Annotated in this window: 424 protein-coding genes, 3 tRNA genes, 1 other RNA gene and 8 pseudogenes (1 of these 436 only partly in view); 194 read left to right on the top strand and 242 right to left on the bottom strand. The window is 67.2% G+C overall.

Translation table 11 applies throughout. The features are described from left to right. On the bottom strand, positions 1-1,720 hold the beginning of the coding sequence (locus ACOI2T_RS14215) for a bifunctional nitrate reductase/sulfite reductase flavoprotein subunit alpha (RefSeq protein ID WP_409501670.1). 2,318 nt of this gene lie to the left of the window's left edge; only the first 1,720 of its 4,038 coding nucleotides appear in the window; it begins with the start codon at positions 1,718-1,720; its stop codon lies off the left edge, out of view. A gap of 212 nt (positions 1,721-1,932) precedes the next feature. On the opposite strand from ACOI2T_RS14215, the gene ACOI2T_RS14210 reads away from it, so the two are divergent. From ACOI2T_RS14210 to ACOI2T_RS14195, 4 genes are all read left to right on the top strand, one after another. Beyond that, positions 1,933-2,289 (top strand): molybdopterin oxidoreductase, encoded by a 357-nt coding sequence (locus ACOI2T_RS14210; RefSeq protein ID WP_067858906.1) that lies wholly within the window; start codon positions 1,933-1,935, stop codon positions 2,287-2,289. Next, on the top strand, positions 2,286-4,748 hold the full coding sequence (gene nirB / locus ACOI2T_RS14205; protein ID WP_409501669.1) for a nitrite reductase large subunit NirB: 2,463 nt from the start codon (positions 2,286-2,288) through the stop codon (positions 4,746-4,748). The genes ACOI2T_RS14210 and nirB overlap by 4 nt, the downstream gene beginning before the upstream one ends. Beyond that, positions 4,745-5,041 carry a Rieske (2Fe-2S) protein gene (locus ACOI2T_RS14200; RefSeq protein WP_409501668.1) on the top strand — a complete coding sequence of 99 codons (297 nt, stop codon included), beginning with the start codon at positions 4,745-4,747 and terminating at the stop codon, positions 5,039-5,041. The genes nirB and ACOI2T_RS14200 overlap by 4 nt, the downstream gene beginning before the upstream one ends. Positions 5,042-5,122: 81 nt before the next feature. Beyond that, positions 5,123-5,764 carry an NADPH-dependent F420 reductase gene (locus ACOI2T_RS14195; RefSeq protein WP_421876819.1) on the top strand — a complete coding sequence of 214 codons (642 nt, stop codon included), beginning with the start codon at positions 5,123-5,125 and terminating at the stop codon, positions 5,762-5,764. A gap of 14 nt (positions 5,765-5,778) precedes the next feature. Here the strand turns inward: ACOI2T_RS14195 and ACOI2T_RS14190 are convergent, their stop codons facing one another. From ACOI2T_RS14190 to ACOI2T_RS14175, 4 genes are read right to left on the bottom strand one after another with little or no spacing between them, the layout of a single operon-like run. Beyond that, entirely contained in the window at positions 5,779-6,171 is a 393-nt protein-coding gene (locus ACOI2T_RS14190) for a universal stress protein (RefSeq protein ID WP_409501667.1), read from the bottom strand. Next, positions 6,168-7,712: a tripartite tricarboxylate transporter permease gene (locus tag ACOI2T_RS14185; protein WP_409501666.1), complete on the bottom strand. Its 1,545-nt coding sequence runs from the start codon at positions 7,710-7,712 to the stop codon at positions 6,168-6,170. The genes ACOI2T_RS14190 and ACOI2T_RS14185 overlap by 4 nt, the downstream gene beginning before the upstream one ends. Then, positions 7,713-8,198, bottom strand: coding sequence for a tripartite tricarboxylate transporter TctB family protein (locus ACOI2T_RS14180; protein WP_409501665.1), 486 nt, complete (start codon positions 8,196-8,198; stop codon positions 7,713-7,715). Next, the gene (locus tag ACOI2T_RS14175) at positions 8,195-9,148 is read right to left on the bottom strand and encodes a Bug family tripartite tricarboxylate transporter substrate binding protein (protein WP_067858924.1); all 954 of its coding nucleotides are present in this window, start codon (positions 9,146-9,148) and stop codon (positions 8,195-8,197) included. Before ACOI2T_RS14175 ends, ACOI2T_RS14180 begins: the two co-directional genes overlap by 4 nt. A 124-nt stretch (positions 9,149-9,272) precedes the next feature. On the opposite strand from ACOI2T_RS14175, the gene ACOI2T_RS14170 reads away from it, so the two are divergent. Together ACOI2T_RS14170 and ACOI2T_RS14165 are read left to right on the top strand one after the other, a co-directional pair. Further along, positions 9,273-10,907 carry a sensor histidine kinase gene (locus tag ACOI2T_RS14170; RefSeq protein WP_409501664.1) on the top strand — a complete coding sequence of 545 codons (1,635 nt, stop codon included), beginning with the start codon at positions 9,273-9,275 and terminating at the stop codon, positions 10,905-10,907. Next, entirely contained in the window at positions 10,900-11,559 is a 660-nt protein-coding gene (locus ACOI2T_RS14165) for a response regulator (protein WP_409501663.1), read from the top strand. The genes ACOI2T_RS14170 and ACOI2T_RS14165 overlap by 8 nt, the downstream gene beginning before the upstream one ends. On the opposite strand, the gene ACOI2T_RS14160 is transcribed toward ACOI2T_RS14165, so the two are convergent. Next, complete coding sequence (locus ACOI2T_RS14160) at positions 11,556-12,839, bottom strand: HNH endonuclease (RefSeq protein WP_409501662.1); 1,284 nt, start codon at positions 12,837-12,839, stop codon at positions 11,556-11,558. The genes ACOI2T_RS14165 and ACOI2T_RS14160 overlap by 4 nt on opposite strands. Positions 12,840-12,907: 68 nt before the next feature. Here ACOI2T_RS14160 and ACOI2T_RS14155 point away from each other — a divergent pair, with 68 nt between their 5' ends. Together ACOI2T_RS14155 and ACOI2T_RS14150 are read left to right on the top strand one after the other, a co-directional pair. After that, complete coding sequence (locus tag ACOI2T_RS14155) at positions 12,908-13,630, top strand: type 1 glutamine amidotransferase (RefSeq protein ID WP_409501661.1); 723 nt, start codon at positions 12,908-12,910, stop codon at positions 13,628-13,630. Positions 13,631-13,674: 44 nt separating this feature from the next. Further along, positions 13,675-14,343, top strand: a complete 669-nt coding sequence (locus ACOI2T_RS14150; RefSeq protein WP_409501660.1) for a phosphoribosyltransferase — start codon at positions 13,675-13,677, stop codon at positions 14,341-14,343. Here the strand turns inward: ACOI2T_RS14150 and ACOI2T_RS14145 are convergent. The 20 genes from ACOI2T_RS14145 to ACOI2T_RS14050 all read right to left on the bottom strand — a co-directional run bounded on the left by ACOI2T_RS14145 (position 14,340) and on the right by ACOI2T_RS14050 (position 35,856). Beyond that, a complete protein-coding gene (locus ACOI2T_RS14145; protein WP_409501659.1) occupies positions 14,340-14,657 on the bottom strand; it encodes a tumor necrosis factor receptor family protein in 318 nt (105 codons plus the stop codon). The genes ACOI2T_RS14150 and ACOI2T_RS14145 overlap by 4 nt on opposite strands. 61 nt (positions 14,658-14,718) lie before the next feature. Then, positions 14,719-15,528, bottom strand: a complete 810-nt coding sequence (gene wag31 / locus ACOI2T_RS14140; protein WP_067855520.1) for a DivIVA-like cell division protein Wag31 — start codon at positions 15,526-15,528, stop codon at positions 14,719-14,721. Positions 15,529-15,735: 207 nt separating this feature from the next. After that, entirely contained in the window at positions 15,736-16,026 is a 291-nt protein-coding gene (locus ACOI2T_RS14135; RefSeq protein ID WP_067855595.1) for a YggT family protein, read from the bottom strand. 148 nt (positions 16,027-16,174) lie between these two features. Beyond that, positions 16,175-16,804 carry a cell division protein SepF gene (locus ACOI2T_RS14130; RefSeq protein WP_067855517.1) on the bottom strand — a complete coding sequence of 210 codons (630 nt, stop codon included), beginning with the start codon at positions 16,802-16,804 and terminating at the stop codon, positions 16,175-16,177. Further along, a complete protein-coding gene (locus tag ACOI2T_RS14125) occupies positions 16,801-17,634 on the bottom strand; it encodes a YggS family pyridoxal phosphate-dependent enzyme (RefSeq protein WP_409501658.1) in 834 nt (277 codons plus the stop codon). Before ACOI2T_RS14125 ends, ACOI2T_RS14130 begins: the two co-directional genes overlap by 4 nt. Continuing rightward, positions 17,631-18,344 (bottom strand): peptidoglycan editing factor PgeF, encoded by a 714-nt coding sequence (gene pgeF / locus ACOI2T_RS14120; protein WP_409501657.1) that lies wholly within the window; start codon positions 18,342-18,344, stop codon positions 17,631-17,633. The genes ACOI2T_RS14125 and pgeF overlap by 4 nt, the downstream gene beginning before the upstream one ends. A gap of 35 nt (positions 18,345-18,379) precedes the next feature. Next, positions 18,380-19,543, bottom strand: coding sequence for a cell division protein FtsZ (gene ftsZ, locus ACOI2T_RS14115; RefSeq protein WP_067855507.1), 1,164 nt, complete (start codon positions 19,541-19,543; stop codon positions 18,380-18,382). A 188-nt stretch (positions 19,544-19,731) separates the two neighbouring features. After that, positions 19,732-20,661, bottom strand: coding sequence for a cell division protein FtsQ/DivIB (locus ACOI2T_RS14110; RefSeq protein ID WP_409501656.1), 930 nt, complete (start codon positions 20,659-20,661; stop codon positions 19,732-19,734). Beyond that, on the bottom strand, positions 20,658-22,115 hold the full coding sequence (gene murC / locus ACOI2T_RS14105; protein ID WP_067855501.1) for a UDP-N-acetylmuramate--L-alanine ligase: 1,458 nt from the start codon (positions 22,113-22,115) through the stop codon (positions 20,658-20,660). Before murC ends, ACOI2T_RS14110 begins: the two co-directional genes overlap by 4 nt. Further along, positions 22,112-23,179 (bottom strand): undecaprenyldiphospho-muramoylpentapeptide beta-N-acetylglucosaminyltransferase, encoded by a 1,068-nt coding sequence (gene murG, locus ACOI2T_RS14100; protein WP_421877301.1) that lies wholly within the window; start codon positions 23,177-23,179, stop codon positions 22,112-22,114. Before murG ends, murC begins: the two co-directional genes overlap by 4 nt. A gap of 68 nt (positions 23,180-23,247) precedes the next feature. Then, positions 23,248-24,843: a putative lipid II flippase FtsW gene (gene ftsW / locus ACOI2T_RS14095; protein WP_409501655.1), complete on the bottom strand. Its 1,596-nt coding sequence runs from the start codon at positions 24,841-24,843 to the stop codon at positions 23,248-23,250. Positions 24,844-24,845: 2 nt separating this feature from the next. Then, positions 24,846-26,321 (bottom strand): UDP-N-acetylmuramoyl-L-alanine--D-glutamate ligase, encoded by a 1,476-nt coding sequence (gene murD / locus ACOI2T_RS14090; protein ID WP_409501654.1) that lies wholly within the window; start codon positions 26,319-26,321, stop codon positions 24,846-24,848. Between the two features lies 1 nt (position 26,322). After that, positions 26,323-27,402: a phospho-N-acetylmuramoyl-pentapeptide-transferase gene (gene mraY, locus ACOI2T_RS14085; RefSeq protein ID WP_067855488.1), complete on the bottom strand. Its 1,080-nt coding sequence runs from the start codon at positions 27,400-27,402 to the stop codon at positions 26,323-26,325. Next, positions 27,399-28,910, bottom strand: coding sequence for a UDP-N-acetylmuramoyl-tripeptide--D-alanyl-D-alanine ligase (locus tag ACOI2T_RS14080; RefSeq protein WP_409501653.1), 1,512 nt, complete (start codon positions 28,908-28,910; stop codon positions 27,399-27,401). Before ACOI2T_RS14080 ends, mraY begins: the two co-directional genes overlap by 4 nt. Continuing rightward, positions 28,907-30,445, bottom strand: a complete 1,539-nt coding sequence (locus tag ACOI2T_RS14075) for a UDP-N-acetylmuramoyl-L-alanyl-D-glutamate--2,6-diaminopimelate ligase (RefSeq protein WP_409501652.1) — start codon at positions 30,443-30,445, stop codon at positions 28,907-28,909. Before ACOI2T_RS14075 ends, ACOI2T_RS14080 begins: the two co-directional genes overlap by 4 nt. Before the next feature lie 65 nt (positions 30,446-30,510). Next, entirely contained in the window at positions 30,511-32,427 is a 1,917-nt protein-coding gene (locus ACOI2T_RS14070) for a peptidoglycan D,D-transpeptidase FtsI family protein (protein WP_067855480.1), read from the bottom strand. After that, a complete protein-coding gene (gene ftsL / locus ACOI2T_RS14065; protein WP_409501651.1) occupies positions 32,424-33,461 on the bottom strand; it encodes a cell division protein FtsL in 1,038 nt (345 codons plus the stop codon). Before ftsL ends, ACOI2T_RS14070 begins: the two co-directional genes overlap by 4 nt. Then, positions 33,458-34,636: a 16S rRNA (cytosine(1402)-N(4))-methyltransferase RsmH gene (gene rsmH / locus ACOI2T_RS14060; protein ID WP_409501650.1), complete on the bottom strand. Its 1,179-nt coding sequence runs from the start codon at positions 34,634-34,636 to the stop codon at positions 33,458-33,460. The genes ftsL and rsmH overlap by 4 nt, the downstream gene beginning before the upstream one ends. Continuing rightward, positions 34,611-35,042 carry a division/cell wall cluster transcriptional repressor MraZ gene (gene mraZ / locus ACOI2T_RS14055; protein ID WP_067855592.1) on the bottom strand — a complete coding sequence of 144 codons (432 nt, stop codon included), beginning with the start codon at positions 35,040-35,042 and terminating at the stop codon, positions 34,611-34,613. The genes rsmH and mraZ overlap by 26 nt, the downstream gene beginning before the upstream one ends. Positions 35,043-35,457: 415 nt before the next feature. Next, positions 35,458-35,856, bottom strand: a complete 399-nt coding sequence (locus ACOI2T_RS14050; RefSeq protein WP_067855471.1) for an SCO2097 family morphological protein — start codon at positions 35,854-35,856, stop codon at positions 35,458-35,460. Between the two features lie 234 nt (positions 35,857-36,090). Here ACOI2T_RS14050 and ACOI2T_RS14045 point away from each other — a divergent pair, with 234 nt between their 5' ends. From ACOI2T_RS14045 to ACOI2T_RS14030, 4 genes are all read left to right on the top strand, one after another. Continuing rightward, a complete protein-coding gene (locus tag ACOI2T_RS14045) occupies positions 36,091-36,687 on the top strand; it encodes a GNAT family N-acetyltransferase (protein ID WP_409501911.1) in 597 nt (198 codons plus the stop codon). 35 nt (positions 36,688-36,722) lie between these two features. Continuing rightward, positions 36,723-37,427: an LppM family (lipo)protein gene (locus ACOI2T_RS14040; RefSeq protein ID WP_409501649.1), complete on the top strand. Its 705-nt coding sequence runs from the start codon at positions 36,723-36,725 to the stop codon at positions 37,425-37,427. Between the two features lie 118 nt (positions 37,428-37,545). Then, on the top strand, positions 37,546-38,634 hold the full coding sequence (gene idsA2, locus ACOI2T_RS14035) for a bifunctional (2E,6E)-farnesyl/geranyl diphosphate synthase (RefSeq protein WP_409501648.1): 1,089 nt from the start codon (positions 37,546-37,548) through the stop codon (positions 38,632-38,634). Positions 38,635-38,652: 18 nt separating this feature from the next. Next, positions 38,653-40,176 (top strand): alpha-(1->6)-mannopyranosyltransferase A, encoded by a 1,524-nt coding sequence (locus tag ACOI2T_RS14030; RefSeq protein WP_409501647.1) that lies wholly within the window; start codon positions 38,653-38,655, stop codon positions 40,174-40,176. Here the strand turns inward: ACOI2T_RS14030 and ACOI2T_RS14025 are convergent. Then, positions 40,163-40,567 (bottom strand): Rv2175c family DNA-binding protein, encoded by a 405-nt coding sequence (locus ACOI2T_RS14025; RefSeq protein WP_067855457.1) that lies wholly within the window; start codon positions 40,565-40,567, stop codon positions 40,163-40,165. The two genes, ACOI2T_RS14030 and ACOI2T_RS14025, sit on opposite strands and share 14 nt — an antisense overlap. Positions 40,568-40,603: 36 nt before the next feature. Here ACOI2T_RS14025 and ACOI2T_RS14020 point away from each other — a divergent pair, with 36 nt between their 5' ends. After that, complete coding sequence (locus ACOI2T_RS14020) at positions 40,604-41,824, top strand: protein kinase domain-containing protein (RefSeq protein WP_409501646.1); 1,221 nt, start codon at positions 40,604-40,606, stop codon at positions 41,822-41,824. Between the two features lie 7 nt (positions 41,825-41,831). On the opposite strand, the gene ACOI2T_RS14015 is transcribed toward ACOI2T_RS14020, so the two are convergent. From ACOI2T_RS14015 to ACOI2T_RS14005, 3 genes are read right to left on the bottom strand one after another with little or no spacing between them, the layout of a single operon-like run. Further along, the gene (locus ACOI2T_RS14015) at positions 41,832-43,223 is read right to left on the bottom strand and encodes a class II 3-deoxy-7-phosphoheptulonate synthase (protein WP_067855451.1); all 1,392 of its coding nucleotides are present in this window, start codon (positions 43,221-43,223) and stop codon (positions 41,832-41,834) included. A gap of 33 nt (positions 43,224-43,256) precedes the next feature. Further along, positions 43,257-43,769: a polyadenylate-specific 3'-exoribonuclease AS gene (locus ACOI2T_RS14010; RefSeq protein WP_085149255.1), complete on the bottom strand. Its 513-nt coding sequence runs from the start codon at positions 43,767-43,769 to the stop codon at positions 43,257-43,259. Then, entirely contained in the window at positions 43,769-44,626 is an 858-nt protein-coding gene (locus ACOI2T_RS14005; protein ID WP_409501645.1) for a hypothetical protein, read from the bottom strand. The genes ACOI2T_RS14010 and ACOI2T_RS14005 overlap by 1 nt, the downstream gene beginning before the upstream one ends. A gap of 81 nt (positions 44,627-44,707) precedes the next feature. Here ACOI2T_RS14005 and ACOI2T_RS14000 point away from each other — a divergent pair, with 81 nt between their 5' ends. Continuing rightward, complete coding sequence (locus ACOI2T_RS14000) at positions 44,708-45,997, top strand: glycosyltransferase 87 family protein (protein ID WP_409501644.1); 1,290 nt, start codon at positions 44,708-44,710, stop codon at positions 45,995-45,997. Here ACOI2T_RS14000 and ACOI2T_RS13995 read toward each other — a convergent pair. The 5 genes from ACOI2T_RS13995 to ACOI2T_RS13975 all read right to left on the bottom strand — a co-directional run bounded on the left by ACOI2T_RS13995 (position 45,994) and on the right by ACOI2T_RS13975 (position 49,403). Beyond that, positions 45,994-46,719, bottom strand: coding sequence for a lysophospholipid acyltransferase family protein (locus ACOI2T_RS13995; RefSeq protein WP_085149249.1), 726 nt, complete (start codon positions 46,717-46,719; stop codon positions 45,994-45,996). The genes ACOI2T_RS14000 and ACOI2T_RS13995 overlap by 4 nt on opposite strands. A 96-nt stretch (positions 46,720-46,815) precedes the next feature. Next, on the bottom strand, positions 46,816-47,202 hold the full coding sequence (locus tag ACOI2T_RS13990; protein ID WP_067855585.1) for a hypothetical protein: 387 nt from the start codon (positions 47,200-47,202) through the stop codon (positions 46,816-46,818). Further along, positions 47,199-48,479, bottom strand: coding sequence for an ArsA family ATPase (locus ACOI2T_RS13985; protein ID WP_409501910.1), 1,281 nt, complete (start codon positions 48,477-48,479; stop codon positions 47,199-47,201). Before ACOI2T_RS13985 ends, ACOI2T_RS13990 begins: the two co-directional genes overlap by 4 nt. Beyond that, positions 48,472-48,909 (bottom strand): SRPBCC family protein, encoded by a 438-nt coding sequence (locus tag ACOI2T_RS13980; protein ID WP_067855583.1) that lies wholly within the window; start codon positions 48,907-48,909, stop codon positions 48,472-48,474. Before ACOI2T_RS13980 ends, ACOI2T_RS13985 begins: the two co-directional genes overlap by 8 nt. Before the next feature lie 104 nt (positions 48,910-49,013). Beyond that, entirely contained in the window at positions 49,014-49,403 is a 390-nt protein-coding gene (locus ACOI2T_RS13975; RefSeq protein WP_409501643.1) for a polyketide cyclase / dehydrase and lipid transport, read from the bottom strand. A 93-nt stretch (positions 49,404-49,496) separates the two neighbouring features. Here ACOI2T_RS13975 and ACOI2T_RS13970 point away from each other — a divergent pair, with 93 nt between their 5' ends. Continuing rightward, positions 49,497-51,305 carry an AMP-dependent synthetase/ligase gene (locus ACOI2T_RS13970; protein ID WP_409501642.1) on the top strand — a complete coding sequence of 603 codons (1,809 nt, stop codon included), beginning with the start codon at positions 49,497-49,499 and terminating at the stop codon, positions 51,303-51,305. On the opposite strand, the gene pimB is transcribed toward ACOI2T_RS13970, so the two are convergent. The 4 genes from pimB to ACOI2T_RS13950 form a co-directional block, all read right to left on the bottom strand. Further along, a complete protein-coding gene (pimB, locus tag ACOI2T_RS13965; protein WP_409501641.1) occupies positions 51,306-52,448 on the bottom strand; it encodes a GDP-mannose-dependent alpha-(1-6)-phosphatidylinositol monomannoside mannosyltransferase in 1,143 nt (380 codons plus the stop codon). It abuts the gene before it with no gap. Positions 52,449-52,479: 31 nt separating this feature from the next. Further along, positions 52,480-53,331, bottom strand: a complete 852-nt coding sequence (locus ACOI2T_RS13960) for a peptidase (RefSeq protein WP_409501640.1) — start codon at positions 53,329-53,331, stop codon at positions 52,480-52,482. Continuing rightward, positions 53,300-54,448 (bottom strand): peptidoglycan hydrolase RipC, encoded by a 1,149-nt coding sequence (ripC, locus tag ACOI2T_RS13955; protein WP_409501639.1) that lies wholly within the window; start codon positions 54,446-54,448, stop codon positions 53,300-53,302. Before ripC ends, ACOI2T_RS13960 begins: the two co-directional genes overlap by 32 nt. A gap of 152 nt (positions 54,449-54,600) precedes the next feature. After that, positions 54,601-54,843 carry a hypothetical protein gene (locus tag ACOI2T_RS13950; RefSeq protein ID WP_067855416.1) on the bottom strand — a complete coding sequence of 81 codons (243 nt, stop codon included), beginning with the start codon at positions 54,841-54,843 and terminating at the stop codon, positions 54,601-54,603. A gap of 109 nt (positions 54,844-54,952) precedes the next feature. Here ACOI2T_RS13950 and ACOI2T_RS13945 point away from each other — a divergent pair. Next, positions 54,953-56,734: pseudogene (locus ACOI2T_RS13945) on the top strand (DEDD exonuclease domain-containing protein); the annotation flags it as partial. Here ACOI2T_RS13945 and trpD read toward each other — a convergent pair. Beyond that, the gene (gene trpD, locus ACOI2T_RS13940) at positions 56,672-57,766 is read right to left on the bottom strand and encodes an anthranilate phosphoribosyltransferase (RefSeq protein ID WP_409501638.1); all 1,095 of its coding nucleotides are present in this window, start codon (positions 57,764-57,766) and stop codon (positions 56,672-56,674) included. The pseudogene ACOI2T_RS13945 and the gene trpD overlap by 63 nt on opposite strands. A 113-nt stretch (positions 57,767-57,879) precedes the next feature. Here trpD and ctaE point away from each other — a divergent pair, with 113 nt between their 5' ends. Genes ctaE through qcrB form a run of 4 tightly spaced genes read left to right on the top strand, consistent with a single transcriptional unit; the run spans position 57,880 to position 62,214 of the window. After that, on the top strand, positions 57,880-58,491 hold the full coding sequence (gene ctaE, locus ACOI2T_RS13935; RefSeq protein WP_085149234.1) for an aa3-type cytochrome oxidase subunit III: 612 nt from the start codon (positions 57,880-57,882) through the stop codon (positions 58,489-58,491). A 59-nt stretch (positions 58,492-58,550) separates the two neighbouring features. Continuing rightward, complete coding sequence (qcrC, locus tag ACOI2T_RS13930; protein ID WP_067855577.1) at positions 58,551-59,357, top strand: cytochrome bc1 complex diheme cytochrome c subunit; 807 nt, start codon at positions 58,551-58,553, stop codon at positions 59,355-59,357. A gap of 56 nt (positions 59,358-59,413) precedes the next feature. After that, entirely contained in the window at positions 59,414-60,574 is a 1,161-nt protein-coding gene (gene qcrA, locus ACOI2T_RS13925; protein WP_409501909.1) for a cytochrome bc1 complex Rieske iron-sulfur subunit, read from the top strand. After that, positions 60,571-62,214 (top strand): cytochrome bc1 complex cytochrome b subunit, encoded by a 1,644-nt coding sequence (gene qcrB, locus ACOI2T_RS13920; RefSeq protein ID WP_409501637.1) that lies wholly within the window; start codon positions 60,571-60,573, stop codon positions 62,212-62,214. Before qcrA ends, qcrB begins: the two co-directional genes overlap by 4 nt. Positions 62,215-62,449: 235 nt before the next feature. Here qcrB and ACOI2T_RS13915 read toward each other — a convergent pair whose 3' ends face one another. The 4 genes from ACOI2T_RS13915 to ctaC all read right to left on the bottom strand — a co-directional run bounded on the left by ACOI2T_RS13915 (position 62,450) and on the right by ctaC (position 65,523). Then, entirely contained in the window at positions 62,450-62,983 is a 534-nt protein-coding gene (locus tag ACOI2T_RS13915) for a DUF2561 family protein (protein ID WP_409501636.1), read from the bottom strand. Beyond that, positions 62,983-63,870 carry an MmpS family transport accessory protein gene (locus ACOI2T_RS13910; RefSeq protein WP_067855395.1) on the bottom strand — a complete coding sequence of 296 codons (888 nt, stop codon included), beginning with the start codon at positions 63,868-63,870 and terminating at the stop codon, positions 62,983-62,985. The genes ACOI2T_RS13915 and ACOI2T_RS13910 overlap by 1 nt, the downstream gene beginning before the upstream one ends. Positions 63,871-64,056: 186 nt before the next feature. Further along, positions 64,057-64,476 (bottom strand): cytochrome c oxidase subunit 4, encoded by a 420-nt coding sequence (locus ACOI2T_RS13905; protein ID WP_085149224.1) that lies wholly within the window; start codon positions 64,474-64,476, stop codon positions 64,057-64,059. A 9-nt stretch (positions 64,477-64,485) separates the two neighbouring features. Then, positions 64,486-65,523: an aa3-type cytochrome oxidase subunit II gene (ctaC, locus tag ACOI2T_RS13900; protein WP_409501635.1), complete on the bottom strand. Its 1,038-nt coding sequence runs from the start codon at positions 65,521-65,523 to the stop codon at positions 64,486-64,488. Between the two features lie 192 nt (positions 65,524-65,715). Between ctaC and asnB the strand changes: the two genes are divergently transcribed. Next, the gene (asnB, locus tag ACOI2T_RS13895; protein ID WP_409501634.1) at positions 65,716-67,662 is read left to right on the top strand and encodes an asparagine synthase (glutamine-hydrolyzing); all 1,947 of its coding nucleotides are present in this window, start codon (positions 65,716-65,718) and stop codon (positions 67,660-67,662) included. A 31-nt stretch (positions 67,663-67,693) separates the two neighbouring features. Here asnB and ACOI2T_RS13890 read toward each other — a convergent pair whose 3' ends face one another. After that, entirely contained in the window at positions 67,694-68,668 is a 975-nt protein-coding gene (locus ACOI2T_RS13890; RefSeq protein ID WP_085149215.1) for a carbohydrate kinase family protein, read from the bottom strand. A gap of 173 nt (positions 68,669-68,841) precedes the next feature. On the opposite strand from ACOI2T_RS13890, the gene ACOI2T_RS13885 reads away from it, so the two are divergent. Then, the gene (locus ACOI2T_RS13885; protein ID WP_409501633.1) at positions 68,842-69,459 is read left to right on the top strand and encodes an Rv0361 family membrane protein; all 618 of its coding nucleotides are present in this window, start codon (positions 68,842-68,844) and stop codon (positions 69,457-69,459) included. Between the two features lie 24 nt (positions 69,460-69,483). Here the strand turns inward: ACOI2T_RS13885 and ACOI2T_RS13880 are convergent, their stop codons facing one another. Then, positions 69,484-69,840, bottom strand: a complete 357-nt coding sequence (locus tag ACOI2T_RS13880; protein WP_067855376.1) for a HesB/IscA family protein — start codon at positions 69,838-69,840, stop codon at positions 69,484-69,486. Positions 69,841-70,112: 272 nt separating this feature from the next. On the opposite strand from ACOI2T_RS13880, the gene ACOI2T_RS13875 reads away from it, so the two are divergent. The 4 genes from ACOI2T_RS13875 to ACOI2T_RS13860 are packed head-to-tail and all read left to right on the top strand — an operon-like array spanning position 70,113 to position 73,063. After that, complete coding sequence (locus ACOI2T_RS13875; RefSeq protein WP_374213973.1) at positions 70,113-70,733, top strand: DUF3043 domain-containing protein; 621 nt, start codon at positions 70,113-70,115, stop codon at positions 70,731-70,733. A 25-nt stretch (positions 70,734-70,758) separates the two neighbouring features. Beyond that, complete coding sequence (locus ACOI2T_RS13870) at positions 70,759-71,289, top strand: bifunctional adenosylcobinamide kinase/adenosylcobinamide-phosphate guanylyltransferase (protein WP_409501908.1); 531 nt, start codon at positions 70,759-70,761, stop codon at positions 71,287-71,289. Further along, positions 71,286-72,341, top strand: a complete 1,056-nt coding sequence (gene cobT, locus ACOI2T_RS13865; protein ID WP_409501632.1) for a nicotinate-nucleotide--dimethylbenzimidazole phosphoribosyltransferase — start codon at positions 71,286-71,288, stop codon at positions 72,339-72,341. Before ACOI2T_RS13870 ends, cobT begins: the two co-directional genes overlap by 4 nt. After that, the gene (locus ACOI2T_RS13860) at positions 72,338-73,063 is read left to right on the top strand and encodes an adenosylcobinamide-GDP ribazoletransferase (protein ID WP_409501631.1); all 726 of its coding nucleotides are present in this window, start codon (positions 72,338-72,340) and stop codon (positions 73,061-73,063) included. The genes cobT and ACOI2T_RS13860 overlap by 4 nt, the downstream gene beginning before the upstream one ends. Here ACOI2T_RS13860 and ACOI2T_RS13855 read toward each other — a convergent pair. Both ACOI2T_RS13855 and gcvT read right to left on the bottom strand, forming a co-directional pair. Further along, positions 73,060-74,166, bottom strand: a complete 1,107-nt coding sequence (locus tag ACOI2T_RS13855; RefSeq protein WP_409501630.1) for a branched-chain amino acid aminotransferase — start codon at positions 74,164-74,166, stop codon at positions 73,060-73,062. The genes ACOI2T_RS13860 and ACOI2T_RS13855 overlap by 4 nt on opposite strands. Positions 74,167-74,188: 22 nt before the next feature. Then, a pseudogene (gene gcvT, locus ACOI2T_RS13850) lies at positions 74,189-75,285 on the bottom strand (glycine cleavage system aminomethyltransferase GcvT). A 22-nt stretch (positions 75,286-75,307) separates the two neighbouring features. Between gcvT and ACOI2T_RS13845 the strand changes: the two are divergent. Continuing rightward, positions 75,308-76,834 carry a leucyl aminopeptidase gene (locus tag ACOI2T_RS13845; protein WP_409501628.1) on the top strand — a complete coding sequence of 509 codons (1,527 nt, stop codon included), beginning with the start codon at positions 75,308-75,310 and terminating at the stop codon, positions 76,832-76,834. 7 nt (positions 76,835-76,841) lie between these two features. Here ACOI2T_RS13845 and ACOI2T_RS13840 read toward each other — a convergent pair whose 3' ends face one another. Both ACOI2T_RS13840 and ACOI2T_RS13835 read right to left on the bottom strand, forming a co-directional pair. Continuing rightward, positions 76,842-78,581: an SDR family oxidoreductase gene (locus ACOI2T_RS13840; RefSeq protein WP_409501627.1), complete on the bottom strand. Its 1,740-nt coding sequence runs from the start codon at positions 78,579-78,581 to the stop codon at positions 76,842-76,844. 67 nt (positions 78,582-78,648) lie between these two features. After that, on the bottom strand, positions 78,649-79,002 hold the full coding sequence (locus ACOI2T_RS13835; RefSeq protein WP_409501907.1) for an oxidoreductase: 354 nt from the start codon (positions 79,000-79,002) through the stop codon (positions 78,649-78,651). Positions 79,003-79,204: 202 nt separating this feature from the next. Here ACOI2T_RS13835 and sucB point away from each other — a divergent pair, with 202 nt between their 5' ends. Genes sucB through ACOI2T_RS13810 form a run of 5 tightly spaced genes read left to right on the top strand, consistent with a single transcriptional unit; the run spans position 79,205 to position 84,293 of the window. Next, positions 79,205-80,968 carry a 2-oxoglutarate dehydrogenase, E2 component, dihydrolipoamide succinyltransferase gene (gene sucB, locus ACOI2T_RS13830; RefSeq protein WP_409501626.1) on the top strand — a complete coding sequence of 588 codons (1,764 nt, stop codon included), beginning with the start codon at positions 79,205-79,207 and terminating at the stop codon, positions 80,966-80,968. 4 nt (positions 80,969-80,972) lie between these two features. Further along, entirely contained in the window at positions 80,973-81,875 is a 903-nt protein-coding gene (locus ACOI2T_RS13825; protein WP_067855345.1) for a TIGR01777 family oxidoreductase, read from the top strand. Between the two features lie 34 nt (positions 81,876-81,909). Then, on the top strand, positions 81,910-82,587 hold the full coding sequence (gene lipB, locus ACOI2T_RS13820; protein WP_409501625.1) for a lipoyl(octanoyl) transferase LipB: 678 nt from the start codon (positions 81,910-81,912) through the stop codon (positions 82,585-82,587). Positions 82,588-82,591: 4 nt separating this feature from the next. Continuing rightward, positions 82,592-83,536 carry a lipoyl synthase gene (lipA, locus tag ACOI2T_RS13815; RefSeq protein ID WP_409501624.1) on the top strand — a complete coding sequence of 315 codons (945 nt, stop codon included), beginning with the start codon at positions 82,592-82,594 and terminating at the stop codon, positions 83,534-83,536. Between the two features lie 4 nt (positions 83,537-83,540). Next, positions 83,541-84,293 (top strand): DUF4191 domain-containing protein, encoded by a 753-nt coding sequence (locus ACOI2T_RS13810; protein ID WP_067855336.1) that lies wholly within the window; start codon positions 83,541-83,543, stop codon positions 84,291-84,293. Between the two features lie 75 nt (positions 84,294-84,368). On the opposite strand, the gene ACOI2T_RS13805 is transcribed toward ACOI2T_RS13810, so the two are convergent. Continuing rightward, positions 84,369-84,863, bottom strand: coding sequence for an RDD family protein (locus ACOI2T_RS13805; protein ID WP_409501906.1), 495 nt, complete (start codon positions 84,861-84,863; stop codon positions 84,369-84,371). A gap of 156 nt (positions 84,864-85,019) precedes the next feature. Here ACOI2T_RS13805 and glnA (ACOI2T_RS13800) point away from each other — a divergent pair, with 156 nt between their 5' ends. Continuing rightward, the gene (glnA, locus tag ACOI2T_RS13800) at positions 85,020-86,456 is read left to right on the top strand and encodes a type I glutamate--ammonia ligase (RefSeq protein ID WP_067855332.1); all 1,437 of its coding nucleotides are present in this window, start codon (positions 85,020-85,022) and stop codon (positions 86,454-86,456) included. Between the two features lie 42 nt (positions 86,457-86,498). Here glnA (ACOI2T_RS13800) and ACOI2T_RS13795 read toward each other — a convergent pair whose 3' ends face one another. Both ACOI2T_RS13795 and ACOI2T_RS13790 read right to left on the bottom strand, forming a co-directional pair. Beyond that, positions 86,499-87,410 carry a tyrosine-type recombinase/integrase gene (locus tag ACOI2T_RS13795; RefSeq protein WP_421876791.1) on the bottom strand — a complete coding sequence of 304 codons (912 nt, stop codon included), beginning with the start codon at positions 87,408-87,410 and terminating at the stop codon, positions 86,499-86,501. 238 nt (positions 87,411-87,648) lie between these two features. Continuing rightward, a complete protein-coding gene (locus ACOI2T_RS13790) occupies positions 87,649-88,353 on the bottom strand; it encodes a helix-turn-helix domain-containing protein (protein ID WP_421876788.1) in 705 nt (234 codons plus the stop codon). 86 nt (positions 88,354-88,439) lie between these two features. On the opposite strand from ACOI2T_RS13790, the gene ACOI2T_RS13785 reads away from it, so the two are divergent. The 10 genes from ACOI2T_RS13785 (at position 88,440) to ACOI2T_RS13740 (ending at position 97,916) form a co-directional block, all read left to right on the top strand. Further along, positions 88,440-88,661 (top strand): helix-turn-helix transcriptional regulator, encoded by a 222-nt coding sequence (locus ACOI2T_RS13785; RefSeq protein WP_421876785.1) that lies wholly within the window; start codon positions 88,440-88,442, stop codon positions 88,659-88,661. Between the two features lie 166 nt (positions 88,662-88,827). After that, positions 88,828-89,319, top strand: a complete 492-nt coding sequence (locus ACOI2T_RS13780; RefSeq protein WP_421876783.1) for a hypothetical protein — start codon at positions 88,828-88,830, stop codon at positions 89,317-89,319. Then, positions 89,316-89,630, top strand: coding sequence for a hypothetical protein (locus ACOI2T_RS13775; protein WP_421876781.1), 315 nt, complete (start codon positions 89,316-89,318; stop codon positions 89,628-89,630). Before ACOI2T_RS13780 ends, ACOI2T_RS13775 begins: the two co-directional genes overlap by 4 nt. Continuing rightward, complete coding sequence (locus tag ACOI2T_RS13770) at positions 89,627-89,839, top strand: hypothetical protein (RefSeq protein ID WP_421876778.1); 213 nt, start codon at positions 89,627-89,629, stop codon at positions 89,837-89,839. Before ACOI2T_RS13775 ends, ACOI2T_RS13770 begins: the two co-directional genes overlap by 4 nt. A 146-nt stretch (positions 89,840-89,985) precedes the next feature. Next, on the top strand, positions 89,986-90,216 hold the full coding sequence (locus ACOI2T_RS13765; protein ID WP_421876775.1) for a DUF2742 domain-containing protein: 231 nt from the start codon (positions 89,986-89,988) through the stop codon (positions 90,214-90,216). Then, the gene (locus tag ACOI2T_RS13760; RefSeq protein ID WP_421876773.1) at positions 90,213-91,979 is read left to right on the top strand and encodes a hypothetical protein; all 1,767 of its coding nucleotides are present in this window, start codon (positions 90,213-90,215) and stop codon (positions 91,977-91,979) included. The genes ACOI2T_RS13765 and ACOI2T_RS13760 overlap by 4 nt, the downstream gene beginning before the upstream one ends. After that, positions 91,976-92,656: a DUF2637 domain-containing protein gene (locus ACOI2T_RS13755; protein ID WP_421876771.1), complete on the top strand. Its 681-nt coding sequence runs from the start codon at positions 91,976-91,978 to the stop codon at positions 92,654-92,656. Before ACOI2T_RS13760 ends, ACOI2T_RS13755 begins: the two co-directional genes overlap by 4 nt. Before the next feature lie 535 nt (positions 92,657-93,191). Beyond that, a complete protein-coding gene (locus ACOI2T_RS13750; protein WP_421876769.1) occupies positions 93,192-94,067 on the top strand; it encodes a hypothetical protein in 876 nt (291 codons plus the stop codon). Positions 94,068-94,234: 167 nt separating this feature from the next. Further along, entirely contained in the window at positions 94,235-97,543 is a 3,309-nt protein-coding gene (locus tag ACOI2T_RS13745) for a VldE C-terminal domain-containing protein (protein WP_421876766.1), read from the top strand. A gap of 13 nt (positions 97,544-97,556) precedes the next feature. Then, positions 97,557-97,916 carry a hypothetical protein gene (locus ACOI2T_RS13740; protein WP_421876763.1) on the top strand — a complete coding sequence of 120 codons (360 nt, stop codon included), beginning with the start codon at positions 97,557-97,559 and terminating at the stop codon, positions 97,914-97,916. Positions 97,917-98,025: 109 nt separating this feature from the next. On the opposite strand, the gene ACOI2T_RS13735 is transcribed toward ACOI2T_RS13740, so the two are convergent. Continuing rightward, positions 98,026-98,274, bottom strand: a complete 249-nt coding sequence (locus tag ACOI2T_RS13735) for a hypothetical protein (RefSeq protein WP_421876760.1) — start codon at positions 98,272-98,274, stop codon at positions 98,026-98,028. A gap of 244 nt (positions 98,275-98,518) precedes the next feature. Between ACOI2T_RS13735 and ACOI2T_RS13730 the strand changes: the two genes are divergently transcribed. The 7 genes from ACOI2T_RS13730 to ACOI2T_RS13700 all read left to right on the top strand — a co-directional run bounded on the left by ACOI2T_RS13730 (position 98,519) and on the right by ACOI2T_RS13700 (position 102,843). Continuing rightward, entirely contained in the window at positions 98,519-98,905 is a 387-nt protein-coding gene (locus tag ACOI2T_RS13730; RefSeq protein WP_421876757.1) for a hypothetical protein, read from the top strand. A 47-nt stretch (positions 98,906-98,952) separates the two neighbouring features. Next, the gene (locus tag ACOI2T_RS13725) at positions 98,953-99,441 is read left to right on the top strand and encodes a type II toxin-antitoxin system RelB family anti-toxin (protein WP_421876754.1); all 489 of its coding nucleotides are present in this window, start codon (positions 98,953-98,955) and stop codon (positions 99,439-99,441) included. Further along, a complete protein-coding gene (locus ACOI2T_RS13720) occupies positions 99,434-99,973 on the top strand; it encodes a hypothetical protein (protein WP_421876751.1) in 540 nt (179 codons plus the stop codon). The genes ACOI2T_RS13725 and ACOI2T_RS13720 overlap by 8 nt, the downstream gene beginning before the upstream one ends. Before the next feature lie 606 nt (positions 99,974-100,579). Continuing rightward, complete coding sequence (locus ACOI2T_RS13715) at positions 100,580-100,906, top strand: darcynin family protein (protein ID WP_409501623.1); 327 nt, start codon at positions 100,580-100,582, stop codon at positions 100,904-100,906. A 45-nt stretch (positions 100,907-100,951) separates the two neighbouring features. Continuing rightward, the gene (dtd, locus tag ACOI2T_RS13710) at positions 100,952-101,383 is read left to right on the top strand and encodes a D-aminoacyl-tRNA deacylase (RefSeq protein WP_409501622.1); all 432 of its coding nucleotides are present in this window, start codon (positions 100,952-100,954) and stop codon (positions 101,381-101,383) included. A gap of 31 nt (positions 101,384-101,414) precedes the next feature. Further along, positions 101,415-101,837 carry a DoxX family protein gene (locus ACOI2T_RS13705; protein ID WP_409501621.1) on the top strand — a complete coding sequence of 141 codons (423 nt, stop codon included), beginning with the start codon at positions 101,415-101,417 and terminating at the stop codon, positions 101,835-101,837. 34 nt (positions 101,838-101,871) lie between these two features. Next, complete coding sequence (locus tag ACOI2T_RS13700; RefSeq protein WP_409501905.1) at positions 101,872-102,843, top strand: asparaginase; 972 nt, start codon at positions 101,872-101,874, stop codon at positions 102,841-102,843. A gap of 1 nt (position 102,844) precedes the next feature. Here the strand turns inward: ACOI2T_RS13700 and ACOI2T_RS13695 are convergent, their stop codons facing one another. The 7 genes from ACOI2T_RS13695 to ACOI2T_RS13665 all read right to left on the bottom strand — a co-directional run bounded on the left by ACOI2T_RS13695 (position 102,845) and on the right by ACOI2T_RS13665 (position 113,370). Next, positions 102,845-103,705, bottom strand: a complete 861-nt coding sequence (locus ACOI2T_RS13695; RefSeq protein ID WP_409501620.1) for a TIGR03619 family F420-dependent LLM class oxidoreductase — start codon at positions 103,703-103,705, stop codon at positions 102,845-102,847. Positions 103,706-103,715: 10 nt separating this feature from the next. Continuing rightward, positions 103,716-104,345, bottom strand: coding sequence for a PaaI family thioesterase (locus tag ACOI2T_RS13690; protein ID WP_409501619.1), 630 nt, complete (start codon positions 104,343-104,345; stop codon positions 103,716-103,718). 37 nt (positions 104,346-104,382) lie between these two features. After that, on the bottom strand, positions 104,383-107,373 hold the full coding sequence (locus tag ACOI2T_RS13685) for a bifunctional [glutamine synthetase] adenylyltransferase/[glutamine synthetase]-adenylyl-L-tyrosine phosphorylase (RefSeq protein ID WP_421876746.1): 2,991 nt from the start codon (positions 107,371-107,373) through the stop codon (positions 104,383-104,385). Positions 107,374-107,396: 23 nt separating this feature from the next. Further along, positions 107,397-108,737 (bottom strand): type I glutamate--ammonia ligase, encoded by a 1,341-nt coding sequence (glnA, locus tag ACOI2T_RS13680; protein WP_067855312.1) that lies wholly within the window; start codon positions 108,735-108,737, stop codon positions 107,397-107,399. 88 nt (positions 108,738-108,825) lie between these two features. After that, positions 108,826-110,313 carry an alpha/beta hydrolase gene (locus ACOI2T_RS13675; protein ID WP_409501904.1) on the bottom strand — a complete coding sequence of 496 codons (1,488 nt, stop codon included), beginning with the start codon at positions 110,311-110,313 and terminating at the stop codon, positions 108,826-108,828. A gap of 89 nt (positions 110,314-110,402) precedes the next feature. Next, entirely contained in the window at positions 110,403-111,917 is a 1,515-nt protein-coding gene (locus ACOI2T_RS13670; RefSeq protein WP_409501617.1) for an alpha/beta hydrolase, read from the bottom strand. A gap of 61 nt (positions 111,918-111,978) precedes the next feature. Next, positions 111,979-113,370 (bottom strand): WS/DGAT/MGAT family O-acyltransferase, encoded by a 1,392-nt coding sequence (locus tag ACOI2T_RS13665; protein WP_067855306.1) that lies wholly within the window; start codon positions 113,368-113,370, stop codon positions 111,979-111,981. A gap of 161 nt (positions 113,371-113,531) precedes the next feature. Between ACOI2T_RS13665 and panB the strand changes: the two genes are divergently transcribed. Continuing rightward, positions 113,532-114,392: a 3-methyl-2-oxobutanoate hydroxymethyltransferase gene (panB, locus tag ACOI2T_RS13660; RefSeq protein ID WP_409501616.1), complete on the top strand. Its 861-nt coding sequence runs from the start codon at positions 113,532-113,534 to the stop codon at positions 114,390-114,392. A 6-nt stretch (positions 114,393-114,398) separates the two neighbouring features. Here the strand turns inward: panB and ACOI2T_RS13655 are convergent, their stop codons facing one another. From ACOI2T_RS13655 to ACOI2T_RS13645, 3 genes are read right to left on the bottom strand one after another with little or no spacing between them, the layout of a single operon-like run. Next, positions 114,399-115,184 carry an enoyl-CoA hydratase/isomerase family protein gene (locus ACOI2T_RS13655; protein ID WP_409501615.1) on the bottom strand — a complete coding sequence of 262 codons (786 nt, stop codon included), beginning with the start codon at positions 115,182-115,184 and terminating at the stop codon, positions 114,399-114,401. A gap of 10 nt (positions 115,185-115,194) precedes the next feature. Further along, positions 115,195-115,869: a TetR/AcrR family transcriptional regulator gene (locus ACOI2T_RS13650; RefSeq protein ID WP_409501903.1), complete on the bottom strand. Its 675-nt coding sequence runs from the start codon at positions 115,867-115,869 to the stop codon at positions 115,195-115,197. A gap of 45 nt (positions 115,870-115,914) precedes the next feature. Beyond that, positions 115,915-117,741: a fatty acyl-AMP ligase gene (locus ACOI2T_RS13645; protein ID WP_409501614.1), complete on the bottom strand. Its 1,827-nt coding sequence runs from the start codon at positions 117,739-117,741 to the stop codon at positions 115,915-115,917. Positions 117,742-117,894: 153 nt separating this feature from the next. On the opposite strand from ACOI2T_RS13645, the gene ACOI2T_RS13640 reads away from it, so the two are divergent. Beyond that, entirely contained in the window at positions 117,895-119,415 is a 1,521-nt protein-coding gene (locus ACOI2T_RS13640) for a CYTH and CHAD domain-containing protein (protein WP_409501613.1), read from the top strand. A gap of 8 nt (positions 119,416-119,423) precedes the next feature. Here the strand turns inward: ACOI2T_RS13640 and rnpB are convergent. Beyond that, positions 119,424-119,810: RNase P RNA component class A (gene rnpB, locus ACOI2T_RS13635), an RNA gene on the bottom strand. 29 nt (positions 119,811-119,839) lie between these two features. On the opposite strand from rnpB, the gene ACOI2T_RS13630 reads away from it, so the two are divergent. Together ACOI2T_RS13630 and ACOI2T_RS13625 are read left to right on the top strand one after the other, a co-directional pair. After that, positions 119,840-120,271, top strand: coding sequence for a helix-turn-helix transcriptional regulator (locus ACOI2T_RS13630; protein WP_409501612.1), 432 nt, complete (start codon positions 119,840-119,842; stop codon positions 120,269-120,271). A 10-nt stretch (positions 120,272-120,281) separates the two neighbouring features. Then, a complete protein-coding gene (locus tag ACOI2T_RS13625) occupies positions 120,282-120,698 on the top strand; it encodes a VOC family protein (protein WP_067855288.1) in 417 nt (138 codons plus the stop codon). Positions 120,699-120,768: 70 nt separating this feature from the next. Here ACOI2T_RS13625 and ACOI2T_RS13620 read toward each other — a convergent pair whose 3' ends face one another. Continuing rightward, a complete protein-coding gene (locus tag ACOI2T_RS13620) occupies positions 120,769-122,337 on the bottom strand; it encodes an FAD-dependent oxidoreductase (RefSeq protein ID WP_409501611.1) in 1,569 nt (522 codons plus the stop codon). Positions 122,338-122,383: 46 nt separating this feature from the next. Here ACOI2T_RS13620 and ACOI2T_RS13615 point away from each other — a divergent pair, with 46 nt between their 5' ends. After that, complete coding sequence (locus tag ACOI2T_RS13615; RefSeq protein ID WP_067855286.1) at positions 122,384-122,965, top strand: type II toxin-antitoxin system RelB family anti-toxin; 582 nt, start codon at positions 122,384-122,386, stop codon at positions 122,963-122,965. Between the two features lies 1 nt (position 122,966). Here ACOI2T_RS13615 and ACOI2T_RS13610 read toward each other — a convergent pair whose 3' ends face one another. Genes ACOI2T_RS13610 through cobC form a run of 4 tightly spaced genes read right to left on the bottom strand, consistent with a single transcriptional unit; the run spans position 122,967 to position 126,885 of the window. After that, the gene (locus ACOI2T_RS13610; protein ID WP_409501610.1) at positions 122,967-124,061 is read right to left on the bottom strand and encodes a bifunctional RNase H/acid phosphatase; all 1,095 of its coding nucleotides are present in this window, start codon (positions 124,059-124,061) and stop codon (positions 122,967-122,969) included. Beyond that, positions 124,058-124,786, bottom strand: a complete 729-nt coding sequence (locus tag ACOI2T_RS13605) for a zinc ribbon domain-containing protein (protein ID WP_409501609.1) — start codon at positions 124,784-124,786, stop codon at positions 124,058-124,060. The genes ACOI2T_RS13610 and ACOI2T_RS13605 overlap by 4 nt, the downstream gene beginning before the upstream one ends. Before the next feature lie 21 nt (positions 124,787-124,807). Further along, the gene (locus ACOI2T_RS13600; RefSeq protein WP_409501608.1) at positions 124,808-125,926 is read right to left on the bottom strand and encodes a Nif3-like dinuclear metal center hexameric protein; all 1,119 of its coding nucleotides are present in this window, start codon (positions 125,924-125,926) and stop codon (positions 124,808-124,810) included. Continuing rightward, a complete protein-coding gene (cobC, locus tag ACOI2T_RS13595) occupies positions 125,923-126,885 on the bottom strand; it encodes an Rv2231c family histidinol phosphate aminotransferase CobC (protein WP_421877293.1) in 963 nt (320 codons plus the stop codon). The genes ACOI2T_RS13600 and cobC overlap by 4 nt, the downstream gene beginning before the upstream one ends. A gap of 142 nt (positions 126,886-127,027) precedes the next feature. Between cobC and ACOI2T_RS13590 the strand changes: the two genes are divergently transcribed. The 3 genes from ACOI2T_RS13590 to ACOI2T_RS13580 are packed head-to-tail and all read left to right on the top strand — an operon-like array spanning position 127,028 to position 129,049. After that, positions 127,028-127,732: an HAD-IA family hydrolase gene (locus ACOI2T_RS13590; RefSeq protein WP_409501606.1), complete on the top strand. Its 705-nt coding sequence runs from the start codon at positions 127,028-127,030 to the stop codon at positions 127,730-127,732. Positions 127,733-127,781: 49 nt separating this feature from the next. Further along, complete coding sequence (locus ACOI2T_RS13585) at positions 127,782-128,231, top strand: arsenate reductase/protein-tyrosine-phosphatase family protein (protein ID WP_421877290.1); 450 nt, start codon at positions 127,782-127,784, stop codon at positions 128,229-128,231. Continuing rightward, the gene (locus ACOI2T_RS13580) at positions 128,231-129,049 is read left to right on the top strand and encodes an SURF1 family cytochrome oxidase biogenesis protein (RefSeq protein ID WP_409501902.1); all 819 of its coding nucleotides are present in this window, start codon (positions 128,231-128,233) and stop codon (positions 129,047-129,049) included. Before ACOI2T_RS13585 ends, ACOI2T_RS13580 begins: the two co-directional genes overlap by 1 nt. Here the strand turns inward: ACOI2T_RS13580 and ACOI2T_RS13575 are convergent. After that, a complete protein-coding gene (locus tag ACOI2T_RS13575; RefSeq protein ID WP_409501604.1) occupies positions 129,003-129,953 on the bottom strand; it encodes a cobalamin biosynthesis protein in 951 nt (316 codons plus the stop codon). The genes ACOI2T_RS13580 and ACOI2T_RS13575 overlap by 47 nt on opposite strands. Positions 129,954-130,129: 176 nt before the next feature. On the opposite strand from ACOI2T_RS13575, the gene ACOI2T_RS13570 reads away from it, so the two are divergent. The 6 genes from ACOI2T_RS13570 to ACOI2T_RS13545 all read left to right on the top strand — a co-directional run bounded on the left by ACOI2T_RS13570 (position 130,130) and on the right by ACOI2T_RS13545 (position 133,416). Continuing rightward, complete coding sequence (locus ACOI2T_RS13570) at positions 130,130-130,522, top strand: VOC family protein (RefSeq protein ID WP_409501603.1); 393 nt, start codon at positions 130,130-130,132, stop codon at positions 130,520-130,522. 264 nt (positions 130,523-130,786) lie between these two features. Next, positions 130,787-131,080: a hypothetical protein gene (locus ACOI2T_RS13565; protein WP_409501602.1), complete on the top strand. Its 294-nt coding sequence runs from the start codon at positions 130,787-130,789 to the stop codon at positions 131,078-131,080. 99 nt (positions 131,081-131,179) lie between these two features. Beyond that, on the top strand, positions 131,180-131,671 hold the full coding sequence (locus tag ACOI2T_RS13560; RefSeq protein WP_409501601.1) for an RNA polymerase sigma factor: 492 nt from the start codon (positions 131,180-131,182) through the stop codon (positions 131,669-131,671). Further along, on the top strand, positions 131,668-132,231 hold the full coding sequence (locus tag ACOI2T_RS13555) for a methylated-DNA--[protein]-cysteine S-methyltransferase (protein WP_409501600.1): 564 nt from the start codon (positions 131,668-131,670) through the stop codon (positions 132,229-132,231). The genes ACOI2T_RS13560 and ACOI2T_RS13555 overlap by 4 nt, the downstream gene beginning before the upstream one ends. Further along, a complete protein-coding gene (locus ACOI2T_RS13550) occupies positions 132,228-132,941 on the top strand; it encodes a 2OG-Fe(II) oxygenase (protein ID WP_409501599.1) in 714 nt (237 codons plus the stop codon). The genes ACOI2T_RS13555 and ACOI2T_RS13550 overlap by 4 nt, the downstream gene beginning before the upstream one ends. Before the next feature lie 106 nt (positions 132,942-133,047). Then, complete coding sequence (locus ACOI2T_RS13545) at positions 133,048-133,416, top strand: DUF6319 family protein (RefSeq protein WP_085149077.1); 369 nt, start codon at positions 133,048-133,050, stop codon at positions 133,414-133,416. Between the two features lie 249 nt (positions 133,417-133,665). On the opposite strand, the gene ACOI2T_RS13540 is transcribed toward ACOI2T_RS13545, so the two are convergent. The 4 genes from ACOI2T_RS13540 to ACOI2T_RS13525 form a co-directional block, all read right to left on the bottom strand. Continuing rightward, positions 133,666-133,929, bottom strand: a complete 264-nt coding sequence (locus ACOI2T_RS13540) for a hypothetical protein (protein WP_409501598.1) — start codon at positions 133,927-133,929, stop codon at positions 133,666-133,668. Positions 133,930-133,965: 36 nt separating this feature from the next. Next, on the bottom strand, positions 133,966-134,097 hold the full coding sequence (locus ACOI2T_RS13535; protein WP_409501597.1) for a hypothetical protein: 132 nt from the start codon (positions 134,095-134,097) through the stop codon (positions 133,966-133,968). Positions 134,098-134,235: 138 nt separating this feature from the next. Next, positions 134,236-134,481 carry a hypothetical protein gene (locus tag ACOI2T_RS13530; RefSeq protein WP_409501596.1) on the bottom strand — a complete coding sequence of 82 codons (246 nt, stop codon included), beginning with the start codon at positions 134,479-134,481 and terminating at the stop codon, positions 134,236-134,238. A gap of 59 nt (positions 134,482-134,540) precedes the next feature. Continuing rightward, entirely contained in the window at positions 134,541-134,975 is a 435-nt protein-coding gene (locus tag ACOI2T_RS13525; protein ID WP_409501595.1) for a LexA family transcriptional regulator, read from the bottom strand. Positions 134,976-135,102: 127 nt separating this feature from the next. Here ACOI2T_RS13525 and ACOI2T_RS13520 point away from each other — a divergent pair, with 127 nt between their 5' ends. Together ACOI2T_RS13520 and ACOI2T_RS13515 are read left to right on the top strand one after the other, a co-directional pair. After that, entirely contained in the window at positions 135,103-135,705 is a 603-nt protein-coding gene (locus tag ACOI2T_RS13520; protein ID WP_421876734.1) for a tyrosine-type recombinase/integrase, read from the top strand. Positions 135,706-135,712: 7 nt separating this feature from the next. Continuing rightward, positions 135,713-136,300, top strand: coding sequence for a hypothetical protein (locus ACOI2T_RS13515; RefSeq protein ID WP_409501593.1), 588 nt, complete (start codon positions 135,713-135,715; stop codon positions 136,298-136,300). Positions 136,301-136,386: 86 nt separating this feature from the next. Here the strand turns inward: ACOI2T_RS13515 and ACOI2T_RS13510 are convergent. From ACOI2T_RS13510 to ACOI2T_RS13495, 4 genes are all read right to left on the bottom strand, one after another. Continuing rightward, positions 136,387-136,461, bottom strand: a tRNA-Val gene (locus ACOI2T_RS13510). A gap of 46 nt (positions 136,462-136,507) precedes the next feature. Continuing rightward, a complete protein-coding gene (locus ACOI2T_RS13505) occupies positions 136,508-136,969 on the bottom strand; it encodes a peroxiredoxin (RefSeq protein ID WP_409501592.1) in 462 nt (153 codons plus the stop codon). Further along, entirely contained in the window at positions 136,969-137,403 is a 435-nt protein-coding gene (locus ACOI2T_RS13500) for a DUF3052 domain-containing protein (protein WP_067855256.1), read from the bottom strand. The genes ACOI2T_RS13505 and ACOI2T_RS13500 overlap by 1 nt, the downstream gene beginning before the upstream one ends. Before the next feature lie 121 nt (positions 137,404-137,524). Next, on the bottom strand, positions 137,525-138,094 hold the full coding sequence (locus tag ACOI2T_RS13495; protein ID WP_409501591.1) for an Rv2240c family protein: 570 nt from the start codon (positions 138,092-138,094) through the stop codon (positions 137,525-137,527). Positions 138,095-138,246: 152 nt separating this feature from the next. Here ACOI2T_RS13495 and aceE point away from each other — a divergent pair, with 152 nt between their 5' ends. The 7 genes from aceE to ACOI2T_RS13460 all read left to right on the top strand — a co-directional run bounded on the left by aceE (position 138,247) and on the right by ACOI2T_RS13460 (position 147,828). Then, on the top strand, positions 138,247-141,036 hold the full coding sequence (aceE, locus tag ACOI2T_RS13490; RefSeq protein ID WP_067855250.1) for a pyruvate dehydrogenase (acetyl-transferring), homodimeric type: 2,790 nt from the start codon (positions 138,247-138,249) through the stop codon (positions 141,034-141,036). Positions 141,037-141,078: 42 nt separating this feature from the next. Further along, positions 141,079-142,365, top strand: coding sequence for a PucR family transcriptional regulator (locus ACOI2T_RS13485; RefSeq protein ID WP_067855247.1), 1,287 nt, complete (start codon positions 141,079-141,081; stop codon positions 142,363-142,365). Positions 142,366-142,527: 162 nt separating this feature from the next. Further along, a complete protein-coding gene (locus ACOI2T_RS13480) occupies positions 142,528-143,436 on the top strand; it encodes an ACP S-malonyltransferase (protein ID WP_409501590.1) in 909 nt (302 codons plus the stop codon). 92 nt (positions 143,437-143,528) lie between these two features. Further along, positions 143,529-143,828, top strand: a complete 300-nt coding sequence (gene acpM / locus ACOI2T_RS13475; RefSeq protein WP_036443195.1) for a meromycolate extension acyl carrier protein AcpM — start codon at positions 143,529-143,531, stop codon at positions 143,826-143,828. Beyond that, complete coding sequence (gene kasA, locus ACOI2T_RS13470; RefSeq protein ID WP_067855244.1) at positions 143,825-145,075, top strand: 3-oxoacyl-ACP synthase KasA; 1,251 nt, start codon at positions 143,825-143,827, stop codon at positions 145,073-145,075. The genes acpM and kasA overlap by 4 nt, the downstream gene beginning before the upstream one ends. A gap of 37 nt (positions 145,076-145,112) precedes the next feature. Beyond that, entirely contained in the window at positions 145,113-146,375 is a 1,263-nt protein-coding gene (gene kasB, locus ACOI2T_RS13465) for a 3-oxoacyl-ACP synthase KasB (protein ID WP_067855241.1), read from the top strand. A gap of 31 nt (positions 146,376-146,406) precedes the next feature. After that, positions 146,407-147,828 (top strand): acyl-CoA carboxylase subunit beta, encoded by a 1,422-nt coding sequence (locus tag ACOI2T_RS13460; protein WP_409501589.1) that lies wholly within the window; start codon positions 146,407-146,409, stop codon positions 147,826-147,828. Positions 147,829-147,884: 56 nt separating this feature from the next. Here the strand turns inward: ACOI2T_RS13460 and ACOI2T_RS13455 are convergent, their stop codons facing one another. After that, positions 147,885-148,634, bottom strand: coding sequence for an SDR family oxidoreductase (locus ACOI2T_RS13455; protein WP_067855235.1), 750 nt, complete (start codon positions 148,632-148,634; stop codon positions 147,885-147,887). An 86-nt stretch (positions 148,635-148,720) separates the two neighbouring features. On the opposite strand from ACOI2T_RS13455, the gene ACOI2T_RS13450 reads away from it, so the two are divergent. Continuing rightward, positions 148,721-149,599: a LysR family transcriptional regulator gene (locus tag ACOI2T_RS13450; protein ID WP_409501588.1), complete on the top strand. Its 879-nt coding sequence runs from the start codon at positions 148,721-148,723 to the stop codon at positions 149,597-149,599. On the opposite strand, the gene ACOI2T_RS13445 is transcribed toward ACOI2T_RS13450, so the two are convergent. Both ACOI2T_RS13445 and ACOI2T_RS13440 read right to left on the bottom strand, forming a co-directional pair. Then, a complete protein-coding gene (locus tag ACOI2T_RS13445; protein ID WP_409501587.1) occupies positions 149,596-151,134 on the bottom strand; it encodes a glycerol-3-phosphate dehydrogenase/oxidase in 1,539 nt (512 codons plus the stop codon). The genes ACOI2T_RS13450 and ACOI2T_RS13445 overlap by 4 nt on opposite strands. After that, a complete protein-coding gene (locus ACOI2T_RS13440) occupies positions 151,131-151,706 on the bottom strand; it encodes a TetR/AcrR family transcriptional regulator (RefSeq protein ID WP_409501586.1) in 576 nt (191 codons plus the stop codon). The genes ACOI2T_RS13445 and ACOI2T_RS13440 overlap by 4 nt, the downstream gene beginning before the upstream one ends. Positions 151,707-151,756: 50 nt before the next feature. Between ACOI2T_RS13440 and ACOI2T_RS13435 the strand changes: the two genes are divergently transcribed. The 5 genes from ACOI2T_RS13435 (at position 151,757) to ACOI2T_RS13415 (ending at position 157,393) form a co-directional block, all read left to right on the top strand. Then, on the top strand, positions 151,757-153,337 hold the full coding sequence (locus tag ACOI2T_RS13435) for an FAD-binding oxidoreductase (RefSeq protein WP_409501901.1): 1,581 nt from the start codon (positions 151,757-151,759) through the stop codon (positions 153,335-153,337). A gap of 2 nt (positions 153,338-153,339) precedes the next feature. Continuing rightward, positions 153,340-154,230, top strand: coding sequence for a diacylglycerol kinase (locus tag ACOI2T_RS13430; protein ID WP_409501900.1), 891 nt, complete (start codon positions 153,340-153,342; stop codon positions 154,228-154,230). Between the two features lie 11 nt (positions 154,231-154,241). Beyond that, positions 154,242-154,529, top strand: coding sequence for a DUF1905 domain-containing protein (locus tag ACOI2T_RS13425; RefSeq protein ID WP_409501585.1), 288 nt, complete (start codon positions 154,242-154,244; stop codon positions 154,527-154,529). A 124-nt stretch (positions 154,530-154,653) separates the two neighbouring features. Further along, positions 154,654-156,885 (top strand): glycoside hydrolase family 183 protein, encoded by a 2,232-nt coding sequence (locus ACOI2T_RS13420; RefSeq protein ID WP_409501584.1) that lies wholly within the window; start codon positions 154,654-154,656, stop codon positions 156,883-156,885. 4 nt (positions 156,886-156,889) lie between these two features. Then, entirely contained in the window at positions 156,890-157,393 is a 504-nt protein-coding gene (locus ACOI2T_RS13415; protein ID WP_409501583.1) for a hypothetical protein, read from the top strand. Positions 157,394-157,396: 3 nt separating this feature from the next. On the opposite strand, the gene ACOI2T_RS13410 is transcribed toward ACOI2T_RS13415, so the two are convergent. The 4 genes from ACOI2T_RS13410 to ACOI2T_RS13395 form a co-directional block, all read right to left on the bottom strand. Beyond that, complete coding sequence (locus ACOI2T_RS13410; RefSeq protein ID WP_067855537.1) at positions 157,397-157,909, bottom strand: DUF3145 domain-containing protein; 513 nt, start codon at positions 157,907-157,909, stop codon at positions 157,397-157,399. A 110-nt stretch (positions 157,910-158,019) separates the two neighbouring features. Further along, complete coding sequence (locus tag ACOI2T_RS13405) at positions 158,020-158,844, bottom strand: serine hydrolase domain-containing protein (protein ID WP_409501582.1); 825 nt, start codon at positions 158,842-158,844, stop codon at positions 158,020-158,022. Positions 158,845-158,855: 11 nt separating this feature from the next. Further along, a complete protein-coding gene (locus tag ACOI2T_RS13400) occupies positions 158,856-159,920 on the bottom strand; it encodes a class I SAM-dependent methyltransferase (RefSeq protein ID WP_409501581.1) in 1,065 nt (354 codons plus the stop codon). Positions 159,921-160,004: 84 nt separating this feature from the next. Continuing rightward, the gene (locus tag ACOI2T_RS13395; RefSeq protein ID WP_409501580.1) at positions 160,005-161,642 is read right to left on the bottom strand and encodes a LuxR C-terminal-related transcriptional regulator; all 1,638 of its coding nucleotides are present in this window, start codon (positions 161,640-161,642) and stop codon (positions 160,005-160,007) included. Positions 161,643-161,710: 68 nt separating this feature from the next. Here ACOI2T_RS13395 and ACOI2T_RS13390 point away from each other — a divergent pair, with 68 nt between their 5' ends. From ACOI2T_RS13390 to ACOI2T_RS13370, 5 genes are all read left to right on the top strand, one after another. Then, entirely contained in the window at positions 161,711-162,799 is a 1,089-nt protein-coding gene (locus tag ACOI2T_RS13390) for an S-(hydroxymethyl)mycothiol dehydrogenase (protein ID WP_409501579.1), read from the top strand. Then, complete coding sequence (locus ACOI2T_RS13385) at positions 162,796-163,422, top strand: MBL fold metallo-hydrolase (RefSeq protein WP_085149038.1); 627 nt, start codon at positions 162,796-162,798, stop codon at positions 163,420-163,422. The genes ACOI2T_RS13390 and ACOI2T_RS13385 overlap by 4 nt, the downstream gene beginning before the upstream one ends. Before the next feature lie 50 nt (positions 163,423-163,472). Beyond that, entirely contained in the window at positions 163,473-164,630 is a 1,158-nt protein-coding gene (locus ACOI2T_RS13380; protein WP_409501578.1) for a beta-mannosidase, read from the top strand. 96 nt (positions 164,631-164,726) lie between these two features. Further along, positions 164,727-164,963: a LapA family protein gene (locus tag ACOI2T_RS13375; RefSeq protein ID WP_409501577.1), complete on the top strand. Its 237-nt coding sequence runs from the start codon at positions 164,727-164,729 to the stop codon at positions 164,961-164,963. Between the two features lie 2 nt (positions 164,964-164,965). Then, positions 164,966-166,048 carry a class I SAM-dependent methyltransferase gene (locus tag ACOI2T_RS13370; RefSeq protein WP_409501576.1) on the top strand — a complete coding sequence of 361 codons (1,083 nt, stop codon included), beginning with the start codon at positions 164,966-164,968 and terminating at the stop codon, positions 166,046-166,048. On the opposite strand, the gene ACOI2T_RS13365 is transcribed toward ACOI2T_RS13370, so the two are convergent. Together ACOI2T_RS13365 and ACOI2T_RS13360 are read right to left on the bottom strand one after the other, a co-directional pair. Continuing rightward, positions 166,049-167,011: a GlxA family transcriptional regulator gene (locus ACOI2T_RS13365; protein WP_409501575.1), complete on the bottom strand. Its 963-nt coding sequence runs from the start codon at positions 167,009-167,011 to the stop codon at positions 166,049-166,051. It lies immediately after the preceding gene. A 4-nt stretch (positions 167,012-167,015) separates the two neighbouring features. Beyond that, positions 167,016-168,554, bottom strand: coding sequence for an acetolactate synthase large subunit (locus ACOI2T_RS13360; protein WP_409501574.1), 1,539 nt, complete (start codon positions 168,552-168,554; stop codon positions 167,016-167,018). Between the two features lie 217 nt (positions 168,555-168,771). Between ACOI2T_RS13360 and ACOI2T_RS13355 the strand changes: the two genes are divergently transcribed. Both ACOI2T_RS13355 and ACOI2T_RS13350 read left to right on the top strand, forming a co-directional pair. Further along, positions 168,772-169,602 (top strand): SDR family NAD(P)-dependent oxidoreductase, encoded by an 831-nt coding sequence (locus ACOI2T_RS13355; protein WP_409501573.1) that lies wholly within the window; start codon positions 168,772-168,774, stop codon positions 169,600-169,602. Continuing rightward, a complete protein-coding gene (locus ACOI2T_RS13350; RefSeq protein WP_409501572.1) occupies positions 169,599-170,219 on the top strand; it encodes a TetR/AcrR family transcriptional regulator in 621 nt (206 codons plus the stop codon). The genes ACOI2T_RS13355 and ACOI2T_RS13350 overlap by 4 nt, the downstream gene beginning before the upstream one ends. Here the strand turns inward: ACOI2T_RS13350 and ACOI2T_RS13345 are convergent. Beyond that, complete coding sequence (locus ACOI2T_RS13345; RefSeq protein ID WP_409501571.1) at positions 170,191-170,826, bottom strand: TetR/AcrR family transcriptional regulator; 636 nt, start codon at positions 170,824-170,826, stop codon at positions 170,191-170,193. The genes ACOI2T_RS13350 and ACOI2T_RS13345 overlap by 29 nt on opposite strands. 29 nt (positions 170,827-170,855) lie before the next feature. On the opposite strand from ACOI2T_RS13345, the gene ACOI2T_RS13340 reads away from it, so the two are divergent. From ACOI2T_RS13340 to ACOI2T_RS13330, 3 genes are all read left to right on the top strand, one after another. Beyond that, positions 170,856-171,671, top strand: coding sequence for an alpha/beta fold hydrolase (locus tag ACOI2T_RS13340; protein ID WP_409501570.1), 816 nt, complete (start codon positions 170,856-170,858; stop codon positions 171,669-171,671). Positions 171,672-171,744: 73 nt separating this feature from the next. Further along, positions 171,745-172,401 (top strand): DJ-1/PfpI family protein, encoded by a 657-nt coding sequence (locus ACOI2T_RS13335; protein ID WP_409501569.1) that lies wholly within the window; start codon positions 171,745-171,747, stop codon positions 172,399-172,401. Then, positions 172,401-172,724, top strand: coding sequence for a hypothetical protein (locus tag ACOI2T_RS13330; RefSeq protein ID WP_067855177.1), 324 nt, complete (start codon positions 172,401-172,403; stop codon positions 172,722-172,724). The genes ACOI2T_RS13335 and ACOI2T_RS13330 overlap by 1 nt, the downstream gene beginning before the upstream one ends. Here ACOI2T_RS13330 and ACOI2T_RS13325 read toward each other — a convergent pair. Next, a complete protein-coding gene (locus tag ACOI2T_RS13325) occupies positions 172,712-174,094 on the bottom strand; it encodes an HNH endonuclease signature motif containing protein (protein ID WP_409501568.1) in 1,383 nt (460 codons plus the stop codon). The two genes, ACOI2T_RS13330 and ACOI2T_RS13325, sit on opposite strands and share 13 nt — an antisense overlap. Before the next feature lie 138 nt (positions 174,095-174,232). Here ACOI2T_RS13325 and ACOI2T_RS13320 point away from each other — a divergent pair, with 138 nt between their 5' ends. Beyond that, on the top strand, positions 174,233-174,658 hold the full coding sequence (locus ACOI2T_RS13320; RefSeq protein ID WP_409501567.1) for a helix-turn-helix domain-containing protein: 426 nt from the start codon (positions 174,233-174,235) through the stop codon (positions 174,656-174,658). Beyond that, complete coding sequence (locus tag ACOI2T_RS13315) at positions 174,655-175,530, top strand: alpha/beta fold hydrolase (RefSeq protein ID WP_409501566.1); 876 nt, start codon at positions 174,655-174,657, stop codon at positions 175,528-175,530. Before ACOI2T_RS13320 ends, ACOI2T_RS13315 begins: the two co-directional genes overlap by 4 nt. On the opposite strand, the gene ACOI2T_RS13310 is transcribed toward ACOI2T_RS13315, so the two are convergent. Both ACOI2T_RS13310 and ACOI2T_RS13305 read right to left on the bottom strand, forming a co-directional pair. Continuing rightward, positions 175,527-177,287, bottom strand: a complete 1,761-nt coding sequence (locus ACOI2T_RS13310; protein WP_409501565.1) for an Hsp70 family protein — start codon at positions 177,285-177,287, stop codon at positions 175,527-175,529. The genes ACOI2T_RS13315 and ACOI2T_RS13310 overlap by 4 nt on opposite strands. Before the next feature lie 64 nt (positions 177,288-177,351). After that, positions 177,352-178,380 (bottom strand): NAD(P)H-dependent amine dehydrogenase family protein, encoded by a 1,029-nt coding sequence (locus tag ACOI2T_RS13305; protein ID WP_421877286.1) that lies wholly within the window; start codon positions 178,378-178,380, stop codon positions 177,352-177,354. Between the two features lie 111 nt (positions 178,381-178,491). Here ACOI2T_RS13305 and ACOI2T_RS13300 point away from each other — a divergent pair, with 111 nt between their 5' ends. Beyond that, positions 178,492-179,235, top strand: coding sequence for an SDR family oxidoreductase (locus ACOI2T_RS13300; protein WP_409501563.1), 744 nt, complete (start codon positions 178,492-178,494; stop codon positions 179,233-179,235). A gap of 3 nt (positions 179,236-179,238) precedes the next feature. Here ACOI2T_RS13300 and ACOI2T_RS13295 read toward each other — a convergent pair whose 3' ends face one another. After that, positions 179,239-180,327, bottom strand: coding sequence for a glycoside hydrolase family 183 protein (locus tag ACOI2T_RS13295; protein WP_409501562.1), 1,089 nt, complete (start codon positions 180,325-180,327; stop codon positions 179,239-179,241). After that, complete coding sequence (locus ACOI2T_RS13290) at positions 180,303-180,821, bottom strand: hypothetical protein (RefSeq protein ID WP_207626460.1); 519 nt, start codon at positions 180,819-180,821, stop codon at positions 180,303-180,305. The genes ACOI2T_RS13295 and ACOI2T_RS13290 overlap by 25 nt, the downstream gene beginning before the upstream one ends. 143 nt (positions 180,822-180,964) lie before the next feature. On the opposite strand from ACOI2T_RS13290, the gene ACOI2T_RS13285 reads away from it, so the two are divergent. From ACOI2T_RS13285 to ACOI2T_RS13260, 6 genes are all read left to right on the top strand, one after another. Further along, positions 180,965-182,494, top strand: a complete 1,530-nt coding sequence (locus ACOI2T_RS13285; protein ID WP_409501561.1) for an ABC transporter substrate-binding protein — start codon at positions 180,965-180,967, stop codon at positions 182,492-182,494. After that, on the top strand, positions 182,491-183,447 hold the full coding sequence (locus ACOI2T_RS13280; protein ID WP_409501560.1) for an ABC transporter permease: 957 nt from the start codon (positions 182,491-182,493) through the stop codon (positions 183,445-183,447). The genes ACOI2T_RS13285 and ACOI2T_RS13280 overlap by 4 nt, the downstream gene beginning before the upstream one ends. Further along, complete coding sequence (locus ACOI2T_RS13275) at positions 183,444-184,319, top strand: ABC transporter permease (protein WP_409501559.1); 876 nt, start codon at positions 183,444-183,446, stop codon at positions 184,317-184,319. The genes ACOI2T_RS13280 and ACOI2T_RS13275 overlap by 4 nt, the downstream gene beginning before the upstream one ends. Next, positions 184,319-185,884 carry a dipeptide ABC transporter ATP-binding protein gene (locus tag ACOI2T_RS13270; RefSeq protein WP_409501558.1) on the top strand — a complete coding sequence of 522 codons (1,566 nt, stop codon included), beginning with the start codon at positions 184,319-184,321 and terminating at the stop codon, positions 185,882-185,884. The genes ACOI2T_RS13275 and ACOI2T_RS13270 overlap by 1 nt, the downstream gene beginning before the upstream one ends. Positions 185,885-185,887: 3 nt before the next feature. Continuing rightward, positions 185,888-186,622: an SDR family NAD(P)-dependent oxidoreductase gene (locus tag ACOI2T_RS13265; protein WP_409501557.1), complete on the top strand. Its 735-nt coding sequence runs from the start codon at positions 185,888-185,890 to the stop codon at positions 186,620-186,622. 78 nt (positions 186,623-186,700) lie between these two features. Continuing rightward, complete coding sequence (locus tag ACOI2T_RS13260; protein WP_067852232.1) at positions 186,701-186,949, top strand: DUF1918 domain-containing protein; 249 nt, start codon at positions 186,701-186,703, stop codon at positions 186,947-186,949. Positions 186,950-186,955: 6 nt separating this feature from the next. On the opposite strand, the gene ACOI2T_RS13255 is transcribed toward ACOI2T_RS13260, so the two are convergent. The 5 genes from ACOI2T_RS13255 to ACOI2T_RS13235 all read right to left on the bottom strand — a co-directional run bounded on the left by ACOI2T_RS13255 (position 186,956) and on the right by ACOI2T_RS13235 (position 193,281). Continuing rightward, complete coding sequence (locus ACOI2T_RS13255) at positions 186,956-188,266, bottom strand: glycoside hydrolase family 183 protein (RefSeq protein WP_409501556.1); 1,311 nt, start codon at positions 188,264-188,266, stop codon at positions 186,956-186,958. A gap of 156 nt (positions 188,267-188,422) precedes the next feature. Beyond that, positions 188,423-189,943, bottom strand: a complete 1,521-nt coding sequence (locus tag ACOI2T_RS13250) for a purine-cytosine permease family protein (RefSeq protein WP_409501555.1) — start codon at positions 189,941-189,943, stop codon at positions 188,423-188,425. Between the two features lie 16 nt (positions 189,944-189,959). Beyond that, positions 189,960-190,637 carry a gamma-glutamyl-gamma-aminobutyrate hydrolase family protein gene (locus tag ACOI2T_RS13245; RefSeq protein WP_409501554.1) on the bottom strand — a complete coding sequence of 226 codons (678 nt, stop codon included), beginning with the start codon at positions 190,635-190,637 and terminating at the stop codon, positions 189,960-189,962. Continuing rightward, entirely contained in the window at positions 190,634-192,016 is a 1,383-nt protein-coding gene (locus ACOI2T_RS13240; RefSeq protein ID WP_409501553.1) for a glutamine synthetase family protein, read from the bottom strand. The genes ACOI2T_RS13245 and ACOI2T_RS13240 overlap by 4 nt, the downstream gene beginning before the upstream one ends. Continuing rightward, the gene (locus tag ACOI2T_RS13235; protein WP_409501552.1) at positions 192,013-193,281 is read right to left on the bottom strand and encodes a YlbE family protein; all 1,269 of its coding nucleotides are present in this window, start codon (positions 193,279-193,281) and stop codon (positions 192,013-192,015) included. Before ACOI2T_RS13235 ends, ACOI2T_RS13240 begins: the two co-directional genes overlap by 4 nt. Positions 193,282-193,512: 231 nt before the next feature. On the opposite strand from ACOI2T_RS13235, the gene ACOI2T_RS13230 reads away from it, so the two are divergent. Together ACOI2T_RS13230 and ACOI2T_RS13225 are read left to right on the top strand one after the other, a co-directional pair. After that, on the top strand, positions 193,513-194,559 hold the full coding sequence (locus tag ACOI2T_RS13230) for a LacI family DNA-binding transcriptional regulator (protein ID WP_085148963.1): 1,047 nt from the start codon (positions 193,513-193,515) through the stop codon (positions 194,557-194,559). Beyond that, a complete protein-coding gene (locus ACOI2T_RS13225) occupies positions 194,556-195,206 on the top strand; it encodes a flavodoxin family protein (protein ID WP_409501551.1) in 651 nt (216 codons plus the stop codon). Before ACOI2T_RS13230 ends, ACOI2T_RS13225 begins: the two co-directional genes overlap by 4 nt. Before the next feature lies 1 nt (position 195,207). Here ACOI2T_RS13225 and ACOI2T_RS13220 read toward each other — a convergent pair whose 3' ends face one another. Next, a complete protein-coding gene (locus tag ACOI2T_RS13220) occupies positions 195,208-196,026 on the bottom strand; it encodes a universal stress protein (RefSeq protein ID WP_409501550.1) in 819 nt (272 codons plus the stop codon). A 113-nt stretch (positions 196,027-196,139) separates the two neighbouring features. Here ACOI2T_RS13220 and ACOI2T_RS13215 point away from each other — a divergent pair, with 113 nt between their 5' ends. After that, positions 196,140-197,750 carry an adenylate/guanylate cyclase domain-containing protein gene (locus ACOI2T_RS13215; RefSeq protein WP_409501549.1) on the top strand — a complete coding sequence of 537 codons (1,611 nt, stop codon included), beginning with the start codon at positions 196,140-196,142 and terminating at the stop codon, positions 197,748-197,750. Here the strand turns inward: ACOI2T_RS13215 and ACOI2T_RS13210 are convergent. The 10 genes from ACOI2T_RS13210 to ACOI2T_RS13165 all read right to left on the bottom strand — a co-directional run bounded on the left by ACOI2T_RS13210 (position 197,683) and on the right by ACOI2T_RS13165 (position 207,808). Then, positions 197,683-198,180 carry a 2Fe-2S iron-sulfur cluster-binding protein gene (locus ACOI2T_RS13210; protein ID WP_409501548.1) on the bottom strand — a complete coding sequence of 166 codons (498 nt, stop codon included), beginning with the start codon at positions 198,178-198,180 and terminating at the stop codon, positions 197,683-197,685. The genes ACOI2T_RS13215 and ACOI2T_RS13210 overlap by 68 nt on opposite strands. Next, positions 198,180-198,956, bottom strand: coding sequence for an FAD binding domain-containing protein (locus ACOI2T_RS13205; RefSeq protein WP_409501547.1), 777 nt, complete (start codon positions 198,954-198,956; stop codon positions 198,180-198,182). The genes ACOI2T_RS13210 and ACOI2T_RS13205 overlap by 1 nt, the downstream gene beginning before the upstream one ends. Further along, positions 198,946-201,090 (bottom strand): xanthine dehydrogenase family protein molybdopterin-binding subunit, encoded by a 2,145-nt coding sequence (locus tag ACOI2T_RS13200; RefSeq protein WP_409501546.1) that lies wholly within the window; start codon positions 201,088-201,090, stop codon positions 198,946-198,948. The genes ACOI2T_RS13205 and ACOI2T_RS13200 overlap by 11 nt, the downstream gene beginning before the upstream one ends. Positions 201,091-201,097: 7 nt before the next feature. Then, positions 201,098-202,108 (bottom strand): ABC transporter substrate-binding protein, encoded by a 1,011-nt coding sequence (locus tag ACOI2T_RS13195; RefSeq protein WP_409501545.1) that lies wholly within the window; start codon positions 202,106-202,108, stop codon positions 201,098-201,100. A gap of 95 nt (positions 202,109-202,203) precedes the next feature. Beyond that, the gene (locus ACOI2T_RS13190; protein ID WP_409501544.1) at positions 202,204-203,031 is read right to left on the bottom strand and encodes an ABC transporter permease; all 828 of its coding nucleotides are present in this window, start codon (positions 203,029-203,031) and stop codon (positions 202,204-202,206) included. After that, positions 203,028-203,807 carry an ABC transporter ATP-binding protein gene (locus ACOI2T_RS13185; RefSeq protein ID WP_067852207.1) on the bottom strand — a complete coding sequence of 260 codons (780 nt, stop codon included), beginning with the start codon at positions 203,805-203,807 and terminating at the stop codon, positions 203,028-203,030. Before ACOI2T_RS13185 ends, ACOI2T_RS13190 begins: the two co-directional genes overlap by 4 nt. 116 nt (positions 203,808-203,923) lie before the next feature. Beyond that, positions 203,924-205,225, bottom strand: a complete 1,302-nt coding sequence (locus ACOI2T_RS13180) for an amidohydrolase (protein WP_409501543.1) — start codon at positions 205,223-205,225, stop codon at positions 203,924-203,926. Next, positions 205,222-205,986 (bottom strand): aspartate dehydrogenase domain-containing protein, encoded by a 765-nt coding sequence (locus tag ACOI2T_RS13175; RefSeq protein WP_409501542.1) that lies wholly within the window; start codon positions 205,984-205,986, stop codon positions 205,222-205,224. The genes ACOI2T_RS13180 and ACOI2T_RS13175 overlap by 4 nt, the downstream gene beginning before the upstream one ends. Then, positions 205,983-207,368: a gamma-glutamyltransferase gene (locus ACOI2T_RS13170; protein WP_409501541.1), complete on the bottom strand. Its 1,386-nt coding sequence runs from the start codon at positions 207,366-207,368 to the stop codon at positions 205,983-205,985. The genes ACOI2T_RS13175 and ACOI2T_RS13170 overlap by 4 nt, the downstream gene beginning before the upstream one ends. 2 nt (positions 207,369-207,370) lie before the next feature. Then, positions 207,371-207,808, bottom strand: a complete 438-nt coding sequence (locus ACOI2T_RS13165; protein WP_409501540.1) for a VOC family protein — start codon at positions 207,806-207,808, stop codon at positions 207,371-207,373. Positions 207,809-207,962: 154 nt separating this feature from the next. Between ACOI2T_RS13165 and ACOI2T_RS13160 the strand changes: the two genes are divergently transcribed. Beyond that, positions 207,963-208,619, top strand: coding sequence for a GntR family transcriptional regulator (locus tag ACOI2T_RS13160; protein ID WP_067852203.1), 657 nt, complete (start codon positions 207,963-207,965; stop codon positions 208,617-208,619). On the opposite strand, the gene ACOI2T_RS13155 is transcribed toward ACOI2T_RS13160, so the two are convergent. The 4 genes from ACOI2T_RS13155 to ACOI2T_RS13140 are packed head-to-tail and all read right to left on the bottom strand — an operon-like array spanning position 208,616 to position 211,321. Then, entirely contained in the window at positions 208,616-209,251 is a 636-nt protein-coding gene (locus ACOI2T_RS13155; RefSeq protein ID WP_409501539.1) for a class I SAM-dependent methyltransferase, read from the bottom strand. The two genes, ACOI2T_RS13160 and ACOI2T_RS13155, sit on opposite strands and share 4 nt — an antisense overlap. Next, positions 209,248-209,568: a hypothetical protein gene (locus ACOI2T_RS13150; protein ID WP_409501538.1), complete on the bottom strand. Its 321-nt coding sequence runs from the start codon at positions 209,566-209,568 to the stop codon at positions 209,248-209,250. Before ACOI2T_RS13150 ends, ACOI2T_RS13155 begins: the two co-directional genes overlap by 4 nt. Positions 209,569-209,580: 12 nt before the next feature. Then, positions 209,581-210,096, bottom strand: a complete 516-nt coding sequence (locus ACOI2T_RS13145) for a nuclear transport factor 2 family protein (RefSeq protein WP_409501537.1) — start codon at positions 210,094-210,096, stop codon at positions 209,581-209,583. Continuing rightward, positions 210,089-211,321, bottom strand: coding sequence for an aromatic ring-hydroxylating oxygenase subunit alpha (locus ACOI2T_RS13140; protein ID WP_409501536.1), 1,233 nt, complete (start codon positions 211,319-211,321; stop codon positions 210,089-210,091). Before ACOI2T_RS13140 ends, ACOI2T_RS13145 begins: the two co-directional genes overlap by 8 nt. 243 nt (positions 211,322-211,564) lie before the next feature. Here ACOI2T_RS13140 and ACOI2T_RS13135 point away from each other — a divergent pair, with 243 nt between their 5' ends. Beyond that, positions 211,565-212,077 (top strand): GNAT family N-acetyltransferase, encoded by a 513-nt coding sequence (locus tag ACOI2T_RS13135; RefSeq protein WP_409501535.1) that lies wholly within the window; start codon positions 211,565-211,567, stop codon positions 212,075-212,077. Positions 212,078-212,088: 11 nt separating this feature from the next. On the opposite strand, the gene ACOI2T_RS13130 is transcribed toward ACOI2T_RS13135, so the two are convergent. Both ACOI2T_RS13130 and fmdA read right to left on the bottom strand, forming a co-directional pair. Then, positions 212,089-213,660, bottom strand: a complete 1,572-nt coding sequence (locus tag ACOI2T_RS13130) for a serine/threonine-protein kinase (RefSeq protein ID WP_409501534.1) — start codon at positions 213,658-213,660, stop codon at positions 212,089-212,091. A 211-nt stretch (positions 213,661-213,871) separates the two neighbouring features. Further along, on the bottom strand, positions 213,872-215,128 hold the full coding sequence (gene fmdA, locus ACOI2T_RS13125; protein ID WP_067852189.1) for a formamidase: 1,257 nt from the start codon (positions 215,126-215,128) through the stop codon (positions 213,872-213,874). A 498-nt stretch (positions 215,129-215,626) separates the two neighbouring features. Here fmdA and ACOI2T_RS13120 point away from each other — a divergent pair, with 498 nt between their 5' ends. The 4 genes from ACOI2T_RS13120 to ACOI2T_RS13105 all read left to right on the top strand — a co-directional run bounded on the left by ACOI2T_RS13120 (position 215,627) and on the right by ACOI2T_RS13105 (position 222,397). Continuing rightward, on the top strand, positions 215,627-217,552 hold the full coding sequence (locus tag ACOI2T_RS13120) for an ABC transporter ATP-binding protein/permease (protein WP_409501533.1): 1,926 nt from the start codon (positions 215,627-215,629) through the stop codon (positions 217,550-217,552). 58 nt (positions 217,553-217,610) lie between these two features. Next, the gene (locus tag ACOI2T_RS13115; protein ID WP_067852185.1) at positions 217,611-218,624 is read left to right on the top strand and encodes an acetamidase/formamidase family protein; all 1,014 of its coding nucleotides are present in this window, start codon (positions 217,611-217,613) and stop codon (positions 218,622-218,624) included. Between the two features lie 27 nt (positions 218,625-218,651). Beyond that, complete coding sequence (locus ACOI2T_RS13110; RefSeq protein WP_409501532.1) at positions 218,652-219,413, top strand: SDR family NAD(P)-dependent oxidoreductase; 762 nt, start codon at positions 218,652-218,654, stop codon at positions 219,411-219,413. Between the two features lie 119 nt (positions 219,414-219,532). After that, complete coding sequence (locus ACOI2T_RS13105; RefSeq protein WP_409501531.1) at positions 219,533-222,397, top strand: MMPL/RND family transporter; 2,865 nt, start codon at positions 219,533-219,535, stop codon at positions 222,395-222,397. Here ACOI2T_RS13105 and ACOI2T_RS13100 read toward each other — a convergent pair. Further along, entirely contained in the window at positions 222,394-222,954 is a 561-nt protein-coding gene (locus ACOI2T_RS13100; protein ID WP_409501530.1) for a TetR/AcrR family transcriptional regulator, read from the bottom strand. The genes ACOI2T_RS13105 and ACOI2T_RS13100 overlap by 4 nt on opposite strands. 84 nt (positions 222,955-223,038) lie before the next feature. On the opposite strand from ACOI2T_RS13100, the gene ACOI2T_RS13095 reads away from it, so the two are divergent. The 5 genes from ACOI2T_RS13095 (at position 223,039) to ACOI2T_RS13075 (ending at position 232,691) form a co-directional block, all read left to right on the top strand. Beyond that, a complete protein-coding gene (locus ACOI2T_RS13095) occupies positions 223,039-224,193 on the top strand; it encodes an FAD-dependent monooxygenase (protein WP_409501899.1) in 1,155 nt (384 codons plus the stop codon). Between the two features lie 104 nt (positions 224,194-224,297). After that, positions 224,298-229,814 (top strand): glutamate synthase-related protein, encoded by a 5,517-nt coding sequence (locus ACOI2T_RS13090; RefSeq protein WP_409501529.1) that lies wholly within the window; start codon positions 224,298-224,300, stop codon positions 229,812-229,814. Continuing rightward, positions 229,811-231,544, top strand: a complete 1,734-nt coding sequence (locus ACOI2T_RS13085; RefSeq protein WP_409501528.1) for a diflavin oxidoreductase — start codon at positions 229,811-229,813, stop codon at positions 231,542-231,544. The genes ACOI2T_RS13090 and ACOI2T_RS13085 overlap by 4 nt, the downstream gene beginning before the upstream one ends. Next, positions 231,534-232,373 carry a ChuX/HutX family heme-like substrate-binding protein gene (locus ACOI2T_RS13080; RefSeq protein WP_409501527.1) on the top strand — a complete coding sequence of 280 codons (840 nt, stop codon included), beginning with the start codon at positions 231,534-231,536 and terminating at the stop codon, positions 232,371-232,373. Before ACOI2T_RS13085 ends, ACOI2T_RS13080 begins: the two co-directional genes overlap by 11 nt. A gap of 162 nt (positions 232,374-232,535) precedes the next feature. Next, positions 232,536-232,691, top strand: a complete 156-nt coding sequence (locus tag ACOI2T_RS13075; protein ID WP_110775351.1) for a hypothetical protein — start codon at positions 232,536-232,538, stop codon at positions 232,689-232,691. A 43-nt stretch (positions 232,692-232,734) separates the two neighbouring features. Here ACOI2T_RS13075 and ACOI2T_RS13070 read toward each other — a convergent pair whose 3' ends face one another. Beyond that, on the bottom strand, positions 232,735-234,015 hold the full coding sequence (locus tag ACOI2T_RS13070; RefSeq protein ID WP_409501526.1) for an acyl-CoA dehydrogenase family protein: 1,281 nt from the start codon (positions 234,013-234,015) through the stop codon (positions 232,735-232,737). A gap of 8 nt (positions 234,016-234,023) precedes the next feature. After that, positions 234,024-235,547 (bottom strand): Nramp family divalent metal transporter, encoded by a 1,524-nt coding sequence (locus ACOI2T_RS13065; protein ID WP_409501525.1) that lies wholly within the window; start codon positions 235,545-235,547, stop codon positions 234,024-234,026. A 270-nt stretch (positions 235,548-235,817) separates the two neighbouring features. Here ACOI2T_RS13065 and ponA2 point away from each other — a divergent pair, with 270 nt between their 5' ends. Beyond that, positions 235,818-238,313 (top strand): transglycosylase/D,D-transpeptidase PonA2, encoded by a 2,496-nt coding sequence (ponA2, locus tag ACOI2T_RS13060; protein WP_409501524.1) that lies wholly within the window; start codon positions 235,818-235,820, stop codon positions 238,311-238,313. Between the two features lie 173 nt (positions 238,314-238,486). Next, the gene (locus ACOI2T_RS13055) at positions 238,487-240,121 is read left to right on the top strand and encodes an N-acetylmuramoyl-L-alanine amidase-like domain-containing protein (protein ID WP_409501523.1); all 1,635 of its coding nucleotides are present in this window, start codon (positions 238,487-238,489) and stop codon (positions 240,119-240,121) included. A gap of 195 nt (positions 240,122-240,316) precedes the next feature. On the opposite strand, the gene ACOI2T_RS13050 is transcribed toward ACOI2T_RS13055, so the two are convergent. Further along, positions 240,317-240,390, bottom strand: a tRNA-Ile gene (locus ACOI2T_RS13050). A 148-nt stretch (positions 240,391-240,538) separates the two neighbouring features. Here ACOI2T_RS13050 and ACOI2T_RS13045 point away from each other — a divergent pair. Both ACOI2T_RS13045 and ACOI2T_RS13040 read left to right on the top strand, forming a co-directional pair. Next, positions 240,539-240,919, top strand: a complete 381-nt coding sequence (locus tag ACOI2T_RS13045) for a phage holin family protein (protein ID WP_409501522.1) — start codon at positions 240,539-240,541, stop codon at positions 240,917-240,919. Between the two features lie 8 nt (positions 240,920-240,927). Then, positions 240,928-241,959: a threonine aldolase family protein gene (locus ACOI2T_RS13040; RefSeq protein ID WP_409501521.1), complete on the top strand. Its 1,032-nt coding sequence runs from the start codon at positions 240,928-240,930 to the stop codon at positions 241,957-241,959. Here ACOI2T_RS13040 and ACOI2T_RS13035 read toward each other — a convergent pair. Further along, on the bottom strand, positions 241,950-242,768 hold the full coding sequence (locus ACOI2T_RS13035; RefSeq protein ID WP_067852138.1) for a carboxymuconolactone decarboxylase family protein: 819 nt from the start codon (positions 242,766-242,768) through the stop codon (positions 241,950-241,952). The two genes, ACOI2T_RS13040 and ACOI2T_RS13035, sit on opposite strands and share 10 nt — an antisense overlap. A 22-nt stretch (positions 242,769-242,790) precedes the next feature. Next, a complete protein-coding gene (locus ACOI2T_RS13030; protein ID WP_409501520.1) occupies positions 242,791-243,699 on the bottom strand; it encodes an Lrp/AsnC family transcriptional regulator in 909 nt (302 codons plus the stop codon). Between the two features lie 222 nt (positions 243,700-243,921). On the opposite strand from ACOI2T_RS13030, the gene ACOI2T_RS13025 reads away from it, so the two are divergent. Genes ACOI2T_RS13025 through ACOI2T_RS13010 form a run of 4 tightly spaced genes read left to right on the top strand, consistent with a single transcriptional unit; the run spans position 243,922 to position 249,547 of the window. Next, positions 243,922-245,472 carry a purine-cytosine permease family protein gene (locus ACOI2T_RS13025; protein WP_421876694.1) on the top strand — a complete coding sequence of 517 codons (1,551 nt, stop codon included), beginning with the start codon at positions 243,922-243,924 and terminating at the stop codon, positions 245,470-245,472. Continuing rightward, a complete protein-coding gene (gene speB, locus ACOI2T_RS13020; RefSeq protein ID WP_409501518.1) occupies positions 245,469-246,425 on the top strand; it encodes an agmatinase in 957 nt (318 codons plus the stop codon). The genes ACOI2T_RS13025 and speB overlap by 4 nt, the downstream gene beginning before the upstream one ends. Further along, a complete protein-coding gene (locus ACOI2T_RS13015) occupies positions 246,418-248,058 on the top strand; it encodes a thiamine pyrophosphate-binding protein (RefSeq protein WP_409501517.1) in 1,641 nt (546 codons plus the stop codon). The genes speB and ACOI2T_RS13015 overlap by 8 nt, the downstream gene beginning before the upstream one ends. A 16-nt stretch (positions 248,059-248,074) precedes the next feature. Then, complete coding sequence (locus ACOI2T_RS13010; RefSeq protein WP_421877283.1) at positions 248,075-249,547, top strand: sodium:solute symporter family protein; 1,473 nt, start codon at positions 248,075-248,077, stop codon at positions 249,545-249,547. Here the strand turns inward: ACOI2T_RS13010 and ACOI2T_RS13005 are convergent. The 4 genes from ACOI2T_RS13005 to ACOI2T_RS12990 all read right to left on the bottom strand — a co-directional run bounded on the left by ACOI2T_RS13005 (position 249,510) and on the right by ACOI2T_RS12990 (position 253,942). Continuing rightward, positions 249,510-250,193 carry a YwaF family protein gene (locus tag ACOI2T_RS13005; RefSeq protein WP_409501515.1) on the bottom strand — a complete coding sequence of 228 codons (684 nt, stop codon included), beginning with the start codon at positions 250,191-250,193 and terminating at the stop codon, positions 249,510-249,512. The genes ACOI2T_RS13010 and ACOI2T_RS13005 overlap by 38 nt on opposite strands. Positions 250,194-250,206: 13 nt before the next feature. Continuing rightward, positions 250,207-251,568, bottom strand: coding sequence for a metallopeptidase TldD-related protein (locus ACOI2T_RS13000; protein WP_409501514.1), 1,362 nt, complete (start codon positions 251,566-251,568; stop codon positions 250,207-250,209). Then, complete coding sequence (locus tag ACOI2T_RS12995) at positions 251,565-253,082, bottom strand: TldD/PmbA family protein (RefSeq protein ID WP_409501513.1); 1,518 nt, start codon at positions 253,080-253,082, stop codon at positions 251,565-251,567. Before ACOI2T_RS12995 ends, ACOI2T_RS13000 begins: the two co-directional genes overlap by 4 nt. 98 nt (positions 253,083-253,180) lie before the next feature. Further along, on the bottom strand, positions 253,181-253,942 hold the full coding sequence (locus ACOI2T_RS12990; protein ID WP_409501512.1) for a cutinase family protein: 762 nt from the start codon (positions 253,940-253,942) through the stop codon (positions 253,181-253,183). A 298-nt stretch (positions 253,943-254,240) separates the two neighbouring features. Here ACOI2T_RS12990 and ACOI2T_RS12985 point away from each other — a divergent pair, with 298 nt between their 5' ends. Next, a complete protein-coding gene (locus tag ACOI2T_RS12985; protein ID WP_409501898.1) occupies positions 254,241-256,436 on the top strand; it encodes a S9 family peptidase in 2,196 nt (731 codons plus the stop codon). On the opposite strand, the gene ACOI2T_RS12980 is transcribed toward ACOI2T_RS12985, so the two are convergent. Continuing rightward, entirely contained in the window at positions 256,422-257,156 is a 735-nt protein-coding gene (locus ACOI2T_RS12980; RefSeq protein ID WP_067852118.1) for a MerR family transcriptional regulator, read from the bottom strand. The two genes, ACOI2T_RS12985 and ACOI2T_RS12980, sit on opposite strands and share 15 nt — an antisense overlap. Before the next feature lie 63 nt (positions 257,157-257,219). On the opposite strand from ACOI2T_RS12980, the gene ACOI2T_RS12975 reads away from it, so the two are divergent. From ACOI2T_RS12975 to ACOI2T_RS12965, 3 genes and pseudogenes are all read left to right on the top strand, one after another. Continuing rightward, the gene (locus tag ACOI2T_RS12975; RefSeq protein ID WP_409501511.1) at positions 257,220-257,909 is read left to right on the top strand and encodes a DUF3159 domain-containing protein; all 690 of its coding nucleotides are present in this window, start codon (positions 257,220-257,222) and stop codon (positions 257,907-257,909) included. 165 nt (positions 257,910-258,074) lie between these two features. Next, positions 258,075-260,132 carry an MFS transporter gene (locus tag ACOI2T_RS12970; protein WP_409501510.1) on the top strand — a complete coding sequence of 686 codons (2,058 nt, stop codon included), beginning with the start codon at positions 258,075-258,077 and terminating at the stop codon, positions 260,130-260,132. Between the two features lie 351 nt (positions 260,133-260,483). Beyond that, positions 260,484-260,679 (top strand): annotated as a pseudogene (locus ACOI2T_RS12965) (acyl-CoA dehydrogenase); the annotation flags it as partial. Between the two features lie 10 nt (positions 260,680-260,689). Here ACOI2T_RS12965 and ACOI2T_RS12960 read toward each other — a convergent pair. After that, positions 260,690-261,826, bottom strand: a complete 1,137-nt coding sequence (locus ACOI2T_RS12960) for a GGDEF domain-containing protein (RefSeq protein ID WP_409501509.1) — start codon at positions 261,824-261,826, stop codon at positions 260,690-260,692. A gap of 389 nt (positions 261,827-262,215) precedes the next feature. Between ACOI2T_RS12960 and ACOI2T_RS12955 the strand changes: the two are divergent. The 4 genes and pseudogenes from ACOI2T_RS12955 (at position 262,216) to ACOI2T_RS12940 (ending at position 266,142) form a co-directional block, all read left to right on the top strand. Continuing rightward, positions 262,216-263,087, top strand: a pseudogene (locus ACOI2T_RS12955) (carbohydrate ABC transporter permease). Continuing rightward, positions 263,074-263,886 carry a carbohydrate ABC transporter permease gene (locus tag ACOI2T_RS12950; RefSeq protein WP_409501508.1) on the top strand — a complete coding sequence of 271 codons (813 nt, stop codon included), beginning with the start codon at positions 263,074-263,076 and terminating at the stop codon, positions 263,884-263,886. Before ACOI2T_RS12955 ends, ACOI2T_RS12950 begins: the two are co-directional and overlap by 14 nt. Beyond that, entirely contained in the window at positions 263,883-265,208 is a 1,326-nt protein-coding gene (locus ACOI2T_RS12945; RefSeq protein ID WP_409501507.1) for an ABC transporter substrate-binding protein, read from the top strand. Before ACOI2T_RS12950 ends, ACOI2T_RS12945 begins: the two co-directional genes overlap by 4 nt. A 112-nt stretch (positions 265,209-265,320) precedes the next feature. After that, positions 265,321-266,142: a DUF4349 domain-containing protein gene (locus tag ACOI2T_RS12940; protein ID WP_409501506.1), complete on the top strand. Its 822-nt coding sequence runs from the start codon at positions 265,321-265,323 to the stop codon at positions 266,140-266,142. Here ACOI2T_RS12940 and ACOI2T_RS12935 read toward each other — a convergent pair whose 3' ends face one another. Then, the gene (locus ACOI2T_RS12935; RefSeq protein ID WP_409501505.1) at positions 266,143-266,991 is read right to left on the bottom strand and encodes a CbiQ family ECF transporter T component; all 849 of its coding nucleotides are present in this window, start codon (positions 266,989-266,991) and stop codon (positions 266,143-266,145) included. It abuts the gene before it with no gap. Then, entirely contained in the window at positions 266,988-269,027 is a 2,040-nt protein-coding gene (locus ACOI2T_RS12930) for an ABC transporter ATP-binding protein (protein ID WP_409501504.1), read from the bottom strand. The genes ACOI2T_RS12935 and ACOI2T_RS12930 overlap by 4 nt, the downstream gene beginning before the upstream one ends. A gap of 99 nt (positions 269,028-269,126) precedes the next feature. On the opposite strand from ACOI2T_RS12930, the gene ACOI2T_RS12925 reads away from it, so the two are divergent. Together ACOI2T_RS12925 and ACOI2T_RS12920 are read left to right on the top strand one after the other, a co-directional pair. Continuing rightward, complete coding sequence (locus ACOI2T_RS12925) at positions 269,127-269,597, top strand: MarR family winged helix-turn-helix transcriptional regulator (protein ID WP_409501503.1); 471 nt, start codon at positions 269,127-269,129, stop codon at positions 269,595-269,597. An 18-nt stretch (positions 269,598-269,615) separates the two neighbouring features. Beyond that, positions 269,616-270,827 carry an MFS transporter gene (locus tag ACOI2T_RS12920; RefSeq protein WP_409501502.1) on the top strand — a complete coding sequence of 404 codons (1,212 nt, stop codon included), beginning with the start codon at positions 269,616-269,618 and terminating at the stop codon, positions 270,825-270,827. Positions 270,828-271,211: 384 nt separating this feature from the next. On the opposite strand, the gene ACOI2T_RS12915 is transcribed toward ACOI2T_RS12920, so the two are convergent. Then, positions 271,212-272,264: an esterase-like activity of phytase family protein gene (locus ACOI2T_RS12915; protein WP_409501897.1), complete on the bottom strand. Its 1,053-nt coding sequence runs from the start codon at positions 272,262-272,264 to the stop codon at positions 271,212-271,214. Further along, the gene (locus ACOI2T_RS12910) at positions 272,264-272,995 is read right to left on the bottom strand and encodes a VIT1/CCC1 transporter family protein (RefSeq protein WP_067852094.1); all 732 of its coding nucleotides are present in this window, start codon (positions 272,993-272,995) and stop codon (positions 272,264-272,266) included. Before ACOI2T_RS12910 ends, ACOI2T_RS12915 begins: the two co-directional genes overlap by 1 nt. 80 nt (positions 272,996-273,075) lie before the next feature. On the opposite strand from ACOI2T_RS12910, the gene ACOI2T_RS12905 reads away from it, so the two are divergent. Then, on the top strand, positions 273,076-274,998 hold the full coding sequence (locus ACOI2T_RS12905) for an acyl-CoA dehydrogenase family protein (RefSeq protein ID WP_409501501.1): 1,923 nt from the start codon (positions 273,076-273,078) through the stop codon (positions 274,996-274,998). Here ACOI2T_RS12905 and ACOI2T_RS12900 read toward each other — a convergent pair. Continuing rightward, complete coding sequence (locus tag ACOI2T_RS12900; RefSeq protein ID WP_409501500.1) at positions 274,995-275,489, bottom strand: LppP/LprE family lipoprotein; 495 nt, start codon at positions 275,487-275,489, stop codon at positions 274,995-274,997. The genes ACOI2T_RS12905 and ACOI2T_RS12900 overlap by 4 nt on opposite strands. A 294-nt stretch (positions 275,490-275,783) precedes the next feature. Here ACOI2T_RS12900 and ACOI2T_RS12895 point away from each other — a divergent pair, with 294 nt between their 5' ends. Together ACOI2T_RS12895 and ACOI2T_RS12890 are read left to right on the top strand one after the other, a co-directional pair. Beyond that, positions 275,784-276,689, top strand: coding sequence for a LysR family transcriptional regulator (locus ACOI2T_RS12895; RefSeq protein WP_409501499.1), 906 nt, complete (start codon positions 275,784-275,786; stop codon positions 276,687-276,689). Positions 276,690-276,740: 51 nt separating this feature from the next. Beyond that, the gene (locus tag ACOI2T_RS12890) at positions 276,741-277,055 is read left to right on the top strand and encodes a hypothetical protein (RefSeq protein ID WP_067852086.1); all 315 of its coding nucleotides are present in this window, start codon (positions 276,741-276,743) and stop codon (positions 277,053-277,055) included. Here the strand turns inward: ACOI2T_RS12890 and ACOI2T_RS12885 are convergent. After that, positions 277,052-278,800 (bottom strand): ABC transporter ATP-binding protein, encoded by a 1,749-nt coding sequence (locus ACOI2T_RS12885; RefSeq protein ID WP_409501498.1) that lies wholly within the window; start codon positions 278,798-278,800, stop codon positions 277,052-277,054. The two genes, ACOI2T_RS12890 and ACOI2T_RS12885, sit on opposite strands and share 4 nt — an antisense overlap. Then, on the bottom strand, positions 278,797-280,548 hold the full coding sequence (locus ACOI2T_RS12880; RefSeq protein WP_409501497.1) for an ABC transporter ATP-binding protein: 1,752 nt from the start codon (positions 280,546-280,548) through the stop codon (positions 278,797-278,799). The genes ACOI2T_RS12885 and ACOI2T_RS12880 overlap by 4 nt, the downstream gene beginning before the upstream one ends. Before the next feature lie 73 nt (positions 280,549-280,621). Between ACOI2T_RS12880 and ACOI2T_RS12875 the strand changes: the two are divergent. Continuing rightward, positions 280,622-281,074: pseudogene (locus ACOI2T_RS12875) on the top strand (helix-turn-helix domain-containing protein); the annotation flags it as partial. A gap of 15 nt (positions 281,075-281,089) precedes the next feature. Here ACOI2T_RS12875 and ACOI2T_RS12870 read toward each other — a convergent pair. Further along, positions 281,090-281,162: transfer RNA gene (locus ACOI2T_RS12870), tRNA-Asn, on the bottom strand. A gap of 144 nt (positions 281,163-281,306) precedes the next feature. Here ACOI2T_RS12870 and ACOI2T_RS12865 point away from each other — a divergent pair. Next, the gene (locus ACOI2T_RS12865) at positions 281,307-281,573 is read left to right on the top strand and encodes a hypothetical protein (protein ID WP_409501496.1); all 267 of its coding nucleotides are present in this window, start codon (positions 281,307-281,309) and stop codon (positions 281,571-281,573) included. 3 nt (positions 281,574-281,576) lie between these two features. Here ACOI2T_RS12865 and ACOI2T_RS12860 read toward each other — a convergent pair whose 3' ends face one another. Continuing rightward, a complete protein-coding gene (locus ACOI2T_RS12860) occupies positions 281,577-281,876 on the bottom strand; it encodes a DUF7155 family protein (RefSeq protein ID WP_067852254.1) in 300 nt (99 codons plus the stop codon). A 58-nt stretch (positions 281,877-281,934) separates the two neighbouring features. Then, the gene (gene dnaG, locus ACOI2T_RS12855; RefSeq protein WP_067852077.1) at positions 281,935-283,833 is read right to left on the bottom strand and encodes a DNA primase; all 1,899 of its coding nucleotides are present in this window, start codon (positions 283,831-283,833) and stop codon (positions 281,935-281,937) included. Between the two features lie 66 nt (positions 283,834-283,899). On the opposite strand from dnaG, the pseudogene ACOI2T_RS12850 reads away from it, so the two are divergent. Continuing rightward, positions 283,900-284,079: pseudogene (locus ACOI2T_RS12850) on the top strand (DUF4190 domain-containing protein); the annotation flags it as partial. 307 nt (positions 284,080-284,386) lie between these two features. Beyond that, a complete protein-coding gene (locus tag ACOI2T_RS12845; RefSeq protein WP_421876679.1) occupies positions 284,387-284,845 on the top strand; it encodes a sensor domain-containing protein in 459 nt (152 codons plus the stop codon). Between the two features lie 6 nt (positions 284,846-284,851). Here the strand turns inward: ACOI2T_RS12845 and ACOI2T_RS12840 are convergent, their stop codons facing one another. Next, entirely contained in the window at positions 284,852-286,126 is a 1,275-nt protein-coding gene (locus ACOI2T_RS12840) for a deoxyguanosinetriphosphate triphosphohydrolase (protein ID WP_409501494.1), read from the bottom strand. A gap of 59 nt (positions 286,127-286,185) precedes the next feature. On the opposite strand from ACOI2T_RS12840, the gene ACOI2T_RS12835 reads away from it, so the two are divergent. Next, positions 286,186-288,222, top strand: a complete 2,037-nt coding sequence (locus ACOI2T_RS12835; RefSeq protein WP_409501493.1) for a TPM domain-containing protein — start codon at positions 286,186-286,188, stop codon at positions 288,220-288,222. Between the two features lie 10 nt (positions 288,223-288,232). Here the strand turns inward: ACOI2T_RS12835 and ACOI2T_RS12830 are convergent, their stop codons facing one another. Next, a complete protein-coding gene (locus tag ACOI2T_RS12830) occupies positions 288,233-289,618 on the bottom strand; it encodes a glycine--tRNA ligase (RefSeq protein WP_409501492.1) in 1,386 nt (461 codons plus the stop codon). Between the two features lie 98 nt (positions 289,619-289,716). Between ACOI2T_RS12830 and ACOI2T_RS12825 the strand changes: the two genes are divergently transcribed. Together ACOI2T_RS12825 and ACOI2T_RS12820 are read left to right on the top strand one after the other, a co-directional pair. Further along, positions 289,717-290,085: an ArsR/SmtB family transcription factor gene (locus tag ACOI2T_RS12825; protein ID WP_067852068.1), complete on the top strand. Its 369-nt coding sequence runs from the start codon at positions 289,717-289,719 to the stop codon at positions 290,083-290,085. Then, complete coding sequence (locus tag ACOI2T_RS12820) at positions 290,082-290,477, top strand: Fur family transcriptional regulator (protein ID WP_067852066.1); 396 nt, start codon at positions 290,082-290,084, stop codon at positions 290,475-290,477. The genes ACOI2T_RS12825 and ACOI2T_RS12820 overlap by 4 nt, the downstream gene beginning before the upstream one ends. A gap of 362 nt (positions 290,478-290,839) precedes the next feature. Here ACOI2T_RS12820 and ACOI2T_RS12815 read toward each other — a convergent pair whose 3' ends face one another. Genes ACOI2T_RS12815 through recO form a run of 4 tightly spaced genes read right to left on the bottom strand, consistent with a single transcriptional unit; the run spans position 290,840 to position 293,367 of the window. Continuing rightward, on the bottom strand, positions 290,840-291,241 hold the full coding sequence (locus ACOI2T_RS12815; protein ID WP_067852064.1) for an NUDIX hydrolase: 402 nt from the start codon (positions 291,239-291,241) through the stop codon (positions 290,840-290,842). Next, on the bottom strand, positions 291,238-291,684 hold the full coding sequence (locus ACOI2T_RS12810) for a hypothetical protein (protein ID WP_409501491.1): 447 nt from the start codon (positions 291,682-291,684) through the stop codon (positions 291,238-291,240). The genes ACOI2T_RS12815 and ACOI2T_RS12810 overlap by 4 nt, the downstream gene beginning before the upstream one ends. Continuing rightward, the gene (locus ACOI2T_RS12805; protein WP_409501490.1) at positions 291,684-292,577 is read right to left on the bottom strand and encodes a decaprenyl diphosphate synthase; all 894 of its coding nucleotides are present in this window, start codon (positions 292,575-292,577) and stop codon (positions 291,684-291,686) included. Before ACOI2T_RS12805 ends, ACOI2T_RS12810 begins: the two co-directional genes overlap by 1 nt. Further along, positions 292,513-293,367: a DNA repair protein RecO gene (recO, locus tag ACOI2T_RS12800; protein ID WP_067852252.1), complete on the bottom strand. Its 855-nt coding sequence runs from the start codon at positions 293,365-293,367 to the stop codon at positions 292,513-292,515. The genes ACOI2T_RS12805 and recO overlap by 65 nt, the downstream gene beginning before the upstream one ends. A gap of 63 nt (positions 293,368-293,430) precedes the next feature. On the opposite strand from recO, the gene ACOI2T_RS12795 reads away from it, so the two are divergent. Continuing rightward, a complete protein-coding gene (locus tag ACOI2T_RS12795; protein ID WP_409501489.1) occupies positions 293,431-294,993 on the top strand; it encodes an amidase in 1,563 nt (520 codons plus the stop codon). Between the two features lie 91 nt (positions 294,994-295,084). Next, on the top strand, positions 295,085-295,738 hold the full coding sequence (locus ACOI2T_RS12790) for a hypothetical protein (protein ID WP_409501488.1): 654 nt from the start codon (positions 295,085-295,087) through the stop codon (positions 295,736-295,738). Positions 295,739-295,741: 3 nt separating this feature from the next. Here ACOI2T_RS12790 and era read toward each other — a convergent pair whose 3' ends face one another. The 11 genes from era to hrcA all read right to left on the bottom strand — a co-directional run bounded on the left by era (position 295,742) and on the right by hrcA (position 306,767). Continuing rightward, positions 295,742-296,641: a GTPase Era gene (gene era / locus ACOI2T_RS12785; protein WP_409501487.1), complete on the bottom strand. Its 900-nt coding sequence runs from the start codon at positions 296,639-296,641 to the stop codon at positions 295,742-295,744. Continuing rightward, positions 296,638-296,955 carry a cytidine deaminase-like protein gene (locus tag ACOI2T_RS12780; protein WP_409501486.1) on the bottom strand — a complete coding sequence of 106 codons (318 nt, stop codon included), beginning with the start codon at positions 296,953-296,955 and terminating at the stop codon, positions 296,638-296,640. The genes era and ACOI2T_RS12780 overlap by 4 nt, the downstream gene beginning before the upstream one ends. After that, positions 296,948-298,264 (bottom strand): hemolysin family protein, encoded by a 1,317-nt coding sequence (locus ACOI2T_RS12775; protein ID WP_409501485.1) that lies wholly within the window; start codon positions 298,262-298,264, stop codon positions 296,948-296,950. Before ACOI2T_RS12775 ends, ACOI2T_RS12780 begins: the two co-directional genes overlap by 8 nt. Continuing rightward, entirely contained in the window at positions 298,261-298,815 is a 555-nt protein-coding gene (gene ybeY, locus ACOI2T_RS12770) for an rRNA maturation RNase YbeY (RefSeq protein WP_409501484.1), read from the bottom strand. The genes ACOI2T_RS12775 and ybeY overlap by 4 nt, the downstream gene beginning before the upstream one ends. Then, positions 298,812-300,935: a PhoH family protein gene (locus ACOI2T_RS12765; RefSeq protein WP_409501483.1), complete on the bottom strand. Its 2,124-nt coding sequence runs from the start codon at positions 300,933-300,935 to the stop codon at positions 298,812-298,814. Before ACOI2T_RS12765 ends, ybeY begins: the two co-directional genes overlap by 4 nt. A gap of 157 nt (positions 300,936-301,092) precedes the next feature. After that, positions 301,093-301,269 (bottom strand): hypothetical protein, encoded by a 177-nt coding sequence (locus ACOI2T_RS12760; protein ID WP_165766084.1) that lies wholly within the window; start codon positions 301,267-301,269, stop codon positions 301,093-301,095. Between the two features lie 222 nt (positions 301,270-301,491). Further along, entirely contained in the window at positions 301,492-302,883 is a 1,392-nt protein-coding gene (gene dctA / locus ACOI2T_RS12755; RefSeq protein ID WP_409501482.1) for a C4-dicarboxylate transporter DctA, read from the bottom strand. 77 nt (positions 302,884-302,960) lie between these two features. Then, positions 302,961-303,701 (bottom strand): hypothetical protein, encoded by a 741-nt coding sequence (locus ACOI2T_RS12750; RefSeq protein ID WP_409501481.1) that lies wholly within the window; start codon positions 303,699-303,701, stop codon positions 302,961-302,963. Between the two features lie 101 nt (positions 303,702-303,802). Beyond that, on the bottom strand, positions 303,803-304,552 hold the full coding sequence (locus ACOI2T_RS12745; protein ID WP_409501480.1) for a 16S rRNA (uracil(1498)-N(3))-methyltransferase: 750 nt from the start codon (positions 304,550-304,552) through the stop codon (positions 303,803-303,805). A 4-nt stretch (positions 304,553-304,556) separates the two neighbouring features. Further along, positions 304,557-305,705, bottom strand: a complete 1,149-nt coding sequence (dnaJ, locus tag ACOI2T_RS12740) for a molecular chaperone DnaJ (RefSeq protein WP_085148774.1) — start codon at positions 305,703-305,705, stop codon at positions 304,557-304,559. A 30-nt stretch (positions 305,706-305,735) separates the two neighbouring features. Then, a complete protein-coding gene (hrcA, locus tag ACOI2T_RS12735; RefSeq protein ID WP_067852040.1) occupies positions 305,736-306,767 on the bottom strand; it encodes a heat-inducible transcriptional repressor HrcA in 1,032 nt (343 codons plus the stop codon). Positions 306,768-306,958: 191 nt separating this feature from the next. Between hrcA and ACOI2T_RS12730 the strand changes: the two genes are divergently transcribed. Continuing rightward, the gene (locus ACOI2T_RS12730; protein WP_067852038.1) at positions 306,959-307,273 is read left to right on the top strand and encodes a type II toxin-antitoxin system VapB family antitoxin; all 315 of its coding nucleotides are present in this window, start codon (positions 306,959-306,961) and stop codon (positions 307,271-307,273) included. 7 nt (positions 307,274-307,280) lie between these two features. On the opposite strand, the gene ACOI2T_RS12725 is transcribed toward ACOI2T_RS12730, so the two are convergent. From ACOI2T_RS12725 to ACOI2T_RS12690, 8 genes are read right to left on the bottom strand one after another with little or no spacing between them, the layout of a single operon-like run. Beyond that, a complete protein-coding gene (locus tag ACOI2T_RS12725) occupies positions 307,281-307,493 on the bottom strand; it encodes an MbtH family protein (RefSeq protein WP_409501479.1) in 213 nt (70 codons plus the stop codon). Continuing rightward, on the bottom strand, positions 307,471-308,814 hold the full coding sequence (gene mbtG / locus ACOI2T_RS12720) for an NADPH-dependent L-lysine N(6)-monooxygenase MbtG (RefSeq protein ID WP_409501478.1): 1,344 nt from the start codon (positions 308,812-308,814) through the stop codon (positions 307,471-307,473). The genes ACOI2T_RS12725 and mbtG overlap by 23 nt, the downstream gene beginning before the upstream one ends. Further along, positions 308,811-313,202, bottom strand: coding sequence for a non-ribosomal peptide synthetase (locus tag ACOI2T_RS12715; protein WP_409501477.1), 4,392 nt, complete (start codon positions 313,200-313,202; stop codon positions 308,811-308,813). Before ACOI2T_RS12715 ends, mbtG begins: the two co-directional genes overlap by 4 nt. Next, the gene (locus tag ACOI2T_RS12710; RefSeq protein ID WP_409501896.1) at positions 313,199-318,577 is read right to left on the bottom strand and encodes a non-ribosomal peptide synthetase; all 5,379 of its coding nucleotides are present in this window, start codon (positions 318,575-318,577) and stop codon (positions 313,199-313,201) included. Before ACOI2T_RS12710 ends, ACOI2T_RS12715 begins: the two co-directional genes overlap by 4 nt. A gap of 49 nt (positions 318,578-318,626) precedes the next feature. Continuing rightward, positions 318,627-321,620 (bottom strand): mycobactin polyketide synthase MbtD, encoded by a 2,994-nt coding sequence (mbtD, locus tag ACOI2T_RS12705; RefSeq protein ID WP_409501895.1) that lies wholly within the window; start codon positions 321,618-321,620, stop codon positions 318,627-318,629. Beyond that, positions 321,620-322,954: a beta-ketoacyl [acyl carrier protein] synthase domain-containing protein gene (locus ACOI2T_RS12700; protein ID WP_409501476.1), complete on the bottom strand. Its 1,335-nt coding sequence runs from the start codon at positions 322,952-322,954 to the stop codon at positions 321,620-321,622. Before ACOI2T_RS12700 ends, mbtD begins: the two co-directional genes overlap by 1 nt. Beyond that, a complete protein-coding gene (locus ACOI2T_RS12695; protein WP_409501475.1) occupies positions 322,944-323,693 on the bottom strand; it encodes a thioesterase II family protein in 750 nt (249 codons plus the stop codon). Before ACOI2T_RS12695 ends, ACOI2T_RS12700 begins: the two co-directional genes overlap by 11 nt. Further along, entirely contained in the window at positions 323,690-327,202 is a 3,513-nt protein-coding gene (locus ACOI2T_RS12690; protein WP_409501894.1) for a non-ribosomal peptide synthetase, read from the bottom strand. Before ACOI2T_RS12690 ends, ACOI2T_RS12695 begins: the two co-directional genes overlap by 4 nt. A gap of 93 nt (positions 327,203-327,295) precedes the next feature. Here ACOI2T_RS12690 and ACOI2T_RS12685 point away from each other — a divergent pair, with 93 nt between their 5' ends. Continuing rightward, positions 327,296-328,963: a (2,3-dihydroxybenzoyl)adenylate synthase gene (locus ACOI2T_RS12685; protein WP_409501474.1), complete on the top strand. Its 1,668-nt coding sequence runs from the start codon at positions 327,296-327,298 to the stop codon at positions 328,961-328,963. Here ACOI2T_RS12685 and ACOI2T_RS12680 read toward each other — a convergent pair. After that, on the bottom strand, positions 328,950-329,567 hold the full coding sequence (locus ACOI2T_RS12680) for a TetR/AcrR family transcriptional regulator (RefSeq protein ID WP_409501473.1): 618 nt from the start codon (positions 329,565-329,567) through the stop codon (positions 328,950-328,952). The genes ACOI2T_RS12685 and ACOI2T_RS12680 overlap by 14 nt on opposite strands. A 66-nt stretch (positions 329,568-329,633) precedes the next feature. Here ACOI2T_RS12680 and ACOI2T_RS12675 point away from each other — a divergent pair, with 66 nt between their 5' ends. Beyond that, positions 329,634-330,284, top strand: a complete 651-nt coding sequence (locus tag ACOI2T_RS12675) for a hypothetical protein (RefSeq protein WP_409501472.1) — start codon at positions 329,634-329,636, stop codon at positions 330,282-330,284. A 305-nt stretch (positions 330,285-330,589) separates the two neighbouring features. On the opposite strand, the gene ACOI2T_RS12670 is transcribed toward ACOI2T_RS12675, so the two are convergent. Continuing rightward, positions 330,590-331,942 carry a salicylate synthase gene (locus ACOI2T_RS12670; protein ID WP_409501471.1) on the bottom strand — a complete coding sequence of 451 codons (1,353 nt, stop codon included), beginning with the start codon at positions 331,940-331,942 and terminating at the stop codon, positions 330,590-330,592. Positions 331,943-332,010: 68 nt separating this feature from the next. Continuing rightward, the gene (hemW, locus tag ACOI2T_RS12665; RefSeq protein ID WP_409501470.1) at positions 332,011-333,183 is read right to left on the bottom strand and encodes a radical SAM family heme chaperone HemW; all 1,173 of its coding nucleotides are present in this window, start codon (positions 333,181-333,183) and stop codon (positions 332,011-332,013) included. Between the two features lie 101 nt (positions 333,184-333,284). Here hemW and ACOI2T_RS12660 point away from each other — a divergent pair, with 101 nt between their 5' ends. The 7 genes from ACOI2T_RS12660 to ACOI2T_RS12630 all read left to right on the top strand — a co-directional run bounded on the left by ACOI2T_RS12660 (position 333,285) and on the right by ACOI2T_RS12630 (position 339,489). Continuing rightward, on the top strand, positions 333,285-333,380 hold the full coding sequence (locus ACOI2T_RS12660) for an Ms4527A family Cys-rich leader peptide (RefSeq protein ID WP_374213964.1): 96 nt from the start codon (positions 333,285-333,287) through the stop codon (positions 333,378-333,380). A gap of 115 nt (positions 333,381-333,495) precedes the next feature. Beyond that, positions 333,496-335,184, top strand: a complete 1,689-nt coding sequence (locus ACOI2T_RS12655) for a nitrite/sulfite reductase (protein ID WP_409501469.1) — start codon at positions 333,496-333,498, stop codon at positions 335,182-335,184. Positions 335,185-335,201: 17 nt separating this feature from the next. Further along, a complete protein-coding gene (locus ACOI2T_RS12650) occupies positions 335,202-335,915 on the top strand; it encodes a phosphoadenylyl-sulfate reductase (RefSeq protein WP_409501893.1) in 714 nt (237 codons plus the stop codon). A 7-nt stretch (positions 335,916-335,922) separates the two neighbouring features. Next, on the top strand, positions 335,923-336,636 hold the full coding sequence (locus tag ACOI2T_RS12645) for a sirohydrochlorin chelatase (RefSeq protein WP_409501468.1): 714 nt from the start codon (positions 335,923-335,925) through the stop codon (positions 336,634-336,636). A 222-nt stretch (positions 336,637-336,858) separates the two neighbouring features. Continuing rightward, positions 336,859-338,238 (top strand): MBL fold metallo-hydrolase, encoded by a 1,380-nt coding sequence (locus tag ACOI2T_RS12640; RefSeq protein WP_409501467.1) that lies wholly within the window; start codon positions 336,859-336,861, stop codon positions 338,236-338,238. Positions 338,239-338,292: 54 nt separating this feature from the next. Further along, positions 338,293-339,153, top strand: a complete 861-nt coding sequence (locus tag ACOI2T_RS12635) for a sulfite exporter TauE/SafE family protein (RefSeq protein WP_409501892.1) — start codon at positions 338,293-338,295, stop codon at positions 339,151-339,153. A gap of 66 nt (positions 339,154-339,219) precedes the next feature. Next, positions 339,220-339,489 (top strand): metal-sensitive transcriptional regulator, encoded by a 270-nt coding sequence (locus ACOI2T_RS12630; protein ID WP_067851999.1) that lies wholly within the window; start codon positions 339,220-339,222, stop codon positions 339,487-339,489. Between the two features lie 4 nt (positions 339,490-339,493). On the opposite strand, the gene ACOI2T_RS12625 is transcribed toward ACOI2T_RS12630, so the two are convergent. The 6 genes from ACOI2T_RS12625 to ACOI2T_RS12600 all read right to left on the bottom strand — a co-directional run bounded on the left by ACOI2T_RS12625 (position 339,494) and on the right by ACOI2T_RS12600 (position 343,885). Further along, positions 339,494-340,561: a sulfate/molybdate ABC transporter ATP-binding protein gene (locus ACOI2T_RS12625; RefSeq protein WP_165766085.1), complete on the bottom strand. Its 1,068-nt coding sequence runs from the start codon at positions 340,559-340,561 to the stop codon at positions 339,494-339,496. A gap of 14 nt (positions 340,562-340,575) precedes the next feature. Further along, the gene (gene cysW / locus ACOI2T_RS12620; protein ID WP_409501466.1) at positions 340,576-341,400 is read right to left on the bottom strand and encodes a sulfate ABC transporter permease subunit CysW; all 825 of its coding nucleotides are present in this window, start codon (positions 341,398-341,400) and stop codon (positions 340,576-340,578) included. Beyond that, positions 341,397-342,263: a sulfate ABC transporter permease subunit CysT gene (gene cysT / locus ACOI2T_RS12615; RefSeq protein WP_409501465.1), complete on the bottom strand. Its 867-nt coding sequence runs from the start codon at positions 342,261-342,263 to the stop codon at positions 341,397-341,399. The genes cysW and cysT overlap by 4 nt, the downstream gene beginning before the upstream one ends. Next, positions 342,260-343,315 (bottom strand): sulfate ABC transporter substrate-binding protein, encoded by a 1,056-nt coding sequence (locus tag ACOI2T_RS12610; protein WP_409501464.1) that lies wholly within the window; start codon positions 343,313-343,315, stop codon positions 342,260-342,262. Before ACOI2T_RS12610 ends, cysT begins: the two co-directional genes overlap by 4 nt. A 120-nt stretch (positions 343,316-343,435) precedes the next feature. After that, positions 343,436-343,528 carry an Ms4533A family Cys-rich leader peptide gene (locus tag ACOI2T_RS12605; RefSeq protein WP_374213962.1) on the bottom strand — a complete coding sequence of 31 codons (93 nt, stop codon included), beginning with the start codon at positions 343,526-343,528 and terminating at the stop codon, positions 343,436-343,438. A 132-nt stretch (positions 343,529-343,660) separates the two neighbouring features. Next, positions 343,661-343,885, bottom strand: a complete 225-nt coding sequence (locus tag ACOI2T_RS12600) for a hypothetical protein (protein ID WP_067851991.1) — start codon at positions 343,883-343,885, stop codon at positions 343,661-343,663. A 115-nt stretch (positions 343,886-344,000) separates the two neighbouring features. Between ACOI2T_RS12600 and ACOI2T_RS12595 the strand changes: the two genes are divergently transcribed. The 8 genes from ACOI2T_RS12595 (at position 344,001) to ACOI2T_RS12560 (ending at position 354,501) form a co-directional block, all read left to right on the top strand. Beyond that, positions 344,001-346,016 carry a glycoside hydrolase family 15 protein gene (locus ACOI2T_RS12595; protein WP_067851989.1) on the top strand — a complete coding sequence of 672 codons (2,016 nt, stop codon included), beginning with the start codon at positions 344,001-344,003 and terminating at the stop codon, positions 346,014-346,016. A 147-nt stretch (positions 346,017-346,163) separates the two neighbouring features. After that, positions 346,164-346,436, top strand: a complete 273-nt coding sequence (locus ACOI2T_RS12590; RefSeq protein WP_409501463.1) for an ANTAR domain-containing protein — start codon at positions 346,164-346,166, stop codon at positions 346,434-346,436. Positions 346,437-346,486: 50 nt separating this feature from the next. Beyond that, on the top strand, positions 346,487-347,836 hold the full coding sequence (locus tag ACOI2T_RS12585) for an LLM class flavin-dependent oxidoreductase (RefSeq protein ID WP_409501891.1): 1,350 nt from the start codon (positions 346,487-346,489) through the stop codon (positions 347,834-347,836). Then, complete coding sequence (locus ACOI2T_RS12580; protein ID WP_409501462.1) at positions 347,836-349,053, top strand: GNAT family N-acetyltransferase; 1,218 nt, start codon at positions 347,836-347,838, stop codon at positions 349,051-349,053. The genes ACOI2T_RS12585 and ACOI2T_RS12580 overlap by 1 nt, the downstream gene beginning before the upstream one ends. Positions 349,054-349,161: 108 nt before the next feature. Further along, complete coding sequence (locus ACOI2T_RS12575) at positions 349,162-350,784, top strand: dipeptide ABC transporter ATP-binding protein (RefSeq protein WP_409501461.1); 1,623 nt, start codon at positions 349,162-349,164, stop codon at positions 350,782-350,784. Beyond that, the gene (locus tag ACOI2T_RS12570; protein WP_409501460.1) at positions 350,781-351,722 is read left to right on the top strand and encodes an ABC transporter permease; all 942 of its coding nucleotides are present in this window, start codon (positions 350,781-350,783) and stop codon (positions 351,720-351,722) included. The genes ACOI2T_RS12575 and ACOI2T_RS12570 overlap by 4 nt, the downstream gene beginning before the upstream one ends. Then, positions 351,719-352,702: an ABC transporter permease gene (locus tag ACOI2T_RS12565; protein WP_085148693.1), complete on the top strand. Its 984-nt coding sequence runs from the start codon at positions 351,719-351,721 to the stop codon at positions 352,700-352,702. Before ACOI2T_RS12570 ends, ACOI2T_RS12565 begins: the two co-directional genes overlap by 4 nt. A 29-nt stretch (positions 352,703-352,731) precedes the next feature. Continuing rightward, entirely contained in the window at positions 352,732-354,501 is a 1,770-nt protein-coding gene (locus tag ACOI2T_RS12560; protein WP_409501459.1) for an ABC transporter substrate-binding protein, read from the top strand. Positions 354,502-354,509: 8 nt separating this feature from the next. On the opposite strand, the gene ACOI2T_RS12555 is transcribed toward ACOI2T_RS12560, so the two are convergent. Continuing rightward, positions 354,510-355,055 carry a class I SAM-dependent methyltransferase gene (locus ACOI2T_RS12555; RefSeq protein ID WP_409501458.1) on the bottom strand — a complete coding sequence of 182 codons (546 nt, stop codon included), beginning with the start codon at positions 355,053-355,055 and terminating at the stop codon, positions 354,510-354,512. A 63-nt stretch (positions 355,056-355,118) separates the two neighbouring features. Here ACOI2T_RS12555 and ACOI2T_RS12550 point away from each other — a divergent pair, with 63 nt between their 5' ends. Next, a complete protein-coding gene (locus tag ACOI2T_RS12550; RefSeq protein WP_409501890.1) occupies positions 355,119-356,033 on the top strand; it encodes a zinc-binding dehydrogenase in 915 nt (304 codons plus the stop codon). 7 nt (positions 356,034-356,040) lie between these two features. Here ACOI2T_RS12550 and ACOI2T_RS12545 read toward each other — a convergent pair whose 3' ends face one another. The 8 genes from ACOI2T_RS12545 to lepA form a co-directional block, all read right to left on the bottom strand. Beyond that, entirely contained in the window at positions 356,041-357,276 is a 1,236-nt protein-coding gene (locus tag ACOI2T_RS12545; protein ID WP_409501457.1) for an acyl-CoA dehydrogenase family protein, read from the bottom strand. Then, positions 357,273-358,265, bottom strand: coding sequence for a GNAT family N-acetyltransferase (locus tag ACOI2T_RS12540; RefSeq protein ID WP_409501456.1), 993 nt, complete (start codon positions 358,263-358,265; stop codon positions 357,273-357,275). Before ACOI2T_RS12540 ends, ACOI2T_RS12545 begins: the two co-directional genes overlap by 4 nt. Then, positions 358,262-359,734 (bottom strand): APC family permease, encoded by a 1,473-nt coding sequence (locus ACOI2T_RS12535; RefSeq protein ID WP_409501455.1) that lies wholly within the window; start codon positions 359,732-359,734, stop codon positions 358,262-358,264. Before ACOI2T_RS12535 ends, ACOI2T_RS12540 begins: the two co-directional genes overlap by 4 nt. Before the next feature lie 119 nt (positions 359,735-359,853). Then, complete coding sequence (locus ACOI2T_RS12530; protein WP_409501454.1) at positions 359,854-361,236, bottom strand: LLM class flavin-dependent oxidoreductase; 1,383 nt, start codon at positions 361,234-361,236, stop codon at positions 359,854-359,856. Beyond that, a complete protein-coding gene (locus ACOI2T_RS12525) occupies positions 361,233-362,537 on the bottom strand; it encodes an NtaA/DmoA family FMN-dependent monooxygenase (RefSeq protein ID WP_409501453.1) in 1,305 nt (434 codons plus the stop codon). The genes ACOI2T_RS12530 and ACOI2T_RS12525 overlap by 4 nt, the downstream gene beginning before the upstream one ends. Positions 362,538-362,607: 70 nt before the next feature. Continuing rightward, the gene (locus tag ACOI2T_RS12520; RefSeq protein WP_234817055.1) at positions 362,608-363,318 is read right to left on the bottom strand and encodes a sensor domain-containing protein; all 711 of its coding nucleotides are present in this window, start codon (positions 363,316-363,318) and stop codon (positions 362,608-362,610) included. 63 nt (positions 363,319-363,381) lie between these two features. Further along, the gene (locus ACOI2T_RS12515; RefSeq protein ID WP_409501452.1) at positions 363,382-364,146 is read right to left on the bottom strand and encodes a sensor domain-containing protein; all 765 of its coding nucleotides are present in this window, start codon (positions 364,144-364,146) and stop codon (positions 363,382-363,384) included. An 85-nt stretch (positions 364,147-364,231) separates the two neighbouring features. Then, positions 364,232-366,106 carry a translation elongation factor 4 gene (lepA, locus tag ACOI2T_RS12510; RefSeq protein ID WP_067847052.1) on the bottom strand — a complete coding sequence of 625 codons (1,875 nt, stop codon included), beginning with the start codon at positions 366,104-366,106 and terminating at the stop codon, positions 364,232-364,234. 80 nt (positions 366,107-366,186) lie between these two features. Here lepA and ACOI2T_RS12505 point away from each other — a divergent pair, with 80 nt between their 5' ends. After that, positions 366,187-366,789 carry a type II toxin-antitoxin system PemK/MazF family toxin gene (locus tag ACOI2T_RS12505; protein ID WP_067847057.1) on the top strand — a complete coding sequence of 201 codons (603 nt, stop codon included), beginning with the start codon at positions 366,187-366,189 and terminating at the stop codon, positions 366,787-366,789. A gap of 44 nt (positions 366,790-366,833) precedes the next feature. Continuing rightward, positions 366,834-367,082, top strand: a complete 249-nt coding sequence (locus tag ACOI2T_RS12500) for a DUF6480 family protein (RefSeq protein WP_409501451.1) — start codon at positions 366,834-366,836, stop codon at positions 367,080-367,082. Position 367,083: 1 nt separating this feature from the next. Here ACOI2T_RS12500 and ACOI2T_RS12495 read toward each other — a convergent pair whose 3' ends face one another. Further along, positions 367,084-367,692, bottom strand: coding sequence for a GNAT family N-acetyltransferase (locus ACOI2T_RS12495; protein WP_409501450.1), 609 nt, complete (start codon positions 367,690-367,692; stop codon positions 367,084-367,086). 473 nt (positions 367,693-368,165) lie between these two features. On the opposite strand from ACOI2T_RS12495, the gene ACOI2T_RS12490 reads away from it, so the two are divergent. The 4 genes and pseudogenes from ACOI2T_RS12490 (at position 368,166) to ACOI2T_RS12475 (ending at position 372,210) form a co-directional block, all read left to right on the top strand. Next, complete coding sequence (locus ACOI2T_RS12490) at positions 368,166-369,167, top strand: methionine ABC transporter ATP-binding protein (protein WP_409501449.1); 1,002 nt, start codon at positions 368,166-368,168, stop codon at positions 369,165-369,167. Further along, positions 369,164-369,859, top strand: a complete 696-nt coding sequence (locus ACOI2T_RS12485) for a methionine ABC transporter permease (RefSeq protein ID WP_409501448.1) — start codon at positions 369,164-369,166, stop codon at positions 369,857-369,859. The genes ACOI2T_RS12490 and ACOI2T_RS12485 overlap by 4 nt, the downstream gene beginning before the upstream one ends. A gap of 26 nt (positions 369,860-369,885) precedes the next feature. Next, positions 369,886-370,791 carry a MetQ/NlpA family ABC transporter substrate-binding protein gene (locus ACOI2T_RS12480; protein WP_409501447.1) on the top strand — a complete coding sequence of 302 codons (906 nt, stop codon included), beginning with the start codon at positions 369,886-369,888 and terminating at the stop codon, positions 370,789-370,791. Between the two features lie 25 nt (positions 370,792-370,816). Then, positions 370,817-372,210: pseudogene (locus tag ACOI2T_RS12475) on the top strand (NtaA/DmoA family FMN-dependent monooxygenase). An 80-nt stretch (positions 372,211-372,290) separates the two neighbouring features. On the opposite strand, the gene ACOI2T_RS12470 reads toward ACOI2T_RS12475, so the two are convergent. Continuing rightward, positions 372,291-372,722, bottom strand: coding sequence for a CBS domain-containing protein (locus ACOI2T_RS12470; RefSeq protein ID WP_409501445.1), 432 nt, complete (start codon positions 372,720-372,722; stop codon positions 372,291-372,293). A gap of 155 nt (positions 372,723-372,877) precedes the next feature. On the opposite strand from ACOI2T_RS12470, the gene ACOI2T_RS12465 reads away from it, so the two are divergent. After that, on the top strand, positions 372,878-373,900 hold the full coding sequence (locus ACOI2T_RS12465; RefSeq protein WP_421876649.1) for an aldo/keto reductase: 1,023 nt from the start codon (positions 372,878-372,880) through the stop codon (positions 373,898-373,900). 63 nt (positions 373,901-373,963) lie between these two features. Beyond that, complete coding sequence (locus ACOI2T_RS12460) at positions 373,964-374,824, top strand: ribonuclease Z (RefSeq protein ID WP_409501443.1); 861 nt, start codon at positions 373,964-373,966, stop codon at positions 374,822-374,824. Here the strand turns inward: ACOI2T_RS12460 and ACOI2T_RS12455 are convergent. The 3 genes from ACOI2T_RS12455 to ACOI2T_RS12445 are packed head-to-tail and all read right to left on the bottom strand — an operon-like array spanning position 374,808 to position 378,137. Further along, positions 374,808-375,647 carry a transglutaminase family protein gene (locus ACOI2T_RS12455; RefSeq protein WP_409501442.1) on the bottom strand — a complete coding sequence of 280 codons (840 nt, stop codon included), beginning with the start codon at positions 375,645-375,647 and terminating at the stop codon, positions 374,808-374,810. The genes ACOI2T_RS12460 and ACOI2T_RS12455 overlap by 17 nt on opposite strands. Continuing rightward, positions 375,648-376,625, bottom strand: coding sequence for an alpha-E domain-containing protein (locus ACOI2T_RS12450; RefSeq protein ID WP_085148648.1), 978 nt, complete (start codon positions 376,623-376,625; stop codon positions 375,648-375,650). 9 nt (positions 376,626-376,634) lie between these two features. Then, positions 376,635-378,137, bottom strand: a complete 1,503-nt coding sequence (locus ACOI2T_RS12445) for a circularly permuted type 2 ATP-grasp protein (protein WP_234817086.1) — start codon at positions 378,135-378,137, stop codon at positions 376,635-376,637. A 371-nt stretch (positions 378,138-378,508) separates the two neighbouring features. Between ACOI2T_RS12445 and rpsT the strand changes: the two genes are divergently transcribed. Then, entirely contained in the window at positions 378,509-378,769 is a 261-nt protein-coding gene (rpsT, locus tag ACOI2T_RS12440; RefSeq protein ID WP_067847077.1) for a 30S ribosomal protein S20, read from the top strand. Between the two features lie 57 nt (positions 378,770-378,826). On the opposite strand, the gene holA is transcribed toward rpsT, so the two are convergent. The 6 genes from holA to ACOI2T_RS12410 all read right to left on the bottom strand — a co-directional run bounded on the left by holA (position 378,827) and on the right by ACOI2T_RS12410 (position 384,697). Beyond that, positions 378,827-379,789, bottom strand: coding sequence for a DNA polymerase III subunit delta (gene holA / locus ACOI2T_RS12435; protein ID WP_409501441.1), 963 nt, complete (start codon positions 379,787-379,789; stop codon positions 378,827-378,829). A 38-nt stretch (positions 379,790-379,827) separates the two neighbouring features. Then, a complete protein-coding gene (locus tag ACOI2T_RS12430; RefSeq protein WP_409501440.1) occupies positions 379,828-381,363 on the bottom strand; it encodes a ComEC/Rec2 family competence protein in 1,536 nt (511 codons plus the stop codon). Beyond that, positions 381,360-382,163 carry a ComEA family DNA-binding protein gene (locus ACOI2T_RS12425; RefSeq protein WP_409501439.1) on the bottom strand — a complete coding sequence of 268 codons (804 nt, stop codon included), beginning with the start codon at positions 382,161-382,163 and terminating at the stop codon, positions 381,360-381,362. The genes ACOI2T_RS12430 and ACOI2T_RS12425 overlap by 4 nt, the downstream gene beginning before the upstream one ends. A gap of 110 nt (positions 382,164-382,273) precedes the next feature. Beyond that, complete coding sequence (locus ACOI2T_RS12420; protein WP_421876644.1) at positions 382,274-383,443, bottom strand: hypothetical protein; 1,170 nt, start codon at positions 383,441-383,443, stop codon at positions 382,274-382,276. A 70-nt stretch (positions 383,444-383,513) separates the two neighbouring features. Then, the gene (locus ACOI2T_RS12415; protein ID WP_409501437.1) at positions 383,514-383,903 is read right to left on the bottom strand and encodes a DUF6841 family protein; all 390 of its coding nucleotides are present in this window, start codon (positions 383,901-383,903) and stop codon (positions 383,514-383,516) included. Between the two features lie 2 nt (positions 383,904-383,905). Continuing rightward, on the bottom strand, positions 383,906-384,697 hold the full coding sequence (locus tag ACOI2T_RS12410; RefSeq protein ID WP_409501889.1) for an SPFH domain-containing protein: 792 nt from the start codon (positions 384,695-384,697) through the stop codon (positions 383,906-383,908). A gap of 157 nt (positions 384,698-384,854) precedes the next feature. Here ACOI2T_RS12410 and ACOI2T_RS12405 point away from each other — a divergent pair, with 157 nt between their 5' ends. Next, positions 384,855-385,907 carry an NAD(P)H-dependent amine dehydrogenase family protein gene (locus tag ACOI2T_RS12405; protein WP_409501436.1) on the top strand — a complete coding sequence of 351 codons (1,053 nt, stop codon included), beginning with the start codon at positions 384,855-384,857 and terminating at the stop codon, positions 385,905-385,907. On the opposite strand, the gene ACOI2T_RS12400 is transcribed toward ACOI2T_RS12405, so the two are convergent. From ACOI2T_RS12400 to ACOI2T_RS12350, 11 genes and pseudogenes are all read right to left on the bottom strand, one after another. Beyond that, positions 385,885-386,511: a maleylpyruvate isomerase family mycothiol-dependent enzyme gene (locus ACOI2T_RS12400; protein ID WP_085149876.1), complete on the bottom strand. Its 627-nt coding sequence runs from the start codon at positions 386,509-386,511 to the stop codon at positions 385,885-385,887. The genes ACOI2T_RS12405 and ACOI2T_RS12400 overlap by 23 nt on opposite strands. An 8-nt stretch (positions 386,512-386,519) precedes the next feature. Beyond that, entirely contained in the window at positions 386,520-387,005 is a 486-nt protein-coding gene (locus ACOI2T_RS12395) for an SRPBCC family protein (protein ID WP_409501435.1), read from the bottom strand. Then, positions 387,002-387,322 carry an ArsR/SmtB family transcription factor gene (locus ACOI2T_RS12390; RefSeq protein WP_409501434.1) on the bottom strand — a complete coding sequence of 107 codons (321 nt, stop codon included), beginning with the start codon at positions 387,320-387,322 and terminating at the stop codon, positions 387,002-387,004. The genes ACOI2T_RS12395 and ACOI2T_RS12390 overlap by 4 nt, the downstream gene beginning before the upstream one ends. A gap of 57 nt (positions 387,323-387,379) precedes the next feature. Beyond that, positions 387,380-388,216, bottom strand: coding sequence for a DegV family protein (locus ACOI2T_RS12385; protein WP_409501433.1), 837 nt, complete (start codon positions 388,214-388,216; stop codon positions 387,380-387,382). Between the two features lies 1 nt (position 388,217). After that, complete coding sequence (octT, locus tag ACOI2T_RS12380; protein WP_409501432.1) at positions 388,218-388,967, bottom strand: diglucosylglycerate octanoyltransferase; 750 nt, start codon at positions 388,965-388,967, stop codon at positions 388,218-388,220. Next, positions 388,957-389,625: a glucosyl-3-phosphoglycerate phosphatase gene (gpgP, locus tag ACOI2T_RS12375; protein ID WP_085148617.1), complete on the bottom strand. Its 669-nt coding sequence runs from the start codon at positions 389,623-389,625 to the stop codon at positions 388,957-388,959. Before gpgP ends, octT begins: the two co-directional genes overlap by 11 nt. Then, positions 389,622-390,014, bottom strand: a complete 393-nt coding sequence (gene rsfS, locus ACOI2T_RS12370; RefSeq protein WP_409501431.1) for a ribosome silencing factor — start codon at positions 390,012-390,014, stop codon at positions 389,622-389,624. Before rsfS ends, gpgP begins: the two co-directional genes overlap by 4 nt. Further along, the gene (nadD, locus tag ACOI2T_RS12365) at positions 390,011-390,622 is read right to left on the bottom strand and encodes a nicotinate-nucleotide adenylyltransferase (protein WP_421877276.1); all 612 of its coding nucleotides are present in this window, start codon (positions 390,620-390,622) and stop codon (positions 390,011-390,013) included. Before nadD ends, rsfS begins: the two co-directional genes overlap by 4 nt. A gap of 60 nt (positions 390,623-390,682) precedes the next feature. After that, on the bottom strand, positions 390,683-392,134 hold the full coding sequence (locus ACOI2T_RS12360) for a vWA domain-containing protein (RefSeq protein WP_409501429.1): 1,452 nt from the start codon (positions 392,132-392,134) through the stop codon (positions 390,683-390,685). A 13-nt stretch (positions 392,135-392,147) separates the two neighbouring features. Continuing rightward, positions 392,148-393,031: pseudogene (locus tag ACOI2T_RS12355) on the bottom strand (AAA family ATPase). Between the two features lie 15 nt (positions 393,032-393,046). Next, on the bottom strand, positions 393,047-394,312 hold the full coding sequence (locus ACOI2T_RS12350) for a glutamate-5-semialdehyde dehydrogenase (RefSeq protein ID WP_409501428.1): 1,266 nt from the start codon (positions 394,310-394,312) through the stop codon (positions 393,047-393,049). A gap of 72 nt (positions 394,313-394,384) precedes the next feature. Here ACOI2T_RS12350 and ACOI2T_RS12345 point away from each other — a divergent pair, with 72 nt between their 5' ends. The 4 genes from ACOI2T_RS12345 to ACOI2T_RS12330 are packed head-to-tail and all read left to right on the top strand — an operon-like array spanning position 394,385 to position 397,083. Continuing rightward, positions 394,385-395,245 (top strand): ribokinase, encoded by an 861-nt coding sequence (locus ACOI2T_RS12345; RefSeq protein WP_409501427.1) that lies wholly within the window; start codon positions 394,385-394,387, stop codon positions 395,243-395,245. A gap of 45 nt (positions 395,246-395,290) precedes the next feature. Beyond that, positions 395,291-396,103, top strand: a complete 813-nt coding sequence (locus ACOI2T_RS12340) for an enoyl-CoA hydratase/isomerase family protein (protein WP_409501426.1) — start codon at positions 395,291-395,293, stop codon at positions 396,101-396,103. A 48-nt stretch (positions 396,104-396,151) separates the two neighbouring features. Beyond that, positions 396,152-396,481 carry an ArsR/SmtB family transcription factor gene (locus ACOI2T_RS12335; RefSeq protein WP_067847139.1) on the top strand — a complete coding sequence of 110 codons (330 nt, stop codon included), beginning with the start codon at positions 396,152-396,154 and terminating at the stop codon, positions 396,479-396,481. Then, entirely contained in the window at positions 396,481-397,083 is a 603-nt protein-coding gene (locus ACOI2T_RS12330; RefSeq protein WP_409501425.1) for a cation efflux transmembrane domain-containing protein, read from the top strand. The genes ACOI2T_RS12335 and ACOI2T_RS12330 overlap by 1 nt, the downstream gene beginning before the upstream one ends. A gap of 19 nt (positions 397,084-397,102) precedes the next feature. Here the strand turns inward: ACOI2T_RS12330 and ACOI2T_RS12325 are convergent, their stop codons facing one another. After that, entirely contained in the window at positions 397,103-399,154 is a 2,052-nt protein-coding gene (locus ACOI2T_RS12325; RefSeq protein ID WP_409501424.1) for an NAD(+) synthase, read from the bottom strand. Positions 399,155-399,212: 58 nt separating this feature from the next. Here ACOI2T_RS12325 and ACOI2T_RS12320 point away from each other — a divergent pair, with 58 nt between their 5' ends. Together ACOI2T_RS12320 and ACOI2T_RS12315 are read left to right on the top strand one after the other, a co-directional pair. Beyond that, a complete protein-coding gene (locus ACOI2T_RS12320) occupies positions 399,213-399,752 on the top strand; it encodes a cysteine hydrolase family protein (protein WP_409501423.1) in 540 nt (179 codons plus the stop codon). A gap of 114 nt (positions 399,753-399,866) precedes the next feature. Further along, on the top strand, positions 399,867-400,709 hold the full coding sequence (locus ACOI2T_RS12315) for an NAD-dependent protein deacetylase (protein ID WP_409501422.1): 843 nt from the start codon (positions 399,867-399,869) through the stop codon (positions 400,707-400,709). Here ACOI2T_RS12315 and ACOI2T_RS12310 read toward each other — a convergent pair. Continuing rightward, positions 400,681-401,949, bottom strand: coding sequence for a cytochrome P450 (locus ACOI2T_RS12310; protein WP_409501421.1), 1,269 nt, complete (start codon positions 401,947-401,949; stop codon positions 400,681-400,683). The genes ACOI2T_RS12315 and ACOI2T_RS12310 overlap by 29 nt on opposite strands. Before the next feature lie 65 nt (positions 401,950-402,014). Here ACOI2T_RS12310 and ACOI2T_RS12305 point away from each other — a divergent pair, with 65 nt between their 5' ends. Beyond that, a complete protein-coding gene (locus tag ACOI2T_RS12305; protein WP_409501420.1) occupies positions 402,015-402,650 on the top strand; it encodes a TetR/AcrR family transcriptional regulator in 636 nt (211 codons plus the stop codon). Between the two features lie 48 nt (positions 402,651-402,698). On the opposite strand, the gene proB is transcribed toward ACOI2T_RS12305, so the two are convergent. The 21 genes from proB to ACOI2T_RS12200 form a co-directional block, all read right to left on the bottom strand. Next, on the bottom strand, positions 402,699-403,799 hold the full coding sequence (gene proB / locus ACOI2T_RS12300) for a glutamate 5-kinase (protein ID WP_409501419.1): 1,101 nt from the start codon (positions 403,797-403,799) through the stop codon (positions 402,699-402,701). Beyond that, positions 403,796-405,235, bottom strand: coding sequence for a GTPase ObgE (gene obgE, locus ACOI2T_RS12295; RefSeq protein WP_409501418.1), 1,440 nt, complete (start codon positions 405,233-405,235; stop codon positions 403,796-403,798). The genes proB and obgE overlap by 4 nt, the downstream gene beginning before the upstream one ends. 90 nt (positions 405,236-405,325) lie before the next feature. Further along, positions 405,326-405,592: a 50S ribosomal protein L27 gene (rpmA, locus tag ACOI2T_RS12290; RefSeq protein WP_067847176.1), complete on the bottom strand. Its 267-nt coding sequence runs from the start codon at positions 405,590-405,592 to the stop codon at positions 405,326-405,328. A gap of 16 nt (positions 405,593-405,608) precedes the next feature. Beyond that, complete coding sequence (rplU, locus tag ACOI2T_RS12285) at positions 405,609-405,920, bottom strand: 50S ribosomal protein L21 (RefSeq protein WP_067847179.1); 312 nt, start codon at positions 405,918-405,920, stop codon at positions 405,609-405,611. Positions 405,921-406,080: 160 nt separating this feature from the next. After that, on the bottom strand, positions 406,081-406,491 hold the full coding sequence (locus tag ACOI2T_RS12280; RefSeq protein ID WP_409501417.1) for a PPOX class F420-dependent oxidoreductase: 411 nt from the start codon (positions 406,489-406,491) through the stop codon (positions 406,081-406,083). 4 nt (positions 406,492-406,495) lie between these two features. Beyond that, complete coding sequence (rne, locus tag ACOI2T_RS12275) at positions 406,496-409,534, bottom strand: ribonuclease E (protein ID WP_409501416.1); 3,039 nt, start codon at positions 409,532-409,534, stop codon at positions 406,496-406,498. Between the two features lie 301 nt (positions 409,535-409,835). Further along, on the bottom strand, positions 409,836-410,258 hold the full coding sequence (gene ndk, locus ACOI2T_RS12270) for a nucleoside-diphosphate kinase (RefSeq protein ID WP_085148584.1): 423 nt from the start codon (positions 410,256-410,258) through the stop codon (positions 409,836-409,838). Positions 410,259-410,308: 50 nt separating this feature from the next. After that, positions 410,309-410,698: a DUF4233 domain-containing protein gene (locus tag ACOI2T_RS12265; RefSeq protein ID WP_067847185.1), complete on the bottom strand. Its 390-nt coding sequence runs from the start codon at positions 410,696-410,698 to the stop codon at positions 410,309-410,311. Further along, the gene (folC, locus tag ACOI2T_RS12260) at positions 410,695-412,104 is read right to left on the bottom strand and encodes a bifunctional tetrahydrofolate synthase/dihydrofolate synthase (protein WP_409501415.1); all 1,410 of its coding nucleotides are present in this window, start codon (positions 412,102-412,104) and stop codon (positions 410,695-410,697) included. The genes ACOI2T_RS12265 and folC overlap by 4 nt, the downstream gene beginning before the upstream one ends. A 27-nt stretch (positions 412,105-412,131) precedes the next feature. Then, positions 412,132-414,783, bottom strand: coding sequence for a valine--tRNA ligase (locus ACOI2T_RS12255; protein WP_409501414.1), 2,652 nt, complete (start codon positions 414,781-414,783; stop codon positions 412,132-412,134). A 98-nt stretch (positions 414,784-414,881) separates the two neighbouring features. Further along, positions 414,882-415,499 carry a DUF937 domain-containing protein gene (locus ACOI2T_RS12250; RefSeq protein ID WP_067847198.1) on the bottom strand — a complete coding sequence of 206 codons (618 nt, stop codon included), beginning with the start codon at positions 415,497-415,499 and terminating at the stop codon, positions 414,882-414,884. A 105-nt stretch (positions 415,500-415,604) separates the two neighbouring features. Beyond that, a complete protein-coding gene (locus ACOI2T_RS12245) occupies positions 415,605-416,855 on the bottom strand; it encodes a saccharopine dehydrogenase family protein (RefSeq protein ID WP_409501413.1) in 1,251 nt (416 codons plus the stop codon). 10 nt (positions 416,856-416,865) lie between these two features. Next, a complete protein-coding gene (locus ACOI2T_RS12240; RefSeq protein WP_409501412.1) occupies positions 416,866-418,839 on the bottom strand; it encodes a S9 family peptidase in 1,974 nt (657 codons plus the stop codon). 62 nt (positions 418,840-418,901) lie between these two features. Then, positions 418,902-419,513 carry a hypothetical protein gene (locus ACOI2T_RS12235; protein ID WP_409501411.1) on the bottom strand — a complete coding sequence of 204 codons (612 nt, stop codon included), beginning with the start codon at positions 419,511-419,513 and terminating at the stop codon, positions 418,902-418,904. Positions 419,514-419,791: 278 nt separating this feature from the next. Beyond that, positions 419,792-420,241, bottom strand: coding sequence for a transglycosylase family protein (locus ACOI2T_RS12230; RefSeq protein ID WP_409501410.1), 450 nt, complete (start codon positions 420,239-420,241; stop codon positions 419,792-419,794). Positions 420,242-420,483: 242 nt separating this feature from the next. Continuing rightward, the gene (locus ACOI2T_RS12225) at positions 420,484-420,807 is read right to left on the bottom strand and encodes a transglycosylase family protein (protein ID WP_067847219.1); all 324 of its coding nucleotides are present in this window, start codon (positions 420,805-420,807) and stop codon (positions 420,484-420,486) included. 1,040 nt (positions 420,808-421,847) lie between these two features. Beyond that, positions 421,848-422,357, bottom strand: a complete 510-nt coding sequence (gene mobA, locus ACOI2T_RS12220; protein WP_421877273.1) for a molybdenum cofactor guanylyltransferase — start codon at positions 422,355-422,357, stop codon at positions 421,848-421,850. Positions 422,358-422,421: 64 nt separating this feature from the next. Continuing rightward, complete coding sequence (locus ACOI2T_RS12215; RefSeq protein ID WP_067847224.1) at positions 422,422-423,504, bottom strand: 2-oxoacid:ferredoxin oxidoreductase subunit beta; 1,083 nt, start codon at positions 423,502-423,504, stop codon at positions 422,422-422,424. After that, positions 423,501-425,441: a 2-oxoacid:acceptor oxidoreductase subunit alpha gene (locus ACOI2T_RS12210; protein WP_409501408.1), complete on the bottom strand. Its 1,941-nt coding sequence runs from the start codon at positions 425,439-425,441 to the stop codon at positions 423,501-423,503. Before ACOI2T_RS12210 ends, ACOI2T_RS12215 begins: the two co-directional genes overlap by 4 nt. Before the next feature lie 351 nt (positions 425,442-425,792). Next, positions 425,793-426,617, bottom strand: a complete 825-nt coding sequence (locus ACOI2T_RS12205; protein ID WP_409501888.1) for a PfkB family carbohydrate kinase — start codon at positions 426,615-426,617, stop codon at positions 425,793-425,795. Positions 426,618-426,750: 133 nt separating this feature from the next. Then, positions 426,751-427,755 (bottom strand): LacI family DNA-binding transcriptional regulator, encoded by a 1,005-nt coding sequence (locus ACOI2T_RS12200; protein ID WP_067847233.1) that lies wholly within the window; start codon positions 427,753-427,755, stop codon positions 426,751-426,753. 153 nt (positions 427,756-427,908) lie between these two features. Between ACOI2T_RS12200 and ACOI2T_RS12195 the strand changes: the two genes are divergently transcribed. The 4 genes from ACOI2T_RS12195 to ACOI2T_RS12180 are packed head-to-tail and all read left to right on the top strand — an operon-like array spanning position 427,909 to position 431,982. Further along, positions 427,909-429,069: a phytanoyl-CoA dioxygenase family protein gene (locus ACOI2T_RS12195; RefSeq protein ID WP_409501407.1), complete on the top strand. Its 1,161-nt coding sequence runs from the start codon at positions 427,909-427,911 to the stop codon at positions 429,067-429,069. Continuing rightward, entirely contained in the window at positions 429,066-430,073 is a 1,008-nt protein-coding gene (locus ACOI2T_RS12190; RefSeq protein WP_409501406.1) for a Gfo/Idh/MocA family protein, read from the top strand. The genes ACOI2T_RS12195 and ACOI2T_RS12190 overlap by 4 nt, the downstream gene beginning before the upstream one ends. Before the next feature lie 38 nt (positions 430,074-430,111). Further along, entirely contained in the window at positions 430,112-430,972 is an 861-nt protein-coding gene (locus ACOI2T_RS12185; RefSeq protein WP_409501887.1) for a sugar phosphate isomerase/epimerase family protein, read from the top strand. Positions 430,973-430,989: 17 nt separating this feature from the next. Continuing rightward, the gene (locus ACOI2T_RS12180) at positions 430,990-431,982 is read left to right on the top strand and encodes a Gfo/Idh/MocA family protein (protein WP_409501886.1); all 993 of its coding nucleotides are present in this window, start codon (positions 430,990-430,992) and stop codon (positions 431,980-431,982) included. Between the two features lie 12 nt (positions 431,983-431,994). Here the strand turns inward: ACOI2T_RS12180 and ACOI2T_RS12175 are convergent, their stop codons facing one another. Further along, complete coding sequence (locus tag ACOI2T_RS12175; RefSeq protein ID WP_409501405.1) at positions 431,995-432,978, bottom strand: LacI family DNA-binding transcriptional regulator; 984 nt, start codon at positions 432,976-432,978, stop codon at positions 431,995-431,997. A 99-nt stretch (positions 432,979-433,077) separates the two neighbouring features. Here ACOI2T_RS12175 and ACOI2T_RS12170 point away from each other — a divergent pair, with 99 nt between their 5' ends. Together ACOI2T_RS12170 and ACOI2T_RS12165 are read left to right on the top strand one after the other, a co-directional pair. Further along, entirely contained in the window at positions 433,078-434,052 is a 975-nt protein-coding gene (locus ACOI2T_RS12170; RefSeq protein ID WP_409501404.1) for a Gfo/Idh/MocA family oxidoreductase, read from the top strand. Further along, on the top strand, positions 434,049-434,825 hold the full coding sequence (locus ACOI2T_RS12165) for a TIM barrel protein (RefSeq protein WP_409501403.1): 777 nt from the start codon (positions 434,049-434,051) through the stop codon (positions 434,823-434,825). The genes ACOI2T_RS12170 and ACOI2T_RS12165 overlap by 4 nt, the downstream gene beginning before the upstream one ends. Positions 434,826-434,944: 119 nt before the next feature. Here the strand turns inward: ACOI2T_RS12165 and ACOI2T_RS12160 are convergent, their stop codons facing one another. Genes ACOI2T_RS12160 through ACOI2T_RS12150 form a run of 3 tightly spaced genes read right to left on the bottom strand, consistent with a single transcriptional unit; the run spans position 434,945 to position 437,652 of the window. Beyond that, on the bottom strand, positions 434,945-435,865 hold the full coding sequence (locus ACOI2T_RS12160) for an NmrA family NAD(P)-binding protein (RefSeq protein ID WP_409501402.1): 921 nt from the start codon (positions 435,863-435,865) through the stop codon (positions 434,945-434,947). Positions 435,866-435,893: 28 nt separating this feature from the next. After that, a complete protein-coding gene (locus ACOI2T_RS12155; RefSeq protein ID WP_409501401.1) occupies positions 435,894-436,877 on the bottom strand; it encodes a zinc-dependent alcohol dehydrogenase family protein in 984 nt (327 codons plus the stop codon). A gap of 31 nt (positions 436,878-436,908) precedes the next feature. Beyond that, a complete protein-coding gene (locus ACOI2T_RS12150; protein ID WP_409501400.1) occupies positions 436,909-437,652 on the bottom strand; it encodes a hypothetical protein in 744 nt (247 codons plus the stop codon). 89 nt (positions 437,653-437,741) lie between these two features. Between ACOI2T_RS12150 and ACOI2T_RS12145 the strand changes: the two genes are divergently transcribed. After that, the gene (locus ACOI2T_RS12145) at positions 437,742-438,269 is read left to right on the top strand and encodes a PaaI family thioesterase (protein WP_409501399.1); all 528 of its coding nucleotides are present in this window, start codon (positions 437,742-437,744) and stop codon (positions 438,267-438,269) included. Between the two features lie 11 nt (positions 438,270-438,280). Here ACOI2T_RS12145 and ACOI2T_RS12140 read toward each other — a convergent pair whose 3' ends face one another. Then, positions 438,281-439,363, bottom strand: a complete 1,083-nt coding sequence (locus ACOI2T_RS12140; RefSeq protein WP_409501398.1) for an aldo/keto reductase — start codon at positions 439,361-439,363, stop codon at positions 438,281-438,283. A 151-nt stretch (positions 439,364-439,514) separates the two neighbouring features. On the opposite strand from ACOI2T_RS12140, the gene ACOI2T_RS12135 reads away from it, so the two are divergent. Beyond that, positions 439,515-440,426 (top strand): AraC family transcriptional regulator, encoded by a 912-nt coding sequence (locus ACOI2T_RS12135; protein ID WP_409501397.1) that lies wholly within the window; start codon positions 439,515-439,517, stop codon positions 440,424-440,426. A gap of 49 nt (positions 440,427-440,475) precedes the next feature. Here ACOI2T_RS12135 and ACOI2T_RS12130 read toward each other — a convergent pair whose 3' ends face one another. From ACOI2T_RS12130 to ACOI2T_RS12115, 4 genes are all read right to left on the bottom strand, one after another. Further along, positions 440,476-441,291, bottom strand: a complete 816-nt coding sequence (locus tag ACOI2T_RS12130; protein WP_067847263.1) for an ATP-binding cassette domain-containing protein — start codon at positions 441,289-441,291, stop codon at positions 440,476-440,478. A gap of 4 nt (positions 441,292-441,295) precedes the next feature. After that, positions 441,296-442,354 (bottom strand): ABC transporter permease, encoded by a 1,059-nt coding sequence (locus ACOI2T_RS12125; protein ID WP_409501396.1) that lies wholly within the window; start codon positions 442,352-442,354, stop codon positions 441,296-441,298. Positions 442,355-442,356: 2 nt separating this feature from the next. Next, a complete protein-coding gene (locus tag ACOI2T_RS12120) occupies positions 442,357-443,343 on the bottom strand; it encodes a substrate-binding domain-containing protein (RefSeq protein ID WP_409501395.1) in 987 nt (328 codons plus the stop codon). Positions 443,344-443,571: 228 nt separating this feature from the next. Then, positions 443,572-444,309 carry a GntR family transcriptional regulator gene (locus ACOI2T_RS12115; RefSeq protein ID WP_067847272.1) on the bottom strand — a complete coding sequence of 246 codons (738 nt, stop codon included), beginning with the start codon at positions 444,307-444,309 and terminating at the stop codon, positions 443,572-443,574. A gap of 206 nt (positions 444,310-444,515) precedes the next feature. On the opposite strand from ACOI2T_RS12115, the gene iolC reads away from it, so the two are divergent. The 6 genes from iolC to ACOI2T_RS12085 are packed head-to-tail and all read left to right on the top strand — an operon-like array spanning position 444,516 to position 451,166. Next, positions 444,516-445,493, top strand: coding sequence for a 5-dehydro-2-deoxygluconokinase (gene iolC / locus ACOI2T_RS12110; RefSeq protein WP_409501394.1), 978 nt, complete (start codon positions 444,516-444,518; stop codon positions 445,491-445,493). Further along, the gene (locus ACOI2T_RS12105; RefSeq protein ID WP_409501393.1) at positions 445,486-446,367 is read left to right on the top strand and encodes a Cgl0159 family (beta/alpha)8-fold protein; all 882 of its coding nucleotides are present in this window, start codon (positions 445,486-445,488) and stop codon (positions 446,365-446,367) included. Before iolC ends, ACOI2T_RS12105 begins: the two co-directional genes overlap by 8 nt. 4 nt (positions 446,368-446,371) lie before the next feature. Then, a complete protein-coding gene (gene iolB / locus ACOI2T_RS12100) occupies positions 446,372-447,244 on the top strand; it encodes a 5-deoxy-glucuronate isomerase (protein WP_409501392.1) in 873 nt (290 codons plus the stop codon). A gap of 4 nt (positions 447,245-447,248) precedes the next feature. Then, on the top strand, positions 447,249-449,198 hold the full coding sequence (gene iolD, locus ACOI2T_RS12095) for a 3D-(3,5/4)-trihydroxycyclohexane-1,2-dione acylhydrolase (decyclizing) (protein ID WP_409501391.1): 1,950 nt from the start codon (positions 447,249-447,251) through the stop codon (positions 449,196-449,198). Positions 449,199-449,209: 11 nt separating this feature from the next. Next, the gene (locus tag ACOI2T_RS12090; RefSeq protein WP_409501390.1) at positions 449,210-450,142 is read left to right on the top strand and encodes a sugar phosphate isomerase/epimerase family protein; all 933 of its coding nucleotides are present in this window, start codon (positions 449,210-449,212) and stop codon (positions 450,140-450,142) included. After that, a complete protein-coding gene (locus ACOI2T_RS12085; RefSeq protein ID WP_409501389.1) occupies positions 450,135-451,166 on the top strand; it encodes a Gfo/Idh/MocA family protein in 1,032 nt (343 codons plus the stop codon). Before ACOI2T_RS12090 ends, ACOI2T_RS12085 begins: the two co-directional genes overlap by 8 nt. Positions 451,167-451,267: 101 nt before the next feature. Here the strand turns inward: ACOI2T_RS12085 and ACOI2T_RS12080 are convergent, their stop codons facing one another. The 7 genes from ACOI2T_RS12080 to ACOI2T_RS12050 form a co-directional block, all read right to left on the bottom strand. Beyond that, a complete protein-coding gene (locus ACOI2T_RS12080) occupies positions 451,268-451,900 on the bottom strand; it encodes a YoaK family protein (RefSeq protein ID WP_421876619.1) in 633 nt (210 codons plus the stop codon). A gap of 78 nt (positions 451,901-451,978) precedes the next feature. Beyond that, positions 451,979-453,583, bottom strand: coding sequence for a gamma-glutamyltransferase family protein (locus ACOI2T_RS12075; RefSeq protein WP_409501387.1), 1,605 nt, complete (start codon positions 453,581-453,583; stop codon positions 451,979-451,981). A 111-nt stretch (positions 453,584-453,694) separates the two neighbouring features. Continuing rightward, positions 453,695-454,468 (bottom strand): amino acid ABC transporter ATP-binding protein, encoded by a 774-nt coding sequence (locus tag ACOI2T_RS12070; RefSeq protein WP_409501386.1) that lies wholly within the window; start codon positions 454,466-454,468, stop codon positions 453,695-453,697. Positions 454,469-454,487: 19 nt separating this feature from the next. After that, positions 454,488-455,276, bottom strand: coding sequence for an amino acid ABC transporter permease (locus ACOI2T_RS12065; RefSeq protein ID WP_085148478.1), 789 nt, complete (start codon positions 455,274-455,276; stop codon positions 454,488-454,490). Positions 455,277-455,291: 15 nt separating this feature from the next. Continuing rightward, positions 455,292-456,137 (bottom strand): ABC transporter substrate-binding protein, encoded by an 846-nt coding sequence (locus ACOI2T_RS12060; RefSeq protein ID WP_409501385.1) that lies wholly within the window; start codon positions 456,135-456,137, stop codon positions 455,292-455,294. 171 nt (positions 456,138-456,308) lie between these two features. Further along, entirely contained in the window at positions 456,309-456,992 is a 684-nt protein-coding gene (locus ACOI2T_RS12055) for a TetR/AcrR family transcriptional regulator (RefSeq protein WP_409501384.1), read from the bottom strand. A gap of 117 nt (positions 456,993-457,109) precedes the next feature. Beyond that, complete coding sequence (locus tag ACOI2T_RS12050) at positions 457,110-458,057, bottom strand: LysR family transcriptional regulator (RefSeq protein WP_409501383.1); 948 nt, start codon at positions 458,055-458,057, stop codon at positions 457,110-457,112. Between the two features lie 117 nt (positions 458,058-458,174). Here ACOI2T_RS12050 and ACOI2T_RS12045 point away from each other — a divergent pair, with 117 nt between their 5' ends. Both ACOI2T_RS12045 and fdhD read left to right on the top strand, forming a co-directional pair. Continuing rightward, positions 458,175-460,481 (top strand): FdhF/YdeP family oxidoreductase, encoded by a 2,307-nt coding sequence (locus ACOI2T_RS12045; RefSeq protein ID WP_409501382.1) that lies wholly within the window; start codon positions 458,175-458,177, stop codon positions 460,479-460,481. After that, positions 460,481-461,314, top strand: a complete 834-nt coding sequence (gene fdhD / locus ACOI2T_RS12040) for a formate dehydrogenase accessory sulfurtransferase FdhD (protein ID WP_409501381.1) — start codon at positions 460,481-460,483, stop codon at positions 461,312-461,314. The genes ACOI2T_RS12045 and fdhD overlap by 1 nt, the downstream gene beginning before the upstream one ends. Positions 461,315-461,373 lie beyond the last annotated feature (59 nt).

Here is a 461,373-nt window from a genome sequence, read left to right as displayed (position 1 = left end):
ACAGGTCCTGGCTGACCCCATCGTTGAGGTAGCGGATGGGATGGCGGTCGGTGTCACCGCCTGGCGCGTCGGCCGGTGGGCACGGCCACTGCAGCGGTGTCCGGCGCAACCGCTCGTAACTGGCGCCGCGCAGGTCGTATCCCGTCTTCGGGTTGGCGAACCGGCGGATCTCGTCGAAGATCTCCTCGGCGCAGGCGTAGTCGAAGTGCTCGGCGAAGCCGAGGTGCGCGGCGATCTCGCAGATGAGTTTCCAGTCCGGGCGGGCCTGCCCCACCGGCGGCAGCGACGGGCTCAACAGGGTGAGGTTGCGCTCGGAATTGACCATCACGCCCTCGGATTCGGCCCAGAGCGCGGCCGGGAGCACGATGTCGGCGTAATGGTTGGTGGCGGTCGCGCGGTAGGCATCCTGGACGACGACGAGTTCGGCGGCTTCGAGCCCGTTGATGACGGTCTTGCGGTTCGCCACGCTCGCAACGGGATTGGTGCAGATGATCCAGCAGGCCTTGATATCGCCCGCGGCCATCTGCTCGAACATGCCCACGGTGCCCGGCCCCACCTCCGACCGGATCGTGCCCGGTTCGAGACCCCATTGCGCTTCGACGAACTCGCGGTCGTCAGCTGAGAGAACAACGCGCTGCCCGGGCAAACCCGGGCCCATGTAACCCATCTCGCGTCCGCCCATGGCGTTGGGCTGGCCGGTGAGCGACATCGGACCGCTTCCCGGCCGGCAGATGGCTCCCGTGGCCAGGTGCAGATTGCAGATGGCGTTGGTGTTCCAGGTTCCGTGCGTGCTCTGGTTGAGCCCCATGGTCCAGCAGCTCATCCACTCTCCGGCTTCGGCGATCATCGCCGCGGCGGCGCGGATGTCGTCTTCGGGTATGCCGGTGATCTCGGCGACCCGGGCCGGCGGGTAGTCGGCGAGGAACTGCGGCATGGCGTCCCAGCCGGTGGTGTGCTCGGCGATGAACTCAGCGTCGATGTCGCCGTTTTCGACCAGGACGTGCAGCAGACCGTTGAGCAGCGCGAGATCGGTGCCCGGCTTGATCTGCAGGAACAGGTCGGCCTTCTCGGCGGTCGCAGTGCGCCGGGGGTCCACGACGATCAGCTTGGCACCGGCCTTGAGCCGATCGGCCATCCGCAGGAACAGGATCGGGTGGCAATCGGCCATGTTCGATCCGATGACGAAAAACAGGTCGGTCCAGTCGAAATCGCTGTAGGAGCCCGGTGGGCCGTCCGCGCCCAGCGACTGTTTGAATCCGGTGCCCGCGCTCGCCATGCACAACCGCGAGTTGGACTCGATGTGCACGGTGCGCAGGAAACCCTTGGCGAGTTTGGTCGCGAGGTACTGGGCCTCGATCGACATCTGGCCCGAGACGTACAGCGCCACGGCGTCCGGGCCGTGTTCGTCGATGATCGCCCGCAGGCGCCGCGCAGCTTCCGCGACCGCGTCATCGACAGGTGTGGGCGTCAGTTCGTCGTCTCGGGTGGGCCGCAGCAGCGCCGACTTCAACCGGTCGTCGTCAGCCGCCATCATGTCGGCGTGGGTGGCCCCCTTGGTGCACAACCTGCCGAAGTTGGCCGGGTGCAGCTTGTCGCCGGCAACGCGGGCGATGACCGTACGGCCGTCCTCGACCCGGGTGCTCACCTCGATGCCGCAGCCGACACCGCAGTACGAACACGCCGTTCGCCGGGTTGCAGCCAAGGTCGCGCCGTCCGCCATGCCCCCATGGTGGGCGCCGGGTGTTCCGGGTTTTTTCCGGCAGCGTTATCGGCAGGAAAACTGATCCTCACCACCGGTCGACCCTCCCGGTGAGCATTGTTTTCCCAGCTCAGGGCACTGCGACTCCGGTCACAATTCCGTCGCAGACCGACTCATCAGCGAATCGTCACCGAAACTGTGCGGAAACAAACTGCCCCTAACTTCACAGAAGCATGAGCGATGGCAGCAACCCCCGATTCCTGCAAGGTGCCTTCGAATTCGAGGGCAACGGCCTCGACAAGCCCGCCCTGATCGACGAGTCGCTTCGGTACGTGGTTCCGCCGGGCGCCGTCACCCAGCCGGTGTACTTCCGCGGCGGGAATTCCACCGACGAGATGGTCACGGTGGTGCTGTACCGGGACGGCACACCGATGCGGTACTTCCCGATCGCGGCCAAGGGCGCCACCCATGTGGCGCTGCGGGTCGTCGAGGATCTGCTCGGGGACACCGTGCTGGAGTTGTTCATCGCCGCCCCGGCGGCCTGCACGGGCAGTGTGGTCGTCGACCTCGGACTGGTGGAGATCCCATGAAGCGCCGGCTTGTCGTCGTGGGCAACGGCATGGCAGGGGTGCGCGCGATCGAGGAGATTCTCGCCCGGGGTGGCGGTGCGGCGTTTGACATCACGGTGTTCGGTGACGAGCCCTACGGCAACTACAACCGCATCCTGCTGTCCAATGTGCTTGCCGGAAGCGATGATTCACGCGAGATCTACCTCAACCCGATGGACTGGTACGACGACAACGCCATCGACCTGCGCGCCGGGGTCCGGGTGGTGCGCATCGACACGTTCGCCCGGCTCGTGCATGCCGACGACGGGTCGGTGATCCGGTACGACGATCTGATCCTCGCGACCGGTAGCCGGTCGTTCTTCCCGCCGATGGCCGGGCTGTGGGCCGACGACAAGACACTCACCGACGGTGTATTCGGCTTCCGGACCCTCGACGACTGCATGGGCATGATCTCCGAAGCCGCCAACCGCACGAAGGCCGTCGTGATCGGTGGCGGCCTGCTCGGACTGGAAGCCGCCAGGGGCCTGCAGAACCGCGGGCTTGCGGTCGAGGTCGTGCATGCCGGCCCGACGCTGATGAACGCACAACTCGACGACTCCGCGGGCGCGATCCTGCGCCGGTCGGTCGAGCACATCGGGATCACGGTGCACACCGACAAACGCACCACCGAGGTCCGCGTCGACGAGTCCGGGCGACTGTCGGGCATCGTGTTTTCCGACGGCGATTCGATCGACTGCGACATGTTGGTGATCGCCACGGGCATCCGGCCGAATGTCGGTCTGGCGCAGCGCGCCGGTCTCACGGTCGAGCGGGCGATCGTCGTCGACGACCACATGCGTTCGGTCGACGACGAGCACGTCTACGTGGTCGGCGAGTGCGCCCAGCATCGTGGGCAGGTGTACGGGTTGGTCGCGCCGCTGTGGGAGCAGGCGAGCGTGCTCGCCGATCACATCACCGGAGTCGATACCGCCGCGGCGTATCGAGGTTCGCGCACCGCGACCAAACTGAAGGTCGCGGGCGTCGACGTCGCCGCGATGGGGCTCAAGGCGCCCGAGCTTCCCGACGACGAGTTCGTGCAGTATTCCGAGCCGAAGCACGGCGTGTACAAGACGATCGTCATCCGCGACGGCAAGCTCGTGGGCGCCACCCTGGTCGGGGACGTGTCGAAGGTCTCCTTTCTGACCCAGGCCTTCGACAGCGGCCTGCCGCTCCCTGAGGAGCGGGTCTCGCTCATGTTCGACATCGGCACGCCCGACGTCTCCGTCGGGGTCGCCGAGCTCTCCGACGACGCGCAGGTGTGCAACTGCAACGGGGTTTCCAAAGGGACCCTGGTGAATTGCGTACAGGCCGGCGAGACGTCGCTCACCGGAGTGATGGCGAAAACCAAGGCGGGCAAGGGCTGTGGCTCGTGCAAGGAACTGGTCGGCCAGATCGTCGAGTGGGCGGCCGGTGGCGCTGTCACGGAGGACCCGTCGGCCTCGTGGTACGTGCCGGGCATCCCCTACGACAAGCCGACTCTGATGCGCCACATCCGGGACCTCGAACTGCATTCGGTGTCATCGGTTTTCGCCGCCCTGGCGCCCGACGGCAAGGAGGACGCGAACTCCAAGATGGCGCTGGCCTCACTGCTGGAGACGATGTGGGCCGACGAGTTCGTCGACGAACGCGACGCCCGGTTCATCAACGACCGCGTGCACGCCAACATTCAGCGCGACGGCACCTTTTCGGTCGTGCCCCAGATGAAGGGCGGCGTGACGAACGTCGCGCAGTTGCGCAGGATCGCCGATGTCGCCGAGAAGTACGACGTGCCGATGATCAAACTGACCGGGGGCCAACGCATCGACCTGCTCGGCGTGCGCAAGGAGGATCTGCCCGCGGTATGGGCCGATCTGGACATGCCGTCGGGCTACGCGTACGGCAAGAGCTTCCGCACCGTGAAAACCTGTGTGGGCAGCGATTTCTGCCGCTACGGCCTCGGCGATTCCACCGCACTGGGCATCGCCATCGAGGAGCGCTACCAGGGCCTCGCCAGCCCGGCCAAGATGAAGCTCGCGGTCACCGGTTGCCCGCGGAACTGCGCTGAGGCGCTGTGCAAAGACCTCGGCGTGGTCGCGGTGGGCGACGGCCGCTGGGAGATCTATGTGGGCGGGGCGGCCGGTGCGCACATCCGCAAGGGCGACCTGCTGGCCACGGTCGACGATCCCGACACCGTCATCACCCTCACCGGCCGGGTCCTGCAGTACTACCGCGAAAGCGCGAACTGGCTGGAACGCACGTACAAGTGGGTGCCACGCCTCGGGATCGAGCACATCCAGGCCGTGGTGTTCGACGAGGAACTCGCCGAGGGCCTGGACGCCCGCATGCAGAAATCCATTGATGCCTACCGAGATCCGTGGCTCGACGGCCGCGAGCCGGCGACGAATGGACAGTTTCGGACGGCGTTGCCGCTTCTGCCGCTCCCCCGGGTTCCAGTCCGATGAGCGACCTCGGGCCGGTCGAACAGATCCCCGTCGGCGAGGGACGCACCTTTGCCGTCGACGGCACGCAGATCGCGGTGTTCCGGTTGCGCGACGGATCACTGCGCGCGATCGACGCGGTGTGCCCGCACAAGGGCGGACCGCTGGCCGACGGGTTGGCCGACGACACCGTGGTGGTGTGCCCGCTGCACGGCGCGACCTTCGACATGTGCAGTGGAGCCGAAGCCGCGGGCGAACTGTCGGTGCGCAGCTACCCGGTCGCAGCCGTGGACGGGGCGATCCGGCTCACGCTCTGATCGGCATCGTGTGGGAATATCCAGCTGTCTGAGGCAGTTCGGTGACATACCACTCGTCTTGGTCAGCTGAAGGAGCACATCATGCGTTACGCCATCATCGGTGCGGGAAATATCGGTTCAGCCGTGGCGGGACATTTCAACCGCACCGGCACCGACGTCGCACTGGCCGCGTCACGCGGCATCGATGCGGTCCGCGGCACCGCCGAGGCCATCGGACCCCACGTCGTCCCGTCCGACGTCGCGGACGCACTGCGAGCCGACATCGTCATTCTCGCCGTCCCGTTCGAGGCGGTACAAGACCTGGTCGGGTCGGTTCCAGACTGGCAGGGCCGCATCATCGTCGATGCCACGAACGCCATCGACTACCGCGACTTCTCACCCGCCGACCTCGGCGGCCAGGCGTCTTCTGACCTTGTTGCCGAGTGGGCCCAAGGTGGCCGAGTGGTCAAGGCCTTCGGCCACACCTGGGCAAGAGTGCTTGCGCGCGATCCCGGCGACGGGCATGGTGGCCGACGTGTACTGTTCGTGTCAGGCAACCATCCGGAAGCGAATAGCGAAGTAGCCCAGTTGATCTCGTCTCTAGGATTTGAGGCGGTCGACCTCGGGCGCAACGACGGCGGCGGACTGCTACAGCAATTCGGTGGTCCCTTGACCACCAAGAGTTTCATCTCCCAGCCCATCAGCGGATCGAGCCCAGCCGAGATGGACCTTACGCAGCCGTGACGCCGGTGGCTGTCTCAGTATCCCTTCGGCTTGACGGCCAGCACGGGTTTGAGGCACTCCAGCAGCAGCCGCTGCGACACACTGCCGAGCAGCAGCTTGCCCACCGGGCTGCGATGCCTGATGCCGATCACCAGCAGATCGGCGTCGGGACTGTCCATCGCGTTCAGTAGCTCCTCGGCCGCGTCGACACCGACGGGCTGGCGGAGTTCGTAGCTCACGCCGCTCTCCCGCAGCTGCTCCTCGACGTCGTGGATCTCACCGGACCGCGCGAACCGGGCGTCGACGTAGGCGTCTCCCGAGGTCGCGTTGATCACCAGCAGACCGGTGTTGCGTAGCTTGGCCTCCGCGATGCCGTGCTCGATGGCGGCGCGGCCGAACGGGTCTGCGCTGTAACCGACGACAATCATCGCTGGGCCTGCGCTTTCTGCTGTTGATCCGCGTCGTCCTCGACGATCAGCAGGGTCTCCTCGCTGCGGTGCATCAACTTGAGCACCAACGGCATCAGCAGCAGGATCGCCATGAGCACGTAGGTCACGATCGCCACGGGTTCGGTGAACAGACTCGTCCAGTCACCACCGCCGAGTTGCAGGCTCTGGCGCAGTTGTCGTTCGATGCGTGGACCGAGGATGACGCCGATGATGAGCGGCAGCACCGGCAATCCGAAGCGGCGCATCATCAATCCCAGCAGCCCGAAGACCAGCAGCAGCGCCAGGTCCAGCGCTTGCACGTTGACGGCGAGCGCGCCGAGCGTCGCGAAGAACAGGATGCCGGCATACAGGTACGGCCGTGGGGTGCGAAGCAGTTTGGCCCACAGCGGCGCCAGGGGCAGGTTGAGCACCAACAACAGGAAGTTGCCGATGAACAGGCTCGCGATCAGCGTCCAGATGAGCAGCGGCTCTTTCTCGAAAAGAGTTGGGCCCGGCTGGATTCCGTACGATACGAACGCGGTCAGCATCACCGCCGCGGTCGCGTTGGTGGGCAGGCCCAGCGACAGCATCGGCACGAGGGTGCCTGCGGCCGAAGCGTTGTTGGCCGCCTCCGGCCCGGCCACGCCTTCGATCGCGCCCTTGCCGAACTCCTCTTTGTGCTTCGACAGCCGCTTTTCGGTGATGTAGGACAGGAACGTCGGCAGTTCGGCGCCGCCGGCCGGCAGTGCACCGAACGGGAATCCGTATGCGGTGCCCCGCAACCACGGCTTCCAGGACCGCGCGAAGTCCTGGCGGCTCATCCACGGCCGGCCCACCGGAATGACGTCGGCGGGACGGCGCCGCAGATGGGCCGCCACCCACAGGGCTTCGCCGAGCGCGAAGATCGCGACCGCGATCACCACGATGTCGATGCCGTCCGACAACTGGGGCAGGCCGAACGTCGCGCGCGGCTGGCCGGTCAGGAAGTCGATGCCGACCACACCGATCGCCAGACCGAGGAACAGCGAGATCGCGCCCCGCAGTTTCGACGCACCGAGCACCGCGGTCACCGCGACGAGTGCGAACAGCATGATCGCCAGGTACGACGGGGCGCCGAGCGTCACCGCGAAGCGCGAGATCGGCGGTGCGAACGCGGCGAGCAGGGCCGTGCCGATCGCGCCTGCCACGAACGATCCGATGGCCGCGGTTGCCAGAGCTTGTGCGGCCCGCCCGGCCTTGGCCATCTTGTTGCCCTCGATAGCCGTGATCACCGACGACGATTCGCCCGGCGTGTTCAGCAGGATCGAGGTCGTCGACCCGCCGTACATGCCGCCGTAGAAGATGCCGGCGAACATGATGAACGCCGCACTGGGGCTGACGTTGTAGGTGACGGGCAGCAGCAGCGCCACCGTCATCGCCGGGCCGATACCCGGCAGCACACCCACCGCGGTGCCCAGCAGCACGCCGATGACCGCGTACAGCAGGTTCATCGGAGTCGCCGCCTCGGCGAACCCCTGCAGAAGCCAGTCGAAGTTTTCCATTTACAGAATCCCGTCCAGAATGCCTGCGGGCAGCGGGATCCCGAGCCCGGAGTAGAACGCGTAGAAACTCGCGACCGACAGCACCGCGCCGATCGCGATGTTGCGGACGTAGTGACGGTTGCCGAGAATCGTTGCCGCCCCGGCGAACAGCAGCGTGCCGGTGATCGCCCAGCCGAGCGGCTCGACGAGCACGATCACCAACACGAACAGGCCCACGAGCAAACCGACCGTGCGCCAATCCCCCGGCGAATTGGGATCGACGTCCTCGCCGGCGTCGGCCTCACCGACCGAGCCGCGGGGAATCGCGACCGCCAACACCACCGCAAGGACGATGAGCACGATTCCGATGACGAGCGGGAACAGCTTCGGGCCGACCGGATCGACCTTCGCGAACCCCTCCGCGAGCGTCAGCGCGTCGAAGATCAGGAACCCGCCGACCACGACGAGGACGAGACAGACGAGATACTGGGCCTTGTCGACTTTCACAGCAACCCCAATTCCGTCAGCGTCGTCGAGACGCGGTTGTCCTGATCCCGCAGGAACTGCTCGAATTCCGGCCCGGTCGTGAAGGCGTCGCTCCAGCCGTTCTTGACCAGCGCGTCCTTCCACTCCTGGGTTCCGTGCAGATCGGTCAGTGCCTGCACCATGGCCTGTTTGGCATCACCGGATATGCCTGGCGGAGCCAGGATCCCGCGCCAGTTCGTGAAGGTGAGGTCGATGCCGGCCTCCGTGAGCGTCGGCGCGTCGACGCCTTCCACCCGCTCCTTGCCGGAGACCGCGAGCACCCGCACCTGGCCGGCCTCGATCTGGTCGACGAACTCACCGAGCCCCGTCGTACCTGCCGCGATCTTCTTGCCCAACAGCGCGGTCAGGAGATCGCCGCCCCCGTCGTAGGTGATGTAGTTGACGGTGCGCGGGTCGATTCCGACCGCACGTGCGGTTTCCATCGGGAACAGGTGATCGGGCCCGCCCGGTGAGGACCCACCGCCGATGGTGACCTTGGCCGGATCGGCCTTCCACGCCGCCACCAGATCGCCGATCGTGCGGAACGGTGAGTCACCCGGTACGAGGATGCCTTCCTGCTCCTCGACCATCTTGGCCAGCGCGGTCGCGTCGGAGGCCCGCGCCGACGATCCGTTCGTGTACACCGCGCCCACCACGCCGAGCCCCATCATCATCATGAGGTCGTCGTTGCCCTTTTCGTTCATGAGCCGCGCCATCGCGACCGTCCCGCCGGCGCCGATGACGTTGAAGACCTCGATGCGCCCGGTGATGTCGGTGTCTTCCATGATCTTGACCGCGGTGCGGGCGGTGAGGTCGTAGCCGCCGCCCGGACTGTTCGGCACCATCATGCGCAGCCGGTGCAAACCGCGGGACTCATCGCCGCGAGTGACCCCGCAAGCCGTCGCCAACATGGTCGCGACCAACGCGACCATCAGCGCGGCGCACAATCGTCGAAACGTCACAGCAGTCCCCAATCACTCATATGTGATGCTCAGCAATACTGAACCCAAAGAGTGACTCAGGTCACCGATTCGAACGCAAAGGAAGTATTGGTCATTGAGTTCACCGCAGCCGAGACTGTGGGGCCTGCCGAGAGACCGGACCTTGGCGGGCAGATTCCTGGTGTTCCAGCTTCTCGTGGTCGCGGTCGTGCTCGTCGCGGTGGCCGCGGTCTCGGTGACCCAATCCACCCGCGAGTTCCGCGATGTCCGCGGACAGCGCATGATCGCCGTAGCAGAGAACGTCGCGTCGACCCCGATCGTGCGCGATCGCTACGGCGATCCGTTCGCCGCCCAGATTCTGGCGCCCGAGGTGGACCGGGCGGTCGCGCTGTCCGGGGCCGATCTCGCCGAGATCACCGATCCACAGGGCACCGTACGGACGTCTTCTGATCCCAGCCGGGTCGGGCAGCGCGTCGATCTGGGTCAGAGCCGGGCCGACGAGGGGCGGGCATGGTTCGGCGACACCGATATCGAAGGCGTGCACAGTCTGGTCGGCCAGGTGCCGATCCTCTCGGCAACCGGGCAGCTTATGGCGATCGTCTCGGTGAGCGAACGTTATCCGTCGGTGTGGGAGTTGATCAGCGGCGCCGGCGAGCGGTTGCTGATCTATCTGGGAATCGGCGCCGCGCTCGGCCTGCTGACCTCATGGCTGTTGTCCCGGCGGATCAAGCGTCACACGCGTGGATTGGACATCGCCGAGATCGCGAGTCTCGCCGATCACCGGGAAGCGTTGTTGCACAGCATTCGTGAGGGTGTGGTGGCGGTCAACACCGGCGGCGTCATCACGGTGCTCAACGACAGTGCATCCGATCTGCTGGGGATCAGCGCCGACACGGTGGGGCGCCGCGTCGACGAGGTGGGCCTCGAACCCGCGGTTGTCGATTTCCTGCTTGCCGCCGACGACGACCGCGCCGACGAACACGACGTCATCATCGCAACGCGGACCCGCGTGTTGGCGCTCAACCGGCGCGCGGCCAGCAGCCAGGGGCAACGCATCGGTACGGTGACCACCATGCGCGACAGCACCGAACTCGCTGCCCTGCAGGCCCAATTGTCTTCCCACCGCAGCGTCACGGACACGTTGCGGGCGCAGACCCACGAGTTCGCCAATCAGCTCCACACCATCTCCGGATTGGTCCAACTCGAGGAGTACGACGCGGTGCGGGATCTGGTCGGCACGCTCACGCGTCGCCGCGCCGCAATCAACGAGGCTGTCACCCAACATATTTCGGACCCGGCGGTGGCCGCCTTGCTGATCGCAAAGACGTCACTGGCCGCCGAGAGCGGGGTGGCGCTGGGCCTGGCCGACGACAGCCACCTCGGCGCGCTCGATCCCGCGCTCGCCACCGACGTGATCACGTTGCTCGGCAATCTGATCGACAATGCCGTCGATGTGTCGGTGGGCTCGACGCCCGCGCAGGTGTGCGTGCGAATCGACGACGCGGCCGGCTTGCTGCTCGCCGTATCGGATTCCGGACCCGGTGTGCCAGAACATCTTCGGGAGATGATCTTCGCCCGAGGCGTGACCTCCAAGCCCGACGTGCCCGGCGGGCGTGGCATCGGGCTGGCCCTGGTGCGCCTCGTCACCGCGCAGCACGGCGGCACGGTGGAGGTCACCGACGGACCCGATGGCGGGGCGTCGTTCGTCGTCCGGTTGCCCGAGGACACCAAGCGGGCCGTGCATGCGTGACGTACTCGTCGTCGACGACGACTTCATGGTCGCCGAGATTCATCGCCGATTCGTCGAACGCGTCGACGGTTTCCGCGCCGTCGGCGTGGCACGCAACGGCGGTGAGGCATTGACCGCCGCCACCGAACTGCGGCCCGATCTGATCCTGCTCGACGTGTATCTACCCGACATGACCGGGCTGGAGGTCTTGCAGCGACTGCGCGCCGAAGGCAACCTCGTCGGCGTCATCATGATCACCGCCGCGCGTGAACTCGACACCGTACGAGGCGCACTCGACGGTGGAGCCGCCGACTATCTGATCAAACCGTTCGAGTTCGACCAGCTGCGCGCCAAGCTTGCCGCGTTCGCGGCCCGTGCCGACGCGCTGGCCGCCGAAGGCGGTGCGAGCCAATCGATGATCGACGCACTGTTCGGCGGAAGCTCAAGCGCGACAGCGCCTTTGCCGAAAGGGCTCGGCGCAGAGACCGGCCGGCTCGTCATGGATGCGGTGCGCGCCGCGGGCGAGGTCTCTGCGGCCGAGTGCGCCGAGCTCGTCGGGATTTCGCGGGTGAGCGCCCGCCGCTATCTCGAGCACTACCTGAGCACCGGGGCCCTGGAGCTGCGCCTGCAGTACGGCACCGGCCGGCCCGAGCGGCGTTACCGGGCGACTTAGGCGGCTTCGAAGGTGACCAGGTCGATGGTGATCTGGTCTTCGATGATGCTTACCGTCGTTCTGATGGGTGGTCCGGGTAGTGGTGGGGCGGTGGAGTGGTAGACCGCGCCGGTGGGTGTGCGGTATTGGGCGGTGTGGTTGCCGTGGGTGTCGGTGGTGGTGACCGACCAGCCGGGTGCTTCTTTGGCGTAGTTGCACGCTTCGCACAGGCCGAGGCCGTTGAGTGCGCTTGTGGGGCCGTCGTGATGTGTGGGGACGGCGTGGTCGTGGTGGCGGATCGGCGCGTCGCAGTACGGGGTGCGACAGGTCTGGTCGCGCAGTTCGAGCAGCCTTGCCAGGCCTTTGGGGAAGATCCGGGCCCGCGACTCCATGGCGAGCAGCTGCGCGCTGTCGGGGTGGCGGTACAGGCGCCGCAGTGTCGCTTTCACCTCGGCGTCGGCGACGGCATCGCCGGTCAGGGTGCGGGCGAAACCCGCGGGCACCGGCCCGTAGTCGCCCAGCCATGCGGCTGCGTCGTCGTCGCCGGCCAGCGTGGTGTCGGCCATCACGAGGTTGAGGGCGAGCGGTACCGGTTGGGGGGCGGGCCGGCCGGTGACGCGTTCGTAGACGGTGTCGGCCATGATCTGGCCGCGGCTGCGCTCGTCGTAGGTGGTGTCGGCGGCGTTTTTGCAGGCGGCGTAGACCGCGACGGCTCGGTCGACGGGCAACAGCACCGTCACATACGCCATGGTGTCGGGGGCCGGGCGGATCCACACGCCGCGGTCGGCGGCGGCCTTGGCTGCCCGTTCGACGACCGCCGCGGCATCCAGGCGCACCGCGATCTTGCGGGCCTCGGCCTTGACCCGACTGTTGCCCCAGCCCTGCAGCCGTGTCATGTCGGCGCACAGTTCGGCATCCAGCCGGCGCCGGTCCTCCACGTCCAGGCAGGCCGATTCGCGCACGATCAGGGTGGCCCGCCATTCCGAGAGCATCCCGGCTTCCAGGGCGGCCAGGGTGTGGGGCATTTCGTGGACGAGTGCTTTGGCCAGCCCGAGATACTGGTCGCCTTTCTTGGTTGCCTCGCGCCGCGCCAACGCGACCTCGGCGGCCAAACCTTTGCCGCGTTTGGCGGCCGGCACTCCGTCGGCGGCTTCGCGGGCGCGGCGCTTGGCATCCCACAACGCCGTCGCGCGGGCCTGGGCGGCCGCCAGTGCCGGTTTCAGCAGTTCGTACTTCTCGACCAGGGCGCGCAGCTGTTGCTCCGACGCCCCCGGATCGATATCGAACAAACTTTCGAACACATAGACGACACTACCCGCACCCACCGACAACTGACGTTCGGCGACGCCCGGTCCTGAATAATGCTGACGTGACCCCGCGAGTGCTGTTCATCCGCAACGAACATATGGCGACCGAGGCCCTACTCGGCGAGGCGTTCGCCGAGTGTGGTTTCGACATCGACACATTCGATGTGGTCCCGGCCGAGCGGGTGGACTCCCCCGCCGGCGACGTGACGTTCCCCGATCCCGCCGGATACGACGTCATCGTGCCACTCGGGGCACGTTGGCCGGTGTACGACGACGCGCTGCGCGAAACGTGGGTCGGAGCCGAGATGGAAATGGTGCGCCGAGCCGCCGATGCCGGAGTGGGCGTGCTCGGTATCTGCTTCGGCGGCCAGCTGCTCGCGCAGGCGTTCGGCGGATCGGTCAGTCGGTCCGACTCACCGGAGATCGGTTGGTATGACGTCGCGACCGACGACGCGGACCTCGTGCCCGGCGGTCCGTGGTTCCAGTGGCATTTCGACCGGTGGACATTGCCACCGGGAGCCACCGAGATCGCCAGGACCGCCCAGGCCTCGCAGGCATTCGTGCTGGGCCGGTCACTCGCGCTGCAATTCCATCCCGAACTCGATTCGGCGCTCCTGGAAGGGTGGCTGGGCGACGACCGTGACGGCGAGGTTGTCGGAACCGGCCGCAGCCATGACGAATTGCGTTTGCGGACAAAGGAACTCGCCGACGACGCGGCGGTCCGGGTGCGCGCGCTGGTCCGTGGCTTCCTCGACAGGGTGGTACGGGCAGAACCTGCGACGTAGGCTGGAACGGTCGGTGGGAGTTTCCGACCGCATCACAGACCGTTATGAGCGCATGGAGCGTCCGACGGGACGTGGCACGCACGTTCCAGGACCGCCGCGAGGCCGGTCAGGTCCTCGCGCAGCGCCTGGTGTCCTATCGGGGTGATCCCGATGTGCTGGTCCTCGGCCTGGCGCGGGGCGGGGTCCCGATCGCGTGGGAAGTCGCGTCGTTTCTCGACGCGCCACTGGACGTCTTCCTGGTCCGCAAGCTCGGCGTACCGCAATGGCAGGAACTCGCCATGGGCGCGTTGGCATCGGGCGGCGGCATGGTGATCAATGACAGTCTGGTCCGACGGCTCGGTATCAGCGAAGACCAGGTGGCCGAAGCAATCCGCCGCGAGACCGTCGAATTGGAACGGCGCGAACGCGCATACCGCGGCGATCGTCCCGCGCCCGACCTGACCGACCGAACGGTGATTCTCGTCGACGACGGCATCGCGACCGGTTCGAGCATGCTTGCCGCGGTCCGGGCCGTGCGCGCCGCCCGGCGCGTGGTGGTTGCGGTCCCGGTGGGGCCTGCGACGGTCTGCAGTCAGCTCAACAGCGAGGCCGACGAGGTGGTGTGTGCGAGCACGCCGATGGATTTCGAATCGGTAGGTCAGGCATTCGCCGACTTTCACCAGGTCAGCGACGACGAAGTGCGTCGCCTGCTGGCCGCGCCGACAACCGGCTAGTTCTTGCGCTCCTCGGTGGCCTCGTCCACCGCGACATCGTCGGAGCGGGGCTCCGGCTCGGCTTCCGTCGGTTCGTCGGGGTAGTCCACCGGCTCGTCGGTGTCCGTCGCGACCGCGTCCTCGGTTTCCTCGTCGGATTCGGCCGCGGCCTTGGTGCCCCGCGAGCGCTCCCGCAGCGCGTCGACGATGAGGAGCACGACGCCGAGCACGCTGGCGCCGATGCAGACCCAGGCGATCAATTCATTACTGGTGACCACGGCGGTCACGAGCGCGGCCAAGCCGATGACGGCAAGCACGAGCGCAATGATCAGCATTGTTCAACCCTAGGTCTGTGGCCCGATGGCCGGGCCGGTTCAGGTCAGCCTACGAGAGCGGTTAGTTGTTGCCTCGGTTGAACTGACCGAACCCGCTCGCGTCGTTGTTGGCGCTCGAATCGACCGGCGCGGCCGAGCCACGCTGACCGAGCTCCTCAAGCTGCGATTCCAGGTAGGTCTTGAGTCGGGTGCGGTACTCGCGCTCGAACGTCCGCAGCTGCTCCAACCGGCCTTCCAGCACGGTGCGCTGCTGATTGATCGTTCCCATGATCTCGGAGTGCTTGCGCTCGGCGTCGGCCTGAAGGGCGTCGGCCTTCTCCTGCGCCTGCCGCAGCTGCGTCTCCGACCGGGTCTGGGCGTCGGCCAGCATCGCATCGGCGCGCTGACGTGCCTCGGACACCGTGGTCTCGGCGGTCTTGCGGGCATCGCTGACCATGGCATCGGCCTGGGCGCGCGCATCGGCGAGGAGCTTGTCGGATTCGGCCTTCGCGGTGCTCGTGAGGCGATCCGCGGTGTCCTGCGCGAGGCTCAGCACGCGGGCCGCGCGAACCGCGGTGTCCTCGCTCGGCGCGGCGGCCGGCTGCGGCGGGGCCTCGTACACCGGTTGCGGAGCCGGGGCAGGCTCGGGCTCGGGCTCGTACAACGGGATCGACTGAGTCGCCTGGGCGCCGCCGCCCGCGCGCGCAGACGAGAGCTCGGAGTCGAGCTCAGCGACGCGCTGCCGGAGATCGGCATTCTCTTCGATCAGCCGGGTCAGCTCGTTCTCAACCAGATCGAGAAAGGCGTCGACCTCGTCCTCGTTGTAGCCCCGCTTGCCAATCGGCGGCTTGCTGAACGCGACGTTGTGGACGTCCGCTGGTGTGAGCGGCATTGTCTGCCCCCTTGAAGTCTTGGACCGTCAACCGATCTCAAAGTGTAGAGCCTTGTTTGAACGCAACTGGCGTCCATCCTGTCACACCAGACCCGGCGGTTGCAGTGGAGGTCAATTTTTAAGAGTGAATTTCAATCTTCTTACGCCTTTTTGGACCGTCCGGCAAACGCCTCCCGAGGCCGTCGACCGGCCGGCGTGCGGCCGGGTTCAGACCGCCGCGCCGAAGGCGAGCTGCATCCCGATGAACGCCACCAGCAGCAGCACCATGATCGACAGATCGAACCGGACCGCGCCTATCGTGAGCTGCGGAATGAGCCGTCGAAGCAGCTTCACCGGCGGATCGGTGACGGTCATGATGAGCTCGAGCACCACGACCGTGAAGCCCTTCGGGTGCCAGTCCCTGCTGAACGATCGGATGAACTCGACGACCACCCGCGCGATGAGCAGCAGCCAGAAGATGAACAGCGCGAAACCAAGGATCTGAAAGAACAGCGACAACTGAGCCGACCTCACTACAGACAGATGTGTGACATTGGATACAGGTCGCTGTGGGTTGACTGCCGCAGACGCGACGCGACCAACCGGTTATGCGACGCCGCCAGCCTACCCGGCCGTGGTGACCACAACCGGTCGGCGCAGCGACGGACTACTGGTAGGAGTAGAAGCCGGCTTCGGCGATACGGCGGCGCTCCTCGGCGCTGACGTCGACATCGGCGGGTGACAGCAGGAAGACCTTGGTGGCGACCTTGTCGAACGAGCCACGCAGGGCGAAGGCCAGACCAGCCGCGAAGTCGACGAGACGCTTGGCGTCGGCGTTGTCCATCGACACCAGATCCATGATCACCGGGGTGCCGTCGCGGAACCGCTCGCCGATGGTGCGGGCCTCGCTGTAATCCTTGGGACGCAGCGTCGTGATCTTCGAAAGCGGGCTACCGGCCTCGAACAACTCGGCCATGCGGCGCGGATCCATCGCGAGCGCGCCGCGGGTGGAACCCCGCATCGCACCCAGTCGCGGCGCGGGGCGGTCGAATTCACGCGGACCGCGCATCCGGGGCTCGAACCGGGCCTCGTCGGGATAACCGCCCCGGTAGGCCGGCCCCTCGTCGTACTCGCGGGCCTCGTAGCCGTAGGCGTCTTCTTCGAAACGCTCTTCGCGAGGCCGGCGGGTGTAGCCGCCGCGGGCGACGCCGCGATCGTCGTCCTCGTAGTACTCGTCGTCGTAATCCTCCATCGGTGCCATACCGAAGTAGGCCTTGACCTTATGCAGTGTGCTCATCGCGGCGACCCTTCTGCTGACCGTGGAAGTTCTGATGTCTGTGATGAAGATGTGACTGGAGTGACTACTGGGGGTGACGTTAGCGGCCGCCGACCCATTAACGCGGTACCGACACGCACACACGTCGATCCGTGTTTGACGGCGACTTCGAGGTCGCCGGACATGCCGGCCGACAGCTCCAGCCGCTGCCGGTAGTCGCGCTGAACCCGCTCCCGTTCCGCTGCGAGCCGCGCGAACGCCTCCTCCGGATCGGCGTCCAACGGCGGGATTCCCATCAACCCGACGAACTGCAATCCGTCCGTCGCATGCGCGGCCGCGCACAGTTCGTCGACGAGTTCGGGATCGTTCACGTCCACGCCGCCCCGTTCGGTGTCACCGTCGAGGCTTATCTGTAGGTAGATGCGCAGCGGCTGGGTGCGGACGCCGTCGGCAAGCGCCTCCCCCGCGGCCCGGTCCAGCGCGGTGATGAGGCGCGCGCTGTCGACCGAGTGCGCGGCATATGCCCACGCGGCGACCGCGCGCGCCTTGTTCCGCTGGATGCGGCCCACCATGTGCCAGCGAATTGGCGTTTCGGGCAATTCGGCACGCACCGCCTTTATTTTATTCGCGGCTTCCTGTTCGCGGGATTCACCAAAAGCGAGGCAACCTAATTGGTTGAGAATAAGAATGTCGGTGGCCGGAAAGAATTTCGTCACCGGAAGTAATTCGATTTCATTGACGCGCCGGCCCGCCGATTCCGCCGCACGCGCCAGGCGAGCCCGCGCGGCACCGAGCGCGGCAGTCAGTTCGGCCGTCCGGTCGGCATCACGCTGACGCTGCGCGGTACTCATCGAGAACTCGATTCCAGCCACACCAGACAGGCCAGGCGGCCGGTCGGAGCGTCTCGGCGGTGGCTGAACAGATTGGGGTCGTCAACTGTGCACCGCGGATCGACATCGATCGCCTTCACACCCAAAGCCGTTAATTGCCGGGCAATTCCAGCCCGCAGGTCCAAACCGGGCGTACCCCGCGATGTCGTGGTGCGGCTGCCGGGAAGCGCGGCCTCGACCTCGGCGGCCATATCCTCGGGAACTTCGTAATTGCGTCCGCTCACCGCGGGGCCGAGCAGCACCGAGATGTCTTCGACATGCGCACCCGCGGCCAGCATCGCCTCGAGAGTGCGGGCCACGATGCCTTTCTGTGCGCCGACCCGGCCGGCATGGGCGGCCGCGACCACACCCGCGCGCGCATCGGCCATTAATACCGGGACACAATCGGCGGTTACCACCGCCAAAGCCAAACCGGGAGTGGCGGTCACCAATGCGTCGGTTTTATCGACCGCGGCGGCCTGCGGACCGTCGACCGTGACCACCCGGTCGCTGTGCACCTGATTCATCCACACGACGCCGTCTGCGCCGATGGCCGAAGCCAACCGCTTACGGTTGGCGGCCACGGCGGCCGGATCGTCACCGACGTGGTCGCCGAGATTGAACGAATCGAAGGGCGGCGCTGACACGCCGCCGGCGCGGGTGGTGGTCACGCGCCGTACACGAAGACTCACGATTCCAGTATCCGGACCCGCTGCCGGCGCCCGGCTCAGTGCCGCATGAACGGCGGCACGTCGACATCGTCGTCGGCGATGCCTCCGTCGTTTCCGTCGCCGCCGATACTGACGGTCGCGCCGTTGGTGTGCGCCGGGACGCTCACCGCATCCGTCGGCTCGAACAGCGACGTGGTGACCTTGCCCGCCCGGCCCGACGCGATCGGCTGGGTCTGGGCCTGGCTCGGCCCGACGACCGGCTTACGGCTCGGCCCGGTGGTGTCGAACCCGGCCGCGATGACGGTGACTCTGACCTCATCGCCGAGTGAGTCGTCGATCACCGTGCCGAAGATGATGTTGGCCTCGGGATGCGCGGCGTCCTGCACGAGCGATGCCGCCTCGTTGATCTCGAACAGGCCGAGGTCGCTGCCGCCCGCGACCGAGAGCAGCACGCCCTGCGCGCCCTCCATCGAGGCTTCCAGCAGCGGTGAATTGATCGCGATCTCGGCGGCCTTGAGCGCACGCCCGTCGCCGCGGGCCGAGCCGATGCCCATGAGCGCCGTACCCGCGCCGCTCATGACGCCCTTGACGTCGGCGAAGTCGACGTTGATCAGGCCGGGCGTGGTGATCAGGTCGGTGATGCCCTGAACGCCGTTGAGCAGCACCTCATCCGCGCTGCGGAAGGCGTCCATGAGCGACACCGCGGCATCGCCCATCTGCAACAGCCGGTCGTTGGGGATGACGATGAGGGTGTCGCAGCTCTCGCGCAGCGCGGTGATACCGGCTTCGGCCTGGTTGGAGCGGCGCTTTCCCTCGAACGAGAACGGCCGCGTCACCACGCCGACGGTCAGCGCACCGAGCTTGCGCGCGATGGTCGCGACCACCGGTGCACCGCCGGTGCCGGTGCCGCCGCCTTCGCCTGCCGTGACGAACACCATGTCGGCGCCGCGCAGCAGCTCCTCGATGTCGTCCTTGGCATCCTCGGCCGCCTTGCGACCGACCTCGGGATCGGCGCCCGCGCCAAGCCCACGGGTGGAATCGCGGCCGACATCGAGCTTGACGTCGGCATCGCTCATCAACAGCGCCTGGGCGTCGGTATTGATCGCGATGAACTCGACGCCCTTCAGGCCCTGTTCGATCATCCGGTTGACGGCGTTGACGCCGCCGCCGCCGATACCAACCACCTTGATTACCGCTAGGTAGTTATGCGGGGGGGTCATGGATCGTCTTCCTCCCTGGTTGCCGTTATTGGGCGCCGAACCCCTCTCCTGCAAACTCTCAACCTCAACCATAGGCTTAGAGTTATGTCAAGTAGTTCTGCGCAAACAGAACGGTAGGGGGACAACGGGACCTATCGCGGCAGGCGCGCCGACGCGTCGCGCGGCAATTTCGGAGAATGCGTCCGAAATCACTTGACGGTCGGCAGGTCCGGACTCGAGACGTCGTACGTGCGACCGGGCTGGGTCAACAGCGCCGCGAGCTTCAGCGCCTTCTCCTTGGTGCGGTCGGTCGTCCCCCACACCACGACCCGACCATCGGTGAGCGTCAACGTGATCGACGCGACCGACGGTGCGGCGACCCGGCCGACCTGGCCGACGACCTCCGGAGGCAACGCCAACATCACCTCAAGCGCGGCCTGGGTCGCGGGATCGTTGGGACCGGGGTTGTCGGCATCGAGATACGGCAGTGCCGGCGGCGGGGGTTCGGTCGCGAAGTCGACACCGTCCCGGTCGAACAGGTGCGGACCGTCCGGATAGTCCTTGACCACGACGGGCACCCGCTCGACGACGGTGATCCGCAATGTCGACGGATACTCCCGCTGCACGCGGGCGGTCGCGACACGGCGGATGGTCGCCACCCGTTCGGCCACCGCATCGGTGTTGATCTGCAACAGCGGTGTGCCGGGCACCACCGCGGCCGCCGCGAGCACCTCCTCCTGAGGCAACGCAGCCAAACCGGAAACCACCACATTGCGGGCGGACATGATCGGCGTGAAGTACAAGACCAGGCCGAGCGCCACCGCCAGCACGCTGGCCAGAGCCGTCCACAGGAGCACCTTGAGGCCTCGAATCGTACCTCTGGCAAGGGTTTTCGGTGCCTCGGCCGATGATCCGTCGACGCGGCGCTTGGCTTCGCGGCGCGCCTGTTCGATCGCGATGGCGCGATCGCGGGCGGCCCGGCGCTCGGCGCGCTCGCGGCGCGCCCGCCGTCGCGGCCCCTCATAGTCCTCCGAGGCGGCAGGCGGCATCGTCGATTCGGCCTGCGCGTGCTCGGGCTCTGCCGGATTCGATTCGGCGGCAGTGCTTTCGGGGCCGGCCTGGGGACCCGGCTCGGTCACGACGAACCCGTCCCCGACCGTCCAGGGGCGCTGCGGTTGGCCTTGATCTGCAATTCGGTCAAGATCTCGCTGCCCAGCATCGTCACGTCGCCCGCCCCCATGGTGAGCACGACATCACCCGACCGGGCCGACGCCGCCACCGACGCGGCAACCGCCGAGAAATCCGGCACATAGGTCACCGGGACGGTGACGTGCTCGGCGACCGTGGCGCCGCTGATCCCGGGCATCGGCTGTTCGCGCGCGCCGTATACGTCGAGCACGAAGACCTCGTCGGCCGTGCTCAACGCGGCGCCGAAGTCACGCGCGAATGTCGCTGTGCGCGAATACAAATGCGGTTGGAACGCCACGATCGACCGTCCACCGGCCTGATCGGCGACCATGCGGGCCGCCTCCAGCGTCGCCCGGACCTCGGTGGGATGGTGCGCGTAGTCGTCGAAAACCCGAACCCCGCCGACCGAACCGACCAGCTCGAAACGCCTACGGACGCCTTCGAATCCGGCCAACCCGTCGAGCACGACCTCGGCAGGCGCGCCGACCTGGACTGCGGCGAGCACCGCCGCGAGGGCATTGAGCGCCATGTGCCTGCCGGGTACCGCGAGCCGGATGGCCCGTGGATGCGGCTCACCAGCAAGCTGGATGTGTGCCACCGCGCCGGTGCCCTGCTGGTCCCAACTCAGCAGTGTCCCGGCCAGGTTCTCGCCGGTACTGCCGTAGCGCAGCACCCGGATCCCGAGCGCTTCGGTGCGATCGGCGAGCGCGGCCGCGCCTGGATCATCGGTGCAAGCGACGAGCGCGCCGCCGGGTGCGATCCGTTCGACGAACGAGTCGAAGACCGCGGTATAGGCCGCCTCACTGCCGAAGAAGTCCAGATGGTCGGCCTCGATGTTGGTCACCACCGCGATATCCGGCGTGTACTCGAGCAGTGAGCCGTCGCTTTCGTCGGCCTCGGCCACGAAACACCGGCCGCTGCCGTGATGGGCGTTGGTGCCGGCCTCCCCCAGATCCCCGCCGACCGCGAACGACGGGTCGAAACCGCTGTGCTGCAACGCCACGATGAGCATCGACGTCGTGGTCGTCTTGCCGTGGGTCCCGGTCACCATGAGCGTGGTGTACCCGACCATCAGCTTGGCCAGCACCACCGGCCGCAGGATGACGGGGATGCCGCGCCGCCGGGCCTCGACCAGTTCGGGATTGGTCTTGGGTATCGCAGCATGCGTCGTGACGACCGCGGTCGGCCCGCCGGGCAACAGGTCGAGTGACGACGCGTCATGGCCGATCCGGATCTCGGCACCCCTGGCACGCAGCGCCACCACGCTGCGTGACTCTTTGGCGTCGGATCCCGACACCAGGCCGCCGCGGTCGAGCAGGATCCGCGCGACACCCGACATCCCGGCACCGCCGATGCCGACCATGTGCACGCGCTCGAGCTCGGGCGGTAGTGAATTGGCGTTCACTGCGCCCTCTTTCGTTCGGCCCGTGCCACATCCAGCACGACCTCGGCCACGCGCCGGGCCGCATCGGGATGACCCGAGAGAGCCGCGGCCGCCGTCATCGCCGAGAGTTTGGCGTCGTCGGTGAGCAGGCTGACCACGGTGTCGGCGACGAAGCTTCCGGTGAGATCGGCGTCGTAGACGACGATGCCGCCGCCCGCCGAAACCACCGGGCCCGCATTGAGGCGCTGCTCACCGTTGCCGATGGGCAGCGGCACATAGATCGCGGGCAGGCCGACCGCGGTGACCTCGGCGACCGTCATCGCGCCGGACCGGCAGATCGCCAGATCGGCTGCGGCATAGGCCAGGTCCATGCGGTCCAGGTATGGCACCGCGACGTAGGGGGGTGCGTCGGCCTGTGGCGTTGGCAGCTGCAGCGTGTTCTTCGGGCCGTGCGCGTGCAGCACCGAAATGCCGGCCGCCGCAAGCTTTTCGGCCGCGGCCGACACTGCGCGGTTGATCGACTGTGCACCTTGCGAACCGCCGAACACCAACAACACCTTGGCGTCCTCGGCGAAACCGAAGAACGCGCGGGCCTCGGCGCGCAGGGCCTTGCGGTCCAACGATGTGATCGCGGCCCGCACCGGCACCCCGACCACCTCGACGTCGCGTAGACCGGGATCGGGCACCGCGGAGAGCACCCGGCGGGCCGACCGCGCGCCGACCCGGTTGGCCAGTCCGGCACTCGCGTTGGCCTCGTGGATCACGACCGGCACCGCGCGTCGCCGCCGCGCGATGCCGCCCCTGGCCGCCAGATAGGCAGGCAACGCGACGTAGCCGCCGAACCCCACCACCACGTCGGCCTCGACGTTCGACAACACCGACCGGGTCTGGCGGATCGCCGTGCGCACGCGCAGCGGGAGGCGCACCAGATCTCCGGACGGCTTGCGTGGCAGCGGTACGGGCGTGATCAGCTCAAGGTCATAACCGCGCTGTGGGACGAGCCGGGTCTCCAGCCCGCGCTGCGTACCGAGGGCGGTGATCCGCACAGCGGGGTCGAGTGCGCGCAGCGCATCGGCCACCGCCATCGCCGGCTCGACGTGACCTGCGGTCCCGCCGCCGGCCAGCACGACCGATATCCCCCGAGAACCCTCGCTCACCCGTGACGTTGACCTTCCAGTGTGCGGGCCCGACGGCCCTGGTTTCGCTGGCCAGAACCATATCGGACCGACGATCTACCGGCCGCCACCGGCGGCTGCCCGCCGGTGCGCGCCCGGCGCGCCGGGTTCGTCTTGCGCCTGGCGGTTGCCTTGGCCGGGTTGGCGGCCTTCGCGGCCTTGCGGTCGGGCCTGCGCTCCGCTTTGCGCGGCGGCTTGGCCGCTGTGCGGGCCGATTTCGACCGCAGCCGGTCGCGCACGGCCTCCAGGCGGGTGGGCACATAGGGTTCGGGAAGGGGCAGCCGCAGCAGCCGGTTCATCCGGTCGTCGCGTCCGGCCCGAAGCGCCGCGACCGCATCCGGTTCGTGGCGGGCCGCGTTGGTGATCAGGCCCATCATCAGCAGCGTCGTGGCCTGCGACGATCCGCCGGCCGAGATCAGCGGCAGCTGCAGCCCGGTGACGGGAAGCAGACCCACGACGTAGCCGACGTTGATGAACATCTGGCCCACCACCCACAGCGTGGTGGTCGCGGCGAGCAGCCGCAGGAACGGATCGGCCGAGCGGCGCGCGATGCGCATGCCCGTATAGGCGAACAGGCCGAACAGGGCCAGCAGGCCGAGCGCGCCGATGAGACCGAGTTCCTCACCGATGATCGCGAAGATGAAGTCGTTGTGCGCGTTGGGCAGGTAGTTCCACTTGGCGGTGCCCTGGCCGAGCCCGTCGCCGAAGATCCCGCCGTTGGCGAGCGCGAACCGGGCCTGGCGCGCCTGGTAGCCCGAGCCCTGCGCGTCGGCGCCCGGGTTCAGCCACGACTGCACGCGGTCGGACCGGTAGCCCTCGGACACCGCGAGTATCGCGGCCGACACCATGACCGCGAGCATCGAGGACAGGAACACCCGCAGCGGCAGACCGGCGTACCAGAGCAGGCCGAGCAGGATGATGCCCAGCGACACCGTCTGCCCGAGGTCGGGCTGGGCCACGATGAGCGCGAGCGCGATCACCGCGGCGGGCACGAGCGGAATGAGCATCTCGCGCAACGACGCGCGTTCGAGCCGGCGCGCGGCCAGCAGGTGCGCACCCCAGATCGCGAAGGCGATCTTGGCCAGCTCCGAGGGCTGCATCGAGAAACCGGCGACGACGAACCAGCCGCGAGAACCGTTGGCCACCTTGCCGATTCCTGGAATGAGCACGAGGATGAGCAACACGATGGTGAGCGCGAAGCCGGGGAACGCCAGCCGGCGCAAGGTCTTGACCGGCATCCGCAGCGCGACGTAGAACGCCACCAGGCCGATCGCCGTCCACAACACCTGGCGGCCGAACACCGCCCACGGCGAACCGTCGGCGTCGTAGGAGTACACGCCCGACGCCGAGAGCACCATGATCAGCCCGAGCGTGGTGAGCAGTGCGGTGACGGCGATGATGAGGTGAAACGACGTCATCGGCCGGCCGAGCCAGGCGCCGAACCGCGTGCGCGGCAGTTTCGCCGCAGCGGCGGCCTCCGAGGCCCCCTGCGCCGGCGCGGCGGCCGCAGCGCCTTTCACGTCACCCTCGGTTCCGCCGCCACGACGGCGCAACCGGGTGAGGATCCCGCCCACGACTACCCGATCGCGGCGCGGACGGCTGCGGCGAAGGCGTCGCCGCGCTGACCGTAGCCGCTGAACTGATCGAAGGATGCGCCTGCGGGTGCCAGCAACACGGTGTCGCCCGGGCTTGCCAGCTCACGGGCGGCCCCGACGGCGGCCGCCATGACCGCATCGGAGACCGACCGGCCCCCAACTTCGATCACACGAGTCACATGAACATCATTCGACTCAGTTGACTCATTGGTCTCAAGCACCCCAGAATCCTCCCCCGTCACAAGCTCTACGACGGGGACATCCGGGGCGTGTCGCGATAACGCCTCGGCAACCAAATACCGATCGCGCCCGATCAGTACGGCGCCTGCCAGCCGATTCGCCACCTGACGTACCAGCTCATCGACCGAAGCGCCCTTCAGCAAGCCCCCGGCGATCCACACCACCCGCTCATAGGCGGTGATGGACGCCTGCGCGGCGTGCGGGTTGGTCGCCTTGGAGTCGTCGACGTAGCGCACGCCGTCGCCCACCCCGACGACCTCGGCGCGATGCGCGCCTACCTGGAACGACGCGAGTGCGGCCGCGATCGACTGCGGCGCGACGCCGACCGCCCGGGCCAGCGCGGCTGCGGCAAGCGCATTGAGCACACCGACCGGGCCGGCCACACCCATCGAACCCGTGTCAGCCAACTCGACGCCGTCGCCGAAGGCCCGGTCGACGAGCTTGCCTGCCCGCACGCCGAGTTCGCCCGCGGCAGGCTCACCGAGCCGGAAACCGACGTGCACCGGGGCCGCGGCCGTGGCAAGAAGACCGGCCGCGACCGGGTCGTCGAGGCCGGCCACGGCGACGCGGCCGTCGAGCACCCTGGCCTTGTCGTGCGCGTAGGCGTCCATCGAACCGTGCCAGTCCAGGTGGTCCTCGGCGACATTGAGCACCACGCCCGCCTCCGGGCGCAGCGACGGCGCCCAGTGGAGTTGAAAGCTCGAGAGCTCGACGGCCAGCAACTCCGCGGGCCGGTCGAGCACCGCGAGCACCGGCTCACCGATGTTGCCGCACAACAGGCTTCGCCGCCCGTCGGCCACCAGCATGTCGTGCAGCATGGACGTGGTCGTGGTCTTGCCGTTGGTCCCGGTGACCACGAGCCAGCGCCGCGGCGTGCCGAACCGGCCCGCCGCGTCCAGCCGCCAGGCCAGCTCGACATCGCCCCAGATCGGCACCCCGGCCGCCGCGGCGGCGGCCGGCACCGGTGCACTCGGCGCGAAACCCGGGCTCGTCACGACCAGCACGAAGTCGGAGATCCGCTCGACGGCGCCCGCGGGATCCATCACCGCCACGCCTTGCTGCGCCAACGCCGTCAGCGCCGTCGGGCTGTCGTCGGTGAGTGTCGCGGCCACGCCAAGCGGCGCCAGTGCCGCCAGAACCGCGCGACCGGTGATGCCGGCGCCGGTGACGAGCACCGGCGCACCCGTCGTCAGCGGAGCCAGATCCGATTCGGACACGTCAGGCCCCGACGGCGGTGAGCCACTCGCTGTAGAACAGGGCCACGCCGAGACCGCAGGCGATCGCCGTCAGCAGCCAGAACCGGATGATGACGGTGGTCTCGGCCCAGCCGACCAACTCGAAGTGATGGTGGAACGGCGCCATCCGGAACACCCGGCGGCCCGTCGTGCGAAACGCCATGATCTGCACCACCACCGAGGTCACCTCGGCCACGAACAGCGCGCCGAGGACCACCGCGAGGATCTCGGTCCGGCTCGTCACCGACAGGCCCGCGATGATGCCGCCCAGCGCCAGCGAGCCGGTGTCGCCCATGAAGATCTTGGCAGGCGCGGCGTTCCACCACAGGAACCCGATGCACGCGCCCGCCGTCGCGGCCGCGACTAGCGCCAGGTCCAGCGGATCGCGCACGTTGTAACAGCCGAGGCCAGGCGCCGTCGCGCACGCGTTGCGGTACTGCCAGAACGTGATCAGCACATAGGCCGCACACACCATCGCCATCGCCCCCGCGGCGAGCCCGTCGAGCCCGTCGGTGAAATTCACGGCGTTGGACCAGGCGCTGACGATCACCACGCAGAAGATCACGAAGAGCCAGGGCGCCAGCGTGACGGTCGCGATCTCGCGCACGTACGACAGCTCGGCGCTGCCCGGGGTGAGGCCGTCGCCGTTGCGGAACTGCAGCGCCAGCACGCCGAACAGCACCGCGGCGACCAACTGCCCGACCGTCTTCGCGGTCTTGTTCAAGCCGAGGTTGCGCGACCGGCGCAGCTTGATCAGGTCGTCGATGAAACCGACCAGGCCGAGCGCGGTGGCCAGCCCCAGCACGAGCAGACCCGAGGCCGACGGCCCCTCGCCGCCGAGTGCCACACCCACGAGATGCGTGCCCAGATAGGCGGCCCAGATGCCAGCGACGATCGCCACGCCACCCATCGAGGGCGTGCCGCGCTTCTTGGCGTGGCTGGGCGGGCCGTCCTCGCGGATCTCGTGGCCGAGGCCCTGCTTGGTGAACAGCCGGATCAGTGCAGGCGTCAGCAGGATCGACACCGTCAGCGCGATGCCGACGGCGATGAGGATCAGTTTCATATGGCGGCGTCCCCGACGGGCCCGGCGACCAGCGTCTCGGCCAATGCGCCGAGACCGACCGAGTTGGATGCCTTCACCAGCACCACGTCCCCGGGCTGCAGTTCATCCTGCAGCAGAGCCAATGCGGCGTCGGCGTCGGCGACCATGGTGGACTCGGACCCCCACGAACCCTCCATCACCGCGCCGTGGTGCATGGCGTTCATAGTCCTCCCGGATCCCACGACGAGTAATCGAGAGACATCTAAGCGCACCGCGAACCGGCCGATCGCGTCGTGCTCGGATATCGCGTCGTCGCCGAGTTCGGCCATCTCGCCCAGCACCGCCCAGCTGCGCCGCTTCCCGCCGCCCTCGCCTGCGCTTTCCCGAGCCATCCAGGCCAATGCCTTGAGCCCGGCCCGCATCGAGTCGGGGTTGGCGTTGTATGCGTCGTTGATGATCGTCACGCCGTCGCCGCGCGTGCTCACCTGCATGCGGCGCCGCGACACCGGACCGGCGGCCGACAGCGCCGCGGCCACCTGCGGCAGCGTCGCGCCGCATTCCAGCGCGACCGCCGCCGCACACAGCGCGTTCGACACCTGATGATCACCGTGCACCGCGAGTTCGATGTCGGCCTGCGCGTGCGCGGTATGCAGCGTGAACCGCGGCCTGGCGAGTGCGTCGAGCGTGACCGGGCCGGCCCACACATCGGCACCCGGTGACCGCGACACTCGGACCACGCGTGCCGCGGTCTCCTCGGCCATCGCCGCGACCGCGGTGTCGTCGGCGTTGAGGACCACCACGCCCGATGGGCCGACGGCCTGCGGCAGTTCGGCTTTCGTCTTCGCGATGGCCTCGCGCGATCCGAACTCGCCGAGATGCGCGGTGCCCACGTTGAGCACGACCGCGATCGACGGCGGGGCGATCGCGGCCAGGGCCGCGATGTTGCCGCGATGCCGGGCCGACATCTCCAGGATCAGGAAGTCGGTGTCGGTGGTCGCGCGCAACACCGTCCACGGATGGCCGAGCTCGTTGTTGAACGAGCCGGGCGGCGCAATCACCTCACCCAGCGGGGCCAGCACGGCCGCCAGCAGGTCCTTGGTCGAGGTCTTGCCCGACGATCCGGTGACCCCGATGATCGTCAACCCACCGGCCACCAACTCGGCGGCCACCGCGGCGGCCAGCCGACCGAGCGCGGCCAGTACCGCCGCACCCGAACCGTCGGTGTCGTACTCCAGAGCGCCGGAACCGGAATCGGTGGCGCCGGGCTCGGGCCGGACCACGATCGCGGGCACCCCGACCGGTCGAGCGGCCAGCACCGCGACGGCACCGGCAGCCACCGCGGACGCGGCGAAATCGTGGCCATCCGAGCGGGCGCCCGGCAACGCCAGGAACAGACCGCCGGAGCCGACCGCACGGGAGTCGAATTCGACGGTGCCGGTGACTCGCGTCGCCGCGGCCTGCTCGGGGGTGATGTCGGCCAGTTCACCGCCGACGATCTCGGCGATTCTGGCGATCGTCATCTCGATCACGCGCGTGACTCCAATGCCTCCAGTGCTGCGGCCAACTCGTCGCGGTCGTCGAACGGCCTTGTCTGTCCGCCGGCGGTCTGCCCGGACTCATGACCTTTACCCGCAATCAGCACGATGTCCCCGGGCCCGGCCCACGCCACGGCGTAATCGATGGCTTCCCGGCGGTCGCCCACTTCGACCACCTTCGCATTTCCCTCGGCAGCCACCGCCCCGGCCATGATCGCCGCACGGATCGCCGCCGGGTCCTCGTCGCGGGGGTTGTCGTCGGTGACGACGACGAGATCGGCCAGTTCAGCCGCAACCCGCCCCATGGGCTCGCGCTTGCCCGCATCGCGGTTACCGCCTGCGCCGAACACCACTGCGATCCGGTGGGTCGCCGCGCTCGTCCGTAACGTTTGCAGCACCGCCTGCAGCGCGCCCGGCTTGTGCGCGTAGTCGACAAGCGCCAGAAAGTCCTGTCCCCGGTCGATCGGCTGGAGCCGGCCCGGGACCGTGGCCGAATGCAGACCGGGCGCGGCCTGTTCGGGTGACACCCCGACGGCGTCGAGCAGTGCGAGCGCCAGAGCGGCGTTCGCGACGTTGTAGCGGCCGGGCAGCCCGATCCCCACCTGGTGATGCACACCTGCCGGATCGGCCACCGTGAACTCCTGCGCGCCCGGGCCCGCGACGGCGATCTCCTGCACGCACCAGTCCGCGTTCGCGCCTTCCGTGCTCACCGTCACGGGGTTTTCGGCACGGGCGGCCATCGCGGCCCCGGCCTCGTCGTCGACGCAGATCACCGACAGCGCCGCGTGATTCGGCGACTGCGGATCGAACAGCCGGGCCTTGGCCTCGAAGTAATCGTCCATCGTGGGATGGAAGTCGAGGTGGTCGCGCGACAGGTTGGTGAACCCGCCGACGGCGAATCCGATGCCGTCGACACGGCCGAGCGTCAACGCGTGGCTGGACACCTCCATCACCGCGGTGTCGACCCCCTCCTCGACCATCACCGCCAGCAGCGCCTGCAGATCGGGAGCCTCCGGCGTCGTCAGCGCGCTCGGTACCGCCCGCCCGTCGATCCGCACGCCGACGGTGCCGATCAGTCCCGCCACCCGGCCCGCCGCGCGCAACCCGGCCTCCACGAGGTAGGTGGTCGTGGTCTTGCCCGACGTACCCGTCACGCCGATGACCCGCAGCCGGTCCGCGGGCCGTCCGTACACGCGCGCCGCCAACTCGCCGAGAACCGACCGCGGATCCGGATGAACCAGGACCGGCACGTCGAGTCGGCCCGCCAACTGCGCGGCCCCGTCCGGATCGGTCACCACGGCCGCGGCACCGCCCGCGACGGCATCCGCGGCGTACCGGGCGCCGTGCGCCGACGAACCCGGCAGCGCGGCGAACAAATCCCCCCGCACCGCGTCCTGACCACGCAGGGTCACCCCGGTCACGAGTATGTCGGGAAGCGCCGAACCGGCAGCGGGGACAGCCCCGACCGCAGCGGCCAGCGGCACGAGATGATGGCCGACGGGACGGCTCGGACGCAGCTTCATGGCCATGCAACAGTACCCATCGGCGGCCCTGCGGCCGCATACCCGTCGGCGCTTCGAGCGACCCGTCGGCGTCAGGTCGCCTGCAGGGTCAGCGGACGTCCCGGATCCGACGACAGCGGCACGTTGTGGCGTTGCAGCAACCATGACGCGATGTTGTGGAAGAGCGGCGCCGCCGAGGACCCCGGCGTACCGTCCGCCGCGCGGTGCGGGGCGTCCATCATGATGCCGATGACATAGCGGGGATCGTCCGCTGGCGCGATGCCGGCGAACGTGATCCAGTAGACGTCGTCGTAGTAGCAACCGCACGCGGGGTTGATCTGCTGTGCCGTACCGGTTTTGCCGGCGATCTGGTAGCCCTCGACGGCGGCCTGCGGGCCGGTGCCCTGCTGGGCGCCCATCGGATCGCGCTGCACGATGCCGCGGAACATGTCGCGGACCGTGCGCGCGGTCTCGGGCTTGACCACCTGGACGCCCTCGGGGCGGGGCTCCTCGGTTCGCGTGCCGTCGGCCGCGATGGTCGCCTTGATGATCCGCGGCGGTATGCGCACCCCGTCGTTGGCGATCGTCTGGTACATCGCGGCCATCTGCAGCAACGTCATCGAAAGACCTTGCCCGATCGGCAGGTTGGAGAACGAGCTGCCCGACCACTGGTCGATCGGCGGGAGCAGGCCCGAACTCTCGCCCGGCAGGCCGACACCGGTACGCTGGCCGAGCCCGAACCGGCGGAGCATGTCGTAGAACCGCTCGGGTCCGATCCGCTGGGCCAGCATCAGCGTGCCGACGTTGGAGGATTTTCCGAAGACGCCGGTGGTCGTGAACGGCATGACGCCGTGGCTCCAGGCGTCGCGCACGGTGACGCCGCCCATGTCGATCGAGCCGGGCACCTGCAGCACCTCGTCGGGATTGGACAGCCCATACTCGATCGCCGCGGCGGCCGTGACGATCTTGTTCACCGAACCCGGCTCGAACGGCGATGACACCGGCAGATTGCCCATCTGCCGGTTCTCCTGGCGACCGATGTCCTGGCTCGGGTCGAACGTGTTGTCGTTCGACATCGCCAGCACCTCACTGGTTTTCGCGTCGAGCACGACCGCCGAGACGTTCTTGGCGCCGGACGCGTCCTTGGCCAGCTGCACCTGCTGCTGGACGTAGTACTGAATGTCGTCGTCGAGGGTGAGCTGCACCGTGGAGCCGTTGACCGCGTCGTGCCGGTTGCGGTAGCTGCCCGGGATCACCACGCCGTCGGAGCCGCGGTCGTAGGTCACCGAGCCATCGGAACCGGCCAGCACCGCGTCCATCGAGTCTTCGAGGCCGAGCAGTCCGTGCCCGTCCCAGTCGATCCCGCCGACGATGTTGGCGGCCAGCGAACCGCCCGGGTACTGCCGCAGATCCTGCCGCTCCGTGCCGACTTCGGGAAACTTCTCGGTGATCGCGTCGGCGATCGCCGGATCGACCGCGCGTGCCAGGTACACGAAAGTCTCGTTGCTCCTGAGCTTCTTCTCGACCGTCTTGGCGTCCGGCTTGTTGTTCAACCGCGTGGCAACGTCTTTGGCGATGTCGGTGAGCCTGCGGTCCGGGTCGGGCGCCTCCGGGGACTTGGCCTTGGCCTCGGCGAGCTGCTTGCGGACCCGAACCGGCTGGAACGTCAGCGCACGCGCCTCGATCGTGAACGCGAGCTTGTCGTCGTTGCGGTCGACGATGCTGCCACGCATCGCGGGATCGACGTCGGTGACCTTGAGCTGGCTGGCCGCCTCGGCGCGCAGCCCGGCCGCCCTCGGCACCTGCAGCGTGAACAGCTGAGCGGCCGCGATCAGCAGCACCGCGAACATGACCACGTTTCCGGTCCGGTGCCGGAAGACGAAAGACGAGCTCTCCAAACCTGTTTCGGTAGCCGCGACGCGCGTGCGCCGCATCCGGGCCGACCGTCCCTGGCCGGCGGGATCCTTCTTCCGCGACCGGGGCGGATTCTGCTCGGACCGGCGCGTCATGCTGCGGGCGGGGTTGCCGGGGTGAATTGCTCGACGGCGGGCGCTGGGCCGGGAGCAATCGGCACACCCGGGGTGGGCACGTGCACGGCACCCGGTGCCTGCGCCGTCTCCGGTACCGGTGGCGCGGCGGGCACGGGCGGCGCCTCGGGCGGCGCCGGGAGCGCCTGCGCGGCAGGCACATCCAAGGGTGCGGCCAACGGCACCGGGCCGGGCGCAGGCGGTTGCGCCCCCGGCACCCCGTGCGGCATCTCGGCGGGCGGCACCGCGGGCAAAGCTCCCGCGGGCTGGCCGGTCTGCGGCACCCGCACCGTCAGCTCACGCGGATCGACGACTCGAGGCGCGGCGGGCGCGGGCGGAGGTGGCGGCGCCTCCTCGGGCAGCGGTGTGTTCAGCGGCGGCGGCGGCACCCCCTCGGCCGGCTTGGGTGTGCCGACCACGGTCCAGTTGCCCGCCGGATCCTGTACCAGGTGCGCGGTGTCGCGCGACGGGATCATGCCGAGGTTGCGCGCGGCCTCGGCCAGCGCCGGGGCGGCCTGCGCCTCGAGCACATCGCGCTCGAGGGCCTCCTTCTGCTGCAACAGACCCTCGTTGGTCTGCCGGGCGTGGCCCAACTGGTAGGAGCGTTCGGCCGATCCGGTCGACAGCCACAGCGTGATGCCGAGGCCGACGCCCAGCGCCGCGATCACCAACACGACGAACGGGACACGGGCGATCAGCTCCCGCGGGTTGAGCTCGACGGAGGCGAGCCGGACCAGCAGCCGTTCCCGCAATGGCGGACGGACAACCTTGGGCGCCTTGGCTTTACGTGCCTTTGCCCGAGCCTTCGCCTGACTGGCGCTCTTCGGCCGCACCGGCCCGCTTCTGGGCCGCGGGATCGGCCCGGTCTGAGGCGCCGACCGCAACGGCCGCTGTTCACGGCTGGGCCTGCGCTTGCGCGGCGGCGCGTCGGCATTGCGCCGCTGGGCACCTCGCGCCGGCTGGCGCACGCGCCTGCGGTCGGCCTCGCGCGCTGATTCCGGTCGCTTCACCTTCATGAGTTGCCCCTTCCCCCAACCTTTTCGAGTGCTCGTAGGCGCACCGGGGCGCTCCGTGGATTGCGTTCGATCTCCTGTTCATCGGCCCGCTCGGCCCCGCGGGTCAGGGCCACGAACTCGGGTTCATGACCCGGGAGTTCGATGGGCAGGCCCGGCGGCGTCCGCGACGCGGTGACCGTGCTGAACGCCTGCTTGACGATGCGGTCCTCGAGCGACTGGTAGGCCATGACGACGATTCGGCCGCCGGGCTGCAGAGCGCCCAGCGCCGCCGGGATCGCGATGCGCAGTGAATCCAGCTCCCCGTTGACCGCGATGCGCAACGCCTGGAAGGTGCGCTTGGCGGGGTGTCCCCCGGTCCGCCGGGCCGGTGCCGGAATGGCTTCATAGAGCAGCTCGACGAGTTCGCCGGTCGTCGTGAACGGCTGGGAGGCTCGGCGCCGGACGATCTTGTCGGCGATGCGGCCCGCGAATCGTTCCTCGCCGAAGTCGCGCAGCACCCTGGCGAGCGACTTGGCGTCATAGGTGTTGACGATCTCCGCGGCCGTCAGCGGGGCATCGGGATCCATCCGCATGTCCAACGGCGCATCGGTGGCATAGGAGAACCCCCGCTGCGCCTGGTCGAGTTGCATCGACGAAACGCCCAAGTCGAACAACACGCCGTCGATGCGAGGCACGCCCGAATCGGCAAGGGCCGAGGCGATTCCGTCGTAACGCGTGCGCACGAGCGTCACCCGGTCGCCGAACGGGGCGAGCCGGGCGCCGGCGATGGCCAGCGCATTGGGATCACGGTCGAGGCCGATCAGGCGCAGGCCCGGAAAGTCGGTGAGGAAACGTTCGGAATGACCGCCGGCGCCCAGGGTCGCGTCGACGAGGACCGCGTCGGTGCCGTCGGCGTGCCTGCGGGTCAGTGCCGGTGCCAACAGTTCGACACAGCGTTCCAGGAGAACCGGGATATGCCCGTGTTCCTGGGGATCTGGGGAGTCGTGAACCACTCCAACACCTCCGCTAGGGACAGCCCCTGCAGCGTGGTCTCTGTCCGAATCAATGGACCTGGCGTTGGGGAAGTACGCCAGGGCCGATTCGGGCAGAGGCCGCGTTGCACGGGCTAGGTCCGGGGCTCCCGCCGGGTGGCGGGCCGTATCAGCCTCATCAGATGATGTCGCGCAGAGTTTCATCAGTGGCCGCGGAGAAGTTTTCTTCGTGGGTCTGCTGGTACTCCTGCCAGGCTTGGGCGTCCCAGATCTCCAGATAGTCGACCGACCCGATCACCACGCAGTCCTTGGACAGGTTCGCGTAGCGCCGATGGTCCGCCGACAGGGTGATCCGGCCCTGCGCGTCGGGGTGCTGCTCATCGGTTGCCGCGGCCAGGCTGCGCAGGAACGCACGGGCCTCCGGATTGCTCCGGGACGCCTGCGATGCACGCCTGGCCAACTTCTCGAACTCGTCGCGCGGGTAGACGGCAAGGCTGTGATCTTGGCTCTTGGTGACCATCAACCCTCCTGCCAGCGCGTCGCGGAACTTGGCGGGCAGCGTGAGCCGCCCCTTGTCATCGAGCTTGGGCGTGTAGGTACCCAGAAACATCTGGCCACCTCCCGCCACCCGGTTCGGATCCCGGGTCGCTTCGCCTTCGCCGAGCGGGGCTCCGGTTTCCCCGCTGGCCGCCACTTTACCCCACGATCCCCCACTTTGCTCCATTTGATGCCACCACTTCGGGATTTCGCCCCACAATCGCCCCCCGACGGGACCTCAGCCGACGATTTCTGGCCGCCCGTTCAGCCGTCGGCGCGGAAAAACCGCAGGTCAACACCGAGGCGGCCCTGGTGGGGCGGAGTGGGGGGCGCGAAGTGGGGCGAAGCCGAACCGTTACGCACACCGGCGTGCCGGGAGTGCGCTGGGCGCTGTTACGGCGTGTCGCGAAACGGGGGCTGCGCACAAAAACCTGGGCATAAAAAAAGGGGTAGCCCTCGTGGGCTACCCCTGGGACCGCTCGAGCGGTCTACTCGTCGAACCGACGGCGGAAGCGGTCTTCCATGCGGTTGGTGAACGAACCGCCGCCACGCTGGCGCCGCTGACGTGGCGTCGCGCCCGGTGCGGCGGACCGATCACGCCCGGCGACCCGCGGGCCGGTGATCGCGAACACCACGCCGCCGAACATCACGATGAAACCGATGACAGACAGGATCGGGAACCCGCCGATCATCGTGGCCTTGACGGCGACGCCCACCACGAGCATCGCCAAGCCCACGATGAACAGCAGCGCGCCCTGCAACCTGCGGCGCGCCGACGGCGCGCGTAGAGTCCCACCCCGGACGCTCGAAGCGAACTTGGGGTCCTCGGCATAGAGCGCGCTCTCGATCTGGTCGAGCATGCGCTGCTCATGATCGGAGAGTGGCATTCGTCCCTCCTTGCCGACGCCGCCGTCGCCTCGTCAAAGTCGTGTGTACACCCGCACTTACGGGCACCTAACAGTAATGATACGAGGTCGATCCGAGCCGTACCACCTTGTTCGCACTCGATTGTAGGCCTTCGGCGTTGGTGGGATGGAGCGCCTCACCGCCGGATAATGACTCCGATAATGAGTTCGCAAGGGCTTCGACCGGACAGCAGGCGCATGGGGAAGGCAACAGAATTGGCGGCGTATCTCATCGATCTGTCGCCGGACGATATGCAGCGCCGGCTCCCCGACGCGCTGCGCGTCTACGTCGATGCCATGCGCTACCCCCGCGGCACCGAGGAGCAGCGGGCCGCGCTGTGGCTCGAACACACCCGCCGAAGCGGCTGGAAAGCCGTGGCCGCCATCGACATCGCCAGCCCGAACAACGCTCCCACCAGCGCGGACTTGGCTACTGCGCCGCTACTGGGCGTGGCGTACGGCTACTGCGGGGCACCTGACCAATGGTGGCAACAACAGGTCGTCGCCGGCCTGCGCCGCGTCGGCGCGAGCCCGGCGCGCATCACCGAACTCATGACCAGCTACTTCGAACTCACCGAGTTGCACATCGATCCACGCGCCCAGGGCCACGGCCTCGGCGAGGCGCTGGCCCGACGACTCCTTGCCGGCCGTGGTGAATCTCACGTCCTGTTGTCGACCCCGGAGATCAACGGCGAGGCCAATCGCGCCTGGAAGCTGTACCGACGCCTCGGCTTCACCGACGTGATCCGCGGCTACCACTTCGCGGGCGACCCGCGGGCGTTCGCGATCCTCGGGCGCAGCCTGCCCCTGTAACTCCGGGTCGAATATCGGCGGCCCGATCTGGCACGATGACTCGCGTGCGCGTCCGACGACCCAGCCATCGCAGCCGCCGCAGGCTGCTGGCGCTGGTGATGTTGCTACTGCTTCTGCCGACGGCGGTCGGGTGCGTACGCGTCCGGGCATCCATCACGGTGTCGCCCGACGATCGCGTGTCCGGTCAGATCATCGCCGCCGCCAAGCCGCGCGACGCCGACGACAAGGGCCCCCAGCTACTCAACAACCTGCCGTTCGCCACGAAGGTCGCGGTCTCCGAGTACAGCCGCGACGACTACGTCGGCTCGCAGGCGGTGTTCTCCGACCTCACGTTCGCCGAACTGCCGCAGCTCGCCGGCATGAACCGGGACGCCGCGGGTGTCGACATCTCGCTGCGGCGCGCGGGCGATCTGGTGATCCTGGAGGGCCGCGTCGATCTCACCTCGATGAACGACCCGGAAGCCGACGTGCTGCTGACGGTGTCCTTCCCCGGCGAAGTGACCTCGACCAACGGCGACCAGGTCAGTTCCTCGATCGTCGAGTGGAAGCTGCGGCCGGGCGTGGTCAGCACCATGAACGCCCAGGCGCGCTACACCGATCCGAGCGCCCGGTCCTTCACCACAGCGGCCATCTGGCTCATCGTCGGCGCGATGTTGGTCGCCGGGGTCGTCGGCTGGCTGGCCTGGGCCAGCCGCGACCGCTCCCCCAAACCGGGCGATCCGGTCAGCACCACCGACTGACCCCGCACGCCCGCGGCGGCGCGTAGGCATCTCGCTTGCTACAAAACCGGCGGCACGCTTTACGCTGAATGCACTCGGGGGCCATCGGAGCACACAGAGAAAGGGGCGGGCGCTGAGCGTGGAAGCAGCGGCACCGTCAGCCGTCGAGTTGGCCAGCGCCGTCACCGACCAGTTGCGCGAGTATCTGCACGAGCGTCGACGTGACTGCGCGTACATCGGATCGGATTACGCAGAGCTGACCGCGGCTCTTGAGGAGTTCGTGTTACGCGGCGGCAAGCGGCTCCGCCCGGCCTTCGCCTACTGGGGCTGGCGGGCCGTCGTCGAACCGCCCGACGCCCCCGCCGATCCCGGCGTGCTGCGACTGTTCGCCGCCCTGGAATTGCTCCAGGCGTGCGCCCTGGTGCACGACGACGTCATCGACGACTCAGCCACCCGCCGTGGCTTTCCCACGGTCCATCGCCTGTTCACCGAGCAGCACACCGGCCGTACGTGGCGCGGCTCGGCCAAACAGTTCGGCCTGTCGGCGGCGATCCTGGCCGGCGACCTCGCCCTGGCGTGGGCCGACGACGTCGTCGCCGGCGCCGATCTACCCGTCGACGCACACCGGCGCGTCCAGCAGGTGTGGCGTGACATCCGCACCGAGGTGCTCGGCGGCCAGTACCTCGACATCGTCGCCGAATCCAGTGGCGCGGAGTCGGTGGCATCGGCGATGAACGTCAACACCTACAAGACCGCGTCCTACACCGTCGCGCGGCCACTGCAACTCGGGGCCGCGGCCGCCGCCGACCGCCCGGACGTGCAGGAGATCTTCCACCGGATCGGCAACGACCTCGGGGTCGCCTTCCAGCTGCGCGACGATGTGCTCGGGGTGTTCGGCGATCCAGCCGTCACGGGTAAGCCGTCCGGCGACGACCTGCGCTCGGGCAAACGCACAGTGCTGCTGGCCGAGGCCCTCGAGCTGGCCGACAAGTCCGATCCCGCGGCAGCCAAGTTGCTGCGCACCTCGGTCGGCACCGAGTTGTCCGACGCACAGGTCGGCGAACTGTGCCGGGCCATCGAATCGGTCGGCGCCCTCGCCGCCGTCGAGGAGCACATCGAGCTGCTCACGAGCCGCGCGCTCGACATACTCGAGGCCGCCCCCGTCCATGCCAGGGCGAAGGCCGGCCTGTCCGAGCTCGCCCGATGGGCCGCCAACCGGTCGGTATAGGGGTATGACTCCGCGCCCATGACGCCCACCGGAATCCAGACCCCGAACAGCGGGCTGGCACAGCATGTCTCGCGCTTCGGCGCCTTCGCCGTCTCCGCCGAGGCGCGCCCGGCCCGACTCGGATGCCTTGGCGCGGCATTACTGACGATCGGCGGTCTCGGCGCGGGAAGCACCCGATTGCACGATCCGCTGCTGGAATCGCTGCACCTGTCCTGGCTGCGGTTCGGTCACGGCCTCGTGCTGTCGTCGATACTGCTGTGGACCGGTGTCGCGCTCATGCTGATCGCGTGGTTGTGGTTGGGGCGCCGCGTGATCGACCGCACCGCCACCGAGTACACGATGGTGGCCACGACCGGCTTCTGGCTTGCACCGCTGTTGCTGAGTGTTCCGCTGTTCAGCCGCGACACCTATTCCTATCTGGCGCAGGGCGCACTGCTGCGCGACGGCTTCGACCCCTACGTCGTGGGCCCGGTCGAGAACCCGAATTCATTGCTCGACAACGTGAGTCCGATCTGGACGACGACGACTGCGCCCTACGGTCCGGCGTTCATCCTCGTCGCCAAGTTCGTCACGATCCTCGTCGGCAACGATGTCGTTGCCGGAACCATGCTGTTGCGTCTGTGCATGCTGCCCGGTCTGGTGCTGCTGATCTGGGCGACGCAACGCGTGGCACGTCACATCGGCGCGAGCGGGGCCGCGGCACTGTGGGTCTGCGTGCTCAACCCGCTCGTGATCATTCACCTGATGGGCGGCGTCCACAACGAGATGCTGATGGTCGGCCTGATGATGGCCGGTATCGCGTTGACGTTCGAACGGCACCCGGTGTGGGGTATCGGCCTGATCGCCGTGGCGGTCGCCGTGAAAGCGACCGCAGGCCTTGCCCTTCCGTTCATGGTGTGGGCGTGGATGCATCAGCTTCGCGATCGCCGCGACCTCCCGGCCGTCCGCGCATTCGCCCTGGCGACCGCGGCCTCCATCGTGATCTTCGCCGCGGTGTTCGCGGTGATGTCGTTGCTGGCCGGCGTCGGGTTGGGCTGGCTGTCGGCGCTCGCGGCCGGCAATGTCAAGATCATCAACTGGCTGACCGTGCCGACGGCTGTCGCAAACTTGATCAACGTGTTCGGCGGCCTGGTGCTGCCGGTCAACTTCTATGCGGTGCTCGGCGTGACCCGGATCGTCGGGATCGCGATCATCGCGGTCTCACTTCCGTTGCTGTGGTGGCGTTTCCGCCATTCGGACCGCGACCTGCTGACCGGTATCGCGCTGGCGATGCTGGTTGTGGTGTTGTTCGTGCCCGCCGCGCTGCCGTGGTACTACACGTGGCCGCTCGCGGTGGCGGCCGCGCTGATCCAGACCCGTCCGGCGATCGCCGCGATCGCGGCCGCGTCGACCTGGATCATGGTGATGTGGAAACCCGACGGCGCACACGGCATGTACTCGTGGGCGCACGTGCTGCTGACCACGGCATGCGCTGCGGTCGCGTGGTATTCGCTCTCCAGGGCGCCGGAGCCGGCGCCGGAGCCGGAACCTAGTAAGCCATAGCCTGGGCCCGGCGCACGACCTCGCGAGCCTGGTGTGAGTGCAGCGCGTCGACGGGCCTGGCATTGTCCTGGCGGTCGGTGCTGCCGTCCCTCGTGATCGTCAGCGACGGGTCGGGGGTGAAGAGCCAGCGCACGATCTCGGTGTTGCCGTAGCCACCGTCGTGTAAGACGACGAGCAGCCCGGGCAGGGCCTTGACGACGTGCCCGGTGTCGTCGAAGAAGATCTTCGGCACCACCACCGCGCCACCGCGGCGCACGGCAACCAGATGGCTCTCGCGCAGCTGTTGGTGCACTTTGGTGACCGGGATGCCGAGCAACCCGGCGACCTCGGCTAGGTCATAGACGGCCTCATCGGGATCCAAAACGTCATCCGCGGCCGGAACACTGCTCACCGCACTGATTCTAGGGGGCCGCGGCCGACTCGTAACATGTGTTCGGTGGAGCAGCAATCGGATCCACTCGTCGGCACCGTCCTGGATGGGCGCTACCGCGTGGACACGCCAATCGCCACCGGCGGGATGTCGACGGTCTACCGCGGGCTCGATACGCGGCTCGACCGTCCCGTCGCCCTGAAGGTGATGGATTCGCGCTACTCCGGTGACGAGCACTTCCTGACCAGGTTCCAGCGCGAGGCCCGCGCCGTGGCCCGGCTCAAGGCCCCCGGCCTGGTCTCGGTGTACGACCAGGGCATCGATCGCCAGCACCCGTTTCTGGTCATGGAACTGATCGAGGGCGGCACCCTTCGTGAACTGCTGACCGAACGCGGACCCATGCCCCCGCACGCGGTCGCCGCGGTCCTGGAGCCGGTCCTCGGCGGGCTGGCGGTCGCGCACCGGGCGGGCCTGGTCCATCGCGACATCAAACCCGAGAACGTGCTGATCTCCGACGACGGCGACGTGAAGATCGCCGATTTCGGGCTGGTCCGCGCGGTCGCCGAAGCCAAGATCACCTCGACCAGTGTGATATTGGGAACCGCGGCCTACCTGTCGCCCGAACAGGTCGCCACCGGCGATGCCGATCCCCGCAGCGATGTCTACGCGGTCGGCATCCTGACCTACGAACTGCTGACCGGCACCACACCGTTCACCGGTGATTCCGCCCTTGCGGTGGCCTACCAGCGGATGGACAACGACGTGCCGGCACCCAGCACCGTAATCGCCGGGGTACCAAGGCAATTCGACGATCTGGTGCGTCGCGCGACCAACCGGGACCCAGCCGGACGCCATGCCGACGCCGACGCCATGGGCGCCGAGCTCGACACCATCGTCGCCGACCTCGGCCTGCCGGCCTTCCGCGTTCCGGCACCGCGGAATTCGGCACAGCACCTGGCCGCGACCCGGTTCCACAGCCGCCAGGACGCGACCACCGACGTCACCGCACCGCCGCGCCCGGCGCCGCCCCGACAGGCCACCCGCGAGATCACCCGCGACCAGCACGACTGGGCCCCGATCCCGGCCGAACCCGACGACACCGACGAATACCCGGGCGTGGCAAGCCAATTCGCCGGGATCGAGATGAGCGAGTTCTACTGGGCGCAGCAACGTGCCAAACGCGCGCTGCTGTTCTGGGTGGTGGCCGTCCTGACGCTGACCGGGCTGGCCGCGGCCGCCGCGTGGACGCTCGGCAGCAACATCAGCACCCTGATCTAGGACGCCGTCAGTCGCGCAGCATCTCGGCGACCAGGAACGCCAGCTCGAGACTCTGCTGGGTGTTCAGCCGCGGGTCGCATGCCGTCTCGTAGCGGCCCGACAGGTCCGAATCCGAGATGTCTTGTGCGCCACCGAGACATTCGGTGACGTTCTCGCCGGTGATCTCGACGTGGATACCGCCCGGGTGGCTGCCCAGGGCGTGATGCACCTCGAAGAAGCCCTGCACCTCGTCGACGATGCGGTCGAAGTGGCGGGTCTTGTAACCCGTGGACGACTCATGGGTGTTGCCGTGCATCGGGTCGCACTGCCAGATCACCTGATGGCCGGTGGCCTGGACCTTCTCGATGATCGGCGGCAGCAGATCGCGCACCTTGTTGTTGCCCATCCGGGTGACGAGCGTGAGCCGGCCCGGCTCGTTGTGCGGGTCGAGGCGTTCGACGTACTCGACCGCGAGTTCGGGTGTCGTGGTCGGGCCGAGCTTGACGCCGATCGGGTTGGCGATGACTTCGGCGAACGCGACGTGGGCGCCGTCGAGCTGGCGCGTGCGCTCACCGATCCACAGATAGTGCGCGGACTGGTCATAGAGCTTGGGCTGCTCACCGTCGACACCGTCGGCCAGCCGCAGCATGGCGCGCTCGTAGTCGAGCACGAGCGCCTCATGGCTCGCGAAGATCTCCGCGGTCTGCAGGTTGCGGTCGGCCACGCCGCAAGCCGACATGAAGCTCAGGCCGCGGTCGATCTCACCGGCGAGCGCCTCGTAGCGGGCCCCGGCGGGCGAGGTGCGGACGAACTCGCGGTTCCAGTCGTGCACGAGGTGCAGCGATGCCAAACCCGAAGACGTCAGCGCGCGCACCAGATTCATGGCGGCGCTGGCGTTGGCGTAGGCCCGCACGAGCCGCGACGGGTCGTGCGCACGGACGGCGGCGTCGGGAGCGAAGCCGTTGATCATGTCGCCGCGGTAGGACTTCAGCCCGAGCGCGTCGACATCGGCCGACCGCGGCTTGGCGTACTGTCCGGCAATGCGGGCGACCTTGACCACCGGCATGCTCGCGCCGTAGGTCAGCACGACCGCCATCTGCAGCAGGGTGCGGATGTTGGCCCGGATGTGCGGCTCGGTGTTGTCGACGAACGTCTCGGCGCAGTCGCCGCCCTGCAACAGGAACGCCTTGCCCTGCGCGACGTCGGCGAGCAGCCCCTTGAGCTTCTGGATCTCCGAGGGCACCGTGACCGGCGGCACGCTCTCCAGGACCGTGCGCATGGCCTTGGCCGCGTCCGCGTCCCAGCTGGGCTGCTGGGCGGCCGGCTTGGCCAGCGCCGAGTCCAGCCGTTGCCTGAGCTCGTCGGTCAGCGGCGGCAGCGGCGGCAGCTGGTCGATGGGGATGTCGACGGTCCAGTTCACCCGTTCATGGTAGCCGCCGGTCAACGCCTGTTCTCAGGCCTGTGCGGTGCCCCGGTCCGACGCGAGCGCAGCGCCCGTCATCAGCTGGAACCGGTGCAGATTGTGCTTCGCGTCGACGAGCGCGTCATGCGCGTCGCGGGGACGCGGGGGCATCCGCGGCGACCCGCGCTCTTCCCAGAACTGGCGCAGCTCGCGCGTGAACCGCGGGATCGCCGGGGGTAGATCGGTCATCGGACCCCACAGCTGACACAGCACCACGTGGTCGTAAGCCCCGACCCAGGCCCACAGCTCGATCGGCTCGTCGCCGTCGATGTCGAAGAAGTCCTCGAGCTCGGTCCGGATCTGGCGGCGCGAACGCCACAACTGCGACGAGGGCGACGGCAGCTTGGGCAGCACGTGCTTGCGCACCCACCGGCCCGCCCGGTCCGGGTTGAACTCGGTCGAGATCGCGTAGTACTCGCGGCCGTCCTCGGCGGCGACGCCGATCGAGATCAGCTCGATCGTGCGGCCGTCGTCGATGAACTCGGTGTCGTAGAAGTACCGCATCAGGCGCTCCGCCCCACGGCAGGCGCAGGCGCGGCGTGGATTTCCTTGTCGAGCTGCTCGTCGACCGTGGCGTCGTCGGGAAACTTCGGCATGCCGGTGATCGCGTCCTGCAGCCACAACTTCGCCTGGACGACCGGGCGGCGCAGCCAGCGTTCCCGTTCCAGCGCCCGGTGCATCTTGCGGGGCCGGCTCGTATATCGCCAGCGGGCCCACGGCGCATGCGGCCGCGACAGCCGGATCGCCCCGACGAACAGCAACGGGGTTATGAACATGCCCACCAATCCAGTCCACACCTTGCCTTTGAGCAGCACCACCACCGCGAGCAGCAGCGTCAGTACCGCGATGATGATCACGGTGGCACGAGCGGCCAACGTGTGGTCCTCGCGCCAGATACCGATATCAAAGAATGACAGCGGGTTGAATCCGAGGATCAACAGCCCGGCGACGGCCACCGCGGCGAAGACCGCATCCACCGAGGTGCGGCCGTCCTCGGCCCAGTACACGTCGGACAGATGCAGGATCAACGCGAATTCGTCGAGCACGAGCGCGGCACCGACGCCGAAGAAGGTCGCCGCCACCGTGAACTCCGCCACCCCGCCGTTTACCGCGAGCGTCACCATGGTTACCCCGGAGACCATCACCAGCACGACACCGATCACCACATGGTGAATGTGCAGTGAGCCGTGACCGATGTTGCGCGGCTGCCACCACTTGGGCGGCCGGTCGCTGTCGGCGTGTCGACGGATGTAGCGCACCACCGTGCGGGTGACGAAGAAGGTGAGGATGAAGGCCAGCAGGCAGCACATCAACGGCAGGCGATCGCGGGTGATGAAATCGAGGCTGACGGTCGCGTGCACGCTGAAAACTTACGCCGACCTGCGCGCGTCGGGGCCGGGGATGCGGCTGGACGCGGTGGCCACCGATAGTCTGTTGAGAACATGAGTAAGCGGCAGTCGCCCGGTGGGGCTGGTTGGGCTGGTTGGGCACCCTCCATCGCGTGGCGGATATTTCAGCTGCTGACACTCGCGGCGCTCGTCTGGGTCGGTTGGCGTCTGCTCGGCCGCGTGCCCTACCGCATCGACATCGACGTGTACCGGATGGGCGGGCAGGCCTGGTTGGACGGCCGGCCGCTCTACGCCGACGGGGCCATCTTCCACACGCAGGGCGGGTTGGACCTCCCGTTCACCTATCCCCCGCTCGCCGCCATCGCGTTCGCGCCGTTCGCCTGGCTTTCGCTGCCGGTCGCGAGCTCGGCGATCACCGTCACGACGCTGGTGTTGCTGATCGTCTCGACGGTCATCGTGCTGACGCGCCTGGACGTCTGGCCGCACACCTCGATCACCGCCGAGCCCGCGTGGATGCGCCGGTGCTGGCTGGCCGCGGCGGTCGTCGCGCCCGCGGTGATCTACCTGGAGCCGATCCGGTCGAACTTCGAGTTCGGCCAGATCAATGTCGTGCTGATGACGCTCGTGATCGCCGACTGCGTCCCCCGGCGCACGCCGTGGCCCCGCGGTCTGCTGCTCGGCTTGGCGATCGCACTGAAACTGACCCCGGCGGTCTTCCTGCTGTACTTCCTGCTGCGCCGCGACGTGCACACCCTGCTGCGGACGGCGGCGTCGGCCGTCATCGCGACGCTGGCCGGGTTCGTGCTGGCGTGGCGGGATTCGCTGGAGTACTGGACCGAGACGGTGCGCAACACCGACCGTATCGGGACCGCGACGCTCAACACCAACCAGAACATCGCCGGAGCCCTCGCACGGCTCGGCCTCGGCGAGGGCCCGCGCTTCGCGCTGTGGGTGGTGGCGTGTTTCGCGGTGCTGGCGCTGACGGTGTGGGCCGCCAGGCGGGCACTGCGCAGCACGGCGGACGAGTCGTCGGTGCTCGCGCTGATCTGCGTGGCGATGTTCGGCCTGGTCGTGTCGCCGGTGTCGTGGTCGCACCACTGGGTGTGGACGCTGCCCACGCTGCTGGTGGCCGGCATCCTGGCCTACCGCCATCGCAACGCACTGCTGGCCGCCGTGACCGCGGCCGGCGTCGCGCTGATGGTCTGGACACCCATCACGCTCATGCCCGAGCACCGCGAGACCACGGCATCGCTGTGGCGCCAACTGGCGGGCGGTTCCTACGTGTGGTGGGCGCTCGCGACGATCATGGCGATCGGCTTCGCGTCGACGTCGCAGGCCAGGGACCGAGCCGCGATCGCGGCCGAGCCGCTGGTCCGGAATTAGCCCGCGGCCGTCTGGGGCATCCTCGACGCGGGCTTCGCTTCGGCCTTCTCGGCGTTCTCCTTGACGTCGGCCGCGTACAGGTCGACGTACTCCTGCTCGGAGAGCCGCATCAGCTCGTACATCACCTCGTCGATGACGGCGCGTTCGATGAACCGGTTGCCTGCCAGTCCGTCGAACCGGCTGAAGTCCATCGGCTTGCCGAACCTGACCTCGACCCGTCCGAACCGCCACATCTTGCTGCCGGGCGGATTCACGACATCGGTTCCGATCATGGCGACCGGAATGACCGGAACGCCGGTCTGCAGCGCGAGCCGCGCGAGGCCCGTCTTGCCCTTGTACAACCGGCCGTCCGGTGAACGCGTGCCCTCGGGGTACATGCCCAGCAACTTGCCCTCGCTGAGAATCCGCTCGGCCGTCGTCAGCGCACTCTGCGCGGAATCGGCGTCGGTGCGGTCGATCGGCACTTGACCGGCCACGGTGTAGAACCAGCGCGTGAACCAGCCTTTGATCCCCGTCCCGGTGAAGTACTCGGCCTTGGCCAGGAACGTGATCCGGCGGCTCACCACGAGCGGCAGGTAGAAGCTGTCTGCGACGGCCAGGTGATTACTGGCCAGGATCACCGCACCCGAGGCCGGAACATGCTCCAGGCCAGTCACTTTCGGCCGACCGAGCAAGGACAGCAAAGGTCCCATGAAGATGAACTTGAAAAGCCAATACCACATGGACCCTCCACCTTGGGCGCACCGGACGATGCTCTGGCCCAACTTTACCCAGGCGTTGTAGTGGCTACCACAGGACGCCCGCGCGGGCCGGTGGCCTCACTCCTGCACGGTGACGGGGATGTGCTGGTAGCGGCCCGGTCCGGCCGGCGGCGGCGAGTCGTCGGGCGGCGGCGGGGAATCCGGTCCGCCGTCGGGACCCGGGGTGCCCCCGGTGCCGTCGGTGTCGTCGAGTACCGCGCGGATCACCGCGAGCAGAGCGACGCTGTGCTCGGCGATCACACCGAGAAGCGGATGGTGTTCGCCGTTGATCACCGCCGCCAGCGCGCACACCGGGCACCACACCTGCTGGCACTTACCGGGACCGCCTGCGGCAGTGGCCGCGGCCCGCGCGGCGGCCACGCGCACCGCGGGATCCAGCTTGTCGAGAATGGACTGGGCGAGCTGGCGCAGCTCGGGGCCGAGGTCGGGATGAGACCCAATCATGCCGGCCACACCTCCGGATTAGGACGGAAACGCACCGTCAACTCGCTGCCCCGTAACTGCGCGTCCGTCACGATGCATCGCCGAAGAACGGACGCCAACCGGACCCGGCGCCGCATACCGCCGACACCGATGATCAAGTCGTCATCGACCCGGCCCAACGTCAGTCCGGCGGAGTCGACCTGGGGCAACTCTAGCCGCAATCGATACACCGCATCGAGACCGGATCCCGATTCCCGATCCACCACCGGCCGCAGCGGCCGGGGCGGCGGGGACCCGTCGCGCCTGCGGGCACAGTCCAGCAGCTCGCCGAGCGCCTTGGGACCGATCGGCTCACCGGCCAGATGCGGTACCAGCACCAGCCCGACATCGCCGATCGTGGCGTCTAGCTCGTCGAGCACCGCCTGCTGTTCGGATATCCGCTCGGTGTACCAGTCGAACGCCGGATGCGCGGGCAGGTTCGAATACTCGAACGAATCATCCTGCACGAGAATCTGATTGACGATGAGCTCGGCCACTTCGACCCCCATGAGCGCCAACGAGCCCAAGGTCCGCGCCGCCTCGGCCGCCACCACCCGTTCAGCCGTCAGCACCAGGTGCGCGGTGACGCGCGATCCGTCGGTGAGCAACGCCGAGAGTTCGCGGATACCGGCATCGGTGCGCTCGAGCAGCGCCACGATCCCGGCCGTCGCAGCGTCCGCGGTGCCCGAGAGCCTCCGGTGTCGCGGCCAGGCCCGCTCGAGATACAGGCCGAACGTGTCGGGCAGGGTCAGCATGCGCAGTGCATCGGCCGTCGACGCACAGTCCACCACGACGTGATCCCAGCGCCCAGAGCCGGCCAGCTCACCCACCTCGTGCAGGCCGAGCACTTCCTGTATCCCCGGCAAGGCCGAAAGTTCTTCTGGGGCAACATCTCCCAGATCTGACTCCGGGAATCGCGCCGAGAGCGTGGCAGCGATCTCGGCCCAGCGCGACTCAAGCAGCGCGAGCGTGTCGAGAGCGAGCGCGTCGAGCGATCCACCGGTGTCGGCGAATCCGGACTCCATGTCGGTCAGCACCCGGGTCGGTGACCGCTGCCCCGTCGGCGCGAGGCTGATGCCCAGCACGTCTCCGGTCGAATGCGCCTGATCGGTCGACACGATGAGCACACGCGACCCCGCCCGCGCGGCGCGCACGGCGGTCGCGGTGGCCAGCGTGGACTTGCCTACCCCGCCCTTACCGACGAAGAGGCTGATCCGGGCTGGCTCTGCACCCTGGGCAGGCGACGGCGAATCACTCAGCCTCTACTCGTTTCTTGAGGTCTTTCAGTGCGGTGTCGGTGAGCCGCCGTTCGGCCTTCCGCTTGAGCAGGCCGATCATCGGGATGATCAGGTCCACCGACAGCTCGTAGGTGACGTCCGTACCGGATCCCTTGGGCTTCAACCGGTATGCCCCCTGCAAGGACCGCAGTAGCGAGCTCGACACCAGCGACCACGTCACCGACGTGCGGTCGGCCGGCCAGTCGTAGGCCAGCACCATGGTGTCCTTGAGCACCGCCGCGTCGAGCACGAGCCTGGCGGTTTTCGGATAGCCCTCGTCGTCGGTCTCGAGAACCTCGGTCTCCTTGTATTCGGCGACCCAATCCGGATAGGAACCGATGTCGGCGATGACGTCCATCACCGTCGACGGATCGGCATCGATGTAGATGGTCTGCGCCGTCTTGTCCGCCACCTGCACGCCCTTCTCCCCCGTTGCGCGGAGGTACACGACCTACCTAGGGCCTCCGCGAAGAAATCTACTCTCCCGCGCCGCCCCGGACCCCCCGGAACCTGTCCTCAGGCCAGCCGGGAAACACCGATCGGACGCGACGCCTCCAGCCGCTGCTTGATCTCGAACGCCATCGCCTTCCCGGCGACCCGGCGACGGTGATTCATCTTCGCCAGGTCCATGCGCGCCAGCTGCCAGGCCGTTGCCCCGGACGGCTCGGCATGCAGGAAGTAATGGAGGATCACCCCGTCGAGCATCTGCTCGAGCCAGATCTCCATCGTCCCGGTGAGCGCACCGGTGACCGTCCAGCGTTGGCCTTTCTCGGCCCGGTCCTCGACGACGGCCAGCCCGAGATCCGGCCACCACCGGCGCCAACTGGCAGGGTCCGCCACGGCCTCGCCCACCGCCACCGGATCAGCGGCGACGAAGGTTTCGTCGGCGATCTGAATGCTGTTCATCGCCGAATAGCTTCACACATGCGCCGTCGGCGGCCCAGCCCGGCCGACTAGGCTGACCGGCACAGTCGCTACACAAGCCTGGAGGGCAAGATCGTGCGTGAGTACAGTGCCGAATACAGCGTGCAGCCATCCTTCACCGTCGGCGAGCACGACAACATCGTCGGTTCCGTATTCACCCACGAGGCCGACGACCCTGATCATGTCATCTTCCGCCGCCTGGTCGATGGCGCCTGGACCGATGTGACCTGCGCCGAGGCCGCCGGTCAGATCCGTTCGGTAGCACTGGGTCTGATCGCCGACGGCGTGCAACCCGGTGACCGGGTCGCGATCCTGTCGGCCACCCGTTACGAATGGCCGATCATCGATTTCGCGATCCTGTCGGTGGGCGCGGTGACCGTGCCGATCTACGAGACCTCGTCGGCCGAGCAGGTGCGGTTCGTCCTGGAGAACTCGGGCGCGGCGGTCGTGTTCGCCGAGACCGACGCACACGCCGACAAGGTCGAGCAGCTCAAAGGCGACCTGCCCGGTCTGCGCACGGTCCTCACGATCGACGGCTCGGCCACCCCCGCGCTGCAAGCCCTGGCCGAGGCCGGCAAGTCCGTCGACCCCGCCGAACTCGACAAGCGGCTGGCCGGCATCCGGTCGGCGGATCCGGCCACCCTCATCTACACCTCGGGCACCACGGGCCAGCCCAAGGGCTGCCAGCTGACCCATTCGAACCTGCTCTACGAGATCCGCGGCGCCAAGGAGTGCTTCCCGACCCAACTGGCCAAGGGCGAACGCATGCTGGTGTTCCTGCCGCTGGCCCACGTCCTGGCCAGGGCCATCACCATCGCGGCCTTCGCCAACAAGGTCACGCTCGGCTTCACCAGCGACATCAAGAATCTGGTGCCGATGTTCGCGGTGTTCAAGCCGACGCTCGTCGTCTCGGTCCCGCGCGTGTTCGAGAAGGTGTACAACACCGCCGAACAGAACGCCCGCAACGACGGCAAGGGCAAGATCTTCGAGATCGCGGCCGAAACCGCGATCGAGTGGAGTAAAGCTCAGGACACCGGAGGCCCGGGCCTGGTGCTCAAGCTCAAGCACGCAGTGTTCGACCGGCTGGTGTACGGCAAGCTGCGGGCCGCGCTCGGCGGCGAGTGCCATGCCGCCATCTCGGGTGGCGCACCGCTGGGCGAACGGCTCGGCCACTTCTACCGCGGTGTCGGCCTGTCCATCTACGAGGGCTACGGCTTGACCGAGACCAGTGCCGCGATCACCGTCAACCGGGTCGGCGAGCTCAAGGTCGGTTCGGTCGGCAAGCTCGTGCCCGGCAACAGCATGCGCATCGCCGACGACGGTGAGCTGCTGGTCAAGGGCGGCGTGGTGTTCAACGGCTACTGGAAGAACCAGGCCGAGACCGACGCGGTGATCTCCGACGGCTGGTTCCACACCGGCGACCTCGGCGCGATCGACGACGACGGCTTCCTCACCATCGTCGGCCGTAAGAAGGAGATCATCGTGACCGCGGGCGGCAAGAACGTCGCCCCCGCGCTGCTCGAGGACCGGCTGCGCGCGCATCCGTTGATCAGCCAGGCCATGGCCGTCGGCGACAAGCAGCCGTTCATCGCCGCCCTCATCACGATCGATCCGGAAGCCTTCCCGGGCTGGAAGGAGCGCAACGGCAAGAGCGCGAGCGCGACGGTCGCCGAGCTCGCCGAGGATCCCGACCTGACCGCCGAGATCGACCTGGCGGTCAAGGAGGCCAACCAGGCGGTGTCGCATGCCGAGGCCATCCGCAAGTTCCGGATCCTGCCGGTCGACTTCACCGAGGACACCGGCGAGTTGACGCCGACACTCAAGGTCAAGCGCAAGGTCGTGGCCGAGAAGTTCGCCACCGACATCGCCGCGCTGTACGGCTAGCTAGCCGCTCAACAGTTCGGCGAGGCGGGCACCTTTGGCCCGCCACTGCCAGTTGTCGACGGTCCAGTGCCGGCCGGCGACCCCCATCGCGGCCGCGCGGCCGGGATCGGCGAGCAGGTCGCCGACCGCGGTCGCGATCGCACCGACATCGGTGCCGTCGACGACCGTGCCCGTCTGCCCGTCGAGCACGGTCTCCGGCGCCCCGCCCGAGGTGCCCGCGACCACCGGCACCCCGCAGGCCGAGGCCTCCAGGTACACGATGCCCAGACCTTCGACATCCAGTCCCGCCCCGCGGGTCCGGCACGGCATCGCGAACACGTCGGCCATCGCGTGATGGGCGGGGAGCTCCGCCGCCGGTACTCCCCCGGTGAAGATCACGTGGTCGGCCACGTCGTGGTCTTCGGCCAACCGCCGCAAGGTCTCCAAGTACGGCCCGCCGCCGACGATGACCAACGCGGTGTCGCGAATTCGCCGCCGGATCGCGGGCAACGCGCGGATCAGCATGTCCTGGCCCTTGCGCGGCACGAGCCGCGACAGGCACACCACCACGGGACGGTCGCCGAGCCCGTAACGCTCCCGCAGTTGCGCGCGGGCCACGGGATCGGGCTGGAACCGGTCGGTGTCGACGCCGGGCGCGAGATGTTCGAGCGCCGCGTTCGGGCCGAACGCCGAGGCGAACCGGCCGCGCGTGTAGCGGCTGACGAACGTGACGACGTCGGCGTCCTCGCCGATGCGGCGCAGCGCGTTGCGCGCCACCGGCAGCATCGACCAGCCCACCTCGTGCCCGTGCGTGCTGGCCACGACGCGGCCCGCGCCGGCCCGACGCGCCAACGGACCGAGCAGAGCCAGGGGCGCGGCTGCCCCGAACCAGACGGTTTCGATGTCGTGCTCACGGATCAGCCGGGTCATGCGGATCGCCACGGACGGCTCGGGCACCATGAGGGTCGTGGGATGGCGCACGATCCGGTAGCCCGCCCGCTCAGCTTCCGCGTCGTAGTCGGCGCACCCCTTCCACTTCGGGGCGTACACCGTGAGCTGGTGCGAACAGTTTCGCGTCAGCTCCCCGACGAACGCCTCCAGGTACGACTGAATGCCGCCGCGACGCGGTGGAAAGTCGTTGGTGACCAACAGAACCCGCGTCATCGCGCCATCCTTGTAACCATCGGCGATCAGGCTAGCCGCTCAGCCACCGACGCCAACCGGCGACCACCTCGTCGAGATCGGCGCCCAGGGTGTCGCGCACCGCGGTCGCCACATCCGGGTGGCCGATCCCGCACGCGCGCACATACAGCGCGCGCAGCGTCGGTACCCCGTAGGTCTCGGCGACATAGCGGCTGAACCACCAGGCGCGGTCGTAGGCCAGCGACCGCGCGGCGCCTGGCGAATCGAGGTCGGCATCGGTGGGCAGCTGCCCGAGGGCGCCGGCATCCTGCGGGCGGCGGTCGGTCGCCGGGCGGCCGACGTAGTCGGCGACGCCCTCGGTGAGCCAGCGGGGCGCGTCGGCGGCGGTCTGCGACCGCGCGGCGTAATGAAACAGCTCATGGCGCAGCACGATTCGCAACGCCCCTTGACTCATGGCGGCCGCCCCTGGCGCGAACATGATGCGCTCGGCCGTCGTGGTCGCCGCGATGTCGCCGACGCCCCCGGCCAAGACCCGGAACTGCTCATCCGACGCCGCGACCGCGATGACGATGTCCCTGCGCCAGTCCGGGCCCCAGAACGCCGTCACGGCCTCGACGGCACCGGGCAACTCGGCACGGATGCGGTCCAGTACGGCACCGGCGTGCCTGCCCCCCAGCGCCAGAAGCGCGGCGGTGCGACCGTCGGGCAGCCGCATCCCGGGAGCGGCGGTAGGGGTTGTCGAAACTGCCGGTACGCCGGGCGGTGTGGGCACCTGCGCGGGCTCAGGCGACGCGAGCGACACCAGGAGCGCTGCGGCAAGGCCGGTTTCGGCCAGCAGCACTACCGCGAGAGCCGGGCGCCGAGACCTGACGTCAGTACCGGCGGACGTTGTAGATCGGCGCATTGTTGACCGGGGCGACCCGTACCGGGGTGCCGTAGGTCGACGCGTGCACCATCATTCCGTCGCCGATGTAGATGCCGACGTGCGAGGCGTCCGAGTAATAGGTCACGAGATCGCCGGGCTGCATCTGGTCCTGGGAGACCGGCTGACCGCCGCGGGCCAGCGCCTGGCTGGAGTGCGGCAGCGAGATGCCGGCCTGCTGGAACGACCACATCACCAGACCGGAGCAGTCGAACGCGCTCGGGCCCGAGCCGCCCCACGAGTACGGTGAACCGATCCGGCTCAACGCGGCCTGGATGACAGTGGAGGAATGGCCGCTGGGCGCACCGCCGGGAATCGCGGCCTCGGGCGGCGCGACGTCGCCGGGCGGAATTCCGTTCGGCGGGGCGGCGAGCACGCCGGGATCGTTGGCCGGTGGCAACGCACCGGGAGCCGGTGCCGGTGGGGCGGCCGGGGCCGGTGGGACAGCCGCGAGCGCCTCGCGCTGAACCGGCGTGAGGGCCTGGTACTGCGACTTGACGACCGCGATCTGGACCTGCAGCTGACTTTGCTTGGATTGCAGATCGGCGCGCACTGCGGCGGCTTGCTCGGCCGCGGTCTTGGCGTCCGCGGCCGATTTCGCCGAGGCCTGCTCGGCCGCGGCGGCCTTCTCGCCGATCGAACGGAAGTTCTGCATCTGCGCCGACATCTGGGTCGCCATCACGCGCTGCACGGCGAGCTGCTCGATCAGCTGTTGCGGCGAGTCGGCGGTCAGGATCGCGTCGACGCCGGAGGTGCGGCCACCCATGTACTGCGCGGCAGCAACTTTGTTCACCGACGCCTGGAATGTTGCCAGCTGCGCCTTCGCCTGATCGGCGGCGGCCAGGTCATCGGCATGCTTCTTCTCCGCCGCCTGCTGAGCTGCCAGCTTCTCGTTGAGATCCAGCTGCGCCGAGTGCATTGCCTCGGTGGTCTGCTCGGCCTGTCGCGAGAGCTCGTTGAGCTTTGCCAAAGCGTCCTCGGCAGGATCGGCCTGCACACTGCCGGCGAGAAATCCCGACAGTAAAGTCAAGACCGCTATCGCACCTGCTAGGGGTCGCTTGACACGACTTGTGGGCCGGTGCGCGCGGTCGTGCCTCAAGTTTTCGTCCTCACAACTGACGTTAGCGAGCCGCCTCGAACTGCTCTTAGGTCTCAGATAGGTTACGAAACGGCATCGGGGTTGTCCAACAGGAGATGCAAATTTAACAGCCCCACGGGCATATTTTCCTGTGCGACAACGGATGCGTGTCGTCAGGCGACCCCGGACGCACCGTTCCGGTGAATCGGAACGAGCCGCAGCCGCGGCGCCAACCCCACGTCAGCGAGCACTTCTAGCGCCTTGCGTTCGTCGTCCAGCAACGTTTCGGGCACGCCGAGCAACACACTCACGACACAGTCCTGACACCCCGGCCCGCGCACCGCGCAGTCGTCGCAGTCGATGATCACGCTGCCGGAGTCGCCGTGACCGCCGCCGGGCTTGCCGCCCTGCCGCATTCCGCTCATCTTGACCGTCCTCTCGATCGGTGTTGCGCGCACGGTATCGCCGGCTACCGACAAGCGTGTCGCCCGAGCGCTGTCGGTGGCTGTCCCTACCGTCATCGGCATGGGCGACGGCGGGCAACTGGCTTTCGAGCTCGATGCCGTATCCCTCGCCGACACCACGTTCGTCGTCGTCGACCTCGAGACCACGGGCGGGCGGGCGACCCCGGCACAGCCCGGCGGCCCGTACGACGCGATCACCGAGATCGGCGCCGTCAAGGTCCGCGGCGGCGAGGTGCTGGGTGAGCTGGGCACGCTCGTCGACCCCGGCCGGGCCATCCCGCCGCAGATCGTCGAACTCACCGGCATCACGTCGGCGATGGTGCGCGATGCGCCGAAGATCGAATCCGTGCTGCCTGCGTTCCTCGAATTCTCGCGGGGCGCGGTCCTCGTCGCCCACAACGCCGGGTTCGACATCGGGTTCCTGCGGGCGGCAGCCGAACGCGCACAACTCAACTGGCCGCGTCCCCCGGTGCTGTGCACGGTGCGCCTGGCACGGCGGGTCCTCACGCGCGACGAGGCGCCCAGTGTCCGGCTCTCCGCCCTGGCGCAGTTGTTCCGCGCCACCACGACCCCGACCCACCGGGCGCTCGACGACGCCCGCGCCACCGTCGACGTCCTGCACGGGCTGATCGAGCGGGTCGGCAATCAGGGCGTGCACACCTATGCCGACCTGAAGTCGTATCTGCCCGACACCACACCGGCCCAGCGGCGCAACAAGGCCTTGGCCGACCGATTGCCGAACCGCCCGGGCGTCTACCTGTTCCGCGGGCCGTCGCGCGAGGTGCTCTACGTCGGCACCGCGGTCGATCTGCGGCGCCGGGTGCGGCAGTACTTCACCGGCGCCGACCCCCGGGCCCGGATGAAGGAGATGGCCTCGCTGGCATGCGCGGTCGATCACGTCGAGTGCGCCCACGATCTGGAGGCAGGCGTGCGGGAACTGCGGTTGCTGGCCGCCCACGCACCGCCGTACAACCGCCGGTCGAAATCGCCGCAGCGATGGTGGTGGGTGGCGCTGACCGACGAAGCCTTCCCGCGCCTGTCGACGGTGCGAAACCCGAAGCACCGCACGGCGCTCGGACCGTTCTCGGCACGGTCCGACGCGATCGACACCGCCGCGCTGCTGGCCCGCTTCACCGGGATGCGGACCTGCACGGCCAGGTTCGGCGCGGCGGCGGCCCACCACTGCCCCGAACGCGAGCTCTCACCGTGCCCGGCGCCGCAGGGCGCCCGCGCCGCCGACTACGCGGCCGCCTGCCTGCGGGCCGCGGCTCTCATCGACGGCAGTGACGACGCCGTGCTGGTCGCCGTGCTGGCCCACGTCGAGGATCTGGCTGCGACAGGCCGGTACGAGACGGCGGCGCGGGTACGCGACCACGCCGCGGTGGCCATCGAGGCGCTGTGGCGCGGGCAGCGGCTCGCCGCGCTGGCCGCATTGCCCGAGTTCGTCGCGGCGCGGGCAGACGGCAACGGCGGCTGGCATTTCGCGGTGATCCGCCACGGGCAGCTGGCCGGCGCGGGCACCGCACCGCGCGGCGTGCCGCCCATGCCGGTCGTCGACGCGATCTGTGCGGGCGCCCAAGTCGTTCTGCCGACGACCGGACCGCTCGGCGGCGCACTGGTGGAGGAAACCGCGCTCATCGCCCGCTGGCTGGCGTCGCCCGGGGTGCGGATCGTGCGCACCGAGGTCGGCTACGCGTGTCCTATCGGCGCGGCAGGCCGCCACGCGCAGTGGGCCGCGACGGCTCGCTCGGCCCGGATGGCCGCCCGGCAGCTGGAGCGCTCAGAGCTGCTGGCCGAACCGCACCCAGCGCGAGAGCAGTTGTTCGGCCGCACCGGAGTCGATGGCCTCGGTGGCGCGCGCCAGGCCGGATTCCCACGCCGGGACCCACTTGGCGTCGCTGGCTAGGCCCGCGTGGGCCACCATGGCACCGGCGGCGTTGAGCACCACGGCATCACGCACCGGGCCCTTGGCCCCGCCCAGCACCGCACGCGCCTCCGCGGCGTTGGCGGCCGCGTCACCGCCGACCAGCTCGCTGATCTCGGCCCGCGCGAACCCGAACGCGGCGGGATCGAACGTCAGCCGCTCCATCGTGCCCGCCTGAACGCGCCAGATCGTGCTCGTCGTCGTGGTGGTCAGCTCGTCGAGGCCGTCGTCGCCGTGCACCACGAGCGCACTCGACCCCCGGGTGGCGAACACACCCGCCATCACCTCGGCGAGGTCGGCCCACGCGCAGCCGATCAGCCCGGCCCGCGGGGTCGCCGGATTGGTCAGCGGCCCAAGCAGATTGAACACCGTCGGGACCCCGATCTCGCGGCGCACGACCGAGGCGTGCCGGTAGGACGGGTGGAACTGCGGCGCGAACGCGAACCCGATACCGACCTCGGCGACGCTGCGGGCGACCTCGTCGGGCCCCAGATCGATCCGGACGCCGAGCGCTTCGAGGGTGTCGGCACCGCCCGACAGCGACGACGCCGCCCGGTTGCCGTGCTTGACCACCGGGACACCACACGCGGCGACGACGATCGAAGCCATCGTGGACAGGTTGACGGTGTTGGCACCGTCGCCGCCCGTGCCGACGATGTCGACCGTCGAGGTGCCGATCTCATCGGTCGGCACCCGGCGCGCGTGCGACAGCATGATGTCGGCGAGTTCGCGAACCTCGGCCGAGGTCGGGCGCTTCATCTTCATCGCCACCGCGAAGCCGGCGATCTGGGCCGGGGTCGCGACGCCGGTCATCATCTGGTCCATCGCCCACGCCGCGTGACCGTTGGGCAGGCTCTGCCTCGTGGTGAGCCGGCCGAGGATACGCGGCCACGACGGCGCCGAGTCTGGGCCGGACTGGGACGGGGACAGCTGCGATGATCCGGATGTCACCGCCGAATGCTATCGCTCGCCGCCCATACCACCCGGACGCATCCCGACACGAATCCGACCAATTGCTCGACCCGGGTGGAGTTCGACAACTACAAAGCGTCATACTTGCGGATGTGACGAGCGCTGTAGGTACCTCGGGAACCGCCATCACGTCGCGCGTTCATTCGCTGAACCGACCCAACATGGTCAGTGTCGGCACCATCGTGTGGCTTTCCAGTGAGTTGATGTTCTTTGCTGGACTGTTCGCGATGTATTTCACCGCGCGCGCCCAGGCTGCTGGTGATTGGCCGCCCGAGCCAACCGAACTCAATTTGGCCCTTGCCGTACCGGTGACGCTGGTCCTCATCGCGTCATCGTTCACCTGCCAGATGGGCGTCTTCGCCGCCGAGCGCGGCGACGTCTTCGGCCTGCGCAGGTGGTACGTGATCACGTTCCTGATGGGCCTGTTCTTCGTACTCGGCCAGGGATACGAGTACATCCACCTGGTCGACCACGGCACCACGATTCCGGGCAGCGCCTACGGGTCGGTCTTCTACCTGGCCACCGGATTCCACGGCCTGCACGTGATCGGCGGCCTGGTTGCCTTCATCTTCCTGCTGGCCCGCACGAAGATGAGTAAGTTCACGCCTGCGCAGGCCACCGCCGCGATTGTCGTCTCGTATTACTGGCACTTCGTCGACATCGTCTGGATTGCGCTGTTCGCCACCATCTACTTCGTTCGATGATCGGCTCGCCGATGCGTTCCATGATCGGCTCGCCGATTCCTCCGATGAGAAGGAGTTCGATGACCAGCAAGTCGCGCCGTCGGCTACGTCGGCGATTGTCAGCAGGCCTACTGCTGTTGATCGGCCTGGCAGTCGCGGGTGGTGTTGCGGCCACGCTGACGCCGACACCGCAGGTCGCGGTGGCCGACGAATCACAGTCGGCGCTGCTGCGCACCGGCAAGCAGCTGTTCGAGACGTCGTGCGTGTCGTGCCACGGCGCGAACCTGCAGGGTGTTCCCGACCGTGGCCCCAGCCTCATCGGAACCGGCGAGGCGGCGGTGTACTTCCAGGTGTCGACCGGCCGTATGCCCGCGATGCGCGGTGAGGCCCAGGCGCCCTCGAAGCCCGAACACTTCGACGAGTCGCAGATCGACGCGCTCGGCGCCTACGTCCAGGCCAACGGCGGGGGCCCGACGGTCCTCCGCGACGAGCACGGCGGCGTCGCCCAGGAGTCGCTCATCGGCTCCGACGTCGCGCGCGGCGGCGACCTGTTCCGCCTCAACTGCGCGTCGTGCCACAACTTCACCGGCAAGGGCGGCGCACTGTCCTCCGGCAAGTACGCACCCGATCTCGGCGACGCCAATCCGGCGCAGATCTACACCGCGATGCTGACCGGGCCGCAGAACATGCCGAAGTTCTCCGATCGGCAGCTCTCGCCCGAGGAGAAGAAGGACATCGTCGCCTACGTCCGCGAATCGGCCGAGACTCCCAGCTACGGCGGCTACGGCCTCGGCGGCTTCGGGCCCGCGCCCGAAGGTATGGCGATGTGGATTATCGGAATGGTTGCCGCGATCGGCGTGGCGATGTGGATCGGATCACGAGCATGAGCCAGGACATCCCGGACAACAACGGCGACGTCAAGGGAACCGACACCCCGGGTCAGATGGGTGCCCCGGGCCAGCCCACCGACGAGCAGCTCGCGACGATGTCGCGTGAGGAGCTGGTCGACCTCGGCGGCAAGATGGACGGCGTCGAGACCATCTTCAAGGAGCCGCGCTGGCCGGTACCCGGCACCAAAGCCGAGAAGCGCGCGGAGCGCACGGTCGCGTACTGGCTTGTGCTCGGCGGTCTTTCGGGCCTGGCGCTGCTCCTGGTCTTCATCTTCTGGCCGTGGGAGTACCAGCCCTTCGGCTCAGAGGGTGAGTTCCTCTACTCGCTGGCGACCCCGCTGTACGGCCTGACGTTCGGGCTCTCGATCCTGGCCATCGGCATCGGCGCGGTGCTGTTCCAGAAGAAGTTCATCCCCGAGGAGATCTCGGTCCAGGAGCGCCACGACGGCGCCTCCCCCGAGCTGCACCGCAAGACGGTCGCGGCGAACCTCACCGATGCGCTGGAAGGCTCGACGATCAAGCGCCGCAAGCTCGTCGGCCTGTCGCTGGGCATCGGGCTCGGCGCGTTCGGCGCGGGCACGCTGGTGGCGTTCATCGGCGGCTTGATCAAGAACCCGTGGAAGCCCGTGGTTCCGACAGCCGAGGGCAAGAAGGCCGTGCTGTGGACGTCGGGCTGGACCCCGCGGTTCCACGGCGAGACGATCTACCTCGCCCGCGCGACCGGACGTCCCGGCTCGTCGCCGTTCGTCAAGATGCGGCCCGAGGACATCGACGCCGGCGGCATGGAGACCGTGTTCCCGTGGCGCGAGTCCGACGGCGACGGCACCACCGTCGAGTCCGAGCATCACCTGACCGAAATCGCCATGGGCGTGCGCAACCCGGTCATGCTGATCCGCATCAAGCCGGCTGACATGCACAAAGTGGTCAAGCGCAAGGGCCAGGAGAGCTTCAACTTCGGTGAGCTGTTCGCGTTCACCAAGGTGTGCTCGCACCTGGGCTGCCCCTCGTCGCTGTACGAGCAGCAGACCTACCGCATCCTGTGCCCGTGCCACCAGTCTCAGTTCGACGCCTTGCATTTCGCAAAGCCCATATTCGGTCCGGCTGCGCGCGCGTTGGCGCAGCTGCCCATCACCATCGATAAAGACGGGTATCTCGTCGCCAACGGTGACTTCATCGAGCCCGTCGGACCGGCATTCTGGGAGCGCAGATCATGAGCCCTGACCTCGCCAAGATGGCAGCCGCACAAGGTGATGCGATCGATTCGCGTTACCACCCGTCCGCGGCGGTACGTCGGCAGCTGAACAAGGTCTTCCCCACCCACTGGTCGTTCCTGTTGGGTGAGATCGCCCTGTACAGCTTCATCGTGCTGCTCATCACGGGTGTCTGGCTGACGCTGTTCTTCGACCCGTCGATGGCGCACGTCACCTACGACGGTGTGTACCAACCACTTCGGGGTGTTCAGATGTCGCGGGCGTACGAGTCCGCACTCGACATCAGCTTCGAGGTGCGCGGCGGTCTGTTCGTCCGCCAGATTCACCACTGGGCCGCGCTGATGTTCGCCGCCTCGATCATGGTGCACCTGGCGCGCATCTTCTTCACCGGCGCGTTCCGGCGCCCGCGTGAGGCCAACTGGGTGATCGGCTCACTGCTGCTGATCCTGGCGATGTTCGAGGGTTACTTCGGCTACTCGCTGCCCGACGACCTGCTGTCCGGCATCGGCCTGCGCGCCGCGCTGTCGTCCATCACGCTGGGCATGCCGATCATCGGAACCTGGTTGCACTGGGCGCTGTTCGGCGGTGACTTCCCCGGCGAGATCCTCATCCCGCGCCTGTACGCCCTGCACATCCTGTTGATCCCGGGCATCATCCTGGCGCTCATCGGTGCGCACCTCGCGCTGGTGTGGTTCCAGAAGCACACCCAGTTCCCCGGCCCCGGCCGCACCGAGACCAACGTCGTCGGCGTGCGCGTCATGCCGGTGTTCGCGGTCAAGTCGGGCGCGTTCTTCGCGATGGTCACCGGCGTGCTCGGCCTCATGGGTGGCCTGCTGACCATCAACCCGATCTGGAACCTGGGTCCGTACAAGCCTTCTCAGGTGTCGGCGGGTAGCCAGCCGGACTTCTACATGATGTGGACCGAAGGCCTGGCGCGTATCTGGCCGGCCTGGGAGTTCTACCCCTTCGGCCGCTACACGATCCCCGCGGTCGTCTGGGTCGCGGTGATCATGGGCCTGGTGTTCGCATTACTGATCGCCTACCCCTTCATCGAGAAGAAGGTCACCGGCGACAACGCACACCACAACCTGTTGCAGCGCCCGCGTGACGCACCGGTCCGCACCGCGATCGGCGCGATGGCGATCGCGTTCTACATGGTGCTGACCCTGGCGGCCATGAACGACATCATCGCGCTGAAGTTCCACATCTCGCTGAACGCGACAACGTGGATCGGCCGCATCGGCATGGTGGTGCTGCCCGCGATCGTCTACTACATCGCCTACCGCTGGGCCATCTCGCTGCAGCGCAGCGACCGTGCGGTGCTCGAACACGGCATCGAGACCGGCATCATCAAGCGACTGCCGCACGGCGCCTACGTCGAACTGCACCAGCCGCTCGGCCCGGTCGACGATCACGGTCACCCGATCCCGCTCGAATACCAGGGCGCCGCACTGCCGAAGCGGATGAACAAGCTCGGCTCCGGCGGCGCACCCGGCACCGGCAGCTTCCTGTTCGCCGATCCCGAGGTCGAGCACGAGGCGATCACCGAGGCGGCGCACGCGTCCGAACGCAAGGCGCTCACCGCACTCAAGGAGCACCAGGACCGTATCCACGAGAACGGGGAGCCCAACGGTCACCACTGACCGTCCCCGGTAGATTCACCCGATCGCCGCAACCTCTTCCCGAAGAGGTTGCGGCGATTGTCGTATCTGGCGTCGGCGTGAACGTGCGCTGCCGATCGCACAGATCGCGGCTCACGTATGTTGCGCCAGGGCGATTTTCGACGGTCGACAACGCCGTGGCGCTATGCGCCCCTCCCCTACCCTGCCATCTCCAGGCGATAGCGACGGGACTGCCGGCTGCAGCCCCACCTGAGGGCTAGGCCGACAGTTGATCGAGCTGACGTACCGCCAGGATCGGCAGGGCCACCATACCGACGGTGATGAGGCCGGCAAGCCCGTACAGGCACCACGCGGCCACGTCGTTGTCGGTGGCCATGAGATACGTGGCCAATCCGACTGCGGCCGTGGCGACACCGATGGCGCATGCGGCTGACAGCGCGAAACGCAGCCACACCTGCTCGACCGCAGCGGCGGCGCGGTCGAAGCCGTAGCGGCTCGGCGGCTGAGGGCGTCGCACCGGCGCGCGCACCGGCTGACGGTTGTCGGCCTGGGCACGCGCCCGCAGCAGCAACGGCACCGCGGCGACGATCACGACGACCGATATCCCGATGACGGTGTAGAGCAACCACGGTGTGTCCGCGGACTCCTCACCCTGCGGATGGCCGCGGCCGAGGTCGACCAGGGCGACGACGGCGGCGACGGCAGCCCCCAATGCGGCCAGCCAAGCGACCGCACACGCGCCGAGCAGGATCCGGTCGGTGTTGTTCAGTTCGGTGTTGGGGCCGGTCATCAGCAGGCGGTCTGCGCAGAGTTGTTGGCGTTGGACGACAGCACCGTTCCGTCACTCGCGGTGATCGAGCAGTTCAGTCTGCTCACCAGGAACAGGCTGGATGCCTCGACCGAACCGACGTCGGAGTTGGAGATCGGCGTCATCGTGAACGTCCACGGGATGTAGACGTTGCGCAACGTGCGCCGGTTACCGTTCCCGTCGACGTAGGTGATGGTGATGATGTCGCCAGGGGCTTTCGTGCCGGTCACCGAATAGGTGACCTGGCGCGGCCCCGCCGGGGCGGTCGTGGTGGTCGGCGGCGGCGTTGTCGTCGTCGCCGGCGGTGGCGGTGGCGCCTCGCTGCTCGGCGGCGGAGGCGGTGGTGGCGGAGGCTCGGTCACCGTCACGGTCTCCGGGGGCGGTGGTGGCGGCTCCTCCGAGGTCGGTGGCGGAGGTGGCGGCGGCGGAGGCGGTGTCGTCGTGGTGATCTCGTCCTGGAACGGCGGTGCCGACGTCGTCGTACTCGGCTGCGGCGTGGCCAGATTGGTGGTGTCGTCGTCGCGCGTCACCAGCACGGCGACCGACGCCACGAGCGCGATCGCGGCGATGATGGCGGTGACACCGACGACCCACGGCCAGCGCGGCGGCGGTGGCTGGTCGACGAGCTCGGTGACCGGGTCGTAGCTGTCGTAGTCGTACAGCCCGGGCTCGGCCGGCACGTATGGCCCGCTCGTGAACTGTTCGGACTCGGGCGCGGAGTACGCCTGCGAGTAGAACTCAGTCTCGCCGGTGTTCGGGTCGGTCCCGGCCACCTGCGTGGGTTCCTCGGGTGCAGAATGCTTCCCCGGTTGCTGATCCGGCAAATCCGAACCGGAGCCATCCGGTCCTGGGGGATTCGGCCCGCTCATCTACGCCTATCCTTCTCGACTGCTTCACTGTCACACGGGGACGGTCAGTACCGTTCACGGATGACAGTGCCCCGGCAACATTACCCAACCGGCAGGCGTCAGTGACTCCGGCAGTCCCGGTGTCGAGTGAACTGGTGCCTCGATTGTGACCTTGACCAGGCGGCGGGCGAGCATCGGCCCAGCGGGTCAGTGCTTCTCGGGGCCCCAGTAGTACTCGAAGACCAGGCCGCCGGCCGAGAAGAGCACGAAGCAGATGCCTGCCACGAGCAGCCACGGGAGCCACAGTGCGGCACCGACGGCCGCGGTCGAGAAGGACAGCGCGATCAGGATCGGCCACCAGCTGTGCGGCGCGTAGAAGCCCAGTTCGCCGGCGCCGTCGCTGATCTCGGCGTCCTCGTAGTCCTCGGGACGGGTGTCGAGCCGGCGGGCCACGAAGCGGAAGAACGTACCGGTGATCAGCGTGAGGCCGGTGGTGAGCACCAGCGCGGTGGTGCCCGCCCACTCCACGCCGCCGTTGGCGAACATCGCGGTCAGCACGCCGTACACGACGGCCGACAGCGCGAAGAAGCCGGTGAGGATCTCGAACAGCCGAGCTTCAATATGCATGAGGTGTCCCTACTTGCTCGCCTGCGGTGCCATTTCACCGCGTCGGGTATCGAACGGCTTGGTGGTCGTCGCCAGCGGCGGCTGGTTGATCGCCGCCAGCGCTTCGGCATTCGTCTTGCCCGCGCTGCGCTGGTCGATGTAGGCCTCGAAGTCGTTGGGCTCCACCACGCGAACCTCGAAGTTCATCATCGAGTGGTAGGTGCCGCACATCTCGGTGCAGCGCCCGACGAACGCGCCGGTCTCCTCGATCTTGCTGACCTGGAAGACGTTGTCGGAGTTGTTGGCCTTCGGATCGGGCATCACGTCGCGCTTGAACAGGAACTCCGGGACCCAGAAGCCGTGGATCACGTCTGCGGAGTTGAGCACGAACTCGATGCGCTTGCCCGCGGGCAGCACCAGCACCGGGATCTCGGTCGAGCTGCCCAGCGTCTCGATCTTGTCGAAGTTCAGATACGTCCGGTCTTCGGGGTTGAGCCCGCGGACCGCGCCGACGCGCTCGTGTCCGTGCGCGTCCTCACCCTCGGGACGCGACTCCATCGCGGCCTTGCGCTCGGGATCGGCGCCGTCGTAGTTGAAGGTGCCGTCGGCGTAGGCGATCTTCTGGTAACCGAACTTCCAGTTCCACTGGAAGGCGGTCACGTCGATGACGACCTCGGGGTTGGGGTCCTTGTGCAGCATGCGCTCCTGCACCACGACGGTGAAGTAGAACAGCACCGAGATGATGAGGAACGGGATGACCGTCAGCACCAGCTCGAGCGGCATGTTGTAGCCGAACTGGCGCGGCAGCTCGGTGTCGGTCTTCTTCTTCCGGTGGAAGGCGCTGGACCAGAAGATCAGCCCCCACACGATGGCGCCCACGACGAACGAGGCGATCACCGAGCCGATCCAGAGCTCGCGGTTGAGTTTGCCCTCAGGGGTGATGCCGGTCGGCCAGCCGAGCGCAAGCGCGTCCGACCAGCTGCAGCCGCTCAGCAGTAGTGCTGAGCCACCGAGGACAATTGACAACAACGCCGCCCTGGCCACCGCCTTAAGCCCGCGAGGTGTCACGCTTGCGCCTCCTAGATCGGTATTTCACGACCGCGAGCGGTCAGTCATTTCAGCGAATACTACGCAGCGTAGACCACGCCTGCCGACGGGAGCGAAGCGACTCGGGAATGGGGCCAGGACGGGGGCGAAGCAACCGGCAGACTCGCCCGGGTGTGGGCCTGCACACCCGCCGCGATTAGGCATACTGGCGCGGTGTGCGGACTGCTGGCCCTGGTAACTGACCCGTCGCGAGCCACCCAGGTCGAGGCGGTGACCGGCGAGGTCGCCAGGGCGTCGCACCTGATGCGGCACCGCGGCCCCGACGAACCCGGCACCTGGTCCGACACCGCTTCGGACAGCACCGTGGTCCTCGGCTTCAACCGGCTGTCGATCATCGACATCGCCCACAGCCATCAGCCGCTGCGCTGGGGTCCGGCCGAATCGCCGGATCGCTATCTTCTGGTGTTCAACGGCGAGATCTACAACTACGTCGAATTACGCGCAGAATTGCGGTCCGAATACGGTGCCGAATTTCACACCGACGGGGACGGCGAGGCCATCGTCGCCGCCTACCACCACTGGGGCGCCGACGCGCTGCGGCGGCTGCGCGGCATGTTCGCGTTCGCATTGTGGGACACGCAGGAACGCGAGTTGTTCTGTGCGCGTGACCCGTTCGGCATCAAGCCGCTGTACATGGCGACCGGGCCCGGCGGCACCGCCGTCGGCAGCGAGAAGAAATGCCTGCTGGACCTGGCCGATGCGCTCGATCTCGACCTCGGCATCGACGAACGCGCCGTACAGCACTACACCGTGCTGCAGTACGTGCCCGAGCCCGAGACGCTGCACCGCGGCATCCGCAGGCTGGAATCGGGTAGCTATGCCCGGCTCAAGCCGGGCGGCACCCCCGAGGTGACGCGGTATTTCGTTCCGAAGTTCACCGCGGTTCCCTTCGTGGCGGGGGCCGAGCAGTCCCGCTACGACGAGATCACGGCCGCGCTGGAGGATTCGGTCGCCAAACACATGCGGGCCGACGTCACCGTCGGCGCGTTCTTGTCCGGCGGCATCGACTCGACCGCAATCGCGGCGCTCGCGATGCGCCACAACCCGCGGCTCATCACGTTCACCACCGGCTTCGAGCGCGAGGGGTTCTCGGAGGTCGATGTGGCCGTCGCGTCGGCGGAGGCGATCGGCGCGCGCCACGTCACCAAGGTGGTCAGCCAGGCCGAGTTCGTCGAGGCGTTGCCCGAAATCGTCTGGTACCTCGACGAGCCCGTCGCCGACCCGGCGCTCGTCCCGCTGTTCTTCATCGCCCGCGAGGCCCGCAAGCACGTCAAGGTCGTCCTGTCCGGCGAAGGTGCCGACGAGTTGTTCGGCGGCTACACGATCTACCGCGAACCGCTGTCGCTGCGGCCGTTCGACTATCTCCCGCGCCCGGTGCGCAAGTCGCTGGGCAAGGCATCCCGGCCGCTGCCGGAGGGCATGCGCGGCAAGAGCCTGTTGCACCGCGGTTCGCTGACCCTCGAAGAGCGCTACTACGGCAACGCGCGCAGCTTCTCCGACGACCAGTTGCGGGCGGTGTTGCCGAACTTCCGCCAGGAGTGGACGCATACCGACGTCACCGCACCGGTGTACGCGCAATCGCAGGGCGCCGATCCCGTCGCACGCATGCAGCACATCGATCTGTTCACCTGGCTGCGCGGCGACATCCTGGTCAAGGCCGACAAGATGACCATGGCCAACTCACTGGAGCTGCGGGTGCCGTTCCTGGACCCCGAGGTGTTCGCGGTGGCGTCGCGGCTACCCGCCGATCAGAAGATCACGCGCTCGACCACCAAGTTCGCCCTGCGCCGGGCGCTCGAGCCGATCGTGCCCGCGCACGTGCTCAACCGGCCCAAGCTCGGATTCCCGGTGCCGATCCGGCACTGGCTGCGGGCAGGCGAATTGATGGACTGGGCTTATGCGATGGTCGGCTCGTCACAGGCCGGCGCCCACGTCGACCTCGCCGCGGTCCGCACGATGCTCGACGAGCACCGCGCGGGCGTGAGCGATCACAGCCGGCGGCTGTGGACCGTGCTGATCTTCATGCTGTGGCACGCGATCTTCGTCGAACACAGCGTGACCCCGCAGATCAAAGAGCCGCACTACCCGGTGCAGCTCTAGTCGGCCCGCCGACGTGCAGCTCTAGGCGGGCTCAGCCCAGCGCCTGCGCGATCTCCGCACCCGCCTCGGCGCCGTAGGCGTCGGACAGCCGCCGCACGGCCTCGTCGCGGTCCCAGCTCCATTCCTGCGGCCCTGGCGCTTCGAGCACCAGGACGGCCACGAGCGATGCCAGCTGGGCCGAGCGCTCCAGGTTCAGACCCGCGCTGCGCCCGGTCAGGAAGCCGGCCCGGAATGCGTCGCCGATGCCGGTCGGGTCGTCCTTGTGGGTCTCGGGCACGACGTCGACGTGCACGAACGTGCCGTCCCGCCCGACCAGATCGACGCCCTTCTCCCCCAGCGTGGTGACCCGTAGCTCGATCTGGCTCATCACCTCGGCCTCCGACCACCCGGATTTCTGCAGCAGCAGATCCCATTCGTAGTCGTTGGTGAACAGGTAGGTGGCACCGTCGATGAGCTTGCGGATCTCGTCACCGGTCAGCCGCGCGAGCTGCTGCGACGGGTCGGCGGCGAACGCGAGCCCGAGCTTGCGGCACTCCTCGGTGTGCAAGAACATCGCCTCGGGGTCGTTCGCCCCGACGATCACGAGTTCGGGTTTGCCGGCCTGGGCCACGAGATCGGCGAGCGATATGGTGCGCGCCTCTGACATCGCGCCCGGGTAGAACGACGCGATCTGCGCCATGTCCTCGTCGGTGGTGCACACGAAGCGCGCGGTGTAGGCCGACGGCGAGATCAGCACGTGGTCGCAGTCCACACCGTGCGAGGTCAGCCAGTTGCGGTAGTCGTCGAAGTCCTTGCCCACCGCGCCGACGAGGGTGACATCGCCGCCGAGCACACCGATCGCGTAGGCCATGTTGCCCGCGACGCCGCCCCGGTGGATGACCAGGTCGTCGACCAGAAAGCTCAGCGACACCTTCTGCAGATGGTCGGCCAGCAGCTGCTCGGAGAACTTGCCGGGGAACTTCATCAGGTGGTCAGTGGCGATGGATCCGGTCACTGCGATGGTCACGAAGTGTCACCCTTCATTTCGTTAACACGTCTACGCAAGACTACGCGCGCCGCCCGGGTGCTACAGCGCTCACGGCGCCCCCGTCGCGGCTTGCGCTAACCTGCGTAATAACCGTATGCCCGGTCACCGTAGACGGGTGACCCACCTCCAGATCACCCGGGGAGCGCCATTTAATGACTGGTACCTACCAGTACCCCGAATCCGTTCCGCCCCAGCAGTATCCGGAGCAGGTACCGTCCGCTTATCCCGGCATGTTGCCGCCGCCGGTGCAGTATCCGAAGCGTCGCCGGTGGCCGCGGATCCTCGCGGTGGTGCTCGCCGTTGCCGTGGTGGGTGCGGTGTTGACGGTGGTGATCGTGTTCGGCCGCGGCGGCAGCACCCAGCCCGGGGTGGTGTCGGATGAGCAGGCTCAGGCCGCGGTTCAGGAGTATCTGACCGCGTTGATCGACGGTGACGACGAAACCGTCGCGCGCCACACGCTGTGCGGGCTGTTCGACGCGGTCAAGGAGCGCAAGACCGATCTCGCGGTGGCCGGCCTGGCCAGCGACGCGTTCCGCAAGCAGTTCAGCAAGGCCGAGGTGGTCCGGATCGATAAGATCGTCCCGTGGTCGACGACGCAGGCGCAGGTGCTGTTCACGATGCGCGTGGCGCCGGCGAGCGGCTCGGCGCGGGGGCAGCGGGCACCCGACCAAGAGCAGCAGGGCGTCGCGCAGGTGCTGGTCGAGAAGGACGGACAGAACGAGAACGTGCTCGTCTGCTCGTATGTGCTACGAACCGGCGGTCAGTACTGACACGCAGCACTGACCGCCCGCACGTCAGTTGAAGGAATCGCCGCAGGCGCAGGACCCGGTGGCGTTCGGGTTGTCGATCGTGAAGCCCTGCTTCTCGATGGTGTCGACGAAGTCGATCGTCGCGCCCTGCACGTACGGCGCGCTCATGCGGTCAACCGTCAGCGTGACGCCGCCGAACTCGGCGGTCAGGTCACCGTCGAGGGTCCGGTCGTCGAAGAACAGGTTGTAGCGCAGGCCTGCGCAACCACCCGGCTGCACGGCGATGCGCAGCGCCAGATCGTCGCGGCCTTCCTGGTCCAGCAGCGCCTTCGCCTTGGCCGCGGCAGCGTCCGACAGGGTCACCCCGTGGGTTTCGGTGGAGGTCGCGTCCTGAACAGTCATTGCTCTCCCTAAGCATCCCGGGCATCGCTGATGCCGAAGTTCATTGGGAACGACGTGGGCTTACCTGGTGGGCGTCACCCGCGTGTCCACTACCTCAACGGTACCTCCTTCTGCCGCTATTCCCGACTTATCCCCAGGCCGGGGCATGTGACCGGCATGGTCGCGATGGCAGTAACCTGGCTGGCGTGAAGCTGCTGGGCCGCAATATCGGGCGTGACAAGGACGACAACGGTGCCGACAAGGGCACCGAGGGCAACGCTGAGCGCACGAGCGTGGCCGAACAAGCCGGCCCGGCGACCAACGGCTCCACCACGACGACCGCCCCGAAGGGCAGGCCGACGCCCAAGCGCAGCGAGGCGGCCAAGCGACGCGGACCCGTCGCACCGGCACCGCTGACCGCCGCGGAGGCCCGCAAGCGGCGCAAGGAACTGCGCGGCCCCAAGCTGTCCAAGGAAGAGCGCAAGGCCGAACGGCTCACGCGCCGCGCCGACATGGCCGACCGCCGCGAGAAGATGATGGCGGGCGAGGAGGCCTATCTCCTGCCCCGCGACAAGGGACCGGTGCGCCGCTACGTCCGCGACATCGTCGATTCTCGCCGCAACGTGCTGGGCCTGTTCATGCCCGCCGCGCTCACGATGATCTTCTTCATGCTGGCGCTGCCCGCGGTGCAGTTCCAGCAGATCCTGTCCTACGCGATGCTCGGGCTCGTGCTGGTCATGGTGATCGACGGCTTCGTCCTGGGCCGCAAGGTGAACCGCATGGTCGACGCGAAGTTCCCCGACAACGTCGAAAGCGGTTGGAAACTCGGCTTTTACGCGTCCAGCCGGGCATCGCAGCTGCGCCGGATGCGCGCGCCGCGCCCGATGGTCAACCGCGGCGACAAGGTTTCTTGATGCCGGCGCGGCCCGCCTGATGTCAGTGCGAACACTCGTGCTCGGCGGTATCCGATCGGGCAAATCACAGTGGGCGGAGTCGGCGGTGCTCCACGCCGCCGGTGAGCAGTCGCCCGTGCGCTACCTGGCCACCGGCCCGGCCGCCGACAGCGACCCGGCCTGGGCCGGGCGGGTGAGCACACACCGAGCGCGGCGTCCCACGCACTGGTACACCGTCGAATCGGCCGATGTGGCGGCTGCTCTCGCCCGCGACGCCACCGCCACCCTGGTAGACGACGTCGGCGGCTGGCTCACCGCGGCCATGGACCGCCGCGGCGCATGGACGGGTGGTTCGGTGGACGACGATGTCGCCGCGCTGGTGCACGCGGTCAGCGCGTTCACCGCTCCCCTGGTCCTGGTCAGCCCCGAGGTCGGGCTGACCGTGGTACCCGCCACCGAGGCCGGCCGCCGGTTCGCCGACGAGCTCGGCACGGTCAACCAGAAACTGGCCGCAGTGTGCGACCGGGTGGTGCTGGTGGTGGCCGGCCAACCGGTAACCGTGAAGGAGCCGTCGTGACGGAACCCGCTTTCGACCCGGTCACCCCGCCGGACGCCGACGCCGCCGCGGCCGCGGCCGATCGCCAGGTCCGGTTGACCAAGCCGGCGGGTTCACTCGGCCGGCTCGAGGAGCTGTCGATCTGGGCTGCGGCCTGCCAGGGTGTGTGCCCGCCGCGGCAGCTGACCCGCCCGCGGGTCGTGGTGTTCGCCGGCGACCACGGCGTGACCGCGTCGGGCGTTTCGGCGTATCCGGCCGAAGTCACGAACCAGATGGTGGCCAACTTCGACGCCGGTGGGGCGGCGATCAACGTGCTGGCCGATATCGCGGGTGCGACGGTGCGGGTGGCCGACATATCCGTCGACTGTGCCGAACCGCTGTCCCCCGCTATCGGCGCGCACAAGATCCGGCGCAGCGCGGGCAACATCGCGGTCGAGGATGCACTCAGCCCGGCGGACGCGATCGCTGCGGTCGCCGCGGGCCGCCAGATCGCCGACGAGGAGGTCGACGCGGGCGCCGACCTGCTGATCGCGGGTGACATGGGAATCGGAAACACAACGGCGGCAACAACTCTGGTCGCCGCGTTGACCGGCGCGGAGCCCGTCGCGGTCGTGGGACGCGGCACGGGCATCGACGATTACGGGTGGATGCGCAAGACCAGCGCGGTGCGCGACGCGCTGTACCGGGCCCGCGGTGTGGTCGGCGATCCCCTCGGCTTGCTGCGCGTGTGTGGCGGCGCCGACCTGGCGGCGATGGCGGGGTTCTGCGCGCAGGCCGCGGTGCGGCGCACCCCGGTGCTGCTCGACGGCCTGGTGGTGACGGCCGCTGCGCTCGTGGCCGATCGCCTCGCGCCGGGTGCGCGGGCGTGGTGGCAGGCGGGCCACCGCTCGACCGAACCCGCGCACACGCTCGCGCTCACGCACCTGGAGCTCGATCCGATCGTCGACCTGCGCATGCGGCTCGGCGAGGGCACCGGAGCGGCCGTGGCGCTGCCCATCGTGCGCGCCGCGATCGCCACGCTGGCCTCGATGGCGACGTTCGACTCTGCCGGCATCCTCGACAAGACACCGTGATCCGTTCGCTCGCAGGGTCTTTCGCGTTCGGCACGGTTCTGCCGGTGCGGAGCCCGGCGGGCCTGGGCCGCGGCGCGATGACCGCGTTGCCGATCGTCGGGCTCGCGCTCGGAGCCCTGGCCGCCGTCGTGGTGTGGGCGGGCCACTGGGCGTTCGACCCGGCCAACCCGCTGCCCGGGGTGCTGGCCGTCGCGGCCCTCTTGCTGGCCACCCGCGGGCTGCACATCGACGGGTTCTGCGACACGGTGGACGGCCTCGGCTGCTACGGACCGCCGGAACGGGCGCTTGCCGTCATGCGCGACGGATCGGCGGGCCCGTTCGGCGTCGCGGCTGTCGTCGTGACGATCGCCGCACAGGCACTGGCCTTCACTGAGCTCAGCGCCGTCGCGGTCATCACCGCGGTCGCCGCGGGCCGGGTCGCGGCCGTCGCGGCATGCCGCCGAGCCGTACCCGCCGCGGCGGGGAGCTCGCTCGGCGCCGCCGTCGCGGGCAGCCAACCGGTCGCGGTCGTGCTGGGTTGGGCGGCGGCGCTGGCCGCGTTGGCGGTGTTCGCCGGGCCACGGCCATGGCAGGGCCCGCTCGTGGTGGTCGTCGCGGTGCTGTGTTCGATCGGGCTGGTCGCCCACTGCGTGCGCCGCTTCGGCGGCATCACCGGTGACGTGCTGGGCGCGGCGGTCGAGGTGACGACGACCGTCACCGCACTCGGCCTCGCGATCGGCTAGTTCAGCCGCGCCATCCAGCCGTGGGTGTCGGCGAAGGTGCCCCGCTGGATCCCGGTGAGGGTGTCGCGCAACGCCATGGTGATCTCACCCGGTTGCCCGTCGGCGATGGTGAACTCCCCGTCGTTGTGCTTGACGTGCGACACCGGGGTGATGACCGCGGCCGTGCCACACGCGAACACCTCGGTGATCTCGCCTGCCGCGGCCTTCTTCTGCCACTCGTCGACGTCGATCTTGCGTTCCTCGACGGCGAAACCGGCGTCAGTTGCCAACTGCAGCAAGGAATCTCGCGTGATACCCGGCAGCAGTGAGCCGGACAGTTCCGGGGTGACCAAGCGTGCCGAACCACCGCTGCCGAACACGAAGAACAGGTTCATGCCACCCATCTCTTCGACGTAGCGGCGCTCGATGGCGTCGAGCCACACCACCTGGTCGCAGCCGTTGTCGGCCGCCTGCGCCTGCGCGAGCAGCGACGCCGCGTAGTTGCCGCCGAACTTGGCCGCACCCGTGCCACCGGGTGAGGCACGCACGTATTCGTGTGACAGCCACACGCTCACGGGCTTGATGCCGCCCTTGAAGTAGGCACCGGCCGGCGATCCGATGGCGAGGTAGCGGTATTCGCTGGCCGGCCGCACCCCGAGCCCGGGCTCGGTCGCGATGATGAACGGCCGCAGGTACAGCGACTCCTCACCGCCCGCCGCGGGCACCCACTGCCCGTCGATCGCGATGAGCCGGCGCAGCGACTCGATGAACAGGTCTTCTGGCAGTTCGGGGATGGCCAGCCGGCGGGCCGAGGTCCGCAGCCGCGCCGCGTTGGCCTCGGGCCGGAACGACACGATCGAGCCGTCGGCCCAGCGGTAGGCCTTCAGCCCCTCGAAGACCTCCTGCGCGTAGTGCAGCACGATGGCCGACGGATCGAGTTCGATGGGGCCGTACGGGATCACCCGGGCGTCGTGCCAGCCCTGGCCCTCGGTGTAGTCGATCGACACCATGTGGTCGGTGTGGTACTTGCCGAAGCCGGGGTTGGCCAGAATCGATTCGCGTACCGCATCGGTCGCCGGATTCGCGTTGGCTGAAACCGTGAACTCGAGAAGGCCGCTAGTCATGCAGCGATTGTATCGCCAGCGACTAGCGAGTTTTCGCCTCCACGAACGGAGGCTTGACAACCTCGCATTCGACGGCCCGGCCGCGTACGTCGACCGTCACGTGGGCACCGTCGGCGATGTCGTGGGCCGTGTCGATAAGCGCCAGCGCGATACCGACTTTCAGTGTGGGCGAGAAGGTTCCCGACGTGGTGACGCCGATCTGGGTGTCGCCGTCGAGCACCGCCAGATCGGCCCGCAAGACACCGCGGCCCACGGCCTTCAGGCCGCGCAGCACGCGGGAGGGCCCGGCCTCCTTCTCGGCCAGCAACGCGTCGCGGCCCCAGAACGCGTCCTTGCGCCAGCCGATCGCCCAGCCGCAGCGCGCCTGCAGCGGTGAGATGTCGAGCGACAGCTCGTGGCCGTGCAGCGGGTAGCCCATCTCGGTGCGCAGCGTGTCACGCGCGCCGAGGCCGGCCGGCTCTCCCCGGCGCCGCGGACCGCCGCCACCAGCGCGTCGAACACCACGCCGGCCCGGTCCCACGCCGGGAGCAGTTCGTAGCCGTGCTCGCCGGTGTAGCCGGTGCGGCACACCCGCACGAACACACCATCGAACTCGGCGTCCGCGTACCCCATGTAATCCATGTCGGTGGGCAGTCCGAGGCTCGCGAGCACCTCGGCCGACCTCGGCCCCTGGACCGCCAGCACGGCGTAGGACCGGTGTTCGTCGGTGATGGTCAGCCCGTCCGGAGCATGCTTCTGCAGTTCGGCCACCACGGCGGCGGTGTTGGCCGCGTTGGGCACGAGGAAGATCTCGTCGTCGGACACGTAATAGGCGATGAGGTCGTCGATCACCCCACCGGACTCCGTGCAGCACAACGTGTACTGCGCCTTGCCCGGCCCGATCCGGTTGAGGTCGTTGGTGAGCGCGGAGTTGACGTAGGCCGCCGCACCCGGCCCCCGCACCAACGCCTTGCCGAGGTGGCTGACGTCGAACAGCCCGACGGTGTCACGGGTGGCCGTGTGTTCGGCGACGGTGCCCGCATACGACACCGGCATCAACCACCCGCCGAACTCGGCGAAGCCGGCGCCCAGCTCGCGGTGGCGGTCTTCCAGCGGTCCGTGCAGCAGGTCGTCACTCACGAGCCCACCCTAGCTAGGGTGGATGCTCGTGAGCCCAGCGAATCCCGGATATCAGGCCCCCAGCGTCACCGTCAGCTCGTCGCTGCCCAAGCGCAAGAGCGACGCGGTGCTGATCGTTCCCGTGGTCAACGGGCAGGACGAGGACGCAGGTGCGACCGTCGTCGCCAACCCGTTCCTCGACGCCGAGGCGGTCGGTGAGATCGAGGTCGCACTGAAGGCGCTCGGTGCGAAAGGCGGCACCGACCAGATCACCCGAGTGGTCGCGCCATCGCTGCCGGTGGCCAGCGTGCTGGCCGTCGGCCTGGGCAAGCCGCGTGACGAGTGGCCGGCCGAGCTGGTGCGGCGCGCGGCAGGCACGGCCGCACGATCGTTGAACGGCACCGAGTCGGTGATCACGACGTTGTCCGACATCGATCTGGAAGCCGCCGTCGAGGGGCTGATCCTCGGCGCGTACCGGTTCAGTGACTTCCGCAGCGAGAAGACCGCGCCCAAGGATGCCGGGCTGACCAAGATCACCGCGCTGGCGGCCGATGCCAAGTCGGCGACGAAAGCCCAGGCGCAGCGCGCCGTTGACATCGCGACCGCCGTCGCGACGGCGCGGGATTTCGTGAACACCCCGCCCAGCCATCTGTTCCCGGCCGAATTCGCCAAGCGGGCAAAGGCTTTGGGTGAGGCGGCGGGCCTCGAGGTCGAGGTGCTCGACGACAAGGCACTCGCGAAGGCCGGCTACGGCGGCATCGTGGGTGTCGGTCAGGGCTCGTCGCGCCCGCCACGGCTCGTGCGCCTGATCCACCGCGGCGGCGGCAGGAAATCGAAGACCGTCGCGCTGGTCGGCAAGGGCATCACGTTCGACACCGGCGGCATCTCGATCAAGCCGGCCGCCAACATGCACCACATGACCTCCGACATGGGCGGTGCGGCGGCGGTCGTCGCGACCGTGGTGCTGGCGGCCAAGCAGAAGCTGCCGATCGACGTGATCGCGACCGTACCGATGGCCGAGAACATGCCGTCGGCGACCGCGCAGCGGCCGGGCGACGTGCTGACGCAGTACGGCGGCATCACCGTCGAGGTGCTCAACACCGACGCCGAGGGCCGGTTGATCCTGGCGGACGCGATCGTGCGGGCCTGCGAGGACAACCCGGATTACCTGATCGAGGCGTCGACGTTGACCGGCGCGCAGACGGTCGCGCTCGGCGCGCGCACGCCCGGCGTCATGGGCAGCGACGAGTTCCGTGACCGCGTCGCGGAACTGTCACAAGCGGTAGGTGAGAACGGCTGGGCCATGCCGCTGCCCGAGGAACTCAAGGACGACCTCAAGTCCACGGTCGCCGACCTGGCCAACGTGAGCGGTTCGCGCTACGCCGGAATGCTGGTGGCGGGCACCTACCTTCGCGAGTTCGTCGCCGACGGTGTCGAGTGGGCACACATCGACATCGCCGCGCCTGCCTACAACACCGGCGGGCCGTGGGGCTACACGCCCAAGGGCGGCACCGGGGTGCCGACCCGCACGATGTTCGCGGTGCTCGAAGACATCGCAGACAACGGCTAACGGACCCCTACAGCACCTGGGACCGGGCGGCGCGCCGCATCACCGACGGCATGAGCCGTGAAATGCCGTAGGCCGCATAGGCTTCCGGCGTGACGGGGCGCACCGCCTGGTTCTTGGCGACTGCCGAGACGATCGCCTTGGCCACCTTCTCGGGTCCGTAGCGCCGCGCCTGGAAGCTCTTCTTGATCTGGGCGCGGCGTGCTTCGACCTCTGCCTGCTTGTGCGCGGGTACGTCGAAGTGCGTGGTGTCGACGATGTTGGTGTCGATCACGCCGGGGCAGATCGTGGTCAATCCGATTCCCGCCGAAGCCAATTCGGCACGAAGGCAGTCGGAGAACATGAACACCGCGGCCTTGCTGGTGGCGTAGGCGTTCATCGACCCGGCCGGTGAGTACGCGGCCATCGACGCGACGTTGACGACGTGCCCGCCGGTGCCGCGTTCGACGAGGCGCCGGGCGAATGACCGGCAGCAGTTGACGACGCCGCCCAGGTTGACGTCGAGCACCCGGTCGAACTGGTCGGCCGGGGTGTCGAGGAAGTTGCCGCCGTGGCCGATCCCCGCGTTGTTGACCACGACATCGGGCACGCCGTGGGCCGCGCACACCTCGTCGACGAATCGCTCCACCGCGTCGGCGTCGGCGACGTCGAGCGCGTAGGCGTGCGCGACGCCGCCGCGCTCGGCGATCTCGGCGGCCGTCGCCTTGGCCCCGGCTTCGTCGATGTCGCTGACGACGACCTCGGCGCCCTGGGCCGCGAAGGCCAGTGCGGTGGCGCGGCCGATACCGCTGGCGGCGCCGGTCACCGACACGAGCGTGTCACCGAACGGTTCACGCGGCCGGCCGACCTCGGCGCGGCGCAGTCCGCGCGCCGCGGGCGCACCCTCGATGTGCTCGACGAGTTCGGTCACCGCCTGCGCGATCGCGCGCCAGTGCGAGAACGGGGCCCAGTGACCGGCTTTGAGGTCGCGCCGCCACAGCCGGGCCACCCACTTCGACTCGTCGTCGAATCCGTGGCCGCGCACGACCGGGTCGTGTTCGTTGCAGATCAGCTGCACCGGTACCGACACGTAGAAGTCCCGCCGGACGCGCCGGAACGATCGAATCGCATTGGCGGGGTAGATCTTCAGCGAGTTGGCGGCATCGGCGTCGAGGTCGTCGGACTGGAACTTGGGCCCCGGCGTGTCCATGGCCTGCAGCCGTCGCGCCGCACCGCGCCGCATCAGGGCGGGCGCGACCACCGGCACCGAGAACGGGATCCAGTAGCTGAACCGCGACGCCAGGTTCACGGCCCGCGCGAAGCGAATCGGCCGGTACGGCCGGGCCAGCCGGTCCCGCACGAACAGCCCGTAGTGATCTGTGCTCGGACCCGACACCGACGTGAACGACGCGACGCGCTCGGCGGAACCCGGCCGGCTGAGGTACTCCCACGTCCCGACCGAGCCCCAGTCGTGGGCCAGTACGTGCACCGGCCGGCCGTTCACGCTCACCTCGTCGATGACGGCCGACAGATCGTCGGCGAAGCGCTCCATCGTGTAGGCGGAGATGCGCTTGGGCACCTCGGACGCCCCGGCACCGCGGTTGTCGTAGCGCACGATGCGGTACCGGTCGCCGATCTCGGCGACCACGCCGTCCCACAGCACGTGCGAATCGGGCCAGCCGTGCGCCATCACCAGCGTGGGGCGCTCGGGGTCCCCCTGCTCGTAGACCGCTATGCGGGTGCCGTCCTGACTGTCGACGAAGCGCTGCATGCTGCCCCCTACGCGAGTTGCCTGTTACGAACAGTACCCAATACCGTAGGTATCAGGTGCACTGACTCTAGCGCTCGTCGAGTTCCTGACGGGCAGCGCGTTCGCGTTCGATTCGGCGGCGCGCGTCGTAGTCGCGCATGCGCTGTGGATAGCCCACCTTCTGGACGTCGTAGACCGGAATCTGCAGCCGCTCACTCAGCCGGCGTGCTCCCGCGTCGCCACCGGCGCGGCGCCGAGTCCACTCCCCGTCGGCGGCGACGAGCACGACGGTGACATCGGTGACGGTGGTTTTGGGTTCCACATAGGCCTCTACGCCTACGTGCTCGTCAACCCACTGTTGTAGGTAGCGAAGGTCGGCCGCCGGATCGCTACCGGCTCCGCGCGCCGAGCCGCGCCGGCGAAACCTGTCGAACAGCCCCAACGGAATGTTCTCCTCACTGTGGACCCCTGATTCGATAGTGCCAGAGGCCACTGGAGACACGAGCAACCCTGAGTGAGTGCGAAAGGTCGAGCAGTGAAAGGATGGTCCGGACAATCCACCTAGGTGCCGTACCCAGTGCACCTTGCTGTGGTAAGCCAGAGTTCGAGTCGTCACGAGTGACCGTCCGAGGGAGTCAATACACATGGCCATCTCCGTCCAGATGCCCGCACTAGGTGAGAGTGTCACTGAGGGGACCGTCACCCGCTGGCTTAAACAGGAGGGCGACACGGTCGAACTCGACGAGCCATTGCTCGAGGTCTCCACCGACAAGGTCGATACCGAGATCCCGTCGCCGGCCGCGGGTGTGCTGACGAAGATCGTCGCGCAGGAAGACGACACCGTCGAGATCGGCGGCGAGCTCGCGGTGATCGGCGAGGCGGGCGAAGCCCCCGCGTCCTCAGAGGCGCCCGAGCCGGAGCCCGAGCCCGAGCCGGCTGCGACCGAGCCGTCGGCGGCGCCCGCCGAGTCCGCACAACCGGAGCCTGCGCCGCAGGAAGAGGCCCCCGCACCCGCGTCGGGTTCGTCGGGTGGTTCGGCAACCCCGGTCCTGATGCCCGAACTGGGCGAGTCGGTCACCGAGGGCACCGTGACCCGCTGGCTGAAGAACGTCGGCGACAGCGTGGGCGTCGACGAGCCGCTCGTCGAGGTCTCCACCGACAAGGTCGACACCGAGATCCCGTCCCCCGTCGCGGGCACCCTGCTGTCGATCACCGCTCAAGAGGACGACACCGTCGAGGTCGGCGGCGAGCTGGCCAAGATCGGTGAGGCCGGGGCTGCGCCGGCACCCGAGCCCAAGCCGGAGCCGAAGCCCGAACCCAAGCCGGAGCCGAAGCCCGAACCCAAGCCGGAGCCGAAGGCCGAGCCGAAGCCGCAACCCAAGCCCGAACCGAAACCGGAACCCAAGCCCGAACCCAAGCCGGCTCCCGCCGCCGAACCGGCCGCACCGGCCGCCTCGACCGACGGCGCCCCCTACGTCACCCCGCTGGTGCGAAAGCTGGCTTCCGAGAACGGCATCGACCTCGCCACGGTGAAGGGCACCGGGGTCGGTGGCCGAATCCGCAAGCAGGACGTCCTGGCCGCCGCGGAGGCCAAGAAGGCGCCCCCGGCCCCCGCCGCCGCTGCTCCCGCCGCGCCTGCTGCCGCCCCCGCGGCGTCGGCCGCGCCGACGCCCGCGCTGGCGCATCTGCGTGGCACCACGCAGAAGGCGAACCGGATCCGGCAGATCACCGCCAAGAAGACACGCGAATCCCTGCAGGCCACCGCGCAGTTGACGCAGACCCACGAAGTCGACATGACCAAGATCGTGGCGCTGCGCGCTCGCGCGAAGGCCGATTTCGCCGAGCGCGAGGGCGTCAACCTGACGTACCTGCCGTTCATCGCGCGCGCCGTGATCGACGCGCTCAAGATCCACCCGAACGTCAACGCCAGCTACAACGAGGACACCAAGGAGATCACCTACTACGACGCCGAGCATCTCGGCTTCGCGGTCGACACCGAGCAGGGTCTGCTGTCCCCGGTGATCCACAACGCGGGCGACCTGTCGCTGGGCGGGCTCGCGCGGGCCATCTCCGACATCGCGGCGCGCGCCCGGTCGGGCAACCTCAAGCCCGATGAGCTGGCCGGCGGGACGTTCACGATCACGAACATCGGCAGCCAGGGCGCACTGTTCGACACGCCGATCCTGGTGCCGCCGCAGGCGGCGATGCTGGGCACCGGCGCGATCGTCAAGCGGCCGCGGGTGATCGTCGACGAGTTCGGCAACGAGTCCATCGGCGTGCGGTCGGTGTGCTACCTGCCGCTCACCTACGACCACCGGCTGATCGACGGCGCCGACGCCGGACGGTTCGTGACGACCATCAAGCGACGGTTGGAAGACGGCGCGTTCGAGGCGGACCTGGGGCTGTAAAGCCTTGGCCGTCGTCGCGATAGCGGGATCCTCGGGTCTGATCGGCTCGGCGCTGGCTTCGGCGCTGCGCGCAAGCGACCACCGGGTGTTGCGCATCGTGCGCCGGGCACCGTCGAACGGCGATGAGCTGTTCTGGAACCCGGACACGGGCGAGTTCGACGCGGGTGCGCTGCACGGCGTCGACGTCGTGGTGAACCTCTGCGGCGTCAACGTCGGCGAGAAACGGTGGTCGGGCGCGTTCAAGCAGAGCTTGCGGGACAGCCGTATCGGGCCGACCGAGGTGCTGGCCGGTGCGGTGGCCGACGCCGGGGTGCCCGTTCTGGTCAACGCGAGCGCGGTCGGCTTCTACGGCGACACGCGCGATCACATCACCGACGAGACGGCTCCGGCGGGCCAGGGCTTCCTGGCGCGGTTGTGTCAGGACTGGGAGGCGGCCACCGCCCCGGCCACGGCCGCCGGAAGCCGGGTGGTGTTGTTGCGCACGGGCTTGGTGCTCGCGCAGGCGGGCGGCATGCTGAGCAGGCTCAAACCGCTGTTCTCGTTCGGGCTAGGCGCCCGGCTCGGCAACGGCCGCCAGTACCTGCCGTGGATCAGCCTCGAGGACGAGATCCGGGCGGTCCTGTTCACGATGTGGACCGACGCCGTGTCGGGTCCGGTGAACCTGACCGGCCCGGCGCCGGTGACCAACGCCGAGTTCACCGCCGCACTCGGCCGCGCGCTCAACCGGCCCACGCCGATGATCGTGCCGGGCTTCGCGCTTCGCGCGGTGCTGGGCGAGTTCGCGGACGAAGGCCTGCTCGCGGGACAGCGCGCGATCCCCGCGGTGCTCGAACGCTCGGGTTTCGTGTTCCACCACAACACCGTGCGCGAGGCGCTGGCCCACGCGACCGCACCGAAGGATCTGTGACCGGGTCCGTGCGAAGCCGGGGAGTAACGTCGACATGGTGACATCCATTCGCTCGGCGCAGGCGGCCGTCGACGTTCGGCGCCTCGGCACAGTCGATTACGAGGCCGCCTGGCAGATGCAACGCGAGATCGCCGACGCCAGGATCGCCGGCGGCCCCGACACCCTGCTGCTCCTGCAGCACCCCGCCGTCTACACCGCGGGCAAGCGCACCGAACCGCACGAGCGGCCGCTCGACGGCACTCCGGTCGTCGACACCGACCGCGGCGGCAAGATCACCTGGCACGGCCCGGGGCAGCTCGTGGGCTATCCGATCATCGGGCTCGTCGAACCGCTCGACGTGGTGAATTTCGTTCGGCGCCTTGAAGAGTCGTTGATCGCGGTATGCGCCGACCTCGGCCTGCAGGCCGGCCGGGTCGAGGGCCGGTCTGGCGTGTGGGTGCCCGGTGATGAGCTGCGTCCCGCGCGCAAGGTCGCCGCGATCGGCATCCGGGTGTCGCGCGCGACGACGCTGCACGGCTTCGCACTCAACTGCGATTGCGATCTGGGCGCGTACTCGGCGATCGTGCCGTGCGGCATCACCGACGCAGGCGTGACGTCGCTGACCGCCGAACTGGGCCGTCGCGTCACGGTCGACGACGTCGTCGACCGCGTTGCCGACAAGGTGTGTGACGCGCTCGACGGCCGCTTGGAAGTTGCTCTGAACGTAGGATGAATTCGTGACTGTGGTCCCAGAAGGTCGGAAGCTGCTACGCCTCGAGGTGCGCAACGCGCAGACTCCCATCGAACGCAAACCGCCGTGGATCAAGACCCGCGCGAAGATGGGGCCCGAATACACCGAACTCAAGGGTCTGGTGCGGCGCGAGGGTCTGCACACGGTGTGCGAGGAAGCCGGCTGCCCCAACATCTTCGAATGCTGGGAAGACCGGGAGGCCACGTTCCTGATCGGCGGCGAGCAGTGCACGCGCCGCTGCGACTTCTGCCAGATCGACACCGGTAAGCCCGCCGAGCTGGACCGCGACGAACCGCGCCGGGTCGCCGAGAGCGTGCAGGCCATGGGGCTGCGCTACTCGACCGTGACCGGGGTGGCCCGCGACGATCTGCCGGACGGCGGGGCCTGGCTCTACGCCGAGACCGTGCGCCAGATCAAGCAGCTCAACCCGAACACCGGCGTCGAGCTTCTGATCCCGGACTTCACCGGTAACGCCGCGCAGCTGGAAGAGGTCTTCGAGTCCCGCCCGGAAGTGTTGGCGCACAACCTCGAAACCGTGCCGCGCATCTTCAAGCGCATCCGCCCGGGGTTCCGCTATGACCGCAGCCTCGCGGTGTTGACCGCCGCCCGCAACTTCGGGCTCGTCACCAAGTCGAACCTGATCCTCGGCATGGGCGAGACCATCGACGAGGTACACACCGCGCTGCGCGATCTGCACGACGCGGGCTGCGACATCGTCACCATCACGCAGTACCTGCGCCCGTCACCGCGGCACCACCCGGTCGAGCGCTGGGTGCATCCCGACGAGTTCGTCGCGCTGTCGGCCTACGCCGAGGCCCTCGGTTTCGCGGGTGTGCTGGCCGGTCCGCTCGTCCGCTCCTCCTACCGGGCGGGCAAGCTCTACGCGCAGGCCGCGCGGGTTCGATTCGCTGATCAGCCCCCCGTATCCTGAAGTAATGGCGAAATCCCGCACTGCCGCGGAAACCAAAGCGGCAAAGGCCGAGGCGAAGGCTGCCCGTAAGGCCGCCTCCAAGCAGCGCCGCAGTCAGCTGTGGCAGGCGTTCCAGATGCAGCGCAAAGAGGACAAGCGGCTGCTGCCGTACATGATCGGCGCGTTCGTGCTGATCGTCGCGATCGCCGTGGTCGCCGGGGTGCTCATCGGCGGGTTCACGATGTACACGCTCATCCCGCTCGGCGTGGTGCTCGGCGCGCTCGTCGCGTTCATCATCTTCGGCCGCCGCGCCCAGAAGTCGGTGTACCGCAAGGCCGAGGGCCAGACCGGTGCGGCCGCGTGGGCGCTCGACAATCTTCGCGGCAAGTGGCGGGTCACGCCGGGCGTGGCGGCCACCGGCCACTTCGACGCCGTGCACCGCGTGATCGGCAGGCCGGGCGTGATCTTCGTGGCCGAGGGCTCGCCGGCACGGGTCAAGCCGCTGCTCGCGCAGGAGAAGAAGCGCACGGCCCGGCTCGTCGGGGACACCCCGATCTACGACATCGTCGTCGGCAACGGCGAAGGCGAGGTTCCGCTGTCCAAGCTGGAACGCCACCTGACCAAACTGCCCGCCAACATCACGGCCAAGCAGATGGACTCACTGGAGTCCCGGCTGGCCGCGCTCGGCACCAAGGTCGGCCCGGCTGCGATGCCCAAGGGCCCCATGCCGGCGCAGGCCAAGATGCGTGGCGTGCAGCGGACCGTGCGCCGACGCTGACCAGCTGACGCCGAACGTGAAGAAGATCGCGAGAATTCTCGAGAATCTCGCGATCTTCTTCACGTTGGAGCATGCCTAGCGCCGCACCACCGCGGTGTAGCTGGCCCGGTCGTGCAGGCCGCGCAGGTCGCTGTCGGACACCAACGGCGGGATGACCAGCGCGATGAGCACGACCCGGATGAACGCCCGGACGATGCCGATGCTCTCGCGGCCGTCGGCGGGCACCACCACCAGGCCCAGCGCCAGCTGACCCGGCGTGAACGAGAACAGCCGCACCGCGACCGTGCCGATCAGCATCCAGATGACCAGCACCGCGGTCGACAGCAGCGCCATCGACACCAGGTCGAGCGCCATCAACAGCCCTGCCAAACCGTAGGCGACCAGCCAGTCGACACACAGCGCGGCAAGGCGCCTGCCCGTCCTGGCCAACGAACCTGGCCCGTTCTCTGGCAGACCGAGCCGTTCGCCTGGATACTTGTCGGGTCCGCCTGACCGGTTCCCGTCACCGGAATCGAAAGGCCCGGGTCCGGACAGCCAAGACCCCAACCGAGAACCGTTATCGCGGGCCATGGTGTCAGGATAGGCGTGGCCGCCGGCGTCACCGTCGGCCGCCATCACAACCAGCGTCTGGCGATTGCGTAACTTCGGCGCAACATCCGGTTGATGACTGCGCAACATCGTGTCCTTAGCGTCAACCCGCGGGTTACCAGTAAAGGAGAACACTCAGTGGCAGAAAAGACGTCCGACGACATCTTCAAGCTGATCAAGGACGAAAACGTCGAGTACGTCGACATTCGCTTCTGCGATCTGCCTGGCGTCGTCCAGCACTTCTCGATCCCGGCGACCGCGTTCGACGAGAGCGTCTTCGAGGACGGGCTCGCGTTCGACGGCTCCTCGGTGCGCGGCTTCCAGTCGATCCACGAATCCGACATGATGCTGCTGCCCGACGCCGACACCGCCCGTATCGACCCGTTCAGGGCCGCCAAGACCCTCAACCTGAACTTCTTCGTGCACGATCCGTTCACCCGTGAGGCGTACTCCCGCGACCCCCGCAACGTGGCTCGCAAGGCGGAGAACTACCTGGCCAGCACGGGCATCGCCGACACCGCCTACTTCGGCGCCGAGGCCGAGTTCTACATCTTCGACTCGGTCAGCTTCGACTCGAAGATCAACGGCACCTTCTACGAGGTCGACTCCGAGTCGGGCTGGTGGAACACCGGCGAGCCCTTCGAGGCCGACGGCAGCGCCAACCGCGGTTACAAGGTCCGCCCGAAGGGTGGCTACTTCCCCGTCGCGCCCTACGACCACTACGTCGACCTGCGCGACCAGATGGCCACCAACCTGATCAACGCGGGCTTCACGCTCGAGCGCGGCCACCACGAGGTCGGCACCGCGGGACAGGCCGAGATCAACTACAAGTTCAACACGCTGCTTCACGCGGCCGACGATGTGCTGCTGTTCAAGTACATCATCAAGAACACCGCATGGCAGGCCGGCAAGACCGTCACGTTCATGCCCAAGCCGCTGTTCGGTGACAACGGTTCGGGCATGCACGCCCACCAGTCGCTGTGGAAGGACGGCCAGCCGCTGTTCCACGACGAGTCGGGCTACGCCGGTCTGTCGGACACCGCACGCCACTACATCGGCGGCATCCTGCACCACGCGCCGTCGCTGCTGGCGTTCACCAACCCGACGGTGAACTCCTACAAGCGCCTGGTGCCGGGCTACGAGGCCCCGATCAACCTGGTGTACAGCCAGCGCAACCGCTCGGCGTGTGTCCGTATCCCGATCACCGGCAACAACCCGAAGGCCAAGCGCCTCGAGTTCCGTTGCCCCGACAGCTCGGGCAACCCGTACCTGGCGTTCGCGGCCATGCTCATGGCCGGGCTCGACGGCATCAAGAAGAAGATCGAGCCGCTGACCCCGGTCGACAAGGACCTCTACGAACTGCCGCCGGACGAGGCCGCCAGCATCCCGCAGGCGCCCACCTCGCTCGCCGCGGTCATCGACAAGCTCGAAGAGGACCACGAGTACCTCACCGAGGGTGGCGTGTTCACCGAGGACCTGATCGAGACGTGGATCTCCTACAAGCGGGAGAACGAGATCATGCCGATCCAGATCCGGCCTCACCCGTACGAGTTCTCGCTCTACTACGACGTGTAGGCCAGCAATACCCGCTGACCTGCATCGACGGTCCCGCTGACGTCAATCCGTCCGCAGTCCGTCCGCAGTAGATTTAGCCGAGTCCATCCGCTCCGCGATCACCAAACCGATTGCCAAGCGGGTGGACTCGTCTGCGTCTGGCCACAGGTGCCCGTAGGTGTCCAATGTGGTCCTGGCCGACGCATGCCGCATACGTGCCTGCACCGTCTTGATATCGGCCCCGGAGGCGATCAGCAGCGACGCGAGGTAGTGCCGGCAGTCGTGGAATGTGAACGTGTCCGGTAGGCCCTCGACGCTCCCCCGCACATCGCGGATAGCCCGGTCGATGATCCACGGCCCGCAGCGCCGCCCCGGCCCGTTCGTCACCATGTACTGGCCGCCGAATTCGGCGACCGACTTGGACAGCAGCAGCGCGAGATCCTGCGGTATGGGGATCGACTGATCAGACCCGTCGGTCTTCAGGGGCTTATCCGGCCACTGTTGCACCGGGTGCACCACTCCCCTGATGAAATCCACGTCGGAAACCCTCAACGCGGCCGCCTCTGCCACACGTAGGCCAACGAACGCGCCCAGGAGTACCGCGACCCGCAGGTGATCGGGCACCGCCTCGTAGATCGCCCATATCTGTTGTGTCGTCGCCACGTACGGCTTCTGCTTGCCCATCGGCGGCGACGTCCGCCGCGAGCACGGATTGCGCCCCAGCACGCCATCGTGCACCGCGTCGCCCATGATCTGTGACAGCCGCGAGTGCAGCGCGTGCACATAGCTCGGCTCGTGCTCGTCCTGCAGTCGGGCAACCCACGCCTTCACGAGCGACGGCCGCACCGCAGACAGTTGCATGCCGCCGAACTCGGCATCGATCTGCTTGATATGCGTACGGGCTTGGCGCACAGTGGAATCGCGGTTCACCTTGTAACCCTCGATCCACGTGTCGCACCACTGGGCTACGGTCATTTGCGCGTCGCGCGGCGCAACGTGTGTCCCGGTGACGAGCGATGACGTCTGGCTATCCAGCCACTGCTGCGCATCGACTTTCCGAGCGAACCCCTTCGCGTGCTCGGCTCCACGATCGTCGACATACCTTGCACGCCAGCGCTTTCCCTTGCCATAGACGGCACTCGGAACCGTCTGAGGATTACCCGCCGCATCACGGATTCTCTTCGTCCAGCGATCCTCTACGCCAGCTCGGCGATTACGCGTCTGGGTCATCAATTGGCCCCTTATCCGAAAATTTGCGGGCAGCCACTTGAAACTGTTCCTCAGCGATCTCCCACATTGCTTTCTCGCCGCGCTTAACTACAAGTTCGTCAAATTCGTCTTCGCTGAGGAGAAGACCGTTAGTCACAGCGTCCACGATTGCCTGCTTCACAGCACGGTCTTCATCGTTGTAGTAAATAGCGAAGTTGTCGCCTTCGATGTGACCAAGGCGTCCACCAGGCTGGAATGCCGGCACCTCGCGGATTCTCTGGGTGTACAGGTCCACGTGATTCGTTAGGCCGCGTTTCTTAATGAGTCGGTCTTCTGTCTCTTCGTCCGTATTGTTCACCCACCTGTCGATATGACGGAGTGCGTCAAGCAATGCCTTGCGGGCACGAATTGTCATATCGACCTCTGAAAACTCGCGCATCACAAAATGTTTTTCGGGTGAGAATGAGATGCTTTCCAAGTCGAACTCCAACACGCTCGCGATGGCGATGGCTTCGGTCAGTTTGACGTCGCGGGTGCCGCGCTCAATTCGCGTGATTGCGGACGGATCCAAGCGGAGATCTACCGCGTGGAGCATCTCGGCAAGCTGCCTCTGACTCCATCCACGTTCCTCGCGCCGCTCTCTCATGAGGTCGCCGAACTGTGTATTGACCGTCCCCGTGTCAGTGGCGCCGCCTTCATCCCGATGCATAAATCACAGCGTAATGCTTGACCAGCACCACCAACAGTGGCAATCTGATGGTGCACTTACAACACCATCCTGCGAAAGGAGCACCAATGACCGGTGACGATCTGCTGACAACGAAGCAGGTGTGCGAGGAGTACCCGGTGTTTCAGCCGGGAACGATGCGCTACTGGCGCCACAACAATGAGGGACCGGAGTCGTTCACACTCGGTCAGCGCGGCCGAGTTGTGTACCGGCGCAGTGAAATTGAGCGCTGGCTGGCCGAGCAGGAGCAAGCCACTAGGCGCGGCGGCACCAATCCGGAGGTTGCCTAATGCGGGACTACCCGCAGGAGCGCCACCCAGATCTCGGTCTCTGGCCCGAACAGGACCGGACCGACGATTTGCGGACAAATAAATCGGCCCCCGAGATCCCGGTGTTGGCGCACCGGGCGGGGACCGATCCGAACCCATCCACCAGCAAGTGACGAAAGGCTCTCCAATGACTGTACCCACACCAGGCTCCTGCCGGCACTGCACGGTGCCCCTCAACGATCCGGCCCGGGCCAGCCAGCCCGAGACAGACGGCGTGTGCACGTTCTGCGCCGACTACACCCCGCCGGAGACGACAGCTCAGCGTCTCGACATCCTCGTGAACAAAGTCGACCTGCTGCGTCACGACCTCAACAAAGAGCTGCAGGGTCTGCCGACGACGGCACCGTTGATGGCGGTCGTCGACCTCGTCACCGCACTCGGTCACCTTCGGGAAGCTGCGGTGCTGCTCGACAAGGCCACCGACCAGCTCGAAGCCGATCCGCCGGAGACTGCGGGGTGCCAAACATGCAGGGACACCCAGAAGGTGCGGGTGTCGACGGGTAAGTGGTCCTACACCGCGCCGTGCCCGGCCTGCATGCCGCGAGAGTTCGACGCCGCGGAGGTCGACGGCGATCACATCATCGTCGGCCCCGAAACCGAGCAGCAGGTGATCCGGTGAATCGGCAGCCGATCAACCCAGATGACCACCGCTGCCGCTTCGCCTGGTGCACCGGCACCATGTGGACCGAAAGTCACATGGACAGCAAGGTCGTAGACACCACAGGCCGTGACTACGACATCCAAGATGGGGTGAAAGTCAGCGTCGTAACCACATTCGACGAGGACGAAGAAGCACGGCCCCGGATCTTGCTGCATATCGGCGATACCGAGGACTGGCGAGATGTGGACTGCTGCCCGACAGCCGCCGAAGCCCGGCGGATTGCCATCAACCTCCTCACAGCTGCTGATGCGATTGAGGTGGCGGCATGACCGAAGCGAAGGTGAACCCGCTCCTCGACCTCGTCCGACTCCAGGTCGAAGAGGAATGCGAGACCGTCCTGCAGACCGTTCCAAGGAGCGACTACACCAACGAAGAGACGGTCGCTCTCGCGGTGCTGCTGCGGCCGATCTACCAGAGGTATCTCGCTGAAACCCGAGCGCCGGGCAGGGTGTTACAGCTCGTCCGGGGGAACGAGTAGTGGTCGACCCAAACCACGCGGTGGCCCGCCCCAACACTGGGGCGGGCACTCCGCCATTCACTGGACAACACGGTTTGACCACCTCGTCCAGGCAAGTCTGTTGGACCACCGTCCTGGAGTTCGTCAATCGACTCGGCGTCGACCCCGTGACCGTGATGCTGGCCGGCACACCCGAATGGAACCAGCTCCCCGACGATCATCCAGACAAACTCGGTGCCGTGCTGGCCGCCGGTTTACATCACGCCCTGCGCCTGGACCTCGCGCAGGAACGCCGCGCCGAGGCATCACACGAAATCTCTGCCGCCGCTGACTGGTCGGCCGTTTCCCAGCGGATCCGCAACGGCCGCGGCACCGCATACATCAGGAGAGCATCTTGACCGACGACGAATTTTGGTCGGCCACCGACCAACTCACGCTGATCCACCAATGGGCACGCGCCAGCTATGTCGCACCGTGGGCGCTCCTGGTCGCCATCGTGAACCGGGTGATCGTGTCTACCGGCCACGGTGTGATGCTCCCCGGACCACCAGCTCCAGCGTCGCTGAACATGGGCGTCGTGCTCGTCGGCCGCAGCGGTGCCGGTAAGGGCGTCGCCGACAAGCTCAGCCGCATCGTGTGGCCCGCCGACATCCACGAAGAAGGACTCGGTTCGGGGCAGGGTATCGCCGAACTCTTCAAAGAACAGAAGAACCCCGAAGACAGGATCACCCGCGCGCTGATCACCGTGTCCGAGATCGACCATTTGACCGCGCTCAACGCCGGGCAGGGCAACAACACTCGGGCCGCAGTCAAGGCCGCACTGACCGGGGATCGGTTGGGCAGCAAGGGCGCATCCGCTGCCACCACCCGAGCGGTCCCCGCAGACTCATATCGACTGTGCCTGTCCATCAGTGCGCAGTTCGGTCACTGCGGCGTTCTCCTGGACGACGTGAGCGGCGGTACGCCGCAACGCATGCTGTGGATGTTGGTCACCGACCCGGATATGCCAGACGAGCCCGGACCGACCCCAGACCGTGTGCTGGACACCGCGTTGCCCTCGTGGGCGCTGTCGGGTGGCCAGACGCTTATCCAGTACGGCCCGCCGGAGATCCGCAAGTACATCAACGCCGGTCTGCTGGCCAACGGACGCGGAATCGGTGAAGCTATCGACGGCCACCGGACGCTGACGCGGCTCAAGGTCGCCGCGGCCCTCGCGATCCTCGACCACAGGATGGTCGTCAGCGAGTTGGACTGGGAGCTCTCCGAGCACATCATGACCATGTCCGACGCCACCCGCAACGCCGTGCTCGAATACGACCGCCAGGCCGCGCGAGCAAAGGTTCGAGACCGGGCGATGAGCCGAGCCGCGGGAGAACAGTTCATCTCCGACCACAAACTCGAACGGGCCAAGAAGGCGATCCTGCGGTGGCTCGAACGGGACGGTCAACTGGCCCGCCACGATCTACGCAGGAAGTTGAAAGCGGACCTCCGCGACCACTTCGACCCGGCCGTAGCCGAGTTAGCTGATGCCGGTCAGATCGTCACCACCAGAGACGGTAACCAAGAGCGGTACGCCCTCGGTGCGGAAGGTACACGTGTACCCGAGGTACACCCCCAAAACCCGCAGGTCAGTGCCCGTGTACCCGAAGTACACGGTGTACCCGACGCCACCGTCACCGATCTCGATATCCACAGGTCGGGCGATTTGCACCAGCCGAAGCTCTCATGCGCGAAGTGGTTCGACAACTACGTCATCCAACTCCGAAGTGCTGGCGAAACCACCTTCACATCGTTTGCTGTGAAGTCGGCAGCCTCCGCCGAAGGCTACAGCGAGAACCTCCTCAACCAAGCGATCGCCGCCCACCCCGACGTCCACATGCTCGAACGCAAAGGCGGCGGCACCACCTGGTCCATCACCGGCGAACCGACCGGATACCAGCCGGTCCTATCATGGTTCAACGACTGGCTCGACGCCCTCCCGGCAAACGAAGTAGAGATCGACAAGGCGGCACTCAAGCAGGACTGCGAGGCCGCCGGCCACAGCTGGGAATCGCTGCGGCGAGAAGTCGTGCAGCGCTGCTCGCGCATCGAATCGGTGAAAAACGGCCGCGGCACCATCTGGCGCATCGCTCAACCCGAGGACGCAGAGGACGCCTCGTGAGCCCCGATCAAGCCGCACGCCGATTCTTCTGGGGATGGCTGATCGGCTCAGCCACTGTGTCCACACTCGGCACAGTCACACACGCAGTCCTAGGCGCCGCGCCCTCACCGGCCATTGCCTCAGCCGTCGCGTTCTTCACCGTCGCAATCCAGCTCGCCGCGACCTACGGCGTGCACGCACTCGCGCAAGCCGGACTAGTCGGCACCGCATACCGCGCCGCGTTGTGCATCGCCGTCACACTCGCAGCACTCGCCTTCGTGGTGAACTTCGTGCAGCTACGCGACCTCGTCATGACCTGGGCCGGTATCCCTCCAGTCATCGCGTGGATCGTCCCGCTCATCGTCGACCTAGGAATGACTGGCAGCATCATCGCGCTCCTAGCCATTACCAACGCTCAACGCGCTGCGCAGCATCCCTCTGCGCACGATGACGAGCAGCCCAGCGCGGCCGTGCGCGTCGAAGTGCACAACACAGTGCATACCGAGGCGCACGACAATCCGCACCTGGCCATCGCGCAGCGCCTCGTCGCGAAAGGCGTCGTGCGCATCGCCCCTGAGCGAGTCGCCGAGGTGCTCGCAGCCCACGCCGACGGCACCGCACCAAGCAGAATCCAGCGCTCCCTCGGCGTCGGCTACAGCACCGTGCAACGCATCCTCAAACACCAGGAGGCCGCGTGATAGACGAGACAAGCGAGTGAGGCTCTGCGAGGCCGAAGTTCAGGCCGCGTACTTCGGGTTGTCTGGCTTCGTCCGCCACCAAATCCTTGCTCGCCGCGCTGTTCCTCCCGAAGTTGCGCGGCTCGTGGCGAGACTCGACACCATCGTCAGAATGTCGCCCACGCGACAGGAAAGTAGTTGTGAGACAGAGGAACTGACAGGATCATCAGTGTGGATAGGAGCCAGCGCAGCAGCCTCGATCCTCGGACGAACCGGCCCGACGGGACTTCGATGGGTGCAACGCCACGCCACCAAGATGGGCGGCCGAATGGTCGGGAACCGTTGGCTATTCCCAGAATCCGCCGTAGTCGACTTCGCCGCAGAAAGGCAACTCCATGCAACTGACACCTGACGAGGAACAGAAACTCGCCGACATGTCCGACGACGACTGGCGAGCACTCATCGCCCGCGTACGCCCACCCAACACACGTGCGGGTGCCGCTGGAAGAGCAGAAGCACAACGCCGGTTCGGAACGACCACACGAAAGAACGAACAATGACAAACACACTGCAGTCCATCCACTTCGGCATCGGACAAAGCCAGCCCGAGGTGTTCCTGACCCGCGAGGAAAACCCGTACTACGCGCGCGCCGTCCGAACAGACAACTACGAGCACGCGAAAGCACTGCGGCAGAAAGCCATCGATAAGCGACTCGCACACGCCGCCACACGCCCTGCGGGCGTGCCCATGCCCGACCGTGCAGACGCCGACCTGGATGCTTGGCTTGAAGATGTCGCCGCCAAGTCCGTAGAACGCTTCCAGTGGGAAGCGCAGGACAGTGCCCTGGTGAAGCTCATAGCCGAGTGCAACAGCAATATTCAGGGCGCAAGCCTCGATCGGGACAACATCGCCCGCGCACTCAACAACGACCTACGCCAGCTCATGGCTCAGGTCGATGCCGTAGTCGATGAACTCGGCGGTGCTCGCACGCCCACCGCGGCCATCGACGCCGGCACCGGCAACGCGTGGAGGAAACTGAGCGCCCTGCGCCGCGAATACGACCTCATCCGAGCCGCACAGGACATCGTCGGCAGCGGAGTCGCCGAATACACCTCGGCCCGCAGCAACTACCTCTACGACGACCCGCACGCATCGGACACCCGCATCCGAAACCTCGATGCATTCTTCGAGGACTGGCGCGACAAAAAGAGCAACGTCACCCACGTGTACGGCTCCGACAAACGGCCGCAGCCGTGGCCCGCCGACCCGGTCGAGCAACTGGTGTGGTTCGCCACCAACGATGTGGAGCTGTGGATTCCGACAGTGCGCCAACTCGAATCACTATGGGCGGACCGGCGCCGACGCCGAGACCCCGGCATCACGGTAATCCCGCAACGACCCGACCGGACCTCCCCACCGCAAGGGATGTGAAAGCCATGGGGCGCGGTGTTAAACCCTCGGAACAACGTCTGCAGCGGGGGCAAGGGCACACCATGACGGCCACGGAACGGATTCCCGAGTGTGCACCTGCGCCGCGTCCCAACACCCTCGAATCAGGCAAGAAACCCACTTACCTCTTAGGCAAGGAGATTTGACACGTGGCCATCCATCTCGAGGTGTACACGAGACTCAACGAGCGGGATATCCGCCGCAACTCCGACCGGATCAAGCGCGAATACGACGATGCCGGCCGCGACGCCGGAGCCTTGTTCGGAAACCAATTCTCGGCTGGCGTCGAGCGCTCGGCACCGAAGGTTGAGAAGTCGATGGCACGCGTTGAGAAGGCCACCGACAAGGTCGCTGACGCGATGGGTCGCGTGCGCAGCGAGCAGGCCCAGTTGGATGCCCTCGACAAGCGGTCCAGTGCGACTCGTGAGCAGAAGATCAAGCAGGCCGAGCGGTTGGCGGCTGCGCAGCGCGCCGAGGCGGCCGCGATCCGGGAGGCTTCCCGAGCTCACTCTGATCACAGCCGAAACCTGGTCAATATCGGTCGGTCCGGGGATGGCGCGGCGTCGGCGCTGACCAGTCTGGGCACCACCATCGGATCGTTGGGCCGTGTCGGTGGGGTGGCCGGCATGGCGGTCCTCGCAGGCGGATTGGTGAACGTGGCAGGTGTCGCAGCGTCGGCTGCCGGTTCCCTGGCGTTGCTTCCGGGCGCTGCTGGTGCCGCGGCCGCCGGGCTCGGCACGCTGAAGCTGGCCACGCTCGGTTTCGGGGATGCGATGGACAGTATCCGGGATCCGGAGAAGTTCGCCGAGGCGTTGCAGTCGTTGTCGCCGAACGCACAGCAGGCCGCGTTGCGGATCCGCGAGTTGCTGCCCGAATTCGACAAACTGAAGAACGCCACCCAGGATTCATTCTTCGCTGGTGTCAGTGACCAATTGGACGCGTTGTCGCGAACGCTGCTGCCCACGGTGCAGACGATGACCACCAGCATCGCGTCCTCGTTCAATCAGATGTTCATGGGCATCACGAACCAGCTAATGCAGCCCGGTACGCGCGCGGAACTGGAGAACATCGCCAACCAGGTGGGTGCGGCGTTTCGGGAGTTGGCTCCGGCCGCGGCCCCGCTTACCGAGGCGTTCGCCGACATCATGAGCGTGGGTGCGGATTTCATGCCCGAACTGGCTCGCGGCGCTGCCGATGCGGCGACCGGGTTCCGCGACCTGGTGGCCGGGGCCAAGGAATCCGGCAAGATTCACGAGTGGATCGACAGTGGTCTCACCACCCTCGGGCAGCTCAAAGACATCACCGTGGACGTGGGTAAGGCGTTCCTGGAGCTGAAACCCATTGGTGAACAAGAACTTCCGAAGATCGCGAACGCGGTCGACGATATCTCCAACTCGATGGAGACGTTGGTCGGGTGGCTGGAGACCACGAAGAACATCGTGGGTCTGATCGTCAACCCGCTCGATTCGATCAAGGGTTTCGCCGAGCAGTTGGGTCTCATCGAACCCGGTACCCGCGGCATCTCGGACTACACCCGGCCGTCGAATCCGAATCTCGCGCCGCCGGGTGGCGGTGTTCCGCAGGCACAACTTCAAGCGCCCGCCGGTGCACGGGAATCCGGTGGGTTGCCGACAACGATTTTCGGGGTGCCGTCAGCTCAGGCGACCGCACCGGCCGGTACCCGCGAGTCCGGTGGTTTGCCCCCCGCGATCACCCCCGCGCCGTCGCCGCCTCTGCCGGTCCCGGCCCCACCGACGCCCGGTGGTGCCAGCGGGCCGCGGCTACCCGACGCACCAGTGTTGCCGCTCAACACCACCCTGCCGGCCGGTATCCCCGGAATGCCGCAGACGGCCGCGACATTCAACGCTGAGTCGTCGTATCTGGAGGCACAGCACACTCTGGCGGAGAAGCGGGCCCGGCTGGCGCAACTGGAGAAGACGACCGCCGCGACCGCCGACGATGTGCAGAAGGCCCGCAACGATGTGGTTGAGGCGGACCGTGACGCGCAGGCCGCCGAGATGCGGCTGAATGAGGCGCGGCAGAACCAGTACGAGCAGATGACGCGGGCCGGTGACCGCTACGCCAAGCAGCTCCAGAAGGGTGCGGCGCAGCTCGGGGAGATCGGTGCCCGGTTGGATGCCGATTTCGGTATCTCCAAGGGCCTGGCGGGGATCGCGGAGAACATCACGAAGTTCGTGGCGAATCTCGCTGCTGCACCGCTTCTAGGTCAACTCGATGCCATCGCGCAGGCCAACCCAACTCAGGGTGGCCACGGCATCATGGGAATCCTCGGCGCACAAGGCGCATTCGGCCCGCAGTACATGAACAACCAGTACGCGCAGGGCTCTGGCGGCTCTGTGGCTGCGATGGGACCGCCCGCGTTGCAACCTGGCATGAACTTCCCGATGCCGGCGGGCCTGCCGCGCCAGTATCAGTCTGGGATGGTTCCCAACAACGTTCGGCTGCTCAGCGTTTTGGAATCGATGTTCCCGGAGCTGAAGATGTCTGCCGACACGGGTCGACGGGACAGCTTCGGTGAACACGGCTCCGGCCAGGCGCTCGACATCATGGTCGGTGCGAACCAGGCGCTTGGCGACCAGATCAACGAGTTCTTGTTGCAGAACGCGGATGCGCTTGGGCTGCAGTACAACATCTGGAAGCAGGCCACGTGGCGACCGGACGGTTCGGTGTCACCCATGGGTGACCGTGGCTCGCCGACGCAGAACCACATGGACCATGTGCACGCCCGCGTGAAGCCCGGCCCGATAGGTGGCGGCGGCAGTGTGTCGCTCACGACACCGTGGGGCGCTCCGAATGCCTATCCGTTCGGACCCACTACTGCCGGCGCTTGGGCGACGAATCCCGCTCCGCTGCCAACGTCGATGCCAGGCGGCCCGATCGCTGCAGGCGCACCGACCGCGGCCCCGTTCGCCAACCGCACCTACGGCGGCAGCGCCCCGGCGTCAGGTACCGGCCAGGGTGGCGTGAGCATGATGTCAGGCGGGCTGCTCGACACGGCGATCGGTGTCGGCGCCAGCGGTCTCGACATGCTCGCCCCCGGCGCCGGGCAGGCCGCGCAGACCGCCACGAAGCTCATCAACCGCACGATCCAGTACGGCGGCCAAGTCGGTGGCATCCTCGCCCAGGGCGCGCTGGAAACCCTCGTGCCGTTCGGTGGTTCCGAGCTCGCCAACAACAACTGGATCACCCGCATCGTGGGCGGGCTCGCCGGAGCCGCTCCCGCACTGCCCAATCTTGCCGGGAAGTCGACGCAAGCACCGACACCCGAACAAGTCGCGGGTGTGGATCCGAACACCACCCAGCACGGCGCTGGTAACGGTCAGCCGGTGCAGCCGGGGCCAACGATCCAAGTCACGAACCAGCGGGCCACCGAGGACGGCACCGGCCGCGACATCGCCTGGCATCTAGAGCAGGCCAACAGGGGACCGGGGATGTAAGGGCGGGGATGTAATGGACGACATGACAACCTGCGAACACTGCACACTCCTCACCGCCGGGGAAGAAGCCCGCGTGCACACCCTCGACGCCCTCCGCGTGGAACGACTCATGCTCATCCTGCTGACCGAGGCCAAAGACGCCGCCGCCGAGATCGCCACCACCCTCCACGGCTGCCAGGCATGCATGGGCCGCTTCGCCGCCATCTGCCTCGTGATGTACATGGACATGTTTGAGCGTCTCGCTGGGGGCCGGGAGCACGCCATACAGGCGGTTGAGAACAGTCTCAAAGCCCACCTCGACGCCGCAGCGGGTGGTAACTTGCCGCCCGCTGCGGAAGATGTCCCAAATGGGACACCCGAGCAGGAAACCTGATACATCCTGTGATCCATGCCCCAGGCGTCCACCCCTCCCCCTGGGGCTCCGGAACTGACCCCGGCCCAGATGGCTCGCATTTTCTACGGGTCTGGGGATTTTTCGAGGGTCAGTGAATCGTGTCAGTGATCGGCACGTCGCTATTGTTCGGCCCACCCGGCGCGTGTCCGTCTTTGGTCTCGACGTCCTCCCACTGGCCAGGCGCGTAGTAGGTGGTTGTGTCCGGTTTTCCGTGTCGTGTGACGCGTAGGATTCCGCCATTAAGGAACTCGTATTCGTCCTCGTTGGGGAACGACTTCTTGCCGCCCGTCCGGAACGGGCCTTTGCGGGTCTCGATGAGGTGCACGGTGAACGACATACCCGGGAGCCTGCCATGTCGGCGGGACCGAGGGGCGCAGCTTCCTCCGAGACGACAGTCCAGAATCCACCCGCCCCGAGGTCTGTTAAGCGTTTTTCGTTGAGCTGGATGCAAAGCGGGCTATGCACCGTTTGGCGCCGCGCATTAATCACCCGACTGTCATTGTTTGCGCCACGTGCGCAATACACTTTTCGCCATGCCATTCGGGGGCCACTGCATCGACGACGACGCGGCACGGTATTAGATGGCGTCGTATACCCAGGAGCTGCTTAAGCAGGGTGGATTTGAGTACGACTGGCATTCGAGCCTGGGGGGTGACATCCGGGTGCAGAACGACGATTCGCCCGGATGCTGGGACGACATGCGCGTCACTCTGGAAAGGGTGCGGGATGGTTCCTGCCGGTCGGACGAATGGGACGCACCCTTGGGGCGCAAGTACGCCGACATTGGTGAGGTGAAGCGTAAGCGAGCACGGCGCCACTATCGGCTGTACGTGACGGCGGAGCGTGACCGGCCGGGAGTACTGCTGTTGCTCCACTTCGCGTGGAAGCCTGGCGGCAAGAAAGGGCTTGAAGTGCAGAACGGTCACATCGACGAGGCGTTCAATCGGTTGATGGACTGGCATCGTTGACCTCGACGCCTTGCCCGCCCCGCCGTGTTGCGGTTAACCTCAACCTTGTGGCTGACCTCGAAGAACTGGAACGTGCTGCGGGGATCGACCCTGAGAGCGCGGACTCGCGCCTGCGTCGGAAGCTGGCCCAGGCGGACGACGACCTGCTTGAGCAGTTGGTGCAGTTGCGTAAGGATAAAGGCCTGACCCAGCAGGTGGTCGCTGATCGGATGAAGCGCGATAAGGCCGCGGTGTCGAACTTTGAACGACTTAGTGCTGACCCGCACCTGTCCACAATTCGCCGCTATGCTGCGGCGATCGGGGCTTCCGTCGAGCACCATGTGCAAGACTTCGAAGCCATCGAATCGTCGGGATACGAGAGTGTGGTCGAGAAGCGGTTCGAAGGCCTGCTGCAGTCCTGGACTGTTGAGATGGACAAGTTCTGGCGGGAGTTGTTCTCCGAACCGGCGAGCACGTGCAACGTCATTTATATGGATGCCTACCGTGGTCGGCTGACGCCAGAGTTCGATGACGACCGCGTCTGCTGCGATGGCTGAATCTTCCAAAAGAGATCTGGTCTCGCCGATATCGGCACGGGAGTATCTCGAACTGGTTCGCGCGTCCCGATTCCGGGTGATCAACCGGGTTGCGGCGACAAAACCAGTCGAAAGCCTGTACGAGCTCATTGGAATAAAGGGTGAGGTCGAAAGCGACTATACGGAGCTAGCCTCCAGTAACGACCGCGACGAGGTTGATGACATCGCTACGATCCGGGTGTCGTCTTTTATACGGCCCAAGGTTTTCGGCCTCCGTGTGGGAGTGCGACTCGAGGACGAAGAGTATCTCGTAGCTGTCGATGGCACAGTCGAGTATCAGTGGGAACATGCGGTCGTCTATGTTCCTGATCCGATGACCGAGTTTCTTCGCATGCAGGCTGCGCCAAGGGTCATTTTCGGTACGTGGGCTGTCGTGGAAGAGCTAGGACGGTCACTTAGCACTCAGCTGCCCGAACCACCGCAGTTCGGGGTTGACGGTGTCGTGAAGGCGGTGCGGCACCAAATCGTCGAGCATTCTGCTGCCAGCCGCTGACGTCTTTTGGGAACCGACTTTGCAGGCACCGCGTCTAACCAGATATGCGGGATATTGACGGGATAGACACCGAACTCTGGCTGATTGCGGTGGTGCGTGCAGCGTGCCGGCGGGACAGTACGCCGTTGCCGAGCATCTCGGCAGCCGATCGCCTGCTAGATGAACGCCTGGATATCAGGAGCGTTGATCGACGCCATCAAGTCCAATCGTCCGCAGTCCGTCCGCAGTAGTTTCAACTCCGCTCTAACCAAACCAACACAGTCAACCCTCTGACGTGCGGTGATGATCACTGACCAACGCAGCAAACCTCAACAAACGCCCAGCGCATAGTTCTCGCTCTACTACGACGTCTAAGTCGGCTCGCCGACGCGACGTCTAAGTCGGCTCGCCGACGCGACGTCTAAGTCGGCTCGCCGACGCGACGTCTAAGTCGTGTAGCTCAAACCGTGGCCCCCGGTTCTTGCCGGGGGCCACGGTTTTAGGCTAACCTCAGCAACGCGAGCGCAGCCGCTCGTGGTGCTGACAACCTCACAGGTCAACGGAGAGATTCGTTGGCCTTTTCGTTTCTCTCCAGCCGTATTCACCTATGAGAGAACGAGGTTCACCATGTTCACGGTTTTCATGTTGGTCAAGACCAATCCGGAATGGCTCGGATTCCCGGTGGCCAAACGGTTCGACGAGTTGAGCCGGCACCTGCAGCCGATACTCGAGCGCCACCCCGAAGTGAAATTCCGTTGGTACGACACGGAGTTCTACACCGCGAGGGTCACCGACCTCCTGCTGTGGGAGACCACCGATCCGCACGAGTACGAGCTCGCGGTCGAGGAACTGCGCGAAACACCATTCTGGGACCGGTATTTCACCATCGTCGAGATCCTCCCCGGGGTGGCGAACGCGTACGCGGACAACTACGGCAGGTCCCCCATCGGTTAGCCACCCGACCGGCGGCCAGCTCAGTGCGGAAAGGACAATTGACCCATGCGTGTTCTGGTGCAACGGGTCAAGCGTGCGCAGGTGACGGTCGACGGGGACGTCGTCGGCGCCATCGAGCCGAACCCGCAAGGGCTGGTCGCCCTGGTCGGGGTGACCCATGACGACGACGCGGCGAAGGCCCGCAGGATGGCCGAAAAGCTCTGGCAGTTGAGGATTCTCGACGGCGAGAAGTCGGCATCCGATGTTGGCGCACCGATCCTGGCGATCAGTCAGTTCACGTTGTACGCCAACACCGACAAGGGCCGGCGCCCGTCGTGGAACGCGGCGGCGCCCGGCGGGGTCGCCGAACCACTCGTGACCGAGTTCACCGACGCACTGCGCAAATTGGGCGCGACTGTGGAAACAGGGGTTTTCGGTGCGGATATGCAGGTGGAACTTGTCAATGACGGACCGGTAACGGTGCTATTGGAGCTGTGAACTGGCTGGGAGTGGCGCGTATGGTCTGATCATGACGACTAACCTGGAAACCCGGCTCGCCACCTACTCCCCCGTCGTTATCGGCATATTCCGCGTCGTGTTCGGCTTTCTGTTCACGATCCACGGCGCGGCGAAACTGTTTGCCTGGCCGGTGGATTCCGGCAGCGGCGCAATCCCCGTCGGCACCTGGCCGGGCTGGTGGGCCGGCTTGCTCGAGCTCGTGCTCGGCCTGCTGATCCTGACCGGTCTGTTCACCCGTATCGCGGCGTTCATCGCGAGCGGTGAGATGGCGGTCGCCTACTTCTGGCAGCACCAGCCCAAGGGTTTGTTCCCGCTGGAGAACGGCGGCGAACCGGCGGTGCTGTACTGCTTCGGCTTCCTGCTGCTGGCCGCGATCGGCGGAGGCGCGTTCGCGCTCGACACCGCGCGTGGCCGGCGCACCGCCCGTGGGTAGGTTGCTGCTCGCCGCCGTCACGGCGGCGGGCCTGCTGCTCACCACGGCCGGGCCGGCGGGCGCCGAACCGCAGAACGCGCGCCTCGTCGTGATCACGACCGGCGGAACCATCGCCACCAGCACCGATCCCAGTGGCGTCCGGCGCCCGACGGTCGGCGGCGCAGAGCTCGCCGCAGGTCTCGACGTCGAGGTCGTCGACCTCATGAAGAAGGACAGTTCGCAGCTCACGCCGGCGGATTGGGACGCCATCGGTACCGCGGTGAAGAACGCGGTGGCCAACGGCGCCGACGGCGTGGTGATCACGCATGGCACCGACACCATGGAAGACACCGCGATGTGGCTGGCGACCACCTACCAGGGCTCGGCGCCGGTGGTGCTGACCGGGGCGCAACGCAGTTCCGACGCCCCCGACGCCGACGGGCCGACGAACCTGCGCGATTCCCTGACCGTCGCGGCCAGCCCGGCCGCACGCGATCAGGGTGTGCTGATCACCTTCGCGGGCAACGTGTTCCAAGCGCTCGGCACCCGCAAGATGAACACCGCCGACCTGTCGGCGTTCGGCGGCACGGCACCGGTCGGCACGGTCGGTGACAACGTGTTCACGTTGAATCAGCCTGCGCGAAAACCGTTCATCGCCGAGGTGTCGGCAGGCGCCGCACCGCGCGTCGACATCGTCGCGGCCTATCCGGGCGACGGCCCGGGGCCGATCGACGCCGCGGTGGCCGCGGGCGCCCGCGGAATCGTGCTCGAAGCACTGGGGTCGGGCAATGCCGGTGACGCGGTCGTGGATGCGGTACGGCGGCACGCGCCGGCCGGCGTGGCGTTCGCGATCTCGACCCGCGTGCCCAACGGTCCGGTCGAGGCCGAATACGGTCCGGGCGACAACATGGTCAAGGCCGGCGCGGTGATGGTGCCCAACCTACGGCCGAGCCAGGCCCGGGTGCTCATGATGGCGGCCCTGGCGGCCGGCCGGCCGGTCAATGACGTGTTCACCCGGTGGGGCTGACCTAACGGTCGAGTCCGAGGTCGGCACGGAACCGTTTCATGCCGTCGATCTTGTCGGCCAGTGAGGCGTCGGGACCGGTGTAGAACATCCACGGCATGGTCAGGATGTGGGTGATTCCGCCGGCCTCGGCGCGCTCGTAGTCGGCGCTCGTGATCGCGTCGACCAACGGCGTCAGCACGGTGAAACCGTCCATCGACAACCCGGCCTCGGCACGCAATTCGCGCAGCCGGGCGATCGCGGCGATCGCCCGGTCGGTCGTGATGAGGTCGCCGATCCAGCCGTCGTTGCGGGCGGCCCGGCGCAGCGCCAGGTCCGACAGGCCGCCGACCCAGATCGGGATGTGCGGCGGTGTGGGTTCCATCTCGAGCCTCGGTGCGGTGTAGAACTCGCCGCTGAACTCGGCCCATCCGGGCGACCAGAGTTCGCGCATCAGTTCCAGCATCTCGTCGGTGCGCCGCCCCCTGGCGTCGAACCGCTGGCCCACGAGCTCGAATTCGTCCTTGCACCACCCGACGCCGACACCGAGGTCGACGCGGCCCCCGGCCAGGTAGGCGGCAGTGCCGATGGCCTTCGCCGCGGCGTAGGGGTCGCGCATCGCGGGGATGTAGACCGTGGTGGTGAAGCGCAGCCGGGTCGTGGCCTGCGCGAGTGCGCCGACCAGCACCCACGGGTCGGGCCAGTGGGTGAACGGCTGCCAACGCCGTTCGCCGTCCTTGGTGTACGGGTAGGGCGTCGACAGTGTCTCGAGGTTGACGATGTGATCGGGAATGCCCATCCCGTCGTAGCCGAGATCATCTGCGGCCTTGGCGATCTCGACGATCTCGGCGGTGTCGAGGAAGCCGCTCGCGATGTAGAACTTCACGCGGAGAACGTCATCCCGCGCTTCGGGCCCAGGCCGGCATGATGAACACGCCCTCGGCCTCGACCGTGACCCCGTCGGCGTCGCTGAGCCGGCCACGCGCGAACGTCTTGACACCTTCGGTGCGTTCGACGAACGCGTCGGCACGCAACTCCCCCAACGGTGTTCCGCGCACGTACCGGCACGTGATCGTCCCGGTGTAGAGCGGCTTGTTGAGCCCGCCGCTGGCCACTTCACCGAGGATGTGGTCGAGCACGAGCGCACAGATTCCGCCGTGCACCCAGCCCGTCGGCCCCTCGTAGGCCGCGCCGAGCGTGAACTCGCTCCAGCACGTCCCGTCGGATTCGTGGTTGATGATGAGCGGCGGCGCGAGCGCGTTGCGCAGGCCCACCACGGGGTTGGCCCACACGACCGGTCGGCCTGTCTCGGCGTGCCGCATGGGCTGTGGCCCGTCGCGTTGCTCGCGTCGCAGCGTCTCGGTGACGGCCTCGATCGCGGCGGTCGCCCGTCCGATGCTGTCGTCGGCGACGCCCGACCGGATGCTCGCGTCGACGAGATCGCGGACCGCGTTCGTCAACGGTTCGTAGAGTGCCTGCAATCGGTCGTGCTCATCAGCGCTGATGACGTCGAACGTGTAGTCCACCTGTCCTTATTAGCACCACTAATCACGGTCCGGCGGCTCAGCCCCCGAAAACCTTGCGCACAACGGCCTTGGCGCGGCGCGTCACGCGCAGGTAGTTGTCGAGGAATTCGCCGCCGTCGTCGCTGCCCCAGCCCGCCGCGAGTGCCACCGCGTTGAGCTGTCGCCCGGGCCCGGGCAACTGGTCGGTCGGCTTGCCGCGCACGAGCACCAGCGCGTTGCGCGCACGCGTCGCGGTGAGCCAGGCCTCGCGCAGCAGTTCGACGTCGCCCTCGGCCACGAGCTCGGCCGCGCCGATGGCGTTGAGGGCCTCCAGCGTCGAAGTGTTGTGCAGCGCAGGTACTTTGTGCGCGTAGCGCAGCTGGAGCAACTGCACGGTCCACTCGATGTCGGCCAGTCCGCCGCGGCCCAGTTTGGTGTGGGTGTTGGGGTCGGCGCCGCGGGGCAACCGCTCGGCGTCCACGCGCGCCTTGATGCGCCGGATCTCGTGCACCGCCTCGGCCGAGACCCCACCCGGTGGGTATCGGGTCTTGTCGACCATGAGCAGGAACCGCTCGCCGAGCTTGAGATCGCCGGCCACCCGGTGTGCCCGCAACAGCGCCTGGATCTCCCACGGCTGCGCCCACTGCGCGTAATACGCCTCGTACGACGCGAGCGTGCGCACGAGCGGGCCGTTGCGGCCCTCGGGCCGCAGGCCGGCGTCGACCTCGAGCGGTGGATCGGCACTCGGCGTGCCCAGCAGGGCGCGGACCTGCTCGGCGATGCTGACCGACCAGCGCACCGCGACCGACTCGTCGACGCCGGACACCGGTTCACACACGAACATCACGTCGGCGTCGGACCCGTATCCGAGTTCGCTGCCGCCCAGGCGGCCCATGCCGATCACCGCGATGCGGGCCGGCACACCGGACTCTGGCGTGTTGGCGCGGATCACCGCGTTGAGCGCGGCCTGCAGCACCGCGACCCACACCGACGTCAGCGCCTTGCAGACGTCGGTCACCTCGAGCATGCCCAGCACGTCGGCCGACGCGATGCGGGCCAGTTCGCGGCGGCGCAGCGTACGCGCGGCCGCGATACCGCGGACCGGGTCGGCGTGCCGTCCGGCCGAGGCGACCAGGGACCGGGCCACGCTGTCGGGGTCGCCCTCAAGCAGTTTCGGGCCATTCGGGCCGTCGGCGTAGAGCTGGATCACCTCGGGTGCCCGCATCAGCAACTCGGGGATGTAGGCCGAGGTGCCGAGCACCCGCATCAGCCGCTTGGCCACGGCGCCCTCGTCGCGCAGCGTCGACAGGTACCAGCGCTGCTCCTGCAGCTCGTCGCTGATGCGGCGGTAGGCCAGCAGGCCGGCATCGGGATCGGGTGTGTCCGAGAGCCAGTCGAGCAGGGTCGGCAGCAGCACCTGCTGCACCCGGCCCTTGCGGCCGGTCGCGCCGGTCAGCGCGGCCAAGTGGGTCAGCGCGCTCTGCGGGCCTTCGTAACCCAGTGCGGCGAGCTGGCGTTCGGCGGCCTCGGTGCTCATGCCTGCCTCGATGCCCAGCGCCGGCTGGCCCACCGATTCGAGCAGCGGCTGGTAGAACAGCTTGGCGTGCAGGCGCGACACCCGAAGGCTCTGCCGTTTGAGTTCCTCGCGCAATACCCCGGCCGCGTCGTGCGTGCCGTCGGGACGGATGTGGGCGGCGCGCGCCAGCCAGCGGAACGCCTCTTCGTCGCTGTCGTCGGGCAGCATGTGCGTGCGCTTGAGCCGTTGCAGTTGCAGCCGGTGTTCGAGCAGCCGCAGGAATTCGTACGACGCGGTCATGTTCGCGGTGTCGTCGCGGCCGATGTAGCCGCCCGCGCCGAGCGCGGCCAATGCGTCCACCGTGGACGCGACGTGCAGGGAGTCGTCGTTGCGACCGTGCACCAATTGCAGTAGCTGCACGGCGAATTCGACGTCGCGCAGTCCGCCGGTACCGAGCTTGATCTCACGGGACCGCACGCCGGCGGGCACGAGTTCCTCGACCCGGCGGCGCATCGCCTGTACCTCCGGCACGAAATCCTCACGCTCGCAGGCCGTCCACACCATCGGCATCAACGCGTCGATGTACGCCTTGCCCAGGTCGGGGTCGCCTGCGGCGGGCCGGGCTTTGAGCAATGCCTGGAATTCCCACGTCTTGGCCCAGCGCTGGTAGTAGGCGACGTGGGAGTCGAGCGTGCGAACCAGTTGTCCGCGTTTGCCTTCGGGCCGCAACGCCGCGTCGACCTCGAAGAAGGCGTCGGCGGCGAACCGCATCATCTCGCCCGCGACCCGGGTGGCAGTCGTCAGGTTGTCGTTGGTGACGTCTTCGCCGACGAAGATCACGTCGACGTCGCTGACGTAGTTCAGTTCGCGCGCACCGCATTTGCCCATCGCGATGACCGCCAGCCGGAGGGCGTCACTCGGGCTCTCACCGCACACGGCGCGCGTGGCGACCGTCAGCGCAGCGGCCAGCGCGGCGTCGGCCAGATCGGACAGGTGGGTGCTCACCGTGACGAACGGCAGCACGGGCTCGTTCTCGACGGTCGAAGCCACGTCGAGGGCGGCCAGCACCAGCAGCTTGTCGCGGTACAGGTCGCGCATGGGCGGCACCGCGGCACTTGTGCCCCGGTCGATGTCGACCTGCTGCGCGGCCGCGGTGAACCCCTCGCGCAACTCGTCGGCGCCCGGCAGAACGGCTCTCCCCACCAGCAGCCGCCAGGACTGCGGGTGGGCGACCACATGGTCGCCGAGCGCGAGCGACGAGCCGAGGACACCGAACAGCCGGCCCCGCAGCGCGCGGTCGGTCAGCAGTTCGCGGTTGAGCTCGTCCCAGTCGCCGCCGAGCGCCTCGGCGAGCCGCACCATCGCGAGCAGCGCGACGTCGGCGTCCGGGGCGCGCGACAGCGACCACAACAACTCGACGTGATCGTCGGTGTTCCAGCCGAGCCGGTCCAGATGGGCGTTGGCCTGCGAGTCGACCAGCCCGAGCCGGCCGACACTGGGCAGTTTCGGGCGCTCGGTCGCGGGCTTGGGCACGAAGAAAACGTTACAGGGAGCGACTAGAGCGACAGATACGTCTTGAGCTCGTAGGGCGTGACGTGGCTGCGGTAGTTCTCCCACTCGGTGCGCTTGTTGCGCAGGAAGTAGTCGAATACGTGCTCCCCCAACGCTTCCGCCACCAGCTCGGAGCTCTCCATGGCCTCCAGCGCGTTGCCGAGGCTCGACGGCAACTCGCGGTAGCCCATCGCGCGGCGCTCCTCGGGGGTCAGGCTCCAGACGTTGTCCTCGGCCTGCGGGCCCAGCACGTAGCCCTTCTCGACGCCCCGCAGGCCCGCGGCGAGCAGCACCGCGAACGTCAGGTACGGGTTGCATGCCGAATCGGGGCTGCGCACCTCGACGCGACGCGACGACGCCTTGCGCGGCGTGTACATCGGCACGCGAACCAGTGCCGAGCGGTTGGCGGCACCCCAGGACGCCGCGGTGGGCGCCTCGCCCCCGTGCACGAGCCGCTTGTAGGAGTTCACCCACTGGTTGGTGACGGCGCTGATCTCGCTGGCGTGCTCGAGGATGCCCGCGATGAAGGACTTGGCCACGTCGGACAGTTGCAGTGGGTCGTCGGGGCTGTGGAAGGCGTTGGTGTCGCCCTCGAACAGGCTCATGTGGGTGTGCATGGCCGAGCCGGGGTGTTCGGCGAACGGCTTGGGCATGAACGAGGCCCGCACCCCGTCGCCGAGCGCGACCTCCTTGACGACGTAGCGGAACGTCATGACGTTGTCGGCCATCGACAGCGCGTCGGCGTAACGCAGGTCGATCTCCTGCTGGCCCGGCGCGCCTTCGTGGTGGCTGAACTCCACCGAGATGCCCATCTGCTCCAGCGCGTCGATGGCGTGGCGGCGGAAGTTGGGCGCCGCGTCGTGCACGGCCTGGTCGAAGTAGCCGCCGTTGTCGGCGGGCACCGGCACACTGCCGTCGTCGGGGCCCGGCTTCAGCAGGAAGAACTCGATCTCGGGGTGGACGTAGCACGAGAAGCCCAGATCACTGGCCTTGGCCAGCTGCCTGCGCAGCACATGCCGGGAGTCCGCCCACGACGGTGAACCGTCGGGCATGGTGATGTCGCAGAACATCCGCGCGGAATGATGCTGGCCCGAACTGCTGGTCCACGGAAGCACCTGGAACGTCGACGGATCGGGCCGCGCGACCGTGTCGGATTCGGATACGCGTGCGAACCCTTCGATCGACGAGCCGTCGAAACCGATGCCCTCTTCGAAGGCTCCCTCGAGCTCGGCGGGCGCGATCGCCACGGACTTCAGGTATCCGAGCACGTCGGTAAACCACAACCGGACGAACCGAATATCGCGTTCCTCCAGCGTGCGCAGCACGAATTCCTTCTGGCGGTCCATGCCCGCAGCGTAGGCACCGGCTGTTAAATCCGTGTTACGGCCCTGGCTGGGTTTGATTTCCGTGTCGCTGCGCGGCCGCTTCACGCACCTAGCAATTGAGGTTGCCGGGCGACTGCCGGTTGACGAAGAAGTTCAGCACCGCGGTGTCGACGCAGGCGTCGCCGTTGAACACGACGGTGTGCTGCGAGCCGTCGAACGAGATGAGCGCCGCACCCAGCTGCCGGGCCAGGTCCACGCCGGCCTGATACGGCGTCGCGGGATCGCCCGTGGTTGACACGACCACGACCTTGCCTGGCCCGGGCCCACGCACCTGGTGCGGCACCGACGTGGGCTGCACCGGCCAGAGCGCGCAGACGTCGCGCGGTGCGTATCCGGTGAATGCGCCGTAGGCCAGAAACGGCGCGACTTCCCGGATCCGGCGGTCGGCGTCGGCCCACACGGCCGGGTCGGTCGGGTACGGCGCGTCGACGCACCGGATCGCGGTGAAGGCGTCCTGCAGGTTCTGGTACCGGCCCGCATCGTCGCGGTTCTGGTAGTCGTCGGCCAGCAGCAGCAGGTCCCCCGCGTCGGTGCCACGCTGCAGGCCGAGCAGCCCGCTGGTGAGATATGGCCAGTACCGCGCCGAGTACAGCGCGTTGACCGTCCCGGTGTTGGCGTCCTGGTAGCTCAGACCCCGCGGGTCGGACGTGCTGCCGGGGCGGGCCACCAGCGGATCGACCAATTGCTGGTAGCGGCTGACGAATTGGGCGGGGTCGGTGCCGAGCGGGCAGCCCTGGGCCTTGGCGCAATCGGCGGCGTAGGACTCGAAAGCCTTTTGGAATCCGGCCATTTGGCGGATGTTCTTCGTGATCGGGTCGATGCTCGGATCGACGGCGCCGTCGAGCACCATGGTGCGCACCCGGTCGCCGTACTGTTCGGCGTAGGCCGCGCCCAACTCGGTCCCGTATGAGAAGCCCAGATAGTTGATCTGGTCCTCGCCGAGCGCGGTCCGCACCGCGTCCATGTCGCGCACCGTCGATGCGGTGCCGATGTTGGCCAGGAACGGTGCGCCCATCCGGTCCAGGCACTGCTGGGCGAACTGGCGGTACAGGCCTTCGATGTGGGCGACGCCGGCCGGGCTGTAATCGGCCATCGGCTCGCGGCGGTACGCGTCGAACTCGGCATCGGTGCGGCAACGCAATTGCGGCGTGGAGTGCCCGACGCCGCGCGGGTCGAACCCGACGAGGTCGAACCGGCGACCGATCTCGGTGTCGGCCAGGGCCGCGCCCATCCCGGCGACGGTGTCGACCGCCGACGCTCCGGGACCGCCCGGATTGACCATCAGCACCCCGAGGCGATCACCGGTGGCCGGTACCCGGATGACGGCCAACTGCGCTTGTGCGCCTTGGGGATCCGCGTAATCGACGGGTACCGCGACCGTGCCGCATTGAGCGGTCGGGATCGCCGACACGTCGGGAATCCAGTTCGCGCAGCCGCCCCACGCCGGTGGTGCGGCGGATGCCACGGGCGTCACGACCGCGGGCAGGGCAAGCAGCATCGCCGTCAAGATTCCGCCCACCCACCGCACGGCTGCCATGGTCGCACGGCCCGTGCGGCCGAGTCTTCCGCTGAGGCCGACCAGAGATCGGCCGGAAACCATACGGTGACCTTGCGATTCGGCGGCGGTCAGCAGCGGGTGTCCGGCGGCGGCACGGTCACGTCGACGAGATACGTCGCGGCGATGTCGTCGATGCACTTGTCGCCCTGGAACACCACGGTGTGCTGGGTGCCGTCGAAGGTGACCAGCGTGCCGCCGAGCTGGCGCGCCAGGTCCACACCGGCCTGGTACGGCGTGGCCGGGTCGTTGGTCGTCGAGACCACGAGCACCGGCGGCAGCCCGCTCACCGCGATCTCGTGCGGCGTGCTGGTCGGCGGCACCGGCCAGAACGCACAGGCCCCGAGCGGCGCGTTGCCGGTGAACTCGCCGTAACTCATGAACGGTGCGACCTCGCGAAGCCTGCGGTCCTGCTCGACGACGATGGCGCGGTCGGTGATCGCGGGTTTGTCCATGCAGTTGACCGCCACCCGCGCGTCGGTGGAGTTGTTGTAGTGGCCCTTGGCATCTCGGCCCATGTACAGGTCGGCCAGCGCCAGCATGAGGTTGCCGTCGCCCTCCTTGAGCGATTTGAGCGCGTCGGTCAGGTGCCGCCACAGGTTCGGCGAGTAGAGCGGCAGGATCGTGCCCACGGTCGCGTCGCTGTAGCTCAGCCCGCGCCCGTCGCGCGTCTTGGCCGGGTTCTGGACCAACGGGTCGATGATGCTCTTGTACACCTCGACGGCCTTGGCCGGATCGGTGCCCAGCGGGCAGTCGGGGCTCTTGGCGCAGTCGGCGGCGTAGTCGTCGAAAGCTTTCTGGAACGCCGCGGCCTGGCGCACGCTCTCCTCGACCGGATCGGCGTTGGGATCGACGGCGCCGTCGAGGATCATCGCGCGGACCTTGTCCGGGAACTCCTCGGCGTAGGTGGCGCCGATGCGCGTGCCGTAGGAGTAGCCGAGGTAGGTCAGCTTCTCGTCCCCGAGCGCGGCCCGAATGGCGTCGAGGTCCTTGGCGACGTTGTCGGTGCCGACGTTGGCGAGGAACTCCTCGCCCATCTTGTCGACACACCGCTGAACGAACGCCTTGGTCTCGGCCTCCAGGTGGGCCACGCCCTCCGGGGTGTACTCCACCGTCGGGTCGGCACGCTGGCGGTCGTTGTCGGCGTCGGAGTTGCACCACACCGCCGGGTTCGACGACGCGACGCCGCGCGGGTCGAACCCGACGATGTCGAATCGCTCCTTGACCGATTGCGGCAGGCTCGGCAGCAGCGACAGCGCCGACTCGACGCCGGATTCGCCGGGCCCGCCCGGGTTGATCACCAGCGAACCGATCTTCTCGCCGGTCGCCGGGAAGCGGATCATCGCGATCCTGGCAACGTCACCGTCGGGCTTGGAATAGTCCACCGGCACCGACAGGAGCCCGCATTCGGCCGCGTCGGGAATGGGTGCCTGATCGCCCGCACCCGCATTGCACGGCAACCACTGCACCGGGGTGCCCGGCCTGGGCACCGCGATGATCGCGCGCCCCTCGATCACCTGGCTGCAGCCCGCCACCGCCAGCACCATCACCGCCAGCAGCGCACCGAACCTGATCCTGACCTTCATGGCACCACATGCTGCCATGACTCGTCGCGTGCACCGGTCAGGGCCAGCCGACCAGCCGGGATTACCGGGTCGCCTTCACCAACTCGTCGAGCGCGACGGCGAAGTCGTCGGCCAGGTCCCACAGGTCGGGCAGCAGTTCCGGGCACGACACGATGCCGACGTCGAGTTTGCCGGTCAGCGACATCACCGTGATGTTGAGGCCCGAACCGTGGAATATCGGCCCCAACGGATACATCGCCTTGACCTCGGCGCCGAGGAAGTACAACGGCACCTGCGGCCCCGGCACGTTGGAGACGACGAGATTGTGCACGGGTTTGGCCCCCGACAGCCGGCTGGCCGCGTAGACGCGCATGGCCACGCCGAACACCGCCGGGGCCGCGAATTGCGTCCAATCCTGCAGCAGCGTCGCGCCGATCGCCGAACTGTGTTGTTTGGCAACCGAATTCGCCTCGGATATGGCCTTGAGACGTTCGGCCGGGTCGTCGATGTGGGTTTCGAGTGTGGAGAACATGCCCGACACCTGGTTGCGCCCGGGCCGGTCCGACCGGTCGTGCACCGAGACCGGCACCATTGCGACGAGCGAATTCTCGGGCAGCTCACCGCGATCGGCCAGAAAAGTGCGGAGCACACCCGATACGAGCGCCATCACCACGTCGTTGACCTTGACGCCGAAGTGATTCTTGACGGTCTTGATGTCCTCGAGGTCGAGTTGCGCGAACGCGATGTTGCGGTGGCCCGTGATGTTGGCGTTGAACGCGGTCTTGGGCGCGGCGAACGGGGCCGCCATCGTCATGCCGTTGCGCGCCCGCCGCACGGTGTCGACCACCGACGACAGCGTCGACGGCACGACGTTGACCAGCTTCAACGGTCGCGTCGCGAACTTCACCGCACCGTTGATCGCGATCTCGAGTCCGGTTGCCCCGCCCACGCCTTCGACCGGATCCGGTGGCGGCGCGTCGGGTTCGGTGGTGCACAGCCGCGACATCAGATTGGCGCCCGTGACGCCGTCCACGCCGGAATGGTGCACCTTCGTCATGACCGCGAGCCGTCCACCGGCGTGTGCGTCGGTGCCCGCGACGTTTTCGATGACCCACATCTCCCACAGCGGCCGGGTGCGGTCCAGCGGCAACGATGCGATGTGGCCGCAGATCTCGGCGAGTTCGGTGCGACCACCCGGCGCGGGCAGCCCGATCCGGTGCAGGTGCCGGTCGACGTCAAAGTCCTTGTCGTCCACCCAAACCGGATGATCGAGGTTGAACCGGCTGTCGGCGAGTTTCTCCCGGAATTCCGGCATGGCCTTGATCCGCAGTGACAGCGCGTCGCGCATCCGGTCGAACGTGTAGCCGCCGGGCATGGTCGAGGTGTCGAGTTCGAGCACCGAGCACACGTGCATCGGCTGGGCCGCGGTTTCGAGATACAGGAAGCTGGCGTCGAGTCCGCTGAGCCTTTGCATGCGCCTGATCGTAGGGAGACGAGTCGGCAACTGTGAGGAAATCCACTTAACGAGTCGTTTACCCACTTTCCGGCGGGTGGCAGACTGACATGTGTCAGCCGAACCCGGGGACCACACATTGGCCTCGAGGATTCGAAAAGACCATCAATCGAGGGACAACGATGTCTGAACAGTCTGTTTACGGTGCTGCCGGCGTGTCTTCGGACGGTGCGCAGGACACCAAACCCCGCACCAAGGTTCGCACGGTCACGCTCCAGAAGTGGAAGGCCGAAGGCCACAAGTGGGCCATGCTCACCTGTTACGACTACTCCAGCGCGCGGGTGTTCGACGACGCCGGCATCCCGGTGCTACTCGTCGGTGACTCCGCGGCAAACGTCGTATACGGCTACGACACCACCGTGCCGATCACCATCGACGAGCTGATCCCGTTGGCGCGGGCCGTGGTCAAGGGCGCCCCGCATGCGCTCGTCGTCGCCGATCTGCCGTTCGGCAGCTACGAATCGAGCCCGCAGCAGGCGCTCGCGACCGCAACGCGCTTCATGAAGGAAACCGGCGCGCAGGCCGTCAAGCTCGAAGGCGGTGAACGCGTCGCCGAGCAGATCGCGACGCTGACCGCGGCGGGCATCCCGGTGGTGGCCCACATCGGTTTCACGCCGCAGAGCGTCAACGGGCTCGGCGGGTTCCGCGTGCAGGGTCGCGGCGATGCCGCCGATCAGACCATCGCCGACGCGATAGCCGTCCAGGAAGCCGGCGCCGTCGCGGTCGTGCTGGAGATGGTGCCCGCCGAGCTGGCCACCCAGATCACCGGCAAGCTCACCATTCCGACGGTCGGCATCGGCGCGGGCCCCAACTGCGACGCCCAGGTGCTGGTCTGGCAGGACATGGCCGGCCTCACGAGCGGCAAGACCGCCAGGTTCGTCCGCCGCTTCGGCGACGTTGGTGGCGAATTGCACCGCGCCGCAACGCAGTACGCGCAGGATGTGGCGGCCGGGGTGTTCCCGGCCGAGGAGCACAGCTACTAGGAGCCGCTACGCGAACTCCGACCGGCGCTTGGCGAGGAACGCATCAACCCCCTCGCGGCCGTCGGCCGAGTCCGCTCGTGCGGCGATCAACCGGCCCTCGGCCTCCATCTGCTCCTCGAGGCTGTTCTTGAGCGAGGACAGCAGCAGCGTCTTGACCGCGCCGTTCGACCCGGCCGACCCGCCGGCCAACTGCTCGGCGAGTTTGCCCGCCCGCTCCGCGAGGTCGGCGTCGGCGACGACCTCGGTGACCAGGCCCCAGTCCTGCGCTTCGGTCGCCGACAGCGTGCGGTTGGTGAGCATCAGTTCCTGTGCGCGGCGCATGCCGACCAGACGCGGCAGGTAGTACGACGAACTGCCGTCTGGGCTCAGCCCCACCTTGGTGTAAGCCATGGTGAACGACGCCGATTCGGCCGCCAGGACGAGGTCTCCGGTGACGGCGAGCGAGAAGCCCGCCCCCGCCGCGGTGCCGTTGACCGCGGTGATCAGCACGGCGTCCATCCGCCCGAACGACGAGATTGCCCGGTGCAGGTCGTCGGCGACACCCTTGATGAACTGCCCGCGGGCGGGCGCGGTCGAGAACGCCTTGAGGTCGCCGCCTGCGCAGAAGAACCGGCCGGACCCGGTCAGCACGACGACCTTGGTGCCCACCGTGTCGCAGCGCCGCGCGGCATCGGCCAGTTCACGAGTCATGGTGTGGTTCATGCCGTTTGCTGCGTCCGGGCGGTTCAGCGTGATGCGCGCGATCGCACCGGACTGCTCGAACGTGATGGCTTCATACGTGGGCTCGGTCACGCACCGGACTCTAGCGGGCCGCCCGCTGCGGCGGTCGCACCCCCAGCCGGTCCGCGGTCGCGCGGACCAGGTCGGCGAAATCGCGGTCGTAGCCGACGGCCCGCAGGGCGCCCTCGCCGATCACCCACGGTTGTTCGGGCGGTATGTCGGCATCGTCGGAACGGCTGTTGATCACCGATTCGACCAGGCGGAACGGCAGGTCGTCGGCATCGGGCGGGCCGCCGCACTCGGCGATCACGTCGGCAGACAACCGCCGGTAGCGGCTACGCAGCTCGGCGCGGCTGCGTCGGAACGGCTCGAAGCGATCGGTCCGCAGCTCCGGCAGCAGGTACAGCGCACCGAGGTTCCACCGGCCCGCGCACAGCTGGGCCGCGTCGCCGACCACGAGCGCGTGCAGTCGCGGCGCGGCCGGGCCGGACTCCCCCGCCAGATCCGTGGCCAGCCGTAGCGGCGCGTCGACCGTCCCGGTCAGCAGCGCGTCGAGAATGTCGTCCTTGGTCGCGAAATGGTGGTAGAGCGACGCCTGTCGCACCCCGACCGCATCGGCGATCCGACGGGTGGATGTACTGGCATAGCCGTGGGTGGTGAACAGCTCGGCCGCGGCGTCGAGTATCTCCTCGCGGGCCGTCTTGCCCGGCCTGCGGGGCTGTTCCAGGCGCGGACGGCCCCGGCCCGCGCCAGCCATCGCCCCGGTGGTCATCTCAACATTCTGACACCGGGCCGCGTGCCGTCACGCCGGCTGCAGCGCCGCCAGGTACTGCTGCTGGCAGGCGCGGCGGGCCAGCTTGCCGCTCGTTGTCCGCGGAATCGATCCTGCCGCAACGAGTTTGACGTCAGCCACGGCGACAGCATGGCGCCGTGAGATCGCGGCGCGGATCGCGTCGACGATCGGCGCCGGGTCGGCGCGCCCCGCGCCCGGGGCCCGCTCCGCCACGATCGCCAGCCGTTCACCGGACGGGGACGGCACGGAGAACGCCGCGACGAATCCCGCCCGCACCGCGGGCGAAGCCTCGGCCACGGTGGCCTCCAGATCCTGGGGGTAATGGTTGCGACCGTCGACGATCACCATGTCCTTGATCCGGCCGGTGATGTACAGCTCGCCGTCGACGTACATGCCCAGGTCGCCCGTGCGGAACCACGACGCACCCTCCGGCGCACCCTCCGCATGGCTGTTGCGCTCGAGTCGCGTTTGCAGCTTGTTGCGGAAGGCGAGCTCGGTTTCGTGCGGCCGCCGCCAGTAGCCCTGGCCGACGTTGTCTCCGTGCAGCCAGATCTCACCGACCTGGCCGTCGGGCAGCTCGGCGTCGACGTCGTCGTCGGGCGAGACGATCACCGCCCACTGGCTGCGCGCGATCTGCCCGCACGACACCTGGGGCACCGCTTCCGGCGCGTCGGGCGATACCAGGACCGCGCGGCCGGCCCCGAGTTCCTCGCGGTCGACGTAGATGGCGCTCGGGCGGGCGTCGGGCGCGATCGTCGAGACGAACAGCGTGGCCTCGGCCATGCCGTAGGAGGGTTTGACGGCCGTCGGCGAGAGCCCGTACGGCGCGAACGCGTTGTTGAACACCTCGATCGAGGACATGCTCACCGGCTCGGAGCCGTTGATCAGGCCGGCGACGTTGCTCAGGTCGAGCTCCTCGCCCGCGGGCGGCAGGCCGCGCTGGGCCGCGAGCTCGTAGGCGAAGTTGGGCGCCGCGGCAAACGTCGGCAAGTCGGACGCCCCGAGTTCTTTGATCCAGCGGTACGGGCGTCGGACGAACGCCACCGGCGACATCAACGTGATGTGGCCGCCGCACAACGCCGGGAACATGATCATCAGCAGACCCATGTCATGGAACAGCGGCAGCCAGCTGACGCTGCGGATGTTCCAGTCCAGGCCGACCGAGATGATCATCTGCAGCACGTTGGTGCAGGCCGCGCGGTGCGTGATCTCCACACCGGCCGGTGTGCGCGTGGATCCCGACGTGTACTGCAGGTACGCGATGTCGTCGGTGCGCAGCTCCGCGCTGCGGAAGCCGGCGCCGACGGAGTCGGGTACCGCGTCGACGGCGATCATCCGGGGCCGCCGGTCCCGCGGCAGCTTGCGCAGAAAGTCGCCGACCGGTCCGGCCGCCGCAGTGGTGGTCAGCACGACCGATGGGCTCGCGTCGCCCAGCACCGCATCGAGGCGCTCGGTGTGGCCGGGCAGCTCCGGGGAGAACAACGGAACCGCGATGGCGCCCGCGCGGATCGCGGCGAAGAACGCGACGACGTAGTCGACGCCCTGCGGGGTCAGGATCGCCACGCGGTCGCCCCGTGATGTGACCTGCTGCAACCGGGCTCCGACCGCGCGGACCCGGGTGTCGAGCTGCGCCCAGGTCAGCTCGACGGCCCGTCCGTCATGGTCGAAATCCAGATATCGGTAAGCCGGCGTATCACCGAACTCGGCGACGTTGCGGTCGAAATGCGACAGCAGCGTGGAGCCGTCCGGGATGGCGATCTCGCCATCCGAATCCAGGTAATCCGCGACCTTCAGGCGTGCCGAAGCGCCGCTTGTCGTCATGGCATCCAGACCCATGTCCGCAATCTTAAGAGGTTTCCTCAGAAACGGGTGGAACCTGTTGTGCGCGGCGCAAAGTCTTTACCTTGACGTGACCTTTGGTCGGTTAAGGGCAACCATTCCGGTGTGGCACGCTGGTGCCATCGGATCCGGTGCACAGCGAAGGTGAACATGGCCCCTGACACGCCCAAAACCTCCAGGTACACCGAGGTCGAGCGCAAGTTCGAGGTGACCGACGCGACCGTCTCCCCCTCGTTCGACGGATTGACCGCTGTCGCCCGCGTCGAGCGGCCTCCGTCACAACAGCTGGACGCTGTCTATTTCGACACACCGGCCCGCGACCTCGCGGCGCACCGCATCACGCTGCGGCGACGCACCGGCGGACCCGACGCGGGCTGGCATCTCAAGCTGCCCGCGGGGCCGGATGCCCGTACCGAGGTGCGCGCACCGCTGGACCCCGACGGCGACGCCGCGACCGACGCCGTGCCAGAGGATCTGCGGGACATCGTGCTCGCGATCATCCGCGACCGGCCGCTCGCCCCGGTCGCCCGCATCTCGACGAAACGCAGCGTCGATCTGCTGTTCGGGCACAGCGGCGCTGCGCTGGCCGAGTTCTGCGACGACCACGTCACCGCGTCGGCCGCCGGGCAGGAGGACGAGGCCCAGCAGTGGCGCGAATGGGAACTCGAGCTCTTGGACACCGAGGTTCCGGACGGCCTGCTGGACCGGTTGTCGAACCGGTTAACCGACGCCGGCGCGCAACCGGCCGGCCACGGGTCGAAGCTGGCCAAGGTGCTCGACACCGCGGCCGCCGCCGCCGAGGAGCAGCCCGTCCCCGCCGATCCGATGCACCGGGCCATCGCCGAACAGATCGAGCAGCTGCTGGTCTGGGATCGTGCGGTACGGGCCGACGCATACGACTCGGTGCACCAGATGCGCGTGACGACCCGCAAGATCCGCAGCCTGCTGCAGGCATCCAAAGACGCGTTCCCGTTGGCCGACAACGGCTGGATTCTCGACGAGCTCCGGGCGCTCGCGGCCTTGCTCGGGGTGGCTCGCGATGCCGAGGTGCTCGCCGAGCGCTATCAGCGGGCACTCGACGAACTGTCCCCCGACCTCGTGCGCGGGCCGGTACGGGAACGGCTCGTCGACGGCGCGCACCGCCGCTATGCCGCGGGCCTGCGCCGCGCGCTGCAGGCGATGCGCTCGCAACGTTACTTCCGGCTGCTCGACGCGCTCGACGACCTCGTCGCCGCCGAACCCCCGGACGACACTGGCGCAGACAGCTCATCGGCGACCATCGGCTCGGCTTACAAGCGTGTTCGCAAAGCAGCCAAGGCGGCGAAGGCCGCAGCCGAGTCCACCGAGGCCGACGCCGAGGAAAAAGACGAGGCGCTGCACCGAATCCGCAAGGGCGCCAAGCGGCTTCGCTACACCGCGGCCGCCACCGGCGCGACCAAGGTGTCCGATCGGGCCAAGGCCATCCAATCGCTGCTGGGCGATCATCAGGATGCCGTGGTCAGCAAGACGCACCTGAGCACGCAAGCCGAAGCCGCGCACGCCGCGGGCGAGGACACCTTCACCTACGGTCTGCTCTACCAATTGGAGGACGAGGTCGCCCAGCATTCCCGCGCGCTCCTGGAGGATGCGCTGCGAAAGCTCGACAAGGCAGTCCACAAGACCCGGCACTGAGGCAGGGGCGAACGAGTTGGCCTGTAAGCCGGATTCTGTGCCGGCCCTCCCGTCGCCAGGGGGCCAGTGGCGACCATCCATCTGGGCACACCGTCGCCGGGTACCTCGAGCGGCCTACCCGCAGGCTCGGGCGAGCAACCCTCAGGCGCCTGCGCGACCGCAACCAGGTTGCGGCCTTCTTGGCCTTGCTTCGGGTGGGGTTTGCCTAGCCACCCCGGTCACCCGGGGTGCTGGTGCGCTCTTACCGCACCGTTTCACCCTTACCATTTCTGGCGGTCTGTTTTCTGTGGCACTTTCCCGCGAGTCACCTCGGATTGCCGTTAGCAATCACCCCGCTCTGTGAAGTCCGGACTTTCCTCGACACCGTCAGGTGCCGCGGCCGCCCGGCCAACTCGTTCGCGCAGATCACCGTACCCTTAAATCCATGCCGCAGGTGCCACCTGCCCGATATTTGCTCAGGGCGAAGGACCTGGCGGACGCGCGGTACGCCGATCCGATCACCGTCGACGACCTCGCGGCGGCCGCGGGGCTGTCCCGCGCGCACTTCAGCCGGATGTTCACCCGTACCTTCGGGGAGTCTCCGCGCGCCTATCTGCAGAGCAGGCGGTTGGAGCGGGCCGCGGCGCTGCTGCGCAACACCGACCGCTCGGTCGCCGACATCTGCGTGATGGTCGGCCTGCAGAGCGTGGGCTCGTTCACGTCGAGCTTCGCCAAGGTCTACGGCAAGCCGCCGGCGGCCTACCGCGCGAGCCTGCCGCCCGCTGCGCTGCGCGCCCCGGTGCCGAGTTGTGTTCTGGCGCGCGACACCCGGAAAACAGCACACGCGAAGAAGACGGGCACCGACGCCCGACCGTAGCGTCGGTCGCATGATGAGAATCGCAAGCACACACCTCTGGGTCCACGACCAGGAAGCCGCGCTGAAATTCTGGACCGAGAAGGTCGGAATGGAAGTGCGCGAAGACGTTACGTTGCCCGATGTCGACACCCCGTTCCGGTGGCTCACGGTCGGCCCGCCCGGTCAGGACGATGTCAGCATCGTTCTGATGGCCGTGCCCGGCCAGCCCGTGATGGACGAGGACACCCGCAAACAGGTGCTCGACCTGACCGCAAAAGGCTTCGCCGGCACGGTGTTTCTGACCACCGAGGACTGCCAGAAGAGTTACGAGGAGCTCACCGCCCGCGGGGTCGAGTTCACCGAGCCGCCCAACCAGATGCCCTACGGGATCGACTCCGGTTTCCGCGATCCCTCGGGCAACAGCGTCCGGCTCACCCAGCGCACCTGAGCCGTGTCGAGACCGACGCAATGGTCGATGCCAGGCCGTGCCGGCGACCAAAGCGTCGGTCTCGATGCGGTCAGTCCCTGCGACGCAGCACCATCACGTTGTCGATGAGCGTGCCGCGCTGCCCGTCCGGTCCTGTTGCGTCGCGTTCTTCGGCTCCGACGCGCACCCGCTCCCACTGCTCGCCGGGCAGATCGAGTGCGGCCACGACGTCCTCAGCGCTGGGGAACTCGAATTTCCGGACGTGCTCTGGTGCCCACGGCGGGGCCGCACCGTGGTCGACGATGATCATGAGCCCGCCGGGGGCGACCACACCGGCCGCGCGGCGCAGCAATGCCGCGCGGTCCATCGCGATGGGCGACTGCAGGAACTGAGCCGACACCAGGTCGAAGCGGCCCTCCGGCAGACTCTCGGCGAAATCGTGCCGTTCGAACGTGATGCGGTCCGCCACGCCCCGGGCCTTCGCTTCGGCGGCGGCCCGCCCGAGCGCGGTGTCGGAGACGTCGGTAGCCGTCACGTGCCAGCCCTGTTCGGCGAGCCAGACGGCGTCGCCACCTTCGCCGCACCCCAGATCCAGGGCACGGCCCGGGGTCAGGCCCGCGGCCAGTTTCTCGAGCTGAGGGTTGACGCGCCCGCTCCAGATGCGGCCGTGCTGCCCGTAGTGACGTTCCCAGTACTGGGCCGTCACCTCGGAATGCGTCGGCCATGGCGGGACCGGCAGCCCGAAGTCCTCGGCCAGCAGGCTCTGCACCACCGCGGCACCGACCTGGCTGCCGGCCGCGACGGCGTTCGCCACCTGTGGCATCTGGGCACTCAGGTCCCCTGCGGCGAACAAGCCCGGCACGGACGTGCGGCCGAACCCGTCGACCACGAGGGCATCCATGGCGACCGGACCCGGCGCCGCCACCGCGCCGAGTTGCGCGGCCAGCGGGGAACGCTGGTGCAGCGTGGTGGCGACAAGCGCACCGCGGCGTGGCAACCGCGTTCCGTCCGCGAACTCCACGGCAGCCAATTCGCCGTCTTCTGCGTGGAATTGGGCGATCGAGCGGTCGTCGACGCCCACGCCCGCGGCATCGAGCAGTTTGACCTGGGTGTCGTCGAGTCCGCCTTCGCCGTTGGTCAGGACGATCAGATCATCGGTCCAGCCGCGCAGCAGTAGGGCCGAGTGCACGGCACGGTCACCACGGGCCACCACCGCGAGCGGCGCGTCGCGCAGTTCCCAGCCGTGGCAGAACGGGCAGTGGAAAACCGAACGGCCCCACAGCGGTTCGAGGCCTGGGATACCCGGCGGCCGGTAGTCCATCCCGGTGGCGAGTAGCACCGCCCTGGCGTGCTCGCGGGTGCCGTCGCCCAGTTCGAGAACGAATCCCGGTTCACCGCGCACGACTTCACCGGTACGCACTTCCACGGTCGGATAGGCGGCCAGCTCGGCACGGCCCGCCGCGTACAGCTCGGCAGGCGGCCGGCCGTCACTGCCGAGCAGCCCGCCGATGCCGTGTGCGGCCAGGTTGCTCTGATTGCCCGCGTCGACGAGCAGTACCCGCCGCCGGGCCCGGCCCAGCACGAGCGCGGCGCTCAAACCCGCGGCGCCACCGCCAACGACGATGCAGTCCCATGCCTTGTCCATCACTTCAACGTCCATATCCCGAGCTTGCCGACCCAGCACGAAACTGGCAAGCTAATTTGCCATGGAGGCAATCGCAGCCGCGGAGGAGAACGTCGACGCCATGGTCCGGCGGCGGCTGCGCGAGCTACGGGTGCAGCGCGGCCTGACTTTGGAGGACGTCGCTACCCGCGCCCAGATCGACGTGTCGACGCTGAGCAGGCTGGAATCGGGTAAACGCAGGCTCGCACTCGATCACCTGCCCCGGCTCGCCGCCGCGTTGTCGGTGACCACAGATGAGCTGCTGCGCGCACCGGAAGCCGAGGATCCGCGGATCAAGGGCGCCTCGCACACCCACCACGACATCACCTACTGGCCGCTCACCCGGCACGGTCCGGCCGGTGGGCTGCACGCGTTCAAGATCCGCATCAGCGCCCGCCGCCGGAAACCACCTGCCGAGCTACCCGTGCACGAGGGTCGCGACTGGATGTATGTGTTGTCCGGGCGGCTGCGCCTCATCCTCGGCGAGCAGGACTTCATCGTCAAACCCGGTGAGGCGGTTGAGTTCTCGACGTGGAGCCCGCACTGGTTCGGGGTCGTCGACGGTCCGGTGGAGGCGATCACGATCTTCGGCCCGCACGGCGAACAGCTGCACCTGCACGCCTGAGTTACAGATAGGCGGTCTGGTTGACCAGTCGCACCGATGAGGCGCCGTCGGCGTAGAACTCGGCGATCGACAGCGAGGCCAGATCGAGGTGCAGCCGGTAAAGGATGCCCTCCCCGGCATCGAGCGCAAGCCTCAACACGGTCTTGATCGGCGTCACGTGCGACACCACCAGAACGGTCGCGGCGCCGTGCTCGGCGATGATGCGGTTGCGGGCCCGCCGAACGCGGTGTGCCACGGCGTCGAAGCTCTCACCGCCGGGTGGTTCGACGCTGGTGTCGCGCAGCCAACGCCGGTGCAGCTCCGGATCCCGTTGCGCCGCTTCGGCGAACGTCAAACCCTCCCAGGCGCCGAAGTCGGTCTCGATCAGATCGTCGTCGACCGTGACGTCGAGCCCGAGCGCCTTGGCGGCCGCGGCGGCGGTGTCGTAGGCCCGCTGCAACGGCGAGGTGACCACCGCGGCGACGCCGCCGCGCTCGCCAAGGTAGCGCGCTGCCGCGTCGGCCTGGCGCCGGCCCTCCTCGGTCAGCGCGGGATTGCCGCGGCCCGAATAGCGCCGCTGGACGGACAGTTCGGTCTGGCCGTGCCGCAACAGCAGCAGCCGCGTCGGTGCGCCGACCGCACCGGTCCAGCCCGGGGCCGACGGTTTTTCGTCCTCGGCCGGCTTCTTCGTCGGCGCCGCCTCGTCGACGATCCCGGCCGCGGCGTCCATCGCCTCGTTCGCGAGCCGGTCGGCATAGCTGTTGCGGGCGCGCGGAATCCAGCTGTAGCTCACGTGGTCGAACGTGTCCGCGAGTGCGGCGGCCTGGCGTTGCAGATCGATCAGGTCGGGGTGTTTGACGCGCCAGCGGCCCGTCATCTGTTCGACGACCAGTTTGGAGTCCATCGACACCGCGACCTCGGTGGCGCCCTGGGCCGTCGCGGCCTCCAAACCAGCGATCAGGCCGCGATATTCGGCGACGTTGTTGGTGGCCCGGCCGATGGCTTCCTTCCGCTCGGCCAGCACCGTGCCGTGGTCGGCGGTGTACACGACGGCGCCGTACCCGGCCGGGCCCGGGTTACCGCGCGAACCGCCGTCAGCCTCGACGAGCACCTTCACGGCTTGACCCGCAACAGGATTGCTCCACACTCCGGGCAGCGCAGCACGTCGTCGTCGGCCGCGGCCGAAATGCGGGCGATCTCGCCGCGGTCGATCTCGATCCGGCACGCCCCGCACCGCCGGCCCTGCAGCAGGCCGGCGCCTGCGCCACCGCGCGCCCGCTGCCGCTCGTAGAGGCCGACCAACTCGTCGTCGATCGCGTCGACGAGCGCGTCGCGGCGGGTCACACACTGATGGCGGGACTGGTCGATCTCCACGAGCGCGCCATCACGCGCCTGCTGGGCATCGGACAGCGCCGTCTGCAGTTCATCGATGCGGCGCAGCGCCTCGGCCTGCTGGGCCAACAGCTCCTCGCGGCGCTCCATGACTTCGAGCAGGGAGTCCTCCAGGCTGGATTGCCTGCGCTGCAGGGTCTCCAGTTCGTGCTGGATCTCGGTCACCTGTTTGGCGCCCACCCCGCCGCTTTCGAGCAGCGCGCGGTCGCGGTCCTCGCGTTGACGCACCGCGTCGATCTCGGTCTCGAACTTGGCCACCTGGGTGCCCAGATCCTCCAGCGCGATACCCAGCGTGGCCAGCCGGTCGTTGGCGGCGCCGCACTCGGCCTGAGCCTCGTCGAGGCGCTTCTGCTCGGCCAGATGCTTGGCACGGTGCTCGATACGGGCCAGCTCGGCGTCCACCTCGGTCAGCTCGAGCAGCGAACGCTGTTGGGATACTTCGGCTTTCATCTTCTTTCGCTCCCCTACCGGCTAACTCTCGACATTCCATGGATCGGTGCGCACCGTACTGACCCGCACCGGCAGGGTGTCACCGAAATGCCTGCGCAGCACATCGGCCGCCTGAGCACACCAGGGAAACTCGCTGGCCCAGTGTGCAACATCGACCAGCGCGACATCCGACGCCCGCCGGTGCTCGTCGGCGGGATGGTGGCGCAGGTCGGCGGTGACGTACGCCTGCACGTCGGCCGCGGCGGCCGCCCCCAGCAGCGAGTCGCCCGCTCCCCCGCAGACCGCGACCCGCGACACCATGGCATCGGAATCACCTGAGGCGCGCACGCCCCACGACGTCGCGGGCAGTGCCGCGCACACGCGGGATACGAACGCCGACAACGGTTCCGGCCGAGCCAGCGAACCGACCCGGCCGATGCCGACGTCGCCCGGTATGGGCGCCAGCGCGATGATGTCGAAGGCCGGTTCCTCGTACGGATGGGCCGCGCGCATGGCGGCCAGGATCTTCGAGCGCAACCGTGCCGGCGCGATCACCTCGACCCGGTCCTCGGCCACCCGTTCGACGCTGCCGACCTCGCCGATCGCCGGCGACGCGCCGTCATGGGGCAGGAACTGCCCCGTCCCGGTCACGCTCCAGCTGCAGTGCGAGTAGTCGCCGATGCGGCCTGCGCCTGCCGCGAACAGCGCCGCCCGCAACGCTTCGGCGTCGGCAGCCGGAACGAACACCACCCACTTGTCCAGATCCGGCCCGGCCGCCACCGGCGACAGCACGCCCTCGACCGTCAGCCCGAGCGTATCGGCCAGCGCGTCGGATACGCCCGGCGAAGCCGAATCGGCGTTGGTGTGCGCGGTGAACAACGCCCGCCCGGTGCGGATCAACCGGTGGATCAGCGCGCCCTTGGCCGTGCTGGCCGCGACAGTGTCAACCCCGCGCAACAACAGCGGGTGATGTGCGAGCAGCAGCCCGCGTTCGGGCACTTCGGAGATGACGGACTCGGTGGCGTCGACCGCGACCGTGACCGAATCGACGGGTTCGTCGGGGTCGCCGCACACCAGCCCGACCGAATCCCAGTCCTCGGCCAGCCGCGGCGGATAGGCGGCATCCAGCACCGCGATGACATCAGCCAGTCGGGCACTCATGTCAGCACCTCCGTCACGGCGTCCACCAAAGCCGGCCACTCCTCGCGCACCGCGGCGCGCAGGTAGTTCGGGCGCAGGCCCACGAAAGTATCGCAACGACGCACGGCAATACCCTTGCTTTCCAGATGTTTTCGCATCAACTCCGCGTCGGGCACGGCGAACAGCACAAACGGCGCGGCCCCGGCGATCACCTCGAGGCCGAGCGCGCGAAGCGCAGTGGCCATCTCGGCACGCAGGCCCGCCAATCGCCGGGCACCGGCATCGGCCTCGGCGACCGCCTCGGGAGCGTTCGCCGCGGCGATGGCCTCCAACTGCAGCGTCCCCAGCGGCCAGTGCGCGCGGCGTGCGGTCAGCCGGGCCAACAGTTCCGGGGCGCCGAGCGCGTAGCCGACCCGCAACCCGGCCAGCGCCCAGGTCTTGGTGAGGCTGCGCAGCACCAGCAAGTCGGGCAGCGCATCGCCGGCCAACGACTCGGGTTCGCCGGGCACGGCGTCGGAGAAGGCCTCGTCGACCACCACGATCCGCCCGGGCCGGCGCAGCGCCAGGATGTGCTCGCGCGGGTGCAGCACCCCGGTGGGGTTGGTCGGATTACCGACGACGACGAGGTCAGCCGCATCGGGTACCTGGGCACCGGCCAGCGTGAACGGCGGCGCGAGTTCGACGTGATGCACCGGCACGCCGGCCGCCGTCAAGACGGCCTCGGGCTCGGTGAAGGACGGCGCGACCAACGCCGCCAGCTGTGGCTGCAGCCCGGGCAGCAGGGCGAAGCCCTCGGCTCCACCCGCCAGCAGCGCCACCTCCGATTCGTCGCGACCGTGCCGCGACGCAACGGCCGCGACGGCACGGCGCTCGTCGGCCGCGCTCGGATAGCGGCCGAGGTCGGTCAGCCGGGCGGCCAGCCGGTCGGTCAGCCACGCCGGCGGCGAGCCGGCGCGCACGTTGACCGCGAAGTCCAGCATGCCCGGCAAGGCGGCCTGGTCACCGTGGTAGCGGGCGGCCGCGCGGGTCGGACTCTGCGATGGGCACGGCACAGCACGACAGTAGTGGGCGGTGCCCCCGGCCGGGCAGCCGGACCGCGCGGGGATCAGGGACAATTGCTCTGTGACCGACGTTGAGACCAGCCCCGAGACCGGCGCAGTCAGCGAGCTGCCGCAGGGCATCCGGCCGCAGTTGGTGCTGTTCGACCTCGACGGCACCCTCACCGACTCTGCCGAGGGCATCGTGTCGAGTTTTCGGCATGCGCTGCAGGCCGTGGGCGCCGATGTGCCCGACGGTGACCTGGCGAGCCGCATCGTCGGCCCACCCATGCACCACACACTGCGCGACATGGGGCTGGGCGAGCACGCCGACGCCGCCATCGCCGCCTACCGCGCGGACTATACGAGCCGCGGCTGGGCGATGAACGCCCTGTTCGACGGCATTCCGGCGCTGCTGGCCGACCTGCGCGCGGCCGGGGTTCGGCTGGCCGTGGCCACGTCGAAGGCCGAACCGACCGCCCGCCTCATCCTCGAGCACTTCGGGCTCGACGGGTACTTCGAGGTGATCGCAGGCGCCAGCCCGGACGGCACCCGAGCGGCCAAGGCCGACGTGGTGGCGCACGCCCTCGCGCAGTTGCAGCCCCTGCCGGAGCGGGTGCTGATGGTCGGTGACCGGGTGCACGACGTCGAGGGCGCCGCCGAGCACGGCATCGAAACCGTCGTGGTCGGCTGGGGCTACGGCGCCGCGGACTTCGCCGGCCCGGCGGCCGTCGCCGCGCGCGCCCAGGTGGCGACCGTCGAAGCGTTGCGTGGGGTGCTCGGTGTCTGACCCACTACACGTGACGTTCGTCTGTTCGGGCAACATCTGCCGCTCACCGATGGCCGAGAAGATGTTCGCGCACCAGATCAGTGAACGCGGCCTGGCCGATGCCGTCCGGGTGACCAGCGCCGGTACCGGCGGCTGGCCTGCCGGTGACGGTGCGGATGCGCGCGCCTGCCTGGTCCTCACCGAGCACGGCTATCCGAGCGAGCACCGCGCGGCCCAGGTCGACGACGATCATCTGAGCGCTGATCTGGTCGTCGCGCTCGGCCGCAACCACGCCCGCATCCTCGCCGACCTCGGGGTGCAACCCGAGCGCCTGCGGATGCTGCGGTCGTTCGACCCGCGTTCGGGTGCGCACACCCCCGACGTCGAAGACCCGTACTACGGCACGCGCGACGACTTCGAAGCGGTGTTCACGGTGATCGAGGCCGCCCTGCCCGGACTGCACGACTGGGTCGACGCGGCGCTCGCGGCCCGGGATGAGCCTCGAGGAATCGTGGTGTGATGCAACGTCTGAGTTTCCTGTTCCGGCCGCAGTGGCTGGCGTTGTTCGTCGTGGTGGTCGCGTTCGCGTACCTGTGCTTCACGGTGCTCGCGCCATGGCAGCTGGGCAAGAACACCAAGACGTCGCGTGAGAACAACCAGATCGCGAACTCCTTGCAGGCCGATCCGGTCCCGGTGACAATGCTTCTGCCGCAACAGGATTCCGCAGCCCCCGATGACCAGTGGCGACGCGTGACCGCCACCGGGCACTACCTGCCCGAGGCCGAGGTGGTGGCTCGGTTGCGGGTCATCGACGGCGATCCCGCGTACGAGGTCTTGACACCGTTCGCCGTCGACGACGGGCCCGTCGTGCTGGTCGACCGCGGCTACGTGAAGCCGGAGGAGGGTTCGGGCGTCCCGCCCATCGCGGCCCCGCCCACCGGGACGGTCACCATCACGGCCCGGCTGCGCGATTCCGAGGCGATCGCCACCGGCAAGGAACCATTCCGCACCGACGGTGTGCAGCAGGTGTATTCGATCAGCACCACGCAGATCGCCTCGGTGACCGGGGTACCGCTGGCCGGGTCATATCTGCAACTCGTCGGCGGCCAACCGGGCGGGCTCGGCGAGATCCCGCTACCCCACCTCGACGCGGGCCCGTTCCTGTCGTACGGCATCCAGTGGATCGCGTTCGGCATCGTCGCGCCGATCGGGCTCGGCTACTTCGTCTATGCCGAGATCAAACAGCGCAGACGCGAACGCGCCGCCAAACCCGCGCAACCGGATCGGCAGCTCACCCCCGAGGAGAAGCTCGCCGACCGTTACGGACGGCGGCACTGAGGCCTGCGGTCAGCACCGCAACCCCGGCCGCGGCCGCCTGCACCGCCCGGGACAACCGCACCGCCCGCCCGACATCGATGACCTCGGGCACCCGGCCGTCGCCGAGCGTCGGGCGGATCTCCAGTTGATGCGCATACTGGGTCGGGCCGCCGAGCCGCACGCCGAGCGCACCGGCGAACGCGGCCTCGGCCACCCCGGCATTCGGGCTGGGATGGCGCGCCGCGTCGCGCCGCCACGCCCGAAGCGCCGCCCGCGGGGAACCATCCACAACGGGTGCGCACGCTACGACGAGCAGCCCCGTCAAGCGCGCCGGCAGATAATTCACGACGTCATCGAAACGCGCGGCCGCCCAACCGAATCGGAGGTAACGCGGGGAACGGTGCCCGATCATCGCGTCGAGCGTGTTGGCTCCGCGGTACACCAGCACGCCCGGCACGCCGGCAACAGCGGCCCACAGCAGCGGCGCCACCTGCGCGTCGGAGGTGTTCTCGGCAAGAGACTCCACCGTGGCGCGAGTCAACCCGGCGGCATCGAGCGCGGCGGGATCCCGGCCGCACAGCGAGGGCAACAGCTGACGGGCCCCGTCGAGATCGCCGGCTTCCAGCACGGCCGCCATCTGTCCGCCCACGCGGTTCAGTGAGGTGCCGCCGAGCGCGACGAACGTCGCCAACGCGGTCACCGGCGCCGAGCGCCCCGCGGCCGCCCCGAGCAGCGCCAGCCCGCTCAGCAGCAGGCCGGTGTGCAGAACACCCGCGCGGCGGTCGTCGGCGTAGGTCAGCCGCTCCAACCGGGCGGCGCCTGCACCGAACACCGCCACGGGGTGGCCCCGGCGCGGATCGCCCAGCAGCAGATCGGCGAAATATCCGATGGCGATGCCGGCAGCGCGACATGTCGGCTCAAACACTTCGGCAGCGTCTCACAAAGTGGTCTACTCGAATTCATGAGGCTGGGTCCACCACGGCGGCCACGACGGGTGACCGATCACCTCAACCCGGCGGCGGTGCTGCTGCCCGTTCAAGCGCGCCAGGACCACCGGCACGTACCTCGCCGCAAGACGCGTTGTCTGACATGGAGGTTCACATGACCTTTCCCACCCTCAATCACGTCGCGGTCACCGTGCGCGACCTTGCCGTCAGCGGGCCCTGGTACCGCGCACTGATCGGCACCGAACCGGTCATGGACGAACACACCGACGCCGGATTTCACCATCTCGTGTGGCTGCTCGAGGGCGGCACCCTGTTCGGCATCCACCAGCACGACACCCCCGCCACCGACGAGCAGTTCAGCGAGTTCCGGGTCGGGCTCGACCACGTCGGGTTCGGTTGTTCGTCGCGGACCGATCTGGAGACGTGGGTGAACCGGCTCGACGAACTCGGCATTGCCCACGGTGGAATCGTCGACGCCCCGTACGGTTCGGGGCTGAGCTTCCGGGATCCGGACGGTATCGCACTGGAGTTCTTCGCACCGAGTTGATCCCGTCCGCGCCGGCGCCCGGCACCGGTTCCGAGGTTAGGATCCGACGCGGAGGAACCCGTGAAAAACCTCATACTCGCGGTTGCCGTGTCAACGGCAATCGGATTCGCGCTAGGCGGCATGAAGGCGTCTGGCCCGGCCCCGGTAGTTGCGGCGCCGCCGATTCCCACGCCGGGCGTCTACGACGTCACAGAATCCACAGCGACGAGCGCCTGGGCGCCCTACGCCTGGACACTCTCCGACTGCGGGAAGGAGTGCCTACACGTGCTTTCGCACTCCTCGGACACGCAGTGGGAGCTGGATCTGGTCTGGTCAGCCACCGCCGACGGGAACCGCGGCGCCTGGGTCGGGGAACGCACCAACCCCGGCATGGCCTGCCTGGTCGGCACACCCCAGGCCTACCAAACCGGCCCGTTCGCGATGAAGTACATCATCCGGCCCGATCTGACGGGCTTCGTCAACATGAAGTTCTCACAGGACAATCCGTCCTGCTCCGGCGAGACCGACATGCGCAGCCGTGAACTCGCGTTACGGCGCGCCCCGGCGGTGTGGTCGTAATCGGTTGGCCGATGAGGCTCACGTTTACGCGCTTGCGCGCGTCTACCCAGTGAGAGCATCCGCCACAAGCAAGGAGCCGCCGATGGATTCCCGATACCCATGAAGGCGCCATTCGAGAGGATCGTCAGCAGGCACGGCGCGACCGTCCTGCGGGTGTGCACGTTCGTCCTGGGCCGCGTCGACGCCGAGGACGCCTGGTCGGAGACCTTCCTGGCCGCATTGCGTGCCTATCCCGAGCTTTCCGACGACGCCAACGTCGAAGCGTGGCTAGTGACGATCGCCCACCGCAAATCCGTCGACATCATCCGGCGACGGCAACGCGACGCGATCGCCGTGAGTGAGTTGCCCGACCGTCCTTCGCCGATCGGAGTGCCCGGCGAGGCCGACGACGAGCTCACCGAAGCCGTGAAAACGCTTCCGCCCAAACAACGCCAAGCGGTCGCCTACCACTATCTGGTCGGCCTGCCCTACGCCGAGATCGCCGAGATCCTCGGCGGTTCCGCAGCGGCGGCGCGAAAAGCCGCCTCCGACGGAATCGCAACGCTACGAACGAAATACCCGGATGCCCTCACGAAAGGTGAGCACCGATGAACGACACCCTCGCACGTCTGCACCGCAGGCTCGAAGACGACGCGGCCGCGCACGGACTGCTCGACGTCGCCTACACCACGATCGACACGCCCGTTGGCCCACTGTTGCTGGCGGCCACCGAGATCGGGCTCGTGCGGGTCGCCTATGACTCGGAGAACCATGATTCGGTCCTCGACGTACTCGCGGCCAAGCTGAGTCCACGCGTCCTGCGCGCCCCGAAACGCCTTGACGCCGCGGCACGTGAGATCGGCGAGTACTTCGCAGGCCGGCGCAGGAACTTCGACCTGCCGTTGGACTACGCGCTGTCCAGCGGGTTCCGTCAGCTCGTGCAACGCCAGCTGTCCCATATCCCCTACGGCCGCACCGAGTCTTACAAGACCGTCGCGCAGATCGTGGGAAATCCCAACGCCGTTCGTGCGGTCGGGACGGCGTGCGCGACGAATCCCCTGCCCGTCGTGGTGCCCTGCCACCGCGTGCTCCGCTCCGACGGCAGCCTCGGCGGCTACATCGGCGGGCTGGACGCCAAGACGACCCTGCTGGATTTGGAGCGGGCTGCATGACCGATCGATGGCAGAAACGGGTCGATTCCGGCGACTGGGACGCGATCACCGCCGAGGTCGACGAATTCGGCGGGGCACTATTACCGCGGCTGTTGACCGACGCCGAAACCCAACGCCTGCAGGCGATGTACGGCGACGACCATCGCTTCCGCAGCACGGTCGACATGGGCCGCCACCGCTTCGGCGAAGGCGAATACCGCTACTTCGACCTTCCGTACCCGGAGCCCGTCGAACAGCTCAAGCAGGCGCTGTACCCACGCCTGCTGCCGATCGCGCGCGAGTGGTGGACCAGGCTCGGCAGGCGGCCACCGTGGCCCGACACGCTCGACGAGTGGCTCCAAATGTGCCACCGCGCAGGGCAAACCAAACCGACCGCGATCCTGCTGCGCTACGCCGCCAGGGACTGGAATGCGTTGCACCGCGACCTCTACGGCGATCTCGTGTTCCCGCTGCAGGTCGTCATCAACCTCAACAAGCCGGGTGAGGACTACACCGGCGGCGAGTTCCTGCTCCTCGAGCAGCGGCCGCGAGCGCAGTCACGGGGCACCGCCATGCAGCTGCCCCATGGGCACGGCTACGTGTTCACCACCCGTGACCGTCCGGTGCGCTCTGCGCGGGGCTGGTCGGCAGCGCCGGTTCGTCATGGCGTGTCGGTGATTCGGTCGGGTCAGCGGACGACGCTAGCGCTGGTGTTCCACGATGCTGCATAAGAGAACTGTCGAACGTGTGTTCTAATGAAGTCCACTGCCCACCCACTGTGGCCGAACTTCAAAGGAGCTCACCGTGACGACGACTCTAGACACCCCGGCAGAGATTTTGCACACCGACTCAGGCCTCGACTCAGGCACTTCCGACGCGCCGGCGCCGGCCGCCGAGACCCCGAAGAAGGCCCCCGCCAAGAAGGCGGCAGGCAAGCGGACCAAGACACTGGAGCTCACGCTCACGGTCACCGGCACCGCCGACGGCGAATGGACCGCCGAGCTCAAACAGGGCTCCACGTATCTCGCCCGCAACCTCGCGGTCGCGGCCGCTGCGGTCTCTCGCGCCGCCAAGGAACTCCACGAAGACCTCTCCACCCCGATCGACGCGGTCATCGAAGAGGCGCGCGCCCAACAGGCTGCCAAGGTCGCAGCTCTCGAAGCCGAACTTGAAGCCGCGAAGAAGGCGCTGGCCGACTTGGCCTGAGCTGACGCGTTTTACTGAAGGAAGTGAGTGGGCGCGGACGGTATCGAACCGCCGACCGCTGGTATGTAGATGCGTATCTACTTGTTTACCTGGTGTTTTGCGGTATCGCCTGGTTTAGGAAATTCCCTCCAGCACAACACATTTCGTATTTGTCGTGTCACCTCGTGTCGACCGTAGTTGCATGTGTTGGCCCACTCTTGGCCCAGCGGGGGGTTGCTTCGACCAGCTGATCGAGTCGGCGGCAGCCGCTTAGCCGTTGATCAGGTTGCCGCCCGCGCCGCCCAGTGCCCCGATTGCCACCTGGGACAGTGCACCGGTCAGCCACAGGCCCACCTTCTGGGCGCGGCTCCGCTCCTCCTCGGGACGCGACTGATCTTCGGCGGCCGCTTGGAACGCGGCGATCAGCCGTTCGAGCTGAGTCTCGGGTGTCGGCCACTGCCCGACGACCCGTAAGGCAGCGCCGGTCGGTTCGCCGACCCACTGGATGCCGCCGTTGCTGTCATTGCCGCCCACGAAATAGGGCTCGGTATATAAGAGGCGCAGCGCACGCTAGACCGTCTCCTCATCGAAGCCGGTTCTCGCCTCGATGTCGGATGCTGTCGGCCCCAGCCCCTCCTCCTCGTACAGCTCGACGGCTGCCTTGAGCACGGGCAGGTCGCGAGATTCCCAGGTGTCCGCCATGCGCCGCAGTATGCCCGAGCCGCCCGACAACGACGGGTGTATTCCGCCGACTAGTGCGAGCGCGACATCGGGGTCGGTGGAATCTAGATCGTCGGGAACCATTCGGTCGGGGTCGTAGAGAGCGGTTCATCGGCCACGCTATGACCGTCCTTGGCCGACGAACCGACGCGCCTCAGCCGTGGGCTGCCGGACTACCGCGACGCCATCGTCGCCCGGCAGAACCTTCTCGAAGTACTTTGCGATGGGCGGTAGCAGCTCACGCTGAGCGACCTCCGTGTCCACGCCGAGTCGTGCGGCGACGGCCTCAGCACTGGCCGCGCCGTCGTTTTCGTCGCATATCTGGACCGCTGCTTGAAGGGTGGTCAGTTCGTCGGGTCTCGTCATAGCCGCCAGTATGCGCCGGATTCCCGACAGACTCGGTGAGCGAACCCCACCGACGCTCGCTAACCCGTCATCAGATTGCCGCCCGCTCCTCCGAGCGCCCCGATTGCGACCTGCCATGCCGCTCCACGCAGCGATAACGCGATCTGGCGAAAGCGGCTGCGTTCCTCTGGCTGGCGCGATTCGTCGTCCGCTGCGGCCTCGAGCGCAGCGATGAGGCGCTCAACTTGAGCCTCGGGTGACGGCCATTGTCCGGCGACCCGCAGGGCGGCGCTGGTGGGCGGACCGACCGCGAGAATGTCTCCGCTCCAAGCAGTCATGCCCTCCTCGAAGAACGGCTCTCGATAGAGAGCGCGCAGCGCCCGCTGCACGGTGTCCTTGTCGAACCCGCACGCAGCGCCCAGTTCGGCCGCGCTCGGATTGCGACCCGTGCGGTCGAATATCTCGACGGCTGCCCGCAAGACCGGGAGGTCTCGCGTCGTCCACGTGTCAGTCATGAGCGCAGTATGCCCCTGCACGCCGACAACGGCGGATATGTCGGCTACCCGCCCAGCCGCCTCATCCACGCCGGGGGCGGTGTACCCCGCCCTTCGCGCATCCGGCGCTCGACATCGATCGGAGGTTTTGGGGCTGCGGTGGGCTGACGTCGACTTCGAGGCCGGGACCATCACCGTCGCTCAGGGCCGGGTCGTCGTCGGCGGCACGGTAACCGGCGCGCCGAAGTCGACACGTTCGGCGCGGACGCTGCCGATGCCGCGTGACGTGCTGGTTGCGCTGCGGGCGTTCAAGACCCGGCAGGCGGAGGAGCACCTGGCCCTCGGCGGTGGCTGGCCCGATACCGGGCTGGTGGCGGGCAATGCCGACGGCTCCCCCATTCGGCCCGAGACGTACTCGAAGGCCTTCGCCGCCCACTGCGCAGCAGCGGGGGTGCCGGTGATCCGGCTGCACGACGTTCGGCACACCGCCGCGACGATGCTGCTCGATGGGGGCACTACCCCGTCGGCCACGGCCAAGTGGCTGGGCCACGACCCGGCGATCACACTGCGGGTCCACGGGCATGTGTACGACGACGCGCTGGCCTCGGTGGGTGACGCACTGCTGGATCGGTCCCGAGGTGTCGGCGATTCCCAGCTTGACCGTCCCGAGCAACACCTAGGCTGCCGTCGTGGCAGGCGAACGACGACGGTACGACGAACGCGAGATACTCCGCCCCTCCGAGAACCTTGAACGGACAGTGCTGACGGTGATCGGCGGCTGGGAGCTGGTGCGGGCGCAGGTCAACTTCAACAGCTTCACCGACGCCGGGCCGGACGCCGAATGGGCTGGATCAGACAAGTTGGCTAAGACGCTGCGCGAGATGGCCGTTGCCCTTCGTATACGACACCCACACGACGAATGGGCACGCGTGGCTACCGAGGTGAGCAACGTCCGCCACAAGTTCGGACACATGCTGTACCTCGGCGACGTCGAGGGTGAAATTCCGCACCGAACACTGCACTTCACGCGACTCGGTGCCGAGGGCGAACAACGGCGGGGTCGGGGCAACTCGCTCGGCCTAAGCTGGCGCGACGACGAATGGTCTCAGCAGGCTCGGCATCGCGACTCGATCACCGAGCAGGAACTGTGGCAGACGCTCGACAAGGAGTATTGGCTGATCCAGGTGGTGCGTGCTGTGCGCCGTCTCGGTGGCATTTTGCAAGGGAGCCCCGGCCTACCCGACGACCACCCCATCACGGGGGCGGGCTGGTACCGACCCTGGCGGCTCCCCGAATGGGGCGATCGGGAGGACTTGACGGTTGCCGATCTCCGCTTGCCGCCGTGAGATCCGTAGGTCTATTCCGGGCCTATCGGGGGTTCGGTGGGAGTGAGCTTCTGAGCCGGAAACCACTGTCTAGCAGGTGTTTTCGATGGTGGGCGCGGACGGTATCGAACCGCCGACCGCTGGTGTGTAAAACCAGAGCTCTACCACTGAGCTACGCGCCCCGTCGCAGGCACGGTACACGGCCGTGCAGCCTGACCGGAAATCCGATCAGCTTCGCAGCGCCGCGAGTGCCTGCGTCCACACCTTCTGATCGCGAACCTGGCCGGGGTCCATCATCTCGGCGAACCGAATGATGCCGGTCCGGTCGACGACGAACGTGCCGCGGTTGGGATACCCGGCATCCTCGTTGAACACACCGTAGGCCTGGGTGACCGCGCCGTGCGGCCAGAAGTCCGACAGGACCGGGAATGTGAATCCGCTTTCGATGGACCAGATCCGGTGGGTCGGCGGCGGGCCGACCGAGATCGCGACGACGGCGGAGTCATCGTTTTCGTAGTTCGGCAGGTTGTCGCGGATCTCGCCGAGCTCACCCTCGCACACGCCGGTGAACGCCAGTGGGAAAAACACCAGCAGCACATCCTTGGAACCCCGGTACCCGCTGAGGGTGACCGGCCTGCCGTTCTGGTCCCGGAGCGTGAAGTCGGGCGCAGAACTGCCGACGGCGAGCACTACTGTCGTTTCCCCGCGGCTTTCGACTTCGGCTGCACCAACCGGCTGGCCGTCCAATCGCCCAGTTTGGCCTGCGAGGTCTGCATCAGTCCGGCCGTCGGGGCCGATTCGGCGATCTCGGCCGGCTGGACGTGGCCCGGCTTGCCCGTCTTGGGCGTCACCACCCAGATCACGCCGTCCTCGGCAAGCGGGGTGATGGCGTCCATCAACCGGTCGACCAGGTCGCCGTCGCCGTCCCGCCACCAGAGCAGCACGACGTCGACGACTTCGTCCGCATCCTCGTCGAGCAGCTCGGAGCCGCACGCGTCCTCGATGTCGGCCCGGATGTCGTCGTCGGTGTCCTCGTCCCAGCCCAACTCCTGGACAACCTGATCGTTCTCGATGCCCAAAATCCGGGCGTAGTTCGGGTCAGAGTCCTTCCCCGCCGCGACCACCGTCGGTCCTCCTTAGCCTTTTGGTTCGCCTGACTCATTCGTGGACAGTGCGTTTGCGCACTATCGTCGCACGCCGGTGTGTACTTCCGTGTCGCTGGCGGTCAGGTTCGCCGCCGCGCCGTCAATACGCCGCATCGCATCGGTCCAGTGCGTTGGTCCGTGCGGTGTTGGACCGCTCCGACGCGGCGTTGAACACGTCCGGTGCGGCGTTGCCCGATATGGCCGCGGCAACGGCCCGCACGGCTTCCACCCATTCGGTCAACGCGCCGCTCAGGTCGGGTGACAGCGCCTCGGTGATACCTGAACTCACCAGATCAGCGCTGCGGTTGAGCGCGTCGACGGCCGGTCCGGCCTTCGCCTGCACATCGGGAGCGTTGTTGTTCACGGCTTCGATATAGATGTTCACTGCGTCGACCGCGTCGACCGATGACGTGCTCAGGTCCTCGCACACCGTGTGCACGGCCTTCGTCGTCAGCGAGGCCTGGCGCTCCGACTCGCGGACCGCCGAACTCGACTCGGACGCCTCGACCGAGGCCGAAACCGAGGCCCGGTAGTCGGGTGCGGCCTCCGAATCCACCTGCGCGGTTCCGTCCGTCACGGACGTGCATCCGACAACCACCATCGCGGTCGCCGCGACACCACCCAGCGCGGACGCAGCGAGTTTCAGCCCCGCCCCAAACTGCCAACCCATCGGCACGATCTGCAGACGTTACCGGTTCTTCACCGTTCGGACCGGTTCATTCCACTCTCCACCCCCAGCGAAGCGAATGCGGCACGATAGGTGGACGATAGAGGGTGCCACAAGCACACATCAGTTGTTAACCGCCTAACAAGGAGCGGAAGTTGACCACCGAGTTCGTGCGCCAGGATCTGGCCCAAAACTCCAGCACCGCAGCAGAACCCGACCGGGTCCGGGTGATCCGCGAGGGTGTCGCCTCATACTTGCCCGACATCGACACCGACGAAACCACCGAATGGCTCGAATCGTTCGACGAACTGCTCGAGCGCTCCGGCCCGGCGCGGGCGCGGTATCTGATGTTGCGGCTGTTGGAGCGTGCCGGTGAGCAGCGGGTGTCCATCCCGGCGCTGACGTCGACCGACTACGTCAACACGATCCCGACCGAACTCGAGCCGTGGTTCCCCGGCGACGAGGACGTCGAGCGACGCTACCGGGCGTGGATCCGGTGGAACGCCGCGATCATGGTCCACCGCGCACAGCGGCCGGGAGTCGGTGTAGGCGGCCACATTTCGACCTACGCCTCGTCGGCTGCGCTGTACGAGGTCGGCTTCAACCACTTCTTCCGCGGCAAATCCCATCCGGGCGGCGGGGACCAGGTGTTCATCCAGGGCCACGCCTCCCCCGGCATCTATGCCCGCGCGTTTCTCGAGGGGCGGCTGACGGCCGACCAACTGGATGGTTTCCGTCAGGAGCACAGCCATCCCGGCGGTGGCCTGCCGTCCTATCCGCACCCACGGTTGATGCCGGATTTCTGGGAGTTCCCGACGGTGTCGATGGGGCTCGGCCCGATGAACGCCATCTACCAGGCCCGGTTCAACCACTACCTGCATGACCGCGGCCTCAAGGACACCTCGGACCAGCACGTCTGGGCGTTCTTGGGCGACGGCGAGATGGACGAGCCAGAAAGCCGCGGGCTCGCGCACATGGCCGCGCTCGAAGGTCTGGACAACCTGACGTTCGTGGTCAACTGCAACCTCCAGCGCCTCGACGGCCCGGTGCGCGGCAACGGCAAGATCATCCAGGAGCTCGAGTCGTTCTTCCGCGGCGCGGGCTGGAACGTCATCAAGGTGGTGTGGGGCCGCGAGTGGGATGCGCTGCTGCACGCCGACCGCGACGGGGCCCTGGTCAATCTGATGAACTCGACGCCGGACGGCGATTACCAGACCTACAAGGCCAACGACGGCGCCTACGTGCGCGACCACTTCTTCGGTCGTGACCCGCGCACCAAGGCGCTCGTCGAGCCCATGACCGACCAGGAGATCTGGAACCTCAAGCGCGGCGGCCACGACTACCGCAAGGTGTATGCCGCCTACCGGGCGGCCATGGAACACAAGGGTCAGCCGACGGTGATCCTCGCCAAGACCATCAAGGGCTACACGCTGGGCCATCACTTCGAGGGCCGCAACGCCACCCACCAGATGAAAAAGCTTGCGCTGCAAGACCTCAAGGACTTCCGCGATGTCACTCGCGTTCCGGTCTCCGACGCGCAGCTGGAAGAGAACCCCTATCTGCCGCCGTATTACCACCCGGGGCCCGAGGCACCCGAGATCCGCTACCTGCTGGAGCGGCGCCGCGCCCTCGGCGGGTTCCTGCCGTCGCGGCGCACCAAGTCCACCCCGTTGCCGCTACCCGGCTCCGACACCTACAAGGCGTTGAAGAAGGGTTCGGGCACGCAGGCGGTCGCGACCACCATGGCCACCGTGCGTACGTTCAAGGAACTGTTGCGGGACAAGAACATCGGGCCACGCCTGGTGCCGATCATCCCCGACGAGGCGCGCACGTTCGGTATGGACTCGTGGTTCCCCAGCCTCAAGATCTACAACCGCAACGGCCAGCTCTACACCGCGGTCGACTCCGAGCTCATGCTTGCCTACAAGGAGAGCGAAGTCGGCCAGATCCTGCACGAGGGCATCAACGAGGCCGGTTCGACCGCTTCGTTCACCGCGGTGGGCACGTCGTACTCGACCCACAACGAACCGATGATCCCGATCTACATCTTCTATTCGATGTTCGGGTTCCAGCGCACCGGCGACGGGCTGTGGGCCGCGGCCGACCAGATGGCCAAGGGCTTCGTCCTCGGTGCGACCGCCGGCCGCACCACCCTGACCGGCGAGGGCCTGCAGCACGCCGACGGGCATTCGCTGCTGCTGGCGTCGACCAACCCGGCCGCAGTGACCTATGACCCGGCCTTCGCCTACGAGATCGCCTACATCATCGAAAGCGGCTTGAACCGCATGTACGGCGAGCACCCGGAGAACATCTTCTTCTACCTCACGATCTACAACGAGCCCTACGTACAGCCCGCCCAGCCCGAGGGCCTCGACGTCGAGGCGCTGCTGCGCGGGATGTACCGCTACCGGCAGGCCACCGAGAAGCGCACGAACGTCGCGCAGATCCTGGCGTCCGGCGTGTCGATGCCCGAGGCACTGCGGGCCGCCGACCTGCTGGCCGAGCACTGGGACGTCGCGGCCGACGTGTGGTCGGTGACGAGCTGGGGCGAGCTCAACCGCGAGGGCGTCGAGATCGAGAAGCACCGGCTGCGCCATCCCGATCAGCCCGCCCGGACGCCGCACGTGACCAGCGCCCTGGCCGACGCGGCCGGTCCGGTGGTGGCGGTGTCGGACTGGATGCGGGCGGTCCCGGAGCAGATCCGGCCGTGGGTGCCCGGCACCTACATCACGCTCGGCACCGACGGCTTCGGCTTCTCCGACACCAGGCCCGCCGCGCGCCGTTACTTCAACACCGACGCAGAATCGGTGGTGGTGGCGGTGCTCGAAGGCCTGGCCCGCGACGGCGAGATCGACCCGTCGGTGGCGGTCGCGGCGGCCAAGGAGTACCGCATCGACGACGTGGCGGCCGCCGAGGTGTCCTACGTCGACACCGGTAGCGCGTAGCTCTTGGAGGATTCCACCAGAATCAAGGCGTAGCTTTTAGGGATGACCGACAATCGGTTCGTCCCGCCGAAGTCCACCGTCGAGGTTCTGGAGAATGTGCCCGACTCGGTGTTGCGCCGGCTGAAGCAGTACTCCGGCCGGCTCGCCACCGAGGCGGTGCACGCCATGCAGGACCGGTTGCCGTTCTTCGCCGACCTCGACGCGTCTCAGCGCGCGAGCGTGCAGCTGGTCGTGCAGACCGCGGTGGTGAACTTCGTCGAGTGGATGCGCGATCCGCAGAGCGACGTCAGCTACACCGCGCAGGCCTTCGAGGTGGTGCCGCAAGACCTGCGGCGGCGGGTCGCGCTGCGGCAGTCGGTCGAGATGGTGCGCACGACCATGGAGTTCTTCGAAGAGGTCGTGCCCCTGCTGGCCCGTTCGGAAGAGCAGCTCACGGCGTTGACGGCCGGGATCCTGCGCTACAGCCGGGATCTGGCGTTCGCGGCCGCGAGCGCGTACGCCGACCAGGCCGAGGCCCGCGGCGCGTGGGACATCCGGATGGAGGCCAACATCGTCGACGCGGTGGTCCGCGGCGATACGGGCACCGAGCTGCAGTCGCAGGCGGCCGCCCTCAATTGGGATGCCACCGCGCCCGCGACGGTGATCGTGGGGCTGCCCCGGCCGGACCGGATGGACCTCGCGCGCGACGATGTACGAGATGTGGTGCAGCGCAACGACCGTGCCGCGATGTCGGACGTGCACGGCACCTGGCTCGTCGCGATCGTGTCCGGTCCGTTGTCGGCGACCGACCGGTTTCTCGCCGAACTCCTCACGGTGTTCGCCGACGGTCCGGTGGTGATCGGGCCGACCGCGCCGACGCTGACGGCCGCGCACCGCAGCGCGACCGAGGCCATCTCCGGCATGAACGCGGTGGCCGGGTGGACGGGTGCGCCGAGGCCGGTGTCCGCGCGTGAGCTGTTGCCCGAGCGGGCCCTGCTCGGCGACGCGACCGCGATCGCCGCACTGGAGGCCGAGGTCATGCGGCCGCTGGCCGACGCCGGACCGGCGCTGACCGAGACCCTCGACGCCTATCTGGACTCCGGCGGCGCCATTGAAGCTTGCGCACGCAAATTGTTCGTTCATCCAAACACCGTCCGCTACCGGTTGAAACGAATCGCCGACTTCACCGGGCGTGATCCCGCAATGCCACGGGATGCCTACGTACTGCGCGTGGCCGCGACCGTGGGCCGGCTGAGCAAACACGCATACCAGTCGAGCACGTCAAACGGCGCATTGAGCGCGGTACCGGCGATTCGCCCCGCCGGTGGAGGGAGTCTGCGCCCGCGCTAGCGGCGTTGCCAGCCAGGTCACAGGTCGCGCCGCGGTATCGGCCATGTCGCATCACATGCACTTTTGTGGACAACCTACAAAAACATAAGACAAGGTTCATAATCTCTTACACCGCGCAAAACCATCTTCACAGTGTTCTCTTAATGAGTGCCTCAAGGACCGATGCTCGCATTGCTTGCGCCCGGACAGGGCTCACAGACACCCGGCATGCTCGCCCCGTGGCTGGAGCTGGCCGGTGCCGCTGACCGTCTCGCGACGTGGTCGCAGATCAGCGGCCTTGACCTGACCCGCCTGGGCACCACCGCCACGGCCGAGGAGATCACCGACACCGCGGTCACGCAGCCTCTGGTGGTGGCGGCGACGCTGCTGGCCCACGAAGAGCTGAACCGCCGCGGGCTGGTGAACCAGGCCGATGTCGTCGCCGCCGGCCACTCGGTCGGCGAGATCGCCGCCTACGCCATCGCGGGCGTCATCTCCGCCGACGATGCGGTCAAGCTTGCCGCGACCCGCGGTGCCGAGATGGCCAAGGCCTGCGCGATCGAGCCCACCGGCATGTCGGCGGTCCTCGGTGGCGACGAGGCGGAGGTCTTGGCCCGCCTGGAGTCGCTGGACCTGGTGCCCGCCAACCGCAACGCCGCCGGCCAGATCGTCGCCGCAGGCGCGGTCGCGGCGCTGGAGAAGCTGGCCGAGGATCCGCCGGCCAAGGCCCGGGTCCGCCAGCTGGCCACCGCAGGCGCGTTCCACACGCACTACATGGCCTCTGCGCTTGACGGTTACGCCGCGGCAGCCCAGTCTGTAACGACAGCCGAGCCGACGGCGACACTCCTGTCGAATGCCGACGGGCAGCCGGTCTCATCGGCGGCTGATGCCATGGAGAAGCTCGTGGCCCAGCTGACCAAACCCGTGCGTTGGGATCTGTGCACTGCAACGCTGCGTGAGCGTGCCGTCACGGGAATCGTCGAGTTCCCGCCGGCCGGGACGCTGGTCGGAATCGCCAAACGTGAGTTGAAGGGCACCCCGACGCGCGCGGTCAAGTCCCCCGCAGACCTGGATGGCCTGGACGAGCTCTAGGCCAGCCGACAACCACATACGCACAACCGAAGAACGTCAGGAATAACGCACTCCGCACCCGGAGTGCGTATCAACAACAAGAAGGAGCCATCGTGCCCGCCAGTCAGGAAGAAATCATCGCCGGTCTCGCCGAGATCATCGAAGAGGTCACCGGTATCGAGCCGTCCGAGGTGACCCCGGAGAAGAGCTTCGTCGACGACCTGGACATCGACTCGCTGTCGATGGTCGAGATCGCGGTTCAGACCGAGGACAAGTACGGCGTGAAGATCCCCGACGAGGATCTGGCCGGGCTGCGCACCGTGGGCGACGTGGTTGCCTACATCCAGAAGCTCGAGGAAGAGAACCCCGAGGCCGCTGCCGCCCTGCGTGAGAAGTTCGCGGCAGACCAGTGACCAGGCCTTCCACTGCCAACGGCGGTTACCCCAATGTTGTGGTAACCGCCGTCACGGCGACGACCGCGCTCGCGCCGGACATCGAGAGCACGTGGAAGGGTCTGCTGGCAGGCGAGAGCGGTATCCGCGTCCTCGAGGACGAGTTCGTCACCAAGTGGGACCTGCCGGTTCGAATCGGTGGGCACCTCGTGGATTCGATCGACGATCACATGACCCGGTTGGACATGCGCCGCATGTCCTACGTCCAGCGCATGTCGAAGTTCCTCAGCAAGCAGCTGTGGGAGAACGCAGGCACCCCTGAGGTCGACCCCGATCGCTTCGCTGTCGTGATCGGCACGGGTCTCGGTGGTGGCGAGAAGATCGTCGAGACCTACGACGCGATGAACGAAGGCGGCCCCCGCAAGGTGTCGCCGCTGGCTGTTCAGATGATCATGCCCAACGGCGCGGCCGCGGTTGCCGGGCTTGAGCTCGGCGCCCGCGCCGGGGTCATCACGCCGGTGTCGGCCTGCTCCTCGGGTTCGGAGGCCATCGCCCACGCCTGGCGCCAGATCGTCATGGGTGACGCCGACTTCGCCGTCTGTGGCGGCGTCGAAGGCGGCATCGAAGCGCTGCCGATCGCGGCGTTCTCGATGATGCGCGCGATGAGCACCCGCAACGAGGATCCGGCAGGCGCGTCGCGGCCGTTCGACAAGGACCGCGACGGGTTCGTGTTCGGCGAGGCCGGCGCGTTGATGATCATCGAAACCGAAGAGCACGCCAAGGCCCGTGGCGCCAAGCCGCTGGCCCGGCTCATGGGTGCGGGCATCACCTCGGACGCGTTCCACATGGTGGCTCCGGCTGCCGACGGTCTGCGGGCCGGCCAGGCGATGAAGCGGGCCATGGAAACCGCGGGACTCGATCCCAAGGACATCGCCCACGTCAACGCCCACGCCACGGCTACTCCGATCGGTGACACCGCCGAGGCGAACGCCATCCGCGTCGCCGGTGTGGAGCACGCCGCGGTGTACGCCCCGAAGTCAGCGCTCGGCCACTCCATCGGTGCGGTCGGTGCGCTGGAGTCGGTACTGACGGTGCTGTCGCTGCGCGACGGCGTCATCCCGCCGACGCTGAACTACGAAACCCCCGATCCCGAGATCGATCTCGATGTTGTTGCGGGCGAGCCTCGTTATGGCGAATACCAGTACGCCATCAACAACTCGTTCGGGTTCGGTGGGCACAATGTCGCCCTAGCGTTTGGTCGCTACTGAGGGCAACGCTATCCAGGAAGGAAGCATCGGAGCAGCAATGGCAGGTCTGACGGGATTATCCACCGGGAACGGCTTTCCCGACGTGGTCGTCACCGGCATCGCCATGACGACCGCCCTGGCTACCGACGCGGACAGCACGTGGAAGAAGTTGCTGGACGGGCAAAGTGGCATTCGTAAGCTCGAGGATCCGTTCGTCGAGCAATACGATCTGCCGGTCCGGATCGGGGGGCATCTTCTCGAGGAATTCGACCACGAGCTGACTCGTGTCGAGCTGCGCCGGTTGTCCTATCTGCAGCGCATGTCGACCGTGTTGAGCCGGCGGGTCTGGAAGGACGCCGGCGATCCCGAGGTGGATCCCAAGCGTTTGATGGTGTCGATCGGCACCGGCATGGGGTCCACCGAGGAGCTGGTTTTCAGCTATGACGGCATGCGGGCGAAGGGCCTCAAGGCCGTGTCGCCGCTGGCTGTCCAGATGTACATGCCCAATGCGGCCGCTGCCGCTGTCGGCCTGGAACGCAAGGCCCGGGCCGGGGTCATCACCCCGGTTTCGGCCTGTGCGTCCGGATCCGAGGGCATCGCGCAGGCGTGGCGCAACATCGTGCTCGGCGAGGCCGACATCGCGATCTGCGGTGGTGTGGAGACGAAGATCGAGGCAGTGCCGATCGCCGGGTTCGCCCAGATGCGCATCGTGCTGTCGACCACCAACGACGATCCGGCGGGTGCGTGCCGTCCGTTCGACCGCGACCGCAACGGCTTCGTGTTCGGCGAAGGCGGCGCGCTGCTGGTCATCGAGACCGAAGAGCACGCCAAGGCGCGCGGTGCGCACATCTACGCACGGCTGATGGGTGCCGGCATCACCTCGGACGGCTACCACATCGTGGCGCCCGATCCGAACGGTGAGCAGGCCGGTCACGCCATGACCCGCGCCATTCAACTGGCGGGTCTGCAGCCCAAGGACATCGACCACGTCAACGCGCATGCCACCGGCACCAGCGTCGGCGACGTGGCCGAGGGTAAGGCGATCAACAACGCGATGGGTGGCCACAAGCCGGCGGTCTACGCACCCAAGTCTGCGCTCGGCCATTCGGTCGGCGCGGTCGGTGCCGTCGAGTCCATCCTGACGGTCCTGGCGTTGCGGGACGGCATCATCCCGCCGACGCGCAACCTGCGCAATCTCGATCCGGAGATCGATCTGGACGTGGTCGCCGGGGAGCCGCGCCAGGGCGATTTCAAGTACGCGATCAACAATTCGTTCGGATTCGGTGGGCACAACGTCGCGCTCGCCTTCGGAAAGTACTGATACCCAGCGCTTTCCGCCAAAGGAGGTTTGTATGACGATCATGGCCCCCGAGGCTGTCGGCGAATCGCTCGACCCTCGCGATCCGCTGCTGCGGCTGTCCACGTTCTTCGATGACGGCAGCGTCGAGCTGCTGCACGAGCGGGACCGCTCGGGCGTGCTGGCCGCCGCAGGCACGGTCAACGGCGTTCGCACGGTTGCCTTCTGCACCGACGGCACCGTGATGGGTGGTGCGATGGGGGTCGAAGGCTGCGCCCACATCGTCAACGCCTACGACACCGCCATCGAGGAGCAGAGCCCGATCGTGGGCATCTGGCACTCGGGCGGTGCGCGGCTGGCCGAGGGCGTCAAGGCGCTCCACGCGGTCGGCCTGGTCTTCGAGGCCATGATCCGGGCGTCCGGTTATGTTCCGCAGATCTCGGTGGTCGTCGGCTTCGCCGCGGGCGGCGCCGCCTACGGGCCCGCGCTGACCGACGTGATCGTCATGGCTCCGGACAGCAAGGTGTTCGTCACCGGCCCCGATGTCGTGCGCAGCGTGACCGGCGAGGACGTCGACATGGTGTCCCTCGGCGGTCCGGAGGCCCACCACAAGAAGTCCGGTGTGTGCCACATCGTCGCCGACGACGAGCTCGACGCCTATGAGCGCGGCCGCCGCCTGGTCGGATTGTTCTGCCAGCAGGGCCATTTCGATCGCACCAAGGCCGAGGCCGGCGATTCCGATCTGCATGCGCTGCTGCCGGAGTCGGCGCGCCGCGCCTATGACGTGCACCCGCTCGTGACGGCTCTGCTCGATGAGGGCGTGCCGTTCGAGGAGTTCCAGGGCAAGTGGGCACCGTCGATCGTCGTCGGGCTGGGCCGGCTGGCCGGCCGCACCGTCGGCGTGATCGCCAACAACCCGCTGCGCCTCGGCGGCTGCCTCAACTCCGAGAGTGCCGAGAAGTCGGCGCGTTTCGTGCGGTTGTGCGATGCGTTCGGAATCCCGCTCGTGGTCATCGTCGACGTGCCCGGCTACCTGCCCGGTGTCGACCAGGAATGGGGCGGCGTGGTGCGTCGTGGCGCCAAGCTGCTGCACGCCTTCGGCGAGGCGACGGTCCCCCGCGTCACGCTGGTGACCCGCAAGATCTACGGCGGTGCCTACATCGCGATGAACTCGCGCTCGCTCAACGCCACCAAGGTGTTCGCCTGGCCGGACGCCGAGGTCGCGGTCATGGGCGCCAAGGCCGCGGTCGGCATCCTGCACAAGAAGAAGCTGGCGGCCGCCGCTCCCGAGGAGCGCGAGGCCCTGCACGAGCAGTTGGCGATCGAGCACGAGAAGATCGCGGGCGGTGTGGATTCCGCGATCGAGATCGGCGTGGTCGACGAGAAGATCGACCCGGCGCACACGCGCAGCAAGCTGACGCAGGCCCTGGCCGAAGCGCCGGCACGCCGCGGTCGTCACAAGAACATCCCGCTGTAACCGCTCGGTATACGCGAAACGCCCCGTCGTGAGACGGGGCGTTTCGTGTGTCCGGGTCAGCGGGTGGTGTATCCGCCGTTGGCGAAGATGGTCTGGCCGTTGATCCAGTGCCCCTCATCGGTCAGGAACACCACCAGCGGCGCGATGTCGGTGATCTCGGTCAACCGGTTGCCCATCCCCTGCGACTTGTGGAACTCGACGCGTTCGGGGGTCTCCTGCGGGTAGAAGAACGGCGTGTCCATCGGCCCGGGCGCGACATTGTTGACGTTGATGCCACGCACGCCGAACTCTTTCGAGGCCGCGCGGGTGAAGTGCTCGACGGGGCTCTTGGAACCCGCGTAGGTGGAGTATCCGTCGGTGTAGGCCGCGAGCAGCGCCGTCACGATGGTGACGATGGACCCGTTGTCGTTGAGCCGGGTCCCGGCCTGCTGCAGGAAGAAGTACGCCGCCTTGGCGTTGATGTCGAACATCGAATCGTATTCGGCCTCAGTGGTTTCGCCGATCGGCTTGCGCAGCACCTTGCCTACGGTGTTGACCGCGATGTCGACGCTGCCGAATGCGTCGATCGCGGTGTCGAACAGCTTCTCGACGTTGGCGGGCACCGTCAGGTCACCCTGGACCTTGACGGCCTTGACGCCCGCCGCCTGCACTGCCGCGACGGTCTTGTCGGCGTCGGGCTCCGACGATGCGCTGTTGTAGTGGACCGCGACATTGACACCCCTCGAAGCCAATGTCGTGCTGATCAGACCACCGAGGTTCTTCGCCCCGGCAGCAACCACTGCTGATTTGCCCTCAAGTTTGCTCATGCCCCGACGTTAACGAAGCGATCGACAAATCAAAAACGGAAAATACCGCAGTTTCCACAACTGATTCTTGTGGATACACTCAACCGGTGGCCACCGGCATCCCTGATCTGCGACGATTACGGCAGTTCATCGCGGTCGCCGAGGCCGGCAACGTCACCGCGGCTGCCAAAAGACTTCACATTAGCCAACAAGCCCTAAGCAGCTCGGTGCAGCAACTGGAGAAAGAACTCGGCGCCACACTGTTCAACCGGGACGGGCGCCGCCTCACGCTCACCAGGGCCGGGCGCTTGCTGCTGGCCGAGGGCAGGCCGCTGCTGGCGGCCGCGCACACCGTGGCCGAGCGGGTCGAACAGACCGCCAACGACGTCGAGGAGGTGTTTGTCATCGGCCACACGCCGGCCTTGAGCGGCGTGGAGGCCTACACCCGGCTCGAGCCGGCCATCGACGCGTTCCCGAGGCTGTCGTTCACCTTCCGGCAGCTCTATCCCGATCAACTGGTGGGCGCCGTGCTCGACGGGTCGGTTCAGCTCGGGTTGCGGCGCGGGGTGGTGCCGACCGATGAATTGTCCACGGCGGTCGTGGGTTACGACCGCGTGCGGCTCGCGCTGCCGAGCGATCATCGCTTGGCCGGATTACCCGCCGTCGGCATCGGCGAACTCGCCGGAGAACGCATCGCGCTGTGGGCGCCGCCGGGCTCCTCCTACTACAGCGATTTCCTGATGGGCGCGTGCCGGCGGGCCGGGTTCGAGCCCGATTACGTGGTCAGTCGGGTCCAGGGTTCGGCAACTGTGGCCGCACCGCTCACCACGGGCGGGATCGCATTCGTGACCGCACCCGCCGGCCCTGCCATGGGCGGTCGCGTGACCGTCACCGAACTCGAGCCGCCACTGCTGGTCGGCGCGCAGGCGCTCTGGCAGCGCCACACCAGCTCAGCGGTCCGCGATGTCCTGCTGGCCGAGGTCTAACCGAGCACCGCGACCATCTCGGCGGCGGCCGCGGCCGCGCGCTCGCGATCCGCGGCGACGAGCCCGATGCGGGTGCGCCGGTCCAGGATGTCGTCGGCGGTCAATGCCCCCTCGTGGGTCACGGCGTACTCGAATTCAGCGCGGGTGACGTCGATTCCGTCGGCAACCGGCTCGGTCGGACGGTCGCAGGATGCCTGTGCGACCACGTTCGGCGCCTCGGCCCCGTACCGCGCCACCAGTGAACCGGGCAGTTCGGGTGACGGCTGCACGGTCGACACCGGATTGGCCGGTGCACCCACCAGCGGCAGATTGCGGGTGCGGCACTCCCCCGCCGCGAGCCCGCGCAGCGCCACCGCGCGATCCAGCACATCCTGTGCCATGTAGCGGTATTCGGTGAGCTTGCCGCCGATCACGCTGATCACGCCGTTGGGCGATTCCACGACGGCGTGTTCGCGAGAGACGTCGGCGGTCCGGCCCGCGCCGGTGTCGATCAACGGGCGCAGCCCCGCGTAGGCGCCTCGCACGTCGGCCGGCGTCAGCGCCGTGGCCAACGCGGTGTTGACGGTGTCGAGCAGGAACGCAATCTCGGCCGAAGTCGGTTGCGGCACATCGGGTATCGGTCCCGGCGCGTCCTCGTCGGTCAAGCCGAGATACACCCGGCCCAACTGCTCGGGCATCGCGAACACGAACCGGTTGAGCTCGCCCGGAATCGGGATGGTCAGCGCGGCGGTGGGGTTCCCGAACGCCTCGGCGTCGAACACCAGATGGGTACCGCGGCTGGGCCTCAACGTGATCGACGGGTCGACCTCGCCTGCCCATACGCCTGCGGCGTTCACGACGGCACGTGCGTCGACGTCGAACGAGCTTCCGGTGACCTCGTCGGTGAGGCGCACGCGATCACCCTGCGCGACGCTCGCCGACACGCGCGTGAGGATCCGTGCGCCGTGCTGCGCAGCGGTGCGGGCCACCGCCGTGACCAGCCGAGCGTCGTCGATGAGCTGGCCGTCATAGGCCAGGAAGGCGCCGTCGAGACCGTCGGTGCGCACCGTCGGCGCGAGCTCGACCGCACGGCAGGCATCGACCCGCCGCGACCTCGGCAGCGTCGCGGCGCTCGTGCCTGCCAGCTTGCGCAGCCCGTCGCCCGCGACGAAGCCGAACCGGATCAGCGCACGCGAGGCTCGGCCCATCGAGGGCAGGAGCGGCACCAGTTGCGGCATCGCCCGCACGAGGTGAGGCGCATTGCGGCTCATCAGGATTCCGCGTTCGATCGCGCTGCGCCGGGCAATGCCCACGTTTCCGGTGGCCAGGTAACGCAGCCCGCCGTGCACGAGTTTGGAACTCCACCGGCTCGTACCGAACGCCAGGTCGTGCTTCTCCACGAGCGCCACGCTCAGCCCGCGCGTGGCGGCGTCGAGCGCGATGCCCGCGCCCGTGATCCCGCCGCCGATCACGAGGACGTCGATGCGCCCGCCGTCAGCGAATGCGGCGAGTTCGGCAGCGCGCCGGTGCGTGTTGAGCGCAGTGGGTCCGGTCATGGTTTGAGGTATCCGTTCAGCGAATGAGCGAGCTCGGTGGCGAGCGCGTCGGCGTCGAGTATCGGTTCGACCATCTGCCCGGATTGGATGGCCGACTGGGTGATCAGCAGGCACATGGTGGCCAGCTGGCGTGGATCTCCCGCGCGCACACTCCCCTCTTCCTGCGCGAGTTTGAGTTCACCGGCGACGGCGTCGATGAGGATCTGCTGGCTGGTACCGAGCCGCTCGGCGATGTAGACCATCGCGAGGTCGGGTGCGGTGTGCAGCACGGCCATGATCACGTCGTCGCGGCGAAGCCGCTGCGCCACGGTGACGATCCGCTCCACGAGGGCCTGCCGCCCGGCGCCGGTGCTCTCGACGTCGTCGAGCACGCGCACGATCCGTGCGGTGAGCAGTGCCGCCAGGATCGAGCGGGTGTCGGGAAACCGCCGGTAGACGGTGGGCCGGCTCACCCCGGCCCGGCGGGCGATCTCGGCGAGCGTCACCCGGTCGATACCGAAGGCCAGCACGCAGCTGGCGGCGGCATCGAGGATCCGGTCGCCGAGCGACCCCCCGTTACTGATTGACACCATGTGTAATACTGTAACGCATGACGCGTCCGGCTGAGCAGTTGCTGCCCCCGATGAAGTGGAACGCCTGGGGTGACCCACAGGCGGCCAAGCCCCTGTCCGACGGCATTCAGGCCTTGCTGCAGCAGGCGCTGGGCATCGAGGCCGCCTCGGCCGCTGAGCTGACGCCCGAACAGGTCCGACTTCGGCCGTCCACCCTCGGCTCGGGTGACCGTGATGCGCTGGCCGCGATCGTCGGGCCTGCGCACTGCCGAGTCGATGACCTGTCGCGACTCCTGCACGCCGGCGGCAAATCAACGCTGGACCTGTTGCGCCGCAAGGATTCCGGCGTCCAAGACGCGCCTGACGCGGTGATCCTTCCCGGCGGCGAAGATGAGGTGGCCGAGCTGCTGAGGTACTGCACCGAGCACCGGATCGCGGTCGTCCCGTTCGGCGGTGGCACGAGTGTGGTCGGCGGGCTCGATCCGCTGTGTGGTGAGTTCGCCGCGGTGATCTCGCTGGATCTGCGCCGGCTCAACGCCCTGCACGGCATCGACGAGGTATCCGGCGAAGCCGAACTCGGCGCCGGAGTCACCGGCCCGCAGGCCGAGGAACTTCTTGGCGCGCACGGGTTTTCGCTCGGCCACTTTCCGCAGAGTTTCGAGTTCGCCACCATCGGCGGGTTTGCCGCCACCCGGTCCTCCGGCCAGGATTCCGCCGGCTACGGCCGATTCGACGACATGGTCCGCGGCCTGCGTGCGGTGACGCCGGCCGGCGTGCTCGACATCGGCCGGGCGCCGGCCTCGGCGGCAGGGCCCGATCTCCGCCAGTTGATCGTCGGCTCCGAAGGCGTGTTCGGGGTGATCACCCGGGTTCGCGTGCGCGTACACCCGGTTGCGGAGTCGACGCGTTACGAGGCGTGGTCGTTTCCCGACTTCGCCACCGGCGCTGCGGCATTGCGCGCGGTGACGCAAACCGGCACCGGGCCGACGGTGATCCGGCTATCCGATGAGGCCGAGACCGGCGTCAACCTCGCGACCACGGAAAGCATCGGCGAACAAAGCATCACCGGCGGCTGCCTGGCCATCACGATGTTCGAGGGCACCGCCGCGCACACCGAGAGCCGGCACGCCGAAACCCGCGCCCTGCTGCAACAGCACGGCGGAACGTCATTGGGCGAGGCACCCGCCAAGGCCTGGGAGCACGGCCGGTTCGGGGCGCCATATCTGCGCGACTCTCTGCTGGCCGCCGGAGCCCTGTGTGAAACGCTGGAGACGGCGACGAACTGGTCCAACATCGCAGCGCTGAAAGACGCTGTCACGCAGGCCCTTACGTCCTCGCTCGGCAAGTCCGGCACACCGGCGCTCGTGTTGTGCCACATTTCGCACGTGTACCCGACGGGCGCCTCGCTGTACTTCACGGTCGTCGCCGCCCAGCGCGGCAATCCGATCGAGCAGTGGCGCGCGGCCAAGGCCGCCGCATCGGAGGCCATGGTGCGCACCGGTGGGACGATCACCCATCACCATGCCGTGGGCGCCGACCACCGGCCGTGGATGCGCGACGAGATCGGTGATCTCGGTGTCGACGTGCTGCGCGCGGTCAAAGCCACCCTGGACCCGGCGGGAATCCTCAACCCGGGCAAGCTGATTCCGTGACCATCTCGCGCGTCACCGTGCTGACCAATCCGCTCTCGGGACACGGCAACGCCCCGCATGCCGCCGAGCGGGCGGTCGCGCAGTTCCAGCGCCGCGGGGTCGACGTCTGCGAGATCGTCGGCACCGACGCCGCCCATGCACGCAGGCTCGTGGACGAGGCGCTCGACCGCGGGACGGACGCGTTGGTCGTCGTCGGCGGGGACGGCGTGATCTCGTTGGCACTGCAGGCACTGGCCGGGGGCGACGTACCCCTCGGTATCGTGCCCGCCGGCACCGGCAACGACCACGCCCGCGAATACCGGCTCCCCACCGGCGATCCCGAAGCAGCCGCCGACGTGGTGGCCGACGGGCGTACCGAATCCGTCGACCTCGGTCACATCGTCGACCGGTCCGGTGCGGTGAAGTGGTTCGGGACGGTGATGGCCGCCGGGTTCGACTCGCTGGTCAGTGACCGGACCAACCGCATGCGCTGGCCGCACGGGCGGATGCGCTACAACGTCGCGATGGTCGCCGAGATGTCCCGGTTGCGACTGCTGCCCTTCCAGCTGTCGTTCGACGACGGGCCGGAAGTCCGCACCGAACTGACCCTCGCGGCGTTCGGCAACACCCGCAGCTACGGCGGCGGCATGCTCATCTGCCCCGGCGCCGACCACACCGATGGTCTGCTCGACATCACGATGGTGCATTCGGCGTCGCGCACGAGGCTTATCCGCTTGTTTCCCACGGTGTTCAAGGGCACGCACGTCAACCTCGACGAGGTCACCACGAAACGGGCGGCGACGGTCCACGTCGACTGCCCCGGGATCAACGCCTACGCCGACGGCGATTTCGCGGCCGCGCTGCCCGTGACGGTGTCCGCCGTGCCGAGGGCACTGAAGATCCTGGTGCCGTAATTTGAAACCCGATGAATTGGGAGTTCGAGGCCGAGGTCTTCCAATGGCGCGGCCCGGCGCCGTACTTCTTCGTCGCAACCCCCGACGACGTCGATGCGTTCCTGCACGACCACCTCGGCGAGCTGACGTACGGCTGGGGTGTGATCCCCGCGCAGGTCCGAATCGGCGACACCGAGATCGCGACATCGTTGATGCCACGCGACGGGGTCTACCTCGTGCCGCTGAAAGTGGCGCTACGGCGTGCCGAACAGATCGACGACGGCGACATGGTGCGCGTCCGCTTGTCCGTGGGCCGGTAGCCAATTCTGGCTTCCACCAAGTCTTGAGCCGTACGGCATGTTTGCCGCACACTCCAGACGCCGCGCGGTATTTTCATTTGGGCCGGGGGGCGAATCGATTCAGACTGATCGGGTGCGGAGCGTTATGGATTCAAGCAAGTACATCGGTCGCGTCGGCGCTCTTGCCGTGGCATTGGGCATCGGCACGGCGTTGACATCGGGAACCGGCGTCGCATGGGCCGACGACGGTGGTAACACCTCGGGCAAGGCAAATTCCAGCGCCAGCAGCGACGCCGGCAAATCAGATGAATCCGCGGCCAAGGAACCCGACAGCAAACCGTCGGGCACAACCAAGCCCGACCGCACGGGCCCGCTCTCCAAGGTCGGTGAACGGATCCGCAAGGACGTCGAGGCCGGTCTCGACGGCGTGCAAGATACCTTGAAGCGCAGCCAGACTCGGATCGAGAAGACGCGCGACGAGCTCCGCGACCGGCCGACCAAGGTCACCGCCGTGACCGCGGACGCCGAGGCCGCCGAGGCCGCCGTCAAGCCCACGCGCAAGCGCCGCGACGTCAGCGTCGACAAGGCAGCGACCACCGTCCCGACCGCGGCCAACGCCGTGCCTGCACTCGATCGTGCCCAGCGACCCAACAGCGTGGTTGTGAAAGTCAAAGAGGCCACACAGGACATCACCGAGCGCATCACCGAGACCGTCAGCGCAACCCGGGCAGAGTCGATCGTCGAGAAGGTCACCCACCGCAGCGTCGATGTCCCGGCCACCGCGCAGGCAACGAATGCGCAGGCCCCGCAAGCTCCCGCGGTCCCGGTCGTATCGGCCCTGCTCGCGGCCGCCGGACTGTCCCCGCTGGGCGCGGGCACGAGTCCGGTTGCGCCGGCACAGTCGCCGGGCTTGTGGGCCGTGATGGCGTGGGCCCGACGAGAATTCGAGCGTGCGGTCAATCCGAGCGGCACGAGCCTGGTGTCGGCCAACGATGCGGCGTCCGTGGTCGCCGAGGGTGAGATCCAGCCGACGGCGGCCGCCGCTCCGAACCTCACGGTGCAGACCGAGGACCTGACGCCCAAGCCGGAGGTCCCGGCTTCGCTCACCGGCGCGACGATCAAGCTGCCGTGGGTCACCGGCACCGGCGTCACCGACCACTGGTACGTCGCGGGCACCGACCTCGGCATCATGTGGAACAGCAGATACACCGACCCGGAAACCGGAAAGCCGATCATCTACACGCTGTTCGGCGACACCTACAGCGGGCCGAACATGACCGGCGACTGGCGCAACAACGTGTTGTTCCGCACCAGCGACACCAACCTGATGGACGGTCTTCAGTTCAGCGACGCACTGATCCATGCCGGCGCCTCGCCGACCAACCCCGGAATTCCCCGGTGGTATTCGCGCGACGAACAACCCGCGGCCGGTGCGGCTCAGATCATCTACGACCCGGGTTATGACGGGCTGTTCGGCCGGACCTACACGATGATCCCGACCTCGGCGATCGCGATCCAGAACGAAAACGGCACCTACACGCAGTACGCAACCGTGATGTCGATCCGCACGTGGGACAACCCCGGCAGCTGGACCACCAACTACTCCGCCATCGCCTACTCGACCGATGAGGGCAAGACCTGGACGGTCGATCGAGACACCGTGCGGTCGTCGGGTTGGTTGCGTGCGGGACCGGCTTATGTGCCCGGCGACGAGCATTTCCAACAGAACGCGCTCGTGATGTCGAACGACCCGGAAGATCCCTACGTCTACGTGTACGGGACGCCGTCCGGTCGGCAGGGCTCGGCGTACCTGGCCCGGGTCGAGAAGGACCAGATCATGAACCTGGATGCCTACGAGTACTGGGCGGGCGAGGATTCCAGCGGCACCGGCCAGTGGACGACGGGCGATCCGTCGGCCGCGGTTGCGGTCTTCGGCTCGAGCGAAACCGATTTCCTGCCACGGCTCTACAAGGTCATCGACACCTTCACGTTCGGCTTCTTCAGTAAGATCGCGAACGGCATCTGGGTCGGCGGTCTACCGACCGGCGGCAACGTCAGCGAGATGTCGGTGCAGTACAACGAGTATCTCGGCCAGTACGTGGTGCTCTACACCGACGGCGGCAACAATGTCGTGATGCGGGTGTCGGAATCACCTCAGGGCGAATGGTCGGACACCACGACGCTCGTGAGAAACGACCTCGTGACCAACACCGGCATGTACGCCCCGATGGTTCACCCGATGTCGGGCACCGACTACTTCGACACCGCCACCCAGGACAACTCGCAGTACCTGTACTACAACCTGTCCTACTGGGGTGAATACAACGTGCGCCTGATGCGTACGGACCTCGCGTCGATGAAGACGATCTCGGTGTAGCGACGTGCGGCTCCCACTCGCGTTGACTGCGGCGGCCATCACCGTGGCTGCCGCGGTCAACGCGACCGCGTGTGCCCGCGCCAATCCCGAACCGCCACCGCCGGGCCCGGCCCAGACCACGCCGCCGCAGGCGGGCTCGGCCTGCCCCGACGCGTTCGACGGAGCCATGACGCGCGCGCAGCAGATCCTGTTTCGGTGCAACAACGGCATCTGGGAACAGTTCCACGATCCGTATCCGTCGTCGGACCGCTGGCTGACCACCGGACCCGAGTTGGTCGTGCACGGTCAGGGCCGACGGAATCCCGAAGTCAAGGGCGGCTCCTGGGCGGGTTCGCCGCAGACCGCCGAAGCGCGTTGCACCGCAGAACTTGTCGACGTGGTCGGTGCCGGCGAGACGTCGGCCCCCGAGACGCTGTCGGCCGAGCCGGGCCAAACGCTGACGTTCGACATCAGCGACCACATGTTCACCGTCACGTTCAGCGGCTACTGCTTGTGGCAGCGGAGCTGACGGCTACCCCACTCCCCGGTTCAGCCAGCTGACCTCGCCGGTCTCGCCGCCGTCGCGGTAGGGCTCCAAAGATTCGTCCCATGCGGTGCCGAGGACGGTGTCGAGTTCGGCGGCCAGCATGTCGGCGCCGCCGGCCATCAGCGTGCGCAGCCGCATCTCGCCGACCATCACGTCGCCGTTGGCGCTCATGACACCGCTCCACAGACCGAGCTGCGGGGTGTGGCACCACCGGTGGCCGTCGACGCCCGCGCTCGGGTCCTCGGTCACCTCGAAGCGCAGCACCGACCAGGACCGCAGGGCGTTCGCCAACTGCGCTCCGGTGCCGACCGGCCCAACCCAGTTGGTGACCGCGCGTAGCTGGCCGGGCATGGCCGGTTGCGGGGTCCACTTCAGGTTGGCCCTCGCCGACAGGGTCGACGACAACGCCCACTCGACATGCGGGCATACCGCCGCGGGTGAGGCGTGGATGTACACCACGCCCGTCGCCGCGTCGGCGAACTGGTTCGATGCACGCATCTGCTTCTCCTTCGGCTCCACGAGGGACGTCTTCCCCAACGGCCTGGTGTTACCAAAGAGATGCAGTTGTTCCGTGCGTGTCTATTGTGCCCTGTGTGGCGCCTGTTGCGCTAGTCTGTGCCGATTTCTCTCAGCACACCATCAGATATCGCGGGCCACAGCTCGTACGTCCAGTCGCCGAAGTCGCGGTCGGTGAGCGCTATCAGTGCGACATCCGCGGCCGGATCGACCCACAGAAACGTCCCTGACTGGCCAAAATGGCCGAACGTCGCCGGAGAATTCGCCGATCCGGTCCAGTGCGGAGATTTGCTGTCGCGGAGTTCGAAGCCAAGGCCCCAGTCGTTGGGCCGCTGCGCGCCGAATCCGGGCAGTACCCCCGCGAGCCCGGGGAACTGCACCGAGACCGCATCGGCGTGCATGGCCGGCGACACCAGTGCGGGGCGTAGCAACTCGCTGGCGAACGCCGCCAGATCGGCCACCGTGGACACGCCGCCGAATCCGGCGACCTCGGCGCCGCCCAGCAGTTTCGAGGCTGCCATCCCGAGCGGCTCGAACACCGCCTCGGTGAGGTAGCGGCCGAACTCGATGTCGGCAGCGTCCTCGATGGCCCGCGCCAGCAACTCGAATCCGTAATTGGAGTAGACCCGCCGCTGCCCCACTTGGGCAATCACGTCGGCCGAATTCATCGAGACCCCGGACGCATGCGCCAGGAGGTGTCGCACGGTCGACCCCGGCGGGCCGGCGGGGGTGTCGAGTTCGACGACGCCCTCCTCGATCGCGATCTGCGCGGCGCGGGCCACGAGCGGCTTGGTCACCGACGCCAACGCGAACGGCTTGCCGGTGTCACCGTGGGTGGCCAACACGCCGGACGGCCCGACCACCGCGGCCGCGGCAGTCGGAACCGGCCAGTCATCGAGAACATTCAGTGCGCCCATTGCGCAGGATGCTACTTGCGGGCGATGAAGTAATCGTTGAAGGGATCGGTCTCGACGTCGTGGACCGTGACGGCACCGAAGCCGGCGTCGGCGAGCATCGACAGTGCGAGCTGGCGGCCCCACATGGTGCCGAGACCGGCACCGCCGGCCGACAACGAGACCGTCATGCAATGCATGGTCGAGATCGTGTAGAACAGCGAGGCCCACGGGATCGTGATGTTGTCGGCCAGGTTGCTCGACGCCTTGATGTCGACCATCAACAACACGCCGCCCGGCCGCAGTGCCCGGTGGATGTTGGCCAGGACGCGATTCGGGTGCACCTGGTCGTGGATGGCGTCGAACACCGTGATGGCGTCGAATGCGTTCTCGACGTCGAGCGTGGCGAGGTCCCGCGACTCGAAGGTCGCGTTGGTCAACCCCATCATGTGCGCCTCGTCGCGGGCCGTGGCGATCGCCGGTGCCGAGAAGTCGTATCCGGTGAACCGGCTGGCACCGTACTCGGCGGCCATGACGTTGATGGCATGCCCGCTCCCGCAACCGAAGTCGGCGACATCGATGCCGCGTCGCAGCCGCTCGGGAAGACCGTCGGCCAGCGGAAGGATGCCTTCGACGAGCGCGGCGTCGAACACCCCACCGCTTTCCTCGGCCATGATGGCGTGAAAGCGCGGGAACTCGGTGTAGGGCAAGCCCCCGCCGTGACGGAAACAGTCGACGATCTTCTGCTCGATTTCGCCGAAGATCGCGATGTACTGCGCGAGTTTGGCGATGTTGTCCGGTCCGCCTGCCCGCGTCAGGGCCGCGGCGCGATGCCGCGGCAGATGGTAGGTCGCCGCGTCGGCGTCATAGTCGACGATGCCCGCGGTGACGATTCCGCCAAGCCACTCACGGACGTAACGTTCGTCGAGGCCTGCGGCGTCGGCGATCTGAGTGCTGGTGGCGGCAGGCAGTTCGGCGAGCGTGTCGAACAGGCCGGTCTGGTGGCCGACGGACAGCAGCAGGGCCACGGCGGCATCGTTGACGATGCCGACCACGCGATTGCCGAAGTCTTCGGCGGTTTCTTGTGCGATGAGTGTCATGCCGATGACGCTAGATTTCGCGGCCGCTCACCGGAATCCGCCGAATCATGCGTCTGAGATCACGGAGTGGGGTGAATCCTGTAGTCAGGAGTCGCGCACTACACCGTTCTGGTACGCCCAGGTGACGGCGGCCGTCCGGCTCGACACCCCGAGCTTGCTGTAGATGTTGGCCAGATGCCTGCCCACGGTCTTCTCGCTGATGACGATCTGGGCCGCGACCTGACGGTTGGTGGCTCCTCCGGCGATCGCGCGCAACACCTCGATCTCGCGACGGGTCAGCCCGCCGGGGCTGCCCCGCCCGCACACACCGCTGGGCTGCACGGCGAGCTGCTCGTAGATGTTCTCCGCGGTGGCGATATCGGCGGCAGCGGCCGCGTCATCGCCAAGACCCTTGTGCGCCAGGGCCATCCACTCGTACACCTCGGCGATCTCGTAACGCGCCTGCTGCGTGCGGTACTCGCGCAGCGCCGCCTCCAGAACATCGAGGGACGCGGCGTACTCACCGCTGCGCACCAGAACGGCGCCGCGGGCCTGCGCGGCCCAGGCCCGGTAGCCCGGGGTGGCGAAAGTCTGCGCACCCGTGGTCAGTTCGTCACTGTGCCGCCGCGCCTCGTCCAGGTCGTTGCGGGCCAATGCGACGATCACGGCGGCGCGCAGCATCCGCATGCGATCCAGCCGACCCGCGCCCGCCAGCGCGACCCGCAAGTCGGCCCAGGCGGCCTGGCTCTGCCCGAGACTGCAGCGCAACAAGGCCTCACCGGGCTGCGGATCAACACCGAGGGCGCGCGCCTTCGCGAACGCGGCCAGCGCGCCCTCGGCGTCACCGCGCAATCGACGGACCTCACCCAGTTGGTAGAAACCCTCGCCGCCCACCCAGGCGTTGACGCCTTCCAATGCCGTACTGGCGGTGAACAATTCGTCTTCCAGGCGACGGTAGTCTTCGTCACCTGCAGCCAGTTGCAGCCGGTGTACATCGCACACCCGGTAGTAGGAGGCGGTGCTGTTGACGTCGCACCAGCGTTCCATGGCGTCGGTCCAAGACCGCATCCGCGGATGGTCGGCCAATTTGTGGCAGAGGTTGAGCACCACGCAGTAGATGTCGCCTGCCCACTCCACGCGAACATGGCCGGCGAGCAACGGCAGGATCGCCTCGTCGACATAGGCGTATCCCTCGGCGACCCGGCCGTCGTAGAACGCCGCCATCGCCTGGGCGACCAACGACAGCGAGGCCAGCGACGGATCATCGAATCCGTCGCACAGTTCCCGCATCTGCTCGGCGCGCCGGTTCAACTCGTCGGGGTCCTGCTGCACACCGGCGACAACCGCGTCGAGGTAGGACAGATACCCGTGGCTCGGCCCTGGCGGAGCTCCCGTCAGCAGCCTGCGGGCCCGGTTCATCCAGCCTTGAGCGATGTTCACGTCGCCGCGGGTCAGCCATTCCAGCCCGATGTCGAGCGCCTTCATCGCCGCGGCGGACGGGTCGGTGCGCGCCATCTGTCCGTAGACCCGTTCCGCTAGGCGGACCGCTTCCTTGCCGTGCCCCAACCGCCACGCGGCCGTGGCGTACGCATCCACGTCGGCAAGGGTCATCGGACCGATACCGTCGGCCTCGACATACGCCCGGTGAGCAGCAGCCCAGTCACCTCGCGCGTAGGCGGCCCGCGCCTCCCCCAGCGTGGGATTGTCCGATGCTCGCATCGCCGATGCCCGGGCCGTCGTCATTGCTGCCCACGGTATTACGCGAGAGGCTCGCGCGACAGCATCAATGCGCCACCGCTAGGTTATTAGCCATGCCTCAGACAGTGCGCGGTGTGATTTCGCGGTCCAAGAAGCAGCCCGTCGAGTTGGTCGACATCGTGATCCCGGATCCGGGTCCGGGTGAGGTGGTGGTCGACATCATCGCGTGCGGGGTGTGTCATACCGATCTGACTTACCGCGAGGGCGGCATCAACGACGAGTACCCGTTCCTGTTGGGCCACGAGGCCGCGGGCACCGTGGAGGCGGTCGGCGAGGGTGTCACTCATGTCGAGCCCGGCGACTTCGTGGTGTTGAACTGGCGGGCGGTGTGCGGGGAATGCCGCGCCTGCAAGCGGGGCCGCCCGCACCTGTGTTTCGACACCCACAACGCCGCGCAGAAGATGACGCTGACCGACGGCACCGAGCTCACCCCCGCGCTGGGTATCGGCGCGTTCGCCGACAAGACCCTGGTCCATGAGGGCCAGTGCACCAAGGTCGATTCCGAAGCCGATCCGGCCGTGGCCGGGCTGCTGGGCTGCGGCGTGATGGCCGGTATCGGCGCGGCGATCAACACCGGAGCCGTCGGTCGCGATGACACCGTGGCCGTCATCGGCTGCGGCGGCGTCGGTGACGCCGCGATCGCCGGCGCCGCACTCGTCGGCGCCAAGAAGATCATCGCCGTCGACACCGACAACAAAAAGCTCGACTGGGCCCGCGACTTCGGCGCCACCCACACCATCAACGCCCGCGACCTCGACCCCGTTGTCACCATCCAGGACCTCACCGACGGGTTCGGCGCGGACGTGGTCATCGACGCCGTCGGCCGCCCCGAGACCTGGAAGCAGGCGTTCTACGCGCGTGATCTGGCCGGCACCGTCGTGCTGGTCGGCGTGCCCACCCCCGACATGACCCTGGAAATGCCGCTCGTCGACTTCTTCTCCCGCGGCGGATCACTCAAGTCCTCGTGGTACGGCGACTGCCTACCCGAACGCGACTTCCCCACCCTCATCTCCCTCTACCTGCAAGGCCGGCTACCGCTGGAAAAATTCGTCTCCGAACGCATCGGCCTCGACGCGATCGAAGACGCCTTCCACAAAATGCACGCCGGCGAGGTCCTGCGCTCAGTGGTGGTGCTGAAATGAGCGCCACCATCCAGCGGGTCGTCACCAGCGGTAAATTCGAACTCGACGGCGGATCGTGGGACGTCGACAACAACATCTGGCTGGTCGGCGACGACACCGACGTCGTGGTGTTCGACGCCGCCCATACTGCGCAACCCATCGTCGACGCCGTGGCCGGCCGCAACGTCATAGCCGTCGTCTGCACCCACGGCCACAACGACCACATCACCGTCGCCCCCGAACTCGCCACCACCCTCGACGCCCCCGTGCTGCTGCACCCCGCCGACGACATGCTCTGGCGAATGACTCACCCCGACAAAGAATTCCGCAGCGTCGAGGACGGACTCGCCCTGACCGTCGGCGGCCTGGACATCCACGCCCTCCACACCCCCGGCCACTCCCCCGGCTCGGTGTGCTGGTCGATCCCCGACCTGAACGCCGTCATCTCCGGCGACACCCTGTTCCAGGGCGGACCGGGCGCGACCGGGCGGTCGTTCTCGGACTTCCCGACGATCCTCGACTCCATCTCCCAACGCCTGGGCACCCTGCCCGGCGAGACCGTCGTCTACACCGGCCACGGCGACACCACGACCATCGGCGACGAAATCGTGCACTACGACGACTGGGTCGCGCGCGGCCACTAACCCGCCAGTCCTGCCATTGGACACCGGCAGCGTCGGGTTAGCCTGAGCACATGGCCGACGGGCCGCGCCGAGCAGAGCCATCACGATGCATTCGCCTCGTGATGGCCTGCCTGGCCATGGTGGTTGCCGTGGCGTGTTCAACGACGGCACCGCCGCCCATGCCGCCGCTGCCGTCGCAGACAACGCCGGCCTCGGCTCAACCCGTACCGCGGCCGGGTGTGTCGGGGACATCGCTGACGCTCGACGGCAAGCCGTGGTGGCCGATCGGCATCAACGCCTATCAGCTGGGTACCAACTGGTCGGTCAATGCGGGCTGCGGCGCGCAGGTAGATCTCGACGATTACTTCGGCCGCCTGCAACCGCACTCACTCACCCGATTCAACGTCTACTCGACGATGGCGGTGAACAAGCACACCGGCCAACTCGATTTCACCGCGCTCGACGCCGTGTTCAAGGCCGCTGAGCGGCACGGCCAACTGCTCATCGCCGTGCTGACCAGTGACGAAGGCGGTTGCGAGAACGACTATTTCAAGGACTACGCGTGGTACGCCGGGGGCTGGCGGACCGATGTCTCTCACGGTTTGCCGATGACCTTCGCCGCTTGGCTCGACACGGCGGTCAAGCGGTGGGGCGGTTCGCCGGTGCTGGCCGGCTGGACCGCGGTCGGTGAACCCGAGCCCTCGGATTGCTTTGACCACCACTGCCATTGGACCGATCGGGCCTGTCACCCGAACTCGGCCAACGTGCTGCGCGCGTTCTTCGACGCGACCGGCTCCCGTATCCGGGAGTTGGATCCCGGTTCGCTGATCTTCAGCGGTCACGCCGGTGGCGGGCAATGCGGATCACGGGGCGACGAGTTCGAGATGGTGAGCGCCTCACCCGGTCTGGACGTCTTGGAGTACCACTACTACGAGGAGACCGACTACCTACCGGGTGATGTGTACGACGGTCTTCAACGCCGCGTCGAACAGGCACGAGCGGTGAACAAACCACTACTCGTCGCCGAGATCGGCATGGAGGCGGGTTCATGTTGGACGCCGGCTCAACGCAGACAGGTGCTCGGCGATGCGATCACCCGGATGCGCGCCAAGGGCGCGGCCGGGGCCATGTTCTGGGCGTTCGTGCCGGATCCACGTCTCACCGAGTGCACGCTCGACATCGGCCCGGACGATCCGCTGTTCGCGATGGTCGGAACGGCGACGAACTAACCCTCCAGGATCCGGCGTTTCTCCGCATCGAATTCAGCCTGGCGATCGAGGCGCCGACTACCGTCGGGGATGACGTTGCTACCGCCAGGAGGTCACATGGCCCGCGACGACGCGCCGGCACCGACCGGCGGTCCGAAACGGCGATTCACGCTGCGTTACTGGGTGGTCCTGATCCTCGTCGGGCTCGCTGCCATATTCGTAGCGCAGAATCGTGACCGCGTGGCCATCCACGTGCTGTGGGTGACGGTCGAGTCGCCGATGTGGTTCATCTTGGTCATCATTTTCGTCGTGGGACTTTTCATCGGTCTGCTGCTGCGCCGGCGGCGGAGTTAGCCATGCCGGAGTCCAGGGTCAGCGCCCGGTCGGACGCCACGGCCGGCGGCACGCGCAAGAAATCCCCGCCTCGCCAGCACGCCGCTGGTCTGGATTCGGCGATCAAGCTGTTCGAGCAGGCCGCTCGTACCGTCCCGCTACCGGCAGCGCCGTATCCGATCGTCATCGCGGACTACGGTGCGGGCTCGGGCCACAACTCGATGCGGCCGATCGCCGCCGCCGTCGCCGCACTGCGCGGCCGTACCCGTCCCGCACAGTGCGTGCTCGTGACGCATACCGACACCGCCGAGAACGACTTCACCACGATGTTCCGCGGACTGTCCGAAGACCCGGAGTCCTACTTGCGCAAGGATTCCGCGACGTTCACCTCTGCTGTCGGCCGCTCGTTCTACACCCAGATCCTCCCGTCGAACGCGGTGCACCTCGGCTGGTCGGCGTGGGCACTGGTCCGGCTCGGGAAGGTGCCCATGCCGATCAGTGACCACATCGCAGTGGCATACAGCGGCGACAACCACACTCGCGCGGCGTATGCCCGGCAAGCCGCCCATGACTGGCACGAGTTCGTCGCCTTCCGCGGCCGCGAACTGTCGCCGGGTGGTCGGTTGGTGGTGATGACGATGGCACTTGGCGACGACGGGGACTTCGGTTACCGCCCGTTGTTCGACGCCGTGATGGAGACGTTGCAAGAGTTGGTCGCCGAGCGTGTGGTGAGCGTCGACGAAGTCGAGCGCATGACGCTGCCCATCGTGGGCCGCCGGGCGGCCGATTTCGCTGCGCCGTTCGCGCCGTCGGGCCGGTTCGAGAAGCTCTCGATCAGCCACCTCGAGGTGTTCGACGCCGAGGACGTGATCTTCGGCCAGTATCGAAAAGACAAGAACGCTGACGCATTCGGTACGCGGTGGGCGGATTTCTGCCGGTTCACGGCGTTGGACGATCTCGCCGACGCACTCGGTGACGATCCGGAGCGCCGGCTTCAGTTCTTCGAGCGCATGCACGCAGGCATTGCGGCCCGGCTGGCCGCCGCACCCGAACAGATGCGGATTCCGGTGGCCCAGCTCGTGTTGGAGAAGCGCCAGTCAGGCTGATCAGCCGGCGACTCGATCGCGAAAGGTGTTGCGGTAGTGCTGCGGTGTCACGCCGGTGAGTTTTCGGAACTGTTCGCGGAAGTTCGCCGCTGAGGTGAACCCGACCTGGCGGCCGACTTGCTCGATACCGTCGGACGTGCATTCGAGCAGCTGTTGTGCGTGCCGGATCCGCACCCCGGCCAGCCACTGCATCGGGGTCTGTCCGGTTTCGGCCTGAAACCGGCGGTTGAGGGTACGCACGCTGACGGCGGCACGTGCGGCGATGTCGGCCAACGTCAGCTCGCGATGAGCCTCCTGCTCGATCCAGGTGAGGACGTCGTCGAGTTCGGTGCGTTCGCCGATTTGGCGGGCGGCCAAGCTGTTTCGGCGAATGAACTGCGCCTGGCCGCCGGCGCGGTGCAGCGGCGCGACCGCCAGCCGGGCCGCGTCGGCGGCGACCGCGGCGCCGTGGTCCCGTCCGATCATGTGCAGGCACAGGTCGATTCCGGCCGACGCGCCGGCCGAGGTCAACACTTGCCCTTCGTCGACGTAGAGCACGTCGGGATCCAGCGTCACCGCGGGGAACGCGTCCCGGAACACGTCGGCCGCCAGCCAGTGGGTGGTCGCCCGCTTGCCGTCCAGCAGACCGGCCGCGGCCAACACGAACGCCCCGGTGCAGATCGACGCGATCCGGATGCCAGCCGCGTGCGCGTCGCGCAGTGCCGCGAGGATCTCGTCGGATGGCGTCGTGGCGGCATCGTTGCATCCCGGTACGACGACGGTGTCCGCCTCGGCGAGTCGGCACAGGCCGTGATCGGTGCCGATGCGCACGGGCCCGGCCGTCACGACCGGTTCGTCGCTGCACACCAGTACGCGGTAGGCCGGTTTGCCGGAGGCCAACCGGGCCCGGCCGAAGGTCTCGACGGCGGTGCTGAGGTCGAACGTGTTGACGTCGGGCAGCGCGAGGACGGCGACGGTGTGCATGCGGTTACCTCGCCGAGACCGCGGCGTCGATCAGGTGCGGTCCGGGTTCGGCGAGCGCGGCGCTGAACTGTGCAGCCAGTTCCTCTGCGGTCGTCGCCCGGGTGGCCGGGACTCCGAAACCCTGTGCGACGGCGACGAAGTCGATGTCGGGGTTACCGAGATCCAGCAGCGACTGTGACCGCTCGCCGCTGGCGCTGGTCCCGACGCGCTGAAGTTCCATCTGCAGGATGGCATAGGCGTGGTTGTTGAGGATCACCACGGTGATGTCGAGCTGCTCGCGGGCCATCGTCCACAGCGCCGAGATCGTGTAGGCGGCGCTGCCGTCCGCTTGGAGCGCGATGACCGGGCGGTGCGGTGCGGCGATCGCGGCGCCGACCGCGACCGGCAGCCCCTGTCCGATCGCTCCACCGGTGAGGGTGAGCAGATCGTGTGGTGCGGCGGACGCGGTTGCGGCGGGCAGCAGCACCCCGCTCGTATTGGCTTCGTCGGAGATGATGGCGTTTTCGGGCAGCAGGGCACCGATCACCTGCGCCCAGTTCTGCACAGTGAGCGGCCCGGTGGGTAACGGGGCGGGATCGTTGTCCGGTGCGGCAGGCACTGCGCCACCGAGTTCGTCGGCGAGTTTCTCCAGATCGGCGACCGCGAGCGTGTGCACCTGCGCATCCGCGGGGACGAGTTCACTCGGCTTGCCCGGATAGGCGAAGAACGACACCGGTTCTCGGGCACCGGCGAGGATGAGATGTGTTGTGCCGTCGAGCTGTTGAGTCGCGAGTTCGGCCAGATACTGCAGCCGGTCGAGCGCGGGTATGCCGCGGCCCCGGGCCAGGCGGGCCGGGAATGTCTCGACCAATGTGCGCGCGCCGGTGGCCGCACGAATCCGCGCGGCCGCGGTCAGGCCCGCGGCGTCGGTGGCCGTACCGCCCAACAGGATGGTCACTCCGTCACCATGAGCTCGCAGCAGGTCGGCGGCCTGCACGATTTCCAGACCGGCATCGTCGTGCGCCTCGGACGTTTCCGGATCGGGCAGGTCGGTCTGAGTAGCCGTGCCCCACGAATAATCGGCGGGCAGGATCACCGTGGCCACGCGTCCGGGCGGGCCCACTGCGCTGCGGACGGCATCGCGCACCACGGCGTCGAGATCGGCCGCAGAAGCGGGCCGGTGCACCGAACCATGCAGCCACGTGCCGAGCGCATCGATGTCGGATTCCAGTGGGGCGTCAAGCTTTTTGTGGTAGGTGGCGTGATCGCCTACGACGTTGACGACCGGACTGTATGCCCGCCTGGCGTTGTGCAGGTTCGCCAGTCCATTGGCCATGCCGGGACCGAGGTGCAGCAGGGTCGCCGCGGGCCTGCCCGCGATGCGGGCATATCCGTCGGCCGCCCCGGTCGCGACGCCCTCGAACAGGCACAGCACCGGACGCATCGCTGGGGCTGAATCGAGCGCGGCGACGAAGTGCATCTCCGAGGTTCCCGGATTGGCGAAGCACACCTCGACGCCCTCGGCGAGCAGGCGCTGCAGCACCACCTGCGCACCGGTGCTCATGAGCGCGCCCGTCCGGCGTCGAAGGCGCCGATTTCACGTTGATTCCGCCGGTCATGCACCCGTCCATAGTGATCGGCCATCCTGTCCGGCGCCAGTGCGTGGCCGACGAGAGCGGCCATCGCCAATGCTTCGGCCCCGAGCACTACCAATTGACTGATTATCAGTCAATATGCGACGGTGAACGTCTGTAACCAGGGGCAGTCAACAGGATGTGGGCATGAGCAAACGGCGGATAGACCTGCGCGGCAAGCGGATTCTGGTCACCGGTGCATCAAGCGGCATCGGGCGTGAACTGGCGCTGGCGTTGGCGGGCAAGGGCGCAACCCTGGCAGTGGCGGCCCGCCGGGAAGACCTCCTCATTCGACTGGCGGACGAATTATCCGACGCCGGACCTGCCCGGCCCATCGTTCTGCGCGCCGATCTCGCCGAGCCGGGCGCGGCCGCCGACCTCGGCGCACGGGCACTGAAGGCACTCGGAGGCGTCGACATCGTCATCAACAACGCCGGGGCCAATCTCACCGGCGCGCAGTCATCCGTCGCAGACTCGGAAGCCGCACGCCGGGTGTTCGAGGTCAACCTGTGGTCGCCGCTCGCCCTCACCGCAGCGCTGCTGCCCGCCATGCACGCGGCAGGCAGCGGGACGATCGTCAACGTCACTTCTACCGTGCAGGCCGTACCGCTGCCCTTGCTCGGCTACTACGCGGCATCGAAAGCCGCACTGGCCCAGGCGACCCGCTCACTGCGGCTTGAGCTTGCCGAAACGCCGATCGGGGTCGTGGAGGTGGTGCCCGGTTCCACCGACACCGCTCTGCGCGACATCGACGAATTGCCCTGGAAGACCGCGCCACCCAGGACAGCGCCGCCGGTCTCGCCCGCGGCGACCGCTGCCGCCGTGGTCCGCGCACTGCAGCGCGGCGCGACGCGCGTCGTCTACCCCAGCTACTCACTGGTTCCGCTGGAGGTTCCGGCAATCGGCCGGCTCGTCGCGACGATCGGCGGCCGACGGGTGAACACGCTCGGCGCGCTGGACCTTGAAGGCAACCGATGAGCAACCGGCGTCAGCTCATCATCGATGCGGCCCGGAAGCTGTTCGCCACCCGTCCGTACGATCAGGTCACCACGTCGGAGATCGCCAAGAAGGCCGGCGTGGCCTACGGGTTGATCGCCCACCACTTCGACAACAAACGCGGACTGTATCTGGCGGTCATGAATGAGATAGCCGTCGAAATCGCCGCCGCCCAGCTCGCGCCGCCACCACCCGACGCCGGCTCCGTCGATCAGTTGCGACATGCATTGCGCAACCACATCACCTACATCGACTCGTACTCCGACAGCTTCGTTGCGCTGCTGCGCGGTGCACTCGGCGCCGACCCTGAGCACCAGGCCGCGATAGAACGCCTCCGTTGGCTGGGGGCACAACGAATTTTGTCGGCGCTCGGCATTGTCGAGCCCGTCACGGCAGCGCTTCGCACGGCCATGCACGGCTGGGTCGGCTACCTCGACGAGATGATGATCGACCGGATCACCAACCGCGACATCGATGTCGACGTGCTGGTCGAACTGGCCACCGCCGCACTGGTCGCCACGCTGCGCACCGCGGCCGTGGTCGACCCGTCGATTGCCTACTCCCCTGATGTCACTGACGCGCTGGAGTCGTTTCGGTGACCGGGTTTGCGCAGATGACCTCGACCGTCGCGTCGATCAGCGCGTCGAGGTCATCCGCCGAAGCGCCGGTGCGGACCCGCACCGCCAGATTGTTCAGCGCGGCCGTAGCGATCTGAGCCAGCACCTCCGGTGGATGCTCGGCGAGCTCACCCTCCTGGGCCGCACGCTCGAACCGTTCGGTGAACGTCACCGTGAATGCGCCGAATGTCGCGTCGACGACGTCGCGGATATCCCTGTCCCCCAAGGCCTCTGTCACGGCCGTGCCGATCAGAAAGCAACCGCGCGAGCCGTCGGCCAGATAGAAATCCCGCGCGCCCCGGTAGACCGCCCGTAACGCCTCGCGCAGCGGCACCGGGCGCTGCAATGCTTCGGCCACCACGGCGCGACTGGTCTCGGCATAGTCGGTCACCGCCTGCCGATACAGCGCACGCTTGTCGCCGAATGCCGCGTAGATACTGGGCCGGTTCATGTTCATCCCCGACGCCAGATCGTCGAGCGACGTGCCGGCATAGCCGTTGCGCCAGAAGACATCACGAGCCAACCCGAGTGCACGAGCCGGGTCGTACGCACGTGGACGTCCTCGCCGTTTCGGTTCAGCACTGGTCACCGCCAGAATTTTATACTACTTTGCACAAAATGAGCATCTACCACGTCGAGGCCGGCGAGGGTGAGCCGGTTCTCCTGTTACACGGATATCCGCAGAGCGCATCGTGCTGGCGTCATCAGATCCCGACTCTTTCGGCACGGCACCGCGTCATCGCACCGGACTGGCCGGGTTTCGGCCGGTCGGACCCACCTCCCACGCCGGCCACCTACGATGCCGAGGTGGAGCGCATCGGCGAACTCGCCGACAGCTTCGGCCTGGACCGTTTCAATCTCGTCGCCCACGATTACGGCGGCTTCCTCGGTCTGGGCTATACGCTTCGACATCCCGAGCGCGTGCTGCGGCTGGCCTTGCTGAACACCCGGGCCCACAGCACTTTTCGGCCCTGGTTCTACCACTTCTCGCGCGGCCAGCGCTGGGCCGTGACGAACACCCCCGCCCTGGCACGGCGCCTGCCGTTGAGCCGTATCCACCAGCTCTTCCTTCGCCCGTATCGCCGGCTCGGCTGCTGGGACAGCGCGATCGAACACGAGTACCTGGACTGGATGGACACACCACAGGGACGGCACACCTTCGTCGACTTCTTCACGAACTACCACCTGCCGGTCGTCCCGTGGCTCGCCGAGGGGCTCAACACCATTGCCTGCCCAACTGCCGTCATCTGGGGTGACCGGGACCGCTACATACCGGTGCGCACCGCTTTCGAACTCGCAGAGCGAATCCCCAACGCGACGTTGACGCGCCTGCGCGGTGCGGATCACTACGTGATGGAAGAGCGGCCCGCAGAGGTGACAGAGGCACTGGTCGAGCTGCTGGCCCGGCCGTGCGTCGTTTCCGGCAGCCGCTGATTGGCAAGATTCCGTTGCGATATGGCCATCTGGCCACTGTTGAGCGGTGGTCGAGTGTCGCAACGATGGCGACGTGTATGCGCAAATTCTGCTATTCGACGGATTCGACCCGTTGGATGTCATCGCACCATTCGAGGTATTGAGCGCCGGCAGCGACTCGATCGGCGGCGAGCTCATCGTGGAACTCGTTGCAGCGGAAGGGCCGAGACTCGTCGTCAGCGGTAACCGCGGGCTGGCGCTGCAGGCGACCGGCCGACTCGACCCCGAGAAGCCCGGATTCGTGATCGTCCCCGGAGCGGCCGGGCCTGTCGACGGCGACCCGGACGAAGGTGCGGTGACCATACCGGTGCTGTTGGCCCGATTCGGTGAAACCGCGGCCGTTGAGTTGATGCGCCGGGCCATGGCCAACCCTGACGTCGTCGTGGCGTGCGTGTGCGGCGGTTCGCTGGCCCTCGCGATGGCGGGTCTGCTCGAAGGCCGACGCGCTGTCACCCATCACCTCGGCATGGACGTGCTTGACGCGACGGGCGTGACACCGATCGCCGCCAGAGTCGTCGACGACGGCGATCTGGTGACGTCCGGCGCGGTGACCTCCGGCCTTGATCTTGCCCTGCATCTACTGCACCGAACCTATGGCCCACGCATCGCATTGGCCGTGGAGTCACTGTTCGACTACGAACGTCGCGGAACCGTCTGGACCGACACCGGCCGCCACGCGGAGGCGGTGTGATGGGCCTCGACGGAACTTGGGACGTCAAGATCAAGACTCCGATCGGTTCACTGGCCGTGATCTACCGGTTCTCGGAAATCGACGGCATCATCACCGGCTCCGCGGAAGGCAGAGGCGAGACCGTCCGACTCGAAGACATCACCGTCGTCAACCAGTCTGACGCACAACAGGTTACGTGGAAGCAGTCGATCACCAAGCCCATGCGGCTCAACCTCGACTTCGACGTCAGGGTGACCGGCGACCAGATGTCCGGGCACTCCAAAGCCGGCCGCTTGCCACGCTCAGCTGTCAGCGGCATCCGTCGGGTGAATCAGGCTGGTTGACAGTCTGTTTCATCATCCTCGTCGTTGTTGTCGGTGAGGTAGGTCTGGGGATGGTGGTAGGTGTTGATGCGGTTTTGGCCCGTGTCGAGTAGGGGTGGCGGGGTCCATTGGCAGCGGCCGTTGCGCATGGTGGTGGTCCATTTGCCTTTGGCGACCAGGCGGTTGTCGGGTCCGCAGGACAGGGCGAGTTCATCGATGTTGGTCTGCCCACCCACCGTCCAGTCATGTTGGGCGTGATGGGCTTGGCAGCGGTAGCCGCCGGCGGTGCACCCGGGCCGGGTGCAGCCCCGGTCGCGGGCGAACAACACCAGGCGTTGGGCGGGGGTCGCGATGCGTTTGGTCCGCCCGAAATACAGCGGCACCAGGGTCGCATCGTCGAACACCGCCAGGTAATGCCAGGCATGGGCGGCGAGGCGGATCACGTCGGAGATGGGTAGTTTCGACCCACCGGCGGTGACGGCGATGCCGGCGCCGGCTTCGAGTTCAGCCAGGGTGGTGGTGACGATCAACGCCACCGGCAACCCGTTATGGGTACCGAGCTCGCCCGACATCAAGGCGTTGCGCCCGATCGTGATCAATGCGTCGTGATTGCGTTGCGCGGCGGTGCGGGTATCGGCCGCGATGGCCTCCTCCGACGGCACCCCGGTGACGCAGGGTGAGGGGTCGTCGGGATTGCACATGCCGGGTGCGGCGTATTTGGCCAGCAGGGGTTCGACGACGGCGCGGGCTTCGGCGTTCAACCATCCCGACACCTTCGAGGTGCCGTCGGGCTGCTGGGGATGGATCGTGATACCACGCTTGCGTTCCGCGGCGTCGACGGGTTCGTCACCATCCTGATTCAAGAGGTAGAGGGCTTCGGCGACGGTGTGGCGCAACGTCTCGGGGGTCTCCTGCGCCGCCACCGCCACGAGTTTGCGTTCAAAGGCGTCGCGGCGTGCCGCGTCGACCCAGTCGGGGCATTTGGTGAAGAACGTCTCCAACTCGTCGAGGTGATCGGGGGTCAGCCAGCCACCGGCTTGGGCAGCGGCGGTCGCCGCCCGCACCGGCGCCAGCGCCTCGCCGGTCACCGATCGGCGTGGCCCGAAGTTCGTCGCATCGCGACACCGCCGCCGCGCCTCGCTGCCCGAGATCCGCAGCCGGATCCGCAGCGCTTCGGGCCAGGATTTCGCCCCGATCGCGGCCGGGGTCGTGCATTCCGAGAGCGCACTGATCGCGGCATGCTCGACCACCGGCACCAGATTGCGGACGTCTTGGACCCCCGCGCACACCTCCAGCAGGTCGGCTTCGGGCAGCGACCCCCAGGGCAGGCCGCGCACACCGGCTAGTGCCGCGCGTAACGCCGCGAGCCGGTCCGCCACCAAGGAATCCATGCATCGAACACTAGTTCGAACCACCGACAAGAAGACCCCGATTGTGACTACCGAGACCAAAGTGGCCAAAGATTCTCGCTGACTCCTAGGACTTCCTCATTTTCATCTTTATAGGGATGAATACGGTAGTTTATGGCCATGACCGTCGCGGTGTACTCGGCAGAACAAGTGGCCGACATCCTCGGACTGCACGTACGCACCGTGCGGGCATACGTCCGTGACGGCCGCCTGCCCGCCGTACGGATGGGCAAGCAGTACCGCATCACCGAACAGGACTTGCGCACGTTCACCGGAGCAACTGCCGTCAAGCCGGCCGGCAAGCCACACGCGCACGTCTCGGCTGTCACGCACATCCACAACGTCGACCGCCTCACGATGGACCGTGTCACCACGCACCTCACGGCCGCAGCGATCGGCGACTCAAACCGGGAGGCGCAACTCAACGTTCATTCGACGTATGACGAAACTTCCTGCCGGCTGACGATTTTCGTTGACGGTGATCCGGAATCCACGGCAGCGTTGATCGGTTTGATCGATGCCTTGACGCGTCAGGGCGAGAAATGAGTAACACCGTCTACCGATCGTCAGCCGGCCAGGACGCCATCGAGCGCAGCTACCGCGAGCACCTTCAGCGTTGGACCACGCCAGTGCGACAGCGCACCGTCCCGACGCGGGAGGGCGAGACGTTCGTTCTCGACTGCGGCCCCGCTGACGCACCACCGGCCGTGCTGCTTCACGGCGCCGGAAGCAACAGCGCGATCTGGCACGCCGATGCGCCGCGTTGGTCACTGACCCACAGGCTGTACATGGTCGATGTCATCGGCGAACCCGGATTGAGTGCACCGGTTCGACCCGACCTGAACTCCGCTGCCCATGCGCTGTGGCTCGATGACGTATTCGATGAACTGCGTATCGATACCGCCGCCATCGTGGGTGTGTCGTTGGGCGGTTGGCTGGCCACGGATTACGCGATCCGCAGGCCCGGCCGCGTACAACGACTGGCCCTGCGGGCCCCTGGCGGTATCGGCCGCCAACGCTACGGTGCGGTCATCGCGGCTCTGGTCCTCGCACCATTCGGAGACCGCGGCACCCGAACGGCATTGCGGATTGCCCTCGGACCCGGCACGGTTCCTGACCCGGTCATCGACTACATGCTGTTGATCCAACGCAACTACCAGCCTCGCCGCGACACGCTGCCCATCTTTTCCGATGAGCAGCTACAAGCCATCACCGCACCGCTTTACGTCGCGCTGGGCGCAGGTGACCGCTTGCTCAACTCGCGCGATACGGCCGCGCGCTTGAAACGCTTACAGCCCTCGGCGTCGATCAACCTCATCGCAGGCATGGGTCACGGCGTGTTTGAGGACGGCGACGACATACATACGTTCCTCAAAGAGGGGTCAGACGCAAAGACCTTGGGCGGCAACCAGAGCTAGCCGCCGGCTCCACCCGCTCCCCCGGGCGCGGGCACCCAAGGCAGTCCCGGGATGGTCGGGTAGGGAGCCGCCGGGCTCCACGGTGGCTGAGTCGAGGTCGGTGCCTGAGTCGTGGCGGGTGGCGGCTCAGTCGTCGTAGGCGGTGGCGGTGGCGGGGTTTCCGTTGTGGGCGGCGGGGTTTCGGTCACCGGCGGCGCCTGCGGCGCTGGCGGTGGCACCGTCTGGGTCACCGTTTGCGGCGGCGGAGCCTCATGTGTCACCACCTGGGTCTGCTGCGGCTCGGGTGCCGTCGCCTCGACGGGCACCGCAGGCGGCGGCGTCTCGGGTGGTGCGGTGGTGGTCGTGACCGGAGCGGTCGTCGCGGCCGGAACCGCGACGTCTCCGCTGTCACGGTTGTTCATCAGGAGCACTGCGGCGACAGCGACCAGAGCCGCCACTCCACCGGCGCCGGCCAGCACGGCACGACGCCGGTACCAGGGTTGCGCGACGGACTCCTCGTGCTCGGTCAGCTCACGCTCGCCGAACTGCAATTGCGGCCGCGCCGTGGTTCGCATGCCCGGCTCGGGCCCGAAATCGTAATCGTCCACCTCAGCGACGTCCGGGATGTCCTGCGCGTCCGACCACGCCAACGCTTTCGGGGCAGCGGGCGGCTCGGGCGCGACCAGTGCCGCCGCGGCGGTCGGCGGCGCAGCCGAAGGCGCCATCGCGGTCATCCCCTCTTCGACCGTCCCGCGCACCGCCGTCAGCCCACCTCCGATGGCGGCAGTCAGTTCGGGTTGCGCGCCGGTGATCACCGGGACACGGAAATGCGCGGACAGCGTCGTCGTGATCGCCGGAATCCGCGCGCCCCCACCGATGGTCGCCATGGCCACCAGATCACCGGGACGCAGCCCACTGCGATCGACCGTGTCCTGGAAGACCGCAACGAATTCGTCAAGGGGCTCGCGAATGGCGTCGTCGAGTTCGTTGCGGTTGAGCCGCACGTCGCTGCGGTGGCCTGGCAACTCGGCGACAAGTGCCGTGACCGACTCGACCGACAGCCGTTCCTTGGCACGGCGGCACTCGCCGCGCAGTCGGCCCAGTGAGCCGATCGCGGAGGTGCTGGCGAGGTCGATCGTGCCTGCCGCGGACAGGTCGTTGACGACGTGCGTGAGCAAGGCCTGGTCGATGAGGTCGCCCGACAGATCGGGATGGCGAACGGTCGGCGCAATGGGCTGGTAGCCGTTGCCGGCGTCGGCGAGGGTGATGCTGGTGCCGCTGCCGCCGAAGTCGCATACCGCGATCACGCCACGGGTCGGCACGCCTGGCTCGTCCTGCAATGCCGTCAGCGCCGCGGTCGCGTCCGAGACAAGCGTCGGTGTGTCGCGGAACTCGGGCACGGCCGCCAGGGCGGCACGAAGCGCCTCTACCTGGTTGGGCCGCCAGTGCGCCGGATGCGTGATGGCGACAGGATCACCGGCAGGGCGTCCCGCGGTCACGGTGTCCAGCAGCGCACCGAGGGCATCCGCGACGAGCGTCTCGCCACGATGCGACGAACCGTCGGGCGCCAGAATGCCGACCGGGTCACCGACCCGGTCGACGAAGTCGGTCAGGATCAGTCCGCGTTCGGTGAGGTTCGGGTTCTCACTGGGCACGCCCACCTCGGAGGCGCGATGCGGATAGAGCGTCAGCACCGGCGACCGCGTCACCGCGGCTCGGCCCACTACTACTGCGGTCAGGTTGGTCGCGCCAACCGACAGCCCGATCCCGTCAGCCATGTCGTCCCGTCTCGAGAGAAAACCCTATCCGGTATTCAATCTCTTTTGACGCGGCTGGCGTTACTCAGCGAATAGTTCCAATACCAGGAATCAGTGGTAGATCCAGAGCCGTCACCCACCCTGGCGAATGTTCGTTGACCGCGGGCACGGCGTTGAGCGCACGCAGCCCGGTGGCCAGGCAACCGGCGGCCGCCGCATCGCGGCCTGAACCGTCGGTGAACCGGAACGCGGTCTCCTGCGAGATGCTCGGGGTGCCCTCGATGTCGACGCGGTAAACGTCGTTGTCGTTTCCGGACGGCCAGTCCGGGGCGGCGTCCGGGCCGATGCGGTTGACGTGTTCGAGTTGGATTCGGGTCTCGCCGCGGTAGACGCCGTTGATGGTGAATCGGACGGCGGCTACGTTGCCGGGCGCGATGACGCCCTTGGCCGTCTTGCGTTCGTCGGGGGTGACCCATTTGTCCCATGTGGTGGTGATCGCGTCGAGCTCGATGCCCGCCGCGTGGGCGATCATGGGAACTGTTGCGCCCCAGGCGAAGATGAGGATGTCGGGGCTTTCGAGCAGGGGCCGATGCTCGGGCGGCTTGCCGATGCCCATCTCGAATTCGTAGTCGCCCGTGTAGTTCGTGTAATCCAACAATTCCGACGCGCGGACCCGGCGCACCTCTGAGCACAAACCCATCAGCGTCATCGGGAACAGGTCGTTGGCGAAGCCGGGATCGATGCCCGTGGTGAAGCACGACGAACCGCCTGCCTCGCACGCCTCGGTGATCGGTTCGATCCAGTTGGGCGGGTTGAGGTGCATTTTCGGCCATACCCACGGCGTCATCGCGGTCGAGCAGACGTCAATTCCGGCCCGCAGGAACCGGGTGATCAACGCGATGTTGGCGTCGGCGTGCGCGGCCGTTGGCCCGTAGTGGACGAGAGCGTCGGGCCGCAACGCGATGAGCGCGTCGACGTCGTCGGTCGCGGTGATGCCGATCGGCGCGCCGAGGCCGCAGATCTCGCCGACATCGCGGCCCACCTTCTCCGGATTGCTGACCCCGACACCGACAAGCTCGAACAGCGGATGTCTGACGATCTCGGCGATCACCATGCTGCCCACAAAACCGGTGCCCCAGACCACGACTCGTTTCGTCACGGATTCACCATAAGTGATACCGGTCACACCGGGAATCACGGGGACGCCGGTGGCTTTGTCTTGTCCATGACTACAGCACTTGAGGGACGGCGCGCACTGGTAACCGGCGGCTCACGCGGAATCGGCGCGGGCATCGTCCGACGGTTGGCCGCCGACGGCGCCGCCGTGGCTTTCACGTACGGCGCATCTGCCGTCGAAGCCGAGAAACTCGTCGCCGAGTTGACCGCCGACGGCGCGAAAGCCGTGGCAATTCAGGCCGACGCCGCCGATCCGGCGCAGGTGGCGGCGGCGGTCGAACAGGCAGTTGCCGACCTCGGCGGCTTGGACGTCCTCGTCAACAACGCCGGAACCGCTCACATGGCACCCATCGACGAGTTCCCGCAGGAGGAGTACGACCGAGTGGTGGCCGTCAACATCGGCGGTGTGTACTCGGCGATCCGCAGCGCGGTCGGCCATCTCGGTGAGGGATCACGAATCATCAACATCGGCAGCATCAACGCCGATCGCGTGCCGACGGGTGGAACCGCCGTCTACGCGATGACCAAAGGCGCCGTATCGTCACTCACGCGCGCGCTCGCCCGCGAACTGGGACCTCGCGGTATCACCGTCAACAACGTGCAGCCCGGCCCGATCGCCACGGACCTGAACCCTGACGAAGGCGAATTCGCCGACGTGGTACGGCAAACCACCGCGTTGGGCCGGTATGGGCACACCGACGACATCGCCGCAGTGGTCAGTTTCCTGGCCGGCCCGGAATCGGGATATGTCACCGGGGCGAACTGGAACGTCGACGGCGGCTTCACCGCCTGACGGTCACAGGTCGACAGGGTCCACGGGCTGCGGCTCCGACGTGTCTTTCAGACGGGCTTTGAATTGCATTGCCCGGTAAGGCCATCCGGAGTTCGTATGCCATTGCGACACCACGAGCCCGACACCGCCGTCGATGTCGAAGCGTGAGCCGGGGAGCACATAGCCACCGTAGAGTTGAGCGACCCGGTTCTGCGCATGGTCTTCGTTCTCCCAAGTCGATCCCGCGATCGGTGTCTGGACCGGCGTGGTGTGCAGGTTGGCCAACGGCGAATCGATCACGCGGTATCCCAACGCGTACTTCGACGCGAAAAACCCGCCGAGAACCCACTTCCCGGGTGCGACACGGCGAAAGCTCAGTTCACCCCATCGCTCGGCGGCCGGAGTGATCGGCGTGGCACGGCGGCCCCATTCCCAACCCGCGTCGGTATGGCCCCAGCTCCAATAAGATTCGGGGTCGCCGATGCGGCCCGGACGAACCCGCATCAGGATGATGCCCTTGTCGCGCTGAAAACCGGTGGCGGCCACGTAAACCCAGCCGTCGTCGGGGTCGTGGTCCCAGGACCAGCACTGTGCGTGGCCTCCGTGCAGACCGGCCGGAAACTTCGAGCCGAAGCGCTCCCATGAAACACCGCAATCGTCCGAACGCCAGATCTCGGTCCAGATGACGTTGCCGAATCCGCGATTGACGATCGCGTGCAAGTAGAGCGAAGCCCCCACGCGCATCAGATCACTCGGGATGACGGTACTGATGGCGTTGCGCCGCCAACCCGACGCGTTGTGGACGTAATGCCACAGCTGACGCGCGTACAGCGGGTCCGGGCCGCCCGCGCGTTCGTAGACGATCTCGTGATTCGCGTCGCCAGTGCCGATCAATACCACCGGTGAACGCCAGTCACCGTCCCCGACCCGGCGGCCGGAGAACGTGTCGCCGAAGACCGACACCAACTTGCCGTTCGGGGCGAGCACCGAGGCACCGAGGTCGGTGCAGGTCACCCCGAACCGATCGGTCAGTCCTGGGCCGGTGAGATCACATACCTTGCCGTTGCGCAGCGGGATTCGGCGTCCGGCTACGTGCACAACCGCAGGCCCCACGGCTCACAGTCGAGGGGGTACGCCTCGACGGGCAGCGGCAGCGGCTTCTGGTAGGCGAGCGTGAACGGCACGGTGTGAATCGAGGGGGCCAACCCGCACACCGCGTTGTGCGCCACCGATCGAGTGCCGCTCAGCGTCACATCGTTGAACCGGTAGGTCTCGGTGATCGGCGCCCAGCTGCCGTCCGGGCACTGCATGCCTTCGATCTTGGACGTGATGAACTGCCACTGACCGTCGGCCAGCCGGGCGTCACCGCCGCTCGTGCCGCGCGACGCCTCGACGTGCAGCCGGCATGCCACGGCCAACTCGAGCGGCTCGCGCAGATCTCCGACCACCGGCACGCAGGACGGGTAGATCGACCACGTCTGAGGCTCCAAGCCCTCCTGCGTATAGGTGTAGACACCGTTCATGACGGGCTCGGCTTGAACAGGGCTGGCAAATCCCAGGCCTGCGCCGAATCCGAACGTGAACACCAGGGCGGTCGCAGCAGCCATGCGCTTGAAGGTCACAATGGGTGAGTATCGCAGTCTTCATCAGCGTCGTCACCGGTTTGTCCGTCAGGCGTTTCCCGGTCCCGGTGACGACCCGTAGCGGGTGAGCGAACACGCAGATCACCCGCGGTGATCCTGGAGAGATCGTGACCTCACGACCAGCGGTTAAAGCGTTACTCGCAGTCTTGGTATGCCTGCTCGCGGCGTGCTCCACCGGTGAACGGGTGGATCTCGGCGACGAGTCCTCGGGCAACCTGATCGCCGCCATCGCGGGCGAGCCCGACCAGCTCGACCCGCACCGGACCAGCGCATATTTCTCGTTCGAGGTGCTGGAGAACGTGTTCGACACGCTCGTCGAACCCGACGAGAACCTGCACATGCGCCCGGCGCTGGCGGAGTCGTGGGAGGTGAGCGGCGATCAGCTCACCTGGACCTTCCACCTCCGTGAGGGCGTCATCTGGCACGACGGCAGCCCCCTGACCGCCGACGACGTCGTGTACTCGTACCGCCGCATCATCGACGAACAGTTGACCAACGTCGACAAGTTCAGCGCCGTCACCGACGTGAGCGCCCCGGATCCGGCCACGGTCCGCATCACCGTCAAGCACCCCACGCCCAACCTGTTGACCAATCTCGGCGGGTTCAAGGGCATGGCGATCGTGCAGCGCAGCAACGTCGAGAGTGGACAGATCGCCACCCACCCGATCGGTACCGGGCCGTTCTCGTTCGCCGGGCGCAAGAGCGGCGACTCCATCACGCTCAAGGCCAATCCGAACTATTGGGGCGGGGCACCCGGCGTGTCGGGCGTGACGTTCCGGTTCATCTCCGAGCCCTCGACTGCGCTGTCGGCGCTGCAGGCCGGTGAGATCGACTGGACCGACTCGGTGCCGCCGCAGCGCGTCGCGCAGTTACGTGACGACGACTCGTTGACACTCGCCGTCACCCCGAGCAACGACTACTGGTACCTGGCCCTCAACGAGGCTCGCCAACCCTGGAACGACGTGCGGGTGCGCCAGGCGATCGCGTACGCGATCGACCGCGACGCGATCGCGGCGGCCACGAGTTACCGCACCGCGATGACCAACCAGCTGGCGATCCCGGAAGGCAACCCGTGGTACACGCGCTATGACCGGTACCGCTACGACCTCGACGAGGCGCGACGGCTCCTCGACGAGGCAGGCGCCGATCCGCAGAACCTCGACATGCTCGTCACCAGCGAGTATCCCGAGACGGTGACCGCGGCCCAGATCATCGCCGACAACCTTGCGCCCCTTGGCATCACGGTGAACATCCGCACCGTCGACTTCGCGACGTGGCTCGACGAGCAGAACACCGGGAACTTCGACATGCTCATGATGGGCTGGCTCGGCAACATCGACCCCGACGACTTCTACTACGCGCAACACCATTCGAACGGAACGAGCAATGCGCAGAAGTTCTCCGATCCGGAGGTGGACCGACTGCTCGACGCCGGACGCGTCGAGACCGACACCGCCAAGCGAAAAGACGTCTACACCAAGGCCGCAACCCGGATCGCCGACGAGGTGAGCTACATCTACCTGTACAACCCATCGGTGATCCAGGCGTGGGCCAACAATCTGTCCGGGTACGACGCACGTCGCGACGGGGCGATCCGTTTCCGCGGCGCGGAATTGAATGCGGGTGGGGCGGAATGAATCTCGGTATCGCACGGTTTCTCGCCCGGCGGCTGCTGTACTCGGTGGTGGTGCTCGTCGGGGTCCTGATCGTCGTGTTCGCCCTCGTCCATCTGGTGCCCGGCGATCCGGTGCGCATCGCGCTCGGCACCCGCTACACGCCCGAGGCGTACGAGGCACTGCGCTCGGCCAGCGGCATGGACCGACCGATCGTCGAGCAGTTCTTCGGTTATCTCGGTTCGGCACTGACCGGCGATCTGGGGGTGAGTTTCCGCAACGGCGACCCGGTCACCGTGACCCTGCTGGAGCGGCTACCGGCGACGCTGTCGCTCGGCCTCGTCGGCATCCTCATCGCGCTGGTGATCGCATTGCCTGCCGGCATCTGGTCGGCCTTGCGCGAGGGCCGGGCCAGCGACGCGATCGTCCGGATCGCCAGTCAGTTCGGCGTATCGATTCCCGATTTCTGGCTCGGCATCCTGCTGATCGGTTTGTTCGCCTCGACGCTGGGATGGTTGCCGACCTCGGGATACCGGCCGCTGTTCGACGATCCCGGCGGCTGGCTGCGCCACATCATCCTGCCGGGGCTCACCGTGGGTCTGGTCGCGGCCGCGATCATGACGCGGTATGTGCGGTCGGCAGTGCTCGAGGTCGCCGCGATGGGCTACGTCCGCACCGCGCGGTCGAAAGGTCTGCCGCCGCCGGTGATCACGTTCCGACACATCGTCCGCAACGCGCTGCTGCCGGTGCTGACCATCACCGGTATTCAGCTCGCGACGATCCTCGGCGGCGTCATCGTGGTGGAGGTGGTGTTCGCGTGGCCGGGCCTCGGCCGGCTGGTGTTCAATTCCGTTGCCGCGCGCGACTACCCGGTGATCCAGGGCGCGGTCTTGCTGATCGCGGCGCTGTTCCTGCTCATCAACCTGATCGTGGATGTGCTCTACGCGGTCGTCGACCCGAGGATCCGGCTGTCATGACCACTCAGACCGAGAGCCGCGTGGCGTCGTGGCGGCTGTTGCTGTCCAACCCGGTGACCACCATGAGCGCCGTCGTACTGCTCGCGGTGATCGTCGTGGCGTTGACCGCACAGTGGATCATTCCGTTCGGCGTCAACGACATCGATGTGCCCAATGCGTTGCAGGCCCCGAGCGGATCGCACTGGTTCGGCACCGATGAGCTTGGGCGGGATGTGTTTTCGCGGGTACTCGTCGCCGTCCAGGCGTCGCTTCGGGTCGCGGTGGTCAGCGTGGCGCTGGCCGCGGTGATCGGCGTGACGATCGGCGTGGTCGCCGGATACCGAGGCGGGTGGCTCGACACGATCGTGATGCGGGTGGTCGATGTGATGTTCGCCTTTCCGGTACTGCTGCTGGCGCTGGCGATCGTCGCGATCCTCGGCCCCGGCATCACCACGACGATGTTGGCGATCGGCATCGTCTACACCCCGATCTTCGCGCGGGTTGCCCGCGCCAGCACGCTGGGCGTCCGGGTCGAACCGTTCGTTGCGGTATCGCGGACGATGGGTACCGGCAGCATCTACATCCTGACCCGACACATCCTGCCGAACATCGCCGGACCGTTGATCGTTCAGCTGTCGTTGTCGCTGGCCTTCGCGATCCTGGCCGAGGCGTCACTGTCGTTCCTGGGTCTGGGCATCCAGCCGCCGCAGCCGTCGCTGGGCCGGATGATCTTCGACGCACAGGGTTTCGTGACGTTGGCCTGGTGGATGGCGGTGTTCCCGGGGGCTGCCATATTCGTCACCGTGCTGGCGTTCAACCTGTTCGGTGACGGGCTGCGCGACGTGTTGGATCCCAAGCAGCGCACGCTGATGGAAGCCAGGAGGGGCCGGTGATGACCACACCTGTGCTGAGCGTCCAGGATTTACGGGTGGCGATCGGCCGACGGGAGATCGTGCGCGGCATCTCGTTCGATGTGCACCGTGAGCAGACTGTCGGCATCGTCGGCGAATCGGGATCGGGCAAGTCGATGACGGTGCTGGCCGCCACCGGTCTGTTGGATGCGCCGGGTGCGGCGGTGGCCGGCACCAGCACGCTGGCCGACGGTTCGCAGCTCGTCGGCGCGTCGGCCCGGCTGCTGCGCGAGGTGCACGGCGGGCGTATCGGATTCGTGTTCCAGGATCCCGGCACCTCGCTGAACCCGCTGCTGTCGCTGGCCCGGCAGATCACCGAAACGCTTGAGACGCATCGCAACATGAGCCGGCGCCAGGCCAGAACCCGGGCCGGTGAGTTACTCGATGCGGTGGGGCTGCCGCAGGATCGGCTGGATTCCTATCCGCACCAGTTGTCAGGTGGCCAACGGCAGCGGGTGATGATCGCGATCGCACTGGCCTGCGATCCCGAGCTGCTGATCGCCGACGAGCCGACCACCGCGCTCGACGTCACAACACAGGCCCAGATCATCGATCTGGTCGCTGATCTTCAGCGCGATTTCGGAACCGCAGTGGTCTGGATCAGCCATGACCTCGGTGTGATCGGTCAGGTCGCCGACGAGGTGACCGTGCTGCGCGACGGCGAGGCCGTCGAGCAGGCACCGATCCTCGACGTGTTCGACCGGCCCCAGCACGAATACACACGCGAACTGCTTGCCGCCCGGCCCCGTGTCGATGGTGCCGGACCTGCCGGGGCGCCCGACGACGCGCCGGTCTTGTTGGACGTGCAGGGGCTCACCGTGCACTACTCAGGTGTTCCGGCAGTGCGCGATGTGTCGTTTCAGATCCGGCGCGGCAGCACCCTGGGCGTCGTCGGTGAGTCGGGCTCGGGCAAGTCGACGGTGGCAGCGGCGCTGACCGGGCTCACCGAGCCGTCGGCGGGCACTGCGACCCTCGACGGTGCCGACGTGTTCGACGGCGGCCGGGATCTGCGCAGGCGAATCAGCCTGGTGTTCCAGGATCCGTTCGCGTCGTTGAATCCGCGTGCGAGGGTCGGTGCGGCGATCGGTGAACCGCTGCACGTGCACCGGCTGGCCAGGGGCCGGCGGGCGCGCGCCGAACGGGTCGCCCAGCTTCTCGAGCTTGTCGATCTGCCATCGGATTTCGCGTCGCGCTATCCGCACGAACTCTCCGGCGGCCAACGGCAGCGGGTCAGCATCGCTCGGGCGCTGGCCACCGAACCCGATCTGCTGATCCTCGACGAATCGACGGCTTCCCTTGACGTTTCGGTGCAGTCGCGGGTGCTGGATCTGCTGGCCGATCTGCAGCGCGAACTCGGTTTGGCGTATCTGTTCATCGCCCACGACCTTGCGGTGGTGCACCGCATGAGCCATGACGTGCTGGTGATGCGCGCCGGCGAAGCCGTGGAGTACCGTCCCGCGGCCGAGTTGTTCGCCGCGCCCGAGCACGAGTACACGCGCACACTGCTGGCCGCGGTTCCGCCCACGCGGCCGCATGAGAAGGTCTAGCGCATGACTCTTGATGGGAAAGTCGCGTTGGTGACGGGTGCCTCGTCGGGCCTCGGTGCTGCGGTTGCTCAGTTGTTTGCCGCGCGGGGTGCATCGGTGTTCGGCATCGCCCGCGACGCCGAGCGGATGGCTGCCGTGTTCGAAGATGTGCCCGGCGGCAAGTACGCGTCGGTCGACATCTCGTCCTCGGAGGCCTGCGGGCGGGCAGTCGCGCGCTGCGTCGAGGAGTTCGGCCGGCTCGACACCCTCATCAACGTCGCAGGCTTCCACCAGATGCGGCACACGCTCTCGGTGACCGACGACGACTGGGACAAGGATCTGGCCGTCAATCTCAACGGGCCGTTCTTTCTGTGCCGCGCCGCGCTGCCGCATCTGCTCGACGGCGGCAGCATCGTCAACGTCGCGTCCATCGCCGGCATCGAAGGCGAGGTCTACTCCGCGGGTTACTGCGCGGCCAAGCACGGACTCGTCGGCCTCACCCGGGCGCTGGCCATCGAGTTCACCTCGAATCGGTTGCGGGTCAACGCGGTTTGTCCCGGCGGCATGCTGACGCCGCAGACCACCGAGTTCGCCGCGCCGGACAACGCCGACTGGAATCTGATCATGCGCATCGCGGCGCCGCGCGGAATGATGGACGTGGCCGACGTCGCGAAGACCATCGCGTTTCTGGCCAGTGACGACGCGGCCGCCGTGCACGGCGCGGTCTACGTCGTCGATGCCGGCAAGACGGCGGGGTAATCTTCACCGACCCGTTCCCACCGCCGCCCGATGCGCGCACCATGGAGGTGTCCGACGAGCAGGCGAAGGGAGCAGGCGATGAAGGCGCACGTCGGCGATTTCCTGGTGGTCAAGGGCACGACCACCGACCAGCACGAGCAGCACGCCGAGATCATCGGGGTGCGCGCCGAGGACGGCTCTCCCCCGTATGTGGTGCGCTGGCTCGTGACCGGGCATGAGGCGACGGTCTATCCCGGCACCGACGCGGTGGTGGTGTCGGCCGACGAACACAACAAAGCCGCCCAGCGCGCGGCGGAGCGGTCGAGCCGGCCGGGCACAGTGAGCTGAGACGGATCAGCCGCTGGTTGTCGCCAGGGATGTCCGCATGAGCATCACGCTGTAATCCGACCACCGCGACAGCGTGAAATACAGGTCGCTGCCCTTCGACCACGGGTGAATGTAGGGCGCATAGATTCCGCCGGGTATCGCGGTGGAGCTGACGATGGTCTTCGCCTGACTCCACGGCCCTTCGGGTTTGTCCGCCGTCCGCATCACCACTGCGGACGCGGCGTTGGTGTAGAGCATGACGAACTTCTTGAGGTAGTCGTTGTAGGCCACCGACATCTCGCTGCCCGGAGCCCACACCACTTGTATGGCCAGGAACGGAAAACCCCTCAGCCAGCCGAACGGGGTGAAGTATTCGTAGGCCGACTTGTCGGCGACCGCGTTCTCGGCCACGCGTGACAGGAACGGCATGCCGCCCCGGCCCGCCCCGGTGCCGTAGGCGTAGACATAGCCGCCGTACCGTACGTAGGCGCCCATCTGGAAGTTCTGGTCACCCCATACGAACGGCACACCGGGAACGGTGTTGAACCAGCTCGGCCGGATGCTCGTGACCGGCACTGTCCAGGTCTCGCCGTTGTTGGTCGACACCGCCACGGCGGAGAAATTCGTCGACCACTGCCCCGGTGCGCCCCACTGGCTCACCGACATGAAATTGACGTATTGGGTTGTGCCGACCGATATTCCGGCGGTCGGTATAACGGTCACCTCGGTGGCGGCCAACCCGAGGCTCTGGATCACCTGCTTGGAGAAATTGGGCCGCGCGGCATCGACCGGCGAGCCGGCGTAGACGTTGCCCGGTACCGGGTTGGGCACGCTCATCCCGTCCGCCAAATTGCGATCCGCACTGCGGAACAGGGTGTTCTTGCGCCATTCCTGATCCGGCACGCCGCAGTTCCCGAAGGTGTCGCCGAACGCGATGAGCACCTGGTTGTTGGCCCCGGATTGCCCGTTGTCCCAGATGATCCCGAGGTCGGCACCCGATATTCCAAAGCGCGAATAGCTGTCGGTGTTGGGTCCGGTGATCCAGTCGACCGTGGTGGCCGCCGAGGCCGCGGGAGCGGCGGCGGCGCGAGCGGCGGTGTTCGGCGCGACGGCGGTGTCCTTGGCCGCCTCCGAGGTGGCAGCGGTGCTCGCCGGTTTGCGTCCGATCGGCAGGTGCAGGATCGGCAGACGTGGGGTCGCACTGCGCGCCGACGCGCCGGCCGGCGGCACCGAACACGGGTCAGCGGCCGCGGGTGGCGCGGTGAGCAGTGAATGCACAAGCGCGACTGCCACAGTGGATGCGAGGGTCACCGATGCCAGTCGACGGAAGGCCGGCATGACACACCTTTCGGGCTGACGCGTGCGGATATCTGCGCTGAACCCCGGAGCGCGATCTAGGTGTGACAATAGTTGCTACAGAGACGGATGTGGTTTGCCGGCGACGATCCGGTATCCATCCGTGACCGCTTTGAGACCGGACGCCTCGCTGCGCCCTCAATGCTCTAGCGCGGCGGCTGGCGGCTGCGCGACGCTGGGTTGTGCCCCGCCCCGGGCAGGACCGAACACGTCAGGCTGGTCCGGCCAGATCCGGTGGACGATCGGGCAGCCGATCAGCGCGACAAGGCCCGACGCGATCAGTCCGCCGTCGATGCCACCGATCATGAACGCCAGCGGCCCGGTGTAGGCGTCGTTGACCGAGAACAGCATGCCGGTCACCGCTGCGACCGACCACAGGACCAGCATGCGCGGATTCAAACCGCGCCTGTACCAATAGATCCCACCGCGCAGCCGCCGATTGAACACCTGCAGGTCGTCGACGTCGTAGTAACCGCGCCGCAGCACATGGCCGTAGACCACGATCACCACCCAAGGAATCGAGAAGCAGACCAGCAACTGGAGATAGATCGACATTCCGCTCTCGATCCGGTCGTAGAAGTGCCCGACGTAGACCAGTGCCGTCGCGAGCCCGCACGCCAGCAGCGTCGCCTGAATCCGGTTGAACCGCGGGAAGATCGCGCTGGTGTCGAGTCCCGTACCGTACGTGTTGATGACCGCCTGTGTGGTACCCGAGGCCAGGCCGAGGTAGAGCAGAGCCGGGATGTACCACAGCGGCACGATGTCGACGACTCCGAAGACGAACGAGGTGTCCGCGTCCGCGGCACCGGCGTTGAATGCCGCCGCCGAAGTGTATGCACCCCACAAGAAACAGACACCCATGCCGAAAATGCCGCCGAGGAACAGGGTCAGCACAATCCGGCGGTCGGAGTACTTCTTAGGTGAGATATGGCGCGTCCAGTCGCCCGAATAGGCTGCGTAAGACGAGACCGTGGCCGCGCACAGCAATGCCGAGACCAGCCAGCTGTTCAACTGTGAGCCGAACGCATAGTCGCCGGTGCCGGCATAGGAAGCATCGAAGTCCCTGCTGTACACGAACAATCCGATGATCATGCACAAGCCCGCAGTCGGCAGGATGAACCGCAGCGAAGCCATCATGCTGTGATGTCCGAACACGGAGATGAAAGTGACCGTGATACTCAGGACACCGTAGGCCACCAGTCGAACCACTTCGTTGTCCGGCATACCGAAAAACCGGATGAGGGCCGAGGCCAGCGCGTCGCCGCCGGTCCAGATCGAGATGGCGGCGAATGCCAGGCTGGCTGTCCCCTCGAGGATTGACCCGATCAAGCGACCCGCGACACCGAAGTAGGCGCCGCTGGACACCGGATTATTGGTTCCCGAGTGCGGCCCCATCAGTCCGGACAGGCCCAGGAAGATGGCGCCCACCGCTGATCCAGCCATGATCGAGGTGGCCGCCGACCACCAACCGAGGCCGAAGGCGATCGGATACCAACCGATGATGAACACCCCGAATGTCATGCTGCCACCTAGCAGCAACACATAGAGGTTGCTCGGCCTGGACCGGCGTTCGTCTTCGGGGATGTAATCGATGCCGTGTCGCTCCACCTGCGGGAGCCGACCGCGCGGCGCGGTGTTCGAGTCCTTGTCTAAGTCCATGCCGACCATGCGGTTGTCACTTTCGGACGAGCCATTCGAATGGCTTGAGGTGTTCTGGATTCTCGGTGTAGATCAATTCCGGATGCCACTGCACTCCGAAACAGATCTCGCCTTCGATTGCCTCGACGACTCCGTCGGGGCTCCACGCGGTCGCCGTGAGCGATCCGGTGTCGGAAATAGCTTGGTGGTGCTGGGAATTCACCTCGGTGAGGTTGGGAAATAGCTCTCCTGCGAGCGACCCCTCCTTGATCTCGACGGCATGGCGGATCGACGCGTAGCCGCCGTCCACGGTGTCTGCCATGTGTTGGCGCAGGCCATTGGCAGGCAGGTCCTGATGCAACCGTCCGCCGTGCGCCACGGCCAACAACTGCGCACCGCGGCACACGCCGAATGCCTTGATACCGCGCCGCATCGCACGTTCGAGGATCGCGATTTCGACCAGGTCACGCTGTTCGTCAACGCCCATCAGGGTGGCCCTGGTGGTTTCGCCGTAGCGGCGGGGATGGATGTCCCCGCCGCTCAGCAACAGCAGCGCGTCGATACGTTCGGCCAGCCGCAGTGCCCGATCTGCGTCGAGCGTCGCCGGAATGAGCACCGGCGAACCCTCCGCGCGGACAACCGCGTCGATGTAGTTCCGGTGGCTCGCCAAATAGCCATCGGGGCCGAGCCCACACACAACGCCGACGACTGTCATAGTTCGAGCAGGTACCTTCTGCGTTCGTTGTCGGAGACCAGCAGGTGGTCGGCCTCCCACTCCTTGAGCTTCATCTCGGTGTATTCGCTGACGAACGCCGGTGAGAATGTCTTGTGCACCAGGGGATCCGATTGGAATGCCTCGATGGCTTCCAGAAGAGTGCGCGGCAAAACCGGTGCATCGGAGTTGTGCGAGGCCTGCTCCAACGGCTTGCCCGGGTCGAGACCTTCCCGGATACCCTCGAGACCGGCGGCGATCATCAGTGCCGAGGCGAAGTAGTAGTTCGCCGCACTGTCGGCGGCCCGGTACTCGATACATGCCCGGTTCTGCGGTAACCGCACCGTGCACGAACGGTTGTTGGAACCATAGCTCACCCGCGTCGGCGCCCAGGAGATCTGCCCGTCGGCCAGCCGGGGAGTGAGCCTGCGGTAGGAGTTCGTGGTCGGGTTGCCCAGCGCGGTGAACGCCGGTGCGTGTTTGAGCACACCCGCGATGAACTGGTACGTGGTCTCGGTCCACTCCCCCGCGGTGTCACCTCGCCGGAACGCGTTGCGCCCGGTTTCCAGGCTCACCAAGCTCATGTTGAGGTGTGCGCCGGAGCCCCACATGCTCGCGTATGGCTTGGGCATGAAGGTGGCGAGCAGTCCACACTCTTTGGCAATCTGTTTCACCGCGAAGCGAAACAGCGTCATCCGGTCGGCCATTTCGAGCACCGGGGCGTGTCCGATGCTCAGTTCGTATTGACCGTCACCGCCCTCGTGCCCGAAGGCATAGACACCGAAGTCCAGTTCGCCGAGGTACCCGACGAGCGTGTCGAGGAATTCCGAGGCGTCCAGCGTCGCCTCGACATCGTAGGCCGGCGACGGTTTGAGCGATCCGCTGCGCGCGACGGGGACGAGCCGGTCGTGTCCGCCGTCAAGCGATTCGGGCCGGAACACGTAGAACTCGGGCTCGACGCCCAGGTGCACCGAGTAGCCTTGCGCGGCGGCCGCTTCGACCTGTGTTCGAAGCGCATTGCGTGGGCACAACGCGAACGGCTCCCGCCCGCCGTAGCTCATGTCGGCGATCATCCACGCGTAACGACGGTCCCAGGGCAGGATTTTGAGAGTCGATAGATCGGGCACGCCGACGACCTCGTCCTCGGTCGGGTTCATGTTGCCGATACCGCCGAAACCGCGAGGTGTGTAGCGCTCGGCGCCCGCGATCAGATCGGCGAAGTGCGTCATCGGGACGATCTTGGATTTGGGCCTGCCCAGCACGTCGATCCAGTTGGCCATCGCGTACTTGACGCCTTGGGCGCCAAGTTCTTTCGCGACTCGCGTGTGCTCGGGGTCGAGGCTGTACAGCGTGTCGTTGCGTTCGAATATGGTGTCGGTCATGCGTTTCTCTCCTTGTTGAGTTGGGTGAGTGCTTCGGCGGCCTGTACGAACGGTTCGAGCGGCGCGCGAGCTACGCCGCCGCCGATCTGTCCGCCGCCGACACCGGCGATAGCGATGTCGAGGTACGGCGTGATCCCGGTCTCGGCGACGCGGCGAACATCGAATCCGACTGGGGTGCCGCGGTAGTCGAGTGCGGGGATACGAAGGTCAGGGTGTTCGCCTGCACAGATGTCGTACATCTCGACGGTGCGGCCGATCATGATCGCGGCGTTGCCACCGCTGGAGCGCTGCAACGGTAGTGCCGCCGCCTGTGCGACTCCCCCGAGTCCGACCACCTCGGTGATGACACTCTCGCCACCCATGAACTCGACGTCCTCCTCGGTGAAGCCCGGATACAACCGGACCGCTTCGAACGTCGGCAGCGGACCGCAGAACCAGTGGTCGCCGGTTCCGGCGACCTGGATGCCGAACTCCTTGCAGGAGAAGGCCATCGATGTGACAAGGGTGCTGCCGACGACGCCGCGCATGGTGTCGGCCATCACCTTGGCAGCAGCCATCGCGAGCCGCAGGAAGAAGTAGTCGCCGCCGGCGAGATAGTCGGCGAGCACGCGCGCGTCGGACGAAGCCGCATCGGTGATGGCCGGCAGCAGCGTACGGGCGAACAAGGCAGTCGCAGCGGCGTTGCGGCTGTGCAGTTCGTCGCCCATCGTCAGAGCCCTGCCGATGATCGGTTTCAGCGGAATGCCACCGTGATGCCGGACGACTCGATCGAGCGCGGGGCCGATCCGGTCTCGCAGATGGTCGAGGTTCTCGCGGGTGGCTTCGGTGTAGGTGCCGTAATTGAGCCGGTCGGCGGTATCGCCTTCGTAGAGCGTGCAGTAGGCGCGGCGACCGGTGCGCGGATCTTCGACCACCAGGACAGGCATGGAAGCCGTCGTCAAGCCGGCCACTGAACCCACGACACCGAGGGTTTGGCAGCCGGCGACCGTGAGCGTGCCCCGCTCGAAGGCGGCTGCCGCTGCGTCCCGATCGGAGGCGAAGCTCTCGTACATCGCCGCCCCGAGCAGTCCGTCGCGCTGGCCCCCGGAGTAGGCCCTGAACGGCAGGGTCGGACCCGAGGTGAGCACGAGATCCTTCCGCATACCGGGTATGACATCCCCGGCAGGCGCGACCGCGATCAGGCGCGGTTCACACGCGAACAATCTCTCCAGTGCAGCGGCATTCGCGTTCGTCACAGTCGCGGCAGGCTGGGCCGGAGCGCTCATGGGTACCTCCATTCAGGGTGTGCAAAAACCTTTTGGCATATGATGGGCAGCATGGATGATTCCGCTAGTTCGATGCTGGCCAGATCGGCAACGTCGGCCGTTCCGTCTTGACAAAACGTTTTGGCTTGTGCTGGTATGGAACCGTAGCGCAGTGAGTTGCGATGGGTCAAGACCCGGATGTGATCGCAGGCACACCACACACGGCCCGACGGTCGGGAGAGCGAGCAATCAATGGCAAACATCAAGGACGTGGCGCGCTACGCCAACGTGTCCCCGACGACGGTGTCGCACGTGCTCAACGGCCGCGGCCGGGTGGCGAAGGAAACCAGGGATCGCGTCCTCGAGGTGGCCGAACGGCTCGGCTACACCGCCAGCGCTCATGCCCAGCAACTCGTCACCCGCCGGAGCAGGATCATCGCCATCCAGATGCCCGACCTCGACGTGAGTGGACGCGGCACCGCGCTGGTCCCCAAATCCGAATCCGAGTACTTCCTCGAATTGATCAACGGCGCCGCCGCGGCGGCCACCGACGCCAGGTACGCGCTGATTGTCGTGTCATCGGGCGTCGACGCATCCTCGATGCGCAGCTTCGGCGTCGACGGCATGATCATCGTCGACCCGAAGGGCTCCGAACAGTTTCTCCAGGGTTCGTTCGCCGACCAGTACCCCGTCGTCACCACCGGCGAGCCGGTCGTCGCGGCGGCCCGACCCTGTTTCGTGGTCGACAACGATCACGAGGCGGCCGCCCGCGATATGCTCGATCATTTTGTCGCCCAGGGTTGCTCACAGCCGGCGATCATCGTGGATACCACGTCGCGGTCCTACATCCGCGACATCCAGCATGCCTACGGCGAATGGTGCAACGCCAACGATGTCCGACCCGCCGTCGTCGCGGTGGCCGAGGCATCACCGAACGAGATGGGCAAGGCGCTGTCGTCGTTGCGCAGTGGGCCCTCCCCCGCCGACTCGATCTACACCAGCTCCGACGAGTGTGCGATCGCGCTGCTGGACGCCGCACGCGAAGCCGGGATCTCGGTACCCGGCGACCTGGCGCTGGCCAGCGCCGTCGACAGCTCGATCCTGCGCGTCACCAATCCACCGGTGACCGGAGTCTTCCTGCACCCCAGGGATATCGGGGCGCGGGCAGTGGAAAGCCTGACCGACCTCATCGCACGAAAGGACCCCGACTGCCAACTGCCACCGTTGGACAGCAATCGAACCCTGATCCCGACGCGACTGGTGGTGCGCGCGTCAACAGCCATGGAAGCGAATCAATGAAAGTTCTGGTGATCAGCGCGAGCCCGCGCGAAGACGGCAACTCCCACCTCCTCGCCGAGGCCGCGTGCGAGGGGGCGAAACTGGCCGGTCACGAGGTGGAACATGTGTTCCTCGACGATTACGTGCACCGCATGCTCGAGAACTGCCGCCGATGCCGGACACCCAGCGGCCTGTGCTCACTCGATGACCGCTACGAAACACTGTTGCTGGACAAGATGTTGCCGGCCGACGGCATCATCTACGCGATGCCGCTGTATTTCTACGGCATGCCGGCGCGGCTCAAAACGGTGTTCGACCGCCTCTTCTGCTACACCGCGAACAGCGCACCGCAGCAGGAACAGGTCGTCGGCGGGATCACGGACAAGACCGTGGGTGTGCTGATCTCCTGCGAGGAGAGCTATGTCGGCGCCACCTCCGGCGTCATCGCGCAATTCCAGGAACTCACCCGCTATCTCGACCAGAGCCTGGCCGGGGTCGTTGTCGGCAACGCCAACAGCCGGGGCGAGATCGCCTGTGACCCAAGTGATCCCTTGTCGCGGGCGCGCGATCTCGGAGCCCGGCTGTTCGACATCCGGGTGACCGACTACCGATTGACGACGGTCCGCTCCAACAAAGTGTGGGAGCCCGCCGAGTGTTTCAGCAGCTGAGCTAGCCTGCGGGCACCACGAGAGCCGGCCGGTACGTCCGCTGCAGGGTCGCGGCCGCGACACTGCCGAGCAGCATCTTCCGTACGGCCGATTGTCCGCGTGAGCCGACGACCAACACCGCGGCCCGGTGTTCGTCGGCGAACGCGACAAGCGCATCGGCGGTCGCGCCCGCCCCCGATCCGCGGAACCGGCGAACGTGGTGGGCGGCCTCCACGTCACTGGTGTCGCCGTCCTCGACCGCGACCGTCAGGATCTCTCGGCCACCGAACAGCTGTGTGGCGGCCTGCACGGCCCGGTCCGCGCCGACGGAGCCGTCGACGCCGACGACGATCGGACCGTCGACCACGGCCTCGTGTTCAGCCGACACCATGTGCTTGGAAACCACGAGAACCGGCTGCGGCGCATGGTGCACGACGAGATCGGACACGCTGCCCATCTTGTGCTCGGTGGCGCCGATGCCGCGGGCCCCGACGATCACGACGTCCGGTTGCAGTTCCTCGGCCACCTGCGCCAGGCCGAGGCCTTCGCCCGCCCAGGTGCGCTTGACGAGCGGCTCCGGCGTCCAGCCGACGGCGCGGGCCAGCGTCACGCCGGTCTCGACCAGTCGGGCGGCCTCACCGTCACTTTCGCTGTCGACCAAGTCGATCAACTCGTCGACGTTGCGCGCCGAATGGCGCAACCGCGCCCGTAAACCCTTGCTGCCGAACGGCGGTGTACACAGGTACAGAATCACCGCCTGTGCGCCGGGGAACAGCTGGCTGCCCGTGCTGATCGCCGCATTCGCGGAAGGAGACCCGTCGTATCCGACCACAACCTTCATGTGCGTCCTCTTCTCGTCCGTTCGTGGTTCCAGGTTAGTTTGCCGCAGGCCGAAAATAAGCAGGTAGCCCACTACGCTCGTCGCGGCTTCGGCGCACCGGCAGGCTCATGCGTATGGACGCAACGTTCGCCGGCACGCCTTACCTCGGGCAGGCCATCGCCGCCGAGGCGGGCGAAACGCTGCGCTCCAAGACTTTCAGGCACTGGGTGTGTGGCGCGGCAGGCGTGAGCGTCGCGGGCGGCGGGATCGTGGCCGCGTTCCTGGCGTTCGCCGCGCCCATCGTGTTGAGCCCCGTCGCGACGCAGCGACTGTTGGCCCGCGGCGGAACCGTGCTCGTCATCTTCCTCGGGGTGGCCATCCCGATCATGCTGTGGGTGCGCCGCCGCCGCTTCGCAGCCAGCACCGCATGGCTCGGCGAAGGCCGCCCGCCGACCGCGGCCGAGCAGCGCATGACGCTGGGTGCGCCCGGCGAAGCGGTTCGGCTGTCCGGGGCCGTCTGGGCTGTGAGTGCAGTCGTCTTCGCATCGCTGGCCGTCACGGAACAGTTGTCCACGTCGCTGTACATCTTCAGCGTGATCGCGCTCGGTGGAGTCTCCACGAGCGCGGTCTGGTACCTGATCGTCGAGCGTGTCATGCGGCCGGTGTCCGCACAGGCGCTCGGCGGCACAACGCCCGAACACCACTTCGGACCGACGATCGAGCGCCGGCTGATGATGGCGTGGACGCTCGCGACGGGTGTGCCACTGTTCGGTGTCGCGATGCTCGCCGTCGGTTATCTGATCGATGTCGGTTTCCGGGCTCAACGCACATTCGCGGCCATTCTCGTGCTCGTCGCGGTGGCGATCGTGGTGGGCCTGTTCACCATTCTGATCGCCGTACGCTCGGTCACCGACCGGGTCGGCGCGCTGCGGGCAGCGCTGGCACAGGTGCAAGCCGGTAACTTCACGGCCCGTGTCACCGTCGACGATGCCAGCGAGATCGGGCGCCTGCAAGCCGGTTTCAACACGATGGCGGCAGGTCTCGCCGAACGCGAACGCATTCGCCATACATTCGGCACTTATGTGGATCGTGCTGTCGCCGAACACATTCTGAACGCGGGCGGCTCATTGCATGGCGAGGAGGTCGACGTCACACTGATGTTCGTCGACGTGCGGGGCTTCACCACATTCGCCGAACGACTCCATCCCACCGAGGTGGTGGCGACGCTCAACCGCCTGTTCGAGACGATCGTGCCGCTGGTGCACCGGCACGGCGGGCATGTGGACAAGTACGCCGGCGACGGGTTGATGGCGGTTTTCGGCGCGCCCTGCCGCCAGCCGGGCCACGCCGATCAGGCGCTCGCCGCCGCGCTGGCGATCGCCACGGCCGTGCGTAGCGAATTCGGCGACATGTTATCGGTGGGGGTCGGGCTGAACTCCGGCCCGGTGGTGGCCGGAAACGTCGGCGGTGCAGGGCGTTTCGAGTTCTCCGTGATCGGCGACGCGGTCAACGTCGCCGCCCGCGTCGAGCAGGCCACCCGCAAGACCGGTGACACCGTTCTGCTCACCGCGGGAACACTCGGGATGCTCACCGATACTCGGGTGTGCTTCATCCAGCGTCCGGGTCTGAAGCTGAGGGGCCGGACCACACCCGTGGCCATCTATGCACCGGTGGCGGTCAAGGCCGACCGGGAGCCGATCCGGGGGCGACCGCCCGCGACACCGTCTGCAGATTGCGTGACGTAGCGACGGTCGCCGCGACAATCGACTGGTAACCCGTACAGCGGCAGAGATGGCCGACGAGTTGCTCCCTCACCTCGGTGGCGGTCAGCACCCGTTGTTCAGCGGCGGCACGGCACACCGCCCACGACAAGGTCACCACCATCCCCGGCGAGCAGAAGCCGCACTGCACCGCCCCCTCGGCGGCGAGCGCGTCGACCAGCTCGCGAAGCGCCGCGGTCGCGACGGTGTTGACCGCTGTGTTGGGCAGTGCGCCGGAAGGCACCACGCACGACGGCGACGGCACCCCGTCGATCAGGACTGTGCACGCGCCGCAATGGCCGGTTCCACATCCGAACGGCGGGGCTATGCCTGCCTGCTCGAGTACGTCCCACAGGCTCGCCGTCCCGCCGTTGGGCAGCACGACGTCGGTACCGTCGATGTCCGCCGACGCCATCAGGCCACCCTCGGGCCGTGCAGATCACGGTGCACCCGTTCGGCGAGTCCGGTGACCATGGCGATGATCTCGCCGTCGATTTCTGCCGAGCGCGGGAGGGCAACCAGTGCGCCACACGCCGCCGTGACGAAGTCGGCGCGATCCGACGACGTGGCCGCGCCGGTCAATCGGTGTACCGCTCCCCCGCTCTGGACGACCAGTGCCGCGCCGCATCCGGGCCCGATCGCGGCGCACACACCGACCTCGACCCGACTCATGCGGGTGCGGGCCGAGACCCGCCGGTAGCTGATCCGTTCCGGTCTGCAGAGTTCGATCGTCATCGCCAGCTTTCGTAGCGAAACCCATTGCCCCATAGCCTGTTCGACCGACTTCCAGTCGGCATCCGCACCGCCCGCACTGACCAGGATCCTGGCACCGGTGGCGACCAGTATCGGGCCCAACTCACGCGGCCCCATGGGCGACATCGCGTTGCCGAGCACCGTCGCGCGGCGCCGGACGGCGGGCGTGGCGAACCATGCGGCACCCTCGTCACCGAACCAGCTTGCGAACTGCGGGTGGTCCACCGGCACCATCGCACCGAGTCGCAGTCCGTCGGCGAGGGGTTCCACATCCCAGGCCTCGCGGACGGTTCGGAGGTGCACCAGGGCGTGCGGGGTGGCTCCGCTCGTGGTGAGCCATGGCTGGACACCGGTACCGCCGGCGACGACGATCGCGCCTGGATCGGCCAGTTCGTCGACCGCCTGGGCCCAGCTCGTCGGATGGATTTCAGCCGTCACGCGCTGTCCTCACACCCGATATCTCCGCGCGCCACAGCGGAATCCGGCTCACCGGCCGCCCGGTCGCGCACCTGACGGCAGCGGCCACCGCCGCCGGCGACGAGACCAGTGGTCCCTCGCCGATCCCTTTCGCCCCCAGTGTCAAATCAGGATGCGGCACCTCGAGTGGTACGGCCACCACATCGGGGACATCGACGGCCGTCGGGAGTAGGTAATCGCCGAATCCGGCCGTTGTCTGGATCCCTGCGGCGTCGACTGTTCGCTCCTCCCACAGCGCGAACCCGATGCCCTGGACCGTGCCGCCGACGAGTTGCCCCCGCACCGAAATTGGGTCGATTGCTCGCCCGCAGTCCTGCGCGCAGACGGCCTGAGCGACCTCGACCTGGCCGGTCACCGTGTCGACGTCCACCGTCACTCGGTGCGCCATCAGTTGGAATGCCTTGTGCGGCCGCGCCGAGTCGGTTGCCGGACCGTCGTAGGTCACCTGGTGTCGCAGCGTGCGGCTGCCCAAGTCCGCGGCGACGGTGGCTGCCGTCCAACCGCGGCCCAACAGCTCGTCAAGTTGGCGACGAACCTCGGCCGAGGCGCGGTGCGCCGCACCGCCACTTGCCATCGTCTGCCGGCTGGCCTTGCTGCCGCCCGCAGTGGGAAACGTCGTCGGTGTCGACACGACCCGGACCGGAACGCCGGGCAACTGCGCGCCGACAATTCGCATGAGCACCTCGGTGACACCCTGTCCGACCTCGGCGGCCGACGACTCCACGTCGGCGCCTGCAGCGGTCAAGGTGACCGCGACGGTGGCCGGGTCCGGTTTCCCATGGCCCAGCCCAGCACTCTTGATCCCCAACGCGACTCCCACACCGCGCCGGTGTGTCGTCCCCCGTCGGACATCTGGAGCGGGAACCGCAAGTGCCGCGTCGAGGACGTCTCTGGGGTCAGCACATCCGGTCAGCGGTTGGCCGGTCGTCGCGAGCGGTTCGCCTGCCCGCAGAAGGTTCTGGCGCCGAAGCGCCACGGGATCGCGGCCGAGTTCGGCGGCGACCGCATCGACGGTCGATTCGATGAGGAAGCAGGCCTGGGTCGCGCCGAATCCCCGCATGGCACCGGCGGGCGGATTGTTCGTATAGACGGCGCTGGTCTTTATATCCACTGCCGAGAAGCGGTAGAGGCCCGCGCTGAAGTCATGGACGATGGCCGACACCGGCGCGGACGTCGACGCATATGCGCCACCGTCGAGCACCGTTCGGACGCGCAGCGAGACGAACTCGCCGTCCGGACGGCACGTCAGCTCCACATCGGTCGTCATCGGATGGCGGCTGGGATGTGCGGCAAGCGATTCCGCCCTGGTGTAAATCATGCGTACGGGACGGCCGGTACGCATGGCCGCCAACACCAGATGTGCCTGCAGGGTGATGTCCTCGCGGCCGCCGAATGCTCCCCCCACACCGCTGTTGTGCACGACGAGACGGCTGGGCTCGATGCCGAGGGCACGTGTCACCTGGGCATGGTCGGTATGAATGTCCTGCGTCGCGATCGTGAGGTGGATCGTGCCGTCTGGTCGCGGAACCGCGACACCGGCCTCCGGCGCCAGGAATGCCGCATCCTGCCTTCCGGTCGACCAGCGGCAGGCGACCGCGATTTCGCCACGGGCGTTGCCACGCCTGGTCCGGTGCTGCACGACCAGATTCCCGTCGGGGCCCACCGCGGGAGCCGACCGGTCAAGAGCCAGTTCGGGATCCGTGACAGCGGGAAGACCCGTCAGCCGCACGGTGATCAGTTCGGCCATTCTCCGCGCGGCTTGAGGTGTTTCGGCGATGGCGAGCGCGACGGCCTCGCCGTGGTGACGCACCTGCTCGTGCGCCAGCACCGGCTGGTCGGCGACCTTCGAGCCGAGCCGCCTACCGGGTATGTCGGCACCGGTCAACACCATGACGGCGCCGGGCACCCGCATGGCGGATGTGGCGTCGATGCGGTCGATCCGGGCGCTGGCGACGGGGCTGCGCACGGTCATGGCATGCAGTTCTGCCGCGGCATGAACGTGAGTCGCGTACCGGAACCGGCCTCTCAGTTTGTCGATCGCGTCGATGCGTATCGCGGTCGCGCCGATCGCGGCTGGAACGCTCCGCGTGGCCATCGGCCGCTCAGGGGTGGGCTTCGCCGGCGTTGGGCAGCACGGGCTCGGCAGGCTGATAGTCCTCACTGGTGAACTCCGCCACCGGTTTCGACTCCGCCAAGCCCGCGTCGACCAGGACCTTCTGTGTCTGTTCGATGCCGTCGACCGAGAAACTTCCGAAGCCGTGCTGCTTGGAGTACTCGGCGTTGTACGAGTCGAAATAGGCGTCCATGCTGAACTTCAGCGCACCGGGATCCACCTCGGGGCACTTCGCCACCAGCCGGTCGTAGGACTGTTGGTAATTGTCCTGCACGTACTTCGCCGACTCGGCCCACGCGGTCACGAATCCCTTTGCGGCATCCGGGTATTCCTGAAGGAACGCATTGTTGGCCAGGATGGTGTGCCCGTAGGTCGGGACGTAATCTTGCATCGGCATGACCGTGAGGCCGGGGCGCTGGTCCAGGATGGCCTTGGTGCTCGCGGTCGGATAGAACACGACGTAGGCGTCGATGTCGCCGTTGAGGAATTCGGCTTCGGTGGCGTCGTCTGAGGGCACCACCCGGACCTTGCCCGCATCGATACCGGTCGCCGTCACGAAAGCGTTCCAGACGGCGCCCTCGAACTGATCGGTCTGCACGGCGAGGCTGCGCCCCTCGAGATCCTTCGGCTGTTTGATGGACGGGTCCGCCAGGATCGTGACCGGGCCGACCGTCGATGCGGCTCCGATGATGGTGAGCGGCATGCCTTGTCCCGCACCGATCACGGCGGGAGGTGCGGAGATGATGCCGAGATCGAATTCCCGTGCGGCCACGAGCGGTACGGTGTCGCTTCCGCCCTGACCGCGGTCATAGGACAGGTCGACACCGTTCTTCTCGAAGTAGCCTTGTTCGATGCCCTCGTTGACCACAGCCCAGTCACCTGAGCAGGTCCATTCGAACGCCATCTTCACCGGCACTGAGCCGTCCGAGGCTGAGGACGACGAGGCCGCCTCGGTCGACGAGCAGGCACCGAGAAGTACGGCCGCGGACGATGCGAGCACAGCAGCGCACCGGGCGCGACCGGAGATTGGGAACATGGTGACTCCTAACGGTTTCGACCTGACGGGTTCGGTCAGGAAATTTCGGGTGTCGGGGGTCAGCGAACGACGGTCTTCCACGGCACGAGGATTCGTTCGCCCCAGACACAGATGTTGAAGAACAGGATTCCGAGCAGGCATGAGAGCAAGGCCAGGACAAAGACGGCCGCGGTGTTGAGTTGCGCGCTGTAAACGGTTATGAGGTAACCGAGTCCGGTTTTCGACCCGATGAACTCTCCGAGCAGTGTGCCGACCACAGCACCCGGCGCAGCCACCCGGAACGACGAGAACAGATACGGCAGGCAGTTGGGAATCCTGATCCGGGTCAGGATCGAGAACTCGCTGGCGTTCGAGAGTTTCATCATGTTGATCAGGTCTCGCTCAACGGATGTGAGGCCGTGGGTCACGTCGACGATGATCGGGAAGACCGCGATCAGGCACGAACAGATGACGATCGGTAGACCGGTGCGGCCGAACCAGATGATCAGAAGCGGTGCGATCGCGACCGTGGGCATCACGCGAATGATGTTGAGGAACGGATAGGACAGTTCCTCGAAGATCGCACTGCGCGCCATCATCACGCCGATCACGACGCCGATCACGATCGCCACGCCGAAGCCGACGAGCGACATCTTCGCGGTCACCCACATCCCCGACAGGAACAACGCGGGATGGTCGAGGAAACTGTCGACGATGGCCGACGGTGCGGGCAACACGTAAGGGGGTACCGCCAGCCAGCGCACCACGATCTCCCACAGCACCAGGCCCGCGCCCAGTACAAGCCACGCGCGGGTGACGCGGAAGGTCGACAACAGCCACCCGGCGCGCTCGGCGGGCGGGATGACCGCGCTGACGCGCGGCTTGTCGGTGAACGGCACTGCCGTCATCTGTTCTCCTCCAACGACGCCCGGATTCGGTGCTGGATCCGCGTGAACTCGGCGGAGTCCTTCAGCTCATTGCGCCGCGGCCGAGGGAATTCGACGTCGATGACGTCGGCGACCCGGCCGGGGTGGGCGGCCATGACCAGAATCTGATCCGACAGGAACACCGCCTCAGCGATCGAATGTGTCACCAGAATGATCGAGGCGTCCGTCGTGCCCCAGATTCGCAACAGTTCGGTGTGCATCTCGTCCCTGGTGATCTCGTCGAGCGCACCGAACGGCTCGTCCATGAGCAACACCTGCGGTTCCATCACCAGTGCGCGGGCCAATGCCACCCGTTGGCGTTGTCCACCCGACAACTGTTTCGGGTAACGCCGTTCGTAGCCCTTGAGACCCACCACTTCGAGTTGTTCGCGCGGGGTTTTCGCGGGTGGCCGCGTGCGGCCCCGCGCGACCTGGATCGGCAGCCGAACGTTGGCCTCGACCGTGCGCCATGGCGCCAGCACGGCATCTTGGAACACCATGCTCATCAGACCCGACTTGCGGGCCTCCTCAGGCGTTTTGCCGAGGATGGACAACTCGCCCTGGACCGATGCGTCGGGCAGCAGGCCGGCGATCGCGCGCAGCAACGTGGATTTGCCGCATCCCGAATGCCCGACGACGGAGACGATTTGACGCGGACGCACCGTCAAGTCGATTCCCTCCACGGCCACGACCGCGGCCTCGCCCCGGCCGTGAACGATGCAGACGTCGCGCAGGGTGACCCGGTCGGACATCGTCATCACGTCCCGTCGTTTGCATCTTGTATCCACAAGAGAGTTGTAGCGGCCGACTTTTACGGCTGACTGCGTGCGACGTTTCCGCTGTGTTTCGCCTTGCGCGAACTGGATTCCGGCGATCACTGCTGCCCAACCTCCGCTCCATCTCGAAGGGATTGCATTTTGGATCCCGCGATGGCGCACCACTCTCGCACCACGGCAACCGCGGCCGCGGCTCCGACCGTCACCGCGTCGGGGTGCGGCGCGAACCGGCTCGTGTGATTGCGCGGAACATCATCCCCGTCGCCGAACAACGACGGCTCCTGGCAGCCGAAATTCCATATGACCGAGGGGATTCCGAGTTGACGGGAGTACTGGCTGAAATCGTCGCTCGCCGGAAGCGGGTCGTCGGGTGAGCGCACGGCCGCAGCACCGAACAGACTTGCCAAGCCGCGGCACACGTTTGCGGTTTCGTCGGGATCGTTGCTGCACGCCGGAATCTCCGAGACAGCATCGATTCGCGCGTGCACCTCGGATACGGCGGCCTCGGCGGCGATGACTCTGTGCATTGCCGATACCAGGCGATCGCCCACCGCGGGTTCGTAGTTACGAGTCGTCACTGTGAAGGTGACGCGATCGGGGATGACGTTGGACGCCGTCCCGCCGTGGATGGACCCGACGCTGAGCACCGCCATCCGCAACGGGTCGATCTCGCGCGACACGATCGCCTGCAGCCGCACGATCATGGCCGCCGAGGCCACGACCGGATCCTTGGCGAGGTGCGGTCGAGACGCATGACCTCCATGGCCGTCGACCGTGATTCGCCACGAACGCTGATGGGACAGAAAGTACCCGGGACGGCAGACGAGCAGACCGATCGGTCCGGACGTCACATGTTGGGCGTAGATCGCGTCGGGCATCCCGGTGGCGTCGAAAAGGCCGTCCTCGATCATGGCTGCGGCACCGACACCGGTCTCCTCGCCGGGCTGAAAGACCGCGACCAGGGTTCCCGACCACGTGTCGCGGCGCCGGTCGAGCTGTGTGAGTGCGGCGACGAGCGCACTGGCATGTACATCATGTCCGCACGCATGCATCACCGGTGTCTGCCGGCCGTCGGGCAGCGTGCCGACTGCTCGGCTGGCGTATGCGAGGCCGGTGAACTCTGGCAGCGGAAGCGCATCGATGTCGGCGCGCATCGCGATGACCGGCCCCCGACCATTGCGAAGCACCGCGACCAGGCCGGTGTCCGCGCATTCGCGCACTGCGGCAGACGTCCGGTTGAGCGCAGCGCGCAAGACCTCCTGGGTCCGATGCTCCTGCATGGACAGTTCGGGATGACGATGCAGATCCCGGTAGAGGTCCACCGCCGACGCAAGGGCGCCGGAGAACTGGTCGCGCAGCTCACGCACACGGCCGTCGACCGCTTGCGGCCCAACGGTCATGAGCCGTCTCCGCCCGGCTGGACCACCACGCCCGGGCCGACCCCGCGGTGCAAACCCGACAGGGTCTCCAGGACCGACCACGCCGTGATGGCCGATGTTCTTCCGCCGGACGCCGGGTCGACGGTGTTGTGGAAGCGGAATTCGTAGCGGCCGACCGCCGACGACCACCGCACCGTATGGTGGGTGCAATCCGCTGCGGGGTCGGCCATCACGATTACCTCCAGCCGGTCGAGGCCCACGGTGGCAAGAGCAAGCGCGACCGACGAGTTCGAGGTACGTGGGTACCGCAGAGCCGCGTCGCGGGCTGAGCCTCGAAACACTTCCACGGGCTCGGCCAGGGCCGGGTCCGCACCGAGCGCCGCGGCCCGCTTTACCGTGATGTGCTGTGCCCGCGCTTCGCCGCGATCGGCTCGTGCCGCGGCCGCCAGGAGGTCGAAACCTCCGATGGCGCCGGCAGGCAGGATGATCCGTCCCGGACCCGACAGTTGTGGCAAGAAATTCGGCTCGGCCAACGCTCCGGCCGAGCACACGACGATGTCTCGGCCCATCGCCACGGTCAGGCCGATGATGGACTGTGCGCTTTCGACGGTGGTCGCCTCGACCACGACATCGCCGGCGCGGATCGCGGCGAGCACCTGTGTCCGTTCACTACGTGAGTTGAGTGCGGTGACAAGGCTGCACCCCGGCACATCGCCACGCGCGAGACCGGCGGCCACCAAACCACCGATTGCTCCCCTGCCCATCACCGTCACGCCCGTCATACCGCCACCGCCGCCCCGTCCCACCGGGGATCTGCCGCAGCCGCACACCGGCTCGTTGCGGTACGCACCAGCGTGTGGCTGGAGCGCGCCTCGAACCGGCCGAGTTCTTGGCCCTCGTGCCGAACATCACCGGGGGCGTCGAGCTGCCATCTCGGTGTGACGAGTGCGTCACCCATGGCCTGTTCTCCGTCGTCGGAAGCGTCCAACAGCTGCGCGACGAGCTGGACGTTCCACGGAACCTGCTGCTGACCGCCCGGTGTCGCGCCGAGTATCCAGCCGTCCCGGTGCCCAATCCCCCACGCGTGCAATGTGGTCAGCGGACGCCGGCCCGCGACGGGAGCGTTGGGGTGCCCCGGTGCGAACGTGAACCCGCGCCCGGCCCGGTTGGACAGGATCAAGTCGTATTCGCCGACCACAAGGCCGCTGCCGTACTGGGGAAACGACAACGAATGAACGAGCACGACCGCGTTGCCCGCTTCATCCACCGCAGCGACTGTCGAAGTACCCTCGGCGGCAGCCGTTTTCGTGTCCGCCAACTCGGCCAGGCTCCGCCGCACATCGCCGGGCCCGACATCGCTGACGACACGGCCGGCCATGGCATGTGTGAGCGCGGGCCCATAGGTCGGCGCGTTGGTCGCCCAGAGCGGCCCCGACTCTGTCTGCACACAGTGTGCGGCCTCCTCGGCCACATCAACCGAAACCAGGTCTGTCGCCGTCAGCATGCCGCCGTGCCGTTGCATGCAGTCGACGACCGCATCACCGACCGGGCCGGTGAAAAGATCGGCACCGCGCGCGACGAACTCCTCCAGTACAACCGCGAGCCCCGGAAGCCGCACCATGTCGCCCACGGTGTGTGTGGCATCGCGCGGCGAGTAGACGCAGCCGTCGGGTTGGTAGCGGTACAGGAGTGCACGTGCCTCGCACTCCAGCGTGGCGTTCATCGGTGACCACCACACACCGCGGCGAGCCAGTTCTACGGCGGGCGCGACGAGCCTGTCGAGCGGTAGCCGTGCGAGCTCGGCGATTCTGCTGTATCCAGCCGGCGCACCCGGGATGCCGACCGAGAGCGGTCCGGTTGCGGGTACCTCCCAGCCGGCAGCTTCGGCGGCTGCGTACAAACCAGCCGACGCCCCGCCGATGGCGACGAGGGAGATGGGGGCCGAAGCACCGGCGGTCACGTACAACGCCACCACATCGCCGGCCAAGCCACATTTGGACGGCAGGGCAACGGTCTCGGACAGCGCTGCGGCAAGCGCTGCGTCGAATGCGTTGCCGCCCGCAAGGAGCGCTGACGCTCCGATCGCGGCTGCCGTCCTCGACCCTGCCGACACCGCGCCGAGGCTTCCCGATGCCACCGCGCGCCGGGCGAGCACGTCGAGCACCGTCAGCCCTCGATCTGGCTCGGCCCGTAGTGTCGCAGCTCGATGATATGGCCGTCCGGATCCTCCACATAGACGAGGTCTGCCAGACCTCTTGCGCCCCAACGGCGGTACGGACCGTCGGCGGTCTCGAACCGACCCGACCCCACGAGCGCATACATGTCGGTTGGCTCGATCTCGATGCAGAAGTGCGAAACGTTCGTTCCGGTCGCCGCATGCCTGCCGTCCAGATCGATGATGGCGCCGGGGCAGATCTCCACCGACGGGAATGGCACGGTGCCGGCGCGGAATTCATCCAACCGGTGCACCAGGAAGCCGAACTTCTCGACATACCACTGGACAGACGTTTCGGGGTCACGTACACGCAGCACGATGTGGTCGAACTGTTTGACGGTCACGGCGCCCATGCCGGTGGCGGCGATGTGTGAGTATGTGGAAGTCACGAAGTATGTTGTATCCAAAGATTGTTACCGCCTACGGCACAGCCAATTACGGGTACGTTTCAGCCGGGCGGGTCACCGGCCCGGCGTGTACTGTCCTGGTAATACAGTGCTTCGTATCCAATAGCCAGTGACTCGCCACCCGGGGGTTCGCCAAATGTCTTCCATCGGAAGCCGACATCGGTCCCTGCGCACCGAGACCGTCGACGAATTACGGCGGCTGATCCTCGACGGCGAGTTGGCGCCGGGTGAGCGGCTGAACGAGTTCAGTATCTCCGAACGGCTTGGCGTGTCACGCTTTCCGGTGCGGGAGGCGTTCCGGCGACTCGAGGCGGAAGGACTCGTCGAGTCCCTGCCCCGGCGCGGCGTTCGAGTGGTCGAACTCGACCAGCACGAGCTCGAGGTGGTGCGGGAAATGCGGGTCGCGCTCGAACTGATCGCCGTACGCCACACCGTCAACCGGTTCACCGCGGACGAGCAGTCAAGGCTGCGCAGGATTCTCGACGAGGGACAGCGCGCCGCCGAGGCGGGCGACGACACCCAACTCGACGAACTCAACGAAGAGTTCCACGCCGCGCTGGGCGAGGGCGCCGGCTCGCGGTTTCTCGCCGAGACGCTGCGCGCCGTGCGAAACCAGTCGCACCACCTTGTCGGCGGCAAGAGCACGGCGGTGGGCAGCTCGTGGGACGAGCATGCCGCGATCCTCCGGGCGGTGCTCGACGCCGACGCCGAGCTGGCAATGATGTTGATGCGCAGGCATCTCACCAATCGCCATGCGAATCAAGGCGGTGCCCACCCCGATGGTGCGTCCTAGCCGCCGAAGCCGAAGAACCGGGTGTGCGCGGGCAAGCTGCGCTGCGGACCCACATATCGGTGCGACGCGACGACGAATTCGGTACTCCGGCGCAACGCCATTCGCTCGAATGCCCGGTCTTCGAACCGCGCCGCCACCTCGTCGGCGTGGGCCAGCTGGGCGCCGTAACTCGACCACACGACGATGCCGCCCGGCCGGCACAATGCGGTGGCGGCGTCGACGGTGCGCTCGGCGTCGTCCAGGTCGATGTTCGCGAACACCCCGCACAGCAGCACCAGATCTGCTGGCACAGAACCGATGTAGGAGTCGGTGGTTCCGGCGTCGGCGATCACGACTTCGACGTCGACGAGGTCGGTACTGCCAAGAGCCGCGGTAAGAAATGATGCGTTGAGCGGATCGAGTTCAATCATGCGGGCGCCGACATCGCGGCCGCGCGGGTGATGGATCAGCACGGGCAGCAGGTCGCGCGCCTGCCCCGCACACGCACTCACCGCCGTGAGCGGACCCGCGGGCGCTCGGTCGAGGGCGGCAATGATCAATTCCTGCACTACTTCGAGCCGATCGGTGTCGGGCGAATGCAGATCGTCGTATTGGGAGTGCCACTGATACCAGCGTGTTGCGGGGAGCGTCACCCCTGCCCGGCCTCCAGGCTCAACCGTTGCAGGCGGTCTTGCGCGGTTCCCTCGATCACGCACTCGAGTTGGCGCGCGTTGAGCGCCGCCATGCCGTCGATCGCTTTCGCCGCCAGATGCTCGGCCTCGAATGCCGCCATCGACTCGAACTCTGCTTCCAGGACGAGATGGTGCAACCCTCCGAACGCCGGCGACCAGATGGCATAAGGCATCAGCCCGGCTTGAATCCGCAAGGCGTTCTTCTCTTTTTCGGCACCCACGAAGTCGGCGAGAGTGCCGAACTTCAAATTACGCAGGATCTGATGACGATAGCTCACGGCTCACTCCGCTCAGGGGGTATCGATGTGCGGTACGGCGACCCAGCCTTTGTCGTACGGCGTGGTGAAGAAGTTGTGCACCCGCATGTGCGAGATCAGCCACTGGCCGTCGACACGGCGAAAGTCGTTGTCGTATGAGCCGGCTATCCACAACGGCTGATCGCCGCGGTAAGTGCAGGCCTGGAAGTACATGAACTGTCCGCGAGCGGTGTCACCCGAAAGCTGCACAGCGGGATTGGTGACGAAGTGCGCCGAGAACGGCATGCGCTCGACGTTGCGATCGAACTTCTTGACAAGTGCTGCCGTGCCCTCCGCCGCCCACCCGGGATTTCCGTGCGGCCCGACGCTCTGCCATTTGCCGTCTTCGGTGAAAAGCCGGGCGACCTTGTCCCCCTTGCCTTCTTTCGCATCGGCAGCGCTCATGTAGCTGACCATCAGCCCGCGGATGGCCTCTCGAGACTCCAGATCGTCCAACCGTGCGAGCAACGCGGTCAGCTCCACGGAGGAAACGGCGGTGGTTTCAGACATCGACGGTGAGTGCCTTTCGGTAACGCTCGATCAGCCATTGGTTGAGCTGCGGAATGTTCGATTCCAACCAGGACAGCGGTCCGCGAGGTGCGTAGCGGGAACGCAGGCCCTGCTGGAGTGCGGCGGTCGTCACGGCGTCCTGATGAATGGCCAGCGCCTTGCGCTCCATGAACCGCTCGTACGCCTCGTGGAAACCGGGTTGCTCGACAGCGGATTTCGGGTAGAGATTCACCCGCCGCAGGTCCATCGAACCGGGGCCGGTCGGGTGGATCATCGCGAGCTGGACGAACGTGGGCTGAAGGATGCTGAACAACATGGGCGGTATCGAGGCGAACATCACCCGTTTGCGCTGTTCCTCGGTGAGACCGGGAATGATCGATGTCGTGCGCTTGCCGTCGGTGCTCGCCAGGCCGGCGTTCTCGTCCAGCAGATAGGTGGGATGCATGACTTGGCCGTCGCCTTCCCCGAAGTCGTAGAACCGCGCGTTCTTCGCGGGCGCCGCCTCGTGCACGCCTCGGTGCACGTAGCTGGTGTGGTAGGGCTCCAGAGCGTTGTCGTGATGAATCTTCCAGTTCCACGCCTGATTCGGGAACACCTGAGCCGGCAGCGCGATCAGGTCCTCGATCCCGAAGGTCGACAGTTCCTCGTCCATCCGGGCAACGGTCGGCGCGAGCGGTGCGGCGTTGTCGTCGAAGTTGATGAAGACCAGTCCGTGGAATATCTCGTGTCGGATCTGAGGAAGACGGATCGTCTCACGCAACCGCTTGACGGGCACGGTCTCGGTCATCGATGGCGCGGCCACCAGACAACCGTCGAGCCCGTACTGCCAATTGTGGTACGGGCACACCATTCTCCTGGTGTTGATGCACCCGCTGTCGGCACCGCGGTCTTCGGCGGCCAAACCCCCGAACAGCGGTTGACCGCGGTGCTGACATACCGCTGACATGACGCGAACATCTCCGGAGAGGTCGCGAAGCATCACGATGGGCTCGTCAATGATGGTGAGCGGCAACTGATCCCCGGGCTCGGGAATCTCGTTGACATGACCGATGCACAGCCACTCCCGCGCGAAGATGGCTTCTTTCTCGAACTCCCAGAAGTCGTCGCTGGTGTAGACCTCGGGCGGAAGCAGCCTGGCCGTCGCCACCGGATCGGTGCACCGGTCGACGTCGTCCAAAACCCTTCTCGCCGCTTCGATTGCACGAGAACTGAGTGACCTCGGCACGGATGGCGCTCCTTCCAAAGGATGTTGGATCCAAGCTATCCGCCGGGTGTTACCACGCGGTCACGTCATGTCACGGCCAGGAAAAGCCATTGACCGGCGCGAGGTTTGACGAACCACCGGCACGTTGACCCGCGGAACATGACGTAGCGCGGCCACGCGCGCGTGACGGCGCTTCGCATCTTGTATCCAACCGCCCCTGAATAATCAGTTGTGAGTCCGCGCGCAGACAGGCAGAGTCTGCTCGTGCTCATCCGGCGTGCCACCCCCGACGACAGATCAGCGCTGCGAAACGTGCACAACGCGGCGTTCGCGTCCGACGCAGCGACACAGTCGGTTGAGGCCACTCTGGTCGACCAATTGGGCGCGGCGGGCGACAGCATCCCGGCACTGTCCCTGGTCGCCGAAATCGACGGCGCTGTCGTCGGCCACGTGCTCGGCAGCCGCGCCCATCTCGACGGCAGGCCGTCACTGGCACTCGGGCCGCTCGGTGTGCTGCCCACCCACCAACGGCACGGCGTCGGCTCAGCCCTCATGCATGCCGTCCTGGCGGCGGCCGACGCACTCGGCTTCCCCGAAGCCGTCCTCCTCGGCGACCCCGCGTACTACTGCCGGTTCGGATTCCGGCCCGCACCGCCGCTCGGCGTCCGCCCGCCCGTCGAGGAATGGGCCGAACACTTTCAGATCCGGACACTCACGTCGTGGACGCCCGATCGGCAGGGCACATTCCGTTACGCGCCGGCATTCGACGACATTTGAAATTCCGGGCGCTACCCCAGCGCAGGCTCTGACGAATCGATACGCCCGTTGCTGCTGATGGTCAGATTGTCCGGGCTCACTTCATAGCGCGCGCCGTCGGCCGGATTGACGGCAACGAATCCGTCGCCGGAACGCACCGCATTCGCGATTTCCAGATTCGCGCCGTCACTGAGCCGCTCACCGCGGTAATAGAAGCTGTTCGGCCCGGTCTGGCAGATCACCGCGAGTGACGTCGCGGTCCGGATCATCACGGCGGGTGAACTGTCGGAGTCACACCGCGCCGTGTGCCCGACGAAACCCTGGGCGTCGGTACCGCTCGGGGCATCCGTCGGTGTCGTCGTGGTGGTGGTCGTCGACTCCGCTGACGGCTCGCTCGTCGTGGCCGGTGGCACCGACAACGGTGTCTGGCGCGTCGCAGCACTGTCGTCGCCGCCACTGGCCAACATCGATGCCAGGACCGCCGCCACGCCGAACAGGACAACCGTCGCGACCACGAGCATCAGCTGGGTCCGCGTGAGCCGCGACTTGCGCGGCCCCGGCTCCGGAGCCCGAGCCGGCTGCGGTGGCGATGGCGGCGCCGGTGGATACGGCGTGTAGCCCGTGTGGTCCGGGTTCGGATAGACCGACGAGAACTGCCTGGTGTTGCGCGGCGGTGGCGTCGGAGGCGGCGTGACGGCAGGTATCACGGGGATGGCAGGCGCGGGCCTCGTCGGAGCCTCCTCGGCGGCGGCCGCCTTGGCGGCGCCCGGCGACGCGGCCTCACGAGCCGCTTTGGCCAGTTCACCCGCGGTCGCGAACCGCGCCGTGGCCTCCTTGGCCATGCCTACCGCGATGACGTCGTCGAACGCGCGCGGTATCCCGCGCCGCATGATGCTCGGCCGCGGCGGCGCCGCGAACATGTGGGCGCTCATGAGCTGGCGGAGATCGCCGGTCTCGAACGGCGGCCTGCCGATCAGCGATTCGTACAGCAGGCACGTCAGCGCATAGATGTCGGCCGACGGACCGACCGGTCCCCCGGAGAATCGTTCCGGGGCCATGTAAGCACTCGAGCCGATGAGCACGCCCGTCATCGTGACGCTGGCCTCACCGCCGACATGGGCGATACCGAAGTCGACGAGGTAGGCGAAGTCGTCGGTGGTCAGCAGCACGTTCTCCGGCTTGATGTCGCGGTGGACCAGCCCGTCGGCGTGCGCGGCGTCCAGCGCGGCGGCCACCTGCGTGATGATCGACGCCGCCCGCACCGGTTCGAGGGGTCCGTTCGACCGCAGGAGTTCCTTCACGCTGGCGCCCTCGACCAGGCGCATGTCGATGAACAGGACGCCGTCGATCTCGCCGAAGTCGTGGACCGGGATCACGTGCGGTTCCTGCAGCCGGGCCGCCACCCGCGACTCGCGCCGGAACCGGGCCTGAAAGCTCGGATCGGCCGCGACCTCGGGACGCAGGAGTTTGACGGCGACCATGCGTTCTTTCACCGTGTCGTAGGCGCGGTACACCTCGCCCATTCCGCCCATGCCGATCAGCGACCTCAGCTCATAGGGCCCGAAGCGGGTGCCGAGGCGTGATGCGCCATTGGGCGGGGCCATTGCACGATCCTTTCAGCCCGCCTGGCTCGCGTGAGGCCACCGTCCAAGGAGCGTCATCGGTGACGCTTCCCGCATAGCCAGACGGACGTGGTGTCGCGACACAGTTCTCCAAGCCCCGGGCGGGCCGGGCACGCGGTGGTCTCGGTGACGAGGATAGATGGGTTTCGCCCCGGTCTTCGAAACCACCGCGGCAACCACCGCGGCCGGGCCGTCAGCCGAACGACGAATGCGGTGCGCCGATACCCGGGTCGATCTTGACCGGCCCGGCCGCCGACGGGGCGACCGGGAAGTCGAAGATCGCGGTCGGGATGTAGACGGTCGCGCAGGCGTTGGGGATGTCGACGACGCCGGACAGCCTGCCTTCGATGGGCGCCGCTCCGAGCAGCAGATATGCCTGCTCGGGGCTGTAGCCGAACTTCGTCAGGTAATCGATCGCGTGCAGGCAGGCCCGCTGGTAGGACAGGTGCGAGTCGAGGTAACGCTGCTCGCCGTCCAGGGTGACCGAGGTGCCCGAGAACGCCAGCCATTCCGAGTACTGCGGATCGGTGTTGCCGGGCATGAAGATGGCGTTCTCGCTCACGCCGTAGGTCTCCATGCCGCCGGGGATCACGTCGACCCGCAGATCGATGAACCCGCCCATCTCGATCGCGCCGCAGAATGTGATCTCACCGTCGCCCTGCGAGAAGTGCAGATCGCCGACCGACAGGTTCGCCCCGTCGACGAACACCGGATAGAACACCCGGCTGCCCTTGGTGAGGTTCTTGATGTCCTGGTTGCCGCCGTTCTCACGCGGCGGCGCGGTGCGCGCGGCTTCGGCGGCGGCCTTGGTGAACGCGTCGCCGGTCAACCCGCCGAGGATCGCGTCCTGCGGCTCGGGCGGCAACGCCAGCGGCGGCACCCGGTCGGGATCGGTCGCGATGAGCGCGGCCTCGCGCGTGTTCCAGGTCGACAGCAGCTTCGCCGACGGCGCGGTTCCCATCAGACCGGGATGCACGATGCCGGTGAACTCGACGCCGGGGACGTGCCGCGATGTGGCGTGCTGGCCCGAGAAGTCCCAGATCGCCTTGTAGGCGTCGGGGAACTGTTCGGTGAGGAAGCCGCCGCCGTTCTGCGTGGGGAAGATGCCGGTGTAGCCCCAGCCCTGTCCGGCGAGCGGGCCGGAATCCTCCTGCGGGATGGGGCCGACGTCGAGGATGTCGACGATCAGCAGATCACCCGGCTTGGCGCCTTCGACCGCGATCGGGCCCGACAACACGTGCACGGTCGTCAGCGGCGCGTTGAGAATGTCGTCGGCGGAATCGTCGTTGACGATCGCGCCGTCGAACCATTCCCGGCAATGCACGCGGAATGAGTCGCCTTTCTTGACCGTCACCGCCGCGGGGATATCCGGATGCCACCGGTTGTGGCCGAGCTTTTCCTGTTCCGTGAATTTCTTGGTCGAATCGAGTGGGAAAACGACGTCTGGCATTGAATCCTCCTTCAGGGCCGGGGCAGCTTTTGATGAAGTGGGTTGGTGGTGATTTTCTGTCGACGCGTGGCCGGTGCCGGTGCCGCGACGACGGCGGGCTTGTCGGCCGTGGCACGGGTCGCGTCCTGAAGTGCCATCGCACTACTGCTCCCGCGCCCGAGACTCGGAGCGCCGATCGTTCTGCGGGCGGGCCCCGAACACGTCGGGCACTCGATCGCGTCGGGTCGAGAACTCATCGAATACAGCTGCTTCGTGGTGCCACAGCCGGACTGACATCGAAATGCGTAGAGAACCAACAGCTTTCCTCCGTTGCGGTGAGAACGCATGCAACAGTACCGATATGTGCAGGTGTTGGCGCGGCAGTTCGAGAAAAAACTTCCATCTGAAACTGATTTGTTGCCCGGCGGGCGCTGCGGCGCGGGGTGACCACCAATGACCCACGCGCTGCGGTAGCTTCACGCACAGCCGGGCAAACAGTCGACAGACCGGAGAAGTCCAGTGAACGATCTGAAGCCGTTTACGCCATCGATCGACTGGAGCGACGAACTACTCCACTCGCTCGTGTGGCTGGTCGAAGCATGGACGATCGCGGCACTGTGCACATTCGCCGTCCTGACGATCCTTGCCAGGTACACCACATGGGGCCGGCAGTTCTGGGCCGTCACCGGGGCGTATTTCACCGGCCGCGACAGCGTCAAACCATGGCTGCTACTCAGCGCGATGCTGCTGTCGGTCATCATCGGCGTGCGACTGTCGGTGCTGTTCAGCTACCAGAGCAACGACCTGTATTCGGCCGCGCAGATCGCCGTGCAGGGCTTCGCGACCGGCAACCAGGCCGTGAAAGACTCAGGGGTACGCGGCTTTTGGATTTCGCTGCTGATCTTCTCGGCGCTCGCGGCAATCCTGGTCACGCGGGTTCTCATCGATTTGTTCATGACCCAGCGCTTCATGCTGGCCTGGCGGACCTGGCTGACCGACCGGCTCACGGGCGACTGGCTCGACGGTCGCGCCTATTACCGGACCCGGTTCATCGACCAGACCATCGACAATCCCGATCAGCGTATCCAGTCCGACATCGACGTGTTCACCGCCCTTTCCGGGCCACAACCCAACACCCCGCACCAGACCAGCAACGGCACACTGCCTTTCGGCGCCATCTCGTCGATCGTCTCGGTCATCTCGTTCACGTCGATCTTGTGGAACCTGTCGGGGGATCTGAACGTGTTCGGCGTCGAGGTCCCGCGGGCGATGTTCTGGTCGGTGTTCGTCTACGTCGCATTCGCGACGGTCATCGCGTTCTGGCTGGGCCGCCCACTCATCCGGCTGTCGTTCAACAACGAGAAGTTCAACGCCGCCTTCCGCTACGCACTGGTGCGGTTGCGCGACGCCGCCGAATCCGTGGCGCTCTATCGCGGCGAGAAGGCCGAACGCCTGCAACTGCGTGAACGATTCGCGCCCGTGGTCGCCAACTACAAACGCTTCGTCAACCGAACGATCGTGTTCACGGGTTGGAACCTGTCGATGAACCACATCATCATCCCGCTGCCGTGGCTGCTGCAGGCGCCCCGACTGTTCGCCGGCCAGATCCAGCTCGGCGCCGTCACGCAATCGGTGACGGCCTTCGGCGCCATCCAGGACGCGCTGTCGTTCTTCCGCAATTCCTACGACACGTTCGCCGGCTACCGCGCGTCCATCATCCGGTTGCACGGCCTCGTCACCGCCAACGCAGAGAGCCGCGATCTACCGAGGGTCACGGTGACCGAAAACCGCGACAGCGTCATCGAACTCGACGACATCGACGTGTGCAATCCGGCCGGGGAGCCGTTGGTCAACGACCTCAACCTGGCCCTCGATCCCGGCAACGCGATGATCATCACCGGCGAATCGGGCACCGGTAAGACGACACTGCTGCGCAGCCTCGCCCAATTGTGGCCCTACTCGTCCGGCACGATGCGCTGCCCACAGGGCGAGAACGAGACGTTGTTCCTGTCGCAGCTGCCCTACGTCCCGCTCGGGGATCTGCGAACCGTGGTGTCCTATCCCCACGAACCGGGCGACATCCCGGATGACGCGCTACGCGAAGCGCTCCTGGCGGTCGCGCTCCCCCGCTATGTCGACCGGCTGTCGGAGGTCAACGACTGGGCCAAGGTGCTCTCCCCCGGCGAACAGCAACGCATCGCGTTCGCCCGGGTTCTGCTGACCAAACCGAAGGCGGTGTTCCTGGACGAGGCCACCTCCGCGCTCGACGAGCCGCTTGAGTTCATGATCTACGGTTTGGTGCGACGTGAACTCCCCGACACCGTGTTCGTCAGCGTCACCCACCGCACGACGGTCAACAAACATCACGACCAACGGCTGGAACTGCTCGGCGGCGGGCAATGGCGATTGGGAACCATCGACGACGAGGAACCGGTTCCGGTGTAGGGAACGCTCTTTCGGGTTCGCCGGGCACAGACGCCGTCCGGATACCAAGATGGCTGTCATGGACCACATCACCTTCACCCCGACCGTTGAGCAGCTGAACTACACCTTCGGGGGCGCCGAGCCCGTCATGCGCATCAAGCCGGGGACCGTGCTGACGTTGTGGACCGAAGATGCCTACGGCGGGCGGATCACCAGCCGCGACAGCGTGGCGACCGTGGCCCTCGACACCGAAGATCTCAATCCGCAGACCGGTCCGTTCTGGATCGAGGGCGCCGAACCGGGTGACACTCTCGCGGTCCACCTGGTCGACCTCACGCCTGCCCGGAGTTGGGGCGCGTCGACCCTGATCCCGTTCTTCGGTGGCCTGACCAGCATTCCGGTCAGCCCGACACTGCAGGAGGCCCTGCCGGAGCGCACGTGGATCTACGAATACGATTCGGCCGCACACACTCTGGCGTTCTCGGCGCACGGCAGCGATTTCGAGCTGGCGCTGCCGGCCAACCCGATGCTGGGCACCGTCGGTGTCGCGCCCGCGCGCCGCGAGGTGCGCAGCTCCCTGGTGCCCGACGCGTTCGGCGGCAACATGGACACGCCCGAGATGACCGCCGGTGCCACGTGTTATCTGCGGGTCAATGTCGAAGGGGCGCTGTTCTCGCTCGGCGACGGGCACTACCGGCAGGGCGAAGGCGAATCCTGCGGCACCGCGGTCGAGGGCGCGATGAACGTCACCGCGATCGTCGAACTCATCAAAGGCGGTGGCCCGGCCTGGCCGCGGCTGGAGACCGACACACATCTCATGGCCATCGGTTCGGGCCGCCCGCTGGAGGAAGCGTGGCGCGCCGGTCAGGTCGAGATGATCCATTGGCTGGGCGAGCTGTACGGCCTGGACCGCCTCGATGCCTACCAGTTGTTGACCCAGATATCGCAGGTGCCGATCGCCAACGTCGTCGACGTCAACTACAGCGCCGTCACCAAAATCGACAAACGGCTGCTGCCCTCCGCCGCCGCCTACGGCGGCGTCCACCACGAATTACGCAGTGCTGCAAAAGCACTGGGCACCATCTCCTACTGAATCCGCTAACGCGTCGAAGGGACGAACATGGATCTCGGATTGTCGGGCAAGCGTTTCGCGGTGACCGGTGGCACCCGTGGCATCGGCCGCGCGGTCGTCGAGGGACTGCTGGCCGAGGGCGCCGTCGTCGCATACTGTGCGCGCACTCCGGACGCTGTCGCCGAAGCGCAGGCCGAGCTGACCGCCGGCGGGGCCACCGCGGTCGGCAGCGCGGTGGACGTCGGCGATGCCGCGGCCGTGACGGAATGGGTATCGGGCGCCGTCGACACGTTCGGCGGGCTGGACGGTGTGGTCGCCAACGTGAGCGCGCTCGCCATCCCCGAAAGCGCGGAGAACTGGCGAACCAGTTTCGAGGTGGACCTGATGGGCACGGTGAGTCTCGTCGACGCCGCGCTCCCCCATCTGGTGGCGAGCGGCGCCGGCTCGATCGTCACGGTCTCGAGCGTTTCGGGTCGTGAGATCGACTTCGCCGCGGGACCGTACGGGACGTTCAAGGCCGCGATCATCCACTACACGCAGGGCCTGGCCTACAACCACGCCGGCAAAGGCGTGCGGGCCAACAGCGTGAGCCCCGGCAACACCTACTTCCCGGGCGGCGTGTGGCCGTCGATCGAGGAGAACAATCCCGAGCTCTTCGCGGCCGCGCTCGCCCTCAACCCGACCGGCCGAATGGCCACCCCGCAGGAGGTGGCCAACGCCGTGGTGTTCCTGAGCAGTTCGGCGGCGAGCTTCATCACCGGAACCAACCTCGTCGTCGACGGCGCGCTGACCCGCGGAGTGCAGTTCTGACGGGTCCCGCGAGGGAGGGAGTCCGGCCGGCCCGTCGCGGCGTCTACTATGTCGGAAATCACGAACGCGTACTCGCATGACTGCCGCGCGAGACTCCGACCGACCACCAAGGGTTCCTGATGGCCGATTCCACCGACAGTCCCGCTGCGCGCGATAAGCACACCGGGATCGCCCGGTGGATCCGCCGGCTCGCCATTCCGATCATCGTCGGCTGGATCGCGCTCGTCGCCGTCCTGAGCGTCTCGGTGCCCCAGCTCGAAGTCGTCGGCCAGATGCGGTCGGTGTCGATGAGCCCCGACGACGCGCCGTCGATGATCGCGATGAAACGCGTCGGCGAGGTGTTCGAGGAGTTCAAGTCCGACAGCTCGGCGATGATCGTGCTCGAAGGCGAACAGCCGCTCGGCGACGATGCGCACCTGTTCTACAACGACATGATCGACAAGCTCGAGGCCGACACCAAGCACGTCGAGCACATCCAGGACTTCTGGGGCGACCCGCTGACGGAGGCCGGGGCGCAGAGCAACGACGGCAAAGCGGCCTATGTACAGGTCTATCTCGCGGGCAACATGGGCGAGACCCTGGCCAACGAGTCGGTGCAGGCCGTTCAGGACCTCGTCAAGAGCCTGCAACCGCCGCCAGGCGTCAAGGTTTTCGTGACGGGCGGCTCGGCGCTCGCCAACGATCAGCAGCTCGCAGGCGACCGCAGCGTGCGCATCATCGAGATGGTCACGTTCGCGGTGATCATCACGATGCTGCTGCTGGTGTACCGGTCGATCATCACCGTGCTCCTCACGCTGTTCATGGTGGTGGTCTGCCTGCAGGCAGCGCGCGGTGTGGTGGCCTTCCTCGGCTACTACGAGTTCATCGGCCTGTCGACGTTCGCCACCCAGCTCCTCGTGACACTCGCGATCGCGGCTTCGACCGACTACGCGATATTCCTGATCGGCCGATACCAGGAAGCGCGAACCGTAGGTGAGGATCGCGAGCAGTCGTACTACACGATGTTCCACGGCACCGCGCACGTGGTGCTGGGCTCGGGCATGACGATCGCCGGCGCGACACTGTGTCTGCATTTCACCCGGCTGCCCTATTTCCAGACCCTCGGCATCCCGATGGCGGTCGGCATGGTGGTCGCCGTGGTCGCGGCGCTGACGCTGGGGCCCGCGGTGATCACCGTGGCCAGCCGGTTCGGCAAAGTCCTCGAACCCCGCCGCGCCATGCGGATCCGCGGTTGGCGACGGCTGGGCGCGTTCGTGGTCCGCTGGCCGGGACCGGTCCTGTTGGCCACCATCCTGTTGTCGCTGATCGGGCTGCTCACGCTGCCCGGCTATCGCACCAACTACAACGACCGCAATTACCTGCCCGACAACCTGCCCGCCCAGGAAGGCTTCGCGGCCGCCGAGCGGCATTTCTCACCGGCCAAGATGAACCCCGAGTTGCTGCTCATCGAGACCGACCACGACGTTCGTAACTCGGCCGACTTCCTGGTGATCGACAAGATCGCCAAAGCCGTGTTCGGCGTGCCCGGAATCGGAAGCGTTCAGGCGATCACGCGTCCGCAGGGCGAGCCCCTCGAGTTCAGCACGATCCCGGCGCAGATGAGCATGGGCGGGGTCAACCAGACGATGAACCGCAAGTATCAGCTGGACCGCGCGAACGACATGCTGCTGCAGGCCGACGAGATGCAGAAGACCATCGAGCTCATGGACCAGATGATCGGGCAGATGGAGCAGATGTCGGCGATCACGCTGAGCATGGTGGGCAAAACCCACACGATGGTCGAAGACATCAAGGAACTGCGCGACCAGATCGCGAATTTCGACGACTTCCTCCGACCGCTGCGCAACTACCTGTACTGGGAACCGCACTGCTTCAACATCCCGATGTGCCAGGCGATGCGGTCGGTGTTCGACGGCCTCGACGGTATCGACACCATGACCGAGAGCGTTGAGCAGTTGCTCCCCGACATGGACAAGCTGGCCGAGTTGATGCCTCAGATGGCGTCGATGATGCGGCCGCAGATCGAGACCATGAAGACGATGAAAACCATGATGCTGACGATGCATCAGACCCAGAAGGGTCTGCAGGATCAGCAAGCCGCGATGTCGGAGAACCAGACGGCGATGGGTAAGGCGTTCAACGACGCCAAGAACGACGACACGTTCTACCTGCCACCCGAGATCTTCAACAACGCCGACTTCAAGCGCGGTATGAAGAGCTTCATCTCCCCCGACGGAAAAGCGGTGCGGTTCATCATCTCTCACGAGGGTGACCCGCTGACGCCGGACGGCATCAAGCTCATCGACCAGATCAAGCTGGCGGCCAAGGAAGCCTTGAAGAACACCCCGTGGGAGGGGTCCAAGATCTACGTGGGCGGCACCGCCGCGGCCTTCAAGGACATGCAGGAAGGCAACAACTACGACCTCATCATCGCCGGCATCTCCGCACTGTGCCTGATCTTCATCATCATGCTGATCATCACCCGCAGCGTCGTGGCGGCGGCAGTGATCGTCGGTACCGTGCTGGTGTCGCTCGGCGCGTCGTTCGGTTTGTCGATTCTGGTGTGGCAGCACATATTAGGGATCGAATTGCACTTCATGGTCATGGCCATGGCCGTCATCGTGCTGTTGGCCGTGGGTGCCGATTACAACCTGTTGCTGGTGGCGCGGCTCAAAGAGGAACTGTCGGCAGGCATCAACACCGGCATCATCCGGGCCATGGGCGGCAGTGGTTCGGTCGTGACGGCCGCCGGTCTGGTGTTCGCGTTCACCATGATGTCGATGGTGGTCAGCGAGATGACCGTGGTCGCGCAGGTCGGGTCGACGATCGGCCTCGGTCTGCTGTTCGACACGTTGGTGATCCGCTCGTTCATGACACCGTCCATCGCGGCTTTGATGGGCCGCTGGTTCTGGTGGCCACAGCTCGTGCGCACCCGGCCGGCACATGGTGTGGTGGCGCGGGCGTTGGAGCGGTCGGGGACCTAACGCGCGACCGCAGCGGCGATCAGGAGTCCGGCAGCGGCGTCGACGCGTGAGCGGTCCTTCGTGACCAGGGCGTCCTGGCACAACCCGCGTAAACCCGAGACCACCAGCGTCGCGCGCGCCGCCGCCTCGTCGCCGTAGCCGATTGCGCGCAGCGCCAGGGAGATCGGCTCGACCATCACGTCGACGGCATCCCGGGCGGACGGGCCATAGGTCTCGGGATCCGTGACGGCCAGGCTGAGAACCTGCAGCAGAAGGCGCACACTGCGATGCTCCGCACCGCGGGTCAGCTCGCGCCACAAGTTCCTTGCGGCTTCGACGAATTCAGTCGGCGTGGTGACGTCGTGGAACATCTCCCCCAGCCGCGGGCGGCTCGCGTCGAGCGCCTGCGCCAGCAACTCGGCGCGATCGCCGAAGTAGTACAGCAGCATGCGCTTGCTCGTGCCCAGCGCCTGCGCCATGGGAGCCAGTGACATGTCACCGATCCCGCGCTCCTCGAGGTAGCCGACGACCGCCTGCAACAACTCCTCACGTTTGGCGGGATCAGGGGTGCGGGCCATCCCTTGACCGTACCGATCGGTACATCTATAGTCAATCATGTATCGATCGGTACATTTTTGAAATTGGGAGGACCCATGTCCGGTTTGAGGGTGGCCGTCGTCGGCGCCGGTATCGGCGGGCTTACTGCTGCAATCGCCCTGCGCGCCAACGGGATCGACGCAACCGTGTACGAGCAGGCGCACGAGCTCAAGGCGCTCGGCGCCGGCGTCGCCATCGCGACGAACGGGTCGCGGATCTTGACGCGGCTCGGCATGGGGAGCACTTTGGCGGAGATCGCCGGACCGGTGACGCACTATCAGTTCCGCACGTGGCGAGCCGAGCCGGTCGCCGGCGAGCCCTCGACCCTGTCGTTCGGGGACCCGGCGCGGACGTGGTTCCTACATCGCGGCGAGTTCCAGAAGGCGCTCGCCGACGCGCTGCCACCCGACGCAGTGAAGCTGGGCCGATCCTGCGTCGGCGCCCGCGAGCACCGTGACGGGGTGCAGGTCGAATTCGCCGACGGCACAACGGCCGACGCCGACCTGCTGGTCGGCGCCGACGGCATTCATTCCCGCCTGCAGGGAACGGTCACTCGCGCCACCGAACCGGTGAGCGAAGGCATCATGGCCTATCGCGGACTGATCCCCGCCGACCGACTGCACGGAATTGCCGATTTGGACGCCAGCGCGATGTGGCTCGGGCCGCGGCAGAGCTTTTTGGCTTATCCGGTATCGGCCGGCCGGCTTCTCAACATCGTGGCCTTCGTTCCGACCAATCTGACCGTTGCCGAATCCTGGACCGCGCCGGGCGACGTCTCCGAGCTGGCGGCCGCATACCGCGGCTGGGATCCGCGCGTGTCGGCGATCATCGACGCCATGGATTCCACGTTCCGCTGGGGAATCTATGACCGCGAACCGCTCGACCGGTGGTCCTCAGACCGGATCACCCTGCTGGGCGACAGCGCCCACGCCGTCACACCACACCTCGGCCAGGGCGCCAATCAGGCCATCGAGGATGCGATCACATTGGCCACGGTCGTGCGGGGCGCCCGGCCCGATGATGTCGCGGCGCGGCTGCGTCGCTATGAAGAATTGCGGATGGGGCGTACCGCCCAGGTCCGCCGCCAGGCCCGCGCCGCCGGGCGCATCTACCGCTCGACCGATCTCACGCCGCGGGAACAGGCGGACGAGCTTCAGGCGATACTCGACAGCGTCGCCATCAACACCTATGACGCCGAGAGCGCAGCGTTGGTCGCGTGACGGCTCGCGGCTGTGATAAAGATCCCTCGCCCATGGGATTCGGCGACACTTAGGTTAGGCTAAGCTGCTCGAACGCTCAATGACGAGAGTCCCATTGTCGCACCATGGGCGCCGTACACACGGCGCGGGGGTTGAGGAGAACGCGTCTGAACGGCCTGTATGACCCGGACCAGGAGAAGAGCAGCTGCGGCGTCGGCTTCCTGACCCGCAAGGACGGTGTCCAGACCCACGAGGTCATTCGCAAACTGCACGAGGCCCTGTGCGCGGTACCCCACCGCGGCGGAATGTCCTCGGAAGGCGTGGGTGACGGCGCCGGCGTGAACCTCGATCTGTCGCTGCGGTTCTTCAGCCATCTCACCGGCCGCGCAGACCTGCGGCCCGGGCAGTTCGGCGTCGGCAATTTCTTCTTGCCCAACGATGCCGCTTTCCACGCCGAGGCCGAAGCGGTCATCGAGAACGCGCTGCACGCACAAGGTTTCGCCATTCTCGTCAAACGAGATGTCCCCGTGGACAATTCGGCGATCCGCCCGGCGGCGATCAAGTATCAGCTGCCCATCCGGCAGTGGGTTTTCGTACCCGAATCCGGCACCATATCCGACGTCAAGATCCACGACGCGCTGATGGCGATCGAGGCGGTCGCCTACACCCGGCCCGAGATGCTGGGGCTCTACCCCCTATCGCTGAGCGCACGCACCCAGGTGCTGAAGGGGCGGCTCAACTCGAACGAAGTAGTGCCGTACTTCAGCGATCTCACCGATTCGCGCATGGAAGTGCACTCGATGTTCTTCCACACCAGGTTTTCGACGAACACCGCGCCGAACGCGATGATGGCACAGCCGTTCCGGTTCATGGCCCACAACGGCGAACTGAACACCGACAAGAAAAACCGCCTGTCGGACAACGCCATCGCGCGCGCCCGCAATCGCGCGATCGTCCGCCCGGTCGGGCAGTCCGACAGCTGTCGGCTGGACCAGACCCTGCAGAACCGCGTGCTCGAAGACGGGCTCGACCTCGTGACCGCTGTCGTCGCGATGATGCCGCCGGCCTGGGAGAACGACCCGACGTTGTCGCCGCAGGTGCGCGCGATGCTCGAGTACTTCAGCCTCTACGAGGAGAAGAACGACGGCCCCGCCGCGCTCATCTTCGGTGACGGCACGATCATCGGCGCACGCCTGGACCGGCTCGGTCTGCGGCCGTTGCGCACCGTCGAGACCGCGGACTATCTGGGTGTGATGTCCGAGGCCGGCCAGGTCTACTTCCCGCCACGAGACGTCATCAAGCGCGGGCGCATCGAGGCCGGCGGCATGCTCTACTACGACCACGCCGAGGGCCGGTCCTACTCCACCACCGAAGCACTGGAAAAGCTTGCGGCGCAGGCCGACTACCCGGCGATGCTCGCCGCCGCGCGCATCGATCTGCGCGATCTGCCGGCAGTGACACCCGAGAATCAACTCTCGCCGGCCCGCTACAACGGCGACCTCAACCGCCATCAGCGCTACGTCGCGTACTCGCTCAATCAGGAGAGCTTCAAATTCCTGATGGACCCGATGCTGGCGACGGGCCAGGAAAAGATCTCGGCGATGGGCTACGGCGCGGCGATCAATGCGCTGTCCAACCACGAAGGCGGTATCGCGCGGTACTTCTCGCAGCGATTCGCGCAGGTGACCAACCCGCCGCTGGACAGCATCCGCGAGGCCGACGGCATGACGCTACGGGTTGCGCTGGGCGCCAAGCCCAACAGCGGCGCCAAACCCGCACCGCAGATCGTCGTGCCCTCACCGATTCTCACCCACCTCGACATGCTCAAGATCCGCGACCAGCAGCACACACCGGTCCAGCGCTTCGGGATGCGGTACCTGGTCGACCTGCACGATCCCGCCGCGAACGCGAAGGCCCTCGTGCAAGCCATCGACGGGCTGTGCGACGAGGTCGAAGCGTTCGCACGGGAGACCGGCGGCATCGCGGTGATCTCGGACCGCCACGTCGAAAGCGGTCTTGCGGCAATGCCCCTGACCATCGTCGTGTCCGCGATCAATCAGCGGTTGATCGAAGAAGGGCTCCGGCTTCGGGTTTCGGTGATCGCCGAGAGCGGTCAGGTGTGCTCGTCGCACCACATCGCGACGGTGCTGGGGTTCGGCGCGTCGGCCGTGTATCCGCTGGCCGTGCAGATGCGTGCCGAGGAGAAGTTCGGCACAGCCGACGACGAGAGCACCGTGGCGGCCTTCAAGCGCTTCGCCAAGGCGGCTGAGAAGTCGCTCATGAAGACCATGGGCCGCGTCGGCCTGTGCACAGCCGAAAGCTATATCGGCGGTGAGTTTTTCGAGCCCAGCTATCTCGACACGGGCGACCCGGTGTTGCGCCGCTACTTCCCCAATGTCATCTCCCCCGTCGCCGGGGTCGGATTCGCGACACTGGCCGACACCGTCGCCGAGTGGCACGCTCGCGCGCTCGCGGTGACCGGCGAGAAGGATGTGCCGCTGCTCGGCCTGTTCAAGGAACGCGCCGAGGGTGCGGGGCACTCGTACGGGACGACGGCGGTCCGTGGATTCGTCGACATGACCGAGGAGTCCATCTCCTTCGGCGACGAAGCCCGGCCGGAGAACCCCGACATGGCCGACCCCGCATACCTGCGCGGACTGCCGCTGCACCAGCTCGCAGGTGCGTTCGGCCTCGACGACGACGCGTACCGCAACAACAGCTTCGACGAGCTGACCCCGCGGGCGATCAACAGCTTCGACATCACGCCGGGCTACCGCAACTTCGTGTTCGCGATGAACACCGAGCGCACGCGTCGGCCCGCCGCGCTACGCGACGTGCTGGCCCTGCCCGCCGACGTCAACTTCGTGCACACCGCCGACGAGTTCCGCTCGGAGATGGGTCAATTCGCGCGGTTCGGGAACAACGATTTCCAGGTGCGCGGCCTGACGTGTGTCCAGGCAGGTGACGAGTTCACCCTGCGCCTGCACCACGGCCCCGAACGTCTCGCTGCGCTCCTGGAGTCGCTCGTGCAGCGGTTCGGCGACGACATCGGTGAGAGCGAGATCGTCGGCGACCGACTGCGATTGCGGGCGAGCGGCGAGGCCGGCGACTATCTCGCGAACATCCGGACGGCGCCCGACTCGATCCCGCTGTCATCGGTGCAACCCGCGAGCGAGATCACCGCCACTCTGGCATCGGGCGCCATGAGCCATGGTGCGCTGGTGGCCCAGGCCCATGAGGCCGTCGCGCACGGCACCAACATGGTGGGCGGTCTGTCCAACTGCGGTGAGGGCGGTGAGCACATCACCCGCTACGGCACCATCCGCGGATCTCGGATCAAACAGTTCGCCTCGGGACGCTTCGGGGTGTGGGCGGGTTATCTTGCCGACCCGATGTTGCGGGAACTCGAAATCAAGATCGGTCAGGGCGCCAAACCCGGTGAAGGCGGCCAACTCCCGGCTCCGAAGGTGACCGTGCAGATCGCGGCCGCGCGCGGCGGAACGCCCGGCGTCGAGCTCGTCTCGCCGCCGCCGCACCACGACACGTACTCGATCGAGGATCTCGCCCAGCTCATCCACGACTGCAAGGCCGCCCGCGTTCGGGTGATCGTCAAACTCGTGTCGTCGGAGGGCATCGGCACCATCGCCGTCGGCGTCGCGAAAGCCGGCGCCGACGTCATCAACGTCGCGGGCAACACCGGTGGCACCGGTGCGGCGGCCGTCACGAGCCTCAAGTACGCGGGCCGGTCCGCCGAGATCGGTATCGCCGAAGTGCATCAGGCCCTGTGTGTCAACGGTATCCGTCAGAAGGTGGTGCTGCGCTGTTCGGGTGCCCACCAAACCGCGAGCGACGTGGTGAAATCCGCGCTGCTGGGTGCCGACAGCTTCGAGTTCGGCACCACCGCACTCATGATGCTCAAGTGCGTCATGGCCAAGAACTGCAACATCAAGTGCCCCGCGGGGCTGACCACGAACGCCGAGGCGTTCGAGGGTGATCCGCGCGCGCTCGCGCAGTATCTGCTCAACATCTCCCACGAGGTCCGAGAAATCCTCGCTACGCTCGGCCTGCCGTCGCTGCGCGCCGCCCGAGGGCGCAGCGATCTGCTGCACCTGCTCGACCACCCATCGAGTATCGGCAGGCTCGACCTGCGTGCCATGCTCGCGGTGGCCGACGAGTTCGTGGTCGACGAGCCGATCTACATGGAGAAGGACTACTCCGTCGACGACATGTTCTTGAGCCGGCTGAACTTCGCCGGAGTGGCCATGGCCCCGGTGCAGCTGACCAACCAGAACAAGAGCGTCGGCGGACAACTCGCCATCGACATCGAACGCCTGCTCAACCATGGCGGCGCCGACGGTCCGGTCACCGGATCGGCAATCGCGACCGACCACCGCGGCCGGCGCTACCTGCTGCCCGACAGCGTCACCATCACCACGACCGGTTCGGCAGGTCAGAGCTATGGCGTGTTCTGCAACGACGGGATGACCCTGCGGCACACCGGAACATGCAACGACGGAGTCGGAAAGAGTGCGTGCGGCGGCACCATCGTCGTCCGCTCACCCGGCGGCGGTACGGCCGCGCCGGGCGGCAATGTGCTCATCGGGAACTTCGCCCTGTTCGGCGCATCCGGTGGCCGGTTGTTCGTCGAAGGTGAGGCAGGCGATCGCTTCGCGGTCCGCAACTCCGGCGCCACCGCGGTCGTCGAGGGCGTCGGCGAATTCCTGTGCGAGTACATGACCAACGGTGCGGTGTTCAACATCGGCGGATTCGGCAAGGGCGTCGCCAACGGGATGAGCGGCGGTTTCCTCTACCAGTACGATCCGGCCGGCGAACTGGCATCGAAGGTCAGCGCGGACTCCGCGCTCGTCGCCCCGATCACCGAGGCGCCGTTCCACGAGGTCGCGGCCCGCACGATGCTGGAATGGCATGCCGCGGCAACAGGTTCCGTGAAAGCCCAACTGCTGCTCGATGGTTGGGAGAAGACGCGGCGCCACGTCGTCTATGTGATGCCCCGTGCACTGCTGCAATACCAGGATTCCGATGCGATCCTGGCCGCCAAGACCCGCAAGGAACTGCTCGACGAGCTGGCATCCTCGCTCGCGGGTTTTCAGGTGCACAAGTTCAAGCGCTCCTACCGCGATCAGCAGGTTGTCCTCGGCGGGTCGGTGCCCGGTTACGGCGACACCGACACCGAAGAGATGTTCGCGCTGCTCAACACCTACACGGTGCTCAACATGGCCCAGCAGCTCGCGCTGACGCGGCTGCCCGGCGTGACCGAGGTGACCGATCCGCGCGTCGGCAAGGCGGTGCGAAACCTCGTCCTCACCGAGGATTTCTTCCTGATCCAGAAACTGCAGAAGCACGCGCGCGAGGCCATCGACGCGTTCAGCGACGAAGACCTCGCGGTGCTGATCGCGAACAAGCGCATCACCGACTACAAGCAGGCACTGGCACAGCGCAACGTGCTGTCGACGGACAGCTTGGGCACGTATGGCTGGATCATGCACCAGGACGCGAAGAACATCGACAAGATCGGCCGCCTGCCCTCGTTCGAGGAATTGTTCGCCCATCAGGTGATGCCCGTCATCGCGGCGTCCTTCGCGGCCACCTCCACCCCAACGGACCACGTGAAGAGCGCATGAAGATCGCCTACATCCCCGAAGACGCCCCCTTCAACGAGGATCAGCGCGCCTGGATCTCCGGCTTCCTCGCCGGGCTGCACTCCCGCTTGGCGATGAATGTCGCACCTCCGCCCGTGGCGGTCGACAGCACCGCATCGCGCCCGCCACTGCGGATCCTCTACGGCACGCAGACCGGCAACGCCGAGGCCGTCGCGGCGGACACGGCAGCCGCCGCCAAGGCACAAGGCTTCGACGTGACGGTGAGCGGCCTGGACGAGATCGCACTCGACGAGTTCGTGGGGTTGCGCTACGTCTTGATCATCACCTCGACGTACGGCGAGGGCGAAATGCCCGACAACGCCGAATTGTTCTGGGAGGCTTTGTCTTCGACGCAAGCTCCGCGGTTGGAGGGCGTGTCGTACGGCGTGCTCGCGCTCGGTGACACGAGCTACGACGGTTTCTGCCAGGCGGGCAAGCTCATCGACACCCGGCTGGAGCAGCTCGGCGCCAGCCGGGTCGTCGGCCGCGCCGACTGCGATGTCGACTACGAGGCGCACGCCGCCGAATGGGTGCAGGGCGCGGTCGGTTCCCTCGTCACCCTGGCCGGGGCCAGCGGAACTCCCGGCACACCTCCGCCCAGCACGGTCGCGCGGTCCGGATGGACCCGCAAGAACCCGTTCCTCGCCGAACTCCCGGTCAACCGGGTGCTTTCGGGATCCGGCTCGGCCAAAGAGATCCGGCACTACGAATTCGCACTCGCCGACAGCGGTATCGGCTATGAAGCCGGTGACGCACTGGCGGTCGTGCCGGAGAACAGCCCGGCACTCGTCGAGGCCATCTGCGCGCATTTCCGGGTGTCGGTCGACACCGTCGTTGACGGCACGCCGCTCGCCGAACTGCTCGGCCACCGCTACGAGATCAGCACGCCGTCCAAGGACCTGCTGAGCGAGGTCGAGAGCCGTGCCGAGAACGAGGAGTTCTCGCATGCCCTGCGCGGCGGGGTCAAGGAGATCCTGGAACGCTGGCTCTACGGCAAGGACATCCTGGACATCCTGCGTATCGGCGGCGATTCGCTCAGCCTCGAGGAGTTCATCGCACTGTTGAAGCCGTTGCAGCATCGCGCGTACTCGATTTCGTCGAGTTCACTGGCCCACCCGGATCGGATTCATCTGACCGTCGCCAGTGTTCGCTACCACCGCAGCGGCCGTGAACGCGGCGGCGTGTGCTCGACATATTTGGCCGATCGCTGCGGGAGCGCGCGAATCTTCCTGCAGCCCAACAAGTCCTTTCGCGTGCCGGCCGACGACGTGCCGATGATCATGGTCGGGCCTGGGACGGGTATCGCGCCGTTCCGCGCCTTCCTGCAGGAGCGCGAACAGCGCGCGGCCGCCGGGCGCAACTGGCTGTTCTTCGGCGACCAGCATCGCGATCACGACTACATCTACTCCGACGAGCTCACCGCCTGGGAGGGTTCGGGTCTGCTCACGCGGCTGGATCTGGCTTTTTCGCGCGACCAGGCAGACAAAGTGTACGTACAGACCCGGATGCGCGAGAACGGCAAGGAACTGTTCGCCTGGCTGCAGGACGGCGCGCACTTCTACGTGTGCGGCGACGCGACCCGCATGGCCAAGGACGTCGACAAGGCGCTGCACGAGATCGTCGCGGAGCACGGCGGTCTCGGCGTCGACGACGCCAACGAGTACGTCAACACCCTCAAGCGCGAGAAGCGGTACGTACGCGATGTGTACTGACGGCCGACGTTGCGAAAATTGCCCCGCGAAGCGCCTTTCGGCAGGCGGCGGCGTCATCGCACGATCGCTTCCCGCGTTGGGCACGGTCGTGGCCGTCACCGCCAACGATGCCGCCCTGCTGAGCCACACCGGCGAGTATCTGGCACCGGCGCTACCCGGTGAAGCGCTGCGCTGCGGGGATGCCTACATCGGTCTGCGGCTGCATCCCGACCTCATCCGCGACACCTACCTCGCACCCCGCGCCCTCACGCTGGCCAGTGAAACCGGCACCCACCGAGCGTATTTCACTCCCCTGTCCGACGAACTGGCCATCCGCGCCCTGGAGCTCGCGCCGGCTGACGAACCGGAACCTGCTGAGGCCGTCGACTGGTCGGCCGTCAACTGGAGCGAGACCGACCAGCTCACCCACCTCGATACGCTGACCCCGGAGCGCTACCAGGTACTCCCGTTCACCGGTGCGCGCCAGGTCGATCCGCGAGTGATACCCCACTTGCTCGCGCATCTCGTCGACATGGACCTCCCGTTCACCATCGCCGTGCCCGCAGGCGGATGCGTACAACTGCATCGGGGCCGTGCCGCGATGTTCGATGCGGCGGGTGCACATTTCACGGTGATCTTCGGCGCCTGCCGCTACGCGATGGACCCGGCGTATGTCGCGGAATGCTGGGTCACCCAGGCATCCGGTGCGACGGGCCTGACTTCGGCGATCGAGCTCTATGACCACAGCAACCGGTGCGTCACCGTGATCACCCAAACCGGCGCCGTGTGCGAACACCTGCACGAGGCCTGGGAAGCGATCGCGGCGTCGTTGCCGGCGTGTGACGGGTAGTGCTGCGCCACACCGTGGGCCAGCAACCCGATGCCACCTGGCCCGCCGCCCCCAACATGGCTCGTGACGGTGACTTACGAATTCGAATGTTTGGGTTTTGACGGATCTGGCAATTCCTCCGTTCGGCAGTTCCGTAAGGTTCCTACGTCGATCGGATTTACCGTGATTGTGCTCGGCATCATCCTCCTGCTGATCGGTTACTTCACCAGCCTGTCGATCCTCTACACCATCGGCGGAATCCTCGTGGTAATCGGCATCATCCTGTGGATTCTCGGGGCAGTCGGCCGCCCGGTCGGCGGTCGAAAGGTCTGGTTCTAGTACCGACCTCGCTTCGGCGCACCGGTGAGCCCGTGGGGGGTGCTCACCGGTGGCGCTCGAAGTACTTCCGATAAGCCTCGGCAGCGGCGGCCAGCTCGGGCCGGGATTCGAGCACCGGCTGCATCTTCTGCCGGGCTTCTTCGCGTTTGTACGGGATGAACTCCGTCGGGAAGTTCCCCTCGTGCGGGTGATAGTCGCGAAGGACCCGGCGCGCCACCGTCGCTTTGTGCACCTCGTCGACACCGTCGGCGATACCCATCGTCGGCGCACCGGCATACATGGCCTGGATCGGCGTGAGGTCCGTGGTCCCCAGCGAGCCGAGAATGTGCAAGGCATTGAACGACACCTCGCGCAACACTTTCGCCATCGTGAACTTGACGGCCGCGATCTCCGTGCGCGCCTCCAGAGCCGAGGTCTGGTCGATCTTCCAAGCCGTCTCCAGCACGAACAAACGCAGCATCTTGATCATCGCGTAGGACTCGGCGATCTTCTCCTGCACCATCTGGTGCTCGGCGATCACCTTGCCGTGCGACTCCCGGCTCAGTGCACGCTCGCACATCATGTCGAAGGCCAGATTGCACTGGGCGATGGTCCGCATCGCGTGATGGATACGCCCACCACCAAGTCGGCGCTGCGCCAACGTCTTTGCGCCGTCTTCCGGTCCGAGGAGATGGTCGAGCGGCACCCGCACGTCGCGGTAGACGATGCGGTTGTGGTTACGCGGCTCGGGCATGATCTCCACACCCGGCGTCTCGCGCGGCACGACGAACATCCCGTTGGTGCACATGACAAACAGCAGGTCGGCCACGCGGCCCGCTGAGGTGAACCACTTTTCGCCGTTGATCACCCACTCGTCGCCGTCGCGGACGGCGTGGGTCTTGAACAGGTTCGGGTCGCTGCCGCCCTGCGGTTCGGTCATCGAATAGGCCGAGAACATGTCCTGGTTGAGCAACGGCCGCAGCCAGCGTTCCTTCTGCTCCTCGGTGCCGTAGGCGGCGAGCATCTCCATGTTGCCGGTATCGGGTGCCGAAGCGCCGAACATGTGCGGGGCGCCCGCATAGCGTCCGATGATCTCGTTGAGCAGCCCGAGTTTGAGCTGCCCGAAGCCCGGGCCGCCGAGGTCACGGTCGAGGAAGATCGCCCACAGGCCGTGGTCTTTGACCTCTTGTTGCAGCTCGCGCACATAGGCTTTCACCGCCGGGTCAGGTGAGCGCACCGCGTACGGGAAGACGTGGTCGAGCGGCTCGACCTTCTCGGCACAGAACTGCTTGACCCAATCCAGCTTTTCCTGAAACTCCGGTTCGGTACTGAAATCCCAAGCCATGCAACGCCTCAGAACTTCACCAGCGGCGTGCCGCTGATCAACTCGTAGACGAAGTTCACGAAGAAGAACCCGAAGAACAGGAAGTTCAGCACGAGCAGCACATAGTGCCACCACCGCGGGCGGGCCGGCCTGGGGAGTTTCGAATTCAGGTACATGAGCATGAACGGAAAGGCCAAGGCGCCGAGATTCGACATGTTCGCCGAGATCTGAACCAGCCGCACCGGTGTGGTGAGGTGGATCGCGCCGGCGATGATCACGAGCACCACCAACATGAACGGGTAGTAGAAGCGGCGAGGATCGCCCTCCAACAGGCGACGCAGGCGCGGGCTCGTGGCATGTGCGGCGTCGGTGAAATTGCGCACCAGTGCCTCGAATATGCCCAACTGCGTGGAGAACAGGATCAGCACGCCGACCACCAGCATCAGATAGAACATGCCCGAGCCGTACTGCTCGCCCAACTTCTCGGCCGTGAACGTCGGCACGTTCGACGTCGTCGGCGCATCGCCGGTGGTCGCGACGATATGCGCCATCAGGATGGTGGGCAGCAGCATCCCGAGCATCGCGCCGCAGAAGAACACCGCCCACTGGTCGATGAGCAGCAACCGATACCACCGCCTCCACCTGGAGGCGTTTTCGGGCGTGTCACGGAAGGTCACGCCGACCGGGAGCAATTCGCGTCGATCTCCGCGCATTCCGGAGATGTAGCCGACGCGATGACCCATGCCGTATCCCTTGTCGCGGTAATGGGCCATCGCATACCAGTTCAACCCCGACGCCAGCGCGGTGAAACCGGCGAGCGCGCCGAGCGTCGTCGCGGTGATACCGGGCGGCGGCGCGGCCGGAGTCACCAGTCCCCGGATCCCCTCCCACCACACTGACGGCGGAACGATCGCGATGTCGACGACGAGCAACACCGCCAGCAGCGAGCCCACGATCACCCAGTTGCTCAACTCGAGCGCGCGCGAGATCTTGCGGGCGAAGACACAGATCAGAAAGACGACGAACAGCAGACCGATTGCCAACAGCCGGGTGTATTCGAGTTCGTCGGGCCGGTGCACGCGTCCGGCGATCAACGCGAACAGCCCCTGCCCCGCGCTTGCCGCCCAGCCGCCGAAGATGAAGGCGAAGTAGAAGACGATGAGCGACACCGGGATCCAGAATTTCCAGCCCGGCGGGACGCGGCCCCACCCGACGATCGGCACCTCGCCGGTGGCGACCACATACCGCGACACCTCGACGTTGTAGAACGTCTGCAGGATGGCCGACACCGTGATGACCCAACCGATGCCGACGAACCCGTACGCGCCGACCGCCTGCGGCCCGAGCAGCCACTCGCCGCTTCCGACCGAGATGCCGAGCGCGATCAGACTCGGCCCGATCACGAACTGGACGATCTGCACCGGACCGAGGCGCGAGACCTTGAAGACTTCCTCGGGCTCGGGCAGATCGTCGACACCCAATGGTGGACGGCTCGTGCCCAATTGATACGACGCGGAATCCGACACCGGTTCGGTGAGCTTGCTGTCGGACATCGGGCCCTCCCCCGGGTTGTCGTCATCGACATGTCCCTGGATGGGGCTTACACCACGCATTCGGAAAGGTCAATAGCGGTGTCGCGCCGACCGTCGGCTCGACGGCGCGGGAATTCTTGCGCCGAGGGATGTTTCAGCTTCGTCCCCAGCGCTCCCGGTGACCGCAGCGACCGAGCCGTGCCATGGCGGCGACGCTGAGTTGTCAACGCGCTGAACGACTCGCGCCCGATTTGCTCATGACATGCTGCCCTACGGCATACGCTTGTCGACATGTCCGACCAACGCCCGAGGTCGGGGGCTACGGTTGCAAAGTTGGCCATGTATTGCGTACTGGCCGGATTCCTCGTGGCGGCATTGCTGTTCCCCGTCGTGGGCGCCGCCGGGATGTTGACGAGCCGGGTGTCGGAGACCGTGAGCGAGGACTTCGCCGAGCTGCTGGAAGGCGAAGCTCCGGTCGTCTCCACCATGGTCGATTCCGCGGGAAATCCGATCGCGTGGTTGTACGAGCAACGCCGCTGGGTGGTGCCGAGCGACCGGATCGCCGACACCATGAAGCTCGCGATCGTCTCGGTGGAGGACAAACGGTTCGCCGAACACAACGGCGTGGACGTCCAGGGCACCCTGAACGGGCTCGTCAGTTATCTGCGTGGTGCCGAGCAGATCCGTGGCGGGTCGACTCTCGACCAGCAGTACGTCAAGAACTTCAACCTGCTGGTGCGCGCAGAGACCGACAAGGAGCGCCGGGCCGCGATCGAGGTGAGCCCGGCACGCAAACTGCGGGAGATGCGGTTGGCGTTGGCCCTGGACAAGGCGCTGCCCAAAGGGGAGATCCTGGCCCGCTACCTGAATCTGGTGTCGTTCGGCAACGGCGCGTTCGGTGTGCAGGACGCGGCGCGGACGTACTTCGGCATCGACGCCGCCCAGCTCAACTGGCAGCAGGCCGCCCTGCTGGCCGGTTTGGTGCGGTCCACCAGCGCGCTCAACCCGTACACCAACCCCGACGGCGCCCTGGCCAGACGCAACACCGTGCTCGACACGATGATCGAGAACCTGCCCGACCGGGCCGACGAACTGCGCGCGGCCAAGGGCCAGCCCCTGGGCGTTCTCCCGCAACCCGACCCGTTGCCGCAGGGGTGCATCAGCGCGCGGGATCGGGCGTTCTTCTGCGAGTACGCGCTGCAGTTCCTGGCGAACGCGGGCATCACCATGGAGGAGATCACGCGCAACGGCTACCTGATCCGCACCAATCTCGACCCGAAAGTCCAGGACAGCGTCAAGTCGGCCATCGACACCGTCGCCGATCCGACCACCGACGGCGTGGCGAGCGTGATGAGCGTGATCACGCCGGGCAAGGACGTGCACCGGCTGGTCGCGATGGCCGACAACCGCACGTACGGGCTCGACCTCGACGCCAACGAAACCGTGCAACCGCAGCCGTTCTCGCTGGTCGGTGACGGGGCCGGGTCGATATTCAAGATCTTCACCACGGCCGCCGCACTCGAGATGGGCATGGGTATCAATGCTCAGCTCGACGTTCCGGCGTCGTTCCAGGGCAAGCGGCTCGGCAGCAGCGATACGCCCGGATGCCCGAAGGAAACGTGGTGTGTGAAGAACGCCAGGTCCTACCGCAGCCCGATGAACGTCACCGACGCGCTCGCCCAGTCGCCCAACACCGCGTTCGCCAAACTCATTGCGCAGATCGGCGTTCCGCGCGCGGTGGACATGGCGGTCCGGTTGGGGTTGCGGTCGTACGCCGAGCCGGGCAGCGCCCGCGCGTACAACCAGTCCGAGGAGCACGCCGACGAGAGCATCGCCGAATACGTCAAGCGTCAGAACATCGGGTCGTTCACCCTCGGACCGCTCGAGCTCAATGCCCTCGAGCTGTCCAATGTCGGGGCGACGCTGGCGTCGGGCGGCATGTGGTGCCCGCCAAACCCGATCGACAAGATCTTCGACCGCTACGGGCGGGAGGTCGGCGTCGAGACACCGCCCTGCGAGCAGGCGGTACCCGAAGGGCTCGCGAACACGCTGACCAACGCCCTTGGCAAGGACCACACGGGCGGGACCGCGACCGCCGCGGCGAGCACGGTCGGGTGGGATCTGCCGATGGCGGGCAAGACCGGCACCACCGAATCGCACCGGTCGTCGGCGTTCCTCGGGTTCACGAACCGATATGCCGCCGCGAACTACATCTTCGACGACTCCTCCTCGCCGTCCGGCTTGTGTTCATACCCCTTGCGCAAGTGCGGTGACGGCGACCTGTACGGCGGCACCGAGCCGGCCCGCACCTGGTACCTGGCGATGGACCCGATCGCCGAGTACTTCGGGCCGCTGGGGATGCCGCCCACCGAGCCGCGCTACGTCGACGGCGGCCCGGGCAGCGAAGTGCCCAGCGTGACCGGCCTGAAGCTCGACGCCGCACGTAAACGCATCCAAGATGCTGGGTTCCAGGTCGCCGAGTATCCGACGCCGGTCAACAACTCGGCACCCAAGGGTTCGGTGGTCGGGACGACGCCGCGTGGCAAGACGATCCCCGGCTCGATCATCACCATCAACACCAGCACCGGCTACGTGCCGCCGGTCTACGTTCCGCGGCCCGAGGCGCCACCACCGCCTCCCGGCGCACCGCCGCCGCCATCTGACGGCAACGTCATCCTGATTCCAGGGCTGCCACCGATCACCATTCCCGGGCCGCCTCCGCCGCCCCCACCGGCACCGCCTCCCCCGGCGCCGCCGCCACCGCCTGCCCCGGGTGCGCCGTTCTGACATCGAGTCTGCGCTGAGGGCGTGAATCACTCGCACTTTTGCGCCCTGGACGCAGACTCGATGAAGTGCTAGTCGACTGCTCAGCACGCTCGGGCGGGCCGACACCAGTCGCTACGATGGAGACTTCCCGCCGGTCCGTCGAGCCGCGCAGACACTCCCCACGAAATTTCGCGATGAACATCTTGAGCCACACCCGTATCCACGCCACGCTGCTTCTCGTCCTCACGATGATGTGCGCCGTCGTCGGCTGCTCAGAAGCCCACACGGCGTCGACCCCGACGTCGGCACCCGCCGCCGCTGTCCCGCCGCCGCCCGACGCCACACACCGGCCACTGGCATCCGAGCCCGCACAGCTTGCCGACGATCTCGTCGCCGACGAACACGTCCTGCGAGACCCGGCGACGCCGGAGAGGGTTTTGCAGGCCGCGGCCGTCCGTCAGCAAGCGGCCTACCGTGCCCTCGGACGGCATCCCGAGTGGGATCCGATCGCTCGTCCGCGGATCCCCGCGCCGCTCCTCGAAACCTATGACCGCAATGTCGACGCGCGCCGTCAGCTCAACGCGATGAGCAAGCGCGCGAAGGACACGCTGCCCGCGTGGCGGATCGTGGCGCCCCGGCCCGTCGACGAGCTGATGGGTTACTACCGCAAAGCCGAGGCAGCGTCCGGCGTCGGCTGGAACTATCTGGCGGCGATCAATTTCATCGAGACCGGCTTCGGCCGCATCGCCGGCGTCAGCACTGCCGGCGCGCAAGGTCCCATGCAGTTCATGCCGTCGACGTTCGCCGCGTACGGCGGGGGCGGTGACATCCACTCACCCCATGACGCCATCATGGCGGCGGGCCGATACCTCGCCGCGAACGACTTCGCCAACAACCCCGATTACGCCCTGTACCGGTACAACAACTCCAACCAATATGTGCGGGCGATCAGCGCTTACGCAGCCGTGCTCGCCGCCGATCCCGGTGCCTTGGCCGGGTACTACCGGTGGGACGTCGTCTACAACTCGACCGCCGGCGACGTGACGCTCCCCGTCGGGTACACCGCCAGCGAGCCCGTCCCCGTCGCGGACTACCTCAAGACCCACGCACCGCCCGCACCCGACATTCGGATCTCCACCCAGAGCGAGCAGATTCTCCAGAACATGCTGCGGGTCCGTAACGGTGCCGGCGAGGGGTCTGACCAACTGTCCCGGCAATTCCTCGGCGTCCCCTACGGCGCCAACACCCTTGGGGGCTCGGCTGTCGAGCCCGAACAGCTCGTCGTCGACCTGCAGAGAGTCGACTGCTTCACCTACGCCGACTACGTCGAAGCGCTCAAACGGGCGACCAACCGTGACGAGTTCCTCGATGCACTGGCCAAGGTGCGATACCGCGACGGCGTCGTCAGCTTCCAGAACAGAAAGCACTTCTTCACGGACTGGGCAGTGTCGGCGCCCGCGATCGCGACCGACATCACGAAAAACCTGAGCCCCAACGCAATTCAGGTGCCCAAGAACCTCAACGCCAAGAACTCCGGCGGCGTGTATCTGCCCGGGTTGCCGGTCGTTCCGCGAACCGTTTCCTACATTCCCAGGGACAAGGTCGACAGCCACGTCATCGACGGGCTACGCACCGGTGACTACCTCGGCGCCTACGCCGAAGACGGCGGACTCGATGTCACCCACGTCGGCATCGTCATCGACACACCCGCCGGGCCGGTCTTTCGGAACGCGTCGTCCCTGCGGGCGGACAACAAAGTTGTCGACACCCCGCTTGGTGCCTATCTGAAGACCGTGCCCGGGATCGTGGTCCTGCGTCCGGTGGAGTAGCGGATCTTCTGGGCTTGAGTGGGGCGGCATCAGATGTCGGACGGTTTCGTGAGCGGCGAACCTGTGACGAACGTGCAGCCTGTTGTGGCGTTCTCGGCCTTGGGGCACAAGAGCTTGCACGCTCGTCACAGTGCATCGCAAGACAAGGACCAACTGACATGCCGTGGGTGCGGGCGCCGTCATACAGGGCTTGAGTGGGGCGGGCGGGGCTCGAACCCGCGACCAATGGATTATGAGTCCACGGCTCTAACCGACTGAGCTACCGCCCCGGGCGCATCTGCGCGGCACCCATAATCCCACACAGTCATAGCCGAACCACTCGCGGAGTCAGCCGAACGCGCGGTTTCATCCGCGACGTGCTGCGGCGGCCGTATCGATCGGCACACTCGGCGGGTCGCTGCCGGATACGCTCACCGCGTGATCCGCTTTCTGCTGCGCATAGCGATCTTCCTCGGCTCGTCGGCGATCGGCTTGCTGGTCGCGGCGTGGCTGGTTCCGGGCGTGCGGGTGTCGGCGTTGGGCTTCATCGCCGCCGTCGTGATCTTCACCGTCGCGCAGGGCATCCTCTCGCCCTTCTTCCTCAAGATGGCCAACCGTTACGCCTCGGCGTTCCTGGGCGGTATCGGCCTGGTGTCGACGCTGGCCGCGTTGATCCTCGCCTCGGTGTTGACCACGGGATTGAGCATCCGTGGGATCGGTTCGTGGATAGCCGCGACGGTCGTGGTCTGGTTGGTCACCGCCGTCGCAACGCTGGTCCTGCCGCTGCTGGTTCTGAAGAAGAAGACCGCCTCGACGTAGGTGGAATCATGGCGGTCGTGTCGTCACCCTCTTACGCATTCGCCTCCGACAACGCCGCGCCCGCTCATCCGCAAGTCATCGAGGCGATCACCGCCGCCAATGACAGCGCGGTCGCGTCCTACGGTGACGACGCCGCCACACAACGCGCGACCGAGGCCGTCAAGACGACGTTCGACTCCCCCGACGCCGATGTGCTGTTCGCCCTGACGGGCACGGGCGCCAACATCATCGCGCTCGCGTCGGCGGTGCGGCCGTGGCAGGAGATTCTGTGCAGCGACGTCGCACACTCACTGGTCGACGAGGCCGGCGGTCCCGTCCGGCTGTCGGGTGCCCAGCTCACCAAACTGCCGAGCGACGACGGGCTCATCAACCCGGCCGAACTCGACCGCGCGGTCACACGGCGCGGACCGGTCCATCACTCGCAACCCCGCATCGTCACGATCACGCAGTCCACCGAGAACGGGCGGCTGTGGACTCCGCAGGCGATCAAAGACTTCATCGACCATGCCCATGACCTGGATCTGCTCGTGCACGTGGACGGTTCGCGAATCGCCAATGCGGTAGCGGCGCTGGACATCCCGCCGCGCGAAGCCATCGGTGACGCCGACATCGTCACGGTCGGCGGCACGAAGAACGGCCTCCTGCTCGGCGACGCGATCCTGGTGCGGCGTCCCGAGCTGTTCGACGGAATTCACTTCGTACAGAAGCAGATCGGTCATCTCGCGAGCAAGCAGCGCTTCATCGCCGCGCAGTTCGAGGCCCTGTTCCGCGACGGTTTGTGGCTGCGAAACGCCGACCACGCCAACCATATGGCCGCCCGGTTGAGCGTCGGATTCGAGAGCCTTGGCCTGCGGCTGGCGAGCCCGACCGAGGCCAACGAGGTGTTCGTCGACCTCGATCCTCGTGAGTACCACCAGCTGTCGACGGCGTATGCGGTCCATCGGCCGGACCCGCTACTGCCGACCGTCCGGTTCGTATGTTCGTGGGCGACCACCGCACGCGAAGTCGATGACGTACTGAGCCTGCTCGGTCAGGTGTAGACCGGCTGCCCGTCGTCGCCGATCCGGTATTGCTCGGTGCCCTCGTGGACGCGTGCACCGTCGACGCCCAATGCGACGGCCACCTTGTTGCACGCGTTGCGCATGACGTCGAGCGTCAATTCGATTGCCTCGTCGCGGGAGAAGTGCTCGAGCAGCGAATCACCCGACACCCGCGACGGTGTCCAGATCAGCGCGTCGACGTAGCGCAGGGCCGCCTTGTGGCGTTCGGACAACTCGGAATTCTCGTAATGATCGATTGCGGAGAACATCGTCTCGGTAGCGCCGGCCTCCAACGCACCGGCCTCGCGCAGTGACTTGCACAGCCGGCAGTTGTGCTGACGGGCGCCGCGAAGCCGCACGATCTCCGATGTCACCGGGTCGAGCGCGCGCATCCGGCCAACCGCGGGCACGAAGACGTCGATCACGTAGTCGGATGGTGAGGTGTCGTGGTCCCAGCTGCCCGGCTCGACCGGCACGTTCACCCCGATCGAGCACAGCCCGGCGAGCACCCGCGGCACGAAGTCGGCGATGAAGATCAGGGTCGTCACACCAAAAACGTTGGGACCCAGCAGGTCCCCGAAGGCGGCTCGCTGCGCGTCGCTGATCGCGGTGACGTCGGCACTGAATTGCTCGGCGAACTCGGTGATCATCGGGTCGACGGCGCCTCCACCGGATTCGGCAGGCAGCGGTGACAGCCCGACCGTCGCGGCGCAGGCCTCCCGAACGTCGGCGTTGATATCGGCCAGTCCCGGCGGCGACAACGCCACCAGACGCGTCAACTGACTCAACACACCGGCAGTATCCACCACCGCCGCCGCCGGCGGGGCGCTTTTACGGCGCCGCTGCCCGTGCCATGGCGTCCAGGCCCGACGCGTAGCTCTCTTTGACCACCTCGAGGTGCACCCAGCTGTCGACCACACCGACGCCGGGAAGCGCCCGCACCGCGTCGAGGATCTCGACCAGCTGTGCGGCCGAGAACGCGCGCACCGTGACCAGCAAGTCGAAGCGACCCAACGTCCGCGCCACGAAGATCACCGAGCGCATCGTCATCAGCGCGGACACGACGTCATCGGCGGCCCCGGTCAGCCGGATGCCCAGCCCGAGCGCGCTCTGCCGGTCCTGCCCGGAATGCCGGACCACCGCACCGATGCGCACCACCTGCGACTCGACGAGCCGCACCACCCGGCGTCGTGCACCGGCAGGCGAAAGCCCGACGGTCTCGGCAAGTTCCACATACGAGGCCCGGCCGTCATCCTGCAGTGCACGCAGCAGCGCCAGGTCCACGTTGTCGACCTCAACGCTGACATCGCCGACCGGCCCGACCACGTCGCGCAGCACCTCGACGTAGGTGAGTGTGTCGACGCCGACGACACCCGCCATGGCCCGCATCTCGTCGATCACGCCGTCGATGTCACGAATCGACGCGACCCGCACCTCAGCGATCAACCCGTAGGCACCGCTGGTCAGCGACAGGAACGCAACGTCGTCGCGGCGCGCCAAGGAGGTTGCGATGCGGGCGGCCGGCCCGTCGACCGTCACGCTGACATGCGCGAGCGCACCACGACCCAGCACCGCGGGATGCACGACACCACGCACCACGACCTGCCCGCTGGCGATGAGCCGCTGCATCCGGATGGCCGCCGCCGACCGCGACAACCCGACCTGACGCGCGATGTCGCGGTGGGTCAACCGCCCGTCGCCCTCGAGCAGGCTGACGATGGCCTCGTCCACCTCGTCCATCTGAACACCACCTGAAATTCGTTCGAAGATTTTTACTCACCGATGCTCCGGCACAAAGATCACTACGAAGCCGCGTAGGCGTAATTTCTGATCTTAATGCCACGCTCCACGCGCATATCGAAACTCGCAATACGGGTGTAACGAGCGAATCGATTGCGTGCGCCGACCTGCGGGTTTACCGTAACGCACATCACACTTCGCCCTCCCCGCGCAAGGATCCCCATGGCTGACACTCCCCCGATCAGGCCCAAAGTCACGGAGGTGGAGACGCACGGCGTCGAACCGATCCCCGACGCCGAGCGCACCGCCGGTCCACTGGACCTGTTCCGTCTGGTCTTCGGTGGCGCCAACACGATCGCCACGGTTGTGCTCGGCACGTTCCCGATCATCTTCGGTTTGTCGTTTCGCGACGGTCTGCTCGCGACGCTGGCCGGTCTGATCCTGGGCTCGTTGATCCTGGCGCCGATGTCGTTGTTCGGTCCGCGCAACGGCACCAACAACGCGGTGTCCTCCTCGGCGCACCTGGGTGTGCACGGTCGTGTGGTCGGTTCGTTCCTGTCCCTGCTGACGGCGGTCGCGTTCTTCTCGATCTCGGTGTGGACGTCCGGCGACGTGCTCGTGGGTGGGGCGAACCGCGCGATCGGCCTACCCCAAAACGACACCGCGGTCGGCGTCGCGTACGGCATCTTCGCGCTGTTGGTGCTCGTGGTGTGCATCTACGGCTTCCGATTCATGTTGCTGGTCAACAAGATCGCCGTCGTCGCGGCCACTCTGTTGTTCCTCGCGGGCATCGTGGCATTCGGCGGCATGTTCGACGCGAGCTATGCCGGCACCCTGCCGATGGGTGATCCGTTGTTCTGGCCGTCGTTCGTTGGTGCGGCGCTGATCGTGATGTCGAATCCGGTGTCGTTCGGTGCGTTCCTCGGCGACTGGGCGCGCTACATCCCGCGGGACACCCCGGCGTGGAAGACGATGGTGGCCACGATCGCCGCGCAGTTGTCGACGTTGGTGCCGTTCCTGTTCGGTCTGGTCACCGCGACCGTGATCGCCACCCACGCACCGGACAACTTCGCCGCAGGCGACTATGTCGGTGGCCTGCTGACCGTCTCACCGGGTTGGTACTTCGTGCCGGTCTGCCTCATCGCGTTGATCGGCGGCATGTCGACCGGCACCACCGCGCTCTACGGCACCGGCCTGGATTTCTCGAGCGTGTTCCCCCGCTTCAGCCGCGTGCAGGCGACGATCTTCATCGGCTCCATCGCCATCGTGTTCATCTTCATCGGCCGGTTCGCTTTCAATGTGGTGCAGAGCATTTCGACGTTCGCCGTACTGATCGTCACGTGCACCGCGCCGTGGATGGTCGTCATGATGATCGGCTGGTTCACGCGCCGCGGTTGGTATGACTCCGACGCCCTCCAGGTGTTCAACCGCAGGCAGCGCGGGGGCCGCTACTGGTTCACCCACGGCTGGAACTGGCGGGGTTTGGCTGCCTGGCTGATCGCGGCCGCGCTGTCGATCTGCTTCGTGAACCTGCCCGATCAGTTCGTCGGCCCGCTCGGCAATCTCGCCGCAGGCATCGACCTCTCGATACCGGTCGGCCTTGGCCTCGCGGCCATTCTCTACCCCGCGCTGCTGTGGGCGTTCCCCGAACCACGCGACGCCTTCGGTCCCGACGGTCCGCGCGGCGTGCCTGCCGGTGCGCCCGCCAACATCCCGATCGTCAGTGACGACAAGCCCGAAAACACCCCAACCGCAGAGGAAGTGACAGCATGACCGCCCCGATCGGACCCGTCGACGCGTCGAAGATCCCGCGCTTCGCCGGACCGGCCACCTTCGCCCGGCTCCCCAGACTCGATCAGGTGACCAAGGCAGACGTCGTAGTCGCCGGCGTGCCGTTCGACTCGGGTGTCTCCTACCGCCCCGGCGCGCGGTTCGGTCCCACCCATGTCCGGGAGTCCTCGCGGCTGCTGCGGCCGTACCACCCGGGCCTGGATGTGTCGCCGTTCGATCTCGTGCAGGTCGCCGACGCCGGCGATATCGCGGTCAACCCGTTCAACATTCGCGAGGCGATCGAGACCATCGAGGGCGCCGCCCGCGAACTCACCTCTGATGGAACGAAACTCGTGACCATCGGCGGTGACCACACCATCGCATTGCCGCTGCTGCGTGCCGCCGCCGCCAACCACGGCCCCGTCGCACTCGTGCACTTCGACGCCCATCTCGATACCTGGGACACCTACTTCGGCGCCGAGTACACCCACGGCACCCCGTTCCGGCGCGCTGTCGAAGAGGGCATCGTCGACACCGAGGCCCTGTCGCACGTCGGCACCCGCGGCCCGCTGTACGGCAAGAAGGATCTCGAGGACGACCGGCGCTTCGGGTTCGGCATCGTCACGTCGTCCGACGTGTACTACCAGGGTGTGCGCGAGGTCGTCGACAAACTTCGCCAGCGTGTGGGCAACCGGCCCGTCTACGTCTCGATCGACATCGACGTGCTCGACCCGGCGCATGCACCCGGCACCGGGACCCCCGAGGCCGGCGGCATGACGAGCCGCGAACTGCTCGAAATCCTGCGCGGGTTCCGGGGACTCAATATCGTCGGCGCCGACGTCGTCGAGGTCGCCCCGGCCTATGACCACGCGGAGATGACCGGCGTGGCCGCGTCGCACGTCGCCTACGATCTGGTGTCCCTGTTCGCACTGGGCCAGGAGAGCTCCGGTGCGTAATGGTGGCGACGTCGTCGTCGAAACCCTGACCGCACTGGGTGTCTCGCATGTGTTCGGCATCCCCGGCCAGAACGCGCTCGGCCTGTTCGACGCCATCCGGCGCAGCGATCTGCGGTTCATCAGCTCACGCGTAGAGAACAACTCCGCGTTCGGCGCCGACGGCTACAGCCGCGTCAGCGGAGAGGTCGGCGTGCTGTTCCTGTCGACCGGTCCGGGTGCGCTCACCGCGCTCGGTGCGCTGCAGGAGGCATATGCCACCGGCGTGCCGGTGCTGGTGATCGCCAGCCAGGTCCCGCGATCGGGCATGGGTTTGCGCCGTGGCATGCTCCATCAACTCGACGACCAGAAGGCCAGCGCCGTCAACGTCACCAAAAGCGTTGCCACCGCACGCCACGCCGCCGAGATCCCCAGCCTGATCGCCGACGCCTACGCCTTGGCGCTGTCCGCGCCGGCCGGGCCGACGTGGGTCGAGATTCCGCAGGATGTGCTGCTGGAGCCCACCTCGGTCCCGCCGGTCGCGGCCCTTTCCGCGGCCCCGTCACACCGTGCCGCGCGGCCAGAGGTCATCGACGAAGCCGCGACGCTGTTGAACAGCGCCGAGCGGCCCGCCATCCTGGCCGGCGGTGGCGTGCGCCGCTCCCCCGGCGGGCCTGACGCCCTCCTTGCGCTCGCCGAAAAGCTTGGTGCGCCAGTGGTTTCGACGGTCGGCGGCAAGGGCGCCATACCGTTCGATCATCCGCTGTCGGCGGCATCCTGGATCGAGGACCGCTACACCACCGAACTACTGGAGAACGCCGACGTGTTGTTGGCCGTCGGCACCGCGATGGGCGAGGTCACCAGCAACTACTTCACGTTCGCGCCGCGCGGCCGGCTCGTGCATGTCGACGCCGAAGCCCGGGTGCTCGAGGCCAATCACCCGGCGCTGGCGATCCACGCCGACGCCGCCACGGCGATGCGGGCGTTGACCGAACGCGTGCACGCCCGTGACACCGGAGCAGGCGCGGCACAGGCCGCTGAGCTCCGAAAGGCGGTGCAGGACCGGCTTGCCGGACAAGATCTGACCACCGAGCTGGAGCTCATGTCCGATCTGCGCGCGGCCGTGCCCGCACCCACCCACACGTTCTGGGACATGACGATCGCCGGGTACTGGGCGTGGTCGGCGTGGGACCCGCAGGACGGCGCGTTCCATTCCGCGCAGGGCGCAGGCGGTCTGGGCTTCGCGTTCCCCGCCGCGCTGGCCGCGGCGATCGCGACCGGCGACCGGACCTTCGCGGTGTCCGGTGACGGCGGCGCCATGTACTCGATCGCCGAGCTTGCCACGGCACGTCAGCACGACGCCAACGTCACCTGGCTGATCGTCGACGACGGCGGTTACGGAATCCTGCGGGAGTACATGACCGCCGAATTCGGCGAAGCGACCGCGACCGAACTGGCCCGGCCCGACTTCGCCGCTTTGGCAGCAAGTTTCGGCATACCCGCGCACACGGCCACCACCGACAACATCGGAGACGTTGTCGCGGCCACCTTCGAGACGGACGGCCCCGCCGTTGTCGTCCTTCCCGCGTTACTGCATATGTTTGCTCCCACCCACCACCCGGAGTCCGAGCCCACCCCACATCTAACGAAGGAATGAATCCGTGGGTAAACCAATCGATATCGCGATCGTCGTCATCTACCTCGTCGCCATGCTGGCCTTCGGGTTCTGGGGTAAGACCCGCACCAAGGACTCCGCGGACTTCCTCGTCGCGGGCCGTCGCCTCGGACCGACGCTCTACACCGGCACCATGGCGGCCGTCGTGCTCGGCGGCGCGTCCACCGTCGGTGGGGTGGGTCTCGGTTACAAGTGGGGCATCTCGGGCATGTGGCTCGTGGTCGCGATCGCCGTCGGCCTGCTGGCCCTGAGCCTGTTCTTCGCCGGACCGATTCAGCGCCTGCGGGTGTACACCGTCGCGCAGATGCTCAGCCTGCGCTACGGCGTCGACGCCACGTCGGCGTCCGGTGTGGTGATGGCCGCCTACACGCTGATGCTGTCGGTCACCTCGACCATCGCCTACGCGACGGTGTTCAACGTCCTGTTCGGTACGGGCCGAACCGCTTCGGTGATCATCGGCGGCGCGGTCGTGATGCTGTACTCGGCGATCGGCGGGATGTGGTCGATCACGCTCACCGACATGGTGCAGTTCATCCTCAAGACCATCGGGGTGTTCTTCCTGCTGCTGCCGTTCACCTGGCACCGGGCCGGTGGCCTGGACGGCATCCGGGAGCGTGCCGGTGACGCGTTCTTCAGCTTCACCAACATCGGCACCGAGACCATCATCACGTTCTTCGTCGTCTACAGCTTCGGAATGCTGATCGGACAAGACATTTGGCAGCGGGTGTTCACCGCGCGCTCACCGCAGGTCGCGAAGTGGGGCGGCACCACGGCCGCGCTGTATTGCGTGCTGTACGGCATCGCCGGCGCGCTGATCGGCATGGCCGCGTCGACGTTCCTACCCGACGTCGAAGCCAAGGACGACGTCTACGCCCAGATCGCGGAAGCGATTCTGCCCGTGGGCATCAGCGGCCTGGTGCTGGCCGCCGCCGTGGCCGCGATGATGTCGACGGCGTCGGGCGCGCTGATCGCCACGGCGACCGTGGCCCGCACCGACGTCCGGCCGCTGCTGCTGCGCCTCATCGGCCGAAAAGCCGAAACCGAGGAAAATCCCGAGGTGGACGTGCATTCGGACCGCCGGTACGTCGCGGTGCTCGGTGTCGTGGTCATCATCATCGCCGCACTGCTCAACGATGTGGTGGGCGCGTTGACCATCGCCTACGACATCCTGGTCGGCGGGCTGCTGGTGCCGATCCTCGGTGGATTCCTGTGGAAGCGGGCGACGGGTGCCGGCGCGTTGGTCGCGATGGGCGTCGGCACGGTCGTGACGCTGGGCACGATGGCCATCGTCGGCGATGTCCTGGCCAACGAGCCGATCTACTACGGTCTGGTCGCGAGCCTGATCGCCTACGTCGTGGTGAGCCTGATGACCACCCGCACCCCCGCGCCGGTGCTGCAGGTCTGGGACGACCGGCTCGCCGGACGCGATACGGCTAGCGCGGTCGACGACGTTCCCACGGCCACGTCATGAGCGCCCACACCGCGAGGACAAGCACGCTGGCTGTCAGCACATAGACCGGCCACGGTCCCAAGACGTCGAGCAGCGAGGCCGTCGCGGGTTTGGCGTTGAGAAACCCGTAGTTGGTTTCGGCGAAGCTGTTGAACGCCATGGTGACCGCCGCCCACGCGGCGGTCACCAGCACCACGAATCGATAGCTTCGCCAGCCGGGGCGCATCCCACGTCCCCAGGTGAGATAGATGGCGGCCCAGACCACCAGCAGGTGGATCGACCAGAACGCCAGGAACTCGTAGTGGGGGAAATCCGGGCTCTTCAACACCGGCGAGATGAGCGCCTGCGCGCTGAGGGTCAGGCCCCAGTAGTAGGTGAGCTCGTACGCCCACTGCCGCTGTGACCAGAACGCGTAGGCACCGACGACGGTGGCGAGGTCGGTGAGGCGCAGCGGCACCGACCGTTCGATCGACGGCGGTATCAGCGTGTAGACGAGCATCGCGACGTAGATGGCGGCCGTCAGCACACCGAGGACGCGGCCCAACACCCGCGACTGCTGCTCGGTCTGCCTGCGGCCGAGCCACACCAACAGCGCCGCCACAAGAGCGAATACGGCGATGGCGGCCCAGTAGGACGGGCCGTAGGCGGTGAATTGCCGTTGTGCCATCGCCGTTCCTACGTCATTGCGCTTGGCTCACCGACGACATGTGGAAATCGGGGATGCGCAGGGTCGGCATCGATGCCCGTGTCGCCCAGTCGCCCCATTCGCGTGGCAGGGTGACGTCGCTGATGCCGGCCTCGGTGGCCCGGCGCAGCAGGTCCAGCGGACTCTCGTTGAACCGGAAGTTGTTGACCGCGCCGGTCACCTCACCGTCTTCGATGAGGTACACGCCGTCGCGTGTCAGCCCGGTCAGCAACAGAACCGTGGGATCCACCTCGCGGATGTACCACAGCGTCGTCAGCAGCAGCCCGCGCTCGGTGCCGGCGATCATGTCGGCCAATTCGGCTGTGCCGCCGGTCATCAGGAGATTGTCGGCGGGAGCGGCCACCGGCGCGCCGTACTCGGCGGCCACCGCGCGCGGGTAGGCCAACGCGTTGACCACGCCGTCGCGGATCCAGTCGACCCGGTCGATGTCCATGCCGTTGTCGAAGATCGACACCCGCTCCGATGAGGTCGGGACCGCGACGAACGGCTGGCACGCCAAGGATTGCGCGTACGGATCGGAGTACAGCGTCAGCCCGAGGTCGGTGAGCTTCTCCCCCACCCGTGTTCCGCCCGGCGCCGACAGCGCGGTCCGGCCTTCCTGCGCGCCGCGGCCGTCCATGGTCCAGGCCAGATAGATTATCATGTCCGCGACGGTCGACGGCGGCATGATCGTTTCGTACCGCCCGGCCGGGAGCTCGACGGTCCGCTCGGCCCAACCGAGCCGCAGCGACAGATCGTCGAGCAGCGAATCGACCCGGACATCAACGAAATCGGGTGTGCTCACCCCGGCCCAGGCGCTGGCGCCGTTGCGTTTGGCGTTGATCTCGACCGAGCCGGTCGGCTGGCTGTAGCGTCGCCGCAAGCCGCTCGACGTCGCCACGAACGTCGTCTCCAGCACATGCCGGGCATACCCGTAGAGCTGGTCGGAACCGCGGAAACCCTTCGCCAGGTCGCCGGCGATTCCGGAGAACACCTGCGAACCCGTGCCGGGTACCGGTGCGTCCCAATCCGCCGGCCCGGCGTCGGCCGGCAGCGGCGGCGCGGCGTCGCGGGCTTCCGGCGCCGCAAGCGCGGCTTGTCGGGCGGCGGCGACGAGCTCGGGGATCACCGCGGGATCGACCTCGCTGGAACGCACCGATCCGACGTGAGCCTTCTCGCCTTGACGCACAATCGAAATCACGGTCGTCGTCCGGCTCACGGTCTCGCCGTTGGTGGTCATCGAATTGCCGGCCCAGCGCAGCGACGCGTCCGCGCGATCGGTGACCAGCACGACGGTTTCCGCGCCGGGCCCGGCCGCATCCAGTGCGATGTCGACAACCTGCTGCGCGTCGATCATCGGCCGCCCTCCGTCCGGGTGTTGAGCACGTTGACGCCGCGGAAGAGTGCGCTCGGGCAGCCGTGGCTCACCGGCGCCACCTGGCCGGGTTGGGCCTTGCCACAGTTGAACGCTCCGCCGAGCCGCCAGGTCGACGGCCCGCCGACGGCCTCCATGGAACCCCAGAAGTCGGTCGTGGTGGCTTGGTAGGCGACATCGCGCACCTGCCCGTCGAGGCGGCCGTCGCGAATCCGGTAGAAGCGCTGTCCGGTGAACTGGAAGTTGTACCGCTGCATGTCGATCGACCAGGATTTGTCGCCGACGATGTAGAGCCCGTCGGCGACCCGGGAAATCAGGTCCTCGGTGCTCAGATCGTCCGGCCCGGGCTGCAGGGAGACGTTGGCCATCCGCTGAATCGGCACGTGGTGTGGGGAGTCCGCGTACGAGCAGCCGTTGGAGCGGGCCTCGCCCAGTCGCGGTGCGAACACCCGATCCAATTGGTAGCCGACAAAGATGCCGTCACGCACCAGATCCCAGCTCTGCGCCCGCACGCCCTCGTCGTCGAATCCGACTGTGGCCAAGCCAAACTCGACGGTGCGGTCGGCGGTCACGTTCATCACCTCCGAGCCGTACCGCATGGTGCCGAGCTTGTCCGGCGTCGCGAACGACGTTCCGGCGTAGGCGGCCTCGTAGCCGATCGCGCGGTCGTATTCGGTGGCATGGCCGATGGATTCGTGAATCGTCAGCCACAAGTTGGACGGGTCGATCACCAGGTCGGTCGGACCGGCCACCACCGACGGCGCCTTGGTCTTCTCGGCCAGCAGCGACGGCAGTTCGGCCAACTCCGAGGTCCAGTCCCAGACGCCATCACCCGCGACCGCCTCCCAACCCCGCGCGGTCGGCGGCGCGAGCGTGCGCATGGTTTCGAAACTGCCTGCCGAGGAGTCGACCGACACCGCCTCGAGGGTCGGCAGTACCCGCACCCGCTGCTGGGTGATCGAGGATCCGAACGTGTCGGCGTAGAACGTCTGCTCCTTGACCGCGTGCATGCCTGCCGAGACGTGGTCGACGCCGTCGGCGGCCAGCAGCCGTCCGGAGTAGTCGTCGAGGACCGCGATCTTGTCGGCGGCCGCCACGGTGAACGGGTCAATGCCGTAGTCGGACACCCACGTCACGTCGGTGTAGACCGGTTCGGGCGCGAGCTCGATCCGCTCGCCGTTCAGCTGCGACAGCGTCGTCGCGACCTCGACCGCACGCCGCGCGGTCGCCGCGGCCACGGTCGCGTCCAGTTCGGCATGAGAGGCGAACCCCCACGTTCCGTCGACGATCACCCGCACGGCCAGGCCGATCTCACGAGTGATCACCGATGTCTCCAGCTCACCGTCGCGAAGCTGGATGAGTTCGGTGGTGATGCGGTGAATCCGCAGATCGGCGTAGCTGGCGCCGGCGGCGACGGCCGCGGACAGTGCCGCGTCAGCCAACTCGAACCGGGGCAGGCCGAGGAAGTCGGCGTCCACTTGTCGCTGAGCTGTCACGCCTCCCCACACTAAACGGTGCGATCAGGTCAGCGTCACAACGACAACGGCCGGAAGCCGTCCGATGAGGACTTGCTTCCGGCCGTCGGTGGTTGTGTTCAGTTCGTGCCGGCCTCACCCGCGGTCTGGACGAGCGTGGCCGACGGGGCGGACCCGCCCAGCTGGCGCGCCACGAAATCGGCTGCCTGGACGGCCATCCCATTGACCTTGTAGGAGCTGTGCGCCCCGCGGTCCAGGCCGCCGGGGAAGCACACCGGGTCGCCGGTCGCACACAGCTGAATGGTCTTGGCGGTGTAGGGAGCTCCGATGGTGATGGGCGGCGCGTTGCGGTCGGCCAGGCTCAGGAACCAGCCGTCGGGTGTTCCGAACAGGGCCACGGCCGCAACGTGGGAGGCAACCTCAGCAGGCATGGGGCCGGACAGCCCGGCAGGCAGCACGTACCCGGCGGGCACACTGCTGGACGTGGTGTATCCGGCGACGGCGGCGCCCTGCGAGTACCCGCCGAGCACGATCTTGGTGTCGGGGCAGCTTGCCGCGATCGACTGGATCCTGTTGCTGGCGTCGACGATCCCGTCGACGGCCTGTCCGAAGTTCAGCGATGCGGGGTAGTTCACCCCGTAGACGTCGACGGATTTCCCGGGCAGTTGCGCGGTGAGCGCGTCGACGAACGCCTGGCCGGTCGCCCCGACGCCGGGGGCTTCGTTGGTGCCGCGGGCAAAGACGACTTCGACGTCGGCACACGCGTCGGCGGCGGCATTCGCGGTCGCGACCGGGCCGGCCAACGTGCCGACGACGATCGCGGCCGCGGCAAGGACGGTGAAGAGGGTGGACTTCGCCACCTTGGTGACAACAGTGCTCATGAGTACTCGCCCGTCCTTCGGTTCCGTTCGCCATCGCCTTGATGTGGTAGTGGCAACTACTTGCAACAAGTCGAACGAAGGCGCGGACGATTCCGGTCAGTCAAGTGATGTACGCCACCCGAGCAAATCGGCATCGGCGGGATTGCCGGGACGGATACAGGCGTTGGTTAATCGACTGATCGCCGCCTCGGCAGGTCGATGCAGACTTGACCATGCCGCTACGTCCGAGTGTTTCATCGCAGTCGTGACTGCTGACGACACGACGTTGACCGATTCCGATTACGCACGTGCCGAACAGATGTTGGCTCCGTACCGGGCGCGGCGAGTGCCGGGCAGTTCGCTCGATCCGCAGTGGTTGTCCGATGGTGCCCGCTTCTGGTACCGGGTCGGCGCTCGCTACATCGTGGTGAATCCCGATGACGGCAGCCGACGCGACGCGTTCCACCACGACAGGTTGGCAGCGGAGCTGTCCGAAACGTCCGGCCACGCCGTCACCGGGAGCGACCTGCCGATCGCCGGCGTGGAGATCCGCGACGACGACACCGTGCGGTTCACCGCATTCGACAAGCAGTGGGACTGGTCAGACGATTCAGGCCTGACCGAGCGAGCTGACGCGCAGCCGGTGCCTGGTGAGGTGCCGTCACCGGACGAGGCGTGGGTCGCGTTTCGGCGCGACGGCAACATCTGGGTGCGGCCGCGCAGCGGTGGCGAGGAGTTCGCACTGACGGACGACGCCGAGCCACAGTTCGACTACGGCGGCCTACCCGACACCACCGGGGCGCGAGCATTGACGCGGGTGCTCGGCCTGCCGCCACCGTCGATCTTCCACTGGTCACCGGATTCGACCCGAATCCTGGCGCAGCGCATCGATCAACGCGACCTTCCGGAGTTGGTTCTCGTCGAGTCCTCACCTGCCGACGGCAGCCGCCCGAAGGAACACCGCACCCGCTACACGATGCCCGGTGACGCGGCGGTCGCGACGATGACGTGGAACGTCCTCGATGTGAACCAGCGCAAGGTGATTCGCCAGCAGGACGAGCCGTTCGTGATCATGCACAACACGGCGTTGGTGTACGCGTGGTGGACGGGGAAAGCGGACGAAAAGGTGTATTTCCTACACCACTCCCGGGACGCCCGCACCCTCGAGCTGCGTCGCCTCGACCCGGCGACCGGCGCAACGACGACATTGATCAGCGAAACGGGCGAGACACGCGTCGACCCCGCCGTGCAGCTCGGCGACCCGCAGATGGTGCACGTCTTGGAGTCCGGCGAGATCGTGTGGTGGTCGCAGCGCGATGGTTGGGGCCACCTCTACCTGTACTCGGCCGACGGACAGCAGGTCACCCGGATCACCCAGGGGCAGTGGCTCGTCCGCTCGCTGCTGTGGGTCGACGAGGATCGCAGGCAGGTGTTCTTCCTGGCCGGCGGCCTCAACGAGGAAGACCCGTATCTCCGGCAGATCGGCCGGATCAATCTCGACGGTTCCGGATTCACCCGGCTCACCGACGACGAGCTCGACCACGACGCGGTGAGTCCGCCTGCGGGCGGCTATCTCGTGGACCGGGCGTCGTCGTCGAGCCTGCCACCGCGTTCCGTCGTTCTCGACGGTGACGGGCAGGTACTGGTGGAGCTCGAGTCACCGGACACCGATGCGTTGGAAACCCTCGGCTGGCGACCACCGGAACGGTTCCGCACGACGGCCGCCGACGGACGAACACCGATCTACGGACTGCTGTGGCGCCCCCACGGATTCGACCCGCAGCGACGCTACCCGATCATCGAACACATCTACCCGGGGCCCCAGATCTATCGCGCCGGACCGTCGTTCGACCCGCCCCACCAGGGCGAGCCGGAAGCCTTCGCCGCGCTGGGCTTTGCGGTGGTCGCGATCGACGGACGCGGTACCGCGGGGCGCGACAAGTCCTTTCACGATCATTCCTACGGCGACCTCGGCAACGCCGGCGCCCTGGATGACCACGTCGCCGCGATCCGCGAACTGGGGCACCGCTATCCCTGGCTCGACACCGGTCGGGTCGGGATCACCGGACAGTCCGCCGGTGCGTTCGCCGCCGCCCGCGCCCTGCTGATGTACCCCGACTTCTACAACGTGGCGGTCGCCACGTCAGGAAATCACGACAATGCCGTCAACCTGGCGATGTGGGCCGAGCACTACCACGGTGACATCAGCGCTGAGGGCAAGCAGGCAATCTCCAACTCCGCTTTGGCCGCCAACCTGAACGGAAAGCTGCTCCTCATCCACGGCGAGCTCGACGACAATGCGCACCCGTACATGACACTGCGGCTGGTGGATGCACTGATCAAGGCGGACAAGGACTTCGACCTCATTCTGATTCCCGGAGCCGAACACGCCCTGATCGGCCGCCAGCACTACTTCCTGCGGCGAACCTGGGACTATTTCGTGCGACACCTTCATGGCACCGAACCACCGAGTTACCGCCTGTCACCACTGCCGCTGCCGTCACTCGGCGGCTGAGGCGCGCAGGATCTCGCCAGCCCGGCGCAACACATCCAGCTGTGCAGTGTTGTACAGGTCTGCCATCGCACCGCTGATCGTCCTGTCCGCGAAGCGTTTTCCACGTGGGGCGTCGGATCGGGACTCGGCAAGCCCTGGATGAGCCTGGTTCACTGCCCGGATGTAGGGGGCGAGACGTTCCGCGAGATCGTTCCGCGTCGCCTCGTCGGCGTCGACGGGCAGGTTGTCGAACTCTGCCGACGCGGGATCGTCGGGCGCGTCCCTCATCATGTCGGCGTAGACCCGCATCCCGCGGGGACCAAGAACCCGGCTCAGCACTACGACGAGAGAGCGATCGGCGTCGGTCATCTTGGCCGCGGCCGCCGGCGGGACGAAGTCGTGCGGCAGGTCGGTCGGCGCCGAGTGTTCCAACAGGAGGGCGAGTTCCTGGCGGGCCCGCTGCAATCGTTCGATCGTGGCGCCGAGCTCGGCGTCGAGCTCCCGTAGCGCCTGCTCGGGGTGGTCGTCGGAATCACCCATCGCCGCGATCTGCGGAAGCGAAAAGCCCAGCTCGGTCAGCCTTTTGATGCGCACCAACCGGACCAGATGCGCGACGCCGTACTGCTTGTAGCCGTTGGCACGACGCTCAGGCTCGGCAAGCAGACCGACGGCGTGATAGTGCCGCACGGCGCGCAAGCTGATGCCCGCGAGTTCGGCAATTTCACGGGTACTCCAAGCCACGATCCCCTACTGTGCCACGGCGCGGTTTGACTATGCCGTTACGTCCGGGTGTGCCATGGACAAATGCCAACGCCTGAGCTCGACCTCTACCCCGACGAGGGTGAGCCCGTCACCGGCGAACCGACCGAAGAACAGACGCCGACCCTGCTCGAGCGCATGGGCGGCGTATCCGGGCTGGTTCATGCCAGCGTGCCCACGTTCGCGTACGTGATCGCGAACGCAGTCGCGGGATTGAGCGCGGCGGTCCTGGTCGCCGTCGGCACCAGCATCGGTCTGATCGCACTCAGGCTCGTGCGCAAGGAACCCCTTCAGCCGGCCATTTCAGGACTGCTCGGTGTCGTCATCGCCGCACTGATCGCCTATTACACCGGATCCGCTGACAACTACTTCCTGCCCGGTATCTGGATCAGCCTGGCGATGGCCGCCGCGTTCACACTGTCGGTCCTGGTCAGGCGCCCGCTCATCGGGGTGATCTGGAACCTGATGCGCACAAGCGGTCCCGACCCGTCATGGCGTGCCGACAAGGTGACGCTCCACGCATTCGACGTTGCGACGCTGGTGTTCGTGGCCGTGTTCGCGGCGAGATTCATTGTCCAACAATGGCTCTACGATGGCGGTTTCACCGGGTGGCTGGCGTTCGCGCGGATCGCCATGGGCTATCCGCTCCTCGGCGTGGCACTGCTGGTGACGTATTGGGCTGTTCGCCGTACAAACCGGCGGCTCGGCGACGAACCCGACCGGCGCACGGGCTAGCGCGTTTCCCCCGGCGGCTGTCCGCCGCCGATCCACAACCGTTTACCCCAGGCAGCGCCATATTTTTGATTAGTTAGCCTATCTTACTGTAAGATTTCGTGGGCCCGCCGGCGGTCCGGCCGTTGCGCTCTGGTTCACACCAAATCTTCGAAGGGGGTCAGCGTCATGTCCGTGCAGATGATCGAACGCCCGGCACCGCCGAAGGGCGGAGGTCTGCTGATCGCGGTTCTGGCCGCGGCAGGCATCGCGGTGTCGCTCATGCAGACGCTCGTGGTGCCGCTGGTCCCCCAGTTGCCCGAGCTGCTCGGCACGACGCCGGCCAATGCGTCGTGGGCGGTCACCGCCACACTGCTCACCGGCGCCGTAGCCACCCCGATGTTCGGCCGGCTCGGAGACATGTTCGGGCCCAAGCGAATTCTCGTCGCGTGCGCGGTGATCCTCACGGTGGGATCGGTGATCGCCGCCATGACGAGCTCACTCGCCCCACTCGTGATCGGCCGCGCGCTGCAGGGCTTCGGCGCACCCGTGATTCCGCTCGGCATCAGCGTGCTGAGGGCGGCGCTTCCCGCCGACCGCGTGGGTGGCGCGATGGGGATGGTGAGCGCCTCGCTCGGCGTCGGCGGCGCACTCGGCCTGCCGATGTCCGCGGTCATCGCCGAGCACCTGAGCTGGCACGCATTGTTCTGGTGCGCCGCGGTTCTCGGACTGATGTCATGCATCCTGTTCGCGACCCTCGTCCCCGACATCGTGCCGTCGGCGTCGATGGGCCGTTTCGACGTCCTCGGCGCGCTCGGCCTGAGCGCGGCCCTCCTTTTGCTCCTGTTGCCGATCTCCAAGGGCGCCAGCTGGGGGTGGACCAGCCCGATGACACTGGGTCTGCTGATCGGATCCGTCGTCGTCTTCGTGGCGTTCGGCTGGTGGCAGTATCGTGCGCCCACACCGCTCGTCGATATGCGCACCACACTCAAACGACCGGTGCTGTTGACCAACCTCGCATCCATCGCAGTCGGCTTCGGCATGTTCGGCACGAGTCTGCTTGGTCCACAACTGCTCCAGATGCCCACGATGACCGGCTACGGCCTGGGGCAGTCGATGGTGATGGCCGGACTGTGGATGGCGCCCGGCGGCTTGGCGATGATGGCCACGTCCCCGATCGCCGGCCGCGTCATTGCGGCACGCGGACCGCGGTTCACGCTGATCCTCGGAGCAGTCATCATCGCCGTGGGTTACCTGGGCGGCACGCAGTTGCTCGGCTCGCCGGCAGGCATTCTCGTCTTTGGCGTCGTCTGCAGCACCGGTGTCGGCTTCGCGTTCGCCGCTCTGCCGACACTGATCAACTCCTCGGTGCCCGTGTCGGAAACCGCGGCCGCCAACGGCATCAACTCGCTCGCGCGATCACTGGGCACCTCGACATCCAGTGCGGTCACGAGCGCGGTCCTTGCACAGATGACCGTCGTGGTCGCCGGACACGCCTTCCCAACACTCACCGCGTTCCGAACCGCCATGGTGATCGCCGGGTGCGCCGCGCTCGTCGCCGCGGTCATCGCGATGACGATCCCGACGTCGGTTCCCGCGCCTGCGCCGTCCACGGTCGAACCCGTGCTAGCGCCCGTACCCACCCGCCGCAGGGCACAACGACTCGAGAACGTGCTGACCGCACTCGGACGCCAGGCGGCGGTCGCGCTGCAGATCCCCTCGACGCCGTATCGCCTCGACCGCGGCGATTACGTCATCGCCTCTTACCTCGGCGCCGACCGGCCGCTGACGTTGGACGAGTTGGCGCGCGAGGTGGACAGTCCGACCACGGCAGTCGACGAACGGATCTCCACGCTGATCCGGGACGGCATGGTGAGCCGGCTACCGGACACCGATCAAGCCGCTCCCCCGCGATTCGCCCTCACGTCGAGTGGTCGTTCGACCTTCGAACGCCAGCGGTCACTGAACATATCGAGGCTGGAGTCCATCGTGTCCCGTTGGGACGACGGCGATGTCGCCGCCCTCATCGGATACCTCGGTCGGCTGTCCGACGGAATCGACGAGGAATTGCGCCGCCAGAATGCCGTTGCGCCCGACACAGCGCCCCATACAGCGCCCCACGGGACGTCACCACATGCCCCCACCACGCCGATTCGGACGGCACGCCCGCCACGTCCCCAACATCCGACCCGGCCCGCGCCACGCTCACTCCGGGATCGCTGGAGTGTTCCGAATCGCCGGGGATGATCTCGGAGCCCAGACAGAATCGCTACTGCGGCAAAGCCGTCCGTGACTAGCACGGCTGGGCTGACGTTTCGGACACGGAACGGCGGTAACAGTCCGTGTCGCGAACGTGATCGCACGGGACGATTCGGGTTCAGCGGCCGCGGTGGGGTCCACTTCGACGTCATCGCCACTGACGGAACCGGACTGATCTCGGCGGGTCATCTGCAAGCCGGCCGCGAGGGGCCACTCGCCATCGGAACTCAGCGAAGACACAGAAAGACCACGCAGACAGTGATATCCACGCACGAGCACCAAACAGACCCGCGCGGTATCGATCTCCAGCGCCTCGTCGACAGTTGGATTCTGCGCCGGCTACCACCATTACTAGCCGGTGATATCCGGTCCGCATTCGCGATGACAGAGCCGACGTGGCCCCCTCGGATGCCACCAACATCGCAACCCGATGAACCCCAACGCGCGCGTCTTCATCGTTATGGGCAAGACGGATCCCGCCGCCGCACGGCACCGCCAGCAGTCGATGATCTTGGTTCCCAGAGAAACTCGGGGGTAACGGGTGTTCAGAGGTGGACAGTCGCGTTGCCGCCCTTGCGCTTCGCGTGGAACATCGCGCGGTCGGCTCGTTCGATCATGCCGTCGAGCCATGCTGCGGAGGTGGTTCCTGACATTGCGAGGTGACCGGCTTCGCTGATGGTGATGCCGACGCTGGCGGTCACCGGATGTTCGGCCGGTGCGCAGATCGCGTACCGGACGGTGTCCAAGTCACTTCGATCGCGGCGGCTGGATTCGGCGCGATCGACGATGACGAACTCCTCGCCGCCGATTCGTGCCACCAGCGCGCTGCCCCGGACCGTGGATTTGATCCGTCGTGCACAGCGGACCAGGACCTCGTCGCCAACCGTGTGGCCGAAGGTGTCGTTGATGTCTTTGAAGCGGTCCAGGTCGACGACCATCACGGTGAACTCGGTGCGGGGAGTGGCGTCGCGTAACAGTTCGCCGATGTGCAAGTGCAGACCTCGTCGGTTGAGCAGTCCGGTCAGCGCGTCGGTGACCGACTCGTTGGCGTCCGTGCGCAAGGCCCAGATTCCGAACTGAATGCCCAGAGGTGTCGCGAGCACTGGGGCAACCGCGGTGAGTGTGCTGGCTGTGAATGTGGTCGTGTCGAAGTTCGCATGGCCGGCGGCTCGCACGGCGAATGCCGTTGTTGCCAGCAGGATCCATGTCAGATGGCCGGCAAGGGCTTTGGGGCCGTCGAAGAACATCAGGTAGATCGAGATCATCGTGAACGCGTTGAACCCGAATAAGCCCAGCAGCCAACTCGAGTCCGCTATCGCTGTGATGGCGATTCCGATGTCGGCAGTGATGACGAAGGCCAGCGATGTCCGGCGTGATGGCCATGGGCGAACGCACCACGCCACTCCCCAGCCGATCTGCAGCAAGCCGAAGATCGCGACTACAACAGCTGACGCGCGCGTCGTTGCGAACGGCGTCAGAATCCCAAGGCAGATCACGCCGTTGAACGCGGTGCCAAAGCCGATGAGTGTCCGGATTGCCTCGTACATGGACCGTTTGGCGAAGTATTGCACCTGCGCTGGGTAGTCGACCGGCTCACGCCACCAGTCTCGGAGCAGTCCGACGAACCCTGCGTAGTTCCCCGAATTCTCCAGCAATCCGTACTCCCGTGTGCGTACCGTCAAAAAGCCTGATTGAATGGAACTGCCGCGCATCCCGCAGAACTGCAGCAATCAATCGATGACATTATCCGAATTGCCGAAATGGTCAATATGCAGCCGTCTCCGATCTCTTGAGGCGGATCGGTCGCATGATTGCTGCGTATCGGTTCAGCGACCCGGAGTAGCGCTTGCTGCCGCCGAGCCAGGCGTCCTGATCGTCGGCCAGATGGTGCGGGAGCGTCAGTGTTTCCTATTCTCACCACGAGCTCTGCCGACCCTACTTCGTGCCGTCCTGACCGACGGACCACCACTGACGCCACTCCGCATCGGGCTCCAGCGAGACCGGCTCGCAATGGGCAGATGAGGTGAAGCCCGCGTGGCCGCTCGACACCACGACCCGCTTTAATGGCCCGATGGCCACCTCGCGTGTCCGGACGACGGCATTGGGGTACGCGCTTGTCGCGCCCAGCCTGTTCGGTGTCGTGACATTTCTCTTGCTGCCCATGTTGGTGGTGGCGTGGTTGAGCCTGCACCGGTGGGATCTACTCGGCCCGATCGAGTATGTGGGACTGAACAATTGGGGCTCGGTTCTCACCGACTCGTCGTTTGCGACTTCGCTCGTGGTCACGCTGCTGTTCATCATCTTGGTGGTGCCGACGCAGACCGTCCTCGGCCTGGTCGCGGCAAGCATGCTGGCTCGCGGGCTTCCCGGAACCGGATTCTTCCGCACGGTGTACGTGTTGCCGTGGATCTGTGCGCCGCTGGCCATCGCCGTGTTGTGGCGCTGGATCCTGGCGCCGACCGACGGTGCGCTCAGCACGGTGCTCGACACCCGCATCGAATGGCTCACCGACCCGGGCCTGGCGTTGCCCGCGGTGTCAGCGGTCGTCATCTGGACCAATGTCGGCTACGTGACACTGTTCTTCCTGGCCGGCATCCTCAACATCCCCGCCGACATCCACAACGCCGCGCGCACCGACGGCGCCGGCTCGTGGCAGCGGTTTCGCCACATCACGCTGCCGATGTTGCGCCCCACGATGTTCTTCGTTCTCGTCACCGGAATCGTCAGCGCCGCCCAGGTATTCGACACCGTGTATGCCCTGACCGCGGGTGGCCCGCAGGGTCGCACCGACCTCATCGCACACCGCATCTACGCCGAGGCGTTCGGTGCGGCCGCGGTCGGACGCGCCGCCGTCATGGCCATCGTGTTGTTCGTGCTACTGGTCGGCGTCCGATCGTCCAGCACCTCTACTTTCGTCGCAGGATCAGCTATGACCTCACGTAACGTCCTCGTCTACGTCGGGCTGCTGCTTGGTGCGGTGATCACACTGCTGCCGTTCGGATTGGGGTTGCTGACGTCGTTCACGTCAGCCGAGCAGTTCGCCACCGAATCGCCGCTGTCGCTGCCGAAGCCGCCGACTTGGGAGAATTACCTCGGGCTGGCGGATGCCGGATTCGGCCGGGCTATCGCCGTAACTGCCGTGGTGACCTCGGTCATTCTGCTCGGCCAGCTGGTGTTCTCCGTGCTCGCCGCGTATGCCTTTGCCCGCCTGCGCTTTCCGGGACGCGACGTGCTGTTCTGGGTATTCGTCGCGACGCTGATGGTGCCCGCCACGGTGACGGTGGTGCCGCTCTATCTGATGATGGCCGAGGCGGGGCTGCGCAACACGTTCTGGGCGCTGGTGCTGCCGTTCATGTTCGGCTCGCCGTACGCGATCTTCCTGCTGCGCGAGTATTTCCGGTCCATTCCCGGTGACCTCATCAACGCCGCCCGACTCGACGGCGCGAACACCCTCGACGTGATCACCCACGTGGTGGTGCCGGCGAGCCGGCCGATCCTGGTGACGCTGGCGTTGATCACCGTGGTGAGTCAGTGGAACAACTTCTTGTGGCCGTTGGTGATTACGAGCGGGAGCAAGTGGCAGGTGCTGACCGTGGCGACCGCCGGACTGCAGACGCAGTACAACGCGCAGTGGACGCTCGTGATGGCGGCGACGACGGTGGCGATCGTCCCGCTGATCGTGTTGTTCGTGGCGTTGTCGCGCAACATCGTCCGCTCGATCGTCGTGACGGGCATCAAATGAGACGATCCACGCAACTCGCCGCCGGCCTTGCGCTCACCATGGCCCTGCTCCTGGTGGCGGCGATGCTGCTGGGCCGCGACACCGAACCGTCGGGCAAGACCGTGGTGACCGTGCGGCTGTGGGATCCGCAGGTCGCGGCGGCCTACCGGGAGTCCTTCGACGCGTTCAGCGCGGAGCATCCCGACATCGAGGTGCGCGTCAACACCGTCGCGTATTCGACGTACTTCGACACGCTGCGCACCGATGTGGCCGGCGGCAGCGCCGACGACATCTTCTGGATCTCCAACGCCTACTTCGCGGGGTATGCCGACAACGGCCGACTGCTCGATATCGGAAAACTCCTCGGGCCGAACGTCGCCCGGGCGTGGGAGCCGTCGGTCGTCAATCAATTCACCCGCAACGGCACGCTGTGGGGCGTACCGCAACTGACCGATGCCGGCATCGCGGTCTACTTCAATGCCGATCTGCTCGACGCCGCCGGCGTCGGCCTAGCCGAGCTGCCGACGCTGCGTTGGTCCAACGGTCCGGACGACACGTTGCGGCGGCTGCTGGCGCGGCTCACCGTCGACCAGGCCGGCCGCACGGCGGTGACCCCCGGCTTCGACGCGAACCGGATTCGGCAGTGGGGATACAACGCCGCCAACGATTTACAGGGCATCTATCTCAACTACATCGGCTCCGCGGGCGGGATCTTCGCGATCGGTGACCGGTTCGCGTTCAACAACCCGCAATCCGTCGAAGCGTTCGAGTACCTGGTGCGGCTGATCAACGACGACCACGTCGCGCCGCCGGCATCCGACACCAACAACAACGGGGACTTCTCCCGCAACGCATTCCTGCAGGGCCGCATGGCGTTGTTCCAGTCCGGCACCTACAACTTGGCCGCCATCGCCGACCAGGCCCGCTTTCGATGGGGCGTGGTGATGCTGCCCGCCGGGCCGAAGGGCCGCGTCAGCGTCACGAACGGCATTGCCGCAGCGGCCAATCCGGCCACCCGACATCCGGACGCGGTACGCGAGGTGCTGGCGTGGATGGGCAGCAAGCGAGGCAACGAATTCCTGGGAGTGCGTGGCGCCGCGATCCCGGCCGTGCTGGCCGCCCAGCCCGTGTACCACGATTACTGGAAGGCGCGGGGCGTCGACGTCAGCCCGTTCTTCCGGGTGCTGCGCGGGCCCCGCATCCCCGCACCGGGCGGGGCCGGATTCCCGGCGGGCTATGAGGCCATCAAGCCGTACTTCGACGAGATGTTCCTGGGACGCGGCGACGTCGCGACCACCCTGGCCGATGCGCAGTGGGCCGCGAACGCCGCGGCGTCGCGATAGCGCTCGCCGATTCAACCCGCAGCTCACAGCTAATCGGTACTGTGGCCTGGTGTTCAAGCACGCCAGCGCATCCCGCCGCATGAGCTTGATAGTGGCAATGCTTGCGGTTGCAATGTTCGCAGCAGCCTGCAGTGCCGGCCCGCTCGGCGATTCGACTCGGCCGCAGGCACCCCAATCCGAAGCGGGCTATGCGCCGGCGCCGGCCGCACCCCCGCCGACGGGTGGCGGCCCGGGTTTGAAGGAGGCGCCGCAGCCCGCTGATTCCAACCGCGACGTCGTCAAGACCGCGTCGATGACCATCACCGCCGCGAATACCACCGACTCGGCCGACAAGGCCGTGTCGATCACCACCGACGCAGGCGGGCGCGTGGACAGCCGGTCCGAGGACGCCGGAACCAGTTCGGGCCGGGCCCGCATCGCCCTCGTACTGCGCGTGCCCGTGGCCAAGCTCGACGCCACGCTCGACGAGTTCAAGAAGCTCGGCACCGTCGACACCGTGGAGATCCGGGCCGAGGACGTGACGTCGCAACGGGTCGACCTCGATGCCCGCATCACCGCATTGCAGACCTCGGTCGACCGCTTGCTGGGAATCATGCGCGATGCCAGGGATCCCGATGCACTCATCAAAGCCGAGGAGGCCTTGTCGCAGCGGCAAGCCGACCTCGACAGCCTGCGGGCACAGCGCAAGCAGTTGGGCGATCAGATCGACTACAGCACAGTGAATCTTGAGTTGATCGCCGAGCAGGTCGGTGGCCCCACCGAGCAGTACCACGGGTTCTTCGGTCAGGTCGAACGCGGCTGGGACGGGCTCGTCGCGGTGGCCTCCGGCGCGGTGATGTTGTTCGGCCTGATGCTTCCGTGGCTTGTCGCGCTCGTCGTGGTCGGCGCCATCGGCTATGCCGTCATCCGGTTGGTGACGTCGCGGCGGGGCTGACTAGCCGCCGCGACGCGGCAGGCTCGTGCCCAACACTGTCAGCTCCAACGCGAGCGCGGTGCCGCACACCACCGCGAGTATCGCGAACGCGACCCAGTCGCGGGACTTCGGTCGCGACGGCGCAGCCGAGATCTGACCTGCACCACCACGCGCGGTGATGGCATCGCCCATCTCGTCGGCGCGCCGAAGCGCCACTGTGACAGCGGCGGCCAGCAGGTCGACGAGATCGGACACCAACCGCCGGATACGCCCGCGGAACGTCTCGGCGCGTTCCTTGGGCCGCAACCGTCGCGCGGCATACAGCGTGCGGAACTCGTCGATGAGCATCGGGAAGGCCCGCAGCGCCAGGGCGATGGTCACGGCCCAATCGTCGACCGGAATCCGGAACACCCGTAACGGCCGCCCCAAAGTCGCCACCGCGGGCGCGATATCGGCGACGTTGGTGGTCCACGACACGAGCGCCCCGAGCCCGATCAGCACGAAGGCGAGCGCGGTCAGGCGCAGGAAGTTCACCAGACCGCCGAGCCCGATCTCGATCGAGCCGACATCGATGACCGGGGCGCCGCCGGCGAACGTCGCGGTCAGCGCGCCCAACGCGATCACGATCCACAACCACACGGGAATCGTGGGCACCGCACCACGCGGGATATGGGCCAACCGGGCGATCACCAAGGCAAGCAACGCGACGAACCCGATGGGCACCCAGCCGGGGTAGAACGTCAGCAACACCCCGATGACGGCGACACCCAGCAGTTTGGTGCCCGCCCACAGTTGGTGGACGACGCTGTTGCCCGGCACCGGGCGCAGCAGCACAACGGGTTTGCGTTGTCCGCGGGTCGGTGCCGTCATAGCGCACCACCAGCCGCGGTCGGTGCGAGCGCGAGCGCGCCGTCGCGAAGGTGCAGTGTGCGCGGACACAGCCCTTCCAAGCCGGAGAAATCGTGGGAGATCACGACGACCGTGAGCCCACTGGTGCGCCGTAGGTCCTCCAGCAGCCGCAAGAGACCGCGTTGGCTGGCGGCATCCAGGCCGGCCAGCGGCTCGTCGAGGATCAGTGCGCGGGGTGAGCGGGCCAGCAGCCCGGCCAGCACGACGCGACGCATCTGGCCGCCCGAGAGTTGGTCGATGCGGCGCTTGCCGAGCGCCGGGTCCAGCCCGACGGATGCCAACGCTGCGGCGACGCGGTCGTGCTCCTGCACGGAGAACCCGGCAGCTGACGCGATCTCGCGTTCGACACTGCTGCGCATCAGCTGCAGCCGCGCCGCTTGGAACGACAGCGCCACCGCGCCCACCTGTTCGGACACCGGGGCACCGTCGAGCAGACAGGCGCCGTAGGTCGGGACGGTGAGCCCGGCCATGATCCACGCCAGGGTGGATTTGCCGGAACCGTTGAGTCCGTGAATGAGGACGCCGTCGCCCTCGTTCACGGTGAACGTGATGTCGTGCAGAGCCGTCTTGGCCCACGGCGTTCCACTCGCGTATTCGTGGCCGACGGCGGTGAGTTCCAATACGGGCTCGCCCGGGTGGTGAGCGGCCATCGACCCGACCGGCACCGCTGAACTCTGCACCATGTCGGTGTTGTCGGCAGTGCCGCCGTTTCCGCTCAGGTTGACCGTGCGATCGGCGGTCTGGGCTTCGTCGTTGTAGTGCGTGATATGCACGAGCGACATCTGGTGATGGTCGGTCAACCCGGACAGGACGTTCATCAGCGTTTCGCGGCCCTGCTGATCGACCATGCTCGTGATCTCGTCGGCGATCAGCAGCGAGGGCTCGCGTGCGAGCGCGCCCGCAACCGCCAGACGTTGCAGTTCGCCGCCCGACAGGCCGCCGGTGTCGCGCTCGGCGAGCCCGGCCAGACCGACCTCGGACAGCAGCCGGTCGACATCGGTCGTCGTCCCCGGTGGCAGGCCCCACACGACGTCGTCGGCCACCCTGCTGCCCAACACCTGACTCTCGGGGTGCTGCATGACCACCGCGGTACCGCCGATGCGGCCGAGACCCACCGCCCCCGGCCGCTCGACCGTCCCGGATGACGGGTCGCGTCCCGCGAGGACCAGCATCAGCGTGGTCTTGCCGGAACCGTTCGGTCCGGTCACTGCGACATGCTCACCCGGTTGCAGTTCCATCGACACCGGGCCGAGCGCGTCGTGGTCGACGCCCGGGTACCGGAAACGGACGTCGGTGAGCCGCGCCGGTACCGGGCCGATCGGCTGCTCGGCGGTGTCGGCGTCGAGTTTGTGCACGTCGGGCACACCGGCGAGCCGGGTGAGCACGCGCGACAGCGCCCACCAGCCGATGAGGCTGACGAAGGTGATGCTCTGGATGCCGATGGCCAGGAACAGCAGCGGCCAGTAGTCGAGCAGCGTCGCGAAGCCGTTCTTGAGTGGCTCGGCCAGCACGTCCAACACCGGGATACGGGCGAGCACCGCGGCGAGACCGTCGATGTTGGCGGTCATCGAGTCGAAGATCAGAGTGCGGAGTCGCGACAGCAGGGTCAGCGCGAGCACCGCGGCGGCGCCGAAGATCGCGCCCGCGACGACGGCGACAGCGAGCACGGTGGGGGTGCCGCGACCTCGGCGTTTGACGACACCGGTCAAACCGCCGATGTAGGCACAGTTGATGACGGTCATCATGCCGCCCATGCCCGCGATCAAGAACGCGATGGTGGCACCGGCGACGGTCGCCGCGACCAGCACCCGCAGTCGGTACCGGTAGGCCAGCAGCCCCATCGGCACCGTGCCGAGCAGTGACACACCGCGCGCGAACGGCACGATAACGGCGATGATCGCGGTCGCCGCACACAGCGCGGCCATGACTGCTGCCTGCGCGAGTTCACCGGGATTCATTCCGCGCCGAGGCGCACTCACCGGTGGTTTCGCGGTCATTGCTCGATTCTGCCAGGAGGTAAGACGAGGCTTACCCGGCCGTGGTGTGACGGCCGACACGACCGTGCACTGCATAGCAAATCTATGTAATATGGCGACATGCCGACAGCGAGCACCGAGAATGTCACCGTGACTGACGAAACCGAACTCGGCGCAGACCTGCTGTCGGTTGTCGCCCGCCTCAACCGGCTGGCGACCCAGCGCACCCGGCTACCGCTGCCGTGGGCGCAGGCCCGGCTGCTGTCCACGATCGAGGACCAGGGTGAGGCGCGGATCTCCGACCTCGCTCTGCTCGATCACTGCTCTCAGCCGACCATGACCACGCAGGTGCGCCGGTTGGAGGACGCCGGCCTGGTGTCTCGCACCGCCGACCCGGGCGATGCACGCGCAGTGCTCATCCGGATCACCGACAAAGGCAGGCAGACCCTCAACCAGGCGCGGGCCGACCGCGCCGCCGCGATCAACCCGCGGCTCGAGCGGTTGGACGCCGAAGACCGCCAGACCCTGGCCGATGCCGTCCAGGTCATCCGTCGGCTGTTGGCCGATGTCGCGGAGCACCCCGACAACTAGTTAGGAGCCCTTGCCCTTATGTGGCGCCAACCCAAAGCCGTTTGGGCCGTTGCCTTCGCGTCCGTCGTCGCCTTCATGGGCATCGGACTCGTCGACCCCATCCTCAAACCGATCGCCGACAACCTCAACGCATCGCCGTCCCAGGTCTCGTTGCTGTTCACCAGCTACATGGCCGTCATGGGGATCGCGATGCTGATCACCGGCGTGGTGTCGAGCCGCATCGGACCGAAACGGACCCTGCTGCTCGGCTTGGTGGTGATCATCGCGGGCGCCGGCCTGGCCGGTATGAGCGACACCGTGATGGAGATCGTCGGCTGGCGCGCACTGTGGGGCCTGGGTAACGCGTTGTTCATCGCGACCGCGCTGGCCACCATCGTCAACTCGGCGAAAGGGTCTGTGGCACAAGCGATCATCCTGTACGAGGCCGCCCTGGGTCTCGGTATCGCGATCGGCCCGCTGGTCGGCGGGGTACTGGGTTCCATCTCGTGGCGCGGCCCGTTCTTCGGTGTGTCGGCACTCATGGCCTTCGCACTCGTGATCACCGCGTTCCTGCTGCCCGCCACGCCACGCGCCGAACGGGCGACCACGCTCCTCGACCCGTTCCGCGCACTGCGCCACCGCGGGCTGCTCGGCGTCGCCGTCACCGCACTGCTCTACAACTTCGGCTTCTTCACGCTGCTGGCGTTCACGCCGTTTCCCCTCGACATGACCGCACACCAGATCGGGCTGATCTTCTTCGGCTGGGGTGTGGCGCTGGCCTTCACCTCGGTGGTGGTCGCGCCGCGGCTGCAGCGCCGCTTCGGCACTGTCCCGACGCTGATCGTCAACCTGCTCGCGATGACCGCGACCCTGGTGGTGATGGCGCTCGGCACCGACTCCAAGGCCATTCTCGCGACGTGCGTGGTGGCCGCGGGCCTGTTCATCGGTATCAACAACACGCTGATCACCGAGACCGTGATGAAGGCCGCCCCGGTCGAACGCGGCGTGGCCTCCGCGGCCTACAGCTTCCTGCGGTTCAGCGGCGCCGCCGTCGCGCCGTGGCTGGCCGGAGTTCTCGGTGAGCAGGTCAGCGTGCACCTGCCGTACTGGGTCGGCGCGGCAGCCGTGCTGCTGGGTGCGGGCGTACTGTTCGCGACGCGTAAACACCTGACGGGCATCGACGTCGAGGAAGACGAACTCGACGAGCTCACCGACGAGGCGACTGCCGTCACGGTGGGCAGCGACAGCTAGCGGCTTCTTGCCGGGCACGGCGGGCGGCCGAGCGGTGTGTCGTTCGGCCCGCCTGCGAGCGACAATGTCGCTGAAATCGCCTCTCATGCAACACTATTCACCCCGGTCCCACAGCTCCGACAACACTTGACACTCAGGCCCCGCCTGCCTCATGCGAACCGCAATTTCCTGTGCCCGCATATCAGCGACAAAGTCGCTGGTATGCGGGCACGAAACCACTGGTGCCGAAGTGACACGGCAGTGTTGTTGTGTTGCAAGTGATTCGGCAACCTGGGACGGAAGCGGCCGGTGAGACGTACGAGGCGGTTTCCGCGACATTGTCGCTAATAGCCGGGCAGGGCGACCAACCGTCGTCGACCGCCCTCACCGGCTCGCAACAACCATTCACATCGCGAACAGCAGAAACTGCGTGATCTGAGTCGGCGAGAAGTTGTCGTCGCTCACCATGATCACCGACTGGCGTCCGTCGGAAAGCTTGGGGCCCAGTGTGATTCCCTCGATGTTGTCCAGCGGGGTGAGCCCGGGCGTGTTGGTCAGATCGGCAAGCAACGTCTTGGTCAATTGCCCAGAGCCCTCGGTGACGCCCGCCCGGTAGACGCGCACCGCGACGTGGGTGCCGTAGCCGCGCTCGACGACCAGGAACGTCCCGTCGTCGAGCGCGACGAGATCGGACAAGCCGTTGTCGCCGCCCGGCCCGGCGCTGACCGCGTCGAGCGGATAGGTGTATTCGCGATCGGCCGCACCGGTGTCGACGTCGTAGCGGGTGATGCGGGTGATCGCACCGTGCTGCTCGTCGGGCAGGGCGCCGTCCTGGTAGACCGGTCCCTCCATCGCGGCCCACAGATACCGGCCGTCCGGGGTGAGCGAAAGCCCTTCCAGCGCACGGTTCTGCCTGGCGCCGCGGTCGGGGGCCGACATCTTCAGCGGGTCCGGCAGGGCGAACTCCCCGAGGTAGGTGCCGTCGAGGCCCGCGATGCGCACCCACGGATCGAGCTGGACACCTCCGTCGCCGCGCTCGCCCTCGCTGGTCCAATACAGCCGGCCGCGGCGGGCATCGTATGCGATGCCCTCGGGGTCCGGCGGCACCACGGGCGGGCGGGCTTCGGCGTCCAGCGGCGCGAACGGCTTACCGTGTGAGTCCAGCCAAGGATGTGTACCGACGAAGTCGACGCGTTCGATGCCGTTGTCCGACAGCGCAATCTGTGCCGTGTAAAAGCGGGCCGGGTTTTTCGCGGAGCGGTCGTCGCTGACGATGTAGTAGAGCCCGGCCCCGGCGTCGTAGCTGATTCCGGACAATCCGCCGATGACGGTACCGTCCAGCGTCGCGCCCGGCGCGATACGTTGCTGGCCCAGGTACTCGAAACCCGGTGCAGCACCGGCATCGGCATCGCAGCCGGTCAACAGGAGCACGACGGCGAGCAGTGTTCGACGCAGCATCACGTCGTGACAGTACCCACCAAAGTGCCGACGACGTAGGTCGCGGCGATCGCGATCGTGCCGAACATCAACTGCCGCAGTGCCGCTGACCACACCGGCTTCCTGGTGAACCGGGCCGCCACACCACCGGCGATCAGCAGGCCCACCCCGCCGCAGGCCAGCCCGGCCCACAGTGATTCGAAGGCAAGCAGATACGGGATCAACGGGATGATCGCGCCGATCGCGAACATCAGGAAAGACGACACCGCCGCCGTGACCGGTGAGGGCTTCTCCCGCGGATCGACGCCCAACTCCTGCACCAGGTGGAAGTTGAGGGCGCGGTTCTCGTCGCGGTGGATCTCGTCGGTGGCTTTCTGCGCGGTGGGCTCGGTCATCCCCATCGCCACCAGCATGCCGACCAGTTCGGCCTTCTCCGCCTGGGGTTGCTTATGGAACGAACGGCGTTCGACCCGAACCTCGGAGTCGATCTGCTCGTTGGCCGTGGTCACCGACGTGTACTCGCCGAGTGCCATGGAGAACGCCCCGGCCAGCAGGCCCGCCACGCCGCTGAGCACAACGGTCTGCGCGCTGGCGCTCGCGGCCACACCGGCGATCAGCGCGGTGTTGCTGACCAGGCCGTCCATGGCGCCGAACGTCGCGGCGCGCAACCAGCCGCCCGTCACGTCGGCGTGTTTGTGGTCGATGGTGTGAGGCATTCCGGTGGGCGACAACGGCCCGGGCCGATCGGTCATATCCCGATTCAACGCCCACGCGATTCCACCGTTCCACTCAGGTTTACCTGCGTCGGCGGGTGCACGCGTTACCGTCAGGTATGACCTCCACTGCCGAACATCTGCGCAACACGCTGGACGGCCGCTGGCGTGACGTCAAGAACGCCATGCGGACCAACCTGTCGAACGAGATATTCCGGCCGCACTACACGCCCAATACGGTCATCGCCAGGGCGAAGGTGGGCGAGCAACTCAAGATCATGGCCGCGGCGGGCGCAGCCGAGGACGGGTTCCGCAAGGAGCACGGCGGCAACGGCAACGTCGGCGCGGCCATCACCCAGATCGAGATGCTCGCCATGTCGGATCTGTCCCTCATGGTCAAGGCCGGCGTGCAGTGGGGGCTGTTCGGCGGCGCCATCGAGAACCTCGGCACCGAGCGACATCACAAGGCCTACGTGCGCAAGCTCATCGACCTCGACCTGCTCGGCTGTTTCGCGATGACCGAGACCGGCCACGGCAGCGACGTGCAGTCCCTGGAAACCACCGCGACCTACGATGCGGCCACCCAGGAGTTCGTGATCCACTCCCCGACCCCGACGGCGCGCAAGGACTACATCGGCGGTGCCGCCGAAACTGCCAGGGTTGCAGCGGTTTTCGCGCAGTTGATCACCCCCGACGGCGTCAATCACGGTGTGCATTGCCTGGTGGTGCCGATCCGCGACGAGATGGGCAACGACATGCCCGGCGTCACGACCTCCGACTGCCACTACAAGGGTGGGCTGCCCGGCGTCGACAACGGCCGCATCGTGTTCGACAACGTTCGGGTGCCCCGGGAGAACCTGCTCAACCGCTACGCCGACGTCTCCCCCGACGGCACCTACAGCTCGCCGATCGAGAACCCCGGCCGGCGGTTCTTCACCATGCTCGGGACCTTGATCCGCGGTCGCGTCACGGTCGGCGGCAGCGCGGCGGCCGCAGCTCGCGTCGCCCTCGACATCGCCACCCGGTATGCGTTGGAACGCAAGCAGTTCAGTGCACCCGACGGCGAGGACGAGGTGCTCATCATGGATTACCTCGTGCACCAGCGCCGGCTGATTCCGCTGATCGCCAAGTCCTACGCGCTGCAATTCGCGCAGAACGAGCTCGTCGCGAAATGCCATGAGCTGCAGACCTCCGACAACCCCGACCCGGAGGAACAGCGGGAATTGGAGGCACGAGCCGCCGGGCTCAAGGCCGCCAACACCTGGCATGCCAGCAAGGCCATCCAGGAGGCCCGCGAAGCCTGCGGTGGCGCAGGCTATCTCGCCGAGAACCGGTTGATCGCGCTGCGCGCCGACACCGACGTGTTCACGACCTTCGAGGGCGACAACCATGTGCTGACGCAGCTCGTGGCCAAAGAGTTGTTGACGGCCTACGCCGACGACATCAAGGGCATGAGCCCGGTCGAATGGGTGCGCTTCGCGGCGAACTTCGCCGGCGAGCGGGTGCTCAAGCGCACCGCGGCCGAGACGATCATGCAGACGATCCTCGACAGTCGCCAGGACAACGAAGAAGAGGGCAGCCTGTTCAACCGCGGGACGCAGGTCAAGATGTTCGAGGACCGCGAGGCGTACATGCTGGCGTCAGTGGCACGACGGCTCCAGGGCAAGGCCAAGGAGATGTCGGCGTTCGACGCGTTCAACGCCGTCCAGGACCACGTGCTGCACGCGGCGACGGCCCACATCGACCGAATCGTGTTGGAAGCGTTCGTCGCAGGCATCGACGCGTGCGAGGACGACACGGCCCGCGAGTTGCTGAACGACGTGTGTGATCTGTACGCGCTGTCGGTGATCGAAGACGACAAGGCCTGGTTCATCGAGCACCGCTACCTGTCCACCGAACGCGCCAAGGCCGTCACAAGGGGTATCAACGAGCGGTGCCGCAGCCTGCGGCCGCACATCGAGACGCTCGTCGACGGGTTCGGCATTCCCGAGCAACTGCGCTACGCCGCGATGCTCGACCCCGACGAGCTGCTCAACGGTTAGGGCTTGGGGATCGGGTCGACGGCAACCAGCTTGCCGTCGTCCCCGATCCGGAACCGCACGGTCGCGATGCCGGTCGGCGCCTTCGGTGAATCCTGGCCCTGCTGCCACTGGTAATTCACGATGACCGAGTCGTCGGCGTTGGTTACGACGTTGATGTAGGGCCGCGGCTCGGGCGTGGCAGGGCCCAATGGAGTCTGACGGTCGAAGAACAGCAGCTGGCCCGGGCTGTTCGGCTCGGGGTTGGTCTGGCCGACCTGCACCCAGTACAGCCGGCAGTTGCTGGTGTGGCCTTCGTTGACCTTGGTCCACTCCGAACCGGCCTTGGGCGCGGGCAGCTTGGCGATCTCCTGAGCGACCGTGTCGGCGGCCGGGCCGTCGGCCGGCGTGCACGTGTCGGGCTTGGGCGGCGGTGCCGAAGGTGGACTCCACCCGCAGCCCACAGCAAGGAAACCCAGGGACAGCAGCACCGCGCTCAGCCGGGACAACCGCATGCCACCGAGCTTACGGGGCAGGCCCGCGGGACCGCCGCAACGCGCCGTCCGACCGACAATCTCAATTGTCTTTCTCCACTTCGGCGCAATTCCCAATTCACTGAATTCGCATGTACATGAATTCCGGCGCCGTCGCCGATATGAATGGCGCAGCATTCAACGTGGCCGGTCACAACCTCGCCACAGCACTTCATCTGCAAATCAGAAAATCTTTCCGGGTGCGCCGACAACAACGCGGCCGGAGGCCGAATATTGCGCCGAAGCGAAAAATGCCCGCTGTTATCATTTCCGGCTATGGAACTGCGGCAGCTGGAGTACTTCGTCGCTGTCGCGGAGGAGGAGAGCTTCACCAAGGCGGCGGCCCGGTTGCACATCGCGCAGTCCGGGATCAGCGCGCAAATCCTGCAGCTGGAACGCGAACTGGGTCAGCGGTTGTTCGACCGCAACCGGCGCGCCGTCCGGCTCACCGAGGTGGGCACCGCGGTGTTGAAGCATGCGCGACTCGCGTTGGCGGCAGCCGAGGACGCCCGGCAGATCGCCGACGAGTACGGCGATGCGTTACGCGGACACGTCAGCGTCGGGCTGGCGGCGTCGTCGTCGTACGCGTTCGATCTCGCGGACATGCTCGCGAGGTTCCACCGCGATCACCCGTTGGTCGAGATATCTCTGCAGGAGACCGGTAGTGACGAACTCGTGGCGGGGCTGCTCGCCGGCCGTCAGGACGCGGCCATCATCGCACCGCCCGCCGTGGTGCCCCCGGATCTCGGGCTGCAACTGGTCGCCGACGAACCGCTCGTCGCGGCGGTGAGTCCGGACCACCCACTGGCCACCGCCACCGACATCACCCTCGATGACCTGAGCGGGTGCCAGCTGATCACCTTCTCCCCGATGGTCGGCACGCGCAGCACCATCGACGCCACGCTCGCTGCTGCGGGAATCGAGGCGCACATCGGCATCGAAGCGGGTGATCCGAGCGTCTTGGCCGAGCTTGCCGTGGGAGGCCTGGGAGTCGCCCTGGTTCCCGAGCCGTACGCCCGGGCGCGCGACGGCCAACTGCGCGTTCTGCCGATCACGGACGTGCAGCTGCGAGGATCCCTTGCGCTGGCGTGGAATAACGCAAGACAGCCCACACCCAGTGCGCGGCGGTTGATCGATTACGCCAGGCAGTCGCTGTCAGCCAAGTACGGCCTGTCAGGCTGATCACGTAACGCTACAGTGACTGCGCTGACACCGATTGAAGGAGACACACTGATGGCCTGGTTCCTCGCCATGGAAGGCCCCGCCAACAAGGCCGTGCTGTACCAACTCCAGGAATCGGTCGACACCGACAAGCTGGCCGAGGAGATGTTGAGCTCGGCGACCCTGGACCGCGCCGTCGCGGTGCCCGCGGTGTTGCAGAACAACAAGCAGCAGGTGACGGTGTACGTCCGCCCGGCGGCGTGGGGCGTGTGGACCTTCTACCAGCTGACCGAGGAGGAGCGGAAGGCGCTCGCGTCGGCGACCAATCCGCTCGTGGAGGCGCTGGCTCAAGCCGCGCGCCAGAAGCAGAACCGGCCGCAGTCCTAGTCACCCGCGATGTCACCCCCGATGTGCCAGCCGCGGGCGCGCACGTACTGGCGATACAGCCGGGCGTAGACACCCGCGGATTCCATCAGCTGCGTCGGTGACCCGGTCTCGACGACGCGTCCTCCGTCGAGCGCGACGACCTGATCGGCCGCCTCGAGGGTGGCGGGGCGGTGCGCGATGACGATCATCGTGCGGTGCGGGTCGGCTGCCAGTTCGGCGATGGCCGCACCGATGGCCGCTTCGTTCTCGGGATCGAGAGCCGATGCGGCCTCGTCGACGAGCACGATGCGCGCCTGCTTGAGGAAGGCGCGTGCGATCGATACGCGTTGACGCTCCCCGCCGGACAACTGGGCACCGCCCTCGCCGACCCGGGTCTCCCAACCGTTGGGCAGCCGGTCGATGACCTCGTCGAGCGCGGCGGCGCGCGCCGCGGCATGCAACTCGGCAGCGGTCGCGTCGGGCCGGGCCAGTCGCAGGTTCTCCTCGATCGTGGTGTCGAACAGGTAGACGTCCTGGAACACGATCGCGATCTCGCGCAGGAGCGCGGTGTGGTCGTAATCGCGGACATCGATGCCGCCGACGCGTACCGACCCGGTGTCGGTGTCGAACAACCGGGCGATCAGCCGCAGCACGGTCGTCTTCCCCGACCCCGACGGGCCGACGAGCGCCGTCGTGGAGCCGGCCGGACAGCAGAACGACACGTCGCTGAGCGCAGCGTTGCCGCCGTATCCGAAACCGACACCGCACAATTCGATGCCGACGTCGTACACGACGCGGCGCGGCCGAGGCGACTGCGGCAGTGGATCGAGGCGCAGGAAATCATCGACCGTGGCGACGAGATAGTCGAGCGCACCGATGCCGCTCACGTGACCGCCGAGCGCGCCCAGCGGTTCGGTGAACCGCACCGCGAGGATCAACAGCGCGACGGCGTCGACGACCTGCAGTGAGCCGTCGAGCAGGAATGTCGCGGTCAGTGCGAGCGTGGCGACGAAACCGGCGGCCACGACCCAGGTGTAGAGCTGGTCGGGCCACAACAGCCGGTTCAGGCCCCTGGCATAGCGTCGGCGGTGTTCGTCGAGCGCGTCGCGCATCTGCACGGTGCCGGTGCGCCCGCGGCCCGCCGCCCGGATGACCGACTGAGCCTGCCCGTATTCGACTGCCCGCCCGGCGATTTCATTCCCGGCGGCTTCGATGTCGGCGACCACGCCGAGCGTGCTGCGGCGGCAGTTTCGCGCCGCGAGCAACGCGGCGGGCAGCGTCAGTGCCAGCACCAGCCCGAGCCGCCAGTCGACCACCAGTGTGACCGCGGCGATCGTCACCGACACGCTGATGCAGTTCACCGCGGGCCCGGCCACCACGACGCTGACGTGCCCGACCTCGCCGGCCACCGACGTGGCAGTCCGCACGAACCGGCCCTTGTTGTCGCCGCTGAACCAGCCCATCGGCAACAAATTGAGGTGTTCGATGAGCCTGCCGCGCAACTGCGCGGTGGTCTCCCCCGCAGCGACGAATCCGACCGTCATCGTCCGCACATTGAGCCACCAGTAGATCAGCACGCCGGCTCCCGCCACGCCCAACCATGGTGCGGCTGCGGCGAAATCGGGCTGCGGTGCCAGCAGGGCGCGCAGGATCGGAACCAGCGCCCCGAGCAGAAGTCCCTGCACGACACCGAGTACCGCCTGCAGCGCCGCGACGTGCAACAGCGGACGGGGATCGGTCACGATGGTCAGTAGCCGGCGGATCATGCCGCCACCCCCTGCTGTGCGCGCCACAATCTGGCGTAGAGCCCGTCGCGGGCGAGTAGTGCGGCGTGGGTGCCGGTCTCGGCGATACGGCCACCGTCGAGGACGACGATCTGATCGGCGCCGACGACGGTGTGCAGGCGGTGGGCGATCACGATGACGGTCTTGCCGACGATGAGTTCGGCGAGCGCGTCGTGCACGGCGACTTCGCTGTCCGGGTCGAGTGCCGCCGTCGCCTCATCGAGCACCACGATCGGTGAACGCGCCAGGATGGCCCGTGCGATCGTCAGCCGCTGCCGCTCGCCACCCGAGAGTCCGCCGCCGTCAGACTGATTCAGCACGGTGTCGTAGCCCTGTGGCAACCGCTCGATGACATCGTGGATCTGCGCGGCCTTCGCCGCCGCGCGTATCTCGGCGTCGGTGGCCGTGGGCCTGCCCAACCGGATGTTCTCGGCGACCGTGTCGCGGACGAGCACCACGTCCTGGAACACCAGCGACACCGTCGACAGCAGTGCCGTCGAGGACATGTCGCGGATGTCGACCCCGCCGATCCGGATGGCGCCGGACGTGACGTCGTAGAACCTGGGCACGAGCGTCGCCACGGTGGTCTTGCCCGCCCCGGACGGTCCGACGAGCGCGGTGACCGTGCCGGGGCGGCAGGTCATGGTGATGTCGCGCACGGCGTCGGTGGTGCCGTCGTAGGAGAAGGCGACATGGTCGAACTCCACACCGAACTCGTTGGGGCTCTTGGGCATCTGCGGCTCGGGCAGTGCGGGTATCGAGAGCAGCCGTTCGATGTTGCCCGCGGCCACGCGAGCACTGCGAAGCGCTATCGACCCGTGGATGAATTCGGACAACGGCGCGGCGAGTCCCACCCCGACGACGAGGAACGGGATCAGGTCTGCCATCGCGAGCCCGCCCGCGCGAACGAACATCAACCCGCCGACTGTCACGACCGCGAGCACCGTCACCTCCGCCGCGAGGATGTGGCTGGCCGCGGTGCTGTAGCGAACCTCGGCGACCCAGGCGCGGAAGGCGTCGCGATAGTCGCGGACCGCCCGCGTGAATCTCTCCAATGCCGTTGTGGCACCGAATGTTTTGGCCACGGCGATACCGTCGGCGTATTCCACTGTCGCGCCGCTGATCCGGGTCTCGGCCGCGATCAGCTTCTGGGTGTGTTCCGGCATCGACCGCATCGCCAGCCGGTAGGTCAGGAAGGCGATCACCGGCACCGCGACCGTGACCGCCGTCATCGGCGCGTCCACCGATATGAGATAGCCGATCGCGACGAGCGTGACGGTGACCGCGCCGACGAGCTCGCCGAGGGCGTGCGCGAACAGCACATGCATGGCTTCGAGGTCGACGGTCATGACCTTCTTCATCTGGCCCGAGCCCGAGGACCGGAACCAGCCCAGCGGAACGATGCCGAGGCGGTCGACGAGGCGCTTGCGGAGGTGGTGCAGCATCCTGGCGTCGGCGTGGTGGCCGATATGGGAGGCCAGGCCGAGGCAGACCAGGCGTACCGCGGCGCCCGCCGCTCCCAGACCGATCCACAGCCATACGTGGCCCTCCGAGCCGGCCAGCGCGCGCCGGGCGATCTCCGCGATCGCGATATACGGAAGCAGGCCCGCCGCCGCGGCGACGGCGGCCAGCACGGCACACGCGATCAGGTTGACATGCACCGGGCGCAGCATGTCGGCGGCGCCGCGGTAGGTGATGGGTAGTGCGGGAGGTGGGGCAACCTCGGGCATACTCGGCGTCCTCTCATAGGGAAGGCTGCCCTAAGTCTTGAAGTTGAAGTCGACTTCATGTCAACTGCTCCGCATGGACGAAAACCGACGTGGCGCGCACGTACAGATCGGTGAGGCCGCCGCCCTCTACGGGCTGGCACCGTCGGCACTGCGCTGGTGGGAAAAACAGGGCGTATTGCCCGAGCCGGACCAGAACGGAGGCAGGCGCACGTACAACGAAGCCGACCTGCGCCGGATCGGGCTGGCGTATCTGTGCGCGGTCACCGGACGGATGCCGCTGGACCAGGCCGCGATCGTGACGTCCGGCGATACACAGAACGGCGAATGGCTGGAGGCGGTGCGGGGCCACATCAAGCGGCTCGACGAGCAGTGTGCGCGACTACAGGCTGCGCGCGACTACCTGACGCATCTGCTGCTGTGCACGTCGGACGATCCGACAACGGATTGTCCATACCTGGATGAGGAGCTGGTGAAACACACCCCGCGGGGGCGGTTCGCCGAGGCGGACCTGATCGATGCCGCCCGGCGATCTCGTACCTTGCTCCCCCGGCTGGACTCGAACCAGCAACCCTTCGGTTAACAGCCGAATGCTCTGCCAATTGAGCTACAGGGGACTGCCTTTCCGCGGATCTCCTCCGCGGCCGAGCGTTGACTCTAGCGTACTGACCGCCACCGCCGCCAATGCGATCCCACACGGGCGAGTCGAGGCGTCGGTGAGGCAGGATGGACACACACAACTGTCGTCTGGGAGGAACGCTGTGATCCGCTATGCCGCCGTGATCGCCGTCGGCTACGTGCTCGGCGCGAAGGCCGGCCGCCGTCGCTACGAGCAGATCGCCAGCACCTATCGTGCGGTCACGTCCAACCCTGCGACGCGAGCCGTCATCGACGCCGGGCGGCGCCAGATCGCGCGGCGCGTGTCGCCCGACCCGGAGTTCGTGACGATGACCCCCATAGACGCAGAAACGTCGGTGCTCTCCGTGGAGAACACCGACGATTCGGTGAAGGTCAAGCGCGGCTGGTGAGCGCTAGCCGATGCTCTGATTGATCGTCGTGCCGGGAAGCAGCGGGCCGGTGCTCAGGCCCGGGTTACCGCTGCCGGGCGCGCCGATGGAGACCGGCGGGATGCCGCCGACCGCGGGCTGACCGTTGGAGTACGACAGGCACTTGCCGTCTTCTTTGTTGCCGAACCAGGCCAGGCAGGCCGGGGCGGCAGTGACGTCGGACTGCGGGGTCGTGGCGGCGAGGAAGGCCGGGGCGGCCACTGCGGCTGCCGCGAAAGCCCCGACTGCGACGAAGCGCCGCGTCCGGTTGCTGAACTGTGTCACCAGGTTGCCTTTCTCAGCTCGTCCATAGATCGGCTCCACCCTATCGTGATGTGAGCTCTCACGCAGTGAGGTCGTCGCCGCTCGCTTGTTCCAGCAGGCTGCGGCGGTAGGACTCCATCGCGACGAGGTCACCGAACAGGGCGTGATATTCGTCTCCCTGCTCGACCGGCGACATCCGTTGCAACTTGGACTTCACCTCGGCGATCTGGCGGCCCACCCAGACCTCCTGCAGGCGGGCCAGCACGCTGCCGATGTAGCGCGGGAGCTTCTCGTCGTCTTCGACGTTGATCGCCTCCACGCCGAGCTCGTTGACGAGGCTGGCGGCCGCCGGAGACGACGTCTGCTCGCGCACCGCTTCGATCCACTGCGCCCCGGACGCGCCCGACGCCGTGCCACCTGCCGCCTCCATGGCGGTGCGTACGGCGGCGTAGCCGGGATGCGTGAAGCTCTCCACGGTCAGCGAATCGAACACCGGGCCGGCCAGCGCCGGATACTGCAGGCCCGCCTTGAGCGCCTCCCGCTGCGGCCACAGCGTGGGATCGCTCGGGTCGGGCCGCTGCACCGGGGGCGCCTTGGGTCGGGCCTGCGGCTCGGCACCGGCACGACGGCCGTCGCGGCGGCCACCGCTGGCTTCCTCACGCACGCGCCCGATCACCTGCGCCACGTCGTCCCAGCCGACCCAGCCGGCGAGCTGGCGGGCGTACTCGTCGCGCAGGGTCGGGTCTTTGATCCGGGCCGCCATCGGCACACACCGGCGCAGCGCGGCCACGCGGCCTTCGGCACTGTCGAGGTCGTGTTCGGCGAGCGCGCTGCGAATCACGAACTCGAACAACGGTGTTCGGCGGGCCACCAGATCCCGCAGCGCGCCGTCACCGGAACGCAACCGCAGATCGCACGGGTCCATGCCGTCCGCCGCGACCGCCACGAACGACTGCCCGGCCAGGTTCTGCTCCCCCTCGAATGCCTTGACCGCAGCGGCCCGCCCGGCGGCGTCGCCGTCGAACACGTAGATCAGTTCACCGCGAAAGAAGTTGTCGTCCATCATGAGTCGCCGCAACATCGACAGGTGCTGGTCGCCGAACGCGGTCCCGCACGAGGCCACCGCCGTGGTCACCCCGGCCAGATGCATGGCCATCACGTCGGTGTAGCCCTCGACGACCACGGCCTGATGGCCCTTGGCGATATCGCGCTTGGCGCGGTCCAGCCCGAACAGCACCTGAGACTTCTTGTACAGCACGGTCTCCGGCGTGTTGACGTATTTGGCCTGGTTCTGGTCGTCGTCGAACAACCGGCGCGCGCCGAAGCCGATGGTCTCACCCGACGACACCCGGATGGGCCACAGCAACCGGCGGTGGAACCGGTCCATCGGGCCGCGCTTGCCCTCGCGGCTCAGCCCGGCCGCTTCGAGCTCCTTGAACTCAAAACCTTTGCGCAGCAGGTGCTTTGTCAGCTTGTCCCAACCCGACGGCGCGAACCCGCAGCCGAACTGGGCGGCCGCAGCGGCATCGAAATTGCGTTCGGTCAGGTACTTGCGGGCCTCGGCGGCCTCGTCGGACTGCAGCGCCTCGGCGTAGAACTCCTGCGCGGCGGCATTGGCGGCCAGCAAGCGGCTGCGGCTGCCCCGGTCGCGCTGCACGTTCGTGGTCGACGCGCCGGTGTAGGTGACGGTGTAGCCGACCCGGTCCGCCAGGAGCTCGACTGCCTCGACGAAGCTGACGTGTTCGATCTTCTGGACGAACGCGTAGACGTCACCGCCCTCGCCACAACCGAAGCAGTGGAAGTGGCCGTGGTTGGGCCGGACGTGGAACGACGGCGATTTCTCGTCATGGAAGGGGCACAGGCCCTTCATCGAGTCGGCCCCGGCACGCCGCAACTGGACGTAATCGCCCACGACATCCTCGATGCGGACTTTGTCACGGATGGCCGCGATATCGCGATCAGGAATCCGGCCGGCCACCGGCCTAGTCTATGCGTGCCGGAAACTCCGGTTGAACGGGTTTGCCCGCGGCGGGGAGGGACGCAGATGAGCTTCGGCGGATACGGCGGGCCCCCGCCACCACACACCTTTTCGGCGCCGCCACCCGCGGCACCGGTCAATCCACTGTCGACGCTGTCGATCGTGTTCGGCTTCGTGTTCGCCCCGGTCGGCGCCGTACTCGGCCACCTCGCGCTGACACAGATCAAGACACGTCGCGAGCGGGGTCGCGGGCGGGCGGTGGCCGGACTGACCATTTCCTACTGCGTGATCGTTGCCGCAGTCGTCGCGGTGGTGGTGTGGGCGGTGCTACCCGGCAAGTCGGACGACCCGGCGACGTCGGAGACGTCCGCGGCCGAGAGCGACAAGTCGGCCAAGCAGCTGCTGCTGACCGGGAGCGAGCTCGGTGAATTGCTCGGCGAGACGTTCGAACCCGTCCCCCAAGACGCCGTCGAGGGCGGCATCGACGACATGGCCGAGACCTCGAAGCTCTCAGGCCGGTGCCGAACCGTACGACTGCATCGGTCCTGTCGTGGTGGCCGAGCGGAGTGGTTACGCCGACGCCGATGTGCAGGACTTCGCGCGTCAGGTCTGGCGCGGCTCCGACGGGGTGGTCAGGAAGGTCGACGAGGCCGTCATCGAACTGTCGACGCCCGAGGATGCTCAGGCGGTTTTCGATGAGATCAAGGCGACGTGGCAACGCTGTGACGGCCAGACCGTCACCTATTGGGGTACCGAGATACCCGATGCCGGGCACCTGACGCACAAGATCACCGATATCCGGACCGAGGAGACGACGCTGGCCGCGACGGTGTTGTTCGGGCGCACCAAGAATGCGCAGACCAGTCCCAACGCCCGGGCCGTCACGGTCGCGGGCAGCTACCTGGTCGAGACCGAGATCTCGTTCGACGACGAGGAATCCACGGAGGCCGCCAACCCCGAGACGAGCGGTGTTGACGTGGCGTGGGCGATCGCCGACAAGATCGGCGCCTGAGGCTCTTCAGTCCAACGGCCGGGGCGAGCGAGCTTCGTGCACTCGTTCCAGCCGCCCCTCGGTGTAGGACGCGATCTGGTCGATCACTACGCGCAACCGGGCACCGTCGTCGTCGGCCGCGGTGAACTCCGGCTCGAATTGCGGGTCGAGACTGCCGGGTGCCTGCGCCCACAGGGCCAGGGCCACCTCATGGATGAGCGTCCGCTGGTCCGCCTGGATCTGCAGGTGCCGATGGTCGGACATGATGAACTGCAACGCCAGCATCTTGAGCACCGCGACCTCGGCGCGCACGAGGTTCGGCACCGCGAGATCGGTGTCGAAGCGCTTGAGCGGGCCGTCGCCGGCCGCCTCGCGGGTCTCGGCGATCGCCGCACTCGCGAACCGGCCGACGAGCTCACTCGTCAGGCGTTTGAGCGCGACCGAGGCCGCGAGCGTTCCGTCGTACTTGCCCACGCCCGCCACGACAGGCATCTCCGACAGCCGCTGCGCGGCAGCAAGCAGTTCGTCATGCGTCACGGTCGGGAAGGACTCGGCGCCCAGGCGTGCGAGCGAGTCGGCGGCGTCGGCGTCGGCGAGCACCCGCAGGTCGATGCGCCCCGAGATCACCCCGTCCTCGACGTCGTGCACGGAGTAGGCGACATCGTCGGCCCAGTCCATCACCTGCGCTTCCAGGCACGGCCGCTCAGCAGGCGCACCGTCGCGCACCCAGGCCGCGGCGTCGAGGTCGTCGTCATAGAAGCCGAACTTCTTGCGGCCACCGTAACGCTGCCACGGGTATTTCGTCACCGCGTCGAGCGCCGCCCTGGTCAGGTTCAAACCCGCCGAACGGCCATCGCCGTCAAGGACTTTCGGCTCGAGGCGGGTGAGGATCCGGAAGTTCTGCGCATTGCCCTCGAATCCGCCGAAGGCATTGGCGATCTCGTTGAGCGCACGCTCGCCGTTGTGACCGTACGGCGGGTGCCCGATGTCGTGGGCGAGCCCGGCGAGGTCGACGAGGTCGGGATCGCAGCCGAGGCCGATGGCCATACCGCGACCGATCTGCGCCACCTCAAGCGAATGGGTCAGGCGGGTCCGTGGTGTCTCGCTCTGCCGCGGTCCGACGACCTGCGTTTTGTCGGCCAGCCGCCGCAACGCGGCACTGTGCAGCACCCGCGCCCGGTCCCGCGCGAAGTCGGTGCGGTGCTCGGTATCGGTCCCCGGCAGCGCAGCACCTTTCGGCGCTTCGTCCACCAGGCGTTGCCGGTCGAAGTCGTCATAGTGGTCGTGCCTTACCGCGTTCACCGGGGCACAGTCTGCCAGGACACGCCGCCCGACCCGCGCAGCACATTAGATTGACCGTCATGCGCATCGCCCGTCTGCTCAGCATGCTGCTCGCGATCCTGATGACCGGGTTGCTCGTCGCGCCCGGCGCAACGGCCGAGCCGCCCCTGCGGCTGGCCACTCAGCTCACCGACAACGCGGGCGCGCTGTCGAGTTCCCAGCGCGCCGGCGTGCAACGTGCTCTCGACCAGCTCTACGACGACCGCCGCATCCAGCTGTGGGTCGTGTTCGTCGAGGACTTCTCCGGCCAGAACTATCTCGGCTGGGCACAGAACACCATGCAGTTGAGCGAGCTGGGTGACGACGATGCGCTGCTGGCGGTCGCCACCCGGGCGCGTTCGTTCGCATTCCAGGTCCCGGACACCCTTCCTGGCGGCAACTCCCGCGCCGAGGAGATCCGGCGCGACAACATCGAACCGGCGCTGCGACGCGACGACTGGGCGGGCGCGGCGATCGCGGCCGCCAACAATCTGAACGCCGAACCGCCCGCGCCGGAATCCGGTGTGTCGTGGCCCGCGATGCTGATCGCCCTCGGCGTGTTGCTCGTGCTCGGCGGGCTGCTGTGGTGGTGGTCGCGCCGACGCCGCGCCAAGCGCCGCAAGGCCGAATTCGAGGCCGCGAAGCGGGTGGACCCGACCGACGCCAACGCGCTTGCGACGGTGCCGCTCGAAGCGCTCGACGAGCTCTCGCGCTCGATCGTCGTCGACGTCGACAACGCCGTGCGTACCAGCGAAGCCGAACTCGAACTGGCAGTCGAAGAGTTCGGCCCCAAGCAGACCGAACCGTTCAGCACGGCCCTGGCCAACGCGAAAACGGCGCTGGCGCAAGCCTTCAACGTGCGCCAGATCCTCGACGACGACGCCCCCGAGACACCGCTGCAGCAGCGCGATCTGCTGACCCGCGTCGTGTTGTCGGCAGCCAAGGCCGATCGTGAACTCGATGCGCAGAGCCAAGCCTTCGAACAGCTGCGCGATCTCGTGATCAACGCCCCCGCACGGCTCGACACCATGACGCAACAGATGGTGGATCTGACCGCGCGAATGAACCCGTCGGCCCAGACCCTCGATGGGTTGCACAAACAGTTCGACGCCACCGCACTGAGCTCAGTCGCAGGCAACGTCGACGCAGCGAAGGAAAGGCTGGCATTCGCCGACCGCAACATCAGCACCGCCCGCAATCTGGTGGCCCGGCCCGCCGGCGATCAGACCGGGTTGGTCGATTCGGTGCGGGCGGCCGAGTCCGCGCTCGACCAGGCCCGGACCCTGCTCGACGCGGTCGACAGCGCGGCCACCGACATCAACCGGGCGCTGGCCGGGCTTCCCGCCGCGATCACCGACATCCAGGCCGGTATCGATCAAGCGAATACCCTGCTCGCACAACCAGGTACGCCGCAGACCGACAAACTCGCAGCGGCCCGTGATGCCGCGGCCAAAGCCGCTGACGACGCCAGGGCCAACGGCAACGCCGACCCGCTGGGCACCTTCACGCGGCTGACGCAGGCCGATGCCAACCTCGACCAACTGCTGGCGAGCGTGCACGAACAACGCGAAGCCGCCGAACGCCTGGCGCGGACTCTGGAGCAGGCGCTCTTCACCGCCCAGTCGCGCATCAAAGCGGTGTCGGACTTCATCGAGACCCGGCGCGGCAGCATCGGCCCGGAGGCGCGCACGAGGCTCGCCGAGGCCGGCCGGCAACTACAGGCCGCCGAGGCCAAACGGGCCAGCAACCCCAATGAGGCTGTCGCACATGCCAATGGGGCCTCGACGCTCGCCGCTCAGGCGCAGGGCCTTGCCAACGACGACGTGCGTGCAGCCCAGCGCTCCTACACCTCGCAGTACGGAGGCGGCGGGTCCGATATGGGCGCCGTGCTCGGCGGCATCATCATCGGCAACATCCTGCGCGGTGGCTTCTCCGGCGGAGGCGGGTTCGGCGGGGGCTATGGCGGAGGATTCGGCGGTGGCTTCGGCGGCGGCCGGGGCATGGGCCGCCCGACGTCCTACGGCGGGGCATCGCGCTCGTCCGGCCGCAGCTACAGCGGTGGCGGCGGCCGGTTCTGAACGCGCGTGCTCAGCAGCCCTTGAGCCGCACCGCCAAGTAGTCGGACACCTTGTCGAGTGCGACCCGCTCCTGCGTCATGGCGTCGCGCTCGCGGATGGTGACCGCATTGTCTTCGAGCGTGTCGAAATCGACTGTCACGCAGTACGGTGTGCCGATCTCGTCCTGACGGCGGTAGCGGCGGCCGATCGCACCGGCGTCGTCGAATTCGACGTTCCAGCTCTTACGCAGCTCGGCAGCGAGGTCGCGGGCCTTCGGTGACAAGTCGGCGTTGCGCGACAACGGCAGCACGGCGGCCTTGACCGGCGCCAGGCGCGGGTCGAGCTTGAGCACGGTGCGCTTGTCCACGCCGCCCTTGGCGTTGGGCGCCTCGTCCTCGGTGTAGGAGTCGACCAAAAACGCCATCAGCGAACGCGTCAGACCCGCTGCGGGCTCGATCACGTAAGGCACGTACCGGGTTTCGGTGGCCTGGTCGTAGAACGACAGGTCGACGCCGGAATGCTGTGAGTGCGTGGACAAGTCGAAGTTCGTGCGGTTGGCCACGCCCTCCAGCTCACCCCACGGGTTGCCGGCGAAACCGAACTTGTACTCGATGTCGACGGTGCGGTCGCTGTAGTGCGACAGCTTCTCCTTGGGATGCTCGTAGAGCCGCAGGTTGTCGCGGTTGATGCCGAGGTCGACGTACCAGTCCAGCCGCGTGTCGATCCAGTACTGGTGCCACTCGCCCGCCGTCGACGGCTCGACGAAGAACTCCATCTCCATCTGCTCGAACTCGCGGGTGCGGAAGATGAAGTTGCCGGGCGTGATCTCGTTGCGGAAGCTCTTGCCGATCTGGCCGATGCCGAACGGCGGCTTCTTGCGTGCGGTGGTGACCACGTTCGCGAAGTTCACGAAGATGCCCTGCGCGGTCTCGGGTCGCAGGTAGTGCAAGCCCTCCTCGGTCTCGATCGGGCCGAGGTAGGTCTTGAGCATCATGTTGAAGTCGCGGGGCTCGGTCCACTGGCCCTTCGTGCCGCAGTCCGGGCACACGATCTCGTCCATCGGCACTGAGTCCGGGTCGTCGAGACCCTTCTTCGCCGCGTACGCCTCCTGCATGTGGTCCTGCCGATGACGTTTGTGGCAGTTCAGGCACTCGACCAGCGGATCGTTGAACACCTCGACGTGGCCGGACGCGACCCACACCTGCCGCGGCAGGATGATGGCGCTGTCCAGACCGACGACGTCGTCGCGGCCGGTGACCACCGAGCGCCACCACTGGCGCTTGATGTTCTCCTTGAGTTCGACACCGAGTGGCCCGTAGTCCCATGCCGACTTGGTGCCGCCGTAGATTTCGCCCGACTGGTAGACAAGGCCACGGCGTTTCGCCAGGTTCGCAACGGTGTCGATGATGGATGCCACGGTGCAACAGCGTAGCGACCGGCGGCCTGCCACTGATAATCCGCCGCACCGGCCCGAACTGTTGACATGCATCAACGCGCATGTATTCTGGCCGCATAATGAAAACGATTTCCAGTTTGGCAGACGATCAGCACGCTGACGCGCACCAGCATCACGGCGCGCCGGCGCCCGAGCTGCCGCCGCGCGAGGTCCTCGACACCGCCGGCGAGCTGCTGCGCGCGCTGGCCGCGCCGCTGCGGATCGCGATCGTGCTGCAACTGCAGCAGTCCCAGCGCTGCGTGCACGAACTGGTCGACGCCCTCGGTGTGCCGCAACCCCTGGTGAGCCAGCACCTGCGCATCCTCAAGCAGGCCGGGGTGGTTTCCAGCGAGCGGGCCGGCCGTGAGGTGCTCTATCGGTTGGTCGACCACCACCTCGCGCACATCGTCGTCGACGCCGTCGCCCACGCCGGGGAGGACCGCCGGTGACAGGCGCGGTCCGGTCCACCCGCCAGCGTGCGGCGATTGCCGACCTTCTCAACGAGACCGACGGGTTTCGCTCCGCTCAGGAACTACATGACGAGTTGCGCCGCCGGGGCCAGGGCATCGGGCTGACCACGGTCTATCGCACCCTGCAGGCCATGGCGACCGCCGGGGTCGTCGACACCTTGCGGACCGACACCGGCGAATCCGTCTACCGGCGGTGCTCGGAACACCATCACCATCACCTGGTGTGCCGCGCGTGCGGTTCCACGGTCGAAGTGTCGGGCCCCGACGTCGAGACCTGGGCCGCCGACGTCGCCCGCGAGCACGGATTCTCCGACGTCAGCCACACGATCGAGATTTTCGGTGTGTGCGGCGAGTGCGTCGGCGCCACCTAGCCGCACGCCGCTCGATGGCAGGTGCCGGTGCGCCCGGCTATCAGCGACAATGTCGCGGAAAACGGCTCACCGGTCCCACTGGGAGCATGAGCCCCATTGGCACAATCACACGAAGCACTCCTATGTCGCTGCGCCACAGCGGCCTCAGTTGTCACCTGCCCGCATTACAGCGACTTTGTCGCTGTAATGCGGGCACGCCGAATCGCGTGACTCACGTGGCCAGCGGGCCATGAGTGGCAGTTGTTACCCACGTCGTGAGGCTGGAGCGAATGATGTTACGCACGAGGCTTTTTCCGCGACATTGTCGCGGAAAGGCGGGCCGACCGGATACACCCAGCCGCTCCTAGACCGAGCCGCCACTCCTACACCGGATCGCGCGCCAACCCGAGCACCGTGTGTCTGGTCAGCGGCGCAAGTTCGATGGCGCCGGGTGCATGCGGGTCGACCCAGGCCATCTCCTCGATCTCGGCCTGAGGCGCGGGATCGCCGTCGAGTACGACCGAATACAGCTGGGCATCCACGACGTGGCCGGGTTCGTTGGCGGCGGCCGCGGTGTAGCGGCCCAGCGCCCGAGCCGACGTCGTATCGAAGCCCGTGCCGAGTTCCTCGTAGACCTCGCGGACGAGCGCCTGCAACGGCTCTTCGCCGGGCTCGATCTTTCCGCCGGGCTGCATGAACGATGACGTGCCGCGCTTGCGGACCACGAGCACGTGATTGCGCTCGTCGAGGACCACGGCCGCGACGATGCCGATGACCGACGTCACGACGTCAGATCCCGGCGGACGTCGGCTCCGGTCGCCAGGACCATCAGGATCAGGGTGCGCAGAGCGTCGTCGGTGAGCCCGGCGGCCGGAAAGTTGTACCGCAGCATGACGTCGGCGACCTTCTTGGCCGCCCCCTTTCGCACCGCGCCCTTGGCCGTCGCGCCGTCGGTGGGCGTCTCGACAACTTTCTCCACCAGCACCACGGTGCCCAGCATGGTGCGGCTTGCGTGCGCGGCAACGCGGTCACGAATCTTGTTGTTGAGCGGCCGATCCCAGGCCAGCGGCTGGGTCAACGAGACCATCTCCAAGTCCTCGGCGATCGCGACGACCCGCACCGAAGCCACCGATCCGTCGACCGTCACGGTCAGCGCGTTGTCCTCCTCCTCGACGACGGACATCACCTCGCCGAGCACCGACGACAACCGTTGCAGGAGGCCGGGCATCACGCCCTGCCGAAGCGACGATTGCGGTTCACGTATTCCTCGCACGCCGCCCACAGATCGCGCCGGTCGTAGTCCGGCCAGAGCTTGTCCTGGAACACGAACTCGGCGTAGGCAGCCTGCCACAGCAAGAAGTTACTGGCCCGCTGCTCCCCCGAGGTGCGGATGAACAAGTCCACGTCGGGGATGTCGGGGCGGTGCAGGTGTTTGGCGAACGAGGCTTCGCTGATCCGGCTCGGGCTGATCTTGCCCGCCACCGCTTCCTCGGCGAGTGCCCTGGTGGCCTCGACGATCTCGGTGCGCCCGCCGTAATTCACGCAGTAGTTGATGGTGATGACGTCATTATCGACCGTCATCTGCTCGGCGATGTCGAACTCCTTGATGACGCTGCGCCACATCTTGGGCCGCGAGCCGACCCAGCGCATCCGCACGCCCATGTCGTTGAGATTCTCGCGGCGACGCCGCACCACCTCACGGTTGAAGCCCATCAGGAAGCGCACTTCTTCGGTGCTGCGCTTCCAGTTCTCGGTCGAGAACGCGTACACCGTCAGATGCTTGATACCGATCTCGATCGCACCGCACGTGATGTCGATGAGCACGGCCTCGCCCATCTTGTGGCCCTCGGTGCGGCCCAATCCGCGCTGCGTGGCCCAGCGGCCGTTGCCGTCCATCACCACTGCGACATGGTTGGGCACCTGATCGGCCGGGATCTGCGGAGCAGCCTCTTTGGAGGTGTGCTGGGGCGGGCGGGCGAAGCGGCCGTTGGTGCCGGCTGGGATGTCGGGGAAGATGACCGGCCAGGTCGACTTGTCCGGGAACGTCGGGTAGTCGTCAGGCGCCGGGGGCAGCTGTGGGTAGGTGGTCTTGTCCCGCTTCCCGTCCCGCTTCAAAGCCATGCGCCATATCCTGCCTGACCAGCGCTGCCCGCTGATCGGCGACCGTGCGATCGATCCGGTACACACGCTCGACCAGAGGCAATGTCCGTAACTGACGCTCCAGATGCCACTGCAGATGCGCGGCGATGAGGCCGCTGGCCTGGCTGCGGTGCCCTGGCGATGTCGTCTCGGCGTACTCCCAGTCGCCGTCGTGCAGCGCTGCCATCAGCTCGAGCACGGGCTGCGGCGGCGTGGCCGAACCGCTGGGCCGACAGTGCACACACACGCTGCCGCCCGCCGCGACGTGGAACGCCCGGTGCGGGCCGGGCGCGGCACATCGCGCGCATTCGGTCAGCGCCGGAGCCCAGCCGGCGACCCCCATGGCCCGCAACAGATACGCGTCGAGCACCAATTCGCGTTCCCGGGACCCGTCAGCAATCGCGCGCAGCGCCGAAACGGTCAGCCGATGCAACGCGGGCATCGGCGCCCGCTCCTCACCGGCGAGCCGCTCGGCGGTCTCCAGCATCGCGCACGCACTGGTGTAGCGGCCGTAGTCGCTGACGATGTCGGCCGCGAACGCGTCGATGGCCTGAACCTGGGTGACGATGTCGAGATTGCGGCCCGGATGCAGCTGCACATCGATGTGGGCAAACGGCTCCAGTCGCGCGCCGAACTTGCTGCGCGTCCGTCGCACGCCCTTGGCCACCGCGCGGACCAATCCATGGTCGCGGGTGAGCAGGGTGACGATCCGGTCGGCCTCGCCGAGCTTGTGCTGGCGCAGCACGACCGCCCGGTCACGATACAGCCGCATCGTGACAGTCTCGCATCATGGCCTGACAAGTTCCGTTATGCACCGCCGATATTCTCGAAAGTGATGGGCAAATCTACGACTTGCGACTCGGCCACCACTCCCTTCCCAACCTTGACGAACCAGCTGTATCAACTTGCCAGCGGCGCCATCACCTCTGACGAATTGGTACGCAGATCGCTGCATGCGATCACCGCAAGCCAGTCGACCCTCAACGCGTTCCGCGTCGTGCTGACCGAACAGGCACTGGCCGATGCCGCCAAGGCCGATCGCTATCGCGCGGCCGGCAAACAGCTCCCGTTGCTGGGGATCCCCATCGCGGTCAAGGACGACGTCGACATCGCGGGCGTGCCGACCCGCTACGGCACGAATGGCAACGCTCGCGTCGCGACCGCGGACGCCGAGGTGGTGCGTCGGTTGCGAGCCGCAGGCGCGGTCATCGTCGGCAAAACCAACACGTGCGAACTCGGGCAATGGCCGTTCACGAACGGGCCGGGCTTCGGCCACACCCGCAACCCATGGTCGAGCAAACACAGCCCGGGTGGCTCGTCCGGTGGAAGCGCGGCAGCCGTCGCCGCGGGTCTCGTGGCCGCGGCGATCGGTTCCGACGGCGCGGGCAGCGTTCGCATCCCGGCCGCGTGGACCCATCTGGTCGGAATCAAACCCCAGCGCGGCCGTATCTCGACCTGGCCGCTGCCCGAGGCGTTCAACGGCATCACGGTCAACGGTGTGCTGGCCCGCACGGTCACCGACGCGGCCCTCGTGCTCGACGCCGCATCCGGCAACGCCGACGGCGACCTGCACAAGCCGCCGCCGATCCAGGCTGCCGACTACGTCGGACGGGCCCCGGGCCCACTACGGGTGGCGATGTCGACGAAGTTCCCGTTCACCGGCTTCCGGGTGAAGCTGCACCCCGAGATCCGCGCCGCACTGCAGACGGTTGCCGACCAACTCGGCCACCTCGGTCACACCGTCGTCGCCAAGGACCCCAAGTACAGCGTGCGGATGTCATGGGACTTCCTGTCCCGGTCCACCGCCGGTCTGCTGGATTGGTCGTACCGGCTCGGTGACATCGAATACGACGACCGCACGGTCGCGAACATGCGCATCGGCCGGCTGCTGTCCGAGAACGTGCTGCGCAAGGCGCGCGCCCACGAAGCTCAGGTACAGCGGCGGATCGGCTGGATCTTCAACCTCGTCGACGTCGTCATCGCCCCGACGACGGCACAACCGCCGCCGCTCACCCACGAATTCGACCGGCTCGGGTGGTACGCCACCGAACGCCGCGCAATCCAGGCGTGCCCGGTGACCTGGCCGTGGAACCTCCTCGGCTGGCCGTCGATCAGCGTGCCAGCCGGGTTCACCTCGGACGGATTGCCGATCGGGGTGCAGCTCATGGGCCCGGCCAACAGCGAGCCGATGCTGATCTCCCTGGCCGCCGAGCTCGAGGCCATCACCGGCTGGGCCGCCAAACAACCCACGGTCTGGTGGAACACCCCGGAAGGCCACCGCGTGCGCGACACCAACGGCGAGACACCCGAGAATTACGACGTGTCGCAGGCGGTCGCGGCGGTCAACGCACTTCGCCAGCCGCCCGGACGGCTGGCGATGGCAAACGAGAACGAGTAGTCGACTACGCGCGCCACTCACACTCAGCGCTCCTAGCGTTCGTGCCATGGCGGCATCATCGGGATGCCCCCACGAATATGGAGGCGCGATCATGTCCATCAGCTACCCGGCTCGTTTCGCCGTCGTCGCACTCGCCGCCACTGCCGTCACCGTGCCCGCACCAGCCCAGGCCGACCCGCTCCCGTACGGGCCCGACACCTGTATCCAGGGCTATGTGTGGCGCGAGGCACGGTCGGGCGACACCGTATGCGTAACACCCGAGACCCGTTCGACGGTCGCCCAGCAGAACGCCAACCCCAAGGCACACAAAGACCCCAACGGTGCCTATGGACCCGAAAGCTGCGCTCAGGGTTACGTGTGGCGGGAAGCATTCGACGGCGACACGATCTGCGTCACCCCGGATTTCCGCCAGCAGATGTTCGACGACAACGCTGCCGCCTCGTCACGCAAACAAGCCAACGCTCCCGAGCCGACACCGCAGGCCGCCGAGTCGACCATCGTGCTCGAGGTCACCGGCTCCGGCGAGGTGTATTCGATCTGGTCGATTCCGTTCGGACAGGTCGGTGGCGATCACACCAAGATCCCGTTCTCGAAGAGCTATCCGCTCCCCGCCGACGAAGATTATGTGTCGATGAACTGGAACAGCCGTGATGACCACGCCAAGGGCTGCCGCATCACTGTCGACAACAAGGTGGTGGTCAACAACCCGGAGGGCACCGGAGGAACGTGCGTCTTCACACGTTGAATCTCAGAACCCAAGCCTGCCAAGCTGTTTGGGGTCGCGCTGCCAGTTCTTGGCGATCTTGACCCGCAGGTCGAGATAAACCTTTGTGCCCAGCAGCTTTTCGATCTGTGTACGCGCCGCGGTGCCGACCTCGCGCAGCCGGGCGCCGCCTTTCCCGATGACGATGCCCTTCTGGCTGTCGCGCTCGACATAGAGGATGGCGTGCACGTCGATGAGGTCGTCACGCCCTTCCCTGGGCTCGACCTCCTCGATCACGACCGCCAGGGAGTGCGGCAATTCGTCGCGCACGCCTTCGAGTGCGGCCTCGCGGATGAGTTCGGCCATGAGCACTTCTTCAGGTTCGTCCGTGAGCTCACCGTCGGGGTAGTACGCCGGGCCCGGAGGCAGCTGGGCGACAAGGACATCGGTGAGCACATCGAGTTGCTCGCCGGAAGTCGCCGAGACGGGGACGATCTCGGTGACGGGACCGACCAATTCGCTGACCGCCAGCAGCTGTGCTGCCACCCGGTCCTTGGGCACCTTGTCGATCTTGGTGACGATGGCGATGAACGTGGTCTTGGGCGCGACGGAACGGATCTGCTGGTAGATCCAGCGGTCGCCAGGACCGATGGCCTCGTCGGCGGGGATGCACATCCCGATGACGTCGACCTCGGAGTAGGTGTCTTTCACGAGGTCGTTGAGGCGTTGGCCGAGCAAGGTCCGGGGCCGGTGCAGGCCGGGGGTGTCGACGAGGATGATCTGGAAGTCCTCGCGGTGGACGATGCCGCGGATCGTGTGGCGCGTGGTCTGCGGACGATTCGACGTGATCGCGACCTTGGTCCCGACGAGGGCGTTCGTCAGCGTCGATTTACCCGTGTTCGGCCGGCCGACGAAACAGACGAAGCCGGAACGGAATTCGCTCATACCGGCGTGCCGGTCCGGTCCGTGACGATCACCGCGGCATCAGCCGACAGCTCACGTACCGCAGCCACACCCGCGTCGTCGGCCGATCCGCCGACCAGGACAGCCGCTTCCAGTCCCGTCGCGCCACTGGACACCGCGGCGGCCACCGCGGCCTGCAGCGCGGTCAGCTGCAGGGCGGTGAGATCGACGGGCGCGCCGGCGTACGTTCGGCCGTCTTGATCGCGCACGGCCGCTCCGGCAGCCGCTTCGGCGCGGCCCATCGCTCCGCGGGCCAGCACCACGAGCTTGGCGTCCTCGGCGTCGAGTTCAGTCATCCGGGTGATCTCCTCCTCGCGTGCGCGAATTCTCGTCAGGGGACTCCGTCGGCGAGACCAGCACGGTGTTGATTCGCACGCGGCCCCGATGATCGGGCCCGCCCTCGGCGCGCAAACGCAGTCCGTCCCAGGACACCTCGGCGCCGGGCAGCGGCACGCGCCCGAGCTCGAACGCCACAAGGCCGCCGACGGTGTCGACGTCGAGGTCCTCGTCCAAGTCCAGCCCGTACAGCTCGCCGAGATCCTCGATCGGCAGTCGCGCCGACACCCGGTACTCCCGCTCCCCCAGCTCTTCCACAGGCGCGACCTCATCGGTGTCGTATTCGTCGGCGATCTCCCCGACGATCTCTTCGAGCACATCCTCGATGGTCACCAGGCCGGCGATCGCGCCGTATTCGTCGACCAGCAGCGCCATGTGGTTGCGGTCGCGCTGCATCTCGTTGAGCAACTCATCGAGCGGCTTGGAGTCCGGCACGAACACCGCCGACCGCATGACCTGGGCGACCGTGGTGTCACGACCGCCGTTGGTCGAGTAGTAGGTCTGCTGCACAAGGTCTTTCAGATACACCACACCGACGATGTCGTCGACGTTCTCCCCGATCACCGGGATCCGCGAATGCCCGCTACGGACCGCCAGCGATGTCGCTTGGCCCGCGGTCTTGTCACTTTCGATCCACACCATCTCGGTACGCGGAACCATGACCTCGCGGGCCGGGGTGTCACCGAGTTCGAACACCGACTGGATCATCCGGCGTTCCTCGTCGGCCACGACGCCGCGCTGTTGGGCCAGATCGACGACCTCACGCAGTTCGATCTCGGACGCGAACGGGCCGTTGCGAAAACCACGGCCCGGGGTGAGCGCGTTACCGATCAACACCAGCAGCCGGCTGATCGGGGTCAGCAGCACCGAAATGGCCTGCAGCGGAAGCGCGGACACCAATGCGATGCTGTAGGCGTTCTGCCTGCCGACGGTACGGGGGCCGACGCCGATGGCCACGAAGCTCGTCACCACCATGATCGCGGCGGCGGCGAACAGGCCCCAACTGACGCCGAGATGCCCGTCGAGGAACGACGCCAGCAGCACCGTCGCACTCACTTCGCATGTGATCCGCAGCAGCACCACGAGATTGATGTAGCGCGGGCGTTCAGTGACGACTCTGCCCAGCCGCGCCGCACCCGGCCGTTCGTCCCGGGTGAGTTCTTCGATGCGCGCGATCGACACCGTGGACAACGCGGCGTCGATGGCGGCGAACAGACCGCCGAAGCCGACCAGGATGATCGCGCCGAACAGGGGTAGGAGCCCGCTCACGGCTGGTCGCCGTAGTTGAACTCACTGAAGTATCGGGACTTGTCCAACAGCTGTCGATCTTTGTCGCTCTGTCGGTCGGCATGGTAGGCCTGCACCTGATCGGCGACCCATTCCTCCAGCAGCTGACGCTGCAGGGCGAACATCTCTTTCTCCTCGTCCGGTTCGGCGTGGTCGTATCCCAGCAGATGCAGCACACCGTGCACCGTCAGCAGGGCCAATTCCTGGCCAAGGGAATGTCCGGCCTTCGCGGCCTGCTGCTCGGCGAACTCCGGGCACAGCACGATGTCACCGAGCATGGCCGGGCCGGGCTCGGGTGAATCCGGCCGCCCGCCGGGTTCGAGCTCGTCCATCGGGAAGCTCATGACGTCGGTGGGGCCGGGCAGGTCCATCCACCGCATGTGCAGGTCTGCCATCGCCGCGCTGTCGAGCAGCACCATCGACAGCTCAGCCGCGGGATGCACGTCCATCTTGGCGATGACAAACCGTGCGACACTGATCAATTCGGATTCGGAGACGTCGATCCCCGACTCGTTGGAAACCTCGATGCTCATCGTCTGGGCCGCCCGCTCGACGACCGGCGCTGGGCCCGGTTGAGCATCGCCGGCTCCTCGTGGCGCGCGTAGGCGTCGACGATCTCCGACACCAGGCGATGCCGGACCACGTCCGCGCTCGTGAGTTCGGCGAAGTGGATGTCGTCGATGCCATCGAGGATCTGCATGGCCGCCCGCAGCCCGGAGGTCGCTCCGCCGGGCAGGTCGACCTGCGTGACATCGCCCGTGACAACGACTTTCGAGCCGAACCCCAGACGCGTCAGGAACATCTTCATCTGCTCGGCGGTGGTGTTCTGCGCCTCGTCGAGAATGATGAAGGCGTCGTTGAGGGTGTTGTGCGTGAGCAGGAAATCCTCGGTGACGTACAGCGAGTCCTCGGCCGCCACACTGATACACACGGCTTCCTCGGTGCCGGCGGGTTCGATGCGGTCGATGAACCGCATCGGGCGGCCGCCACCGGTGGCGTCGTACTTCGCAACCTTGCGCGAGAGCCGGAATGGCACGACCCCTGCAGGAAGGCGGATGTCGAGGGTGTGTGCATCGGAACGGTGATGGACCTCGCGATCGCGAGCCATCCCAGGCTTGCGGCCCTCGGCTTTCCGCGTACGTGCGTACACGACGCCACCCAGCGACTCCACGATGAAGGCGACGTCGTCGCGCATCTGATCCGAAATGGTCGTGTACTGAATACGGCAGGTCCGGCCATCTTGGGTGACCGGGCCCCCATCGGTGTCGAGCAGGCCCTGCAAGACCGCGAGTCGCACGTCTGCCGAGTTGAACAGATAATCCGCGGGAATGAACTTGGCGTCGGACTTCTTGCCTGACAGGCCGAGCGCACGCATCATGCCGGTCACCGGATTCTCGATCGTGATGACCTCACCGGGCGTCGAGATCCGGTTCAGCACATAGTCGACGGCGGTCTTTTGTCGCGCCGTGATCCCTGGGATGAGTCGCTCGAGGGACTCGGCGAGTTCCGGATCATTGGTCGCGAATGTCGGCGTCGCCCGGCATGAGAAACATCCGTCGCCCAACAGCAGGCCGAGCGCATACGGATCCATAGGAACAGGTTTCGACTCGAAGACCACGGGAGCGCTCAGCAGCGGCAATTCGTATCGGTGATAGTGGGCCGCACGGAGATTGCCGATCATCTCCTTGGTCTCCAGGACCCGGGCCGGCTTTCCACGGCGTCGATCGTCGCGCGTGTAGACAGACCATAGGTGGTCACCGGAGGCCAGCGTGGATGCTCCGTCCTGCGTCTGGACTCGGTAGATTTCTTTGAAGCCTTGCGGGTAGACACCCGTGACCTCAGTCGGGCGGCCGTTCGAGCCGATCACGAAGTCCCCGACCTTCAGTTCGCCGATCGGCCGGAAGCCGCTGGGCGTCAACACCTTGGCGAACAACGGCTGCGCACGACCACGCATATACGCCAACGGCGCGACCTCGATCACCCCGGCGCTCATGAGCTTCGGGATGAGTTCGGGATCCATCATGTCGTGCAGCGCGTCGTACAGCGGGCGCAGATACGGGTCGATCTTCTCGCTCAGCGTGCCGGGCAGAAAGCCAAGGCGTTCACCGGCTTCCACCGCGGGGCGGGTGAGGATGATGCGGTTGACCTGTTTGGTCTGCAATGCGTTGACGGCCTTGGCCATCGCCAGATACGTCTTGCCGGTGCCTGCAGGTCCGATCCCGAACACGACGGTGTGGGCGTCGATCGCATCGACGTAGCGCTTCTGGTTGAGCGTCTTGGGCCGGATGGTCTTGCCACGCCGCGACAGGATGTCGAGCGTGAGCACCTCGGCAGGCGACTCCTCACCCGTGCCGGTGAGGATCGCGACGCTGTGCCGGACCGCATCCGGTGTCACCGACTGGCCGCTGGAGGCGACGGCGATGAGCTCGGCGACGACGCGCTCGGCCAGCGCAACGTCGGCCGGCTCCCCGGAGAAGGTGACTTCGTTGCCGCGCACGTGGATGTCGGCAGCCAGTAGGTTCTCGATTGCCCGCAGATTCTCGTCGGCCGAGCCAAGCAGGCCCACGATGATGTCGGGCGGAACGGTGATGCTGCTGCGGACCGATCCGGAACCGGTGGTCGACGAGTCAGCGGTCGTGTCGCGGGGCGTCACGTGGGGTTTCGTGCCTGCTTTCTGTGTTCTCGTGACGGCTCTGGTGGCCGTACTGCTGTTCGTCAGTTTACCGCTGGTCAACGACTCGGCCCAACGGTTAAGGCCGCAACGGCAAAGGGCACCCCGCACGGGGTGCCCTTTGAGCCTGCGCTGGCGGTCAGTGGCTCTGGTGAACCGTGGTGTCCACCTGCGGAACCGTCACGTGCGGGCCGATGTTGTTGACCCAGTCGTGATGGCCGACATCAGCCTGTGCGGGACCGGCCAAACCCAGAACCGCAGCGGCCAGTCCGCTGGCGATGACGGTGGCGAATCCGAACTTCTTCATGATGCTCATGCTTCTTTCGTGTCTGCGAGTGATGTTCGAGCCGTGGCGCGAATGTCGCGGTTCGGACGCGGTATCGACGCTCCGTTGTGCCGATCTATCTGGTTGAACACAAAGATCAGCGCGGTAATTCCGGTGGCAGCAATTGACCGGGTGTTGGCAGGACGTTACCGGCGACGGGCCTGGTGTTGACTTTGGCACCAGGGCTGTGGAACCGGTCGGCCGACCCGTAGTTCACGACCGTGACGTCGAAATCGGGCCCGGGACGCGCTGCTCTTCTTCGGGTCCGAGATCTTCGAGTGGCGCGACGTCCTCGCCCGCGAGCACTTTGCGCATCCGCTCCTTGTCGAGCTGTCCTTCCCAGGCCGCGACCACGAACGTGGCCACGCAGTTGCCGAGCAGGTTCACCGAAACCCGCATCGAGTCCATGATCCGGTCAGCACCGAGCAGCAGCGCCACCGCAGCGACGGGTATCGCGCCATGACCGATCGCCGCCACGGTGGCCGAGAGCGCCAAGAACGACGAGCCCGGCACGCCCGCCATGCCCTTCGAGGTAAGCATGAGCACCAGAACTGCGGTGATCTGTTCCCCCAGGCTCAGATCGACGCCAAGCGCCTGAGCCAGGAACAGCACGCAGATGGAGAGGTAGAGCGTGGCGCCGTCCAGGTTGAACGAGTAGCCCGTCGGAACCACCAGTCCCGTCGTGGTTCGCGAGCATCCCGCGTTGGTCAGCTTGGTCATGATGCGTGGCAGCACGACCTCGGTGGACGCGGTACCCAGCGCCAGGAACATCTCGTCCTTGATATAGACGAGGAACCGCCACAGGTTCACCCCGGCGAACAACCGGGCGATCACCGCGAGGATCACGATGAACAGCGCGGCAGCGGCGTAGCAGGCCGCGATCAGCTTGGCGTAGCTGCCGAGCGAGCCGATCCCGTACTGACCGATGATGTAGGCCATCGCGCCGAACGCACCCACCGGCGCGAGTCGCATGATCCAGCCGATGATCGTGAAGAAGATGTGGCTGAGGTGGTCGACGAACTCGAGGATGACCGGCGGGCCGCTCTCTCCGAACTTGGCCAGCGCCAGGCCGAACAGCACCGCGAAGAACAGCACTTGCAACAAGGCGTTTTCGGCGAACGCGGAGATCACCGAGCTGGGAATGATGTTGAGCAGAAACTCCACGGTATGGGGCAGCTCGCCGTCGTTCGTTTTCGCGGCGACGGCCTCTGCGCCGGTGGCCAGCGTCTGCGGGTCGATGCTGAAACCGGAACCGGGTTTGACGATGTTGCCCACCACAATCCCGAACAGCAACGCGAATGTCGTCACGGCCTCGAAGTAGATGAGTGCCTTCACACCGATTCGGCCGACCGACTTGAGATCTCCGACGTGCGCGATGCCGAGCACCACCGTGCAGAAGATGATCGGTGCGATCAACATCTTGATCAACTTGATGAACCCATCGGCCAGTGGCTTGAGGCTCTCGCCGAAGTCGGGCCACAGCCAGCCCACTGCGATACCCGCGACGATCGCGACGAACAACTGGATGAACAGCGACGTGTACCACGGCGGCTTGTTCGCGAGCCGGATCATCTCGCTCTGCGGCGGATCGATGGTTGTTGCCATGGCCGGCAACGTATCCAGCGTTCGTCACCTCACGGTGTGATCGATGTTTCGCGGAGGAAACCTGACGCCGGCCCGCGTCAGCCGGCGAAATCCCTCAGGGTGGCCGCGACGGCGTCGGCGTCCGGCGTCGCGTACATCTTCCGTGAGTTCTTGTCGTAGCTGGCCAGGAACGGACAGTCGCCGGCCGTACCGGAGACCGTGTCCCCGCTCTTGATCACCTTGCCGGTCTTGGCTTCGCGGAACTCGATCTCGTATTCGACGGAGTAGTAGTCGATGGTGACCGTGTCCCCGCTGTCATCACCCTCACACGTCGTGGATTTCACGTCGCTGCCGAGCTTGCGCTCCAGGCACGCGACGACATTGATGGCCGAGTAGTCGTCCGAGCGAGCCCACTCGTTGTCCTCTACCGGCAGCCACGCGGTGTCGACGATCCCGAGACCTTCGTAGAAGGCCGCGATGTTGTACGGCTCGCGGTAGTCGGCGGCGTTGCTCAGCGAGTCACCCTCGCACACCGTCGAAAAATCGCTCGCCGAATGGGCGGTCCTGACCTTGCCCTCGGATGCCACCGAGAAAACGCCGTATGCCATGAACGCAACCGCGAGCACCGCGATGACCACGATCGCGATCAGCAGCTTGGGTGTTCCTGACTTCTTCGGTGGCGGACCGGCCTGCGCCCATTGCCATGGCTGCCCGTACGGCGACGGCGGCGGCCATTGCGGGTGCTGGGGCCCATAAGGCGGCTGCTGCCCGTAAGGCGGCTGCGGGCCGTACGGCGGCGGACCGTACGGCGGCGGTGGACCTTGGGGCGGCAGACTCACGGTTGGCTCCTCCTCCGGTGCTGTCCACCCCGGAAACAGCAGGCTGGCCAAGTCAGCCTAAGGCGTGGCCAGGCATGCCGGAGACGCCAATTTCGAGCGAGCTAGACGCGCCAACGCGGCGTCAGCGCGCCGATCGCGCCCAACGCCACCGCCGCGGCGGTGGAGGTCCGCAACACCGACGGCCCCAGCCGCACGGCCCGCGCCCCGGCCCCGCTCAGCGCGGCGATCTCCTCGTCGGCGATACCGCCTTCCGGACCGACGATCAGGGTCAGTGAATCGGCTTGCGCGAGCGGCAGTTCGGTGATCGGCTCGGTGGCCGTTTCGTGCAGAGCCAACACCAGACCGCCGGCAGCAACCGCGTCGGTCACCCGGCCCACGAGCTCGGCCGTCGACACCACGCCGTCGACGCCGGGAACGTAGGCCCGCCGGGACTGCCGTGCCGCCGACCGCGCGACCGCGGCCCAGCGGCGCAGGCCTTTGTCCACCTTCGGCCCGTCCCAGCGCGCGACGCACCGCGCCGCCTGCCACGCGACGAACCCGTCGGCGCCCGCCTCGGTGGCCAGTTCGATGGCCAGCTCGGAGCGGTCGGACTTCGGCAGCGCCTGGACGACCGTCACCGCCGGCTCGGCGGCCGTAATCAACGACCGTTCGGTCACGCGCGCCGACACCGTGCCCTTCGCGGTGGCCTCGACCACGCAGTGCGCGAGCATGCCAACGCCGTCGCTGAGGTCGATCTGCTCGCCGACGCGGATACGCCGGACGTTGGACGCGTGAAAACCCTCGTCGCCGTCGACGACCGCGAGTTCGCCCGCGTCGGGCAGCGCGTCGACGTAGAAAAGCGCTGCGCTCACGGCGTCAGCGGCCGGAGAACGTCTCGCGCAACCTGCTGAACAAGCCACCCGAGCTGGCGGAGGCCTGCGCCGAGCGCACCTCGGCGGCCTCGCGGGCGCGGTTCTCCTTCAGCTTGCGCAGCAGGTCGATGTCGGTGTGGTCGAGCCGAGTCGGCACCATCACGTCGATGTGGGCATGGAGATCGCCGCGGACTCCCGAGCGCAGATGCGGCATCCCGTGCCCGCGCAACGTCGTCACCGCGCCGGGCTGGGTACCTGCCGGGATCGTGAGCTCGGTCGGACCGTCGAGTATGGCGTCGACCGTGACCGTCGTGCCGAGCGCGGCGTCGACCATCGGCACCGAGATGGTGCAGTGCAGATCGTCGCCGTCGCGGACGAACGTGTCGTGCTGCTTCTCGTGAACCTCGACGTACAAGTCGCCCGCCGGACCGCCGCCGGGCCCGACCTCACCCTGGGCGGCCAGCCGCACCCGCATGCCGTCACCGACACCGGCTGGGATCTTGACGCTGATCTCGCGCCGGGCACGCACTCGGCCATCGCCGCCGCACCGGTTACAGGGATCGGGGATGACTTCGCCGACGCCGCCGCACACCGGGCAGGGACGTGACGTCATGACCTGCCCGAGCAGCGATCGCTGCACGGTCTGAACCTCGCCGCGACCACCGCACGTATCGCACGTGACGGGCGTCGACTTGCCGTTGGTGCCCTTGCCGTGGCACAGGTCGCACAACACGGCGGTGTCGACCGCCACCTGCTTGGTCACCCCGGTCGCGCACTCTTCGAGATCGAGCCGCATCCGCAGCAGCGAGTCCGCGCCGGGGCGTACCCGGCCGATCGGTCCGCGTGAGGCCGTGCCGCCGCCGAAGAACGCTTCGAAGACGTCGCCGAGGCCACCGAAACCGGCGCCGAATCCGTTTCCGGCTGAGCCGCCGACGGTCTCCATCGGATCGCCGCCCATGTCGACGATGCGGCGTTTCTCCGGATCGCTCAGAACCTCGTAGGCAACCTGGATCTCGGTGAACCTGCTCTGGGCTTCCTCGTCGGGATTGACGTCGGGGTGCAGTTCACGTGCCAACCGCCGATAGGCGCGCTTGATCTCCGAATCACTCGCGCCTTTGCTCACTCCGAGCAGGCCGTAATAATCGCGTGCCACGCTGACCTTGCCTGACCTTTCGTGCCGGGGTTACCGGCTGCCTAGAACTTCGCCGATGTAGAGAGCAACCGCAGCGACATTAGCGATAGTTCCCGGATAGTCCATTCGAGTGGGACCGACCACACCCATCCCGCCGTACACCTTGCCCGAACTCCCGTAGGCGGTGCTGATGACCGAGGTGCCCGCCATCTGTTCGGCCTCGGTCTCGTGACCGATGCGCACGGTGACCTTGCCTGCCTCCTGCTGGGCGGCGAGCAGCCGCAGCACCACGACCTGTTCCTCGAGGGCCTCCAGCACCGAACGCAGCGAGCCGCCGAAATCGGCGGTGTTGCGGGTCAGGTTGGCGGTGCCGCCGAGCAGCAGCCGTTCCTCGGCATGTTCGACGAGTGTCTCGACCAGGACGGTCGCCGACCGGCCGACCGCGTCCGCCAAACCGTCGCTGCCGTTGAGATGCGTGGCCAGGTCGGACACCGCGACCGACGCGGCGGTCAGCGGTTTGCCCTCAAGGGCCTGGCCGAGCATCTCGCGTAGCTTCGCGAGCTCGTGGTCGTCGATCGCGTCGCCGAGTTCGACGATCCGCTGATCCACCCGGCCGGTGTCGGTGATGACGACTAGCAGGAGCCGCGCCGGGGTGAGCGCCACCACTTCGAGATGGCGCACGGTTGACGTCGACAACGTCGGGTACTGCACGATCGCGACCTGGCGGGTCAGCTGCGCGAGCAACCGCACGGCCCGGCGCAGCACGTCGTCGAGGTCGACACCGGACTCCAGGAAGTTGAGGATCGCGCGGCGTTCCGACGACGAGAGCGGCTTGACGTTGTCGATCCGGTCGACGAACTCGCGATAGCCCTTCTCCGTCGGGACCCGGCCGGAGCTGGTGTGCGGCTGGGTGATGTAACCCTCGGCCTCGAGCACGGCCATGTCATTGCGCACGGTTGCGCTCGATACGCCGAGATTGTGCCGTTCGACCAGGGTCTTGGAGCCGATCGGCTCCTTGGTGGCAACGAAGTCGGCAACGATTGCGCGAAGCACCTCGAAACGACGATCGTCGGCACTACTCACTTGTTCACCTGCCCTTCGGAGCTACGCTGCACCCATTTTACGGTTACCAGCAGTACCTTTACCGACCGTGTCGGGCCGGCAAGGCCACCGCGGGCCGAATTCAACCGGTGGCAAATCGGCTCGAGAGTATTAGCCTTAGCACCCATGCCGATGCCGAAACCGTGCACGGGTGCCCAGCAAGTGAGCCTGCGATGATTTTCAAAGGCGTACTTGAGGGCAAACCGTATCCGGAGCATGGGCTGACCTACCGGGACTGGTCTCGCATACCGCCCCGGCAATTACGCTTGGACGAGTTGGTCACGACGACAACCGTGCTCGCGCTCGACCGGCTGCTGTCCGAGGACTCGACGTTCTACGGCGACCTGTTCCCGCACGCGGTGCGGTGGCGTGGCGACATCTACCTCGAAGACGGTCTGCACCGGGCCGTGCGGGCAGCCCTGCGAAACCGCACGATCCTGCACGCGCGGTTGTTCGACATGGACGCCGTCGTGCCTGCGCAGGCCTGAAGTCCGCTCAGTCGGCCATCGCGTCGCGCAGGCTCCTGGGCCGAAGATCGGTCCAGTTCTCTTCCACGTAGGCCAGGCAGTCGGCGCGTGTGCTCTCACCGAAGACCACCCGCCAGCCGGCCGGAACGTCGGCGAACGCCGGCCAGAGGCTGTGCTGCTCCTCGTTGTTCACCAGCACGTAGAACGTGCCGTTCTCGTCATCGAAGGGATTGCTGCTCATCGGTACTCCTGATCGTTCGATCGGCGGCCATGGCCGTGTCAATTCCGAGATCGGCGCCCAGCACCCGGTCGGACAGCAGTCCCAGGCAGCTGAGATTGGGGAAACCGGGTCCCTGGTTCAGGCCCGCGAGGCCCGGCAGGAACAGCTTGGGGGTGACGCCGGTGACCGCGAGGTCATAGCCGATCGACTCCTGCAGGCTGTCCCCGGTCAACTGCGAGCCGAGACCGAGTTCCAGCATGTCGAGGGCGTCCTGGGCGAGCAACGGGACGAACCAGAGGGCGTCGGCACCCGATCCGTCGATCACGAGGTCGAACCCGTGCACGGTCTCCAACCGTTCGCTGCTGGATCTGACTCCCGCTCCCGCGGGGCGATCCGTTTGCAGCGTCAACCGGATCCGCTCGTCGCGCGCCACGGCGTGCGCGACCCGGCCGCGCAGATGCCGGATCCGGTCGTCGGCGAGCAAGGCCTCCTGCACCCGCGCCGAGAACACCCCGCGGTCCGTGCGGTTCATCGCGTCACGACGCTCCGCCAACGTCAGACCCGCCCAATGGGTCGGATCGGAGTACAGGGCGTTCTCGAAGAAACCCTCGCCGCGTGTGAACAGCGTGACCTGCGGTGAGATCACGGTGATCGTCGAAACCCGGTGGCGGAACAGTTCATTGAGCATGGTCGCGGCGGTTTCACCGCCGCCGATGACGGCCACCCGCTCCGCCGAGATGAGTTCCTGGGCCGCGGCGCGGTGCCAGAACTGGGCGATCGACAGCACGCGCGGGTTGCCGGGCAGGATCGCTTTCTCGGCCTGTCCGGGCCCGGTCACCATGACGGCTCGCGCGGTCACGGTCGATTCGTGGGTCCGCAGCACCCACGACTGCTGATCCTCGTCGACGCCGATCTCGGTGACCTCACCCGAGACCACGTTCATGCCGATGTCGTCGGCCACCCAGTTCAGGTACTGGCTCCACCGACGATGCGTCGGCGCCGGCCGGCCCCGGTCGATCCATTCCGCGAACTGCCCGATGTCGATGAGATAGGACTGCCAGCTGTGGCGCATCATGCGCTCGTCGAGTTCGGCGTTGCGGCGCTGCACGAGCGACGAGCGGTACGGGAAGCCGACGTCCTTCTCGGGGCTGGTGCCCAGCCGGTGCTGCCCGTCGGTCCAGCCGCCGACGGCCTGCCAGTTGGCGGCGACGCCGGCTCGTTCGACGACGACGACGTCGGGTGCCGGCACGCCCATCGCCCGCAGCTCGGCCGCCTTGGCCGCCACGGCAATGGCTTTCGGGCCTGCCCCGATGACGGCCAGGGTTCCGGTTGTGGCACTCACTCGATCACCTCTCGCAACGCGTCCAGCCACATCGCCTGCAGTGCGGCGACGTCATCGGCGGACAGAATGTCTGGCAGTGTCCGCCACTGCGTGCCCAGCACGGCCGCCCCGTCGCGGTCGATCACCGCGGCCATGATGGTCAGTTCGTGGCGTACCGCGACGTTGGGCTCGGGCACCGGCGTGACACCGGCCAGCAGTGCCCGGTCCTGCAGCAGCGCATGGTCTGCCGAATCCAGTTCGATCCGGCCGAGATAGTTGAGCAGCACCTGGGGCTCGGCATTGGCGCCCAGCCGCTCCGCGGTGTCCTCACGCAGATAGCGCAGCAGCCCGTAGTCGATCGCGTCGCCCGGGATGGCGGCAACCAGGTCGGCGACGCCGCGCGCATCGTCGGCCGTCAACTGCAGCGGATAGATCATGCTCAACAGTCCGGCGGTGTCGCCGGTGTCGATCTCACGGGCGCCGTCGCCAAGTCCCGCGGACACCACCGCATCGGACCGGCCATAGGTCTCGAGGGCCAACAGCGGGGCCGGGGTCGGCTGCCCGCGGTGTCTGCGCCAATTGGTGAGCGCGCGAGCGGTTGCCGCGGCCAGCACCTCGGTCACCGGCACCGGCCCGGTGAGCACCCGGGCCGTCACGTCGGGTTCGGCGAACGCCATCTCGATCGTGACGTCGCCCATCCGGTCGGCGGCCGGGTCGACGCGCCGGGCACCGATGTTCGGGTCCTCACCGACGAATTGCCGCTGCCAGAAGTCACAGGTGTCGAGCTTGAGCGCCCGCTCGGCCAGCAACCGCGACCATTGCCGCAGCGACGTGTGCTCACGCACCGGTGCGGGCTTACGTCCGGAAGCCAGGGCATGCCATGTGGTTTCGAGCTCACCGACCATGATGCGCCAGGAGGCCGGGTCCAGGGCCAGCACGTGGGCGGTCAGGATCAGCACGCCGCCACCGGTGTCGGGGTGGCGCAGCCACACCGCGTCGAGCATCGAGCCTTGCTGGGGATCGATGCGCTCGACCGAGAGCCGCGCCTGTTCGGACACCGCGGCGGTCAGATCGCCCGAAACCGCCACCTCGGTGAGGACGTCCCGCGCCGGCGACGCGACGAGCGTCCTGGTGACACGGTCGAGCCGCGTCCGCAGCACCTCGTGCCCGTCGGTGATGTTGCGCAGCAGGGCTTCCAGCTGTTCGCGGGTGATGCCCTCGGGCAGCCGGAACGCCTCGGTCTGCGCGAGCCGGCGCGGATCACCGTACTGGTAGAGCCAGCATCCGTTGGGTAGCAACGGGATCGGGCCCGACTTGTCCTCGGACTCTTCGACGTCGACCTCGTCGGAGTCGATCGCCGCGGCCAATTCCCGAACCGTCGAGCAGTCGAGCATGAGCCGCGCCCGCAGCACCAGGCCGCGCCGTCGTACCGCCTGCACGACCGACAGCGCGACGATGCTGTCGAGGCCGAGGTCGAGGAAGTCGGCGGTGACATCGACGTGCGCGGTGCCAAGCACCTCGGCCAGAACCTCGGCAACCACTTTCTCGGTGTCGGTCACGGGCGCCTCGACCTGATCGGACTGCCGCCCGGCGTCGATCGCGGCGAGCGCGGCATCGTCGACCTTGCCGTTCGTGGTCAACGGGATCTCGTCGACCAGCAAGATATGGTGGGGCACAAGGTATCTCGGAAGCGTCGCGGTCAGCATGCGGCGCAGCTCGGCCGCCGGGGTGTCGCTGACCACATATGCGGTCAGCCGCGGTCCGCTGCGGTGGCGCCGGACCGCGACGTGGGCGTGCTGGACGCCGGGGTGGCGATGCAGTGCCGCAGCGACCTCGCCCGGTTCCACCCGAAAGCCGCGGATCTTGACCTGGTCGTCGCTTCTGCCCAAGAACTCGATTGCGCCACTTGGGTTTCGGCGCACCAGGTCACCCGTCCGGTACATCCGCTCCCCCGGGTGGAACGGATCGGGGACGAAACGCCCCGCCGTCTCCCCCGGCCTGCCGACGTAACCGCGCGTGAGTTGTCCGCCGGCCAGGTACAACTCACCGGCTACGCCGTCGGGAACCGGACGCAACCAGCCGTCGAGCACATACGCCGCGGTCGAATCGGTGGGACGGCCGATGCAGGGTTGCGGGTGTTCGGCGATCGCGGCGACCACCGCCTCGACCGTGGTCTCGGTCGGGCCGTAACAGTTGTGCGCCGACATCCAGGTGCGCTCGCATTCGGCCTGGATCGCGTGCCAGGCCGCGGTGTCGATCGCCTCACCGCCGAGCGCCAACACGGCCAGCGGCACCGTGGTCAGCAGACCGGCCGCCCGCAGCTGGGTGAACATCGACGGCGTGGTGTCGATCATGTCGATCGCGAAACGCCCGATGGTCTCGACCACCGCCTCGGCGTCGCGCTGCACGTCGTCGCCGACGATGTGCACGCTGTGCCCGTCGAGCAGCGCGACCAGCGGCTGCCACGCCGCGTCGAACGTGAACGACCACGCGTGGGCCACGCGCAACGGACGGCCCACGCGTTCGGCCGCCGGTCGCAGTACATGGCGCGCATGGTCGGCGGCGTACGACAGGAGTGCCTGGTGAGTTCCGATGACTCCCTTGGGTTTACCCGTCGTACCCGATGTGAAGACGATGTAGGCGCCCTGGCCCGGACGGACCTGCGCGGGCCGGTAGTCGGCAGGCGGCTCGGCCGCGGAATCGGCGGCGGCCAGCAATTCGTCATCGATTATGAGTGTGGCGCCGGTTTGACGCACGATCTCGTGCACGCGCTCGTCGGGCATCGCCGGATCGAGCGGCACGATCAGCCCGCCCGCCTTGAGTACGGCGAGCATCGCCACGACGTAGCCGGGCCCGCGGCCCAGTCGGATCGGGACCGGGATCTCGGCACCCACGCCGCGGCGGTTGAGCTCGGCGGCCAGGCGGTCGGCCGCCTCATCGAGTTCGCGGTAACTGAGTTCGCCGCCGTCCCAGCTCAGTGCGATCGAACCCGGGCGCTGTGCGGCCGCCTCGGTGAATGCGGTGTGAAAGCCGCCCTGCGGCCGGGTGGTATCGACCGGGACGGCAAGGCGGGCTTCGTCGTCGAGGGTGACGGAAACCTCGCGAAGCGGCCGGTCCCAGGATTCGAGCAGTCGTTCGACGACGGCCAGCACCCGCAGGCCCAGTGCCCGGGGATCGAGCATTCCCAGTGCGCCGTCGAGGGTTTCGACGAGCACGGTGAGCCGGCCGTGGGTGGGGTGCGCGGCGATGGTCACCGGGAAATGGGACAGGCTCTCCAATGCCGAAGGCCGCAACACTGCGCCGTCGAGGTCGAACTCGTCGCTGCCCACGAGCCCACCGGGTGGGAAGTTCTCGTACACCAGCAGGGTGTCGTAGAGCTCGCCGATACCGCCGAGCGAGCGTAGTTCGGTGTGGCTCAGGTAGCTGTGGTCGCGCAGTTCGGCGGCTTCGCGTTGCAGCGCAAGGCATTGGCGGCCGACCCGCTCGGACGGGTCGACCCGGACCCGCAGCGGAACGGTGTTGATGAACAAACCGACCATGGTCTCGACGCCCGACAGTTCGTCGGGCCGGCCGGATACCGTCACGCCATACACCACATCGGTGCGGTCGGTGAATGCCGAAAGAATTGCGGCCCAGGCCATCTGGAACAGCGTGTTGACGGTGACGCCTCTGGATCTCGCGGCGTCGAAGATCGCTGCCGACCGCTGTTCGTCGAGGGTCACCTCGGTGCGCGCGGGCAGGCCCGGCTGCGCTTCGCGCCCGGCCAGCGCCGGTGACAACAACGTCGGACCGTCGAGGCCCTCCAGGTGCCGACGCCAGCGGGCGCGGCTCGCCTCCTGATCGCGACCGGCCAGCCAGCCGATGTAATCGCGGTACGGGCGCGGCGAATCCGGCAGGACGGTGACATCGCCCTTGGCTGCGTACAGCGTGATGAACTCGCCCACGAACACCGGCAACGACCAACCGTCGATCGCGATGTGATGAGCGACCACGACCAACCGCCACTGCTGCCCGGGCTTTTCGATGAGCAGGAACCGGATCAGCGGCCCACGGCCGAGATCGAATCGCCTGCCGCGCTCCTCGGCTTCGATCGCGTCGGCCTCGTCGGCCGTGGCGGCCACGTGCCGCCACGGCAGGTCGACCGCGGTCGGGACGACCGCGACCGGCCGGCTGAGGTTGCCCTGGAAGAAGCTGGCCCGCAGATTGGGATGACGCACGAGCATCGTCTCGGCGCAGGCCCGCAACAGACCGGCATCCACATGGCCCGCCACGTCGGCAGCCATCGCGATCACATAGGGGTCGGCACTCTCGTCGCCTTCGGTGAGACCCGCCAATGAGTACAGCCCCTGTTGGAGCGGGCTGAGCGCCAGGACGTCCTCGACACCGGGCGGTGTTCCGGTTGATGTCATGGTGTCCTGTCTTGGGTTTGTCCCCAGCCGGCGGTCAGCGCCGCGAGCTCATCGGCCGACAGGCCCGAGGCGGCCATCGGGGCGTGGTGGGTGTCGCCGGAGGTGCTGCCGCTGTCGGCCGCGGCGTCGACGGCCGCGGCCAGGTCGGCCAGTTCGGGATGCTCGAAAACCATCCGCGCCGTCATCGCGAGACCGGCGTCGCGCGCCCGCGCCGCGAGTTGCACCGCGAGGATGCTGTCGCCGCCGAGCGTGAAGAAGTCGTCGAAGCGACCCACTTCACTGACGCTGAGCAGCTCGACGAGCATGGCGGCGAGCGCCTGTTCGGTCGGTGTACTCGGCGGCTCGGCCGGGGCGGTGACGGTGACCCGCGGCCGGGTCAGGGTCTCCGGGGCGATGTCGTCGACCACGGTGATCGCCGCGCGGCCGAATTCCTCGGGCAGCCCAGCGCGCAGGGTCTCGGCGAACGCCGCCGGGTCCGCTGTTGCCGGGTCGAGTACCACATAGCCGGCGAGGATCGGCGCACCGCGCCCCTCCCAGGTTCTGGTCGTGGCCGCCACGACGCCGTCGACGGCCTCCAAGGCGGCCTGCAGCCGTGGCTCGCCCGTCACGATGGGCTCAAGCCGTCCGTCTGCGGTCCAGCGGGCCCGGTCCCCCGTGCGGTACAACTGGCCGTCACCAAAGGGATTGGGCGCGAAACGCTTTGCCCCGACACCGGTCGCCTTGCCCGCAGCCTCGTCCACCGCGCCACCGGCGTAGTAGACGTCGCCGATGACGCCGACGGCCACCGGGTCCAGCCACTCGTCGAGGACGTAGACGTTCGTCGCGCCCGCCGTCTGCGGCAGCCCGGCCGGCGGCACCGCCTTGCGGCTCCAGTCCTCGACCACGCGCGCGCGTTCGGCCGGATCGATGACCGCGATGTCGCGCAACGTCAGGTCGGCGTCGGTCGCGAATGCCTCGACGATGCGCTGTAGCCAGCCCACGAGTCGTTGTGCGGTCGCCGCCTCGTAGAGCTCGGTGCGGTAGATGACCGTGCCTTTGTAACCAGCACCCGCTTCGGCGAAGAAGTTCAGCGACAGGTCGGCATGTGCCACGTCGAACGTGGGTTCCAGTGCGGTGAAACGGGTTTCACCACCATCGCCCGAATCGATCACCTGGCCGGTCGGCAGATCCTCCCGCACGTGCACGACGACGCCGAACAGCGGGTTGCGCGACAGCGACCGCACCGGGCTCACCGCATCGACGACCCGGTCGAACGGCAGATCCTGATGCTTGTACGCGGCCAGCGCCATCTCACGCGACCGGCGCAGCACTTCGCGCAGCGTGGGGTTGCCGGACAGGTCGTTGCGCAGCACCACGATGTTGATGAAAAAGCCGATCAGCGCGTCGAGTTCGGGTGCGGTACGCCCGGCCACCGGCGTACCGAGCGGTATGTCGGTGCCCTGACCGGCCTTGTGCAGCGCGATCGCAACCGCTGCCTGCAGGAGCATGAACTCGGTGACGCCGAGTTCGCGGGTGAGCTCGACGAACTTGTCTCGCGTGGGCGCGTCGATGCTGAAGTCGAACGCCTCGCCCTCGCCCGTGGGCACCGGGGGCCGCGGGAAATCGGGTTCCAATCCGTTGTCTTCGGACAGTCCGGCCAGCTGTTTGGTCCAGTACTCGCGCTGTTCGTCGACCGAGCTGTCGGCGCCCGACAGCAACTCGGCCTGCCAGGCCGCGAAATCCGCGTACTGCACGGGCAGCGGGGCGAGTTCGGCCGGCTGTCCCGCGCGGCGCGCGTGGTAGGCGGTGAGCAGGTCGGTGAACAGCACCGCACCCGACCAGTGGTCGGCGGCGATGTGGTGCACCACGAGCGACAGCACATGCGCATCCGGGGTGGACAGCACCGCGGCGCGGATGGGCCAATCGGCCTCGAGGTCGAAGCAGTATTTGCGCTCGGCATCGAGTTCGTCCTGCAACCATTGTTCGCCGGCACCGCGAGCCCGCCGCACGGTGAGCGGTGCGCTCGGATGCACGATCTGGTATGGCGCACCGTCGATTTCGCGATAGGTGGTGCGCAGGATCTCGTGCCGGTCGACCACGTCGTTGACCGCCGCGATCAAGGCCTCGACGTCGCACGGCCCGGTCAGCCGAGCCGCGAACGGCACGTTGTTGACCGGGTTCGGGCCGTCGATGCGGAACTGGAACCACTGCCGTAGCTGAGCGGCCGACATCTGCAGCGGCCCGTCGTGTGGCACCGCGACGATCGCGGGCCTGCCGGTCGTGGCGCCCGAGGCGAGCAGCTCCTCGACATGTGCGGCCAATCCCGACACGGTGGCGTGTTCGAAGACGTCTTGCACGCCGACGTCGACGCCGAACCGTGCCCGCACCGCCGCGACGAGTTTGGTGGCCAGCAGCGAGTGCCCGCCGAGATCGAAGAACGAGTCGTCGGCGCCCACCTGGTCACGGTCCAGCAGCTCGCCGAACAATGTCGCGACTGCGCGCTCGGTGTCGGTCGATGGTTCGCGGAACACGGTGGCGGACTTGATCTCCGGTTCGGGCAGCGCCCGGCGGTCGATCTTGCCGTGCGCGGTGATCGGGATCTCGTCGAGCTCGACGTAGGCCGCGGGGATCATGTACTCCGGCAGCGCGGCGGTGACCCTGGCCCGGATCCGGTCGATCTCGACGCACTCGGCATCCGCGGCAGGGGTGATGTAGGCGACCAGGCTCTTGCCGAGCGTCGGCAGATCGCTGACCACGACCACGGCCTGCCCCACCGACGGGTCGACCGAGATGGCCGCCGAAACCTCGCCGAGTTCGATGCGGAAGCCCCGGATCTTGACCTGCTCGTCGGCGCGGCCGACGAACTCGATGTCGCCGTCGGCGTTGCGCCGCGCGAGATCACCGGACCGGTACATCCGGCCGCCCGGATTGAACGGGTCGGCCACGAACCGCTCGGCCGTCAGCCGGGGCCTACGGTGGTAGCCGTGGGCGACATGTGTTCCGCCGATGTAGATCTCGCCGATGACACCGACCGGCACAGGTTGCAGCGCGTCGTCGAGGAGGTGGATCGTGGTGTTGATCTTCGGTGTGCCGATCGGCACGATGCGCGCGCCCTGTTTGCCTTCGACCTTGTACCTCGTGCAGTTGAGCACCGTCTCGGTCGGGCCGTAGAAGTTGTGCAACAGCGAGTCGAACGTCGCGTGGAACTTGTCGGCGATCTCGCCCGGCAGCGCCTCACCGCCGATCGGCACGCGCTGCAGCGTGCGCCACTCGTTCACCCCCGGCAGGGACAGGAACAGGCCGAGCAGCGACGGCACGAAGTGCATCGAGGTGATGCCTTCGTTGCGCAACAACTCGGTGAGGTAGCCGATGTCGGCCAGGCCACCGGGCTTCGGGATCACCAGGCGGGCACCGGCGGCCAGCATGCCGAAGATCTCGCCGATCGACACGTCGAAGCTCTGCGAGGCGACCTGGAGCAGGCGGTCGTCGTTGGTGACGTTGTAGTCGCCGCCGAACCAGACGAAGTACTCCGCGATCGGGCGGTGTGGAACCGGTACGCCCTTGGGCAGGCCGGTCGAACCCGACGTGTAGATCAGGTACGCGGTGTTGTCCGGGCGCAGCGGGCGCACCCGCTCGGCGTCGGTCGGGTCGGTGGCCGGGTAGTTCTCCAGCCCGGTGACCGGTTCGCGCAGCACGATTTTCGGATCGGAGTCCTCGAGGATGTAAGTGAGTCGATCCTCGGGGTAGGTGGGGTCGACCGGCAGGTACACCGCACCGGCCTTGACGATCCCCACTGCCGTGATGACGAGTTCGGGTGACTTCTCCAGCAGTACCGCGACACGGTCTTCCGTACCGATCCCCTGCTCGATCAGCCAGTGCGCCAGCCGGTTGGCCGACTCGTTGATCTCGCGGTAGCTGTAGTGGCGTCCCTCGTAGACCACGGCCGTCGCGTCGGGGGTGCGGCCCGCCTGCTCGGACACCAGAGCGGTCAATGTGGTTGCCGGGGTGTCGAATTCCTCACCGGCGACGACGTTGCGCATCCACTCGGCGTCCTCGGCCGTGAACAAGGCCAGCCGCGACAGCGGGCGGTCCGGCTCGGCCAGTGCGTTGTCCAGCAGCACTGCGAAGTGCCGCAGCATCTGGGCTGCCAGGTCGGCGTCGAGCACCTCGGTCAGGTGTTCGGCCTCGACCACCGCGCCCGCGGTGTCCCACTCGACCATGAAACCGAGCGGCAGCTGGGTGAAATGCCCACGCAGTTCCGCACGTTCGCACGTCACGCCGTCCGGGCTGAAGCCACCGCCGTCGGGTTCCCGGAAGCCGAAGCTCACCCGGGTCATGCGCTCGGCGCCGTGTCGCCGGTCGGGGTTGAGCTCGCGGACCACCCGGTCGAGGTTGACCCGCTGATGGGCGAACGCGCCGAGCGCGGTGTCTCGCGTCTGAACCACCAGATCGCGGAAACCGGCGCCGCCTTCGGGCCGGATGCGCATGGCGACCGTATTGCCGTAGTAGCCGATGGTCTCGTCGGTCTCGCGGTTGAGCACCGGCGTGGCGACCAGGAAGTCGTCGGTGTGGGTGTAACGGTTGATCAGCGCACCGAAAGCCGCCAGCAGCACCATGTACGGCGTGGCACCGGTGTCGCGCGCCAACGCCGAGACCTTCTCGACCGTATCGGCCGACAACGGCAGCGTGCTGCGTTGCGAGCGGAAGCTCGTCGGCACGATGGAACCGGCGGGGCCGGGAAGCTCCAGCGGCTCAGGCGGATTCGCCATCACCTCACGCCAGTACGCCAGATCCTCGTCGGCGGTGTCAGCCGGCGCCGCAACGGCGCGTGGCGTTTCCGGCAGCGCGACGCCGGAGTAGGCCCTAGTCAGGTCGGTGAAGAACACGCGCCAGGAGCCGTCGTCCCACGCGATGTGATGGGCAACCAGCAGCATCACGTGTTCTGCCGGACCGGTTTTGATCAGGGTGATCCGCAAGGGCGAGTCGGTGCTCAGGTCGAACGCCGTGCCGAACTCGCGCTGCGCCAGCACTTCGAGGCGCAGCTTGCGCGCACGCTCGGACTTGTCGGACAGATCGTGCATGGTCCACGCGGGAGTCAGATCCTCGTGCACCGTCGCGCGGGGTTCACCGTTCTCGTCGGCCTGGTATGTGGTCCGCAGAATCGGATGACGCCGCGCGACCGCGTCGAGTGCACTGTGCAGGCGCTCGGCGTCCAGTTCGCCGGTCAGCCGGTAGGACAGGCTCACGTTGAGAAGCACGCCGCTGGTGTCGAAGCCCTGCACGAACCACATCCGGCGCTGGCCGTCCGAAAGGGCCGTCGGGTCGACGGCAGGTGCGTCACCGTCGGCCTGCGCCGAGGGTGACGCCAGACCGCGCTCGGCGAGCTTGCGCCGCATCAGCTCCAGACGCGCGTCGGAGGTGCGGGTGGCGCCGGCAGCTGCAATGTCAGTCACGCGAAAATGCTTCCTTTTCAGGTCTTTCCAGGTGCTCGATCAACTCGGTGGCGGTGACGCCGCCGAGTATGGTGGCCAGCGGCACTGATTGACCGGTGGCTTTCTTGAGCTTCTTGCGCAGGTCGAGCGCCAGCAGCGAGTCGACTCCGAGGTCGAGCAGCGACGCGTCGAGATCCAGTCCCGATGTGTCGGACAGTTTCAGCACCGACCCTAGCGCGACGCGCACCGCACCGGTGGTGTCCATATCGGCCGTGTCGACCGGTGCAGCGGTGTTGTCACCGTTGTGGGCGGGTCGCTGCGCGGGTGCTTCCGTACCGGGCATGCCGCCCAGGAACGTCGCGAGCCGGGTGGCGTCAGCGGTGTAGATCAGCGGATCTGCCGGGTGATCGCGCAGGCTGGCGTCCACTGCCCGATCGGGAGCCATGGCGATGAGGCCGGATCGCTCGACCCGGGTGATCTCCTCGGCGTCGATGATCCCGGCGCCGGGCCACAGCCCCCAGCGCACGGCAGTGCAGCGGCGGCCCCTCGCACGCAGCTGTGATGCCATGACGTCGAGCAGCCGGTTCGCAGCGGCGTAGGCGGCATGGCCGTAACCACCCCACAACCCGGATACCGACGAGCACAACACGATTCGGGTGTCATCGCGCAGTGGCCACGTCTCGACGAGGTTGGCGATTCCGGCCACCTTGGCCCCGAACGTCTCCGACGTCGCGTGCGCGGTCAGCTCCTGGCTCGGCGTGATGGTGGCCGCGGCCGCCGCGTGTATCACCAAGGATGCTGCAGTGCCGCCGTATTCGGCTGCGGTGGCCGAGATCTGTGCGGTGTCGGTGAGGTCGCAGCGCGGCGCCACTATTTCGACGTCGTGGTGTGCGGCCAGCTCCGCGAGGCGTCCGTCGTCGACGCCACGGCGGCTCAGCAGCACGATGCGCCGGGCACCGAGTGCGGCGAGCCGGCGTGCGTAGTGCAGGCCGACCGCACCGGCACCGCCGGTGATCACGACGTTGTCGAGGATTCCGGAGTCTGTCGACCACGGTGCCGCGTTCGACGGCTCGTGGCGCATCGACCGCCGCCACAAGGTGGGTCCGGAGCCGTTGTCGCGCATCGCGATGTCGTCGGCTTCGCCGAGCACCGCGGTGACGGCCGCGGTGGCGGCGGCGTCGTCAAGGCCGCCGGGCACCTGCAGCTGCCCGAAGTTCTGGTCGGGGTGTTCGAAGCCGATGCTGCGGTGCATCGCGGCGAGTGCCACCGCCGCAGGCTCCGGTTCGGCGGTCGAATCGCCCGCGGTGACAAGCCAGACGTCGCGCGTGTTCTGCGTGATCGCATCGGTGTACCGCAGTAGGCCGTTCCCGATTCGCCGGCTCAATTCCCCGGCGGTCTCGAGCACGTCGGATCCGGCCGCCGTGGGCGCGACGACGATGAGCAGGTCCGCGTCGTCCGGTTCGGCCGCGGTGACACCGTCGTGGCGGTCGATCGCAGACCGCAGCGCCGCTGCGACGTCCGTACCCTTGTCGAGTTCGAGTACCGCTGCGCGGCGTACGCCGTTGCGGGCCGGCGCCGGTAGCTGCTGCCAATCCTCGACGGCGACCGTCAGACCGGCGATCGGTTCGAGCGGATCCGGGTGTGCCCACAGGTGCTCGGTGCGCATGGGTGCGAACGGAAAGTCCCGCAACGACGTTCGGCGGCCGGGCAGCGCATCGCCCCACCGGTAGCCCGAATCGGCAAGAGCGACCGAGACGATGTTGGCCGACAGCCGGTCCGTCAGCGGTTCGTCGCGGCGGCCGGAGCCCACCATCACGACCGGTCCGCCTGCAGAATCGGCGGAATCGTCGAGGAGGTCGCCCATGGCGAACAGCAGCGCCGGATGCGCGGAGAGTTCGACGAAGATGCGGGCCCCGCGGCGCGCCGCTTTGGCCACCGCCCGATCGAACCGGACGGTGCTGCGCAGATTGGTGTACCAGTAGTCGGCGAAGTCGGTACCGGCCTTGACGACGTCGGCGGTGGCCGAACCGATGAACTGCACCGGGGTGTCGGCGAATTGTCCGGCGGGAAGCAGTGATTCGAGCTCGGCGCGCGACGAGTCCAAGGCGGTGGTGTGCGCGGGGAACCACATCTCGATTTCCTTGGCGAACGCGCCTCGGCCGGCGACCGTGCGCACCGCCGCCGCGACGGCATCGGTCTCGCCCGAAACCGCCACCGACGACCGGGAGTTCACCACCGAAAGCTCCAGCCAGCCCGGGGTCGCGGCGACCACCTCGGCGGCCTCGTCAGGCGTGATGCCCAGCACCGCAACGCGGTAGGGGCCGGTGAGCCGATCGAGCACGGTGGCACGGGCGATCACCACTGCGACGGCCTCGGGCAGCGTGATGCTGTCTGCCACATAGGCCGCGCCGATCTCGCCGAGGCTGTGGCCGACGGTGATGTCGGGCAACACGCCACACGACCGCCAGACGCGGGCCAGCGCGACGCCGTGCACGAATTGCGCACCCTGGATCTGGACTTGTGAGAAGTCGTTCGTCGTGACCCCGGAATCCGGGTCGGCCAACAGATAGTCCAGCGGGGATGCCGCCCCGGCGGCGGCGAATTCCTTGGCGCACCGGTCGACTTCGGCGCGGTATTCCGGCAGGCGATGGTAGGCCTCGACGCCCATCGACGGCCACTGGCTGCCCTGCCCGGGGAACACGAAGGCGATCCGCGCCGCCGAACCCTGATGCGGTGGGTTTCCGGAGGATCGGACGGTCAGCGGATCCTCGCGCCCGTCGGCGAGAGCCCGCAGCGCTTCGGTGAGTTCGGTGCGGTCGGCGGCCCGGATCGCGGCGCGGTGGCGGCGCAGTCGCCGAGTCGTCAGCAGGGTTGCCGCGACGTCGGCCGCGTCGGCGGCCGCGTGCCCGTCGAGGTACGCCAGGATCGCAGCGGCGTCCTGGGCCAGGAGTTCTTCGGCGTGTGCGCTGAGCAGAACGGGGATGCGTCCGTCGGGGAGGGCCACCATCACGCGGCCTCACCGTCGTCGGGTACCGCGACGATCGCATGCGCGTTGGTGCCGCTCATCCCGAACGCGGACACCGCGCCGATCCGTTCGTTGTTGACGGCGGGCCACTGCGTCAGCTTCGTCGCGAGGCGCAACCCCTGTGATTCCCAGTCGATTTCGCGGCTCGGCTCGTCGACGTGCAGGGTGGCCGGGATCGCCGCACGTTGTGCCGCGATCAGGACCTTGGCGAGGCCGAGCCCGCCTGCGGCGGCCTGCGAGTGGCCGACGTTGGATTTGACGGAGCCCAGGACCGCGCCGGCCCCGGGGTCGGTGGCCCCGTAGGTCTGCGCCAGTGATCGCAGTTCGGTGCGGTCACCGAGGCGGGTTCCCGTGCCGTGGCCTTCGATCATGCCGACGTCCTCGGGCCGCACCCCGGCCTGCTCGATGGCCTTGCTGAACAGCCGCTGCTGCGCGGCGGCACTCGGTGCGGTCAGCCCGGTGGTCCGGCCGTCCTGGTTGACCGTGGTGGCGCGCACCTCGGCCAGGATGCGGCGACGGTCGCGCACCGCGGCCGATTTGCGCTGCAGCACGAACATCGCGGCGCCTTCGGCCCACACCGTGCCGCTGGCATGGGCACTGTAGGGCCGGCAGTGTCCGTCGTCGGACAGCGCGTGTTGCTTGGAGAATTCGACGAAGTATCCGGGTGTGCCCATCACGCAGACGCCGCCGGTCAGCGCCATGTCGCAGTCGCCGGCCCGCACCGCGCCGACCGCGGTGTGGAAGGCGGTGAGCGCCGACGAGCAGGACGTGTCGATGGTCAGCGCGGGCCCGGCCAGGTCCAGCGTGTACGCGATCCGTCCCGAGATCACGCCCAGTGACGTTCCGGTGATCAGATGGCCGCTGTGGTGGGAGAACTCGGCGAGTTCTGGGCCGTACTCAAGATAGGACGCACCGATGTAGCAGCCGACGTCATGGCCGGCGAGGTCATCGGGGTTGATGCCGGTGTTCTCCAGTGCGCGCCACGCCATCCGCAGCGCGACCCGCTGCTGGGGGTCCATCGCGACCGCTTCGCGCGGTGAGATTCCGAAGAACGCAGGATCGAATGTTGCCGCGCTGGACAGGAAGCCGCCGAGATCGTGGATCGGTTTGAACCCGTCGCGGCGTGAGCCGTCCAGCAGGTCACCGATCGCCCAACCGCGGTCGGCCGGGAACCGACCGAGCGCCTCGCGCTGTTCGGACAGCAACGCCCAGTATTGGTCCGCGGTTTCGATCCCGCCGGGCGCCTCGAGCGCCATGCCCACGATCACCACCGGATCGGTGGCGCCGGGGTGGGGCACCTGCCCGCTAGAGCTCATTGACAAGCTCCGCCACGTCCTCGGTGTACTCGTTGATGAAGAAGTGACCGCCGTCGAACATCGAGAGCGTGAACGCTCCGCCGGTGTGAATCTCCCAGCGCCGCAACATGTCCTCGCTGATGCGATGGTCGCGCTCGCCGCCGATCGCGTAGATGTCGGCCGCGATCGTCACGTCGGTGTCGCACGCGTAGCGGTTGAAGGCCTCGTAGTCGGCACGCACCGCCATCAGCAGCAGTTCGACGAAGTCCTCGTCGGCGAGCAGCTGCGGATCGGTGCCACCGAGATCGACCATCTCGGCGATGATCTCGGACTCGGCCATCGGCAGCGCAGGCGACGCAGCCACCGCCGAGGGCGCCTCGCTCGCCGAAACCCAGAGCGCGTCGACCGCGATGCCGTTGCGCTCGGCGACGCGTGCGAACTCGAACGCCACCACGGCGCCCATGCAATGTCCGAACAGCCGCATCGGGCCCAGTTGCGACCAGTCCCCCGCCTCGAACAGATCACGCGCGAGGGCGTCGACCGTGCCGGGCGCCGGGTGTGCCATTCGGTCGCCGCGTTTCGGGTACTGCATGACGTAGGCGTCGGAACCCGCTGCCGCCAAAGCGTTTCCGATCGATCGGTAGGCCACGGCGGCTCCGCCGGCGTGCGGGAACACCAGCGTCGGTTTGGCGGCCGGGTCGTCCCCCGGATATCGCTTGATCCAGGGCTTGAAGGTGAGCTGCGTATCCGACCCGGTCACGGTGTCGCGGCGGTGTCGAGTGCGGACATCACGTCGGCGTCGTCCATGTTGGCTACCTCCAGATACAACTCGGCGACCTGGTCGAGGCGATCACTTCCCGCCTCCCGCGCCGTCAGGCGGGTCGCGAGCTTCTCGACCGTTCTGGTCGCGAAGACGTCGGGCACCATCACGGTCGGTGTGTCCAGCCAGTCGCGGATTCGGGCGACGGCCGCGGTGGCCAGCACCGAATCGCCGCCGAGTTCGAAGAAGTCCTCGTCGACACCGAGTTCGGTCACCGCGAGCAGCTCGGCCATGATCGTGGCCAGGGCGCGTTCCAGGACGGTCGACGGCGCACGCGTACTGCCGCGCTGCGCACCGTCGACCGCGTCGGCCAGCATGCGGGCCACCGCGCGGCGGTCGGTCTTGCCGCCTGCAGTGAACGGGATCTGGTCGACGAGCTCGAAGTGCCGCGGAACCATGTGCGGCGGTACGAGTTCCGCGAGCCCGGCACGCAGGTCGGCCGCCGTGGTGGTGGCCTCGTCGCGTCCGATCACGGCGGCGAGCATGTCGGTCCCGGACACCGGAACGATGGCCGCGACGGCGGCATGCACACCGGGCAGTCGCTGCAGTGCGGCCTCGACGTCGCCGAGTTCGATGCGGTAGCCGCTGATCTTGACGCGGTGGTCGGCGCGGCCGACGAACTCCAGCGTGCCGTCGGGCCAGTACCGCGCGAGATCCCCGCTGCGGTACCAGGTCCGGCCGCAGTAGGTCACGAACCGGTCGGCGGTGAGGTCGGGCCTGCCGCGGTAACCCCGTGCGATACCGCGTCCGGCGAACCACAGTTCACCCGGCACCCAGTCCGGGCAGTCCTCGCCCGCGGCGTTGACCACGCGGCACGCGTTGTTGGCGAACGGCTTGCCGTACGGCACGGCGGCCCACTCGTCCGGCAGCTCACCGGCCTCGTAAAGCGTTGCGTGCACGGCCGTTTCGGTGGCCCCACCCAAACCGGTCAAACGCACGCCCGGCGCGAGCGCCTGCAGCTTGCGCACCATGGTGGTGCGCACCCAGTCACCGCCGGTGGGCACCGCACGCACCGAGGGCAGTCCGGTCTTGGCCGAACCCGCGACCTCGACGAGCATCTCCAGCCAGCCGGGCAGGAAGTTGAGGACCGTGACACCGTGCGTGTTGATCTGCTCGACCCAGTGATCGGGGTTGCGGCGATCGCCCTCGTCGACGACCACGATCGTGGCGCCGGCCGTCAGCGTGCCGAACACGTCGAGCACCGACAGGTCGCATTCCAGATGCGACAGCGCCAGCACACTGTCGGCCGGGCCGACCCCGAAGTATCCGTTGAGCGCTTCGATGGTGTTCATCGCGGCGTCGTGGGTGACCTCGACACCCTTGGGCTCACCGGTGGAACCCGACGTGAACAGAATGTAGGCCAGTTCGTTGGGATCGGTTGCGGCCGGCTCGATTTCGTCGGCGCGCGAGCCGACGCGGATGGCCTCGGCCACGGTCAGCGCGGGCAGCCAGGTGGGCGGTCCGTCGCCGCAGAACAATGCCATCCGGACGTCGCCGTTCTTCAGCATCCGCTCGGCCCGCTCGGCGGGTTGGTCGACACCGACCGGCACGTAGACCGCACCGGCGGCCAGGATCGCGAGCAGCGCGGTGATCTGGTCGGGCCCCTTGGGGCCCATCACCGCGACACTCTCACCCGTGCGGATACCCGCGACCCGCAGCGCGGCCGCGACGGCGAGCACCCGCTCCCGGAGCTCGGCATAGGTGAGCTCGCCTGCCGACCCGATCACCGCGACGGCATCCGGTCGGGCCGCGGCCTGGGCGAAGAAGCCCTCGTGCAACGCATAGCCGGTCGGCGCGGCGGTCCGCGCGTTCGCCGCGTCGCGAACTGCGCGCTGCGATTCGCTCAGCAGCGGCAGCGACGGCGCCTCCCACGACGTGTCGTCGGTGGCGAGCCTGCGCAGCTCGGCGATGTGGCGCGCGAACATCGCGTCGATCACCCCGGGCCGGAATGCGTCTTCGCGCACATCCCAGTTCACCAGCACGCCGCCGTCGAATTCGGTGACCTGCGCGTCGAGCAGCACCTGCGGCCCTTGCGAGTTGATCCAGACAGGCTTGCCGAAGGTTTCGGTGACCTCGGCGGCGAACAACTCGCCGAGGCCGAGCGCGCTCGTGTAGACCACCGGGGCCAGCACCTGGGTGCCGCGATGGCGGCCCAGGTCGCGCAGGACCGACAACCCCGGGTAGTTCGCGTGTCCGGCGGCGGCATGGAACGTCTCCTGCACGGCCCTGGCGCGCTCGGCCGCGTTTGCGGTGCCGTCCAGATCGATGCCGAGTAGCAGCGACGAGGTGAAGTCTCCGACGAGCTTGTCGACGTCGGGGTGGCGCTGCTCGCGGCCGAACAGCGGCACGTTGAGCAAAAACCGGGAATCGGCCGACCAGCCGGCCAGCGCGTCGGCGAACGATGCCGCGAGCGCCATCGCCGGGGTGATGCCCCGTTTGCGCGCCGCGGCGTACAGCGCGTCGCGGGTTTCGGGGTCCAGCCAGTGGTGGCGACGCGTGGTGTGGTGCGGGTCGGCCTGTTCGGCGACCGGCACCAGCGGCAGCCTCGGCGGGTCGGGCAGATCGGCGATCCGCTCGGCCCACCACTTGCGGTCGGCCTCGTGCGCATCCGACGCCTCGGGAGTGGCCAGCCGGTACTCGCGGTAGGTGTAGCCGAGGGGCGGCAGTTGCGCCCCGTTGTACAGCGCGGCCAGATCGGCCATCAGCGTCCGGTAGCTCATGGCGTCGGCGGCCTGCATGTCGAGGTCGACGTGCAGCCGGGTGGCGCCGCCGGGCAGCAGCGACAGCGTGAGTTCGAAAACCTCGCCGTGCAGTTGCTGGTGGGACTTGGAGCGTTCGATCACCGAGAGCCGCTCGGCGACCTCGTCGGGCGATGCGTCACGCAGGTCCTCGATCGTGACGGGATACTGGCGGCCCGGTGCCGCGATGCGTTGCGTGCCGTCCGGGAGGAACTCGACCCGCAGCATCGGGTGCCGCTCGGCCAGCGCCGTGGCCGCGCGCTGCAGCCGCTCGGGATCGACGCCGTCGCCGTCGAATTCGACGTAGAGGTGGCCGGCCACCCCGCCGAGCTGCTGATCGCCTTCGCGCCCGACCCACATCGCGTGCTGCATCGGCGCCAGCGGGAACGGCTCGCCGGCATCGGGATCTGCGCTGGGATCAGTGGCCGACTGCGGCGAATCATCGTGCGCAGCACCGGCATTCGAATCGGCCGTGCGCGCCGCCACCAGCTCGGCCCATGCCGACACCGTCGGCGTGGCGGCCAGCGACGCGAAATCGATGTCGATCCCCTGTCGACGCCAGCGGCCCGCAAGTGACATCATTCGGATGGAGTCAAGGCCCTGACCGATCAGATCGGCGTCGGGATCGACGGCATCGCCGTCAACACCGAGAAGGTCGGCCACCGCCTCCCTGATGGTCTGCGAATTCGCAACAGCGACGTCGCCCACAATGGCCTCCCGAACGATTAGCACAGGCTGTCCTAACTTCGTGGAGGCTACCCTATATTCGGGTGACCGAATACGCCTACCCCGAGGTGCCTCGTCGTGACTCTGACCACTCCCCAGCCATCCGAATCCGCAGCTCAGTCGACGTTGCTGCAGGGATTCACGCCTTTTCCGGCCGACCGCGCCGAGGCCTACCGGGCGGCGGGATATTGGACCGACCGGCTACTCGATTCGGTACTGCGTGACGCCGCTGCCGAGTGGCCCGATCGCGTCGCTGTCGCCGATGCCGGGAAGTCTTACAGCTACGCCGAATTGGATGCCAAGGCCGACCGCGCCGCCGCCGGGATCGCGGGCCTCGGCATCCGGCCGGGAGACCGCGTGCTCGTGCAATTGCCCAACTCGGCGGAGTTCGCGGTCGCGTTGTTCGGCCTGCTGCGCGCGGGCGCCGTCCCCATCATGTGCTTGCCCGGCCATCGGCTCGCCGAGCTCACGCACTTCGTCGACGTGGGCGGCGCCGTCGGGTTGGTGATCGCGGATGTGGCGGGTGGTTTCGACTATCGGGAGATGGCACGTGAGCTCGTCGTGTCGCACCCCGGTGTGCGCCACGTGCTCGTCGACGGCGAACCGGCCGAATTCCTGTCCTGGTCGGCCGTGTCGCGTGAATCGTCGGACACACCGCCCGTGATCGACCCCGATCCGGCGTCACCGGCACTGCTCCTGGTGTCCGGCGGCACCACCGGTGCGCCCAAGCTGATCCCCCGCACGCACCAGGACTACGTCTACAACTGCACCGCGAGCGCCACGTTGTGCGAGCTGACCGGCGACGACGTGTATCTGGTCGCGCTGCCCGCGGCCCACAACTTCCCGCTCGCCTGCCCGGGACTGCTCGGTGCGTTGAGCGTCGGCGCCACCACGGTGTTCACGGCCGACCCGAGCCCCGAGTCGGCGTTCGCGGCCATCGACCGTCACGGTGTCACCGTCACCGCCCTCGTCCCCGCGCTGGCCAAGTTGTGGGCGCAGGCGTGCGACTGGGAGCCGTTGGCACCCAAGTCTCTGCGGCTGCTGCAGGTCGGTGGCGCCAAGCTGGCCGCCCCGGACGCCGCGCTCGTCCGTACCGCGCTCACCCCGGGTCTGCAGCAGGTGTTCGGGATGGCCGAGGGGCTGCTGAACTACACGCGGATCGGGGATCCGGTCGAGGTGCTCGACGCGACGCAGGGCAGGCCCTTGTCGGCCGATGACGAGATCCGCATCGTCGACGAGGAGGGCAACGAGGTCGCGCCCGGCACCGAGGGCGAGCTGCTGGTGCGCGGGCCGTACACGATCAACGGTTATTTCAACGCCGAGAGCGCCAATGAGCGCTCGTTCAGCCCGGACGGGTTCTACCGCAGCGGGGATCGCGTGCGCCGGTTCGCCGAGGGTCCGCTGGCCGGCTACATCGAGGTGACGGGGCGGGTCAAAGACGTGATCGTGCGGGGCGGCGAGAACGTGTCGGCGCTCGATCTGGAAGAGCACCTGCTGACGCATCCGTCGGTCTGGTCGGCGGCGGCGGTGCCGCTGCCCGACGAGTACCTCGGCGAAAAGGTCTGTGCGGTCGTGGTGTTCACCGGCCCGCCGGTGACGCTCGCGGAGCTGCACACGCATCTGGAGCAGCGCGGTGTGGCGGCACATGCGAAACCCGACGTCCTCGTCCCGGTCCCCAGCTTGCCCACGACGGCGGTCGGCAAGATCGACAAGAAGGCGATCCTGCGCCAGCTCACCGACGGATGAGCTCGCGGGCGAGCGCGTCGGTCCACCACTGCTCGACGCGGTCGGGTGGCCAGCCGCGTTCGACCGTCAGCGTCGCGTAGACGTTCACATTGCACAGGGCGGCGTAGATGTCGACGGCTTGCTGCACGTCCAGGCCGGCGCGCAATGTGCCGTCGGGCCAACCGGAGAACACCTGGATGCGGGTCTGGTCGGCGGCCTGGCGGGCTTGGCGGTAGAGGGCGGCAAGGTCGGGCTCCGTACGGCCCGCTTCGCGGATGAGTGCGATCAGGTCACCGGCGCGCTCGAACAGCCGCCGGTCATAGCCCGCCATCGCGGCCAGATGCGCCCGCGGTGTCGCGCCGGATTCCAGTTCGTCGAGCATCTGCGGTAGGTCGGCCGACAGATCCGCGGCGTCGACCAGCGCCCACACCAGTCCGGCTTTGTTCTGATACGCCGCGTACACGGTGGGCACCGACACCTCGGCCGCCCGCGCGACGTCGCGCACGGTCGTCGCCGCCCAGCCCTGCGTGACGAAGAGCCGACGCGCCGCATCGGCGATTTCGGCACGCGTCTGCTTCGCCTGCGCGAGCCGCCGCAGTGAGTCGTAACGACGCCTTTCGGCCATGACCGTCTTCCGTTTGTGTTGATCTTCATTCAATATAGGACGTGTAAATCGAATTTGGGGGCCGACATGGATTTCACAGTTGCGGCAGGACTCGGCGGCATGGGGTTCGTGCTTGTCGCCGTCGTCGTCAACGTGATCTACGTACGCGGCGGACTGCCGATGCCGGTGGCGGGCAAGGACATCGGCGCCGTGACCGACTCCTTCGCCACTGTCGGCGACGCCTTGAGGAAACCCTCGGCGCTGGCCCCGCCGATGTGGCTGTTCACCACGGTGTTCGCCGCCGGGCTGCTCACCGTGCTGTGGGATGGCGGCGGCGATGCCAGGGCGTGGGCGCTGGTGGGCTTTGCCGGCGTGATCATGCAGAACGCGACCTTCACCTGCGTCGAGGCGCTGCGCTTCGGCATGGCCGCGGCCGCGAGCCACGACCAGGGTCCCATGGCGGGGCTGTGGGGTCTGAGCAATGTGCTGTTCGGCTTCAACCAGGTGTTTTTGGCCATCGCGCTGCTCGGTTTCACCGTGGCCGGGGCCGACATCGGATTCATCGCGCCGTGGCACGCCTGGCTCGGTTACGCGAGCGCGGTCCTGTTGTTCATATCGTCGGCAGCCAGCCCGTACAACGCCGGCGGCGCGAGCCGAATCGCGCCGGTCGGCCTCATCGGCTGGCTCGGCTGGGCAACCTGGATCGTCATCTACAGCATCGAGTTACTGCGGCTGTGACGTAGCCGCCCTGCCGCCCGGTCCCCCGCCGCCGATTGTCACGCCGCCGATTGTCACGCCAGAGTGACGTCCGAAGTCCACAGCCACTCCAGCGTGACAAACGCGAGCCCACACGGAAATTCAGCCCACCACTGTCACACCAGAGTGACGTCCGAAGTCCACAGCCACTCCAGCGTGACAAACGCGAGCCCACACGGAAATTCAGCCCACCACTGTCACACCAGAGTGACGTCCGAAGCCCGCAGCCACTCCAGCGTGACAAACGCGGGGCAGCGCAGGCGCAACGCGCCACACCGCGGTAGAGCTCAGGCGCGCGGCACCAGGTGCGGCGCGAGCGTCGTGAGCTTCTCGCAGGTTTCTTCGAATTCCCGGTCCGGCGTCGAGTCGCCGATGATGCCGGCACCGGCCCGCAGCCAGGTCTTGCCTTCGGCTTCGTAGCAGGCGCGCAGTGTCAGCGCCGCGTCCATGCCACCGTCGGCCGAGAACGTCACCACCGCACCGGAATACAAGCCGCGGGGCGCCTCGTCGAGCCGCAGGATCGCGTCAACGCTCTCGGCCTTCGGAATGCCCGATGCGGTGACGGCCGGGAACAGGGTCTCCAGCGCGTCCATGCGGTCCATCGAACGCTGCAGCCGCCCGCCGACGGTCGACCCGAGATGCTGGACGCTGCCGCGCTCGCGGACGGTCATGAAGTCCAGCACCACCGCGGTACCCGGCTCGGCCACCTCGGCGATCTCCGACACCGAGGTGCGCACCGAAATAGCGTGTTCCACAATCTCTTTCGGATTCGACTCCAGGTCGTCGCGGGCGGCGCGGTCGTTGTCGGCGCCACGCCCAAGGGCGCGGGTGCCTGCGAGCGGTTCAGTCAGCACGGTGCCGTCGGCACGGACCGCGGCGACGAGTTCGGGGCTGTAGCCCAGCGCCCGGATTCCACTGAGGTGCAGCAGGAATGACCGGGCCGGGGTGTTGTTGTGGCGGCCCACGCGATACGTGGCCGGGAAGTCGACGGCGAACGGCACATCGAACCGCCGCGACAGGATGACCTTCTGGTATTGGCCGCTCGTGATCTCGTCGATCGCGGTGGCCACGCGGTCGCGATAGTTCGACGAGTCCGCCCGGACATCCACCGCGGTGGCCGCCGGGACCGCGCTCACGCCGTCCGCCAGCACCGCACGCAGCGCCTCGGTCTGGCGGTCGTCGGCGCCGATCAACGTGATCCGCCCGTCCGACACCACGAATTGGGTACGGGGCCAGAGGATTCGGGCCAGCGGCGTGCCCGGCTGCAGTCGCGCCTGCAGACCGAAGCGATACGTGCCGAACTCGAATGCCACCCACCCGAACAGCCGGTCGGTTTCGAGCAGCAACCGGTCGACGGCCTCGCCGAGCGCGGCACCCGGCCGTCCGGACCACGCCTGCCGCTGCACCACGCCGTCCTGGACCACCCGCAACTCGTCGGAGTCGAGTTCGACGACGGCCCGCACGCCCAGCGCCAACGTCCACTCGCCGTCGCGCTCGTACACGACGTAGTCCTCGCCGTCGCGCTCAGGCAGCACCCGGGCCAGCTCGGCCACGAGGTCAACGGGGTTCGTACCGGTCGGCAGCGAAAGCTCGATCGACTCGGCGTTGTCGGAACTCGTCTCGAAACTGACCTTCGTCACGGGAAGTAAATGTAGCCTAACCTAGGTAAACCAGGTGCACTACGCCGTCGCCCGCGGTGTGATTCGCGTTAATCCAGCAAGGTGCGCACCACACCGTCGGCCAGCAACCGGCCACGGTCGGTCAGCACCACACGCTCGCCGGCCGCATCGACCAAGCCATCGGCCACCAGGCCGGCCAGGCGCGCGCGCTCGCCCGCGGTGAGATCACCACAGGCCAACCCGCGCCGCAGCCGAAGCCGAAGCATCACGTCCTCGAGGTGGCGCGCCTGCGGGTCGAGCTCTTCGAAGTCGGCGACCGGCAGCAGTCCGTCGGCCAATGCTTGCGCATAGGCGTTGGGGTGCTTGATGTTCCACCACCTGGTCGCACCGAGGAATCCGTGCGCTCCCGGTCCGGCGCCCCACCATTCGCCGCCGTCCCAGTAGCCGAGGTTGTGCCGGCACTCACCGCCCGGTCGGCTCCAGTTCGACACCTCGTACCACTCGAAGCCGGCCTCCGACAGATGCGTATCCAGCAATTCGTAACGCTGCGCGAGCACATCGTCGTCGGGCGCGGCGATCTCGCCGCGGCGCACCCGCCGAGCCAACGCGGTGCCATCCTCGACCACCAAGGCGTAGCCCGATACGTGATCGACCCCGGCATGCACCGCGGCGTCGACCGAACGCCGCAGATCGTCGTCGGACTCCCCCGGCGTCCCGTAGATCAGGTCGATGTTGACGTGCTCGAAGCCCGCGGTCCTGGCCTCGGCCGCCGCGGCCAGCGCCCGGCCCGGTGAATGCGTGCGGTCCAAGACCGCAAGCACGTGCGGCGCCACCGACTGCATCCCGAGCGAAACGCGCGTATAGCCGGCCTCGCGCAGCGCTGCGAAGAACTCGGGCGAGGTGGATTCCGGATTGGCCTCGGTGGTCACCTCGGCCCCGGCAGCAAGCTCGAAGTTGTCGCGGACGGCGTCGAGGACTGCAGCCAGTCCGGCGCTCCCGAGCAGCGAGGGCGTTCCGCCGCCGACGAACACGGTCCGAACCGGCACCGCACCCACCCGCGCCGCGGCCATCCGCAACTCGACGCGCAGCGCGGCCAGCCAGCCCTCGGGGTTGGATCCGCCCAGTTCAGTGGGCGTGTAGGTGTTGAAGTCGCAGTATCCGCAGCGGGTGGCACAGAACGGCACATGGATGTAGATGCCGAACGGTCGTCCCGCGACGGGCGCCAGATCGGGCTGGCCTGACGGCGCGGTCCGGGTGGTCATGCAACGATTTTCCCAGACTGTCCAGCGGGGACTTTTGCTCACCGTGAGCGCAAATATGGCCCGGTTAGGGGCTATGGCGACAATCGTGGCACAATGGCCGCGTGACTTCCGCCAACAACAGCACCACCCGCGTATCGCTGGTGGCTCGGCGGCATGTCGATTTCAAGCGTGTTTGTAGCTGTTGCTGTCTGCCTTGATCCTGTGTAGACCTGCCCACCTGTACTTTCAGCTGGCCACCGGATCTGCGCCGCCGGACAGCCACCGGTGAACAGCGCGGCCTAAGGCCAGCTCCTCCGCGAAGGAGCACCTACAGTGACAACCCCCAAGGCACCGGCCAAAGCCGCACGTCCCGCCAAGCGTCCCCGCGGCGAAGGACAGTGGGCTCTGGGCTATCGCGAGCCGCTCAACGCCAACGAGCAGTTCAAGAAAGACGACGACGCGCTGAATGTGCGTGACCGCATCATCGACATCTACTCCAAGCAGGGCTTCGAGAGCATCGACAAGAACGACCTGCGTGGCCGATTCCGGTGGATGGGCCTCTACACCCAGCGTGAGCAGGGCTACGACGGCACCTGGACCGGTGACGACAACGCCGACCTGCTCGAGGCGCAGTACTTCATGATGCGGGTGCGTTGCGACGGCGGTGCGCTCTCGGCCGCCGCGTTGCGCACCATCGGCGAGATTTCGACGGAGTTCGCCCGCGACACCGCCGATATCACCGACCGCGAGAACATCCAGTACCACTGGGTCCGAATCGAGGATGTGCCCGAGATCTGGCGCCGGCTCGAATCGGTGGGTCTGCAGACCACCGAGGCGTGCGGTGACTGCCCGCGTGTCGTGCTCGGCGGACCGCTCTCCGGCGAATCCGTCGACGAGGTCCTCGACCCGAGTTGGGCCGTCGACGAGATCGTGCGCCGCTACGTCGGCAACCCGCAGTTCTCGAACCTGCCGCGCAAGTACAAGACCGCGATCTCGGGCCTGCAGGATGTCGCCCACGAGATCAACGACGTCGCGTTCATCGGGGTCAACCACCCCGAGCACGGTCCGGGCCTCGACGTATGGGTCGGCGGCGGGCTCTCCACGAACCCGATGCTGGCGCAGCGGCTCGGTGCCTGGGTTCCCCTGAGCGAGGTGCCCGAGGTATGGGAGGGCATCACCTCGGTCTTCCGCGACTACGGCTACCGCCGGCTGCGGTCCAAGGCCCGGCTGAAGTTCCTGATCAAGGACTGGGGCATCGAGAAATTCCGGGAAGTTCTCGAGACGGAATACCTCAAGCGCAAGCTCATCGACGGTCCCGCGCCCGAGCAGGTGCCCCACACCATCGACCACGTCGGTGTGCAGCGCCTCAAGAACGGCCTCAACGCCGTCGGCGTCGCCGCGATCGCCGGCCGCGTCTCCGGCACCATCCTGACCAAGGTGGCCGACCTGGCCGAGGCCGCCGGTTCCGACCGGATCCGGTTGACGCCGTACCAGAAGCTGATCATCCTCGACGTCCCCGACGACAAGATCGACGAGCTGACCGCCGGCCTGGACGCGCTCGGCCTGCAGTCCCGTCCGTCGCACTGGCGCAAGAACCTCATGGCGTGCACCGGCATCGAGTACTGCAAGCTGAGCTTCGCCGATACCCGCGGTCGCGCCCAGGTACTGGTGCCGGAACTCGAACGCCGGCTCGAGGACGTCAACGCACTGCTCGACGTGCCCGTTACGGTCAACATCAACGGCTGCCCCAACTCATGCGCACGCATCCAGGTCGCCGACATCGGCTTCAAGGGCCAGATGGTTGACGAAGGCAACGGCCCCGAAGAGGGCTTCCAGGTCCACCTTGGCGGCAGCCTGGGTCTGGACAGCGGTTTCGGCCGCAAGCTGCGCCAGCACAAGGTCCTGGCCACCGAACTCGGCGACTACATCGAGCGGGTTGTTCGCAACTTCGTGAAACAACGCGAGTCCGGTGAGCGTTTCGCCCAGTGGGCCGTACGGGCCGACGAAGCTGATTTGAGGTGAGTGCTTTGACGACGACGATGGAGTCCGAGCTACGCGAACTGGCCGAACGGGGCGCTGAGGAGCTTGCGGGCGCGAGCGCGGAGGAACTGCTGCGCTGGACCGACGAGCACTTCGGCGGCGCCGGTGGGCCGGGCAGTAGGCCTGAGTACGTGGTGGCCTCGAACATGCAGGACGCGGTGCTCGTGGAGATGGCGGCCAAGGTGCGCCCCGGCGTCGACGTGCTGTTTCTCGACACCGGCTACCACTTCGCCGAGACGATCGGCACCCGCGACGCCGTGGAGGCCGTCTACGACGTCCACGTGGTCAACGTGGCACCCGAGCACAGCGTCGCCGAGCAGGACGCGTTGCTCGGCAAGGATCTGTTCGCGCGCAATGCCGGTGAGTGCTGCCGGCTGCGCAAGGTCGAGCCGCTGAGCAAGGCTCTCCAGGGCTACCGCGCCTGGGTGACCGGTATCCGCCGAGTCGAAGCGCCGACCCGCGCGAACGCGCCGTTGATCAGCTGGGACAACGCATTCGGCCTCGTGAAGATCAACCCGATCGCGGCGTGGTCCGACGACGATATGCAGGCCTACATCGACGCCAACGGCATTCTCGTCAATCCCCTTGTCTTCGAAGGCTATCCGTCCATCGGCTGCGCACCGTGCACGAGCAAGCCGATCGCTGGCGCCGATCCGCGCAGCGGGCGCTGGGCCGGCCAGTCCAAGACGGAATGCGGACTGCACGCCTCGTGAGGTTGTTGTGACGCTCGTCCTCACCGCACACGGCAGCGCAGATCCGCGTTCGTCGGCGAACGCCCATGCGATCGCCGGCCATCTGCGCCGCCTGCTGCCCGACACCGACGTGCGGGTGGCGTTCTGCGAGCAGAATGCGCCGAACCTGGCCGACGTGCTGCCGGACGTCGCGCCCGGCTCGGTGGTGACACCGCTGCTGCTGGCCAGTGCGTTTCACGCCCGTACCGACATCCCCGGCCTGATCGCCCAGTCGGGCGCCGACGTCCTCCAGGCCGACGTGCTCGGCGAAGACCCGCGGCTGCTTCAGGTGGTTCGGGAACGCCTTGCCGCACTGGGAGTTTCGCGCTTCGACGCCGCGCTGGGCGTGGTGCTCACCGGGGTCGGCTCATCGCATCCGGCCGCCAACGCCCGCACCGCGTCGCTCGCGGGCAGCTTGGCCGAAGGGACTCGGTGGGCCGGGGTGCGGGTCGCGTTCGCAACCGGTCAGACCCCCTCGGTGCCCGAGGCCGTCGAGCAGTTGCGTGCCAGTGGCGCCGAGCGCTTCGTGATCGCGCCGTGGTTCCTGGCCCACGGCCGGATCACCGACCGCGTCGCTGAATACGCTCGCAGCCAAGGCATTCCGATGGCCGAACCGCTGGGCCCGCACCGGTTGGTGGCGGCGACGGTGCTCGACCGCTATGAAGAGGCACTCGCCGCGCACAGCGCAGGCTTCGCCGCTTAGCCCTCCGGGCATTCCTTCCTTCACGCAGCTCTGGCGTCGAGTTCGACGCCAGGGCTGTGCTTTGCCGTGTCGAGGCAGCTTCTGACGACCCTGGTGTCGAACTCAACGGCAGGGACCGAGGTCACATCACACAACCTTGACCCATATACCCATGGGGGTATATTTGAAACCAGGAAAGGTATACCCCTGGGGGTATCAGAAAACGAGCCTAGGAGCCGAACAATGAAGTTCATCCAGTACTACCTGGAGTGTCTGTCGCACGCGTCGTACCTGATCGGCGATGAGACGTCGGGCCGTGCGGTCGTCGTCGACCCGCAACGCGATGTCGCCGAGTATCTGGCAGATGCCGAAGAACACGGCTTCCGGATCGAGCTTGTCATCGAGACGCACTTCCACGCCGACTTCGTGTCGGGCCACCTGGAACTCGCCCAGGCCAGCGGCGCGAAGATCGTGTACTCATCCGTCGCGCAGCCCGAGTTCGACTTCATGGGAGTCGACGACGGACAGCGATACTCGCTCGGCGAGGTGACGCTGGAGTTCCGCCACACTCCCGGCCACACCCCGGAATCGATGAGCATCGTGGTGTACGAACACGCCGGCGACCCGGTCCCCTATGGCGTGCTGACCGGCGACACCCTGTTCATCGGCGATGTGGGCCGGCCGGACCTCTTGGCCTCCATCGGGTTCACCCGCGACGAACTCGCCGACAAGCTCTATCACTCGCTGCGCGACAAGCTCATGACGTTGCCCGACGCCACGCGGGTCTACCCCGCGCACGGTGCGGGCTCGGCCTGCGGCAAGAACCTCTCCACCGAGCTGTGGTCGACCATCGGCGACCAGAAACGCACGAACTATGCACTGCGGGCCGCCGACAAACAGTCGTTCGTCGACCTTGTCACCGCGGGACAACCCCCTGCCCCAAGCTATTTCGTCTACGACGCGGTCCTCAACCGCAAGGATCGCGAATTGCTCGACGAAACGGCCATGCCACAGTCAATGGATTACGACCAAGCGGCCATGGCACTTGCCGACGGCGCCGTCCTGATCGACGGCCGCAGCCCGGAAGAGTTCGCCCAGGGCCACCTGCGGGGCGCGATCAACATCGGCCTGGCGGGGCGCTATGCCGAATTCGCCGGGTCGGTGGTCAAGCCGGACGCCGACATCGTTCTGGTCACCGAGGCCGGGCAGGAGGTGGAGGGCAAGAATCGCTTGGCCCGCATCGGATTCGACCGCGTCAGCGGTTACCTCTCCGCACCAGAGCAGACGATGTTCGCACATCGCGACCAGGTGCAGGTGGCATCGCGACTCACCGCCGAGGCCTTCGCGCAGCGATCCGCCGAGATCGCCGACCTGCAGATCGTCGACGTGCGCAATCCCGGTGAGGCGGCGGCCGGGATGGTCCCGGGCGCGGTCAACATCCCCGTCGGCCAACTGCCGGACCGGGTCACCGAACTCGACGCCGACCGTCCCACGGTCGTCTACTGCGCGGGCGGCTACCGCTCGTCGGTCGCCGCGAGCCTTTTGCGCCAGAAGGGATTCACCGATGTCAGCGACATCCTGGGCGGCTACAACGCCTGGGCCGCGAGCACTCAAACGGCGTGACGCGCAAGGACATGATGACCGTGATTCACCTTGCCGGAAGGGCCGGCTGACGCCATGCTCGCGCTGATCCTGTCGCTGGCCGTTCTGGTCGGGGTGTTCCTCGGCGTGCTCGGCGGGGGCGGCTCGATCCTCACCGTGCCACTGCTCGCGTACGTGGCCGGTCTGGACGCCAGGCAGGCGATCACCACATCGCTGCTTGTCGTCGGGGTCACCAGCGTCATCGGCGCCGTCACTCATGCACGGGCCGGTCATGTGCAGTGGCGCACCGGACTGTTGTTCGGCGTGACCGGCACGGCTGGGGCGTATGCGGGCGGACTGATCGGGCACCTCCTGCCCGGTTCGGTACTGCTGACCGCGTTCGCCGTCGTGATGATCGCGACCGCGGTAGCCATGCTCAACCGGCGTCCGGAGTGCACCACACCGGCCGTACGCGCACCCGCGGTCAAGACCCTGCTGATGGGCTTGGTCGTGGGCGTGGTGACCGGAACTCTCGGCGCGGCAGGCGGATTCGTCGTGGTTCCCGCGCTGGCCCTGCTCGGCAGTCTGCCGATGCCCATCGCCGTCGGCACCTCGTTGATCGTCATCGCCATGAACTCGTTCGCCGGCCTCGCCGGCCAGCTGAGCACTGTGCCGATCGATTGGCCGCTTGCCGCGATGGTCACGGCTGCCGCCGTGGCGGGAAGTCTGCTCGGTGCCCAGCTGACCGCACGCGTCGATCCGGACACGCTGCGCCGCGCGTTCGGCTGGTTCGTGCTGGCGATGGCCTCGATCATCCTGGCCGAGGAAGTCCATCCCGTCGTCGGGTTGGTCGCCGGTGCCGCAACCGCGATCGGCGCCTTCTATTACTTCGTGTGCAGGCGCTACGCATGGTGTCCCGTGCAACGACTGTTCGGTCCACCCGCTCCCGCGACGTGACCGTTTGCGATACCCCCGCGGGTACGATCCCGGCAATGACAACAACGACTTCGAAAGGCGCACACCATGGTCGGTGACCAGGAGGCCATCGCCGCTGTCCTCAATCGGCTGCGGCGCGCACAGGGACAACTCGCAGGCGTGATCTCGATGATCGAGCAGGGCCGCGACTGCAAAGACGTTGTGACACAACTCGCCGCGGTATCGCGGGCGCTGGACCGGGCCGGATTCAAGATCATCGCCACGGGCCTGCGTGAGTGCATCACCGACGAACGCGCCGAGGGCGCCGAACCTATCGACGTGTCCGAACTGGAGAAACTGTTCCTGGCCCTCGCCTGACGGACTAGGTGGTGGTGAGCGCCTGGTCTTCGTCGGTGCTTCGCACCACCACCTGGACGTCGCCGGCGATCTGCGGCACGCGGGTGGCTCTGACGTACACGGTGTCGCCTTCCTTGAGACCCAGCGCCTCGGCGTCACCCCGGGTGATCTGGGCCGTGAACGGCACGTTGTTCGTGGCACTGGTGAGTTCGACGCGTACCTCGAAGCCCAGCATCACGATGCGGTCGATCGTGGCCCGCAGCACGCCGGTGACCTCCGCGGTGCCGTCGCCCGCCGCGATCGCCATCTCGGGATTGCGGCCGACGCGAATGTCGTGGGGCCGCACCAGGATCCCGTTCAACTCCGACACCGCGCCCAGGAAGGACATCACGAATGCATTGGCCGGCTCGTCGTAGACCTGCGTGGGCGATCCGACCTGCTCGATACGTCCCTTGTTGAGCACCGCGATGCGATCGGCGACGTCGAGCGCCTCGGCCTGGTCGTGCGTGACGAGCACGGTCGTGACGTGAACCTCGTCGTGCAGGCGGCGCAGCCACGTCCGCAGGTCGTCGCGGACCTTCGCGTCGAGCGCTCCGAACGGTTCGTCGAGCAGCAGCACCTGCGGGTCGACGGCGAGCGCACGCGCCAATGCCATCCGCTGGCGCTGGCCACCCGAGAGCTGGTTGGGGTAGCGGGTCTGAAAGCCGCTGAGCCCCACCACTTCCAGCAGGTTGTCGACTCTCTCCTTGATCTCGGCCTTTGGGCGTTTGCGGATCTTGAGACCGAAGGCCACGTTGTCGCGTACCGAGAGGTGCTTGAACGCGGCATAGTGCTGGAACACGAAGCCGATGCCGCGCCGCTGCGGCGGTACCCCCGTCACGTCGCGACCGTTGATGGTGATGGTGCCGGTATCGGGTTGGTCCAGGCCGGCGATCGCCCGCAGCAGCGTCGACTTGCCGGAACCGCTCGGCCCCAGCAGCGCGGTCAACGAGCCCGCGGGCACCTCGAAGTCGATGTTGTCCAACGCGGCGAAGCTGCCGTAGTGCTTGTTGGCACCGCGTACCACGATCGCGTCGGTTCCCGAGTTGGTCACAGCGATCACTCCTTCTAAGACTGTTCAGCCGAGATGCGGCGCCGGTCGAGAACCACCTGAACCACGAGCACGACGACGGCGACGGCCATGAGCAAGGTCGATATGGCATATGCGCCGTACACCGACTCTGCGGTGCCGCGGTTGTACCGATCGGCCACCAACAGTGTCAGCGTCTGCGATGTGCCGGGCAGATTCGACGACACCATGATCACCGCGCCGAATTCCCCGAGGGTACGGGCGATGGTCAGCACGATGCCGTAGGTGAGGCCCCACCGGATGGACGGCAGGGTGATCCGCCAGAACGTCTGCCACCAACTGGAACCCAGCGTGGCGGCGGCCTCTTCCTGGTCGGTGCCGATCTCGTGCAGCACCGGTTCGACCTCGCGGATGACGAACGGAACCGTCACGAAGATGCTGGCGAGCACGATGCCGGGAAAACCGAAGATGATCTTGAATCCGAGGTTGCTCTCGACGAACCCGAACAGCCCGGCCGAGCCCCAGAGCAGGATCAAGGCGACACCGACCACAACGGGTGACACCGCGAACGGCAGGTCGATCACGGCCTGCAACGCGCTCTTGCCACGGAACTTGTTGCGTGCCAAGACAAGCGCGGTAGGCACCCCGAACAGCACGTTCAGCGGCACCACGATGGCCACCACCAACAGGGACAGCTGGAGGGCCGAGATGGCCGCGGGTGTGCCCACCGAAGCGAAGAACGCGCCGAGCCCAGGCGCGAACGTGCGCCACAGGATCAACGCCACCGGCACGATGACCAACACCGCGATGTAGGCCAGCGCCAGATACCGCAGCAGATTGCGCACCCACGGTGACAGCGTCATGCCGAAAGCTCCTCACGTTTGGCCGCCCGCGAACCAACCGCCCTCAGCACGAACAAGACCACGAACGAGATGACCAGCAGCACGATGGAGATCGCCGCCGCACCGGTGCGGTCGTCGTTTTCGATGAGCGTGCGGATCCACTGTGACGAGACCTCGGTCTCACCGGGAACCGCGCCGCCGATCAGCACGACCGATCCGAACTCGCCGATCGCCCGCGAGAACGCCAAACCGGCGCCCGACAGCAGCGACGGCAACAGTGCCGGGAGGATCACCTTGGTGAAGATCACCTGATTGGAGGCGCCCAGTGAAGCGGCGGCCTCCTCGACCTCGCGGTCGAGTTCGAGCAGCACCGGCTGGACCGAACGGACCACGAACGGCAGCGTGACGAACAGCAGCGCGACGCCGACACCCCACTTGGTGTGTTGCAGGTGCAGCCCGACCGGACTGGCCGGTCCGTAGAGCGCCAACATCACCAGGCTGGCCACGATGGTGGGCAACGCGAAGGGCAGGTCGATGACCGAATCGACGATCCGCTTGCCCGGGAAGTCGTCGCGCGTGAGCACCCAGGCGACCAACAGACCGAAGACCAGGTTGACGGTCGTGACGCCGGCCGAGATGGTCAGCGTCACCCGAAACGACTCGATCGCCGCGTTGGACGTGACCGCCAGCCAGAAGGCGTTCCAGCCACCGCCCGCCGACTGCCAAAGGATGGCGGCCAGGGGCAGCAGCACGATGACGCTCAGCCAGATGGACGCGGCACCGACCCGCAGCGAGGTCGTGCCGTAGCGCCCACGACGCGCGCCGGGAGCGCGACCTCCCGGCGCGGTCGCGGATGCCGATTCGGTCTCAGCCGCAGCTGTCATCCAGTCGCCTGCTTGTAGATCTTGGTGATCGTCCCGTTGTCCTTGTCGAACAGCGCGGGATCGACCTCACTCCAGCCGCCGAGTTCGGCGATCGTCCACAGCTTCTCCGGTGTCGGGAAATCCTTCGTGAACTCGGCGGCAACGGCCGGGTCAACGGGCCGGAAACCGGCTTCCGCCCACAGCCTTTGTCCTTCGGGCGTGTAGAGGAAGTTCTTCAGCGCGTTGGCCGCGTCCGCGTGCGCACTGGTGTTGACGACCGCGACCGGGTTCTCGATCTTGAATGTCTGCGGCGGGTTGATGTGCTCGACGGGCTTGCCCTGCCGTTCGACGTTGATGGCCTCGTTCTCGTAGCTGATCAGCACGTCGCCGGTGCCCTGGAGGAACACGTCGGTGGCTTCCCGCCCCGACCCCGGACGGGTCTTGACGTGCTCGGTCACGAGCTTGTTGACGAAGTCGATGCCCGCCGCGGCGTCCTTGCCGCCGTTGCTCTTGGCCGCGTAGGGAGCCAGCAGGTTCCACTTGGCCGAGCCCGAACTCAGCGGGCTGGGCGTCACGACCTCGAGGCCCGGCTGCAGCAGATCGTCCCAGTCCTTGATGCCCTTGGGGTTGCCCTTGCGGACGACGAGCGAAACCACCGAGCCGAACGGGATGCCCTTGGTGTTGCCCGCGTTCCAGTCCTCGGCCACCTTGCCCGCCTTGACGAGCCGGGTGATGTCGGGTTCCACCGAGAAGTTGACGATGTCGGCCGGCTTGCCGTCGACGACGGCCCGGGACTGGTCGCCCGAGGCGCCGTAGGACGTCGTCACGGCGACGCCCTTGCCCTCTTCGGTTGCCGTGAACGCCGGGATGATCTTGCTCCAGCCCGGCTCGGGAACCGCGTATGCGACAAGAGTCAGGGTGGTTTCCGCGCCGCCGGCACCGCCGTCGCCGCCCGCGACGTCACTCGATCCACCGCCGCATCCCACGACGAGCACCCCGCTGGTGGCCAGCACAGCTGAGTTCCTCGCGACGTTCCGCCAGAACTTGTTGATGTCGAGCTTCTTGGTTGGCACTGATGACCTTTCGTTGCGAGCTACGGACAGTGGTGGTCCGTCACGGCGGAAAGACGAATGGATCAGTGCTCGGGCAAACAGCGAGCCCACCACCGACCCCAAACCGCGGACGGGTTGGAGTCAGCGACAACAGTGAACGTCTGCAACAGCGCATGAACCCACGGCACGGAGGGCCACGACGTGGCTCTGCGTGGTGCCGGACGCTGCTTGCATGGCGCGAAGAATAACAGAGTCTGACGCCGGCGCCTCCCGAGCGATCGGGTCAGCGGGTCACGAACCACATGACGATGACGAGGACCACGAGAATCGCCAGCACCAGGGTCACGCGGGAACGCGGCATGCCGGTCATTCGGTCCTCATCGCCTCGGCCAGTTCGTCAGATTCGTCCGCTCCGGCCCGCCGTAACCTGCGGATACCGGCCGTGCCCTGGCCGAGAGCGCCGTCGAGCACCACTGCGGCACCGTACGCTAGGGCCAGGACGACGGGCATCACCACCGCGGTCTGGACCACGAACGGCAGGCCCGTCAGCCACAGCTCGACGCCGTCCCACCAGCTGAGGATTGCGCCCATGCCGAAAGCGTATGCGATGGCCGTGCCTGGACAGATTCATCCCATCGCGGTCAGTAACGTTCGACACGTGGCATTCGGGTAGACGAGCAACGTATCCGCAGATCATGATGTCCGAATGGTTCTGCAACACACTGAGCCCACCGGTGCCCCGGAGGCGGGCGCCCGGAAGGTGCCCGAGGCCCCGCTGACCGTGACGGCTCCGGTGCCGTACTCGGCCAGCGCGTCGCTGCGGAACCCGTTTCCGCCGATCGCTGACTACGGCTTCCTGTCCGACTGCGAGAACACGTGCCTGATCTCGTCGGCCGGGTCGGTCGAGTGGTTGTGCGTGCCGCGGCCCGACTCGCCGAGCGTGTTCGGAGCCATCCTCGACCGTGGCGCCGGCCACTTCCGGCTCGGCCCCTACGGGGTGAGCGTGCCTGCCGCGCGCCGCTATCTGCCCGGCAGCCTGATCTTGGAGACCACGTGGCAGACCCACACGGGTTGGCTGATCGTGCGCGACGCACTCGTGATGGGGCCTTGGCATGACATCGAGACACGATCGCGGACTCATCGCCGCACCCCGATGGATTGGGATGCCGAGCACATCCTGCTGCGCACGGTGCGCTGTGTGAGCGGCACCGTCGAACTCGTCATGAACTGCGAACCGGCCTTCGACTACCACCGCGTCAGCGCGAATTGGGAGTACTCCGGCCCGGCGTACGGCGAGGCCATCGCGCGCGCCAGCCGCAACCCCGATTCGCACCCGACCCTGCGGCTCACCACGAACCTGCGCATCGGCATCGAGGGCCGCGAGGCGCGGGCCCGCACGCGGCTCACCGAAGGCGACAATGTCTTCGTCGCGCTGAGCTGGTCGAAGCATCCGGCGCCGCAGACCTACGAAGAAGCCGCCGACAAGATGTGGAAGACCAGTGAGGCCTGGCGGCAGTGGATCAACGTCGGCGACTTCCCCGACCATCCGTGGCGGTCGTATCTGCAGCGGAGCGCCCTGACGCTGAAGGGCCTGACCTACTCCCCGACCGGCGCGATCCTGGCCGCTCCCACCACATCGTTGCCGGAAACCCCCCAGGGCGAACGCAACTGGGACTACCGCTACGCCTGGGTGCGCGATACGACGTTCGCGCTGTGGGGCCTGTACACGCTCGGCCTGGACCGCGAGGCCGACGACTTCTTCTCGTTCATCGCCGACGTGTCGGGCGCCAACAACGGTGAACGCCATCCGCTTCAGGTGATGTATGCCGTCGGCGGTGAACGCACGCTCATCGAAGAAGAGCTGAATCATCTGTCCGGCTACGACAACTCGCGGCCGGTCCGTATCGGCAACGGTGCGTACAACCAACGCCAGCACGACATCTGGGGCACCATGCTCGATTCGGTATACCTGCATGCGAAGTCGCGCGAGCAGATTCCCGACGCGCTGTGGCCCGTGCTCAAGAACCAGGTCGAGGAGGCCATCAAGCACTGGAAGGAACCCGACCGCGGCATCTGGGAGGTCCGCGGCGAACCTCAGCACTTCACCTCCAGCAAGATCATGTGCTGGGTGGCGCTGGATCGCGGTTCGAAGTTGGCCGAGCTCCAGGGCGAGAAGAGCTACGCCCAGCAATGGCGGGCGATCGCCGAGGAGATCAAGGCCGACGTGCTGGCGCGCGGCGTGGACTCGCGCGGTGTGCTCACCCAGCGCTACGGAGACGACGCGCTCGACGCATCGCTGCTGCTGGCCGTGTTGACCCGGTTCCTGCCCTCCGACGATCCGCGGGTCCGGGCCACTGTGCTCGCAATCGCCGACGAACTCACCGAGGAAGGGCTGGTACTGCGCTACCGCACCGAGGAGACCGACGACGGCCTTTCCGGCGAAGAGGGCACGTTCACGATCTGTTCGTTCTGGCTGGTTTCCGCTCTCGTCGAGATCGGCGAGGTGAGCCGGGCCAAGCATCTGTGCGAACGCCTGCTGTCGTTCGCGAGCCCGCTGCATCTGTACGCCGAGGAGATCGAGCCGCGCACCGGTCGCCATCTGGGTAACTTCCCACAGGCGTTCACACACCTGGCGTTGATCAACGCCGTCGTGCACGTGATCCGCGCCGAGGAAGAAGCCGACAGCTCCGGCGTGTTCGTGCCCGCCAACGCCCCGATGTAACACCTGTTCTCCGGCCAGCAGACACGTAGGTACCCGAAACGAGCCATTTCTGGGTACGTACGCGTCTGCTCAGCGGGAGAAATTTTCTCGAAAATCACGGTGCGCCAATATCTGTGAATGTGTCTGCCGGGCAGGCAGCATCGGGGCATGAGCCACTCGCACACCGCGGACACCTCCCGCACGACGATCGACACCGCAATCGGCGTCCTGGTCGGGGTGCGCGGCTGCACGCCCGATGAAGCGTTCCGGGAGCTGGTTCGGGTCGTGCAGCGCACGGGTATCGGAATAGGAAGCATCGCCCGCGGTCTCGTCGATCTGGCCGGCAGCCGGTCCGGATCATCCGCCGAGTACGCCGAGGCCTTCAACGCCTGGGGTGAACTACTGGCGCAGACCCGGCGAACGCCGGCCGCCACCCGGTGACGGGCCGGTCCAACGCCATCGACAAACCGGTGATCCTGAACGGTTTCTCGATGGACGCGGTCTCGCACGTCAACTACGGGTTGTGGCGCCATCCGCGCGATCAGACCCACCGCTACAACAGCATCGCCTACTGGGTCGAGCTGGCCCAGATTCTCGACCGCGGACGATTCGACACATTCTTCCTGGCCGATGCACTCGGGCTGCTCGACACGTACGGGGGCAATGCGGACGCGTCGCTACGCACCGGAACACAATCCCCGGTGAGCGACCCGCTGCTGCTGGTGTCGGCGATGGCCGCGGCCACCACACACCTGGGCTTCGGGATCACCGTCTCGACGACCTACGAGCATCCGTATCTCCTGGCCCGCAAGTTCACGACACTGGACCATCTCACCGAGGGCCGGGTGGCGTGGAACATCGTGACCTCGCAGCTCGACAGTGCGGCACGAAACCTCGGACTGGAACGGCAGATCCCGCACGACGAGCGTTATGAACGGGCCGACGAATTCCTCGACGTGGTCTACAAACTGTGGGAGACGTCGTGGGAAGACGATGCCGTGGTACGTGACCGCGAGCGCAACGTCTACACCGATCCGGCCAAGGTCCACCGAATCGACCACAAGGGAAAGTATTTCACCGTCAGGGACGCGCATCTTTCCGAGCCGAGCCCGCAGCGCACACCACTGCTGCTGCAAGCCGGCGGTTCGCCGCGCGGTCAGCGGTTCGCGGCAAAGCACGCCGAAGTGATTTTCGTGGCCGGCGCCGACGCACCCGGTATCCGGCGCAACGTCGAGAGCGTCAGGACGCTGGCAGCCGATTACGGCCGCGATCCCGAGTCGCTGAGTTTCATCAGCGCCCTGTCGGTTGTGGTGGACGACACGGCGGCCGGTGCCCGCACCAAACTTGCGGACTACCAACGGTATTTCGACGTCGAAGGCGCACTGGCACATTACTCGGCGAGCACCGGCGTCGACTTCGCGGGCCAGGACCTCGACAGTGTGATCGGCCGCCACGACACCGATTCGAACCGCTCGCTGTTGTCGATGTTCGCCGACGCCGACCGGCGGTGGACGTTGCGCGAGGCGCTCGCGCCGTCCTCCGGATTCGGCCGCAGCCGCACACTTGTGGGCACGCCGGTCTCGGTGGCCGACGAACTGGAGCAGTGGTTGGCCGACACCGGGACGCAGGGAATCAACCTTTTGCACATCGTCAATCCCGACAGCTATCGCGACTTCGCCGAACTGGTGGTGCCCGAACTCGACCGGCGCGGCCGCGTGCGGCCTCGACCCACCACCGCAACCACGCTGCGCGAGCGGGTGCAGGGTACTGCTCGGATCCGAGACGACCATGCGGCCGCGCGGTATCGCGACGCTCGCGTTTCCCGCGGAGTGAACGTGTGATGACCACCGACATCAGAGTGCTCGACACCGAGCAGGAACTGACCACCGCGCTCAACGTGTTTCGCGCGGCGATGGTCGGCTTTCCCCGGTTGTCCGGCTTGCCTGCCGGACGGATCCGCCGGATTCTGGAGCCGGGCCGAACATTCGGCGCGTTCGTCGACGGCACGCTCGCCGGCACCACGGACTCGGCAACCAGCTCGCTCACCCTGCCCGGCGGCAAGGTCGTGGGTCATGCCGCCGTTACCCACGTCGGCGTCCTGCCCTCCCACACGCGCCGCGGTATCGCCACTGACCTGCTACGCCACCAGCTTCGCGACATCCGTGACCGCGGCGAGACAGTGGCGACCCTACGGGCCTCCGAAGCCACCATTTACGGTCGTTTCGGCTACGGGGTCGCGAGTTCGTCGAACACCGCCGAACTGCTCACGCGGCGGGCTGCCCTGCGACCCGGAATCGGACACGGCGGGCCGGTGCGGCTGATCGATCCTGACGAGTCGTGGCAGTTGCTGCCGCAGATCTATGCCGCCAATCGGCCCGAGCGGCCCGGGACCATCGATCGTCCGCCGGTCTGGTGGCAGTCACAGCGGCTACGTGCCGAAGCTGCAGCAGGACCGAGTTACGTTGTCGTCCATGGCGACCCGGGTTCTGAGACGGGGTTCGCCCGCTATCATCCAGTCGACACAGACGGGTGGTTCGTCAGCGAGCAGCGCACGGTTCTGATCGACGACTTCTTCGCGCCCACCGATGAGGCCTATGTGGGACTGCTGCGGTTTCTGATCGACCTCGATCTGATCGATCGGTTGATATTTCAGATGCTGCCGGTCGACGATCCGCTTCCCTGGCTTCTGGTCGACCGTCGCGCCGCCAGAATCACCGGCACCCGCGACGAGACGTGGTTGCGCGTCGTCGATGTGCCTGCCGCACTCGGCGGACGCAGCTACAGCGACGGCGGGTCCGTCACGTTGACGGTTCATGATCCGCTGCTGCGAGAGAATTCGGGCACGTATGCCATCTCGGCCGGTGGCGCCGAGAATATCGGCGGCACCGCGCAGTTGGAGGCCGGGGTCGAGGCGGTCGCAGCCGCGCTGCTCGGCGGAACAACGTGGCGTGCCCTGGCGTTGAGCGGTTCCGTACGGGTCAACGATCCCGAGGCGCTTGCCGTCGCCGACCGCCTCTTCTCGGTGCCCGCGCAGCCGCACACCGGCATCTTCTTCTGACATGTCGTCGTGGCGATAACTTCGGACTGATCGAAACCGTTGTCCGGCAAAGACTCCTGGCCGACCATGGTCGCATGAGAACGGTGCTGTCCAGGCGACACACACACGATGACGCTGTTTGACGTCACCGATCTCGCCGTCACTATTCACACCGGGAACCGCGCTCGCGGGCGGCGAGCGGTGCGGGCGGTCGAGTCGATCAGTTTCGCGGTGGAACCCGGCCAGACCGCCGCCATCGTCGGCGAATCCGGCTCCGGCAAGAGCGTTTCGCTGCTTGCCGCCACTCGGCTGTTGAGCCCCGATGCGGAGGTGACCGGGTCGGTGCGGTTCGCCGGCCGTGACCTGCTGACCCTGGACGGACGCGAACTGCGTCGAATCCACGGCAAGGACATCGGTTTCGTATTCCAGGATCCCCAGAGCAATCTGCACCCGTCCAAGACCATCGGGCGCCAGATCGACGAGGTGCTCCGCATCCATACCCGTACCGACCGGCGTGAACGACGCGACAGGGTCGAGGAGCTGCTCGCCGAGGTCGGCATCGACGAAAAGGGTTACGACAGCTATCCATCGGAGTTCTCCGGCGGCATGCGGCAGCGCGCGATGATCGCGATGGCGATCGCACTGAATCCGGCACTCATCGTCGCCGATGAGCCGACCACAGCTCTGGACGTGAGTGTGCAGGCCGGAATACTCAACCTGCTCAAGCGACTGCAGCGCGAGCACGGCGCCGCGATCCTGTTCGTGAGCCACGACCTCGGTGTGGTCCACGACATCGCGGACACCGTCACCGTCGTCAAAGACGGTCGAGTCGTGGAAACCGGTACCCGTGAACGGGTTTACCAGCATCCACAGGAGCAGTACACCTGTGATCTGCTGTCGGCGTCGCGCCTGCACAGTCTGCCCGGTGTCGACGGCTCCCCACTGATCGATCCGGTGGAATCGACCGAGCCGCTGCTGAGGGTTCACGGGCTGCGCAAGAGCTACCGCACCCGGGTTCGGCGTGAACGTCGGACCGTGGTCGACGGCCTGGACTTCGCGATCCATCCCGGCGAGATCGTCGGTCTCGTCGGGGAATCCGGGTCGGGCAAGTCGACTGTCGGCCGGATCGTCGCGGGTCTGCAGTACGCCGACGCAGGTGAGATCACGTTGTCCGGTGCGCGATTCCCCACTGCGGTCGCGGATGGTGTCCCCGCACTACCCGCCAGCGCCCGCCGTGACGTACAACTGGTCTTCCAGGACCCTTACTCGAGTTTGAACCCGCGCCGCAGCGTTGCGGACTCGCTCGCCGAACCGCTGCGCGCACAGCGCGTTGATCACCCCACCATCGACGCCCGCGTGTCCAGCGCCGCCGAGGACGCGCGGCTGCCGCGGACATTGCTCGACCGGTTTCCCGCCGAGCTGTCGGGTGGGCAGCGGCAACGTGCCGCGATCGCTCGTGCGCTGGTTCTGCGACCCCGGCTCATCGTCGCCGATGAAGCCTTGTCGTCACTGGACGTCACCACGCAAAGCGAGATCATCTCGCTCGTCGTCGAACTTGTCCGTGAACATCGCACGGCCTTCCTGTTCATCACGCACGACTTGGGGGTTGTTTCGGCGATCGCGCACCGCGTGATCGTGCTCGGCCCCGAAGGCTTGGAGGAAAGTGGTCCTACCGCAGAGGTTTTCGCCGCACCACGGTCGGCGTACACACGCAAGCTGCTCGATGCGGTGCCACGGTTGACGGCCTCATGACGGATCTGCTGCTCAGACCACAAGTGAGCGCCGACAGCCCGCCGCAGGCGCGCACACGCAAGCTGCGATCGTTCCTGCGCGATCCCGGGCTGGTCGCGGGTTCGGTTCTGTCGGGTTTCGTACTGCTGGCCGCACTTGGAGCACCTGTGATCGCCGCGATCGTCGGTCATGGGCCCAACGAACAGTTTCCCGACGAAACGCTCGACGCGGCAGGGCTTCCGATCACCGGCGGCCACGGCTTCCTGCTCGGCGCCGACGGCAGCGGCCGAGATGTCCTCGTCCGCACGTTCTACGGCGCGCGCGTATCGCTGGCCATCGGTATCCCTGCCACCACCATCGCCATGCTCATCGGCATCGTCGTCGGACTGGCCGGTGGGTACTTCGGCGGCCGGATCGACGCGGTGCTTTCCGAGCTGACCAACATCGCGCTGGCCTTTCCCTTCCTGGTGACGGCGCTGAGCGTGGTGACGCTCAACCGGGGCACGGCAGGCACCACCGTCGTCGACCCCATCGTGGTGGTGATCGGCATCATCGCCTTGTTCTCCTGGACCTACTTCGCGCGGCTCGTGCGCAATTCGGTCATCGAGATCAAGGCGAAACCATACGTGCTCGCCGCGATCGGCGCGGGCAGCTCGCATTTGCGCGTGATCATTCGCGAAATCCTGCCCAACATCGCGCCCACCATCGTCATCTATTGGGCTGTCCAGCTTCCGATCAACATCATCGCCGAGGCATCGCTGTCCTATCTCGGCGTCGGCATCCGGCCGCCCACTCCCAGTTGGGGCACGATGATCGCGAATGCCCAGGACTCTGCGCTGTATCAAACCCAGCCGCTTATGCTCATCGCCCCGGCGGGTGCGCTGTTCCTCACCGTCCTCGGCTTCAACGTGCTCAGCACGGCGCTGCGCAATCGATTCGACCCGAGCACGACCCGGTGACGCGAACCCTGCTCTGGCGGTCGGCCCGCATGGTACTGACGGTGTTCGCCGTAGTGCTCGTGACATTCGGGCTCACCAAGGTCGCCTACCAGAACCCGGCCCGAATGCTGGCCCCGGAGAACGCGTCTCAGCAGACGGTCGATGCGATCGCCAACAGCCTGCGGCTCAACGACCCCTGGTACGTGCAGTTGTGGCATTACGTGGTGCGGGGCCCCGAGATCAAGGGCACGCCGACCGGACTGGTCAACTGGCCGCCCAGCCTGGGCTATTCGTACCGCGAACAACGCCCCGTCACCGATCTGATCCTGGAGAAGATTCCGGCGACCCTGAGCCTGGCCGTCGGCGCACTGGTGTTGTGGGTCGCGCTGTCGATCGTCCTCGGGGTCTATGCGGCCCGCAAGCCCGGCGGCGTGTTCGACGCGATCACCTCAGGCATCTCCTATGTGTTCCTGTCGATCCCGACCTTCGTGACGGGCGTCATCCTGCTGTTCGTCCTTTACTACCAACTCTCGCTCGCAGGCGTGAAATGGTTTCCCAGTGGAGGCTACGTCGCGTTCACCACGTCGCCGTCCGAGTGGGCACGTCATCTGCTGCTGCCATGGCTCACGCTCGTGCTCGCCGAACTCGGTCTGTTCCAGCGCGTCGTCCGGGCCTCGGTGCTCGAGGTGGCGAACAAGGACTTCATCCGCACCGCGCGTGCGAAAGGCGTCGCACCGCATGGGGTCTACTTCGACCATGCACTGTCAGCCGCACTCAATCCGATCCTGACGCTCGGCGCCATCGAGTTCGCCGCGATCCTTGGCGGCGCCATCATCACCGAGCAGATCTTCGGTATCGACGGTGTCGGACGCCTCGCCGTCAATGCGGCCAACAACGGGGATGCTCCGGTGGTGATCGGATGCACCCTTCTCGGTGCGGTGATCTTCGTGGTGTCCACCTTCGCCATCGACGTCATCACCGCGGCACGCAGCGGCAAATAGGCCACCCCACAACACAACTGAGGAGAACCATGAGGTCACCACGAAAAGTGGTCGGCGCGTTGATCGCGACCACCGCCCTACTCGTCGCCGCGTGCGGCACCGATAGCGGTGAACAGGCATCATCCACCGACCCCGAGAGTCTCTACGGCGGGACGCTACATATCGCCTCGGTCGGCGATGTCGATGCGCTGGATCCGCTGATCGCCTACTCCGCCGAATCGTGGCAGGTCATCAGGGCGACCACCCGCCAGCTCGTCACCTATGCAGGCAACAAAGAGAGCATCGGAGAAGACACCGAGGTGGTCCCCGATCTCGCCGAGAGTTGGGACATCAGCCCCGACCGCAGAACCTACACGTTCCATCTGCGCGACAACATCAACTTCTCCGGCGCGAGCACGCGCCCGATCACCGCACAGGATTTCGTCTACGCCGTCAAGCGGTTCCCCGACCCCAATGCACAAGTCAGTGCGATCACCTATTACAACGCGCTGTTCGAAGGGTTCAAGGAGTACTCCGACGAGTTCGCCAAAGTCCCCACCGGTGACCTGGCCGCAGTCAAGAGGTTCATCGACACGCACGAGATCAGCGGTCTGAAAGCACTGGACGACAAGACATTACAGCTGACGTTGACGCAGCCGGCCAGCGATATCCTGGATATCCTCACGCTCAACTTCGTCACACCGCTGCCCGAGGAGGTGGTGTCGAAGTACTTCGCCGACAGCCTGGAGTTCCGCAAGAACTACGCATCGAGCGGCCCGTACTACATCGAGTCCCTCGACCCGGGCAAGCAGCTGACCCTGGCCAAGGTGCCCGAGTACAACGCCGAAGGAGACCCGCGAAAGGCCTACGCCGACAAGATCGTGTTCGACACCACGGTCAGCTCCGCCGACGCCGTATCCCAGCAGTTGCAGACCGGCACGGCCGACATCGGGCTCTATGTCCGCGCGTACCCGGCCAACGTCATCGCGCAGTACAAGAAGACCGATCCCGACCACCTCCACACCTCGGCGAGCGGCTCGGCGATCTTCATCAGCTGGAACAATCCCGCCGAGCCGAAAACACCGGCCCAGGATGCGTTCAAGGATCTCCGGGTCCGGCAGGCCTTCAACTACTCGCTAAACCGTGCCGACGTGGTCCGCGGTCTCGGCGGTCCGGACTCCGCGATCGCCAGCAACGAGATCCTCACCTCGACCATCGTCGGCTACACGGGGAAGAACCCGTACCCCACGCCGGACGACAAAGGTGACCCCGAGAAGGCCAAGACGCTGCTGACCGAGGCGGGCAAGCCGGGTTTGACGGTCAACGTGGCATACCGCAACAACCCCGAGTTCGAGAAGATCGCGACGTCGGTGCAGACATCGGCCGCCAGGTCGGGTATCAACGTCAAGCTCACGCCCATCGCCGCCGACAGCTGGGGCGCGTTCGACGCCTTTTTGAGCGACAAGTCGAAGCTCGACCAGTGGGATCTGGCGATCACGAACTGGACGCCGGACTGGCAGGGCAACAGCGCCCGCATGACTCTCGGCGGATGGTTGGATTCCGACTTCGCACCCGGCGGCACGTGGAACGGGGTCACCTACCACAATCCGAAGCTCAACGAGGCCGTCAACCGGGCGTTCGCCGCACCGGACCCGACGGCGGACTGGCAGGAAGCCAACACGATCGCGACCGAGGACCTGGCCTGGTTCCCGCTCATCGAGCGGGTCAAGACCGTGCCCACATCCGATCGAGTGACTAACTGGACCTGGCAGTCGCTCGGAAACGGCGCCGACATCACCAACATTGCGGTCAACGGGTAGTCGGCGGGTCAGGGGCGGCGCGCGAGCAACCAGGCTTCGCCGCCGCCCTCGCCTGCATCGATCACCTCGAAGCCACCGAAGGCCGCCAGGAGTTCGCCGCGTACGGCGCGAAACCGACCGGGTTCGCGGTCAACCTCGCTGAGTACGCTGATCGCGAGAATGCCTGCCGGGGTGAAACGTTCGATCATCGCCGGGTACAGGCCCGGGTCACGGAACCGGTGACACAGGATGACGTCGACGGAAGGCCCGGCGGGAAGACCGCCATCGAGGTCGACGACGTCGAAGCGGCACCGATCCGCGACGCCGTATCGCGCGGCCAGCCTCTCCGCGTGATCGATCGCGACGGCGGACACGTCGACACCCCAGACCTGCAGTCCTCGCCGGGCCAGCCAGACAGACCCGAAGCCCGTCCCACACGCGATGTCGAGGGCCGTTCCCGTCACCGGGAACACTGATTCGCGTGCCGCGAAAACGGCAGGCGGTGCGGGCTCGGCCACCGCTTCGCAGCGACCCGCGTACGTCGCGTCCCAACGCACCCGATCCTGCTCGCTCACCTCGCCACCCTACGAAATAGGGGCGAGGGAATACGAGCCATGGCCGCCGAGGTTGGCCACAGCATGCGAGCCATCGTCTACGACCCGCAAGCCCCTGCCAATCTGCGACTCGCCGAGGTGGCCGATCCACCGGTGGCCGATTCGCAGGCACTGATCGACGTGCACGCGATCGGCCTCAATTTCGGTGAAGTGCACTTCATCGACCAGATGCGCAAACCCGGTGAGGTGCCGGGGTGGGACAGTGCAGGCGTGGTCGTTAAGGCCGCGGCCGATGGGTCCGGCCCGGCCGTCCGGACGCGCGTGGTGGGGTTCAGCGGCGAGGCCGGCTGGGCACAGCGCCGCGCGGTCGCCACCGAGAATTTGACCGAGTTACCCGAGTTCGTCGAATTCGAGGAAGCCGCGGCCCTACCCGTTGCCGGTGTGACGGCGCTGCAGGCGTTACGTGCCCTCGGCCCGATCGTCGGCCGTCGTGTCCTCATCACCGGGGCCTCCGGCGGGGTCGGCCGGTTCGCGGTGCAGCTCGCGGCCAGAGCCGGTGCTCACGTGGTCGCCGCTGTCGGCAGCGCCCCGCGCGGTGAAGGCCTGACCGAACTCGGAGCGGCCGAGGTGGTCGTCGGTCTCGACAGCGTCACCGAACCCGTCTACGGCGTACTGGACAACGTGGGCGGAAAGCTTCTCGCACAAGCCTTCAGCCTGGTGGCCGACGGTGGTTCCGTACAGTCGATCGGAATGGCCTCCAACGAACCGACCACCATCGACTTCGAGCACGAACGCCGGTTGGGCAACCGGAAACGGTTGGAGCCCTTCACTGTTCGAGCACCGTTCGCCGCCGATCTGCGCTATCTCCTGACCCTGCTCGCCGATGGCGAGCTCGATCCGCAGATCGGGCTACGGGACTCGTGGGAGAACGTCGCGAGCGCCGCGCAAGCGTTGCTGGACCGCAAGGTGGCGGGTAAGGCCGTGTTGCGCGTCAGGTGAGGACGGGTCAGTTGCCCTGGCCACCTCTGCCCCGCGACGCGAGGTCGGACACCGGATCCTTGCCGTTGACGAACCACTCGCCCAGGATCCGCGCCTTGTAGACGACGGGATTGTGTGACGCGAGGGTGCGGGCATTGCGCCAATGCCGGTCCAAGGCAAGCTCTTCGGACACACCTGACGCACCGAGCGCGTCGAACACCCTGGTGGTGGTGCGCAGTGCGGCACCGATGATCACCAGTTGTGCCTGCGTCACGGCCACCTCGGCGTCGATGAGCAGTTGACGCGCATGGTCGTCGCTGCCCGCGAGACGGCCCGCCACGATCCGGTCCAAAGTCTGCGCGCTCCGGCCCAATGCGGACTGGGCACCAAAGGCCTCGGCCGACAGTTCGCCGATCACCTGCAGCAACTGCGGATCGTCGGCAGGCACGTCGGACAGGCCCTGCGGATAGTTGCGTTTGCGCGCCTTGAGCGCTGCGGTTCCGTCGCGCTGCGCGGCCTTCGTGATGCCGGTGAGCACCGCGAGCATGGCGATCTGATAGAAATGCGCTTGGTACGTGAAGCGTTGCGCGGCGGGAAACACGTTGCCGCGCTCGGCCCGGGCCGCCGCGTAGTGGGCCGATCCGCTTGCGGTCGTGCGCTGGCCGAAGCCGCGCCAGTCATCGGTGAGGGTGACGCCCGGATCGTCGGCACGCACGAGCGCCGTCCACAGCTCGCCGTCGTCGCCGCGCCCGAGCACGTCGAGCCAATCGGCATAAAGACTGCCCGTGGCATAGTATTTCGCGCCGGACACCAGCCAGTGGTCGTCCGCGGCGGTGACGGTGGTGGCCAGGTTGGCGAGTGTCACGTTGTTCGCCTCGGTCCATCCGCCGCCGACGAATTCGCCTGCGAGGAACCGCTTGATCCAGGTGTTGTTGTCTTCTGACACCGGTGCGTTGAGGCGGTCCTCGACGAACGCCAGGTGGTTGCGCCAGATATGCGCGACATTCGCGTCGGCCTGGCCCAACTCGGCCAACAACTGGAAGGTCTGCTCCAGAGAAGCACCGAATCCGCCTTGCTCGGCCGGAATTCGCAGGGTGCCGAAACCTGCTTCGCCGAGCCACCGCACCTGCTCGTGCGGGAACACTCGATCCCGTTCGCGCGTCACGTTGCCCTCGGCGATCCGATCGAAGATCGGCCGGAACACCGAGCGCAGTTCGGCGTCGTAGCCGGTGGGCCGCTTCAAATAGATGTTGTCCGTGCTCATTCCGTACTCCCGCCCGCGTCGATTCGATATGCGTATTCGTCGGCCACCGCCACATAGCCCAGCCTGCGGTACAAGAGGTGCGCCTTGCTGGCGTTGTCGATGTCGGTGCCGAGTGAGGCTGCCGTGAACCCGCGTCGTAGCGCGGCCAGCCAGATCTTGCGCAGCAACAGTTCGCCTGTCCCCCGCTGCCGACGGTCCCGGCGCACGCCGATGTAATCGGTGTGGGCGCTGCGCTGCGCGGCCGCGCCGGTGCCCACGGTGTAGACCGAACCGAGGACGTAGCCGATCACGACCTCGTCCCTGTCGATCGCTGCGAGGCTGAAGTCCGGACTGAACGCCCGGCTGTGCAGATGATGTTCCCAACGCTGCGGGGTTTTCGCCATGTTGCCGAAATGCTCGCTGAACGTGTCGAACTGCAACTGCCGCACCTGTTCACCGAATCCACCGCCCGTGACTTCAGGCCAGGACAGCACCGTCACCCCGTCGATGTGCGCCGCGGCGAGGGCTGCCGGGTCCTGGTCGGTGAGAGACTTGCGGGTGCTGATGAACTGACGTTCCCGCCGCCCGCCGTGTTCGACGAGTGCCGCGATGGCGGCTGCCTGGTCGGCACTGATGTAGGCCCGCAAGTATGAGCCGGGCGTGGCCACGCGATGGAAGCGGGCGACGGTGTCACCGACAATGGTGTCGACCGCATCTCTCGGTGCGGACGGCCCGAACACGAAGTCCGCCAACACCTCCGGCTCTTCCCCATCGGGCTGGTGCAGTGCCGCGTATCCGAGCACGTCATCCGAATCGCCGTACAGGACGACAGCCGACCCGGGGTGCACCCCGTCGAGTTGTTCGGCGACATCGCGGGAGTCGGCGGCGAACTTGCGTCCGCCGAGTCCCGGGGTCGTGGCCAGGAAGTCGGCGATCAGCGGGTGGTGACGCGGCGTCGCCTGCGCCACCGACCACCGGTCCACGACGACGGCATGCCCGGTGAGCGTCACGGCGTGACTCCCTCGTTCAGCAGCCGTTGCTGCTCCTCTTCGGACAGAGTCTGGATGCTGCCGATGCGCCTGGCCACCTGGGGCTTGGTCCGCTTGAGGTACCAGTACCACGCCAGGCCGATCAGCAGAATGCCACCGAAGACGAACGGCAAGATGTTGAAGGGGAACTCGGGTACCGGATAGAAGTTGCTGATGATGACGTAACCCAGACCGATCGTCGCCGCCACCGAGACCGCGAGCCGGACGGGGGTCAGCGCATTGATCTTGCGCAGCCAGATCGGGGTCGCGATCACGACGAGCAGGTAGCTCACCAGAAAGCCCCAGTTCGCGACGTAGCCGCCGTACACGTCGAACACCAACCGGCCCGCCGAGCTGAACGTGGCGACCGTCGAGAACACCAATGCCAGAACGCCGACGAAAACGACTCCGGCCCAAGGCGTTTTATACGTGGTGTGCACCCTGGCGAACACCTGCGGCAGTGCGCCTTCGTGAGCGAAGGTGAACAATGAACGTGCCGCCGCGGTGGTGACCGCGGTGACGAACACGATGAACGCGACCGCGACGGCCGCGCTCACCACCTGGTTCACCCAGGCGACTCCGACCGAGTCGGCGAGCTGCGGCAACACCGCCTTGTCACCGTCGATCTCGCCGAAATGCAGGATCTGCGGATAGGTGGCGAAGATGTAGAGGACGCCGAGCAGGATGACCACGCGCAGCAGTGACCGGGCGATGTTGCGGTGGGCGTTCCTGGCCTCGGCGCCCAGCGACGCGACACTCTCGAAACCCGCGTACGACCCGACCGCGGTGACCGCGGCGATGAACGTGGCACTCGACCCGAGATGCTGCGGGTCCCACTGATCCCAGTCGACGCGGAAGCCGTAGCCGATGTAGGACGCGACGATGATCACCAGGATCGACGCGATCGCGAGCAGTTCGAACGCGAGCTCGTACCGCGCCGCGACCGAGACACCGCGATACGGCAGATAGACCGCGAGCCCCACCACCACCAACACCAGCAGGAGCCGGAACCAGACGGCTTGTGAGCCAAGGCCGATCGACTCAAGGAAGGCATCGAGGTACAAGACACCGCCGAGCGTTCCCGTGGTCGCGAACCCGATGTAGCCGAACAACAGGCTGAATCCGGCGGCATACGCGAAGCCCGGCCCCAGCCCGTTGCCGGTGTAGGTCCCGAGCGAGCCGGAAGACACCGTGCGTTTGGCCTGGAAACTGATCGTGATGGCGACCAATGCCACGATGAGCAAGCCGATGACCGCGGCCCAGGCCGCGCCCTTGCCGGCCGCCACGAACAGCGAGAACGGCACCACCGCCACCGCCACGCTGGGCGCTGCGGCGGCAAGCCCCTGGGCGAACACGCCCCAGGGCCCCAACGCGTCACGCTCCAGTCCGGTGGACTCTGCGGTGGTCAGAGCACGGCCCCCGACCGTCGTCGGCTCGTCAGTAGTGGTCACGGTATTGTCCTTTCTGACCGCAACGCCGCCCGTGCGCAGACGGGTGGTTGGTGAGTCGGTATGTGTTGTCACACTGCCGCAATCGGATTCGTCGCGTCAGCTATCGAATCGGCGGGATTCTATTGAGAGGTAACGGTATTCCTGCGGAATGCCGCAGCGGGGTGCGCGTCACCCAACAACCCGGTGTCGCCCCCGAACAGTCGCTGGCGCAGCGTCGTGGGTTCACCCGCTTCGCGCGCGCGACCACGCTTGCGCAGTTCTGGAATGAGGTAGGTGGCCACATCGGTGAAGCTGCCGGGAGTGACGTGGTAGGCGATGTTGAAACCGTCGACGCCGGTCCGCGCGGCATAGGCTTCCAGCTGATCCGCGACGGTCGCGGCGGATCCGACGAACAGCTCTCCCCCGAAACCGCCCAGATTACCGACGTAATCGCGAAGCGTAAGACGCTGCCGAACATCGGAATCCGTGACCGCGGCGAGTATCGAGCGGCTGGCATCGGTGTCGAACTGCTCGATCGGGCGGTCCACGCCGTATGTCGACCAGTCAACTCCACTCAGCGCGGAGAGCAACACCAGGCCGCCCTCCAGGTCGTGGAACTTGGCGAGGTCCTCGGCCTTGGCCTGCGCAGCCGAATCGGTGCTGTCGGTGACGATCTCGACCGAGGTGATGAACTTCAGCGAGCCCGGATCGCGGCCGTGCCCGGCCGCGCGACGACGGACGTCATCGATATTGCCCCGCAGCACGTCGGGGCGGGGATCGCTGGCGAAGACCAGTTCGGCGTTGCGGGAGGCGAATTCGCGACCGGCCGGCGACGTGCCCGCCTGGAACAGCACCGGGGTGCGTTGCGGGGACGGTTCGACGAGGTGGGCTCCGGGGACGGTGAAGTAGCGCCCGTCGTGGCCGATGTCGTGAACCTTCGTCGGATCGGTGTACACACCGCCTTCCCGGTCGCGCAGCACGGCGCCGGGTTCCCACGATCCTTCCCACAGTTTGAAGGTGACCTCGACGAACTCCTGGGCGATCGCATACCGCTCGTCGTGCGGAATCTGGCGGTCACGCCCGATGATGTTGCGCGCCGCGCTGTCGAGCAGCGACGTGACGATGTTCCAGCCGATCCTGCCGCCCGTCAGATGGTCGAGCGTGCTGAACTTGCGCGCCAACAAATAGGGGCTTTCGTACGTGGTCGACACCGTGATGCCGAACCCGAGCCGTTGTGTGGCAGCCGCCATCGCCGACACCGCCAGCAGCGGATCGGTGACGGGCGTCTGCACGGCCCGGGCGAGCGCCGCGCTCGCGTCACCGCCGAACACGTCGAGCTGGCCGACCGCATCGGCGATGAACAGCAGGTCGAACCCACCGTCGTCGAGCAGCTTCGCGAGCTCCACCCAGTACCGGATGTCGGTGTACTCGGCAGTGCGGTCGTCCGGGTGACGCCAGAGCCCGAAGTTGCCGTGTGACACCGTCGACATCGTGAACGCCGAGAGCACGAACGGTGCGGTCACCGCTCGGGCCTCTGCGGAACGTCCAGCCCGAGATGCGATCTCAGCGTGGTACCGGTGTATTCATGGCGGAACAGGCCACGCTTGCGCAGTACTGGGACCACCTGTTCGACGAACAACGCGCTCTGCCCCGGCAATCCTGTGTCTCGCAGGACGAAGCCGTCGGCGGCGCCCGCGGTGAACCACTCCTCGATCTCGTCGGCGATGCGCTCCGGGGTGCCGACCACGGCGGCGCCCCATCCGTTCACGGTGCGGTACAAGAACTCCCGCACACTGGGGTTGCCGTCACTCGCGAGGTGGCGGTAACCGGCCAGAGCAGTCTGGTGGGTCTCGGTGTGATCGGGGAACGCCGAAGCCGGGACGGGGCCGTCCAGGTCCGCACCCGTGACATCGACGTCGACTTCGAGCAGCCAGCCGGCCTGGTACTCGGGACTGAAGTACTCGAACTCCTCGCGTTCGGCGCGCCGGGCCTCCTCGTCGGTCGAGCCGACAACGTAGCGCAGCGACGGTGTGATCAACGGCGGCTTGGACCGTCCGAGCCGACGGGACTCCTGATGGATCTGCCGGTAGAACTCCTCGGCCCGACCCCGGTTGCCGTGACTGGTGAAGATCACTTCGGCGTGCGTGGCGGCGAACGTTCGTCCGGTGTCCGAGGATCCGGCCTGGAAGAGCACCGGCCGCCCCTGCGGTGACCGTGCCGCGCCGATCGGGCCGGCCACGTCGAAGTAACGGCCGTGATGGTCGGCGGGGCGAATACTGTTGACATCGTTGAAGATCCCCGCGGCACGGTCTTCGACGATCGTGTCCTCACCCCAGCCGTCCCACAGTTTCCGGACGACTTCGAGCGCCTCCCCGGCTATGAGATAGCGCTCATCGTGAGCGCGTACCCCGTCGGCGCTGAAGTTGTCGGCGGCGGCACGCGCGAAACTGGTCACCAGATTCCAGCCGGCCCGGCCGCCACTCAGGTGATCCAGTGAAAGGAGCTGGCGAGCAAGGTGATAGGGGTGCGCGAGCGTCGCAGAACCGGTGACCACCAGACCGATGCTCTCGGTCACCGACGACAACGCGGCGGTTGTGGTGAGCGGCTCGAAATCCTCGGTGGTCTTGTACGCCCATGTCGCGGGTGGCCCGTAGTTCAACCCGTCGGCGAAGAACAACGCGTCGAACGTGCCGGCCTCGGCGGTTCGGGCGTGTTCGAACAGGCGGCGCCGCACTCCTGCGGTGCTGTTGTCGACGTCGGGATGGCGCCACGGACCGGCTGACCGGGTATTACCGAAGGCCAGCAGATGTAGCTCTCTTGGCACTCCGGCGACGTTACGGCGTCACCGCCCCGCCGCCGAGGGTTGCGCTCACCGCGACGAAATCGCGCGACAGCTAGATCTTCTCGATGTTCGCCACGATCTCCCCGGCGATCTCGCTCGCCTGGTCGACGATGTCGTCGCCGCACGCCCACGTCTCGACAACGACATTGGATGCCACGGACAACGCGTGATGGCAGCCGCCGCTGGGAGCGCCCTCGGGCGTCGACATCTGGCTGATGGTGGTCTCCTCGGCCGTGACTTCGCTGACCGCCCATTCCAACGGCTGGTTGTCCTGGTTGTAGGTGACGATCGAACCGACGCAGTTGTCCCAGGTGGCCTGCGAGGTGTCGAAGAAGTCCCGCGCTTCTTGAGACGACGGGTACAGCACCACGGCCTGCTCGATCCAATGTGCGTTGTCCTCGCCCGGTTCCCGCACGATCTGGTCGCGAAGCGCGGTCCATCCGGTGTCGCCGTACACGAGTTCCTGCGCGCCGAACGCGGCCGCCAGACACTCGGGGTCCGATACCGCTTCGGAGTTGTCGTTGAGCTCATCGAGTTCCAGGGTCACCTCGAGGTCGAACGATCCGACGATGTCGTTGAGTTGTTCGACCGGGACCAGCAGCTGGTCGAGGTCCGATTCCGTCAGCGTCGTCTCGAAAGGCGGCGCGTCCGGGTCGCGCATCGCCGAACCCGTCACCGTGTTGACGCATCCCGACAGCAGTCCCGAAAGGATCACCGCGACACCTGTCGCGCACAGCCGGGTCATGCCCGTCGTGAAGGCCACGTGCTCATTGTCGCTGACCGAGCGAATCTTCGCGGGACTACTCGAGCGAATAGGCGTCGGCGGTCAACTGAGTTCGCTGATCTTGTCCATCATCAACCGCGCGATCTCGATCGCGCTGGTTTCCACGTCGCCGCCCTTTCGGCTCGACGGATTGCTGAAGAACGCGACGTCGACCTCGACAAGGCAATTCGCCCGCACCCCGAGTGCCCGCGCGACGGGGCTCGACGAGCCATCGACGGTATGACCGAAGTCGACGGTCGCGGCCACGACCGAGTCCTCAACCCGCACATCGGAAACCGTGTCGGTGAAGTAGCCGCCGCGCACCTGCTCCTTGACGATCGTCACGGTCGTGCCCTCGCAGTCCTGCCACTGCTCGGCGAAGGTGTCGAAGAGCTCATTGGCGCTGGCGACGCTGTCGAGCGCCACGACGCCGGCCTCGGCCGCGAGCACCGCACCGCCGGGCTCGTCGCCTTCCCATTGTTCGCCGGCGATATCGGTGACGGCGGCGGATTCGTATGTGCTGCGCTGCATCGGGGTCACCGCGCCGACACAATCGTGCGGCGACGCATCGCTTTCCGTGGCCAGCCCGTCGGGCAGATCGTCAAGGCCGCCCGAGCGGGGGGCCACGTAGGTGTCCTCCTTGAGCTGCTGCTCGAGGATTTCGGTGAGCTCATCGATCTCGGGAAGCGCCTGGACCACGTTCTGCCCGGTGAGCGGCTTCGGCGCCAGGTCCGCGGCCGGCTCCACGGCACCGTCGACCATCCGGGTGCAACCGGTCGCGAGGACCAGGGTCGCCATCAGCAACCCGAGTTTGCCGATCGCGGTCATCAGCAGTCACCCCCAACGTCAGACACCGTCGTCTGACCCTACTACGCGCTGACTGCCAGCAAACGCGCCAACCGCACCGCCCCGGTTACTTCTTGGGCTTGTCACCTGCCGCATCGGTGGACAGGGCGGCGACGAACGCCTCCTGGGGGACGTCGACCCGGCCGATGGTCTTCATCCGCTTCTTGCCCTCTTTCTGCTTCTCCAGCAGCTTGCGCTTGCGGGTGATGTCACCGCCGTAGCACTTCGAGAGCACGTCCTTGCGAATGGCCCTGATGTTCTCCCGCGCAATGATTTTCGAACCGATGGCGGCCTGCACCGGCACCTCGAACTGCTGGCGTGGGATGAGCTCTTTGAGCTTGGTCGTCATCTTGTTGCCGTAGGCCGACGCCGAATCCTTGTGCACGATGGCGCTGAACGCGTCGACTGCCTCACCCTGCAGCAGGATGTCGACCTTGACGAGATCGGCGGCCTGCTCGCCGGCTTCCTCGTAGTCGAGACTGGCGTAGCCGCGCGTGCGGGATTTCAGCGAGTCGAAGAAGTCGAAGATGATCTCGCCCAACGGCATGGTGTAGCGCAGCTCGACCCGCTCCGGCGACAGGTAGTCCATGCCGCCGAGCTCGCCGCGCCGCGACTGACAGAGCTCCATGATGGTGCCGATGAACTCGCTCGGCGCGATCACCGTCGTCTTGACCACCGGCTCGTAGACCTCGCGAACCTTGCCTTCGGGCCAGTCCGACGGGTTCGTCACGACGATTTCGGAACCATCGTCTTTGATCACCCGGTAGACCACGTTGGGCGAGGTGGAGATCAGATCGAGGTTGAACTCGCGTTCCAGACGTTCGCGGGTGATCTCCATGTGCAGCAGCCCGAGGAAGCCGCACCGGAAGCCGAAGCCCAGCGCCACCGAGGTCTCGGGCTCGTAGGTCAGCGCGGCGTCGTTGAGCTGCAACTTGTCCAGCGCGTCGCGCAGGTCCGGATAGTCCGACCCGTCCACCGGATACAGACCCGAATACACCATCGGCTTGGGCTCGCGGTAACCGGTCAGTGCCTCCGTCGCGCCCTTGCGGGCCGTCGTCACGGTGTCACCCACCTTGGACTGCCGGACGTCCTTCACACCGGTGATGAGGTAGCCCACCTCGCCGACGCCGAGACCGTCACTGGCCTTCGGCTCGGGTGAGACGATGCCCACCTCGAGCAGTTCGTGGGTGGCCCCGGTGGACATCATCGCGATGCGTTCGCGCGGGGTGATCTTGCCGTCGACGACCCGCACGTACGTCACGACACCGCGGTAGATGTCGTAGACCGAGTCGAAGATCATCGCCCGCGCGGGGGCATCGGCATCGCCCGTCGGGGCGGGCACCTGCCGGACCACCTCGTCGAGCAGCTCGGCCACGCCGACACCGGTTTTGCCGGAGACTCGGAGCACGTCCGACGGCTCACAGCCGATGATGTGCGCGAGCTCGCCGGCATACCGCTCCGGATCCGCCGCGGGCAGGTCGATCTTGTTGAGCACCGGGATGATCGTGAGATCGCGGTCGAGCGCCAGGTACAGGTTGGCCAGCGTCTGCGCCTCGATGCCCTGCGCGGCGTCGACCAGCAGCACCGCGCCCTCGCACGCCTCCAAGGCCCGCGACACCTCATACGTGAAGTCGACGTGGCCGGGCGTGTCGATCAGGTGCAACACGAACTCGTCGTCACCGACTTTCCACGGAAGCCGCACATTCTGCGCCTTGATGGTGATGCCGCGCTCACGCTCGATGTCCATCCGGTCGAGGTACTGTGCCCGCATCGACCGGTCGTCGACGACGCCGGTGAGCTGCAGCATCCGGTCCGCCAGCGTCGACTTGCCGTGGTCGATGTGGGCGATGATGCAGAAGTTCCGAATCTGCGCCGGCGCAGTGAACGTCTTGTCGGCGAAGCTGCTGATGGGAATCTCCTGGTGAGCGTGGGTCTCGGGCACGTCGTGTGCGCCTCCAGGGTATCGAGCAACGACCGTTGCGACACAATCGCGGTGTCGTGGGCCTGACCTATGCTCGTCACATGGCGTCGCAGTGGAAGACGTTCCAGAAATTCGCGGAGAACCTCGTATTCAACGAGGCGCCCAAGCTCGTCCGCCAACTGCAACGGCCCGAGAACGTGCCGCGGACCGTGCAACAGGGCATCCAGCAGGGCATCAAGCTGGGGCTGGAGGTCTTGGCCGGCGGGCCCGGCGACAAAGCTCCCGCCATCACCGCGGGCCGCCCGGTGTCCAAGCACAGTGTTCCCACCGCGCATCGGGCCCGAAAACTCGTCTACTCCCCCGACCTCGATGGCCGCGCCGATCCCGGCGAGATCGTCTGGACCTGGGTGGTCTACGAAGACGATCCGACGAAGGGCAAGGATCGCCCGGTGCTCGTGGTGGGCCGTGACCAGCGCACCCTGCTCGGGCTCATGCTCTCCAGCCAGGACTACCACCGCGACGACCCCGACTGGGTCGGCATCGGTACCGGCACGTGGGACTACGACGGCAGGCAGAGCTGGGTCCGGCTGGACCGCGTGCTCGACGTGCCAGAAGAAGGTATCCGCCGCGAAGGCGCCATCCTCGACCGTGACCGCTTCGAGGTGGTCGCCGCGCGCCTGCGCACGGAATACTCCTGGAGTTGACGGCTCGGGGGTATTAATTCGGCGGGAGCGGGCATCCAATGCCAATGACCGCGCAACCGCCCGATCCCGATCCGGCCAGCACTCCCGACCTGGAACCCGGGGGTGGCGTCACGCCCGGGGCCACCCCGCCGGATTCCGGTCAGACCTCGGGCCTCGGCGAACCCGAGCCACGCCCCAAGAACAAGGTCACTCCCGCATCCGTCGCGGCCATCATCGGGCTCGCGGTTCTGCTGGCGTTCTTCATCGCCGCCGGCGTGCTGCTCATCCTCAACATGACCGGGGTGTTCGACTGACTCACCGCGGCTGCCGCCACATCGGCGTCATGATGGGGCCGCCATCAGGCAATTGGATCTCGCCCGTGACCTCGAAACCGAACCGCATGTAGTACGGCACATTGTCGGGATTGCTCGACTCGAGATAGGCCGGGGCGTGCTCGGCGTCCACCCGATCCAACCGCGACTGCATCAGCGCATGCCCGAAACCGCCGCCGCGCACCGTGGGATCGCTGCCGATCACCGCCAGATACCAGTGCGGCTCCTCGGGGTGGTGCTCCTTCATGAGTTCGACGACCTGCTGCCCGCGCCCCATGCCGCGCCCGAAGGCCAGGAACAGGGCGGGCAGCATTCGCAGCTCTTCGACTTGCGTCTGCTTCCATTGACCCGGGCCGTCCCAGAGCGCCGCCGCGCCGATGACCCCGTCTCGGCTCGCCACCTCGGGAGCCCCACGGGTCAGGAAGTGATGGCGCGTGATCGTGGCGAACAACTTCGGCAGGCCTTTGGCCCGCCGCGCGTCGTCGGCCAACACCCACTTCATCACCGGATCGTCGTAAAACGCGCGGCCCAGGACGGCACCGAGCTGCTTGACATCGGGTTTGCGTGCGGGGCGGACATCTACGGCGGCCACCCGACCACAATCGCACACTTGCTCACCCGACGGCAGCGGGCGCCGCTACCGGTGCAAGCACCCGGCGCCGGCACGACGTGTCCCGTCGGACCCGGGACATCCCGATGAGATGAACTCGCTGACGCCGACCCGCGCGTACCGGCGCCCCACCCGGTACCGCGACTGGCGATCGAACGAACCTCAGCAGGTGCCGAAATCTGCTGTGATTCAGATTTTTTCGGTGGTATCGAGAATCCGGGCTCTAATACGGCCGCGCGCGCTCCGCGCGTGAACATAACCAGAGTTACTTCCGATCAGAACGATTCGTAGTCTGTACGGCTCGTCGCGGCCTCGGTACTTTCGGCGGCTGTCTGACCATCACCCAGAGCTGCTCGCGTAGACGATCTTTGGAAGTCACCTGAAGCTCCCGAAGTGTTGGTCCGAGTGTGCGCAGCGCCGTGTGCACTCATGATTCGTCAACCCGGAGAGCTCCCGTGATCGAGATCGAGAACCTGACCAAGCGATTCGGAGACCGTACCGTCCTCGACGACATTTCGTTGTCCGTGGGAAGTGGTGAGATCCTCGCTGTCGTAGGGCCCAGTGGAGCGGGCAAGAGCACGTTGTCGCGCTGCGTGAGCTTCCTGGAACGTCCGAGCAGCGGCGCTGTTCGCGTCGACGGCAAGGACTTCAGTCGGCTCGACGGTGACGAACTGATCGCGGCACGCCGAAACATCGGCGTGATCTTTCAGAGCGCCCCGCTGCTGCGTCGCCGCACTGTCGCCCAAAACGTCGCGTTGCCATTGGAATACCTGCGAGCCACCGACAGCTCGATCGACAAGCGCGTCACCGACTTGCTCTACCGCGTCGGATTGTCCGACCGAAGCGGTTACTTTCCGGCCCAGCTCTCCGGTGGTCAGAAGCAGCGCGTCGGCATCGCCCGCGCGCTCGCGCTGCGCCCGTCGGTGCTGTTGTCCGACGAAGCCACCGCAGGTCTCGATCCCACCACGACGAAGGCGATCCTGGCGCTGCTCAGCCATCTTCGCGACGAGTTCGGATTGTCGATCATCCTGATCACGCACGAGATGGAAGTTGTTCGCGAGATCGCCGATTCGGTAGCGCGCCTCGATGGCGGACGGATCATCGAGAGCGGCACGGTCACCGACATCATTCTCGACCCGCACTCGGCACTCGCCCGAGAACTGCTGCCCGACCGACCGAGCGTGCCGCTACGTGAGCCGGGGGACATCTGGGAGGTGTCCTACGCATCTCGTGAGGTACCACTCGACTGGCTGACCGCGGTCCAGGCTGCTCCCGGCATCGCAGGCTCGCATATCAACGTGCTGTCCGCCAGCGTCGAGTCGATTCGCGGTGTGGCCGTAGGCCGGGCGGTACTGGCGATCTCGCCGTCCACTCCGGCGGGCTTTGCGACCTATCTAAAGGAGCGCGGACTGCATGTCCGGGCCACCGGCGCCGAGACGGGAGAGGTTGCGGCGTGACCTCCTCAGTCACGTATGCCGCGCAGGAGGACTTCAGCACGCCTTGGCACCAGGTCCCGCACCTGCTCCTGCCGGCCTATGGCGAAACCTGGCTGATGGTCGGCATCACCATGGTGCTCGTGGTGCTCATCGGCATCCCACTCGGAATCACGTTGCACAACACCTCCGATCTCGGGCTTTACCCAAATAAGCGAGTATTCGTGGTGTTGAACACGATCGTGAATGTGGGCCGGTCGCTGCCGTTCCTCATTCTGATGGCGGCCATCATCCCGGTGACCCGATTCATCGTCGGCACCACGATCGGAATCCCGGCGGCGATCGTGCCGATGACGACGGCCGGCATCCCCTTCTTTGCGCGCCTCGTGCAGAACGCCCTGCGTGAAGTCCGATCCGATGTCACCGACATGGGCCAGGCCTCCGGCGGCACCACATTGCAGGTCATCCGGAGCGTCCAGCTGTCCGAAGCGCTGCCTGCGCTCGCGGGCGCCCTGACCGTGAACACCATCGCGATGATCGAGTATTCCGCAATCGCAGGGTCGATCGGCGCCGGAGGCGTCGGAAACCTGGCAATTACATACGGCTACAACAGGTTCGACGACAACATCATGATCGCGACGGCGATCTCGCTGATCATCACCATCCAGATCGTCCAATTCGCCGGGGACCGCGTCGTCAAAGCCCTCACCCGCTGAACCGCTTTCAACACAAAGGAAATAACGTGACCGAACAAACCACCTCACCCACCGACGACGAAACCGATATCGAGATCAAGAAGAAGAAACTGTGGCCGTGGATCGCGGCTGCCGCGGGCGTGGTGATCGTCGTCGTGGGTGGCATCGTGTTCGCGAACTACTCCAATCAGGACAAGCCGTTCGGCACCACGCTTGAAGTTGCGACGTGGAGCACCGATATTGCCGCCGAGAATCTGCTGTCCTACGTCGCCGAGAACGTCGCGCCGGACCACGGCATCACCATCAAGCCGGTCCAGATCGACAACCTCATAGAAATCAACCGGGCGGTTGATGCCGGCAACGTGGCGGGCAATTTCTTCGAGCACCAACCGTTCCTCAACGACGCCATTGCCGCAAATGGCTTCGAATTGACACTCGCCGCACCGACATTCACATGGGACCAGGCAACCTACTCGGACAAATACCGAAGCTGGGAGCAGCTACCCAGCGGGGCCAAGATCGCGCTGCGGGATGATCCTGCGGGGCAGGCGATCGCCCTGCTCGACCTGGCCGAGGCGGGCCAGATCACGCTCAAGCCGGGCAAGGAAACGGTCGCAGGGCTGCCACAGCTGGGTGACATCGCGTCGAATCCGAAGAACTACCAGTTCGTACAGGTTCCGATCGGCCAACTCGCACGTAGCCTCGCCGACGTCGACGCCATCGTCGTCCATATCTCGGACGTGTATTCCGCAGGCCTGACCGAGGACCAGATCCTGGCCCGTCACCCGGCACCCAAGGGCAGCGAAGGCGGGCTCGTGGTCAGCAACAAACACCTCGACGACCCGAATGTCCAAAAGTTGATCGAGACGTTCAAGGACCCGAAGATCGCCGAATACCTCGAGACCACCGACAACAAGCTCATTCGCGACACGCTCGGCCCCATAGACCAGTGATCGCAGCTACGTCAGGAGGATCTTCATGAACAAACGACCGCTGTACTTCTCGGCGTTCGTCATGAACACCGCATCCCATGTGCTGCACGGCCTTTGGCGGGCGCCCGAAGCGCGGAACCACCAGTTCAACTCACTTCGGCATTGGACCTCGCTGGCGACGACGGTGGACGAATCCGGATACGATCTGCTGTTCTTCGCCGACGTCTTCGGGCTGCGCCAGACCTGGAACGGCAACTGGCGCAAGTCCGTCGAGGCCGGAATCCAGATTCCGGTCAACGACCCATCCGTCCTTGCCTCGGCGCTCGCCGCCGCCACCGACAACCTCGGCATCGTCTTCACCAGTTCGATCGTTCAAGACCACCCCTTCAACTTCGCCCGCCGCATGTCCTCGCTCGACCACTACACCGACGGCCGATTGGGCTGGAACATCGTGACGAGCTTCAACGAGAACATGTTTCGCAGTTTCGGCCACGAGGGCACGCTCGCCCACGACGAGCGCTACGAGTGGGCCTACGAGTACGTCGACGTGACCTACAAGCTGTGGGAAGGCTCGTGGGACGAGGGCGCACTGGTGCAGGACAAGGACCGGGGAGTGCACTCCGATCCGGCGAAGATCCACAAGATCAACCACGTCGGCAAGCGGTACAACGTCGAAGGCCCGCACTTCTCGTCACCGTCACCCCAACGGACCCCGGTACTGTTCCAGGCCGCTCATCACCTGCCGGCCAGCTGTTCTCGGCCCGCAATGCCGAAGGTGTGTACATCAGCAGCCCGAACCCCGAAGCTGCACACGCACTGACGTCCGAAACCCGTGCGCTCGCAGCCGAGAATGGGCGCGATCCACGCGACATCACATTCGCGCAGGGTCTGTCGTTCGTGATCGGCGACACCCACGCCGAGGCGGTAAGGCGCAACGACGAACTCAAGCGATACCTCGACCTGGAGGGCATAGCGCTGCACGCTCTGGGCGATGCCGGGATCGACGCGGGCGGCCTGCCCCTCGACACACCGATCGCCGACCTCGGCGAGTTCACGGGCATCAAGAGTTTCATCCGATGGGCGTCGGAGGTCTCCGGGAACGATCGTCCGACCATCCGCGACATGGCCTGGGTGCTCGAGGGCGCCAACCGCGTAGTCGGCACCGCCGACGAGATCGCGGACTACCTGGAGGAATGGCGCGAGGCCGGTGTGGACGGCATCAACGTGTACCACGCCACCGTTCCAGGCTCCTTTCAGGAGACTGCGGATCGGCTATTTCCTACGCTGCGGGAAAGGGGTCTGATTTCCACGGACAAGTCCGGCACGCTTCGCCACAAGCTGTTGGGCCGGGGCGACCGGCTGCCCGATCGGCACCCGGCCGCGGCATATCGTGGCGCCTTCGGCGACAACGACTTGCTGAACAACGTAGGGGTGAGCTGAGCGCACGAAACTGCGGTTGTTGACGAAATTCAGCCGAAATCCGTCAACAACCGTAGTCTCGGCGCCGCCGAACCGAGCGGTCAGCGCCCCTGGGTGATGTAGGCCTGCAGCTGTTGCTGTTCGGCTTCGAGCTCCTCCATACGGGTCTTGACGATGTCGCCGATGCTGACGATGCCTGCGAGTCTGCCGTTGTCGAGGACCGGGATGTGCCGGACGCGGTTCTCGGTCATCAGCACGCTGAGATGGTCGACGGTGTCACGCGGTGTGCACGTCGCCACGACAGTCGTCATGATCTCCGACACCGGCTGCGCCAGCAGGCTGCTGCCCCGCTCGTGGAGTTTGCGCACGACGTCGCGCTCCGACACGATGCCGATCAGCCCGCCCGGCCCGATGACCACCATGGCACCGATGTTCATCTCGGCCAGGCCCGCCAACAGCTCGGTCACCGTGGTCTCCGGCGAAATCGTGGCCACCGCCGCGCCCTTGTTCTTCAGCACATCTGCGATTCGCATCGCCCGCCTCCGATCGTGATGCACCTCACACCAGGCTAGGTCGGCGAGAGGCGCTGCGAAAGGGCTTTCCTCACGTCGTCGCGTCGGAATAAATCGAGGCACCGAAGGGCTGCACCGTCGCGAACCCCTGCGACCGACGAACGAGGGAACGGCACATGAGCACTGCACATTCGGTACCCACCACCCAGCTCGGCGACGAATTGACTGTCAGCGCAATAGGTTTCGGCGCGATGGCACTGACCCCAGTGTACGGCGAGGTGGACGACGCCGAGTCGCTGGCGACGTTGAACCGCTGCCTGGATCTGGGCGTGACCTTCATCGACACCGCGAACATCTACGGCGGCGGGGAAAACGAGAAGCTGATCGCAAAGCTGCTGGCCGACCGGCGTGACGAGGTCACTCTGGCGACCAAGTTCGGGATCGAGGGCAATCCGGCCGACCGGGCCGCCGGACGGCCCACCGTCCGTGGAGACGCCGAGTACGTGCGGCGCAGCATCGACGAGAGCCTGCAGCGGCTACAGACCGACGTCGTCGACCTCTACTACATGCACCGCCGTGACGTGAGAGTGCCGATCGAGGAGACCGTCGGCGCGATGGCCGAGCTGGTCACCGCGGGCAAGGTGCGGCACCTGGGCCTGTCCGAAGTGACCGCCGACGAGCTGCGTGCAGCCGTCAAGGTGCACCCGATCGCGGCAGTGCAGAGCGAATGGTCCATCTGGAGCCGCGATGTCGAGCGCAACGTCGTGCCGACGGCCGCCGAGCTCGGCGTGGGATTCGTGCCGTACTCCCCGCTGGGTCGCGGGTTTCTCACCGGGACGCTGCGGTCAGCCGCCGACCTGGCATCCCCCAACGACTTCCGCAAGACCATGCCCCGGTTCGCCGAGGGTTCGCTGGACGCCAACCTTGCGGTCGTCGACGCCATCCGGTCGATCGCCGAGTCGGTCGGGGCGACACCGGCTCAGGTCGCACTGGCGTGGCTGCGCTATCGCGCCGAGGCGCTGGGAATCGCCTCGGCGCCGATCCCGGGCACCAGACGCGCCGCGCGGGTCGAGGAGAACCTGGGCTCGCTTTCGGTGACGCTGACACCCGAACAGCTGACCACGTTGGACGAGGCCGGGGCGGCCGTATCCGGTGACCGCTACACCGACCTCAACTGGGTGTCGGCCGGACGCGAATAACGACCGGACTTCGCGCCGCGGTTTTCAGCGTGTCCCGGTCCGAGAACCGGTAGGAATGACGCCATGATCGAGGTCACGCTCCTCGGCACCGGCAGCCCCATCCCCGATCCGGATCGGGCCGGGCCGGCCACCCTGGTGCGCACCGGTGACCAGACCTTCCTCGTCGACTGCGGCCGCGGCGTCCAGCAGCGCCTGGCGGCGGCGGGCTCGGGTGCCAATCGGGTGACCGCGCTGCTGCTCACCCATCTGCACAGCGACCACATCGCCGATCTCGGAGACGTGATCATCACGCGGTGGGTCACCACATTCACCCCTGACGCGCCGCCGCTGCCGATCATCGGTCCACCGGGGACCGCTGAGGTGGTGGCGGCGACGCTGAAGGCGTTCGGATTCGATATCGGCTACCGCATCGCCCACCACGCCGACCTCACCGGTCCGCCGCCGGTCGAGGTTCACGAACACACCGACGGGCCGGTGTGGGATCACCACGGCGTTCACATTCGCGTCGCACCGACCGATCACCGACCCGTGGCCCCGACCATCGGGTTCCGCATCGAGCACGGCGGCGCATCGGTGGTGTTGGCCGGCGACACGGTGCCGTGCGAGAGCCTGGACCGGCTCGCCGGCGGTGCGGGCGCCCTCGTGCACACCGCGATCCGCAAAGATCTCATCGAAACCCTTCCGCAGCAACGGATTCGCGACATCTGCGACTACCACTCGTCAGTGCAGGAGGCGGCGGCCACCGCGGCCAGGGCAGGCGTCGGGATCCTCGTCCTCACCCATTACGTGCCCGCCATCGCGCCCGGCGCAGAAGAACAATGGCGCGCGCTGGCCGCCACCGAATTCGACCGGCAGATCGAACTCGGCGACGATCTGCACCGCGTCGAGGTGCATCCGGGCGTGTGCGTCAAGCCAGCCGGGTGATCTCGACGACCACGTCGAGATCCGTCGAGCCCTCGCCGGAGTAGATTCCCTTGAGCGGGGCCACATCCGCGTAGTCGCGGCCCACGCCCACGCTGATGTACTGCTCGTTGATCTCGGCATCGTTGGTCGGGTCGTAATTCCACCAGCCACCCGTCCACGCCTGGACCCATGCATGGCTCTGGCCGTCGATGGTGTCGCCCAGCGCGGCCTTGCGCTTGGGGTGCAGATAACCCGACACATAGCGAGCCGGAATACCCATGGACCGCAACATGATCAACGTCAGGTGCGCGAAATCCTGGCAGACGCCCTTGCCTTCGCGCAATGCGTCCAGACCCGACGAGTGGACGCCCGTGGTGCCCGGCACGTAGTCGAGTTCACTGCGCACCCACTGCGCCACGGCGATCACCGCGTCGTACGGGTCGTGTTCCTTCGCGATGCGCTCACCGACACGCTGAATGCGCTTGCTGCGCGGCGTGTAGTGGGTCGGGCTGAGCACCTCGTCGAACCGGTCGAAGACGGCTTCGGACCGAAGATCGTCCCAGCTCACCAACTCGTCAGGCTTCTCACCGACCTCGGTCTCGACCACCGATGCCGAGGTCACCTCCAGTTCGGTGTGCGGTGCGTGCAGATCGAACGCCGTCACTGCGGTGCCCCAGTAATCCACATAGCGGTAGGACCTGGTGGCGGGCACGGTCTCCACGCGGTTGAGGATCACGTTCTGCCGGGAATCCGACCGCGGGGTCAGGCGTGCCTCGTTGAAGGATGCGGTGACCGGCGAGCGGTAGGCGTAGCCGGTTGAGTGCACGACCCGCATGCGCCACATCTAGAGCTCCCCTTCTTCGATCACCAGCGCCTCACCGTGCCCGGCATCGGTCCAGGCCACCCACGGCGCCGAATGGAAATACTGCAGCGCCAACGCATCTCCGACCTCGCGGCAGGTCTTCTGCAGACCGGCCAACCGGGTTTCGAGGGACTCCAGCAGCACCCCCGGTTGCATGAACTCCAACTCACTGCGGGCCCGGCCCAGCAGCCGCTGCGCTTCGGCGGTCGCACCGAGCCGGTTGTGGGGCCGGTTGAGCAGTTCGTCGAGACTGATCTCGGCCAGCCGCAGCGAGAAGAAGATCGACCGCGGGAACAGCCGGTCCAGCATCATGAACTCGACGACCCGTCCGGCGTCGAGCACGCCGCGGTACGTGCGCAGGTAGGTGTCGTGCGCACCTGCCGAGCGCAGCAGCGTCACCCAGGCGGGCGACGAGCCGCTGTCCCCGACCCGGGACAACAGCAGCCGCACCGTCATGTCGACGCGTTCGATCGCCCGGCCCAGGAGCATGAATCGGTAGCCGTCGTCGCGGCTCAGCGTCGAGTCCGCCAGTCCGGCGAACATCGCCGCCCGGCCCTCGACATAGGACAGAAACTCATGCGGCCCAAGGCGTTTGGCGGCACGTTCCCGTTCGGCGAGGGCGTTGTAGGTCGTGTTGAGGCACTCCCAGATCTCGGTCGAGGTGACCTCGCGGGCACCTCGCGCGTTCTCTCTGGCCGCCGAGATCGCGTCGACGATCGAGGCGCCGCCGTAGGTGTCGCGACTGAACGCGACGATGTCGGTGAGCGACCAGACATCGAGACGATCCTTGGGCGGATCGATGCCGAGCACCCGCAGCAGCGTCCGTGACGCCTGGTCGGGATCGACACTCGAATCCTCCAGCAGCTGGTGGATCGTGACGTCGAGAATGCGTGCGGTGTCATCCGCTCGCTCCACGTAGCGTCCGATCCAGTACAGCGATTCGGCGTTGCGTGCCAGCATCTGTGCCCCCTACTGCTGCTGTTGGGACGACGAGCCGTCGGGTATGCCGTCGGCTTTGGGCCCTTTGGCCGACTTGGGCAACGCCCGGACCACCTCCGCGGCGGCGAGCTCGCGGTCGGCCACCGATGTCCGCGATGCCAGCACCCACGTGTCCTTGGATCCGCCGCCCTGGCTGGAGTTGACCACCAGCGAACCCTCCGGCAGCGCCACGCGGGTGAGGCCGCCGGGCAGCACCCAGACGTCGTTGCCGTCGTTAACCGCGAACGGCCGCAGGTCGACGTGACGTGGGGCCAGCTTGCTGTCGATCTGGGTCGGGACGGTCGAGAGCTGCATGACCGGCTGGGCGATCCATCGGCGCGGATCGCTGCGGATCTTCTTGGCGATGGCCGTCAGCTCTTTGGCCGACGCATCCGGCCCGAACACGATGCCGTAGCCGCCCGAGCCTTCGACGGGTTTGATGACCAACTCGTCGATCCGGTCGAGCACTTCCTCGCGTTCGTCGTCGAGCCAGCACCGGTACGTGTCGACATTGGCCAACACCGGCTTCTCACCGAGGTAGTACTCGATGATGGTCGGCACATAGGTGTAGACGAGCTTGTCGTCGCCGACACCGTTGCCCACCGCGCTGGAGATCACCACATTGCCGGCCCGGGCCGCGTTGAGCAGGCCCGCGACGCCGAGCACCGAATCCGGCCGGAACTGCATCGGGTCCAGGAACGCGTCGTCGATGCGCCGGTAGATCACGTCGACCTGGCGCTCGCCTTCGGTCGTGCGCATGTAGACCGCGTTGTCACGGCAGAACAGGTCGCGCCCCTCGACCAGCTCGACACCCATCTGACGGGCCAGCAGCGAGTGCTCGAAGTACGCCGAGTTGTAGACGCCCGGTGTCAGCACCACGACGGTGGGATCGGCGACGTTGGTGGGCGCCGCGTTACGGAGGGCCCGCAGCAGGTGTGACGAGTAGTCGCCGACCGCTCGCACGCGATGGGTCGCGAACAGGTTCGGGAAGACCCGCGCCATGGTCCGCCGGTTCTCCATCACATAGGACACGCCCGACGGTGAACGCAGATTGTCCTCGAGCACCCGGAAGTCACCCTTGGCGTCACGGATCAGGTCGATGCCTGCGACGTGGATCCGCACGCCGTTGGGCGGAACGATGCCCGCGGCCTCACGATGGAAGTGCTCACAGGAGGTGACCAGGCGGCGCGGGATGACCCCGTCACGCAGGATCTCCTGCTCGCCGTAGATGTCGTCGAGGTACATCTCCAGCGCCTTGACGCGCTGGGTGATGCCGCGCTCCAGCCGCGACCACTCGGCCGCCGAGATCACCCGCGGCACGAGATCCAGCGGGAACGGCCGCTCCTGACCCGACAGCGAGAACGTGATGCCCTGGTCGATGAAGGCCCGGCCCAACGCCTCCGAGCGGGCCTGCAACTCCGAGGCGTCCGACGGAGCAAGCTCGGCGAAGATGCCCTTGTACGGTCCGCGCACGTTGCCGGCCGCATCGAACATCTCGTCGAACGCCTCGGAGTACCGCCCCAAGCGGTTGTAGCCGTCGAAGACGCCCCGATGTTTGACGCGCGGCGGCGGGGTGCTGCGCGACCGGGCGGAGTCAGCCGACCTCTCGGAAGCGACGGTTCGAAGGCTCATCCCCAACATGCTGCCCCACCTGCGGGCTTTTCGCCGGTTCAACGACACAGCCCGTTTCGCCAGGCCAACGGGTGGGTTGGGGTGGTAGAACGGGGTGGAAAGCCCGGGGTTCAGCGGTCGGCGCTTTGGGAGTTCCGGCGTGGCACTGGTACCCTGAACAGTCGCTGCCCGCGGAACGGTGGGCACACACAGACTTCGGTAACCCCAGCTAGAGAATTAGAAGGAACTTCTTCGTGGCCAACATCAAGTCGCAGGAAAAGCGCATCCGCACCAACGAGCGTCGTCGGCTGCGCAACCAGTCGGTGAAGTCGTCGCTGCGTACGTCCGTGCGCGGATTCCGCGAGGCCGTCGAGGCCGGCGACAAGGAGAAGGCTGCCGAGTTGCTGGTGTCGACCAGCCGCAAGCTCGACAAGGCCGCCAGCAAGGGCGTCATCCACGCCAACCAGGCCGCCAACAAGAAGTCGGCGCTGGCGCTCGCCCTCAACAAGCTCTGATCTTCACTTCTCACTTCCAGGCTGTTTCCCGGTTCACCGGGTGGCTGCTTCCCCGGTTCACCGGGAGGCGAGTTCCGCCACCCGGCGTACCGCTGCCTCAAGGGCGTAGTCGGCATCTGCCGCTGCGCCCTTTACGTCTGCATTGAGCGCGGCAACCACGCGCATCGCTTCGGCCACCGAATCCCGCGACCACCGGCGGGCCTGCTTCTGCGCCTTCTGCACGCGCCACGGCGGCATCCCCAGTTCCCCGGCCAGCCGGTACGGGTCACCGGACAGCGGCCCAACCCGCGCGATCGTGTGTACGGCCTCCGCGAGCGCGTCGGCCAACACGACGTGCGGCTCGCCGGCGAGCATCGCCCACCGCAGCGACTCGGCCGCCCCGGACACATCGCCGAGCACCGCCTTGTCGGCGATGTCGAAGCCCTTCACCTCCGCCTTGCCGCTGTGATAGCGGCGCACCGCGGCCGCGTCGACCTGCCCGTCGGTGTCGGCCACGAGCTGTGAACACACCGCGGCCAACTCCCGGATGTTCGACCCGACCGCGTCCAGCACCGCGGAGACGGTGTCATCGGACACCTTGGTGCGCAGCCTGCGGAACTCGCCCCGCACGAAATCCGCGCGCTCAGCCGGCTTGACGATGCGCGCGCACGGATGCACCTGCGCGCCAAGCTTTTTCAGCTGGTCCGCCAGAGCCTTCGCTCGGCCGCCGCCGGAGTGGATCACAACCAGCACCGTCCCCGGTGGGAGATCGGCGGCCGCCGAGGCGATCAGCGAAACCGCATCCTTGCCCGCCTCCGCCGCGGACTCCAGGACCACCAGCCGTTGTTCGGCGAACAACGATGGGCTGAGCAGCTCGGCGAGTTCGCTGGTGCTGACATCGCCGGCGCGCAGGCGGTCCACCGGCACGTCATCGGATCCCGCCTGTTTACGGGTGTCACGCAGCACCTCTGCCACCGCACGCTCGACCAGCAGTTCCTCATCACCCAGCACCAGGTGCAGCCCATCGGTCTGTTGGCTCACGCCATGATCGTTTCACGCCGGCCCGACACCGCTGACAATCAGGTTTGGAGTGCGCCGACGAGCGTCCACGCCAGCAGACCGAATGCCAGCACGGCCAGGCTCCGGCCCATCCACCGTCGTGCCCAGCCCAGCCGCCAGAGCACCGACAGCGCGATACCGCCCGCGGCCACCGACACCACGCCCGCGACCCCTGACGGCGTCGGCACCGTCGAGCCGGGCACCGAAGACGCCCACCGCGCGACCGAAAGCAGCCACCACAACTCGGGTCCGGTGAAGCGGATCAGCAGTTGGGCGCCCGCCGGCCACACCGCCGCCATAGCCGCCGCCGCGGTCCCCAGCACGGTGATGGGCGGAATGACCGCGGCCACTGCCAGATTCGCTGCCACCGCGACCACGCTGAACGTTCCCGATATACCCGCCACGAGCGGGGCGGTCAGCAGTTGGGCAACCACCGCGACACTGACGGCCGCCGCCAGCGGACGCGGCCAGCCCCGCGCCTCCAGCCGCTGCGACCACACCGGTGCAATGACGACGATGCCCGCCGTCGCACACACCGACAACGCGAATCCGGCATCGACCGCGAGTTCGGGTGCCCCGATCATCAGCACCAGCACGCTGGCCGCCAACGCCGGTATGGCCCGACGCCGCCGGTGAGTCAGGACAGCCAGCAGCGTGACCGCGCCCATCACCGCGGCGCGCAACACGCTGGCCGACGGTTGCACGACGACGACGAAGCCGACAAGGCCGAGAGCGGCCAACACCACGGCCAACCGTGGACCCACCAGAGACGCCGTCAGCAGCAGCGCACCGCACACGATCGTGACGTTGGCGCCCGAGACCGCTGTCAGATGTGTCAGACCGGCCGCCCGGAACTGCGCGGTGGTCTGCGCACTGACGGTCGCGGTGTCGCCCAGCACCAGGGCGGGCAGCATCGCGGCCTGGTCGGCAGGCAGTGCGGCACGGGCCGCGTCGGCGAAATCCGAGCGGATGTGCTGCGCGCCGCGTTGCACCGCCGAGGCATCACCGATCGACGGCTGACCGGTCGCCGAGACCACGGCCACCGTGAGATCGAGGCGGCCGGGCCGTGCGATCGCCGCGCGGAAACGAGCCGACCTGCCGGGGGCGGCGTCGGAGTAACCGGCGACCGGTGCGAATACGAGGACACGGCCCGACGACTCGTGGGGTCCGAGCGCCGAGAGCTCACCGCGGAACATCAGGCGACCGCCCTTGACGACCCGCGGCGTCTCGCTCGGTGTGACCGTCACTTCGGTGGTGGTGCCGTACCGGTCGACGACCGGATGGTGGCGGACCTGATACACCCGCATGCCGATCGCCGCGGCGAAACCCACGCCGACAATCGCCACCGCCAAGGCCGCGGTGGTGCCGGCGCGCACTGCCCCGCCGACTCTCGCCGCGGCAGCGGTGAGAAGCGTCGCTGCCACGAGTGCGATGACGGATCCTGCGACGTACCAGAGGATTCCGGCCGCTGTCACGAGCCACGCGGTCAGCGCCGCGGGAACCAGACGCAGATCCAGGTCCTCGCCGTCAGTCGCAGTCGGCGGCGGCGATGTCACACGCGGACCAGCGCGCGCAGCTTCTCGAGCCGGGCCGGGCCGATACCGTCGACATCGCCGAGCTGGTCGATGCTGGCGAACCGGCCGTTGGCGGCGCGCCAGGCCACGATCGCCTCGGCGGTCACCGGTCCGATTCCGGGCAGCGCGTCGAGTTGCTCGACCGTCGCAGTGTTGAGATCGACCGGCCCCGCCGGATCATCCGCCGGGGCCGCGGCCGGCGGGGTCGACGCCTCCCCCGCGATCGAACTGCCCATCGTCGTCGGCTCCCCGGGCGGTGCGGCGATGCCCACGACGATCTGTTCACCGTCGGCCACCCGGCGCGCCATGTTCAACCCGATCAGGTCGGCACCGTCGAGCGGACCTCCCGCCGCGGTGAGCGCATCGGCGATCCGGGCGCCGGAGTCGAGCGTCACCAAACCGGGTTTGTGTACGAGGCCGACGACGCTCACCACCATCGGACCGTCCGGTGCGGCAGTAGCCGGTGTCGGGCTGGCTGACGAAACCATCTGCACCGGTGGAAGGTTCGCGGCCGTGACGGGCGGCGGCCGGTCGCGGATCAGGGTGAAGACCGTGACGAGCACCGCGAGCACGCCGACTCCGACGAGTGCCAACACGCCGGTGCGCCCGGGGTCGGCGCGTACGGAGGCCAGCCAGCCGCGGGATTCGGTGTTGGTGGTGTCAGGCAGCCACCGCGACAGCGTGGTGTCCGGAACTTCAGGTTCGCCCGCGGGGGTGTCTTCGCGATCGTCGGGCGCACCGAGCCGGCGATGCAGCCGCTGCACGGGCAATTCGGTTCCCATGCCCGCGACGGTATCTGCGGATGCCCACGATTCCGGTCGTGCGGACCGGCTCACGTGCCTGGTTGTGGATGAAAACCGATCTGTGGATAACCTGACCGTCGCGAGTTCGGCTACCCGGCGCGCTTGTCGGAGCGATCGCGGGTCGGCCGATTCTCCTTGGAATCCTCCGACTTGTTGTGCTGCAAAGATTTCCGCGGTGCATCGGCCAGCGAATCCGTGACCGATCTGACTGTGCGGCTCACGTCACGGACCAGCTTGCGCACCGGCCGATCGGCCGTCTTGGTGTCGTCGGATGCCCTTGATGGCTCGGCGGTTGCGGAAGCCCGGGTGGCCGCGCGGCCGACCTCGCGATGAACCCTCTTGGCCGGCGGGGGCACTTCGGCCGAACTCGCCGTGGCCGGCTGCACCTCGGCCCTCGACGTCTCCGGCGCAGGCCTCGCCGTGCGGAACGGATTGTCAAGCGCGCCACGGATGTTCGTCACAGCGGTGTCGACCGAATCCGACACGATGTCCGATGCCACGTCGACCACCTCGGTGGCCTGCGCGGCCGCGGCGCTGACCGCGGCGAGCGGGTCACCCGAGCGGGCGAACTCCTGCGCACCGGCATCGACGGTCTGGACGACACCGAGCAGCAGCAACTCTCCAGCCTGAAACGCCACGGCGGCAGTGACTTTGATGGCCTCGACGGCAACCACCTCGGGCAACGTCTCGGCTCCGGTCTCGGTCGGCACCGGCACGCCGGGCCCCGGCAGCGGCTGATTGAGCGCCGCCAGCACCGTTTCGCGGGCAGTGTTGACGGCGTCGGGTAATTCGGCGGGCGTGAGCACCGCCGAACCCACCCGCATCAACTGAACGACCGCGATCTCCAGGGTGTTGAAGGCCTTCGGGACAACACGGTTGACGTCGTTGAGAATGATGCCCTCGGCGGCGTCATTGGCGGCACCGGTCACCGACGCCGCCGCCGTGCCGACCGCCCGCGGCAGTGAGCCCGTCGCCGCCAGCGCGTCGAGGAATGTCGCCGGTGTCTGCACCGCCGCCAGCGGAACGGTGATCGCCCCCTGCACGACGAACGGGCAGATCACGCTGCAGTACAGCACCTGGTTGCGCAGGAACGCCAGTGGGATCGCGCCGAGGGGCGGTGACGCGGTGAGCTGGACCTGGGCGTTGACCACGCGTGGCGCGTGCAGTTGGGCCGGCGCCGTCACCGGTGCGGCGACAAGCGCTGCTGCACCGGCGGCCGCGACGGTCGTCAGGACGGTGGACTGGATGCGCGCATACACGTCTGCCCCCAAGAGTTGTGTTCCGGACACTGCTCTTACACACGGGCACCGACGGTGAAAGGTTCAACGCTCATCCGCCGTGTGCGGCACGCACCGATATCCGCGGCCCTGCCCCGTCCTCGGTGACCAGGTATGTCACTGTCGGGCAATTGAGTTCGTGGCCATGGCGATCGCGGCGCGAGAACGTGCCCCGGATCAGCGCCGACGTCGAGTTCAGCGACGTGAGCTCCAAGTGCACCACGTCGGTGTGGTCATAGCCGATCGCCCGGAGCCCGTCGAGTTCGCCCTGCATGACGGCGGCCACGTCGTCCTCGGTGGTCAGGGTGACGACACCGTCGTCGCTGCTGATGATCAGCGGACGTCCGTAATGTCGCAGCAGGGCCGCCAAGTCGCCGTCGCCGCGGGCACAAGCCACGAAGGCGGACAGGTACGTCTGAAACCAACCCGCATCGATCGCCATGGCTAGCCGACCGCTCGGGTGGAGGATGGTCCCGGCGTCACGCGCTCCAGGAACCGCAGTAGTTCGACCGGGAACGGCAGCACCACGGTGGAGTTCTTCTCGGCAGCCACCTCGACGACCGTCTCCAGCAGCCGCAGTTGCAGCGCTGCGGGCTCGGCCGCCATGACATCGGCAGCCGCGGCGAGCTTCTCGGAGGCCTGCAGTTCTCCATCGGCGGTGATGACGCGCGCTCGCCGTTCCCGTTCGGCCTCGGCCTGTCGCGCGATCGACCGCTTCATGGAGTCCGGCAGCACCACGTCCTTGATCTCGACGCGGTCGATGTGGATGCCCCAGCTCACCGCCGGATTGTCGATGAGCAGTTCCAGGCCCTGGTTGAGCCGTTCCCGGTTGGACAGTAGATCGTCCAGGTTGCTCTTGCCGATGATCGACCGCAGCGAGGTCTGCGCCACCTGCCCGATCGCCGACATGTAGTCCTGCACGTCGACCACCGCGCGGACCGGGTCGATCACGTTGAAGTAGATGACCGCGTCGACCCGCACAGTCACGTTGTCGCGCGTGATGCCGTCCTGTGCGGGGATGGGCATCGTGATGATCTGCATGTTGACCTTCTGCAGTCGGTCCGCGACCGGTATCAGCATCGTCAGACCGGGTGGCCTGACATGGTTTTGAACCCGGCCGAAGCGGAAGACCACGCCCCTCTCGTACTGCTTGACCACGCGGATGTTGCTCACGCAGACCCAGGCCAACACCAACACGGCGGCCGCCGCCACGCCGAGCGAATAGACCATGTCCATGATCTGACCTCGATTCATGGAGTCGCGTTGTTCGACCCCACAGTTCGATTGTGCGACGCCGGTGCGTCGGCTGCCAGAACCGACCGAGAGGCCGCCGAGTGAACAATCTGCCCGATAGTGTCTACTGCACTGGACAGGCTCATCGAGGAGACGATTCATGACCGCAGGGCAACCGCCGCTTCGCGTGATCCAGTGGACCACCGGCAACATCGGCCGGCGTTCACTGCACGCCATCATCGGCCGCGACGACATGGAACTGGTGGGCGTGTATGCCCACGGCTCCGACAAAGTCGGTGTCGACGCCGCCGAATTGGCGGGCTGGCCGGAACCGACGGGGGTTCTGGCCACCAATTCCGTCGATGAACTGCTCGAGCTCAAGCCGGACGCGTGCTGTTACAACCCGCTGTGGCCGGATGTCGACGAGCTCACCCGGCTACTGTCGGCCGGGGTCAACGTGTGTTCGAGCGCGGCCTGGATCACCGGCGGCAAGCAGACCCCCGAGGATTTGCAGCGGATCCGGAAGGCTTGCGAGACAGGGAATTCCACGATCTTCGGCAGCGGCGCGCACCCCGGTATGACGAATATGGTCGGCATGGTGCTGTCCGGTTCGTGCGAGCGGGTCGACGAAATCCGGATCACCGAGTCGGTGGACTGCTCGACCTATGAGTCGGCCGGAACCCAGACCGCCATGGGTTTCTCGCAGGATCCCGAAACGCCGGGGTTGGCCGAGAGCGTACGGCGCGAGAGCGAGGTGTTCGCCGAGTCCGCGGCGATGATGGCCGATGCCATCGGCGCGACACTGGATCGGATGACGTTCGACGTCACGTTCACCGCGGCCACCGGCGACTCCGATCTCGGTTTCATGCAGATCCCGAAGGGCACCGTCGCGGGCGTGTTCGGCTACCACCGCGGCCGGGTCGGCGACAAGAACGTCGTCAGCGTCGGATTCAACTGGACGATGGGCGATCACGTCACGCCGCCCAAACCCCTTGAGCACGGCCATGTCATCCAGGTCTTCGGCTTGCCCAACATGCGTACGGTGCTGCACTGCCTGCCGCCCAAGGGCTGGACCGAGCCCGGGTTCATGGGCCTCGGAATGATCTACACCGCGCTGCCGGTCACCAACGCGGTGCCCGCGGTGGTCGCCGCCCCGCCCGGGATCGTCACGCTCAAGGATCTGCCGCCGATCACCGGACGCTTCGCGGGCTGAGACGGCCGGCGAGCCTGTCCTTGCCGGGCCCGTCCAGATCGGTCAACGCAGCACCTCGGCCCGCCATCGCCATGAGCACCGCCTCACCGGGGCCGCGCACCTCGGGTCCGCGACCCCACGACCAGTCGAGATCTGTTGCGACGAGCCGTACTCCGCGCGTCCGTAGTGCGCCGCGCAGCGGCGGCGCCCAGATCGCGAAGTTCAACACGACGCGCAACCGGTCCGGCGGAATCACCCGCGGCAGGCCCAGTGACCGACGTATGTCCTGTTGGTGGATCATGCCGTCGGCGAGTGCGATCCGCCCGCCGAAGCCGGTGGTCAAGCCTCTCGGCTCGGCATAGCGCCGAAACAGTGCGATGAGCTCACCGGGCTGTTTGCCGGCGTCCTCGGCGACGCCGACCGCGTTGGCGCCGCCGCGCGTCACGAGTCCCTTCGCCATGCGACGGATCGTCTCGCCGCGGCTCAACGCGTCGTAGCCGATCACGTGCGCGGCGACGTCGCGAACCCGCCAGTCCCCACACAGCGTGGGACTGTCCCACTGCTGTGGCGTCAAACCGTCGAGGAACTCGGCGAACTCGGTGCGCTCGTCGCGCGCGAGTTGCATGGTCGAGCTCACGAATCCACGCTCTCCACGAGCGCACCGTAACGGCTGAGGTAGAGCGGCCAGCCGGCGTCGCCGTCGACTCCGGAAACGACGGCCTCCCAACCATCTCCATGCCGGTCGATGTGGCGATGTTCGAGTTCGACGCGCGTGCGCGTCTCCGACTCGGCGACGAAGCGCACTTCGACCTCGCTGCAGCGGGCCGGGTCGGTTTCGATTTGCCAGGTGGGGTCGATGTCCCAGGTGAACACGACCCGGTTCGGTGGATCCAGTGCGATGACGCGCGCCCACGCGCATACGCTGCCGTCGACGCCGCGGTCGTAGATTCTGCCGCCAGGTCTCGCCTCGAAGACGGTCTCGGCGATCGGGACGGCCAGCAGGTTGTGTTCGCGGGGCTTGAAATCGCCGAACTGCTCGGTGAATACGCGGAACGCCCGCTCCAGCGGTGCATCGACCACGATGTCGTGGCGGATGGTTCGCAGCCTGGCCTGACTCATGTGGGGTCTCCTTCCCGGCGCTCTACGACTTCCTTGAAACCGGCCAAGGCCTGCACCCAGAACCGGTCGAGATAGTCACGCAACGCCACCAGCCCCGCCTCGTTCACGCGATACAGCCGCCGGGTGCCCGCGATCGACTCGACCACGAGGTCGGCGTCTTTGAGCACCCGCAGGTGTTGGGAGACGGCGGGACGCGAGATGGGTAATTGGTCGGCGAGGACGCCCACCGCCACCGGACCGTCGGCGAGTTTCTCGAGGATCGACCGGCGAGTCTTGTCGCCGAGCGCGTCGAGGACGGCGGATGCGGATGCGGACACTTGGTAAGTGTGAACTAACGGTAAGTCAACGTCAACCGTTAGTTGCGACTTACGGACTTACGGATACACCTCGACCGCCACCCCGACCGCGCCCCCACCGACGTGGACCGCCAGCACGGGCCCCATGTCGGTGACGGTGAGCGATGCGATCTGCGGAAGTCGGGTGGTCAGTGCCGCACCGATTTCATCGGCGGCGTCGCGGTTGTCGACATGGTGCACGACCACGCTCGCCTGCCGGTCGCCGACGACCTCCGCCACCTGATCGACGAGGGCTGCATGCGCTTTCGAGATGGTCCGGATCCGTTGTGACAACACGAGCCGACCGTCCACGTCGAGGCGCAGCAACGGCTTGAGTGACAGCGCGGTGCCGAGCCAGGACGCCGCCGTGCCGATGCGGCCGCTGCGGCGGAGGTTGTCGAGTCGGTGCACGACGATGAACGCGTGTCCATGTCCGACCGCATCGCGCGCGGCCGCCTCGACGGCGTCCAGATCCGCGCCCGCGCGGGCTGTTCGGGCCGCGGCAAGCGCTACGAAGCCGACGCCCATGGCCGCCGAGCGCGAATTGACGACCCGGACCGCTTGGCCGAATTCGCGGGCGGCGAGCACCGCCGAACTGTAGGTGCTCGACAGCGCGGCCGAAATGTGAACGGCGACAACGCCATCACCACCGCTGTCGGCGAGTGCCTGCCGGTACACGTCAGCGAGTTCCGCCGGCGTCGCGCCGGACGTCGTGACTTTCGCCCGGTCCTGGATGTCGGACGGTACCGGGTCGACGCCGTCGCGCAGATCGGTGTCGTCGTCGAGCACGTGTAACGGCACCTGCCGGATCTGCCATTGTTCGCGGTGTTCCTGGCACAGCCGCGACGACGAGTCGGTGACCACTACGACTGCCATGTCAGTCGGCGGAATTCTCTTGTAGCACACCGGCTGCGGCGAGTCCTTTGAGCATTAGCTCGGCCACTGCGCGGTGGGCTTCGAAGTTCCAGTGGATCCCGTCGGGATTGCCGCGGCCGTTGAGCACCTCGTCGGCGACCGCCGCCTTGAGGTCGACGAGCGCGACATCGTGCTCCTCGGCCCAGGCCGTGATCGCCCGCACGGTGGGCTCCCGGCCGTGATGCGCCCTGCCGTAGGTCTCGGCGATGTGCACCGAAGGCAGTGAGGCCACCACCGGTATCCCGGGCCGGTTGAAATCGATTGCGTCGCGTGTCATCTCAAGATATTCGACCGTCACGTGCGGCGGCAGCGCCGACCGCGCGATGGGCGAAAGACGTGGTTGGGCCCAGCCATAGCCGTCGCGGACCCAGCGTCGCAGCCACGCCGGACGCACGTAGCGGATCAGCTCGCGCAACGCCGTCGGCAGCGGCGATGGCAGGGAATCCATGCCGCTCGTCGCGAAGATCACCGCACCGGCGCGCGGAAGGGCCGCCCACGATCGGGGGTCCTGGGTCGCGGCCCACCACACGTCGCGGCACGTCCAACCGATCCGGCCGATGAGCTCCAGGTCCCAGTCGAGCTGGTCTGCCACGATGTTGGGCCAGATGCGCGGATCGTCGGACGGCAGGCCGCCGGTCGGGCCGAAGTAGGACAGCGAGTCGGCGAACACCAACAGCACCGGCCTGCGCTCGGCGGAGCGCTCAGAGGACATCGTTGGCAACCTGAGCCGACGCGTTCCACACGTCCAGCCGCCACCGGATCGCCGGGAAATCCGCGTCGTCGGCGGAATGCCCGGACAATTGGACCCAGCTCGCGTTGCCCATACCGCCCAGCACGGGCCAATTGTCGACGGGCAAGCCCAGCAAGCCGGCGGTCAACGCCGCGATCAGCCCACCGTGAGCGACCAGCACAACCGGGCGCTCCGGTCCGTCGATCCCCCACTCCTGTTGTTCGGCAACAAGTTCCGCTACAACGGGCATGCTGCGTTCGGCGACGTCGACACGGCTCTCGCCGCCGTGCGGCGCCCATCGCGCGTTGTCGCGCCAGGCCAGCCGCGCACCCGGCGCCGCCGCATCCACCTCGAGATGGGTGAGGCCCTGCCAGTCGCCGAGATGAGTTTCGCGCAGCCGCTGGTCGACCTCGACCGAGATTCCGGCGCGATCGCCCAGTGTCACCGCGGTATCCAGCGCGCGCTTGAGATCCGACGACACGATCAGCAGGGGCTGGCGTTTCGCCAGCACCTCGGCGGCTGCTGCCGCCTGGTCACGGCCCAGGTCCGACAGCTCGGTGTCGAGCTGCCCCTGCATCCGGCTACCGGCGTTGTACTCGGTCTGACCGTGACGCAGCATGACCAGGCGGCGCACCCTCATTCGGCGTCTCCGTCCGGCGCTTCAGGCTGCCGATCGAGATCCACCGGCACCAGCGGGCAGTCCTTCCACAGCCGGTCCAGCGCATAGAAGTTGCGTTCGTCCTGGTGCTGGATGTGCACGACGACGTCGACGTAGTCGAGCAGCGTCCAACGACCTTCTCTGGTGCCTTCCCGGCGAGCGGGCTTGTAGCCGGCGCGCCGCATCTTCTCCTCGACCTCGTCGACGATCGCGTTGACCTGCCGCTCGTTCGAGGCCGACGCGATCACGAAGCAGTCGGTGATCACGAGCTGCCCCGACACGTCGATGACCACCACGTCGTCGGCGAGCTTGGAAGCCGCGGCCTGCGCGGCGACGGTGGCCATCTCGACGGCTTCGGCGGTGGCGGTCATCGGGCTGCCCCCGCGTTCGTCGCGTCGGCGGTATAGAGGCCGCGCTTGGCCACATACTGCACCACGCCGTCGGGCACCAGATACCAGATCGGGCGAGCCTGTTCGGCGCGCCTGCGGCAATCGCTCGACGAAATCGCCAACGCAGGCACCTCCACGAGTTTGAGCGCATTGGGCGGCAATTCTTCAAGCGCCGCGGAGATGTGTTTGCCGTCGAGTTCGTAACCAGGTCGGCTCACGCCGACGAATCGCGCCATCGAAAACAGGTCCTCCCAGTTCTGCCAGGACAGGATCGACGCCAGTGCGTCGGCACCGGTGATGAAGTACAGATCCGCGTCCGCGTTCAAATCGCGCAGGTCGCGCAGGGTGTCTTTGGTGTAGGTCGGACCGCCGCGGTCGATGTCGACACGGCTCACCGAGAACCGCGGATTGGACGCGGTCGCGATCACCGTCATGAGGTAGCGGTCCTCGGCCTCGGTCACGCGCCGATCGTGCTTTTGCCACGGCTGACCGGTCGGCACGAACACGACCTCGTCGAGGTCGAACAGGTCGGCAACCTCACTGGCCGCCACCAGGTGCCCGTTGTGAATGGGATCGAACGTCCCACCCATCACGCCGAGCCTGCGTCGAGAAGCCACGAATAGCCAGCTTACGGCAGCGTCGGTGCCACCTCAGACGGGCAGCAGCCCGTCGATGACCGCGGCCAGCTGCTTGGCCGAGCGGCACTCGTGCATCGGGATGACGTCGAGGTATTTCGGCACCGCGGAGTCGCCGCTCCCCCACAGGTGCTTGGGTTCGGGGTTGAGCCAGTGGGCATGGCGGCTGGACGACACCATGTGCGCAAGCAGCTCGGCCTCCGGGTTGCGGTAGTTGTTGCGGCCGTCGCCGAGGACGAGCAGTGAGCTGCGCGGCGACAGCACGTTCGGATACTTGTCGAGGAAGGACACGAACGCGTGCCCGTAGTCGGAGTGCCCGTCGCGGGTGTACACCCCGGCTTCGCGGGTGATGCGCTGGACGGCCACGGCCAGATCGGACTCCGGGCCGAACAGTTGGGTGACCTCGTCGGTGGTGTCGATGAAGGCAAAGACGCGAACCCTGCTGAACTGCTGACGCAGCGCCGACACCAGCATGAGCGTGAAGTGGCTGAAGCCCGCGACCGAGCCCGAGACGTCACACAGCACCACGAGTTCCGGACGGGCCGGATGCGGCTTCTTGAGCACGACATCGATCGGCACGCCGCCGGTGGACATGGACTTGCGCAACGTCTTGCGCAAGTCGATCTCCCCGGCGCGCGAGCGCCGGCGACGAGCGGCCAGCCGGGTCGCCAGGGTGCGGGCCAGCGGTGCCACCGTCTTGCGCATCTGCTTGAGCTGCTCGCCCGAGGCACGCAGGAACTCGACGTTCTCCGCGAGCTGCGGCACCCCGTACATCTGGACGTGTTCACGGCCCAGCTGTTCGGCGGTGCGGCGCTTGGTCTCCGACTCGACCATCTTGCGCAGTTGCGCGATGCGCTGGGCGGCCAGCGCCTTGGCGATCTCCTCCTGCGTGGGGGTGGGTTCCTCGCCGTACGGTGCCAGCAGCCCGGCCAGCAGGCGGCCTTCCAGGTCGTCGAGGCTCATGGCCTTGAGCGCCTGATACGACGAGTACGACGGTCCGCGGCTGGAGTTGTAGCGGCCGTACGCCTCGACGATCTGTGCGATCATCGCCGCCAGTCGGTCATCGAGATTGGCCAGCTCCTCGTTGTCGGTGAGCATCTGCACAAGTGCCGCGCGCATGGCTTCGATGTCCTCGGGCGGAAGATCCTGGTTGTCTCCGGCCGGATCGTCCGAGGCGTCGTCGTCGAGCACCGTGCGCGCGCCCAGCGCCGCCGGGAAGAACAGGTCGAACATCGCGTCGTAGATGTCGCGGTGGTCGGCGCGGCGCAACACCGCGCATGCGATGCCTTCGCGCAATGCTTCGCGATCGCCGAGACCGAGCACCGTGATCACGCGCCCGGCATCCACCGTCTCCGACGGCCCCACCGAGATGCCCTGCCCGCGAAGCGCTTCCACGAATTCCACGAGGTGGCCCGGCAGGCCGTGCGGGGCCAGCGGCTGGGGTGGTCGGGTCCGGCGCGACGCCATCAGTCGTCGTCCGTCAATTCAGCCGGAGCTCGCCGGCCGCGCGCTGCTGATCGGACTGGTGTTTGAGCACCACACCGAGCGTTGCGGCGATCATCTGGTCGTCGATCGTGTCGAGGCCGAGCGCCAGCACGGTGCGGCCCCAGTCGATCGTCTCGGCGACCGACGGCAGCTTCTTGAGCTGCATGCCGCGCAGCACGCCGATGATGCGGACGAGCTCGGTGGCGATGTGCTCGGGCAGTTCGGGCACCCGGGACAGCAGGATGCGGCGTTCGAGGTCGGGGTCGGGGAAGTCGATGTGCAGGAACAGGCAGCGACGTTTGAGCGCCTCCGACAACTCGCGGGTCGCGTTGGAGGTCAGCACGACGAACGGCGGCCGCTCGGCGGTGATGGTGCCGAGTTCGGGGACGGTCACCGCGAAGTCGGAGAGCACCTCCAGCAGCAGCCCCTCGATCTCGATGTCGGCCTTGTCGGTCTCGTCGATGAGCAGCACCGTGGGGTCGGTGCGTTTGATCGCCGTCAGCAGCGGACGGGTCAGCAGGAATTCCTCGCTGAACACATCGTCTTTCGTGCGGTCCCAGTCGGCTCCCTCGCCCTGACCGGCCTGGATCCGCAGGATCTGCTTGGCGTGGTTCCACTCGTAGAGTGCCCGCGCCTCGTCGACACCCTCGTAGCACTGCAGCCGCACGAGCTCCGAACCAGTGGATTGGGCGACCGCGCGGGCCAATTCGGTTTTGCCGACGCCGCCGGCCCCTCCACGAGCAGCGGCTTGCCCAACCGGTCGGCGAGGAAAACCGCGGTGGCGGTTGCGGTGTCGGGCAGGTAGCCGGTCTCGGCCAGCCGTCGCGCGACATCGTCGATGTCGGCGAACAGCGGCGCCGGGCGTGCGGGCACGCTCATATCTCTCCTGGTTGTCTAGGCCGGGCGGGTTTGGCCGTCACCCCACACGATCCACTTGGTCGAGGTCAGCTCGGGCAGCCCCATCGGCCCACGGGCATGCAGCTTCTGGGTGGAGATGCCGATCTCGGCGCCGAAACCGAACTGCTCTCCGTCGGTGAACGCGGTGGACGCGTTGACCATCACCGCGGCCGCGTCGACGCGCTCGGTAAAGCGCTGGGCGGCAGCGAGATCGGTCGCGACGATGGCCTCGGTGTGCCCGGTGCCGTACGTGTTGATGTGGTCGATCGCTCCGTCGACTCCGTCCACCACGGCCACGGCGATGTCCATCGACAGGAACTCGGCCCGCAGTTCGTCATCGGTGGGGTCGGCGTGCACGGTGACGCCGGCGTCCTGTAGCGCCGCCGTCAGCCGCGGCAGCGCAGTCTCTGCGACCGCGCGATCGACCAGCAGCGTCTCGGCGGCATTGCACACACTGGGCCGACGTGTCTTGGAGTTCAGCAGGATCTTCTCGGCCAGGTCGAGATCGGCCGATTCATCAACGTAGACATGGCAATTGCCCACACCCGTCTCGATCGTCGGCACCTGCGCGTCGCGCACCACGGCGTCGATCAGGCCGGCGCCGCCGCGTGGGATCACCACGTCGACCAGGCCGCGGGCCTGGATGAGGTGGGTGACGCTGGCGCGGTCATGGCTCGGCAACAGCTGCACCGCGTCGAGCGGCAGCCCCTCACCCGCGAGGGCGGACCGCAGCGCGATCACCAACGCCTCGTTGGATCGCGCGGCCGACGAGCTGCCACGCAGCAGCGCCGCGTTACCGGATTTGAGGGTCAGGCCGAACGCGTCGACCGTGACGTTGGGCCTGCCCTCGTAGACGATGCCGACCACCCCGAGCGGCACGCGCTGCTGGCGCAACTGCAGGCCGTTGGGCAGGGTGCGGCCGCGCAGCACCTCCCCGACCGGATCGGGCAGCCCCGCGACCTGACGCAGCCCGGCGGCGATGCCGTCCACGCGCTGCGGGTTGAGGGCCAACCGGTCGAGCATCGCCTCGGGCGTACCGGCGGCGCGCGCCGCCTCGAGATCCGCGGCGTTGGCGGCCAGTACCTCGTGGACATGTGACAGCACGCTGTCCGCGGCTGCGTGCAGGGCACTGTTCTTGGCCGCGGCGCTCAGGGTCGCCAGCGTCCTGGCCGCGACCCGGGCCCGCCGCGCGGCGTCATGGACCTGTCCACGCAGGTCCGCGTCCGGCACCACAACAGCACTCGACTGCGTCTGAACGCTCATCCAGCCAGCGTATCGGACCTGTTGGCGGCGTTCGACGCGTGTCAGCCCAGGGCTCGTCTAGCGTTGTCGGCTATGGCCGCTTCGCGCGTGTGCGTCGTTGGAAGCATCAATGCCGACCTGACCTTCGCCGTGCGCATCCTGCCCCGCCCGGGGCAGACCGTCCTGGCGTCCTCACTCGTATCGGCACCGGGCGGCAAGGGCGGGAATCAGGCCGTTGCCGCCGCGCGCGCAGGCGGCGACGTCGCACTCGTGGCGGCCGTCGGCGAGGACGCCGCGGCCGAGTCATTGCGCGCGCACCTGCGCGCCAACGGCGTCAACCAGGATGCGGTGGTGAGCCTGCCGGGCCCGAGCGGATCGGCCGTGATCGTCGTCGACGCCGCAGGCGAGAACAGCATCGTGGTGGCACCTGGCTCGAACTCCCTGCTCGAGGTGGATTCCGCGGCCGCCCGGTCCGCGATCTGCGACGCCGACGTCGTGCTGCTGCAACTGGAGATTCCCGCCACGACAGCGATCGCGGCGGCCCGGTTGGCCCGGGCGGCCGGAGCCGTCGTCATGCTCAACGCATCGCCTGCCGGCACCGCCGCGCACCACCTGCTGGCGCTGTCGCACTCGGTCGACGTGGTGGTGGTCAACGAGACCGAGGCCGCGGAGTGGCATTGGCCGGTCAAGCATCTCGTGATCACCCGGGGATCGAAGGGCGCGAGTTACCTGGGTGAGGACGAACGCTTCGATGTGCCCGCGCCGATGGTGCGGGCAGTCGATACCGCCGGGGCCGGCGACGTGTTCGCCGGTGTGCTCGCCGCGGGCTGGCGGTCGGGATACGAGGATGCGCTGCGGCGCGCGTGTGCGGCCGGAGCGCTCGCGACGCTGGTGCGCGGGGCGGGCGACTGCGCCCCCAACGCCGCCGACATCGACGCCGTGCTGACGCACTGAGGCAACCAACTGAAGGCGATACCGTTGCCGTTATAGTCGCCAGCTATGACACCGCGACCGCCCGAGGGCGACTGGCTCGGCACGCCATACCTCAAGTTCGACCGGCAGGGCCCGTTCGGCGTCGTCACGCTGGACCGCCCCGAGGCGCGAAACGCCATGACGCCGGCGATGTACTTCGGGATCCGCTACGCCGTCACGCATGTCGAGTCGGATCCGGACCTCGCGGGCCTGCTGATCACCGGCACGGGTGACGTGTTCGCGCCGGGTGGTGACCTGGGCGGCGGCGACGGGGTCGATGACTGGATGAGCTTCGGCGCAGCCCTCTCGATGGATGTGACGCCGTTCGAGACGTTGCGCCAGTCGGTCAAACCCGTTGTCAGCGCGGTCAATGGGTTGTGCCAGGGCGGCGGCCTGCAGATCGCGATGTGCAGCGACATGGCCGTCGTCAGCGACCGCGCCACATTCCGGGTCCCCGAGCTCTATCGCGGTATCGCCGACACCTACTACAGCCAGATGCTGGCCCGGCTGATCGGCCCAGTGCGCACCCGCGACCTGATGTTCACCGGCCGCACGCTGAGCGCCGACGAGGCCGTCGACTGGGGCATGGTGGCGCGTGTCGTGCCGCACGACCAACTGCTCGACGAGGCGCGTGAGGTGCTGGCGCAATGCTGCCGCACCGCACCGCGCGCACGGGGCGTGGTCAAGTCCAGCCTGGACAACTATCTGGGCCTGTTCGACCGGATCGGGATGAAGGCCAGCTACAGCGGCGACGAGGCTGCCGAAGGGTTCCGCGCCTTCAAACAGCGAAGGTCGCCCGAGTGGGTTCATCCCGAGCTCCGGACCGAGGGCCGACTCTGAGTTAGTTCACGCTTTTCTGAATTCAGCGTTCAATGTACTATCTGTTTCATGGAGACGGTCATCAACGGCACCGCGTTGTCCCGGTTCGGATACGCGCTCTCGGACCCGACGCGCGCCCGCATCCTGCTGATGTTGCGCGACGGGCCGCGCTACCCGTCCGACCTCGCCGACGCCATCGGGGTGTCCCGCCAGACCCTGTCCAACCATCTGGCGTGCCTGCGCGGCTGCGGGCTCGTGGTGGTCCAGCCCGAAGGCCGGCGCAACCGCTACGAACTCGCCGACCGCCGCATCGGCCACGCGCTCGATGATCTGGTGGGCCTGGTGCTCGCCGTGGATCCCGCCTGCTGCCCCACCGCCGATACCGAAGGCTGCTGCTGATGGTGACGGCTGCCCGCCAGGATGTGTTGGCCCGCCGCATCCGCTGGCTCGTGGCGGCGACGATCACCTACAACGTCATCGAGGCGGCCATCGCACTTGCCGAGGGCACCCGGGTGTCGTCGTCGGCATTGATCGGGTTCGGCCTCGACTCCGCGGTGGAGGTGTCGTCCGCGGCGGTGGTGGCGTGGCAGTTCGCCGCCGCGGACCCCGAGACCCGGGAACGGACCGCGCTGCGGCTCATCGCATTCTCGTTCTTCGCACTGGCCGCCTACGTGACCGTCGACGCGACCATGTCGTTGTTCGGCATCGGCGAAGCGCGGCACTCACCGGTCGGCATCGCGCTCGCGACCGCGAGCCTGCTCGTCATGCCGGTGCTGTCGCTCACTCAGCGCCGGGCCGCGCGCGAACTCGGATCCCGGTCAGCCTTCGCCGATTCCAAGCAGACGCTGCTGTGCACATATCTGTCCGCCGCACTTCTGATCGGCCTGCTGCTCAATGCCCTGCTCGGATGGGCGTGGGCCGACGGTGTGGCCGCACTTGTGATCGCCGCGCTCGCCGTTCGCGAAGGCGTCAACGCCTGGCGTGGTGACCCATGCTGCTAGCGGGCGTCGGGCTCAACCGCTAACTGTCGGGAATCTCGCGTTCGATCTCGTCGAGCCAGATCCGGGCAGACATGTCCGACGGTGCCCGCCAGTCGCCTCGCGGTGACAGCGCGCCACCGTGCGACACCTTGGGCCCGTTGGGCAGTGCCGAACGTTTGAACTGCGCGAACGAGTAGAACCGCTGCGCGAACACCTGCAGCCAGTGCCGGATCTCCTTGAGCGAGTACGCCGGCCGCTTGTCCTCCGGGAATCCGGCCGGCCAGTCCCCCTGCGCCGGATCATGCCAGGCGTGCCAGGCCAGGAACGCCACCTTCGACGGACGGAATCCGTACCGCAGCACCTGGAACAGCGAAAAGTCCTGCAGCACATACGGCCCGACTTTGGCTTCGCTGCTTTGGATCTCCTCGTCTTCACCGGTGGGGATCAGCTCGGGGGTGATCTCGGTATCGAGCACCGACTGCAGCACCTCGTTGACGTCCGAGTCCACGGGCCCGAACTGACCGGACGAGATGACCCATCGGATCAGGTGCTGGATCAAGGTTTTCGGCACGCCGCCGTTGACGTTGTAGTGCGACATCTGGTCGCCGACCCCGTACGTCGACCAGCCGAGCGCGAGTTCGGACAGGTCGCCGGTGCCGAGCACGATGCCGCCGCGCTGGTTGGCGAGCCGGAACAGGTAATCGGTTCGCAGGCCGGCCTGCACGTTCTCGAACGTGACGTCGTAGACCTTCTCGCCGCGGCCGAACGGGTGGTCCATCTCCGTGAGCATCAATTCGGCGGTCTTCTTGATGTCGATCTCTTCGAACGTCACACCGAGGGCCTCGCTCAGCCGGATGGCGTTGTTCTTGGTGCGGTCCCCCGTGGCGAAGCCGGGCAGCGTGAACGCGAGAATGTCGCTGCGCGGGCGGTTTTCGCGGTCCATCGCGCGCGCGGCGACGATCAGCGCGTGCGTGGAATCCAGGCCGCCCGAGACGCCGATGACGACCTTCGGGTAGTTCAGTGCGCGCAGGCGTTGCTCCAGACCGGAGACCTGGATGTTGTATGCCTCATAGCAATCCTGCTGCAGCCGTTCGGGATTGGCCGGTACGAACGGGAAGCGCTCGACCTCACGCAACAGCCCGATGTCCCCGGACGGCGGGTCGAGCTGGAACTCGACCCGGCGGAAGGCGTCAGACGTGGCCGCGTGGTGGCGGGCATTGTCGTCGAACGTGCCCATACGCAGCCGCTCCGAGCGGATCAGCTCCAGATCGACGTCGGCGACCGCACGTCGTTCACCGCGCGGAAAACGCTCGCTCTCGGCGAGCAGCAGCCCGTTCTCCCAGATCATCGTCTGGCCGTCCCATGCGAGATCGGTGGTCGACTCGCCCTCACCCGCCGCGGCGTAGACGTATGCCGCCAAACACCGTGCCGAAGCCGAGCGGGCCAGCAGGCACCGGTCCTCGGCACGGCCGACGGTGATCGGGCTGCCCGACAGATTCGCCAGCACCGTCGCCCCCGCCAGTGCGGCCTGCGCGCTGGGTGGTACCGGGACGAACATGTCCTCACAGATCTCGACATGCAGGACAAGGCCGGGAAGGTCGGCGGCCACGAACAACAGATCCGGACCGAACGGCACCTCGGCACCCGCGACCCGGATGGTGCCGCGCACGTCATCGCCCGCGGCAAGCTGCCTGCGCTCGTAGAACTCGCGGTACGTCGGCAGATACGACTTGGGCGCCACGCCGAGTATCGCCCCGCGGTGGATGACCACCGCCGCGTTGTAGATGCGGTGGCGGTGCCGCAGCGGCGCACCGACGACGAGCACCGGTGCCAGCACGGCCGACGCCGCGACGATCTCGGTGAGCGCTTCTTCGACCGATTCGAGCAGCGCGTCCTGCAGCAGGATGTCCTCGATCGAGTAGCCCGACAGCGTCAACTCGGGGAAAACCGCGACCGCGACGCCGTCGTCGTGGCAGGCCTGGGCCAACCGCAACACCGACTCGGCGTTGGCCGGCGGATCCGCCAGTGCCGTGTGATGAGTGCAGGCCGCAACCCGCGCGAAACCGTGGCGGTAGGCGCTGTAGAAGTCCATCGCTCCCTATTGTTGCCCGTGAAGTGTCAAGATCGGGTGACGGGGTATCAACAATCTCATGAGCGATACCGCTGTCGTCGTCGTCGACATGCTCAACAGTTACCAACACGAGGATGCCGAACTGCTGGCGCCCAATGTCGCCCGGATCATCGATCCCCTCGTCAATCTGATCAAAGCCGCGCGCGAGCGCGACGACGTCGACCTGATCTACGTCAACGACAACTACGGTGACTTCACCGCGCAGTTCAGCGACATCGTCGAATCGGCGCTCGACGGCGAGCGGCCGGACCTGGTGCGCCCGATCCTGCCCGAGGACGGCTGCCTGCTGTTGACCAAGGTGCGCCACAGCGTCTTCTACGCCACCGCCCTCGACTATCTGCTGGGTCGGCTGGGCACCGAGCGCGTGATCCTCGCCGGCCAGGTCACCGAGCAGTGCATCCTCTACAGCGCCCTGGACGCCTACGTCCGCCACTTCGACGTCGTCGTTCCGGCCGACGCGGTGGCACACATCGACGCCGGACTGGGCGAGGCTGCGTTGGAGATGATGCGGCGGAACATGAGCGCCGAGATCGTTCCTGCCGCCGAGTGCCTGGCCTGACGCGTCGACACTCAGCCGAGATCGATGACGACCTTCACGTCGGTGCCGGTTTCACGGTGATTGCACGCACACCGGCTGAGTAGCCACATCTCCGACCGATCTACCCTCGACAGAGTGGATGCACCCGAACTCGTCACCCTGCTACAGGGGCGCCGTGTCGCCGTGCTCACGGGCGCGGGGATGTCCACCGACTCCGGGATCCCCGACTACCGTGGGCCGGATTCGCCGCCGAGCAACCCGATGACCATCCGGCAGTTCACATCCGACCCGGTGTTCCGGCAGCGCTACTGGGCCCGCAACCACATCGGCTGGCGGCACATGGACGACACCCAACCCAACGCGGGCCACCGCGCACTGGCAGCGCTCGAAGCCTCCGGTGTGGTGACGGGATTGATCACCCAGAACGTGGACCTGCTCCACACCAAAGCCGGCAGTCGTGACGTGGTCAACCTGCATGGGACCTACGCACAGGTGGCGTGTCTCGACTGCGGTCACACCATGGCGCGAAGCACATTGGCCGACTTGTTGGAGCAGGCGAATACAGGTTTCCTGGAGCGAGCCGAGACGGTCGGTGGCATCGCCGTGGCCCCGGACGCCGATGCCGTCGTGACCGATACCGCGTCGTTCGTCATCGTCGACTGTCCGGTCTGTGGCGGGATGCTCAAACCCGACATCGTCTACTTCGGCGAGAACGTCCCGAAAGAGCGTGTGGAGCAAGCCTATTCAGTGGTCGATGCGGCACAGGCCCTTCTGGTGGCGGGTTCGTCGCTGACCGTGTACTCGGGCTACCGGTTCGTCCGTCATGCGGCAGCGCGCGGCATGCCCGTCGCCATCATCAACCGTGGCCCCACTCGCGGCGATGACCTCGCGACCGTGAAGGTCGACGCGGGCTGCTCGGAGATGTTGACGCTGCTCGCCGGTGAGCTGGTCAGAACGTACACGGCATCGCCCGGATAGCGTGCACGAAATTGCCTTGCAGATAGGCCGGTTCGCCGGCCGCGATATCGGGAAGCTGGTGCAGTAACTCGGCGAAGAGCGCTCTCAGCTGCGTTCTCGCGACATGAGCGCCCAGGCAGAAATGCCGTCCGCCACCACCGAATCCCAGGTGCGGATTCGGTTTTCGGCTCAGATCGAGTACCTCGGGCCGGTCGAATACGGCGGTGTCCCAATTGCCCGACGCGTAGAACATCACGACCTTGTCCCCCGCGGCGATCTTCCGGCCACCGATCTCGACATCGGTTGCCGCGGTGCGCCGGAACGTCATCACGGGCGTCGCCCACCGCACGAGTTCTTCTACCGCACAGCCGATCCGATCGTCGAAATCCGCCATGAGCCAGGCGCGTTGGTCAGCGAAGTCGGTCAGCGCCTTGAGCGCGTGGCTCGTGGCCTGCCGGGTGGTGTCGTTGCCTGCCACCGCGAGCAGCACGAAGAACGCGGCCACTTCGGCGTCGGTCAGGCGGTCACCATCGACCTCGGCCTGGACGAGGGCACTGATGAGGTCATGGCCCGGCTGCGCACGCCGCTGCGCGGCCAGTTCGCCGGCGACCTGATGCAAATAGACCTGGTTTTCCAGCAGTACTTCGAGCGGGTTCCTGCCGTCGAGGTACACCGGATCGGCCCAGGACACCAGGGCGTCGGCCGCGTGCGCGACCTGCTGCCGGTGAGACTCCGGAATGCCGACCATGTCCGAGAGCGTGCGAATGGGCAGTTCCTTGGCACACTGGTCGACGAAATCGACACCGCTACCTGCCGTTTTGAGTTCGGCGACGATCTGGCGCGCGTTGGCCTTGATAGAGGTTTCGATGCGGGCCACTTGACGCGGGGTGAAGGCGGCGTGGACCAGTTTGCGGATCAGCGTATGCCGAGGTGCGTCCATGGCCAGGAACGACTGTGAGGCCTCCAGCAGCTCCTCGGGCACGTTCTCGAACAGCACTCCCTTGCCGGACAAGAAGGTCTCACTGTCGCGGCTGATGGCGACGATGTCGGCATGCCGGGTGACCGCCCAGAACCCCTGATCGTTCGGATCGTGCATGAGCGCATCCTCCACCGGCGGATGCCAGCTCACCGGCCGGGCGGCCCGAAGCTCGGCGAACGCGTTCTCCCGCTCGGCTGCCGTGGTGGCCCAGAACTTTCGCGACGACAAGTCGACGGGGTCGTAGGCGCGTTGCGACACGGGTGTGATCGGCGACACAGACATGGCGTGACAATAAGTCTAGACAGAGTGTCTAGTCAAGGTGAGAGTGAAGCCGATACGCTGTCGGCATGCCATCGGTGACGCGAAAGCCGCAGGCCAAACGTGAGGAACGGCGCGAAGAGATCGAACGTCAGCTGCTGGCGGCAACCGATCGGCTCATGTCCGACGGCACGAGCTTCACCGAGCTGAGCGTGGACAAGCTGGCCACCGAAGCCGGCATCTCGCGTGCAAGCTTCTACATTTACTTCGAGGACAAAGGCCATCTGCTGCGCCGGCTGGCGACGCAGGTCTTCGGCGAGCTGGCACGCGATGCCGAGCAATGGTGGGGCGTCGCGGGCCGGCGTGATCCCGCCGATGTGCGCGCCGCGATGTCGGGCATCATCGCGAGCTATCGCCGCCACCAGCCGCTGCTCGTCGCGCTCAACGAGATGTCGGCCTACGACTCACTCGTCGGGCAGACGTACCGCGAACTGCTCGCCGGCATCACCGCGCAACTGACCCGGGTGATCGAGGACGGCCAGGCCGACGGGTCGATCCGCCCGCAGCTCCCGGCCGCCACCACGGCGAGCGCGCTCACGTGGCTGGTCGAGCGCACCTGTCACATCAACCTGCCGTCGCAGCCGGCGTCCTACGATGCCGAACTCGCCGCGACGCTCACCCAAATCATCTGGGCTGCCCTCTATCTCGAGTCCCCGCCCGAGTGATTTGTGCACCGTGACCGGCGGTGAGCGCCGCTGGAGGTGCACAAATCACTACGTGGCGACGAGATCGTCGGCGTGTACCGCGGGCCTGCGCATCTCGGCGGGCAGATCCGAGGTCGAGCGGCCGATCATCTTGGCGAGCTCGGCCGCCTCGTACGCCACCACGCCGCGGGCGACGGTGCGGCCGTCAAGCGCACGCAGGTCGACGACATCTCCGCCGTGGAATCGCCCGGTGACTTCGGTGATCCCGGCAGGCAGCAGTGAGCGGCGCTGCTTGACCACCGCGCGCACCGCACCGTCGTCCAGCGTCAGCGTGCCTGCCGACTCCGCGGCGTAGCGCACCCAGAATCGGCGTGCCGACATCCGCTCGGGCCGGGGTGCGAACACCGTGCCCACCGAGGCGTCGTCGAGTGCGGCGGCGGCATCGGCCGCGGCGGCCAGCAGGACCGGAACGCCCGCGTCCGCGGCCAGCAGTGCCGAGGACAGCTTCGACGCCATGCCGCCCGTCCCGAGATGGCTGCCGCGGCCGGCCACGACACCGTCGAGATCGCCCTGCGCGGCAACCTCAGGGATGAAGCGCGCGTTGCCTTTTCGCGGATCGGAGTCGTAGAGGCCGTCGATATCGGACAGCAGGATCAGGGCGTCGGCCCCGACGAGGTGCGCCACCAGGGCCGAGAGCCGATCGTTGTCGCCGAACCGGATCTCGTTGGTGGCCACGGTGTCGTTCTCGTTGACGATCGCCACCGCATGCAGGGCACGCAGTCGGTCGAGGGTGCGCTGAGCGTTGTTGTGCTGCACGCGCATCGAGATGTCGTGCGCGGTGAGCAGCACCTGGCCGACCGTGCGGTTGTAGGCGGCGAACGCCGAACTCCACGCGTTGACGAGGGCGACCTGGCCCACGCTGGCCGCGGCCTGCTTGGTGGCCAGGTCGGCCGGGCGCTTGCTGAGCCGCAGTGGTTCGATCCCGGCGGCGATCGCGCCGGACGACACGATCACCACATCGGACCCGGCCTTCATCCGGCCCTCGATCGCTTCGACCAGGCTCGCGAGCCGGTTCGCGTCGAAGACACCCGAGGGCGTGGTGAGCGCGGTCGTGCCGATCTTGACGACGACGCTGCGCGCGGTACGCACAGCGTCGCGATGCACGCTCATTCGCCGCTCTCCCGGCGGGCCTTCCGTGCGGCCTTGCGCTCCTCGGCGGACACCCGGTCGCTCTGTTCGAGCCGGACATCGGTGCCGCGGCCGGTGAGCGGTACGTCGATCCCGGCCGGGGTCTGCGGTTCCCAGTCGAAGGTCATGTCACCGATGGTGACGGCACAGCCGGGTTGGGCGCCCAGCTTGAGCAGTTCGTCCTCGACGCCCAACCGCGCGAGCCGGTCACCGAGATAGCCGACGGCCTCGTCGTTGTCGAAGTTGGTCTGCGCGATCCAGCGTTCCGGCCGGGTGCCCCGCACGATGAACCCGCCGTGCCCGTCGGACTCCACGGTGAAACCGCTCTCGTCGACGGCGATCGGCCGGATCACCGGACGCCTCGGCACCACCTCGGGCTGGGCATCACGGTACTTCTTGACCATGTCCCACAACGCAAAGGTCAAGGGGCGCAACCCGTCCCGGCTGACCGTGGAGATCTCGAACACCGGCCAGCCGAACCGGCGAGCGACTTCGTCGCGCACGAAATCGGCCAGTTCACGGGCGTCCGGGACGTCGATCTTGTTGAGCACCACCGCACGCGGCCGCGACGCGAGATCGCCCAGCGTCGAATCTCCCTGCAGCGTCGGGGTGTAGGCGGCCAATTCGGCCTCGAGTGCCTCGATGTCGGAGATGGGGTCGCGGCCGGGTTCCATGGTCGCGCAGTCGACGACGTGCACGAGGACCGCGCACCGCTCGAGATGGCGCAGGAACTCCAAGCCCAGACCGCGTCCCTCGGAGGCTCCGGGGATCAACCCGGGCACGTCGGCCACGGTGTAGGTGTTGTCCCCCGCCGACACCACACCGAGGTTGGGCACCAGCGTGGTGAACGGGTAGTCGGCGACTTTTGGTTTGGCAGCCGAGATCGCGGAGACGAGCGAGGACTTGCCTGCCGATGGGAAACCGATCAGCCCGACGTCGGCGACAGTCTTGAGCTCGAGCGTGAGGTCGCGGGCCTGGCCCTTCTCCCCGAGCAGTGCGAAGCCGGGGGCCTTACGCGCCCGGGAGGCCAGCGCGGCGTTGCCGAGGCCACCGCGTCCGCCGGCCGCCGCCTCGAACCGGGTTCCGGCGCCGACGAGATCGGCCAGCATCCGGCCCTGTTCATCGAGCACCACGGTGCCGTCGGGAACCCGAACCTCAAGGTCGGTGCCCGCGGCACCGTCGCGGTTGCTGCCTGCGCCCTGCTTGCCGGACGGCGCGACCACATGGGGATGGAAATGAAAGTCCAGCAGGGTGTGCACCTGCGGATCGACGACGAGGATGACGCTGCCACCTCGACCGCCGTTGCCGCCGTCAGGACCGCCGAGCGGTTTGAACTTCTCGCGGTGCACCGACGCGCAGCCATTGCCGCCGTTGCCTGCCCGCGCGTGAATGACGACGCGGTCGACAAACCGGGGCATCGGACATCCTCTCCGTCGAATGTGAAGCTATCGCGAAAGTTCTATCGAGAACTCGCAGCTGCTTCACATTCGCGGAGAATCCTCGATGTCTCAGGCCTCCGGGCGCGGCACGGGAACGATGTTCACGTGCTTGCGGCCACGCTTGGAGCCGAACTCCACGGCGCCGGGGGCCAGGGCGAACAGGGTGTCGTCGCCGCCACGACCGACGTTGACGCCGGGGTGGAAATGGGTGCCGCGCTGGCGGACGAGGATCTCGCCTGCCTTGACGACCTGGCCGCCGAACCGCTTGACGCCGAGCCGCTGGGCGGCTGATTCGCGACCGTTGCGTGAGCTGGAAGCGCCCTTCTTGTGTGCCATGTCGAAACGCCTCCTATTACTTGATGCCCGTGACCTTGAGCACGGTCAGCTGCTGACGGTGCCCCTGGCGCTTGTGGTAACCGGTCTTGTTCTTGAACTTGTGGATGCGGATCTTGGGACCCTTGGTGTGCTCGAGCACCTCGCCGGTGACCGCGACCTTGGCCAGGTCGTCGGCCTTGCTGGTGACCTTCGCGCCGTCGACCACAAGAGCGACGGGCAGCGATACCGACGCGCCGGGCTCGGAGTCGAGCTTCTCAACCTTCACCACGTCGCCGACGGCAACCTTGTACTGCTTGCCGCCGGTCTTGACGATTGCGTATGTCGCCATCGTGTCCTCTGCTCTTGCTGCTCTGCGGGCGCGCGCTACCGGTCGGTGCGTGCGCGGGTCTTGGGTGGCGGGGTGCCCCGCCGTCGCCAGCCTGCAACCACAGGCACTGACGACAACTGGTCAAGGGTACGTGACCAGCGGGTAAAGGGTCAAACCGGCCCTAGTGCACGGCGCGCCGGGCACCGTACCACTGCTCGCCTGCGGGTTCACCGGCCAGATTCCAGCTCCACGACACTCGTGGGGTGATGCGCGTGTACCAGCCGGGCCCCATCATGCCGACGCGTTCGACGGGCGGTTGCGCGTCGCCGTAGACGCGGATTGCTCTGGCAATGAACGGGTCCATCGACACGAGATCGTCGACGACGAGCGAGACCTGGGTGCGGCCCTGAGCGATGTTGACGAGCTTGCGGGTCCGCAGCACGTCGGCACCTACGCCACCCACCCAGATGTCGGAACCGTCCACCTCGAAGGCGACCGGGACGACATCGGGCTGCCCGTCGGCGTTCACCGTCGCCAGCCGCGCCACCGGTTGTGACCTCAGGTACGCGAGCTCGTCGTCGGTGAACGCCACCGAGTCACCCCTCGTGTGCGGGCGGGCCGGCGGGGCGCGCGGCTGCCCGGCGGCGGACGCGGCCACGGGCCACCGCTACCGGCGGCTGGTAGACCGCGACACCCGGCTCGTCGTCCTCGTCCTCGTCGTCGGAGTCGTCGTCGTCCGAGTCCTCGTCCGAGTCGTCTTCGTCGTCGTCTGAATCCTCGTCCGAGTCATCGGTTTCATCGTCATCGGAGTCGTCGGAGTCGTCGGAGTCATCCGAGCCGTTGATCACCTCGATGTCCTCGTCGAGGTCGTCTTCGTCCTCGTCGTCATCGAGGTCGATCTCGTCCTCGGTGTCGTCGGACTCGTCGTCCTCGTCCTCGGTGTCCTCGAAGTCGTCATCGCCAAGTGCGCCGGCGGTCTCGGGCTCGGTGTGTTCGGCGGCGGTCTGCTCGTCGTCGCCTTCGGTCTCGAGAACCTCGCGGTCCTCGCCGGCCGTGTCTTCGTCGGAGTCCTCGTCGTGGCGACCGTTGGCGGCAGCCATCGCCTTGAACATCGGGTGTTCGCCGGCCGCGTGTGCCGGCACCTTGGCCACATGCACTTCTTCGGTGCGAGCCGCGCCCTTCTTGCCGCGCTTACCGCGACGCCCGCCGCCGCCCGAGGACTCGGCCTTGCGGCCGCCGTTGGTCGATGCGGAGTCGACGGGGTCGCCGTGCAACACGATCCCGCGGCCACCGCAGTGCGTGCACGCCGTCGAGAACGCCTCGATCAGCCCGGTGCCCAACCGCTTTCGGGTCAGCTGCACCAAGCCGAGCGACGTGACTTCGGACACCTGGTGGCGCGTGCGGTCACGGGCGAGCGCTTCGGTCAGCCGCCGCAGCACGAGGTCACGGTTGGACTCCAGCACCATGTCGATGAAGTCGATGACGACGATGCCGCCGATGTCGCGCAACCGGAGTTGCCGCACGATCTCCTCTGCGGCTTCCAGGTTGTTGCGCGTGACGGTCTGCTCCAGGTTGCCGCCCGAGCCGGTGAACTTGCCGGTGTTGACGTCGACGACGGTCATCGCCTCGGTGCGGTCGATGACGAGCGTGCCGCCCGACGGCAGCCAGACCTTGCGGTCCATCGCCTTGGCCAGCTGTTCGTCGATACGGTGCACGGCGAACACGTCTGGCGCGTCGGCCCCGGCGGGCTCGTATTTGGTGAGCCGGCCCATCAGGTCGGGCGCAACGGTGTTCACGTAGGAGTTGATGGTGTTCCAGGCGTCGTCACCGGAGACGATGAGCCCGGAGAAGTCTTCGTTGAACAGGTCGCGGATCACCTTGACCAGCACGTCGGGCTCTTCGTAGAGCGCGACGGCCGCACCGGCCTTCTTCTCGGTGATCTCGGCGGCCTTGGCCTCGATCTCCGTCCACCGCTTCTGCAGCCGCTCGACGTCGGAACGGATGTCCTCTTCTTTGACACCCTCCGAGGCGGTACGGATGATCACGCCCGCGTCGGACGGCACCACCTCACGCAGGATCTCCTTGAGCCGCTGCCGCTCGGTGTCGGGCAGCTTGCGGCTGATACCCGTCGAGGATGCCCCCGGCACATAGACCAGGTAGCGGCCGGCCAACGACACCTGCGTGGTGAGCCGGGCGCCTTTGTGCCCGACCGGGTCCTTGCTGACCTGCACGACGACGTAATCGCCTGGCTTGAGGGCCTGCTCGATCTTGCGGTTCTGCCCGCCGAGCCCGGCGGCTTCCCAGTTGACCTCGCCGGCGTAGAGCACACCGTTGCGGCCGCGGCCGATGTCGACGAAGGCGGCTTCCATCGAGGGCAGCACGTTCTGCACGATGCCGAGATAGATGTTGCCGACAAGGGACGCCGAGGCCGCCGAGGTGACGAAGTGTTCGACCACGACGCCGTCCTCGAGCACCGCGATCTGGGTGTAGCGGGCGCCTTCGTGCGGCGGCTCGGTGCGCACCTTGTCGCGCACGATCATCGTCCGCTCGACGGCTTCCCGGCGGGCCAGGAACTCGGCCTCGCTGAGGATCGGCGGACGGCGCCGGCCGGCGTCGCGGCCGTCGCGCCGCCGCTGCCGCTTGGCTTCGAGCCGGGTCGATCCGCTGATGCCCTGGATCTCGTCTTCTTTGTCCGACTTGTCCGCGCGCGGAGCACGCTCGTGCACGACGGTGTTGGGCGGATCGTCCGGAGACACCGCCGACCCGTCGTCATCGCCCGAGCCGGCCTTGCGCCTGCGCCGCCGCCGACGGCGGCGAGTGCTGCCGTCGGTGCCGGTGCTGTCCTCGTCGCCGCCCTCGTCGGATTCGTCGGACTCGTCGCCGGTGTCCTGATCGCCGGTGTCACCCTGCTCGTCGGCGTTGTCGTCGCCCTCGCCCGCGTCGCCGTCGCTCTGTTCGCCACGTCCGCGGCCACGGCCCCGACGGCCACGGCGGCGCCTGCGTGCGGCCGGCTTGTCGGTCTGTTCCTCGTCGGTGTCGGACTCCGAGTCATCCTCGTCGTCCTCGTCATCGTCGATGTCGACCGGTTCGAAGGACACGGGCTGCGGGGCGACGAAGAGCGGCAGGTAATCAGCCCGCTCGGTGTGGGCTTCGCGCGCCGGCGGGATGTTCGCGGTCTCGAGAATGAGCCGCGACTCCGGCTCATCACCCACAAGCGCGGTTGCCGCGGGCTCGTCGGCTTCCGCGGTTTCCGGCTGGGCCTCGACAGCCTCGGCCGGTGCTTCTTCGGCGGGTGCTTCTTCGGCCGACGACGGCTCCTCGGCCGGGGCCACCACTACCGACTCGGTCACCGCCACGGCGACCGACTCGACCTGCACCGGCTCGGCAGCCTCGACGGGTTGACCGGCCTGGGCGGGCTCGACGGCCAACGCCTCGCGCACGCGCTCGGCATCGACCTTGTCGATCGTGGAGTGGGCGCTGCGCTGCCGGCCGTCGAACTCGGCGAGTGCATCGAGCACCCGCCGGCTGGTGGTGCCCAGAACTCGCGCCAGCGAGTGGACTCTCAGCCGCTCTGGGAGTCCCTCCTGCTGCGGAGTCTGGGGTGATAGGTCTTCGGTATGGGCATCTTCGGCCACGAATTCTCCTCAAGCCCCCGGGCGCGTCGTGCGACGCGGCCACGCGAGGGCTTCCGCTATTGGCCCGGGATACGTTCCCCGGGCTTGTTGTGGTCTCGCTCCGAGCGGCTCGTCTACCGAACCCACCCGGTGCCTGGCTGAATGATGGCTGGACGGTCGGCGCCACACCGGATTGCGGTGGTCGCGCTCGTCGAAGTCTTCATTCGGGTGATCAGCCCCGGTTGAGGCCGATTACCCGGAACCAGTATCCCACATCACTGACGCGGTTCTGACCAGACGGCCAGAGAGACCGCGCGGCGGATCAGGAAGAAGTGGCTTCGCCTGGGAACCAGAGAGCAATCTCGCGGGCGGCCGATTCGAGCGAATCCGAGCCGTGCACGAGGTTGTCCTGGGTGACAAGTGCCAGGTCACCGCGGATCGTGCCGGGAACGGCCTTCTCCACGGGATCGGTGCCGCCGGCGATCTGACGGAACGCGGCCACGGCACGCGGGCCCTCGACGATGGCCGCGACAACCGGCCCGGAGGTGATGAATTCCAGCAGCGACCCGAAGAACGGCTTGTCTTCGTGCTCGGCATAGTGCTGCCGGGCCAGGTCATCGCTGACGTTCTTGAGTTCGAGGGCCGCAAGCGTCAAACCCTTGCGTTCGATCCGGCTGAGGATCTCCCCTACGAGTTGGCGCTTCACGCCGTCGGGCTTGATCAACACGAGGGTCCGCTCAGTCACGGCAGAAAGAGTACCGGTCGGTAGCCGGCGCCGCTCAGCAGGTCCCCCCGCTATTCCGGAGGTGGTTGCTGGCCCGGCAGCAGACCACGTTCCTGTCTGCGTTTGACCTCTGCGCGCAGGTACACGATCAATAGCCAGACGACGGCGAACACCACTCCGATGAAGCCGATGGCACCGTGGATCACCACCCCGGCGATCAGGACAACCTGGATGCCGAGGTTGGCCCAGATCGCCCACGGTCTGCCCTGCACGCCGCACATCAGGATCAGCACGACGGCCAACCCGATGAGGTAGCCGCCGGCGGTCCAGGTGAGACCGCTCTCGCCGACGGCGACGACCGGTAGCGCCAGGAGCACCACGATGGCTTCCAGGATCAGCGTCCCCGCCATCACTCCGCGGAAGCTCTTCCAGGGATCCGGCGGTGTCGGAGATGTGCTCATGCGGGATCCCGTCCGAACAGGGTCCGGGCCGCGCCCGCGGTCACCACCGAACCGGTGATCACGACGCCCGCCCCGGAGAACCCCTCGCCCTCCGCACCGGACTCCTCGACCAGGGCGGTGGCCGTTTCGATGGCATCGGGCAAGGTCGCCGCGGTGATCACACGGTCCTGGCCGAATCGTTCCTCTGCCCGCAGGGCCAGCGATTCGACGTCCAGAGCGCGCGGCGACCCGTTGTGCGTCACCACGATCTGGTCGAATGCCGGTTCCAGCGCAGTCAGAATGCCGTCGACGTCCTTGTCGGCCATGACCGACACGACGCCGACCAGAAGCCGGAAATCGAACTCCTGCTGCAGCGTCTGCGCCAACGCCGCCGCGCCTGCCGGATTGTGTGCGGCGTCGATGAAAACCGTTGGTGCGCTGCGCATCCGCTCCAGCCGGCCGGGGCTGCGCACCGCGGCGAACCCGGCCCGTACCGCCTCGACGTCCAATTGCCGGTCCGCGCCGGCTCCGAAGAACGCCTCCACCGCGGCCAGCGCCACCACGGCGTTGTGGGCCTGGTGCTCACCGTGTAGTGGCAGGAAGATGTCGGAGTACACCCCGCCGAGGCCCTGCAGTTCCAGTAGCTGACCGCCGATGGCCACCTGGCGTCCCAGAACCGCGAATTCGGAATCCTCCCTGGCGACCGCGGCGTCGGCGCGGACCGCCTCGGCGAGCAGCACCTCCATGGCCTCGGGGTCCTGTTTGGCGATCACCGCGACAGTGTCGGTCGGCACCAAATCCTCTTCCTGGCGGGTGATGATGCCGGCCTTCTCGCCCGCGATCGCGGCTATGGTGTCGCCCAGATAGTCGGTGTGGTCGATGCCGATCGGGGTGATCACCGCAACCGGTGCGTTGACGACGTTGGTGGCGTCCCAGCGCCCGCCCATGCCGACCTCCACCACGGCGACATCGATCGGCGCGTCGGCGAATGCCGAGAAAGCCATGGCCGTGAGCACCTCGAACTTGCTCATGGCCGGTCCGCCCGCCGCCTCCGACTGCTGGTCGAGCAGCTGCACGAAGGGCTCGATCTCGGTGTATGTCTGCACGTACTGAGCCGGTGAGATCGGTTTGCCGTCAATCGATATGCGCTCGACCGCTGACTGCAGGTGCGGGCTCGTGGTGCGCCCGGTGCGCCGGTGCAGTGCGGTCAGCAGCGCATCGATGATGCGGCACACGGACGTCTTGCCGTTGGTGCCCGCCACGTGGATCGACGGATAAGCCCGTTGCGGTGAGCCGAGGAGTTCGAGCAGTGCCGCGATGCGTGCGGTGCTCGGCTCCAGTTTGGTCTCCGGCCACCGCTGGTCGAGCAGATGCTCGACCTGCAGCAGCGCGGCGATTTCGTCCGGCGAAGGAACGGGGTCAGTCACCGGATTCCCTGCCCCTCGCGCGGGCGCTCATCGCAACCCGGCCAGGCGTGCGGTGATGCGTTCGACCTCTTCATTCGCCAATTGCTGGCGACCCCGGATCTTGTCGACGACCTCCACGGGTGCCTTCGCCAGGAATGCGTCGTTGCCGAGTTTGGCTGTCGTGGTTGCCAATTCCTTCTGCGCGGCGGCGAGGTCCTTTTCCAGCCTGCGCCGCTCGGCCTCGACGTCGACGGTGCCCGAGGTGTCGACCTCGACGACGACGGTGCCCTGCGACAACCGGACCTCGACCGCGGCCGACGGGGTGAACCTCTCCCCTGCTTCGGTGAGCCAGGCCAGCGAGCTGATCGCCGGAAGCTGTGCCTGCAGGCCCGCGGCCGCGATGTCGGACAACCGGGCCGGCACCTTCTGCCGGTCCGCCAGACCCTGGTCGCTGCGGAAGCGGCGCACCTCGGTGATCAGTTTCTGCATGTCGATGATGCGTTGTGTCGCAACCGAATCCAGGGCGAACCCGGAGGGCTCGGGCCACTGCGCGATCACCACCGACTCGCCATCGGTGAGCGTCTTCCACAACGTCTCGGTGACGAACGGCATGACCGGATGCAACAGCTTGAGAAGCGCATCGAGGACGAAGGCCAACACCGCGGTCGTGTGCGTGACGCCCTCGTTCAACTGCACCTTGGCCAGCTCCACGTACCAGTCACAGAACTCATCCCACGCGAAGTGGTAGAGCGACTCGCAGGCCCGGCTGAACTCGTAGCTGTCGAAGGCCGAATCGGCTTCTGCGCGAACCTCTTCCAACCGGCCGAGGATCCACCGGTCGGCATCGGTCAGCTCTGCCGCAGCAGGCAACGGCGCGGGAGCGGCCCCGTTCATGAGCGCGAAGCGGGTCGCGTTGAACAGCTTGGTGGCGAAGTTGCGCGACGCGCGGGCGTGGTCTTCGCCGATCGACAGGTCACCGCCGGGGCTGGCGCCGCGAGCCAGGGTGAAGCGCAACGCGTCGGCGCCGAACTTGTCGACCCAGTCCAGTGGGTCGATGCCGTTGCCGCGGGACTTGCTCATCTTGCGGCCGAACTCGTCGCGGATCAGGCCGTGCAGGAACACATTCTCGAACGGGACCTGCGGGCCACGTTTGCCTTCGAGGGTGATCGCCGGGTCGTCGCCGACGAAGGTGCCGAACATCATCATCCGGGCGACCCAGAAGAACAGGATGTCGTAGCCCGTCACCAGCACCGACGTCGGATAGAACTTGGCCAGTTCGGCGGTGTGGTCCGGCCAGCCCATGGTCGAGAACGGCCACAGCGCCGACGAGAACCAGGTGTCGAGGACGTCGGGGTCCTGCTCCCAGCCCTCGGGCGGGGTCTCGTCCGGGCCAACGCACACGGTCTCGCCGTTGGGTCCGTGCCAGATCGGGATCCGGTGGCCCCACCACAGCTGGCGTGAGATGCACCAGTCGTGCATGTTGTCCACCCAGGCGAACCACCGCGGCTCCAGGCTCGGCGGATGAATCACCGTGTCGCCGTTGCGCACCGCGTCACCGGCCGCCTTGGCGAGCCCTTCGACCTTGACCCACCACTGCAGGGACAGGCGCGGCTCGATGGGTTCACCGCTGCGCTCGGAATGTCCCACGCTGTGCAGGTACGGGCGCTTCTCCGCGACGACGCGGCCCTGCTCGGCCAGTGCCTCGCGCACCTTGACGCGCGCCTCGAAACGGTCCATCCCGTCGAATTGCGTTCCGGTGTCTGCGATCCGGCCCTTGGCATCCATGATGGTGGGCATCGGGAGTTGATGCCGCAGCCCGATCTCGAAGTCGTTCGGATCGTGCGCCGGGGTGACTTTGACTGCGCCGGTACCGAATTCGGGGTCGACGTGCGTGTCGGCGACGACGATCATCTCGCGGTCGACGAACGGATGGGGAAGCGTCTTGCCGACGAGGTGGCGATAGCGTTCGTCGTCGGGGTGCACCGCGATCGCGGTGTCGCCGAGCATCGTCTCGACGCGGGTGGTCGCGACGATGATGTGCGGTTCGTCGTCGTTCATCGAGCCGTACCGGAACGAAACCAGCTCGCCCTCGACGTCTTCGTACTTGACCTCGAGGTCGCTGATCGCCGTCTCCAGCACCGGCGACCAGTTGACCAGCCGCTCGGCCTGGTAGATCAGGCCTGCGTCGAACAGCCGCTTGAAGATCGTGCGGACCGCGCGGGACAGACCGTCGTCCATGGTGAAGCGGTCGCGGCTCCAGTCGACGCCGTCGCCGAGGCGGCGCATCTGGCCACCGATCGTGCCACCGGACTCGCGCTTCCAGTCCCACACCTTGTCGATGAACAGCTCGCGGCCGAAGTCTTCCTTCGTCTTGCCGTCGACTGCGAGCTGCTTTTCCACGACGGTCTGGGTCGCGATGCCGGCGTGGTCCATGCCGGGAAGCCACAGCACCTCGAAGCCCTGCATCCGCTTACGCCGCGTGAGCACGTCCATCAACGTGTGGTCGAGCGCGTGGCCCATGTGCAGGCTGCCGGTGACGTTCGGCGGCGGCAGCACAATGGAGTACGCAGGCTTGTCGCTCGTCGGGTCGGCCGTGAAGTAACCCGCGTTCACCCAGCCCTGATACAGGTCAGCCTCTACCGAACCCGGATCCCAGGACTTGGGGAGGGCATCGGCGCGGTTATCAGGACTGGGAGTCACCGCGCCATTCTAAGAAGACCGGCCCCGGATAAGCGAAAGCCCCCGACGCCCGGTGCGTTCGCTGGGCGTCGAGGGCTCTGGCGATGTGGCGCGGTTGGCTACTTCTTGCCACCCAGCAGGCCGCCGAGGATCTCGCCGATCGCGTTGTTCTGGCCGCCACCACCACCGAGCACGCTGCCGAGGATGCTGCCCAGCGGATTGTTACCGCCGCCCGAGCCACCCGCGGCTCCACCCAGGATGCTGCCGAGGATGTCACCGAGGCCGCCGCCGGAAGCCTGCGGCTGCGGCGCGGACTGCGCGGGTGCGTTCTGCTGTGAGAACTGCTTGCCGATGTAGGCGAGCACGATCGGGGCCAGGATCGGCAGCAGCTTCTTGATGAGATCGCCGCCGCCCGCGCCCGTCCCCGCCAACGCCGACGCGACCTGGTTGCTGTCGTTGCCGCCGAAGATCTTGGCGACGATCTGATCGCCTTCTTTCGCGTCGACCTGGTCGACGCTCACACCGCCGTCGAGCAGACCGCTGGCGCCCTTTGCGGTGACGGTCGACTCGAGATCGCTTGAGTCGATGTTGTCCGCCTTGACGTTCTCCGCCACGCCGCCGACCAACGCGGGCACCAGAGTCTTGATCGCGGCGTTCACCTCGCCTTCATCTGCGCCGAGCTTGTTGGCAATATCCGCCACTGGGATCTGCGCGAAGAGTTCGTCGAGACCGGCCATTTCTTAACCCACCTTCGTTGCTGGCGTACTTGAAGTCCTCGCCGTCGACCCTAGTCCAAACTGATCTTGTCCTCAGGTGTTCTGTGCGGCGAGATCGATACCGCGTCAGCCGAGCGCGGTGGTTTCCAGCGTCACGTCCGCTGCCGGAAGCCGCGTCAGCAGTGCGTCACCCATCGCAGCGGCCGGCGTCAGCACGCCACGCAGATCCGAGAGTTTGTCGCGGTCGAGCGCCAGCGCCAGGCCGCACTCCCCCAGCAACACCGCCGTGGCCTTGTAACCGGGGTCGCCACGCTGGGCCATCGTCGCGACATAACGCGCACCCGACGTGGTCGTCGTGTACGTCTCGACCCGATAGTGGCCGTTCTCGCGGGTCTTCTCGCTTGGTCCGGTTCCCGGCTTGGGCAGCACGCGTTCGATGAGGCCGGCGGGCAATCGGTTGAAATACCGGCCACCCAAGCCCAGGGTGGCGGCGTTGGAACCGGTCACCACTGCCGCGGCGATCGGCGCGACGACCGACCGGCCAACGCTCATCTGCTCGCCGTACTCGAACTTCCGCCCGTATGCATAGTCCAGTAAAGCGTTGCTGCGCCGAACAATTCGGGTGTTCGGCGCGGCCATCGCGAACGCCCCCGTCCAGTAGCCGGCCAGCTCAGGTGCGATCTCGGCGCCGCGGCGCCACCGCACGTCGGGCTGCGCGCCGAGCTGCGGCTCGGCGCCGCGATCGGGGCTCAAAGTGTAGGGATCGTTCATCAGCTCGCGGGCCTCGGGATCGCTCGACGCGGTGCGCAGCACCTCAAGCATCGAGGCGGCCGTGCCACCCGAGACCCCGCCGGCGAACGACCGCACCACCAGGTTGGTGTCGCATAGTTGCCCGGCCTTGTCGGCAGCGGCGCGGCGGTACAGCGCATACACCGTCAAATCCGATGGGACGGAATCGAATCCGCACGAGTGCACGATCCGCGCGCCGGTGTCCACGGCCTGCTTGTGGTGCAGATCGATGCTGTTGCGGATGAACATCGTCTCGCCGGTGAGATCGGCATAGTCCGTACCGGCCGCCGCGCACGCCGCGACGAGCGGCATCCCGTAACGGGTGTAGGGCCCGACGGTCGTGACCACGACCTGCGTGCGCGCGGCCATGGCGTCCAGCGTCGCGGGATCGTTGGCGTCGGCGATCACCAACGGCCAGGACTGCGCGGCGTCGCCGAGGGTCGCGCGCACCGCCTCGAGCTTGCGCTCCGAGCGTCCGGCCAGCGCGATCCGTGCGGCACCGCCCGCTCTGGCCAGATACTCGGCCGTCAGCTTGCCGGCGAAACCCGTCGCCCCGTACAGAACCAGGTCGAACTCACGCTGCGTCACATTCCCGACGCTACCCGAGCAGTTCGGGTAGCTGAACCGGTTCGCCGCGCAGATGCTCGCCGAGGAACGCGAGCACCACCTGGTACCAGATCTTGGCGTGCTGCGGAGCCAGCACCCAATGGTTCTCGGTCGGGTAATAGAGGAAACGGTGCGGGCTCTCACCGTTCTGGTCGGCGGGCAACGCAGAATCCGTCAGCAGCTCGTACCAGAGCCGCAACGCCTCGCCGATCGGCACCCGATAATCCTTGTCGCCATGGATCACGAGCATCGGGGTCCGGATCTGGCCGACCGACAGATGGGGTGAATTGCGCTGCGCCATCTCGGCCGTCATCTCGCGGGCCCACCAGTAGGCGCCGTCGGTGGTCGGGCCGAACTGATCGAGCGCCCACAGGCTGGCGTGCGTGACGATCGCGTCGAACCGGTCGGTGTGACCGGCGATCCAGTTGGCCATGTAGCCGCCGAATGAGCCGCCCATCGCCGCCGTCCGCGAAGCGTCGATCCGCGGGTGTGCGCAGGCCGCATCCGTCGCCGCCATGAGATCGGTGTACGGTTCGGCACCCCATGCGCCCCACCCGCGGGCGATGAAATCCTGCCCGTAGCCGGTGGACAACCCGGGATCGGGCATGAGCACGCCGTAGCCCTGTGCGGTGAGCAACCACGGATTCCACCGCCAGTGCCAGCTGTTCCAGCTGCCCAACGGGCCGCCGTGCACCCAGAGCACCAGTGGCACATTCTCTTCCCCGGTCGGCAGCGTCAGCCAGGACCGGACCTGTGCGCCGTCGGCCGCTGTCGCCGTCACCTCGGTCAGCGTGCCGGGCAACTGCGGGGCGTCGACGCACGGCAGCTCGGTCACGGTGCCGTCGGGGTCGATTCGCACCGGGTGTGGCGGCGCGGCATACGAACTGCGCAACGCGTAGATCACGCCGCCAGGCGCGCTGCGCACGTCGGTGTAGGTGTAGTCGTCGTCGGTGCGCCGACTCACGGCACCGGTGACCGGATCGACCGCGAAGACGGGTCCGCGGCCACCGTCGTCGGCGGTCACGATGAGCGTCGACGAGTCCGCCGACCACGTAACCGAGCTGGGCCACCGGTCCCAATCGGCGGTCAGTTCCACCGGCTCGGCACCGAAGCGCAGGCAGCACAACGTGATTCGCGGCGGAGTCGTCGGGGTGGAATGCGTCTCCCTGGTGAACGCGACAGCGCTACCGTCCGGCGCGAGCACCGGATGGTCCAGGTCGGCACCGGGCTCGTCGGCGATCGTGGTCCGGGCCCCGGTGGCACGGTCGATGCGAACGAGGGTCGAGCGGATCGCCGCGCCCGGCGCGGGTTCGTGCCACGAACTCACCACGAACGAGCCGTCGGCGCTGACGTCGAATGTCGTCTCCTGCAGGGCCGCACGCGGTCCGGGAGTCAGATTGCGCCGCCCGTCGGCATCGAGAAGGTGCGGCTGCTCGGGGCCGAGATCATGGTCCCAATGCCGGACCGGGTAGCCGGTGTGCAGGATCGCCGACACCTTGTTGTCCCTGCGCTGTTCGCGCAGGTTCTTGTCGTCGTCGACGGTGTCGGCCAACAGCGGTGCACTGACGACGGTCACGTCGGCCGCGCGAGCGCTGACGGCTCCGGCGACACCGCCGGGCAGCGCGAGCATTTCGTATGCCTCGCCACCGGCCGCGGGCAGTCGCCACAGGGCGGCGGGCGGCCTGTTGGCGGCTCGCTTGGAGTCCGGTGTCGGACGCACCGCGAGGAACAGCAGGTCACCGTCCGCAGCGAACACCGGCGACGATTCGCCCTTGACGCCACGGGTCAACCGTCGAGCCGGCTGCTGACCGGCCGGGTCCAACTCCCATATCGCGGTGACGAATTCGGTTCGCTTGTCGTTCAGTGTGCTGACCGTCGTGACCACCCGCGAGCCGTCGGGCGATACCGCCAGGCCGGATACCCGTGGCAGCGCGAGGTACTCGTCGAGATCGTGAAACGGGGTCATGTCGTCCCACCGTAGTGGCGCGGCCCGCACCGGATCCGGTGCGGGCCGCTGATGTCGACGGTTCAGACCACGTCGGTGATCTGTCCGGCGCTGTCCGCCCGGACCTGCTTGCTGCTGCGCTCGCCCTCGACGTTGATGAACATGAGCACGTTCGCGTCGAAGGGAATGTTGCGTTTGATGCTCAGGGTCTGCACCTTGCCGTCCGCGATCTGGCTCGCCGCCACTGCCCCGTTGATCGCATTGGCGATCGCCGTGGTCGGCACGTCGGTGATGGCGAACAGGTTCTGCTGCAACGCTTCGGTGTCGTCGTCGTAGTCGATGGGACGTGACGGGCCGACCGCACCGGAGGTGTAGCTCCACTGATTGAGCTCGGTCGGCGCGTTCGGGTCGATGGCCTCGACCGTCAACACACCGGGCGCGATGTTGATCTCGACCACCTGCATGGGATTGGCGCCCACCTTCTCCGAGATCGCGGCGTAGGCCGCGTCGATGCCTTCGGCCGTGAACAAGTTGCCCGAGACGGCCTCGGTGATCTTCTCGGTACCCGACGCGACAACTTGTTCGGCCGCGTTGGAGGCGGCATCCCTGATCTCGGTGACCTTCGAGCAGCCGCTCAGGGTCGCCGCCGTGATGACTGCAGCGGCGATGACGACGCCGAAACGGGTGGGGTTCATCTGATCCTCTCTGGGTTTCGTCCCGACCGGGTCCGGTGTGGACGCAAGCCGAGCGTGCCGCTGCGGGCCCGCTACCGATCACAACTTCAGCAGCGAACTTCGTCGGCGGGCGCGCGCGCTCACTCGGGGCACATATTGGTAGCACAGCGAGTTCGCAGCGAATGCATGCGCAGGGAACGGGTCACCGCGGGTGCGCTGCGCTGGTTCGCGGGAACGCCCTGACCCGACACCTCGCCTCGATCGCAGCGCGCGCGGCCTTCAAGCCGGCGCGGTGAGACTCAGCGGCCGAACGCCCCGAGAGGATTGAGCAGCGTCGCGCAGAGCCGGCGCAGGTCGAGGATGCCGAGAACCGCACCCGGCCGGACGGCCTGGCACCCGGAACCGGCGGCCGGTGCGCCCCACACCGCCGGTGCGCCGCCCGCCGCACCGCACCTCGGCCAGGCGCCGAGCCCTTGCGTGCGCAGAACGTTCTCGGCCACCCGGATCTGCTCTTCGCGCGGCGCGGTCGAAGGTGAACCGATGCCGCCGTGCGCGGCCCAGGTGGATTGTTTGAACTGGAGCCCGCCGTAGTGGCCGTTACCCGTGTTCGTGGACCAGTTGCCGCCGGACTCACACGCGGCGATCGCGTCCCAGTTCACGGAGTCGGCGCCTGCGGTCGCCGTCGACAGGGCCATCGGCCCCATCGCGAGCGCCCCCGACAGCGCTGTGATCCACACACTCCTCGTCATCGCTCTACGGATGTTCTTCATCGCGGCCCTTCCCCGACCTTCGACACCAGGACCGCGGAACAAACGTCGGTCACAAACCTGCAACCGTGCGGTCACTAATGAGTTCGTGTGACCAACCTCACGCGTTACACAGGAGGCTGAAGTTCTTCCGGAGACTGGAGTAACCCGAGAGTTTCATGAGGAAACAGAAGCGGTGCCGGGCAATGCCCGGCACCGCTTCTGAACAGTGCTGTTGTGGTGCTCTAGCCGCGCTGCCCGCACACCGGCCAAGCGCCGATGCCCTGGGTGTTCAGCACCTTCTCGGCCACGCGGATCTGCTCGGCACGCGAAGCCTGATGCGGCATGCCCGAGCCACCGTGCGAACGCCAGGTGCCGAGATTGAACTGCAGGCCGCCGTAATAGCCGTTACCAGTATTGATGGACCAGTTGCCGCCCGACTCGCACGCCGCGACCGCATCCCAGTTAACGCTGTCCGCATTGGCGGTGCCGGCACCCAGCGCCACCGGAGCCACAGCGAGCGCCCCGGCGATGATGCCAAGCCCAAACGTCTTGCGGATGTTCTTCACTTCGTTCCTTTCGCCAAGCGCGCGCCATCGACACCCGCTCACGCGGGCGTGGCTACCTGAAGCAGGCAGGAGGGGTTGGTCCGTGCCGTCTCGGTCAGGCACGGAAGGGGGAGCAAGAAACGCCCAGCCGGGTGTCGATCCCGGCGCCGCGCAGCGCATTCGCCGCCGCGGCCCACTCACACGCAGGTTCTTGGGTTTGAAATTGTTTTGCTCCGTTCGGAGTCGTTAGGGACCGTACAAAGGTCTCGAACAGAAGTCATATCGATGTAGAAGCGATCGCGGAAATGTCACGGTCAGATAACGAGACGATGAGAGAAACGTTTATGCAGGTCAACTCGCGAATTCGGCCCGATCGCTCCTTAAACCCCTCGGCGCCGAAAAGTGAGGCAGCTCACGCGATTTTTGTGACCCCGGTTACTTGAATTGGGCCAGTCAATGGGCCATCACCGGCCCGCATAGACCAAACACGCAGGTAGATGCCATCGGCGGGTGTCACGATGCCCCGAAATCGTTCGCTATGCGACCACTCAGCTCGACCAAGCGGTCGGTCCACCAAAGGCGTTGCCGCAGAAAACATTTCGAATTTCGTCAGGAATATGCCAACCGGCACCGCGAGAGCGACCCCTCCGTCGCGACCACCCGCTACGCACCGAAATCCACTGCACTGCAGCGCCATTAAGCACACTCATATCAGGGCCAGACCCGCCCCCGACGGGTCACCAAGGCCTCCGGCAGGGCGTCACGACAGCCAAAGCTACAGGTCAGAACTGTTTTGACGAACTAACGAAAAGTGTTTCAGCCAACCGCGCCAACTGTTTCGACATTGTGCCCAACGTTGTCACGCGCCAATCCTCAACGTACTCAACAGGTCTCGCCAATTCGGGCCGTCATGAGACGCCGCCCATTACGCACGGCCGGTCAAACTCCGCTCACCTATTGATGACGAAAAAATGGACAAACAATCTCGAAACGATAAATACAGCAGATTCAGGGGTCGAATTCGAAATTTGCTGGCGTCACTCGCACCGAATTGCGGTGACTCAGGGAAGGTCGGCTTCGCTATTGACGTTGGTCAGCGCGCGCTGTGGCGCCATGACGATCCGCTGGGTGTCCACGGACTCGGCGAGCGCGCGCATGCTGCGCTGCCCAGCATCCACGAGGGCCGAGATCCGGTCGGTCAGGCGCGTGCGGTAGATCCCCGCGAGATAGTGGTCGCGGCCGTCCCAGGGCAGCACGATATCGGCAGGCAGCCGCATCGCAGGCCCGACAAGCTCGTCGATCAGATCGGCGGATAGAAACGGCATGTCGACCGCGCACACGAAAGCCATGTCGCGCCCCGCCTCGGCGGCAGCGCGCAGGCCACGGCCGGTCGCCACCAGCGGACCGACGCCACGGACCTCGTCGCGCAACACCTGCGCGGTCAGTTGTGGAAGCGGCTGGCCGGGTGCGGCGATCACGAACACCGGCGAACATCGGACGCTGACCGCGGCGACGACGCGCTCGACCAGCGTCGAGCCGTCGAACGGCAATGTCGCCTTGTCGCGCCCCATCCGGCGCGAGGCCCCGCCCGCCAGCACGACGCCGGCAAGCGGGATGGAAGTCAGGTCAGCGCGATCAGTCGACAGTCCAGGTGTCTTTGCCACGCAGCAAGGATTGCAGAGCGGCGGTGTCATGGGGCTTCGATTCGATGGCCGTGTTGACCTGCTCGCGCGCGGCATCGTCGTACGTCGGCCGATTCACCTGGCGGAAGATGCCCATGACCATGTGGTCGAGGTTCTGCTCGCTCAGGCGCGACAGCGCGAATGCGTACGCCGGATCGTCGACCTCGGCGTTGTGCACGACGATCTCGCTCGCCGCGACGTCAGCGGTCTTGGCGACCTCCAGGCCGTACCCGGACTTGACGACGCAGTACTCGCCGTCGGCACCGAAGGTGATCGGCTCCCCGTGCGTGACGTTGATCAGCCGCTCCTCGGCGCCTTCCTTACGCAGGGCGTCGAAGGATCCGTCGTTGAAGATCGGGCAGTCCTGCATGATCTCGACCAGCGCCGCGCCGCGATGGGCCGCGGCACCGCGCAGCACCTCGGACAGGCCCTTGCGATCGGAATCCAGCGCCCGGCCGACGAAGGTGGCTTCGGCACCCAGCGCCAACGACACCGGGTTGAACGGGTAGTCCAGCGAGCCCATCGGCGTGGACTTCGTGATCTTGCCGACCTCCGAGGTCGGCGAGTACTGGCCCTTGGTCAAACCGTAGATCCGGTTGTTGAACAGCAGGATCGTGATGTTGATGTTGCGGCGGAGCGCGTGGATCAAGTGGTTACCACCGATCGACAACGCGTCACCGTCACCGGTCACCACCCACACCGACAGGTCCGGCCGGGCCAGCGCCAGGCCGGTGGCGATCGTCGGGGCACGCCCGTGGATCGAGTGGAAACCGTAGGTCTCCAGGTAGTACGGGAAGCGGCTCGAGCAGCCGATGCCACTGATGAACGCGATGTTCTCGCGCCGCAACCCGAGCTCGGGCAGGAAGTTGCGGATGGTGTTGAGGATGACGTAGTCACCGCAACCGGGGCACCAGCGGACCTCCTGGTCGCTGGTGAAGTCCTTGCCCTTCTGCGGCTGGTCGGTCTTGGGCACCAGGCTGGTCTTGTTCAGGCCCGACTCCGTGAGTCCCAGGTCCGCCCCAATAAGGTCAGTCATGCGTTCGCTCCCACAGTCTCGGTCTCGATGGTGGCGGCGGCCAACCGCGCGAACTTCGCCTTGTCGCTTTCCTTCTCGGCCAGCGTCCCATCGATCGCGGCATCGATGATGCCCTCGACCTCGTCGGCCAGGAAGGCCATGCCCTCGACCTTGGTCACTGACTGGACGTCGACCAGGTACTTGCCGCGCAACAGCAGCGCGAGTTGTCCCAAGTTCATCTCCGGCACCACGACGTTCGGGTAGCGACGCAGAACCTCATCCAGGTTGGCCGGGAACGGGTTCAGGTACCGCAGGTGAGCTTGTGCCACCTTGATGCCCTTGCGCCGGGCGCGCCGGCAGGCCTCACCGATCGGGCCGTAACTACTGCCCCAGCCGAGCATGAGCAATTCGGCGTCGCCGCTCGGATCGTCGACCTCGAGATCGGGCACGGAGATTCCGGCGACCTTCTCCTGGCGCAGCCGCACCATCAGGTCGTGGTTCTTTGGCTCGTAGGAGATGTTGCCCGAACCGTTGGCCGCCTCGAGACCGCCGATGCGGTGTTCGAGGCCGGGCGTCCCCGGGACGGCGAACTGCCGCGCCAGCGTCTCGGGGTCACGCGCATACGGCTGGAACGGCTCGCCTTCCTTGGCGAACGTGTGCTCGATAGGCGGATAGCTGCTCACGTCGGGGATGCGCCACGGCTCCGAGCCGTTGGCGACCGCACCGTCGGACAAGATGATGACCGGGGTGTGGTAGTTCACCGCGATACGCGAGGCCTCCACGGCGATGTCGAAGCAATCCGACGGGGACCGCGGCGCGAGCACCGCGACGGGCGACTCGCCGTTGCGCCCGAACAGCGCCTGCAGCAGGTCGGCCTGCTCGGTCTTCGTGGGCAGGCCCGTGGACGGGCCACCGCGCTGCACGTCGATGACGATCAGCGGAAGCTCGGTCATCACGGCGAGACCGATGGCCTCCGACTTGAGCGAGACACCGGGGCCCGAGGTGCTCGTGACACCCAGCGCACCGCCGTACGACGCGCCGATGGCGGCGCCGATTCCGGCGATCTCGTCCTCGGCCTGGAACGTGAGGACGTTGAAGTTCTTGTGCTTGGACAGCTCGTGCAGGATGTCGCTGGCCGGCGTGATCGGGTAAGTGCCCAGCACCACCTGGATATTCGCGAGATGGCCGGCGGTCACGATGCCGTAGGCGAGCGCCGTGTTGCCGGAGATCTGCCGGTACTCGCCCGACTTCAGCTTGGCCGGCGACACCTCGTAGGTGGTCGCGAACGCCTCGGTGGTCTCGCCGTAGTTCCATCCCGCGCGCAATGCCAGCACGTTGGCCTCGGCGACATCGGGCTTGCGGGAGAACTTCTCGCGGATGAAGGTCTCGCTGTGCTCGAGCTCGCGTCCGTACATCCAGGACAGCAGGCCGAGCGCGAACATGTTCTTGGCGCGCTGGCCGTCCTTCTTGGTGGCGCCGATCGCCTCGACCGCGCCGAGAGTCAGCGTGGTCATCGCGACCGACTGCACTACATAGTCGGACAACTCGTCGGTCTCCAGCGGGTTGGCGTCGTAGCCGACCTTGGCGAGGTTGCGCTTGGTGAACTCGTCGGAGTTGGCGATGATCAGCCCGCCACGCGGCAGGTCCGACACGTTGGCTTTCAGCGCGGCCGGGTTCATCGCGACCAGGACGTCGGGCCGGTCGCCCGCGGTCAGGATGTCGTAGTCGGCGATCTGGATCTGGAACGACGAGACGCCCGGGAGCGTGCCCTGTGGGGCGCGGATCTCGGCCGGGTAGTTCGGTTGCGTGGCAAGGTCATTGCCGAACAGCGCGGCCTCTGACGTGAACCGGTCGCCGGTCAGCTGCATACCGTCGCCGGAGTCGCCGGCGAAGCGGATGACAACCTTTTCAAGTTTCTGCCGCGGCGCGGCGCCAGTGCCGTTGCCGTTCTCACCCACGGCTCCCGCCTTTCACGCGTTCTTCGGCCACGTTTCACCGCTCTGTACAACGGCGCTTCCATACGATGCGCCGCCGGCTCAACGTCCACCAAATTTTGATGTCACTACCAGTACCGATTATTGCACTGTTCTTAGGCTCCACTTCACCGCGGTGGGGCTTGACACGCGGGCGAGTCGTCACCGAAGGCGCTGTTCACTGACGTGAAGGCGGCCGGTTTGAGACACAAGTGTGGTTTTCGTCACGTTTAGGAGAATGTCATTCTCTAAGGAAAAGGCTACCCGCCAGTAGCCCGCGGCTAGCACCGTCGGATCAAACTTGACACCTGTCGAGTTTGACCGTGCCACCTGCGATTACACGCGATCGGCCGAGCCGACGTGTACGCGCTTGTCCAACTCGTGGGCTACCAGTGCGCTGGCCGATTCCGCGGCGCGGCGCGGATCGGCCCCGGCGGCCCGGTGCGCGACGTAGCAAGCGGTGAACATGTCGCCCGCGCCCGTCGTCTGCACGCCGAGCACCCGCCAGGCGGCCGGGACCCGCAGTACCGTGCCGTCCACGTAGATGTCGCAGCCCTCGGATCCGTAGGTCACCAGGATCTCGGGCACGCCGAGGCGCTGCGCGGTCGATGCGTCGAAGGGGCCGTCGGCGACGATGACGGCCTCGTCCTCGGCGAGCTTGAGGATGTCCAGATGGGCGAGGAGTTCGGCGGGAAAATGCCGGTCTTCGACGAGCGGCCCAAGCCGGTCGGCCCGCACCAGGCCCTGCCCGTCGTATGCGACGCGGTGCCCGCGGGCGGCCAGCGCCGCGAGGGTGTCGGCCGGAAAATCCGTTCGCAGCAACGGAGCGAGGTGCACCCACGTCGTGACGGGATCGGCGGCGTCGATGTCGTCGGGGGTCCACACCGGACCGATCGCCTCGACCCCCATATGGCGATGGTCGGTGTCGTCGTAATCGAGGCTGAACGAACTCGTCACGCCGGACGGCAGGATCTGGACCAGCGACCCGAACCGCTCAAGCAGCGGATCGAACAGCGCATGGTCGTCCTCGGCACCCATCGCCACGATCCGCCCCGCGCCACCGGCGGCTTGCAGCGCGACACCCGCAAACGATGCGCAACCACCGGGGCTCGGCTCGGCCCCGTTGATGATGTCGATCGCCAGGTTGCCGAGCACGGTCACGCCCGGGACTAGCTCTCGCGGCATGAATGAGTCCCCCGGTCGTATTCGGTCACAGTCTGGCGGCGGTCCACACATACCCATGTGGCCGTGGGGCGAAATGGTAGCTGGAGAAGCTGCGAGCGCGTCGAGGTAGTCACGCGGGCAGGTTGTAGGGGGTGATCACCTGAATGGGCGCCGGACGGACGGTTTCGGCTGGTAGTGCACCGTGTTGCTGCAGGATCAAGCGCATCGCGAGCCGTGCGTCGGCGCGCAGGTCGTTGTGCAGCACCACCGAGATCCTGCCGTCGCGCAGCAGTCTGCGGTTGTCGGCGTCGAGGTCGTGGGCGACGAAGACCTTGCAGGTCCGACCGAGCTTGTCGAACGCCGAAACGGTGGCCAGGTTGCCACCGCCGGGCGAATAGACGGCCTCCACCGACGGATGGCGCTGCAGGGCGTCGAGGACGAGCCCTTCGTTGGTTGCGTCGATACCGTCGCTGTCGGTCACCTCGACGACGGGGCGCCCGGAAGCCCGCAGGCCCGACCGAAACCCCACCTCGCGCTCGCCCTCGCCCCGGAAGACCGTGCGGCTCACGGTGATCAGGACCCCCGACGGCGCAGGCCCGAGCCACTGCTCGATCAGGTAGGCCGCCGTCACCCCGGCACCGTGGTTGTCGATGCCGACGTACGCACACCGCGAACTCGTGGGGATGTCGGTCGCGTACGTCACCACCGGCACGCCCGACGCGACAAGATGGTCGACCGCCTCGGCCACCTCGGGCTCGTCGGCTGCCTTGAGCACCACGCCGTGGCTGCTGCGGATGCGCGTCAAGGTGTCGACCATCTGTGCGGTGGACCCGGATTCCCACAGGTGGAACCGTGCCCGCAACATGGCCGGTGCAAACGCCGGCAGCTCGGCTTCGACAGCCGCGCGGAACGCGTCAGAGAACCGCTGCGGCGTCTGCATCACCACGTCGATCAGGTAACGACGGCCGTTGAGCCGCAACTGCGCCCGCTGCTTGTCCAGATCCGCGATCGCCTGGCGCACCTCGTCGCGGGTGTTCTCCCGCACCCCGGGCCGGTTGTTGAGCACCCGGTCGACGGTCGCCTCGCTCAAGCCGCACTGCTGGGCGATCTCGCGAACCTTGTATCGGTGCGCCATGTGGGTGTGCCCCCTTTTCCGGCGAGCAGACGCTGGGGTCCCGGGTAAGCGCATTCCGGGGTACCGACGCGTCTGTTCGCGCAAGGATGGTGATGGGTTTTTGATGGCTTTTTGCGGTTGATTGTGGCACACCGCACAGCAAGACTTTCAGCCATGACTTCACTGGGCACAGCGCACCGCGCCTGGATCGAGGACTCCGACTGCAGCCTCGACGACTTTCGCGAGTCCGTCTCACGCCGAACCGATCCCGCGGACTATCCGCATGCCGTCGCCGTCCGGGCCAATGTGCCGGTGTACGCAGCGCAAAGCCTCGCCGATGCAGACCGTCGTGCCCTGCAGGCCGAGCTCATCGCCGCTCTCGCCGGCGGGCCCGGCGTCGTGGTGTTCGAAGGCGCCTTCGAGAGCGACGTGATCGACCGGGCCGGCGCGGCCTTCACCGCCCTGATCGAGGCGCAACATGCCAAAGGCGGTGCGGCCGGTGACCACTTCGGCAAGGCGGGCGCCAATGACCGCATCTGGAACGCCGCACAGAAGCTGGCCATGCACGACCCGAGGGTGTACGCCGAGTACTACGCCAACGACGTGCTGGCGCTGGTCTCACAAGCCTGGCTGGGCCCGCGCTATCAGGTGACCTCTCAGGTCAACGTCGTCAATCCCGGTGGCGCGGCGCAGGTTCCGCATCGCGATTACCACCTCGGTTTCGTGACACCGGATCAGCTCGCGGACTATCCGGCGCACATGCACCGGCTGTCGCCCGCACTGACACTGCAGGGCGCCGTCGCCCACTGCGACATGCCGCTGGAGAGCGGCCCGACCATGCTGCTGCCGTACTCACAGACGTTCACCGGTGGCTACATCGCGTTCTACCGGCCCGAGTTCATCGAGTTCTTCGCCGCACACCAGGTGCAGATTCCGTTGCGCAAGGGCGACGCGGTGTTCTTCAATCCGGCCCTCTACCACGGGGCGGGCGCCAACACATCGACCGATATCCGGCGGATGGCCAATCTGCTGCAGATCTCCTCGCCGTTCGGCAGGGCGATGGAATCACTGGATCGCACAGCGATGATCCGTGCCGTCTATCCCGAACTGTTGGCGTTGAAGGCGGCCGGGCGTCCGGAGCGGGATCTGGCGAATGTCGTCAATGCCACCGCCGAGGGCTATGCGTTCCCGACCAATCTCGACAGCGATCAACCCACCGGCAGTCTCGCACCGCCAAGCCAGGTCGACACCGTGCTGGCCGCGCTCGCCGACGCGATCGCGCCCGCCGAACTCGACACCATCCTGGACCAGCAGAACGAACGGAGAATCCCATGACCACGCTCGGTGTGATCGGACTCGGGCGCATCGGCGCCTTCCACGTCGACACGCTCAGTGGCCTCGACGGCATCGACGGTCTCGTGGTCGCCGACGAGCGCGCTGACGTGGTGGCCGCGGTCGCGGCCAAACACGGTGCGAAACCGGCGGATTCGGTCGAGGACCTGCTGGACTCCGGCATCGACGGCGTGGTGGTCGCGGCCGCCACCCCGGCCCACGCCGAGCTGACGCTGGCTGCGGTCGGCCGGGGCCTGCCCACGTTCTGCGAGAAGCCCATCGCGTCGACGGCCGCCGAGAGCGCGCATGTCGCCGAGGTGATCGCGGGCTCCGGGGTACCTGTCCAGGTTGGCTACCAGCGCCGGTTCGACGCCGCGTTCGCCGCGGCCAAGCGTGCGGTGGACTCCGGCTCACTCGGGCACCTGCACACGGTACGGAGCACGACGATGGACCCCGCTCCCCCACCGATGGACTACATCAAGGGCTCGGGCGGGATCTTCCGCGATTGCGCCGTCCACGATTTCGACGTGCTGCGGTGGATCACCGGGCAGAACGCCGTGGAGGTCTATGCCACCGGGACCGTGCAGGGCAACCCACGATTCGCCGAGTACGGCGATGTCGACACCGCAGCGGTGGTCGTGAAATTCGACGGTGGCACGCTGGGCATCGTCTCGGCAGCGCGCTACAACGCGCGGGGTTACGACTGCCGCCTGGAGGTGCACGGCTTCAACGACACGGTCGTCGCCGGCTGGGACCAAGGCGCACCGATGCAGAACATGGACCCGCGCAACGATTTTCCGGCCGGGCCGTATCACCACTTCTTCATGGACCGGTTCACCGAGGCGTTCCGCACCGAGCTCGCCGCGTTCGTTTCGGTGGTCAAGGGCGAGGCGATCCCCGGAGCCACCGTGGCCGATGCGGTCGAGGTGGCCTGGCTCGCCGAGGCAGCCACGGAATCACTGCGCCGGGGTACGCCGGTGCGCATCGAGGAGGTCCGGAACTCGTGACCATCAAGATCGGCGGGCAGGAGCGAAGCGACCGGGGAATCAACATTGCCGGGGCGCCCATTTCCTGGGGGGTGTGCGAGGTACCCGGCTGGGGTTACCAGCTGCACCGCGACCGGGTGCTGACCGAGATGCGCGGTGCGGGGCTGACCGCGACCGAACTCGGGCCGGACGGGTTCCTGCCCGCCGACCCTGCCGAGCTCACCGAAGTGCTTGACGCGCAATCCCTCTCGTGTGTCGGCGGGTTCGTCCCGGTGGTCTTGCACGACGCGAACCACGATCCGGCGCGCGACGTCGAGGGCCCGCTGGCATCGCTGCGGGCGGCGGGCGCCGGTGTGGTCGTGCTGGCCGCGGCCACCGGGTCCGACGGTTACGATTCGCGTCCCGAACTCGACGCCGACCAATGGGCCACGCTGCTGGCGAATCTCGACCGGCTGTCGCGTATCGCCGCCGAGGCCGGATTGCTTGCGGTGCTGCACCCGCATGTCGGCACCATGGTCGAGACGCGGTCGGATGTGGATCGGGTGCTGGCCGGATCGTCGATCCCGCTGTGCCTGGACACCGGTCACCTGTTGATCGGTGGCACCGATCCGCTCGAGTTGGCGAAGGCCGTGCCGCACCGCATCAAGCACACGCACCTCAAGGATGTGGACACCGCGCTGGCGGCGCGCGTCCAGGCCGGTGAACTCACCTACACCGATGCGGTGCGGGCCGGCATGTACACCCCGTTGGGCACCGGCGACGTCGACATCGCCGGGATCGTCTCGGTCTTGCGGGACAACGGCTTCGACGGCTGGTTCGTGCTGGAGCAGGACACGATTCTGCAAGCCGAGCCGACAGACGAGGGGCCGGTGCGCGACGTGGTCGCGAGCGTGGCTTATCTGAAGTCCGTCAGCGCATGACCGAAGCTTGCGAGCGCATGACGGGCCTTCGCATCGGCGTGCTCGGCGCATCCCGCATCGCCGAGAAGGCGATCGTCGGGCCCGCGCAGGAACTCGGGCACCGCCTGGTGGCCGTGGCTGCCCGCGATCCGCGGCGGGCTGCGGCGTTCGCCGAGAAGTACGGGGTGGAACGCGTGCTCGGCTCCTACGCCGAGGTGATCGAGGACCCCGAGGTGGATGTCGTCTACAACCCGCTGGCCAACGCCCTGCACGCGCCTTGGAACGCAGCTGCCGTTACCGCCGGCAAGCCTGTTCTCAGCGAGAAGCCGTTCGCACGCAACAGGTCCGAGGCAGCCACCGTCGCCCAGGCGGCGGAAACCGCCGGCGTCACCGTGTTCGAGGGATTTCACTATTACTTCCATCCGGTCACCCAACGCGCGTTCGCCCTGGCGGAAAGCGGCGAACTCGGCACGCTCACGCACGTCGAGGTTCGGATGGCCATGCCCTGTCCCGCCGATGACGATCCTCGCTGGTCGCTGGATCTCGCCGGCGGCGCGCTCATGGACCTCGGCTGCTACGGCATGCACGTCATGCGGGCACTGGGCCGACGCGACATCGACGGGCTGGGCGGAGAACCGTCCGTCGTGCGGGCGCGTGCCGAGGAGCGGACGCCTGGGGTCGACGCGTCCTGTGACGTCGACCTCGCGTTTCCCGGTGGGTGTACGGGGCTGAGCGCCAATTCGATGGTGGCCGAAGACTATTCGTTCACCATCCACATCGCCGGAACTGACGGGGACGCGTTGGTCCACGACTTCATCCGACCCAACGACGACGATCGATTGACTGTCCGTTCGGCGGCAGGAACCCGGGTCGAGCGCCTGGGCACCCGCGCCAGCTACACCTATCAACTGCAGGCGTTCGCCGACCACGTACAGCATGGGGCACCGCTGCCGTTCGGCCTGGCCGACGCGGTCGCGAACATGGCGTATGTCGATGCGGCCTACCGTGCGGCAGGGTTGCCGCCGCGGTGACTCACCGCGGTCTCACCTGGGGGCCGCCGTCGAGCCTCGCACCACCAACTTGGGCTCGCACACGAGATCGACCCGGGAGCCGGTGCCGTCGATGCGCTCGACGGCACGCCCGACCGCCAGTTCTGCGAGCTGCGCGCTGTCCTGTCCGACGGTGGTGAGATCGACGTGGGCGAGGCCGGCCAGCGGACTGTCGTCGAATCCGACCACCGACACGTCGGACGGCACTCGCACGCCGGCCCGGATCGCGACGTCGATGAACCCGAGCGCGCAGCGGTCGTTGAACGCGAACACCGCGGTGGGCAGCGCTGATTCGGTGGCGAGCAACGCAGTGGCGGCGGCTGCGCCTTCGCGTTCGGTGATGCCGCCGGCGGCGATGGCCGCGGCCACGCCTGCGGCGTCGGCGGCCTTGCGAAGTCCCTTGCGGCGTTCCGCGGCGCCAGCGGCTCGGCCGCCGTCGAGATAAGTGATCGTGCGATGGCCGAGCCCAGCCAGGTGGTCGACCGCGAGTCCGGCACCGACCGCGTCGTCGCTGCGGACGGCGTCGACACCGCGGAGCTTGCGTGCCACCGTAACGACCGGCAGCCGGGTGTCGAGTTCGATCAGTGCGCCTGTGGGCAGTTCGGGGCCGATCAGCACCAGCGCCTCGACGCGGTTGTCGAGAAGGGTACGTACGGCCTGCCGTTCACCGTGGTGCGGCGTCACGCAACTCAGCAGGACGTCATAGCCACGCAATTCGGCCGCACGGTAGACGCCGTCGACCAAACCGGCGTGGAATTCCTGGCTCGCGGTGAAGACCACGCCGAGCAGGTTGGTGCGCGCTGAGCGCAGCATGCGCGCACGGGGATCGGGCCGGTAACCGATTTCGTCGGCGGCCCGACGGACTCGCTCGCGGGTGGCCTCGCTGGCACCGGGGGCGTCACGCATCACGATGGACACCAGGGCGCGCGAAACTCCTGCCCGCTGCGCCACGTCGTGGAGGGTCGGCCGGTCCCGCATGGCGCCATTCTAGAACGTTCTAGGAATTCGTCTTGACGAAGTCTGCGCCCGACGGCTTTACTTTTCTTCTAGAACGTTCTAGAAGAAACGGGAGTCCTCATGGCGGATCAGCTGCGGTTCGGTCTCATCGGCACGGGATGGATCGGCCGCTTCCATGCCGAATCCCTGGTCCGACGAGTTCCGGATGCCTGCCTGGTGGCGGTCGCAGATCCGAATATCGAAGCGGCACAATCCATCGGTGCGCCCCGCGCCTACGCAGACCCGCTGGAACTCATCGGTGATCCCGCGGTGCAGGCCGTGGCGATCAGCTCGCCCGCGGCCACCCACACCGACCTCGTCGTCGCGGCCGCGCAGGCCGGCAAGCACGTGTTCTGCGAGAAACCCATGGCGCTCACGCTCGAGGACGCGGACCGAGCCATCGCCGCCGCGGCCGACGCGGGCGTCGCCCTGCAGGTCGGGTTCAATCGTCGATTCGCCGCCGACTTCGCCGCCGCGCACGACGCGATCGCCGCGGGGACCATCGGCACGCCGCAGCTTCTGCGGTCTTTGACTCGCGATCCGGGGATCTCGGCCGAGGTGGCCGCACGCGTGAAGCCGTGGACGATCTTCAACGAGACCCTGATCCACGATTTCGACACGCTGTGCTGGCTCAACCCCGGTGCGCGGGTCACCGAGGTCTACGCGCAGGCCGCCGCACTGATTCACCCGCAGTTCGCCGAAGCCGGCTTCCTGGACACCTCGGTGGTCCAACTGCGGTTCGACAACGGCGCATTCGGCACCGCCGAGGCCAGCTTCCAAGCGGTCTACGGCTACGACGTGCGGGGTGAGATCTTCGGCTCCGACGGTGTGCTGCTCGCCGGCCGGGCTCCCGAGCAGGCCGGGCGGCTCAACACCGAGTTGTTCGCCGACGCCTACGTCGCACAGTTCGCCCATTTCGTCGACAGCATCCGGACCGGAACCACCCCTTCGGTGACCGGGCACGACGCCCGCGTCGCACTCGAAATAGCGTTGGCCGCCGCAGAATCGGTACGGACCGGCGCCCCGGTCGCGCTCGCCGGAGCGGTGCGCCGATGACCTTCCAACTCGCCGTCTGTTCGGAGATGGTGTTCACCGACCTCGACATCGTCGACCGGGCCCGGCGCATCGACGAACTCGGTTTCGCGGTCGAGATCTGGAGCTTTCACGACAAGGACCTCAACGCCCTGGCCGCCACGGGCGCACGCTTCTCGTCGATGACCGGCTATCTGCACGGCGATCTCTACGATCCCGCCGGCTCACGCGAAGTGGTGCGCACCGCCGGGCAAGCCGTCAAAGCCGCGGCGGTTCTCGGGGTTCCGCGACTCGTCGTGCACCCCGGAGAACTCGTCGACGGCCAGGCCGCCCGGCCGCGGTACCGCGCCACCGGCGAGATGTGGTTGTCGGCGCTGCGCGGGCTCGAAGCCCTCGGCGAACTCGGCGCCGCAGCAGGCGTCACGTTCTGCCTGGAGAACCTCAACACTATCGTCGACCACCCCGGTGTCCCGCTCGCCCGCGCCAAGGACACGCTCGCACTCGTCGAAGCGGTCGGGCACCCCAACGTCAAGATGATGCTGGACCTCTATCACGCCCAGATCGGCGAGGGCAATCTGGTCGATCTCGTGCACCGCGCGGGGCAGGCCATCGGCGAGATCCAGGTCGCCGACGTACCTGGCCGGTGTGAGCCGGGCACCGGCGAAATCCACTACCCCGCCGTGGCAAAAGCGTTGCGCGACAGCGGCTATACCGGAACCATCGGCATGGAGGCCTACGCTGCGGGCGACAGCGTCGCCGCCCTCGAAGCGTTCCGCGCGGCCTTTTCGGTCACCTAGCCCCGGCGAGGTCACCAACACCGCGAGCGTGCGGGTCTGTTTGCCCGATACGCCAAAATTGACGTACGAACACGCACGCTCGCCGCAACGCTCAGTACCGCCCTGGGCTTGCCGGTGCGCTAGTTCGTCGCGAACGCCTCCCGATTGCTCAGCAGGAACTCCCGCATGGTCGCCGGCTCCCGACCGGTGAGCGCACGCAGGGCGTCCGGGTCGGCCGGGAGCGTCCGGCCGCTCTGGGCCACCATCTGGCCGACCGCCGAAATGTGCTGCGCCATCGCGGCGTTGACCGCTTCGGCATCCGCGGAGCGGGACAGGGCCAGCAGATCATCGCGCCACTGCTCCCGGCTGATCGGCTCGTAGCGGATCGTGCCTGCCGAGGATTCGGTGAGCAGATCGGCGATCTCGACGTGGCTGTACTCCTCGGAGCCTTTCGCGAAGTACACGGTGTCGGGGAAACGTTCGGGGTGCAGCAGGGCGGCCAGCGCCAGTTCCGCGGCGTCACCGGCGCTGATCCACGCGATCTTCCCCGGGCCGAACGAGTTGCGGATGACTCCGTGCTCACGCACCCAGTGACTGTGCAGGATAAGCAGGTTCTCGTGGAACAAGGCCGCGACCCGCAGGATCAGCAGATCGAGGCCCGCCCAGTCCAGGACTTGCTCGGCCAACCACTGGGCACGCCCGAGATCGGAGGGGCTGTCCGGATGTGCGGGTCCCATCGACATCACCACGGTGCGCGGTGAGCGGCCCACTTCCCGCACGGCGGCAGCATAATTCGACGCCGCGCTCACCACGCCGGCGTCGATCGGATAGGTGAAGTAGGTCAGTTCGACATCGGCGAGGGCAAGCACCAGGGTGCGGCGATCATGCAGGTCGCCCACCGCGATCTCGGCACCGAGCGCCGCGAGCCGCTCGGTTCGCTCGCTGCGCCGGCGCGCCAGGATCCGTACCGGGTGGCCCGCCTCGCGGAGGCGGCGTACCAGGTATTCCCCGGTGTTACCGTGACGTCCGGTGGCGCCCGTGATGAGGATCGGGTTGGTCAAGATGTGTTCCTCTCGTGGTGGTGCTGACTCAGTCGAACGTGAACAGGACTTTCCCGCCGCGTTGTGTCGTCTGAGCGTGCTCGAAGGCCTTGCGGTGGTCGTCCAGCCGGTAGGTCGCTTCGACCGGTACGTGGAGTAGGCCGTCGGCCATCAGAATGGCCAAATGACCCAACACGGCGCGGATTTCGCGGGCCGGTGCCCGGAAGTACCAATTGCCGAGCCAGAACCCGGTGTGGCGGAGTTCGCGCTGGAACAGGTCGGCCGACGTCAAACCCTGCGGCGCACCGGTCAGGGTGCCGTAGCTGACGACGGACCCGCCGAAATCCAACGCGGAGGTCAGCGGGGCCGCGGCCGGACCACCCAGTGGGTCGAGAACCAGTCGCAGTTTCTCCTCGCCCAGTGCGCTGGTGATCTCTGCCGCGAGGTCCGGTCCGCTGACCAACACGACATCTGCACCGGCGCGGCGGATGTCGTCGACGGCGTCGGCACGCCGAACGACATTGAGCGTCTTGATGCCGCGCCGCCTGGCCAGCGTGATCACGTGCAGCCCGACCGCCGAGTTGGCGGCGGTCTGCCCCACCCAGTCCCCGATGCCGAGGGTGGTGATCCGCTCCAGTAACAGGTGGGCGGTCACCGGGTTGATGGACAACATCGCCAACTGCACGGGGTCGTCTCCCGGCACCACGACGACATCGTCATGGGCGGCAACCACTTTCTGCGACCACGTGCCGTACTTGAAGGTGGGCAGGACGACGACCCGCCTGCCGACGAGAGCGTCGTCCGCACAAGGCCCCGCGGCTTCGATGATGCCGACACCCTCGGCACCGACGGTGGCCGGTAACGCGGGGCGCGCCAGGTAGCGTCCCTCGATCAACAACAGATCCGAGGGATTAATGGCCGCGGCTTCCATCCGCACCACGACGTCCCCCGGGCCCGGGGCCGGATCTGCGCCGTCGACCAGCTGAACGGACTCCTGGGGATCTCCGAATTCGGTCAGTACGAGATGCTGCACGGGTCCTCCTGCGAGTAGAGCGAGTGGGTTGTCAGGGATTTCGCACCGCGGTAGCCGCCTCACGGGAAGTCACACGCAGGTCGGTGAAGCGCAGTGACACCAGCGGCAGCTGCGACCGTGGTTGCCACCGGTCATCGCGTAGGTAGGCTCGCCGCGTCGCCGGGACCTTCAGTCCGTCCACGTCGACGTGGTCCTCGACGTACTGGTTCACGGGGATCCGGCCCGCGATGTCGAGGTGGTAACCGTGCCGGGCCAGCAGCAGATCCGGGCCGAAGTAGAACTGCTGGCGCCGGCAGTGGCTGGGCAGGCCGGCGGGCAAGGTGGCGCCGAGGCCGACGAGGCGCCGGTTACCGGTGCCGATCGGCTCGATGGCGTACGTGTGCACCCCGGGCAGCGTCAGCAGGAACGGCAGATTCAGGTAGTTCCACAGCGCGTATCCGCTGAAGTACGCGCGCTGCAACGGATTCCACGGGCTTTCGAGGATGTGCCCGGCAAAGGTATCCCGCACGTTGTGCCGCCGGGCCAGCACGGTGCCGTCCTCGGCGACCAGCGCGGTGCCGTCCGCGGTGAATACGACATGCGACGTGTCACCAGCCGGCCACACCGCCGCCCAGACCTCGCGCATGGCGACGGCGAACTTCCGCTTCGACCGGCCGGGCGTCTTTTTGATCTCGAACAACGAGCCGCTGCTCTCCAACGTGCCCAGCACCTGTCGGCCGGCCCGCCAACGGTCCAGTCCGCCAGCCGCATTCACGATGTCGTCGAGCAGTGCCATGGTGCCTCCCGGTGCCGGTGTACCCCGTGCCAGATCACCATCACCCTCTGAGTATAGTTTTGTCAACCCAGACTCTGGATGGAGGAACGATGACCGCCGAGCTCACCAACGCGCACACCGACGGCTGGGGCCAGAAACGAACCAAGACCGTCAGCTGGCACGATCCCGCACCGACCACCGCGATCGGCCTGTCGATGGCCGGGGTCGACTACCTGAACGCGGTGATCGACGGCACACTGTCGCCGCCGCCGATCGCCGGACTGATGGATTTCGCGATGATCTCCGCGGAGCCGGGACGCGTGGTGTTCACCTGCACCCCGGACGAATCCGCCTACAACCCGATCGGCTCCGTACACGGCGGGCTGGTGTGCACGTTGCTCGATTCGGTGACGGGATGTGCCGCGCACAGCGCTCTACCCTGCGGCAAGGGTTACACCTCGATCGAGATCAAGGTGAACTACCTCAAGGCCGTTCGCGCGGGTATCGGCGAGCTGACGGCGACCGGCACCCTGGTCAAGTCCGGTGCGCGCGTCAGCTTCGCCGAGGGTGTCGTCACCGATGCCGCAGGCGCGGTCATCGCAACGGCGACCAGTTCGCTGCTGATCTTCGACCTCTGAGCTACCCGCGCTCAGTACCGGACCACGCCGGCCAGCAACGGCGGGTAAACCCCGGACGGCTGCCCGTCGACGGTGGTGCCGGCGAACTGCAGGGTGGCACGCGTGGCCCCGTTGAGGTCGGCCGGGTAGTTCAGCGCGGGCGCGGACACCCGGTCCAGGCGGTCGCACTGTTCCGCCGTGAGCTCGACCTCCAAACCGGCGAGGTTGGCCTCTAGGTGTGCGAGCCGCCTGGCCCCGATGATGGGGACGACGGTGCCCGGCCGTCCCCGCAACCACGCCAAGGACACTGCCGCAGAACTGGTTCCGAGCTCGGCGGCGATGGCGTCCACCGTCTCGATGACGGTGAACTGGTCATCACTGGGGCCGCCGACATAGGCCGCGCGCGCCGAATCCGACACCTCGCCGCCGCGCCGGTACTTCCCGGAGAGAAAGCCGTTCTTCAACGGGCTCCACGGCACCAGGGCCATACCCTGATCGGCCGCCAGCGGTGCCAGCTCACCCTCCACGGTGCGGGCCAGCAGAGAATATTCGACCTGCAGAGCGATCAGCGGTGTCCACCCCCGCAGCAGTGCCATGGTCTGCGCCTGTGCGGTGAACCAGGCCGGCGTGTTCGAGAATCCGATATAGCGAACGGTGCCGGCGCGCACCAGGTCGTCCAGGGCGCGCATGGTCTCCTCGACGGGTGTGTGCCGATCCCAGTTGTGCAGCCAATAGACGTCGAGGTAGTCGGTCTGGAGCCGGCGCAGGGTCTCGTGCAGCTGGGCGATGATCGCCGAGCGGCCCGCACCACCGCCGTTGGGATCACCCGGGTACAGGTTGGTGAAGAACTTCGACGCCAGCACCACGCGTTGGCGCCGACCGGGGCTGCGGCCGAAGAAGTCGCCGAGAATCTTCTCGGAGTGGCCGTTGGTGTAGAAGTTGGCGGTGTCGACGAAGTTCCCGCCTCGGTCGAGATACGCCGCGAGAATGCGCTCGGACTCCTCGACGCTCGTACCCGCGGCACCGGGATCCTCTCCGAATGTCATGGCACCGAGCGCGAAGGGACTGACCCGAAGACCCGAGCGGCCGAGGGTGAGGTAATTGTCGAGCGGCACTGAAGGCTCCTTTGGAGAAGGAAATTGGACATCTCCATCACAGTTCAGGATCCGATCCCGCGGTAGATCGTTACTCGCATGCTCTTGCACGATCCTGCTCAATGCGATCGGATCGGTCCGAGACCGGCGTCCGCCGTGGTTTCCTACGGATATGCGCGCTCGCATCGATCTCCTCTCCGAGATGTGTCGTCGCATCGACCGACACGCCAGGCCGGACATGGGCACGTCGATTCACGGACTGTTGCTGTCGAAGGTCAGAGGTTCGGCAAGTCCCGACTACTCGCTGACCGAACCGCTGCTCGTCGTCATGGCACAGGGCGGCAAACGGCTCCATCTGGGCGAGGAAGTGTTCGAGTATCGGGCCGGGCAGTATCTGCTCGTCGCCGCGAGCCTTCCGGTCACCGGCCACTACCTCGGAACACCGACACAACCGTCGCTGGCGATGGGGCTTGTGCTGCGGCCAGCCGCCCTGGCCGCGCTGATGCTGCAGGCCGGATCGGACCTGCCGGCGCGCGTCGCGGGCAGCGGTCCGGCGATCGCCACCGGAGATGCCGACCGAGACCTGCTCGACGCCGTCGCCAGGCTTCTCGCGCTACTCGACCGCCCCAGAGACGCACCGGTACTCGCGCCCTTGATCGAGCAGGAGATCCTGTGGCGCTTGCTCACTGGGCCGCACGGTGACACCGTCCGCCAGATCGGCCTTGCCGACAGCTATCTGACACAGGTGAATCGGGCCATCGGGTGGATGCGGGACAATTATGCCGCGCCGGTGCGGATCGAGGACCTCGCCAGGATGTCCGGTATGAGCACGTCGGCCTTTCACCGCCACTTCCGCGCGGTGACGGCGATGAGCCCGCTGCAGTTCCAGAAGCGAATCCGCCTGCAGCAGGCCAGGTCTCTTCTCGTCGCTCGCCCTGGTGACATCGCAGGAGTCGGACACGAGGTGGGTTACGAAAGTCCGTCACAGTTCACTCGCGAGTACCGGCGACTGTTCGGCGCACCGCCTGGTGAGGATGCCGCGCGGTTGCGCGACGACCCACCGCGCCGAAACTACGCTTTGTGACGGAATTCGGCCGGAATCCGTCACAAAGCGTAGTTTCGGCGCGGAAGAACTACTTGCGGCCCAATTCGTGCGACAGCGCCTCGAGTTCGTTGCCCCCGGCCATCTCCTGGGTCAGATGCTCGAGCGTGATCTCGTCGTACGTGCAGTCCAGCTTCTGCCTGCCGCGGTTCAGCAGGACAAAGTGATCGCCGACCATGTGCGCGTGGTGCGGGTTGTGGGTGATGAAGATGACCCCGAAGCCCTGCTCCTTGGCCGCGGTGATGTAACGCAACACCATGCCGGACTGCTTGACACCCAGCGCGGCCGTCGGCTCGTCCAGGATGAGTACGCGGGCGCCGAAGAAGATCGCCCGCGCGATCGCCACGCACTGACGCTGCCCGCCCGACAGCGAGCCGATCGGCGCATCGACGTCGGGCAGGTCGATGCCCATCTTCTGCAGCTCCGAGATCGTCGTAGAGCGCATCCCATTGATGTCCAGCGACTTCAGAATGCCCTTGCGGAGTTCGTTGCCCAGGAAGAAGTTGCGCCACACCGGCATGAGCGGCACCACCGCCAGATCCTGATACACCGTGGCGATGCCGGCTTTCAGCGCGTCCTTCGGCGATTCGAACACCGTGGGCTTGCCGTCGATGAGCAGTTCGCCCTCGGTCGGCTTGTGCAGGCCGGCGATGATCTTGATCAGCGTCGACTTGCCCGCACCGTTGTCACCGAGCACGCCGGTCACCTCGCCGGCACCGACGCGCAGGTTGATGTCCTTGAGCGCGATGATGTTTCCGTAGCTCTTGCCGACACTCCGCAGTTCGACCAGCGGCACCTCGCCGCCCGACGGTGACTCCGCAATCGGCGCTTCAGCAGTTGTGCTCATTCACTTACCTTTTCGCTGCGTAATTGCGGACGACATTGTTGGCGATCACCGCGAACAGCAGCATCGCGCCGAGGAAGAACTTGAACCAGTCCGGGTTCCATCCGGCGTAGACGATGCCCTGGTTGGTCATACCGAAGATCAGCGCACCGATCAGGGTGCCGATCGCGGTGCCGTACCCACCGGTGAGCAGGCAGCCACCGATGACCGCGGCGATGATGTAGAAGAACTCGTTGCCGACGCCCTGCCCGGACTGAATCGTGTTGAACGAGAACAGCAGATGCATGCCGACGAACCAGGCACAGAACCCGACCACCATGAAGAGGCCGATCTTGACCTTGGTCACCGGCACACCGACCGCCCGGGCACTGTCCTGGTTACCGCCGACCGCGAAGATCCAGTTGCCGACCCGGGTCTTGAACAACACGTACGTCGCGATGAGCGTGAACAGGATCCACCACAACACGGTGATCCGGACCTCGACCGGTCCGACCGAGATCGACGACGCGAACACCGTCCGCCCCGAATCGAACCCCTGCATGTCCGACACACTCGGGGTGGCCACCTGACCCGAAAGCAGTTTGGTCACCGCCAGATTGATTCCGGCAAGCATGAAGAACGTGCTCAACGTGATCAGGAACGACGGAATCTTGGTCTTCATCACGAGGTAGCCGTTGAAGAAACCCACGGCCAGCGACACGATGAGCGCCAGCGCCGCGCCCACCCACAGGTTGAGGTGCAGGTTGTAGGCGAGCATCGACGCAGCCAGCGAACTGGTCGTGACCGCGACGCCGGCCGACAGGTCGAACTCGCCGCCGATCATCAGCAACCCCACACCGACAGCCATGATGCCGATGGTCGAACTGGCATACAGCACGGTCGCCAGCGACTCGGGCGAGCGGAACGGCGGCGCGACGATGAGGAAGAAGACGAAGATTCCGACGGCACCGACCGCGGCACCCATCTCCGGGCGGATGATCAAGCGCTGCAGCTTGTTCTGTTCCTTGACGCGTTCGTCGTGAACGACCTTGTGACTCTCGAGGTCGAGATCTGCCCGCGTACTCATCATCAACGCGTTCCGTTCTTGGCATACTCGGCCACCGCATCGATATTCGACTTGTCGATGAACGACGGGCCGGTCAGCGTCGGCTGATTGCCACCGATGACATTGCCGTTCGTGAGGTAGAGCCACAGCGAGTCCACGGCCAGATAGCCCTGCAGGAACGGCTGCTGGTCGACGGCCCACTGGACGTCGCCGTTCTTGATCGCATCGACCAGTGCGGCATTGGTGTCGAAGGTCGCGATCTTGGCGGAGCTACCGGCATTCTTCGCCGACTGGACGGCGGTCAGTGCGAACGGTGCGCCGAGCGTCAAGATGGTGTCGATCGCGGGATCCTGCTGCAGCTTTGCGGTGATCGTCGACTCGACGGACGGCATGTCCTTGCCGTTGACGTTGAGGACCTCGGTGGCGGGGAACGTGTTCTTCACACCTGCGCACCGAGCTTCGAGGTCGACGTGGCCCTGCTCCTGGATCACGCAGACAACCTTCTTGGCGCCTTCGGAGGCCAGCCGCTTGCCCGCTTCCTGTCCGGCGATGTAGCCGTCCTGACCGAAGTACTCCTTGACGCCCATCCCCTGCCAGGTATCGAGGCCGGCGTTGAATGCGACCACCGGAATGCCCTTGGCCGCGGCGTTCTGCACGGCCGCCTTCATGGCGTCGGGCTTGGCCAGCGTCACCGCGATGCCGTCGACGCCGCTGTCCACTGCGGTCTGGACATGGTTGGCCTGGTTGGGCGCCTCGGGATCGCTCGAGTAGCGCAGCTCGATGTTGTCCTTCTTGGCCGCGGACTCGGCGCCTTTGCGTACCAGGTCCCAGAAGGAGTCGCCCGGCACCTCGTGGGTGATCATCGCGATGGTCATCCGCGGGGTGTCGGCCGTACCCGCATCCGTGCCGCCGCCGCTGCTCTCCGGCTTGCCTCCGGTGCTGGAGCACGCGCTGGCGCCCAACAGGAGCACACTCGCCCCGGCGACCGCCACGAGCCGACTCAACCTCATTGTTTCTCCTTGCCTCGACGTCACCGGTGCTTGTCCGCCTGGAGTCCAGTGACAAGCGGCACGGCCTCGTCCCTGATGTAATACCGCTCACATCGGAAAGTCAAGACTTTGTTCGGACATTAGGACTGCATATCAAATCGCGGACGGACCGGACACCGCGCCGGCCACCATCTCGAGAGTTCGGGTGCACGGAGCGAAAGCCATTGGCAGATAATCCCTTAGAGGTGCTTACCGATCGACGAGGGTGGTATCGAAGTAGTACCGCGATGCGCGGTACGCGTGGCTGCCGTACTCCACGATGCGGCCAGAATCGTCGAACGCGGTCCGTTCCATCACCAGCAGCGGGGCCTTCGGCTTCTCATCGAGCAGCCGCGCCTCGTCGCGGTCGGCGGCCTTGGCACCGATCCGCTGCCGGGCCAGCCGGATGTGCACCCCGCGGGTGCGCAGCGACTGGTAGAGCCCGGCCCGTTCCAGCTCGTCCTCGTCGGGCGCCAATGCCGCCGGCAGATAGTTCGTCATGAGCGCCAGCGGCTGGCCGTTCGACGTGCGCAGCCGACGCATCCTGGCGACCTCGGCCCCGGGTGTGAGGTTGAGCCGCTCGGCGATGTCGTCGGTGGCCGGACCGACGCTGTACTCGAGCACCTTGGTGGCCGGCTCCTGGCCGCCGCGCGCCAGATCGTCGTACAAGCTCGTCAGCTCGACGGGCCGGTGGACCGGTGTCTGCACCACCTGCGTGCCCACCCCGCGCTTGCGGACGAGTAGTCCCTTGTCGACGAGTTCCTGGATGGCCCGCCGGGTGGTCGGGCGCGACAAGTTGAGCCGACTGGCCAACGCGAGCTCGTTCTCGAACCGGTCCCCCGGCTTGAGTTGTCCATCGAGGATGGCCTTTTCGAAGACCTGGGCAACCTGGAAGTACAGCGGCACCGGACTCGAACGGTCGAGTTCGACGGACAGCGTCGGGGTCACTCTCGCTCCGATCCTCGGGTGCTCCGCGCCCGGTTTGCGTGGAGTAGTGACATAGGGTACATGCAAATGACGGCAAGTAAGAATGTCCGAACAAAGTCTTGACAGCGACCGGTGACGGGGCGCACAGTCGACATCGACGCCAGGCGCGTTCGTCGCCGCTCCGCATCTGCCAGCCACATACGCACACCGCACCCGGGAGTCATACCGTGACCGATACCCCCAACCAGGATTTCGACGTTCTCGCCATCGGGCGCTGTGGCGTCGACGTGTACCCGCTGCAGATCGGAGTGGGGCTCGAACATGTCGAATCCTTCGGCAAGTTCCTGGGCGGCAGCGCCGCCAACGTCGCGGTCGCCGCGGCGCGGCTGGGGAACCGCAGCGCGCTGATCTCGGGAGTCGGTGACGATCCGTTCGGCCGGTACGTGCGTAACGAACTCGCCGCCCTGGGCGTCGACAACCGGTTCGTCACGACGCACGATGCCTATCCGACGCCCGTGACGTTCTGCGAAATCTTCCCGCCCGACAACTTCCCGCTGTACTTCTACCGCAAGCCGTCCGCGCCCGATCTGCAGATCCAGCCGGACGAGATCGACACCGAGGCCGTGCGCAACGCCCGGCTGTACTGGTCGACGGTCACCGGGCTGTGCGAAGAACCCAGCCGTAGTGCACATTTCGCCGCCTGGGAGGCGCGGGCAAGGGCGCCGCTGACCGTGCTCGACCTCGACTACCGGCCGATGTTCTGGGAGACCCCGGCCGCGGCCACCGAACAGGTGCAACGCGCGCTACAGCATGTGACGGTCGCCGTCGGCAACCGCGAGGAATGCGAGATCGCGGTCGGCGAGACCAACCCCCACCGCGCCGCCGAAGCACTGCTCGATCTCGGTGTCGAGCTCGCGATCGTCAAGCAGGGGCCGCGCGGCGTGCTGGGCAAGACCCGGCACAGCTCGGTCACCGTAGCGCCCAACGAGGTTGACGTCGTCAACGGCCTCGGCGCCGGAGATGCCTTCGGCGGCAGCCTCATCCACGGCTGGCTGCACAACTGGCCGCTGGAGAAGACGCTGCGCTACGCCAACGCTGCCGGGGCGATCGTCGCGTCCCGGCTCGAATGCTCGACCGCGATGCCGACCGCCGCGGAGGTTGCAAGTCTCGCCGAACAAACCGCCGTGGAGGCCGTCAATGTCTAACGCCGTGTGCACCAACTACGCAGAGATCACCGCTGTCCGCGCGGGTGATCCCGACGCGGTGGCGCGGGCGTGGCAGCAGCGAGCCACGCGCCCGACCGTGCGTGGTGACGGCAGGCTGATGATCGTCGCAGCCGATCACCCCGCCCGGGGTGCCCTCGCGGTCGGTTCCCGGCCGACGGCGATGAACAGCCGCACCGACCTGCTCGACCGGTTGTGCACCGCACTGGCCGACCCGGGGGTGGACGGCGTGCTGGCGACCGCCGACATCCTCGACGACCTGCTGCTGTTGGGCGCGCTCGACGACAAGGTGGTGATCTCGTCGTTCAACCGCGGCGGGCTCGCGGGTTCGGCGTTCGAGCTCGACGACCGGATGACCGGCGCCACCGCCGCTTCGACCGCGGCCGCCCGCATGAACGGCGGAAAGATGCTGTGCCGCATCGACCTTGAGGATCCGGGCACCGTGTCGACGCTCGCGGCGTGCGCGCAGGCCGTCGACGAGCTCGCCGCCCACGGACTGATGGCGATGGTGGAACCGTTCCTGTCGAGGCGCGTGAACGGCAAGGTGCGCAACGACCTGACCGCCGACGCGGTGATCAAGTCCATCCACATCGGCCAGGGGCTCGGCTCGACCTCGGCCTACACCTGGATGAAACTGCCGGTCGTCGAGGAGATGGACCGGGTGATGGACGCGACCACCCTGCCGACGCTGCTGCTCGGCGGCGACCCGACCGATCCGGACGAGGCATTCGCCAGCTGGGAGAAGGCGCTGGCGCTGCCGTCGGTGCGCGGCCTGATCGTCGGACGCACCCTCTTGTACCCGGCCGACGACGATGTGAGCTCGGCCGTTTCGACCGCCGTCAAGTTGGTGAGGTGACCGAATGCATTCGAAGCTCTACATCCCGGCCCGCAGCGCTGAGCTACCGTTCACCGTCGACGTCACGCCGGAAAGTGCAGGCTGGACCGAGTCCTCGTTGCGGGTCCTTGAACTCGACGACTCGCAGACCGCCGAGCTTCACACCGGCGGAACGGAAGTGATGATCTTGCCGCTGACCGGCGGGGGCACCGTCGGCTGCGGCGGTGAGACGTTCGAACTGTCCCCGCGCGCATCGGTTTTCGACGGCCCAGCCGACATGGTGTATGTCGGCATCGACCAGGAGTACGTGTTGTCCGGCGGCGGGCGCTTCGCGATCTGCGGGGCACGGGCCAAGCGGTCCTTTCCCAACCGGCGGGTCGCTGCGGCAGACGTACCGCTCGAACTGCGTGGTGCGGGCAACTGCAGCCGTCAGGTGCACAACTTCGGCACCGCCGACACGTTCGAGGCCGATTCGCTGATCGCGTGCGAGGTCATCACACCCGGTGGGAACTGGTCGAGCTATCCCGCGCACAAACACGACGAAAACACGCCGACGCAGACCGCGCTCGAAGAGATCTACTACTTCGAGATCGCCGAAGGTCCCGACGGATCAAGAGGTTTCGGCTATCACCGGGTGTACGGCACCCCCGACCGCCCGATCGAGGTACTCGAAGAGGTCCGCACCGGTGATGTCGTGCTGGTGCCGCACGGATACCACGGCCCGTCGGTCGCCGCACCCGGCTACCACATGTACTACCTCAACGTGATGGCCGGGCCGGGCGCCGAACGGGCCTGGAAGATCGTCGACGATCCCGAACATACGTGGCTGCGGGGCACCTGGGACGGCCAGGACATCGATCCACGTCTCCCCCTGCACCAACCTCGTAAAGGAGCCTGACCGGATGGTCTCCACCGCACCGAAGTCGACCGAGAAGTTCGTCGACACCGAGCCCACCGTGCGACTCACCGTGGCGCAGGCCACCGTTCGGTTCCTGGCCAACCAGTACGTCGAACGTGACGGCGAGCGGTCCAAGTTCTTCGCGGGCTGTTTCGGAATCTTCGGCCACGGCAATGTGGCGGGGCTCGGCCAGGCCCTGTTGCAGGACGAGGTCGAGGCCCACGAGGCCGGCCGCGAGCCCGGCCTGAAGTATGTGCTCGGCCGCAACGAGCAGGCCATGGTGCACAGTGCCGTCGCCTACGCCCGGCAGAAAGATCGCCTGCAGACCTGGGCGGTCACCGCCAGCGTCGGGCCCGGATCCACCAACATGCTGACCGGCGCGGCACTGGCGACGATCAACCGCCTGCCGGTGCTGCTGCTGCCCGCCGACACCTTCGCCACGCGGGTGAGCGCGCCCGTGTTGCAGGAACTCGAGCTGCCCTCGTCGGGCGACGTCACGGTCAACGATGCCTTCAAGCCGTTGTCGCGATACTTCGATCGGGTGTGGCGACCCGAGCAGCTTCCGGCGGCGCTGCTCGGCGCCATGCGGGTGCTGACCGATCCCGTCGAAACCGGTGCGGCAACGGTGGCCATACCGCAGGACGTGCAGGCCGAGGCGCACGACTGGCCGCAGTCCCTGTTCGCCGAACGCACCTGGCATGTGGCCCGTCCGCTGCCTGAACGCGCGGTGATCGCCAACGCGGCCGACGTCATCCGCTCGGCCACCAAGCCCCTGATCGTGGCAGGCGGTGGTGTCATCTACTCCGGCGCCACCGAAGCCCTGGCCGCGTTCTGCGAACAGACCGGTATTCCCGTCGGCGAGAGCCAGGCGGGCAAGGGCTCACTGCGGTTCGATCATCCACAGTCGGTGGGCGCGATCGGCTCGACCGGCACCACTGCCGCCAACGCGCTGGCGGCCGAGGCCGACGTCGTCATCGGGATCGGCACGCGCTACAGCGATTTCACGTCGGCATCCCGCACTGCGTTCAACAATTCCGACGTCCGGTTCGTCAACATCAATGTCGCGTCACTGGATTCGGTGAAGCAGGGCGGTATCAGCGTGGTCGCCGACGCGCGGGAGGCGCTCGACGCGCTGAGCGCCGCACTGGACGATTACGCCGTCAGCGACGAATACCGCACGCGCACGGCCACACTCGCCAAGGAATGGGACGACACCGTGTCGGCGGCCTACGCCACCGAGGACGGTGTGGCACTCAATCAGAACCAGGTGATCGGCCTCGTCAACACGTTGTCCGAGCCGGCGGACGTCGTGGTGTGCGCGGCCGGCTCCATGCCGGGCGATCTGCACAAACTGTGGCGGACCCGCGACCGCAAGGGCTATCACGTCGAATACGGGTACTCGTGCATGGGATATGAGATCGCCGGCGGAATCGGCGTGAAGATGGCCGCCCCGGATCGCGACGTGTTCATCATGGTCGGCGACGGTTCTTATCTCATGATGGCCACCGAGCTCGTCACCGCCGTTCAGGAGGGCGTCAAAGTCATTCCCGTCCTGGTGCAGAACCACGGATTCGCGTCGATCGGCGGACTGTCGGAGTCGGTGGGCTCGCAACGTTTCGGCACGGCCTACCGGTACCGCGGCGCCGATGGCCGCCTCGACGGCGCCAAGCTCCCGGTGGACCTGGCGGCCAATGCCGCCAGCCTGGGCGCCGACGTCATCAAGGCCGGCACAGCAGCCGAGTTCGCCGACGCCGTCAAGGCCGCGAAGGCGAGCGACCGCACCACGGTCATCTACGTCGAGACCGATCCTCTTGTTTTCGCGCCGGACAGCCACTCGTGGTGGGACGTCCCGGTCAGTGAAGTATCGACGCTGGATTCCACCAAGGACGCCTATCAGCGCTACGCCGAGTGGAAGAAAGTCCAACGCCCCCTGATCAATCCATCCGATCGCTGAAGAGAGAACCGATGAGCACAATTCTCGTAGGGTCCGCCCCCGACTCGTGGGGCGTCTGGTTTCCCGACGATCCACAGCAGACGCCCTACACCCGATTCCTCGACGAGGTGGCGGCATCCGGCTACGAATGGATCGAGTTGGGGCCCTACGGCTACCTGCCCACCGATCCCGAACGGCTTGCCGACGAGCTCGCGGCACGCAACCTCAAGCTGTCCGCCGGAACGGTGTTCGAGCATCTGCATCAGGACGATTCGTGGTCGGCAGTGTGGAAGCAGATCGAAGATGTCGCGAAACTGACTGCGGCCGTGGGCGGTAAGCATGTCGTCGTGATTCCCGAGATGTGGCGCGACCCCGCGACCGGCGCCGTGCTGGAGGACCGCAACCTCACACCAGAGCAGTGGAAGAAGAAGACCCAGGGCATGAACGACCTCGGTAAGGCGATGTTCGAGAAGTACGGTGTGCGTGCGCAATACCACCCGCACGCCGACAGCCACGTGGACACCGAGGAGAACGTCTACCGCTTCCTCGACGGCACCGACGGCGAGTTCGTCAACCTGTGCCTGGACACCGGACACATCAGCTACTGCGGTGGCGACAACATCGCGATCATCGAGCGGGCGCCGGAGCGGATCGGATATCTGCACCTCAAGCAGGTCGATCGGGAGGTGCGGGCCAAGGTCGAGGCCGAGGATCTGCCTTTCGGCGAGGCCGTCAAGCTCGGCGCGATGACCGAGCCGCCGCGCGGGATCCCGGACATGCCACCGCTGCTCGCCGCGGTCGAGAAGCTCGGCATCGACGTCTTCGCGATCGTCGAGCAGGACATGTATCCGTGCGACGTCGACGCTCCGCTGCCCATCGCCAAACGCACCCGCGCCTACCTCGGGTCGTGCGGCGTCCCGTCGGTGAAGTTCGGCCTGCCGACCGAACAGGAGAACCATGTCTGATCTACGTGTCGCCGTCCTCGGTGTCGGCATCATGGGCGCCGATCACGCGTCGCGGTTGACTTCCCGCATCTCGGGGGCCACGGTGACGGTCGTCAACGACTTCATCACGGAGAAAGCCGAACAGATCGCGGCGGGCATCCCGGGCTGCCGGGTGATCGGTGACCCGCTCGACGCGATCGCCGACGCCGATGTCGATGCCGTCGTGCTGGCCACCCCCGGACCGACCCACGACAAGCAATTGCTCGCGTGTCTCGAACACCGCAAGCCGGTGTTGTGCGAGAAGCCGTTGACCACCGACGTCGAGTCGTCCCTCGAGGTCGTGCGCCGGGAGGCCGAACTGGGTACCCGGCTCATCCAGGTCGGTTTCATGCGCCGCTTCGATCCCGAGTACATGCAGCTGAAATCCCTGCTCGACGCAGGGGAATTCGGCACGCCGCTCGTGCTGCACTGTGTACACCGCAACCCGGCCGTCCCACCGAGCTTCGACAGTTCGATGATCGTCAAGGATTCACTCGTCCACGAGGTCGACGTCACGCGTTTTCTGTTCGACGAGGAGATCACCTCGATCCAGATCCTGCGGCCGGCACCCAATCCCGGTGCACCCGTTGGCATTCAGGATCCGCAGATCGCGATCATGCAAACCGCGTCGGGTAAACACGTCGACGTGGAGCTGTTCGTCACCACCGGCGTCGGTTACGAGGTACGCACCGAGGTCGTCGGTGAGAACGGATCGGCCTTCATCGGCCTCGATGTCGGGTTGATCCGCAAGGGTGCGCCAGGTACCTGGGGCGGCCAGATCACCCCGGGCTTCCGTGAGCGCTTCGGCTTGGCCTACGACATCGAGTTCCAGCGCTGGGTCGATGCGGTCAGAGCCGGTGCTGCGACCGGCGACTACACCGACGGCCCGACGGCATGGGACGGCTATGCCGCGGCAGCGGTGTGCGCCGCCGGGGTCGAATCGCTCAACAGCGGTGACCGCGTCGAGGTGTCGATGGTGGACCGTGTCACCATCCCCGGCGCCTGACGCACGAGCGCGAGTGTGCGGGTCTGCCGCCGACCGTGTGGTTTCATACGCGACGCGCCGTCAGCCGCGTATGAAGTCGCACATTCGAGACCGATGCCCGCTCAGTCCTGTAGCCAACCGCGGTGTCCGATCACCGCGACGGCAGCCGTGGCTGCGGCCGCGGTGAACACCGGGATGCTGATGTGGATCTTCATCATCAGGGCGCCCGTGAGCGCGCCGGCGAAGATCGCCAGGATCGCCCAGAGCCGTCGATGTTTCAGCCAGGCCCACCCGGGCATGAAGAGCGTTTCGCTCGCGTACGCCGTAATCGTCGACGTGACAACCACTGTCGTCATGTCGGTGACCGCGAGTACCCGCGCGGTCGCCGCCTGCGCGCCCATCAACAGTGCAATGGTGCCCGCGCACACGATGCCACCGGGCCCGGCGCCCGCGATATCCCAGACTGCCATCGCCACCCCGACCGCGGTCAGTATTCCCGCGCTGCCGAGCAGGATCTTGGTGACGGCCGGCGGCCACACGCCGGAGTACTCGCGCAGGATGCGGCCCGCGAGTGCCGCTCCCGCGACGTATGCACCGAGCGCGAGCAGAGGTCCGACGACCGGAAGATCGTCTTCCGCCGCCACGCCCATACCGAGGATCACGATGTTGCCGGTCATGTTTCCGGTGAAGATGCGGTCGAGGCCGAGGTAGCCGACGGCATCGAGCGCACCGGTCACGAACGTCAACGTCATCATCAACCACAGTCGCAGATGACGCTGGCGGGAAACCGATTTCAGAACGATGACCGACTCCTTTCTCGATGACGCGCTCGGTTACCTCTGCACCTGCTCCCAGCGGTGCCGCGGATAGTTCGCGACGACGGCGGCTCCGTCAGAACGTGGGTCCGAGGCCGCGGTCATCGCGCCTTCGGCGCCGATGGAGATGAGGTTGGCCTGGCCCAGGCTCTCCGAATGCGGGGCCATCTCCATGTCCGGTAAACCGCTGCGGGTCAACGCTTCCCGCGCAGAGCCGGACAGATCAGCCTCCCAGCTCACGGTGTCACGCGTCGTTCCCTCATGCTGCAATCCGACGATCGCTCGCGGTGCCGCCACGGCCGACTCGACGTTCTCGCCTGCCAGCGCGCGCAGCAGCAGTTGCGCGAGGATCTGGGGCTGGCCCTGCCCGCCCATCGTCGCAAGCACGTGGCGCACTCTGCCCTCGTGTGTCGTCATGGCCGGCATCAGCGTGTGCACCGGACGTTTACGGGGTGCGAGCACGTTGGGGGACGCCGGATCCAGGGAGAAGCTCGTCCCGCGATTGTGGAACAGCACGCCGGTGTCGGGGTCGATCAGCCCGGAGCCGAAGGCGTGATACACGCTCTGGATCAACGAGACGGCATACCCGTCGCTGTCGGCCGCGGCGATGCCCACGGTGTCGCCGTACGGCACGAGCGCGCGATCACGTTCCGCCTCGACTTCGGCCTCAACCACGTCGGGCCCAACCGTCAGAAGCCGCTCGACATCTACGTCGACGCATCGAGGATCGGCCAGATCACTTGTGCGGAGCTGGTTTCCACGCTGGAAGATCTGCATGAGCGTACCCAGTCCGGCCCCGAGGGGGTCGGTCAGGCCGAGCTTGTCAATTGCGTGCAGCGCACGCAGGAGAATGAACCCGTGCGAGTTCGGCGGGCTCGTCAGCACGGTGAGCCCGCGGAAGCTCATCGCGATCGGATCGGTGATGTCGGGTTCGAAATCCGCGAAATCCGCACCGGTGAGGCACGATCCGTGCGCCCGCAGGTAGCTGACCATCCGTTCACCGAGAGCACCCGTATAGAAGCCATCCGGGCCGGACACGCTCAACTGCGCCAGTGTCTCGGCCAGGGCGGGTTGCCGGAAGGTCTCACCGGTGCGCAGCGGCTTACCTGCCGGCCGGAAGACGCGGTCGAAATCCGCGGTGCCGAACAGATCGACGTTCTCGGGGTGGTTGATGTGCGCGGTCAGCGACGGCGCGACGGCAACGCCGTGTTCGGCATAGTGCTGTGCGGGTGCGAGGGTGCGTTCCCAGGCGAGTTGGCTGCCCAGCTTGCGCAGCGCCTGCCAACCGCGCACCGCGCCGGGGACCGTCACGGCGTCGGCACCCCGTGCGGGTAGCCAGGTGCCGTGCTGGGCACGCATCGCCGCGGCATCGGCTGCCGCGCCGGACCACCCCGAGGCGTTGATGCAGCGCACCGCACCGTCGGGGGTACGCACCAGCGCGATGAGGTCTCCGCCCAGCGCAACGTTGTGCGGGTACACCACGGTGAGTACCGCGGCCGCGGTGATGGCGGCGTCGATCGCATTGCCGCCCTGCGCTATTGCCCGCATCCCGGCGTCGGTGGCCAGTGCGTGCGGCGTGGCCAGTGCACCGGTGAACGACATCGGATTCGTTGATGACGGCACGATGGACTTCTCCTTCATGGCTGGTCGCAAGGGACAGCCGGTGGGGTCCGGCAACCGCCGGACGTCATGAGGACCTCGGTTCGGCGCTACTGGCGCCCGCTGCTGGACTCGTCAGTGAAACGTGGAGAGAAATGCCCTCGTTCGGTCACTGCTGGGGTTGCTGAAAACGAGCTCAGGCGAGGCGTCCTCGATGATGCGGCCGTTGTCCATGACCACGATCCGGTCGGCCACGTCGCGCGCGAAGCGCATCTCGTGGGTCACCAGAACCATCGTCATGTGTTCTTTCGCCAATTCGCGCATCACGGCGAGCACTTCGCCGACCATCTCGACGTCCAGCGCACTCGTCGGCTCGTCGAACAGCATCACCTTCGGGCGCATCGCGAGTGCGCGGGCGATCGCGACGCGCTGCTGCTGGCCTCCGGACAACTGGCTCGGGCGCGCATCCGCCTTGTGCGCGAGACCGACGCGATCAAGCAACTCGATGGCGTCCTGCAGCGCCTTGTCCTTGGGGGTGCCGAGCACCCGCACGGGCGCATTCCAGACGTTCTCGGCCGCTGTCATGTGCGGAAAGAGGTTGAAATGCTGGAAGACGAAACCGATTTCGCGCCGGCGCCGGGCGAGCTCGGCCGTGCCGACCCGCTTCCGGTTGGTCAGGCCGCGGTGGCCGATCGGCACACCGGCGATGAGAATCTCGCCGCTGTCGAGTTCCTCCAAATGATTGAGCGACCGCAGCAGCGTGGTCTTTCCGGCTCCGGAGGGGCCGATCAGAACCACGACCTGGCCGCGCATCACGTCGAGCGACACGTTGTCGAGGACGCGCCGTCCCCCCAGGGTGCAGCATGCGTCGCGCACCTGCACGATGGGCTGTTCGACCGTCGAACTCATCTGAGTACTCATTCCCGCCTCACGCCTGTGGCTGTAATGTCGCTGCATTGCTGCCTTTTCGCCCGCCGAGCAATCGCTGTGTGATGCGCACCGGCTGGTCGATCCCCAGCTGGCGGGCCAACCGGTTCTCGATGGCGGCCTGGATGAACGTCCAGATCGTCGTCAATGCCAGGTAGTAGATCGCCGCCACCATGAAGATCTCGAAGGTGAAGAACGTCGCCGAGCTGATCGACTGTGTGACCAGGAACAGCTCGCTGACACCGATCACGCTCAACACCGACGTCGTCTTCATCAAGCCGTTGAACGTGTTCCCGAGCGGCGGGACCATGACCCGCAGCGATTGCGGGACGATGATCCACCGCATCACCTTGCTGGGGCGCATACCCAGCGAGGCTGCCGCCTCGAACTGCCCCTTGGGCACCGAATCCAGGCCCGCGCGAACGATTTCGGCGATGTAGGCACTTTCGTGGATCATCAACCCGACGATGGCGGCTTGGACGGCTGCCTTCACCGAGATACCGACGAAGCTGACGTCATGGAACTCGTAGAGGCCCACGGCGGCCAGGCCGGTGTAGATCACCACCAGCTGGACGAGCAACGGCGTGCCCCGGATGACCCAGATGTAAAAGCCGGCGAACCACCGCAACGCGGCGATATGAGACCGCCTCATGAGCGCGATGACGAGTCCCAACACCGTCGCCAAGACCATGGCGACCACTGAGATGACGATGGTGAGTACCAGGCCGTCCAGGAAGGGCTCACTCGGTGTGAGCAGGCTCTTCCAGAAGAAATCCCAATCGAAATTCACTGTGCTGCCTGCCGGTTACTTCTGGATGCTCAGGTCGGTCTGACCCCACTGCGCAAGGATCTCGTCATAGGCGCCGCTGTTCTGCAGTTCGGTCAGCGCCTGTTGGATCGCGTCGTGAAGGGCGGTGTTGCCCTTGAGCGTCGCGGCACCGATCTTGATCGTGCCGAACGGCTCGCCGGCCATCTGGATCTTGGCGCCGGTCTTGGTCTCGTAGTAGCCGAGGGTTTCCGCAGTGTCCAGGAAGGCATCCACCTGGCCGGTCTGAACCTGCTGCAGCGATACCGCCGCGTTGCTGTTCCGGCTGATGTCGACCGGCTCTTTGCCTGCCGCCGTGCACTTTTCGGACTGTTCCAGGGACAGCGCTTCGGCGGTGGTGCCGACGGCAACCATGACTTTCTTGCCGCAGAGGCTCTCGTTCATCCCGGTGATGTCGGTCGCCTGGTCTTCAGCGACGGCGATCCCGGTGCCCGAGTAGAGATACGGAACGAAGTCGACGACTTTTTCGCGCTCCGGTTTGATGTAGAGCTGCGCCATGATCACGTCGCATTGCTTGCCCTGCAGGGTCGGAATGACGGCGGCGAAGCCGGACTGGACGAACTCCGCCTTCAGCCCGAGTTGCCCGGCCAGCGCGTTCGCGAGGTCCACCTCGCTGCCCACCAGGTTCCCGGTCTCGTCGTGATACACCCCGGGCGGGGTTCCGTCATTGGGCGCGCACACCTTGAGCGTGCCGGCCTGCAGGATCGCCGGCGGCTGCACCTTCGGCGGGCCGGCCGACTCGGAAGGCGCGGCCGACTCCGACGACGAACAGCCCGCGAGCACGGCCAGGCAGGCAGCGGCAAGGGCGATGGTGATCTTCTTCATGGGTTCCTCCTGTGGGGCGGCCGGAACTGCGAACGGGGTGCCTATCGACCGATAGGCGTGAGGCTATCGAACGATAGGCGTCTTGTGTGCCGAATGGGTTAATTCATGTGTCGGCCGAGAAAAATCCGATCCGACAGGGGCCGCGCGGCGACTACGCCGTGAGCGCGGCCGTCAGCGCGCCATGCGGGACGGCGCCGTCATGTCGGCGAGCCGTCGTTTCGTGGTCTCCCGCACCACAGGTAAGACCCCCGGATCGACGAGCACCGCGCGCAGCAGGAAGTCGGCGGCGTCGAGCGGGCGGCCCCGGCGGATCGGACCGTCGGGCCCCCCTTGTTCCCTGATGGTTTCGAACAGCACGCCGTTGAGCGCACGTTGAAAGAAGGTCGGGTCGATTTCGACGAACTCCCCGCTGTGTTGCCCGCCGATGATCAGATTCTCGACGAGCCGGTGGAAAAGCTCGATGCCGTCGCGTTCGTCGTCGAATCCCTCCTGCGCCAGGACGGCGTCCTGGTACAGACCGCGGGAATCGAAGGGCTGCGAAAGCGCGTCCTGCACGTCGAGTGCCGCGGTCAGGTGCAGCTTTTCGGCCCACGTCGAATCCTCGCCGATGCGCTCCTGGAGCCGGTCGATCGACGGTCCGAGATCGAGCTCGATCAGTGTCCGGAAGATCGTCTGCTTGGCGTCGAAATGGTGGAACAGCGACGGCTGTCGAATGTGCACGGCCTCGGCGATATCGCGGGTCGAAGTGCCGAAGTACCCGCGTTGGGCGAACAGCGCGGAGGCGGCGAGGAGAATGCGGCCACGCGTCGACGACCAGTCAACCGGAGCCGGCCGCCAACCGTTTCCGTATTTCACGGAGCACCTCTCCCCCGGTAGCCACCGGCATCGGCGACGCGCGGCGCCGACACCGTCCTGAACGATGATTGTGGCACGGTGCGACGCCGGCGCGGCCGAGCGTGCCGTCGGTCGCCGTCACCGGCCTGCCCGGCCACACATCTGCGCCCAGACGCCGTCGATGCGGGCGCCGAGGTCGATGTCGGCGGCCACCTCGACAAGCGCGGCAGCCACGATGGACGCCGGCGCCCGGTCGAGTACGACCAGTCCGATCGCCGGGCGCGGGCCGTGCTGGACCATCGGCCGTGCGACGAAACCCGGTGGCACGCCCAGCTGCGGCAGCCATGCGGTCGACGCGATGGTCGCGCGCTGTGAATTTGCCACATGCGCGTAGAGCGCGTCGACCGAATCCGCCTCGACCGCAGGCCGGAAGTTGACGCCTTCGGCGGCCATGTTGGCGTCGAGTATGCGGCGGTTGCGCATCGTCGGCGTCAGTACGCACAGCTCCAGCGTCGCCGCATCCGACCACGCGACCTTCGACTCGCCCATCAGCGGATGATCCGCCGGAGCCACCAGAACGTATTGCTCCCGGTACATCTCGACCAGTTTCGTGCCGGGAGGCGCTTCGTCGTCGAGATACGTCAGGCCGCCGTCGATCTCGAAATCAGCCAGCCGCCTGGCGATTTCGCGTGACGACAATGCCTCGATACGTACCGAGGCGGCCGGGTTGCGCTGAAGGAATTCCGCGGTGACGAACGGACTGGCGGGCACGGCCGTCGGAATCGCACCCAGTCGGGCGGTGACCGTCAACCGCCCGCGCATGCGGTCGATGTCGGCCAGCATGTCGTCGCGTTCGGCGACGATCCGCTGCGCCCACGCCACGACCCGGCGTCCCTCCTCGGTGAAACCCTCGAAGCGGTGTCCCCGCTGCACGATGACGATGCCCAGCTCGCGCTCCAGCCGGCGGATGGCCACCGACAGCGTCGGCTGACTCACGTGACACCGTGCGGCCGCTCGCCCGAAATGCCGCTCGGTCGCCAGCGCGAGCAGGTAGTCGAGGTGCTGCAGCAGCACGTCGTTGGCCATCGGTCACCTGCACTCTCGGTCGCTCGATAGATAGCATCTATCACTGCATGTGAAATACCAATCCCCACCACCTGCCATTGAGTGCGGGCCCGCGTTCGGGACGGCTAAGTTTGGAATATGAGCCGCGGCACCGACTACCAAGCCGACTACGACGACCACGACGTCATCAGTACCGGCGCCAAGGACGAAGCGGCCGGCGTCAAGGCCGTGATGGTGTCCATGCAGCGGGCGATCGAGCAGATGGGGCCGTTGCGGACCGCGGCCGCGCTGACCCGGCTCAACCAACGCCACGGCTTCGACTGCCCGGGCTGCGCGTGGCCCGAGGAACACGGCGGCCGCAAACTCGCCGAGTTCTGCGAGAACGGCGCGAAAGCCGTGGCGGAAGAGGCCACCAAACGCGTCGTGACGCCGGAGTTCTTCGCGCGCCACACCATCGCCGAACTCGACGCCAAACCCGAGTACTGGCTGTCGCAGCAGGGCCGGCTGACCCATCCGATGGTGCTCGCGCCGGGAGACGACCACTACCGGCCGATCTCCTGGGATGCCGCCTACCGGATGATCGCCGACGAACTCAACGCGCTCGGCTCACCGGACGAAGCCCTCTTCTACACCTCCGGCCGCACGAGCAATGAAGCCGCGTTCCTCTACCAATTGCTGGTCCGCAGCTATGGCACCAACAACCTGCCGGACTGTTCCAACATGTGCCACGAATCCTCGGGCACCGCGCTGATCGAATCGATCGGTATCGGCAAGGGATCGGTGACGGTCGAGGACCTCACGCTGGCGGACGTGATCCTCATCGCCGGGCAGAATCCCGGAACCAACCATCCGCGCATGCTGTCCATCCTGGAGAAGGCGAAGGCCAACGGCGCCAAGATCATCGCCGTGAACCCGCTGCCCGAGGCCGGGCTGATCCGGTTCAAGGACCCGCAGAAGGTCAACGGCGTTGTCGGGCACGGTGTCCCGATCGCCGACGAGTTCGTGCAAATCCGCATCGGCGGCGACATGGCGTTGTTCGCCGGGCTCGGCCGGCTGCTCCTGGAAGCCGAGGACAATGCGCCCGGCACCGTCGTCGACCGCGAGTTCATCGCCGCGCACTGTGCCGGTTTCGACGAGTACGCCGCCCAGACCCGCGCGGTCGACCTGGACGTCGTCACCGACGCCACCGGAATCGACCGGGGCCAACTGCAACGGGTCGCCGACATGCTCATCGCATCGCAGCGCACGGTGGTGTGCTGGGCCATGGGGCTGACGCAGCAGACCCACGCGGTCGCCACGATCGGTGAGGCGACCAACCTGCTGTTGATGCGCGGCATGATCGGCAAGCCCGGTGCCGGTGTGTGTCCGGTGCGCGGCCATTCCAACGTCCAGGGCGACCGCACGATGGGCATCTGGGAGAAGATGCCGGAGGCGTTCCTGTCGGCGCTCGACAGTCGATTCGGCATCGTAAGCCCGCGCAAGCACGGCTACGACACCGTCGACGCGATCCGCGCCATGCGCGACGGCCGGGCGAAGGTGTTCATCGGCATGGGCGGCAATTTCGTCTCGGCCACCCCCGATACCGAGGTGACCGAGGCCGCGCTGCGCAGTTGCAGTCTCACCGTTCAGATTTCGACGAAGCTCAACCGCAGCCATCTCGTGCACGGCAGCACGGCGCTGATCCTGCCGACCCTGGGCCGCACCGACCGCGACATCATCGACGGACGTAAGCAGCAGGTGTCGGTCGAGGACTCGATGTCGATGGTGCATCTGTCCCGCGGCAGCCTGCATCCGCCCAGCGACCAGTTACGCAGCGAGGTCGCGATCGTCTGCCAACTCGCGCGCACCCTCCTCGGCCCCGATCACCCCGTGCCGTGGGAGACCTTCGCCGCCGACTACGACACCGTTCGCGATGCGATCGCCGCCGTCGTGCCTGGCTGCACGGACTACAACAAGCGGGTGCGCCGGCCCGACGGGTTCCAGTTGCCACACCCGCCGCGGGACTCTCGCGAATTCCCCACCACCACAGGTAAAGCCAACTTCGCGGTCAACCCACTGGAGTGGGTCGAGGTGCCCGAGGGCAGGCTGGTGCTGCAGACCTTGCGCAGCCATGATCAGTACAACACCACCATCTACGGTCTCGACGACCGTTATCGCGGTGTGAAGGGCGGCCGGCGCGTGGTGTTCGTCAACCCGTCCGACATCGAGCGGCTCGGATTACGGCCGGATGACCGGGTCGATTTGATCTCGGAGTTCGACGGCCAGGAGCGCCGGGCCAAGGACTTCCTCGTGGTCCCCTACTCCACCCCGGCGGGCAACGCCGCGGCCTACTACCCCGAGACCAATCCCCTCGTGCCGCTTGACCACACCGCGAAGAAATCGAACACCCCGGTGTCCAAGGCGGTCGTCATCAGGCTCGAACGGCGCGAGGGAGGCGCACGGTAGTGGGCCGCGTGACCGCGCGCCGCCGCGCACATCACGTCACGGCAGACCATGCCGTCGCCCGGCCGGAGACCCTCGTCGTCGAGGAGCCGCTGGAGATCCGGCTCAACGGCACGCCCATCACCGTCACCATGCGCACGCCCGGCTCCGATATCGAGTTGGCTCAAGGCTTTCTGCTCACCGAGGGCATCATCCGGCAGCGCGACGATCTGCTGACGGTGCGGTACTGCCGGGGCGCCACCGAGGAATCCGGGGTATCGCAGAACACCTACAACGTGCTCGACGTGACGCTGGCACCCAGCGTCCCCAAGCCTGATGTCGATGTCACCCGCAACTTCTACACGACCTCGTCCTGTGGTGTGTGCGGGAAAGCCTCGCTCGATGCGGTGCGGCTCATCAGCCGGCACTGCCCGGGCGACGACCCCTCGACCGTGGCGGCCGAGACGCTGTCGGCCATGCCCCACCAATTGCGCGATGCGCAAAAGGTTTTCGCCAGCACCGGCGGACTTCACGGCGCGGCACTGTTCACCGTCGACGGCACCATGCTCGTCGTCCGGGAAGACATCGGCAGGCACAATGCGGTGGACAAGGTGATCGGCTGGGCGCTCGAACAGAACCGGATTCCACTGACCGGCACCGTGCTGTTGGTCAGCGGCCGCGCATCGTTCGAGCTCACCCAGAAGGCGGTCATGGCCGGCATCCCGGTGCTCGCGGCCGTCTCGGCTCCGTCGTCGCTTGCCGTGGATCTGGCCAGCCAGTCCGGCCTCACGCTGGTCGCATTCCTGCGTGGCGAGTCGATGAACGTCTACACGCGTCCCGACCGTGTGAAGCATTGACGGAAAGGCCGTCCGAGGGCTGACGCGAAAACCGCCCTCTACCTGCAATCTCCACCCGT

It is taken from the genome of Mycolicibacterium wolinskyi str. Jessa 2025, from assembly GCF_049241375.1.
Lineage (GTDB): Bacteria > Actinomycetota > Actinomycetes > Mycobacteriales > Mycobacteriaceae > Mycobacterium > Mycobacterium wolinskyi.
Note: the sequence above shows the minus strand (reverse complement) of the source record. Positions and strands in the feature narration are given on the sequence as shown.

Bases quoted from the DNA above. Each gene is read 5' to 3' on its own strand.
- ACOI2T_RS14185 (WP_409501666.1), bottom strand. From the start codon at position 7,712: ATGGAAAACTTCGACTGGCTTCTGCAGGGGTTCGCCGAGGCGGCGACT.
- ACOI2T_RS12090 (WP_409501390.1), top strand. From the start codon at position 449,210: ATGAGCACAATTCTCGTAGGGTCCGCCCCCGACTCGTGGGGCGTCTGG.
- ACOI2T_RS13085 (WP_409501528.1), top strand. From the start codon at position 229,811: ATGAAGATCGCCTACATCCCCGAAGACGCCCCCTTCAACGAGGATCAG.
- ACOI2T_RS13780 (WP_421876783.1), top strand. From the start codon at position 88,828: ATGACTGTACCCACACCAGGCTCCTGCCGGCACTGCACGGTGCCCCTC.
- ACOI2T_RS13225 (WP_409501551.1), top strand. From the start codon at position 194,556: ATGAAAGTTCTGGTGATCAGCGCGAGCCCGCGCGAAGACGGCAACTCC.
- ACOI2T_RS12710 (WP_409501896.1), bottom strand. From the start codon at position 318,577: ATGCGGCGCAAGCTCGCCGAGCGCGGTCTGGCGTCACCCTCGGCGCAG.
- ACOI2T_RS13550 (WP_409501599.1), top strand. From the start codon at position 132,228: ATGACCGATCGATGGCAGAAACGGGTCGATTCCGGCGACTGGGACGCG.
- ACOI2T_RS13145 (WP_409501537.1), bottom strand. From the start codon at position 210,096: ATGTCTGAAACCACCGCCGTTTCCTCCGTGGAGCTGACCGCGTTGCTC.
- ACOI2T_RS12125 (WP_409501396.1), bottom strand. From the start codon at position 442,354: ATGAGTACGCGGGCAGATCTCGACCTCGAGAGTCACAAGGTCGTTCAC.
- ACOI2T_RS13220 (WP_409501550.1), bottom strand. From the start codon at position 196,026: ATGAAGGTTGTGGTCGGATACGACGGGTCTCCTTCCGCGAATGCGGCG.
- ACOI2T_RS13105 (WP_409501531.1), top strand. From the start codon at position 219,533: ATGGCCGATTCCACCGACAGTCCCGCTGCGCGCGATAAGCACACCGGG.
- ACOI2T_RS13040 (WP_409501521.1), top strand. From the start codon at position 240,928: ATGGCGGTCGTGTCGTCACCCTCTTACGCATTCGCCTCCGACAACGCC.
- ACOI2T_RS13675 (WP_409501904.1), bottom strand. From the start codon at position 110,313: ATGGCAGCCGTGCGGTGGGTGGGCGGAATCTTGACGGCGATGCTGCTT.
- ACOI2T_RS12975 (WP_409501511.1), top strand. From the start codon at position 257,220: ATGCCAACGCCTGAGCTCGACCTCTACCCCGACGAGGGTGAGCCCGTC.
- ACOI2T_RS12150 (WP_409501400.1), bottom strand. From the start codon at position 437,652: ATGGCACTGCTCGACGACATCGTGAATGCGGCTGGCGGACTGGACCGT.
- ACOI2T_RS12605 (WP_374213962.1), bottom strand. From the start codon at position 343,528: ATGCAAGCAGCGTCCGGCACCACGCAGAGCCACGTCGTGGCCCTCCGT.
- ACOI2T_RS14210 (WP_067858906.1), top strand. From the start codon at position 1,933: ATGAGCGATGGCAGCAACCCCCGATTCCTGCAAGGTGCCTTCGAATTC.
- ACOI2T_RS12400 (WP_085149876.1), bottom strand. From the start codon at position 386,511: ATGCAACTCGCGCGCGACGAGCGCACCGAGTTCGCCGAGTTCCTCGAC.
- ACOI2T_RS12825 (WP_067852068.1), top strand. From the start codon at position 289,717: ATGAAAACGATTTCCAGTTTGGCAGACGATCAGCACGCTGACGCGCAC.
- ACOI2T_RS12340 (WP_409501426.1), top strand. From the start codon at position 395,291: ATGACACCGCGACCGCCCGAGGGCGACTGGCTCGGCACGCCATACCTC.
- ACOI2T_RS14175 (WP_067858924.1), bottom strand. From the start codon at position 9,148: ATGGTCGCGTTGGTCGCGACCATGTTGGCGACGGCTTGCGGGGTCACT.
- ACOI2T_RS12560 (WP_409501459.1), top strand. From the start codon at position 352,732: ATGAGGTCACCACGAAAAGTGGTCGGCGCGTTGATCGCGACCACCGCC.
- ACOI2T_RS13110 (WP_409501532.1), top strand. From the start codon at position 218,652: ATGGATCTCGGATTGTCGGGCAAGCGTTTCGCGGTGACCGGTGGCACC.
- ACOI2T_RS12105 (WP_409501393.1), top strand. From the start codon at position 445,486: ATGTCTAACGCCGTGTGCACCAACTACGCAGAGATCACCGCTGTCCGC.
- ACOI2T_RS14020 (WP_409501646.1), top strand. From the start codon at position 40,604: ATGTGTTCGGTGGAGCAGCAATCGGATCCACTCGTCGGCACCGTCCTG.
- ACOI2T_RS13555 (WP_409501600.1), top strand. From the start codon at position 131,668: ATGAACGACACCCTCGCACGTCTGCACCGCAGGCTCGAAGACGACGCG.
- proB (WP_409501419.1), bottom strand. From the start codon at position 403,799: ATGAGCGTGCATCGCGACGCTGTGCGTACCGCGCGCAGCGTCGTCGTC.
- ACOI2T_RS13305 (WP_421877286.1), bottom strand. From the start codon at position 178,380: ATGGTGATCGCCGAGATCGTCAGACATCCGCTGTTCGAGCTTGTCGGT.
- ACOI2T_RS12835 (WP_409501493.1), top strand. From the start codon at position 286,186: ATGCGCATCGCCCGTCTGCTCAGCATGCTGCTCGCGATCCTGATGACC.
- ACOI2T_RS13960 (WP_409501640.1), bottom strand. From the start codon at position 53,331: ATGCGCCGATCTACAACGTCCGCCGGTACTGACGTCAGGTCTCGGCGC.
- ACOI2T_RS13905 (WP_085149224.1), bottom strand. From the start codon at position 64,476: ATGCATATTGAAGCTCGGCTGTTCGAGATCCTCACCGGCTTCTTCGCG.
- ACOI2T_RS13420 (WP_409501584.1), top strand. From the start codon at position 154,654: ATGGATTCAAGCAAGTACATCGGTCGCGTCGGCGCTCTTGCCGTGGCA.
- ACOI2T_RS13810 (WP_067855336.1), top strand. From the start codon at position 83,541: ATGGCGAAATCCCGCACTGCCGCGGAAACCAAAGCGGCAAAGGCCGAG.
- octT (WP_409501432.1), bottom strand. From the start codon at position 388,967: ATGTCCTCTGAGCGCTCCGCCGAGCGCAGGCCGGTGCTGTTGGTGTTC.
- ACOI2T_RS13560 (WP_409501601.1), top strand. From the start codon at position 131,180: ATGAAGGCGCCATTCGAGAGGATCGTCAGCAGGCACGGCGCGACCGTC.
- ACOI2T_RS13340 (WP_409501570.1), top strand. From the start codon at position 170,856: ATGAGCATCTACCACGTCGAGGCCGGCGAGGGTGAGCCGGTTCTCCTG.
- ACOI2T_RS12235 (WP_409501411.1), bottom strand. From the start codon at position 419,513: ATGAACCCCACCCGTTTCGGCGTCGTCATCGCCGCTGCAGTCATCACG.
- ACOI2T_RS13090 (WP_409501529.1), top strand. From the start codon at position 224,298: ATGGGCGCCGTACACACGGCGCGGGGGTTGAGGAGAACGCGTCTGAAC.
- ACOI2T_RS13950 (WP_067855416.1), bottom strand. From the start codon at position 54,843: ATGCGGCAGGGCGGCAAGCCCGGCGGCGGTCACGGCGACTCCGGCAGC.
- ACOI2T_RS12640 (WP_409501467.1), top strand. From the start codon at position 336,859: ATGAAGTTCATCCAGTACTACCTGGAGTGTCTGTCGCACGCGTCGTAC.
- mbtD (WP_409501895.1), bottom strand. From the start codon at position 321,620: ATGGTGGCCCTCCCCGACGGACGCATCCCCGTTCTGCTCAGCGCACAC.
- ACOI2T_RS13325 (WP_409501568.1), bottom strand. From the start codon at position 174,094: ATGGATTCCTTGGTGGCGGACCGGCTCGCGGCGTTACGCGCGGCACTA.
- ACOI2T_RS12915 (WP_409501897.1), bottom strand. From the start codon at position 272,264: ATGCTGCGTCGAACACTGCTCGCCGTCGTGCTCCTGTTGACCGGCTGC.
- ACOI2T_RS13180 (WP_409501543.1), bottom strand. From the start codon at position 205,225: ATGACCGTTGGGCCGCAAGCGGTCGACGGCCGTGTGCGTGAGCTGCGC.
- iolB (WP_409501392.1), top strand. From the start codon at position 446,372: ATGCATTCGAAGCTCTACATCCCGGCCCGCAGCGCTGAGCTACCGTTC.
- ACOI2T_RS14190 (WP_409501667.1), bottom strand. From the start codon at position 6,171: ATGATTGTCGTCGGTTACAGCGCAGACCCGTTCGGCCGCGCCGCCATC.
- ACOI2T_RS14070 (WP_067855480.1), bottom strand. From the start codon at position 32,427: ATGACGCGCCGGTCCGAGCAGAATCCGCCCCGGTCGCGGAAGAAGGAT.
- ACOI2T_RS12310 (WP_409501421.1), bottom strand. From the start codon at position 401,949: ATGTCTGTGTCGCCGATCACACCCGTGTCGCAACGCGCCTACGACCCC.
- ACOI2T_RS12635 (WP_409501892.1), top strand. From the start codon at position 338,293: ATGCTCGCGCTGATCCTGTCGCTGGCCGTTCTGGTCGGGGTGTTCCTC.
- ACOI2T_RS12455 (WP_409501442.1), bottom strand. From the start codon at position 375,647: ATGTGGCGCATGCGGGTCGTGCACTCAACCGGCTACGCCTACCGCTCG.
- ACOI2T_RS12910 (WP_067852094.1), bottom strand. From the start codon at position 272,995: ATGACCGATCGGCCCGGGCCGTTGTCGCCCACCGGAATGCCTCACACC.
- ACOI2T_RS13100 (WP_409501530.1), bottom strand. From the start codon at position 222,954: ATGGCCCGCACCCCTGATCCCGCCAAACGTGAGGAGTTGTTGCAGGCG.
- ACOI2T_RS13210 (WP_409501548.1), bottom strand. From the start codon at position 198,180: ATGGCGTCGGCGGACATCGACGGTACCGACGTCGTGCTGCCCAACGGC.
- ACOI2T_RS12425 (WP_409501439.1), bottom strand. From the start codon at position 382,163: ATGGGAACCGAATTGCCCGTGCAGCGGCTGCATCGCCGGCTCGGTGCG.
- ACOI2T_RS12880 (WP_409501497.1), bottom strand. From the start codon at position 280,548: ATGCCCGAGGTTGCCCCACCTCCCGCACTACCCATCACCTACCGCGGC.
- ACOI2T_RS12630 (WP_067851999.1), top strand. From the start codon at position 339,220: ATGGTCGGTGACCAGGAGGCCATCGCCGCTGTCCTCAATCGGCTGCGG.
- ACOI2T_RS12890 (WP_067852086.1), top strand. From the start codon at position 276,741: ATGGCCTGGTTCCTCGCCATGGAAGGCCCCGCCAACAAGGCCGTGCTG.
- ACOI2T_RS14150 (WP_409501660.1), top strand. From the start codon at position 13,675: ATGAGCGCATGGAGCGTCCGACGGGACGTGGCACGCACGTTCCAGGAC.
- ACOI2T_RS12070 (WP_409501386.1), bottom strand. From the start codon at position 454,468: ATGAGTTCGACGGTCGAACAGCCCATCGTGCAGGTGCGCGACGCATGC.
- ACOI2T_RS13425 (WP_409501585.1), top strand. From the start codon at position 154,242: ATGAATTGGGAGTTCGAGGCCGAGGTCTTCCAATGGCGCGGCCCGGCG.
- ACOI2T_RS12470 (WP_409501445.1), bottom strand. From the start codon at position 372,722: ATGCGAATCGCAGATGTGCTGAAGAACAAGGGCGCGGCGGTGGCCACG.
- ACOI2T_RS13230 (WP_085148963.1), top strand. From the start codon at position 193,513: ATGGCAAACATCAAGGACGTGGCGCGCTACGCCAACGTGTCCCCGACG.
- ACOI2T_RS12810 (WP_409501491.1), bottom strand. From the start codon at position 291,684: ATGCCCGGCCTCCTGCAACGGTTGTCGTCGGTGCTCGGCGAGGTGATG.
- ACOI2T_RS12250 (WP_067847198.1), bottom strand. From the start codon at position 415,499: ATGGCCGGTCTCGACGAACTCTTCGCGCAGATCCCAGTGGCGGATATT.
- ACOI2T_RS12145 (WP_409501399.1), top strand. From the start codon at position 437,742: ATGACCGCCGAGCTCACCAACGCGCACACCGACGGCTGGGGCCAGAAA.
- ACOI2T_RS13240 (WP_409501553.1), bottom strand. From the start codon at position 192,016: ATGACCGACACCATATTCGAACGCAACGACACGCTGTACAGCCTCGAC.
- ACOI2T_RS12730 (WP_067852038.1), top strand. From the start codon at position 306,959: ATGATTTTCAAAGGCGTACTTGAGGGCAAACCGTATCCGGAGCATGGG.
- ACOI2T_RS14165 (WP_409501663.1), top strand. From the start codon at position 10,900: ATGCGTGACGTACTCGTCGTCGACGACGACTTCATGGTCGCCGAGATT.
- ACOI2T_RS12805 (WP_409501490.1), bottom strand. From the start codon at position 292,577: ATGGCTTTGAAGCGGGACGGGAAGCGGGACAAGACCACCTACCCACAG.
- ACOI2T_RS13445 (WP_409501587.1), bottom strand. From the start codon at position 151,134: ATGACCGGACCCACTGCGCTCAACACGCACCGGCGCGCTGCCGAACTC.
- ACOI2T_RS13215 (WP_409501549.1), top strand. From the start codon at position 196,140: ATGGACGCAACGTTCGCCGGCACGCCTTACCTCGGGCAGGCCATCGCC.
- ACOI2T_RS12545 (WP_409501457.1), bottom strand. From the start codon at position 357,276: ATGAGCACGGACAACATCTATTTGAAGCGGCCCACCGGCTACGACGCC.
- ACOI2T_RS14200 (WP_409501668.1), top strand. From the start codon at position 4,745: ATGAGCGACCTCGGGCCGGTCGAACAGATCCCCGTCGGCGAGGGACGC.
- ACOI2T_RS13025 (WP_421876694.1), top strand. From the start codon at position 243,922: ATGGCTGACACTCCCCCGATCAGGCCCAAAGTCACGGAGGTGGAGACG.
- ACOI2T_RS12120 (WP_409501395.1), bottom strand. From the start codon at position 443,343: ATGAGGTTGAGTCGGCTCGTGGCGGTCGCCGGGGCGAGTGTGCTCCTG.
- kasB (WP_067855241.1), top strand. From the start codon at position 145,113: ATGGCAGGTCTGACGGGATTATCCACCGGGAACGGCTTTCCCGACGTG.
- nirB (WP_409501669.1), top strand. From the start codon at position 2,286: ATGAAGCGCCGGCTTGTCGTCGTGGGCAACGGCATGGCAGGGGTGCGC.
- ACOI2T_RS13250 (WP_409501555.1), bottom strand. From the start codon at position 189,943: ATGGACTTAGACAAGGACTCGAACACCGCGCCGCGCGGTCGGCTCCCG.
- ACOI2T_RS13390 (WP_409501579.1), top strand. From the start codon at position 161,711: ATGCCTCAGACAGTGCGCGGTGTGATTTCGCGGTCCAAGAAGCAGCCC.
- ACOI2T_RS13270 (WP_409501558.1), top strand. From the start codon at position 184,319: ATGACCACACCTGTGCTGAGCGTCCAGGATTTACGGGTGGCGATCGGC.
- ACOI2T_RS12945 (WP_409501507.1), top strand. From the start codon at position 263,883: ATGAGACGATCCACGCAACTCGCCGCCGGCCTTGCGCTCACCATGGCC.
- era (WP_409501487.1), bottom strand. From the start codon at position 296,641: ATGAGCGAATTCCGTTCCGGCTTCGTCTGTTTCGTCGGCCGGCCGAAC.
- ACOI2T_RS12515 (WP_409501452.1), bottom strand. From the start codon at position 364,146: ATGACCGCGATCGGCAAACTCGGGTTGCTGATGGCGACCCTGGTCCTC.
- ACOI2T_RS12595 (WP_067851989.1), top strand. From the start codon at position 344,001: ATGGTTCTGCAACACACTGAGCCCACCGGTGCCCCGGAGGCGGGCGCC.
- ACOI2T_RS14195 (WP_421876819.1), top strand. From the start codon at position 5,123: ATGCGTTACGCCATCATCGGTGCGGGAAATATCGGTTCAGCCGTGGCG.
- ACOI2T_RS12550 (WP_409501890.1), top strand. From the start codon at position 355,119: ATGCGAGCCATCGTCTACGACCCGCAAGCCCCTGCCAATCTGCGACTC.
- ACOI2T_RS14040 (WP_409501649.1), top strand. From the start codon at position 36,723: ATGACTCGCGTGCGCGTCCGACGACCCAGCCATCGCAGCCGCCGCAGG.
- ACOI2T_RS13350 (WP_409501572.1), top strand. From the start codon at position 169,599: ATGAGCAACCGGCGTCAGCTCATCATCGATGCGGCCCGGAAGCTGTTC.
- lipB (WP_409501625.1), top strand. From the start codon at position 81,910: ATGGTGACATCCATTCGCTCGGCGCAGGCGGCCGTCGACGTTCGGCGC.
- ACOI2T_RS13370 (WP_409501576.1), top strand. From the start codon at position 164,966: ATGCCGGAGTCCAGGGTCAGCGCCCGGTCGGACGCCACGGCCGGCGGC.
- ponA2 (WP_409501524.1), top strand. From the start codon at position 235,818: ATGTCCGACCAACGCCCGAGGTCGGGGGCTACGGTTGCAAAGTTGGCC.
- qcrB (WP_409501637.1), top strand. From the start codon at position 60,571: ATGAGCCCTGACCTCGCCAAGATGGCAGCCGCACAAGGTGATGCGATC.
- obgE (WP_409501418.1), bottom strand. From the start codon at position 405,235: ATGCCCCGGTTTGTCGACCGCGTCGTCATTCACGCGCGGGCAGGCAAC.
- ACOI2T_RS13160 (WP_067852203.1), top strand. From the start codon at position 207,963: ATGTCTTCCATCGGAAGCCGACATCGGTCCCTGCGCACCGAGACCGTC.
- ACOI2T_RS12725 (WP_409501479.1), bottom strand. From the start codon at position 307,493: ATGAGCAGCAATCCCTTCGATGACGAGAACGGCACGTTCTACGTGCTG.
- ACOI2T_RS12970 (WP_409501510.1), top strand. From the start codon at position 258,075: ATGTCCGTGCAGATGATCGAACGCCCGGCACCGCCGAAGGGCGGAGGT.
- ACOI2T_RS12600 (WP_067851991.1), bottom strand. From the start codon at position 343,885: ATGGGCGCAATCCTCAGCTGGTGGGACGGCGTCGAGCTGTGGCTGACG.
- ACOI2T_RS12385 (WP_409501433.1), bottom strand. From the start codon at position 388,216: ATGGCAGTCGTAGTGGTCACCGACTCGTCGTCGCGGCTGTGCCAGGAA.
- ACOI2T_RS13185 (WP_067852207.1), bottom strand. From the start codon at position 203,807: ATGACGATGTCCGACCGGGTCACCCTGCGCGACGTCTGCATCGTTCAC.
- ACOI2T_RS13580 (WP_409501902.1), top strand. From the start codon at position 128,231: ATGCAACGTCTGAGTTTCCTGTTCCGGCCGCAGTGGCTGGCGTTGTTC.
- ACOI2T_RS12575 (WP_409501461.1), top strand. From the start codon at position 349,162: ATGACGCTGTTTGACGTCACCGATCTCGCCGTCACTATTCACACCGGG.
- ACOI2T_RS12715 (WP_409501477.1), bottom strand. From the start codon at position 313,202: ATGACATCAACCGGAACACCGCCCGGTGTCGAGGACGTCCTGGCGCTC.
- ACOI2T_RS13605 (WP_409501609.1), bottom strand. From the start codon at position 124,786: ATGAAAGCCGAAGTATCCCAACAGCGTTCGCTGCTCGAGCTGACCGAG.
- ACOI2T_RS13805 (WP_409501906.1), bottom strand. From the start codon at position 84,863: ATGGCCCGCGATAACGGTTCTCGGTTGGGGTCTTGGCTGTCCGGACCC.
- sucB (WP_409501626.1), top strand. From the start codon at position 79,205: ATGGCCATCTCCGTCCAGATGCCCGCACTAGGTGAGAGTGTCACTGAG.
- ACOI2T_RS12335 (WP_067847139.1), top strand. From the start codon at position 396,152: ATGGAGACGGTCATCAACGGCACCGCGTTGTCCCGGTTCGGATACGCG.
- ACOI2T_RS14075 (WP_409501652.1), bottom strand. From the start codon at position 30,445: ATGGCCATGAAGCTGCGTCCGAGCCGTCCCGTCGGCCATCATCTCGTG.
- ACOI2T_RS12360 (WP_409501429.1), bottom strand. From the start codon at position 392,134: ATGGCGTCGCGCCGGACCCGACCACCCCAGCCGCTGGCCCCGCACGGC.
- mraZ (WP_067855592.1), bottom strand. From the start codon at position 35,042: ATGTTTCTGGGTACCTACACGCCCAAGCTCGATGACAAGGGGCGGCTC.
- ACOI2T_RS13255 (WP_409501556.1), bottom strand. From the start codon at position 188,266: ATGCCGGCCTTCCGTCGACTGGCATCGGTGACCCTCGCATCCACTGTG.
- ACOI2T_RS13115 (WP_067852185.1), top strand. From the start codon at position 217,611: ATGGACCACATCACCTTCACCCCGACCGTTGAGCAGCTGAACTACACC.
- ACOI2T_RS12570 (WP_409501460.1), top strand. From the start codon at position 350,781: ATGACGGATCTGCTGCTCAGACCACAAGTGAGCGCCGACAGCCCGCCG.
- ACOI2T_RS12135 (WP_409501397.1), top strand. From the start codon at position 439,515: ATGCGCGCTCGCATCGATCTCCTCTCCGAGATGTGTCGTCGCATCGAC.
- ACOI2T_RS13440 (WP_409501586.1), bottom strand. From the start codon at position 151,706: ATGGTGTCAATCAGTAACGGGGGGTCGCTCGGCGACCGGATCCTCGAT.
- ftsZ (WP_067855507.1), bottom strand. From the start codon at position 19,543: ATGACCCCCCCGCATAACTACCTAGCGGTAATCAAGGTGGTTGGTATC.
- ACOI2T_RS12790 (WP_409501488.1), top strand. From the start codon at position 295,085: ATGTCCATCAGCTACCCGGCTCGTTTCGCCGTCGTCGCACTCGCCGCC.
- ACOI2T_RS13665 (WP_067855306.1), bottom strand. From the start codon at position 113,370: ATGCAAAGGCTCAGCGGACTCGACGCCAGCTTCCTGTATCTCGAAACC.
- ACOI2T_RS12500 (WP_409501451.1), top strand. From the start codon at position 366,834: ATGACCGCGCAACCGCCCGATCCCGATCCGGCCAGCACTCCCGACCTG.
- ACOI2T_RS13330 (WP_067855177.1), top strand. From the start codon at position 172,401: ATGGGCCTCGACGGAACTTGGGACGTCAAGATCAAGACTCCGATCGGT.
- cysW (WP_409501466.1), bottom strand. From the start codon at position 341,400: ATGACGCTGTCACCGTGGGTGCGCAATCTGCTGCGGTATCTGGCGCTG.
- ACOI2T_RS13750 (WP_421876769.1), top strand. From the start codon at position 93,192: ATGACAAACACACTGCAGTCCATCCACTTCGGCATCGGACAAAGCCAG.
- ACOI2T_RS13375 (WP_409501577.1), top strand. From the start codon at position 164,727: ATGGCCCGCGACGACGCGCCGGCACCGACCGGCGGTCCGAAACGGCGA.
- mraY (WP_067855488.1), bottom strand. From the start codon at position 27,402: ATGAAACTGATCCTCATCGCCGTCGGCATCGCGCTGACGGTGTCGATC.
- ACOI2T_RS13080 (WP_409501527.1), top strand. From the start codon at position 231,534: ATGTGTACTGACGGCCGACGTTGCGAAAATTGCCCCGCGAAGCGCCTT.
- ACOI2T_RS14000 (WP_409501644.1), top strand. From the start codon at position 44,708: ATGAGTAAGCGGCAGTCGCCCGGTGGGGCTGGTTGGGCTGGTTGGGCA.
- ACOI2T_RS12780 (WP_409501486.1), bottom strand. From the start codon at position 296,955: ATGACTGAACTCGACGCCGAGGACGCCAAGCTCGTGGTGCTGGCCCGC.
- ACOI2T_RS13650 (WP_409501903.1), bottom strand. From the start codon at position 115,869: ATGGCTGGCGCGGGCCGGGGCCGTCCGCGCCTGGAACAGCCCCGCAGG.
- ACOI2T_RS12130 (WP_067847263.1), bottom strand. From the start codon at position 441,291: ATGAGCACAACTGCTGAAGCGCCGATTGCGGAGTCACCGTCGGGCGGC.
- cysT (WP_409501465.1), bottom strand. From the start codon at position 342,263: ATGACAGCTGCGGCTGAGACCGAATCGGCATCCGCGACCGCGCCGGGA.
- ACOI2T_RS14030 (WP_409501647.1), top strand. From the start codon at position 38,653: ATGACGCCCACCGGAATCCAGACCCCGAACAGCGGGCTGGCACAGCAT.
- ACOI2T_RS13670 (WP_409501617.1), bottom strand. From the start codon at position 111,917: ATGAAGGTCAGGATCAGGTTCGGTGCGCTGCTGGCGGTGATGGTGCTG.
- ACOI2T_RS12180 (WP_409501886.1), top strand. From the start codon at position 430,990: ATGACGGGCCTTCGCATCGGCGTGCTCGGCGCATCCCGCATCGCCGAG.
- ACOI2T_RS12215 (WP_067847224.1), bottom strand. From the start codon at position 423,504: ATGACTGACCTTATTGGGGCGGACCTGGGACTCACGGAGTCGGGCCTG.
- ACOI2T_RS13640 (WP_409501613.1), top strand. From the start codon at position 117,895: ATGGCCCCTGACACGCCCAAAACCTCCAGGTACACCGAGGTCGAGCGC.
- ACOI2T_RS13275 (WP_409501559.1), top strand. From the start codon at position 183,444: ATGACCACTCAGACCGAGAGCCGCGTGGCGTCGTGGCGGCTGTTGCTG.
- ACOI2T_RS13405 (WP_409501582.1), bottom strand. From the start codon at position 158,844: ATGGGCGCACTGAATGTTCTCGATGACTGGCCGGTTCCGACTGCCGCG.
- ACOI2T_RS12305 (WP_409501420.1), top strand. From the start codon at position 402,015: ATGCCATCGGTGACGCGAAAGCCGCAGGCCAAACGTGAGGAACGGCGC.
- ACOI2T_RS13070 (WP_409501526.1), bottom strand. From the start codon at position 234,015: ATGGCTTGGGATTTCAGTACCGAACCGGAGTTTCAGGAAAAGCTGGAT.
- cobC (WP_421877293.1), bottom strand. From the start codon at position 126,885: ATGCTGGACTTCGCGGTCAACGTGCGCGCCGGCTCGCCGCCGGCGTGG.
- ACOI2T_RS12930 (WP_409501504.1), bottom strand. From the start codon at position 269,027: ATGACCGCGAAACCACCGGTGAGTGCGCCTCGGCGCGGAATGAATCCC.
- ACOI2T_RS12905 (WP_409501501.1), top strand. From the start codon at position 273,076: ATGACCTCCACTGCCGAACATCTGCGCAACACGCTGGACGGCCGCTGG.
- ACOI2T_RS12885 (WP_409501498.1), bottom strand. From the start codon at position 278,800: ATGATCCGCCGGCTACTGACCATCGTGACCGATCCCCGTCCGCTGTTG.
- ACOI2T_RS13845 (WP_409501628.1), top strand. From the start codon at position 75,308: ATGCTCGTGAGCCCAGCGAATCCCGGATATCAGGCCCCCAGCGTCACC.
- ACOI2T_RS12345 (WP_409501427.1), top strand. From the start codon at position 394,385: ATGGCCGCTTCGCGCGTGTGCGTCGTTGGAAGCATCAATGCCGACCTG.
- speB (WP_409501518.1), top strand. From the start codon at position 245,469: ATGACCGCCCCGATCGGACCCGTCGACGCGTCGAAGATCCCGCGCTTC.
- ACOI2T_RS13315 (WP_409501566.1), top strand. From the start codon at position 174,655: ATGAGTAACACCGTCTACCGATCGTCAGCCGGCCAGGACGCCATCGAG.
- dctA (WP_409501482.1), bottom strand. From the start codon at position 302,883: ATGGCAACAACCATCGATCCGCCGCAGAGCGAGATGATCCGGCTCGCG.
- ACOI2T_RS13530 (WP_409501596.1), bottom strand. From the start codon at position 134,481: ATGACGAGACCCGACGAACTGACCACCCTTCAAGCAGCGGTCCAGATA.
- ACOI2T_RS13570 (WP_409501603.1), top strand. From the start codon at position 130,130: ATGACCTTTCCCACCCTCAATCACGTCGCGGTCACCGTGCGCGACCTT.
- ACOI2T_RS13915 (WP_409501636.1), bottom strand. From the start codon at position 62,983: ATGACCGGCCCCAACACCGAACTGAACAACACCGACCGGATCCTGCTC.
- wag31 (WP_067855520.1), bottom strand. From the start codon at position 15,528: ATGCCGCTCACACCAGCGGACGTCCACAACGTCGCGTTCAGCAAGCCG.
- ACOI2T_RS13855 (WP_409501630.1), bottom strand. From the start codon at position 74,166: ATGACTAGCGGCCTTCTCGAGTTCACGGTTTCAGCCAACGCGAATCCG.
- ACOI2T_RS13355 (WP_409501573.1), top strand. From the start codon at position 168,772: ATGAGCAAACGGCGGATAGACCTGCGCGGCAAGCGGATTCTGGTCACC.
- ACOI2T_RS12450 (WP_085148648.1), bottom strand. From the start codon at position 376,625: ATGCTGGCACGCAACGCCGAATCGCTGTACTGGATCGGACGCTACGTG.
- ACOI2T_RS13380 (WP_409501578.1), top strand. From the start codon at position 163,473: ATGGCCGACGGGCCGCGCCGAGCAGAGCCATCACGATGCATTCGCCTC.
- ACOI2T_RS12925 (WP_409501503.1), top strand. From the start codon at position 269,127: ATGCCGACAGCGAGCACCGAGAATGTCACCGTGACTGACGAAACCGAA.
- ACOI2T_RS12760 (WP_165766084.1), bottom strand. From the start codon at position 301,269: ATGAGCATCATGAAGAAGTTCGGATTCGCCACCGTCATCGCCAGCGGA.
- ACOI2T_RS12265 (WP_067847185.1), bottom strand. From the start codon at position 410,698: ATGAGCACATCTCCGACACCGCCGGATCCCTGGAAGAGCTTCCGCGGA.
- ACOI2T_RS13290 (WP_207626460.1), bottom strand. From the start codon at position 180,821: ATGGCTGCTGCGACCGCCCTGGTGTTCACGTTCGGATTCGGCGCAGGC.
- ACOI2T_RS12465 (WP_421876649.1), top strand. From the start codon at position 372,878: ATGAGCACTGCACATTCGGTACCCACCACCCAGCTCGGCGACGAATTG.
- ACOI2T_RS13600 (WP_409501608.1), bottom strand. From the start codon at position 125,926: ATGAGTGCCCGACTGGCTGATGTCATCGCGGTGCTGGATGCCGCCTAT.
- ACOI2T_RS13625 (WP_067855288.1), top strand. From the start codon at position 120,282: ATGATGAGAATCGCAAGCACACACCTCTGGGTCCACGACCAGGAAGCC.
- ACOI2T_RS13720 (WP_421876751.1), top strand. From the start codon at position 99,434: ATGGCTGAATCTTCCAAAAGAGATCTGGTCTCGCCGATATCGGCACGG.
- nadD (WP_421877276.1), bottom strand. From the start codon at position 390,622: ATGGGTGGGACGTTCGATCCCATTCACAACGGGCACCTGGTGGCGGCC.
- ACOI2T_RS13740 (WP_421876763.1), top strand. From the start codon at position 97,557: ATGGACGACATGACAACCTGCGAACACTGCACACTCCTCACCGCCGGG.
- ACOI2T_RS13585 (WP_421877290.1), top strand. From the start codon at position 127,782: ATGGCCGAGAAGATGTTCGCGCACCAGATCAGTGAACGCGGCCTGGCC.
- ACOI2T_RS12060 (WP_409501385.1), bottom strand. From the start codon at position 456,137: ATGAAGAAGATCACCATCGCCCTTGCCGCTGCCTGCCTGGCCGTGCTC.
- ACOI2T_RS13460 (WP_409501589.1), top strand. From the start codon at position 146,407: ATGACGATCATGGCCCCCGAGGCTGTCGGCGAATCGCTCGACCCTCGC.
- rpmA (WP_067847176.1), bottom strand. From the start codon at position 405,592: ATGGCACACAAGAAGGGCGCTTCCAGCTCACGCAACGGTCGCGAATCA.
- ACOI2T_RS12990 (WP_409501512.1), bottom strand. From the start codon at position 253,942: ATGAGCACTGTTGTCACCAAGGTGGCGAAGTCCACCCTCTTCACCGTC.
- ACOI2T_RS13190 (WP_409501544.1), bottom strand. From the start codon at position 203,031: ATGACGGCAGTGCCGTTCACCGACAAGCCGCGCGTCAGCGCGGTCATC.
- ACOI2T_RS13385 (WP_085149038.1), top strand. From the start codon at position 162,796: ATGAGCGCCACCATCCAGCGGGTCGTCACCAGCGGTAAATTCGAACTC.
- ACOI2T_RS13480 (WP_409501590.1), top strand. From the start codon at position 142,528: ATGCTCGCATTGCTTGCGCCCGGACAGGGCTCACAGACACCCGGCATG.
- ACOI2T_RS12585 (WP_409501891.1), top strand. From the start codon at position 346,487: ATGGACGCGGTCTCGCACGTCAACTACGGGTTGTGGCGCCATCCGCGC.
- ACOI2T_RS13975 (WP_409501643.1), bottom strand. From the start codon at position 49,403: ATGAACAGCATTCAGATCGCCGACGAAACCTTCGTCGCCGCTGATCCG.
- ACOI2T_RS13840 (WP_409501627.1), bottom strand. From the start codon at position 78,581: ATGCAGCGCTTCGTCGACAGTCAGGACGGCACCCGCATAGCGGTCTAC.
- ACOI2T_RS13535 (WP_409501597.1), bottom strand. From the start codon at position 134,097: ATGGCGGACACCTGGGAATCTCGCGACCTGCCCGTGCTCAAGGCAGCC.
- ACOI2T_RS12590 (WP_409501463.1), top strand. From the start codon at position 346,164: ATGAGCCACTCGCACACCGCGGACACCTCCCGCACGACGATCGACACC.
- ACOI2T_RS13245 (WP_409501554.1), bottom strand. From the start codon at position 190,637: ATGACAGTCGTCGGCGTTGTGTGTGGGCTCGGCCCCGATGGCTATTTG.
- ACOI2T_RS12460 (WP_409501443.1), top strand. From the start codon at position 373,964: ATGATCGAGGTCACGCTCCTCGGCACCGGCAGCCCCATCCCCGATCCG.
- ACOI2T_RS12045 (WP_409501382.1), top strand. From the start codon at position 458,175: ATGAGCCGCGGCACCGACTACCAAGCCGACTACGACGACCACGACGTC.
- ACOI2T_RS13630 (WP_409501612.1), top strand. From the start codon at position 119,840: ATGCCGCAGGTGCCACCTGCCCGATATTTGCTCAGGGCGAAGGACCTG.
- glnA (WP_067855312.1), bottom strand. From the start codon at position 108,737: ATGGACCGCCAGAAGGAATTCGTGCTGCGCACGCTGGAGGAACGCGAT.
- gpgP (WP_085148617.1), bottom strand. From the start codon at position 389,625: ATGAGGGTGCGCCGCCTGGTCATGCTGCGTCACGGTCAGACCGAGTAC.
- ACOI2T_RS12920 (WP_409501502.1), top strand. From the start codon at position 269,616: ATGTGGCGCCAACCCAAAGCCGTTTGGGCCGTTGCCTTCGCGTCCGTC.
- ACOI2T_RS13735 (WP_421876760.1), bottom strand. From the start codon at position 98,274: ATGTCGTTCACCGTGCACCTCATCGAGACCCGCAAAGGCCCGTTCCGG.
- ACOI2T_RS13620 (WP_409501611.1), bottom strand. From the start codon at position 122,337: ATGGACGTTGAAGTGATGGACAAGGCATGGGACTGCATCGTCGTTGGC.
- ACOI2T_RS13990 (WP_067855585.1), bottom strand. From the start codon at position 47,202: ATGATTGGGTCTCATCCCGACCTCGGCCCCGAGCTGCGCCAGCTCGCC.
- ACOI2T_RS13200 (WP_409501546.1), bottom strand. From the start codon at position 201,090: ATGGCCACGCGGAGCGTTCCAGCCGCGATCGGCGCGACCGCGATACGC.
- iolD (WP_409501391.1), top strand. From the start codon at position 447,249: ATGGTCTCCACCGCACCGAAGTCGACCGAGAAGTTCGTCGACACCGAG.
- ACOI2T_RS13790 (WP_421876788.1), bottom strand. From the start codon at position 88,353: ATGCATCGGGATGAAGGCGGCGCCACTGACACGGGGACGGTCAATACA.
- ACOI2T_RS13065 (WP_409501525.1), bottom strand. From the start codon at position 235,547: ATGTCCGACAGCAAGCTCACCGAACCGGTGTCGGATTCCGCGTCGTAT.
- ACOI2T_RS12170 (WP_409501404.1), top strand. From the start codon at position 433,078: ATGGCGGATCAGCTGCGGTTCGGTCTCATCGGCACGGGATGGATCGGC.
- ACOI2T_RS14050 (WP_067855471.1), bottom strand. From the start codon at position 35,856: ATGCCACTCTCCGATCATGAGCAGCGCATGCTCGACCAGATCGAGAGC.
- ACOI2T_RS13730 (WP_421876757.1), top strand. From the start codon at position 98,519: ATGGCGTCGTATACCCAGGAGCTGCTTAAGCAGGGTGGATTTGAGTAC.
- ACOI2T_RS12900 (WP_409501500.1), bottom strand. From the start codon at position 275,489: ATGCGGTTGTCCCGGCTGAGCGCGGTGCTGCTGTCCCTGGGTTTCCTT.
- murG (WP_421877301.1), bottom strand. From the start codon at position 23,179: ATGGCGGTGGCCGATGCGCTGCGCGCACTCGACCCCGCTGTGCGGATC.
- ACOI2T_RS12795 (WP_409501489.1), top strand. From the start codon at position 293,431: ATGGGCAAATCTACGACTTGCGACTCGGCCACCACTCCCTTCCCAACC.
- ACOI2T_RS12445 (WP_234817086.1), bottom strand. From the start codon at position 378,137: ATGTTCGATGCGGCCGGCAACGTGCGCGGACCGTACAAGGGCATCTTC.
- ACOI2T_RS12165 (WP_409501403.1), top strand. From the start codon at position 434,049: ATGACCTTCCAACTCGCCGTCTGTTCGGAGATGGTGTTCACCGACCTC.
- ACOI2T_RS12650 (WP_409501893.1), top strand. From the start codon at position 335,202: ATGGAGTCCGAGCTACGCGAACTGGCCGAACGGGGCGCTGAGGAGCTT.
- ACOI2T_RS12700 (WP_409501476.1), bottom strand. From the start codon at position 322,954: ATGAGCTCTAGCGGGCAGGTGCCCCACCCCGGCGCCACCGATCCGGTG.
- fmdA (WP_067852189.1), bottom strand. From the start codon at position 215,128: ATGCCAGACGTCGTTTTCCCACTCGATTCGACCAAGAAATTCACGGAA.
- rplU (WP_067847179.1), bottom strand. From the start codon at position 405,920: ATGGCGACATACGCAATCGTCAAGACCGGCGGCAAGCAGTACAAGGTT.
- ACOI2T_RS13785 (WP_421876785.1), top strand. From the start codon at position 88,440: ATGACCGGTGACGATCTGCTGACAACGAAGCAGGTGTGCGAGGAGTAC.
- ACOI2T_RS13130 (WP_409501534.1), bottom strand. From the start codon at position 213,660: ATGGCCCCGCCCAATGGCGCATCACGCCTCGGCACCCGCTTCGGGCCC.
- ACOI2T_RS12395 (WP_409501435.1), bottom strand. From the start codon at position 387,005: ATGAGTCAGGCCAGGCTGCGAACCATCCGCCACGACATCGTGGTCGAT.
- ACOI2T_RS12050 (WP_409501383.1), bottom strand. From the start codon at position 458,057: ATGGCCAACGACGTGCTGCTGCAGCACCTCGACTACCTGCTCGCGCTG.
- ACOI2T_RS13795 (WP_421876791.1), bottom strand. From the start codon at position 87,410: ATGACCGTAGCCCAGTGGTGCGACACGTGGATCGAGGGTTACAAGGTG.
- ACOI2T_RS13400 (WP_409501581.1), bottom strand. From the start codon at position 159,920: ATGACACTCATCGCACAAGAAACCGCCGAAGACTTCGGCAATCGCGTG.
- pimB (WP_409501641.1), bottom strand. From the start codon at position 52,448: ATGACGCGGGTTCTGTTGGTCACCAACGACTTTCCACCGCGTCGCGGC.
- ACOI2T_RS13320 (WP_409501567.1), top strand. From the start codon at position 174,233: ATGACCGTCGCGGTGTACTCGGCAGAACAAGTGGCCGACATCCTCGGA.
- ACOI2T_RS13705 (WP_409501621.1), top strand. From the start codon at position 101,415: ATGACGACTAACCTGGAAACCCGGCTCGCCACCTACTCCCCCGTCGTT.
- ACOI2T_RS12320 (WP_409501423.1), top strand. From the start codon at position 399,213: ATGAGCGATACCGCTGTCGTCGTCGTCGACATGCTCAACAGTTACCAA.
- ACOI2T_RS12415 (WP_409501437.1), bottom strand. From the start codon at position 383,903: ATGGCGATCGATGCGGGTTGGTTTCAGACGTACCTGTCCGCCTTCGTG.
- ACOI2T_RS14010 (WP_085149255.1), bottom strand. From the start codon at position 43,769: ATGCGGTACTTCTACGACACCGAGTTCATCGACGACGGCCGCACGATC.
- ACOI2T_RS13235 (WP_409501552.1), bottom strand. From the start codon at position 193,281: ATGAGCGCTCCGGCCCAGCCTGCCGCGACTGTGACGAACGCGAATGCC.
- ACOI2T_RS14145 (WP_409501659.1), bottom strand. From the start codon at position 14,657: ATGCTGATCATTGCGCTCGTGCTTGCCGTCATCGGCTTGGCCGCGCTC.
- ybeY (WP_409501484.1), bottom strand. From the start codon at position 298,815: ATGAGCATCGAGGTTTCCAACGAGTCGGGGATCGACGTCTCCGAATCC.
- ACOI2T_RS12085 (WP_409501389.1), top strand. From the start codon at position 450,135: ATGTCTGATCTACGTGTCGCCGTCCTCGGTGTCGGCATCATGGGCGCC.
- ACOI2T_RS13310 (WP_409501565.1), bottom strand. From the start codon at position 177,287: ATGGCTGACGGGATCGGGCTGTCGGTTGGCGCGACCAACCTGACCGCA.
- ACOI2T_RS13615 (WP_067855286.1), top strand. From the start codon at position 122,384: ATGGAGGCAATCGCAGCCGCGGAGGAGAACGTCGACGCCATGGTCCGG.
- ACOI2T_RS13365 (WP_409501575.1), bottom strand. From the start codon at position 167,011: ATGCACACCGTCGCCGTCCTCGCGCTGCCCGACGTCAACACGTTCGAC.
- ACOI2T_RS12195 (WP_409501407.1), top strand. From the start codon at position 427,909: ATGACTTCACTGGGCACAGCGCACCGCGCCTGGATCGAGGACTCCGAC.
- qcrC (WP_067855577.1), top strand. From the start codon at position 58,551: ATGACCAGCAAGTCGCGCCGTCGGCTACGTCGGCGATTGTCAGCAGGC.
- ACOI2T_RS13410 (WP_067855537.1), bottom strand. From the start codon at position 157,909: ATGCGTGCATCGAACCAGTTCGCCGACGCGGCGACGGGCGTGGTGTAC.
- ACOI2T_RS13910 (WP_067855395.1), bottom strand. From the start codon at position 63,870: ATGAGCGGGCCGAATCCCCCAGGACCGGATGGCTCCGGTTCGGATTTG.
- dtd (WP_409501622.1), top strand. From the start codon at position 100,952: ATGCGTGTTCTGGTGCAACGGGTCAAGCGTGCGCAGGTGACGGTCGAC.
- ACOI2T_RS12940 (WP_409501506.1), top strand. From the start codon at position 265,321: ATGTTCGCAGCAGCCTGCAGTGCCGGCCCGCTCGGCGATTCGACTCGG.
- ACOI2T_RS13995 (WP_085149249.1), bottom strand. From the start codon at position 46,719: ATGTGGTATTGGCTTTTCAAGTTCATCTTCATGGGACCTTTGCTGTCC.
- ACOI2T_RS13455 (WP_067855235.1), bottom strand. From the start codon at position 148,634: ATGAGCAAACTTGAGGGCAAATCAGCAGTGGTTGCTGCCGGGGCGAAG.
- hemW (WP_409501470.1), bottom strand. From the start codon at position 333,183: ATGACCACCCGGACCGCGCCGTCAGGCCAGCCCGATCTGGCGCCCGTC.
- ACOI2T_RS12895 (WP_409501499.1), top strand. From the start codon at position 275,784: ATGGAACTGCGGCAGCTGGAGTACTTCGTCGCTGTCGCGGAGGAGGAG.
- ACOI2T_RS13280 (WP_409501560.1), top strand. From the start codon at position 182,491: ATGAATCTCGGTATCGCACGGTTTCTCGCCCGGCGGCTGCTGTACTCG.
- ACOI2T_RS13395 (WP_409501580.1), bottom strand. From the start codon at position 161,642: ATGACGACGGCCCGGGCATCGGCGATGCGAGCATCGGACAATCCCACG.
- ACOI2T_RS12325 (WP_409501424.1), bottom strand. From the start codon at position 399,154: ATGGACTTCTACAGCGCCTACCGCCACGGTTTCGCGCGGGTTGCGGCC.
- ACOI2T_RS14130 (WP_067855517.1), bottom strand. From the start codon at position 16,804: ATGAGCACACTGCATAAGGTCAAGGCCTACTTCGGTATGGCACCGATG.
- ACOI2T_RS12240 (WP_409501412.1), bottom strand. From the start codon at position 418,839: ATGACCCCGTTTCACGATCTCGACGAGTACCTCGCGCTGCCACGGGTA.
- ACOI2T_RS12675 (WP_409501472.1), top strand. From the start codon at position 329,634: ATGGATTTCACAGTTGCGGCAGGACTCGGCGGCATGGGGTTCGTGCTT.
- rsmH (WP_409501650.1), bottom strand. From the start codon at position 34,636: ATGAAACTCTGCGCGACATCATCTGATGAGGCTGATACGGCCCGCCAC.
- ACOI2T_RS12505 (WP_067847057.1), top strand. From the start codon at position 366,187: ATGGCGTCGCAGTGGAAGACGTTCCAGAAATTCGCGGAGAACCTCGTA.
- ACOI2T_RS13300 (WP_409501563.1), top strand. From the start codon at position 178,492: ATGACTACAGCACTTGAGGGACGGCGCGCACTGGTAACCGGCGGCTCA.
- ACOI2T_RS13880 (WP_067855376.1), bottom strand. From the start codon at position 69,840: ATGACTGTTCAGGACGCGACCTCCACCGAAACCCACGGGGTGACCCTG.
- ACOI2T_RS13265 (WP_409501557.1), top strand. From the start codon at position 185,888: ATGACTCTTGATGGGAAAGTCGCGTTGGTGACGGGTGCCTCGTCGGGC.
- ACOI2T_RS12680 (WP_409501473.1), bottom strand. From the start codon at position 329,567: ATGGCCGAAAGGCGTCGTTACGACTCACTGCGGCGGCTCGCGCAGGCG.
- ACOI2T_RS12350 (WP_409501428.1), bottom strand. From the start codon at position 394,312: ATGAGCGTTCAGACGCAGTCGAGTGCTGTTGTGGTGCCGGACGCGGAC.
- ACOI2T_RS13005 (WP_409501515.1), bottom strand. From the start codon at position 250,193: ATGGCACAACGGCAATTCACCGCCTACGGCCCGTCCTACTGGGCCGCC.
- qcrA (WP_409501909.1), top strand. From the start codon at position 59,414: ATGGGTGCCCCGGGCCAGCCCACCGACGAGCAGCTCGCGACGATGTCG.
- rsfS (WP_409501431.1), bottom strand. From the start codon at position 390,014: ATGACCGCCACCGCCGAAGCCGTCGAGATGGCCACCGTCGCCGCGCAG.
- ftsL (WP_409501651.1), bottom strand. From the start codon at position 33,461: ATGAAGGTGAAGCGACCGGAATCAGCGCGCGAGGCCGACCGCAGGCGC.
- ACOI2T_RS12080 (WP_421876619.1), bottom strand. From the start codon at position 451,900: ATGATGACGTTGACGTTCGTGACCGGTGCGCTCGATGCCGTCGGCTAC.
- recO (WP_067852252.1), bottom strand. From the start codon at position 293,367: ATGCGGCTGTATCGTGACCGGGCGGTCGTGCTGCGCCAGCACAAGCTC.
- ACOI2T_RS12330 (WP_409501425.1), top strand. From the start codon at position 396,481: ATGGTGACGGCTGCCCGCCAGGATGTGTTGGCCCGCCGCATCCGCTGG.
- ACOI2T_RS13435 (WP_409501901.1), top strand. From the start codon at position 151,757: ATGAAGTGGAACGCCTGGGGTGACCCACAGGCGGCCAAGCCCCTGTCC.
- ACOI2T_RS12405 (WP_409501436.1), top strand. From the start codon at position 384,855: ATGACCGCAGGGCAACCGCCGCTTCGCGTGATCCAGTGGACCACCGGC.
- ACOI2T_RS13525 (WP_409501595.1), bottom strand. From the start codon at position 134,975: ATGACTGACACGTGGACGACGCGAGACCTCCCGGTCTTGCGGGCAGCC.
- ACOI2T_RS12985 (WP_409501898.1), top strand. From the start codon at position 254,241: ATGTTGGCTCCGTACCGGGCGCGGCGAGTGCCGGGCAGTTCGCTCGAT.
- ACOI2T_RS13770 (WP_421876778.1), top strand. From the start codon at position 89,627: ATGACCGAAGCGAAGGTGAACCCGCTCCTCGACCTCGTCCGACTCCAG.
- ACOI2T_RS14125 (WP_409501658.1), bottom strand. From the start codon at position 17,634: ATGAGTACCGCGCAGCGTCAGCGTGATGCCGACCGGACGGCCGAACTG.
- ACOI2T_RS13175 (WP_409501542.1), bottom strand. From the start codon at position 205,986: ATGACGGGCGTGACGGTGATGGGCAGGGGAGCAATCGGTGGTTTGGTG.
- ACOI2T_RS13030 (WP_409501520.1), bottom strand. From the start codon at position 243,699: ATGGACGAGGTGGACGAGGCCATCGTCAGCCTGCTCGAGGGCGACGGG.
- ACOI2T_RS13055 (WP_409501523.1), top strand. From the start codon at position 238,487: ATGAACATCTTGAGCCACACCCGTATCCACGCCACGCTGCTTCTCGTC.
- ACOI2T_RS12175 (WP_409501405.1), bottom strand. From the start codon at position 432,978: ATGCGGGACCGGCCGACCCTCCACGACGTGGCGCAGCGGGCAGGAGTT.
- ACOI2T_RS13360 (WP_409501574.1), bottom strand. From the start codon at position 168,554: ATGAGCACCGGTGCGCAGGTGGTGCTGCAGCGCCTGCTCGCCGAGGGC.
- ACOI2T_RS12230 (WP_409501410.1), bottom strand. From the start codon at position 420,241: ATGACGAGGAGTGTGTGGATCACAGCGCTGTCGGGGGCGCTCGCGATG.
- ACOI2T_RS13645 (WP_409501614.1), bottom strand. From the start codon at position 117,741: ATGGGTCTGGATGCCATGACGACAAGCGGCGCTTCGGCACGCCTGAAG.
- ACOI2T_RS13000 (WP_409501514.1), bottom strand. From the start codon at position 251,568: ATGATCGACGCGCAGCAGGTTGTCGACATCGCACTGGATGCGGCCGGG.
- ACOI2T_RS12950 (WP_409501508.1), top strand. From the start codon at position 263,074: ATGACCTCACGTAACGTCCTCGTCTACGTCGGGCTGCTGCTTGGTGCG.
- ACOI2T_RS12200 (WP_067847233.1), bottom strand. From the start codon at position 427,755: ATGGCGCACCGATACAAGGTTCGCGAGATCGCCCAGCAGTGCGGCTTG.
- ACOI2T_RS12410 (WP_409501889.1), bottom strand. From the start codon at position 384,697: ATGGACATGGTCTATTCGCTCGGCGTGGCGGCGGCCGCCGTGTTGGTG.
- ACOI2T_RS12580 (WP_409501462.1), top strand. From the start codon at position 347,836: ATGACCACCGACATCAGAGTGCTCGACACCGAGCAGGAACTGACCACC.
- ACOI2T_RS13715 (WP_409501623.1), top strand. From the start codon at position 100,580: ATGTTCACGGTTTTCATGTTGGTCAAGACCAATCCGGAATGGCTCGGA.
- ACOI2T_RS12190 (WP_409501406.1), top strand. From the start codon at position 429,066: ATGACCACGCTCGGTGTGATCGGACTCGGGCGCATCGGCGCCTTCCAC.
- ACOI2T_RS13885 (WP_409501633.1), top strand. From the start codon at position 68,842: ATGACTGGTACCTACCAGTACCCCGAATCCGTTCCGCCCCAGCAGTAT.
- ACOI2T_RS13485 (WP_067855247.1), top strand. From the start codon at position 141,079: ATGACCGACAATCGGTTCGTCCCGCCGAAGTCCACCGTCGAGGTTCTG.
- panB (WP_409501616.1), top strand. From the start codon at position 113,532: ATGTCTGAACAGTCTGTTTACGGTGCTGCCGGCGTGTCTTCGGACGGT.
- mobA (WP_421877273.1), bottom strand. From the start codon at position 422,357: ATGGGGCGCGACAAGGCGACATTGCCGTTCGACGGCTCGACGCTGGTC.
- ACOI2T_RS13260 (WP_067852232.1), top strand. From the start codon at position 186,701: ATGAAGGCGCACGTCGGCGATTTCCTGGTGGTCAAGGGCACGACCACC.
- ACOI2T_RS13495 (WP_409501591.1), bottom strand. From the start codon at position 138,094: ATGGGTTGGCAGTTTGGGGCGGGGCTGAAACTCGCTGCGTCCGCGCTG.
- ACOI2T_RS12935 (WP_409501505.1), bottom strand. From the start codon at position 266,991: ATGACGGCACCGACCCGCGGACAACGCAAACCCGTTGTGCTGCTGCGC.